The organism is Paenibacillus sp. 1011MAR3C5, assembly GCF_003591485.1.
GTDB lineage: Bacteria > Bacillota > Bacilli > Paenibacillales > Paenibacillaceae > Pristimantibacillus.
Window position 1 is genome coordinate 576523 of the sequence record NZ_QZCF01000003.1, and the last position, 335625, is coordinate 912147.

Genomic DNA, 335625 nt, shown 5'->3' on the forward strand with positions numbered 1-335625 from the left:
GTACCGACGGCTATGGTGAATGAGCTGTACGAGCAAGGCCCGGAGCAGAAGGAGCTGCTTATTATTCCGGGCGCAGGTCACGGGTTGGCCCGACATATCGATCCTGAAACCTATGACCGCGCGGTAATCGGCTTTATAAAGAAATACGTTCATTAAAGGAGGCCGCGCTGACCTTATGAAGGGATGGGATGGGATTCCGCGATGAAAGATCGGTTGGCGGCACGAACCGTATTTCTGCCGCTCCGCTTGGCCTCGTACAACGCTTCATCCGCTTCGCGAAGCATCGCTTCCAGGGCGTAAAGTCCGTGTTCTGCCGTCGTCACGCCGAAGCTGGCTGTAACTGTAAGCGGACCATGTGATGAGGCAAGCGGCGCAGCGGGCAATGCATCGCGCAACTGATTCGCCAGCTTCAACGCATCTTCACCTGTGTGATCCGGTAAGGCTAGTACAAATTCCTCCCCGCCGTACCGGCCGAATAATACGCCGCCGGGCAGCAGGCTGCGGCATGCTGTAACGGCATGGATCAGTACGGCATCGCCGGTATCATGTCCGTAGGTATCGTTGAATTGCTTGAAATAGTCGATATCGAACAAAATAAGCGAGGCTGGCTGTCTTTGAGAATGAGCTGCTTCCAGCATAGTTCTCGCTCTCCGAATGAACTGGGCACGATTATAGATGCCTGTCAGACCGTCATAATAAGCCTGTTGCTTGAGCTGCTCCTGCAGCCGGTATCGTTCCGTGGCGTCGATCAGCATCAGCAGGCTGCCGACGCTATCGCCCCGTTTCCCTTTGATCACGGATGAGCGAACCTCGTAATCTGAGCTGGCATGCTGGAGCTGCCATTTCAGATGTCCCTGAATTCCGCCGGCTTCCCGCGCAACCGGGAATTTGCTTCCGCACATTTTCTCCCATAGCTCATCTAGCGTATCCCCGATCATCGAGGCTTTCAATTGAGGCAGCATCCGCTGTGCCGCACTGTTGTAGTCGATTAGCTTTTCTGACAAATCAAGCACAAGGACACCTTCCGCCATGCTTTCGAACAAGCTTTCCTTCGCAATGGGGGAGATACGGAGCATATGGGTGGACATCATCGCCCAGATATACATGGCGGAGGTGATGCAGAGCACGAAAGGCACAGGGTCCATTCCGTCAGGCGTTACGCCCATCAAATACAAGAAAGAAGATACCATCGGCACGAATTGCCCGCTGATCAGCGTGAAGAGCTGCAAGCGGTACGCGCGGTTTGTTTTCCTCCACTGCCGGATCAGGAGAAGTCCGCCTGCAAGCAAGCAGCCGAAGGTGTAGGCGCCTTGAACAATATACCACTCGCCAATTACAACATCGGCCATCGGAGTTGGCGTATTTTCGCGAAGGTAGATGAGCTTGTAGAAGAGATGGTGACGGTCATTGGTTGAAATCATGAATAGCGTGACTGCCGGTATGACGAACAAGGAATAGGTCAGAAGACGGGGCAGCGCCGCGCCGATATAACGGAATACGAGCAGCAGCCCAAGAACGGGGGCGAAGCCGATGCCGATGTATTCGACTACGATCCATCGCTTGATTTCCTCAAGTGTGTCGCTGGCGAGCTCGAAGGCAAAGGCGAAAATATAAACCGCTTGCAAAGCAGTCAGCAGAATCAGATAGCGGGAGCCAGGAATGTCCTTTCTTTTATACACCGAATACAGGCATAGAAAGATGCTGAGCACCCCGGATATGGCGACGAGTGTAATATAAACGGTAATACGAGATTCTATCATAATCAGACTCCATGTCTTTGGTAGGATCGCCGCCTGATGGATTGTCGAACCGAGTTGCAAATTGTCGGCTCCTCTATCGTATCATATGAAACGTACAGGCTGTCAAAGCTTGCGGGAAGTAACAGGAATAACGTATGAGAAGTTGACATCTTTTTTCCGGTTATGGTATATAAAAAGGTAGAATTAGCACTCTGACATCAGGAGTGCTAACATTCAGATTGAAAGGAGCAAGTTATCCATGGCCAAAAAGCAATTCAAAGCGGAATCCAAGCGACTGCTGGAAATGATGATTAATTCAATCTATACGCAGAAGGAGATCTTCTTGCGGGAGCTCATCTCTAATGCCAGCGATGCGATCGACAAAATATACTACAAGGCGTTATCCGATGACAGTCTCGTATTCAACAAGGAAGATTACTACATAAAGGTGGCAGTCGATTCATCGAAGCGTACACTGACGCTAACCGATACGGGAATCGGAATGACACAGGCTGAGCTGGAAAACAATCTTGGCGTCATCGCGAAGAGCGGATCTTTGGCGTTCAAGCAGGAGAACGAAGCGAAGGAAGGCCATAACATTATTGGCCAGTTCGGTGTCGGGTTCTATTCCGCATTCATGGTGGCTGACGAAGTGATCGTGACGTCCAAGGCGCTTGGCAGCGAAGAAGCGTACCGCTGGACGTCGAAGGGAGCAGACGGCTATACGGTCGTGCCTGCGGAGAAGGACAGCGTCGGTACCGAGATCGTGCTGAAAATTAAGGAGAATACGGAAGACGAGCAATACGATGAGTACTTGGAGGCATACCGCCTGCGCGCCATCATCAAGAAATATTCTGACTTCATCCGCTATCCGATCAAGATGGATATGAAGAACCAGCGTCCGAAGGAAGGCAGCGAGGATGAGCTGGAGGAAGTCTTCGAAGAGCAGACGCTGAACAGCATGGTGCCGATCTGGCGCCGCAACAAAAACGAGCTGACAGAGGAAGACTACTCCGCTTTCTACAACGAGAAGCGTTACGGCTTCGACAAGCCGCTAAAGCATATCCATATTAGCGCGGACGGAGCCGTTGTCTACAACGCGATTCTCTACATTCCGGAGAATACGCCTTTTGATTATTACACGAAGGAATATGCGAAGGGTCTGGAGCTGTATTCCAATGGCGTGCTCATCATGGACAAGTGTGCGGATCTGCTGCCGGATTACTTCAGCTTTGTGAAAGGGATGGTCGATTCCGAGGATCTCTCCCTGAATATCTCCAGAGAGCTGCTGCAGCATGACCGCCAGCTCAAGCTGATTGCGAAGAACATCAAAAACAAAATCAAAAGCATGCTTCAATCCATGCTGAAGGACGAGCGCGACAACTATGAGAAGTTCTACCAGGCGTTCGGCCGCCAGTTGAAGTTCGGCGTGTACAATGATTACGGCATGAACAAAGGCGATCTGCAAGACTTGCTGCTCTTCACCTCCTCGAAGGAGAAGAAGCTGGTCAGCCTGGACGAGTACATCTCCCGTATGCCGGAAGATCAGAAGTATATTTATTATGCAGCAGGGGATTCCATCGACCGGATCGAGAAACTGCCGCAAATCGAGCTGGTATTGGACAAAGGGTACGAGATTCTGTACTTCACGGATGATATCGACGAATTTGCAATCAAGATCATTGCGAACTACAAGGAGAAGGAATTCAAGTCGGTCTCCAGCGGCGATCTCGGCATCGAATCCGAATCAGAGGACGACAAATCCGAAGCGGAGCAAAACGATAACAAAGAGCTGTTCGAAGGCATGCTGGCGCAGCTTGGCGGCAAGGTTGTATCCGTCAAGGCGTCGAAGCGTCTGAAGAGCCATCCCGTATGCTTGTCCTCCGAAGGCGAGCTGTCCATCGAGATGGAGAAAATCTTGAAGGCGATGCCGGACAGCGGCAACATGCAGGCCGACAAAGTGCTGGAGATCAACGTAAACCACGAAGTGTTCCAATCTTTGAAGAGAGCCTACGGCAACGATACAGAGAAATTTAATCTCTATACTCAGTTGCTGTACAATCAAGCGCTGCTGATCGAGGGCTTGACCATTCAAGATCCAGTTGAGTTCACGAACGATATTTGCAAGGTAATGGTGTAAGTCCTTGAACCAATAGATTGATTGCGGAAGAGGCATCAGTGATGAGACGGAGTTTCATGGCTGGTGTCTTTTTTGTGCCAACACAATGAGCGGCTACCTCCATGCCGCCGTAACGGCATGGGAGATAGCCACTGCATTCAGCTACAACTTAGCGGTGCCCGAACACGGACACGTCGATAACATCGAAGCCTCTTAGTCTGCGGTTCCGTTTGCAGAGGGCATGCGCTCTAATATGAAGCACTTCGCCAGGCACACGGAAAGTCTCTGAGAACGATTCGCCTGGAGCAAGCTTGATTCTAGCCAGACGGCCTACGGCACGGCCGCGCTCCGAGCTGGAGAAGATCGTAATGATGACGCAGGATACGGACTCAAAGCGGTTGTCTGCATTGACGCGAATTGTCTCGAAATTGCGGACATCGATACCTTCACGGCGACGGCGGCGGTCACGGTCACGATCACGATCACGGTCACGATCACGATCTCTATCACGATCTCTGTCACGATCACGGTCGCGATCTCTGTCACGGTCTCTGTCACGGTCACGGTCACGATCTCTATCACGATCTCTGTCGCGGTCTCTGTCACGATCTCTATCGCGGTCGCGGTCATGATGATGGTGATGATGGTGGTGATCATCATGGTCGTGATGATCATGGTCGTGGCCGCGACGACGGCGAGTCAATAATCTGGATTGGCCAGGACGCAGGAAAACTCCTCTTCGCGGGGTTGTGAACAATAATCTGTTGTTTGACATTTATACACCTTCTTCTTCTAAAGTACTACATGCTATGTGCGCGTTGCAGCACTTGCTTGTACTCTTGACTAAGGGTGAATGTCACAACCTTCGACGAAAAGGGTCGTCCGCTTAGCTTTTTGCGATTACTTTATCGATGATCCCGTAAGCCAGCGCTTCCTCCGCCGTCATGAAATAGTCGCGGTCCATATCTTTCTCCACCCGCTCCAGCGGCTGCCCGGTGCGCTCGGAGGTAATCCGGTTCAGCTTCTCCCGATTAGCCAATATCCGCTTGGCGCTGATTGCAATATCGGCAGCCTGGCCTTGTGCGCCGCCATGCGGCTGATGAATCATAATCTCGCTGTTCGGAAGCGCACACCGCTTGCCCTTCTCTCCGGCTAAGAGCAGTATCGCTCCGAAGGAAGCGGCGAAGCCTGTGCAGATCGTTTGAATTTGTGGCTGAATATACTGCATCGTGTCATAGATGGCGAGACCTGCCGTCACGGAGCCTCCCGGGCTGTTAATGTACATGTGAATGTCCTTCTCGGGATCATCAGCGGTCAGGAACAGGAGCTGGGCAATGATGCTGTTGGCAACGGCATCGTTAATTTCCGAGCCGATGAATACGATCCGGTCCTTGAGCAGGCGGGAATAGATGTCGTAGGAGCGCTCTCCGCGGTTGGTTTGCTCGACGACATATGGAATAGGGATGTTCATGATGGGTTCCTCCGTTCAAATGGTAAATGTGTTAAAGCGATTGGTAAACGATTCAGAGTGCTTGAAAGATACGCTGTACATTAAATAAAATAAAAGAAGAAAACGCGTATCTTTTGGGATGCTCCATTCGTTTATCTAATAAAGGGAGAGGCTTATCTTCGCGCGAGGAGGCTATGCAATGAGGAAGATGATGACGAAGGATAGGACAGAGCGGCAGAAGCCGGATTGGGAGAGCTTGCAGACATCCTTATACCGCTATTGTCTGGTGCTGACCGGCTCGGAGTGGGATGCGGCAGATTTGTCGCAGACGACCTGGAACAAGGCGATTAGGCGCCTGCGGGAGCAAGGACATGACAACCCGGAGGCCTTCCTGCTTCGCACGGCCAAGAACAGCTGGATTGACGATTGCCGCAGGAGAGCGGCGTACAAGGAGCTTTTGGACGGGATGGTTCATACGTACCGGCAGGATCCCCCCATGCCGAAGAAGCATGATTCCGAACAGGCGATGCTGGCTCTCTTCCGGCATCTCTCCCCGATCCAGCGGACGGTCTTCGTATTAAGAGAAGCGCTCGGTTACTCTATTGCAGAAACGGCCGAATGGCTGGAGACAACGGAAGGCGCTGTGAAGGCGGCTCTCTACCGCGCAAGGCAATCGCTAGAAGCCGTCAGAGAAGAGCTTGAAGCGGAGGAAGCAGCTGTGCGGCAGGATTCGGAAGAGAGTGAAGCGGCAAGCCGTTCGGTCGAGGCGCTGGAAGAAGGGCGAGTGGCTGATCTGGTCTACCTGCTTTATGGAGAGCCGTATTGGACGGTACATGCCGTGCAGGGCTACCACACCCCATTCCGTGCGAGCCACATATCCGGCCATTCGCATTCTACAACATCCATGCGGATGTGCGCGTAAGCCGATCGAACAAAAAAGACTAGATGCTTGGGCCAATGTGAATGGCAGCCCTGCATCTAGTCTATTTTTATTGGTATTTGCCCAGCATTTGCTGCAGCCTCTTCGTCATATGCTCCCTTAGCGCTGGAGGCTCCATGACCTCGGCATCTTCGCCAAAGCCGAGAACGAGATGAGTCAGCCATCCCGTCAGCGAGCGCTCATCCGATTGGAAACGAACGGTCAAGGAACCGTCCTCATGATACTCCTTCTCCGCCAGATGCAGACGGTCGAGCGCTCTTGCCAGAGATGTGGCGGAGAAATGGATCACGACCGTTACAACGCTGCTCTCCTGCGAATGGTAGCTATTCCACTCATTCCGATCGGCTTGTGGCTGATGCCGATCTGTGAAGTGCTGGCCGATCGACTTCAGCGCTTCCATGCGGGACAGCTTGAACTCGCGGTAATCCAGCCGGCTTCGGCAATAGCCGTACAGATACCAAGAATCGTTGCGGTAGAGCAGCTGCACCGGCTCGACCGTCCGCTCCAGCCGTTCGTTCTTCAAGCTGATGTATTGAAAGCGAACAACTCTCAGCTCGGCAATGCTGTCGCGAAGCAATTGCAGCGATTTGCGGTAGATGGTCCGTCCGCCGATATCCAGGGACAGAGTGGAGCTTTGCTGCCCGCTCTGGATCGTCTTCAGCCTGCGAATCGTCTCGGCGGCTCGCTCGTCCTGAAAGACGGTCGACATCGACTGCAGCACCGTCACAAGCGAGTCAACGTCATAGCTGCCGAGCAGGCTGCGGTCCATCTTGTATTCCTCCATAATGCCGTAGCCGCCGTTGACGCCTTGGTACGACACGACAGGAATGCCTGCTGCGCAGATCGTCTCGATATCGCGGTAGATCGTCCGCTGCGATACATTGTACTTGTCCGCCAACTCGGACGCGGACAGAATTTCATTATTCAGCAGCATGTAGACCATGGAGATCAGTCTCTCCAGCTTCACGGGAATCGCTCCAATCGTTTAGGGATGCTAGGTGAACCATGCAAACGGATGATATTATTCATGCGCCTTCTGGAAGGAAGCTATCGCGGCATAGGGTTCCTCCAGCAATCGCGGCAGCTGAGCGAATAGGGGAAGCAGCTTGCGGTACGCCTTTGCTGCCTCTGCATCAGGCTTATGCGTATGAATGCCGCCGACCATCCCTTTTACTTCGCTAAGCGATGCGATTTCACCTTGTCCGTACATGCCAAGCACAACAGCGCCAAGGCAGGAGCTTTCGAAGCTTTCCGGAACGGTGACCTCCTGGTCGAACACATCCGCCAGCATCTGCCGCCATAGCTCCGAGCGGGCGAAGCCGCCTGTTGCGAGCACATGAGCGGGCGGACCGATGAGCTCCTGCAGAGCCGATAATACCGTGTATAAATTCATGATGACGCCTTCCATAGCCGCACGAATCATATGCTCCTTCTTATGGTGCATGCCAAGTCCGAAGTAGGAGCCGCGCGCATTCGAATTCCAGATTGGCGCACGCTCACCTGCCAGATAGGGATGGAAGAGCAGCCCGCTCGAACCAGGCGGGACTTTAGCCGCAATGCCAGTCAGCAGCTCATACGCGTCGATGCCTAGCCGCTTCGCTGTCTCCACTTCGGCGCTTGCCAGCTCATCCCGGATCCAACGTAAGATCATGCCTCCATTGTTCACAGGGCCGCCGATAACCCAATGGTTCTCGGTAAGCGCATAACAGAAGACACGTCCCTCCGGATCGGTGACCGGCTTATCTGTGACGGTCCGGACCGCTCCGCTTGTGCCGATGGTAACAGCGACAACACCGGGATCGATAGCGGCTACTCCTAGGTTGGAGAGGACGCCGTCATTGGCGCCTATGATGAATGTCATGTCGGCGGGAAGCCCGGTTGCTTCCGCATATTCAGGCTTTAAGCCAGACAGGGCATGCGTGGTCGCCACTGGAATAGAAAGCTGCTTGCGGGTAACCCCCGCGAGGTGAAGCGCTTCTTCATCCCAGTCCAAAGCCTCCAGATTCAACAAGCCGGTCGCGGAGGCAATCGAATGGTCGATGACATATTGACCGAGGAGGCGATGGAAAACATATTCCTTTATGGAGATAAACTTATGGTTTGGCTTGAATAGCTCCGGCCGCTCGTTCCGCAGCCATACGAGCTTGACGAACGGCGACATGGGATGAATCGGCGTGCCTGTCCGCCTGTAGATCTCAAGTCCGTTATGCTTGGTCTTGATCATGTCGGCATAGGCCGCACTGCGATTATCCGCCCATGTAATGGATGGCGTCAGCGGATGGCCGCTTTCGTCCACGACAATCAAGCTATGCATCGCAGAGCTGAATGCGACGAACCCTACCTTATCGCCGGTTGCTCCTGCTTGCTCCAGGCATTCCCGTATCGAGTGGAGCACAGCTTGGAAGATGAGCTCAGGATCTTGCTCGGCGACTCCCGGAGCAGGAGTCTGAAGCGGGTACTCTGCGCCGTGGCGGCTTAACGCTTTCCCTTTTTTATCGAATAATACCGCTTTGGTGCTTGTTGTGCCTATATCGACGCCCATCCGATAGGGTTTCATCGTGATTATACCTCCTGCATAGTGGAGCAAAGAATGAGTAGCATCATTTTGTTGTCTTGGTGTCCAGTGTATTATTCTTACAGTGACAGAATCTCGCGGAGATCCTGTTCAGTTAAGGAAGAGATAGATTCATTCCCGGCTTCAAGGACATCGTCAATGAGCCCTTTCTTGCGCAACTGCAGCTCAACCATCTTGTCTTCCACTGTACCTTCCGCCACCAGGCGGATAATCTGGACGACGTTCTTCTGCCCGATCCGGTGAGCCCGGTCAGCGGCTTGCTGCTCGACGGCGGGATTCCACCATAGATCATATAGAATGACGGTATCCGCGCCTGTCAGATTGAGTCCGGTTCCGCCTGCTTTAAGCGACAGCAGGAATAGCTCGCGCTCGCCTTCGTTAAATCTGCTGCACAGGTCTACACGCTCCTTGGCAGGCGTGCTTCCGTCCAGATAGAAGAAGCTGACGCCTCGATAACCTAGCTCCCGCTTAATGATATCCAGCATCTCGGTGAATTGGGAGAAGATAAGCGCCCGCTTGCCGGAATTGCGGCATTCCTCTACCAGCTCCATTAACTGCTCGAACTTGGCCGAGCTGCCGTTGTACCCTTCTACGAACAGCGCAGGGTGGCAGCAGAGCTGGCGCAGTCTCGTAATGCCAGCCAATATACGGATGCGATTACGCCCGTAATCTCCACTGTCGAGATGCTTCAGCGAGTCCTGGCGCAGCTTCGCCAGATAAGCGGTGTACAGCTTCTTCTGCTCTGGCAGCAGTTCGGTGGAAATTCGCGTCTCGATCTTCTCCGGCAGCTCCTTCAGCACATCCGCCTTCAGCCTGCGCAGGAGGAAGGGCTTGCTGCGCTTCGCCACAACGTCTCTCGTCAGCTCGCCGAACGCCTTCTTGGAAGGGAACAGCTCCGGGAAGACGACGCGGAAGATGGACCACAGCTCGTCAAGTCTGTTCTCGATCGGCGTCCCTGTCAGTGCGAAGCGGTAGGTTGCCTTAATGGCTCTAACGGCGCTTGCAGTCTGGGTCGTATCGTTCTTGAAGGCCTGAGCTTCATCGAAGATGACCGTATGGAAGGGATGCTTGGCATATTGCTCGACATCCCTGCGCAGCAGCGGATAGGAGGTAATGATGATATCGGGTTTAGCGGCTGATTCATCGGTATGATCACCATGACTGGTCGCGCTCTTGGCCGTATAGATATCATCCAACGCGTCGCTGCGTTCTTCCTTGCTGCCGTCGGCAACAATGACATGAAGCTCCGGTGCGAATCGCTCCAGCTCATTGCGCCAATTATAGATAAGCGATGCTGGCGCGGCGATTAAAGCTGGCTGTCCGGATGCCCGAATGGCTGGCGCAACAGAAAGCAGATAGGCAATGCTCTGAACGGTCTTCCCTAGTCCCATCTCATCGGCTAATATGCCGCCGAACCGGTAATGCGCGAGCGTCTTCATCCATTGATAGCCGTATCGCTGGTAATCGCGCAGAAGCGGCTCCAGCTTCTCGGGGATCGGGAAGTCGAGCTGATCCGGATGGCGCATATCGTCCAGCAGCTCGCGCAGCGACCGTCCCAGCTTGATGGTGGCATGCTCGATCGGCGTATCCAGCAGCGCCATAGCACGGCCTATAGGAATGCCCGTACCTTCGCCGAACAGCGTCGGGTGATGCAAGCCTACTCCGTTCATGACCCGCAAGAGCGCATCGAATTGTCCGGTATTTAAGGGAAGGAGCGCTCCGCGTGCCAGCTTGTAATAGGGCTTCTTCTCTTCAACGGCCCGTACAATCGCCTTAATCTCCTGTTCGCTAATGCCGTCCATCTGGAAGCGGAAGTGGAGCCAGTCGGTGCGCTCCTCCCATGTAATGTGCAGCTTGGGCGGCGGTACATCGGTGGCGAGCCGCAGTCTTACAGCAGATGTGGCGTATACAGCCAGATGCTGCTCCAGCAGCGGCACTACTTCGTGAAGAAAGTGAAACTCCGCATCGTCGCCCTCGATCAAATATCCGCCTTCCGTCTTGCCGAAGCGGTCATCCTCCATGAAGGACAGAATATCCCGTTCCTTTTCTTGCTCCCGCATCAGAATGCGGTCAGCGCCTCTTGGCTTGTCGGGCTCCAGCGGATTCAGCACGATATCGCCGTATTGAAACTCCAATCCCGCCAGAAGCTTGCCGCGTAGCCGGTCCAGATACATGCGGGCCTGCAGAGGCTGATATAGAATCAGATTGGCAATCGAATCGGATACTTGGACGTAGCCCAGCTTTCTTAGACCGGGCAATACTCGCTGCATGAAAGGCTCGATTTGTCCATGTTCGATCGTAATTCGGTTCATCTTCTCCGATTCACGTGTATCGGAGTATATAATCGCGTTCAGCTTTGCGAGCTGAACCAACTGCTGATGGCGGACGCGATAGAAGATTCCTTCCGCGAACAGCATGCCGTAAGCGTCCAGCACAACCAGCTCGCCTAAGCCCTCAGCGGATAGCTCATAGCCTTCGGCTTCGGATGCAAGGTCGAGATGAAAGCGAAGCGGAGCTTTCTCCTGCTCTGGGGCTAGCGTTAAGCCCGGATAATCTTGATACCCGCCGCTGCGATCGGACGGCATGCTGATTCGGACATGAGCAGCCCGCATAAGCGCGGACAATAGCTCATTCCAGGCAAAAGGCGGGATATATAGCAGCCGCTCGCTATCAGTCGTTCGCCGCAGGGCTGTCCCTGCATGAGCTAGCGCGTTCTCATCTTGCTTCTCCTGCTCGATCATTCGGATCAGCTTATCCAGCACGGCATGGTCTTCGGACGAGAAGCGGTGGACCTGTGGATTATACGCGAACAGCTTGGTGAACGGGTAGGATTGACCGTCGCGGATCCGCTCGAGCAGCTCCTGAATGCGCTGGACGACATAGAGGCGTCCGGCGCCAATCTTCAGTTCGATGCCGATCCGGTGCTTTCCATTCCCGATGGGCATAAGGCGGCAGCCGAATTCGACCGTCAATTGATCACGGTCATCGCGAAGCTTGCCCGCCGCGACTGTCCGCGAGATGCGCTCCTCCTGGAATAGTCCCAGCAAATGCTCCACGACGTCATGGTCGGAATCGCTGCTCAGATACACTTTGCCTCTAGGTTCATTCAAGCGTCTTGCAGGCTGTCGGGACGCTGTCATTGATTCCGAGAGATGGATCAATGCTGCAGCCGTATGCTTGCAGTAGTAGTCATCGGTATAGAAGGCGAGGCATGAGCACTCCGCTTGAATGGAAGAATCGACATCCTGCCATATGCTTACTTCATAGTTTCGTTTGCTGCTGGTAACTACAGCAAGGAAACGTTCGTCGCTCTCCTGGCGCCTTAACGCTACTTGGCCGTCCCGTTCGATAACGGCACCGTCCGCATAATAATCGGGACCGCATAGCTGCAGGATAAGGGCTTGATTTATATGAAAACCCATTGTAATCTCCTTTATGGAAAATGTTTGAAAATGTAGCTTGGTCGGGATACAATACAATCAATCTTCATTATAAATCATTTTTGAAAAAAATTTCGAATGTGACGTGATAGATTTCGGCAACTCATGGCATCTATGTCGTATGGGGGGATGGAAGTGGATGTTCTGGCGCCTGTGAAGGCTTCATGGATGGAAGGGAAGGAGGAGCGGGCGGAGCTTGAGCGGGAATGGGTTACCCGCGCTCGGGAAGGGGATCAGGAAGCGTTCGGCGAGCTGGTTCGCATGCATCGGGCCAAGGCGCTCGGCATTGCCGGCGCAATGACGAAGGATGCCCATCTGGCGGAAGATATTGTACAGGAAGCGCTGATGAGGGCATTCATGCATCTGAGCTCGTTGTCGGACAATAACCGCTTTGCGGCTTGGTTGCAGCGCATTGTCCGCAATCAGGTTTATATGAAGCTGAGAAGAGGCGGTCCTTACGGCAATGAACGGCCTTTCGAGAGCCTCCTGGGACATGCGGAAGGACAGCGCAGTAGCGCAGCAGACGCTGCGGCCCATGTAGATTGGGGAGATATGGATAGCATTCTCTTCCATCTGGCGGGGCAGGCGCATGAGGCAGCGATGAACAGCGCCAATCCCGATGTCAGTCTCATGCGCAAGGAGACGCTGCAAGGCATTCATATGCTGATCCGCTGCCTGAGCAAGCGCGAAAGGGAAATATTCGAAGCCCGGTTCTTCAGTGAGCTGCCGCCTTCGGAGATTGCGGCCATGTTCGGCACGACAACGGCTGGCGTCTATAACTCTTTATCCCGCTCCCGCACGAAGCTGCAAAGGGAGCGCATTCGGATATCGATCGGGCTTTATGTGGAAAGAAGAGCCGCGCTTGGCTTGCCGCGCAAGAAGATCCTGGCTTCACCCCCATAATCGATATGACGGAGGAATGCGGTGTGGCACTTATTGTTGAGAGAGATTGGAACAAGACGATGACTTCGGCGGCCTGGGCGATCCACGGCGCTGTATCCTACACGGACAAGAAGCATTTGACCCTGACTGATGTGATGGGATTTACCGGACATGCCTTCCGCATGAACATCGATCCCGAAATAATTAACATTGCCGGACCAACCTCGTTTCCTGGAGGCTATATTTTAAGAAGAAATCTATGTAATTTGGGATATATCAGCAATCTGGCCGACCCTCTCATGCCTGTTCCACCGGAAAAGCTGGAGCGGGTGATGGCGCTCGTACAGGATTCCATTGACCGAGGCTACCCCGCAATCACGTTCGATTTATTTATTCCCGAATTTGGGCTTCTGTGGGCGAGGCAGCCAAGCATTATGAGACAGCGGCGGTCGCCCTTGGCCAATTAAGAGAGATGTTTCCCTTCCCGCATGGCGGAACGCCGAAAGAGCCGGAAGTCGCCGATCGTGCCATTAAACTGCTGCAGGAAGCGAAAGAGGCGGAGACGAAGGGCGTGGAACAGCTCGAAGCCCTGTTCCATTTTATGAAAGAATATTATTCTGAGATTTGGATTAATTAAGTAAGCATAAAGGGAGGCGTTGCTATGCCTTTTACATTCGCACATCCGCTCTATGCTGCGCCTCTTAAGCTGGCGAAGCCGGGATGGTTTAGCCTGACTGGGTTAATCCTCGGCAGCATGTCGCCTGACTTTGAATATTTTATCGCGCTGGAGCCTTATCAGACATTCGGACATAGCGGGCTTGGCCTGCTCATGCAAGGCATTCCGTTAAGCTTGTTATTTGCATTTTTGTTTCATTCTTTTATCAAGTTCCCGCTGGTTGATCATCTCCCTTGCTTCTTTGGGCTTTCAGGAAAGGCAAGAGAGCTGATTGAACGTTATCCGTGGCGAATGATGAGATGGAGCGACTGGCTTGTTTTCCTTGTATCGGTTGTTGTCGGCTTTGGGACTCATGTGTTTTTGGATGCTTTTACCCACTTGCATGGGTACTTCGTTGTGCGGTGGCCGTTTTTAAATGAGACGCTGTTCGGTTACCCCGTCTACAAGCTGCTGCAGCATGGCTTGTCATTAACAGGATTGACCGTGGTTGGCATCATGGCACTGATATGGCTGAGACGCCCGGCGCCCGAAGCTAAGGAGACCAGGCCCGGTGTATCTGCGCAGGCCAAATGGCTGTATTGGGCAATTGTTGTATTCATTATCGCGGCAACTACTGTGTGCAAGCTATTCTTCTCTACCTCTGGCAATTATATCGGGATGCTTGTGGTGTCGCCGGTCAGCGGTTTCTGGCTGGGACTTACCGTTGCTTCAATCGGAGTTCGCGTAGGGAGAAGATAGAAAGTGATGGATCAGATGAGATGATGAACCCGCGCCGTTCCATCGGCAAGATTGCCTCATAGGCAAGGTGGAGCTGGAGCGGGTTTGACTTTGCTAACTGTATGAAATAAAATCACAGTATAGCTTAAAAGGAGGCCGCGGTGCGATGCGAAGCGAATTTACGGTGGCGGTTCATTGTTTGGCGCTGCTTGCGTATTTGCCGGATCATCGGGCCAGCAGCGAGCTTCTTGCCCATAATGTATCCACAAATCCGACGCGTATTCGGAAAATTATGAGTACGCTCAAAAAGTCCGGCTTTGTGAAAACAAAGGAAGGGATCGGCGGGGGTTACGAGCTGGATTGTAATCCGGCCGAGGTCACGCTTGCAGAAGTATATCGGGCGATCTGCGGGGGCACCTTGAAACCGCATTGGTCGTCGGGCAACCCGGAGGAGAAGTGTCTGGTATCCGCCAATATGTCGCTTGTTATGGATGGTTTTTTCCGGGAAGCAGAGCTTCATTATGAGGCTTATCTAGAGTGCAATACGCTCCAGACCGTATTGGAACGATTAAGACAATGCCAACAGAAAACAGCAAGGGGTGAGTCCCATGACCATGAATAATGTTAACAAGGATGACGCAAAAGCAGGTCCATCCTTCGGTATACCACTGTCCGTTCTTGATGTATCGCCCATCGTCCAAGGAGGCACGGTCGCGGAATCGCTGCGCAATACACTGGATTTGGCGCAACATGCGGAGCGCTGGAGCTATAACCGCTATTGGCTTGCCGAGCATCATAATTCACCAAGCATTGCAAGCTCTGCGACATCAGTCGTGATTGGCCATGTTGCTGCAGGCACATCAACCATTCGGGTAGGTTCAGGGGGCATTATGCTGCCGAATCACGCACCGCTAGTTATCGCCGAGCAGTTCGGCACACTGGAAGCGTTGTTCCCGGGCCGGATTGATCTGGGGCTGGGCCGCGCGCCGGGTACGGATCAATTGACGGCAACGGCGCTGCGCGGCGTAAGAGGCAGCAACGGCGGCAATTTCCCCGAGCAGCTGGAGCAGCTACGGGCTTATCTTGATCCGAGCGGAGCGGAAGTGGCGATGCCGGTCAGAGCGATTCCAGGCGAAGGAGCAAACTTGCCAATCTGGCTGCTCGGCTCCAGTGACTTCAGCGCCATGCTGGCGGCGCAGCTTGGTCTGCCATTCGCCTTCGCGGGTCACTTCTCGCCAACGTATACCGTTCCTGCGATGAATTTGTACCGGAACAACTTCCAACCGGGCGTATTGGACAAGCCGTACGGCATGGTCGCGGTTAATGTGGTAGCTGCGGATACCGACGAAGAAGCAACGTATCTGGCAACTTCCATGCAGCAGTTGTTCCTTGGATTCATCCGCAATCGTCCGGGTCCGCTGCCGCCTCCAGTCCGGGATATCGAACAGCTATGGACAGCGCAAGAGAAGTACATGCTGCAGCAGCAGCTCGGCTCCTCCATTGCCGGCGGTCCGGAGACAGTGAAGGCGAAGCTCGAGCAATTCATCGAGGCGACTGGCGCTGATGAAATTATGATTGCCGCTCATATCTATGATCACGCAGCACGTCTGCGCTCGTATGAGATCATTGCGGGACTGTAATAAATAAATTAGAGGCTGTCTCATAGGTCAATCGCATTGACCTTCTGTGACAGCCTCTTTAGCATTGCTACACACTGCTATTTCGCTTCACTCGTCGATTTCACACAATTAGCGTTGCCATACGCCACTACTTCGCTCCATTCGCCGATTTCGCACAATTAGCGTTGCCACACGCCGCTAACTCGCTCCATTCGGCGATTTCACACAATTAGCGTTGCCGCTCACCGCTATTTCGTTACATCCGACCAAATTAGCCTTTTTGAGTAGCTACATACCACTAGCTTACGAATCACTTATCTCTCTTTGAAACACTGCGACAATCGTATTTGATCGTATTTGATCCCGGCAGGGTTCATCTTCACGTTATTCCGCTTCGATGGCAGGGTTATCCGGCGGGCGGAAGCCTCTTCTTAATTCCGATATCGTGAAACCAAAATCCATCTGCAGATGTGGATAGTCCTTGAAGCCTTCCCAGTCGCCTCCCCAGCTGAACCCGAGTCCTTTGGCAATGTCCACTACCTCCATCCAATCGGATTTTTCGTTGCGGTTCCCGTCATACTCCAGGTCCCATATCGCTTTTCCTTTTGGCGTTAGCAGTGCGAAGTCGATAGCTAGCCCGTAATTATGGTAAGAGCCGCCGCCCTTCACATGGGTAACAATCGGGCCTTTGGTTGTCCGGCCTTGCTCGTAGAGGGCGTCTTGCTCTTCATGACTGCGATGGTCGTCCGTAATGAGTATGTGAATGCCAAGCTTGGCCGCTTCAGCGATGAGCTCGTCTTTTTTCAGTGAGACATAAGGGTGAAGCGCTGTAATGGGCGGCGCTTCTTTGGTGATGAACGGGATAGAGCGCTCGACACGGTCATTCCAACTCTTGAATATGGAGGCGACAAGCATCAGAAGAAATAATAAAAGAATCCAGTTTCGAAGCCGCTTCCGGCGCGAAGGGATGCGCTGCTGCGGCCAATGGGGCGGCAGCGGCGGAGGCGGGCCTTGTTGCATATGAGCCATTCACGGTCTCCTTTTACAAGTATAGTTAGTTCTATCGTAATGGACGCCGGGCATGAACGCAACGTACGGAGGTCGGGGATTGACGATTTATCAGTTTAGATCTAAACTGATAATATAAAACACAATCGAGGTGAACCTATGGAGCATGAGCTTGAAGCCAAATCGGACAAACGGGATGAGCGGCTGGCACTCCTCATATGGTACCGCTTCTCGCGCATTTATAGTCAAAGCGTTCGCGATTCGGAGCTTCATTTGAAAGCATGGGATTTGACGGTGGCGCAATTCGATGTGATCGCACAAATCGGATTGAATAAGCGGTTGACGCAAGGACAGCTGGCCGAGAAGCTGCTCGTCACGAAAGGGAATATTACACAGCTGCTATCCAGACTTGAGCAAGCGGGATTCATCCAGCGGGAGCAGGAATGGAAGGTTAAGCATGTGTCGCTAACGGATAAAGGCAAGGCCTTATATGAACAAGTGGTTCCGGTGCAGGAGAGGTTTCAGGCTTCGCATTTTGAGGCGCTTGATCGGGAAGAAAAGGAACAGCTCCTACATTTGCTCAAAAAGCTAAGTGCTAGAACAACAGAATAAGGGAGGAATTAAGATGCAACAGCAAGGAAATGTGTTGAGAGGTATTCACCATGTGTCGGCGATTACGGCAAGCGGACCGGATAACTATAAATTTTACACCGAGGTGCTGGGACTTCGCTTGGTGAAAAAAACGGTGAACCAGGACGATACGTCGATGTATCACCTGTTCTATGGCGATGAGACGGGAAGCCCTGGAACGGAGTTGACCTTCTTCGAAATTCCAATGGCGGCGCCGAACCGCGAAGGCGTAAGCAGTATTTCGGCCACTTCGCTTCGCGTATCTTCGGATCATTCGCTCCAATACTGGAAGGAGAGACTGGCCTCCTTTGGCGTAGAGCACGACGATATTATGGTGAGAGCCGGACGCCATACGCTAGCTTTTCGAGATAAAGAAGGACAGCGGTTCATTCTCGTCTCGGATGAGCGGAATAGCGGGGTAGCAGGAGGAACGCCATGGGCGAAGAGCCCTGTGCCTGCGGAGCATGCGATTATCGGCCTTGGTCCCGTTCATCTAACGGTAGCGAATCCGGAACCGACCGATCTAATCCTGACGAGCGTACTGGGGTTCCGCAGAAGAGGCCGCTATCCGGCGCTTGTCGAAGGCCAGCCAGATATTCTCGTATACGAGACAGGAGAAGGAGGTACTGGCGCGGAGATTCATCTGGAGACGCGGACGGACCTGCCTCGCGAGCGTCAGGGCAGAGGCGGTGTCCATCATGTCGCATTCCGGGTTGCGGACGAGAAGGAGCTTCGCGAGTGGACGGAGCATCTAAACAAGGCTCGCATCGGCAATTCCGGCTTTGTGGAACGCTACTACTTCCAGTCGCTCTACTTCCGCGAGCCGAACGGCATCCTGTTCGAGCTTGCCACAGACGGTCCGGGCTTCGCCACCGATGAGGAACTGGAGCATCTGGGCGAATCGTTGTCGCTCCCGCCATTCCTGGAGCCCCATCGCGTGCGGATTGAGGCAGGATTGAAGCCGATTGATACTTCAAAAGAGTAATCAGAAAATAGATTAATCTCAAAAGGCGCTTTCATCTGCTCTCAAATGGAGTAGAAGAAAGCGCCTTTCAATATATTGGCAGCTCTTTAAGCAACGTAACAGGAAATTATCTATTTTTAAGCTTTTTAGAAATAAATAATGTGGCCGCAGTAATCGTAATTGAGAGATATAAGACCATCTCTATAGAATTAAAAAGTGCTTCAATTGAATAATAAATATCGAGCATTTCTAACCTTGTTATAGAATTTGCTTAAGGCTAATGGACGGGAACGAGACTCGCGAATGGAAAGAGCATTTATTGTCGAATCTTTAATCGCTCAAATTTTTTCAAAGCTTGCTTTGTTGAGCGGACGTTTAGCTTTTTTAGAATTTGGCTGATTTGATTTTTAACCGTGCTTTCTGCTTTGAATAGCATCTGTCCAATTGTTTTTTGCGAGTATCCTTGTTGCAGAAGTTCGAATATTTCTCTTTCGGCTGGAGTTAAATCCTTAAGTAAATCGTTTGCCATGAGACGTGCATAATCTTGGAGCAATACTTTAATCGGCATATGGTCATGCATGATGCTTCGAATGATGGCGGGCAATTGTTTATAGTTTGTTTTGGACATATAGTGAATGGCGCCTGCGCTGAATGCTTCCAATATAATTTCTTTCTCGGTAAGCACCGTCAACATGATGATTTTTACGGGTTTTATACGAATCATTTCTGCAGCAATTTGAATGCCATCCAGATTGTTTCCAGTTAAATTGATATCCATAAGTACGACATCCGCATGTTGAAATTGTAATAGGGCTTCATTTGCTGTATCAACAACACCAATTATTTTCATATCTGACTCTTTCGATATATAGTGACTGATGCCGCTCTGCCAAATAGGGTCGTCTTCAACGAGCAAAACATTAATCTCAGGCATATATATCCCTCGTCTCATGATGAATATGTATAATCGATTTGAATTTCGGCCAATTAATACGAACAGAGGTCCCATTTCCTTTTTCACTTGTAATCTGCAGTACCCCTCCATGAGCTTCAATTACTTTATAGCAGTACGTTAGACCCAATCCATAATTTGATTTCAATCCTTTGGTTGTAAAGAAGGGATCATAGACATACAGCATGTTTTCTTTGGTTATGCCAGTTCCATTGTCTTTGAACTCCATGCAGATCTCCTCGCCAATCATTTTAGCTTTTATATGGATACTAGTATTGGCATGCGAGGCTTCAATGGAATTCGATATGATATTTTGAAAAGTTTCTTGCATAAGTACTGGATCGCATATGATGATAAGGTCATCGGGAACGGATACATGTATTTGTATGGATTTGTTTTTGAGGTTTGACTGCATCGAAACAACACTGTTGGTAATAAGCTCTATTAAGGGGGTTTCCTTCTCGAATAGAACGATTCCTTGAGCATGATGGTGCAAGCGATCCATCATATGTAATACATGCTTTGAGGTAGATTGAATGTATTTAATATTTTGTTCAATCTCATGCAGATTTTGCTTGCTGCTGACTTGAGCGATTTGATCGGAAAGAATGTTAATTTTGCCGAGTTCATTTTTTAAGGTGTGCTGCAAGAGCACAATACCGGACGTTAAGGTGCGCAAATTGCTGTTCATTCGAACTTTCTCGATGTGGACCTTGAATCCAAACAGCCCCCACTTATAAATAAAAATTGAGAAAATCAGAAACAAAACGGAGATGGAGATGATATTAAATCTCCAGGCATCTTCATAATGAAACAGTCGAAGGATATAGTTCGATATTAATTGGAAAATGACAGGAGGCAAAGCCAATAACATGATTGCCAACTTGTTTCTTTTCAGAATGGGACTGCTCTCTTTTGAGTAAGCATGGATTAAAAGAACGGAACCGAGTATAACATAAGGCCCAACCCAGACAAGCAGCAAATGATAGTTATGATCAACAATGGGTTGAAATGGAGTAATCCAAAACATAATGATCATCGGCAGCGCTGCTGCTATAGACAATCGTCGCAAAGCTTTCTTTGAAGCATAGTTGGAGTAGTATAGGGCGAACATAAGAAAAGCGTATGGCAAACCATTCGTGTTGGTGAATGAGCCTATATTGTACAGAGGAATGGTCATACTCTCCAAAAAATCAGCACTCATCTGGTATTTGCGAAGAGAAGGCATGAATGTCTCGGTCCAGGCTCTCCCGAACCCTCCAAAGCCCCCGCAAAAGGTAATAAGCGCCGCCCATCTGGTAGAAACCGTCTTCCAATCAAAAACAATCATTAAAATGGTTAAGATCCATAAAATCATAAACGTTATGACCATCAAGCCACCTCGGCTTCTAAGTTTTAGGCTTTGATAATAATGCAATGCTTTTACCACTCAATGTAAAGCCAAGAAGAAGACTAGTACTATTTTCATAAATAATAGTATACAACTTTGGAATAATTTTCAATGGAAGTGGTCTAATTTTCTTAGTGAGGGGGTTGTTATTACATCATTTCTGATTCACGTGCTCGATATGGGAAAACGGGCTAACCTGTAGGTCTGATGAAGGTCTGTGAACTAGAGTACTATATTTTTTAGGACTACTCAGTTCTTGAATCAATATTCATAATAATAACAACGCAATTCAGATTTCGGAAAATACGATTTGTTTTTTCGTTTATCAGAAAAAATAGAACTATTATACTATTAATATCATTAGATAGTCCTATTTTATGTATTTAAGAAGCATTTGAGAGGGAGTTGAGATTTGCTGTGGCTTTAACGTTTGAATTTGAAACGGAGAAGGTTATACAGCCCTGGCGGACAATAACATCTTTAGATACCACGCTGTTAAAGAATTGGGCTAAGCAACGACTGGACGATGCACATCATTACAACATGCAATCTAACATGAAAGAAAGATTAAAAGAGGATGTACTAAAGCAATACGTTAAGAGTAGTGAAATATTAATAAGTGTGGCTAACAGGCATTGTGAAAGCACAGTGTCCGGTATGTTTAAATCAGTTTTATTCATTCTAACTTCTGCTGAAGGCATTGTTTTATCCGTTTCCGGCCCTCAGGAGCTTGTTAATACCCTGAATCGAAATCACAATTTAGGACCAGGCTCCGTTTTTACCATACAAAATGCAGGATTGAACGCAATAAGCATCTCCATAGAATTAATGGACTGGGTATATTTAACCGGGGCTGAACATGACTTTAAACTGTTCAAGGAATGGGATTGTTTTTGTAGTCCTGTTAGACAAAATGGCGAAATTATCGGTTATTTGGATATGTCATTTTCGGTTCAAGAAGATCATCTCTTATTGGCAGGGCTTTTCGCTTTTACGCTTAAAAGCATTGAAGAGGAATTAGGGAAACAAGATCAACAGAAATCGATCTACGAGCATTTTCAAACCTATCGACTTTCGCCAAGAGAAAAAGAAATTGGATATTTTTGGCTAAAAAATTATGGTGCATTACGGATTGCTAGTGAACTAGGTTTAACAGAGGGAACTGTTAGAAATGTGGTTAAAAAAATATATCGAAAAACAGAAGTATCTGACAAGGGTCAATTTATTAGGAAGTTTCTAAATGGACTTATTTAGTATTTTCATTGGGAATGATTCTTACCCAAGTGAGAGTTGGTCATATATCCTATTTGGGACATATACCTTAAAGTTGAGTTGTGTTAATTTTTATATAACTTCAAAATTAACACAAATTATCCGATCTCTAACAGATATCTTTTGCAGCCAAATCTGTCATGATCATTTGAGATATACCTGGTTGAGGATTCATTAACTCTGAAGTGGATGACTAACGATATCTCGAGTCTTGTGAGGGGAGAATTACATAACTTATGATAATAGTGGAAACGGGAAGAGAATTTAAAATTGAGAATGTGTTGTCGCTTAGAAAAAAAATGACACAACAAGAAATACAACAGGAAATGATGAATATTGGTAAACTCCTTGAGCAGAACGGTCTCAAAAAAAATGGTCCGATTGTAACGGCTACCTTTACAATTGAGCAGTCAAATGAACAACAACTATTAGATATGGAGATTTTGGTTCCTCTAGACAAGCCTGCGAAATTGCATGGTATATATAAATTTAAAGATGTCTTTCACCTCGTGAATGCAGTTTATGCTAGACATGAGGGCAATCCCAATACGTTACAGAATACATATAACGAGATAGATCAATATACTAGGGAAAATGCTTTGCAACTGATAACAGTAGCATACAATGTAAATATTGTTGAACTACATCCTGGGCAATCCATGGATGATATGATTGTAGATGTTTATATTGGAGTGAATCCATCAATTTTATAGTTAATGATTTTAGTTGTAAATCCTTGATACATAGTTCAAAGTGTTATGTCTCTATCTATCAGGATTACAATTGAAATAAAAAAATAAAGAAAATATTAAGGAGGATTTAAATGACAAATGCACTGGTAATGAAGAATAGTCATTTTGTTGAGTTGACAAGTGACGAAATGATGTTTGTGGATGGAGGGAATATTTGGAAGGGTCTTGCGGGAGCAGCAGGAGCAATCTTAATTGGAGCTGCTCCCTTGGGAGGAATACTTGCGGGAATTGGTGGAAGCGTTGTAGGTACACCTGTAGTAGGGGTAGCTGCAGGGATTGGTACAGCAGCTACTATGGTGAGTTACGGCGCAAACTTGTTAGATTATGCGACAAAAAAATAATTTCAATTAAGAAAGGATGAAGGATATGGAACTATCTATTTCTCATGGTTTTGTTGAATTAAATGAATTCACGCTTTTCGATGTAAATGCAGGTAGTGTTTGGGGCGTTATTGGTGGTATAGCGACGGTAGTTGCAGGCGTAGCGGGTGTTGTTGGTGGTGCAGCATTATTCGCTGCTCCTGAGCCTACAATGGCTACAAAATATGCAGGTGCTGCCTCAATAGGACTTGGGGTAGGGGCTATTGCTGCAGGTGTTTCACAGATTGCATCGAACTTAAAGTAATTAATCCTGAGTTGTTTTGATTGTGCAAGAAGGAATTCATTATGAATTCCTTCTTTCACAATTTTTAATTGAACATTAAGTATTTCGAGAATAATTGGATATCTGTTCTGAGGGAGGTAACAAGGGTAATGGAAAAAAAAATTAAAGCTTATAAATTCTCCATGTTAGCATCTGGTATATTGACAATTGTATTGTTAGTTAACTTCTTATCCTTTAAAAGAAACTTAGATGGAGTATTGTTTATTATAGGTGTTTTTACACTTATTTTCACTTTTGTTTGTTACAAAATAGATACGAAAAATCGAGAAAAATAACTGAAGCGTATTTGAAGCTGTTCCTGCCCGCATCATTGCAGAACCGTGAAGGCTTGCGTCACATCGCTGACGACATGCTGTGCCCATAACGGCATCGCAACTCAGTAGATAGCATAAGCAAGTCGATTCCGAACTATTGCGACAGGTATTCTAACGATTGGCCAAGCTTGTCATGTTTCGCCATGGTGCTGTGCCTCACCGTTACAAGCTTAAAATCATCGACTCGACTACCGTGACCTTGTGTTTGCAGAAGTTCAAGCGGGCCTAATTTCGAAAACAAAAGTCACGGAAGTTAAGAAAACGACCAAACCCAATTGTATGAACTCCTTTATGCCGAGGTCAACCAGATTTGGATTTCTCTGATTCATTTTGCTTGCTCATGCTGATGACAAATCTACATAAATCAACCAAATGGAAGGACTACCTATAAGGGCTGTCTGTCCTTTTTCATTTCACCTTAAAATATTTTCCGAAAATTCGTTCACTTCAAGTTATGAGGTTTTATGCAACGCTAATGATCCAGAATAGGATTCTGTAAACTTATATGATAGATTTTGATATTAAGGAGTACATCAAGTTGCAGATAATAAAAAAGTTTTATTGCATTAAACAACAAGACATAAAGGATTGCGGTGCAGCATGTCTTGGAACTATATCACGTCAATATGGACTTAAATATCCAATATCGAAAATTCGTGAAATTGCAGGAACAGACAAACAGGGCACTAACGCATATGGTCTGATCAAAGCAGCGGAGCAATTAGGTTTCACTGCGAAAGGGGTCAAAGGCAATCAGGAAGCCTTCTTCGAGGAGTTTCCGTTGCCTGCTATTGCCCATGTTGTTATTGATGGTATGCTGCTTCACTATGTCGTCATTCATAAAATATCAAAAAAAGAAGTCCTTATAGCCGATCCGGCGAATGGACTTGTTAAGTATTCACCCGAAGTTTTTTTTCAAGTTTGGACGGGTGTACTGATTCTCATGGTACCAACGCCTCAGTTTCGCAAAGGCAACGAAACTCAAGGTTTGTTTTCGCGGTTCTTCGGTCTACTTCTGCCTCAAAAGAGAATGATCTTAGGCATCTTTTTGGCATCATTACTTTTTACGATTCTAGGTATTCTTGGAGCCTTCTATTTTCAATTCCTTCTGGATGAGATATTGCCGTACAGTCTAGAAAAAACGCTGCATATACTTTCTATCGGGATAATAGTCTTATATTTATTTAAAGTTCTGCTAAACGCTTTTCGATCTCATTTAATGTTATTTCTAAGCCAGAAGCTGGACATTTCGCTCATTCTTGGTTATTACCACCATGTATTAAAGCTTCCGATGAGCTTTTTTGGTGCAAGGAAGACAGGCGAAATAATCTCAAGGCTAATGGATGCTTCGAAAGTTAGGGATGCAATTTCAAGTGCAACATTAACAATAATGATCGATGTACTTATGGTAATTGCAGGAGGATTTATTCTTTATTCTCAAAGCGCTCTATTGTTTGGCGTAACGCTTTTACTTATTCCTTTATATATTGCATTAGTTTGGGGCTTTCACAAACCCTTCGATCGTCTAAATAGAGAACAAATGGAGAAGAATGCTCAACTTACGTCCTATATAGTTGAATCAATAGATGGAATCGAGACAGTCAAGGCGTATCATGCAGAGTCGAAAGCTAATTTTGAAACAGAGAGGAAGTTTGTGAGCTTTCTGAAGTCTGTCTTCAAATTTGGCATATTTAATAACGTGCAGGGATCGCTGAAAGGTCTTGTACAGTCTATTGGCGGCGTTGTTATTTTGTGGGTAGGGGCCGTACAGGTTATAGAGGGCAACATGTCGATGGGACAGCTCATCACATACAATGCATTGCTAGCTTACTTCTTGGACCCTATTCAAAATTTAATTAATCTCCAGCCTACTTTGCAGACTGCTGTTGTTGCAGCAGATAGACTTGGTGAAATTCTGGACCTCGAGACGGAGAAGAGCGAGCAAGAAGATAAGAAGCTTCAGCCAACCAGCTTAAAAGGGGATATTCGTCTACAACATGTAGACTTCCGATATGGAACTCGTGCATTAACGCTTCAGTCGATCGACATGACAATTCAACAAGGCGAGAAGATCGCTTTTGTAGGTGAAAGCGGGTCCGGCAAAACTACGTTGATTAAGCTGCTTATGCAATTTTATCAACATGAGAAAGGCGATATCTTAATCAACGATCACAACATCCGAGATATTCATCTAGATTCCTTAAGGGAAAGGATTGCGTATATTCCGCAGGACACCTTCTTCTTCAGCGGAACGATTCGTGAGAATTTATGCCTTGGCGTAGATGAGTCGATTGATTTTGAACGAATTGTAGATGCCTGCAAGATGGCGCAAGCCCATGAGTTTATTAATAGCTTTCCGCTTCGCTATCAGACAATGCTGGAAGAGAATGCAACCAATATCTCCGGCGGGCAGAAGCAAAGACTTGCGATAGCGAGGGCGATTCTCAAAAAACCGGATATTCTGGTTATGGATGAAGCAACAAGCAATCTGGATTCCATTACAGAGAAAGCTGTCTCAGAAACGATTAATGGTTTTGAGAATCTGACGACGATTATTATCGCCCATCGACTAAGTACGATTATGCGTTGTGATCGAATATATGTGATGGATCAGGGGCGTATTCTTGAGCAAGGTACGCATGCGCAGCTCCTGGCTGTTAAAGGGAAATATTACGAGCTGTGGAAAGATCAACTGCCAGGCCTGGATCAATCCCCTGCCAATGAACTGAAATTTGTGGTTGGGGTAGGTGAAGGATAGCGTATGCGAGCAGTCATAAGAGAAATGTCCGAGATGACGGACAGCAGAGAGATTATGGAGGCCAGGACCAATCCAGCGATCACCATTTTTATAAGTGTCGTGTTGTTTTTGCTAGTTGCAGGTTTGACCTGGTCTTTTATTGGTGAAATTGACGAAGTAGCAAAGGCATCCGGTATAGTCCGTCCTAATGAAAAAGTAAGCAACATACAAACCACAGCTACTGGAACGATTGAAACCATTCACGTGAAGGAAGGCCAGATGATCGAACAAGGCGCTTTGATTATTAGTTTCGAACATGAAAGCCTGGAATTGGATCTGAAAAACAAGGGTTTAGAGTTGACAAAGCTGCAACAAGAAACACTTTTTCTACAACGTTATAAGGAAAGTGTAGTGGGTCATGTTAACTTATTTAATAAGTCCATTTCAGATGAAGATTTTTATTACCATTTGGTTGAACAATACCTTCTGGAGTATTCACAAAAGGAAATAGATTTTCAAAATAGCAAGCGTCAGATCGAGCAGGCCAAAGGCGAGTCATTGCTGGCCAATGAAAACGTAGCGCTTAATAGGAGATCAAGTAATCAAAAGAATGCTCAAAGTAAATCCGAATATAATCGGAATATTGAGCAGTTGGAAAAGGATCTTGAAGCTGAAAAACAGCTCAAACAATCTATCGAGAATAAGAAAAATGTTATTCCGGGTGCAGATTTGCTAAGAACCGAACGCTTTAATCAATTTATGCTTCGACTCGAACAGTTGAATACTACCGTTCGTGAGAATGAAACCAAGCTAGCACAATCCATTGAACTGGGAGAAAGATTTGTATCCAAATCACAGTTGGAGACAGAGAAAGCTCAGGTTGAGGCAGCCAAGCTGCAGCTATCGCAATTCGAGCAAGAGTCCCTATTAGGCGTTCAAAGCCGGATAGAAGAATATGAAACAAAGTTGAAGGAAGCCCGTCGCGCCTTGGCACAATTGAATGCTGAAGATTCGCCAACTGTGTTGGAGCAGGAAGCTCTTCAGCTTGAAGAAGAAAAGCTGCGCGATCAGTACCAAAGCCTGGAGACGCAAAGTGAAGGCATAGAGCAAAAAACGGCAATTGATCTTGAAAAGTTTAGACTGGATAGGATTGTACAAATTGGAGCAGCAATTGATGAGAAGGAGAAGTCTCTAAAAGCGCTTCAGGACCAGGTTGAGCAATTGAAGTTAGCCATTGATAAGCAAAGCATACATGCTCCAATATCGGGTATCGTCCATGTGTTGAAAGAGTTGAATACTGGCGACATTGTACAACCCGGAGAGCCGTTGCTGTCCATCATTCCTGTCAATGAATCCATGTATAAAATGAGCATCGCCGTTCCTAATCATGAGATTGGACAGATCGTCGTAGGCCAAAACGTCGATATGAACTTCCACGCTTTTCCTAAACAGAGCTTTGGTTCCTTGACAGGAACAGTAAACTCTATTAGTACAGATTCTATCGTTCAACAGGATGGCAGAAGCTACTATAGTGTGGAAGCTTCCATAGCGAATGAGCCTTTAGTTAATCGTAAAGGAGAGAGTGGAGAGATACGGGTTGGTATGACTGCCGAGGCTTATGTCATAACCGATTCAAAGAAGATCATTCACTTCTTGTTAGAAAAAATCAATTTAAAAGAATAGGAGGGGAATGCAATAGAAGCTTGGACTCATAAATATCAAAGGATAAAGCTCGGTTTCATCCTGGCGCTGATATTCATTTCTTGCTCAATCTTTCCTTCTCCTATTCTTGCAGTAGACAACGATAATAAATCTAGTGAAATTATTTTGACAAGGGAGAAGATATTCGAATTGGCCGCCAAAAATTACACTGCCGCGCAACAACAGCACCTGGAAATACAACTGGAAGCTGCGCAGTTAAGGCATGTAGAGGCACAACGCAAAGCGATTGGCAGCTATGAAAATCCTCTAGTCCAGAAGCTCCCTGCTACATTGGAAGAGCTCAGATTGCTGGTACCAGGTTACGAACAGCTTACGGAGCAGGAGAAGGCGGAGATCGATTCCTTGCTCGTCATACAAGGTATGATTAATGCATCTATGAATCAAATGATAGAAGCACAGGCTCAGTATCAATATACTGCTGGCGTTCAGCAATGGCGAATGCAGATCGACGCACTAGACAGTCAAATAAGTGACAGCTCCTACCGATTGACAATATCGAAGCTGGAGAAGGAGCGCATTACACTACTCGTACAATTTTATGCCATGCAAAGTTACTATCAGCTTGTGCAGATTCAATTAGAAAAAGATATGGCAATGCTAGATATCCAAGCCGTTAAGACAGAAGAAAGAGATACGATTAAGCTATATCAGGCAGGACGTTCAACGCAAATTGATGTAGATCTTGCGAAGAAGCTTGTAAAAGATTATGAGCAAAACGTAAAGAGGCTGACAGAACAGTACGAAAGCAGACTGCAATTGTTTCGAAAGGAGTTGGGGCTTGATCAAAGTGACAAGCTTGTTCTGCTTTCCTATGATCAGATGAAGCTTGATAAGCTTTCTGTTGAATCAAAGATTGAACTTAAAAAACAGTTTGATCATCAAAAAGCAGAAGAGGCTATTCGTCATGCCAAAGCACAGCATGAGGTGGCCAACATGGACAATCCTCTATTAGCGGACTATTTGAAGACGGTGATGGTAGTAGAGACAGAACGAAAAACAGCGATAGATCAATTGCTGGAACAAAAAATGGTTATTTTAGATTCGGAGAAGGATCAGATCGAATCTCAACTAGCTGAGATTGAATCTGAACTAAGTGAGCTTAAACGTCAGCAAAAGGATTATCAGAAGCTGCTCGCAAACGGTCAAGTTACAATTAAGCAAGTGGAAGAAGTAGCGTACAAGCTTAAGAGGCTTGAGATTAATCATAAGAAATTACAGATTGACGATTCGATCTGGAATGAAAAAAAACGTATAGCAGTTCTGGGTGTTTTGTTGTGAAATATTCAAATTTTATTATATAAGAGATGTAGGTATTTCATATAAAATGTGGTATATTTTCCTTTGTGTGCATCAGAATCTATGATAAATATATCGAAGGAGTGGTAGTTTTGAAGAAGAAATGGACCTCGCTATTGGCTGCCTTTGTCATGGTTTTTGTACTGGCGACAGGCGTGCAGGCACAAGGCAACACCGCAACCGCAAGCGAAGCAGTAAAAGTATGGATTAACGATGAGGAAGTTCAATTTGGCGCGAATGCTCCGGTTGAAGTAGACGGAACAACACTGGTTCCAGTAAGAGCTGTACTGGAGGCGCTTGGCTACACGCTGGTTTGGGATGAAGCCAAGCAAGTTGTGATTGCCGAAAAGTATGGCTTCTCGATTGCGCTTCAGATCGGCAATCCAGTCGGAGCCGTTAATGGTGCCTCTAAGGAACTGACGGCTGCTCCTCAAATTCTAAAAGGATCGACGTATGTTCCGGTTGCTTTCATCAGTGAGGCTATTGGTTACGAGCTGAAATGGGACGCTGCTAATCGTTCCGTACTATTAACCAAGGAAGCTAGCAAAGGTTATCTATGGAAGGTAGAGAAGGACGGCGTAGAAGTCCATCTTATGGGTTCGATCCATGTAGGCGATCCGAACTTGTATCCATTGCGTGATGAAGTTGAGCAAGCTTTCGACGATTCCGATCATTTGGTGGTTGAAGTAGATGTGACCAAGGCTGGAGAAGAGTCGGTTCAAAAAGAAATTGCAGCTATTCAGGTATACGCCGACGGCACAACATTAAAGGATCACATCTCGGCAGATACATATACTCGCGTTCAATCCTTTTTGAAAGATCTAGGATTAGAATTGAATGCTTATGATACCTTTAAACCTTGGTCTGTGAATCTGGATATGTCCAATTATGCATCGGCAACTGCTGGATACCAAGGCGGAATTGGCATTGATATGTATTATTTGAATAGAGCTCTAGCATCTAACAAGCCGGTATTGGAATTGGAGTCATTTACTTCGCAGTTGCAAGTATTCGATAGCTTTTCGAAGGAATTGCAAGAGTCGCAGTTGAACGAAACCTTAGACGGTATCTTCGGCGTGAAGGAAACGACAGAACCTACTTTGAACGCTCTGGCCGATCTGTGGATTCAAGGTGATGATGCTGGCTTGGAAGCGCTGGTTGCAGAGCTGCATAAAGAAGAGGAGTTTTACGAGAAGCTGGTGAAGAATCGCCATGCAGGCATGCTGGAGAAAATCGAAGGCTACCTGAATAACGAGAAAAAAGAGTCGTACTTCGTCGTAGCCGGATATCTTCATATGCTTGGCGAGGATGGCTTGATTACACTGCTTAAAGAAAAGGGATATACCGTTACACGCATCTAATGCAAGATAAAGCATTGAAGTACGTCTGAAAGAAACGTAGCATCAAATTCAGAGAGGCAGTCCTTAAATGGACTGTCTCTCTTTCTTGAAAAACAATGTAGCTATTCGCCCCTTGCGTCCCTCCACATCCTTCCTATATAATGGAACCTAATTCTAACGACTGCAGGAGGACCTCCACCGATGAATTAATGACACGTGATAACCTGAAGAACAACTTGTTGAAGATAACAAGCGGCTAGCTCGCACTTATGCGAGAGTCGGTCAGGGGATACGTGTGTCATTTTGGGGAGCTGCGAGTTAGATCGGTTGCATGGAATCATTCGTAAACATTTTTTCTGCCTGGATGCAGATTAGTGTGATGCGTTTGTTTTGTGCGAGCCTGATATCCCCCGCGTATTTCAGACCGTGTGCCGCGCGCCACGGTTTTTTTATTTTTTTCGCAGATGCGGAGGGATGTATATATGCTATTGGTTAAAGTACAGCAAGCAGCAAAGGATTGGGACGGCGAGATGTTGTTCAAGGACGTCAGCTTTGATATACGAGAGGGAGAGCGGCTTGCCTTATTCGGGAGAAACGGAGTCGGCAAGACAACTTTATTGCATGCCATCACAGGGCGAATCGCTCTTGATGAAGGACAGATTCAGCGCCTCCTATCACTAGAGCAATGGGGATGGCTGGATCAGCAGCCGGGGCAAGCTGCCCATCTATCTCTGATGGACACGGTACTCAACAGCTCCTGCCCGGAGCGCTACCAGCTTAAACAAGAGCTTGAAGCTTGTATGAATAAGATGGGTGCAGGCGTGACGGATGCGGAGGAGCTTGAGAGGTACAGTTCGCTTATGGAAAGATATACATTCGACGGATATGAGTGGGAGCGAAGAGCGGAGCTGGCGCTTCGCCAGCTTCAGCTCGGCCCGGAGCACTGGGCTCAGCCGTATGCCAGTCTGAGCGGCGGGCAGAAGACGAAAGCGCAGCTTGCCGCCTTGCTGCTGAAGGAACCGAAGCTGCTGCTGCTCGATGAGCCGACCAACCATCTGGACTCGGCATCGCTATTATGGCTGGAGGAGTGGGTCGTCTCGTATAAAGGGACGATTGTCTACGTATCGCATGATCGGATGTTCATTGACCGTACCGCTACTGCGGTAATTGAACTGACTAAAGAGAGCGCTAAGAGGTATGAAGGCGGTTATTCGGATTATAGGAGAGCGAAGGATGTAGAGCTGCGCACAATCGAGGCACAGCATAAGAAGCAGGAGCTGGAGCGGGAGAAGCTGCTGGAGAGCATTCGCATGTATGCTCAGTGGTTTCAACAGGCTCATAAAGCCGCAGGTCAGAATGACTTCCTAAGATCAAAATCGAAAAAGAACGTCTCCAGGCTTCATGCCAAGGAATCTGCACTGCAGCGGCTTGATGCGGAAGGCGTTCAGAAGCCGCGCGAGGCAGCACAGCTTTATATGCGGCTGGAATCAGAAGCATTCGAAGCGGCCCATGTGATCCGCATGGAAGGAATCAGCTTTGCTTATTCAGACAGCAGGCCCCTGCTGACGCAGTTCAACATGAATGTAAGCAGAGGCGAGCGCGTAGCGATCATTGGCCCGAACGGAGCAGGCAAGTCTACGTTAGCCAAGCTGGCGATCGGCAGCTTGAAAGCTTCCGAGGGCGCGGTGATTCGGCATCCGCATGCAAAGATTGGCTATTTCGAGCAAGAGCTGAGCCGCATGGATGCAGGTCAGACACTGCTGGATAGCCTGCTGGACCTGCCGGGTATGACTCAGTCACATGCACGAACGATACTGGCTTGCTTCTTGTTTCGCAAGGAAGAAGTGTTTAAGCGCATTGGCGATTTGAGCATGGGCGAGAAATGCCGCGTCGCATTCCTGCGATTGTTTTTCGGCAAATGCAATATGCTGGTGTTGGATGAGCCGACCAACTATTTGGACATCGATACAAGGGAGAGGGTCGAGGAAGCGCTGAGACAATATCCGGGTACGGTGCTGCTGATCACACATGACCGGTATTTGACGAAGAGGCTGGCAACGTCACTTGTCGTTATGGATGGCATGTCCGAGCCGCATGTATTCGCCGGAACCTTCGATGAATATGAATCCAGCCAACGGCTTAGAGCCATGTCCGCTGAGCAATTGCAAATCCAGTATGAGCGCGACAAGCTGAAGCTTCGGTTAACACAGCTTATGGGGATGGAGAAGCTGAAGTCTGAGGAAGATGATCGCAGCCTGATGCTGGAGATCAGGAGCGTCAAGCTTCAGTTGAAACAATTGGGTGATTCAACGGATTACGCAGATTGATAAAGGAATAGATAAGTCCAAGGGGCTCTCCCAACCATCTAATCTTTCAACAGCCGGTATAAATGGTCCACAGAGCGCATAGCATATTCCTGTCTGACCAGTTTGCCGTTGCGAAGCACGATCAGGCAAGGAACGCTGCCGATACGCCATTGCTCTCGTAATCGGGGAGTAAAGTTGATGTTAGTCTTATATAGCGGATAATCGATACCAGCCGCTTCGGCAATCTCCAGCATACGCTCCGCGACTTTGCAGGTGCCGCACATGGGTGTCGTGAACAGGATAGCTGCCCGGCTGATATCGGCGTGATTCAATTGGAGAAGTTCCTTCTCGGCAAGCTCTTGAAGTGGCAATTTGTGCTGCTCCTTTCCGGTAACGGTTCGTGTTTTCCCATCATAACAAATTTTTTGTTTTTTTTCGAAAAAAAGTGGAACCTAATGAAACGTTGTCCCGTATAGATTACATGTGCAACACAAATCCATGAACTTTATATACTCCAAAGGGGAGTAGCTCATACAGTAAAGTCGTCATGACGAGAATAACCTTCTCCGGCTTTATTGGCAGCGCAGGAAGCATGCGTTGTTTGCGAGACCTTTGTCTAGTGGTATTTACACTTAGGCAGAGGTCTTTTTGTGTTCATGGACTCGTGAGGTTAGGGAATAACTAATTGTAGGAGGAATGGTTATGGATTTTGGATTATTGCTGGAGTATGGGTGGGTACTGCTCGTACTCATTGCGCTGGAAGGTTTGCTTGCAGCGGATAATGCGCTAGTGCTCGCTATTATGGTGAAGCACTTGCCGGAGAAGGAGCGGAAGAAAGCACTGTTCTATGGACTTGCGGGCGCGTTTGTATTCCGATTCGCTTCTTTGTTCGCGATTTCATTCCTCGTTGACGTATGGCAAGTGCAAGCAATTGGCGCGTTGTACCTGTTATTTATTGCACTCAATCATATTTTCCGAAAGCTTATTGTCAAAAAAGGCGAGGATTCAGCGGATAAGAATGCGGGCAAGGAACCGAAGAAAAGCGGTTTTTGGATGACGGTATTCAAGGTCGAGGTTGCCGATATCGCATTTGCGATTGACTCGATTCTAGCAGCCGTTGCGCTCGCGGTTGCATTGCCGACAACGAATCTGCCGAAGATCGGCGGCATGGACGGCGGACATTTCATCGTCATCTTCCTTGGCGGATTTATCGGACTTCTTATTATGCGTTTTGCGGCAACCTTGTTTGTCAAGCTGCTGGAGAGCAGACCTGGACTTGAGATCGCAGCATTCTGTATCGTCGGCTGGGTGGGCGTCAAGCTGGCTGTCCATACGCTCGCGCATCCGTCCATCCATGTGATCTCGCATGACTTTGCAGAGTCGACGGGCTGGAAGCTGACGTTCTATGCGGTTCTGATTCTCATCGCGGTCGTGGGCTGGTTTTTATCCGGAAGTAAAGACAAGGAATCGGTCAAAGCGGTATAATGGAATCCACTTAAAGGGTAGTGGAGGAGATCTCGGTTGGCACAGTTATATTACAAATACGGGACGATGAACAGCGGCAAATCGTTCGAGATCATTAAAGTAGCGCATAACTATGAGGAACAGGGCAAGCCGGTGCTTATCTATTCGCCCGCTGTCGGCGCCAGAGAAAACGTCTACCGCGTCGGCTCGCGTGTCGGCTTCGAGCGTGAGGCGATTCCGGTAGAGGAGTCGACGAATCTGTTCGACAATGTGAAGGAGCAGGTGGCTGCTTCCGGCCGCATCTACTGCGTACTGATTGATGAAGCGCAATTCCTGATGCGGCATCATATTCTGGAGCTGACGCGCGTTGTAGACGAGCTGAATATCCCGGTGATGGCCTTTGGCCTCAAGAACGACTTTCGGAATCAGTTGTTTGAAGGCAGCTACAATCTGCTGGTGCATGCGGACAAAATCGAAGAGATCAAAACGATCTGCTGGTATTGCGACCGCAAGGCGACGATGGTCATCCGGTTCCGCGACGGGCAGCCAGTCAACTCCGGGGAGCAGATTCAGATCGGCGGCAACGAGGATTACAAGCCCGTATGCCGAAGATGCTATAATCAGGCGTTCCAAAATTCGAATCACTAGCATTTCGCAAAAATGGTACAGGTCATCATAAAAATGAAGCCTATTTAAGACCCTCCTTTCAATTTTATACTTGTAGAGAATCCCGAATTTTGTCCTTGCCCATCTACAGCTGGACAAGCACGGGAGAACCTACAAGGGTTGAGGAGGGTTTTTGCAATGGGAAGAAAGGTTAAGAGACTGCTGTCATCCTTTCTGGCACTTACGCTGGTGACGGGGCTGTTCGCCGCTGCTGGAGCACCATCTGCTCTAGCGGCTGCAGCTGGTCTGCCCGTCTATCTGAATCCGGCGAAGAGCGTGGATGAGAGGGCGGAGGATCTGCTCGGCAGGATGACGATCGAAGAACGGGCGGGACAAATGATCCAGCCGGAGAAATCGAATATTACTCCGCAAGAGGTTAAGCAATATTTGATCGGTTCGGTGCTAAGCGGCGGCGGATCGTTCCCGAACGGAATACAGGCGGACAGCACGGAGGACAAGTGGCGCGAGCTGACGGACAGCCTCCAAGACGGTGCGCTGTCGACGAGACTCGGCATTCCGCTGTTGTATGGCGTGGATGCGGTCCACGGGCATAACAATGTGCTGGGCGCAACGCTGTTTCCGCATAATATCGGCCTCGGTGCGGCCAACAATTCTGATTTAATGCTTCAAATCGGACAAGCGACGGCGAAGGAGATGCGTGCGACAGGCACGAATTGGGATTTTGCGCCTACGATTGCAGCGCCGCAAGATATTCGTTGGGGCAGAACGTACGAGGGCTTCAGCTCGGACCCGACTAGAACGGGCGCACTGGGCGCGGCGTTTATTGAAGGGCTCCAGGGCAAGTCAGATGCGGAGCGACGGAACCCTCTTAGAGCCGTGGGCACGGCGAAGCATTTTATCGGAGAGGGCTTTACGGACAACGGCAAGAACCAAGGCGATACAACGAAATATACCGAAGAGCAAATATTGGCTCATGATGTGCAGATGTACAAGGAAGCGATTGCGGCTGGCGTACAGACCGTTATGGCTTCCTACCACAGCATTGCAGGTCTCAAGATGCATGCCAACAAACGGCTTCTGACGGATGTGCTGAAAGGCGAGCTGGGCTTCAAGGGCTTCGTTATTTCGGACTACAATGCCATTCAGCAAATTGCGAGAGACCAAGATGGCAATGCTGTAAGCGGTCTCAAGGACCAGGTTCGCGTCTCCGTGAATGCGGGCGTGGACATGTTCATGCTGACAGGCGATTGGAAGAATGCGCTCAACCATCTGATTGCGCTAGTGAATGAAGGCGCTATCACTGAGGAAAGACTGGATGACGCGGTGCTTCGCATTCTGAAGGTTAAGATCGCCTCGGGACTATTCGAATACCCGAAGGCAGACAAGGATCTGGCGGGAAGCGTAGGAGCGGCGGCTCACCGCAGCATCGCTCGTCAAGCTGTTGCGGAATCGCTGGTACTGCTGAAGAACGATAAGGTGAACGGAACGCCGATTCTGTCGCAATTGCCGAACATGAGCAAGCTGTATGTTGCGGGCAAAAGCGCGGATGATATCGGCATTCAGTCCGGCGGCTGGTCGATTACATGGCAGGGTGCGTCGGGCAAGATTACAGAAGGCACGACCATTCTGAAAGGCATTCGCGATGCCGTATCGGGAACATCGAAGACGGTGACGTACAACAAGCACGGACGCGGTGCAACAGGTCATGACGTGGCGATCGTCGTCATCGGCGAGACGCCGTATGCGGAATCCGACGGCGACCGTACGGCGCTGGATCTGGATGAGGTCGATCGAGAGACGCTTCGCAATATCCGTGAATCGGATCCGAACATTCCGATCGTGGTTGTGCTCGTAAGCGGTCGTCCGATGACGATTAGCGAGCAGCTTGGCGATTGGCAGGGCCTCGTTGCGGCATGGCTTCCGGGTACGGAAGGCCGCGGCGTAGCTGACGTGCTGCTAGGCAGCAAGGACTTCAAAGGAACAAATCCGATTGAATGGCCATTCTACGTAAGCGCGAACTATCCGCTCACGGAAGGCAGCGACAACTTGCTGTTCGACGTCGGATATGGTCTGAAGCGCGGCCAAGAAACGCCGGAGCTGCCGGATGCGCCTGTATTGCCTCAGCCGCATGCGGAGAGCATTCCGGGCAAGATCGAAGCGGAAGCCTTCTCGGCTAAGAGCAACGGACTGAATACAGAGACGACGCAGGACGAAGGCGGCGGACTCAATGTCGGCTGGACATCCGCAGGAGCCTGGCTGGACTACCGGGTGAATATTGAGGAGCCGGGCACGTACAAGGCGGCATTCCGCTACGCGGGCAATGGCGGAGCGACAGGAATCCGCGTCAAGACAGAAGACGGAGCGACAGCAGGAACGCTGAATGTCGGATCGACAGGCGGCTGGCAGAACTGGGCAACAGCCGAGGTGCAAGATATCGTGCTGCCGAAGGGCGGCGTGCAGACGCTGCGTCTGGAGTTCGTCGCAGGCGATATCAACTACAACTGGGTAGAATTCACGCGCACTGGTGATGTGCCGGCAGGCGGCGGTAACGGCGGCGGAACCGATCCGGCAGGCAACGAAGGCACTGGCGACATTATCGTAGCGGGCGGAGTCGAAACATGGGTCTCCACGGAGCGCGACGCGGCGGACCGGAAATGGTATTACGGCGATCGCTACCAGCCGGGCGACAAGAAGCTGGAGCCGGGTGCGAATCTGGATCTTAGATTGCCGGATGGCGGCGATGTAACCGAGATTGCGCTTAATCCGGACAAAACCTACCAATCGATGCTGGGCATCGGTTCATCTATGGAAGAATCCACGATCTATAACTTGATGAAAATGTCCCCGGACAAGCAGGACGAGCTGCTGAGAAAGCTGGTGCATCCGGAAGAAGGCATCGGCATGAGCCTGATTCGCCTGACGATCGGCACATCCGACTTTACGGCGCAGAAGTTCTATTCGTACAACGATATGCCGCCGGGACAAACCGATGAGAATCTGGAGAACTTCTCGATTCAGAAAGATATTGATTTGGGCATAATCCCAATGGTCAAGAAGATTCAGCAGATTAATCCGGATATCCAATTCTTTGCATCTCCATGGAGCCCTCCAGGCTGGATGAAGACGACGGACAGCATGATCAGAGGACAAGTGAAGGAAGAGTACTTGCCGCTTGTAGCCAAATACTACGAGAAGTTTCTGGAGGCTTACGCGGAGCAAGGCATATACTTCGAAGGCATGACGCTTCAGAATGAACCCTTGCTGGAGATCGATTATCCAAGTACAGCGATGTCTTGGCAGCAGACATCCAGACTAGCCAAGCTGCTGAGAGAAAGACTCGATTCGAACAGCAATCCGCGCATTCAATCCGTGAAGCTCTGGATGTTCGATCACAACCCGGGCGATACCATGGCATTCCCTGCGCTTGTGCTGGGCGATGAACTGGAAGGCGCGTACGACGCAGTCGAAGGAACAGCGTTCCACGATTATGGCGGCGAGCTGTCCATGATGAGCGTTCTGCAAGAGATGTTCCCTGAGAAAAGCGTCTATCTGACGGAGAGAGCAGTATGGGGAACAACAGGCGCAGATCGAATTGCGCAATACTTCCGCAACTATGCAAAAAGCTACAACAGCTGGGTGACGATGCTGGATAGCGACATTGCCACTCATCAGTGGGTGGGCATTCCTGATCCGACACCGATTATTCAGGATTCCTCGAATCCGGATAACTACTGGATCTTGCCGGAGTATTACCTGATGGGCCATTTCACCAAATTTGTGAAGCCGGGTTACGTTCGTATCGACAGCAACTACGGCTCCGCATCGACGGTGACGAATGTGGCTTTCGCAAGTCCGGACGGCAAAGAGATTGTAACGGTTGTTATCAACCGCACAGCCGATCCGCAGCCGTTCAAGATTCTGGCGGACGGCTTGCAGATGAACGCGACGTTGCCAGCTAAGTCTGTGGCGACTTACCGATTCGACCGCGCTCAGGGGCTTCAGCCAATGACTGAAGTTGCTGCCAGCGCTTTCGCATCGGCGGAAGGGCAATATGTCGTTCAAGATGGTGCGATCGGCGGCTTCTCCGAGACGGATCAAGCAGCCTTCCATTATGTAACGGAAGTGAAGGAAGGCGGAACCTACTACGCGGATATTGAATATAGCGGCTCGCCGCAAGAAGCGGAGGTTCAGATCGGCACGGGTGAAGCGATAGCGCTTGTGCAGGACACAGGAGACAATTCCGCGAAAGTACGCAGTCTGATCGACCTTCAAGCGGGCAAGCAATTGCTGACGCTGAATGCCAGCGGCAGCGGCTACATCATCCGCAGCATCTCGCTGAGCGCGGTGGATTCAGGCCTGACTACGCTGCCGGGATTGATTGAAGGCAGCCGTTATAGCAGCGCTTATGGCGTAGTCACGCAAGGCTCTTCGTTGGCAGGCGCCGACCAGGACGACTGGGTGGAATACACCGTCTTGGCCACGGGTGGAGGCGACTATGGCGTAACCTATCAGTACGCAGCTCCAGAGAGCGGCGGCGAGCTTAAGGTTACCGTAAATGATGAAGAGCAATCCGTTGTGGCGCTGCCCGGCACAACCGGCGCTTCTGGCCGGGCTGAAGGCATGATTACGCTTGAGGATGGAATCAACAAGATTCGCTTGGATGTCTCGGGCGCAGTCAGCCGCCTTGACTTCGTGGCAATCGGAGCAGCTTTTGTACTGGAACAACAACCGATTGTTGAAGGCAGCGAAGCAGGAAGCAAGATTACAGTACATCTGCTGAACGGTGTCTTCACCGCTGATCTCCAGGCAAGCAATTGGTCCCTCATCGGACTGGACGGAGTATCCGTAGCGAGTGTAGAGAGAACGGATGATACGACAGCGGTTGTCACGCTCGCTGGTGCAGCGGTGGAAGACTATGATTCCGACCGTACAGCAGTACTTACCGCAGCCTCTGATGAAGTAGACGGGGCAGTGGCGGGTGCATCACTCACGGCTTCCATTCTGTTCACAGCCGTGAACGATCCGGAGTCCGTCACCTTGTCCCCTGCACAAGTGGGCTATAATGCGGACGGCAAAGAAATTCTTCTTACGATTAGCGGCGGCAAGCTGCTGGCCGATCATGTAGACGCTATCACCGTATCGGGACCTGCTGTTGATCGCGGCGGCGTATCCCTTGCTTCCGCCGAGTGGGTATCGGCAACGCAGGTGAAGCTGACGCTGGCATGGAATGGCACAACGTATTACGATGATCTCCAGCTGAATGTTCATGTGCCGGTACTAGCTTATGGCGATTCTGCAGGAGACAGCGAATTGACAGCCCATACGCGGCTATCGGGAACGGTCAACGTCACCGATCCGGTCGGGCTGCTTGAGCTGAACGCGCTCGATCAATTCCATCAAATGAAGGGAATCACAGTGTCGGGATCTGGCGCAGCCAGCCACTTCTCGGGTATTGAAGCGGGAGACTATGCAGAGTATCTGGTTGACGTGCCGGAGAGCGGCCGCTACATGGCGGAGCTGACAGTCACATCCAACTCACAATCCTATAATGGAATCGTATGGCAGACGAATGGCGGAGCGGACAAAACCGCTGTAACTGTGCCGAATTTGTATAACCAGGTTGTGCAAATGCGTACGGAGCTGCAGCTCTCCAAAGGCGAACAGCGCATCCGACTTGCTGCTGGAGCGGGCGGCTACGAGCTTAGAGGCATCAAGTTCGAGAAGCTTGAAGTTCCTGCAACAGATGCAGAGAACGGAACGCTGAAGGTAGAGGCAGAGACATATACAAGCGCAAGCAGCGCTGCTGTTCAGACGAATAATGCGGGGACGGCAACTGAGTTCCGCAATATTGGCTTTACGGTTGCCGGCGGGCATGTCGATTATGCCGTCGATATTACAGAAGGCGGCTACTACAAAGTCGTATACCGTTATGCTACTCCACAGTCGGGCGTTAGATTGACGATTGGCAATGCAGGAGGCGCATCGTACGGAGCCGTACCGTTTGGAGCTACAGGCGACTGGGGCAATTATCAGGAAGTGTCCCATGTTGTACAGCTGCCAGAGGGCGTGCAGACGCTCAGATTGAACTTTGGCGGAGAAGGCGCGAATCTGGACTGGTTCACCCTGGAGCCATCAGAGCCGGTGCAAGAAATCGGAGGAACCGTTGGGCTGCCGAGAGCATCGCTTAAGGTTGGTGCATACAACGGATCGCGCAGCGTCACGCTGAACTCAGCTACAGAGGGAGCCACTATCTACTACACGCTTGATGGAAGCGTGCCAAGCAAGGACAACGGTGAGAAATACAGCAGAGCGATCGCGATGAGCGGACTTGCCGTTATCCGCGCAATCGCTGTGAAGGATGGCATGCAAGACAGCTTTATTGCACCATTCACGTATCAAATATCGCCAAGCACAGGTGGAGGCGAAGTCATCGCGCCGCCGGTAACGGAAGAGCCGGAAGTAGTGGATGGCAAAGAAATTGCAGCTCCTGCGCCTGTTGTGAATGAGACTACCGGAATCGCGACTACCGCGATTACAGAGAAGTCGCTGGAAGATGCTTTGTCAGGCGGTACATCCGGTACGGTTCAGCGGATTACCATTCGCGTACCGCAAGCGGATGGAGCGAAAGGCTATGAGGTTGAACTTCCAACCGACAGCATCACGCACAGCAGCCTGGATTACTACCTTGTTATCGTGACACCTTCGGGAACGATTGAATTGCCTAGCCATATGGTGGGCAAAGCCGTTGTTGGCGAAGCCAAGAAGCTGTCCATCATCATTCGCGATGCTGACAGTTCGGGCCTCAGCGATGAGTTGAAAGCTCAAATCGGCACACGTCCAGTCGTAGAGCTGCATCTTGCAATCGATGGCGTTCCTGTACCTTGGAGCAACCCGAATGCTCCTGTTAACGTAACGGTTCCTTATGAGCCGACAGCGCAAGAGAGCGGCTACAACGAGCGGCTGACGGTCTGGTACATCGATAACCAAGATGCAGTACATGCAGTGCCAAGCGGCAAATACGCAGCTGCCTCGAAAGCTGTGACGTTCACAACATCGCACTTTAGTTCATTCGCGGTAGTCTACGTGGAGAAGAGCTTCGGCGATCTGCAACGTTATGCTTGGGCGAAGCATGAAATCGAAGTGATGGCGGCCAAGGGCGTTATTAACGGCATCTCGGAACAGGCATATGCTCCTGAACGCCAAGTGAAGAGAGCAGACTTCTTGCTGCTGCTGGCCAGAGCGCTTGGATGGGAAACCAAAGCAAACGTCGCAGGCATGATCGGCTTCTCCGATGTCTCCGAAAAAGATTATTACTATGATGCTGCGCTCGCCGCTCAAGCTCTTGGCATCGTAACCGGCCGCGCGGACGGTACATTCGATCCGGGCGCGTCCATTACGAGACAAGAGATGATGGCCATGACAGCAAGAGCGCTTGCGGTATCCGGCAAGTCGCTCAAAGCCGGAGATGCATCCCTGCTGAAGAGCTTCTCTGACCTGGATAAGCTGGCATCGTACGCAAAGGAAAGCGCGTCGATCCTGCTGGCGAATGACATTGTGAAGGGTAGCGACGGCAAGCTGAATCCGCTGGGCCATACGACCCGCGCCGAAGCGGCTGTTATCGTATACCGCATTTATAACCAATAAAGCTTATTCATCATGAATGACCGCCGCGTGAGGGTAACCTTCGCGGCGGATTTTTCGTTAGGTGCGGGTATCTGACAGGGATACTTTCATCTACCAACATCAATATGATGCAAAAAGGGAGGTTAATAAAGTCCAATGCGTTCTCCTCATTGATCGAGTATAGTATCTCAATCGAAAGCGCTGCCCTATCGTGCAATCCCGATCACGCGCGGCCTGTGCAGGAAAACGCTTTCTTTCAGTCGAAGAAAGAGGCAATCGATTATACCCGCGAGCCGGGGGCAGGAGGAGACTATGCCGCTCAAAGGAATCAGCATTCGCTTCCGTCTCATGCTGCTGATGATTTGCTTGACGACGCTGCCTGTCATTACGATTACATGGCAAGCGACTAACAATACGAGAGATTCGGTGGAGAAAGAGATGATCGACGCCAACGAATCCCGTATGATGTGGGCCAGCCAATATTTGACCGAGCTCATACAGCAGATGGATACGCTGTTCTATTCGGTTCATATTCAGACGGAATTAATCGAAGGCTTGTCCGTTGTAGATGAGCTGGAAGCAGGGGAGCGATATCAGCTGCAAAATCAGTTGTTTGGTACCCTGAATACGGCGTTTTATTCGTTCTCTCGCAAAATCGATCAGTTGACCTTGTACCTTCATGCTGCGGAGAGAGCGTATTCCGTCCATTATGCCAGCAGCGGAATGGTTCATTCGCTTGATATCGGGCAAGGGCCGTGGAGCAGAATGCTGTCAGAGCCAGTGGGCATTTATTTCAAGGCGTCAGGTGATACCCTTAGCGCCTATCATTCCATGAATGAATTCATTGGACAAGCGCTGGTCGGGGGGATATCCGTGCGGATTAATGACCGGGTATGGGAGCAGGCGGCTACGATTCTGCAATCCGAACCCGAAAGCGTCATCTTTCTGGTTAATGACGAAGGCGAGCTCCTTCCCGGCTCCTCATCGGCAGCTTTATCGGATGAGTTGAGAGACAGCCTGCCGGCGATAGATATCGAGCCGGCCTCAGTCTCATTCACAAGAACGCCGAATTATTATTTGTTCGCCAAGCGTGTCGGCAACGGCCAACTGGATGTTGTCAAAGCGATTCCCGTTGCGACAGTGAACCAAAGCGCTCAAAAAACGATGACGGCAGGGCTGTGGACGGGCGCTGTGTTCACAGCTGTATCGATTCTGCTGTCCATCATCGTATCGCTGCGGATCAGCAGGCCAATCGTGAGCCTCGCCAAGACGATGCGCAAGTCGCATATCCATGACTTTGAGATGAAGTCCGTGCAGAGCAGAGATGAAATCGGTCTGCTGGAGGCGGGCTACAACTTTATGATGGGCCGGATCAAAGCGCTGATCGAAAATGAATACCAGCATGAAATCGAAGTGAAAAATGCGCAATTGATTGCCCTGCAAGCCCAGATCAATCCTCATTTTCTGAACAATACACTCCATATGATCGGCGGGATGGCGCTTGCTAAGGGAGCGCCGGAAATTTATCGCATCACGCATGTCATCGGAGATCTGCTTCGTTATTCGATCCGTTCAGATGATGATCAGACGGTAAGCTTAAGCGAGGAGCTTGCTCATACCGCCAACTACTTGTTTATTCAGGAACAGCGCTTTATCGGCCGCTGCATTGTCGAGATGATCGCCCAAGAAGAAGCCGGAGACGTACGTATTCCAAAGTTCACGCTGCAGCCGATTGTTGAAAATGCATTTGAGCACGGGCTGCAGAGGAAGGAAGGGCAATGGCGATTGGATGTGCGAATTGGCATCATTGGACCGCGCCTGGTCTTGATGGTGAAGGATGAGGGTCTCGGCATGCATCCTACCAAGCTGGCAGGGCTAAGAGCAGAGCTGAACGGGGGAGAGCGGGAGCTCTATTCCTCAGCAGGAGACCGGACCGAAAGAAAGGGAATCGGCCTGCAAAATGTCCACGCCCGTCTGCAGCTTCGCTACGGGAAGCGCTATGGCGTGCGGTTATTCAGCAGAAGCGGTCAAGGGACGATGGTCGTCCTGACGATGCCTGTCACCAGAAGCAAGTCGGATGCGGATCAAGCAACAGAAAGGGGGAAGCGACATGCATAAGGTTCTCATCATTGATGACGAGCCATGGTCCAGAGAAGTGGTGAAGGCGCTCGGCCAGTGGTCCCGCCTGGAGCTGCGCATCATCGGCGAAGCGGAGGACGGCAACGAAGGGCTGCGCAAAATCGCAGAGCTTCAGCCCGACATTGTCATCACGGATATGCGTATGCCGGGTACGGATGGCGCAGAGCTGCTTCAGGCCATGCATGAGCGATATCCGAAGCTGAAGATTATCGTAATGAGCGGATATGACGATTTTGTCTACCTCAAGCAAGCGATTCGCTCCAAAGCGGTGGAATATTTGCTGAAGCCGATCAAGCCGGAGGAGCTTGATGCCGCCCTGGCGCAAAGCAAGGCAGAGCTGGAGCGCGGCAGTCAGCCTGCGTGGACGGAGCTTGCGCCCTTGTTCGCAAGCGGCGCTGATATGCAGCGGTACGGGGGCATGCGGGAGCGCATCTATACGTATTTGATGGAGTTGAATAAAGAATCTGCTGCAGCGGCCTGTCATAAGCTGCTCCATGAGATTGGCGGACGAGGCACAGAGCTGGAAGCGGGCAGCGCGCTCCGCATCGCCAACGATCTGCTGCTTATGCTGGAGCAATTTCTGTCGGAGCAGGAGCTGTCGCTTGCGGCGCTGCTGCCGGGAGAGGAGGCGCATATCGGACAGGATCCAAGCCCTGGAGGAGCGCTAAGGGAGGTTGGTATGTTGTATGGGAAAGCGATCGACGCGCTGCTCCAGCTCAGACAATCCCGGAATCGGCTGGACATGGCTGATGTGAGGCAGTATGTCGACGCTCATTACCAAAACCCGATATCGCTGGAATCGGTCGCCGGACAGTTCCTCGTCAGCAAGGAGCATCTCAGCCGGATGTTCAAGACATCTGTCGGCGAGAATCTGACAGACTATATTGTCCGGCGGCGAATGGAGAAGGCCAGGGCACTGATCGCCGACGAGGGCATGTCGATCAAGCATGCGGCACAGCTGGCCGGATACGAGGACATTGCGTATTTCTACCGGGTATTCAAGAAGCATTTTGGCATGACCCCTGGTCAGCTTCGACGCGACTAATGGTGGAGTGGTACTGCGGGAAGACGGATCAATATCGTACAAAAGCCAAGGTTAAATTTCTCGAAAGAAAGCGCTTTATTCCTTCGATATACTGAAGCTGCAACTTACCAATAGGGGGAATGAACAATGAAGAAGGCGCTTTATTTGCTGCTTGCGCTAACCATGGTTATCACACTGATCTCCGCCTGCAGCTCGGGGAATAAAGGACATAGAGAAAAGCCTGCACCTACCCAGACCGCCGGCAACGGTACGGTCGCCGAGGCGCCGAAGAAGGTGGAGCTAAAGGTATTTATGACCTTCCCGCGATTCAAGGATCAATTCGAGCAATACTTCGACCAGTTCAAGGAGAAGCAGCTGGCGGAGAAAAACATCGATGTCACGATTCAACTGGAGATGCCAAACGCCGATCAGGCGAAGCAAATCCTGCAATCCCGGTTATCCTCGGGTGATTCTCCCGATCTGTTCACGCTTCATGCCAACGAAATTCCTACGTACTATGATGCGGGCTATATTGCGGATTTGACGGGGCAGCCATTTGTGAGCAAGCTGTATGAAGCTGTTGCCGAGACGGTGAAGTACGACGGCAAGGTTGCGGCGCTTCCGATGGAGTCCCTCTCTTGGGGGTATTTGTACAATAAGACGATCTTTAGCGATAACGGGCTTACGCCTCCGCAGACGCTGGACGAGATGAAGGCTGCTGCCGAGAAGCTGCAAGCCGCAGGTGTCAAGCCGTTCTTGCTGGCGTTCCAGGAATCATGGATTCCGCAGCTCATGATGGCGCTCACTCTTGGAGGCACGGTTTCCGCGTCCCATCCCGACTGGATCGAGAAGATGAATGCTGGCGAAGCGTCATATGCCGATGTCCGTTCTGTATTCGATATGATCGATCTTATCATGGCGAACGGCACCGACAAGCCCTTCGAGACGGGCAATGAAGCGGGCTCGGCTGATTTTGCGAACGGCAAGGCAGCCATGTGGATTCAAGGACCATGGAATGCGGAGACGATTCTGAAGGTGAATCCGGAGATGGAATTTGGAGTGGCTCCTCTGCCGGTCAGCAACCAGGCTTCCGATACGATGATTAATTTGGCGACCTCGACTTCTCTTGCCCTGTCTCCAACCAGCGCTAACAAAGAAGTAGCGCTGGATCTTCTGAACTACATGCTGGACGACAAGGATTCCTCCGCATTGTTCGAGGAGCTCAAATTCAATCCGATAGCAACGGTGCATACGTACGAAGTGTTCCCGTGGGTGAATGAAGCAAGCGAATACGTCTCCCAAGGGAAAGCCTATCTCGATCTCAAGCTGCCAAACGGTGTGACGGACGAGACGGCGAAGCAGCTGCAAAGCTATTATGTGAAGGATGCTACGCAGGATGATGTCATAGCTGCGCTCGACAAAGTATGGCAGACGGCCGTGAAGACCAAGTGATGAACGAATCGCTATGCAGAGCGGCCAGATGGGAGTGAGCCATATGACATCAAGAACATGGAAGAGAAACGTGATGCTGCTCGTATTCGTGCTGCCGGCGCTTGCCTTCTACGCTGCATTTACCCTTGCCCCCGCTTTCGGGGGCATGTGGTACAGCTTAACGGATTGGAACGGTTTGAATCCGACTTATGGGTTCGTCGGCTTGTCCAACTATGTGGAGGCGATCGGGGACAGGTATTTTTTGAAATCGCTGTGGTTTACGGTGAAATTCGTCTTGTACATGCTGGTTCTTCAGAATCTCCTGGCGATACTGCTCGCTGTATGGGTGGAATCGCTGGGCAGAGGCAAGGTATGGTTCCGGACGATCTTTTTTATGCCGAACATGCTTAGCCTGATTATTGGCGGGTTTATGTGGATGTTTATCTTCACAAGAGTGTTTCCCTATTTGGCGGAAAAGACGGGTTGGATGCTGCTGGACCAGTCGTGGATTGGCGATCCGCGGTATTCCTTTTTTGCCATTCTGGCTTTGTCCCTGTGGGGCGGCGTCGGTTATTTGATGGTGATCTATATTGCGGCGCTTCAGGGCGTGCCGCAGCAACTGAAGGAAGCGGCTGCGATTGACGGAGCGAATGCATACCATATCTTGCGCCATGTCACGCTGCCGATGATCTATCCGGCGCTGACAATCGGCGTCTTCCTGACGCTGAACAGTTCGTTCAAAGTATTCGATTCGGTATATGCCTTGACAGGCGGAGGCCCGGGACGGTCCACACAGGTCATTGCGATCAATATCTATGAGGAGGCCTTCAGCTTCAGCAATCGTTACGGCTATGCCAGCGCCAAGGCGATGATTTTGTTCGGCATTGTGCTTGTCATCACCATTATTCAGCTTGCGGTTATGAAGCGGCGGGAGGTGAGGGCATGAGGACTGAACAATCTAATGCGTCGGTTATGAAAGGGAATCGGGAAGCGCAACATGGCGGCAAGCTGGCAACGTCTCCCGGCACGGAGGACAAGCGACAAATCGGCAGGCGACTCGGCAGGACAGCGGTATGGCTGTTTCTTTTGGTCGCCGCGGTGATGACGTTGTTCCCAATCTATATGGCCCTGCTGAATTCGGTGAAGACGCAAGGAGAGATGCTGACGAACATATTGGCTTGGCCTGTTATGCCGGAGTTTGGCAACTATGCGGATGCCTTTCAGAAAACCCGTTACTTGCGCAGTCTGGCCAATACGTTTGTAGTAGTGGCGGTAGGGCTCACGGGTATCGTATTGTTTTCATCCATGGCGGGCTACAAGCTGTCGAGGACGCCGGGGAGGCTGAGCGGCTTCCTGTTTGGACTGTTCGTCATGTCGACCTTAATTCCATTCCATTCGATTATGATTTCGCTTGTGACGATCAGCAAGGAGCTACGTCTTCAAGGCTCGACAGCCGGGCTTGGCCTCCTGTATATCGGCCTTGGTGTGGCGGTAGCGATATTCCTGTACCACGGCTTCGTCAAGTCGGTGCCCAAGGAGCTCGATGAAGCGGCTGTAATGGACGGGTGCGGGGAGTTTCGGCTGTTTTTTATGGTCATCCTGCCGCTGCTGATGCCGATAACGGCGACGATAGCGATACTCAACACATTATGGATGTGGAACGACTTTCTGCTTCCGCTGCTGGTGCTGACAGATTACAAGAGCTATACGCTGCTGCTGTCTACCAACATGCTGTTCGGTGAGTACAACAACGACTGGTCCGCCATATTGGCGTCGCTGGTGCTCGCCATGCTGCCGGTCATCGTCATGTATCTCGCGCTCCAAAAGTATATTTTGCACGGCATTGCCGAAGGGGCGATCAAAGCTTAGTTGGTCACAGAAATCGTAAGGATAGATACAGAAGCTTCATGTGAGCGCATGACGACAGGAGGGAAGTACATTGACATTTAATCGAACTCGGGAAGTGACGGGCTTTGTGCGGGCGGATGGACAGGTGCTGCGCAACGGAGCAGGCAAAGAAATTGTTCTTCGCGGCGTTGGATTCGGCAGCTGGCTGCTGCCGGAAGGCTATATGTGGAAGTTCCCCAAGGAGGGGGACCGCCCCCGCCGGATTGAAGGCATGATAGAGGGATTGGTAGGCAAGGAGAAAGCGGAGCAGTTCTGGTCCTCCTATTATTATCAATATATCGCCGAGGAGGATATTGCGAGAATTGCAGACGAGGGCTTTAACTCCGTTCGGCTTCCGGTCAATAGCCGCTTCCTGCTAGCTGACGCTTCGGCGGAGACCACGAATGGCCTGGCGTCTTACCGCGAGGATCGGCTGGTCCTGCTGGATCGTATGATCGACTGGTGCAGAATGTACGGGCTGTATGTCATCCTGGATCTGCATGGCGCTCCCGGCGGGCAGACAGGGGCTAATATCGACGATTCGGAATTTGACCGTCCCGACCTGTTCATAGAGGAGCGTCACTGGCGGCAAACGGTAGATATGTGGCGTATGCTGGCGAGCAGGTATCGGGACGACTGGATTATTGCCGGCTACGACCTGCTCAATGAGCCGCTTCCGGAATGGTTCTCTTCTTACAATGATAAAGTAATGCCGCTCTACCGTGATATCGTGCAAGCGATCCGCGAGGTGGACCAGCGGCATATGATCATATTGGAAGGCGTGCATTGGTCGACGGATTGGTCCATCTTCGAGGATGCGTTCGGGGATAACCCGATTGACGACAATGTGCTTCTGCAATTCCATAAGTATTGGAACAATCCCGACACAGAGAGCATTGCCCAGTACCTGGAGCTTCGCGATAAGTGGAATGTGCCGATCTTCATGGGCGAGGGCGGCGAGAACAATAAGGACTGGTACACCGGCGCGTTCCAGTTGTTCGAGGATCACCGGATATCTTGGAACTTCTGGACGTGGAAGAAGCTGGACACGACGAATTCGCCTTGCTCCATCCGTAGGCCGGAGGGCTGGGAGCGGCTGGTCGACTACTTGCAGGGCGGCGAGAAGCCTAATGCGGAGACCGCGGAGCGAATTCTTTGGGATTACCTGGATCGGATGAAGCTCGCCAATTGCGATTATCTCCCGGAGGTGGTCCGGGCGCTGCTGCGCCGCGCTCCGGTACGAATCCCGGCTGTCTTCTACGGCTACAAGGGCGAGGGCGTGAGCTATGAATTGGCTTCCGGTTCGGCGAGGGCGCTAGACGATGCATTCTCTACCGATTTCCGGGCTGGGGACCGCACGAAAATCCGGTTCGTCGACAGCGGGCGGACAGTCGCTACCTTCGCGCATGGAGGCGGCGAGGAATGGGAGCCGGATCACTGGTTATGCCTGGAGCTTGCAGAAGGCGATTGGTTCAGCTATGCCTTCATCGGCGATCGCAATGATCCGGGCGCTGAGCTGACTCTGCAGCTGAAGCTGCGCGCAGTGAGTGAATACGGGGAGCTGGCGCTGACATTAGACGGGCAGCCCGCAAGCCATTTGAGGGTAGCGGAGGATGACTGGCACGCTTCGGACAAAGTTGCTTTGGGCGCTATCAGCCCCGGCGTGCATCATCTTTCGCTGCGATGCTCCGGCGGGCCGATTCAGGTGAAGTGGCTGCTGCTGGAGAAGAAGGGCCAATAAGGGCAGGTAAGAAGTGTTGCAGCCAGGATGAAAAGTCTGGCTTGTGAAGAGCACCATACGGTATAAGAGGGCAGCCTATTGGCTGCCCTCTTGCATATTCCCCTTCTGATACTGACTTGGCGTCATGCCGGTCCACTTTTTGAAGGTGGAGCTGAAATGCCGCTCTTCCCCGTAGCCGACCAGCTTGGCGACTGCATAGATTTTGTAGTGCTCCCGCAGCAGCTCCTTGGCGCGTTCCACCCGGTATTGATGCAGGTAATCGAGGAAGTTGACGCCGAGCTCCTGCTTGAACAAGGAGCTTAAGTAAGAATTGCTGACGAACGTTTCTTTTGCAGCCAGCTCCAGGGTCAGGTTGGTATCGTATTTGGCCTTAATCAGCTCCAGAGTGGCCTGGACGGTGCGGTGAAGCTGTTTTTGGTTCGACGAGGCTTGCGCGATGCTCTGCACAATCTTCTGCAGAATGACGGAGCAATCGTCCAGCGTCTCCATATTCGGCACACTCTCCATCCAGTTGATGGGATGATTATGCCACTCGATCGTTCCGGCAATGCGTTCCTTTGCGATCCGCTGCAGCCCCATCACAATGCCGCTGACGCGCCATATGATTTCGGGACGGGAATAGGTTGTCCTCTCTTTCAGATAAGCGATTGCCGCCTCGATGGTGTCTACAGCGCCTCCGTACTGGCTGATCTGGAGATGGGAGAGCAGCTCTCTCTCGATTCGCTCAAGGAAAGGATCATCCATAATGGATATCTCGCCGGAGCGCTCGCTCTTCAGATCATTGAAGAGGAAGATGCCTCCCTTGCCTTGATAGAATCTCGCTTCCATCGCCTTGCTTGCTTCCTCGTAAGCCGCCATGGCATCGTTGACGGAGGGCTGAACGGAGCTGAGAGAAAGGCTGACCGTCAAGCTGAGATAGCTCTCCAGATTTTGCTTCAGCAGCCGCAGCCCCTCCATATGGGAGGCATCCGTATCATTGCCGGAGCCGTTGGCCATCCAGAGCAGCTCTTCGCCATGTCGGAATACTTCAAGCTTGCCGTCGAAGTGGGGACGAAGTGTCTCGTCTGTAATGTTCAGAATAGCATAGCGCATCAGCTCCAGGTCCCGGTTGCTCCGGATGCCGGTTCCTTTTTCGCCCGTGTCGATCTCAATGCGCCCGACAATAATAGGCTCGGGCTGAAGCGACAGATTGAGCTCTCGCATGGACACGTTGCGCTCCTCCAGCGGCATAAGTGGCTGCTGAATCCATTGGGACAAGATGCCATTCTTCAGCAGTTGGATGCTGCGGTTCCACGTGCGGCTCAGCTCTGAGAATTTGCGGCCTCTATGTTCGGCTGTTTCGATTTTTTTCTTCACGTCCAGAACGACGCGCAGAATGTCATGCGGCATGCAGGGCTTAAGCAAATAATCGGACACGCCAAGGGATATCGCTTCCTTTGCATAATCGAATTCATTGTAGCCGGTCAACAGAATGGAGTGGAAGGACATGCCCGCATCCTTGGCTGCGCGTATCAGATCGAGGCCGTTCATGAACGGCATGCGAATATCTGTCAGCAGCAGATCGGCGTCTGCCTCATGCATCAAGTCTAGCGCCTGCCGTCCATTCTCAGCTTCGCCGACAATTTCGATATCGTATAATCTCCAATCAATAGAGCCGACAATGCCCTCGCGGAAAAATTGCTCGTCTTCGGCAACGATCATTTTAAGTGTCATAGCCAGAATCCCCCTCTTTGATTCGAACTTGGATGCGGGTACCGATGCCTTCCCTGCTCTCGATTTCGAAGACGGCTTCCTTGTAGAACAAGGCCAGCCTCTCCCGGATATTGGCGATTGCCATGCCGGAACGTGATCCGTCGCTTGACAGCTTGGCGGTTAGAGGAGCGCCGGAAGCGTTCAGGCGCTGAACCAGCTCGCTTGGCATGCCTGGACCGTTGTCCGTCACTTCCAGCACGACCCATCCCTCTTCCCGGCTTGCTCGGATAAAGATATTGCCCGTGCCCTCCGCCTGTTCGATGGAATAGATAATCGCATTCTCCACCAGCGGCTGGAGCAGAAGCTTCGGCATGCGGAAGTGCCTAAGCGATTGTTCCATCTCAATTTCAAAATAAAGTCTTGTCGGGTAACGTTTTTTCTGGAGATACAGGTAATGGCGCACAAGTTCAACCTCCTGCTCCAGCTCGACAAACTCGTTGCCGCTGTTCAGGCTGAGACGGAATACCTGGGAGAGCGAGACGACCATCTCGGATATTTCCTTATCGCCCTTCTGCAGGGCGCTCCAATTGATCATATTCAAGGTGTTGTACAAGAAATGCGGGTTAATCTGGGATTGCAGCGCCTTCAGCTCCGCTTCCCGCTGCTTCAGGCTGGAGGCATAGACATCGTCAATGAGCGCCTTGATCCGCCCGACCATGGAATTGTACAAGTAACCGAGCCGTCCGAATTCGTCATTGCCTTCAATGTCCACGCGCTGCGAGAAGTCGCCGATTTGTAGCGCTTTCATGGAATGCATCAGCTTTTTCATCGGACTCGTAATGATGTTGGCGATAATCCACGACATTAAGATGGCGATGAGGGAGACGGCAATCGTGATGGAGATGGTGGCGGAGCCAATATTCTTCAGCTCTGCTACCAGCTTGCTTCGGTCTTGGATGACAACGGAATGCCATCCGGTAATGCTGGAGACGGCATCCGAGACGATCAGATCCTCCCGCCGCTTCAGCCTATCCAGCATCTCTGCAGGCGTGGCCGATTCGGCCGTAACTCCCAGCGCATAGATCGGAAGCTCGTTGACAGGCAAGCCAATCCACGCTACATTGGTGGCGGCGAGCACGGTGCCTTCGTCGTTCATGATGAATTGGGTCGCATCCTTCGCCTCATGGAACAGGCTGCGGCTGAGCTTGTCGGCGTCCATACCGACGACAAGCAGTCCGCTAGGTTGATAGCGGTAGTTTTTGTACTGCTTGATATAGACAAGCTTATGGTGATAATCGCCCGGCAGCACGTTATCCTCAGGGCGAAGCATATCCCAAAGCTGGTTGCCCGGAGAGGAACGAAGCCTCTCATAATACGGCGTTTCTTTGAAGCGGTCATAACTGATAGCGCTTGCAATTCCGGTCTGCGTAATCACGAACGGACTGCTGGCCGAGCTGTCGTTCTTCACCGCATACAGGATGAGCGACTGGATCGTCTCGCCTGTAACCATGAGCGGAAGCAGGCTCTTGAACACCAGATCGCGACGGTAAGGCGTGTCTCCGTTCAATACCATCTCCTGTACGGATGCGTTCAGGAAGAGATAATTCGTGAAGCTGACGGAACTTTGAGCGAAATGGTCCAGTTGGTCCTTGGTTTTCACAGCCATGTTCAGCTGGGCTTGACGAATTTTGTCTACGACTTCGCGGGATGCAATGGAATACGAATAAAACCCCGTTACGCCGACCGTTACGATCAGAAGCGGAACGACTAGCGCCAACAGCTTCCGTTGCAAGGGCATATGGCGAAAGAAAGGAGCGAGCTTGCTCAATCCGGATCACCTGCTGTCATCATATTTAGGAATAGAAAGCCATAGGCAGCGGCTTGGTGTAGTGAGCGCTATGGATTGGACAATTCATACAATCAGTATAGCAAGAATTGGATAACCAGAGGTATGTTTTCGCCTATCATCAAAAAAATGAAGCACTTCTTCTAAAATATGAAGCATATTTTTGTCGAATTCTTTCGGGCTATAATGAGTGCAGAACAGGACAACAGCTTGTTCAACAATAGAAAAGGTGGGGTATCCATGAAGAAGTGGCTTACAATTTGTGCGGCTATCATTCTCGTCTTCACGATGGCGGCATGCGGCAACAAAACGAATAACGGGAACAACCAGGCGAACTCGCCTTCGAATGCGCCTGAGACGACTCCGTCCGCAGATAACGGGACGCCGGAGCAAATAACATTGAAGTTCTTCTCGGCTCTGGCTGACCGATCCAACGGCATGGGCAAGATTGAGCAAGCCATCATTGATTCTTACATGGTTGAAAATCCGAATGTGAAGATCGAAGTAGAAGCGCTCCAGGACGAGCCTTACAAAGCAAAGGCGAAAGTATATGCATCCACAGAGTCGCTTCCCGACATCATTCAATCGTGGGGACAGCCTTCCTTCATCAAGCCGCTCATCGATAGCGGGATGCTGCTTGAGCTGAACCCTGCTGACTTCGAATCCAGCGGCTTCATCGCCGGCTCGACAGACGGCTTCTCACAAGATGGCAAGCTGTATGGCCTGCCGCGCAATACAGACTTCCTGGTTCTCTACTACAACAAAAAAATGTTCGACGACAACGGCATTGCCGTACCGACAACAGTAGCGGATCTCGTTGAAGCATCCAAGCAATTCCGCGCGAAAGGCATTAATCCGATCACGACAAACGCAATGGAAGGCTGGTCTCTCCCGATCTGGTTCGAATACGCTCAACAGCGCACTAGCGGCGACTTTAACAAAATCGACGCGGTTCTGAACGGCGAAGGCACGTTCTCCGGCGATGCGGACTTCCTGGCCGCGGCTCAATCCATTCTTGATCTGGCTGACGCAAAAGCATTCGCAGACGGCTTCCTGACAGCTGACTACGGAACTTCCCGCAACCTGTTCGGCCAAGGCCAAGCGGCTATGTTTGTCATGGGCAATTGGGAGGCAGGCCTTGCGACAGACGAGAATTTCCCAGCTGAATTCCGCGACAACGTAGGCGCAATCTCCTACCCGTCATCCGACAAAGGCAAAGCGAGCGATCTGGCAGCATGGTTCGGGGGCGGCTACTCCATCTCGCAGAGCACGAAGCATCCGGAGGAAGCAGTTAAGTTCATGCAATACTTCTTCAAGCCTGAGAACTGGGCGAAGCAGCTGTGGCAGACTGGCTCCGGCACGCCTGCACAGAAGTTCGATGAATTCCTGACTGGTGAAGAATCTGCACTTCAAAAAGGACTGGTAGACGTATTCGGCTCCACGACTTCCGCATCCAATACGCCATTCCACGATCTAGGTACGGATGAATACAAAACAAAGGTGATGGAAGCTCACCAGAAGCTGTTCGGCAAGTCGATTTCTCCTGAAGACTTCTTGAAAGAGCTTGATGCCGCGGTTGCCCTATTGCCATAACGTAAAGAGAAGCAACCGGGAGCAGTGAAATTCCTTTCGCTGCTCCCGTTTTTCAAAGGCAAGGTCAAGTAAAGAAAAGCGAAGCCGGGAGGCGGAGAGAACATGCATAAGCTGTTAAGTAATCGTAGGACAATCTTCGCGCTGGTCGCGCCGGGACTATTCCTGTTTGTATTCATGGTGTGCTTTCCTATTATAATGAGCGCCTATTACGGCATGACGGATTGGCGGGGGATTGGCTCTTACCAATTCGTAGGCCTTGATAATTATATGAAGATTCTGTTCGATGACCCCGTATTCTGGCGGTCGCTCATGAACGCGCTGCTGCTGCTGGCGGCGACGCTGCTGCTGCAACATCCCATTGCCCTGTTATTCTCGATATTCGTCACGAATGCAGGCAGATTCGAGAAGCTGTTCCGTACGATTTTCTTTATCCCTGCAGTTATTTCGATCGTCGTTACCTCGAAGATGTGGGTTAGCGTCTTCCATCCCAACTATGGCGTGCTGAACAAATTTCTGACGGCTATCGGGCTGGAGAATTTGAAGCAGGACTGGCTAGGCGATCCGAACATTGCGATCTGGTGCGTGATCTTCGTCATTATGTGGCAGGGCTTCGGCTATGCGCTTCTGCTCTATTATGCCGGACTTCAAGGCATTCCAAAGGATCTCTATGAAGCCGCGGAGCTCGACGGCGCAGGCCGATTCAAGCTGTATACAAAGGTGGTCATTCCGCTTCTGAGGCCAATGGTCCGCGTAGCAGTCGTTATTGCGGTGACAGCTTGCCTCAAGCAGATGGAGACGATCTTCCTCATGACGAACGGCGGACCGATCAATACGACGCAATTCGTCGGCAACTATCTCTATAAAACGGCATTTACGTCTTCCCTGTACGGCTATGGCAATGCGATTTCGGTCATCTTCGTCATCGTCTGTCTGATCATTACTGTCGTTATGAACCGCGCATTCAAAAAAGACGTAGGCGAATTTTAAGGGAGGAGACCGAAACCATGGTAAGAAAAATAACGCTGCACACGCTGCTATGGATTGTCGCGCTGCTCCAGCTCTTCCCGCTCATCTGGCTTATTAACTATTCGTTTCTGAAGAGCGGCGATTTCTTTGGCAGCAGTATTCTGAAGTGGCCGGAGCAGTTCGAATGGTCCAACTATATCCATGCGTTCACGTACGGAAGCGTACCGAAGTTCCTGTGGAACAGCGCGTTTATTACAACCGCGGCTATTCTTGCGGCTGCCGTCCTGTCTCTGATGCTCAGCTATGCATTCACGCGCATGGAGTGGAAGCTGCGGGGTGTCACGATGGCATTCATCATGCTGGGCATGATCGTGCCGATTCATGCGACGCTGCTGCCGAACTTTATCCTGTTTAACTGGATTGATCTGCTCGACAATCCTCTGTCGCTGATTTTGCCTTATATCGCGTTCTCCTTGCCGATCAGCATGCTGATTATTTCGGGATTCCTGGAGACAATTCCGAAGAGCATCGAGGAATCTGCGGTGATGGACGGCTGCTCCGTCTATGGCGTTATCTTCCGCATTATTATGCCGATGACGAAGCCTGCCTTAGCGACCGCTTGCATCATGAATTTCATCAGCTGGTGGAATGAGTTTATTATGGCGAACACGTTCCTGACCTCGGAGACATTCAAGACGCTGCCGTTCTCGATTATGAAGTTTGCAGGGCAATATTCGTCCAACTATGGCGCGCAGTTCGCCGTTATGACGATGATTGCTTTGCCTACCGTCATTATCTATCTGATGTTCACAGAGCAGATGTCGCGCGGCATAACGGCCGGTGCTGTCAAGGGCTGATGGCTACATTGCGAGCAAGAGAAGCGTGCCTGCAAAGATCCATGCCAGAATGGCAAACAGGATAGCGGCTAGAAATTTTTGTCCATCGTATTTGTCCTTGAACAGCATATCCAGAAACAGATAGGAGAAAAGGAATGCGATAAGCGGAGTTCCGAACAAAGCGGACACAAAAATAATGGCTTCCATGAAGAGTCCTTCTTTCTTTATAAAAAATGGTTATTACTTATCGTAATTGGAAATGAAATTGCTGTCCATGTCGACAGCATAATGATGTGGCATTAAATTGTTAGTTGACAATTTAATGCCATTTTTTTATCCGATTTTGTTGAGGCATAAGAGCGTTGAATTACGATACTTTTCGTTGAAACCGGGAGTAGTTTCGCCTCTGCCCTCCTTTTACAATGAATGTAACTTAGCTGGCGGGGGGACGTGCAAGATGCGAAGAGAAACGATAGCAACAGCTGCGGCAAGGGCTGCTGTCTCCCATAAGGAGAAGCCTTTGTGGAAGCGCTTCATCATGCAATGGCAAGTGCATGTGATGATATTCCCGGCGTTAATTTTCATTCTGATTTTCAACTATTTCCCGATGTACGGCGTGCTTATGGCGTTCCAGGATTACAATTTGTTCGGAGGATTTTTCGGCAGTAAGTGGGCGGGAATGAAGCACTTCGAAGCTTTCTTCAACTCGCCGGATTTCTTCAGGGTTATGCGCAATACGATCGTTATAAGCTTGCTCAAGCTATGCATTGGATTCCCTGCTCCTATTCTCCTCGCGCTTATGCTTAATGAGGTCAGGAACATGGTGTTTAAGCGGATTATCCAGACGATCAGCTATTTGCCCCACTTCCTGTCATGGGTCATTGTCTCCGGCTTCGTGATTTCGTTGCTGTCGGTCGACAACGGCAGTCTGAATATGCTGCTTGGCAAGCTTGGATTAATCGACAAGCCGCTCAACTTCCTCTCCTTGCCGGAATACTTCTGGGCCATTATTGTCACGACGAATGTGTGGAAGGAAGTCGGCTTTGCAACGATCGTCTATCTGGCGGCGATCGCCGGTGTTGACCAAAGCATGTACGAGGCGGCTTCGATTGACGGCGCAAGCAAGCTGAAGCAAATCTTTCTGATCACACTTCCATCTATTATGCCGGTTATTATCATCTTCTTGATACTGAATATCGGCAGCCTGCTGAATGCAGGATTCGATGATCTGCTCTTGCTGGGCAACAGTGCAATGCTCCGGGATGTCGCGGATGTCATCGACACCTACGCATACCGTGTCGGCATTATCAACAACCGCTTCTCTTATGCGGCAGCGGTCGGATTGTTCAAGGCCGTCATTAGCGTAGGGCTTCTGACCTTAGCCAACTTTCTGGCTAGAAGGGCGGGTACAAGCTTATGGTAAAGCAGGCGACACATATAGGGAAAGCGGTGAGACAGCATGAAGCTTAGCGCAGGAGACAAAACGCTGCATGTCGGGATCTATATCTTACTGGTCATTCTAGGTTTCCTGACGCTGTATCCATTCTGGAACTCGGCAGTTATCTCCTTCAATCTGGGGCTGGATACGGCCAAGGGCGGCATTACGTTCTGGCCGAGACAGTTTACACTGGACAACTACGCGATCGTCTTTCAGGACACGCGAATCGTGCAGGCATTCTACGTATCGGTCTTAAGGACGCTGGCAGGCACCCTCCTGTCTATCCTGTTCACTTCGCTGTTCGCTTACGGCATGTCGATCAAGGGCATCGTGTTCAAAAAATTCTACATGGTGTTCGCTGTCATCACGATGTACTTCAGCGGCGGACTCATTCCCTTCTATCTCGTCAACCGCGAGCTGGGGCTGATGAACACCTTCTGGGTCATGGTCATTCCGACGGTCATCAGCGTGTACAACATGATCATCTTCAGAACCTTCTTCATGGGCTTGCCGAACGGGCTGGAAGAATCGGCCCGCATAGACGGCTGCAGCACCTTCGGCGTCTACTTCCGAATCGTATTGCCGCTCTCTGGACCTGTTATCGCAACGCTGTCGCTGTTCACGGCGGTCTATCATTGGAACGATTGGTTTACGGCTACGATCTTTATCAACAAGACGGAGCTGTTCCCGATCCAGACGATGCTTCAGCAGATCTTGAACTCCAATATTATGACGGAGCAGCTGTCGATGGCAACCAAAGGCAATGCCGCAGCGGCGGATGCAATGAGCCGCATGCAGAGCGTCACGACCAAGTCGCTTACGATGGCGACGATGATGGTCGCGACGCTGCCGATCATCCTGGTGTATCCTTTCGTCCAGCGCTTCTTCGTCAAGGGTGTGCTGATCGGTTCGCTGAAAGAGTAGGCAGTAAAATGGTATTCTACTTTGCCGAACGGCGGAGATGAATATAGATTGAAAATCATTAGGGGAGGCTTATCTGGATGAAGAAGTCAAAGAAACTGCTGTCCGGCGTATTCACGCTGGCGCTGGCAGGTGCGTTAGCCCTATCCGGCTGCTCGGGCAACAAGGCGCCTGCTGCGACGCCGGGAGCGAACACGGGCGGGGATAAAGGGAATCAAACGGATCTGGCGAGCGACGGATTCCAATTCGGCGAGACACCGTTCAAGTTCACGTATTATGTCAATTACGACTGGTGGACAACTGAGCCATGGGGCGCCAGCCCGAACAGCAAGTGGGTACAGGACAATCTCCACATTACGGTCGAGCCGATCCAGTCCGGCGGCGCTGCGGCACAGAAGCTGAGCACGATGATCGCATCCAAGGAATTGCCTGACGCCATGATGATGGACCGCGGTCCCGATGTGGAGCGGCTTCGCCAGGCAGGCGCACTAGTGCCGCTTGACGACTTTATCGACAAGTACCCGAATTTGAAGAAATGGGCCGGCGAAGAGACGCTGAACATGCTGAGATCGCCGGACGGCAAAATCTATCAGTTTCCGAACTGGTTCACAGCTGCGCCGACAGGCAATGACGGCTGGTTCGTCAACAAGAAGATATACGAAGAGCTTGGCAGACCGAAGCTGGAGACATTCGACGACCTGCATGCTTATCTGAAAAAAGTACAGGAGACGCATCCTGACCTCATTCCGCTGGAGGTTGGCCGCGAAGGTCAGGGCGTTGAAGTGATGTTCGCAGGTTTTGCGAATGACCATCCTAGCCAATTTAGTTATATGAAGGCCTTCACACAAGGCGACAAGCTGGTGACGATCTACGATAACGACGCATACAAGGAAACAATGACGTTCGCAAGCCAGCTGTTTCGCGAGGGACTCATTACACAAGACGCACTTACGCAGAAGGAAGACCAGGTGAAGGAAAAGCTGGCAACAGGCAGAGTAGCCGTATTTGTCGGCGGCAACGCGACAAATCTGGGACGCGAAGGCCATAACGCACTGAGAAGCTCCGATCCGACAGCAGGCTACGAATTTATTTGGCCGCTGGCGAAGCCGGGCGTAGACAAAAACAAAATCTATCCGAACGGCTATAATGCGCTCGGCTGGAACGTCAACGTGATCACGACAAACGCCGAAAATCCGGAGGCGATCTTCGCTTATCTGGATTGGATGACGGGCGAAGAAGGACAGCGTATTATGTTCTTCGGCCCTCCGGGATCGTACTGGGATGAAGTGGACGGGGAAGGCGCACCGGTTCCGAACGATAAGTGGTTCTCCACGCCGCAGGAAGAGAAGGACAAGGAGAAGCTGGAAGCTTACGTATGGGCTGGCAATGCGACATACGTCGATACGACCAAGTCCAAGATCGAAGCGAACCTGCCGGAAGAGCAGCGCAACTGGGGCGCGGTTGCCCAGCTTAACGTCGCATGGAAAACATCGCATAACAATACGCAATTCAACAATATCGATCCGGCTCCTGACACAGACGAAGGCATTATCCTTCAGCAAGTGAATGATATTGCGAAGGAATACTTCGGCAAGATGCTGTTCGCCAAAAACGACAGCGAGGTGCTGAGCCTGATTGAGTCCGCGAAAAAGGAAACGAACAGCCTCGGCTACGATCAAGTGCTCGACTTCAGAACGAAAGTATGGCAAGAGAATCTTGCCAAGATGAGCGGCAAATAAGATGGATCGACCCATAGCAAGAGGATATACGGCGACGTATATCCTCTTCTTGGGCTTTTTTGTCCCATTCTGTTCGAAAGGCGGGAGAGTTAATGTACAGAGTCGTGCTAGTAGATGACGAGGAGCTGGAGCTGACCGGCATTCAGAAGCTTGTGCCATGGAAGGAGCTCCATATGGAGGTAAAAGCCGCTTGTCCGGACGGATTCTCAGCTCTGCATTACTTGGAGGAGAACGAGGCCGATATTCTGGTGTCGGATATTCGAATGCCGATCATGTCCGGTCTGGAGCTGGCGAGCAAAGCCCAACGGCTTCATCCCAATCTGAAAATCCTGTTCATCAGCGGATACGAGGACTTCCAATATGCGAAGCAAGCGTTATCGATGAAGGCGAGCGGGTATGTCCTGAAGCCGATTAATGACGACGAGCTGCTGGGGGCGCTGCAATCGGTCCGTTCCGCTCTCGACGGGGAGAATCGCCAGCAGCAGCGCGAGCAGTCCATTCAGCAGTCGATGGTGTATTTGAAGAACGAGCTGCTGGAGCGTTGCCTGGAAGGGACGCCTGACCGGGATGCGGTCATCGAACTGATGGCGCAGTTCCGCCTCGGCGTACAGGTTGGCCGTCTGAGAGCGGCAATCATCGAGATGGAGGACAAGGATTGGCGTACAGAAAATCAATATTCGGAAGCGGCTCAGGCGGAGCAGCTGGTTGCGCTCACGTCGCTATGCTCAAGGAACGGGATGGAGATGTACTGCCGCCTGTCCGCTCGGCGGCTTGCTGTCGTAATGGAAGAATCGCATGGGATGATAATCTTGGAGCGGATGATAGAGGAGCTGTCTGCAAGCCATCACGCAACTTTGACGATTGGGTTGGGGCAGCCGGTAGATGAGCTCGAGCAGCTTCATTTGTCTTATGAAGAAGCCGGCAAGGCGCTTGCCATGAAGATGTTCCAGGGGAAAGGGAAAATCATCGCCTATTCGGCAACTAAGGAAGAAGCGCAGGAGAGCGCGCTGAATATCCAGGCAACGGTAGATGCCTTGTTCGCGGCGATGACGCAATATGAGCTTGTTCGAATCGTTGATTGTATGGAGGAGCTGTTCCAGCAGGTCAAAAATATTAAAAACCCGTCGGCGGTGCGCAACTATTCCTTTTTTGTCATCAGCCGGCTTGACGCTTATTTGAATAGCTTGAATGAAAGCTTGTTAACTGACCAGAACGGATTTGCGCTCGACAAGCTGTTCGACTTCGAGACGATCGACGATATTCACTTCTGGCTAAGGCGCAAAATCTTCGAGCTGTCCGAGCAACTTCACAATAAGAGGCAGCGGAAAAACGTCAAGCTGATCGGCCAAATCCAAAGCTATATCGATCAGCGGCTGGGGGAGAGCATTTCGCTCAAGGAGGTCGCGCAGGCCTTTTCGTTTTCTCCTAATTATTTGGGCCATCTTTTTAAGGAGGAGACGGGCGAGCTGTTCAGCGATTATCTGATGCGGGGGCGCATGGAGCTGGCCAAACGGCTGCTGGCCGATACGGGCATGAAGGTGTATGAAGTGGCCGACCGGGTAGGCTCCGGCACGCTTGCCCACTTCGGCAAGCAGTTCAAGGACTATACCGGGATGACGCCGGGCGAATACCGCAAGCATCTCTAATATCTTTGCGCGAGGAGGCATATGCCGTGAAGAAGAAGCCGATGCTGCCGTTCGGATATAAACTAATGGTCTCCTACTTGATGATGGCTCTGATTCCGGTCATGATCATCGGGTATTACGCCTATACGACTTCGGTCAAGTCGATCAGAGAACAAGCGGCTTCCTCCATTGAGGGAACGCTGCAGCAGACGAAGGAAAATGTGATGTATCGCTTTCAACTGCTCAGCCGCACATCGGATCAAATCTATTGGGACTACGCGCTGCAAGAGGATTTGAGATTAAGGAACAATGGCTGGGCCATCTACAATACGACGATCAAATCCATCGAACCGAAGCTGCAAAATGCGGTCAATCTGACGCCGCATCAAGCGCTGCTGCGGTTCTATATCAGCAATGAGGAGTTCCCGGAAATGTACGCGCTGCATATGCCGGGCGCCGATCCGCTGCAACGGATGGAAACGTTCGAGCTGCTCCATTTGAGCCGAATTAAGGACAAATATTGGTACAGCACGCTGCCAAGCGTGGATGATGGGGAGATTGACCAGTCTCAATACTGGCTGCAGGTAGAAGAGGACCGTATCGTAGGCAACCTGTCGTTAATGAGACGCGTATACGATTATCAAAACCGCAATCAGATCGGCTTCATCCGGGTCGTGACCAAAATCAATCAGCTGCTGAGCGGCGTGCATTACGAAAAGCTTGGCGAGAATAGCGCCGTCATTGTGCTGGACGAGTGGAACGAGGTCATCTATGCCTCGGCGCCTAACAAGCAAGACTATCCGCTGCTGAAAAAGTGGAATCCGGATTGGGAGAAGGGCAACTTGTCCATCCGGCAGCAGCTCCCGGATATTGACTGGACGCTGGTCGCTCTCGTCCCGGATGAGCAATTGGAGAAGCAGATTGGCAAAGTGAAGCTGATGACGATTCTAATCTGCATCGGCAGCTTTATTATGCTGGCGGTTATCAGCTTGGTTGTATCGAAGTTTTTGACCGTGCGCATATCGAAAATCATTCAATCGCTTAATGCGTTCCGGGAAGGCCGATTCAACAAGCGGATTCAATATAGCGGCAACGATGAATTCTATTATATCGCCGAAGCATTCAACGAGATGGGCGGTTATATCAACACGCTGATCAAGGAAGTATATGTCGTGCAGATGGAGAAGAAAGGCGCAGAGCTGAAGGCGCTTCAGGCTCAGATCAACCCGCATTTCCTGTATAACACGTTATCCTCGATCAGCAGGCTAGGCAAGCTGGGCGAGATCGGCAAGCTGGACCAGATGGTGATGGGGCTGGCGAAGTTTTACCGGTTGACGCTGAACAACGGCAAATTTATTATCCCGGCGCAGTTGGAGATCGAGCAGGCGCAAGCCTATATTGCTATCCAGCAGATCAAATACGGCAGCCGCTTGAACGTCATGTTCGACATTAGCGCCGAAGTATACGGTTATCGGACGGTTAAGCTGATCCTGCAGCCCTTTATCGAAAATGTGCTGGAGCATGCTCTCTATCAGCCCCGTATCCATATCAAGGTATGTGCCAATGTAGAGCAGGGCCAGCTTGTCTTCCTTATCGTCGACGACGGCATCGGGATGAAGGCGGAGAAAGTAAGCAGCATTTGGTCCGATGACGACACCCGGATCGGATACGGGATTCGCAACGTCGACGACCGGATCAAGCTGCACTACGGACAGCAATATGGCGTTACGATCGGAAGCGTATACGGCGGCGGGACGTCGGTCCGCATCACTGTTCCGCTCAGTAGACAAGACGAGACGGCTTGAAAAGCGCACGCCCTTCCTTCATGATGAAAGAAAGATACAGGGAAATGGAGGAAGGCGCAATGGATGAAATTAGAGGATTGGGCACTCGAGCAGCGCATGCGCGGCTGATACTGGAGAGCTACCGCCGCATGACGGGGAAAGAGCTGCTCCAGCTTAAGCCGGGTGAAGATGAGGCGAAAGCCATCGAGGAATCGTCCATCGTTATTCTGTCGCATGATACGGAGAAGGACCCTGTGCTGAACTATGGCAATTGCATGGCCTTGCAGCTATGGGAGATGGATTGGGAGACGTTCACCAGCACGCCGTCGCGCTTGACCGCCGAGCCGCTGGAGCGGGAGGAGCGGGCGCGGTTCATGAGCCAGGTAACGGCTGATGGCTATGTAGATGAATATACCGGTGTCCGGATATCCAGCACGGGCAAACGATTCTATATTATGAATGCTACTGTATGGAATTTGGTTGATGGAGACGGTACATATAGAGGACAAGCAGCCGCATTCTCCGATTACCGGCGATTGTAGGAGGCGGCGATGAGCATACAGATTGGGCTTGCAGGCTGGGGTGACCATGACTCCCTGTACCCGGAGGGCACGAAGCCGGGCGAGAAGCTGAATGTATACGGCAGCCACTTTCCGGTGGTGGAGGTGGACAGCACCTTCTATGCGATACAGCCGCAGGAGCGATTCGCTGCATGGGTGAACGGGACGCCGGACACCTTGCAGTTCGTCGTCAAGGCGTATCAGGGCATGACGGGCCATCAGCGCGGCCCGGCGGCTGCAAAGGATGATCCCGACGAGATGGCTGAAGCCTTCCGCCGGATGCTTGTGCCGGTGCTGGCTAGCGGCAGGCTGACCGCGGCGCTGTTCCAATATCCGCCCTGGTTCGATTGCACCAGCGCCAAGGTTAGACAGCTGCGCGAGATGAAGCGCAGAATGGAGGGTATTCCATGCGCGCTGGAATTCCGGCATCAGAGCTGGTTCGAGCCGGGGATGAAGGAGCGGACGCTTGAATTCATGCGGGAGGAAGGCTGGATTCACAGCATCTGCGACGAGCCCCAGGCAGGCATTGGTAGCATCCCGACCATACTGGAGGCGACGGACAAAGACACGTCCATTGTCCGATTCCACGGACGCAACGCGGCGAACTGGAACAACGGCGGCGGCCCGAACTGGCGGGAGGTGCGCTATCTGTACCATTACTCCGACGCGGAGCTTTCGGAATGGAGGGACAAGCTGGAGAGCTTGCTTGAACAGAGCCGCGACATCGCGGTCATCTTCAACAACAACTCCGGCGGACATGCCGCAGGCAACGCCAAGACGATGATGACGATGCTGGGACAAAACAGACCGGATGGAAGGGAGCCTTTCTACTCCCCTCCGCCTGGTCCGGAGCAGTTGGAACTGTTTTGATGTGATGCTTGGCTCTGAAGATTTTGCAGCACGGGAGGGAGCGGAGTGCGGGAATGTTCTGGAGAAACGAAGTGTTCGCCTTTGTAGACGGATTCTTACCCAATGCGAGTTAGGGAAATCAGAAGAATCCGTCTACAACAGCGATCGGAAGAACAATCCCGCGCGCAGCGGTCATGGCGGCTAGCCATCTGCAGTCCACGCCAAGACGATGATGGCGATAGTGGATCAAAAAAGACCGGGCGGAAGGGAGCCAGATGACCCCCTCCGCCGGTCGCGAGCAGTTGGTACTGTTTGAAGCATTAGTTTATATGAATTGGTTTATGAAATCTTGCATCAGAGCTTGAACAAGCGTATCAGTTACTGAACTGTGCTGTCGCAGACAAGCGGAGCGCGGGAATGTTCTGGAGAAACGAAGTGTTCGCCTTTGTAGACGGATTCTTACCTAATGAGGGTTAGGATAATCAGAAGAATCCGTCTACAACAGCGATCGGAAGAACAATCCCGCGCGCAGCGCCCCCTTCGAAGCTATATCAATCGTTTATTTGCCCTCATGCTAATATTTCAACTTCAGCAAACCTCTCTCTTCTACAAAGGTAGAGGTATTGAACAACATCAGCGCATCGTCGATGCCGTTCTGCTCCATATAGTCGCCGATATTGCCGTTGTAGAACCGGATATCGATCATATGGATTTCCTTCACATGGTTCGTCAGAAACGGCAGCATGCTGTGCGCATATGAGTCTTTCACAATGAGCAGCTTATCCAGATCGACTTGCTCAGGTGCAAGGTCTGTAGTTACGGTTACGAGGGCATGCACGCCGCCCTGGAAGTAGCCGTATTTGTCTTTCTTCGCAAGGTAGCTCTCATCGTACAAGCTGTCCTTCGTCGTATCCGTATCGGCAATATACATCTCCGAATGCACCTTGTTTTTCGGTTCATACACCTCAATAGAGTCCGGCTTGGCCGATCCGAATTGCCCTCGCGTATGATAGCTGCCGAGGAACGAATCCGTTACCGTGCGAATATCGAACTCATCTTCCGTCATAGGCGTCCAGCTCATGTCCGAGGCATACGCTTTGTAAGCGAGATAGGCGCCGTATGAAGTCCAGTGATGATCCGTTTTATAAAAGAGCCCGCGGCTATCCTCTGAACGACTCTCTCCCTTAAAGAGGTCAAATCCATTCAGAAACGTCACTTCATTCCCGATCCGATCCGCAATAAAGTCATGCACAATGCCTTGCGGGTATGCGGCAGCCTGCCACGGCAAGCGCTCCGGGTAGACGCCTACCGAGTTCGGCGACAGCAAGAGCTTCACAGCGGCACCGGGATGATTGGCGGCGAACTGCTTAATCGCGTCTGCATAGTTGCCAAGCTCCTCGAAGTTCGGCTCCCCAAATTTTTCGAACAAATAACCGTCTTTCCCCAAATAGATACCGTTGTTTTCCTTCTGCAGCCTGAGCTGCTCCATCATCGATTTTGTCTTGACCCAGTCGGAGCGAAACGGGAAGTGGTCGGTGACGAACAGCTCGGCGTCATCCGAGAATTGCTTCGACCAGAGCCGCTCCCAAGTCAGCTTCGGCGCTTCCTGCAAATTCCGGTTCTCCGTCTCGGAGAACACCGACTTCGGCAGAAGGAAAAACAACGCGGACATGATGCCCAGCAGCGATACAAATCCCCAGGTATAGACCCGGTCAATAACTTTCTTCATAAGCAGCGAACTCCCTCTCGGCTAGAACCGGAAATACAGAAACGGGTTAAAGGTTGCGTCCACCAAATAAGCGACCGATACAAGGAACAACACACCATGCCAGACGAGTGCAACGGCGGGATGGAGCAGCGTGCCGCCTGCCCGGACGCCTCGCGGCCTCTGCATCGATGCGACGAAAAGCAACAGCAGCAGTATAGCGTTTGTGTAGAGCAAATAAATCGTCTGCTGGTCCCAGATCGGGCTGCCGCTAACTCCAAACATCGCGCCAAAGTAGGCGGTCATATCCGGCAGCTTATCGAAGGCGAAAAATACCCAGCCGATCAAAATCAATAACAACGCGTAGCTGTGTCGTATCCATCGCGGCAGCTTCGACAATAGCTCCAGCGCAAACCATTTCTCGATCATCAGCACGAGGCCGAAGTACAATCCCCAGAACAGGAAGTTCCAGCTGGCGCCATGCCAGATGCCGGTCAGCGCCCATACAATCAGGATGTTGCGAAGCTGGATGGTCAGCCCGCGCCTGTTGCCGCCCAGCGGAATATAGACATATTCCCGGAACCAGGTTCCAAGCGAGATATGCCATCTGCGCCAGAAATCCGTAATGCTTTGCGCCGTATACGGCTTGTTGAAGTTTTCGTTGAACCGAAAGCCGAACATCAGTCCTAGGCCGATCGCCATATCGGAATAGCCGCTGAAGTCGAAGTAAATCTGGAATGCAAAGGCGATAATGCCAAGCCAAGCGGTCAACACGGGCATCGTATTCAGATGTCCGGCCGAGATCTCATTCCACAGCATGCCGATATTGTTCGCCAGCAGCACTTTCTTGGCAAGGCCGATCGTGAACCGGCGCACACCCTCTGCGAACATCTCATTGTTCACGAATCTCTCTCGCAGTTGCTCCGCAATCGTGTTGTAGCGAACAATCGGTCCGGCTACCAGCTGCGGGAACAGGGCGACAAAGGCGGCGAAGTCCAGCCAATTGCGCTGTGCCTTCGAGGTGCGGCGGTAGACGTCAATGATGTAGGACATGGACTGAAACGTATAGAACGAGATGCCGATCGGAAGCGGTAGGTCTGTCGGCGGTATGCTTGTGCCGAGCAGCGCGTTCACATTCCCGATCAGGAAATCGGCATATTTGAAAAAACCGAGCACGCCCAGGTTCACAATAATGGATGCCGTCAGGATCCACTTTCTTGACGCTTCGCTCCTCTTCTCCCCGTCCAGTAACAGGCCGAAGACATAATCCGTACATGTCGAGAACAACATGAGCGCAATGTAAATCGGCTCACCCCAAGCATAGAAGATCAGGCTTGCGATGAGCAGAATGACATTCCGGATTCGTTTAGGGGAGAGATGATAGACGAGCAATACCGCTGGCAAAAAGATAAACAGGAATAACAGGCTGCTGAATACCATCGCCTAGTCCGGTATTACTTCACGAGCGTGTTGAATTCGGATACGATATCGTCAGCCGATTCCGAAATGACAAACAGCACGTAGTCGCCTTTTTTCACAACTTGAAAGTTTTTGGCGTTCTCGTATTGATCCTGCAGGTACGTTTCGAATTGCTTCTGAACGTCAGCAGCGCGCTTCTTGACCGCTTCTTCCACAGTCGCGACATCTTTGGCATCCTTCACCCTCAGCACAGCTACCTCATTCGTCTTCACGTTCATAAGCGGCGTCATAATGGAGTAGTCCGCCAAAATTGACGGGTCCAGGTGATACAGGTCCTTCACCATATCGCCTTCAATCGGCGCCTGAGCAGGCTGTTCCACTTTGTTCAGGATCGCATCCACAATGCCTTTTGCCGAATCGGCTGCTGCAGCGCCTTCTCCTGCACCGTCTCCTGCACCTTCATCTTCCTTATTCGCATCGTCACCCGGGTCGGTTTCTCCGCCCGAATTGGAGCCTGTGTTGCTGCCGTCTTGCGATGTATTTGATCCGTTGCCGGCATTGACGTTTTTATCGGTATTGTTTCCTCCGCATGCTGTCAGGGCAACGCCCATAGCTACGACCATCAATAATTGAAGTACTCTTTTTTTCATATTATCCATCTCCTTGGTGTGTATCTGGTTTGTTTGTGAACTCACATTGGTACAAACGACAGGCGTTGTGATAATGTTGCACTCATGCTTCGGCTGGGAATAACTGCTGAAACACTTTTCCGCAGTAATGGTGCACCCTCGAAGGCGCAGGCAAAAATAAATCGCCTAAATGAAAATACGTATTCGATTTTCAGAGCAAACGATGATAAAATGCATAAAAGAGCTATTCCACGCGTTAAAGCGGCGGCATGTAGGAGGAAGGACAAAATGGAGTACATCAGTACAAGAGGCAAGGTAGGCAAAATCGGATTCATTGATGCTTTTATGATGGGGCTTGCTGATGACGGAGGCTTGCTGGTGCCTAGCGAAATCCCGCAGATTTCGGCAGAGACGCTCAAGGCATGGCAGGAGTTAAGCTATCAGGAGCTTGTCCTGGAGATTTTCTCATATTACACGAATAACGAAATTCCGGAAGCGGACCTGAAGGCGATGGTGGAGGCCAGCTACTCTACGTTTCGCGATCCTGAAGTAACGCCGGTGCGCCGCCTTCATGACGGCTTGTACCTGCTGGAGCTGTTCCATGGTCCGACCTTCGCGTTCAAAGATATTGCTCTGCAATTCATGGGCCAATTCTATTCCTATGTGGCGGCGAAGCAAGGCAAGAAAATTCATATTCTGGGCGCAACCTCTGGCGATACCGGTGCTTCGGCGATCCAAGGGGTGCGCGGCAAGGACGGCATCAAGATCTGCATCCTGCATCCGGACGGCAAAGTTAGCAAGGTGCAGGAGCTTCAGATGACGACGGTTCAGGACGACAATGTGCTTAACCTGTCGGTTGAAGGCAACTTCGACGACTGCCAGCGCATGATCAAGGAGCTGTTCGCCGATCTGGATTATAAGTCGGCCAACCATCTGGCAGCGATCAATTCCATCAACTTTGTGCGCATTATGGCGCAGACGGTCTATTACTTCTATGCGTACTTCCAAGTGGCGAAGGCAAACGGCGGCGAGATCGGGAAAGTGAACTTCAGCGTGCCGACAGGCAACTTCGGCGATATCTTCGCCGGTTATCTCGCGAAGCGCATGGGTCTGCCGGTCGGCAAGCTGATTCTGGCGACGAACGAAAACAATATTTTGGAGCGTTTCATTCAAGAAGGCGTGTATATGCCTGGCGATTTCCGCGTCACATACAGCCCGTCCATGGATATTCAAGTAGCGAGTAACTTCGAGCGTTATTTGTATTATGTACTCGGCGAAGATCCGGAGCAGATCGACCGCCTTATGGCACAGTTCAAGGCAGAGGGAGAGATCTCCATCTCCGAGGAAGCGCTGCGTAAGGTACAGTCTGAATTTGCAGCGCATGGCGTAGTGGGCCAGGAGTGTCTGGACACGATTGCCGATTACAAGACTAAATACGATTATTTGCTTGATCCGCATTCCGCTTGCGGCGTTGCAGCTGTACGCGAATGCGCGGAGGAAGGCGAGATCAGCATCTCACTTGCAACGGCTCACCCTGCGAAGTTCGACGAAGCGATCCGCCTATGCGGAATCGAGCAGTCGTACCCGCAAGAGATTGCTTCACTGTTCGACAAGCCGCAGAAGCAAGTGCAGGTGGACGGCAAGCTGGAGCAAATCGTGGAGCAATTGGAGAAATTTTATAACGCGTAATATCCGTTAGGGTAACAAGAGCCGTCGGTATTGAAGTGACCCCCAAAAGTTAGACAATATTTATTTAGGCAGCCTGTAGGGCATGTGTTCGGTACTGTACCGGGCTCATGCCCTTTAGCTTGGACTTAATCCGTTTATGATTATAGTAGTGGATGTACTGTTCGAGCTCCGCTTTAAAATGCTCAGTGTCTTCAAATGTTTGCGTGTATAAAAACTCGGATTTTAAAATGCCAAAGAAATTCTCTATTATTGCATTGTCATAACAATTTCCTTTGCGTGACATGCTTTGAGTGATGCCTCGTTTCTGCATTTGATAATGCCATCCCTGATCGGAATGAATCAATAGGTTGTCCTCGTCTTTCTTACGCTCCAGAGCTTGATCCAGCATATCGGAGATAAGAGAATAAACGGGACGCGAATGTAAGGTGTACGTTATGATCTCTCCGTTAAATAAGTCAAGCATAGGCGATAAATATAGCTTTTCACCAAATAACTTGAACTCCGTAATATCCGTTACCCACTTCTCGTTTGGCCTTGCTGCCTTGAAGTTTCGATCCAGGATGTTCGGGGCAATCTTGCCGACTGAACCCTTTTACGAACGATATTTTTCATACGCACGTTGCACGTTAGGCCAAGCTCTTGCATAAGGCGTCTTACTTTTTTATGGTTGACTATGATCTCCTTATTTCGAAGCTCATCCCTAATCCTACGATATCCGTATTGACCTTTGTGTTCGTGAAATATCGCTTTGATTTGCGATTTGAGGTCCATATCTTTGTCAAGACGATCGAACGTACCCATTATGTAGTAATACTCTTGCCTGTTCACAGTAACGGACACAAATACCAAACTTCGACTTACTACTTATATCTCATGAACGAATGGGCGTTTAAGTTCAAATTGAAAGGGTTAGTACAGTAATGTATAAAAGGAGGAGTAATGTGTGCTTTATTTAGCTGGTGGTGGCGACGATAATGATTCAGTATGGATTGATAAAAAATTCGCACAACACTTCGGTGGCAAACGATTGGTTTATTTGCCGATTGCAATGGATGGAGTTTCGCCAACGTATGAGGAGTGTAGTGTTTGGATAAACAGCATATTTAACCCTCTTGGTATCAGAGAAATCGTTATGTGGGACGACTTAAATCCAAATTTCACCGCTGAATTACAGACGTTTGATGCGGTTTATATCGGTGGTGGGAACACATACAAATTACTGGACAAGTTACGAAAAACTGGTTTTGATAATGCCCTTAAGCAATTCGTTATCGACGGCGGTACGATTTATGGTGGGAGTGCGGGAGCGATAGTGCTTGGAAAAGATATTTCCACTTGCTCAGCTATGGACTCTAACGACGTGGGATTACATGATACAAGTGGGCTTGGACTTATCGGTGACTATGCAATCTGGTGCCATTATGTCGAAGAGCATGACAGGTTGATTGCGAGTTATGAATACCCTATTCTTGCAATCCCTGAACGGTCAGGTATAACATTCGATGGTACTGTCGTCTGTGTCGTAGGATTTGATGGGGTCACTGTATTTGATAGTGGTCATAAGAAGATATTGTTGCCAAACGAAACAATGAGAGTGTTACAAAAAAACTAATGAAAACGATAGTTTAATTGAAGTGACCCCCAAAAGTTAGACAATATTTATTTAGGCAGCCTGTAGGGCATGTGTTCGGTACTGTACCGGGCTCATGCCCTTTAGCTTGGACTTAATCCGTTTATGATTATAGTAGTGGATGTACTGTTCGAGCTCCGCTTTAAAATGCTCAGTGTCTTCAAATGTTTGCGTGTATAAAAATTCGGATTTTAAAATAGCAAAGAAATTCTCTATTACTGCATTGTCATAACAATTTCCTTTGCGTGACATGCTTTGAGTGATGCCTCGTTTCTTCAAAGCCTGTTGATATTGCGGCATTTGATAATGCCATCCCTGATCGGCATGAATCAATAGGTTGTCTTCATCTTTCTTACGCTCCAGAGCTTGATCCAGCATATCGGAGATAAGAGAATAAACGGGACGCGAATGTAAGGTGTATGTTATGATCTCTCCGTTAAATAAGTCAAGCATAGGCGATAAATATAGCTTTTCACCAAAAAACTTGAACTTCGTAATATCCGTTACCCACTTCTCGTTTGGCCTTGCTGCCTTGAAGTTTCGATCCAGGATGTTCGGGGCAATCTTGCCGACTGAACCCTTTTACGAACGATATTTTTCATACGCACGTTGCACGTTAGGCCAAGCTCTTGCATAAGGCGTCTTACTTTTTTATGGTTGACTATGATCTCCTTATTTCGAAGCTCATCCCTAATCCTACGATATCCGTATCGACCTTTGTGTTCGTGAAATATCGCTTTGATTTGCGATTTGAGGTCCATATCTTTGTCAAGACGATCGAACGTACCAATTATGTAGTAATACGTGCTACGAGGTAACTGAGCCAGCTGCAGCAAGGGTGTGATGGGGTAATCGTGCCTTAGTTCAAATACTACTTTCGCTTTGTCTTGTTTTGTACTTTTCCTTGCTTTGAACTAAGGCATTCAACTTTTTTAAGTAGGCGTTCTCCATTCGCAAACGCTCTACCTCGGCTTGTAATGCTTCCACAGAACCTTCTACTGGAGTTGACTTGTTTACCTTTTCTTTCATCGACTGACGCCCCTTTTTCTTTGGTTTAAGGGCGTCTACACCTTCTGTCTCAAACTCTTTCTTCCAACGGGATAACAAGCATGTGTTGGAATATTAAAGATCGCAGCTGCATCGCGAAGGGACGTCCCGTGTTCGGATATATAATTAAGCACTTTCAGTTTATAATCCGCAGAGTAGGCTGTATAGCCCTTTTTAAAAGAACTTTCTCCGTGATGCTGATACTGCCGTATCCATGTTTGAAGTATGGCTTTTGATCCCCCGATGCTTTCAGCTATGGCTTTCTGGCTTTCTTTTCCTTCAAGATACCTTTTTACAGCCTGAGCTTTTTCTTCCTGTGTAAATTTAGCCAAAAAAACTGCACCTCCAATCGTTAGATGATGTCTAACAATTGGGGTGCAGTTCACTCTTTATGTTACGTCTTGAGCGCCGGCTTAGGCGGGCGCATCACTTCACATGCTCCGATTCCGAAGGTAAACTCGCGAATAATCAGATCGCCGCTGTCACCCAGCAAATAATATTGATGTTTTGCTGCAAAGTTCTGGTTGTCATGGCGATTCCTCATCGGTGAATGATATATAGGGCTCTAAAGTGTTTCCAAGGTATGCCATAGACATGCATGTTGGAGGTGTCTGGATATAGGGGGTGATTATAGATGGAAGTCCGGCTGCTTGGAAAAATAAAAAAACCTCCCTTGCATTGTGTAAGAGAAGTAATGTTAAATGTCGCGTATTTTGGACGGAGACACTTTCTTATGTTTTTTGAACGTTCGGCTGAAATAGTAGATATCGTTAAAGCCGGAAGCCGCGGCAACCTCTGATACAGTAAGCGGCGTATTGCGCAGCAGATAATCCGCCTTGTCGAGCCGCGCAGATGTGACGTATTCCGTAACGGTGCGCCCGGTAAGCTCCTTGAACAGCCGGCTGAAGTGGTAGCGGCTCAATCCCGCGATGCCGGACAATTCCTCCACCGTTAGCTCTTCCCGGTAATGCTCGGCGATGAAGCGGAAGACCGGCTCGAAGCGCTCGACATTTTTCATGCGCTCGGCATATTCATCCTTCGTCAGCACGGTTGTGACATGTCCCCGCAGCAGCAGCGCCAAGAGGCGGTACAGCTCGGACTTGATAGCCAGCTCGTAGCCGAACTCACGGTTCTCCAGCTCGCGGATGAGATTATGCATACAGGCGATGGTGGCCTGATCTCCTCGAATATGATTGCGCAGCAGCAGCTGGTTCTGGGAGATAGGGGCGATGAATTTGGTTTCCGCCGCGTCGACGGAGCCGCTCTGGAGCAGCGATATATCAGCAATGAGAACGTAATAGACCAGGTTCGGCGCTAGATTGAAGCCGTAGTGAAGCTCGTTGCTGTTCACGACAATCAAGTCGCCAGGCTTCGCGTGAATCGTCGTCGAGCCGCATTCGATTAAGGCCTCGCCCGACTCGAAGTAAAGGAATTCCAGATGCTTGTGCCAATGATGGTCGAACAGCACCATTCCTCCCTGGCTGTAGCGGGAGCGATGCACTTTAATTGGAAAATGCGGATTGGGCATGCTCATCTGCTCTCGCAGCGATTCGTTTTTATTGAGCTTCATAGGTGATGATTCCCTCCAAATAGCACATTTGTACAAACAAACCGCACGCCTTTGCATGGCCTTCGGACCTGTATTCATTATAATACGAAAGTATATACCTTACAAAGGTTGCAGCATCGTGTTCGCTATTATTCTACTAAAGGAGAGATGGGTCATGTCTACTGTCCAAATCGGAGTTATCGGTACCGGTTCAATCTCGTCACTGCATCTTGATGCTTACCAAAACAACAAGGAAGCGAATATTTACGCCGTATGCGATCTGAATGAGGAACGCGCGCGGAAAGCGGCAGAGAAGTACGGCGCTGAGAAAGTATATACGGATTACAGAGAGCTGCTGGCTGATCCTGTCGTTCAGGCGGTAAGCATCTGCACCTGGAACAATACGCATGCGGAGATCAGCATTGCGGCTGTGGAAGCAGGCAAGCATGTGCTGGTGGAGAAGCCGCTTTGCCGGACAGTGGAGGAAGCGCTTAACGTACAGCGCGCAGTGGAGGCGTCGGGCAAGATTCTGCAAGTTGGCTTTGTTCGACGTTATGACACAAATGCACAACTCTTGAAATCGCTTGCGAACGAAGGCGAGTTCGGCGAGATCTATTATGCGAAGGCAACAGCGATTCGCCGGCTGGGCAACCCGGGCGGATGGTTCGCGGACATCGAGCGTTCCGGCGGCGGTCCGCTAATCGATATCGGCGTTCATGTGATCGACCTGTGCTGGTACATGATGGGCCGTCCGAAGCCGGTATCCGTGAGCGCCAATACGTACCGCAAGCTGGGCAACCGCTCCAACGTGGAGCATCTGTCCTTTTACCAAGCGGCGGATTACGACGCTACCAAAAATACGATTGAGGATATGGCGAATGCGATGATCCGCTTCGAGAACGGAGCATCCCTGATGGTCGATGCGAGCTTCACACTGCATGCCAAGAAGGATGAGATGTTCGTACGCCTGTACGGCGACAAGGGCGGCATGGAGATTGATCCAGAGACTGTGATCGTCACGGAGAAGAACAATACCATCGTCAACATTTTGCCGCAGACGGATCATGCGGGCTTCCACTTCCAAAGCGCGTTCCAAAACGAGATCAACCACTTCATCGAAAATGTGCAAAACGGCACGAAGCCGCTCAGTCCGGTAGAGGATGGCGTCGAGATCATGAAGATTCTGTGCGGCATCTACGAGTCCGCGGCTACTGGCCAAGAGGTGAAGCTATGAAACTCGGTATTAGCACATACAGCTTGTATAAAGCATTCGCAGCAGGAGAGCTGAGCCTGACTGGCATGATCGAGCATATTGCAAGCATCGGGGCGGAGCATGCGGAGATTGTGCCGCTGGGCTTCTCCTTGGTTGAGAATCCTGAGCTAATTGATGACATTAAGAACGCCGCGAAACAACATGGCATCGAGCTGTCCAATTATGCGATCGGGGCGAACTTCGCCGGCCTTGAAGGCGAGGCGTATGAGAATGAGATCGCTCGTGTGAAGCGCGAGGTAGACGTCTGCGCGGCGCTCGGCATTAAGCTGATGCGTCACGATGTGGCCTCCTCCCAGGATCTGTCTATCGGCAACTTCCTGTCTCAGCTGCCGCGCCTGGCGGATGCATGCCGTGAAATCGCGGATTATGCGAAGCCGCTTGGCATTACGACAAGCGTAGAGAATCATGGCTTCTTCATCCAGCACAGTGATCGAGTTCAAGCTCTCGTGCAAGCGGTGGGACGCGACAACTACCGGACAACACTGGACGTCGGCAATTTCCTGTGCGCGGATGAAGATTCGGCGACGGCGGTCGCCAATAATGTGAAGCTGGCTTCCATGGTTCATGTGAAGGACTTCTATGTCCGTCCTTCCTATCGCTATCCAGGTGAGGGCTGGTTCAAGTCCTCCTCGGGCAATTGGCTGCGCGGCGCGATTGTCGGCCAAGGGGATATCGATATGCCGCATGTGCTTCGCATCGTGAAGGAGAGCGGCTACGACGGCTACATCTCAATCGAATTCGAAGGCATGGAGGACTGCTTCGAAGGAACAAAGATGGGCTTCAACTATGTGAAGAAGCTCTGGGCGGAGATGTAAAGCCGCGGGGTTTGATCAGAAGCGCGAACAGAACGGGAATGGGCTTAAACAATATTCGTGAGGAGTTGATAGATGTGGCAGCGCCAATCATAACGAATAAAATCGGTGTTATCGTAGACAGCTTTCACGTTGGCGTGAAGGAAGGTCTGGTGAAGGCCAGCAAGGTCGGCGCGGACGGTGTGCAGATCTATGCGGTGAAAGGCGAGATGGACCCGGCGAATCTCTCCCCTGCAGCGAGGAAGGAATGGAAGTCATATATCGAATCGCTAGGCTTGGAGATATCGGCTCTTGTAGGCGATCTGGGCGGACATGGCTTCCAGGACCCCGCGCAAAATCGGGAGAAGATCGAGAAGTCCAAGCGTATTATGGAGCTGGGCCTGGAGCTCGGGACCAACATTGTGACGACGCATATCGGCATTGTGCCGGCTGACCGCAACAGCCGCGTGTACGAGACCATGCATGTGGCGTGCGAGGAACTGAGCCGCTTCGCCAGCGAGAACAACGCCTTCTTCGCGATTGAGACAGGGCCGGAAACATCCGCTCACCTGAAGTCGTTCCTGGACGGCCTTGGCACGAAGGGCGTATCCGTCAACCTCGACCCGGCGAACATGGTCATGGTGACGGGAGACGATCCCGTGCAAGGCGTCTATAATCTGAAGGATTATATCGTGCATACGCATGCGAAGGACGGCATCAAGCTCGGCCATATCGACCCGCGAGATGTCTATGGCGATTACGGCTACGAAGTGGAGCTCGATCATGAGAAGATCGCCGTAATGGCGGAGTCTGGATCGGCTTTCCGTGAAGTGCCGCTAGGTGAAGGCGGCGTGGATTGGAACGGTTACTTGAAGGCGCTGAATGATATCGGCTACAAAGGCTATCTCACGATCGAGCGTGAGGTAGGCACCAATCCGGAAGTTGATATTCAGCTGGCCGTTGATTTTTTGAAGAAGTTCAGAGGGTAATAGAGGAGGAGCGTCTTATAGGCGCTCCTTTATTATTTGCTATAGCGCGAAACGCCTCGAATCCTGTAAGATAGTGTCATGTGATTTTTTCCATTTTCGGGAAGGGGTATTTAAGATTGAATCGATTGTTGACCAGAATGGTGTTGTTTTTCTCGTGCTTGATTATCGCGGCGGTTGCGGTGCTTGGGATTACGATCTACCGCTCATCCATGAGTCTGGTGGAGAATTCGCTTGGCGCACAGGCACAGATCGTGGCGGAGAGTGCTGCCTCGTTAATTGATAAAGAGAAATATGCGGAAATATCGGTAGAGGCAGGAGAAACGGCATATTATCAGGAGCTTCGTGTACAACTGAATCAAATGAGGGAAACGAATGGATTGAAATATTTGTATACGCTTGCACGGGGTGAAGAGAACGGCGAGGCTTATTATTACTATATGGTAGACGGAGCTCCCGAGGATGTAGCTGAGGATGACTTCTCTCCCCTAGGCACGCGGGAGGAGAATGGCTATGCCGGAATGATCCAGGCTTTCTCTAAAGGTCGCCCGGTAGTGGGAGAACTAACTAACGATAACGAATATGGGGCGACGATAACGGCCTACGTCCCGCTGAAGAATAGCGCGGGCGAAATGACAGGCGTCATGGGAGCGGACTTCGACGCTACGAATGTCTATGCGCTTATGTCTGATAATACGAGAACGACGTTGTGGGTAGCATTCGGCATCGTGTTGGCGGGAATCGCGCTCGTTGTTGCTTTGGCCAGCTATCTGACCAGGCCGCTGAATCAATTGACGAATCAGGTGGCTAAGGTAAGGGAAGGCGATATGACGGTAGATATCTCGATTCATCGCAAGGATGAGATTGGGAATTTGGCGAATACGTTCCAGCAACTCGTATCCAACACGAGATCTGTGATCCGAAGCATGAGGGATAATTCGGAGCGCCTGCTCTCGGCATCAGAGGATGTATCGCAGCATGCCCGGTCCACGACGGAGGCGAGCCGGCATATTGCTGCGAGTATCCAAGAGGCAACCGGCGGCGCTCATATCCAGGTGAACCGGGCGGCTGATATGACGAAGGCGGTCGAGGGGATGACCCGCAGCATGCTTCGCATCACGGAGTCGGGCTCAATCGTGTCGGAAGTGGCGCAGGAGACAAAGGATCATTCTGATAGAGGAAATGCGCTGATTGGGCAAGCGATGTCGGAGATGGAGGCGATCGGCGAAGCGGCTGAAACGATGCTTGCCGCGACGAAAGAACTGGAGAGCAGATCGGATGAGATCGGCGAGATTACGACGATGATGTCCGATATCGCGGAGCAGACGAATCTGCTGGCGTTGAATGCGGCTATCGAGGCGGCGCATGCCGGAGAGAACGGTCGGGGCTTTGCGGTGGTAGCGGAGCAGGTGCGCAAGCTTGCGGCGCAGTCTCAAGCCTTTGCGGTTCAAATCGCAGAGCTGATCTCGAAGACACAGGAGCAGACGGCTCGCCTCTCCGCAGGGATGGAGGGCAATGCGGATAAGGTGCATGCGGGACTTGTCAGCGTACGGGAAGCGGGCAACACCTTCAGCTTCATCGTGCAAGGACTTGAGCAGGTTCATGCGCAGCTTCTGGAAGTATCGTCAGCTTCGCAGGAAGTGTCGGCGGAGTCGGAGGAGGTCGCAGCATCCGTTGAGGAGATGGAGCAGATCTCACGGCAAGCGGCGCAGCACTTTGAAGGCATTGCGAGCAATTCCACTACGCAGATTGTGTCGATGGACGAAGTGACCGCATCTGCGGAATCTCTTAAGCTCATGTCCAATCAGCTGACCTCGTTGAATAAACGATTTATTGTATAGCCTGAAAAGTAATGCCATGCGGCGGCCTCTCGAGGGCTGCTGCATTTTTTTTGCATTTAATTCGGTGTAAAGGTATAGGAATAAGGAGGACTTAAGGTTATAATCGGTAATAGTGTATAATCAATTCAAATGGGCTGACGCGAGCGAATGGTCGCGAGGGGCCAAATCTATTCGTTAAGGAGTATGATCATGGCAAAAACGCTTATTTTCGGGCACAAAAACCCGGACACGGACACAATTACTTCGGCTATCGCTTATGCGGAGCTGAAAAGCAAGCTTGGTGCGGACGTTGAAGCGGTTCGCCTCGGCGAAGTGAACGGCGAGACGCAATACGCGCTGAACTATTTCGGCATTGCGGCGCCGCGTCTGGTAGAGAACGTAGCGGACGAAGTGAAGGACGTTATTCTTGTCGATCATAACGAACGCCAGCAAAGCGCGAACGACATCGATAAAGTGCGTGTGGTTGAAGTCATTGATCATCACCGCATCGCTAACTTTGAGACGGCAGGCCCTCTGTACTTCCGTGCCGAGCCTGTTGGCTGCACAGCTACGATCCTGAACAAGCTGTACAAAGAAAACGGCGTTGCGATCCGCAAGGAAATCGCCGGCCTGATGCTATCCGCCATTATCTCGGATTCTCTTCTGTTCAAATCCCCGACTTGCACAGAGCAAGACGTGGCAGCAGCTCGCGAGCTGGCTGAGATCGCTGGCGTGGATGCGGATGCTTACGGATTGGACATGCTTAAGGCAGGTGCCGATCTGAGTGACAAGACGATTGCGCAATTAATCACTCTGGATGCGAAGGAATTCGCAATGGGCAGCTACAAAGTGGAAATCGCACAGGTGAACGCGGTTGATACAAACGATGTGCTGAACCGTCAAGCAGAGCTAGAGAGCGCGCTGAACGAGATTATCTCGGCGAAAGGCCTTGACCTGTTCGTGCTTGTCGTAACGGACATCCTGAACAATGACTCTATCGCGCTGGCGCTTGGAAGCAAAGCGGACGCGGTTGAGAAAGCCTATAACGTATCGCTCGAAAACAACAAAGCGCTGCTGAAAGGCGTTGTATCGCGCAAATCGCAGATCGTTCCGGTTCTGACGGAAACGCTGAGCGCGCTGTAAGAGAGGCGTACGCTACATTCGTATGAGGCAGTCCTTAGCTTCTTCATGAAGCTTTGGACTGTTTTTTGCGTTATACTTGTAGGTGCAGTTGATGCAGAAGCAAGTTCAGGAGGATAGGTTATGTTCGAAATTAGAGAATACACCATTGAACGGATGAAGGACCCGTTTGGCATCTTGTCCGGGGAGCGCTATGAGCTGCTGCTGGAGCTTGAGGTCGATGAAGAAGACGAGCTTTATTCGGAAGAGGGCATAAGGCTGCGTGTCGTTTATGTGAAGGAGCATGAAGCTTCGCGAATTGTAAAGTATGAATTCCTGAATGCGGCCAAAGGCTCGTACATCGATATGGAAATGACAGAGGAAGAAGAACAATTCGTCGATGCCTTTTGCAAGGAACAAGTTGCCCTGCCGATCGAGGACTAGGTTCGGGCCGGAGTTTGTTATGAGCCGCGTCTCTCCCGCATAAAGTTCAAGAAGAGCCCTTTACACGTGATGTGAAGTGTACCTTATGCCTAAGGGGGAGATGACTGTGCGGGAACCGTTTCGGAACGAGCCGTTTACCGATTTCACACAAAGCGATGCGATTGCCGAATTTCAGGCTGCGCTGCGGACTGTTGAATCTCAGCTTGGCCGCGAATATCTTCTGAAGATTGGCTCCGATTTCGTGGAAACGACGACAAAACGGAAGTCGATCAACCCTGCTGAGATTAAACAGACGATCGGGACGGTCTCGCAGGCCGACGCGGAGCATGTGCATCGGGCTATGCTGGCTGCCGCTGCCGCGTTCGAGCAGTGGAAGCGGGTAGACCCGCCGGCAAGGGCGCGCGTCCTGTATAAGGCCGCAGCCATACTAAGGCGCAGAAAACACGAGTTTTCCGCATGGCTCGTCTACGAAGCGGGCAAGTCGTGGGCGGAGGCGGACGGAGATACGGCAGAAGCGATTGATTTCATGGAATATTACGGAAGAGAGATGGAGCGATTGTCCGAGCGGCAACCGCTTATTCCGCTTTCTGGCGAAGATAATGAGCTCCTTTACATTCCGCTTGGTGTGGGCATCGTCATTCCGCCATGGAATTTTCCGTTGGCTATCATGGCGGGCATGACGATGGCAGCTGTAGTTGCTGGCAATACGGTGGTGCTGAAGCCAGCTAGCCCAACCGCGGTCATTGCGGCAAAATTCGTGGAACTGCTGGAGGAGGCAGGCTTGCCTGATGGCGTCGTGAACTATTTGCCCGGTGCGGGAGGAGAGATTGGCGACTATCTGGTGGAGCATTCGCTTACGAGGTTTATCTGCTTTACCGGCTCCAGGGAGGTCGGAGTCCGCATCAATGAGCGGGCAGCCGCCGCCAAAGGAGATCAGCGATGGATCAAGCGTGTGATTGCGGAGATGGGCGGCAAGGATACCATTATCGTCTCCGAAGATGCGGATCTGGATCTGGCGGCGGAAGCGATCACTGCGTCGGCATTTGGCTATTCCGGGCAGAAGTGCTCCGCATGCTCGCGAGCCGTTGTGGAGGAATCGGTTTATGAAGCTGTTTTGGAAAAAGTGGTGGAGCGCACGCAGGCGCTCGTTATGGGCAATCCCGCAGAGTTATCTACAATGATCGGGCCTGTCATCGACGAGAGGGCCTATATGAATATTTTGAAATATATCAGTATCGGAAAATCGGAAGGGACATTAGTGCTAGGAGGACAGAAGGGAAGCAGCTCCGGTTATTTTATTGAGCCGACGATAATAGGGGACGTAGCGCCCTATGCGCAGATTGCGCAGGAGGAGATATTTGGACCGGTGCTCGCCTTCATCAAGGCCGCTAATTTTGATGCGGCGCTTGATATTGCGAACAATACGGAATACGGCTTGACAGGAGCGGTCATCTCGCGGGACCGCGCCAAGCTGGAGCAGGCCCGGGATCAGTTCCATGTCGGCAACCTGTACTTCAACCGCAAATGTACGGGCGCTCTTGTCGGCGTCCATCCCTTCGGCGGCTTCAATATGTCAGGCACCGACTCCAAGGCGGGCGGCAGAGATTACTTGCTGCTGCTGACGCAAGCCAAAGTAATAGCGGAACGTTTCTAGAGCTTCAGCTTGAAGGACTTCTTCGTTAGCGGATACAGCCACTTCACGCCGCTTGGCGTGAGGGTGTCCGCTGCAAGATGAGACAAGTATCCCAGCATGGCGGTGACGGCAATACCATCCAAATTCAAGTATTGTTCGAGTCCGAGTCCCAGCCACCACCATATCGGCAGAAGCCAGATCGTATGCGTCATGCCGCGATGCTTCAGCCATGGCGCGATGATGACGAATACACCAAGCCCGATCAGCCATAGCTCCTCCATGGTCGTGCCAAGCGATACGAGATAGAGACCAACTGCGCTGACGAGCGCGTTGCGGATCGCGCCTTGCTTCATCGTCAGCCCGATTAATACGGCAGCGAGGCTTCCGCCAGCTGCCAAAGGCGAGATAGGTTTGCCGGTCAGCCATAAAAAAAGAATGATGCCAAGATACAGAATGCCGCCCCAAAGCGCGAGCTCTCTGATCTTCTTGCTAGCTTTCGTAATCTTGCTGCTCAGGATGCTCGGGCCGTCCAGGTCAGGGCATAACGCGGAGAATGCCGCGATGCCGATATACATATGACTCTCCGACAAGTCGGACGAATAGAAGGCCGCAGCTCCTGCGCCGACAACTGCTCCGATTGCCAGATGGGTTTTTCCTCTCATGAAACCTCCAGTAGTTCGTTCTTGATGATAGGCAATAATGATGCCTGAAGTGGATTGGATATGCGTTCGGTGAACAAGGGATGAACAACTTGATTCCAATCCGTATAGGATGTTGGACGATAGAATTCCGACCCTCTACAGGTTACTAGAGATGCTCCTTATTCACCTGTTCGTTGCGCACCATTTGCTCAAGCTTCTCAACGAGCTGTTCGTGAACAGGGTCTCTTTTGCGCAGGCCCCAAAAGGACTTTCTTTTTTCAGATTTAAGCAGCTTCAATAAATACAGTTTTTCCTTAAGCGTTAACATAATAAGGCCAGCCTCCTCTCGTCGTTTCCTTATGTTCGCTCGCAGGTTAACCTTGTTATATTATAGTTGATTCCGGCTTCCGATGAAATATTCGAGCGCTTCGAGCGGCGGTCTGCTTGCGCTTATAGTGGCAGTGTTGAAAACCTAATGCTATAATGGGGGCAATCATTTAGATCAGATGTGGTGGGATGCCGGATGGAAAATGGAATTGCGTCAGCAGCATGCGATGATACATGCGCTGGTACGGAAGCGGATATTGGTATCGTCAAGGAGAAGCTGGTTGACGATTCGACAGCGATAGAGCTGGCGGATTTATTCAAGGCGCTTGGCGATCCGACACGCATACGGATCATTCATGCGCTGCTCCAGTCTGAGCTGTGCGTGCATGATCTGACGGAGGTTCTGGGGATGGGGCAATCCGCCATATCCCATCAGCTGCGGCTGCTGCGCAATATGCGTATCGTGAAGCGCCGCAAGGTCGGCAAGACCGTCTTCTATTCACTCGATGACGATCATGTGGAGCAATTGATTGTTCTAACGCTTCAGCATTTGAAGCATGAGTAGCTAACGGAAGTGTAATGGAAACAGGCCCGGAATACCACGCGTATCACCAAACTCCTGAAAGGAGGCGGCGGCGCGTGGTTTTTTGTATGCCATATAGCAAGGCTGATGGTATGGTCTGGCTGTTAGGTGAGTTAGTGGAGGCAGACCATGTATACCGCCAGAGATTGGGTCCTCGAATGAGTGAGAACGATAATAAGGCCGGAGGATTTCGTGAACGGTATAACCACCGTCCGGACGTAGGCCGGATTTAGCATGGGTCCTCTAATAAATGCAAGGCGAATCGTTAGTATTGCCCCTGAAAAAGGAACTTTGAAACAACAGTTGCCAAGAGGAAAGGTATAACATATAATACATATGAGCATATATTCATATATTAATTTAATGAACGGTCACAAGGGAGGAAATCGGTATGAGCAAGACAAACATAAGAAGCGGTTCCGGCAAGGATAAAAGCAGTGCAGGCCATTCGAAGCCTCATCATCATGAAGATCATTCGCATAACCATGAGCATAATCATTCACACTCGCATAATCACTCGCATAATCACTCGCATAGCCATTCGCATGCGCACGGACACCATCATCATGGCCCGAACAATAAAGCAGGGCTGCTGATTGCGTTAATAATTACAGCTACCATCATGGTCCTGGAGTTTGTCGGAGGGCTCGTCACCAATTCTTTGGCGCTGCTGTCGGACTCGGGCCATATGCTAAGCGATGCAGGGGCGCTAGCGCTTAGTCTGGTCGCTATGTGGTTTGCGGCCAAGCCTGCTTCACCTAACAAAACATATGGTTTTTACCGGTTTGAGATACTCGCGGCTTTGTTGAATGGCGTAACCTTGTTCGTCATAGCCGGATTTATTGTAGCGGAAGCGATCGAGCGGTTCCAGGATCCGCCAACGGTCGCCAGCGGCTCCATGATGATCATTGCGAGCATCGGATTGCTTGCCAATCTGGCCAGCGCCTGGACCTTGATGCGCAAAGGCGACGTGCACGGCAATTTGAATGTACGCAGCGCATACCTGCATGTATTGGGTGACGCGCTTGGGTCTGCAGGCGCGATTATCGCTGGCTTGCTGATGATGCTGTTCAATTGGTATATCGCCGATCCAATCATTAGCGTTATTGTCGCTTTGCTCATATTGAAAAGCGCCTGGGGCATCATCAGATCCACCATTCATATTCTAATGGAAGGAACGCCGATTACGATTGATGCGGACAGAGTGAAGAAAGTGCTGCTTGGCATCAGCGGGGTTAAGGACGTTCATGATCTCCATATCTGGACGATTACGTCCGGATTGGACTCGCTCTCGTGCCATGTGCTGATTGAGGATAGCGCCAGCAGCCAATCGGTCTTGCAAGAGGCTGTTCGCCGAATCGAGCAAGAGTTCCAAATCCAGCATACGACCATCCAGGTAGAGAAATCCCATCTCCAGCATGCCGAGTTAAAAGTGTAGCCGCTTGGAGGCGGTTCTAGGAGAGAACAGACACAGTGTTGGAAATCGCATAATTGCAACCTAGGAGAATTAACGTTGCTACGCACCACTAATCGCGCCAAAAGGGTGAGGGCACATGCGGAGTGATGGACAAAAGGGCAGTTCCTGGTCGCCAGCGACTTGGAACTGCCCTTTGTTCGAGCCATAGCGTACGGCTGATTACCTCCGTACGGCATGCCAGCTATCGGCCATGATGTAATTACCTTGCAGCCGCAATTGATTTGGAGCGGTAGATTTGCGAGCCGAGGAGGAAGCAGACGACTCCCCAGATGGCCATGATACTCATGCCCAGCCAGAAGCTGCTGGAAAACACGCCGTTCGCATAGATGAGTCCGTCGCGCAAGCCGTCTACGAAGTAGGTGAGCGGCAGCATCTTTGGAACAGGCTGCAGCCATTCCGGCAACGACTCCAGCGGGAAGAAGACGCCGCTTAAGAACATCATCAGCATGCTGGATATATTGGCAACGCCCATGTAAGCCTCCATCGTTTTGCTGAAGGAGGAGAATAAGTAGCCCATCGCATTGAAGACGAGCGCACCGACAAAAAAGGCAATCGCAAGGCTGGCGATATTAATATGCAGATTCGCGCCAAAGGCAAACACCCCAACCAGACCGAGAATAACTACCTGTATGATCCCAAGCATCAAGCGGACAATCATGCCCGCAAGCCCGAACAGCCCCATCTTCGCTGGTGTCATTCGCAGCCGCTTCAGCAGCCCGCGCTTGCGCATATCGACCAGCTCGACCATTCCGAACAGACCGCCTTGAGCCAAGGACAGCCCAATCATGCCAGTCATCAGGAAGTCCTGATAGTTGGTGTCGTCAGATGCCGAAGTGATGGAGTCCATGCTGATGGTATATGTAGCTGTAGCGCCAACAGCCGCTAGATTCGCCTGCTGGATGAATCGGTCCAGTATGCCGGATATCGCCTGTGTCGTTGCGCTGCCCTCGCGCTCGCGATTGACGATTAACCCGACCTCGGATACCCCCTCTGTCTCCGGGAGGACGATCAAGGCGTCGATATCTTTGTTTTCGACCCATTCCCGGCCTTGCTCCAGTGTAATTGGCGCCTCTTCCTTCATCTCGAATACCGGGATCTGCTGTAATTGAGAGAGCAGCATGCTGGAAGATGCATTCGGCACGGGATCGGCGACGGCAATCGCAGCCTTGAAGCTGCTACTGGAGCCATTGCCTCCGAATATAATCATGAATAAGACCATTAGGATAATAGGGAAAAAGATATTCCAAAACCATACCTGCTTCTCCCTGAACATCATCTTCAGCTGTGCGGTGAACATACTGGCGAATTGCTTGGCGGCCATAGCCTTAATCCCTCCATTCCTTGCCTGTGAAGGCGATGAATACGTCCTCCAGGCTTAATTCACGAATTGAGATTTGCTCGACGCGGTAACCGCGGTCTTTTGTAAACCCGAACAGTTCATATAACGTTTCTTCCGGCTTGGTTGTCCATAGCTGCAGGGTGTCGTCCTCCAATTGGGTGCGAACGACCGCGTGATGCGCACGCGCTACATCTTCGGCTGCGGCAGCTGCCGCAGTGCCGTCCAGGAAGGACAGCCGCACTTCGCGTTCCTTGGTCAAGCTGTCTATTAAGGCGGCAGGCGTATCGAGCGCCACTATTTTTCCTTGGTCGACGATGCAGACTCGATCGCTGAGCTTCTCCGCTTCCTCCATATAATGAGTGGTAAGAATCGTCGTTTTGCCGATTTTCTTTAGTTTCAGGATGATATCCCAAATGTTGCGGCGCGCCTGAGGATCAAGTCCGGTTGTCGGCTCATCCAGGAAGATGATCTGCGGGTCGTTCACCATAGCCAGACCGATTGCCAGCCGCTGCTGCTGGCCGCCGGACAGCTTCCTGACATGCCGGTTCCGTTGCTCAGTTAGGTTGATCATCTCCATCACTTCAGCGGCAGATCGGGACTTCGGGTAGAAGGTGGCGAACAGCTCCAAGTTTTCCTCGACGGTAAGCAGGTCGAATATGGCGCTGGACTGCGGCTGCACACCAATATTGTATTTGATCTGCTCGGCATTCCTGTCCCAGCTTTTGTCTCCGAATTTGATAACGCCGGTATCCGGGGGCAGCAAGCCTTCAATCATTTCCAATGTCGTCGTTTTGCCGGCTCCATTCGGTCCGATAATCGTAAATACCTCGCCGGGCTCGACGGAGAAGCTGATGCTCTCTACGGCCCTGACGTCGCCGAATGTCTTGCGCAGGTTCTGGACTTCCAATACGGGCATGTGGTCAATCTCTCCTTTTTCAGCATAGTGTGTCTTCTCTTTATTGTAGCGCTGTCATAAAGCGGGCGCCCAGCGTCCAGAGCCTGCACTTCTCTCGGTCTCTAGACGGATATCGCAGGGGAGACAGTAGGAATCTCTCTCCTTTCAATGCTATGATTAGGAGTGTTCTGCCATTCGCAGTACGACATCAATTGTCATCTTAGTGGAAGGAGCAGCAATCATCATGTGGATCACATTTTCCATCTTTGCGGCAATCAGCTTTGGCATCCGGGGCATTCTCTATCACTGGACCAGCCAGAAGCCGCTTAATCGCAATGCACTGCTGTGCGGAACGTTCGCCATGGGAGCGCTGGTCAACTTGGTCATCTCGATCGCGACTTCATCCTCTTGGTCACTTGCTTGTCTGATCGGTATCCAGATGGGGCTGTTCTCCTTTGGCGGCAATGCCAGCATGTTCAAGGGCTTTGCGGTGGGGAAGGCATCATTGGTCGCGGTACTGACCTCACTGCCTTCTGTCGTCGTCGTGATCATGGCTTATTTCCTATGGAATGAAAAGCTTCATCTCATGCAGCTCATCGCCTTTGTTGTTATCGTGGGCGGCGTGCTTCTCGTCCGGTACTCCAACGACTTGTCGCTGAGAGACTTGAAGGGAGCGCAGTGGGGCATATTGGCAACACTTCTGTTCGCGGGCAACGACCTGTCCGGCAAATGGTCCACGATGATGGGAGCAGAGCTATATCCCAGCATGTTCATGCTGTTCACGACGGGGGCAATCTGCTTTGGCCTGTGGTGGCTGAAAGACCGGAGGGCAGAAGCGACGATGGCGGCGGCGCAGATTGCGGCAGCCTCCGAATCAGCGGCTCAAGCGAGCGGCGGTGTTATGAAGTCCGCAAGGGCTTCCCGCTGGAGCGATTCCCGAACGTTCCTGATCGGCATGGCGGTCGGCACAACGAATACGCTTGGCATGATGCTGATTATAACGGCGTTCGGCCTGGGAAAGGCGGGTTTGGTATCGGCTGTCGTCGCGCTGAATGTGCTGATCGTGCTTTTATATACCCGTTTTATCGTCAAAGATAAGTTTACGCGCACTGAAATCGCAGGCATTGTGTTGTCGTTCCTCGGAATTCTATTCATGCGGCTATTCGGCGCTTGAGCACTCCATACATAGAAAATTGAAACCGGCCTATTAATCTGTATAATTAAACTATTGAATAGTTTACGACTAAAGTTTTATAGGGAGATGAGCCGGAAGCATGTTGAAGCTGTTTCGTTTTCTTAAGCCCTATCGCATGGCCATTGCACTGGTCATGGCACTTATTCTGCTGCAGTCGCTCGCAGAGCTGTATTTGCCAACCTTGATGGCGGATATCGTCAATGATGGTGTCGTAAAGGGAGACACCTCCTTTATCTGGCGTATGGGCGGGTATATGATGGGTGTGACAATCATCGGCACGGTCGTCGCCGTGCTGGCAAGCCTCTATGCTTCGCGCATTGCATCGGGGTTTGGCCGTATTGTCAGAGGGAAGGTTTTTTCGCATGTCGAGAGCTTCTCCATGCACGAATTCGACAAGATTGGGACAGCCTCGCTTATTACGCGAACGACCAATGACATTAACCAGGTGCAGCAAGTATTGATGATGATGCTCCGCTTGATGGTGATGGCCCCGATGATGTGTATTGGCGGCATCATTATGGCATTGTACAAGGATGCTCAGCTCACGCTGGTGCTTCTTGTCGCCCTGCCGGTGCTGGCAGGCGCAATCTGGCTGATTACTTCCAAGGGACTGCCGTATTTCAAGGCCATTCAGAAGAAGCTCGACCGGCTTAATCTGGTGCTGCGCGAAGGCTTAACCGGCATTCGCGTTATCCGTTCCTTCAACCGGACGAAGCATGAGAAGGGCCGATTCGAGGAAGCGAACCGCGATCTGATGAATACCGCAGTCAAGGTCAATCAGATCATGGCGGTCATGATGCCTGTTATGATGCTCATAATGAATCTATCGACGATCGCCATCGTCTGGTTTGGCGGCTGGCGTATCGATAGCGGCGCGATGGGCGTTGGCGATCTGATGGCGTTCATTCAATACGCGATGCAAATCATGTTCTCTCTTCTGATGTTCTCCATGATCTTCGTCATGGTGCCGAGGGCTTCTGCATCCGCTGTCCGGATTGGCGAGGTGCTGGAGCTTCAGCCATCTGTGACCGATTCGCACGGAGCGGCGCCAGCTTCCCGTGATGTATCCACAGGAGTGGTGGAATTTGATAACGTCTCGTTCAGCTATCCGGGTGCGGAGCGTCCGGCGCTGTCGGATATCAGCTTCCGTGCATTGCCGGGCGAAGTAACGGCCATTATTGGCGGGACGGGCTCGGGAAAGAGCACGCTGATCCATCTCATTCCGAGATTTTTTGATGCGGCGGCAGGTTCGGTTCAAATCGGGGGGACGGACGTCAGAAGTTTGACGCAGGAACAATTAAGAAAACATATTGCATTGGTTCCACAGAAGGCGGTATTGTTCTCCGGCTCGGTGCAGGACAATATCCGTTATGGCAAAGAGGATGCAACGGACGAGGAAATCCGTCAAGCTGCCGGGACGGCGCAGGCACTTGACTTTGTCGAGTCTATGCCGGAGGGCTTCGAATCCGTTCTCGCGCAAGGCGGGACGAATCTGTCCGGTGGGCAAAAGCAGCGATTGTCCATCGCCCGTGCTTTGGTGCGCAAGCCGAATATTTATTTGTTCGATGACAGCTTCTCTGCGCTTGATTACAAGACCGATGCCAAGCTGCGGGCAGCGCTTAAGGAAGTGACTACGGATGCAGCTGTCCTGATCGTCGCCCAGCGGGTCAGCACCGTAATGGACGCTGACCGGATCATCGTCTTGGACGAGGGCCGGATTACAGGTATCGGAACTCACAGGGAGCTGATGGAGGGCAGCGAGGTATATCGTGAGATCGTGGCGTCGCAGCTGTCAGAGGAGGAGAGCGCATGAGCGAGCATACGCAGAGCAAAGGCCGCAGGCAGCAAGGTCCGGGCGGCGGCCCGAAACCGATGGGATTTGGTCCTGGCGGCCCCGGCATGATGCCAGGGCAAAAGCCCAAGCAGTTCAAAGCGTCTTTCAAGAGGCTGACGGGGTATTTGAAGCCGTTCCGAATGCAGCTGATTCTAGTATTGGCGGCGGCTATCCTCAGCACGGTCTTTTCTATATTCAGTCCGAAAATATTGGGACAAGCGACCGATGAGCTATTCAACGGACTAATGGACAAGGTAAAAGGAATTCCGGGCGCGGCTATTGATTTTGAGACCATCGCGTTCATTCTGGCTCTTCTGGCGGGGCTTTATGTCATCAGCTCGATATTCGCTTTTTTCCAGCAATACCTGATGGCAGGTGTAGCTCAGAAGGTAGTGTACCGTCTGCGGAATGAAGTGAACGAGAAGCTGGGGAAGCTTCCGCTCAAGTTTTTTGATGCCAGATCGAACGGAGATATATTAAGCCGCGTCGTCAATGATGTGGACAATATCAGCAACACCCTCCAGCAAAGCTTGACCCAGATCATTACTTCTGTCGTGACGCTTGTCGGTGTCATCATTATGATGCTTACGATCAGCCCGCTGCTGACGTTAATTCTGGTGCTGACCTTGCCGCTCAGCTTTATCGTCATTGCGATGGTAGCCAAGCGATCCCAACGGTACTTCAAAAGCCAGCAGGCAGAGCTTGGGGAGCTGAACGGCCACGTAGAAGAAATGTATACGGGGCATACCATCGTCAAGGCTTTTGGCCGTGAGCGCCAATCGATTGAGCAGTTCGAAAGTATTAACGAGCGCCTCTATCAATCAAGCTGGCGCGCACAGTTCATATCCGGCATTATTATGCCGCTTATGAATCTGATCGGCAATATCGGCTATGTGTTCATCTGCGTAGTCGGCGGTGTGCTGGTGACACGGCAGACGATTACGGTCGGCGATATTCAGGCATTCATCCAATATGCCCGCCAATTCACGATGCCAATTACGCAAACGGCGAATATCGCAAACATTATTCAATCGACGATTGCATCCGCCGAGCGCGTCTTCGAGCTGCTCGATGAAGAGGAGGAGTCTCCGGAGCCGGCTCAACCTGTGGTGTTGTCCTCGCCTAAAGGCGATGTGGCATTCCGCGGCGTCCAGTTCGGCTACAAGGAAGGCGCGCTGTTAATTGAAAATATGGATATAGCCGTCAGGAGCGGACAGACGGTTGCCATTGTTGGCCCGACCGGCGCTGGCAAGACGACCCTCGTCAACCTGCTGATGCGCTTCTATGAAGTGAACGACGGCATGATTACGATCGACGGACGCAATATTCGCGAGATGGAGCGGGGCAGCCTGCGAAGTCTGTTCGGCATGGTGCTCCAGGATACCTGGCTATTCAATGGCACGATCAAGGACAACATCGCGTACGGACGTGCGTCGGCTACAGAATCTGAGGTTGTCGATGCGGCAATGGCCGCCCATGCCGACCACTTCATACGTACGCTGCCGGACGGTTACGATACGGTGCTGAACGAGGAAGCCTCCAATATATCGCAAGGGCAAAAGCAGCTTCTGACGATTGCGCGGGCTATTCTGGCCGATCCTCCAATTCTCATTCTGGATGAAGCAACCAGCAGCGTCGATACGCGTACGGAACTGCAAATTCAGCAGGCGATGCAGCATCTGATGGCGGGACGGACCAGCTTCGTTATTGCCCACAGGCTGTCGACGATTCGTGACGCAGATCTCATCCTGGTCATGGACAAAGGCTCTGTCATCGAGCAGGGCACGCATGAATCGCTGCTATCGCAAGGCGGCTTCTATGCCGATCTGTACAATAGCCAGTTCACGGCAACGAACAAGTTAACCGCAGGTTAATCGGATTGATTTAGGGGGCCATCTTGAAATGGCGGCATCATGCCGCCTGCTCAAGATGGCCTCTTTGCTTTGAAGATCCGCCTATAGTCCTTCGGCAATGGCTGCTTGTCTGGAGCTGTTTTTTTGCGTGTAATGACCCTCATATGAATGATTAAGAGGAAGAAGCTAGTTTTTGCGGACCGCAAGCGGACTTTCGGAAAATAGCAATTGACCACAAAATCGAGGGATTGTTATGGTTATGTACAACCCGAACCTCTTGAGAATAGCAATCTAGCGGCGCAAAGCACGGATGGTCAACTCATATGTGAAGAAGCTGTAAAACAAAGCGAAGTGAATAAGGCGAAATTGGCAATTTTACTAACATTAATTTTTAAATTATTAAAAACAGGAACGTTGAATCCGATAAATATACAGATCATTCCTGTTTTATATCAATAATTTAACAATTAATCGAGGAAGGAGCATGTTAAGAGATTCATGTTCAAGGAAGTGGAGAATGAGCTGGAACTGGCTATGTTTAACGGCATATGGACAACCGTATGGAGAGAGAAAGGCTACGAGTTGGAGTTTGCGGATCATGCTCTGGACAAATATCTTATTCTGACAACGGAAGGATATGGAGGAGGTACGGCTGAGATTAAGCCATACGACATTGCTCTAAGTCCCATTAACGAAATCGCGCCTTTCCACGACCATCCAAAGGTGCAATCGGCAGCCGGAGCAGTAGCGGAGATTGATAAGATCGCATTGCTCAAGATGTACAGAAGCAAAGGCACGATGCTGTCAGACATTCTGTCAGCCGCCGTATACTGTGCGGAGAAGAGAGAGATGAAATATTTTGTTTCCTTGCTGGAGCCAGTCTTTCTGCGTGCGCTTAGAATTACATTTAAGGTGCCGCTAGAGAAAGTAGGAGAGAAAGTATTTTACAAAGGTGACTATGTCGTTCCTGTATTGTTTCATATGGAAGACATATACCGTCATAAGGAAAATTACGATTGGCTAAGTTATCCTACGCTATTAACTTTTGAGGAACGGGTGAATGTTAGATGATTGACAGGTTAACGGAGTTGGACAAGAGAAACAGGCTCCTGGTCAAAATCGTATGGGGATTGCTCGGGCTTGGCATATTGACCGACATCGTCATAGGTTTGAGCATGGAGCTTATCTTGCTGCTTGCCGGTGTTGGCGCGGTGCTCTGCGGCGCGGCAACACTTATGACTTATAAGAATATGGGCAGTCGATATGTCAAATATTTGGTGCCTTGCAACTTGACGATCATCGTGTCGTTGCTTATCCTATCCGACCCAAACCCGATCGTGAGCACATACTTCCTCGTTTACGTCAACTTGGCGATTATGACGCTTTATTCGGATTATAAACCGATTATTTTCACCGGAATTCTAGGGGCGGGGCTAAGTACATATTTGTTCATTGTTCCTGAATATCAGGAGCGTCTATTCCCTGGAGAGTCGTTGGCTTATCTCTATTTGTATCTGGCCTTCGCAACGATCGGCCTTGCTTTCTCCGCCCACTTCAGCCAGCGTCTGCAAAGGGAAGTGACAGAGCGCCAGCGTGAAGCGCTAACGTCAAAGGAGCTTGCTGAGGAACTGCTTGTCCAGCTGCGCAATTCTATTGGCGTGCTTACGGAATTCAGCCGCGAGCAGCAGGAGCATGCGCATTCCACCGGTGTGATCTCCCGCGAAGTAACGGGCACCTTTGGTGAAATGACGACGGCAATTGAGAAGCAGACCGGAAGCGTGCTTACTATTAATGATTCCGCGCAGCAGATCGAGCAGGGCATCCGGCGTCTGCTGGAAGGGGCGACTCTTCTTCGCAGCTATTCGAAGGAGAATGTTCATCTTGCCGAGGAGAATAAGGCGCAGATGGATGTTCTTGCTACGGAGATGGAAGAGCTTCGCAGCATGATTGCGGGAACCGTCGCCATGATGCAATCGCTCCAGCACCAGAATGAACAGGTGACTAGTATCGTAGACACGATCAGCGATATTGCGGAGCAGACCAATTTGCTGGCGTTGAACGCAGCGATTGAAGCGGCCAGAGCCGGCGAGCATGGCAGAGGTTTTGCAGTCGTATCCGGTGAAGTGCGCAAGCTTGCGGATCATTCGAGAAGGTCGACCGATGAGATTAGCAGCATTCTCTCCTCCATCCGCAAGCAGATCAACGATGTGTATATGCATGTGGAACAGGAACAGACGACGGTCATCAAGAGCAGTGAAGTGACGCGCCAGGCGCGGGAGCTGTTCGAAGGGATGAACGATAATGCGAAACGTACGGGTGAACAGGCGATGGATGTCGGCGAATTTGCCGAAAAACTGAATCAGCGGTACGGAACGATGGCAGAGGAAATCAACAGCATCGCGGCAACGACGCAGCAGAACATGGCTTCGGTCGAGGAAGTGATGGCAAGTATGGAGACACAGCATATGAAGATTGCCAAGATGGTGCAGGAATATATCCGGTTGGACGAGCTGGTGTCCGGCTTGAAGCATTTGTCTGAAGGCAATCCATCGCGTTAAGCGGAGGAACCGTTTCGTTTTTTTTTGCGAATCAGGTGTTTAAGATACCCGGAGATGGTTGCTCTTTTTTCAGGAGTGGCCATTATTGCTCATACCAAGCGTCTTGACCATTCATATGGAGATGTATGTGTTCCTTGTCATGATCTCGCGCAACCGGCATTGAGGCAAGGAGGATATGTCGGCATGTGAGGCAACTGCTTCTTTACGAGAGGGCTGCTCGGGTTTAGAATTATAACCAGCGTAATAAAGCGCAACTTCTATCGGAAAGTAGCAGGATGCAGCCATGAACATTTTTTTTCACATCTTAGTGACAAACGTGTTGCCAATGGGGATTATGGTCGCGCTAGGCATCGTATTGCAGCGGGCTTTTTCGCTGGATATTAAGACGCTTTCGAAGCTTAATTTCTATTTGTTTTCACCCGCCATTATGTTTGATCTCATCTATCGGACGGCTATTTCAGTTAGTGTAATTGGCCAGGTGATGCTGTTTTTCGTCATCTTTATGGCTGGGCAGTATCTATTGGTGGAAGCGGCCATTCGGGCGAGAGGATATGAGCCCAGCATGAAGAGTGCGATGCGCAACAGCGTATTGTTCTATAATAGCGCCAACTATGGCGTGCCGCTGAATCAATTGGCCTTCGCAGGCAGCAAGGAGACGCTGGCGATCCAGGTGATGATCATGATGACTCAGTCGCTGGTGCCTAATACATATGGCGTCTACAGCGTCAATGCTCATAAGACGGATATGCGGCAGGTGTGGAAGACCATCCTGTCGATGCCTGTTATTTATGTCATACCGCTCGCCTTTCTGCTGCGCGGCTTCGAAGTGCCTATTCCGCAGCCGATTGCGACTCCTGTCGGTTACTTGGCCGATGCGTTTATCGGGACGGCGCTCATTACGCTCGGCGTTCAGCTGGGCAGCATGCAGTGGCGGATAAGCCGCCCTCATATGGTCGATGTAAGCTTGTCCGGGTTTCTCAGGCTTATCGCAGGGCCGGCTCTAGCATGGCTGACCGTATGGCTCATGGGTCTGGACAAGCTGACGGCCGCCGCTTTAATCGTTTCCTCAGCGGTGCCGACTTCACTCAGCAGCGTGCTGCTCGCGGTGGAGTTCGACAATGAGAAGGAGTTTGCATCCCAAACGGTATTTGTCTCTACGCTCATCAGCATCTTCACGGTGACAGCGGTCATTTACTTTCTGCGGATCGAGGTGTAGCGACAGCAGCCACCCATTAACAAACCGAACAGCGCGTATCTTATTAGAGATATGCGCTGTTTTTGCGCCTTCATGAAGAGGAAGCTATTCCAACTAATATGCCGTTCAACTGCTATATTGCAAGTTAACGATATATCGTATAGAATAACGATAAAACAATACGATATATCGTAAAGGATGATGCAAGTGACGAATAAAGAATGGAACGAGCAGGAACAGCTTTTTTTGCACCGTGAAAACGGCAGAGAGTGGAGCTCATCCGGTAGAAGGTTTTTTTCGAGAGGCGGCGTGAAATACGCTTTGCTGGAACTCTTGATGATCGAGCCTATGCATGGTTATCAAATGATCAAACATTTGGAGGAGCAATCGGCGGGTACTTATAAGCCCTCCGCAGGCTCCATTTATCCGACACTCCAGCTATTAAGCGATCAGGGGTTTGTCTCCGCTAAGAAGGAATCAGGAAAAAAGATATTTGAAATAACGGAAGACGGAAGAGTGTTTCTGCTGCAGGAACGTGAAGAGAACAAGGACTCGTCAGCGGACAACACTCATCCCCCAGGCACAACCAGGTCAGCCCCCAATGAGGATGAATGGCCCATGCGTGGCCAGGATGGCGGCCGCTTCAGCCGTGGCGGGGATATTCTTCATTCGCGGGAGCGGCACCACGGTTATGCCGGGCATGGCAGGCGCGGGTCCGAAAGGGGAGACTGCGAATATGGAGCTTTGGGATCTCCGCGTGCTGAGCATGACGAGGAGCAAAGCAAAGGCCGTAATCGCAGGCTGACTCCCGCCGGGAAACAGCTCTTTCACCAGCTAAAGACAGCAGAGAGGGCGGCGATGGAGGTTCCAGCTAAAGCGGAGCGCCTTCGCGAGATTTTGAATGAGTTAAGAGAAGCATTGCACGGATTGACGGAGGGCAAGTGAGGATGATGGGAGAGAGAGGTTATCAAAGCCCTGCCAAAGGTAGGGTATCTCGCAAGTTCGGTACAGGGGAAAAAGTGAAGCCGGCAAGTATTTTTGCGATGTTTTTACGAATCTTTGAGCACGCCCGCACAGAATGGAAGGCGCTTGTTACCGCTCTGGCATGCATCATTCTAATCTCGCTGCTTGAATTTGTCGTGCCGCAGCTGACCAAATATACGATCGATACAGTCATTGATCAGAAGCTGTTCAGCCAGTTGTTTTATATCGGCGCAGGTATTATCGGAGCGGCAATCTCGCTCGGCTTACTGCGTTACTTGAGCACATCGGTTATGGCTGCGATCGGGCAAAAGGTGCTTTACCGGCTGCGCAACGATCTGTATCGGCATCTGCAGAGGCTGGATGTCGCCTACTATGACCGCAATCGGACCGGTGATCTCATGTCGAGGGTAACGAATGATGTGAGTGTGCTGCAGCAGCTGATTTCATCCAGCATGATGCAATTGTTTACCGACGTGTTTACCTTTACCGCCATTGCCGCCTATATGATGTTTATTGATTGGAAACTGACCTTGATGCTGCTAGCGACGTTTCCATTTATGATTTTGACTACCCGTGTATTCGGCAAACGCATCCGTACGTCGTTCCGCAAAGTTCAGGAATCACTCGCGGATGTCAGCGACCATTTGCAAAATACGCTGACGGGCATTCGAATGATCAAATCCTTTACAGCCGAAGAATATGAGTCGGAGCGCTTCTCCGAGCGGACGCAGCGCAATATGGATGCGAATGTGCAGGTGACCCGCTTGCGTGCGGCATATGAGCCTATCATTGATTTTATTAATTTTATAGGCTTGGCTATCGTGCTCGTATTCGGCGCGTGGCTCGCGATGAAAGGATCGATGACCGTCGGTACGGTCGTCGCTTTTATCGCATATCTGCGGCTTCTGCAAAATCCGATCCGCCATTTCAGCCGTATTCTCAATTCCATCCAGCAAGCGGCTGCCGCGTATGAACGCATCGTTGAAGTCATGAATACGGAGCCTGAGATTACAGATAAACCCGGCGCGGCCGAGCTGCCTTCTATGAATGGCCATATCCAATTTCACGATGTGACATTTTCGTATTCGGGCAATAGGGAGGACGAGGTGCTGAGCGGCTTTGATCTAGAGCTTAAACCGGGTGAAGTGACGGCGCTGGTCGGCTCATCCGGTTCGGGTAAAACGACGATCGCCCATCTCATTACAAGATTCTATGAGGTGAGTGAAGGAAGCATAACGATCGACGGATACGATGTGCGCGATGTGTTGCTGGATTCCCTGCGGGAGCAGATTGGCATCGTGACGCAGGATATTGTTCTGTTCAACGGATCGATCGCGGAGAATATCCGCTACGGCAATCAGAATGCGACGGATGAAGAAGTAAGGGCTGCAGCGAAGGCAGCCTATGCTGCGGAATTTATCGAGAGCTTTAAGGATGGCTATGATACGCAGATCGGCGAACGGGGCGTCAAGCTGTCCGGCGGCCAGAAGCAGCGGCTGTCTATTGCGAGGGCTCTGCTTAAAAATCCGAAAATGATAATTCTGGACGAAGCAACAGCTTCCCTGGATACGGAATCGGAGCAAATGATTCAGACTGCGCTGGCGGAGCTGCTTAAAGGACGAACATGCCTCGTTATTGCCCATCGCCTGTCCACGATTCAGCAAGCCGACGGAATCTACGTGCTGGAGAACGGGAGAGTCGAGGAGCATGGCACCCACGCCTCTCTCCTGAAGAGAGGCGGAAGATACAGCGAGCTGTACGAAATGCAATTTCCAGTCGTTCATACGAATTGAGAATAACCTTTTTGAAGGAAAAAGAGGCTTTCGGACCTGATAACGTTCAGGCTGGGAGCTTTTTTTTGTGAATGGGAGCAGAAATGGGACGTAAAACGTTAGTCTGTTAGCTTCATGACCATAACGAAAATACCGCCGTCTTGCTGAAAAAAAGAAAAAAACAATCAAAAATAACGATATGTCAGCCATATTGGATAGATGAAGTTCTTACATCGAATAAGAGGCAGTGAAAAATTGATAATTATGGACGATTATTTATACTTATGGATGATTTCCTGTTAGTGTATTTATGCTAATAAGTTGCTATAAAATCACTTGTACTCCCAAGTATGGAAAGGTAGAATGGGAAGAAAAGTATATTGTAAACGTTTTTAACGAGAGATGGAGGCGAAAGCGATGGAGCCAGCATCATCGGACATCATTGTAGCAAGCGGTATCAAACGGACTTTTGGGAGAGGCTCAGGAGCTGTTCACGTCTTGAAGGGTGTCAATCTTCATATTCCCTCAGGGGGGCTTATCGCTTTTAAAGGCAGATCGGGCTCTGGCAAAACAACGCTGATCAATCTGCTAAGCGCGCTGGACCGCCCAAGCGACGGCTCCATATTGTTCGAAGGAAAGGAGCTGTCTTCTCTATCAAATGGAGAACGCGATAATATCAGGCGTACGAGAATGGGGCTTATCTTTCAATCCTTTGCATTAATTCCCCTGATGTCGGCTTACGAGAATGTAGAATTTGTACTTCGGGTATCGGGTTACCCCGCGTCCGAGAGGAAGTCGGCCGCCATCGCGGCGCTGGATCACGTAGGGCTGACCCCGCGGATGCATCATCGCCCGTTCGAGATGTCGGGGGGCGAGCAGCAGCGGACAGCCATTGCGAGAGCTATCGCGCATAAGCCAAGCCTGCTTCTCGCAGACGAACCGACAGCCGAGCTGGACAGCAGAACAGGGCTGCAAATCATGAAAGTATTCCGTAACTTGGTGGAGACAGCGGGGATGACCATCATCATGACCACCCACGATCCGGCTATTATGGAGATTGTTGATCATGTGTATGAATTGGAGGATGGACAAATTGTGGTTCCGACTTAAATCCAAAGCATTCCTGGCACTTATATTCGTAATCGCGTTATCCGGCTGCTCGCTGCTTCCAGCGGAGGAGGAGCCGCTTAAGCCGCCGCTTGTTAAGCCGCCGCAAGAAAACTACCGCACGACACCTGTTGTGAAGGGGGCGATTGCCCAAGAAGTAAAGGGCAATGGCACGCTTGAATCTTATTTCTCTGATGCCGTTGAATTTACAGCCGAAGGCGGCCGCGTCAAGGAAGTATTCGTCCGAGCAGGAGACGATGTGAAGAAAGGCGACCCGCTTGTTCAGTTGGACGTAGGCGATATGGATGTTAATTTGCGTACGCTGGAGATGAATATGCTCGTATCCCGGAAGAAGCTTCGTGAAGCCAAGCTTGCAGAGGACGAGGAAGGAATGCGCATCGCGCAGCTGCAATATGAGATTGACCAGATCAAATATAACCGGCTGCAGGAGTCGTACAGCAACAAGCAGCTGCTTGCGACAATGGACGGCAGGGTTACATTTGTCGCGCCGATTGCAGAAGGCGATGAAGTCAAGCCGTACGAGACGATCGTCATGATATCAGATCCTTCCAAGCTCCGCGTATCATTCCAGATTGATACGTCTTCCGATGCGATGAAGGTCACCGTGGGCTTCAACGCTTCGTTGAAATTCGGTACGGAGCTTGTTGAGGGCAAAGTTACACAGACGCCAAGCAGCGCACCGCAGACGGATGACGAGATTCTGCGGTCCCGTTATGCTTCGCATGTGTACGTAGAGCCAGACGCGCTTCCGGAGTCGGCTACAATCGGCACGAAATCGGATGTTACGATTCGATTGCAAGAGAAGGAAGATGTTCTGCTTATCCCTCGCAGCGGCTTGCGCAATTACTTGGGCCGGACCTTCGTGCGCATTCTGGAGGATGGGGACAAAATACGCGAGGTCGATGTCGAGCAGGGAATCGTGGGTTCGACCGAAGTGGAAATTACGAAGGGTCTTGAGGAAGGCCAGTTGATCGTGCTCCAGTAATAGATAGGTATTTGCGCGGGACGACGGGTTCGTTCAGCTGTTTGTTGTAATGCCTTTGGACCTGGGAGGTTAGTTGCATGGCTTTGTTTGTTATGATTATCCGCAAGATGGTGCAGAACAAATGGCTTGTTTTCAGCTTGCTCATCGGCATACTTATGTCCGTGGCGCTTGTCAGCAGCATGCCGATTTATTCGGAAGGCATCCTGTCTCGCATGCTCAAGAAGGATTTGGAACGCTGGCAGGAAGTATCCAATCAATATCCTGGCGCCGTCTATTCAACAATGAGCTTTACAGACAAGCCGGAGCGCTTTAACGGAATGTTCGATCGCTACGATACGTTCATCAAGACGGAAGGAGCCCCGGGCTTCCAGCTTCCTGTTCAGGAATTGGTGAACGATGTGGCGTCTACCTCGCTCAGGATGAAGCAGGCGGATGATCCCGAAGAGATCACCGATCGTAATTCACAAGCGGTGACGGTCAAAGCGTTCAGCGATCTGGAGAAGCATATTAAGCTGAAAGACGGCAAGATGCCTGCGTCAAACCCGGTTGACGGCGTGTATGAGGTGCTTGTGACCGAGCGGGCTCTCGTGCAGTTCAAGACCGTGCTGAACACCGAGTTTCTGGTGCATAGCGACAAGATGCCGGCTCCGATCAAGTTCAAGCCCGTTGGCGTCTTCGAGAAGCTGGAGGACGATGATCCTTACTTCCGTTACGGCAACTTGAGCGATATGAGCACCAGCCTGATCTTGCCGTTCGAGACAGGCAAGCAGCTTATGCTGCGCGACCAGAGCATTCCGATTACGAGCGCTGGCTGGTATCTCGTAATGGATTACACGAAGATGGAGTTCAGGCATGTAAACGCCTATCTGGACACGCATGAACAGATGCGCCAAGCGCTTCTGCGGAATGTCTCGCTTTATCAGATGAAGGTGGATGCGATCGCGTACGATACGATCGATTATTACCTGTTCCGGGCTGCTAATTTGAATTTGCTCATGTGGGCGCTTAACGTTCCTGTACTTATTATGCTTGCATTTTATATGTTCATGGTATCGAATCTGATCGCGAGCAGGCAGAAGAGCGAAATCGCCGTCCTGCGGAGCCGAGGCGCCGCGAGATGGCAGGTCATCGCTGCCTACTTCGTGGAAGGGCTTCTGCTATGCGGCATTGCGATTCTGATCGGTCCGTTCCTGGGGGGCGGGCTCACCAGGATACTAGGCGCTTCCAACGGCTTTATGGAGTTTGTCCAGCGCGTCAATCTGCCCATCCGTATTACGGAACAATCCTATTTGTACGGTGCCATTGCAGCGGGGGCATGCCTGATCATTATCCTAATTCCTATTATTCATGCGACGCGGGTCTCCATCGTCGATCATAAGCAGCAGATGGCAAGGCTGGTGAAGACGCCGATCTGGCACAAGCTGTTTCTTGATGTTATCGCTTTGGGGCTTGCGATATATGGCTTGTACACCTTCAAGAGCCGATTGAAGGACTTGCAATCGCTGGGGCTTAGCACGACGGATCTCAATATCGATCCGCTGCAGTTCATCGTACCGGCCTTGTTTATTATGGGCGGCGGCTTGCTGCTCTTAAGACTGTACCCGTGGGTGCTTAGACTGGTCTATTGGGTCGGCAAGAAATGGTGGCCGCCGTCGATTTACGCCACGTTGATTCAGGTAGGCCGCTCCAGCAGCCAATATCAATTCCTTATGATCTTCTTGATTATGACGATTGCGACGGGCGTATTCAGCGCCTCGGCGGCAAGAACGATCAATCTGAATTCGGAGGACCGTATTCAATACGGCAACGGGGCAGATGTCGTGCTGAACGTGAACTGGATCAACGACGCCCCGCCTCCGCCGTCGATCGGCGGAGGTCCGGGAGGCGGCGGAGACTCCACGTCGTCGGTGCCCAAACGCATCAACTACATGGAGCCGCCATTTGAGCCGTTTCTGAATTTGCCTGGCGTCGAGCATGGCGCGAAAGTATTTACGAAAGAAAAGGCCTTTTATACGTTCAACAAGGATACGGCTGAAGTGACGCTGATGGGGATTGAGACGGATCAATTCGGCATGACGACCTGGTTCCGGGACTCGCTGATGGATTATCCGCTTAATGATTATTTGAATCTAATGGCTGCTGAATCCGACGCGGTTCTCATTTCAAGCACGCTTGCTGAGCAGAAAAAAGTCAAAGCGGGCGATACGATCTGGATAGGCTGGGAGGGCGTAACGCAGCAGCCGTTCCGCGTATTCGGCGTCATCGATTACTTCCCGACCTTCAATCCGATGCCGACATCAAATATTGTTTCTGTAGGTGCGAATAGGGCGCCGATGCTGATCGTCGGTCACCTGTCCCGCATCCAGCTTCAGCTGGCAATGGAGCCGTATCAAGTATGGCTCAAGCTGAAGCCTGACGCTACGACTGCGGACCTGTACAAGGGAATTGAAGAAAACAAGCTGGCGGTCAGCAAAATCACGAATACAAAAGAGGATTTGATTCTTGCCAAAAATGATCCGTTCCTGCTGGCGCTTAACGGGATTCTGACCCTTGGCTTCGTTATTTCCTTGCTGGTCAGCTTTATCGGCTTCCTGCTCTATTGGGTATTGTCGCTGCGCGGACGAACGCTGCAGAACGGCATACTGAGAGCGATCGGATTATCGGTAGGCAATCTGATCGCTATGCTGGCCATTGAGCAGTTGCTTACATCCGGCGTTGCCGTTATGCTCGGCATCATTGTCGGCAATCTGGCAAGCATGCTCTATGTGCCGAACTTCCAGATCGTATTTAATCCAAGCAGCCTCGTGCCGCCGTTCCTCGTGCAGATCGATCCGAGCGACATGGTGCGTATCTATTGGATGGTAGGCATTATGCTCACCATCGGCATCGGCATTCTGGCATATATGCTGTCCAGACTCCGTATCCACCAGGCTCTGAAACTCGGGGAGGATTAAGGTATGATCCATTGCGAAGGACTAGTGAAAATATATAAAACGGCGGACCTGGAAGTGTTTGCCCTGCAGGGCCTGGATCTTCAGATCGAATCCGGCGAGCTGATGGCGATTATCGGCAACAGCGGAAGCGGCAAATCGACGCTTCTGAATATGCTTGGGGGCTTGGACCGGCCGACAGCAGGCAAGCTCATTGTCGACGGCAAGGATATGCTGAAGTTCAAGGAGCGGGATCTGGTTCGCTACAAACGCAAGAGCGTAGGATTTGTCTGGCAGAATAATGCCCGCAACCTGATTCCTTACTTGACCGCTCAGGAGAACGTCGAGCTTCCCATTCTGCTGACCGGCAGCCGCAAGCGCTATCGGGCGAAGGAGCTGCTGGAGGCGGTAGGGCTAAGCCATCGGGCGAACAATAAGCTGTATCAGCTCTCAGGCGGCGAGCAGCAGCGCGTAGCAATTGCGATCGCGCTCGCCAACCATCCCAAGCTGTTGCTTGCGGATGAACCGACAGGCTCCGTCGATTCGAAGATGTCGAATCAAATTCTGGATTTGTTCCGTGAGCTGAACCGTTCCATCGGCATTACGATCGTAATCGTCACGCATGATCCGGAGCTAGCCAAAAAAGTAGATCGGGTAGCCGCGATTCGAGACGGGAAAATTTCCTCGGAAATGCTGCGCAAGCGCTCTTATGCGGAGGAGCTCGCAGAGCTGGAGATGGAAGGCAGCTCGCATGTCGAATACGCGATTCTGGACAAGGCGGGAAGGCTTCAGGTACCGGCAGCCTATCTGGAGACGATCGGACTGAAGAATAGCAATAAAGTAAGAGTGGAGATGAATGAAGGCAAGATCGTTATTCTTCCTCCTGAAGATAAGGAGTAGGATCAACCCGGGAGCTTATTCGGCAATGAAAGTCAGGCTGTCATGCAGAGCTGGCATTCTGCGGCGAATAAGCTTCTTTTTTTTACCGTGCCCATCTTCGATAACTTATTGACAATTTGTTAGTGTGATCGATAATAAGTTATATAACGAATCTAACAAATATGTTTAGGCGAGGAGAGAAACGGATATGAAGATTGAATTGACCGGAAAAAATGTGCTGATTACAGGTGCAACGGGAGATCTTGGACGCGTCATGGCCCGCACGCTGGCTGAATGCGGAGCGAATATCGCTATTCATTATCATTCTAATGAACAGAAGGCTGCGGAACTGAAAGTGGAAATCGAGGCAAAGGGAAGACACGCAGTTGCAGTGCAAGCAGACGTGACGCGTGAAGATGACGTGCTGCGAATGAAGGAAGAAATATCGGCAACCTTGGGATCCATCGATATTGTGGTGGCCAATGCAGTTGTTCAGTACCAATGGACGACCGTTCTGGAGCAGCCGGCTGCCGATTACATCAGCCAATTCGAATCCTGCGTGCTCCAAAGCGTCTTTCTGGCAAAGGCATTTCTCCCGGCGATGAAAGAAGCGGGATATGGCAGACTGATCGGCATTAATACCGAATGTGCGATGCAGAATTACGCGACACAGTCCGCATATACCGCCGGCAAGAGGGGGATGGACGGACTTTATCGTGTGCTTGCGAAGGAAGTAGGCGAATACCAAATTACAGTGAACCAAATAGCGCCTGGCTGGACGATTAGCGATCGGGACAGGGACAACAATAGTGAGATTAACGAGGCATACAGCAGCAACGTGCCGCTGAGGAGAAGAGGGACAGATCAGGAGATTGCGAATGCAGTAGCCTTCCTGGCATCGGACTTGTCCAGTTTTATTACAGGGGCATACCTTCCAGTGAATGGCGGCAATGTTATGCCTGCGATCTAATAGTCGACTCAAATTCGAATGCCAACTCTTCAGTAAAACGCATAACAATGCGGAAAGTGGGGGAATAAGCCGTGTCCAACAAAATAACGATGCAGCAGATTGCCGATTCGGTGGGCGTATCAAAATTCGTCGTATCGAAGACACTTTCCGGCAAGGGAGGGGTCAGCGAAGCTACGAGAGAGCGTGTCATCGCGGCGGCCACCCAGCTGGGATATTTCACACAGAAGCATGCGCATATGCATGCCGCGAAGACGGAGCCGATGGCTGACGCGTCCAAGAACCGCCAGTCGGTGCTGCTGCTTATGCCCAATATCCGGTTCCAGACGAAGGAATCACTCTATTGGGGACGAGTCATGGATGGTATATCGGCCAGACTGGAGCAGGACGGCTACGGAATGATTATCGTGTCGGAGCAGAGCGTGGAGCATTTCGTCGACATCCTTAATCCAAGCGGAATCTTGGGTTTAATCGGTGTCGGCGAGATATCGACCTCCTTGCTGCTGGAAGTGCATCGGATCGGCCTGCCGATGGTTCTGGTGGATCATGAGGATGCGTTAATCCCGACGGATACGATATTTGCCAACAACTATGAAAGTGTCTATCGGCTAACAAAGCATCTGATTGGCATGGGACATCGGCGAATGATGTTCATCGGGAATGTGTCGTATTCACGAAGCTTTTTGGATCGTTTTCTTGGCTTCCGCTCCGCTCTGGAGGAACGGCTGCCGGAGGCGAGGAAGCTGGCCAAGGATGATTTGTTGCTGTCTCCCGATGGGCTGGAACAGGCTGAGCATATGGCATCCGTCAAGCGATGGGCTATCGAATGCATGAACCGTCAAGCCTTGCCGACGGCGCTGGTATGCGCCAATGACTTAATTGCGATCGGGACGATTCGTGCGCTTGAGGAGCTCGGACTATCTGTTCCGGAGCAAATCTCGGTAACAGGCTACGATAATATTGAAGATGCCTATCGAATCGATCCGCCGTTGACGACTGCTCATGTACCCAAAGAAGCGTTAGGGAAAAAAGCGGTAGAGCGGCTACTCGGACGTATAGCGAACAAAAACGAACCGTTGGAGAAAATTATGCTGACCTGCGACTTGCTTTACCGAGGCACGACGTATCCCGTGCATGGGGACAGGACTGCCGAACGGCACAGCAAGCCGGATAGGGATTAGCAACACAGCACAATCGAATAAAAGCATCGCACAATCACACATTTACACCTTATCCTTTTGGGCGTATGATGGTTGCCGTAGCATACTGTTGAGAGAGATTAACGGAATAGGCAAGCTGCGGAAGGATGAGATGGATGGCTGAAAGCATAGCCGGAACAAGACCGGGTGCATCATTGGGAAGTACGCTGGAGCAGGCGGCGCTTGAGAGGGAAGCGACGCCTCTTACGTTTTTGCTGTCTATTTATAAAGGGAATTTTTTAAATTTGGCGATATCGCTCCTGTTTCTCGTGATCAAGAGCTCGCCGGTCTATGTGTTGCCTATCGTTACGGCGAATATTATTAATATCGCGACTGATCCTGTGAATCATCCCGTCAGCGGCCTATGGATCAACTTTGCTGTTGTAATGGTCGTTATTTTGCAAAATATACCGACTCATGCGGCGTATATTTCGTTCCTCAGCCGCGCGATTCGTTTCGTGGAAGCGGGTCTGCGAAGCGCGTTGGTGCGCAAGCTGCAGCAGCTCTCCATCAACTCGCACCGGGAGCTTCCGGCGGGCAAGCTTCAGTCGAAGGTGCTTCGCGACGTAGAAGCGGTGGAGATGATGTCGAAGCAAATTATGATTGCGCTGATGCCTGCGATACTGAACATCGTGATCGCCTTTGCGATTACGGCAACGTACAGCTGGCTTGTATCGGCATTTTTTATATTAACGATTCCGATGTCTGTATTTCTTGTTACGATATTCAGACGCAAGATTAAGCAGAAGAACAAGGAATTCCGGCAAGAGATCGAGCAGATGTCCTCACGCGTATCGGAGATGGTCGAGATGATCCCCGTTACGAAGGCGCATGGACTCGAAAAGGTCGAAATCCGCAAGATTGATTCCACGCTGCGCGTCATCCAAGGCAAAGGCTATCAGCTGGATATCGTAGAAGCATACTTCGGCGCGTCGAACTGGGTATCGTTTCAAATCTTCCAAGTGTTCTGCTTAATGTTCACTGCCTATTTGGCGTATACGGGCCAGATTCCAGTAGGCGATGTCGTGCTCTACCAAGGCTACTTCGGTATGATTCTTACATCTATTACAGGTCTTATTACGATCTACCCGCAGCTGGCGAAGGGGCTGGAATCGATCTCTTCGATACGCGAAATTCTGATGTCTCAGGACATTGAAGACAACAAGGGCAAGACAAAGCTGTCCGATGTGCGCGGCGAGTTTCGCTTTGAGGATGTGGAGCTGTCGTATCCCGGCAGCGAGCATCATGTCCTTGAGCAGGTTTCGCTTGATATCAAGCCAGGTGAATGTATCGCTTTCGTAGGTGCTTCGGGAGCGGGAAAATCGACGATCCTGAATCTTGTTATTGGATTTCTGCAGCCGACGGCGGGCAAGGTGCTCGTCGACGGCATCGATCTGTCCTCCATCGATTTGCGGAGCTACCGGAAGCATCTTGCCGTTGTTCCGCAGACGAATATTTTGTTCTCGGGCACAATCCGCGACAACATTACGTATGGCCTGAACGATATTACGGAAGAACAGATTCAGCGCGTAATCGAGATGGCAAATTTGAGGGACTTTATCGACCGTCTGCCGAATGGCATCGATACGCTTGTCGGCGAGCATGGCGGCAAGCTGTCCGGCGGCCAGCGGCAGCGCATTGCGATCGCGCGGGCGCTTATCCGCGATCCGCAAGTGATTATACTCGACGAAGCGACCTCCGCTCTCGACAATGAATCCGAATTCCATGTCCAGAAGGCGATGCAGCAATTGATTAAAGGCAGAACAACGTTTATCGTTGCCCACCGACTCTCTACGATTCGCGACGCCGATCGCATTGTTGTCATGAAGCAGGGACGGATTGCGGAAGTGGGTACATTCGAGGAGCTTATGGCAGCGGAAGGCGAGTTCTATCAACTGAAGAAGCTTCAGCTCTAGCAGCATCAATAAGGGATAGAATAGCAGGAGAGAAAAGGACGGAGCAGCGACTTCGTCCTTTTTTATGATTGGGGTTGGCAGAAGCTTCTTCCAACAGCAATCAATCGGCCATGAGTCCGAGATCGACGTCGTTCAGAAACCATTGCTTTGCATCCATTGCTACTCATCCTCCTTCATTGCACGTTCAAGCTGAACTTGACTCTTGACTCATCATAACGCATGATAGTGACAACTATTGTCATGGTTAATAGTAAGGAGGAGCGGGAATATGCCGAAATCCAAAAGACTGCTGGAATTAATGATGGCTGTCAATCGCATGCGGACATTTACCGTAAAGGAGTTGTCACAGCAATTCGGCGTGTCGACACGGACGATATTGCGCGATTTGCAAGAGCTAAGCGAGCTGGGCGTACCGCTATACTCGGAAGTCGGGCCGCATGGCGGCTACCGGATCCTGAAGGAGCGAATTCTTCCTCCTATTGCCTTTACGGAGGGAGAGGCGTTTGCGATTTTTTTCGCCATACATGGGCTTCGGCATTATCCGGATCTTCCGTTTGAAGCGGAGGCTTCTTCGGCGCTCGCCAAGTTCTATCAATTCATGCCGCAGGATATTCGAGACCGTATTGATCAAATGAGGGATCGCGTCGACTTTGTAACACCGGTCAGGCGAACAGGCTCGCCGCATCTGGCTGTCCTGTTGGATGCGTCGATGAATCAGAGTGTGCTCCGAATTGATTATGAGTCGCGTAATCGCATATCGAGCAGGGACATACAGCCGATCGGCATCTATACGCATAGCGGACTATGGTATTGTCCGGCGTATTGCTTTCAGACCGGGGGCAATCGGGTATTCCGCTGCGATCGGATGCATGGCGTTACTCAGTCAGATATGGCTCCGATTGACCGTCGTCATATTCATCTAGGCAATAGGGAGAAGGAGCATTCTGCAATAGGGGATACCGTTCAGATCAAAGCGGAACTTACGAGGCTGGGCGTCCAGATGTGCGAGGCCGAACCGTGGACGCTGTCTCTGCTTCATGTTCGCGAGAATGGGACGGGGTGGCTGGAAGGAGAATCAGCCAAAGCGGATTTGCCGTTTCTGGCTTCATTCATGATTCGGCTGGACGACGAAGCAGTGGTTGCAAGTCCGCCGGAGTTGCTGGATGCCATTAGACTGAAGCTGTCCGCGCTCATGCGAAAATACGAGGAGTAAGGGGAGAATGTCATGATGAAAGAAACCTGCGTACCGACAGGAGTCGCTATTAAAGCTACCGGCTTTGGGCATACGCTGTCTTTAATAGGCGGCAAATATAAAATGATTATTTTGTATTGGTTATCAGAAAATAAGGTCATGCGGCACAACGAACTCAAACGGAGCATAGGGACAATATCATTCAAGACGCTAAGCCTAATGCTGAAAGAACTTGAGGCGGATAGGCTGATTATTAGAAAGGAATATCCTCAAGTTCCTCCCAAGGTGGAGTACTCATTATCTGATCGCGGTCTCTCCCTCATTCCTTTGCTGCATATGATGTGTGAGTGGGGAGAGCAGAACAAATTGCAAGAAGTCACTGCAACTTCAATTGATCAATAAAGCTCATGTAATCACGCGCGCTTTTTTTCAGGTCCTCTGAGGAAGTTCCGTTTTCAGTACCATAGAAGGCATAGAATGAACGGTAGTCAGCATCGCAATACATCGCCGTTGTTTCGAAGGGGACCAAGATTTCCTCTAGTGTAAATTTATATTTTCCATTTTCGCTATAATCTTCTCGTTTAATTCCCGCAGATACACCCAAGGCTATTTTTCGGTTTTTTAGCTTATCGCCCTTCGAACCATAGGCCCACCCATACAGAAATACTTCATCCAGCCACTTTTTAAGAAGAGGCGGACAATTAAACCAGTAAATTGGAAATTGTAAAACGAGGTCGCCATGTTCTTCAATTAATGCCTGTTCCCGTGTTACATCTATATTTCCATCCGGGTATACGCTGTACAGTTCATGGACCGTGTATTTCTCCGGGTATTGTTTAAGCTCTTCTACCCATCTTTTATTGATAAGCGAGGTTTCAATATGGGGATGTGTGACGATAACAAGTGTTTTCATAGCGTTGTCCTCCTTAATTTTTATTGCATGATGAGTATATAGCCTCCACAATTATTTTGTAAGTACGTACATTTTTTTCACATACTTACATAAAGGTTAGCTATAGATTTGATTTTTGATTGAAGTGCCCCAAATCTTGCATATAAAAAAACGCCTCGGAAAGAGGCGTTTTGCTTAGTTGGAAGCATGCTTCCAGAAATGATTACTTAGCGGATCGGAAATAAAAACGGCTGGTCGCTTCCCATATGCAGCCCGGCTCAAGCGTCAGGAGCGCTGTCTGCTCTTGCGGAAGATCGACGTTAGGCGCGTTGACCAGATTGATCTGCGGCTCGGGACAGAAGAAGCCCGGGGTCGCTTTGTTGTTCCAGATCATCCAGTGCTTGTACGCAGCCCCAACGTCATAGACCAGTGTGACGCCTTCCCTCGTATCGGTCAGCTCCATTGCATGGCGGCCGCTTGCGTTCGCGGCGCTAGTATAATGATTGTCCATAGGCTCCCAAAACGGGGACAGACCGGTTGTCTTCATGAGCTCCTCTTCAGGAAGAAGCGGCTGATGCTTGCCTGTCGGCAGCATGCGTTCATCCAGCTCCCAGCGCTTGTCTATCGTCATGGTATAGTGATAATCCTCCGGTGCGCTCCCCTGTGCGAAAGGCGCATTGATCGTCGTATGGAAAGCGAGCATGCATGGCATAGCATCTTCGCCGTTATTTTTGACAATGACATGCTGCAATAAGCCGTTCATACTAAGCGAATAGCGAAGCTGAATGGTGAAGCGGTGAGGGAGGTAAGCATAGATCGGATGACCTTCTTCAATCGTGATGCTGAGGCTTACGAAGCTCTCTTGACTGTTGGAGCCGAAGCTGTCCACGCTCCAGACAGAATCGAGGAAGAAGCCATGAAGATGGTTACCTGTACGCTCCTCGTTGATGGGGAACGTATACGTGCGGCCGTTCCATGTGAACGTGCCATCCTTATAACGGTTCGGAGGAAACAGAACCGGTATACCGTAGACGACGGAATTGGACCGGAAGAGATCCATCTCATCGGCGGCTGGTTCTCTTAAAACGGAGTAGTGCATCTCCGTATCGCGGAAGGCGATCAGATTGGCGCCTGCCCGGGGCAATACTGCTGCCTGATAAGGGCCCCATTCCAGCCAAACGGCCGGCTCGTCGTAATAAGGTTGCTCGAAGGCTTTGTTATGTGCTGTCATTAAGTGTAGTCCTCCTCGATTAAATAACGGTTATTGCTAGAATAGCAGGGTCCGGGAAATTGAACAACCGTCCGATTAGATAGAATCGGACGGTTGCCTGTCGTACGAACTGAATGGGTGGTCAACTATTGACGCTTGGAGATGAGCTGTTGAATCTCTTGCTGCTTCCGGCGGTTGACCGGCAGTTGCTTGGCATCGGAATGCTGCGGGCCAAAGTAGACCGTTCCGCTACCCACCGATGAAATCTTCGCGGTGTTTATGTAGCAGGAAGAACTGATTTGAACAAAGTTTCGTTTGGAAATCAGATTCTTCAATTCTTCGGCAGTCATTCTTTTTTTTCTATTATAATTTCTGCCATGGAAGCTGACGAGTCCCTGCATCCCAAGCTTGAAATAGAGCACATCCGACTCTACGTCAAATTCCTCGTACACATTTCGTTCCTTTAGCGCAACATTCATGACAAAATCCCCCTTAAGAAAATTGATCACCTGAAATGTTAGCGCTTACATTGTATCATATTATCGCCTGTCTGTGAAGCTATATTCTGAAAAAAGACATTGTATGACTTCATGGCATGTGCTATGTTCACATTAGGGAATTAATAGGAGAAAGGTTGGGTTAGCATGAGTGCGGATGCAAACGGCTGGAACGAGGGGATTTTCTATGTAGGTTCGTATGGCGAGAAGAAGGATGCGACCATCCATGTATGCAAAATAGACAAGGAAACTGGTGCGCTTAGCGTCGTGCAGCGTGTGGAGGGAGTTGAGAACGCATCATTCCTCTCCTTGCATCCTGAAGGGAAGCGATTGTATGCCGCCAAGGAAATCGAGCAATCAAATGGCGTTGCCGGCGGTGAAGTTGTGGCCATCGCTATTCAGCCGGATTCGGGCCTGCTAGGCGAAGTTACAAGCCTGGCTTCCACATTAGGTGCCCATCCTTGTTATATCAGCGTCAACGAAGCGGGTACGGCGCTCTATGCCGCTAATTACACAGGAGGCAGCGTCTCGCTGCATCCGCTCACAGCTGACGGAGAGCTGGAGGCAGCTTCCGCCGTCATGCAGCATGAATGCGAGCCTGGTCCAATCGCCGACAGGCAAGAAAAGCCGCATGCGCATTGTGTATCACCGGTGCCCGGCACATCGTTGGTATGCGCGGTAGATCTCGGCATGGACGCGGTTGTAACGTATCGGCATGAAGGACAAGCGTTGGTAAAAACGGACGAAGCCAAGTTCTTCGGCGGAGCCGGACCGAGACATATTGCGTATCATCCGGTGCTAGACGCCGCTTATGTTGCGAATGAGCTGGCATCCAGCGTAACCTTGCTGAGAATCGATCGGGCGGCTGGCGTCCTCAGCGTTGAGCAAACCTATTCTACTTTGCCTGAAGGCTATGACGGCTACAATGACTCAGCGGATATTCACGTCTCTTCCGACGGACGCTATCTCTACAGCTCCAATCGCGGACATAACAGCATCGCCGTATTTGCCATTTCGTCCGAGACGGGTGAGCTTTCACCTGTACAGCATATTGGCTGCGGCGGCGAGCTGCCGCGCAACTTCGGTATGACACCGGACGGCAACTACGTGCTGGTAGCTAACGGAAAGACAAACAATATTGCCGTATTCCGCAGAGATCAAGAGCAAGGGACCCTGTCTCCAACGGAACATGAGCTGGAGCTCAACATTCCGGTCTGCATCCGGTTTGGCCTATAATTTCTAATAGAGTAACAAGCATCAAGTGAAATCATCATGAGAGGTATGAAAGGCAGGTCCTATTCTTTGTCTATGAACCAACCAGCGGCAAAAACGGCTGGAGATACGCTGCGTTCCGCAACTGTCTATACCATGTTGTTTGCCATCAGTTCTGTACATTTGCTTAATGATGCCATGCAGACGGTGGTTACCGCGCTATTCCCGATTTTTGAGCAGTCTCTGAAGCTTACGTACGGTCAGATCGGATGGATCGCCTTTACGCTCAATATGACCTCGTCTATAATGCAGCCTGTGGTGGGCGCACTGTCGGATCGATGGCCGCGCCCTTGGATGCTGCCGGTGGGCATGCTGTGCAGTATGGCCGGTATGGCGGGTCTTGCGTTAGCGCCTAACTACGCACTGCTGCTATTATCGGTTGTATTCGTCGGACTGGGATCCGCCGTCTTCCATCCGGAGGGCTCGCGTGTCGTCCATATGGCAGCAGGAAACAGGCGTGCATTCGCGCAGTCCATCTATCAGGTTGGTGGCAACTTCGGACAATCGCTTGGACCGATTATGACAGCTGTAATCTTTATTCCGCTAGGACAGCGCGGAGCGGCGTGGGGGATGCTGCTGGCGGGGCTCGCGATTGCGGTTTTGTTCAAAGTAGTGCCGTGGTACGCGGCAAAACTCGCGGAGCATGGCGGGAAGATGCCGAAGAAAAATGCGTCCCATTCGAAGGCTGGCAGCACTGCGAATAATCGGGTTGTCGCCATTGCGCTATCTATCTTATTGCTGGTCGTTTTCGCGAGGTCGTGGTATGGTGCGGCGATAGGTAGCTTCTATCAGTTCTACGCACGGGACGCCTACACGCTGACGATCCAGTCGGCGCAGGTACTGCTGTTCCTGTTCATGATCTTCGGCGTTCTAGGCACATTTATCGGCGGCATACTTGCCGATCGGATCGGACGCAAGAAGATGATGCTTATCTCTATTCTGGGAGCGGCGCCATTCGCCTTGATCTTGCCGCATCTGCCGCTTGGCTGGGTTTATCCGGTCATTGCTTTGCTTGGCTTTATCCTGCAATCGGGCTTCTCCGTTAGCGTGGTCTATGCGCAGGAGCTAATGCCCGGCAAGGTTGGAACGGCTTCGGGTCTAATTACGGGCCTGGCATTTGGCATGGGGGCGCTCGGCTCCGTCATTCTGGGCAACGTAGCGGATGTACGGGGTATGGAATTTGTAATGCTGCTTGCAAGCTTCCTGCCGCTCTTCGGATTGCTGGCCTTATGGCTGCCGAAGGATCGCAAGGAAATGCAGTAGGACGCAGGCAATAGGCTTTTGTTACAAGGCTAGGCTGGACCATGGGGTCCAGCCTTTTTTTGAACTTATATTGATTAAAAACAAACATTTTGATATTATATCTATAAATTAAGTAAACATAATTGTAAAATGTCTATATAAGGACGTGAAGTTATGGATATGGATGAGCGCTTCTGGAACGCTACGAGCGAGGAGATTAAGCAAGGGTATCTATATGATGGCCGCCTGCAGAGCTATTGTTGCCTGCTGTGCGGAGAACAGTTTGAAGATGGGGAAGTATTTAAGCTGCCGGGCTCGGACCGATTTTTTAACGCAGCCAAGTATGCGGGGTATCATGTTCAATCCGCACACGGCTCCATGCTGGAATATTTGCTCAGTCTGGACAAGAAAGCAACGGGGTTGACGGTTGTACAGAAGCAACTGGTCAGCGACTTTGCGCAAGGGCTGTCGGATCGCGAGATTGTACAGCGCACGGGCGGCAGTGCCTCAACGATTCGCAATCACCGGTTCGTGTTGAAAGAGAAGGCCAAGCAGGCGAAGCTGCTGCTGGCTGTGATGGAGCTGATGGAGAGCTGCGTCGATAATATCCCGAAATTCATGCCCGTTCACCGTACGGCTACGGTAATGGATGAGCGCTTTGCCATTACGGAAGAGGAATATAAAGGGGTCCTCCGACAGTATCTGCCGGACGGTCTTGACGGGCCGCTCGCGTCCATACCGAGCAAAGAAAAGCGCAAGGTGGCGTTGCTCCGTCATATGGCATCTTATTTCAAGCTGGGTGAACGGTATACGGAAGGGGAAGTGAATGAGCGGCTGATTAGATTCTCCGACGATCAATATGTGACGCTGCGCAGATATTTGGTGGAATACGGGTTTTTGGACCGCGAAGTTGACGGATCTGCTTACTGGATACCGATCATCGGAAAGGATGGGAGCAAGGTGAAAGAAAGAGAGAAGGTACAAGCGGAAACAACGGCTATTGGAAGCAATGGGAATGAGCAGAAGAGCAGGAACAAGCCGGACAAAGCGGCCCGCAAGGCGATGACGGCGGAATATCAGGAGCGCGTTCGTGCGATGGGCGTCTATGGAATTAAAAACAACATGAATGGGCGGATGTATATTGGAGCATCCACCAATATGGACGGACTATGGAGCAAGGAGCAATTTATCCTGGGCCTGGGCTCCCATATGAACAAAAAATTGCAGCAGGAATGGAAGCAATTCGGACGCGAGGCCTTTACGTATCTCATCCTTGAGACGGTTAAAACCGAGGAAGATATCCGCTATGATTACAGAGATGTATATGATACGGAAGGCAATGAGCTTGCGAGCGTAGCCAGAGACTACAAACGCAAGGTAGAACGCCTTAAGGAGGAATGGCTGGAGAAGCTGAAGCCATATGGAGAACAAGGTTATCATTAGATTTGACTGGAAAATTATCGGATAGGTAGCGGAGGGTGAACATGTCTGAACAGGCGTTGCCGGCTCAGCCGGCAGGGAAGTTATTGAGCAACACTTTTTTTCAAACGATTCTATTATCTAACGTGCTATTGCAGATCGGAATCTGGATTCGCAATTTCGCGATTCTGATGTATGTAACGGATAAAACAAACAACGATCCTTTTGCGGTGGGATTGATGACATTCGTGGAGCTTCTGCCCATTTTTGTCTTCTCCTTTATCGGGGGGACGTTCGCCGACCGATGGAAGCCCAGACTTACCATGATCTGGTGTGACCTGCTGTCTGCCGTGTCCGTCTTTGCTGTTCTGATTACAATTATGTACGGCTCCTGGCATATGGTCTATCTGGTTACCTTCGTATCCGCCATCTTGTCGCAATTCTCACAGCCGTCCGCGATGAAGCTGTTCAAGCAGCATATCGCGCCGGAACAGCTGCAGCAAGCGATGGCGATGTTCCAATCCCTGGTCGCGATCTTCATGGTTGTCGGTCCGTCGCTTGGTGTCATCAGCTATCAACGCTTTGGCATTGAAATTTCCGTAGGCATCATGGGTGTCGCCTTCCTGCTCTCTGCTGTCGTGTTGTTCCGCATTCCACGTGACAAGGAGATCGAGAAGAAGGATAGCGGCGAGAAGAGCCGCTTCTGGAGCGAGCTTGGCGACGGGCTGAAGTATGTGTGGCGCAGTCCGGTACTCCGATCATTGGGCGGTACGTTCGCGCTTGCAGGCATTGCAGTCGGTACGACGCAGACGCTGGGCTTGTTCGTCGTCATTGAGCGCCTCGGCCAACCGAAGGAGTTTCTGCAATATGTGCTGATGGTGAATGGCGTTGCGATGCTGCTAGGCGGAGCATTGGTTATGACGATGGCCAAGAAGATTTCACCCCAGAAGCTGCTTGCTATCGGGATATTGCTCAGCTCGTTCACAATGGCGGGGATTGGCTTGTCGACAAGCGTTCCGCTGTCGTTATCTCTGCAATTTATAGGCGGGCTCGGATTCCCTTGTATTCAAATTGGGATCAGTACGATGATTCTGCAATGGACGGAAGAGAAATTTATCGGCCGCGTGAATGGGGTTCTGTCGCCTATGTTTATGGGCATGATGGTCGTCATGACGTTGGTGGCTGCCAAGCTGAAGCAGCACTTTCCGCTTGTCGGCATTTATTGCACGGCTGCTGGGCTGATGTTCCTTGCTATGCTGCTGCTGGTGCCGTTGTTCAAATATCGTGCGGAAGTCCGGACGGTGGAGAGGGAGACGGCCGCATAACCGTCGGCGCATGACATGAATTTCCCCATAAGTTGGCATGCTATATGAAGCAAGAAGCATACCATTCCAACCGACGAAAGGGAGATGTGCTTGTCACAGCAGCATTCGGCAATTTTATTCGACTTTAGCGACAACCGAAGCGCGGAGCTGGCGCGGGATATGCTGCAGGAGCTGGGCTACGATCCAGTGATGCACAACGACCATCGTATGCATATCCATGTAGACGGGAGCGACTTGACGTCCGCGCTGGAGATTGCACAGTCGCATGGGGGCCAATTGGTGGAGCAGGCTGCAATCGAAGAGGAGGCTGTTACCAATACGGCCTATGCGCTGGACGGGATTACGATACCGGCCCATGTGGTGAACGAGGACTGGATCCATGAAGAGGAAACCGGGCTTCACAACCGGGATTCCGCCTCGATTAAGGCGGAGGAGTTCCTCCCTGATTCAGAAACCTATAATCACTTCTCAGGGGATATCCATACGTAGAACGCTGCTCCTGCATGAAAGGAAAGGCGCTGTCGAACCTAAGTTCGGCAGCGCCTTTTTGTCAGGAGTGCTTTGTTGTCTCAGCCGCATGCTTGCCGGCGTTATAGCCTGTCGTGAAAGCGGCCGTAATATTGTAGCCGCCTGTATAGCCGTGAATATCCAGCACTTCTCCACAGAAGTATAGTCCGTCCATCCGCTTCGATTGCATGGTCTTGGGATCGATTTCCTTCAGGTTGATGCCGCCGCCTGTGACGAATGCTTCTTCAATCGAGAGCGTGCCGTTAATGGAGACGGGGAACGACTTGGCGAGCTTGGCAAGCTCCATCCAGGCTTGCTTCGGGATATTGTCGTACGTGATCTCCTCTTTAAGTCCCACTAGTCCCAGCAGCAAAGGAACGAGCTTTTCCGGGAAAAATCCCTTCAGCGCATTTTTGATTGCTTTGCGAGACTCGTCCCTGCAGAGGGTCATCGTCTGAGCATATATCTCATCAGCGGACAGCTCTGGGAAGAGATCGATCGTCGTTTTGACGGCAGTGCCGCCGTTCTTCTTTTGTTCTTTGACGACAAATTGGCTGCATCTGAGAACGATCGGACCAGAGATGCCGAAGTGCGTAAAGATCATGTCGCCGGTATGCTCGATCAGCCTTTTTCCTTTCCCATTCCATACGGTTAAGGTCACACCGCGAAGGGATAGTCCTTGCAGTTCCTTGCTGCGGATGAAGGCTGCCTGCGATGTCAATGGCACTTCTGTCGGGAAGAGCTCGGTGACCGTGTGTCCTGCTTCCTCAGCCCAGGCATAGCCGTCCCCCGTAGAGCCGGTATGCGGCACAGACTTTCCTCCGACTGCAACAATGACTGCCCCGCTCCGAATCGTCTCCCCTGATTTCAACAAGACGCCGGACGCCCGGCCCCCCTCATAGATGACACGGCTTACAGGACTGTTCACCCTTACATCGACGCCAACGGAGCGGACTTTGCCGACCAGAGCATCTACAACCGTCTTCGCCTTGTCGCTTACAGGGAACATTCTTCCGTTGTCCTCTTCCTTAAGCCGAATGCCCAGCCCCTCAAAAAATGCAATAATATGCCTATTATTAAAGGTAGCAAAGGCCCCATACAAAAATTTCCCATTACCTGGGATATTTTTGATTAATTCATCCAGTTCCTTCGCATTCGTGACGTTGCAGCGGCCGCCGCCGGATATGCCGAGCTTGCGTCCAAGCTTGTCACCCTTGTCCAGCAGCAGAACTCTTGCTCCGCCTTCGCCCGCGGCTACGCTTGCCATCAGGCCGGATGATCCGGCCCCAATCACAATAACATCATAATCCATGACATTGCTCCTATATTAAAACATTCTCTATATTCAAATTCATGGTTTCCAGTATAATTTAATTATAATACTCGGGCAAGGAGGTTGATACATTTTGCTTCGTGAAGAATGGCAAGTGCTTGGAACAGAAGCGAAGAGACTGCATGTCAGAGAATGGCTGCCTGAGGCGGGGGAAACCCAGGCGCTTATTCTAATCGTCCATGGCCATGGTGAGCATGGGGAGCGTTACCATTATGCAGCCGAGCGAATGACAGCGGCCGGATATGCCGTAGTCGCCTATGATTTGCAGGGACACGGGCGTTCGGAAGGAAAGCGCGGGCATATGAGCGCTATGGACGCCGCCATTGATGACGCGCTTCGTGTTATGGAGGAAGCCAGGGAGAGACATCCTGATATCCCCGTTGTATTGTATGGGCACAGCATGGGAGGGAATATTGCGCTTAATTGTGCCATTCGCAGGAAGCCGGATATCGCCGCCCTCATACTGACAAGTCCTTGGCTTAAGCTGGCTTTCAAGCCTCCGGCTATTAAAGAATGGATTGGGAAAGGCGTTGCGAGAATATTCCCGACCTTGCCGATGTCGACAGGGCTGAAGCCGGAAGACCTGTTCCGTCCAAGCGAGCTGGGCATTCCCCCTATTACGGATGATCCTCTTAACCATACGACCATTACGCCTAGAGCTTATGTGGAGGTTCAATCAGCCGGCGAGTGGGCGCTCAGGAATGGAACAGATCTGCATGTGCCGCTGCTGCTGCTTCACGGCGACAGTGACCGGATTACCTCGTTCGAAGCGAGCAGGCGTCTGGCTAGCGATTTGGGAAATCGCTGTGAGTGGTGCCCCAAGGAAGGCGGGCTGCATGAACTGCACAACGATATTGACGGCAAAGAAACGTTGAATGTGATACTTGATTGGATTCGTCGAAGGCTTTCATATTACTGACTAACTGATTCATAAAGGAGGCCGGCTTTTCGTGCTGAAGGATTTGCTGCTCCAATTTTTTCTATCCGTACTTCCAGTGTTTGCATTCCTGCTTTGGCATGACAAAGAACGTGGCTGGAACGGATTCAGACTGTTCATTACCGTTACGAGCGGTATCTCGATGGTTCTGTGCTTGCTGACTACTTCATCTGTTCATGAATATGAGATTGATTTTCGTGTAGTTCCGTATTTGATCGGTTCGTTGTACGGCGGATATCGCGCGTTGGCAGCGCTTACGGTTCTTTATGCGGGACTGCGCATGACAACTATAAATAATATGGAAGAAATGTACGGTTTTCTGTTGTACCTGGTTGTGTTCCTCGTTATTCTGTTATTCCTGATCGGTCCATTCCAGAAGGCTGCTGCTACCAAGAAGGAAAAAATCGGTGTGTCCATCGTCAGTATATTGCTGGTGGTGCTAATCAGCATTATTTATGTACTGATGAGCCAAGCCGACGCTCCCTGGACGTCAACGGTTTCATTTAACGTGTTGATGGCTACAATCGGCCTCTTGCTGGCAGTCTGGCTATCCATTTACATAATCGAAGGCGTGAAGGAGAAGCAGCAGCTGCATGACCAAGTCATTCAGTTATCGGCAAGCTATTTGAATGAAGTAGAGAAGCTGCAGCAATTTATTGACAAGGCTCCTATAGCCGTTATGATAGTTGACCGGGACGGCAGAATTACGCATGTGAACGAAGAAAGCTTCAGATTGCTTGGCATGAAAGAAAGCTTCACCTCGGTCGAGGAATTAAAGAAGCAGCCGTTCGGGCGGGTGTTCCAGAGGGGAGAAGACCATGCCTGCATGCCGCTGTTGGAGCAAGCCTTGGACGGTATGCCGACGACGACGGTTCCCCAGATGGAGGAAGATGCCATGCTGCTGTATACGACGGTGACGCTGCGCGACACTAGCAGCCATGAGGTGGCTGGTGCCGCCTTGATTGCACAGGACGTGACCGAGCTGAGCCAGCTTAGAGATGAGCTTGGCAGAATGGAGAGGCTTAGCCTCGTCGGGCAAATGGCGGCTAGCATTACGCATGAGATCCGCAATCCGATGGCTGTCATCAGAGGGTTCGTGCAGCTGATTCAGGAGAGGAGCCCGCAGAGCCAGCATGAGTACTTCCGCATCATCATGGAGGAGTTGGATCGTGCCAATCTGATTATTAGCGACTTTCTTTCTCTTGCCCAAAACCGCGAGCTCAAGATGGAGCTGGCGTCCATCAATACGACCATTAATGATCTGGTGCCGCTGCTTCACGCAGACTCCAATCTAAGGGGACAGTCGCTGGAGGTAGCGCTTTGCAAAGATGTGCCGCTTATGAGGCTGAATGACCGTGAAATCAAGCAGATGCTGCTGAATATCGCTAGAAACGGCATGGAGGCAATGGAGGAAAAGGGGATTCTGCGCATCAAAACCGATTATCGGGACGGGGAAATCAGCGTGTATATTTCGGATGAAGGCGCGGGTATCCCGCAGGATAAGCTCAAGCATATGTTTGAGCCCTTCTTCACAACGAAGACACGCGGCACTGGCCTTGGCCTGCCGCTATGTCTGAGCATTGCCGAACGGCATGGCGGGCGAATCGATGTCCAGACAGCCGAAGGGCAAGGCACAACTTTTATCGTCACCTTCAACATAACGCAAGAGGACGCCGGGCATTCTAATCCATGAATGGATAATAGCGGACGCCTTCAGGCGCCGTAATCCGCGAAGGAGGCTGAAATAGGATGTCCGAGAGAACGAAGGAAGACGGAAGCTCCCTGGAGCAGAAAGCGCAAGCGGCTCGTAACGCGAACAAAGCGAATGGAGCGGGCGACAGTGCCGGCATCGATAAGAAGCTGAACGGGCCGAACCGTCCGTCGACCTGACCGACAGCGGGTGAACAGCATTGCGCGACAATGATTCCAACAAGCAAAAGCCGGGGGACAATCCCGCCCTTGATCCTTACGAAATCGAGTTCCTACCGCAATTCCGTGAAGGAAGAGGGCCGGAAGCTCCATTCGTCAATGAATATGGCGTTGTGATCGGCGATCATATGTACGAATCTCCGCACTCGCCATTGGAACAATGGAGCACCGATACCGATCCCGCTGTGATGGCTGGCGATCAATGGGTGCATCCTTTCAAGGACATTGGCTTTCTGACTGCGGAGAACCGGGAATGGTTCGAGCGCGGCATCAAGCCGGAGGAGGGAACCTTCTTCCACCCGGAGCACGATGCCGCCAGTAGAGCCGATCAATCGGCAACGGAGCCAGACCTTCCAGAAAGGGAGCAATCGGAGTAGCGACTCCGGTTGCTTTATTTTCGTAAGGGACGGTATAATAGCTTAAAATAGTCCTTGAAGGAGTGAGTTAGCATGTCGATGTCATTCGAAAGATATATGTTGGACATGGTTCAACCAATGCGTGACGATCTTACGAAGCTGGGAATTCAGGAGCTTCGCACAGCGGAAGAAGTAGAAGAGCATGTGCCGGGCGCGCAAGGAACGGCGCTGATCGTGATCAATTCCGTATGCGGATGCGCGGCAGGCCAATGCCGTCCGGGCGTAGCCCAAGCCTTGCAGAACGAGAAGCTGCCTAATCACCTGTTCACGGTGTTCGCAGGTCAAGATAAGGAAGCTACTGCGAAGGCACGCGAATACTTTGCGCCATATCCGCCTTCTTCGCCTTCCATCGCACTGATGAAGGACGGAGAGCTGGTTCACTTTATTGAACGTCATCAGATCGAGAATCGTTCCGCAGCCGATATTGCGGCAGACTTGACGGACGCATTCGACAAATATTGCGGTTAATAGGAGCTGCCAGATGACTTTACAAGAGGAAATTATTAAACGTCTCGGCGTCAAGCCCGAGATTGATCCGGATGCGGAAATTCGCAAGCGGGTCGATTTCTTGAAGAAATACGTACTGGACGCAAATGCAACCGGCCTGCTGATTGCGATAAGCGGCGGCATTGACAGCGCTGTTGCGGCAGGTCTGTGCAAGCGTGCGACGGATGAGCTCAGCGAAGAGACGGGCAAAGAATATATGACCCTTGGCGTCTTTCAGCCATATGACAAGCAAGTGGATATCGCCGACAGCTATGCGGTTGCCGAAGCATTCGATATGAAGCATAAGGTGGAGACAAATATCGGCGAAGCTGTCGACGAGATTGCTCTTGAGGTTGAGCATGGATTCAAGTCGCTTGGCATTCACCGCCATATAAGCCGCGGAGGCAAAGGCAACGTCAAAGCGAGAACCCGAATGGTGATGCAGTATGCGCTGGCCTTCGATCTGAACCTGCTTGTAGTCGGGACGGATCATGCTTCGGAAGCCGTGACAGGCTTCTATACGAAGTGGGGCGACGGAGCGGTTGATCTTACTCCGCTCAGCTCGCTTAACAAGCGCCAGGTAAGGCTTGTTGCTGCTCATCTGGGCGTACCGGACAGCGTGCTGCACAAAGCGCCGACAGCCGGCCTATGGGAAGGCCAGACGGATGAGGACGAGCTTGGCATCAAGTATGATGAGAACAGCGATTACCTGGAAGGCAAGGTCATTGCGCAGGAGACTCGCGAGAAGCTCGAAAAGCAATATCTGAAGACCGAGCATAAACGTTCGGCGATTCCGGGTATTTGAGGATGCAAGCCAGTTGATGCTGGCCATTGGGCTGTCCCATGGAACTGTACAGGTTCCGCTGGGGCAGCTTTTTTGCGTTCAAGCGCCCTGAAAATAAAGCATATTCTTAGGGAGAGGCACATTTTTTGATAAAATTTGAAAGCGGAGTCATTTTGTTCACAATTTGTTCACAATTAGATGGCTCGTTCGGGTCATGTCTTTCCCGGCCGATGTTGTTACAATATGTAAGTTAATATTAATTCGATAAGAGAGGTTGATGAAGGATGTCTATTCGCAAGAAAATGACAGGTGCACTGCTGGCAGCCATATTGACGGTTAGCGCGGCAATACCCGTATTTGCCCATGACGGCTGGTCGCAGACCAATGCGCCCATAGTGGCGCCGGGACAAGTATCTTATGTTGAACTTATGCTTGGCAATCATTCCAATGAGCACAAGAGCTATCGCATTGCAGGACAATGGAGCACGGATACGTCGAAAGTATTCGTTACCACGCCGGGCGGCGTGAAGTCCGATATTACAGGAACCAGATTCTATACGGGAGAAGAAGCAACAGAGACAGAACCTGCGGTCAACAATTATTTTGTCGCATCGTTCAAGTCGAATACGCCGGGCGCCTATATCGTTTCGGTTGAAGGCGACAGCGTATTCAATCATGGCGGCGTAGGCAGCCGCACGCTGCGCAGCGCGAAGTCTTTTGTCGCTGTGAGCGATATTCCGGTCATTGAGCGCGTGAAGGCTCTCCAAGGCTTCTCGAAGGAAGTAAGCCCAGACCGCGCAGAGCTTATTCCGCTTTTTAATCCGGCTGCGGTGACAGCTGGCGAAGAAGTATCCATCCAATTGCTGCTTAAGGGCGAGCCGCTGGCGGATACTCATGTGGACGTGATCCGCAGGAGCAATTCGGAGCCGACTGAGCTGGTAACGGATAAGAATGGTACGGTAACATTCAAGACTGGCGCAGCGGACTACTATCTGGTTCGTGCCAAGCCGGCAACGAAGGAAGCCAAGGAAGGCGAATATGATCAGACGAGTTATGAAGCGACGATGACATTCACCGTCCAGAATGAATCGCCGAAGCTGCCAGGCAAGCCATCCTCTAATGCTCCGCATGTCTATGTTGACGGTATTGCAGTCGCACAGGATGAAGCTGTAAAAGTAGAGAAGGGCGTAACAAAAGCATCGGCTGACTTTATTCGCGACAATATTGATCCAAACTATGCTTCCCAGGAAGCTGGCGCTCTACGCGCTATAGCAGAGGCGGCAGGCGCGACCGTGGAATACTTCCCGGCCGTAGGCGAATCCAGAGCCGCAGTTGCGATCTACACGAAGTAACGCATGATGAAAAAAAGGTATTCCTTACTGGCTATTCTGCTGGTGGTATGGGCATGTTTGCCGGGCTTCGTCTCGGCACATGCCTATATTTATCAGTCCTCTCCGCTGGCTAATGCGGTTCTGGATAGCTCGCCATCTCAGATCAAGCTTACTTTTACTGAAAAAATCGATACCAAAATGAGCTCTATTTCGCTTGAGAACAGTGCGGGCGGAGAAGTGAAGGGGACGCTCAGCAGCGATGGCGACCAGACGCTGATTCTAACGATACCAAAGCTGGAGCAAGGCGTGTATAAAGTCAAGTGGCAGGTGCTGTCCCTGGATACGCATGTGACGGACGGCTCCTTCCAATTTTCTATCGGCGTAGAGCTGGAGACGAAGCCGCCGGATGATACGGCATCGCTGGACGGCGGCAGTGTCAAGCCGCCTGCGACCGCCAAGCCGTCTCCATCCGCCGTGATAACTGCGCCACCGGCCAGCCCTGCAGTGACGCCGAAGCCTCCCGTAACACCGCCACCGGCTAGCCCTGCCAAGCAGGAGCCGTCTGCGGCAACGGGCTCAGCAAGTTCGGCGCCAACACCGACACTGGCACCGGCATCGACTCAAGATGCAAGCGAAAGCGCAGTTCCGACAGAACCTGTCGAGACGGACAGCTCCTTGCCAAATGAGCCAACAAGCGGTGAGACGCCAGAGATTGGCGAAGACGGCGGTCTTGCGTCAGAACCATCAGACGCTGAGCCAGCCGATACGAACGAAGCTGAAGAAGCAAGCGGCGTCATAGAAGGCGTGACAGAGCCGCCGGCTGCAAGTGGGGAGTCAGCTGCATCCGCTGCAAGCAGCAGCGGCGAGGAGCATAATCATGCCGGAGGCCACACTCTGATGATATTCCTGCGCATTGCAGAGGTGCTGGCTGCATTGGCCGCCGGCGGCATTTTGTTTTTCCGCTACGCGTTATGGAGATCCGAGAGCAGCGAGCCGCCTGCCGGCTTCTCGCTTCGAGCGGAGCAAGTTGTCATTGCCGCAGCCGCAATCATCTGGATCGCGTCCGGCTGGAGCCGGATCGACATGCTGGCTTCGCAGTTCAGCGGCATCGCATGGAACGACATTCTGTCGCAGACCATGGTTGGCAAGGTTGCCTTCATGAGGCCGGCTGCTGCCATCATTATTTTGCTGCTGGCGTTTGCGCCTAAGCGTGAGGCCGTATGGGCCAATCCGGTCAAATGGCTGCTTGCGGCAGGCATCATCGTCACCTTCCCGCTGACGGGCCATGCTTACGCGGCCGCCGAGGATGCAATGGTTGCCATCATTGCCCATTCGGTTCATATGGGAACGGCCGCCGTCTGGTTCGGCGGATTGACCGGCCTTTGGATGCTCACTTATCGTCCTGACGGAAGCGGGACCTTGCTTCGCGCAGGCGATAAGTTCGCCATGTACGCTTTGCCAAGCATCGTCCTCATTATCATCAGCGGAGTATGGCTGACGCTGGATCATCTCTCGTCGTGGAGCCAGCTGTGGGGCAGTGATTATGGAAGGCTGGCTCTTGTCAAAATCCTGCTGCTGCTGCTCGTTGTCGGCATAGCAGCCGTGCATCGGCTGCTGCGGGCCAAGGCTTCCGGCGAACGGGCTCTCATTTGGGGCGTACGCGCTGAGATTGTGGCTGCGGTTGCGCTTATTGTCTTCGCTGGCTGGCTGTCGACAACATCTCCGCCGCCTTATTCGCCGCCAAATGCGGCAAGAGAGCCTGTATACTGGCATGTCATGGGCGATAACGCTCATATGACGCTGAGGATCAATGAAAGCAAAGACGGTACACAAGTCGTGAAGCTGGATGTATGGCTGAGGGAAGACCAAGGTGAGCCGGATGAGCTTCTCATAGAATTTGTTCCAGAGACCGGTGATGCTGCGGGGACGGCTGTCTTCCCAGTCGAGATGCAAGAAGGCGGTAGCGATCCATTCGGATTCCCTGGATTCAACAAGTATAGCTATACTGCGGAAGGCGCCTATATCGGCGCAGCCGAGGATGGCCGACTGAAGGTAAGCTTCAAGGACAAGAGCGGCGAAACATTCTCTTACGAGAAGCCGCTGAACGATGCAAGTCTGACGCCTTGACAAACGATTGCCTCATCTGCTAATGTCTCCATCATGATAGAGGGGGCGCACGCATGATAATAGGAATCGGGCATGATCTGACAGATGTAGCGAGAGTCTCCGAGATGCTGGAGAGCAAGCTTCGCGACAGATTCATGCAGCGCATATTGACACCCGGCGAACGGAAGGCTTGCTCGGCATATGGCGGACCGCGTTTGCATCAGTATGTCGCAGGGCGGTTCGCCGCCAAGGAAGCGATTGCGAAGTCATTCGGCTGCGGCATTGGCGCCTTGCTTGGTTTTGGAGATATGGATATCGGGCGGGATGCAGCCGGCAAGCCGGTCTGCAAGTTGTCTGCGGAAGCATGGGATCGATTAGGGCTCAGCGAGGCGGACACTGTCATTCATATTACGATTACGCATGAACGCGCTCTTGCTTCGGCCTTTGCCGTCGTAGAACGGATAAAATTGTAACCTTTGGCCCATACTGCGAATGTAATAGCAGTAGATATGCGGCGAGAGGAGAATGGCGATGAACAGAGGGCGTCAGCAAAGCGCGAAACGACGGTTCAAGACGGGTCAATGGGTGCAGTACGACGGCATGTATTCCAATGACTGGGGCGATGATCTGCTGCTCGTTCAAGGCGACTTATTCCCGACTCATCCCCAAATGGGAGAAACCCATTGGTTCTATGCAGGTCCCGCAGTCCATTACGACCACAAGTCTCCGAAGTCCAATGGGCATTACATCGGTTATTGAGATCGTATCGATAAGGCTGTCACACAAGCAGCTACGTTCGCATGCGGTGACAGTTCGCTTGATGAAAAACGTGCACAAATAATGAAATGGCGATGTTCAGGATGATATTCCTGACACCGCCATTTTTTGTGTTCGACTTATGAACCCATCCCAAGCGAGTAATCTATATTCACATTTTGGCGAGATTAGTGGTGTGTGGCAACGTTATTTCCCTTTTTGGAGCGATTTTGTACATTTAACGTTGCATAGCACCACTATTTCTGAGTTTCCATCTTTTTGGCGAGATTAGTGGTGTGTGGCAACATTATTTCCCTTTTTGGAGCGATTTTGTGCATTTAACGTTGCACAGCACTACTATTTCTGTGAAACCGACTTATGGGTGAAACTAGTGTTGCGCAGGTATAATCTGCTTTTTGGGCAGAGTAATGGCCTCGCGTCCGGGGCATGACATGACCGCGAGGCAGACCCGTCAGGGCTCTATTGCTTAGAGGCCAGCCACTCGGCGAGACCATCGATTTCCTTCTGCGATAGGGTATCGGCGAAGCCCGGCATCAGCCCTTCGCCTTGTTCGATCTGAGCGGCAATTTCCTCGAAGCTCATGCGGGAGCCGACCTGCTGCAAGTTCGTATTGGCGCCGACGCGGCCTTGCAGATCATTGCCGTGGCAGTTCAGGCATCGGGATTTGTAGACGGCTGCAATATCGGACGGGGCGTCCTTCAAGTAGCCGCCCTTTGGCGCGCCGCCTGTCGGGCTGCCGCCGCATGCGGCAAGTGAAACAGCCAACGCCAGGACAGCAGAGCATTTCGCCAGCCGGATGGCTAGTTTGGCAGTCAGCAACGGAACTCCTCCTTTCTCTTCCATGTTATTCATAGGAATATATGCGTATAATTCGTATAATAGAGGAATGAGAGAGAACAAACAACCACTCCGAGGACGGGAAGGATTACGATAGTATGACAATGCAAGAAGTAGCAAAGCAATATTTCAGCCAGGAGCTGCTGGCCTGGTATCAAAGAGGCAATCGGGACCTTCCGTGGCGCCGGAATAAGGATCCCTACCGGATATGGGTATCCGAAATTATGCTGCAGCAAACGAGAGTTGATACGGTCATCCCTTACTTTGAACGATTCATGGCAAACTTTCCGAGCGTACAGGCGCTTGCCGAAGCGCCGGAAGACGAGGTGCTGAAGTGTTGGGAGGGTCTCGGTTATTATTCCCGGGCAAGAAACTTGCAGGCGGGTGCCAAGATGGTCATGGAGCGATATGACGGCATTATTCCTGACGATAAGGATTCGGTAGCGGGACTGAAGGGAGTCGGGCCGTATACGACAGGCGCGATTATGAGCATTGCCTTCAATCGCCCGGAGCCGGCGGTAGACGGCAACGTCATGAGAGTGCTCTCCCGCTACTTCTGCCTGGAGGACGATATTGCCAAGCCGTCTACAAGGTCAGGCATCGAGAAGCTTGCTGCAAGCCTGATTCCCGAGGGGGCGGCCGGGGATTTCAATCAGGCGCTTATGGAGCTCGGCGCGCTCGTCTGTACGCCCAAGTCGCCTAGCTGCTTGCCATGTCCGGTGATGGAGCATTGCGAAGCGCGAATTGCTGGACGAGAGGCGGAGCTTCCGATCAAGACGAAGGCCAAGCCGCCGCGGCAGGAATACCGCTTGGCGGTTATTGTCGAGGGTGCAGGCGAGCAAGCGGGGAAAGTGCTGGTCAGGCAGCGTCCCGATACGGGATTGCTGGCGCAGATGTGGGAGCTGCCGCATCTGCTGTTGGACGGTGATCGTCGCAGCATGTTCGTCGAATCCGCTCCAAAGGAGCAGGGCGAGCTGGCCGAAGCCGCTATCCGTATGCTGGAGACAGACGCAGGGCTGCTGATCCGTCCGACAGGATGGTTTGCGGACGCAGATCATATCTTCAGCCATATACATTGGCGGATGCGCGTGTATGCGGCCGATATGGGCGCTCTGGACAGCGTGCTGGCTGCGGAGAGTGCAGTACCTTATAGAACTGGCAGCATGGCAAGCGAGCCTGCTGCGGCGCATGAGGATATGCCCGTAGAGGTACAAAGCCGATACCGCTGGATCGCTCGGGACGAGATGGACAAGCTTCCGTTCCCGAATTTATTCTTGAAGCTGCTGAATGAGTATTGGAGCAGGAAATCTAAAGGGGAAAAAGGGGTAGAATGGGAATGAGCGGCATGCTGAATGAATTGCTGAAGCATAAAATAGTGGCGATCCTGCGGGGCATAGAAGATGACAAGGCCGACGATACGGCAAGGGCATTGCTGAAGGGCGGCATTCGGATGATGGAGATCACGATGAATACGGACGGTGCAGCGGCCATGATTAGCCGCTGGCGCGAGCGCTTCGACGAAGAAGCATATATCGGAGCGGGGACGGTTATTGACCTGGACACCGCCAAGCAGGCCGTTCAAGCCGGAGCGCAATTTCTGATCTCGCCGAATCTGGATGAGGAAGTGATTACTTACGGCCGGGAGCATGGCATCTCCGTATGGCCGGGGGTGATGACGCCTACCGAGATCGTGAAGGCGGTCAAGGCCGGAGCGGAAGCGGTCAAGCTGTTTCCGATGGCGTCGCTGGGGGTTAACTATTTGAAAGAAATTCGCGGCCCGCTTAAGGATGTGCCAATTCTGGCAACAGGCGGAGTCGACCAGCATAATATTGCGGAATACTTCAGCTCTGGAGCAAACGGTGTCGGACTCGGCAGCAAGCTGGTCAATATGGAATGGGTGAAGGAAGGCCAGTTCCATAAGATTACCGAGCGCGCTCATGCGTTCACTCACGCGGTCAGCCAGTTAAGCTAACTTGCCTGCCGAGAGCCAATTTGCCGCCGGACTGGCATCATTCCCGTGGACGAACATATGATGTTAGGAAAGCGAGCAAGCTCTCGCCATTCGAGAGGCAGCTATTGCCGCAGGAGAGATTTGAAGGAGGAGCCTATGCGTAAAGGAGCACTCAAGCTGTTGGCCATCGCGATTGTCGTTGCTGGCGCGTATAGCTTGAATTTGAAACTGAATTTGTTCCCGACTAATGCGGATTCGAACCAGGAGCCGTCTCCCGTTGCCAGAGCGGTCGAAGCGCCGAATAAGCTGGCTGCCGCCGAAGAGGAGGAGACGCCAGACCGATTCGAGAAGCTTGAGCTTGAGCTGGCCAAGGGATTCAAGGAGCGGGACGAGCGGTTCTCAGCCTCTTATACGGGCGACAAATCAGAGCTGTCCGAGCAGATGACCGAGATTATCAGAGCGGCGCTCACGCATGACGATTACTCCGCTTACATACTGGAGTCATACCTATATACGATTCGCAGCTGGGGCAACAAGTCAACCATAACGGTGGAAGCGAAGTACCGGGAAACGCCAGAGGAGACGGCTCAGGTGGAGCAGGCTGCAGATGCTGCGATTTCCGCCATCTTGAAACCCGACATGAACAATCACGAGAAAGTCAAGGCTATTCATGATTGGGTCGTAACGAATGTGGAATACGATCAATCGCTTAGCTACTATACGGCATATGATGCGATCTCGCTCGGCAAGGCGGTATGCCAGGGTTATTCGCTGCTCGGCTACTTGATGCTGGAGAAAGCGGGAATACCGGTGCTGATTGCAGAGGGCAAGGTGAATACCGGCGAGCATGCCTGGAATATGGTACAGCTCGACGGGCAATGGTACCATCTCGATCTGACGTGGGACGATCCGGTCGGTGCGGAAGACGATCGGATTCGTTATACGTATTATTTGAAAACGGACGAGGAGCTTAGGGCTGACCATGAATGGACGAGGACATACCCGGAAGCCTCCACCCGATATGCCGACGCCTTGAAGGAGCTGGCGGAAGCAAGCGGCGGGACTGACGCCGACATTTTCGAGAAACTTAAGGTGGCGATAGGGCTGCATTGGCTGGAGGAAGAGCATACGGTGGCGGATGCCGCCCAGCTCAGAGAACGCATCCAGTCGGCTATATCCTCCCGGACGGGCAAGCTGGAGTTCCGCTACGAGCAAGGCGCGGACTTCCCGGATGAGCTCAAGGCCGCATTCGAGGGTGTCGGGGTTGCCGTCGGTTATCGGGCCAGCTATGAGAAGTTCGGCAGCGGCAATTCGCTGCTTGTTCAGTTGCAATTGAACTATCCGTAGCGTTGCACCCGGCGCTACCTTAACAATAAGAGCCTGTGAGAGAAGTGTCTCCGACACAAATCCCGCAGGCTCTTTCTATGGATTATTGAGATTCTTGTTTCCGTGCGGCGGTCATCTGCTGCCATACGGAGCCGGCTGCTTCCTCGCCGCGCTGAATACGCTCCAGCGCAATCTGGGCTTGCAGCTTGATCTCGAACTCGCTGTCCTTCGCGGCTTCCTCGAGCGCTTCGATAGCTGATTCATCGCCAGCCTCATAGAGGAAGCGCGCCGCTCTCCAGCGGACCAGCTTGTTCTTGTCCTTCAGCGCTTCGATCATCGGGCCGATGGCTGCCGGATCTCCGATGTCGGACAATGTATCTCCCGCTGTACGTCTAACGGACGAGGAGGAGTCCTTCAGCGCTTCGAAGAGCAGCGGCATCGATTCAGGCGTCTTGAGATCGCCCAGATAGACAACGCCCAGACGCTTGATCGAGGCGTTCTCGTCGCGGATTGCCTTCTGGAGCAGCGGAATGCCGTCCGGCTCGCTGACATAGCGTTCCAGTGCAGCATAACGAATCTGCCAGTCATCCGACTTGAATTGCTCCAGCGCTTCCTCCAGCGACAGCGGAGCGGGTCTTGGCGCGACTGGCGAATCCTGCTCGCCAGGACCGGCTTGCAGTGAAGCCTCGATAAGCGTATTCAGCCGCTCTTCCGTATAGGTCGCTTCAAGCTCGCGAACAATCTCGGCCGCGATCTCCTCCGGCTCTCCGTAGCGAACGCCGAATTCCTCCAGCTTGCGCTCGCGGATCATGGTGGAGCCGGCGGCTGCGCTGACTGCGTCGGTGAATTTCGGCGGAAGGGCGGAGCGCACTTCTCGGTCATCCATCCGCACTCTGACCTGCATCGGGATGCCGCGGAACATCTGCACGAGCACCTGTGCCTCGCCGAATCCGGTGGCGATGCCTTCTCCGACTGAGGAGGATGCATCGCCGTCTCCTGCCTGCAGCAGTTGCCGTGCGTCTGCTAATATGCGAGCCCAATCCGCTCCCGGCTTGCGGTCCAGCGCGATGAAATCGGCGGTGCGGAACAAGCTTCTTACGCCTTCAATGGCGAGCAGCCCTTTGAGCGGCTCAGGCGCGGAATCGGCTTCGGCTGTCTTATACGTGAGCCTTCTCCCGCGAGGCAGCATCTCGTCCACATTCAGCTTCATGGAGTTGGGACTCGGCGTTGGTTCTATGGATAACAGTTTCATTTGAGCGAAACCTCCTTAAAGATAGTTATACGCATGTACGATGCCATCTACTCTACTATACCATGACAGCAGCGGATAATCCCAGCAAGTGATACCCTGTAGCAGCTAAGCTGAGTAGACTGGATACGACAAGGCGTTGTTCGTCGTAATTTGCAATGCATGCCTGTGACTTGTTATCTTAAGGGTATGCCACAAGCAAGCAGGGAGGGAAAGCGCAACTTGAGAAACAAGAGATTTGCCAATCAGGATCAGGTTGAACAGCATAATTCCTTAAAGCAATTTAAAAGATGGCGTCAAGAACGAATCCGAAAGCTCAAGCTGAAGGATTATTCGTATAGGGTACCCCAAGCGGAACCAGACTTGCCTTTCCTTACGGGCAATAAAGAGATTCCGTCCATCACCTGGATCGGACATTCCACCTTTCTGATTCAGCTGGGGGGATTGAATATCGTTACCGATCCCGTATGGTCGGGACAGATGGCTTTTCAGAAGCGGCTGGCGCCGCCAGGCATTCCGATTGAGGACGTGCCTCCCGTGGATGTGGTGCTTGTCTCCCATTCCCATTATGACCATTTGAGCATTGCCTCGTTAAGACGGCTGACAGGCGGCAAGCAACTGCTCGTACCAGCAGGCTTGGGCGCCAAGCTGAAGATGAAGGGATTCAGCAGCATCAAGGAACTGCATTGGTGGGAGTCTGTCACGATAAAAGGGGTCAAATTCACATTCGTGCCTTCCCAGCACTGGACGCGCCGCAATCCGTGGGATACGAACAGCTCCCATTGGGGGGGCTGGGTCATGGAGACGGCTGGAACCCATCGTCGTGTTAAGGGAGCTAGGGGCAAACAAAAGACGACGGATGCGATGGCTGCATCGTATCAAGAGACTGCGGCAGCCTCGGCCTGGAAGGAGGAGCAGCCGGGAAAAGCCAAGAACAGACCCGTTGAGCGGCCAGCAGTCCCTGCTTCACCAACCATTTATTTTGCAGGGGATAGCGGGTACTTTCGCGGATTCAAGGAGATCGGGAGCCGCTTCCAAATTGATGTGGCTCTTATGCCGATCGGCGCGTACGAGCCGGAATGGTTTATGAGCCCGCAGCATGTATCGCCAGAGGAGGCGCTCCAGGCATTCGAGGATACCGGAGCAAAATGGTTCGTTCCGATGCATTATGGAGCCTTCAAGCTGGCGGACGATACGCCGCGAGAGGCTCTTGACCGCCTGGAGGCGGAGCGCTGCCGGAGATGCCTGGAGGAAGAGCGTATCATCGTGCTTCCGCTCGGAGAGACCTGGAAGCTCGCGAAGAGCTAGTACAGTCACCCCTCATGCCCCGGCTGGGGCTCCTGGTTTACGCGCAAGGAGCTTGCAGGCGGCGGACCGCTTATCGACATCGGCGACCACATGCTTGATTTGTCGCGTATCTGGGCAATCCGCAGCCGCAATCGGTTTATGGCTCGACTTACGCCGAGTTTGGACCGAACCGCGAAGGGATTGGCAGCTGGGGCAACCCCGACTGGAACGGCTGCTATAACGTAGAGGATTTCGCATCGGCATGAAGGAACCTCTTGGCCGGCTGCCGCGTATGTATGCCGGGGAGAGGCTTCTTGCACAGAATGCCCTATTTGCGGTATAAATCTGTTATCTTTTCCATATAAGCCGCTTTCATCGTTCGTTTCTATAAGAGACTGTGCTATAATAGTTCGAGAAAATGCGATTTTGTAGTGAAGGACGGGATTAATAACCATGATTAGCACAAGTGGCATAACGCTTCGCTTTGGGAAGCGCGCGCTTTTTGAAGATGTCAATATCAAGTTTACGCCGGGCAACTGCTACGGCTTGATTGGAGCGAACGGGGCGGGCAAGTCTACGTTCCTCAAAATCCTTTCCGGCGAAGTGGAGCAATCCTCGGGCGAAGTTCATATTACACCGGGCGAACGCCTTGCCGTACTGAAGCAGAACCATTATGAATACGATAGCTTCAAAGTGCTGGAGACGGTCGTTATGGGCCATAAGAAGCTGTATGAAGTGATGAGGGAGAAGGATGCGCTCTACGCGAAGGCTGACTTTACAGATGAAGACGGCATGCGCGCGGGCGAGCTTGAGGCTGAATTCGCAGATATGAACGGCTGGGAAGCGGAATCCGAGGCGGCAGAGATGCTGAACGGGCTTGGTATCTCAACGGATCTGCATGACAAACTGATGTCTGAACTGGGTGGCAACGAGAAGGTGCGCGTCCTGTTGGCGCAAGCCTTGTTCGGTTCCCCGCATATTCTTCTGCTTGATGAGCCTACCAACCACTTGGATATTGAATCGATCCGCTGGCTAGAGGATTTCCTCGCGAAGTATGAAGGCACAGTAGTCGTAGTCAGCCATGACCGTCACTTCTTGAATACGGTATGTACGCATATTGCGGACATTGACTTTGGCAAAATCCAAATGTACGTAGGCAACTACGACTTCTGGTACGAGTCCAGCCAGCTTGCTCTCTCGCTCATGCGTTCGGAGAACAAGAAGAAGGAAGATAAAATTAAGGAGCTGCAAGCGTTTGTTCAACGTTTCAGCGCCAACAAATCGAAGTCGAAGCAAGCAACCTCGCGTAAGAAGCTGCTTGATAAGATTACACTGGACGATATTCGTCCGTCGAACCGCAAATACCCGTTTATCTTGTTCAAAGGTGAGCGTGAAGCGGGCAAGCAGCTGCTGCTGGTAGAAGGCCTGTCCAAGTCGATCGAAGGCGAGAAGCTCATCGACAACCTGACGATTACGATCAACAAAGGCGACAAGATCGCTTTTGTTGGACCGAACAGCTTGCCGAAGACGACGTTCTTCCAACTGATTGCCGGTGAGCTAGAGCCGGATGCGGGCACGTATTCGTGGGGCGTGACAACGACTCGCGCATACTTCCCTAAAGATAACTCCGCTTATTTTGAAGGTGTTGATCTTAATCTGGTGGAGTGGCTGCGCCAATATTCCAAAGATCCGGATGAGACATTCCTTCGTGGCTTCTTAGGCCGTATGCTGTTCTCCGGCGATGAAGCGATGAAGAAAGCTAGCGTTTTGTCCGGCGGCGAGAAGGTCCGCTGCATGCTGTCCAAGATGATGCTGGAAGGCGCGAACGTGTTTATTCTGGATGAACCGACGAATCACTTGGATCTGGAGTCCATTACAGCGCTCAACAACGGCTTGATCGATACGGATTGCACGATCTTGTTCACATCGCATGACCATCAGTTTGTTCAGACGATTGCCAACCGTATTATCGAATTTACGCCGAATGGCGTAATCGACCGTATGATGACGTACGACGAGTACCTGGAGAGCGCGGAAGTGAAAGCGATTCGCGAGCGTATGTACGCGGTATAAAGCTTGCTAGAACAAAAACCGTCCCGAAGATAGATTCGGGACGGTTTTTTTGCGCGGAGTGGGAATGATTCGCTTACAAAGCGACCATCATAACGTAGACCAAGTCGGGTGCGGCCGCGTACCCGATTCTGGCTCTTGTCTCACTCTTTTGCCCTGAGGCATAAAAGCTCGCATAAGGTCAACACTGTTTCTCTAGACCCACACGGCACTGCTCGGGTATGATATCGAGAGACGTTTTGAAGAGATTGGCAGGAGGCTTGGCATTTTGACACAGTATGAGGATATTAAGGAAGGCGAGAAGGGTGCCTGGGTTAGTATAGCTGCTTATATCGCCTTGTCCGCTCTGAAGCTTGTAGCAGGTTATTGGTTCGTATCAGGTGCGCTTGTAGCCGACGGCTACAATAACTTAACAGATATCGTAGCCTCCGTAGCGGTGCTGGTCGGTCTGCGCATTTCGCAGAAGCCGCCCGACAAGGACCACCCGTACGGCCATTTCCGGGCTGAGACGATCGCGGCACTTATAGCGTCATTTATTATGGCGACGGTGGGCATTCAGGTCCTAATTACCGCCGTAAGATCGATCATTGCAGCCGAGCACACGACACCTAATATGATTACGGCTTGGGTTGCGCTATTTTCGGCTGTATGCATGGGCGGGGTATACGTCTACAATAGCCGTCTGGCCCGCAAGATCAACAACCAAGCGCTGATGGCAGCGGCGAAGGATAACTTGTCGGACGCCCTGGTGAGCATCGGTGCTGCGATTGGCATTATCGGCTCCCAGTTCGGCATGCCGTGGCTGGACCCCGTTGCAGCGTTGCTCGTCGGCCTCATTATATGCAAGACTGCGTGGGGCATCTTCTACAGCTCGACCCATGCGCTGACCGACGGCTTCGATGAGAAGGAGCTTAGGACGCTGAGAGCAACGATCGCCAAAACCAAAGGAGTCATGGCGATTAAGGACATTAAGGCCAGAATTCACGGGAGCAATGTGCTGGTAGACGTCATTGTGCTGGTAGATCCCGAATTATCGTTGATCGAGAGCCACCGGATCTGTGATGAGATTGAACGAAGAATGGGCCGGAAGCACAATATTATGGGCGTTCATGTCCATGTCGAGCCGTTGGAGCAGGACCAAAAGACCGCAGGAGAAGGCTTAAATCCGCTGCCTGAGGGCCGTTAAGCCGCATGGTAAATGGGACCATATTTTAATAGCAAACATAAAAATGAGCATTTAGTCCTACATGATGTATGAGAGAGCCCTAATCTTTATGAGAATTCTCATATTCGGTCTTTAGCCCAATAAGCTCTAAGCATGCAGGGTTTGGAAAAAGTGAAAAAGGAAGGCGTCTCCAAGGATGGAGGCGCCTTTTATTAATTTTTTCTTAGCATTTTTGGGTAATTCCATACTCCCAATTCCGAAGTCCCCCATTTAGGAACATCGGTCGATGCTTGTTCGAACACGCCAAACTTACAATGGTTGTTGTACACGCCGAACACCGGCACAGCAATCATCATACAAGGAGGCGTATTGAATGAGATACACCATGAAACACAAAGTCGCTGTTGCGACGATATCGGCTGTTTTGTTGCTAGGCACTGCAGCGGTAATGCCAGCTCCGGCAGCTTATGCTGCTCAATCAGCCGAGGTGATCTGGGGAGTTAACATGCGTACGGCCCCATCGACTTCCAGCACGGTTATCCGCATGCTGAAGAAAGGCGAAGATGTAAGCATCATTGAGGAGGCGGGCAGCGGCTGGTATAAAGTAAGCGATACTAGAGGCAAAACAGGATATATCTCTTCCTCTTCCAAATATACGAAAACAAATTCCACTTCGGATTCATCCTCGTCGAACTCCGGTTCCTCGTCGGAAGCTGTACCGGCTATGAACGCTGTTGTGAAAAAATCGGTTTCGTTCCGCGAAGGCCCTACGACATCCGCCAAGCGCATTCGTTATCTGAAATCGAACGAGCAAGTTAAGGTGCTGGGCAAAGCAAGCAGCAACTGGTATGAGGTTCTCGATTCTAACGGCGTAAAAGGATATGTGTCGACTCAGTCGCAATACCTGTCTTTAGGAAACACAGCAGGCAGTGGTAGCGGATCTACGAATACAGGATCAAACGGCTCTGGCGGCAGCTCGGGCGGAGATACGGCGACTAAGCCATCTACTCCTTCCTCCAGCGCATCCGTTGAGAAGGTCATCTCGGCCGGCATGAAGTATCTGGGCACGCCATATGAGTTCGGCTCTAACCGCAGCTCGACCAAAACCTTCGACTGTTCTGACTTTGTAAGAAGAGCGTTCATCGATGGACTTGGCATTACGTTGCCTGCGGATTCCCGCCAGCAAGGCGATTACGTGAAGAAAAAAGGCAACACGACTACGAATATCAATAATCTGAAACGCGGCGATTTGATGTTCTTCATGTCCTATAAAGGGACAAGCGCATCCGCATACAGCGGTGTCAACAAGTCCTCTGCGCGCATTACGCATGTCGGCATTTACCTGGGAGACGGCAAGATCCTGCATACGTACTCCAAAGAAAGCGGCGGCGTAAAAACGAATTCGATTAAAGGCACGCATTGGGAGCATCGCTTCCTATTCGGAGGAAGCGCACTCTAAGAGCAGATACCATATGCGATTGTAAAAAAAAGCTATCCCTCATCTCTGCTTCGAGATGGAGGGATAGCTTTTAAGCTTTTATGAGGATATGTCGTTTTTCAACTCGGTTGCAGCTATCTGACGCTCGGGTGCTTGTTGACGCTCGTCAACTGTCTGTCGTTCGTCTGCCGACTGAACATCAGACTCTTGCTCCAACTGCTTCTTCTTGCGGATTCTGCTGCGAACGAATAGAAAAATTGCGATCAATGGAACGCAGATGATAAAGGTATAAAGCGATACGTCCTTTACCATAGATTCTGCCGCCCGGCCATAGAAGTAGAACAATGCGCCAACTGCGTAAAACTTGACGGCACGCCCTATCGCAGCGTAGCCGATCAGTCGCCATAACGGAAAGTTCAAGGCGCCGGATAAAATCGTAAATACTTTAAATGGAATTGGCGTAAACGAACCTATCAATATGGCAGCTTCACCGTTTTTTTGGAACCGGCTTGTCGCGGCATCGATCCATTCTGTCTTAATAAACCGGTAGAGAACGGATTTACCCATAATTTTACCCAAATAGTAACCGACCGGAGTCCCGATCAAACAGGCGATATATCCAACCGTTGCAAGCCATAAGGCCGTTGTCGGATTCATAATACTTAATGATACCTGCAAGAAAAAAGCGGGGACCGGAAAAATGACCGCGTCGAGAAAGGAATGAACGAACAATCCCAAGGGGCCATAGTCCTTCAGAAAATCAATAAAAGCTTGAAACATGAGGCAGGCTCCTTTTTGTTCAACATACGTGCTAAGTATAGCATACAGTTGAGTAGTCGTCGCCTTTTATATAGGACGCAGGTCACAGACGCTATGATGGCGTTTTCACAGGCTGCTCATGATGGCATAACAACGCCCATAAGTTAACTTACGTGGCGTGTGATCACTGGTTTCAATATTTTTTTGGGTTTAAGACGCATTCTTATGTGATAAGTGGAACTTCCCCTCCGTTTTCGCTGCTTTGCTCCCCTGTTCGCCTTTTGAACTCGTACGGGAGTAGGCGTATAGTGGTACATGACGCGCATACGTTCGGATGGATTTAGTGCGGTTTTTGGCATGAGGGGAGTGACATCACGTGCAATCCTGGAAAAGAACGATGTGGATTTTATGGTTCGGGGTCCTGTTCTGCAGCTCCAGCTATACGATGTCGGTGCCGTTCCTGCCGCTGTTTCTGTATGACCTTGGCGTGGATAAAAGCTCCGTTAATTTGTGGGCGGGGATTGTCCATTCCTCAGCTTTCCTGGTTGGTGCCGTCATGGCTCCGCTGTGGGGGATGCTGGCGGACAAGTTCGGCAAGCGCAAGATGGTGATTCGGGCAGGACTCAGTCTGGCGATCATTTATGCCTTGATCGCTTTTGTGCAGACACCTTGGCAGCTTGTCGGTGTTCGGATGCTGCATGGTTTCGTCGGAGGATTTGTTCCGGCTTCCATGTCTATCGTCGCAATGATCGCACCGAAGGAGAAGTTGGGATGGAGCCTCGGCATAATGCAAGCAGGAACGATGACGGGAGGAATTCTAGGCCCGTTGTTTGGCGGATTGCTCGCCGAAGCCTTCGGCATGCGAAGGTCATTCATCGTGGCAGCCGTTATCATCTTTGCGGCAGCGCTCGCCGTCATTTTTTGGGTGAAGGAAGACAGGAGCGGGGAGACGCAGGTGAAGGCAAAGGACAAGCAGCCCATTACGTACCGGATGGCATTCCGAAATCGGGCGCTCATTCAAATGCTGCTCATCCTCGTCGTGTTTCAATTATCTCTCAATATGATTCAGCCGCTGCTGTCTCTCCATATCGCGGATCTGCAAGGCGGCGAAAAGGGAGCGGTTCTATCGGCGGGGCTTGTCTTGTCGTTGATCGGGATCGCTGGAATTATCGCGTCGCCGATATGGGGTAGGCTAGGCGAGAGGAAGGGGCATTACCGGATCTTGATCCTGTGTCTCTTGACCGCAGGGACGGTTGTTTGCGTGCAATATTTTGTAGAAGCGCTGTGGCTGTTCGCGTTCGTGCAATTTGTGTTCGGCTTGTTCATGGCGGGTATCGTCCCGATCATCAATACGCTGATGGTGCAAAATACGGACGAGCAGTTCCGGGGCAGGTCCTTCGGCCTGACGGCTAGCGCCAACCAGTTCGGCTCCATGCTGGGCCCGCTGCTTGGCGGGCTGCTGGGTCTATTCCTCGGCATCCACTCGATCTTCGTGGCGACAGGGGTTATCATGGCCGGTACAGGCATGATCGTCTGGATGAGGCGGAGAAGAGAGCGGTCCGTGGCCCGCTCGTAACTGCTGGGGGCGCTCTAAGGCTTGCTAGATTGAAACAACGTATTGAAACGAGAAAGAACCATATTCTTCATGGAGGGAGTTACTCCCTAACATGATGATATGGTTCTTTTCATATTATGATGAAAGTTTGTTCCAACGGTTGGGATTGCGCAAATTGCGCACCATTAAGTCGATCATACCGACTTACACGCTCGCAACGAGCCGCTCCGTTTCATTAGGTCGGCCACACCGACTTAATATTCCCACTGAGCTAGATTGGTTCAATTAAGTCAGCCACACCGACTTAATGTTCCCTCTGAGCTAGATTGGTGCAATTAAGTCGGCCACACCGACTTAATATTCCCACTGAGCTAGATTGGTTCAATTAAGTGGCCACACCGACTTAATGTTCACACTGAGCTAGATTGGTTCAATTAAGTCGGCCACACCGACTTAATGTTCCCTCTGAGCTAGATTGGTGCAATTAAGTCGGCGACACCGACTTAATGTTCCCTCTGAGCTAGATATGCTCAATTAGGTCGGCCACACCGACTTAATGTTCACACTGAGCTAGATATGTTCAATTAAGTCGGCGACACCGACTTAAACGCTCGGAACGAGCTGGAGTCAGCGCCATCTCCGCCTAGTCTCGCAGCTGGCGGCGGGATACGCCGCTTTGCTGGGCGGCGGCTACGACTCTGCGCCGTACTTCCTCTACGATCTTCGTATTGAACACGCTAGGTATAATGTACATGCGGTTCAGCTCTTCGTCGCTGATGACGGAAGCAATCGCTTCGGCTGCTGCAAGCTTCATCGGCTCGTTGATTTCGGAAGCGCGGCTATCGAGCGCTCCACGGAAGATGCCCGGGAAGCAAAGCACATTGTTGATCTGGTTCGGATAGTCGGAGCGTCCTGTTGCAATGACGCCAACGATATCCTCGATCAACTCGGGACGAATCTCCGGCTCTGGGTTCGCCATGGCGAATACGATGGGATCAGGCGCCATGCTTGCAACATGCTCTCTTGTCAGCAGGCGGCCAGCCGATACGCCGATGAACACGTCCGCTCCCTCCAGCGCTTCCTTCAGTCCGCCCTTGCGGCGTTCCGGATTCGTATTCTGCGCATACCATTGCCACATCGGATGATCATACGTCTCATCGGCAGACAGAATGCCCGGGCGATCGATGCCGATCACGTTGCGTGCGCCGCCGGCGAGCAGCATCTTCGTGCAGGCTGTGCCTGCCGCGCCAATGCCGCATACGACGATGCGGGCTTCGCTTAACGTGCGGCCGGTCAGCTTCAGCGCATTCAGCAGGCCGGCATAGAGGACAACGGCCGTTCCATGCTGATCATCATGAAACACCGGGATATCGAGCTCTTCACGCAGCCGCTGCTCAATCTCGAAGCAGCGCGGAGCGGAGATGTCCTCCAGGTTGATGCCGCCGAAGCCGGGAGCGAGATGCTTGACGGCCGCGATCACTTCTTCGGTGTCTTGTGTATCGAGGCAGATCGGGAAGGCATCCACATCGGCGAATTGCTTGAACAGCATCGCCTTTCCCTCCATAACCGGCATCGCGGCATACGGCCCGATATTGCCAAGGCCCAGCACGGCGCTGCCATCAGAGACGACGGCTACTGTATTGCGCTTGATCGTAAGTGTATGGGCCTTGGACGGTTCTTCATGGATGGCTTGGCATACTCTGGCTACGTCAGGGGTGTAAACTCTGGACAGATCGTCGCGGTTTTGAATCGGTGTCTTCGGCTGAATCGTAATTTTACCGCCAAGATGAAGCAGGAACGTACGGTCAGAGATATGAAGCAACCGGATGCCCGGTACGGAGCGCAGCGCTTCTGTCAGCCGTTCGGAGGCGCCTTGCTCGGTAATTTTAACCGTTAAGTCCCGTACGCTTTTATTCTTGTCGGTATGTATGACGTCAATGGCGACAATATCGCCTTTTGCTTGCTCGATTGCGGTAGCGGCCTTGCCGAACTGGGCTTTTTCTGTGTCGATTTCAAGCCTGAGAATAATCGTTTTGCCATCTGTCATTTGTGATTGCATGCCTGTCACGATCTCCCTTCAAATGTGCAGTATCGGTATCAATCAAGCCATCTTCAATTATGCCCCAAAGCAGCGGTGAAAAACAAAGCCGTCACTGCATGAGCTGCAGTACGGCCTCGGGACATTTTTTGGGATCATATTGAAGCGCGCGCTTCTGGAGCAGGCCTTCGCGAAAGGCGGTTGCCGCCGCTTTGTCATGGATAAGCTGGAACCACCGGTTTACCGTATCATTCGAATTTAGCATCTCACCGAACCCGTTCTGGATGAAGTATTCGCAATTCTCTTCCTCCTGGCCCGGTATCGGCTCGTAAAACAGCATCGGCAGCGCCTTGCTCATGCCTTCAGTGCAAGTCATGCCACCGGGCTTGGTCACCAGCAGATCGGCTGCTTCCATCAGCTTGTGAACATCGCGCGTAAAACCTAAAATACGAATGTTCTGGTGCTGGAACATGGGATCGCCCAGCATTTTTTCCTTCATCTTCTCGTTGGAGCCTACACAAAAGATTAATTGCGTCGTCTCGCGCCACTTGGTCATGTACGATAAGGCATTGTCTTCATACAGGATACCCCAGCCACCGCCCATAATGAGTACCGTCGGCATATCCTTCAGATCGTATTCCTCGCGTATAACATCCTTGCTGTATGTAATCCAGAAATTGGGATGCACAGGTATGCCTGTTACTTCCACTCGTTCCGGCATTACGCCCTTCTCCACAAGACGGCGTTTCACGTCAGGGGACGAAACCAGATAATGATTCACTTCCTGGTTGACCCAGGAGCCATGTGCGTCGTAATCGGTTATAAGCGTATATAAAGGAATATCCAGTCCGAGCCGCTTCAACCTTGCAACGACAGTATTAGGGACGGGATGGGTGCATACGATAAGATCCGGCTTAAGCTGTGCGATAACCTGTGACGTCTGTGTATAAAACATCCGGTGAAGCGCAAGCTGTGCCAAGCGGTTCGTCGGTTTCTTATAATTGCTGCGGTACATCATGCCTACCATCTTGGGCTGCGAGCTTACCGTTCTCCGGTAGGCTGACACGATCAACGGTCCGATTACCGGGTTTAAAAATTTACCTAGCTCAATGACTCGAGCCGAGATGCTGGGGCATATCTGCTTTAATCCTACCGCCAGCGCGTTTGCTGCTTGCGTATGGCCGGAGCCGAACCCCTCTGAGAGCAGCAGCACTCTCTTCTTGCGCATATACTCACCTACTTTTCTATTTCCATATTACTTCTCAGGTTAGGTTTATACAAGCGTGGATGTTCTGCTTGTCAATAAATTAACGTTCCTTTACATTGTAATCACATGCTTGTTTATGAATTCATTGTAGATGAAGTAAAAAACGTTAGATTCAGGAGGGATACATGATGTCTAGTTATGAGGAACCATTCCGCTGCGAAGTTGGAAATATAGTTAAGGCCAAAGTCCGTTCGGGCGTATATGTAGGTGAGGTTGTCGAGCTTAACGCTCCGCGTGCGCTCGTCAAAGTGCTGGCAGTGCTCAAGCATCCGGAGCAGGGCGATCTTCATCAGCCCTACAACCCGGATGTTGCGATGTTCCATGAACGCCGCGCCTTAAGCTACACAGAAAAAACAACAGTCCTTATCAGAGACTTGCAAAGCTACGCGGGAGCGGTGCCGGATTACCGGGAGTCGCTACATGCGGCAGTTGCAGCCGAGATCGAGTCTCTCGACCGTCTGAACCGCTGGACAGCCAAGAGCCTGGAGACGATGATCGGATTGCAAAAGGACTACAAGTAACTAACGGTTAATAAAAGCGGTTTTCAACGTTTCACGGTATACAACCTGGAAGCCGAGTCCGTCGGAAAGCGCGGCCAGCGGCACGTAAGTCTTTTTCTCGCCGCTGAACTGCTGGAGATAGGCGGGCTCTGCGTTCAGCGGCTCGCTCTTGCCGTTGATGCTGATCGTTGTTGCACCAACTGTAATCGCTACTGTCCGATTCTCCAGCGTAATAGTCGCGGTGGAAGTCGCGGCGTTCCATTGCAGCTCCGCACCAAGGGCATCGGTTACATCGCGCAGCGACAAGAACGTACGCCCTTTCTTGATGACAGGCGCATAGTCGGTAATCACTTCCTTGCCGCCTACGACGATCGAGATCGGCACGCCTTGCTTGCGCGGTTTGACTGTTTGGTAGGTTCCCCATAGCGGTTCTGCGAATGCTTTGCCAAGCGCTGCATAACCGGAAGCGGTAGGGTGGATATCCGGCATCGGATTGCCTTTCTCATCTGTTGCGCGGATGCTGGTGAACTTAAGCGCGTCCTTTTCAATTGCGGACGACGCATCAGCGATTTTCACATTCAAGCCTTGCTTCGAATATTCAGCTACAACAGTTTGCAGTCGCTCAAGCAGGCGTGCTTGGCCGTCCGTTAGAAACTTGGCTGTAGAGTCAGGAACGAAGTATGTCTTCTGATCCCGAATTTGGATATATATAGGTAGATACTGGTTGGCGACCACAATCTCGGCATTCGGCTGAAGCTTCTGAATGGTCCCAAGCGATGCTTTCAGCTGCTTCTCGAAGCCTTCAAGAAGCGTATCGAGCTGAGCTTTCAATTGATCCTGCTTGTCTGCTGGAAGCTGATCGAACGCTGTCTCAAAGCCAAGGTCGTTCAGCATCCACAGGAAGTCGTTGCCGCCGATTGTAACGAGCACAAGCTCGGCATCTTTGAGATCCTGGGCGAGTTGGGTTGTCTTGCCGAACATCGCGGCAGCACGCGGATCGCTGAGGCCTGCTTGAATGTCGGCCTCCTTCACGGCTTGTCCCTTGGCCGCGGCATCCAGCCACTTGCTGAGCCCTTCCGAGCGCAGGCCGATAATGCCGTAGTTGGTATATTCGGCCCGAAGTCCTTGGAACAGAGCCTGCTCGTATGCATGCTCGGCAAACCCGTAAGGCACAGAGGATGCCGTAAAGCCCAGCTCATAGCCGGCTGCCAGCGAATCGCCCAGTACGACAATGTCGTATGTATCGCTTGATACTCCTTCTGCCCCCGCCTTCGGAGCAGCCGTGGCGGTTACACTGAAGGCCAGACATCCTGCGACGACTGCCGCGATCGTCGCGCGGCTCCACATATTCCTTAATTTGCTATACAATTGCCACACATCCTTTTGATAAAATAGATGAAAACAGAGATTACACACCACTAGTCCTAGAACCCGTCAGCCGCCGCCGCCAAACAATCCTTATCACAATTATAAAAATATTAAATTGATTCCGATTTGCCCTGATGTTAAAATCATATAATAATCGCTTAGCAACGGTAGATGGCAAGAGGAATGGCAAGGAGCAGGCGGGTGTGCCTCGCCCCCTACCATTCTATGATAGTTCAAGCCAAAAATGAAGCCAATTAAGTGATCAAGCCTGTTATTCTACATTGCTTGCCCAAAAATCTTCTGATAGAAAGGTTGCACACAATGAAAGAAAATATTTTGGGATTGCCGCCTAAGCAAGGACTTTATGACCCGCAGAACGAGAAAGATGCTTGCGGAATGGGCTTTGTAGCCAGCATTAAAGGAAAAAAATCGCATAAGGTTATCCGCCAGGCTCTGACTCTGCTAGAGAACATGGAGCATCGCGGCGGACAGGGCAGCGAGCCGAACACCGGTGACGGTGCAGGTATTCTGCTTCAAATCCCGCATGCGTTTTTCTCCGCCGAGCTGAGCAAGCAAAGCATTCAACTGCCCGCTGAAGGGGACTACGCGGTCGGCATGATTTTTATGCCGCAAGACGAAGCTGCCCGCACGGTGATCGAGCGCGAGCTTGAGAGCATTGTCGCGGAAGAGAAGCAGACTATGATCGGATGGCGCACTGTGCCTACGGACGATGGGAAGCTGGGCCAATCGGCGCTGGCGGTTAAACCTTATGTTCGTCAGGTGTTCATTGGCAAAAATGCAGAATTGAAAGACACCCTCGCTTTCGAGCGCAAGCTGTATGTCATCCGCAAGCGCGCGGAACTGGCCATTCGCTATGCCGGCAAAGAAGGCGGAAACATGTTTTACTTCTCCAGTCTGTCCTCCAAAAAAATCGTGTACAAAGGCATGCTTACCACAGAGCAAGTACGTTCCTTCTATACCGAGCTGAATGACGAATCGGTTGTCTCTGCTATTGCTTTAGTGCATTCCCGTTTTAGTACGAACACATTCCCTAGCTGGGAGAGAGCTCATCCATTCCATTATCTGATTCATAACGGTGAAATCAATACGCTTCGCGGCAACGTGAACTGGATGCATGCGCGCCAGACGCTGTTCGCCTCCGAGCTGTTCGGCGAGGATCTGGAGAAGATCAAGCCGATTATCAATCCGGACGGTTCCGACACGGCGATGTTCGACAACACGCTTGAATTCCTGCACCTGGCTGGCCGCTCCTTGCCGCATGTGGCGATGATGATGGTTCCCGAACCTTGGTCCAACCACGAGAGCATGAGCGACGAGCGCAAGGCATTCTACGAATACCACAGCACCTTGATGGAGCCGTGGGATGGACCGGCTGCAATGGGCTTTACAGACGGCACGCAAATCGGCGCTACGCTGGACCGCAACGGTCTTCGCCCTGCCCGTTACTACGTGACGAAGGATGACCATATTATTCTAGGTTCAGAAGCGGGAGCAGTACAGATTCCTGCGGAAGACATTTTATACAAAGACAGACTGCGTCCAGGCCGCATGCTGCTTGTCGATACAGCGCAAGGCCGTATTATCTCCGACGAGGAAGTAAAGGCGGCTATTGCTGCCGAGCATCCTTACCGCGAATGGCTTGACGAGCATCTGGTCAATCTGGACGATCTGCCAGAAGCGCCTGAGCTTCCGGATCCGAGCCATGACACGGTTCAGCGCCGCCAGCAAGCGTTCGGCTATACGTTCGAGGATATCCGCAAGGTGCTTGAACCGATGGCGGGAAGCGGCCAAGAGCCGATCGCGTCCATGGGCTATGACGCTCCGCTTGCCGTATTGTCCGAGCGTCCGCAGCGCCTGTACAACTACTTCAAGCAGCTGTTCGCGCAAGTAACGAACCCGCCGATCGATGCGATCCGCGAGGAGATTATTACGTCGACAGCGACAACGATCGGACCTGAGCGCAACCTGCTTAATCCGGAGCCGGAGAGCTGCCGCCACATTAAGCTGGATACGCCGATCCTGTCCAACGAGCAATTCGCCAAGCTGCGCCACATCCGCCGCGAAGGCTTCAAGTCCATCACACTGCCGATCTTCTTCACGGCAAGCGAAGGCGAAGAGGGACTTCGCTCCGCGCTGACATTATTGTGCGAGGCGGCTGACCGCGTTATTGCGAAAGGCCATAATATTATCATCTTGTCCGACCGCGGCGTTGACAAGGAGAATGCAGCGATTCCTGCTCTGCTGGCCGTATCGGCTCTGCATCACCATCTGATCCGCCAGGGCACGCGTACGAAGGTCGGCATCATGCTGGAGTCTGGCGAACCGCGCGAGGTTCATCATTATGCACTGCTGCTCGGTTACGGCGTCAATGCTGTCAATCCTTACCTGGCCTTCGAATCGCTGGATGACATGATTAAGCAAGGCATGCTAAGAGGCGTATCGCATGAGAAGGCGGTCAAAAACTATATTAAAGCTGCTACGAAAGGCGTCGTAAAAGTATTGTCCAAGATGGGCATCTCCACGATCCAATCGTACCGCGGCGCGCAAATCTTCGAAGCGCTGGGCCTTCGCGAGGATGTGATCAACGAGTACTTCACGTGGACGCAATCCCGCATCGGCGGCATCGGACTGGATGTCATCGCCGAAGAGACGCTGCATGCCCATAACCGTGCGTTCGCCGAGCAGGAAGGCGCTGAGAAGGAACTGGATTCCGGCGGCGACTACCAATGGCGCAAGGACGGCGAGGACCATCTGTTCACGCCGCAGACGATCCATACGCTTCAGATGGCATCGCGTGCCAATGACTATAAACTGTACAAGAAGTTCTCCGTGCTGGTGCAAGGCGAGAACAAGAAGCATCTGACGCTTCGCTCGCTCATCGACTTCAAGAAGGATGGCCATTCTGTGCCGCTTGAAGAAGTGGAATCGGTAGAGTCCATCGTCAAACGGTTCAAGACCGGCGCAATGTCCTTTGGCTCCATCAGCAAGGAAGCGCATGAAAGCCTGGCTATTGCGATGAACCGCCTCGGCGGCAAGTCCAACACGGGTGAAGGCGGCGAAGATCCGGCACGCTTTACGCCGGACAGCAACGGCGATTCCCGCCGCAGCGCGATCAAGCAGGTCGCATCGGGACGTTTCGGCGTAACGAGCAACTACTTGGTGAACGCCGACGAGATTCAAATTAAAATGGCCCAAGGCGCGAAGCCTGGCGAAGGCGGACAGCTGCCTGGCCTGAAAGTATACCCTTGGGTTGCGGAAGTACGGGGCTCGACTCCGGGCGTTGGCCTCATCTCGCCTCCTCCGCATCACGATATTTATTCCATCGAGGATCTGGCTGAGCTGATCCACGATCTGAAAAACGCGAATCCGCGCGCTCGCATCAACGTTAAGCTTGTATCCGAGGTTGGCGTTGGCACGATTGCTGCAGGTGTAGCGAAAGGCCGCGCAGATGTCATTATGGTCAGCGGCTATGACGGCGGTACAGGTGCATCTCCGATGGGCTCTATCCGCCACGCGGGTCTTCCTTGGGAGCTTGGTCTGGCCGAGACGCACCAGACGCTCATGCTGAACAATCTGCGTGACCGCGTGACGATTGAGACCGACGGCAAAATGATGAACGGACGCGACGTTGCGATCGCTGCATTGCTTGGAGCTGAAGAATACGGCTTCTCGACAGCTCCGCTTATCGTTCTCGGCTGCGTCATGATGCGTGTCTGCCAGCTGGATACTTGTCCAGTCGGTGTAGCTACGCAAAATCCGGAGCTTCGCAAGAAGTTCATGGGCGAACCGGCCCATGTCGTGAACTACCTGCGCTTCATCGCGGAGGAAATGCGCGAGATTATGGCAGAGCTTGGCTTCCGTACGATCGAAGAGATGGTAGGGCGCGTTGACCGTCTGGAGACGAAGCATCTGACTGAGCATTACAAAGCGAAAGGTCTTGACCTGTCGAGCATCTTGTATGAAGCGGATGTTGCCGAAGGCGCCAAACGCTACAAGGTGCAAGACCAGAACCACGGTCTGGAGCTGTCGATCGATATGCAGCAGCTTGTTCCTCTGGCGAAGCCGGCTTTGGAGAATGGAGAGAGCGTTCGCGGAACGTTCCCGATCTTGAATACGAACCGCGTTGTCGGAACGATTCTGGGTTCCGAAGTAACCAGCCGTTATGGAGCCAAAGGGCTGCCGGAAGATACGATCTGGTACCACTTTATCGGTACGGCGGGCCAAAGCTTCGGCGCATTCGTACCGAAGGGCATTACGCTATCGGTTGAAGGCGACTCCAATGACTACTTCGGCAAAGGATTGTCCGGCGGCAAAATTATAGTAGCACCGTCACCGAAAGCGACCTTTGCAGCAGAAGACAACATTATTATCGGCAACACAGCCCTGTACGGCGCAACGAGCGGCCAGGCTTACATTCGCGGAATTGCCGGCGAGCGCTTCGCAGTACGGAATAGCGGCGTCAATGTAGTTGTTGAGGGCGTCGGCGATCATGGCTGTGAGTATATGACTGGAGGACGTGTTGTCGTACTGGGCGCTACTGGCCGCAACTTCGGCGCAGGCATGTCCGGCGGCGTAGCTTATGTCTATGACGAGCAAGGCGACTTCTATAACCACACAAACCTGGAGATGATCCTTCTGGAGCGTCTGGAGGAAGAGGCCGATATCAGTGAGCTGCGCGGCATGATCGAGAGACATGTCCAGTATACGGAGAGTGCCGTAGGCACACGCATTCTGAACGATTGGGATGCAGAGCTAGCGAAATTCGTGAAGGTGATTCCGAAGGACTACAAGCGGATGCTGGAGCAAATTCGTAAAGCGGAGGATACAGGTCTGCAAGGCGGAGACGCATTGCTTGCCGCGTTCGAAGCGAACAAGCGTGAACTGGCTCGTGCAGGCGGCAAATAAGAGATCATTATACAATCTCGCAGTAGAGTGAAGAACTCTATTGCGAGATTTTTTATGTGAACGAAGTTACGGCGGAGTGTACAGTTACTTTGGATCAAAGGAGAGCTGCTCAGTACCTGCTCTTTGGTCCATTCGCGGATTCAAAAGCTGCAGCTTACAGTAATCGGACCATGCTGAAGCTGCTGCATCCGGCATCTCCTTATCGACAAAAGTAGACCCGGACCGGCTGCAAGCGACGCCAAGAAGCGACATGCTTCCTAGGATACCTCAAGTATAATAGTACGTAATTTGGCGCTGAGGAGGATGTCGCAATTGAAAATCGTCATGTTGTCGGGTGGACCCGGCAAAAGAGTATGGCCGCTATCCGATACCAGTATGCCCAAGCAATACCTTCCTGTCTTGGACGGACCGGGGGGAGAGCCGGAATCGATGGTTCAGCGATTGTGGAGGCAGCTGCTGGCTGCCGATTTGATGGAAAGCGCTAGCGTGGCGACAAGCACCAAACAAGCCGCGTGGATTAAGGAGCAGCTAGGTCGGCATGTACCGCTGCTTGAGGAGCCGGCTCAACGGGGAAGCTATTCTGCTGCCTTGCTGGCGGCGTCCTATTATTATTCTGTGGCGGGGGTATCCCCGCATGAGATAATCGTCATGCTGCCAGTTGATATGTATGTGTCCGGGGATTTTTTTCATTGCATTCGCAGTTTGCCCAAGCTTCTAAGGGAAAACGAAGCGCCTATGATGATGGTGGGGACGTCAGCGGAATATCCCGGTACGCGCTATGGCTATATACTGGCAGATCAGGCTGAGCTTGGCGAAGAATCAAGCAACTATGATTGGAGAGTGAGGAGCTGCTGCGAGAAACCGGGAGAGCTGGAGGCCGAAGAGCTGTTCCGCTCGGGTGCGCTTTGGAACAGCGGTGTGTATGCTTTCCAGCTCGACTTTTTGCTGGGAAGACTTACGGATGCCGCATTGCCGATTGATTATGAGGAGCTGTACAAGCAATATTTCATGCTGCCGAAGCTGAGTCTGGAGGATGGGCTTGCATGCGACGCTTCGGTCGACAAGTCCGTGATCCGATATGACGGGCTTTGGGTAAACCTGAATTCCTGGCGCACGTTGTCCGAACGAATCGCGATGCCATGAAGGATCAAAGATAAAGGAACAATGGTTACCAATGCATTCCTCAATCGTATATAATGAGGGAGTTGGCTCGTTTTTTCGGAAAGCCGGGCTATTGGAGGAGGGAATTACATAGATGGGGCAGCCTATTGTTCGTTTGCAAGACGTAACAAAAAGAATTGGAGGCCGAACGCTAATAGACAAGCTGACGCTTGATGTGCCGTCAGGCGAGGTGTTCGGATTTCTTGGTCCGAATGGAGCTGGCAAAACAACGACCATCCGCATGATGGTTGGTTTAATGTCGATTACTTCAGGAGATATACTTATTGACGGACATAGCATTAGCAATCAGTTTGAGAAAGCGATCCGGCATGTAGGCGCAATTGTCGAAAATCCGGAAATGTACAAGTATATGAGTGGCTATCAGAACTTGATCCATTTTGCTCGCATGATTCCGGGAATCACTTCGCACCGTGTGCGGGAGGTCGTAGCGCTTGTCGGACTGGAAGGGCGTATTCATGACAAAGTAAAGACGTATTCGCTTGGCATGAGGCAGCGCCTCGGGGTAGCTCAGGCAATTCTTCATAAGCCGAAGCTGCTTATTCTGGATGAGCCGACGAATGGACTCGATCCTGCGGGCATTCGCGAACTCCGTGATTACTTGCGCAATATGGCGCGGCAGGAAGGCGTCGCTGTCTTTGTATCGAGTCACTTGCTCTCCGAGATGGAGCTGATGTGCGACCGGGTTGCCATTATTCAGAACGGCAGGCTAATCGATGTTCGTTCGATTCAGGGCACAGATAAAAGTGCAGTAATTGCGCGAATCATATTTGAGGTGGACCGCCCGGAGAATGCCTTAGAGGTGCTGGCTGCATCAGGCTTGGCCGGGATCAGCGAGGGGGCAGGCATGGTTGCGGTTGAAGGAGACAAGGCGTTTGCAGCACAAGTGAATGAACTCTTCGTCAAGGGCGGCATTAAGGTATACGGCATTCGTGCGGATATCAAGTCGCTTGAAGATCAATTTTTGGAGATGACGGGAGGCGAGGGCATTGGTTGATTTCTTGAATCTCATCCGCAATGAGAACATGAAAATGTTCAGACGACCGCGCTTGCTCGTCATGCTTGGCATTATTATCGGCCTCGTCATTGCGATTTCCGCTGTTTGGTTCTCAGTGGACAAAGGTCAGACCGCCATGTGGGAAGTCGTCATTACAGAAACGATGTTCATCTACTGGATTATTACGATCTTTGCGGTTGTGGCTGCATCAAGTACGGTCGCTGAGGAGTTCTCTTCGGGTACGATCAAGCTGCTATTGATCCGGCCTTGGAACCGATCCAAAATTCTATTGTCCAAATACATATCCAGTCTGTTGTTCGCGTTGTTCTTCGCCGTTGTGTTTCTGGCAAGCCTGCTGCTGGTGAATTGGCTTTTCTTTGGACTGTTCGGCAGCGGGACGGTCGATCGGTTAAGCGAAGTTACCGGCGTATCCAATGTGGAATATATGTTCAAGTATTTCGGACTGCTGTTCCTGAATACGATTATGACCGTTACGATTTCCTTTATGCTCTCTACGGTGTTCCGCAGCAGCATTCTTGCAATCGCGACGGCTCTATTTATTGAAATCGTGGTCAATAACTTGATGCAGCTGCTGGCATTCGTTAAGTACAAGTGGATTGATTATATCTTGTTCGTCCACCTGGATCTGACCAAGTATGTAGGCGGCAACGTATCCAATAACGGCATGACGCTCGGATTTTCGTTAGCTGTGCTTGGCGTATATTACGTGCTGTTCATGGCGCTGACATGGTATATCTTCAACAAACGCGATGTTGCAGCTTAATCTTGAACGAATCGTATACTATATCTGCAGCACAAAGCAAGCCGCGCCGTTCTTCCTCTAGAGGATAGAGCGGCGCGGCTTTGCGCTGTTCAGGATAAGTAATTAACCGGCTTGTCGTGACTTCGACTTGTCGTTCTTGTCCTGCTTGGCGTTCGCTTGGGATTCGAGCTCTGAGAGCGGCTTTTGCTTGTTATCGACAGCCTGCTCCATATGGCAGCTCCCATTCAGCATGCCGCCATCCTGAATAATGAGAGAATGGGCTTTTACATTGCCGACAAGCTGACCGGATGCGGCAATAATGAGCCGCCCTGTGGTCTCAATATCGCCGAATAGCTTTCCTGCCAGCGTCACATCTTGCGCGAGTATATTGGAGCGGGCCACCCCGCATTCACCGATAATGACATCTCCTTTACACTCGATATCACCTCGGAATTCGCCTTCGATCCGCAGATTGGCTTCACTCACAATCTTGCCCTCGGCTATCGTGCCTTGCCCGATTAGCGTATCGGTCGCGATGACGCGCTTAGTCTCCTTGAACATGGTTGAAGTCCTCCTTCAGCATGGAATCTGGAACTAATGAGGCCGTCCTTCAGCTATGCTTCGCGAGAAATTTCAATGGGTTGACGGGCTCGTTTCGTTGCATAATTTGAAAATGGAGATGAGGGCCGGTGCTTCTTCCAGTGTTTCCGATCAATCCGATCTTTTCACCGCGGACCACATCATCCCCGACTTTGGCGTCAATACGCTTCAAGTGCATATAGGTAGTTTGCAGATCGCCCAGATGATCAATGACGACGTAATTGCCTAGTCTGGCATCATATCCCGTGTCACTTACCGTTCCGTCGGCAGCGCTGAACACGACATCGCCGATCTCGCCGTCAATGTCGATGCCCGCGTGGAAGGTGGCTCTACCTGTGAAAGGATCCATCCGATATCCGAATCCGGATGTCAGCTTCTTGGACCGGGCCGGCCAGAAAGAGGGGTATGCATCAACCGTCGCCCTCTTGTGCTGGGCTTTGATCAGCGTCTGCTCCATGGATGCTTCCATTGCATCGACCATTTCGCTTAAAGCCTGGAAGTCTAGCGATGTATGCTGTGCAAGCATGGCGATCTGCATGGTGCTGCCGGGTGAAGCGATGTACGAAGGCGTCTGTTGTTTCGTGGATCGATTAGCCAGCGTCTGTACGATTCCGCCGACAGGCTTCCCTGATCCTGCCGCCGGCTCAGCGCTGGTCGTGTCGATAACCGAACCTCCGTATTTCTCGATAAACAGCTTAAGCTTGTTCTCGAGCTCATCAAGCTCGCTCATTTTAGTCTTCATCTCTTGCGCTTGGCGCGACAATTCCAGTATCTCTTGCTGCAGGGAGACGATCGCTTCATCCTTCCCGGCGATGACCTGATCCATCCCGGTAATCGTTTGTGTGAATTGTGCAGACTGGGAGGAGAGCTGATCCTCCAGATGCCTCAGTTCGTAGGCGGCCTTCAATTGAAGACCGGCAATGGCGCCAGTTACCGCAATCGCTGCGGCTACGGGAGCGACCACGACTGATCGCTTCGATACGGAGAATTGCTTCACTGTCTTGTCGGCGCCGCGCATCACAACAAATGACCATGTTGGCCTCCGCGCTCGTTTCACTGGTTTACTCCTTCCGGCCGGCAGTATAGTCGTGCAGAACGTTCTATGACTATTTATTCTTGAAAGCTATAAAACATACCAGAAAACTTATTCCTACCTAGTGGCATAACTAGATATCCATAGACGATTACTGATAAAAATCGTTGCGGGAAAGTTGAGTCCAAATCGTCAAAATCGTTCCGAATTGGGCTTGTACTCCCTGATGCAGGACAAAATGCCCGCTGAATTGCATACATGGAAAGCAGGGGGCTTAAACTAAGCAACGGCAATTGAACGAGCGAGCGGAGAAGGGGTGACGGCGTGGCAGGATGGCTATGGGGACTTATCGTGGTGCTAGCGCTCTATGCGGCCCAGCTGGCAGCCGTGCTAACGATGGAGTATAGGCGTCAGGCGCATTTGACAGCCTGGATACTGATTTGTATGGCATGCCCGTTTGCCGGCTTCGCTGCCTATCTTCTAATTGGAAGAAGAAAGCCTGAACACGTCATTCGTTCAACAGAGATCCAGTCGGCGAGCAAGCGGATTGAGCCGACGCCTGCGGGTCCGACAACCGGTCATGAGGAGAGGCCCATCAGTCAAATGGAAAAGTCGCTGGGCGCGCTCGCCGACTACCCTGTGACAAGACATAATCGTACGAAAATATTGACGAACGGAGAAGCAACATTCGAGGCGATCTTGCATGCCATGGCGTCAGCAAGGGATCACATTCATTTGGATTACTATACCATTCGCAATGATGGGATTGGGAGAAGATTTCTTGATATTCTGACAGAAAAAGCCCGCAAGGGCATAGAGGTCCGGGTCGTCTATGATGGCATCGGCAGCTTGAAGCTGGATGAAGGTTATCTGCGGACGCTGGATGAAGCGGGAGTTGCGCATGCATGCTTCGCACCGCCAAGATGGGCCTTTCTCGAACGGAAAATGAACTATCGCAACCATCGCAAAATCGCCGTCATTGACGGAAGGATCGGCTTTATCGGCGGTATTAATATTGGTGATGAGTATATTGGGCTTGATCCTAAGCTTGGGTTCTGGCGGGATACACATATCCAGGTGCAGGGAGACGCGGTCCATTATTTGCAAGAGACGTTCATGAGGGATTGGCTGCTCGCCAAGGGGGAGCGGCTTGAGCGGCTTGACCGTTATATGCCGGTGACTTCGATTAAGGATGAGGAACGGGTGATAATTGTACCTGGAGAGCCGGGCTCGAATGAGCAAGAGATTGTCGGTGCCTTGTTCGCTGCGATGGCATCAGCCCAAAGTCGGATTTATGCGGCTACTCCTTATTTTATTCCCGATCCTGCCATCGCGATGAGCTTGCGTATCGCAGCCGGGAGAGGTCTGGATGTGAGGCTGATCATCCCCGGAATTGCGGATTCCAAGCTAGTGCTGCTGTCGTCGTTATCTTATGTGCATGATATGCTGGAAGCAGGAGTGCGCATCTTTCGATACCAGAAGGGCTTTATCCACTCCAAAGTTCTTATTGTAGATAACGAGCTGGCATCGGTCGGCACCGCTAATTTGGATATGCGGAGCTTATACAGCAATTATGAGCTGCTTGCCCTGCTTTTCGGCGAAAAGCCGATTCGAAGGCTGGAGCGCGACTTTCTGGATGATCTTGCGCATAGCAAAGAAATTGAACTGAGGTCATTCGTCCAGCGGCCTGCGAGGCAGAAAGCGGCGGAAGCCATCATGCATATCCTGTCCCCGCTGCTATGATGATGAATGAGCCAGGACATAATGGGGCATATTTTTTTCGTAGGAAGATCATGATTCCAGCATAACCAGGAGGCGAGCTCAATGAGCGATCAGCATGATACGGAAAAAAACGCTGAACCGTTTCTCGAAGGCAGAGACACGTATGACATGGATATAGACCGTATGGTGAATGAGGGGTTGGGCGGGGGCCAGGTTACGATTCATAACGGCTTGATCGCCGAATCAACCACTGATACCATGGTGGACAATCCGGAGGAACACTAATGGATACTGCAAGAGCCAAACAAATTTACGAATCCAAAGGCACGCATGCCGTTCATCTGGAGGGCAATTCCGTCTGGATCGAAAATGTGGATGAAGAAAATGGCACGGCGACCGTAACGGTAGGGAACAATCCTCTGCATACACAAACCGTATCGGTAGATCGGCTGCAAGAAGCAAAAGAATAGAAAAATAGGTGAAGCCCGAGTGATGCGGCCTGCGTGCCGCTGATCAGTTCGGGCTTTTCTGTGCTATCCGGGTTATCCGCCGTAAGCTTCGCGGAATGCTTCGCACAGTCTGATTCTATCCACATCCCATAACTCGGCGATTTCGGCGCTGACGTTATCCTCCCACCAATCGGCCTGCACCTTGCGGTTGCTCCGATTCTCAAAAATCCAGATCAGATTGGCGGCTACTTTTTTGACATAAATCGCTTCCGCCTGCTCCATCTTTTCCTTCGGAATCCATACCTTAAGCCGCTTGGCGGCGCGGTACAGCTCATTGCTGCAGGACCTACGGATTTTGCGAGCCGACGGATAGGCTGCGGCATGCTTTTGCGCATTAGGCTTCAAATGAACCGACTCCTCTCCACTCCCAATGTATGCGCCGCCGTCAAGGTTGGTCACGAGCCTATTGAGCGGTCATTTCGCCATGTTTTGCGCATAGGATAGGACATGTTCCATAGTGGAAGGCCGCAGCCTGCGTATGATAGAATAGGAAGGGCGATCCAGCATGCTGGGGCCGCAATTCAGAGATGGAGGTATCGCATGGATAGTTGGATTACCGATTTCATGGAACAGTTCGGCTACTGGGGCATCTTGCTGATGATTGCCTTGGAAAATCTGTTCCCGCCGATTCCTTCTGAGGTCATTCTTACCTTCGGCGGATTCATGACCACGTATACGAGCTTGACCGCGCTTGGAGTTATCGTGGTAGCTACACTGGGTTCCTTGATCGGAGCTATTATTTTGTTCTATATCGGCCGGTTGTTAGGTGTTGAACGCCTGGAGAAAATTGTGGACCGCTGGGGCCGCTTTCTGCGCGTGAAGAAGGAAGATATCCGCAAGGCAGACGCCTGGTTCGACAAATACGGCTACTGGGCTGTATTCATATGCCGAATGATTCCGCTTATCCGCAGTCTCATCTCATTGCCGGCCGGCATGTCGGGCATGAAGATTATGCCATTCCTGTTCTTCACCACAATCGGAACGCTGATTTGGAATACGATCCTTGTTACCGTGGGCGCGGCTGTTGGTGACAACTGGACCGAGATCGTTCATTTTATGGATGTATACTCTAATATTGCATATGCGTTAATTGCGCTGGTAGCCATTATTGTATTGATCTTGTATATTCGCAGAGCACGCAAGTTTTAAGTATAATAGTACAAATGACATACTTCATCTACACAAGATAAAGAAAGAGGGATACATATGAGTAAAAGCGTGGCAGACAAGCTGGGAACAGGCATTAGCCCACAGCAATTCGTGGACGGCATGACCAAAAACAAGGAAGCGTTTATTGGCTGGATGGAGCAATTCAGCTGGCCTTCTAATGAAGACCGTCAATTCTTCGAATCGCTGAATAATCGTGATGATCTGAGATGTCTGATTCTGATGGCAGACTGGTGCGGCGACGTCGTTCGCAACATTCCGGTTGTGTTCGGTGCGCTGGAGGTAAGCGGAATGCCAACGGAAGTGCTGATTATGGAAGAGAATCTGGATACAATGGATCAGTTTCTTACAATGGGAGGCCGTTCCGTGCCGATTGTGATCTTCGCGGATACTGAAGGCGCTGTACGGGGCCAATGGGGTCCACGTCCAGCCTATGTACAGGAGCCGATGGTTGCATTCAAACAAGCCAATACGGATCGTGAAGCACCGGATTACCAGGACAATCTGGCTGTAACGCGCCAGGAAATTATGCGTCGTTATGGCGAAGGCCCAGGCTATCAGGCCGACGTTGTAAGAGAGCTTCGCGAATTGCTGGAGTCGTTCTAAGCGATGAGCGGCGCACAATTCAAAGTAGAAACGTTCACGTTAGGTCCATTACAGACAAATGCTTATCTCCTGACTATCCAAGATGACGATGGCGAGCGCGGCTTTGTCATCGATCCCGGTATGAATCCCAGACGATTGTTGGAGCGCATTCAGGGAATGAAGATTGAAGCGATTGTGCTCACGCATGCGCATTTCGATCATATGGGCGGTGTCGACGAAGTAAGGAAGGCGGCAGGCTGCCCAGTCTATATACATGATTTGGAGGCGGATTGGTTGACTGATCCGCGCAAGAACGGATCAATGCGCTGGCAGGACGTAACGCCTCCGCTATCGACTGATGCCGCGGAGTATGCGTTGGATGAGGGACAGAAGCTGGAGCTAATAGGCCACACCTTCCGTGTCATGCACACACCGGGCCATTCGCCGGGAAGCGTAAGCTTGCTGTGTGGAGGCCATCTGTTCTCGGGAGACGTGCTCTTCAGGCAATCTGTCGGCAGAACGGATCTGCCAGGCGGCAAGGAGAGGGATCTATACGATTCCATCCGGAACAAGCTGTACGTGCTTGACCCTGAGACGATTGTCTATCCGGGCCATGGCGGCAGAACAACGATCGGATTTGAGAAAGCGAACAATCCCTATACGGCTTAACGACGGAAGCATTTCTGATGGCGGTTAGGGCCCCTCGGGAATGCTTCTTAAGGCTTGCCGAATCGATGCAAAGGATGGTGCTGAAGGATGGCAGACGCGACAAAGTGGCCGGCAGGCGATTCCATAGAGGAGCAGGGCGGCAAAACGAAGCTTACGGCAGAGGAGAAGGAAGCGGAGAGCGCTCGCATCATCGCGGGAATAGCGGCTCAATTGTCTATTCCATTGACGAAAGTGAAGTCAGCCGTATCGCTTCTGGATGAAGGCAATACAATTCCATTCATCGCTCGTTACCGCAAGGAGATGACCGGTGAGCTGGATGAAAACGATCTGAGATCGATCGAAGAAAAGCTGCAGTATATGCGTAATCTGGAAGAACGCAAGCGTGAGGTCATCCGTCTCATTGAAGAGCAGGGCAAGCTGACAGACTCGCTGAGCGCTTCAATTCAAGGCGCCGTTAAGCTGCAAGAGGTCGAAGACCTCTACAGGCCTTATCGCCAGAAACGGAAGACGAGAGCAAGCGTAGCGAAGGAGCGGGGGCTGGAGCCGCTTGCGCTGTGGCTATGGTCGCAGCCACGTCAAGGTGATCCGCTTGTTGAGGCTGCACGGTATATTAACGAGGAGAAGGGCGTACCTGCAGCACAAGACGCCCTTCAAGGAGCCAGCGACATCTTGGCGGAGAATATTGCCGACGATGCGGCTATTCGTTCATGGGTTCGGAAGTTCACGTTCGATCAGTCGCTGCTGCGCACAGAAGCGAAAAACGCAGACGCGGAATCCGTATACGAGATGTATTATCAGTACCAGGAGCCGGTTCGCAAGCTTCCTCCGCACCGGATCCTTGCCATTAATCGAGGCGAGAGGGAAGATGTGCTGCGTGTCGCTTTCGATACACCAGCCGACCGCGTGCATGAGCATATTAAGCGGAAGCTGCTTAGAAACGGGACTGCTCCTGCTGTGCGCGAAGTATTGGAGCATTTGATTGAGGATGCTTACAAGCGCCTGATTGCCCCATCGATCGAACGCGAGGTGCGCGGCGAATTGACAGAGAAGGCCGAAGAGCACGCCATTACGATCTTCTCGGAGAACCTGCGCAACCTGCTGCTGCAGCCGCCTGTACGCGGACATGTCGTGTTGGGTGTCGATCCCGCTTTCCGGACGGGCTGCAAGCTGGCGGTTGTCGACGACACCGGCAAGCTTCTGGATGTAGCGGTATGTTATCCGACGCCGCCGAATAATAAGGTGGCTGAAGCCGAGAAACTGGTGAGTAGCTTAATCGACAAGCATAAGGTGGAGCTGATCGTCATCGGCAACGGAACGGCTTCCCGCGAGACAGAGCAATTCATCGCAACCTTGATCGGCGCAAGGAAACAATCCGGCGGTCTCAAGTATATCATCGTCAATGAAGCGGGTGCATCCGTCTATTCCGCGTCCAAGCTGGCCCAGGAGGAATTCCCGAAGCTGGATGTGGCGGAGCGCAGCGCTGTGTCGATCGCCAGACGTCTGCAGGACCCGTTGGCAGAGCTCGTCAAGATCGAGCCGAAGGCGATTGGCGTTGGGCAATACCAGCATGACGTTAGCCAGAAGCGCCTTGACGAATCGCTCGGCGGCGTCGTGGAGTCTGCGGTTAACCATGTCGGCGTCGACGTGAATACGGCATCGGCTTCGCTGCTTTCCTATGTAGCAGGAGTCAACGCTACGCTTGCCAAAAATATCGTAAAGTATCGTGAGGAGAACGGACGTTTCACGAAGCGGGAGCAGCTTCAGAAGGTGCCGAGGCTAGGAGCCAAATCGTACGAGCAATGTATCGGCTTCCTGCGCATCCCGGATGGCGGGAACGCGCTCGATCGCACGCCGATTCACCCCGAATCCTACGAGGTGGTCGATCGACTGCTGCGCGAGCTGGACTTGAAGGCGGACAATCTCGGATCAGAAGCGGCGCGTGAGCGGCTGTCGGGTATCAATGCGACGGAGATAGCCGCTAGACTGCAGGTTGGCGTTCCAACACTGCGGGATATTATTGACAGCTTGCTGAAGCCAGGGCGGGATCCGCGTGAGGAGCTGCCGGCACCAATCTTCCATACGGACGTCCTGCAAATCGAGGATTTATCGCCCGGTATGGAGCTTCATGGAACGGTGCGCAATGTGATTGATTTCGGCGCATTTGTCGATATTGGCATTAAAAATGACGGTTTGGTCCACATCTCCCAATTGAGCGACAAGTTCGTCAAACATCCGATGGATGTTGTCTCAGTCGGCGATACGGTGACGGTGTGGGTACTGAGCGTCGACTTGAAAAAAGGACGTGTCAGCCTGACAATGAAGAAGCCGGACTGAGCGTGAATTTGGGAATGAATCAGCTTAAGGCATAGGTTAGATGCCATGGAAGCATAACAATAGGACAGCCTTTGAGGCTGTCCTATTGTTATGGGCATAGAGTCTGCTCTTACTCATTCGGCGTGCTGAGATTAGCATCGAATTCAGATCTCAATAGTCCGAAGACGAGTTCATCATGCCGGCTTCCGTTCGTGAAAATCATGCTTCTTAGTCGGCCCTCCAGGATAAAGCCGAGTCGCTCCTGCATCCGAATGGAGCTTTCGTTGAATCCGTATACGCTCGCTACGGCTTTCTCATAACGAAGCTCATGGAAGAAGTAGCGGAGCAGGAGCTGAACGGCTTCGAAGGCATAGCCCTTGCGCCAATGGTCACGGAAGATAGCGACACCGTATTTGAAGGTTCCGTTTCGGCTGTCGCAGCTATGGGCGCTGATACAGCCCACCAGCTCGCCATCCCGTTTTTCAATTGCAAGCATAGTGGAATCGCCTGTCGACACCTTGGCGGCTGTCTCTTCTGTCCAATGTCTAGTGCCCATCTCAGATCTGGGGAAATGGATCGCGTCCGAAGCCCGCGCGCTAACTGTATCTTGATCGTTGTTGTGGAATTGGTGCCAGTCCTCCGCCTCAATGGCGCGAAGCCTCACGATTGTTCCTGTCCAACCATTCATTGACTTATCCTCCTTTATGGAGTTTTATCCTCAACATACTACAGGAAGAGAAGCCATGTCTTGCTTATAATTGTTTATTACGATGGTCTATTAAAGGGCAGTATGGATTGAAAAAATCAATTAGTAATTTGAGGTAAGTTGATTGACAAACGAATGTAGAACGAATTACACTGTAATAGAAAAAGTTACAGTTTCATTTGACAAATAGAAAATAGGATTTGGGGAGGAAATAATATGTCTACAGAAGTGAAAGTGGAGAATGCGGTGGATGCTATGTTCTCCGAGGTGGTGCAGGGACGCCGTTCCGTGCGCAAATACGACAGCAGCGCTGTTATATCCGACAGTGAAATTATTGAGCTGCTGAAGGTGGCTACGCTGGCGCCGTCATCCTCCAATATGCAACCGTGGCGTTTTCTCGTTGTGACGGACCCGGAGCTTAAGCAGAAGCTTGTCCCGATCGCGAACAATCAGCAGCAAGTTGGTGAAGCCTCCGCTATTGTACTGATACTGGCTGACCTGGAGATGTATAAGCTCGCTGGTCCGATCTATGAGGCTGCATTCGAAGCGGGATACATGACCGAGGAAATTAAAAACCGCATGATCGAGAACTCCACCAAGCTGTATCCCTCCCTGCCTGCCGAGCGATTGAAGGAAATTGCTGTATTCGATACCGGTCTGGTTGCGATGCAGCTAATGCTGGCTGCTCGTGCGAAGGGCTATGATACGGTGCCGATGGGCGGATACAACCGCGAAGAGGCGGCAAAGCTGCTTGGCGTATCCAGCCGTTATCTGCCGACGCTCATGCTGCCAATAGGCAAAGCAGCGGCGCCTGGCCATCCGACTACACGGTTGCCGATCGAGCAAGTGGCGTTTTTCAACCGCATGTAATTTAGACTCAACTTATGGTTATAACGGACCAACCCGGCTGCTCCGATTGGAGGCCGGGTTTTGTGTGCCCGCAGCTGCGGGGGCTCATCTGCACGCGATACGATGCGAAGCCGATGTATGGATTGGGGTTGTCATTGCATGACCGAACCGCTGTCATGTTCCTTCGGAGCTTGCTTGGTGCGGTAGAAATACCAGCAATCGTTCAGCAGCTTGATCTGCCGGCGGTCCTTCTGCTGGAATGCGCGCATCAGTTGGTTGCACAGCCACTGCGGCATACGCATCGTCCTCCTTCCGGGCCTAACCTGTTGTTCTATTACCATATGGCGGAGGGCGAATGTCCGTGCAGGTCCAACCGAATTAGCCTAGCTGTTCCTCTTCATATTCTTCGTACCACTGCTCTAATTGAGCCTGAAGCGCACGAATTTCAGTCAGGAGCGAAATAAGCGGATAAGACTTTTCCTCGATTCCTGCAAAATCCTTTTCCAAGCCGTTAATATATTGAAGGCCTCCAATGATGGAGATGGAAGCATCATGCAGATCGACATTGTCGCATTCAGCAAGCGCATACGGCAGGCTCGGCACGCGGTCTGCCGTCAATTTATCGATTTCTTTATGAAGACGCAGATTCAGCGCACTAAGCTGGTACGCGTGAGAAGCCGGCATCTCGACGAAGGACAGGGTATTCTCTTCTTTCATTAATACATAACGCATAGTAGCCATGATGGTGTAGCTCTCCCCTCGGTTTTGCTGCTCGATTTCTTGCAACGTATCATCATTCCTACTTGACAGTGTAGCTTATAAACGCGTTAAAATTCAAGTAGTTGGGGGAGGCTAAGTATGGATAATCAAGCTTTGCAGCAATGGGTGGAGCGGGTATCGCTAGAGTCATTCGGCAGGCCGTTCCTGCATAAGGCTATATTTAACGGAAGGTTAAAGGCGACAGGGGGACGGTACTTTACCCGAACCCATCATATCGAGATCAGTCCGCATCAGCTTGCCGCATTTGGCGTGGAGGAGACGGAGAAGATTATTAAGCATGAGCTATGCCACTATCATCTTCATCTGATGAAGCGAGGCTATCGCCATCGCGATGCCGACTTTAAAACCCTGCTCGCGCATGTAGGCGGCTCCAGATATTGCAATTCGCTTCCGGAACGGTCAGAAAAAAAAGCCATTCCTTACAAGTATAAGCTCATTTGCGTTCACTGCGGAATGGAATATTTGCGGAAACGGAAGGTCGACCCCGCGCGGTATGCCTGTGGTAAATGCAGGGGGAAATTAAAGCTGTTCTTGCTTGACAAGCATGACGGGCCATGATAAATTATTAGAAGTCACTTTAATATTCCCTGATAGCTCAGTTGGTAGAGCACTCGACTGTTAATCGAGTTGTCACAGGTTCGAGTCCTGTTCGGGGAGCCAATTATGGAGAAGTACCCAAGTGGCTCAAGGGGACCCTCTGCTAAGGGGTTAGACTGCGTAAGTGGTGCGAGGGTTCGAATCCCTCCTTCTCCGCCACATTTTTTCACAGGACTCATGCATAAGGAGGCCGAACATCGGTCTTTTTTACCACAGTAGAATGTATAAGTTTTCCGAGAGTATCGGATTTACTAATTCTATTTGGCGATAAAACCTACCTCTAAACGTGGTCGCTCGTCCTGAAAGACCTCGATAGAGGTTTTCTCATTTGCCCCTAAATTAAGGGGGAAATGAACTTGAAAAAAAGTGCTTGCAATATGCAGGACAAGTTGATATAATCGTTCTTGTCGCAAAAACGCGAAGGCAATAAACTTGCAACATGTGGCCCGTTGGTCAAGGGGTTAAGACACCTCCCTTTCACGGAGGTAACAGGGGTTCGAATCCCCTACGGGTCACCAACCATCCTCTAAGAAGCAGCTCTTATGAGTTCGTTTCCGTCATGAGAGCCATTAGCTCAGTTGGTAGAGCACCTGACTTTTAATCAGGGTGTCGAAGGTTCGAGTCCTTCATGGCTCACCAGTTTTCTTCTTCCCTCGAAGACAGCTGGCGATGAAGGGATAGGTACAACTTCAAATGTGCGGTAGTGGTGGAATGGCAGACACGCTATCTTGAGGGGGTAGTGGGTGTATACCCGTGGAGGTTCGAGTCCTCTCTACCGCACCATAACTTAAATGATTGAAACCCTTGGATATCAAGGGTTTTTTTGTTGTTTAGATTGTCTTAATTGCAACATTTATTATAAGACCTATTATGGGACAGTTTCATTAGCTGGACGCGTATGTAGGTGAAATAGCGTATGGTACACAGGAATTAAGCAAACGCAATGGATTGATTCAAGACGAGTTCATAATAGGGTACTGCGATGACAAGGGAATCTGACGCATAACAATGTTCGGGTAGCTACATCTTTAGACCTAATTTGTCGATATAAGGTATTGTGATAAATATTATGAAGTTGGGAGATTGGTAAAATGAAAACGGCATTACAGATTACAGGGGTTATCTTTATTTTAGCGGGAGTTATATTTGGTATCACTCAAATCTCGGGTCTAAAGGAAATAAAAGAAGATGTAGACTATTGGGAAAGAGCAGCAGCTCGAAGCAGTGATAACTATTTAATTGAACAACGATATCTCACGGAAAAAGCAAGCTATGAATCAAAGCTTGTTCTTACGATCTCATCTGTAGTGCTTGGTATTATAACGGGACTGTTTTTTCTAGCGTTGGCAACCATTATTAACTTACTTCAAAAACTTGTCAACAAGCAAATAAGTACGCCAGGTGTTCATTTAAATCATACTGAAACGGTCTAACACGTCAGAGTCTCTTTGGCAAAAGGGGCTCTTTTGTTTTGTAAATGTAATCTTTTCTTATAACCATCCATACCCACCAACACCCACTGTCCATGTGCTAACATGAAATTGAGGTGGAGCAGATGGATATAAGCGGAGCTAAGACAAAGTTATCACGGATAGCAGTCGATGATCTGGACTTTATATGCGATATTGAATGCAATAGAGAGCTTTGGCAATATGAAGAAGCGGTGCAGACAGATCGTGAGGCTGTGCGTCAGGCTTATCTCAATAAGATCAATAGCAATACTGAGCATCATTATGATTTCATCGTCTATCTGGAGGCTGAAGGCATTCGAACGCCAATTGGCTTGGCTCAGATATGGAGCTACAACGAGTATAGGAAGAGCTGGGAAATTGGATTTGCGATTCTTCCCCCTCATAGCGGGCATGGCTATGGTACAGAGGCTGCTGAGTTTTTATTAAAATTTGCATTTGAAGTGCTGCAAGCTCATAAGGTCGTAGGCATGTGCAATGCAAAAAACTCGCGTTCTGCAGACCTGATGGAGCGTATTGGCATGACCAGAGAAGCTGTGTTCAAGGAAGAGTTGTATTGGTGCAAGCGATGGACGGATCAATATTTTTACTCCATCCTGGAGAGGGAATATTACGGGGCTTGATCGATGGAAGGCAAACTTGCAGTTAGCGAAATCGTACAGGAAGATAAAATTTATGATTCTAAAATGGTCATTTGGTGCTTAGAATAGAAATTAGAGAGCGACGGTCATCGCTCTCTGTTCAAGACATTATGAGGCGGCATGTCCTCCGAATGTTGTGGAAGAAAATGACTCGTCAGGCCGTCAACCAATGGCGAGTTATTTTCGTTTCAAGTAACCGAGCAATGCAAGAAGAAAAGTACCAAGCATGATGACTTCCACAGTTGTATACGTCATTCGGCATCACTCCTTTCCTGGGAGGGAATGCCACTTCAGGCGTCTATACTTCATGAATATGGATATTTTATGAAACTAGAACTACTTTTTCGTTGTTTTGTAACTATGCTGCACCTTTTCGAATGGTTATGAGTGCAATCTCATGGTCATTTTGAAGGGTGTATTTGCCGTATCTATTGAACGCTTCCCTTCTCGTCAACAACGCTTCCAATAGGTACATCCTCCTGCATTCGCTTCGGTGTATAATGGTATACATAAAATTGTCTACTTTATTTATTCCTTGAGCGTATAGGATGATGGCTTTTGATAGATGTGAGGAGAGTGGACGAATTGGTTCGTGCGAAAGTGATGCTTGTCGAGGACGATTTGGAATGGAGCAATGGCTTGCAGCTGTATTTCTCCAACGAATCCGATTTTGAGATCGTTTCTTGCGTAGCTACAAAAGAAGCCTGTATGTCAGCCTTAGAAGAAATGTCGGTTGATGTCATTCTTATGGACATTATATTAGGGGATGCTGAAGCGTCAGGTCTGGATGCCGCGCTGGATATCTCGCATCTCTATCCCAAAATTAAAATCATTATGGTGAGCTCTCTTGACAATGATGATGAAGTGTTTAATGAGGCTTTTCTAAACGGTGCGTATGACTTTGTCTATAAGAGTGAATTTGAACAGATTCCCGGGGTTATTGCAAATGCAATGAAGGATCAGGAGACCAAGTATGGCCCGAGGTTAAAGAAGCTCGTCTACGATAAGAAGAAGAAACTGTTAAATCCGTATGATGCCCTGCTTCTAAAGCTTATTCTGGAGGGGAAGACGCAGCAGGAAATTGCGGATATGAACAGCGTTAGCCTGTCAGCGGTGAAAAAGCATGTCAGCCGTGTTCTGGCGAAGTTTATGTGGAGTCGCTCTACTAGAGAGTTGGCTGAGAAATGCCAGAAGTGGGGACTGCTGGATTGAAAGGAGCGGCGCAATGATTATCGTTTTTTTCTTGATTGTATTTGTTGTCATGACGCCGATCAGTATTTATTTGCTGATTACTCAGAGAGAAAGTCGCTTGCTCGTATGGGGTGCGCTAATCATCTTTACAGGGGGCTTAAGCGGACTTCAAGTCCTCTTGGAAAAGCTTGTGCTCCCGTACATGCAATCCGCTGATGCAAGCGCTATTTGGCAAATTTCGTTGTATGTTGTGACGGCTTTCTTGAATATTATCATTCATACCTTTCCTTATTATTTGATTCTTGTTTTTTTTATGCACTATGCGGGTTATTCCGAGTCGATTGTGATTGGCCTATTACTTGTTCCAGCCTTGCTGTCGTTTTTATTCAGCGATATCTTTCCGACTCCACGAATGAATTACTCTTACATATTAAGCTGGGGAGTCCCCTATTTGTTAATCTCCATCATGCTATTTGCAAAAGGTTTTTTGAAGGTGGAAAAGGTGAGAAGGAAGCAACTGCAATATGTAGGCTTCGGCATAATTTTTTTGATCCCTGTATTCTTATTGTTGCTCCTGCAACTGGAAGGCATATACTTTCAATCTCCTGTAGAAATACTCATTTTTATTCCAATATTAGGTCTGATCAGTTTGTTGTTAGGTTTGATCTTCTATGTACATAAGGTATACACTCACTTCGAGTCCGTAACCGTGCTTAATAAAATGCAAGTGGGTACGAGCTTGATGCAGCACGCATTCAAAAATGCGATTACCAAAAATAAGCTGCACGCTCTTAACATTCAACGAAGCCTGGAGTCCAATCAATATGAGATTATCAACAATCAATTGACCAGTTTGCTCAAATCCAATGACCATCTCATGGGGATGGTATCCAAGCTATCTTATTTAACGCAGAGCCGTATTACCTTAGATCTTGAATCGAGCGACCTATCACTTGTGTTGGATGAAGCGATCGACCAGTTTCATCAAACGTCCATTACGTTTGAGAAGCGATATGGCTCTGCAATTGTACAGATTGATCGCACGCTTATGGCGGAATGTTTTTCGAACATTATTAGCAATGCGGTCGAGGCGATGGAGGGACGGGGGCAAATTACCGTTGCTGCAGAAAAGATCAATCGGCATGTGAGTATCCAATTCACAGATACAGGCAGAGGGATGAATAAGGAACAGCTTGACAAAATATTCGAACCGTTTTATTCCACGAAGCACAAATCAGGACAAAATTTTGGACTTGGCATGTTTCATGTCAAAAAAATAGTGAATGCGCATCGAGGTAAGGTAAAAGTGACGAGCCAGCTTGGGAAAGGGACGACTGTCACACTTATTTTATCCTAGTTCGTTTTAAGGAGTCTCCGATATAGAGGCTTCTTCTTTTTTGGGTCCATGGTTGCGTATAAGGATAAATGCAATGTACATATAGGCAGCAAGGTGGACATATATTTGTCTACTGGTTGCCCCAAATCTAGTCGTGATAGACTATTCCCGATAGATAGATGCGGCATAATTGCGCACAAAAAGCCTATCCAAGGAGACTAGAGAAATGGGTAAACAAAAGCGAGTAGGCAAAATAGTATGGCAGGTTGGGCTGGCGTTGCTGCTCATCTGGACAGGAATGCCTTTTTGGGGAGGAGAGATGGCCCAAGCTTCCATAAGCGGGCAGCCGGCAATCCAAAGTACCTCGACTCTATTTGCAGGCGGGGATGGTTCTGCCGAGAACCCCTATCAGATTGCAACGGCGGAGCAACTGAACGCCATCAGGAATGTGAATACCTTTGATGTACATTTTAAGTTGATAAATAATATTGATTTATCGGGCTTTGGCTCAGGTGAAGGCTGGGTGCCGATTGTCGGGAAGGAAAATATGTTCGGCGGGACCTTTGATGGGCAAGGGTATGTAATTAATGGTTTGACGATTAATCGCAATATGGTGAATCAAGGGCTATTTGCTGACAATTATGGAGTCGTTAAGAATGTAAAGCTTGAGGAAGTAGCCATCGGGCTGAACCGTTCAGATCTTTCATATCGTCAGATTGGCGGTATTGCTGGATTAAATAACGGATTAATTGTTGATTCACACGTTAAGGGAAAAGTGAAAGGTTACGGAGTTACCGGCGGCGTGGCAGGATTTAATAGAGGAGTCATTCGTCGATCTTCCTTTAATGGTGAAATTAATGCGAGTTTTACGGGCGGTGGTATAGCGGGACAAAGTCTTGGGGAGATTACCGAATCGTATGCCAAAGGTAAAGTAACCGTGTTGTCTAATGATGGAGGAGGTTTGATTGGGGATAGCTCAGGCAAGGTTAGTTATTCATACGCCGATGTGATTGTTAAGGGTGAAGAATATGTCGGCGGTCTAACAGGAAGTCAATATTTAGGGGAGATTAAAGATTCATACGCGGTTGGCACTGCATCGGGCAAACGTTATGTGGGTGGATTAATTGGGTATACGTGGAACGAGGAAGTTACTGTTGGCTCCTACTGGAATAAAAGTAAATACACCGCTTCCCCTCCGAACAATGGAATTGGCATTGCAGCTACTGACGGAGAAATGAAACAGCGCATTACATATTCAGATTGGGATTTTGCGAACGTCTGGTATCAGTATGATGGATATGATCCGTTTCTGCGATGGCAGGACCCCTATAAGAAAACGACTATTCGCATGGATTCCAATGAGCTTGTTGTTGGTGATGGAATCACACCTGTTCATGTTATCGCTGAACATCAGCATCAAGAATATGATGTAACTCGCGACGCCGAATTTGTCGTAATTGAAGGGGAACAAATTATCGATGTGAGCGAAGCAGGGGAAGTAACTCCTAAAGCGGCAGGAGAAGCGGTAATTTCCGTAAAGATTTATGACGAGACTTTCGATGTGGAGATAGAAGTTTTACCCCATTATACGATTAGTGGAGTTGCCGATCCCGCTTCTTATCCAGTAGATAATCGCGCATCGGAGGATGAGATTGGTCTTCCGGTGACGGTACGGGCTTCTTTGCAACCGCGAGACATGACAGTGGATATTCCAGTAGAATGGATCGATGCGGATGAAAACAATCCATTTCAGGCGGGGGTACCGGGTACGTATCGTTTTAACGGCAGCTTGGTGAACTTACCTGAGAATATGAAGAATACGAATGACATAACGACAACGGTTGATGTGACAGTAGGCAATCCTTATTTTATCGTGACATATGAGAGTAATGGCGGAAGCGATGTTGCGTTGGGCAAGGTGGAACATGGCGCCTCAGCGACAAGTCCTGTCCCTCCTGCAAAGAAGGGGTATACGTTTGAAGGGTGGTATGCCGACAAGGTACTGACTGAAAGCTATGATTTCAGCTCGGTTGTTACAGAAGAGGTAACTCTGTATGCGAAATGGAAGGCCAATAAGTATGAGATTACGTTTGTTAATACGGGAGGAGGAGCTTCTCCAATATCTCAAACGAAACAGTACGGCTCGCTGTATGGAAAAGGGGCTGATGGAGATACGGATGAACCATTGCCTGTACTAACGAATCCGCCAGGACGAACGTTTAAATGGTGGTTTGTAAGTGGCTCATTAGAAACTGTAATAACAGACGAGACTACTGTAAGCATAGACCAGAATCATATGTTATTACCTTATTTTGATTATAACGAGTACGTCGTTTCTTTTGATGCTTTAGGCGGTACGGTTAATCCGGCTGCTCAAACGAAACGATATCGATCCACGTATGGCAGAGCGGCCAATGGCTACTCAGAAGAGTTGATGCCAACGCCAACGAAACCTGGGCATACGTTTAACGGCTGGTATGCCAATGCCGATGCTACAGGTTCTGTTATCTACAATAATACTTACGTTGATGAAACCAGGGATCATACCTTGTATGCCAAGTGGACGATCAATAGCTATACAATAAGTTATGACAGTGATGGCGGCAGCATGGTTGCAAGCGAAAGCGTGGAATATGGCGGGCTTGCGGCAATGCCTGCCGTCCCTATCAAAGAAGGTTATACATTTGCCGGGTGGCATACCGACAAGGAACTAACTGAAAGCTATAGCTTTAACACGCCAGTGATCGGCAATATGACTTTGTACGCCAAATGGACAATAAAAAGCTATCCTGTGAGCTTTGACAGCACTGGAGGAAGTGTCATGGAGGGCGAGTACGCAGAACATGGCAAGATGGTAGCTGTGCCTGCTCCTCCGACCAAAACGGGCTTTACGTTTAGCGGTTGGTATACCGACATAGCATTGACTGATGAATATCACTTCAGCTTGCCAGTGACCGGTGACCTGACCTTGTACGCCAAATGGACAATGATTAGCTACACGGTGGTCTATGACAGCACTGGCGGCAGTGCAATTGCAAGCGAAACTGTGAAATATGGCGATTCAATAGCCATACCGGACCAGCCGACAAAAAAAGGCTATACATTTGAAGGCTGGTATACTGACAAGGAACTGACTGAAAGCTATGACTTCAACTTGCCAGTGACCGGTGATCTGTCCCTATTCGCCAGCTGGAGCATCAATTTGTACACGATTACGTTTGACGCCGGAACGGTGGAATTGGCGACTCAAATAAAACGATATGGCTCCGAATACGGCAAAGGTGCCGATGGCAGCATGGAAGAACGGTTGCCAATACCATCGAAACTCGGATACTCGTTTGGAGGCTGGTATGCTGATGCGGGGGCAACGGGGCCAGTCATTACAGACTTGACCATTGTTACTGAAGCACGAGATCATACTTTGCACGCGAAGTGGACAATCAACAGCTTAACAGTGAGTTATGACAGTAATGGCGGCAGCACGGTTGTCAGCGAAAGCGTGAAGTATGGCGACGTTGCGGCTGTACCTGATCAGCCGACCAAAGCGGGTTATACATTTGCCGGTTGGTTTACTGACAAGGAACTGACCGAAGGCTATGACTTCAGCTTGCCGGTGACGGGCGACATCACCTTGTACGCCGCATGGTTGGTCAATAGTTACACGGTAGCCTATGAGAGCAATGGCGGCAGTGCTGTTGCGAGCGAGCGTGTGGATGATGGCAAGTCAGCAGCGGAGCCTGCATCACCGACCAAAGCGGGTTATACATTTGCCGGTTGGTTTACTGACAAGGAACTGACTGAAAGCTATGACTTCAGCTTGCCGGTGACGGGTGACATCACCTTGTACGCCGCATGGTTGATCAATAATTACACGGTAGCCTATCAGAGCAATGGCGGCAGCACGGTTGTCAGTGAAAGCTTGAAGTATGGCGACGCTGCGGCTGTACCAGATGAGCCGACCAAAGCGGGTTATACATTTGCCGGTTGGTTTACTGACAAGGAACTGACTGAAAGCTATGACTTCAGCTTGCCGGTAACCGATGATCTGACCTTGCATGCCAAATGGACAGAACCAACACCGTCAACACCGATCAGCTACACGATTACCTATGAAAGCAATGGCGGCAGTGCTGTTGCGAGCGAGCGTGTGGAGGATGGCAAGATGGCAGCCGAGCCTGCACCACCGACCAAAGCGGGTTATACATTTGCAGGTTGGTTTACTGACAAGGAACTAACTGAAAGCTATAACTCCAGTTTGCCGGTGACGGGCGATATTACCTTGTATGCCAAATGGGCAGAACCAACACCGTCAACACCGGACAGCTACACGGTAACTTATGAAAGCAATGGTGGTAGTGCTGTTGCAAGCGAGCGTGTGGAGGATGGCAAGATGGCAGCCGAGCCTGCATCACCGACCAAAGCGGGTTATACATTTGACGGTTGGTTTACTGACAAGGAACTAACTGTAGGCTATGACTTCAGCTTGCTGGTGACGGGTGACATCACGTTGTATGCCAAATGGACAGAAACAACACCATCAATACCGAACAGCTACACGATTACCTATGAAAGCAATGGCGGCAGTGCTGTTGCGAGCGAGCGTGTGGAGGATGGCAAGATGGCAGCCGAGCCTGCATTACCGACTAAAGCGGGTTATACATTTGCCGGTTGGTTTACTGACAAGGAACTAACTGAAAGCTATAACTTCAGCTTGCCAGTGACGGGCGACATCACCTTGTATGCCAAATGGACAGAACCAACACCGTCAACACCAAACAGCTTCACGATTACCTATCAAAGCAATGACGGCAGTGCTGTTGCAAGCGAGCGTGTGGATGATGGCAAGATGGCAGCCGAGCCTGCATCACCGACCAAAGCGGGTTATACATTTGCCGGTTGGTATACTGATAAGGAACTAACTGAATTCTATGATTTCAGCTTACCAGTGACGTTCGACATCACCTTGTATGCCAAATGGACAGAAACAACACCATCAATACCGAACAGCTACACAATTACCTTTGAAAGCAATGGCGGCAGTGCTGTTGCAAGCGAGCGTGTGGAGGATGGCAAGATGGCAGCCGAGCCAGCACCACCGACCAAAGCAGGTTATACATTTGCAGGCTGGTACACAGACAAGGAACTGACCAAAAACTATGACTTCAGCTTGCCAGTGACGGTCGATATCACCTTGTATGCGAAATGGATCCCGAAGCAAACAGGCGGCAATAGCGGAGGTATCGGCACGCCTGCTGCGCCAGATTTGGAGCTCGAGGACTTAAAAATTGAGCTTCTTGTGAATGGCCTTGCGGAAAGCATCGGAATTGCAACGGCAACTACAATAAACAATCAAACCAAAATGTTAATTACAATTGACCGTGAGCAATTAGAAGCTGTACTTGCCGCAAAAGATATTGGCGCAACAATTACAATTCCGATGATGATGCCATCTGATATTGCCGCAGTTGAATTTAATGGAGAAATGGTCAGCTACATGGACCAACTGGGCACTGTGATCGTCATACAGACAGAAAAAGCTACCTACACTCTGCCTGTGCAGCAAATGAATAGTAATGTCATCACACAGTATTTTGGAGAAAATGTTGAGATTAAGGATATGAAGATTCATATCGAGCTTTCATCACCTGAGGATGATATTGTTCAAATCGTAAGTACTGCTGCCGAGCTGGAGCAATTCTCATTGGTTGTCAAGCCGCTCGAGTTTAAGGTAACAGTTACTTACCAAGATAAAAGTGTTGAGGTTTCTAAATTCAATGCTTATGTGGAAAGAACGATCGTTTTGCCTGATGACATAGACCCGAACCAAATAATAACAGGTGTCGTCATTGAACCTGACGGAACAGTGCGTCATGTGCCGACTAAGGTTGTGTTCCAGAATGGCAGCTATTATGCCGTTATTAACAGTATGACAAACAGCACTTATGCAGTTGTCAAAAAGACGGTTCAATTCCAAGACCTGTCACAACATTGGGCTCAGCAAACGGTGCATGATGTAGGATCTCGTATGATCATTAATGGAAATGGGAAGGGAATGTTTTTGCCGGATCAGGATATTACACGTGCGGAATTTGCTGCAATCCTTATGCGGGGTCTGGGTATCAGAATGGAAAGCGGAATGTCGCGCTTTACCGATGTAAGTGAAAACGATTGGTATAACTCGGCAGTTCAAGCAGCATATAATTATGGCATAATAGAAGGTTTTGCAGACGGTACCTTCCGTCCGACTGACAAGGTAACGAGGGAACAGGCCGTTGCAATGCTGGCAAGAGCGATGGAGCTAACCGGCTTGCAACAGGAGATGGGAACTGGGGATATTGAGAATGCATTACATTCTTTTATGGATGCCAACCTGATATCGGATTGGGCAAAATCTAGTTTTGCACTCACTATCGACGCCGGCCTCATTTCTGGGAAATCTGATTCCTTGCTGGATCCTCAGGCTTACACAACAAGAGCGGAAGCAGCTGTGCTTATTTATAAGCTTTTGCAAAAGTCGGATTTGATTTAAAAATTTTCACTTCTAAAATGATAAACCGCTGCTTAGAATAGAAATTAGAGAGCGAGGTCATCGCTCTCTGTTCAAGACATTATGAGGCGGCATGTCCTCCGAATGTTGTGGAAGAAAATGACTCGTCAGGCCGTCAACCAATGGCGAGTTATTTTCGTTTCAAGTAGCTGAGCAATGCAAGAAGAAAAGTACCAAGCATGATGACTTCCACAGTTGTATACGTCATTCGGCATCACTCCTTTCCTGGGAGGGAATGCCACTTCAGGCGTCTATATTTCATAAATATGGATATTTTATGAAACTAGAACATATTTTTTAAGCCGTGGGACAGTGCCCCACGGCTTTTTAACATCTTTTCTTTAATGAAAGGCTGAAAGGAATTGCCGGATAATGCCGAGTGTCATCATATCGGCCATCTCCAATGCTTGAGACTGCATCTGATCGTACCGTGCCATATTTTGCTCATAATCGCCAGCAAGACGGGTAGCTGCTTCTTCTGCCACCAGTCTCAGATGCTCTTGGAGCATCCTCTCCATTCTTGCTCGGACCAGAAAGGATTGATTTGGCTTGAAAAATAGAGCCAGTGTCCGCATTGGCGCACCAGCACTTACTCGCGGTGCATAGAGCTCATTGTCTTATGAATAGAATATGATCGCCAAAACTTCATTTATATGGTAGGATGATTTTGGAATTTGGCATCAAAATGATGAATTGGGCTGTTTAAAGCCCTTTTTTCTATGTTTTTCTTGACACTTCCGTTACGTAAGAGTGTACATTGGCTCGTGAAAGGGGTGGAAACGCCATGAAGATGAAAGAAGTATGCAAGCAAACGGGCCTTACGGAACGGACGATCCGCTATTATGTGGAAGAGGGGCTCGTGGCACCGGAAGTTTCGGTCCGCAACGGGCGGGAGTACCGCGAGTATTCGGCGAAGGATGTAGAGCAACTGCACACGATCGCCGGACTTCGGAAGTTGTTTTTTACCATCGATGAAATCAAGGATATGCAGCAGCGGCCGGAGCGTATTCAAGAGGTGCTAGCTGCTTATAAGTTAAAGCTGGCCAATGATGCAAAAGCCAAAGCGGCAATTGTGGATGCGCTGAACGGTATTGCTCCGGGCGAACTGCGGGATGTGGCCAGCATAGCAAGCAAGCTGAAGGATATGTCCGAGAAGCTGCCGCTGCCGCAGAGGGACATTAATCCGAACTTCGGGAAATTCGAGCAAGGAACGAAGACGGAACGAGAGCAGGAATACGGCCGGTTCGTCGAGCGACAGGCGAAGCAATTCAAGAGAGGCAAGATGATTGTCTACACGATCGCGATATTGAATATTGTGATGGCGGTTTTCTCATTTGTCTTGAATTCTAATATCCTATCGCTCATCATTCAGATTGTGCTAGCTATCTGCTTGATCGCCGGAGTAACATGGGTGCGTTATTTGTTCGCTGTCGGCGCGGCGCTGGCCGTATTCTTAAGCATACAGCTGCTAGTGTTGAGCGTGAGTGAGGGATTAATCGGTTTTATCATCTATTCATTATTTGTGATAGCCTATAGCGGCATAAGCAGCTTCCTCCTGTTCAAGAGCGAGGCGGTAACCGAGTTCCTATACGCACAGAAGAATGGCTGACACTCTCCTCTGGAGAGTTTTTTTATTTCTATTTTTTTCGACATTTCCCGGGCAATTCAGCAGGTCTTAGCCTCTATCATGCCGAATACACTTATTTGAAGGGGAGGGATAAGATGGACTTATGGTTAATTTGGCTCATCGTAGCGGGAGTGCTTATTGTAGTTGAAATGCTTACGCTGACCTTTTATCTCTTATGGCTGGGCATCGGAGCTTTGGCAGCTGCCATTGTCGATGTGATTTATCCGGATGCATGGCTGCTTGAAGTCGTCGTCGGATGCGTCGTCGCATTGCTGCTTACCATATTCACTAAGCCGCTCACCCGCCGATTCCAAGTCGGGAGGGGCTTTCGGGATGCCGTTGATGAATTGGTCGGGATGCAAGGGACCGTGCTGGAAGCTATCGATCCGGATACGCCGGGCATTGTGAAGATCGGCAGCGAGACATGGAGCGCCAAGTCTAGCGAATCTATTAAAAAAGGCGAGGCGATTATCGTAATCAGCCGTGGAAGCGCCTTTTTGCAAGTAAACAAATGGGGAGGCTAAAGCTATGGGATGGACGGTAACCATTGTTATTGTTGTGATCGCAGTCGTTTTCATCGCAATGTCGGTGAAGATTATTCCGCAGCAGAGAGTCGGAGTCGTTGAACGATTGGGCAAATTCAGCAAGCTGCTGACGCCGGGCATCAATATTCTGATTCCTATTATCGACCATGTTCGTACCTATCATGATTTGCGGATTCAGCAAGCGAACGTACCGCCGCAAACGGTTATTACGAAGGATAACGTCCAGGTCAAAATCGATACAATTATCTTCTATCAGGTGACGGGACCTGAACAAGCTACATATGGCATTTCTGATTATGTATACGGTGTGCGGAACATTAGTACCGCCACGATGAGACAGATCATCGGCAAGATGGAGCTGGACGAGACGCTGTCAGGCCGGGAGAAAATTTCTTCGGATATTCGGATCGCGCTCGACGAAGCAACCGAGAAGTGGGGCGTCCGGATTGAACGCGTTGAGGTTATTGATATTCAGCCGCCAAGTGATATCCAGGATGCAATGGATAAGCAGATGAAGGCGGAGCGCAGCAAGCGCGCCTTGGTTCTGGAAGCGGAAGCTGCGAAGCAGGATATGATTCTTCGTGCGGAAGGCGACAAGCAGAGTAAAATTCTAAAGGCGGAAGGCGAGAAGGAAGCCCGTATCCGTCAAGCCGAAGGGCAACGACAAGCCCAGGAGCTGGAGGCGCTCGGCGAAGCGAAGGCGATTCAATCTATCGCCGAGGCGGAGAAAAATCGGATCGAGCTGCTTCGCGCTGCTGGATTGGATGAGCAGGTGCTTACGTACCGCTCCCTGGAGGCGCTCTCTGATATTGCTAACGGGGCGGCCAACAAAGTGTTCATCCCGACGCGTGCCGTGGAGACGCTTGGCAGCATTGGAGCGATCGGCGAAATGCTGAAGGAAAGCAAGAAGTAAGAACGGCAGTATGAACAGCTTCTCTCCAAGACTGCTAGCCTTGGAGGGAAGCTGTTTTCGCTGACGGGCCATGTGACAAAAATCGGGATCATTCTGCATTATGCTGCCTCCATTCGATCATAGACCTTAAAACAACCTTAAAAAAGTGTGACCAAAGGCGGAAATAAACGTATACCTTTGTATGAGCAACACATATCGAAAGGAGAGAGTGTTTTGAACTTTATGAACCAGGACCCGAATGCCCAGCCGGCTCCGAATCCAAATCGTAAGCCGCCTGAGCTTAAGCCGGGAACCGTCAAGAAGATGGTGATCGGCATCGTAGCAGCCGTCGTGCTGTTCTATCTGGGCTCGACATCCTTCTACACGGTACAGGAGCAGGAGCGTGCGGCGATTCTGACATTCGGCAAGTACGATCGCGAGACGTCTTCCGGCCTGCATTTCAAATGGCCTTCGCCCATTCAAGAGGTTAGAATTGTTCCTGCCGAGCTGACTCAGCATATTACGATTGGCTACCGCGAAAACGGTAACTCCGTAACGCCGGTGGATGAAGAGTCCATGATGATTACGGGGGACGAAAACATCGTATCGGCTGATGCGGTCGTGACATGGAAAATTAGCAATATCCGCAATTATTTGCATAATATCAGTAACCCGGAGCAGTTCCTGCGGAACGCGACCAGCGCGTCGATCCGTTCTGTCATTGGATCGCAGAAGCTGGATTACGCGATTACGGACGGCAAGACAGCCATCCAGGACCAAGTCCGCGAGCGTTTGATCGAGCTGCAGAACAAATATGAGACAGGCATTCAAATTATCGACTTGAAATTCCAGGATATCGAACCGCCGGGCGGAGAAGTAGAGGACGCGTTCCGTGCCGTTACGAATGCCCGTGAAGAAAAAAATACGAAGATTAATAATGCAGCCAAGTATGAAAATGACCGCATCCCGAAAGCGCGCGGCGAAGCGCAAGCGCTGATCGAGAAGGCGGAAGCAGAGAAGAAATCCCGTGTCCTGAATGCGCAGGGCGATGTGGCGAAGTTCAATGCAATCTATGCTGAGTATGCGAAGAACCCTGGTGTAACCGAGAGCAGGCTTATTTTGGAGACATTGGAGAAAATCCTGCCGAATGCTCAAATCTTTATTACGAATTCCGGCAGCGACACTGTCAATTATTTGCCGCTTAACGAGCTTCTGAAAGGAAGCGGAGCTTCCTCCACAAACAGCAACAATAACAACACTGGCAGCAATCAGCAATCGCAAGGAGGTGACGGACAATGAAGCCAAAGTATTGGATAGGAATCATCGGTGCCGTCGTCGTGCTTATGCTCGTCGCAGGTTCTCTCTTTGTCGTGAAGGAAGGCGAGTACAAGGTGGTGCTTCGCTTCGGAGAGGCGAAGAGAACGGTTATGGAGCCTGGGCTTAATGTCAAAATTCCGTTTATCGAAAGCACGACGACATTGCCGAAGTATCAAATGACGCTGGAGAGCAATCCGGGTCAGATTATGACGAAAGACAAGAAGCCGATCTTAGTGGATAACTATACGATTTGGCGCATTTCCAATCCAGAGAAGTTCTACCGCAAGCTCTTTTCGGTAAGCGGGGGCTCGCAGCGGATCGACGAGGCGGTTTACAACTCCGTCAGAAGAAAGCTGTCTGAAGTCGATTATGATGTGATCATTAGTGAGAACTCGGCTAGGGGCAATATTAATGACGAGATTACGAACGATGTTTCGCATGCATTGGAGCGGGATGATTACGGTATCGAGATCGTGGACGTTCGTATCAAACGTACTGACCTGCCGGATAGCAATAAGCAGAGCGTGTACAACCGTATGATCTCCGACCGCCAGTCCATTGCAGCACGTTATCTGTCCGAGGGCGACGAGGAATCCCGGAAAATTACGTCCAAAGCAGATCGGACCGCTATGGAGCTGATGGCCCAAGCGGAAGCTGACGCGAAGAAGATCATTGCCGAAGGCGAGCAGGAAGCGGCTCAAATCTATAATAGTGCTTACGGCAAGGACGCTGAATTCTACAATCTGTACCGAACATTGGAAAGCTATGTCGTGACATTGAAGGATAATCCAGTCATTATGTTGCCGATCGATTCGCCTTATGCGAAAATTTTGTTAGGAAAATAATCGAATCATTTCTGCAGGCGCTAGCAATCTCTCGAAAATATGCGGTTGTCCCTGGTCATGCGTACACGAGTGTCATAGATTTCCTTCATAGATTGTATAGAGGTGAATCGATTGGCCAAAAACTACGCAAGCCGTAATATTAGAGGGAAGCTGCGCGTCTGCAATTACTTGCTGAAGGATGCTGAACTGCGCCAATACGTGCCTAGGACGGTGTCCTTCAGTCGTTCCAACTTGCAAATGATGACAGATGCCTATTCATCCATATATGTAAAGCCGGATATTGGATCATTAGGTATCGGCGTGTGCAAAGTGAAGCGAAAAGGAAAAGGATATGAATTGAAAGCGGTGGATGGCAAGCGGCAATGGAGCACACGTTATGACAGCTTCTCAGGATTGTACCAGAAGTTATCCGGTATGAAAGGGAAGCTTATTATTCAGCAAGGCATCAAGCTGGATCGCGTGAACGGTCGTCCCTATGATATAAGAGCCATGGTTCAGCGGAGACCGGGAGGCAATTGGGTCTGCACAGGGTATATGGTGAAGGTGGGGGCCGCCAAAAAAATCGTTACGAACTACTATCAAGGCGGCACGATTTATACGCTGGGCAAGCTGCACCGGAAGCAAGGCCTGTCGGGGGATGAGGCAAGCCGCAGAGAGCGGACGCTGTCGTCCGCATCTTTGCGGATTGCAAGATCGCTCAGCGGCAGGAGAACGGGAATGAACGAGATGGGCATTGATTTTGCCCGCGATTCGTCAGGCAGTCTATGGGTGCTTGAAGTGAATTCCAATCATCCTCAGTTCCATCCGCTGAAAAATATTGACCCTGTGGCCTATCAGAAAATGAAACGGTACGCGTCTTATTATGGTAGACGGACTGCCAAATAGGGAAGGATCAAAGATCGGGAGGGCATCCTGATCTTTTTTCTATTCATATGATTATTGGGCTTGAAAAACTAATGGAATTAGTTTATATTAAAACTAACGACATTAGTTTTAGGGAAAAGGACGTGAACCTAATGAGAAAAATTCGTCAACAAACGGTTGTTCAACTCACTTATTTGCCTAATTTGTTTCCGGTCAATTGTTATCTTGTGGAGGAGGAAGACAGCTTAACGCTAGTCGATGCCGCACTCCCTGCCAATGCGCCTGCTATTCGGAAGGCGGCTGAAGAAATGGGCAAGCCAATTACCCGGATTGTCTTGACCCATGCGCATGGCGATCATGTTGGCTCGCTGGATGCCTTGAAGAAACAGCTGCCTGATGTGAGAGTCTATATTTCGGACAGAGACGCGAGACTCCTTCGCGGCGACTCAACTCTATTAGACGGGGAAGAACAGCTGCCGATCCGGGGAGATGTTCCTAAGAAAATTGAGACATTGCCGGATGTACGGCTTCAGGACGGCGATCGCATCGGCTCGCTTCTTGCATTGTCGACTCCCGGTCATACGCCAGGCTCCATGTCCTTCTATGATGAGCGGACGGGGGTGCTGATCGCAGGCGATGCCTTCGCGGCACGGGGCGGACTGGCGGTAGCCGGACATATGAAGCTAAGCTTCCCGTTCCCGGCGCTTGCGACCTGGAGTCCGCTAGCCAGCCTTGAGAGCGCACGCAAGCTCGCCGATACGCACCCTGCCTGGTTGGCAGTGGGACATGGCAATATGATCGCTAAGCCTGAGCAAGCCATGAGGAAGGCGATTGCCGAATGCGAGCAACGCCTCTTTAAGAAAGGAGTAATAAAGCATGTCACCTAGAGCTGGATTGGATTTGACGCAAATCGTGCTGACGGCGGCGCAGCTGGCTGATACGGACGGTGTAGAAGCAGTAACGCTGGCCTCCGTTGCGCAGAAGCTTGGAGTCAGGTCTCCTTCGCTATACAATCATGTCAATGGTTTGCCAGCGCTTCGCTCCCATCTGGTTCTTCATGGTTTAGGGCAATTGAATGAAGCTCTTCGGGAAGCTTCGGGACAGCGGCAAGGAAAGGAGGCGGTGATGGATATTGCGAATGCTTACTTATCATTTGCCAGAAATCACCCCGGCCTCTATTCGTTAACGCTTCGTTCTCCTTCCCATGAGCATCAGGAGCATGTGAAGCTTGGCAGTGAGCTTGTGGAGCGGCTGTTGACGGCATTAAAGCCGTATGAGCTGTCGCAGCAGGAAGGCATTCATGCCGTGCGGGGATTACGAAGCCTGCTCCATGGCTTCGCCTCTATTGAAGCGGAGGGGGGATTTGGCATGCCTGTTGAAGTGAACGAGAGCTTCCGCTTCGCGCTGGGACGATTTTTGGCAGGACTGGAACAGTCGAGCCTGTAATTAACTTTCACTGTACATTTTCGAATTGCTGTAGTAATATCCAATCAAATGACGTGATGAGTGAGGATCCTTTGCCCTGTGCGAAGGGTCCTCCGTCCGTTCACAACATCGAAGATGAAGAAGGTATCGATTACATGAAGGGACGTATGTCCAAAGCAAGCTCTCACGTCGTAAAGCTCGGCATGCCGATGACAGCCCGGGTTTGGCGCAATGCCCGTGTTGACCTTGGGGCCTCCTGTCTGTTCGGTCTATTCAATGTTGTCATGAATCAATTCTATGTCGCATTCGCGATCCAACAAGGAGCTAGCAACCTTCAGGTTGGATTACTGACGGCAGCGCCTGCTGTCGGTCTAATCTTTTCACCTATTTGGGCGAATTGGATTGAAAAAGCCCGCAATCCAAAGCCGTTCGTCATTATTCCAAATGCAATCGGCAGGCTGCTCTTGCTGCTTCCCGCGTTTTTCGCTTATCCTTCGGTTTATGTCGTAACCGCACTGCTCTTCCAATTGATGATGGGCATTCAATCGCCGGCGTATGCCGCGCTAGTATCCCGAATGTATCCCACGGACATTCGCGGACGGCTGATGGGCTATGTCCGGGTTGCTATGGGCATTCTCATGATTCCGCTTGCCTATATGGTCGGCGGATGGTCGGATGCATTCGGTCCATCCGGACCGCTTATAGCAGCGTCCATTGCAGGGGTGTTGTCCATTGGGTTTTTCAACACGCTCAAGCTGTCCAAGAAGGTTGAGCGCAGCTCCCATCCGGCAATGAAGGCTGATGAAGAACCGGTTCGGAGGCGACAGAGGTTTTCGATGCGGGAGCAATGGGAGCTTGTCGTATCGAATCGAACGCTTGCTGTATTTCTGGCGGCTACGACATTCGCGGGCTTCGGCAATATGCTGGCCAGCCCGCTCTACCAGATTACTCAGGTCGACGTGCTTGAGTTGTCCAATGTGCAGATCGGATATGCGCGTGTCGCTTACTTTACGGCCTTGCTTCTCACGTTCTGGATTGCGGGGCTGATGATTGACCGATTCCCTATCCAATACACGCTTATGATCGGGATCGGAGCCTATGCCGTCGTACCGATGCTGTACGGCGTATGGGGAACCTATAGCGCTGTTATTGCAGGCAATGCGATTCAAGGTATTGGCGAAGCGATATGGGATATCGGCATTCTGGCTTTTGTATTCCGGCTGGTGCCGGGCCGCGAGGCTATGGTATTCGGCATTCATCTGATGCTGTTCGGTGTACGGGGAACGGCGGGGCCGCTGCTGAGCTCTTCGCTGACATCGAGCCTGTCGCTCAGTACGCTCCTTATCGCAGCTTCCATCTGCGGATGGATCGGCACGGCGCTGTTCGTGTTCGGCAACCGCAACCAAAAGGTCTTGCAGGTTCACTAATGACAAAAAAGAGGACATTCTCATTGCATATCGCAATAAGGATGTCCTCTCTTGTTTGGTCGTCCGCTTAATATAACGATATTGTCAGCGTGTCCCGTTCGTAGTACGAATGTAGCGTAGCTTCGCTGCCTACGATTTCGACGCTTATAAGAGAAGTGATACATTTCTTCAAGGCATTTTTCCCGGTTGTCAGCTTACGGTTCAATATGGTGGACAGCTTGTCCAGCGCTTGTTTGTTTGTATCTGTCAAGTATACAGGTATCGTTTTATTTTGGAACATCAGCATGGTTTTCATGGGTATGACCTCCACCCTACGAAGGATTTTTTTCTAGTCTAACGGATAAATATTAAATAAGTCTTAAAAAACAGTGAGCAAAAGGTTACAAAATCGTCACTTTTCCAGAGTCTGTGCGCGATTCCGGGGCCGATCCCTCGTTTTAAGCTGTAATTAGTATACTGCAAAGCGATTGGATTGCAAGCGGTTTTTCATGATTCCGCAAAAAGGAACAGCCGCAGCAGACTTAGTAAGCATCGAGGCATCAGGGCAAAATTGCATAAAAAGAAACTAATAAGACAACTGTTTTCCGGCAAGGAGGATCGATATAATGGACTCGTAAGGCAAAATACGACACAACATGAAGTAAGCAGAATATAACGAAAAAGGAGTGCGGCTTCTATGACACGGATGGGCATTGGCTTACAGATGTATACCCTGCGGGACGTTACGGCTGTTGATTTCGAAGGCACCCTGCGCAAGGTGGCGGCATTAGGCTATGAAGGTGTTGAATTCGCAGGCTACGGCGGTATTGAAGCGGAGCGTATGCGCGATCTGTTGCAAGAGCTTGGATTGAAAGCAATCGGAAGCCATATCGGTTTGCACCTGCTGGAAGGCAATCTGGAGAATGAAATCGCTTACCTGAAAACGATCGGGGCGAAATACGCGATCTGTCCATGGCTGCCTCATGAGGCACGCGATGCGGAAGCTTGGCGCGGCCATCTGGTGAAGTTCGAGCAATACGGCAAGCGCTTCCGCGAGGAGGGCATAGCGTTCGCATATCATAATCATGAGTTCGAATTCGAGGTTGAGCTGGATGGTCAGGTCGTATTCGACGCTTTGTATGAGCGAATCTCCCCGGATTATTTGCAAGTTGAGATGGACATTGGCTGGGTACAATATTCGGGTATTGATCCGGTCAGCTACGTGAAGAAGTACGCAGGCAGATTGCCGCTGCTTCACTTGAAGGATTTCCGCGGCGGGGAAAAAGGCCAGCAGATCGATACGGTTGAGCTTGGCAGAGGCGATTTGCCGCTGGACGCCGTTATTGCTGCTGCTTCTGAGTCCTCTGTGGAATGGATCATCGTCGAGCAAGACGTATGTGCGAATCCGCCGCTCGAATCGGTTGCTACGAGCATGGCGTGGTTGAAAGAAAACTATTTATCCAAATTTGAATAAAGGCAGGGGAATTCGAAATGTCTAAAGTAAGAATTGCTGTAATTGGTTGCGGATCGATCTCGAAACACCGTCATATTCCGGAGTATGCTGCGAATCCGAATGCAGAGCTGGTCGCTTTTGTCGATCCGGTTATTGAGCGCGCGCAGCAATTTGCAGATAAGTACGGCGCAAAGGCTTATTCCGATTATGAGACGATGCTGGCGGAAGTAAAACCTGACGCTGTGAGCGTCTGTACGCCGAATGCGCTTCATGCGCCTATGAGCATCGCTGCAGCCAAAGCTGGCGCGCATGTGCTGGTCGAGAAGCCGATGGCGGTTACGGATGCTGAAGCGGAAGCAATGATTCAAGCGGCTAAGGATAAGGGCGTACAATTGATGGTAGGCCACAACCAGCGCTTTATGCCTCCACATGTGAAAGCAAAGCAAATTCTTGAATCCGGCGTACTTGGCAAAGTATTGACGTTCCGTACTTCCTTCGGCCACCCGGGACCGGACGGCTGGAGTGTGGACGGCGCGAACAGCTGGTTCTTCCGCAAGGATGAAGCGCTAATGGGCGCAATGGGCGACCTCGGCGTTCATAAGTCCGACCTGATCCGCTGGATGCTGAATGATGAGGTGGCGGAAATCGGAGCGTTCGTAGGCACGCTTCATAAGGAAGGAACGCAAGTCGATGACAATGCTTCCTGTATTCTTCGTATGCAAGGCGGAGCAATCGGCACATTGGTTGCAAGCTGGACATACTATAGAGGCGAGGACAACAGCACGATTCTATGGTGCGAGAATGGCGTTATGAAGATCGGCACGCATCCGGATGATCAAGTTATTGTAGAATTGCGCAACGGTACGGTTGAAAAGCATAAAGTAGGCGCAATCTCAACGAATGATAAGCAGGAGTCCAGCGGCGTAGTCGATGCTTTCCTGGAGAGCATCGTGAACGGCACAACTCCGGCGGTATCCGGCGAAGAAGGCAGAGCGTCGCTTAAGGTTATTCTGTGCGCTTTCGAATCTCAAGAAACGGGCAAGTTCATTTCGGTAAACGGGTAATTTTCCAGGCCGGTTACAGGCTGCAAAAACAGCCTCCAATCCTATGCATGTCATAGGTTTGGAGGCTGTTTTTTGTGTATAGAAGCTAATGAGTAGATTCTAATAATGCAGTAATGACAGGAGGTTCCCCCTTATTTCTGCGGTATTGGTAATTTTTGCGCCATGAAAGGGCTATACCCCCATGCTAAGATAAGTGACATCGAGGGCCGATTCGATAAATTCTAGCAATTTGGGAGGAATGAGAGAATGAAAATGCAGCCAATACGCATAGGCGTAGCTAGCATTCTAGCGGCAACGATGATCGGAACAGGATGGGCAGCTCCGAAAGCAGATGCCGCTAATGCAACACCGATCGATTTGAATGTCCAAACGCACTACATCAACTATGAAACCTTAAATACAATTGCTCAAAAATACGGCATTAATTTGGACAAGCTAAACATCAAATTTAACGGCATCGTCATCAAGTGGCCATCCTTCGGCGGTAATGCGCCAGCACCGACACCGTCCGTGAAGCCAACGCCGACGCCGACGGTAAAGCCGACACCAACAACGACGACAAAGCCAACACCGACAACGAAGCCAACACCAACGGCGAAGCCGACACCGACAACGAAGCCAACGCCAACACCGACGGCGAAGCCGACACCAACTCCGGCACCAACACAAACACCGGCTCCTGAGACAGGAACTTTGCAATCGCAAGTTGTAGCACTCGTGAATCAAGAGCGTGCTAAGCTGGGCCTTCCGGCTCTTCAGACAGATGCTCTGCTTAATAAAGTAGCGACAGAGAAGGCACGGGATATGGATGTGAACAACTACTTTAGCCATACATCCCCAACTTACGGATCGCCATTCGATATGATGCGCTCCTACGGTGTGAAGTATATGTCCGCCGGTGAGAACATCGCTTCCGGACAACGCACCGCAGCACAGGTTATGAATGATTGGATGAACAGCCCTGGTCACCGCGCCAATATCGTAAACAAAAGCTTCACGAAAATCGGCGTAGGTTATGTCAACGGCAAGTGGGTTCAAATGTTTATCGGCTAATGAACAATAACGCGGGTTTCGGAGCGTTCGGACAATCGTTCGGCGCTCCGAATCCGAACTAAAATCATGTTGGAGGTACTACGTTTTGAAGAAAGCTTTTCTGGCAAGCGCCGCAATTGCATTATCGATTACATTATCCGCCGGTACAGCACACGCATCGGCAGGCACACATACGGTAACAAACAAGGATACATTCTGGACCCTGTCTCAACAGTATAAGGTCCCTCTTCAAACCCTGATGAACGCCAATGCGTCCGTCGACCCGATGAATTTGCAAATTGGCATGAAGCTCTCCATACCAGGACAAGGACAATCATCTGAAACCATGAAAGCGATGGCAGATTCAACAACGGCCATTCCGCTTGCGAGTGGCGGTCATGTACAAGGACCGGGCGGTTACGACTACACTTATACCGATCAGATGTCTCTTACTGCTACTGCTTATACGGCAGCGGCATCTGAAAACGGCAAGTGGGGCGGTGTCGATTACTTCGGCAACAAGCTGAAAGTCGGTACGATTGCGGTCGATCCAAAGATGATTCCATTGGGTACGAAATTATACATCACTGGCTACACCTATGATGGATTGCCAAGTGTAGGCATTATCGCAACTGCAACCGATATGGGCGGTTCGATCAAGGGCAACCGAATCGACATCTTCGTACCGGGTTCCACACAACAAGCCATGAAATTCGGCATTCAGAATATTGAAGCTTATATCCTGAAGTAACGCCTACCGATATGCTTTTCTTCCGAGCAGCTCCGGCAAGGTTACGATATCGTAGCCTTTGCCTTGCAGCATTTCGATCAATAAGGGAAGTGCATGAATCGTTCCCGATAGATCCTGCTTATCACCGCCTCCGGCATGCTGGAGGATGATCGAACCTGGCTGAAGCGTCTTCTTAATATTCGCGAGGACGCGTGCGCTGCTCGGATTATTCCTCCAATCCTCGGAATCGACATCCCAGTTCACAACCGTGAATCCGTTTTGTTTGCCCCATGCAATCTGGTGAGGCTTCATCTCTCCGTATGGCGGTCTTACCAGCCTTGGTGAAACCCCGACAATCCGCTTTATGATACCATCGGTTTTCCAAATTTGCTGTTGAAATTGAGCTGGCGCTAGCTTGGACAATACAGCGTGGTTATACGAATGATTGCCGATCACATGTCCTTCTCTCATGATTCGTTTCACAAGCTCCGGATGCTTGGCTGCCCGGTCCCCCACGATAAAGAAAGTAGCGCGAATATGATATCGGCTTAATGTATCCAGGATGTCAGGCGTCACACGCGGATCAGGTGCGTCATCAAATGTTAGAGATACACTGCGCATATCCCGGGATCCGCTCATGACGAAGGTGCCGGGGTATTTTTGTTGCATATGAACCCAGGACATGTCCTCCCTGCGTTTATTTCCCTGCTTAATATTTCGTTTCCCAGAGCGGGTTGTTTTTTTGGGTTTTTTTCGATTTTGTTTTGGATTGGTGTTCTTTTTATTTTGACGTACGGCAGACTGCTTTTGTTTCGTCTTATTATTGGTAAGTTGTTGCTTAGCCGGTTCTAATAGCCATGTTGCAGCTTCGCTTACGGATGAGGCAGAAGCGGACGGTCCAGCTCCCGCCAAGATGCCTGTGGCTAGGGTTACTGAGATTATGACTCGCAAAAGGATTTGTAGTGTTGGCATACCCGCTTCCCCGTTCTTCTGGCTTAGTTTGCTTCATGTGTTGCTGTACATATAACCTTTCCGGCAAGGATTAGGATCATGCACAGAATAATGGTTTCGGTTGTTAACAAAAAAAGACTCGAACCGTATCCGGTCCGAGTCGATGACGCCTTATTATTTCATCTTGAATACTTGAATGGTACGTTGCAGCTGTGTTGCCATCGTAAGCATTCGTTCTGTTTCCTGTACAACGGCTTGTACGGAAGAGATCTGCTCATTCATGGAAGCTGATACTTGCTCCGTGCCGGCGGCCGATTGCTGCGTGATAGCAGATATGTTTTGGATGGCTGCAGATATCTTCTGCGCGCTTTCCAGCATTGCATCGCTTTCTTGGGAGAACGCGTAGATTTGATTCGTAATGAACCCGATGCTTTCTTCGATTTCCTTGAATACATGCTCCGACTGGCGGATATGCTCGGTCTGAAGATGAACGACTTCTTCGTTGACCTTCATATTGTTAATGGCTTGCTGGATGCCTTCATCGATGCTCTTCACGAGATTGAACACTTGCTTCGTTGAAGTAGTCGATTCCTCAGCCAGCTTACGAACCTCCTGAGCGACAACGGCAAAACCTCTGCCATGCTCCCCTGCACGCGCCGCTTCGATGGACGCATTCAAGGATAACAGATTCGTCTGCTCCGCAATGTCGGAGATCGTCGTCGTGATTGCCGAGATGCCTTGCGCCTTACGGGCCAGATCCTCTATTGTCTCACCGACCTTCGCAGTAGCCTCTACGTTGCGCTGCATACCCTCCGCCTGAACTTCCAGGGCATTGCGGCCTTTCTCCACCAGCAGGATCGTCTGCTCGGAGCGATCGTTCATTTCTTTGGTAGATGTAGCGTATGCTGAAACTTTCTCTTCGATCTCGGTGATAGACGCGCTCATGTCGGTCACATCCTCGGAGATCTCGTTGGCGCCGGTTGCAAGCTCGTTCGCGGATGCGGCTACTTGCTCCATCGCGGTTTGAATTTGATTGTTCTTCTCGAAGATGCTGCGGCTTGTATCCGCGACATGCTTGATAATGCTGGATGTTTCTGTCAGGATGTCACGCAGCTTGTCCACCATGCTGTTGAAGGAATGGCCCAGCTCACCGGATCCGGAGCTTGCTGAGGTGTCGATCTTCTGGGTGAAGTCGCCCTTGGATATCCGATATGCCGCTCCGGATATTTCTTCGAATGATTGCGTAATGGATTTCTCAATAAAGGATACAATGGGAAGCGCGGCAATCGCCAGTACGGCAACCCCGATCAGGACCGGAAGAATCTTGCCTCCGAGGATCGCTGTCATCAGGATCGTGACAATGGCAAATAGTACTAGATTGAAATAAGTGGTGATCAACAGTTTACTGCGTACCGACCGAGAATAGTACCATTGAATCATTATGTAAGCGCTCCTTTATATAGAATACCCATATTATAACACCATGGACGAAAATGGTCTATAATTGTCGAACGCGTTTTCAGGGTCTTTAGTCTTAATTTAATAGGTCTGAAAGCGCAATCCTAAATTCGGAAATTACCAATAATTTTTTCGGTGAACATTCGTATGGGCGATGCTACCATTATAAGCAATTCGATGTTTAATTTAGAAGAATTTTGTCGGATTCACCATCGTTATGTCGAACTTAAAGAGGAGGATTAGGGAAATGGAAACAAGTTCAGTATCTTTGGCTCGTCAGGTAGACTTTGTATTTAGACAGCTTGAGGGAGAGCTAACGAACGCAGCGGCAGGTACGGTATTAATCCACATTCGCAATAACTCGGTAGGGAAGTTCGGCTTGCGGCATCACCCGATCGAGACGAGGAACGGCAAGATTGAGGATACGGAGAAGGGGCTGTCAAGCGCACAGGTACAAGCCTTCAGGAAAATGGCGATCGATGCGCTTAAGCTTAGACAGGATTGGACCCACGGAGAGATTTTGTATGACTTCACAGTTCGTCCAAGCACCAATTCTTGGTCGGCGAGCATTCTGTATGAATCGAATTACAATATGGCCACGTGGAGCAATCGTTATGTTCCGCAGAATCGGCCTCAGCATATGCTGCGCGAGTATTATTAGCGCAGACCAGAGGAGCAATGGCTGCGAAGTGGAGCCATTGTTTTTTTATGCCCCGATAAGGGGAGGAAATTGAGCATCAGCACCCGCAAGCCAGCACAGGCGTCCCAAAGCAATAGATCCATTGCATCGTATGCCAATCATCTCTTAGCAACCTTGCGATTGGGTCTAACTCCTTGTTATAGCTCATGCCGCTTCGAGCGGAGGCAGGACAGTATCAGCGCCGGTTATCGGTTGATCCGCCTTGTTCGGAACGTCTTCTCAGCCTGGCTTTTACGATAAATCCGGCTCCTACGCTGAATAGCGAGAGCAAGCTGAACAGCAGCACGAGCCAGCCGCTATGACTGATGGATATGGCGGTCGCGCTAAGGAACAGAATGGACAGAGTGGCGAAGAACAACGAAAGTGATTTTGACATATCGATTAACTCCTTATTGATAACCTTTTATTAAGGCTAAAATATTTTTTGTCTGATTAGGATAGTTTCCGAATTGATGCACATAATAACTTTGCAAGCTTGCAACACACACAACGTGCAGAGGACGAAAGGAGATATCCCTATGAGCAGCAGAAACAGAAGTAACCAACTCATTGTCCCACAAGCAAATCAAGCACTGCAGCAAATGAAACTTGAGGCAGCGCAAGAGCTGGGCGTACAAATTCCAGCTGACGGCTACTATGGCAACGTATCGACACGCGACGCTGGTTCGCTTGGTGGATACATCACGAAGAAGCTGGTTCAAATCGCTGAGCAACAACTGTCCGGCGGTATCCGCTAATCGCTTCTCATACACAACTGATGCATCAACCAGAAGTCCAAGGGAAACCTTGGGCTTCTTTAATTGGAAATCAAATAAAGAGGAGCCCCTTCCCATTGTGCAGGAAGGGGCTCCGCTCCGTCAATGTCAATACGTATCCATTCGCAGCCTTTTCATTAGCCGGTCATCGCTCAGCCAGCCGACGTAAGACCCAACGGTTTCATACTGCTTGTTCATCATGAGCACGCCAACGAAGGGATACTGCTTGCGGTGGCGATATCGTACATCGGCCCAGCGGACTTCATATCCCCAATTATGCTCCTTCACGTCCGCACAGGCGAAGTTGGTGAAGTATAGAAAGGAACGAATAGCAGGATCGTTTTTTGATTTTTCGACGGCAGGATGACTGGAGCACTTCGTTTTGTCCAGCCACTTAAGCTGCCCGTTACGCACGTTGCCGATGTGAAAAGTATCGTCCTCCGATTGCTTGACGATATTCCAGATGGAGAGTGAAATGGTCGGAATGGCGATATAGCTGTCGTTTTTGTGATAGCCGTGATCGAGCCGGGGCAGCTTCCGTACAAGTTGCAGCGCGTAGTAGGTGCGCCATACAAAATATACGACTAGAAGCAGGTACATGAGCGGGAACAGAACAGCGGGATTTACGAGACCTGCCGCCCACAGTAAAATGGCTATGAGATGTACGGTGAAGATAACGGGGTCGAAGATATGGATGATATTCCAGGATATCCATTTCTCATTGAACGGCCGCATGGCTTGCGTGCCATATGCATTGAACAAGTCGGTAAATACGTGAACGGCTACCGACAGCAGGACCCAGCTGCCTACATGAAGCCATGGCAGGCTTCCTCTGTAGATGAGCTGAAGCAAGCCAGTAATCGCGATCGTCCAGAGCAGCACGGCGGGAAGCGAATGCGACATTCCCCGATGATTGCGGATATAACAGGCATTGCCCTTCAGCCGCAGCAAATTGTCCAGATCCGGCGCTTGGGAGCCGGCTATCGTACCGACCAGCACTGCGGTATGCACGGCTGGGCTGCCCGCGACGACAGGATCGACCATCGCAAGACCGGCAAGTCCAATGCCCATGACAAGATGCGTTCCAGTATCCATTAGATGTGCCCCCCTGATTGAAGTGGATGTTAAGCGTAGTATCGGCGAAGCAGGGGAACTTTATCAATTGATTCGAGAGGAGACTCGCGCCAAATGTACATTTGTTTTGCAGAATATAAGATCAAGCAGGAAAACAGGGAATTCTATTTAATGGAAGTGGAGAAGCTGCGCATGCAAGAAGCAGAGCTTGTCCATGTATATGAAGGAACGGACCAGCCCTCTCTGTTCGTAGAGGTATGGGATTGCAAGGATGAGGCTCATGCCCTGCGCGTCAAGGAGGAACGTCTGAGCGAACGCTCTCCTTGGTTCGCGCTCTCAAGCTGGATAGAGGGGGGACCGGCCAAGCTGCATGTCTGGACGTTCAAGCCGGTTGCTTCCAGCATGAAATAGGGAGGATTAGCTTTATTCGTTGACTGGCGAGCTTTCTGTAATCGTGCCTCCATTAAACGGATATTCATATTTGATTGGCTCGTCAAAGGTTACATAATCCAGGTTAAGCATCAGCAGCAGGAAGCGCATGCCTGTATTTGGGTCGCTGATGATAATATGGTCGCGTCCGGCCGCTTCGATTCTGCCTTTGAATATTTTTGCATTCCATTCGCGGTTGTTCTCATACGTCATGTAGAAGGTGCCGATTTTGCCTCTGTTCAGTCGCAAAATGTTCTCGACGTATGATTCTTCATTACCGGATACCGATACAATGTTGCCGCCGCCCGGCGTGACGACAGAGCCGCTTGGGACCTGCGGCGGCATTGTGCTGGCAGCCGTATAATTGGAGACCGTAGCCTGCTGCGCATATGGCTGCGTATATGGCTGCGCATATGGTTGCGCATAACCGCCGCCGTATCCTGCACCGTATCCGTATGCGGCCCCATAACCCATATTTGGTCCTACATTGGCCATGCTGACTTGCTGCTTGTAACCATAATTCGACATACTGCTAATCCTCGCTTTCAATCGTTAAGAATGAAATAAATCTACAACACTAATAAACGGAAGGACAATCTGTTGACGTTGGTACATAGAAGCAATGAGCCTTGAAGCGGCCGCTATGCGATTGCTCCCACCATGTGCCCGGACAGGCGCCTGACGGACGAAAGAACCACAGCGCATTGGAAGCGGGATGCTGGCGCTCACCTCCGATTACCCGTTTGGCAAGGCGAACGTCGCTGTCCCTTGCCTTCTGGTAGAAGTAGCCCTTTGTACTGGCTTCAAAACCTCCTGGGCTTTGATAGACCATGTCGGGAATGGAACGTATGTTTTTGAAGTCAAGGCAATTGCCGCGGACGCGGTTGACACCGACGTTGCCAACCATCAGCATGCCGAGCTCACCTTCGCCCTCGGCTTCGGCCCGCATGAGTCTTGCGAGCATTTTCGTCTGTTCCGCGTTTGCTTTGATAACGGCCATAATGGAGCGGACTCACATCCCTTCAAAATCGTCGTAATCTGATAGGCGTTTGCCACATGGTTATTGTATGGATGGGCGGGTAGAATGGTTCCAGCTCAATTACAAATGATTTGTCACATTTTGAGTGTCGAATTCATGAACAAGAGGCATGAACGTTGTCACCGCTCTGTTTTTTCGGTATGATTAGATTCGATTCATCAATGAAAGATAGACGCGCCCGGCGCGTCTTGTCGCATAACTCGGGAGGCTAGCTTTGTGCTGAAGGACTTGATTGCTTTAACGAAACCGCGGCTCCTTCGATTGAATATGTTCGCTGCGCTTGGCGGTTTTTGGGTAGCTTCAAAGTGGGATATTGATATCGCGCTAATGATATGGATGCTGATTGGCTCCACCCTGACGATGGCTTCGGCTACCGTTGTGAACAATTATTGGGATCGTGAATTGGACCAGAAGATGGAACGCACAAAAAATCGTACGCTGCCAATGGGCAGAATGACGCCGTCTGCCGTCCTGGCTTACGGCCTTATTCTTGGGATCACGGGCATTGCGTTATTATTCTTGATGGTTAATCCGATTACGGGTTGGCTTGGACTGCTCGGATGGTTTGTTTATATTGTCATCTATACGATGTGGCTGAAGCGAACGTCGACATGGAGCACATCCATTGGCGGCATATCCGGCGCTATGCCTCCGGCTATCGGCTATTGTGCCGTTACCGGCGAGATCGATGCCGGCGCCTGGATTTTGTTCGCCCTGCTGTTCCTGTGGCAGCCGGCGCACTTCTGGTCGCTAGCAATCCGTCGCGTTGAAGAATACCGGGAAGCTGGTTTCCCGCTGTTGCCTGTCGTAAAAGGCGTCAAGCGGACTAAGCTGCAGATGATTCCTTATGTCCTGTTGCTTCTGCCGTCGGTTATTCTGCTGTACTGGTTTGGATACGCGGGCATTTATTTTCTTATTATTTCCGTCGTATTGAGCCTCGTATGGCTTGTTCATACGCTGCAAGGCATTAAGGCCAAAAATACGGACAAATGGGCAAAGGTTAACTTTTTAATATCGGTCAATTATTTGATGGTCGTCTTTATTGCCATGATCGCGAATACGACTTCGGTGTAATCTTAGCCAGATCGGGTGCATGAGGGCCAATGGGGAGAGGAATATCAGATGAGTTTTTTGCGCAAACACAGCTTTAAGATCGCCGTGCTGGCATTATGTGCGGCAATGGGCATTTATTTATTGTATATGTACGGTCCGAAGAAGGCGGAGCCGTTGCCATTGCTTCAGGCAGCACCTGCTTTCGAGATGAATGATATTGACGGCAAGCCGGTATCGCTGGAATCGACCAACGGCAAAGTTCGTATTGTGTACTTCTACTTCGCCAATTGCCCGGATGTGTGCCCGCCGACCACCTTTATGCTGGGCGAGGCGCAGGACATACTGAGGGAGCAAGGCACGCTGGGAGACAAGGTCGAGCTGATCTCGATTACGTTCGATCCGGAGCGGGATACGCCGGATGCGATCAGACAGTTCGCGGAACGCACGTCGGTTGATACCGATGGCTGGCACTTCCTCCGCGGTGAAGAGGAAGCTACGATTCAACTGGCCCGCGATTTTGAGGTTGGTGTCATCAAGGTAGAGAAAGAAAATACATTTGCTCACTTCAATGTCATTACGTTGGTCGATCAGAATGGCCAGATCCGGGAATGGATCAACGGCAATGATGAAGAGCTGACGCCGGAATATATTGTTCAGCAGATTAACAAGCTGCTCTAAAATTCATCTTTCATCCACCTGGAAGCGGGATCGGTCGCAGGATACACAATATGCGCATCGAGGCCCGCTTTTTCTAATTGCTGGATCAAGTATTCATCCGGCGTATGCTCGACGCCCGCATACCCCCGGCGTGTATAGATATGTTCTGCATCCGGGAACAAATCGCGGAGCATCCCGCGAATGCGCTTGCCCGACGAATCGTTATCGGTGAAGATGTAGACGGCAAGTTCGCCGATTTCTTTGCGAAGCTTCTCCAATTGATCAGTGCCCGGCGTACCGTACGTACAGTAAATGCCCACTTCTTCGTTCAAAATGCGTCTTAGCTTGCTCCTGTCGTTTTTTCCTTCCACTACGATGGCGTATTCCATGTTCAGGCCTCCTGTTCCACTATAGTGTACCATCGGGCGAGCCGGAATAAAAAGCAAACGGCCCGACATGCGGGCCGCTGCTTATATGCTATGGCTTACCAAAAACCAGCACACACAATGATGACGAGCAGGATAAACAATACGAGAATTGTGCCTACGTTCGTGTGGCCATGACCATAGCCGCAGCCTCTGTTATCTACGCCTCCCATGGAGTCACCCCTCTCCTTGATTCAACGTCAAGGACACCTGCTGTGCCGCTCTGCGATGCGGTAGTCGCTTGACACAATGTATCATATGAGCGGAGGAGACAAATGCCTTGTGCATTTACCCATACTCAGGAAAAATGGGTGTTTGGCGTCATCGTTCGAATTTTGTAGAAGGGCAGCAGAGTAAGACCGATCATCAGGCCGAGGAACGCGATGTAGTAAGGTGATACATGGTCGCGCAGCTGTCCAGCCAGCATCGGTCCGAGGAAAGCCCCTATCGAGAAGGCGATCGACAGGATAGAGAAGGTGCGGCCGTAGCGGGCTCCGCCGCTTAGCTCGATCAGGAGCGTAGACAATGCGGGCAATACGATACCCTTTGCCATCCCGATGCCGAGCAGCATGACCGGCAGCGGCAGCGGCATATCGGCGGCAATGCCAAAGTACATCAAGGCCAGGCATACCGAACCGAATAGTGTACGGTAGAAGGCTGGGAACCGGTTAAGGAACATCATGCTCAGAGTGATCAGGGCGCCTATGCTGATCACAGAGAATAGAAGGCCGGTCGTCATCATCGCTTCCTTGGTCTTTGCCATAAGAGGCAGCTCGAAGGAGAGAATGCCTTGTGCGCAGCTGATGCCGACTGGCAGCAGGAAGATAAGCCAGGGCAAGGATGGCGACGGCTCGGCTTGTTGCTTTTTCTGCAAAGCAGTAGGTGCCGGGGATTCCCCGTCCGCAGCGATTTTCGTATCGTCAAGCTTGCGGTTTATATCTTTGATGAAGAAGAGAGCGCATATGGCCGTTATGACAAGGACCCATCCCAGGACGGTAAAAGCAACGGCGAAGCCGATCTTGGCAACCAGATAAGCGCCGGCAGCAGGGGACACGACGGAAGCCAGCGTATGGACTAGCCCGTTGCCCGCCATGAGCTTGCCCTGTTCTGTCCGATCATCCGTAAGGCGCGCCAGCAGCGCGAGGCAGGCAGGCGACAGGAAAGCGAGCACGAAGCCGCTGATCGAACGAAGCAGCAGCAGCTGCCAAGGGTCCGTCACATTGGACTGGAAGAGAAGGATCACACCTGCGGCGAGCAGACTGAACACGATGAACAAGCGGCTGCCGTACCGGTCGACCCCGAATCCGGCAATCAGATTGCCCGGAAGATGGGTGATCGAATACATGCCCATCATCAATCCGATGAATGATGGCGCAGCCCCGATCGAGATCGCGAACGGCGTCAGAATTGGATATTGCGCGTGCAAATCAAAAAACGCAACGAACAAAAACAAGTAAAGCCAAACAGCGGTTTTCATTGGCATATATCTCCTTTGCTCGGTCCCTTCTATCTACTTGTACGTAGCGATGGGACAGGATATGTCTGCCTGTAATGGAAGAGAGCGTTTACGCTCCTTTGCCAGTAGGCTATAATATTTTGTAATCGGGTTTTGTACGAGATATAATGGAGGGGATCGTAATGAGTTTTTTGGATTTTACATCGTATGACACAGAGACTTGGACAACGTTTTTCAAAGACAACTGGCTGGTGCTCGTCATCGCGCTAGTTGTGTTGTTTTTGGTCATTCGAATTGTGAAAACAGTCGTTAAGTGGGCCATCGTTGCCGCACTTGTCATTGGACTTGTGCTGTACAGCGGATATACGCTGGACGATGTCAAGGATATCGGCTCTAAAGTGATGGACAATGTGAAGCAGGAAGCGCTCAATGTGATGGTCGGAGACGGGAAGGACGCGGATTACAGCCTGAACGATGACGGGACCTATACGGTCAAAACAAATAATGTAGAGTTGAAAGGCGAGGTCGGAGCGTCGGAAGTGAAGGTGTCCGTGCACGGTGCACCGTATATTACATTCCAGATCGAAGGTGTGATCCAGACGTTCATCGATCAAGCAAAGCAAAACGGTTAGCCTGCAGGTTTCTTACGCCTGCATGGATTGGGAGTGAATAACATGCAGGATGATCCGCAGAAGCGGGAAATTGACAACCGGCGGAATTTTACGTTCCGCTTGAACTTTTTTTTCTTTATTACATTTGCTTTATTCAGCTTGCTAATCGTCCGATTGGCGGTGCTGCAGTTCGTGGAGGGCCCTTCGCTTAGCGCAATCGGAGTGGATACGAGTACAAGGAAAAACCAGATTCCACCGATACGGGGCAATATCTATGATGCGAATGGTTATCCTATCGCCTTTTCGACATCAACGCAGTCATTGTACTATAGCATCCAGCCAAGCACGAGGTCGAAGAAATATGACGACGCTGCAAGAGAAACGGCAGAGAAGCTGGAGGAAGTCTTCCAGAAGTTCGGAGATCCGAAGCTGGAGATGTCGGTTGACGATATCATTCGTCAGATGGACCTGGACTTCCAGCGAAATTATTTGTATGTGCCTAGACGGATCAAGTCGGGATTGACGAAAGCGGAAGTCGCATACTTCATGGAGAATATGTCGGATTTCACAGGCATTGAGATTATGGAGGAGAGCGTCCGCAATTATGACCAAAGCTCCATTGCGGTGCAGCTCGTCGGGTATTTGAAGAAATATAAGGGTGTCCGCCTCGACAATGAGTTCTACAAGAACAAGATGAACGAGACCGACCCTACGTTGAAATATTTGGAGGAAGAAGAGGTAGGTCTGGACGGACTGGAGTTCATGTACCAGGATGTGCTTCGCGGGAAGAACGGCTTGAAAACTTATCCGATCAATAATCAGGAGCATATTATCGGGCCGATGCGCATTACAAACCCGGAGAAGGGCTCTGACCTTTATTTGACGATTAACAAGGACGTTCAGCTTCGAACCGAAGAAGCGATCATGACTCACCTGGAGAAGATCCGGACCTCAAGCAATAGGTACGAGCGCGCGGAATACGCTCAGACGGGCTTTGCGGTCGCCATGGAAGTGGATACAGGCAAAGTGGTTGCGATGGCCAGTATGCCGGATTATGATCCGAATATTTGGGCAGGCGGGCGTATTAGTCCAGAAGATTACGAAAACTTCGGCTACGTACTGTCGAACGGCACGATTCGTACCGTTTATGGTCCATACAAGACGACGGAAGAGCGGAATCGCCATCCATCCTCCATCGTGCCGCTTGGCTCAACCATGAAGCCGCTCACGGTGCTCCTGGGATTAAATGAAGGCCTGTTCACGACAGAGACCCGCTACAATGATACCGGCGCATTCTATTACGGCCGGGCGGGCACTCATCAAGTACGGATCGGAAACTCACAGGGCAAGGTGTACGGCTACATCGACGGGGCGAAAGCGATCGAAAAATCGTCCAACCCGTTTATGGCGGCGATGATCGGGAATGCGCTATATATGCGCGGACCCGTTAACGGCAAATCCAGTGTAGAGATTTGGGACGAATATATGAAGCAGTTTGGTCTCGGCGTCTCGACGGAGAGCGGTCTGCCTGGAGAGTCGGCCGGGGTTATCGAATACTTCGGCGAGGCTGAGCGCGCGAGTGAGCAATCGGCATTGGTTCAGGCATCCTTCGGCCAGCAGGGTCGTTATACAACGCTGCAGCTAGCCCAGTACGCCGCGACGCTGGCGAACCGTGGCGCAAGGGTGAAGCCTCAATTCGTGAACGAGATTCGCGATGCCGACGGAAATGTAATCCAAGGCTACACGCCTGAGATTCTGAACACGATCGACATTCCGGAGAAGTACTGGAAGGAAATCGAGACGGGAATGTCCAAGGTTGATGTGCAGGGCTTTGAAGGCTTCGAGCATAGTTTCAACCGGAAGACGGGTACATCCGAGCAAGAGGTATCGAAGCGCCGGGCGAATAACGCGGTGTTTATCGCTTATGCGCCAGCGGACAAGCCTAAGCTTGCCGTTGCGGTAGTAATTCCGGACGGTGGCTTCGGCGGCTACGGTGCTGCTCCGATCGCGAGACAGATCTTCGATGCATACGATGCGGAGATCGGCTTGACGGGCGTTCCGAACAAAGTGTTGAAAGCCAAGCTGTCGCTGCAAGACCAGAACGCAAATGGCGGCACAGCAGACGTTAATGCGCAGAACATGGAAGATAATGAGGTAACTCAGCAATAACTTTTGAACAAGCTGTCCGTGACGAATCCGTCACGGACAGCTTTTTTTTGTTGAGCGGGAATAGTCAGATCATCCAAAAAATAAATGTTGCATAAAAGAAACATTTTTGTGTATTATTAAAAAAGAGGCGTAAGGCTAAATGAAATGGACAGAGGCAAATCCAATTTTGTTCCTATCGTGATTGGCTCATGGGGAGGCATACTTATGAAAATGCGTAAATTCAGTAGTTCAGGTATAGAGCGTTTAATGATTACGCTGGCGTTTTTAGCCGTTTCGATTCTGGTACTGTCGGCATGCGGCAGCGAATCAGGCGGTCCGAATGACAGCGGCAAGCTGCGCATAACAGCTACGACCGGAATGATTGCGGATGCGGCCAAGCAGGTCGGCGGCGATTATGTGGAAGTAACGGGATTAATGGGGCCGGGCATCGACCCCCATCTATATAAGGCATCTCAAGGCGATGTCCGTAAGCTCGATCACGCGGATATTATTTTCTACAACGGACTCCATCTGGAAGGCAAGATGGGAGAGATTTTCGAGAAGCTGGAGAAGAGCAAGCCGGTTGTAGCGGTTGCCTCCAAGCTGATAGAATCCCAGTTGCTGAGTGATCCGGCTGCAACGGGAGAGGCCGTGCACGATCCGCATATCTGGTTCGATGTGAAGCTCTGGATGTCCGCCGTGGAAGTGATCAGAGACTCGCTTGTCGAGAAGGACCCGTCGCATGCCGAGCAATATGCGGCGAATGCCAGCGCTTATCTCGCGGAGATGGAGAAGCTCGACGCGTACGCTCGCGAGCAGATTGCCTCCATACCGGAGAAGAGCCGCATTCTGGTAACGGCGCATGATGCATTCGGATATTTCGGCAAGGCATACGGGCTGCAGGTCACAGGCCTGCAAGGCATGAATACGATGTCGGAATACGGCTCCAAGGACGTCAGCGAGCTGCGGGATTTCTTGGTGGATAACGGCATCAAAGCGGTGTTCATCGAATCGAGCGTATCCTCGAAGTCGATCGAATCCGTCATAGAAGGAGCCAAGAAACTGGGTCATGAGGTTCGGATCGGCGGGGAATTGTTCTCCGACGCGATGGGCGATGAGGGAACGCCAGAGGGCACCTATCTGGGCATGGTGAAACATAATGTCGAAACGATTGTTGAATCGTTGAAATAACGTTCGGTTGATAGAGAAAGGGAGTGGCCTTAATGAGTCAGACTGCGGAATCGGTATTCACGTCAAGCGAGGCTGCGGCGCCGTTGTCGGTAAGCGGGCTTAGCGTAGCGTACCAGAAAAAACCTGTGCTTCGGAACGTTTCCTTTCAAGTACAGGAAGGCGAGCTAATCGGCATCATCGGGCCGAATGGAGCAGGGAAATCAACCATGATAAAGGCGGCGCTGGGACTGATTCCGTCCATTAGCGGAGAAGTGCTTGTCTACGGCAAGCCATACAAGGAGCAGCGCAAGCTGATCGGATACGTGCCTCAACGGGAATCCGTCGATTGGGATTTTCCGACGAACGCACTCGACGTAGTGCTAATGGGAACGTACGGCAGGCTCGGCTGGTTCGGCCGGCCGAAAGCGAAGGACAAGGCGCTTGCGCTGGAGTGTCTGGAGAAGGTCGGCATGGCGGAATTCGCCGACCGGCAGATTAGCCAATTGTCCGGGGGACAGCAGCAGCGCGTATTTCTGGCAAGAGCGCTGGCGCAGAACGCCAAGCTGTATTTCATGGATGAGCCCTTCGCCGGCGTAGACGCTGCAACGGAGAAAGCGATCATCACGCTGCTGCAGGAGCTTAAGAAGCAAGGGAAGACGGTTATCGTCGTTCATCACGATCTGGCGACCGTCGAGCAATACTTCGACTCCGTGCTGCTGCTTAATGTAGAGCTGCAGGCGTTCGGACCGACATCCGAGACATTCACCCAGGAGAAGCTTCAGCTTACCTATGGGGGGAGATTGGCATTTCTCGATCAGAGCCGAGGTGATCGGACATGAAAAACATTATGTCGATGCTGGCCGATCCCAATATGCAGTGGATTTTCTTCGGCTGTATGCTGCTGGGGCTCAGCAGCGGGGTAATCGGAAGCTTCTCGTACCTTCGGAAGCAAAGCCTTGTTGGAGATACGCTGGCGCATGCGGCGCTGCCGGGCATATGCATCGCATTCATGCTGACTGGCGTCAAGTCCATCGGCGTGTTTCTGATTGGAGCCGGAATCGCTGGCGTCATCGCTACCTTCGGTATTGGCTACATTACTCGCCACTCCAGATTGAAGCAAGATGCGGCGCTTGGCATCGTGCTGTCGACTTTTTTCGGATTAGGCATCGTTCTTCTTACTTTTATTCAGCACGGCGCTTACGGCAATCAAGCAGGGCTTGATAAATTTCTATTCGGGCAAGCGGCTGCGATGGTAGGGTCCGACGTTGTGACGATGTCGATCATATCGGTAGCGCTTGTGTCGATCTGTACTTTATTGTTCAAGCAGTTCAAGCTCATTTCCTTTGATGCGGGTTTTGCCAAAGGAATCGGTTATCCGGTAGCATTCCTGGAGCAGCTGCTTATGCTGCTGATTGTTGTGGCCGTAGTTGTTGGGATACAGGCGGTCGGTGTCGTGTTGATTGCTGCTCTATTGATTACACCGGCAGTATCGGCTAGATATTGGACGAATCGGCTGGGCGTTATGGTTGCTTTATCGGGGATGTTCGGTGCGCTTAGCGGCGCGCTGGGCACATGGATCAGCTCCTCGGTATCCAATCTGCCGACAGGTCCCGTTACGGTGCTTGCTGCGACCGCATTTTTCTTGCTATCGATTTTGTTCGGACCTCAGCGCGGCTTGATCGCCAAGCGGGTGCTTCGCCTTCGCGTAAAGAAACGCTATAGCATGGAGGGAGAGCTGCGGGCTGAACGCATGAAAGGAGAGACGGCTGTATGAGTGACTTTTGGATATTGTTAACCGGATCGCTTGTTGCGGCATGCTGCGGCATTGTAGGGGTATTTCTCGTGCTTCGCAAGATGGCCATGATCGGAGACGCCATCAGTCATTCTGTCATGCCGGGCATAGTCATTGCCTTTCTCATAAGCGGTTCCCGGGATTCGCTGCTGATGATGTTCGCCGCACTCGTATTCGGCGTGCTGACCACCTTCTTGATCGGCATGTTCCAGCGAAGCGGCATTCAATCGGATGCTTCGATCGGCGTTGTATTTACAGCCTTGTTCGCCATCGGGGTTATCTTGGTCAGCTTGTTCGCGCGGCAGGTGCATCTGGATCAGGATGCGATTCTATACGGAGAAATTGCGTTCGTCCATTGGAATGTGTGGGAGATCGGCGGAGTCAGCATGGGACCGAAAGCGGTATGGCTGCTTGGCATTACGCTTGCTGTCATCATTGCGGTCATTGGCGCCTTCTATAAGCAGTTCAAGCTATGCTCCTTCGACCCGGCGCTGGCAGCGGCGATCGGCATTCCAGTTGCATTCTTCCACTATCTGCTTATGGGACTGGTGTCCATGGCGACGGTCAGCTCCTTCGAGAGCGTAGGCGCGATTCTCGTCGTAGGACTGCTTATTATTCCGGCATCGACCGCTTATCTGCTGACAGACCGGCTCAGCATCATGATTCTGATCAGTGTAGCCGTCGGCGTAGCCAGCACGTTCCTGGGGTACGGAGTATCGGTGCTGCTGGACGCTTCGATTGCGGGCTGCATGGTGTGTGCGGCAGGCTTGCTCTTCGTGCTCGCCTTCCTGTTCTCTCCGTCTCACGGATTAGTTGTTCGGAAGCTGAGACAGCGCTCGCTGGCTTCATCGGTGAACGCCTAACCATTGTATGGATGCGAAGAGACCGTCCTCCGGACTTGCCGGGCAGGACGGTCTCTTTTTCGTTTGGTTTCGGGACTTAATATGTTAAAATAGGCTGGTACGTCAGGAACGGATAAGGAGATGGGCAGCATGACGAAGTACAAATTGATTGCGCTGGATATGGACGGAACGCTATTGAACGAGCAAAGCGAAATTAGCGCGGAGAATGCCGAATGGGTGCAGCGTGCGCTTGACGCCGGCATCACGGTCAGTTTCTCGACAGGCAGAGGCTTCGCCAGCGCGCTGCCTTTTGCGGAGCAGCTTAAACTAACAACACCGATGATTACCGTCAATGGCGGCGAGATCTGGACGAAGCCCCATGTGCTGTACAAGCGGTCGGAGCTGAGCCCAGTCTACGTACAGCGTCTGCACGAGCTGGCGCAGCAATATCCCGAGGTGTGGTTCTGGGCCTATACGACAGGCGAGATCTACAATAAGGAGCGCTGGTTCGACGCCATACATAACTACGATTCCTTCCACTGGCTCAAGTTCGGCTATTATACCGAAGACGATCGGGCGCGCGAGCTTATTCTGGCCGAGGTGCAGAGCTGGGGAGGGCTGGAGATTACCAATTCCTCCTTGCAAAATATCGAGCTGAACCCGCTGGGCGTATCCAAGGCGAGTGCGCTTAAGGATCTATGCGAGTGGATGGGTATCGATATGTCCCAAGTCGTAGCGGCGGGAGACAGCCTGAACGATATCGCGGCAATCCGGGAAGCGGGCCTCGGGGTTGCGATGGGCAACGCGCAGGAAGCCGTAAAGGAAGCGGCTGACGTTGTGACGCTGACCAATCAGGAGCATGGAGTGGCGGATCTGATCAAACGCTACGTCTTGTAGCCACATTCGTATATGTATAGGGACACACGGATAACGCTGTGCCGATTCTTCAGCACCTTAAGGGGAGATGAAACATGTTTTTAGATATTTTAGGATGGACGCTTATCGTATTGCTGTTCATCATCGGCATGGCGGGGACGATTTATCCGATACTGCCGGGAGCTATCGCCATATATGCAGCTTACTTTGTGTACGGGTTGTTTTTTTCATTTGAGCCGTTTGGCGTATTTTTCTGGATCATTCAGTCGCTGATCTTTATCGTGCTGTTCATCGCGGACTATGCGGTGAGCGCGTGGGGGGTCAAGCGGTTTGGTGGTAGCAAGGCTTCGATCATCGGAAGTACGATCGGCTTGATTGCAGGACCTTTTGTCATTCCGGCTTTCGGCCTCATTATCGGCCCCTTTGCGGGTGCTGTTATAGGAGAGCTGATTGCAGGCGCGAACTTCGAGAAATCGCTTAAGGTAGGATGGGGCTCGCTGGTTGGATTATTTACAAGTGTCATCGTGAAAGTCATTCTGCAAAGCGCCATGATCATTCTGTTTGTATTGTGGCTGATCTTCAACTAAGTGGATGGCACGAGAAACTAGACTACATTAAAGGCGGTTATGGGATATGGTAAAAGTAACAGTATGGAATGAGTTCCTGCATGAGAAACAACATGAAGAAGTGAAGAAAGTATACCCGGACGGCATTCATCAGGTGCTGGCAAAAGGCATTGCTGCCGGTGATATCGAGGTCGCTACCGCAACGCTGGAGGAGCCGGAGCATGGCTTGTCCGAAGAACGTCTGAACGAGACAGACGTCCTCATCTGGTGGGGCCATATGGCGCATGACCAAGTGGATGACGCCATCGTGGAGCGGGTGCAGCAGCGCGTGCTGAACGGCATGGGGCTGATCGTGCTTCATTCCGGCCATTTCTCCAAAATATTCAAAAAGCTGATGGGAACGGGCTGCGACTTGAAGTGGAGAGAAGCAGGGGAGAAGGAGCGTCTATGGGTCGTGAATCCAGCGCATCCGATTGCAGCAGGCTTGCCTGAATATATTACGCTTGAGAACGAAGAGATGTATGGCGAGCACTTTGACATTCCGGCGCCGGACGAGCTAATCTTCGTCAGCTGGTTCGAAGGCGGAGAAGTATTCCGCAGCGGCTGTACGTTCAACAGAGGACAAGGCAAGATCTTCTACTTCCGTCCAGGCCATGAGACATATCCAACTTATTACAATCCGCAAATCCTGCAAGTCATCCAAAACGGCATTCGCTGGGCGGCTCCTTCTCGGACGGCTGCTCCCGTACGAGGAAATCATCAGCCGCTGGAACCGATCTCAAACCAATCGTAAGGGGACGAGCCGACCGTTATGCTGAAGAAAGAATCCCTATTAAAGGGCACGATCATATTGGCGGCGGCAGCGCTCGTCGCCCGGTTTCTCGGCTTGTTCCAGCGTATTCCGCTGGATTATATGCTCGGAAACGAAGGCAATATCGCCTTTACAAATGCGAATCAGGTCTACATGATTGTGCTTATGATCGCAACGGCAGGCTTCCCAAGCGCCATCAGCAAGATGGTGTCGGAGCGTTACGCGCTGGGACGGCCTGACGAGGCGCAGCGCATCTACCGTGCCGGACTCCTGTTCGGCTTGATTGCAGGTTTTGTACTGGCTATCGCATTGTATGTGCTGGCTCCGTTGTATGGGGCGATCTCTAAGGAGCCAGGCAGCGTCCTAGCCATACGCGCCATCGCGCCGGCACTTCTGTTCTTCCCTCTTGTCGCGATGATGAGAGGGTACTTCCAGGGACGGCAGATGATGTCTGTGGGAGGCACCTCCCAGATCGTGGAGCAATTCGCGCGCGTTATTTTGGGCTTACTGCTCGGCTGGCTTGTGCTGGAGCTGGGCTGGGGCGACCGCTGGGCGGCTGCGGCTATCACATTCGGCAGCGTGTTCGGGGGAATCGCAGCTTTCGCCGTTATGCTGAGATTTGCCCGCAAGCTGAAGAAGCAGGACGCTTCATCCAGGAAGCCTGCTCGCCGGATGAGTGCGGAGGCCTCAGCTGCTCTTAGGCCTTCATTTAGCTCTCCATCTGCCAAGACACAGTCCGGTACGCTGACCAATCGCGGAATCTACAAAGAGATTTTGAGCATGTCGATTCCATCTCTCGTTACTTCGATGTCGATTAATGTGCTGCTGTTGTTCGACGTGATGCTGTTCAACCGGCTGACTGGTAATTTCTATACGTTGGTTGAATCGAAGGCGGTTGCCGCCGACTATGGCATTAAAGCGATCTCCCTGGCAGGGATACCACCGATTCTGGCTATCGCGCTGGGGTCTTCCATTATCCCGATCATCTCATCCGCCTTTTCTCTGAAAAACATGGACGAGGTGCGCCGCCAGGCTTCCATGGTCATGCGGATCGTGTGCTTCACGGGCGTTCCGGTTGCCCTATTGCTCACAGTTGCTTCCTTCTCCGTCACAGGCTTGCTGTTCGCGGGACCAAGCGGCAGCGGGCCGGTAGCGGCATTGTCCGCAGCAGCCATTCTGCAAATTACGATGATGACCTCCAATTCGATTATTTATGGCATGGGCAAACCGAAGCTGTCCATGACCCATACGTTAATCGGACTGGGCCTTAAGGTTGCGGTCAGCATCGCGCTGGGGCCATTCCTCGGCATCTATGGACTTATTATCGGCTCGGCCGTATGTTTTATTGTAGTGACCATGCTCAACCTGAGAAGCATCAACGGCATCGTGAAGCTCCAAGTCCTCGGCGCCCGCTGGGTACCGTACATTGCGGCAGTGGCGTTATCGGCGCTGGCGGGATGGGGAGCTGAGCTCGGCGTCTTGAGCCTGACGAGCACTTGGGCAAACAAGCTGTCCTATCTTCTGGCTGCAATAGCCGCAGCTGCAGTGGTAGGCGGACTGTACGTAGTGCTGCTGCTAATGCTGCGGGTAATTAGACCGGAGGATGTCACGGCGCTGCCAAGGCCGCTCAGAGGTCCGTTCAACAAGCTTCTCCGCGTATTTCAACGTGCAGGAGCCTAATCCTTAATAATAAATGCGCCTGAACTGGAAAATAGTTTGTATTTATACATTCCAGACGTTTACAATCTTCAAGCCTCTCAAGTACAATAAATTCAGTTCATTTATATGTACATAAGAGGGAGAGATACGGATGAGGAAATGGCTGAAGGCCAAACGATTATCCATGCTGCTGCTCGCCATGACGATCTTGATCGCGGCGGGCTGTCAGTCTGTGGGCGGGCTGGACTTGAATCAGACGCTGAAGAACTCGCTGAAGACGACATCCAGCGAAAGCAAAAGCACGATTGAGTTCAAGTTGAATTTGGATGAGAAAGCAATTGAGGCTGCTATAGAAAATGAAGAAGCAACAGTCGAAGATGCAGAACTGATCCGTTTGTTTTCGAACGTTAAGCTGGAGCTTCACCAACTGCAGGCAGACCATACCCGCATGTCTGTAGACGGCAAGCTGACGCTTGGCGAAGCTGAGCCGGTATCGGTTGGCTTCTCAGCGAAAGCGGATGAGAAGACGCTCGTTATCGAATTGGAAGGCGCTAAGCAGCCGTTCATGTTTGATCTGACTGGCGAGACCTATCTTGAGATGAACGGAATCGAATCCGAAGAAGCGGCATTGCCGGAGGGCGCCGAGGAGTCTCTGACTAAGCTTGGCTTTGATATGATGGATCTTATTTCTCATTATGGCATCACCAATCTGCCAAACCCGAAGGACCTGAAGGTTGCCCCTGTATCTGAGCCGATCAACGGCGTTGAGACGGGGCTGATGCATGTTCAGTTCAGCTTGGACAGCAAAGGACTGTGGGATTGGGCCGGCTCGTATCTGGACGCGCTGATTGCCGACCGCCAAGGCTTGCAAGCCTTGGTCAAGGGCATATTAGAATTGTTCGAATCGAACAAGGCGCTGCTGGAGTCGATGGGCGAGTCTGAACTGTTTGGCACAAGCGCACTGGATGCTCCGACCCTGGAAGAACAGGCGGAAGAAGCGGCTTCGGAGATTGAAGACGCGCTTGTCTCCTTGCGGGATGAGATGAAGTACATGGAAACGGAAGACAAGGAGTCGCTTGACGCTCTATTTGGCGAAGCGCTTAAGCTGAATGTGGACGTATATGTGGACAGCAGCCTTCATATTCGCAAGACGCAATATGATCTTAGCTATACGCCTGCGGCTGCCGAGGAAGAAGAGATGGCTTTGCCGTTTACCGGACTGTCGCTGAAGCTTAGCACGGAGCAGTGGGATGTGAACGGCGACGTGAAGCCTGCAGCGCCTGCGGCAACAGAGGATGCCATTTCGCTTGAAGAAGCGGAATATATGCAAGGCTACGACGTTGTAAAGCTATTTGAAAATGACTCATTTATTTATGATCTGCTGAAAAACAAGCTTCATATCACACAACAAAGCTACTACGGCTTCCCTGAATCGTTCTATAACCCGCCGATCGTGATGCCGGGCTATATCACAATGGTGGCTGTCCGTGACGTTGCAGAAGATTTTGGCGCTGAGGTCAGCTATGATCCGAAGACGCGTATGATTACAGTTGCAGACCGCGGCACGGACACGAAGATCCAGTTCCAGTCCGGCAGCGATACGGTCGTCGTGAATGGTGTCAAGGAAGTATGGCCGCTTCCAGCTACAGTAATCGAAGGCACAACATATGTGCCTGCACGGAAGCTGGCTGAGGTATTGGGAGCAACGATTGAATGGCAAACGTTCTACGAGGATGAAGACAAGGTTCTCGTCATCGAGCGTGAGTTGTAAAACTGTGTTGGAGGTCATGCATCATGAACAAATTGAAGACGGAAGCCGAGTTCAGAGAAGCGGTCTCGGGCGAAGAGCTGACCATTGCTGTATTCAAAGCGGTATGGTGCAAAGACTGCCACTTTATCGATCCGTTTATGCCGGACGTGGAGAAGCAGTATGAAGGCCGCGTGCAATTCTACGAGATCGACCGCGACGATTTGCCGGATCTATGCTCGGAATTGTATATTCTTGGCATTCCCAGCTTTATTGCGTTCAAGGGCGGCAAGGAATTGATTCGCTTCGTCAGCAAGCTGCGCAAATCTCGGGAAGAAATTGAAGAGTTTGTGGACCGTGCCATTGCGGTAAGCGATAATCTGGCACAAGCCTAAGATTTAAGGAATGGCATACTAAATCCGTATGGGATCGGCGCGATAACAAGCCGGCTCATACGGATTTTCTTTTTGCTGGGCAGCCGATGTAATCGTCACATTTTCAACATGGCTTTTGCCCAAGCTTATCGCTATAATTGAAGGGTCATAACTTACGGAAAATAGGTGATTTCTTATGGTAACCGGCCGTTTTCGCGCGTTTGCTATCGCATCGTGCATCGGAATGCTGCTTGTACTTTTAGCCGGGGCTTTGGTCACGAATACGGATTCAGGCAGAGGCTGCGGCGATGACTGGCCACTCTGTCACGGCAAATTCATCCCTGCTTATACGTTCGAGTCCATGCTGGAATACTCCCACCGTGTCGTCAGTGCGCTGGAGGGCATCCTTGTTCTCGGCGTAACGATCGCTGCATACCGCATGTACAAACGGAACCCTGACGTGTACAAGGAGCCTTTGTACTACGCGGGATTTGCGCTTCTGTTTACCGTTGTACAAGCGTTTATGGGGGCTGCCGCCGTCTTATGGCCGCAATCTCCGCCGATCATGGCTATTCATTTTGGCATATCCATTATTGCATTTGCAGCTACGATGCTGCTCGTCATCTGGACGTACCGCGTTCGCAATGGCCCGCAAAAAACGTTTGTGGTGCCGCGATCCATATTGCCTCGTGCTTTAATTACGTCGGTGTACTGCTACTTTGTGATCTACCTTGGAGCTTTCATCCGCCATACGGAATCGGCGGGCGGCTGTGATGGCTGGCCGCTGTGCAACGGTCAGGTTATCCCTGAGATGACCGGCGCTACCGGCATCGTCTTTATTCACCGGGTTGCCGCACTAATCCTGGCGCTTATGATCGCCGGACTGTACTATCATGTTCGCAAGGTAAGTTCCGAAGGCGAAGGATTGACGAGCTCCGCAGGATGGGTGCTGCTGCTGATCGTGGCTCAAGTGATGAGCGGCGCTTGGCTGACATCCACGGTCGGGGACGAGAATTGGTTTATCTTTACAAGCTTGATTCATAACTTGATCATCGTAGGCCTATTCGGCATATTAATGGACATTGTCATTCGTTCATGGCGGCTTAGGGAGCGGGAAGGAAGTGGGAAGCAATGACGTTTGCGAATTTGCGCGAGTTTCTGGAAGTGCTGAAGAAGGACGGCGATCTGAAAATCATCGAAGCCCCGGTTGATCCCTACCTGGAGCTGGCTGAAATTCATCGCCGCGTCATCGAACAGGAAGGACCGGCGCTGCTCTTTACGAATGTAAAGGGCAGCCCTTTCCCTGTCGTGACGAATCTGTTCGGAACAAGCAGAAGGGTCGACCTTGCGTTTGGTCCAAGACCTGAGGAGCTTATGAAGCAGATCGTCGGCGCGACGGAGAGAATTATGCCGCCGACGCTTAAGGCGATCTGGGGCGAGAAGCAATTGATTCTGGATATGATGAAGGTAGGCATGAAGGATGTGCCGGCTTCATCCGCTCCGATTCTGGGCACGCTCAAGAAGGATCGTCCGCTTGCCGGCTTGCCGGCCATTACAAGCTGGCAGGAGGACGGCGGACCGTTCGTTACACTGCCGCTCGTCTATACGGAGAGCATGGCTTCCCGCAAGAAACATAATTTAGGCATGTACCGGATGCAGATCTTCGACGACTCCACGACGGGCATGCACTGGCAAATACATAAGGGTGGCGGCTTCCACTATTACGAGGCGGAGCAGCGCAATGAGGCGCTTCCTGTAACCGTATTCCTGGGCGGACCGCCAGCGTTGATCGCTTCGGCAATCGCTCCACTGCCGGAGCATTTGCCGGAGCTGCTGATGGCTTCGCTTATTCTGGGAGAGAAGCTTCCCGTCGTACAGAATCCGCAAGGCGGCCACCGCATTCCAGCGCAAGCGGAATTTGCGATCAGCGGCAAGGTGCCTCCGCATCTGCGCAGACCCGAAGGTCCATTCGGAGATCACTTCGGCTATTATTCCTTGATCCATGATTTCCCTGTATTTGAGGTCGACCATGTGTGGCATCGTAAGGATGCCATCTATCCGGCTACAATTGTCGGAAAACCTAGACAGGAAGACTATTATTTGGGTGAATACTTGCAGCGTCTGCTTGCTCCTGCATTCCCGATGGTTATGCCTGGTGTGAAGGAGCTATGGGCCTATGCGGAAGCAGGCGTGCATGCGCTTGCGGCGGCTGTCGTCAGGGAGTCGTATTCTCGCGAGGCGCTTTCTACAGCGTTCAGCATTCTGGGCCAAGGCCAGCTGACGCTGACCAAATTCCTCATGCTGACAGATCAGCCGATTGACTTGTCGAGATTCGATGTGCTGCTTGAGACGGTGCTGGAACGCTTCAATCCTGCGACCGACCTGTTCGTATTCGACGAAACGTCCCATGATACGCTGGATTACACAAGCGGGAAGCTTAATCATGGCAGCAAGGCGGTTATGCTTGGCGTTGGCGAGCCTGTGAGAGTGCTGCCTAGGGCTTATACGGAAGGCGCAATTGGCGAGATCGACAACGCACAGGTGTATTGTCCGGGTTGCCTAGTCGTGTCGGGCGCTTCCTACGAAGCAGAGCCGGCACTCGCTGAGCGGCTGCTGGAGCGATTGAGCGAGAAGGGGACGGAATGGCCGCTCGTCATATTGGCGGATGACGCCAATATTGCGAAAGGACAAACCGCTTTCCTGTGGACGGTGTTTACCCGCTTCAATCCGGCCGATGACATCTATGCGATGTCGGATGTACGTAGACATCACTTCGGCTACAAGCTGCCGATCGTAATCGATGCGCGCATGAAGCCGGGCTATCCGGATGAGCTGTTCCCGCGTGAGGACATCGTGAAGCTGGTTGACACACGCTGGAACGAATACAAACTATGATTGCTTGCGGCAGGAGGCGTTAGTCTATGCTACATTTCATGTTCGACGAACCGGAGAGAATAGCGGACGGCGCGTTGGCGGAGACATTCAGCCTGATGGATCAATTTGTAGATATGGTGGCAAGCCGTATCCGCAGCGGGCAGGATGCCGACCAGAAGCTGCGTAAATTTGAAATATGGACCAAAGGACTGCGCTCCTCGCTCATCGAGCTGGAGCAAAGTCATTATGTGACAGGCCGCTTTAAGGACAAGGTCGTATCGGGATCGGTGGATGACATGTCCAAAAGCGAGAAGCTGGATTACGACCGCTATGTGTATTTTGACAAAAACAGCTTTATTCGGGTCTTCTCCCTATTGGATAAGATGGGCACTCTGCTAAACGAATTGCTGGAGATGCGCACGGAGAAGATCAAGCCTCATTTTTCCTACTTTACGGTGCTGCGGAATATGCGGGAGCGGAAGGCGCATCCCGGCCTGACCTGGAAGCTGAACGATGTGAAGGAGCAATATAAGGATTCGATGAACCGGCTGCGCAAGCGCAGAAATACGGAGATCCATTATATGAACTCGGAGATGCATGACGATTTGATCCAAAGCCAGCGCATGTATGGCGAGGAAGCGCGGCTGGAAAATATCGCTCAGCAGTCGGAAGACTTGACGAGATGCCTGCATATGTCTATAGAATCACTAAGGCTTACGTTCCAATATGCTTGCGCATTAATGCGCAGCAAATCCGTATAATCCCGGGAGAGGGTGATATAGGTGGAGCTGAGGGGAAGAACTGCGCTTGTAACGGGCAGCGCCAAAGGGCTTGGGAAGCGGACGGCGCTGCAGCTGGCCGAGCAGGGCTGCAATCTGATTATCAATTATTTGGAGAGCGAGCAGGAAGCGCATGAGGTGAAGAGCCGCATCGAGCAGCTCGGCGTAAAGGCGATCACCGTGCAAGCAGATATCGCTTCGACGGAAGGCGCGCATAAGCTCGCTGACGAAGCGGAGCGCTGGGCTGGCGGTGTCGATATACTAGTGAACAATGCCGGGCCATTCGTGCGCAAGAGAAGGCTGTACAGCGAGTATGACGAGGAGACGATCATCAGGCTTATGAACGGCAATCTCCTGAGCGTAATGCTGCTAGATCACCGTTTGCTGCCGCGCATGCGCGAGAACAAGTGGGGACGCATTATCCACTTCGGCTTCGGTCATGCCAACGAAGCCCGCGCATGGCCGCATCGCGCCGTATACGCGGCGGCGAAGACGGGGCTCGTGTCCTTTACGAAGTCGCTTGCCGTTGAAGAAGCTCCGTTCGGCATTACGGTCAATCTGATTGGTCCTGGAGATATACGGGGCGCCAACAAGGAGAAGTCAATCGAGGAAGTGGAGAATGAGCATGATTCAGAATCTCCGCTGGGCCGTCCGGGAGTCGGAGAAGACGTGGCACGTGTCATCCTCTTCTTGTGCCAGAATAAGTCCAGCTTCTTAACAGGTAATGTGATCGACGTAACCGGCGGGTTTGATCCCATTAGAGCCAATATAAAAGGCATGTTTTGACACAAAAAAAGAGTCTTATCCTGCAGCTGATGCCGCAGTGATAAGACTCTTTGCATTAGAATACTTGTACGACTTCTACGACGCCGTCTACCTCTTCAAGCAGCGCGCGCTCGATACCGGCTTTGAGCGTAATCGTGGAGCTTGGGCAGCTGCCGCAAGCACCCATCAAGCGGAGCTTGACAATGCCGTCTTCCACATCGACCAATTCTACGTCGCCACCATCGCGTTGCAGGAATGGGCGAAGCTTATCAAGCACGTCCAGCACTTCGTCATACATTGTGTCTTGTACTTGTTCACTCATTGCAATCAACTCCTTTCTCCCCTATTATAGTACAAAGCGAAGCAATTGAAAATGGTTCGCAAACGCAATCATGAAAAGTAAGGTGATCTACAGTGATGAAACCGATGATCGAATTTTGCGCAAGCAATATGCACCATGGTACGGATGAGATCATGAATCGTCTGGAGCAGGATGATTCCTATGAAGTCATAGAATATGGCTGCCTGGGCAATTGCGGCGAGTGCTACTTGAAGCCCTATGCGCTTGTCGACGGCACGATTGTGGCTGTCGATGATGTAGATGAATTATACGACGCTATTATGAAGGCGATCGATCAGCAGCAAGCCGACCGCGATGCGTTGGACAAGCTGCTGGATGATCTATAATAGTACGCGGTTAGCCAAGGTGGCGCTTGGACTTCCATAACACGCCGCTCTTGACCAGACGCGGTACGCGGCCGAGGATCGGGGTTCCGCCCATGATGCCGAAGCCGCTTTTTTTGCCTAGCGAGCCCAGCACGCCCTTCAGCTTGATCTTGCCTAATCTTGGTGTCTTATCATGCCAGATGGCGTACAGAACTTCAGCGATTTGCTTGCCTTGTCCGCCAGCCGCTTGCGCGCTCGGAGAATAAGGCAAGGAAGCGCAGTCGCCTACAACAAACACATTGCTGTAATCCAGCAGCTGATGGAATTCGTTAATCATAAGCCGTCCTTGCGAGTCCTTAGGCAGCGCCAAGCGCTGGATGAGCTCGACAGGCTGGATGCCAGCCGTCCATACCGTTACATCCGTGTATATCTCTTCGTCGTTGTTCGAGTCATACAGCATGCCTTGTTCCAGACGGGTTAGCGAGACATGTCCTCTCATCTCGACGTTGTGCTCCATGAACCAGTCTGCAACGAAGTCCTGCAGCTTGCCCGGGAAAGCCGACAATACCTTCGGCCCGCGATCTAGAAGTCGAATATTCAGGTCAGGCCTGCTCTCACGAAGCTCGGAAGCGACTTCTACACCGCTTAGTCCGCCCCCTACGATTGACACCTGGCCGTACGGCTTTATGTCGTTCAGCAAGGCATAGGTTTTCCGTGTAGCGGAGAAGGATTGAATGCTTGTTGAATATTGCTCTGCGCCTTCAATGCCGTGATATTTGTCCGTACAGCCAAGCCCAAGGACCAGCCAATCGTAAGCAATCGGATCGTGACCTTCCACCATAACGAGCTGCTGCTCCAAGTCGATATCCGTAATGTTGCCAAATGCCAGCTGCAGCCTTGGATCAGACGGGAATTTAACCCGAATCTCCAGATCGGATGCCGTGCCGGCAGCGAGCGCGTAATATTCCGTCTTCAGCCCCTGGAAGGGCTGACGGTCTACCAGCACAATGGATACATCATACGGCAGTTGCTTCTCAAGCAGATCGTTCGCAATGGCAAGGCCGCCGTAACCCCCGCCTAAAATGACTAATTTTCTCATGAGTTCCCCAGCTCCACGATTCGTGATGATTGTAGGTTATGCCTACGACCTCTTGTTTAATCATTCATAAATTTTGATTTCGTTATAGAACGTATCCCGCTCAACAGGTATTCTTCCTGCGCCTTTGATCAGCCAGATCAGATCCTCGCGCGTAATGCCTTCCGGTGTAAGCGCGCCGGCTGCATGGCTGATTTTCTCCTTCACGATCGTACCGTGCGCATCCGAAGCGCCCATGGTTAATGCTACTTGTGTCAATTGAACGCCAATGTTGATGAAGTACGCCTTGATATGCTGGAAGTTGTCCAGCATTAAGCGGCTGATCGCAATCGTCTTCAAATCCTCAAATGCGGAATTCCGTCTGCGGATGCCCGCTTTTGGATTGATCGGCTGCATAGAGAGCGGAATGAATACCAGGAAGCCGTTCGTATCGTCCTGCAGCTCACGGATTTGCATCAAGTGCTTGATCCGGTCTTCCTTCGTTTCAATCGAGCCGTACAGCATCGTCGTATGCGTGCGAAGGCCGAGCTGATGCGCCGTGCGGTGTACGTCCAGATACTGCGAGACATCCGCTTTATCCACGCGCATTTTTTTGCGGTAGTGGTCGGACAGGATCTCAGCGCCGCCGCCTGTCAGCGATTGAAGGCCGGCTTTCATCAGTTCCTCCAGCACTTCCTTGTAGCTTAGACCGCTAATACGGGAGAAGAAATCAATCTCCGCCGCTGTGTAGGCTTTCAGTGTGACATCCGGATACTGTGCCTTTAATGCTTTAAGCGAATCCACGTAATATTGAAACGGCACATGCGGATTATGTCCGCCTACAATATGAAATTCGCGCACGCCTGGATGGATATGTTGCTCGACATATTCAATCATTTGCTCGCCGGAGAGCGTATAGGCGCCGGGAGCGCCCTCATCTCTGCGGAAGTTGCAGAATGCGCAATGCGCTTCGCATACATTGGTAAAATACAGGCTCATGTTCTCAATGAAATAGACTTTTTTTCCGTTTTTGCGCATCGCAACCTCATTGGCGAGCTGGCCAATCGTCAGCAAATCGTCGGACTGGTATAGGAAAACGCCGTCTTCAAGCGATAGACGCTGTCCGTGACGCACTTTTTCAATAATATGGCCCATCTGACTTTCTTGCGTGGGTATGATGACGTTCATGGAAGGCCTCCTTTTAGAGATAGTAAGCAGCTAAGTTTGTGAAAAAAATAACTTGGGAAAACGTTTAATAAGCTGTAACCATTATAAACCTCACACGTAGTAGGGGCAATAAGAAAGTCTTGTCTTGTCATCCAAATACGGCGGTGACGCGTCAAAGCGTCTGAGAACTCATCCGGGACCAATACCCTTGAGCATCGGAGCAATGTGGAGTATACTATGGATAAGTAAGTGCTAACTTATAGGAATGGCTCGTTATATGAATGGAGGGATGTAGGATGATCACGATCAGTGAGCTGGCATCTGAAAAAATAAAAGAAATGCTGGAACAAGAGGCTTCTCCGGACTTGTTCCTGCGCGTCGGGGTGAAGGAAGGCGGCTGCAGCGGCTTCTCCTATGGCATGGGCTTCGACGATGAATTGAATGAAGGCGACCAAGCGCTTGAAGCGCAAGGCCTCAAGGTTATCGTGGACAATGACAGCATCAAATATCTTCGCGGCCTTGTCATCGACTACAAGGAATCGGCGATGGGCGGCGGGTTCACGATCGAGAATCCGAACGCAAGCGCGACTTGCGGCTGCGGTTCGTCATTCCGTACGGCTACTGACGCAGGCAAGCCTGCTGAAGCTGGCGAGTGCTGATTGCTACAATTCGCAATTGGTAAGGAAGCTCTCTGCACAGATGGTGCAGGGAGCTTTTTTTATGCCGATTTCCTCACAGTATTCGGCAGCAGCCCATCCCTATCGGGGGAAACCCTGATTCAAATATGCGGTTATCCCCGACTTACAGCGAGCTGTCTTCCTTCTATAATAAATAGTAGATGAAATGGACTGATGATGGCCCGCAGGGAAGGGGAGAGGGAAGATGACAAGAGAAGAAAGGGATATAACCGCCGCCGGGCTGCTGAGGCTGCTGCTGTCCAGAACAGATAGCGACATAGCTGCGCTGGGAGAAGCCGATGGCGAGACCCGCAAGCTGAAGTGGCTGCTGGTAGAGGGCGGCGCAAGTGCACGGACGGAGCGCATCAGGCAGAAGCTGTCCGATGGACTGACAGGTTCGGCTCTACGATCGGGTAGAATGATCAAGCTCGACAGCGGATTGACCGATAGGGAGTTTTTTAAGCTGGGAGAAGCCATTGTGCTTACGGAAGGGCTCCGAGCTGCTGCTGCATTGCCGCTGCATCCGTCGAAGCATCATGCGCTTGTTGCGTTTATCGGCCGGAGAAGGGACGAGAGCTACTCCGCTGCTGCAATGACGCAAGCAGATGAGGTAGGCCGGCTGCTAACGGCTTGCTGGCGTTCAGATGTTCAATAATAGGCTGCCTAATAGTCGGCAAGAGGCTATAATGGTAGGAAGATAGGAATACGAACACTGGAGGGATTAAATGATTAAGCTGCTGATCGTGGACGATCATGCCATGGTCCGGTCCGGCTTGTCCATGTTGCTGCACGGCAATCATGGCATTGAAGTAGTAGGGGAAGCCTCCGAAGGAGACGAGGCGATCGCCAAGGCGGAGGAGCTGCGTCCCCATGTGGTGCTGATGGACCTCAGCATGCCGCATGGCAAAGACGGGATGACGGCAACGACGGAGCTGAAGCAGAAGCAGCCGGATACGGCAATCCTTATTCTGACGATGCACGACGATGATGAATATTTGTTCCGGGCGATCAGCATCGGGGCTTCAGGCTATATATTGAAAAATGCGCCGCATCATGAATTGGTGTCGGCTATTCAGTGCGTTTCCGCAGGCGATGCCTATCTGTATCCAACGGCGACCAAGAGGCTGATGGGCGAATATATGAGCCGCATGAAGGACGGCTCGGATTCGTCGGAACCGTACGGCTCTTTGTCGGAGCGGGAGAAGGAGATATTAGGCTGGCTAGCCAAGGGGTATACGAACAAAGAAATCGGGGAGAGTCTCTTCATTAGCGTCAAGACGGTGGAGACGCATCGCAGCCATCTGATGGAAAAGCTAGGCCTGAAAACAAGGCCGGAGCTGATTAAGTTCGCCGCCAAGAAAGGACTGTTGAACTTTGAATAATGATCCTAGAAGGCAAAGACAAACCACGATCGGCTCGGATGTAAGCAGTCTTCTGGCCTCCTTGTCGGAGCAGCTCGGCAGTGAGGAGCTGCTGGCAAGAGCCAGAATGTCGCTGACTCAGCTGGCGGATATCCAATTCGCCCTGGATGAATCGTCGATTGTAGCGATTACGGACGCGAAGGGTGTCATTCGCTATGTGAACGATAAATTTTGCGAAATATCCAAGTACGAGCGGGAAGAGCTGACCGGACAGGACCATCGGATTATTAACTCCGGCTACCATGACAAGGATTACTTCCGCAATCTATGGAAGACGATTTCATCCGGCAGCGTCTGGCGCGGAGAGATCAAAAACAAAGCAAAGGACGGCAGCTACTATTGGGTCAATACGACGATTGTGCCTTTCCTGGACGATGAAGGCAAGCCGTATCAATTTCTAGCTATTCGCTCGGAGGTTACGGCCCTAAAGGAAGCGCAGCGAGAGCTTAAGCATCTAATGGAGAAGATTCTGCTCATTCAGGAAGAGGAGCGCAAGCGGATATCGAGAGAGCTGCATGACGGAGTGGGCCAAAGTCTGTTCTCCTTGCTCATTTCCCTGGACCGAATCATAGGCGGACAAGGGGGACAGACTGATTTGGAGAAGCTCCGAGGGGACGTATCCGCGCTGATGGAAGACGTTCGCGGGCTGGCGTGGGAGCTGCGGCCTTCTGTGCTGGACGATCTGGGCGTGAAGCCGGCAATCCGTACCTTTACGGAAAATTATACCCAGCACTTCGGGATTAAGGTCCATCTCGATATCCGTTTGTCGAGCAGGCTGGGGACGCTTAAGGAGACCGTAATCTACCGCATCATTCAGGAAGCGCTCACGAATGTTGCCAAGTATGCCGGTGTAGAAAGCGCGGAAGTCCGGGTTGAAGAGCGCGAAGACGATGTTGAGGTATGCATTCGGGATGCAGGAGCGGGCTTCATTAGAAGCGCCGGCGAAAGCGGCGTTGGTCTGTTCAGCATGGAAGAGAGGGCTGGCAGCATAGGTGGCCGGTTGTCCATAGATTCGGAGCCCGGCAAAGGCACGAAGGTATGTCTGATCGTTCCAAAACCATAATTCGACAAAAAATATCACTGTTGTGATAAAAATCACATAATTCTCCTGATGGTCCTATTATACTGAAGACATCAAGAGAAGGAGTGATCAGAGATGATGGAATTATGGAGAAAGAATCGCTGGGCAGCAGGATTGGTTACCATTGTTAGAATCGTATTAGGGTATCAATGGCTGACGTCGGGCTGGCATAAAATAACCGGTGAAGTCGCATTTAATGCCAGCGGATATCTAGGCAACGCCGTTACAAATCCCGTAATGGACAAAGCAACGGGCGAGGCGCTTTACCCAACATACAATGCCTTTATTGAGCATTTTGCACTACCGAACGTCAAGCTGATTAACCTGATTATCCCATGGGGCGAGTTTCTTGTAGGCCTTGGACTTATTCTAGGTACATTGACTGTAACAGCCGCATTCTTCGGCTTATTGATGAACTTCATGTTCATGTTCGCGGGAACGATCAGCACCAACCCGTGGCTGGCCCTTCTGGGGATAGCTGTACTCGTAGCAGGAGCAAACGCAGGACGCTTCGGCGGAGACCGTTGGGTACTGCCTTGGCTGAAAGCGAATGTCGGCAATAAACTATTCGGAAAAGTCGGCAAGCCGGATCGCGGGGTTGACGGCAAGACGCCGAATGCGTAAAGGAGAAGCAAACGATGAGAGAATGTATCTTCCACTTCAAAGTCCTTCGGGGAGGCAGCAGCAAGCTTCTCCGGGCGCTGATCATGCTGGATGGGGAGCGTCAGCCGACGATTACGGACTTCACGAACGCTTTCCAGCAGCTAGGCTACCGCGTCAAGCTGGAGAATGAGCGCGAGCTGATCTTCGCACCGACGAACGGGGAGGATTACAAGCTGGACGTGACCCGCATCGAGATCAAAGGTGAGGATAACGAGCAAATGCAGCATGACGGAGAGCTGAAAGCGATCGTCGAGCATCTGGTTCGCACGACCTGGTAATCCCAAAAAGTTGATAACGATATGCACGAGAAACAGCCGGAAGGGTTCACCGGCTGTTTTTTTGTTTTAGGCATATGTCGACGCCGAAGTCATTTATAAGAATTTTATCAATTTTATATACAAACATGAAAAATTTGTCTATTCTATAGTCGTATTCAACTTTGTTTGTCTGAAAGGGGGGACATATGGCGGTTTGGCATTTATGAGGTTCCTTGAAGAGGAGGTTATATGACAATCAGCAGTTCGTATTTATGAAAGCGTTTCACAAATGTTCACTTAAGTTTCAACTATTAGGATTTATATTAGGTTTTATGGAAAGGGAGATGGCGAATGAAGTTTTGGAGCGAAAAAATGTGGTCGGCTTTTCTTGTCACCTTTATCCGGATTTTTCTGGGCTACAACTGGCTGATGTCAGGCTGGGGCAAGCTGTCGGGTGATCAACCGTTCGATGCTTCCGGATTTCTGAACAATGCGCTTGCCAATCCCGTTATTGACAGAGCCACGGGCGAAGCACTTTATCCGGCATACTTGACCTTCTTGGAGCATGTGGCCTTACCCCAAGTGAAATTGATTAACATTTTGGTGCCATGGGGCGAGTTTTTGGTTGGACTCGGGCTTATTGTAGGAGCGTTATCGCTTACGGCTGCTTTTTTCGGTCTGCTGCTTAATTTCATGTTCATGTTCTCCGGCTCGGTCAGCAACAATCCCTGGTTTCTCCTCCTCGGCATTCTTATTATTTTGGCGGGAAGCAATACGGGACGATTCGGCGTCGACCGTTATTTGCTGCCATGGCTTAAGGATGCGGCAGGCAGACTGGCAAGAGGCCAGCGCAAGACGGAGAGAGCGGGAACGGGAATGTGACCGGACATTCGACTATGACGCTATAGGCGGATTATAATAGGCGGAAAGGAAGTGCTGCAAATGATGAGAGATCAATAGGGGGAACAATGGGATGTATCGCGTGTTTATTATCGAGGATGACGGCAAAATCGCCGCAATTCTAAAAAATAAGATGGAGCAATACGGATATGCGGCCGAGACGGCAACCGACTTTCGGGATCTTCTGCCGGAGCTGGAGTCATTCGGCCCGCAGCTCGTATTGCTGGATATTAACCTGCCGTATTTTGACGGTTATTACTGGTGCAGACAAATCCGTTCGCGCTCGAACGTGCCGATTATATTCATCTCAGCCAGAGCGGGTGAGATGGATCAAGTGATGGCGATTGAGAACGGAGGGGACGATTACATTACGAAGCCAATCCAGCTGGAGCTGCTTATGGCGAAGGTTCGCGGTGTATTGCGAAGATCCTATGGGGAATACGCCAAATCGGAGGGCCGTGAAGCCGGTGACGCTCCAGAAGGCGCTTCAATGGAGCTGAATGCGGGCGGACTTCGTCTGTTGATGAGCCGCAACGAGCTGGATTGGGACGGCAAGCGGGTCGAATTGACCAAGAACGAAGGGTTGCTTGCGGAATGCCTGATGAGAAGGCCCGGGCATATCGTTGCCCGCGAGACGCTGCTTGAGGCGCTGTGGGACGATGTTCAGTTTGTTGACGACAATACACTGACCGTCAATGTGACAAGGCTGCGCAAGAAGCTGGAGGAGCTTGGCTTGCCGAAGGCGATTGAGACGATCAGGGGCCAGGGCTATAAGCTGTCATTGGAAGGGCCGCAAACGGGTGGCTCGCGATGAATCAGGAATTTGGACGATGGACATCGGTCTTTATGTTTTTGAAGGACCGCCTGCTTAATATGCTGTGCGCACTGACGATCATCGCTTTGGCTTGCTGCTTGTATCTGCTGGAGCAATACCGTTATCCCGGCTTCATGGAGCCGGAGACGGTCTATTACTTCATCCTCCTTGCTGTATTCGTATACGGGATATGGCTCGCCGTCGATTATTTGCGGATGCGTTACTACTATAAGCAATTGCGGGAAGCGATAGACCGGTCGGATGAGCTGGGCGCGGTTACGCTGATCCAATCCGCGGCTACCGGGGAGCAGCAGCTGGCGGCACGTTTGCTGCAGGATCAGCACCGCGCTTATTTGAACGAGCTGAATCAGCATAAGCGGCAGCAGGAAATCCATAATCACTTTGTGATGCAATGGGTTCATCATATGAAGACGCCGGTATCGGTGGTCGATCTGCAGGTGCAGGAAGCGCTCAGGCAGCCTCCGGACTCCGAGCAAGAGTGGACGGAGCTGATTGGCAGCGTCAGGGAAGAGACTGAGCGACTGACGCGCGGTCTGGAGATGATGCTTTATACTGCAAGGCTGGATAAATTCGAACTGGATGTACATATTCGAAAAACGTCCATGCATGACATAATCCGAAACGCGATCAACGCTCACAAGCGTCTTTGCATTCAGTATTCGATCTTCCCGAGAGTGGAAGGCGAGGCGTGGGCGGAGACGGATGACAAGTGGATGACGTTTGTCCTGAACCAACTCATCAGCAACGCAATCAAATACAGCAAGAGCAAGCCTGGCACAAAAACCTTGCAATTTCAATTGGAGGAGCATGCGGACGGCAGCGTTCGGCTCCAGGTGACGGATGCAGGCATCGGCATCGCTTCGCATGACATCCCCCGTATCTTCGATCCGTTCTTCACAGGGGAGAATGGCCGTACGACTGGAGAGTCGACGGGTATGGGTCTGTATCTCGCCAAGCAGGTATGCAATAGACTGGGGCATACGCTTCAGGTAGAATCCGAGCTTGGCGCCGGTACGACCTTCACGATTTTATTTCAGCCCCGAGGCATTCACATTATGGAATCCTAGCGTTTCGGTGACAATATTGTAAGGTTGCAACGAATGGATTGAAAGACAAATCGATGGGTGGCAAGGCTCCCTGGAAGTATACTGTAACCATAAGATAGACAACATTGATTTCCGGGGAGGAATTGTAGCAATGAGCGTACTGAGAGCGCAAGGGTTAGGCAAAATATATAGCACAAAAGGCAATGTCGTTTATAAAGCGCTGGAAAATATCGATTTGGGGGTCGAAGCGGGCGAGTTCGTCGGCGTCATGGGACCTTCGGGCAGCGGCAAGACGACGCTGCTTAATTTGCTTGCGACGATCGACCGGCCGACATCGGGAACAATCGAGATTAACGGAGTCAATCCGACGAAGCTTAGCGACAACAAGCTGGCTCTGTTCCGCAGACGGGAGCTGGGCTTTGTATTCCAGGACTTCAACTTGCTGGACACGCTGTCCATAAAGGAAAATATTATATTGCCGCTTGTCATGGAAGGGATGGCGCCCAAGTTGATCGAGCAGAGGCTTGGACCTATCGTGGAGATGCTGCAGATTGGCGGGATACTGGAGAAGCGGACGTATGAGGTATCGGGCGGACAGAAGCAGCGCGCGGCAATAGCGAGAGCGATCATTCATCAGCCTTCGCTTGTCCTTGCGGACGAGCTGACCGGCAACCTGGATTCCAAGGCAGCCAAGGATGTCATGGACGCGCTGAAGGAAATGAACGAAAAATTCAAGGCGACCGTTTTGATGGTGACGCATGACCCGTTCTCCGCCAGCTACTGTCAGCGAATTGTGTTTATTAAGGACGGCAAGTTTTTCTCGGAGATCCGCAGAGGCTCGAACCGCCAGGCGTTCTTCCAACAAATACTGGACGCGCTGAGCGTGCTGGGAGGGAATTTCGATGACGTTCCGTTCGCTCGCGCTTAGTAATGTACGGGGGAATTGGCGTTCATATAGTGCGTTTTTCCTTAGCAGCGTATTTTCAGTCCTAATTTTCTATTTGTATGCGTCCTTCCTGAACCACCCGGATGTGGTGAGTGGACATATTCTAAGCGCGGACAAGGTGCGCGACGGCATGCAATTTTGCTTATATATCATTATCGTCTTTTCGTTCCTGTTCATCCTGTATTCCAACTCCGCGTTTCTGAAGACGAGGAAGCAGGAATTTGGCTTGTTCTCCTTGTTCGGCATGACCAAGTCTCAGCTTCGCAAGCTGGTCATCTATGAGAACATTGTCATTGCGATAATGTCTATCGCCGTTGGCATTGGACTGGGCATTCTGTTCAGCAAGCTGTTCTTCATGGCGCTGGCCGCTTTGCTGGGCATGAACGATTCGATTATGTTCGCGGTGCCGCTGAAGGCGGTATGGCTGACTGCCGGCGGATTTTTTGCCCTGTTCCTGCTGATCTCCTTCTGGACGGTTCTTCGGATGGGTCGGACGGAAATTATCGATCTGCTGAAGGCGTCGAGACAACCGAAGGGCAAGCTGGTCTACTCTCGCTGGCTTGTTGTCATTGGGGCCCTAAGCCTTGCAGTGGGTTATGGCATGGCGCTTATGATGGATAGCTATAACTTTGTCTTATTGGCGCTGCCGATTCTGATCACGGTCGTTGTTGGAACCTATTTCTTGTTCACACAACTAAGCATCGTCATCCTGCAATTCATTCAGAAGCGGCATGGCTTGTATTACAAACGGACCAATATGCTGATTTTCGCTCAGTTGGGCTACAAAATTAGAGATAACGCCCGCATTCTGTTCGTCGTATCCATCCTGAGCGCAGTTATTATGACGGCGCTGGGCACGGTATATATTATGCATGTCCAAGGCAAGCAGGATCTCGTGAACAGCTCGCCGTTCTCGATTGCCTACGTAGAGAAAGGACTTCATACGCATAATGTCATCAATCCGGACGACCTGCAGCGTATTGTGAAGGAAGGCGGCTTCTCATTCGATCACGAGGCCAAAGTAGTCGGTATCGGATTGGAGAAATATTCGATTACGTTCGATAATGACACGTCTACCTACTTAGGGAATGGACATGATGAAACGAATGAATACCAGCGCAACGCCATGATTATATCGGCTTCCGATTACAACAAGCTGGCGAAGGAGCAAGGCAAGCCGCAGATTGCCGTCGAGAGCGGCAAGCTGACGCTGCTGTACCGCAACTTTGATAAGACGCTATTCGGCAGCGGGAAGGCGACAGGTTATATTAATGGTGAGAAGCTTGAGATTCCCGTGTCCGGGTCTATCGATACAAGCGTAACGAACAATTGGATTGATTCCAATTCGCTGACGCTGGTGATGGATGACTTGGCGTTCATTAACATGATCTCGGGTATCAGCGAGGACGAACAGCTTGTGTTCTACGGGTATGAGCTGAAGAATTGGGAAAAAGCCGCTCCGATCGTAGAGAACCTGGTTAAGCTGGTTCCGGAGGACATGAATTACGAAAAGGATTTCAACCGGCCGCAAAGGTATTCGGAGCTGAATGAGACAGTTTCCTTGACGCTATTCATCGGCATGTTCATCAGCTTGCTGTTCTTTATTGCCGCGGGCAGCATGATCTACTTTAAGCTGTTCACGGAAATTCAGGAGGACCAGGCACAATTCAAAGGCCTCACTCGCATCGGCATGACCCGGAAGGAAATTCGGAGAGTCGTTGTTTCGCAAATCGCGATTATCTTCTTTATTCCATGCGTTGTCGGCATCAGCCATGCACTGTTCGCGATGCGCTCGCTCGACAACATGATGAATACATCCAATTGGTTCTATTCATTTGTCGTCATCGGTATCTATGTAGGGATGCAGACGATATACTTCCTGCTTGCCAGCAACAGCTACATGAAGAGCATGCTTCGCGGATCGGCAGCAGCGTAAGATAATTCCGCAGAACATACCCATTGAGGAATAGAAGTGAAGATGAACAAGAGAGAACCTCCCGCATCGCCGACCTCGGCTGATACGGGGGGTTCCTTTTGTTCTCTGGCTTGCAAGACATCAGTTGATGGCTGGGCCTACAAGCGATTTGATAATGCTCTTCGTGCACTCGCCGCTGCGGTAGCCCGGCTCCGTCGGGCAGGAATAGCTGATTCCTTCATGAATGTCGAGCAGGGTAAGGCGCTGACTGTGCTTGGCGCCCGTATCGATTGCGATTCGCCTTCCGTCCGTCCAGATGTCGCCCGGTACTGCCCCCAGCTTGCTGGTCGGCGTATGGCCGAACATGATGCGTCGCCATAGCCGCTTATTCCGGTTGCTTTCGTCACCGTCGATAAGCGCAGCAAGCTGCTCCAGCGGGAAGGCGAAAAATTCTTCCCGAATCTCCGTCATATCGCGGACGGACTGCTCGCGAAGAGGGATGCCAGGTCGGAGTCCGGCATGCACGAACAGAATTTCTGCTTCGATGATGCATAGAGGCAGCGAGCTGATCCATTTCACGTATTGGCGCTGTTGGCCTGGAAGCCCTCTGCGTCCCCGATATCGCTTGGACAGAGCGGCCAGCTTCAGCTCCTGGTTGCCGGGAATGGCGCTGGCCCCTTGTGAGACCAGTTCCTTCACGACATCCAGCGTCCTCCATGAAGCAGGATTGTCGGCATCGATGTAATCGCCAAGCAGCAGCAGCTGATCTCGCGCAGGATCGTATGCAGCCTCATGCAAGAGACGCATGAGGCCATCTTGATGCCCATGTATATCCGATATGGCGAGCAGCCGCTTGGCGCTTGCCATCTTGTTGTCATTGTTCACGTCAATCGACTACCTTTCGTCCTCATCCCTATAGATATAAGCGGATTGAAGGGGCAGACAGACTGCCATCCGCTCTCCTGCGGCCAGAGGGGTCTCATGAACAATATATAGCTTCTGGCCGCATTCGGTCTCGGCTACTGCACGCCATTTGGTGCCTTCGAATGAACAATGTAGAATATGGACTATTAATTGATTGTTCACTGAGTCGTCATTCGAGTTCTCCTGCATGGGGACTGGCTTCAATTCTTCCGGCCTGAACATGAGCAGGCCATCCTTGCTGCCGTGGCCGCTGTTAGTACCGGATTTAGCTGTGGGCACGATCCCTTGGAGCGTTTGGTTTCCGATTTGAATCACTGAACGATTAATCGTATGGTCGATGATCTTGCCCTTTAACGTGTTGAACGCGCCCATCAGGGAGGCGGACCATCGGCTAGCGGGCCGCTTGAAGCATTGCTCCGGTGTGTCGAGCTGATCGATTCTGCCGGCTCTCATAATGAGCAGACGGTCCGCCATAGCGAACGCCTCGTCGGGATCATGGGTAACGTGGAAGACGCTAATACCCAATTTGCGGAACAAACACGCCATCTCCGTCCGCATCTCCACGCGCAGCCGCATATCCAGGTTGGACAGCGGCTCATCGAGCAGCATCAGCTTCGGCCTCGTCGCAAGGGCTCTGGCAATGGCGACACGCTGCTGCTGTCCTCCGGAGAGCTGAGGGGGAAGGCGTTTCTCCAGCCCCTCCAGATGCAGAAGGCTCAGTAGCTCGCCCACTCTGGCGTTCATCTCTTCTTTGCCCAGCTTCATGCGCTTCAATCCGTATTCGATATTGTCCATGACGGACATATGAGGCCACAGCGCGTAGTCCTGGAACACCATATTGACGCCCCGCTTCTCAGGGGGCACAAGCGACTTGGCCGTTGCGACGATGCCGCCGCCGAGCCAGATCGTGCCGTCATCGGGCTGGGACAAGCCGGCCACAAGCTGAAGGAGCGTAGACTTGCCGCAGCCGGACGGCCCGAGCACACTAATAATTTCACCTTGCCGCATCGTTAGCGATATGCCCTTCAGCGCCTGGAAGTTGCCGTAGCTTTTGGTCACATCGGAGATGTCGAGCAGGATGTTGTTGCTGGATGCTTGTGTCATGATGATGCCTCCTTGCGGCGAAGCAGCAGCTCTATCGCCAGTATGATAAGAATGACAATGAGGGAGCTTGTCACGGTTGCCGCGGAGGCATAGCCGAAGTTCAAGTCCTCGAACGCCTTGTTGATCGCAACAGGAAGCGTCACGAATTTCGGCGGGAATAAGATCGAGCTGACTGCCAGGTCGAATATGCTTGCGCCGAAGGCCGCGAGTCCCGCCGACAGCAGCGCTCCGCGAATAAGCGGAAGCAGAATATAGCGCATGCGGTTCAGAAAGCTGTCGCCCTGGAGCTGGGCAGCGGACAGCAGGTTGCCGGGCACCTTGGCCATGGCTCCTGTCATTAGCCGGGTAATGACCGGGATCGCACCCGCGATGGCTGCCAGCACGAGAATCCACGGGGTGCCGTACAGAAGCAGCCCCAGCGGCTCCAGCCACTTTTGATTCCAGACGAAGATATAGCCGATGCCGAGCACCACGCCGGGTACGGCAAGCGTGATGATCGAGAATACCTCAATCGACCTTTTGAACTGGAAGCGCGAATAAGTCAGCACGTACGCAACGCCGAGACCGATCAGAAGTCCCAGAATCGCGGCGGCTCCAGCAATCGCAAGCGAGTGCCATAGACCGGTCAGCAGATTGCTTGCCGAGCTGAATAAGCTGCGGTAATGCTCCAAGGTTAAATTATCCGTCGTTACACCGCCGCCTTGCGTCTTCAGCAGGGAGCTGACGATGTTGGAGCCGACAGGAACTCCAATAACTAGCAGCAGAAACAGGAGGTTCAGTGCCGTCAACAAGGGTGTGAAGCGTCCAGCCGATTGCGGAACCGAGCGCGAGGCTCTTGCCGTCAAGAAGTCGTAGCGGGACCGCTTAAGCGCATAAAATTGCAGCATCATTGCCAGCCCGATCAGCGCTACCAGATAGAACGACAGCACTCCGGCCATATCGAATCGGATCGGCGAGGTATAGATGGCCGAATAGATGGAATAAGGCAGCGTGGGAAAACGATAGACAGCCGCAATGGAAGCGGGCATGCCAAAATCCCCGATGGTATCCATAAACACAAGCGCTGCGCCAGCCAGAAGGGCAGGGAGCAGCAGTGGTGCATGGATGGTACGCCATGTCGTCCATGCCGATGCGCCGCATAATCGCGCCGCTTGCGACAGTTGGTCGACCTTCCACTCTAGTGCAGCGTGTACGCTCAAATAAGCGAACGGGAATTTGCTCAGCGTCATCATAAAGATCAGCCCTGCAGGAGTGAAGATGGCATTCTTCACCCAATCCCAGCCGAACAGCTGGACAGCAATGCCTCCTCCGGATGCGAAGAGCACCCAGCCTTGCGCCAATATGAAGGACGGCGTAATGAGCAGCAGCCAGACGGAGGCGTCCAGCAGCTTTGCGGTCGGAAAGGACCAGCTGGAGCGGATGGCGGCAAGCGCCGCGCCCAGCAGTGTGCCAAGCAGCGTCGTTCCGACGCCGAGCAATAGCGAGTTCTCAAGCGACTTTTGCCATAATGGCCGGTGAAAGATTTGGAGCAGCAGCTTCCAGTCGCCGAGTTGCCAATTGCCGAAGAAAACCCCCGGCAGCAGCACTTGAATCATGACTGCCGCCAAGGGGAGCATTACGAGGACGATCAGGATGACGCTTACGCTCCATCCCAGCTTGTCCCTGCCAATCGATCGCATCGGTTATTGTACGGATTGGTCGGCGAACCATTGCTTGATCGCCGCTTCATTCTGGGATGCCCAGGAAGCGTCGGCTGCTACGAGCTTCGCATGGGCTGCGCGGTCCACTCTAGGCGTAACGCCTGTCGCCGAAGGCTGGAAGTAGCTCTCATCCCCTTTATCGACCAGCGCTTGCTGTGTAGCGGGATCGAGCAGGAATTCAATGAACGCTTTGGCGGCATTCGGATTTTTGGTATCCTTTTGAATCGCGGCTACCCGTACGGATGCAGGCGCCCCTTCCTCTGGCCAAATAATTTCGATCGGCTCGCCTTTATTGATCATGGCATATGCATTGCTTTCTTGAAGTGCAGCAATGGAAATCTCGCCGCTTGTCAGGGCGCTGACGACGTTCGGGTTTTTCGGATACACTTTGAGACCGCTCTTCATCAGTCCGCTGAAGTATTGTTGGCCATTCTCCATGCCAAGGTTGTTGAAGAACCAGGACACGTACGGATAAGCGGGAGCAGCAATTGCTGGATCAGCCATGCCGATCATGCCCTTGTACTTCGCATCGTCGAATTGTTCCCAAGAAGCGGGAGCGTCCTCCGCCTTGACTTTGTCCTTGTTGTAGACGATGACGCCGGCAGCATGAGCGCCAGTCGGGAAGTACCAGTGCTTCTCCGGCACAAAGCCCTTGGCGAAGTCGTCCAGATTGCCCAGATTGTCCGGCGTCCATTCCATCAGCTGGCCGGCTTCGCCCAGTCCGTGTATGGAAGGCATCGCATCCATCCAGAGCACATCCCAGTGCGGATTCCCCTTCTCGGCTTCGACGCGCGACATGATTTCGGCTCCATTGCCTACAACCAGCTCGACCTTATAGCCGGTAGCCGCTTCGAAGAGCGGTGCGATCATATCGTCGAAGTCGTTCAGATAGACGGTTAATGTTCCTTCATCTTGCGCAGCTGGCGTCTCGGACGGCTGGCTGCTCAGCTCCGAGGTTGCCGAAGGCGGCGTCGTGCCCGCGCCTGTATTCGCGCCCTTATTTCCATTGCCGCTGCCGCATGCGCTTAAGACGAGCGCAAGCGCCAGAATGAGCAAGAGGCTAAGCTTGCTGTTGCGGTACGTATTCATTGATTGATTCCCTCCAGAAGGTTATTGGCTTGCATCTCTAACTCTACCAACGGTTTGTCAGTTGAGCGTTAACGCGATGTCGAGTTTTTGTTAAATAACGTCTATATGTATTGATAAATATATAGATATCATCTATATTTTAGGCAGCCAAAACGGAAGAGGGGATGCAGCTTGAATATTCAACAGCTGAAGGTGTTTATCGAGATGTGCGGAGGAAGGACGCTGGCGGAGTCGGCGGACAGGCTGGGACTGAAACAGCCTACCGTCAGCTTCCATCTGCGGAAGCTGGAGGAGGAGCTTGGGGTAGAACTCTTCCGCAAGCAATCGCGAAGCCTGCATCCGAATGAGGCTGCGGCGGAGCTGCTTCCCTATGCGCGGCGAATTGTACATCTGACTGAGACGGCTAGCGGCGCCATGGCAGCTTATAGCAGCCAGAAGGGCGGAAGGCTGCGGATCGGGGCGAGCTATACGCCAGCAACCTATGTGCTGCCTCCACACTTTGCGTCATATCGGAACTTGAATCCGGATGTCTCGCTGATGCTGACGGTCAAGCAAGCAGAATCGGTGTTGACGATGCTGAGGGATTATGAGATCGATGCGGGAATTGTTTCGCTTGGCGCGCTTGAGGAGAGGGGACTGGTTATTGTGCCGCTTGTTCAAGATGAGCTGAAGCTGCTCATGTCGCCGCTTAATCCGTTGTGCGCGGCTGATCCGATAACGGTCGGCCAGATGCGGGAGGAGACCTTTTTGCTGCATGAGATTGGCTCGACCTCGCGGACGCTGTCCGATGAATGGGCAAAGGCGAATGGCCTGCAGTGGGATCAAGTGATGGAGCTGGGGGCGATTGAGACGATCAAGGAAGCGATTAAGTGTAATATGGGGATCGGCATTTTGCCAGCCCGCAGCGTCAGACGGGAGGTGGAGGCGGGAGAGCTTATCATGCGCAGTCTCCCGCACTATGAGAATAAGCGGAATATTTGCCTTGCTTACCGGGATGAGGAGCAGCTTTCGGGCGCGGTGCGTTCCTTTATCGCGTTCATCAGACAATCTTTGAAACAGGAGCACGCAAACTGAAGCTGCGTCATGTCATCATTTCATTTTCGTCACCCAGAATCCCGCAATAACCATGACAAGTCCGACGTAGGTGTTCCATTTCGGCACTTCCTTCATGAAGAAGAAGCCCAGTACGACACATACGACGATCTCGACACCTTTGGACAAGGTGAGAGCAAAGGTCAAATTGCCGAATACGTGATGTGTGAATTTGACTCCGTAGCCGATCATCAGATTGGCGGCAAAAAATAGCGGGATTAGCTTGGTCTGGTACCAGACCGTCGTCCAGAAGGCTGGGTCGATGTGCTTGCTCTGGTAGGCGAATACGCCATTGACCGCAAATAATCCGACAAGTAGTAAAGCAAGAGCGTAAATGAGCAGCATGTCAGCCTCCGCTTCGTCATATTGTAGCTTGCTGGACTTATGTTTCCCTAGGGAAAGTTTTTTAACCGTCAACAACTGATAGACCGAAGGGAGCTTTTGTGCTGGAAGGAATTATTAACGGAACCATTCTACAACACTGATCATGCTGAGAAGGCCCAGCAAAAACGCAAAGGTCGCCGATCGCTCATAGCCATGCCCGTGCGTCTCGGGAATCAGCTCCTTGTATACGATAAAAAGCATGGCGCCAGCGGCAAAAGCAAGGCCATACGGCACAAGCGATGCTGCAATGCTGGCCAAATGATAGCCGAGAAAGGCGGCAGCCATCTCGATTAATCCCGTCAATGACGCGACAAGCACCGCGATGCGCCGACTCACGCGCTGATTGACGAGAAACAAGGCGACCAGGAAGCCTTCGGGCGCATTCTGCAGCCCGATTGACAGTGAGACGATGACGCCGAGATTGTCGCTATCGCTGGCGAAGCTTGCTCCCACCGACAACCCCTCCGGCACGTTATGGAGTGCCATCGCCATCACAAGCGTCAGCGATTCCCGCGGCAGCGCGACGCCTCCCCTCTCATGATGAAGGTCCACATGCGGTACGAATTGCTCCAGCAGGCTAAGCAGCAGCGCACCCATCAGCACGCTGAAGAACAGCACATATAGATTAGTCAGCTTCAGCGATGCGGGAATAAGCCCATACGTGGAGGCAGCGACCATAACTCCGGCTGTATAAGCCAGCAAGATATCCATTCGTCTATGGGAGATTCGGCGGAACAGCAAGACCGGGATAGCGCCGATGCCGGTAGTGAGGGCGCATAGCACCATTCCCATTACATGACTGCTCATGAACCCCATCCTCCTTTTTTGCCCCGATAAGATCCACTCGAATCCATTCCATCATTAAGCTATATGTACAAGCCCGCTTGAAAAGAAGTCCAAAAAAAGGTTGACAAATTGCCCTGTGTCTACTATTTTGTATGTAACCATTAGTTTTGCCTTAGGGAAAAACTTTTGTCGTTAAACACATTTTGTTGCCTTGGCAAACTAGCCGGGCGGAATCAGGAGGAGAGAGGAAAGTGAGAAACGGATTGCTCGGAAAAAAGAGAGGATGGACAGCCGTCCTGCTTGTATTGTCATTATCATTGTTGTTGGCCGCATGTAGTGAGAAAGGGGAGAAGTCTGACAAAAGCGAGAACGGCAAGATCAATATCGTCACGACCATTGCGCAGATCGCCGAGCCGCTGTCTGTTATCGGGGGCGACAAGGTAGAGGTACATAGCTTAATGGGACCGGGTGTCGATCCCCATCTGTATACGGCGACACAAGGTGATATCGCTACGCTGGAGAATGGCGACATGATTTTTTACAGCGGGCTGCATCTGGAGTCCAATATGCTGAAGGTATTCGAGGAGATCGGCAAAAACAGGCCCGTCCTTGCGATTGGCGAAGTGATCCCGGAGGAGAAGCTGCTGAAGGACGAAGGCGGAGCGATTGATCCGCATATCTGGTTCGATATCGACCTGTGGAAGCAAGCGCTGTCGGCTGCTGCAGATGAGCTGAAGCAGGCGTTTCCGGACGATGCGGATTACTTCGAGGGCAACCGGAAGAGCTACTTCGAGAAGCTGGACGCTTTGAAGGCGGAAGCCGTGCAGAAGGTTAGCCAAATCCCGCAGGACAAACGGATTCTAGTCACCGCCCATGATGCATTCGGTTACTTCGGCCGCTTGCTGGGGATTCAAGTTGTCGGCTTGCAGGGTCTTAGCACGGAGGATGAGATCGGGCTGTCGGATATCGATGATACAATCGCCACGCTGGTTGAGCATAATGTTCCCGCCGTTTTTATCGAGAGCAGCATCAATCCGGCCTCCATCAATGCCGTTATCGAAGGGGCGAAGAAGCAGGGGCTGAGTGTGTTGCTGGGCGGTGAGCTGTTCTCCGATGCGATGGGCGAAGCGGGAACCAAGGAAGGCACTTACCTCGGCATGTACGCTCATAACGTAGATACGATAAGCAGAGCGCTTAGCGGAGAGGAGCAATAATAGGATGAATGTCTTAAGCGTAAGCGGCCTATCCGCTTCCTACAGAAAAAACAAAGTGCTGAATGATGTTCGGTTCGATGTGCAGCCGGGAACGCTGACGAGCATTGTCGGGCCGAACGGAGCGGGCAAATCGACGCTGTTGAAGGTGATGCTGGATCTGCATCCGCGTCTGTCCGGCTCGGTTCAATTTTTCGGAACAGAATACAGTAAGGCTAAATCCAGAATCGGCTACGTTCCGCAACGGGGCTCCGTCGATTGGGATTTCCCGACGAATGCGCTGGATGTGGTCATGATGGGCCTTTACGGCAAGATCGGCTGGCTCAAGTGGCCGAAGCGCATGCATCGCGATCTGGCTATGGGCGCGCTGGACGAGATGGGCATGACCGCATTCGCAGACCGCCAGATCAGCCAATTGTCGGGCGGGCAGCAGCAGCGGGTATTCCTGGCGCGGGCGCTCGTGCAGGATGCGGATCTGTATTTCCTCGACGAGCCGCTTGCCGGGGTTGACGCCGCTACCGAGCGGGCTATTATGGATACGCTGAAGGTACTCAAGAACAAAGGAAGAACGGTTTTGGTCGTCCATCATGACTTGCAGACGGTAGAGGATTACTTCGACCAGGTGCTGATGCTGAATCGAAGCGTCGTGGCGCATGGACCGACGGCGGAGACCTTCACAAGGGAAAATATATTCCGCACTTATGGCGGAACGCTCAGATGGATGGGGGAGAAGCTGGGATGAGTTTGGCACTGTCGCATAATGCCCAGTGGGTGCTCTTCAGCACTCTGATACTAGGAATGGCAGCGGGCGTGATGGGATGCTTCGCCTATTGGAAGCGGCAAAGCCTCATGAGCGACGCCTTGTCCCATGCCGCGCTGCCGGGCGTCATTATCGGATTTATGATCGCAGGAAGCAAGAGCCTGCCCCTTATGATCGCAGGAGCGGCGGCAAGCGCTCTGCTGGGGGCGCTGCTAATCCAGTGGATTCGCTCGTCCAGCCGGGTGAAGGAGGATGCCGCGATGGGGATGATCCTGTCCGTCTTCTTCGGTCTTGGCATTATGCTGCTGACCTTCGTGAACCGTATGGGCGGCGGAAGTCAAAGCGGTCTCGACAGCTTCATCTTCGGCCAGGCTGCTTCGATGGTTCGCAAGGATGTTTTCACCATGTCAGGGGTCGCGCTGCTCGTTGTCTTTATCTCAATTATCGCATTTAAGGAATGGAAGCTCTATCTGTTCGATCCGCAGTTCGCCAAGGGGCTCGGACTCTCCAGCCGCTGGATGAGCAGCATCTACATGACGGTGCTTGTGCTTGTCATCGTGATCGGCATTCAGGCGGTAGGCGTTATTCTAATGGCGGCGCTGCTTATCATACCGGCGGTGAGCGCCAGATATTGGACCAACTCCTTCCTGTGGATGGTCGTGTTGTCGGGTATCTTTGGCGGAGCGTCCGGGATGGCGGGAACCTTGATCAGCACCTTCGGCAAAGGCTGGCCGACAGGTCCGTTTATAGTCATTGCAGCATCCACGTTCTTCATCGTCTCACTTGCTTTCGGCGCGCGCAAAGGGATGCTTGTCCTGTTCTTGCAGCAATATGCGCAGAAGAAATCGCTAGCGCGGGCAGTGTCTGCACAGCGGGTGCTGGAGAGGGGTGAAGCGAGATGAGCTATGCAGGCTGGATTTTGTTGACGGCATCGCTTGTGGGTCTATCATGCGGCATCATTGGCGTATTGCTTATCTTGCGAAGAATGGCCATGATGGCCGATGCGATCAGCCATACCGTGCTGCTTGGCATCGTCGTTGCGTATTTGGTGACAAGGGAGCTTAGCGGCGTGCATATGCTCATCGGGGCGATCGCCGCGGGATTGCTCACGTCGATGCTGGTGCAGTGGTTCCATGCCAGAGGCGTGCAGCAGGAGGCGTCCATCGGCGTTGTGTTCACTACGCTGTTCGCGATTGGCGTCGTGCTTATTGCGACCAAGGTCGGCAACGCTCATCTGGATGTGAAGCATACCTTGATGGGAGAGATTACGTTTATCCCTTGGGAGAGGATCGAGCTGCCTTGGATCGGTTCCATTCCGGAAGCCGTCTTTATTTTGTCCATTGTGCTGATTGTTGTACTAGTCGCTGTACTCGTTTTCTACAAAGAGTGGAAGATTACGTCCTTCGACCCGGCGCTCGCTGCCAGTCTGGGATTGCCGGTTGTGCTGATGCATTATGTTTTTATGTCGCTTGTATCCGTAACGACGGTTGCGGCCTTCGATGCGGTCGGCGCGATTATGGTCGTGGCGATGCTGATTACACCGGCTGCGGCAGCATACTTATGGACAGACCGGCTGCTGGTCATGTTCGCGCTTAGCGGCTCGTTCGGCGTATTGTCTGCCGCAGCCGGGTATTACGTAGCGGCATGGCTCGACACCTCGATATCGGGTTCGATGGCTTTTGCGACGGGCATCGTCTTTATGATCAGCTTTATTGGATCGCCTCGCCATGGCCTTGCGTCGCGCTGGTTCCGGCCTCGTGCTGCCGGCGGCGTAGTGGAGGGATGACCCTGACGCCGGTAATGGAGGAGGATCATCTGAAGCAAATCTACGTGCTGTCGAGATCGACAGGATGCGTAAGGGTGTCGGATGTGGCGGCAGCGCTGTCCGTCCATCTGTCCACCGTATCCAAGATGGCGCTGAAGCTGCGGGAATGCGGCTACGTAATCTATGAGAAATATGGACAGATTGCGTCTACCTATGCCGGATTAAGGATGGGCAAGCAGCTTCTCGGCAAACATCGAACGCTGGTCAGCTTGCTGCGGCATGCGGGTGTCCCGGAAGCGCAAGCATGCAAGGAAGCGGAGCGGCTGGAGCATTATATCAGTTGGGAGTCAGCCTCCAGGCTGGAGGCGCTGCTCGGGATGCTGGAGGAGAACGCAGCGCAGGACGCGCCCAGGAAGCAGGAGAACGGCTATGCCGGAAAGCTTGATCGCGCAAGATAATGCAAAGGAAGCCTCTATCCCTGCTTTAAGCAGCGGGTATGAGGCTTCTTTGCATGTCTAAGTTGTTAGGCATTTCATGACCGGCGGGCTTTGGTTTCAGATGAGGCGGTTGACAGAAGCGAGGATTACCGCAGCTGCTACAGCTTCACAAAAAATCGGACCATCGCTTTAATCATATGCTCCCGTCCAATTGGCCCCCAGGGGTCCCATTCTCTGCTGTCGGGATAATAAACTCTGTTCTCCCTGACCGCTCTCAGCTGCTGCCAGCGGGGATCGGCATTGAACTGATGGATGACCGGCTCTTCACTCCAGATGACAAGGAGCTGCTCCGGGTCCCACTCCACCAACTGGTCGAAAGCGTCATCCAAATACGTGCCGTGGCTGATCCGCTCTTCCGCCTGGAATTGAAGTCTTCCATAGAACAGATCCGTCAAAGCATGCTCTTTCACGCCATATATGCGACAGTTGTCCGGAAGCAGCCGAATGATTGTCCACTTGCCTTGCTTCGTGACCGGCTCCAGCTTGCGGCGCGCTTCCTGTTCCAGCACAGACATGGCGCGGATCGCGCGTTCCGCCTCCGCCATGCGGTCAACCCGGCTGGCGATTGCGCGGAAGTAATGCTCCCAGCTGGTGGAATGGTCGATCAGAATCGCGCTGCCTTCTTCGCCCCAATGCTTGTCGCTCAGATCATGCCTAAGCTTGGTCCTTAAGATGAGGTCCGGCCCGAGCGGCACGACATCGCTGGAACGGATCGGATTCTCAGCGTTAAGGGGAACTGTGCCTGTTAGCCGTTCATGCAGATAGCTTGGAAATCCTGATGGAGTCAAGTGATAGGTCGGAAAGCTCGGAGCAGCAATTGGCAGAATGCCAAGCGCCAGCAAATGGTCCTGCAGCGCGTGACTGCTCACCACCGCGATCTTGCGGTCACGGCGCTTCAGGTAGATGGACGGAGAGATGCCCTCCGTCTTCTTGAAGACACGGCTGAAGTAGAGCTCATCCTGATAGCCGACGCTGACAGCGATATCGCGCAGCGATGCCTGCTTGTCGGTCATCAGCTCCTTCGCCTTCAGCATGCGCAGCTTCGTCAGATAGCTGCCGGGAGACAGGCCGGTCAGCTTCTTGAACGCCCGGCAATAGGAGCTTGGCGTCATTCCCGCCAGTCTTGGCAGCTCGCTGATCTGGAGCGGCTTGGACAGTCGCCGTTCCATATAATCGATTGTCGTCTGGATCGAATCGGTGCCTGCGCGCGACGGAGCATGCTGATGGGCATGCAGATGCAGAAGCAGCTCATACAGAGCAAGCTGCTTGCGCATATCGCCGATGGCGCCGAATTCGTTCAGCGCCTGTCGAAGATTGGAGAGAAGCGACTCCGTCTGAGCCGAGGCGGCACGGTAGGAGCAATTATCCCCGTGGACGAGCTCATAGCCGCCTGGCGTCAGCCGATCCTCATCAAGCTGGGCGGCCGCATAATGGACAAGGCTGAGCTTTAGGCTGCCGCCAGGGTCGGCCATTAGCTCGAAGCTGATGTCGCCGGGCCGGGCGAAGAAGAAGGAGCCTTCGCGCAGCGGACAGGAGCGGCCGTTGCTCAGAAACAGCATGCCGGCACCGCTTTGCACAATGCCGATCAGGCCGTGTTCAGCATGCTGAGGCTCGGTGCGGAAACCTTCTTTATAATGAAAAGTAGCAATTTGAAGCGGATAGCAAGAGAAATAAGAACGGGGATTCATGGCACGGCAGTCCTTTGCTATTAGAAGTACGATAATAGGCGCAGAAGTATAATTTGATATTGATAATTATTATCACTCACAATTTTAGCAATATATTGGTTATGGGGCAATAGCTAATCTGACGAGCGGTATGTGGCGCGAATGGGTGTAGTGAAATTTTTGTCCATACGAATCGGGCAATATCGTGTATGGGAAACAAAAAACGGGCTAGGTACAATAGTTAATGAAAATGATTATCATTCACATGGGGTTTGGAGGTTGTGGAACGATTCGCTACATAATGCTCATGATGTTGGTTGTCTTCCTCTTGACTGGCTGCGGCGCCGGTGCTTCGGATACGAAGAAGGAGCCGGGCACGATCGCCGCCGATGACGGCGCGCAGACCGATAGCAAGCAGGATCGACTGGCCCTTATAGAGGCCGCCCAGATAGACGATGTGCCGTCTGCGGCGGAGGAATTGTCCAGCTTGATCAAGACGTTCAAATCGGCGGTAGAGTCCGATGACCGCGACGAAGCCGTTCGGCAGGCTGAACGCATGGCGGCGCTTTGGAAGTCGCTTGGCGAGAAAGCGGGCAGCGCGCAGCCGGAGAAGCTTCAGCAGATCGCGTCGGATCTGGGTGGCGTGCTGGAGGCAGTCCATGCTACCGAATGGGACAAGACGCGGCTTATTGATCTGGACTATTCTCTGTACCAAGGCTTTCGCGATGTGAAGCCCGCTTTGACAAATGAATTCATAGGTTAGGAGATTGTGAAGAAAATGATGAGAAAAAAAATGTTATCTCTGCTATTAGCGGTGGCGCTTGTTGTGGGTCTCGTACCGGCTACAGCCGCAGTTGCCGCAGGCAAAACCGTCAATGTAACAATCGACGGCAAGAAGCAATCCTATAGCGTAAATCCCCGTATTGAAAACGGCCGCACGCTTGTCCCTTACCGCGCAATCGCGGAAGCGCTGGGCGGAACGGTCAGCTATGACGCGAAGAGCAAAAAAGCAACGATCAAAAAAAGCGGCCAAACGATCGAGCTGACGCAAGGCAGCAAGTCGGCTCGCATTAACGGCTCTGCTGTAACGCTGGATACCGCTCCGCTGAACGTAAGCGGAACGCTGCTCGTGCCGCTTCGCTTCGTAGGCGAATCGCTGGGCGTATGGGTAACCTGGAACGGGCCTTCTTCCACAGCTGTACTGGAGACGAAGCGTACCTTCAAGCATGAGCTCGGCAGCACGACGCTGAACGGTGTTCCAAAACGTGTCGTTGTCCTATTCAACGGCGGTGTCGATATCTCTGTCCTGCTTAAAGTGAAGCCGGTAGGCGCAGTTGAATCCTACATCCAGCAACCCTTCTACGAATATATTCGTTCGGGCCTGATCGGCACAAAAACACTGGGCGACGAAACACAACCGAACGTCGAAGCTATCGTTGGTCTCAAACCGGATGTTATTATCGCAACAAAAGACCGTCACGAAGGCATCTACAAGCAGCTTAGCAAAATCGCTCCGACCATTGTGACGAAGGATCTGGCTGATTGGCAAGACAACCTGCAAGTGATGTCCAAAGTATTGAATAAAGAGGATATTGCCCATTCATTCCTGGAGGATTGGAAGGTGCAGGTTGCCGATTTCAAACGCAAGCTCCCTTCGAAAGAAAAAGGCGCGGCGATCTCCATTATCCGGGTGAACCCGAACGGTACGGCACGTGCCTATAATACGGGCTTTGCGTACAAGATCTTCAAGGAGCTGGGCTTCTCCACACCGAAGGCGCAGCTGGCGACAGGCGAAGAAATCATTCCTGTAGCATCTACGGAACAAATCAGCTTGCTCGACGGCGACTATATCTTCGACTTCACAACAGACTGGGATGGCGACGGTGCTATTCTCCAGCATCAGAAAACATGGACCAGCAGCGCGCTGTGGAAAAACCTGAATGCCGTTAAAAACGACAAGTACTACAAAGTCAACTCTGTAACGTGGAATCTGTCCGGCGGTGCACTAGCGGCTAAGCTGATGCTGGATGATCTCTACTTCTACTTCGGACTGGAATAATAGCTACTATGACATAAGCAAGGCCAATGAAAGAATGGGCTGTTCAGCCCATTCTTTTGTTGCGTGTTCGCATCAGGGGAGGAAGGAACAAGGTTATGGGAAGGACGCTCAGAAGCAATGTCTATCGCAGCGCAGGTCTGCTGGGGGGACTGGTGTTGCTGGCTATCAGCTTCATAGCAAGCATGAGGTACGGATTCGTTTCGATCAGTTGGAACGATATCGTCTCTTCCATTGCTAGTTATGATGAAGGGGAAATGAATCAAGTCGTTGCGCGAACGGCCAGGCTGCCCAGAGCGCTGATTGCTGCTTCGGTCGGCGGATCGCTCGCTTTGGCGGGAGCCATTCTGCAGAGCGTAACCCGCAATCCGCTTGCGTCGCCAAGCGTGCTGGGCATTAATGCCGGCGCTTCGGTAGCCGTAGTGGCTGCTATTACATTGTTCTCGATCCGGGAGACGGAGCCTCTGATGTGGATTTCGTTCCTTGGGGCGGCTGTAGCGGCGGCGGCTGTATATGTGCTGGGCTCCGTAGGGAGAGAAGGGCTCTCGCCGCTTCGAATCATTCTTGCGGGTTCCGCCATGACGGCATTATTCGCATCATTGACGCAAGGCATGCTCGTGCGCAATGAAAGCGGGCTGCAGGATGTCCTGTTCTGGATAGCGGGCTCCGTAGCCGGCAGAACGACAGAGATGCTGCTTCCTGTGCTTCCGTATATGGGAGCCGGCTGGCTCCTTGCGTTAGCCTTGTCCAGACAGTGGAACATTATGGCGATGGGCGAGGAGTCGGCGAAGGGGCTTGGTCAGAACATGACGCTGATGAAGGTGGCTGCCGGGCTGATTGTAATCTTGCTGGCAGGGAGTGCTGTTGCAGTAGCAGGACCCATCGGCTTGATTGGCATTATCGTTCCTCATCTTGCAAGAGGCATTGCAGGCCTGGACTATCGCTGGCTTCTTCCCTATAGCGCCGTGCTGGGCGCAAGCCTGCTCTTGCTGGCGGATTTGGCAGCGCGATTTATTATTTTCCCGCTTGAGGTGCCGGTAGGCATCATGACGGCTGTTCTCGGGGCGCCGTTCTTCATCTACCTCGCACGAAAGGGGCGTGCGAAGCTATGAATTCCCCTATTCATAAGATTGCAGCTGACAAGCGGGGCACCAAACGAAATGCTGCGGCGCGAGCCATGCTGTGGCTTTCGCTCCTTGCGATGGGATTATCCATCCTATACTTGATGCTTGGCGACAGCTTTATCGGTATTCACCGCGTATGGCAGGGGCTTTGGGGGCGTGGATTGGAGGAGGATGTCCTCATCGTGCAGTCGTTTAGAGCGCCGCGGCTTGCCATTGCCTTGCTCGTAGGCGCAGCCTTGGCGATATCGGGCGCTATTCTGCAGGCCGTCATCCGGAATCCGCTTGCCGCACCGGATGTGGTGGGCATTACGGGTGGCGCTTCGCTCGGCGCCGTATTGTTCCTGACCGTGTTGGCGGGTACATTCGGCCGTGAGCTGCTGCCACTAGCGGCTATCATTGGCGCCTTCTGCGCATCGGCTCTTATCTATATGCTAGCCTGGCGGAAAGGAGCGGATTCGCTGCGACTGGTGCTGGTCGGCATCGGCGTCGCTTCGCTTCTATCGGCAGGGACGTCGTTTCTGTTGACATTCAGCCCCGCCTACTCCGCTACATCAGCTTACATTTGGCTGACAGGCACGATCTACGGCTCTTCCTGGGAAGATGCCGCTATACTGGCTCCGTGGATGCTCGTGTTTTGCATAATCTTATATTTCAACACCGGTAACTTGCATGCCCAATTGCTAGGGGATGAGCTTGCGATCGGCATCGGCTCGCCCTTGCAACGCCACAGGCTGCTGTTGGTGTCGCTGAGCGTGGCGCTTGCCGGTGCCGCCGTCGCTATTGGCGGTTCTATCGGATTTGTCGGGCTTATTGCGCCCCATATGGCGAGACGTCTGGTCGGGCCCGTCATCCGCCGGGTACTTCCTGTGAGTGCCCTAATCGGCGCTATCGTGGTTGCGGCAGCGGATTTGATCGGCAGAACCGTCTTTCTGCCGTATGATATCCCGGTTGGCGTATTCACCTCAGCGGTAGGTGCACCGTTTTTTATTTATTTGCTGTATCGTTCCAGGAAAACAGGCTAGGAGCGGTCAGGGGACTTTTGCATTCTCATTAGCCAATCCGCCCGCCTGTATTCCGTAATCTATCATAATATAATCGCGAAAAAACCTCCGCTTCTGCCTTTCGGTAGAAGCGGAGGTTTTGGGTTGGTGCGGACCGCTGGTTCGTTGCCGGTTGACCGGCGATCAATTGTGCGGTGACCGAGTCTATTGTTGAGCGAGCTTGCCATGCTACTCCTTGGTTATGGAATCCCCAAATTCAACATCGATGCGCAGCACCTCGGAACGGCTTCCTATGCGCAGCGGCGGTCCCCAGAAGCCAAAGCCGGAGGATACGATCGCATGCAGGCCGCCTTTCCGCAAATAACCCCAGTCGAGCTCGAACATTCGTCTGGTGATGAGGTGGTTGGGTGCCAGCTGTCCTCTATGCGTATGGCCGGACAGGCTAAGGTCGACGCCATTATCCGCCGCGGCTGCCAGATCCGACGGCTGATGATCCAGCATAATGACAGGAAGCGACCGGTCAAGCGGCTCGACCAGCTCCTTGATGCTCTGCCGTCCGCCGTTCTGGCTGCCGACGGCTTTATCCTTACGGCCTACTACTGCAAATTCATTCCCGATCATAACGGTTTCGTCCATCAGGACCCGTATGCCGATGCTGTTCATTTCGGCAACGAATTCGGGAACCTTGCCGCCGTAATATTCATGATTGCCTGTTACGGCATAGACGCCAAGCGGCGCTTTCAGCTGTCCGATGACATGCTTCATCCCTTTTTTGAGGAATGGAGCCAGGTCGTCATCCAGAATATCGCCGGGCAGCAAGATGATATCCGGCTTAATCTCCTCCACCTTGCGAAGCAGCTTGTGCAAATGGCGATTGCCGATCACCGTGCCTAGATGCAGATCGGACGCCATCGCGATCGTCAGCTTCCGTCGATCACCTGCCGGCTTCGGAATGCGAACCTGATAGGTTCGAATGACGGGAGACCATGCATTGCGCGAGCCAAGCACGAGCAAAAAGATCAGCAGCAAGAGAACGACTCCGCCGACAGCTGTAATATAGATGTCTGCTTCTGCTCCACCCCACTTCAGCAATAGTCCCGCAATATCCGCAATCGGGAACAACAGTATGCAATATTGCAGCAGTCCGAGCCAATAGGAGCCGATGACCTTCAGCGGGGTCGTCAGCCAGTCTAGCGGAGCTGCTTGCGCCAGTCTGCCAGCGATATAACCAAAGGCCAGCAGGGCGATGATACAGGAATAGAGGACAGCGCTCTCCCAACCTGTCACTTGGGACAGGAAGACCCAGCCGTTCCAGCCAATATAGCCTGCCAGCGCGCCATAGATAGCGAGAAATCCGATAATCGAAAAAACAGCACGCAGATTCATGGGTGGACCAAGCTCCTTTTTATGAAAAAATAGATGATCTAGCAAGAAGGAATGCTCCTACTATAGCATAGGCAATGGGGCGGATGCTAATCTGATAGAATGGGCCGGATCCAGCGCTGTGAAAGGCTTCCTTCCTGAGTAAATGTACGATCGGGAAGCGGTAGATATGAGGTGTTTACGAACTTATCATACGGGTGCAAATTGCGACATTCCGCGGGCACGCGAACCTTACAAAAATGTCATGTTCTCTGTACGGAAAATCGATGGATTGCGGTGCAGGCTGGCTGTATACTGTGGCTAGCTCAACGGGACGGAGGAAGCTGGAATGATGTTATCTAAACGAATCGATGAATTGGACTATTTGCGGGGATTTGCGCTGCTTGGCATCCTGCTGATGAATGCGATTGCGCTGCTTCACTTGTCGCTGCCCGAGGCGGGGTCAAGCGACGAGCTGTATCAGCGGCTGCTTTATTTGCTTGCTGAAGCCCGATTCTTCAGCATGTTTTCGTTTTTGTTCGGAATCGGTTTTTATTTGTTTATCATGCGCGCCAATGATAAAGGACGCAACGGCTATCTGTTGTTCCTCATACGTATAGCGGTGCTACTCGGCTTCGGCTACCTGCATGCCATCTATCATCCGGGAGAGGCGCTGATGATCTATGCGATATGCGGCTTGCTGCTGCTTCCGTTTTATAAGGTGAACCGGTGGGTGAATCTTGCGCTCGGTGCGGTGCTGCTTGGGGTGTTCGCGGCGCTTGGAGCCAAAGTGCTGATGCCGTTTCCGTTCATGCTGTTAGGCGTGGCGGCGGGTCAGCTTCGGTTGTTCGAGCGGATTCAGGAGCGGCGGAGAATGTTTGAGATTGCTGCTGTTGTGCTGTTGGCTGTGGCGGCAGCTGCGCTTCAGTACCAATACGGGCTGGCTCCAAGCGAGCCGTTCGGAACATTCGTGATTGAGGGGACTGGCGATTCCCTGCAAGAGCAGGCGAATCAATATCTGAAGGCGGGACTGCTCATAGGACCGCTGGTCGCCTTCGCTTATATGGCGCTGCTGCTTCTCCTGCTTAAGATCAAGCCGATTCGCGAGCTGCTGGACCCGATGAGGGCGGTGGGGCGGATGGCGCTCACGAATTATATCGGGCAAACCGTGCTGGTGCTGGTCGCCGGTCAATGGCTGGGCCTTGAGGGGACATCGAACTGGCTGGACTGTCTGTGGCTGTGTCTTGGCATTTATCTGTTTCAATTAATCGCTAGCTCGATCTGGCTTCATTATTTTGCGATGGGCCCGCTGGAGTGGATATGGCGAGCGGCTACGTATCTGCGGTGGCCTCCGGTTTTCAACAAGCAGCGTACAGCCGTTAAGAGTCAGTGAGGGTATGGGCAACGTATTTGCGATAAAGAAACTCATACCCATGCAGCGAATAGCCTGCTGTTGCCCGGCAAAGAGGGGCCGTGGCGTTGCGCATGCGCTGCTCCCTATGGTATCGTGTCACCATATGACACGGGATTGGGGAGAAGGGCATGAAATCACTTGTTCTGGCGGAGAAGCCAAGCGTGGCGAAGGAAATCGCCAGAGTGCTTGGTTGCACAACCAAGCAGAAAAGTTATATCGAAGGACCCGCTTACGTTGTCACGTGGGCGCTCGGACATCTGGTGACACTGGCAGAGCCGGAGGATTATGACGGGAAATATAAGACTTGGAATTTGGAAGACTTGCCGCTGCTGCCGGCGAAAATGAACCTGAAGGTGCTGAAGGAAACGTCGCATCAGTTCCGGGCTGTCTCGCAGCTGTTCAAGCGGAACGATATCAGTGAATTGATTATCGCGACAGACGCGGGGCGTGAGGGAGAGCTTGTTGCCCGCTGGATTATGGAGCTTGTGCACTGGCGCAAGCCGGTCAAGCGGCTCTGGATTTCGTCGCAGACGGATGGTGCCATCAAGGAAGGCTTCAAGCGGCTGAAGCCGGGCAAAGATTATGAAGCTTTGTATGCATCGGCTGTCTGCCGGGCAGAGGCTGACTGGATTATCGGTCTCAATATGACCAGAGCGCTGACGAGCAAATACAATGCGCAGCTGGCGGCGGGACGCGTTCAGACGCCGACGCTTTCGATGCTGATGGAGCGTGAGCAGGAGATCGCCGATTTCCAGTCCCAGCCGTATTGGACGGTGCAAGCGGGATTCGGAAGCTTCGGAGCGCTATGGCGCGAGCAGGACGGCCACGACGGCAGAGCATGGAAGAAGGAGCGGGCGGAGGAAGTGGCGGCGAAGGCGATCGAAGCCGGATCGGCAAAGGTTCTGAAGCTTCGCACCGTCGAGCGTTCGGAGCCGCATCCGCAGGCGTACGACCTGACCGAGCTGCAGCGCGATGCGAACCGGAAGCTTGGCTTCTCTGCCAAGCAAACCTCCAATGTGCTGCAGAAGCTGTACGAGGCTCATAAGCTGGTGACGTACCCGCGGACGGATTCCCGCTATTTGTCCAGCGATATGGTTGCTACGCTCAAAGGTCGGGTGGAGAGCATTGCGGTAGGACCGTATGCGGCGCTTGCGCGCAAGCTGCTTCGAGCTCCGCTGCCTGTGACGAAGCGGATCGTGGATGATAGCAAGGTGACGGACCATCACGCGATCATTCCGACAGAGCAATATGTCAATCTGGGGGCGCTAACCAGCGATGAGAGACGTCTCTACGATCTGATCGTTCGCCGCTTCATTGCGTTGTTCTATGGACCGTACCGTTATGACGAGACAAGCGTGACGCTTGAAGCGGGCGGACAGCGCTTTTATGCCAAGGGGAAGACAGAGAAGGACAAGGGCTGGAGAGAGGTTTATCAGGATAGCCATGCTTCGCAAAATGATGATGAAGATGACGATACGGATAGCGGCGCAAGCCGGACGAACGAAGAGCGCCAGCAAGCGCAATTGCTGCCGCCGCTAGCGGAGGGGCAGACCTTGCCGGTCAAGAGCACGGGCGTGAAGGAGCAGCGCACGCTGCCTCCTGCCCGGTATACAGAGGCATCGCTGCTTACCCGAATGGAGAAGCATGGCCTCGGCACGCCGGCGACACGGGCAGATATTATCGAGAAGCTGCTGTCTACGGATACGATCGAGCGCACGAGAAATTCGCTTGTGCCGACGGGGAAGGGCAAGCAATTGATTGAGTTGGTCGTAGAGGAGCTGCGCAGTCCCGAGCTGACGGCGAAGTGGGAGCAAGAGCTGGAGCTGATTGCGAAAGGCAAAGGCGATCCCGCTGCTTTCATGAAAGGCATCCGCCAGCAGGCCCAGAAGTGGATCGGGGAAGTCAAGGCGGAGACGAAGGAATATAAGCCGCATAATCTGTCTCACTCCAGCTGTCCGGAATGCGGCAAGCGGATGCTGGAGGTTAATGGCAAGCGCGGGAAGTCGCTGCAATGCCCTGACCGCGAGTGCGGGTACCGCCGCTCCACTGAGCCGATCCTGCTGAACAAGCGTTGTCCGCAATGCCATAAGAAGATGGAGATGCATGACGGCAAGGCTGGCAAGTATGCGCAATGCCGCCGATGCAATGTTATCGAAATGCTTGGCGACAAAAACGGGGCACGCGTCAACAAGAGAGAACAGCAGAAGCTTATCCAGCAGTTTAGCGACAACGCTCCTCTGACCAATAGCCTCGCGGATAAGCTGAAGGCCGCGCTGGAGAAAAAGTCGGATTAATCGAGAGCTTGAGCAGATCGAACAGAATAGATAGAACATGGACAGTCCCATTGCCTGAAGGCAGTGGGACTGTCCGCTTTTCCCGCATCTACCTACGACATTCATCCAAGAGGGAAGGCTGCTATCGCCATATGATAGAGAGAAGGCGATAGGAAAGGAGATTGGTAGCATTGGCTAACCACTCGGGAAGGCAACTGGCCAGCAAGTGGGCCAAAACGGAAGCGCTTCTCTCTCATCCCGGGCTTGCGTCCCATGTCCCGCCGTCTAGCAAATATTCTCCACAGCAGCTTCAGCATATGCTGAATGCTCATGGAATGGTCGTGATCAAGCCGATCGTTGGCTCCGGCGGCAGCGGGGTCATCAAAGTGATGAGGACTGGCGACGGGGGCTACTCATTCACGCACAGGGACCGCACGTCCAGATACGGAAGCTTTGATGCGCTCACAGGCGCGCTTCGCTCCAGAACAAGCAAGCGGAACTATTTGATACAGAAGGGAATTTCTTTGGCAACGGTGAACGGAAGGCCTATTGATTATCGGGTTAAGTACGTCAAGACGTTCAATGGCTGGGAGTACAGGTCGCTCGTGGGACGGATAGCGAGACCAGGCTTGTTCGTCACGAACCTGAGTCAAGGCGGACGCATGGTGCTGGCCGGGGAAGGAATCAGATCCTCGCTGGGTAAGTCCCATGTGAAAGCGAAAAAAAGCAAAATGCGGGAAATCACTGTGCTGGCGACAAGAGTGCTGGAGCAACGGTATCCCGGCATCTCGCATTTGGGCTTCGATTACGGCATCGACCGGCAAGGCAAGATATGGATCTTCGAGGTCAATACGAGACCGCATTGATGCCGGAAAGACATGGGCTGTCCCCAGTCATGCCAACATGACAAGGGGACAGCCCTCTTTCGTTTGCGGATAGGTGTTATGCCGCTAGCTGCACGTTGCAGTTGATTTTGTCTATTCAAGTGGCAAGAAATTTTGGGTTATCTTGTCGCATGCTGTGTCCGGTACACGCATTGACTGGATCACGTTGTGCTGGCTGGCACAAATTGCTGGTTGGTTGCACGCAGCATTTAGTTGCACACATTAGCTAGCGGCACACTCTTATCTGAATGGAGCACCTATATCCATTGCCAATTACGTCTAACCTTGATAAATTTTATCTCCGCACTTAGCCGTGTCTACGGGGGATGCTTAAGACCGAGAAACTCGGCTAGGAGGAGCCAGTTGGACGCTTGGAGCAGCTGCAAGCCGAGAAACTCGGCTTAGAAGTGCGAAGTGGCGCTTGGAGCAGCTGCAAGCCGAGAAACTCGGCTTAGAAGTGCAAGCTGGGCACTTGGAGCAGCTGCAAGCCGAGAAACTCGGCTAGGAGGAGCCAGTTGGACGCTTGGAGCAACTGCAAGCCGAGAAGCTCGGCATAGAAGTGCGAAGTGGGCGCTTGGAGCAGCTGCAAGCCGAGAAATTCGGCATAGAAGTGCGAAGTGGACGCTTGGAGCAGCTGCAAGCCGAGAAACTCGGCTTAGAAGTGCAAGCTGGGCACTTGGAGCAGCTGCAAGCCGAGAAATTCGGCTAGGAGGAGCCAGTTGGACGCTTGGAGCAACTGCAAGCCGAGAAACTCGGCTTAGAAGTGCGAAGTGGGCACTTGGAGCAGTTGCAAGCCGAGAAACTCGGCTTAGAAGTGCGAAGTGGGCACTTGGAGCAGCTGCAAGCCGAGAAACTCGGCTTAGAAGTGCAAGCTGGGCACTTGGAGCAGCTGCAAGCCGAGAAACTCGACTTAGAAGTGCGAAGTGGGCACTTGGAGCAGCTGCAAGCCGAGAAACTCGGCTTAGAAGTGCGAAGTGGGCGCTTGGAGCAGCTGCAAGCCGAGAAACTCGGCTTAGAAGTGCAAGCTGGGCACTTGGAGCAGCTGCAAGCCGAGAAACTCGGCTTAGAAGCGCAAGCTGGGCACTTGGAGCGGCTGCAAGCCGAGAAATTCGGCTTAGAAGTGCGAAGTGGACGCCTGGAGTAGCTGCAAGCCGAGAAACTCGGCTTAGAAGTGCAAGCTGGGCACTTGGAGCAGCTGCAAGCCGAGAAACTCGGCTTAGAAGTGCAAGCTGGGCGCTTGGAGCAGCTGCAAGCCGAGAAATTCGGCTAAGAGGAGCCAGCTGGACGCGCGTAGATAGACGTTGCTTCGAGCAGTGAAAACGACTTTGTAGCACATTACCTGGCTCACGGAGACGAAACGAGTCGAAAAACCATTACGCTTTAGCGAAAAATCACTTTAACGTGCTAACGTTGTATAGTCAGCTGGGGAAATACGTCTAACTGGGCAATCAGATGTCGAATCGATACATAATAGGCGTGCGCATGAATGACCCATCGAATGCGAAAACCCTGCTATATCAAGCCACCAGCAGCTTTCTTTTCGAGCAGCTTGGAACTTTCCGTTATCGCATTCACACAGCAATCCAGACTAGATGGACTTGCCGTCTGCGGACCCTACCATTTAATGACATTAAAATATTAAGTTGATAGAGTACGGAAAGGCTATTAAAGTTTTTTATAGTTTTATAGGCTTCAACAGGCTGTGGATAACCCTATCCACATTATCCATACTGAAAACACTGGAAATTTAAGGTCTATTCACAGCCCATTCACAAGGTATCCACATGCCGTTGTGTATAAGAGGGTCTGTTGTTTCGGTTCTAGGACGATGCTACACTAAAAACTGTAAATCCCACGTGGCCGTTAAAGCGTTTTAATTATACGAGTTTGGTGTAAAAAAATAGTAGAAAGCGAAGGAGGAGATAGCATGGATACATTATCTGACGAGCTTCTAGTAGACACGTATTACGCCGCGATTGAATATAAGCTGGATCCGGAGTTCATTCGAATGCTGGCTGTCGAAATGAAGCGTCGTGGCGTAGATCTGTCCTCGCACAAACATACAGCATAACCCCAAAAAGCGCGCACCAATCCTATTCCCATTGTGTAACCATAGCCTCACTTGTCTGCTGACAGCTTGGGCAGTATACCGTATGACAGCAGCCAGCCTCAGTATGCAATAATGAAGCCGAGTTTACAGTTTGAGCATCTGCCGGTTCATATGGCGCATACGGCCCGGTCCAATCGGACAAGCGGCCGCAATCCGTTACCGTTCCACCACAAGATAAGCAAGGAACTTGCAAGTTGACGATTCCGTTGCATACAGGACATAACATAAGGGTATCCTCCTTGGCATCAGATTGGCGTACATTGCAATCCGCTTAACCAAGTATAGGATACCCTTTTGCTAACTTTACATGCGATTAGAGCTTCATGTTGCTGCTGTGTCCCGGCGAGAGCTTCGCGCTTGGATCGATATAGACCTTGGCATTGTTAATCGCCGTGGGCGCTTCCCCGAAGCCGACTGCAATGAGCTTAAGCTTGCCTGGATACGTCGTAATATCACCGGCGGCGAAGATGCCTGGAATGTTCGTCTCCATTCGCGTATCGACAACTATGGAACCGCCCTGAATATGGATTCCCCATTCGGCAATTGGGCCGAGCGAGGATACGAATCCGAAGTTGACAATGACATCATCCACTTCCAGCCTGCTCGTTTCCTTTGTCTTCACGTCGCTTAGCGTTACTTCAGTTATGGCATCTGTGCCATTGAGCTCTATTATTTCTGTCGGCGTGATGATGTTTACAGAAGACCTCATCAAGTTTTCTACACTGTGCTCATGAGCACGGAACTTGTCGCGGCGATGAATGAGCGTGACGCTCTTCGCGATTGGCTCCAGCATTAGCGACCAGTCAACGGCGGAATCGCCGCCCCCGCTTATAAGGACACGCTTGTCTTTGAACCGGCTAAGATCGCTTACGAAATAATGCAGGTTCTTTCCTTCAAAGCGTGAAGCTTCGGGAAGCTCCAGCCTGCGCGGCTCGAACGCGCCGACGCCTGCTGTAATGATGACCGCCTTGGCATAATGCTTCGCCTTGTCAGTCTTCACCTCGAATAACCGTTCATCCAGCTTGGCTACGCCTACAACTTTCTCCTCCAAGCACACTTCCGGCTTGAATAGATCAATTTGCTCTTTTAAGCGGTCGACTAGCTCCTGTGCCGTTACCTTCGGAAATCCTGCGACGTCATAGATATACTTCTCCGGATATAATGCAGCTAGCTGACCGCCGAGCTGGGGCATGCTCTCGATGATTTTGACGGATGCCTGGCGCATCCCTCCGTAGAATGCGGCGAACATTCCGGCCGGGCCGCCGCCGATGATTACGATATCGACTGTATGTTCAGATGATGGGACATTTGTCATGCGATAAGCACCTCCTGCGAAAAGTCCTGTACGTAACCCATTATAATGCTTCGCTTGCGGAGATGGTAATCTTTTAATTGTGCAGGACTCTAAAGTTTTTCGTGAAAATTACCCTTGAACTTTTTGTGAAAAGTCTGTAATATGTCTGATGTATATTAATGATATCTACCGTCGCGGAATTTTGGCATATGTTGTCGGAATTCGGCGAATTACGTTCGGATTGATGTGATAAAAGTTCTTTTTCAAGCACAAACTTCATATGATGCATTATTTTTGATCGAGTTTGTGTAATTTTTCACATTCTTTTGGATGAATGTGCGTGGCATTTTGCCTATAACATGGTTTGTTAAGCGAACCCGCTTTATGCAAGCGGGGGATTTTTATATCGCCAATCAAAAGAAAATGAGGAATGGATGGGATTCTACGATGAGCAACATACCGAAAATTGTTATCCTTGGCGCCGGTTACGGCGGCGTGCTGACGGCGCTCCGTCTGCAGAAAGAATTGAATTATAACGAAGCGGACGTAACGCTGGTGAACAAGCATGATTACCACTACATTACGACGCATCTTCATATGCCGGCTGCGGGTACGGACAACCCGGAGAACGCTCGCGTAAGCATCTCCAAGCTGATCGATGAATTTAAAATCGATTTCGTTAAATCGACTGTTGTTCAAATCCGTCCGCAAGACAAAAAAGTCATCCTCGAAGACGGAACATTGTCTTACGACTATCTGGTTATCGGCCTTGGCGGCGAGCCTGAGACATTCGGTATCCCGGGTCTGGCTGAGAATGCAATGAACATTCGCAGCATCAACTCCGTTCGCTTGATCCGCGAACATATCGAATACCAATTTGCTCGTTACAAACGCGAGCCGCATCGCACGGACTACCTGACGTTCATCGTTGGCGGCGCCGGCTTTACAGGCATCGAGTTCGTAGGCGAACTGTCCGACCGCATTCCTGAGCTTTGCAAGCAATTCGACGTAGATCCGTCCCTCGTGAAGATCTACAACATCGAAGCTGCTCCAACCGCACTGCCAGGCTTCGATCCGGAGCTGGTGCAATACGGCATGGATGTGCTGCAGAAGAAGGGTGTTACCTTCCGCATCGGCACAGCAATCAAAGAGTGCACGCCTGAAGGCGTCGTAGTCGGCGAAGGCGAAGAAATCAAATCCGCAACGGTTATCTGGACCGGCGGTATCCGCGGCAACCGCTTGATCGAGGAAGCTGGATTCGAGACCATGCGCGGTCGCGTGAAAATTGACGAGTTCCTGCGTTGCCCAGGCAGCGAGAACATTTACATCGTGGGCGACAACTCCCTGATGTTCAATCCAGAGGGACGTCCATACCCGCCAACTGCGCAAATCGCGATGCAGCAAGGCGTTGTATGTGCGCATAACCTGGTCGCTTCGATCCGCAACCAGCCGCTGAAGACATTTGTATTCTCCAACAAGGGTACAGTGGCGTCGCTTGGCAAAGGCGAAGCTATCGGTATCGCGTTCGGCAAGAAATACAAAGGCCGCGTAGCTGCATGGCTGAAAAAAATGATCGATATCCGTTACCTGTTCATTATCGGCGGCATTCCGCTCGTTCTGAAAAAAGGTAAGTTCCTGTAATGAGACACTGCAGCGTACAAGTTCGAGGTTTATTGACGAGAGATGAATTGGATCGTTATAACGCCTTGATCGAGGTCGGCTCCTATTTGGAATCGCAGACCCGTCATGACTTGGCCTATACGGTGCAGAAGGAAATCGACCTGTTGATACAACCCGCAATTGAACGGCTGAAGGACAAAGGCCGCGAGCGCGACAGAGCGACTCAGGAATATTTGGAGTCCAAACGCCTTGGGGCGGAATCGGACGAAGAGGAATAATAATAAAGGCTTTCGCCGTGCAATTGCTGCCGGTGAAAGCCTTTTTTGTGTTTTAAGCTTATGTCATGCAGCTTGTCCATGCTAGAATATTTAGTCAGAGCGGCATAAAAAATAACAGGCCCGTTGCGTTCAACGAACCTGTTCTTATTAGAGCCTATTACTTTGAAGATAGGACGCTTATACCGTAAGCAACTTGTCGAACTTCTCGACATCGAGGAAATTGCCGACATAGAAGTCGCCGAAGTCGCCGAACCGAGCGCTTACTTCGTCGAAGCGCATCTCATAGACGAGCTTCTTGAACTGAAGCGCATCGTCTGAGAACAGGGTTACGCCCCACTCCCAGTTGTCGAAGCCAACGGAGCCAGTAATGATCTGCTTGACCTTGCCTGCATACTGACGGCCGATCATGCCATGGCTGCGCATCATCGCCTTGCGTTCGTCCATGCTCAGCATGTACCAGTTATCGTGGCCAGAGCGGCGCTTGTTCATCGGATAGAAGCAGATATGCTTCCACTTCGGAAGAATCGGCTTTAGTCTCGCGACGATCTCCGGATTCTGCAGCGGGTCCGAACCAGGTTGTCCCATGTAGTTGCTGAGCTCTACGATGCTGACATAGGAATGAACCGGATACGTAAAGCTGGCGAACGTCGTTTTGTTGAACGCCGTTTCGATTTCGTTCAGATCCTCCAGCGTCTCGCGCAGATGCATGAAGACGAAGTCGGCTTTCTGTCCGACGATGGAATAGACAGCGGTGCTGCCCAGCTTCTGCTCTTCAATCGCAGACCACTCGCCTAGGAAAGTATGCAGCTCATCCAGCGCGCGCTTGCGCTCGCTCTCGTCGGCCAGGCGCCATGCGGTCCAGTCGATGCTGCGAAAATCATGAAGGGCGTACCAGCCCTCTAATGTTTGTGCGGCTTCACTCATCGGGAAAAACTCCTCTCAGCTCCTAATTTAAGCTTCTATATATTGTATCGTAACGCGCGCGGTATGAGCAAATGACGGACTTGTGACATTTGGCCTGCGTCGATTGACTTCGGATGCCGCTTTCATTAAACTAATAAAGTCAATGATTATGCGCAGATTGGCGCATAACGTAAGCGGAGAGCTTGAAAGGAGCTATTGGAATGCCAGACTTAGTCATAATGATCGTCCAAGCCGCAGTGGCGACGGTTCTGTTCTTTGTCATGATGTTCGGTATCGGCTTTATTCTGAACATGCTGCTGAAGACGACTTGGTTTCCGATGATCTTGTTTGCAATCGTCATGATCGGACTGGTCATATGGTCGCCATGGGACGAAGCGTCTAAACCGACACTGGATAATATAGGTACATATACGACGATCTACTATCTGCCTATTATCGGCGCCATGATTGGGGCGTACGTAAGCGGCTGGGCCATCAATGCGCTGCGCAAAGGCGGCTATAAAATGTTTTAATCTCAAAATCCCTCGTACGGGGGATTTTTCTATTTGTCCGATTCTCCAAACTTGTCCCTTTGTATGCTAGAATAGTAGAGATAAAGATAAGGATGGAGTCGGTGCGATGCGCATCAATCATATTATGCAATTTACGGAACATCACCGTTATTACATATTTCGGGATTTCTCGTTAAGCAGCCTTCATTATAAAATGTTGTCGTTAATCTATCAGCCGATGATCGGCGCGTTCGCTATCTCGATGTACCAGCAGCTGTACCATGGCATTGCCGATGACCGTTGCGGTTATTCGTCTCTGGAGCCTCATCGCAAGCTGTTCCTGGGCCTTGGCCTGGAGATGAATGAGAAGAGCCGCCGTTATGTTATCGATCAGGCATCGAAGCTGGAGGCGGTCGGCCTGCTCTCGACATCGAGGCTTGGCGTGCCTGAGCATGCCGATGTTATTTATGAATATGAACTTATTCAACCGTTGTCGCCTGCTGAGTTTTTCACTAATATGCACCTGTCCATGCTGCTGCGGGATAAGGTGGGGAAATACGCTGTAATCGCGCTCAGAGAATCGTTCGGGTCCAGCGAGCCGGATGAGCTGGCGCATGCGCAATTTACGAAGGAGAATATCTCGGTTCCGTTCTACGAGCTGTTCAAGCTGAATCCGCAATCCTTCGATACGGAGCTGGAGCAGGCGCTTTCCGAGGTTGCGCCTACGAGGCAATCGACGGTACGAACGGAGCATGCTTCGGCGGGCATTCCTTACGGAGAATTAATAATCCGTTTCCCGCGCAACTCTTCCAACCGGACCTACGTCGAGCGTCTCCGCCAGGATACGGAAGGTCTTGCGCAAATTAACTATGTGGCTTACAAATACAACTTGTCGATCGTCAATCTATGCCGTTTGCTGGATGAGGACGGAGCTTTCACCGAGACAGGCGAAGTGAATTTGGATGAGCTGCAGATGAGGGCGAATCAGCTCTACAGGCAAGACAAGAAGCGCGAAGGCGAGCGGCAGCGCACGCTGTCGCACACCGCCATTCATACCGATGCGGCAGAACCTGAGGATACGGATGAGCCGGATGAAGAGTTCGAAGTGCAGGAGCAGGATTATCTTCCAGTGCCGAATCAGTTGAAGGGTCGCTGCGATATTCAGCAGTACAACATGCTGATGCGCAATGAACCGCATACCCGCTTCCTGAAGCGCTTCTTCCCGGGAGCCGTGCCGGATTGGGTTGATCAAATCTTCGAGCGTATCGACCTCAATTACCGGTTGGCGCCGCCGGTCATTAATGTGCTCATCCATTACGTGCTGGGCGAAAGCGATTCCGCGCGTGTCACGAAGACGTTCATCGATGCGGTTGCCTCCAATATGCTGATGAAGGGGATTGATACCTTCGAGAAGGCAGTCAAGTATGTGAGAGAGCAGGCGCAGCTTGAACAGGAGAAGGAGCGTCGGAAGGAGCCGGGCGGCGGCTATGCCGGCGGCACAAGAGGTGGGGCGCGAGGGGGCAATTCCCGCGGCGCATCACGCAAGCCGTCCATACCGATCGTCTCTGAAGGAAATCCGGCAGCTTCCGTATCGGCCGATGAGCTGGAAGAGCTGCGCCGTCTGGCGCGGAAGCTGGACGGACAATCATAATGATCTTAACGAGGGGTGAGAGAGATGGAATCGCTAGGCGAATTGTTGAAGTCATTCCCGGGAGGAAGATCCCTGTCGGAGGAAGCGGAACGCAAATTAAAGGAACTGATGCGAGACCCCCTCGTCATCAAGCTGCGTGAGAAGTATCCCGAAGTGGACGAAGAAGCGATCCGGCTGAACCTGAATCGGGTCTATCAATATGTATCCGAATATAGTAATTGCTCTAATTGTCCGGGACTCGACCTGTGTCCCAATGACTATGAAGGGCATTATACGCTGCTAAAATCGGAGACGATGAATGGCCACACCCAGCTGTATGACCGTAAGGTATCCTGCAAGAAGTTCCTGGCGAGACAAAGCGAGGAGGCGATCCGCAGCCGGATCCGCAGCTTCTATGTGGACGATGCCGCGCTTCGTCGCGGTTATTCTTCCGACGAGATTCTGACCAATGATATGGAGCGGGCCAAGGCTGTAGGTCAAGTGCTTCGATATATCGATCGTACCAGGGAACAGGGCCTTGGCCATGAAGGCCTATATTTGGCCGGGCGGTTCGGCACGGGCAAGACCTTCCTGATGTGCTATCTGCTGCAGGAGCTCGCGAAAGCGGGACATTCCGGCGTCATCGTCTATATGCCGGACTTTGTTGAGGATCTTAAAGTTTTAATGCATGATCCGGCCAAGCTGAAGGAAACGGTCGAGATGATGAAGTCAACGGACTTGCTCATCTTCGACGATATTGGCGCAGAGAACCTCAATCCGTGGGTACGTGACCATGTGCTGGGTGCTATTCTCAACTATCGGATGGAGCGTAAGCCGACCTTCTATACGTCCAATTATGATCTGGATGCGCTGGAGCGCCACTTCAGCTTTACCAGCAAAGATGGCGACGAGCTGCACAAAGGACAGCGGATTATGGATCGTATCCGGCCGTACGTGGAATCGATCATGGTCACAGGCGAGAATAAGCGCGGACGGAAGTAGTGCAGATGCAGCGCCAGAATAGAATAAACAGCAATGAAATCGCAAGTTGCAAAGCCTTCGTCCGAATTCGGCGAAGGCTTTTTTTTCTGGAAGGAATAGTTATATAACGAAAACTTATCGATCTCTTCAATTATTCGAAATTTGTGTTGACAGAGGTGGGGATGGCTGGTAATATGCATTCATAACCAACTAATCAGGTAGGAATAATGTTTGATGACCGGACGAACCGGAGTTGACGAAGCCCTATCTCATCCAATGAAAAATGAGAGGTGCAACCATGATGAAGAAAACTTCGGTTCGTATTCAAGCTATTCTATTATTTGTCGTATTCGCGTTAACGCTTGCTGCTTGCGGCGGCGACAATGGAACAGTCAACAATGGGGGAAAGAAAGATAACGCATCATCGCCATCGCCTTCGGCTTCACAACCAACGGAAGACAATAAAGACCCGCTTCCACCTGTCAAATTGTTGAACGTATCTTATGACCCGACTCGCGAGCTGTATGTAGAATTTAACAAAGCTTTCGCAGCCCACTGGCAGGCGGAAAAAAACCAAAAGGTCGAGATTGATCAATCGCATGGCGGTTCCGGCAAGCAGGCTAGAGCGGTTATCGACGGTTTGAAAGCCGATGTGGTCACCCTGGCGTTAGGCTACGACATTGACGCTCTGATCGAGACAGGCTTGCTAGACAAAGATTGGCAGAAGCAATATGAGCTGAACAGCTCGCCGTACACTTCAACGATCGTATTCCTGGTGCGAAAGGGCAATCCGAAAGGCATTCAAGACTGGAACGACCTGCTCAAGGAAGGCGTGGAAGTCATTACACCGAATCCGAAGACATCCGGCGGAGCGCGCTGGAACTACCTGGCGGCATGGGGCTACGCGCTGAAGCATAATAACAACGACGAAGCGGCTGCCAAGCAATTCGTAACCGATCTGTTCAAGCATGTACCGGTACTCGATACTGGCGCACGCGGTTCTACCACGACTTTCGTAGAGCGCGGCATCGGCGACGTATTGCTCGCTTGGGAGAATGAGGCGTATCTGTCCATCAATGAACTGGGCCCGGACAAATTCGATATCGTATACCCATCCCTTAGCATCTTGGCAGAACCTCCTGTAGCGATTGTGGACAAAACGGTTGACGATCGCGGCACAAGAGAAGTGGCCGAGGCTTACCTGCAATACTTGTATTCTGAGGAAGGACAACGTATTGCGGGTGAAAACTACTATCGTCCTACGAACGAGACCGTAGCAGCAGAATTTAAGGATCAATTCCCATCTCTTGAGCTTCTGACCATTGATGGTGATTTCGGCGGCTGGACAGAAGCGCAGACGAAGCATTTCTCCGATGGCGGAGTATTCGATCAGATCTACACGCCAGGCTCGTAATGATCAATATGGGAGAGAGCGGAGCTGACTTCACATGAAAGGTTCCAGAAATCGCAGAGTACTGCCGGGGTTCGGACTGTCGCTAGGATTCACCTTGTTTTATATCAGCCTTATTGTGCTAATCCCGCTGGCAGGCATTTTCTTCAAAACGTTCGAGCTTACGTGGGCCGAATTCTGGAGCACGGTAACGAATCCAAGGGTTCTGGCATCGTACCGCATCAGCTTTAGCACGGCTCTCTGGGCGGGAATCATCAACGCCGTCTTCGGGTTGCTGGTCGCTTGGGTTCTTGTGAGATACCGTTTTCCGGGGAAAAAGATCATCGACAGTCTGGTCGATATCCCGTTCGCCCTTCCTACAGCGGTGGCGGGAATTGCACTGACGACGATCTATTCCAAGACAGGCTGGATTGGCTCCTTGCTTGATCCGCTTGGTATCAAGATTGCTTATACGCAAGCCGGCATTACGATCGCGCTTATTTTTATCGGGTTGCCGTTCGTCGTCCGAACAGTTCAGCCCGTACTCCAGGACCTGGATAAAGAAACAGAAGATGCGGCTGCAACGCTTGGATCGTACCGGTTCCGTACATTCCGAAAAATCATCCTGCCGGAATTAATGCCTGCCTTGCTGACCGGGTTCGCCCTGGCATTTGCCAGAGGCATTGGCGAATACGGCTCGGTCGTATTCATCTCCGGCAACATGCCTTTGAAAACCGAAATCGCCCCGCTGCTCATTATGACAAAGCTGGAGCAATACGATTACGCAGGTGCGACAGCGATCGCTGCCGTCATGCTGATCATATCGTTTATCCTGCTGCTGATCATCAATTTGCTGCAATGGCATATGCAGAGAAGGTCCGTTGCCAAATGACAAGCGTCATATACCTTCCACGGCGGTTGATTCTCATTCAAAGGAGGAGATGATCTATGGCTGGCGCCATTACGGTTTATACATCGAAGGAGGACGTCAAGCGTCCGAAGCATAATACCGAGCACCGAGCCGTACAATGGCTGCTGATCGGCGCAGCGCTCTTATTTATCGGGTTAGTCGTGGTGTTGCCTCTCGTATCCGTATTCGTCGAAGCGTTCCGCAAGGGCGCCGATATGTACTTGAAGGCTCTGATCGAGCCGGACGCCTTGTCCGCATTGAAGCTTACGCTGATCATTGCGCTGATCGCAGTACCCGTTAATACGATATTCGGCGTCGCAGCCGCCTGGGCGATCAGCAAGTTCAGCTTCAAGGGAAAAAACTTCCTGATTACGCTCATTGATCTGCCGTTTGCAGTATCGCCAGTAATCGCCGGTCTCGTCTACATTCTGTTATTCGGCGCTCAGGGGTATCTGGGGCCTTGGCTGGGCGAGCAGGGCATTCAGATCGTCTTCGCCATCCCGGGTATCGTACTCGCAACCGTATTCGTCACGGTGCCGTTTGTGGCAAGAGAATTGATTCCGCTCATGCAGGCGCAAGGCGTACAGGAAGAGGAAGCCGCAGCGAGCCTTGGAGCGAGAGGCTGGTCGATCTTCTGGAAGGTTACGCTTCCGAATATTAAGTGGGGCCTTCTGTATGGCATCATTTTAAGCAACGCCCGGGCTATGGGCGAATTCGGCGCCGTATCGGTCGTATCCGGCCATATTCGAGGCCAGACGAACACACTGCCGCTGCATGTTGAGATCCTGTACAATGAATATCAGTTTTCCGCTGCATTCGCGGTTGCTTCGCTGCTTGTAATGCTGGCTGTACTGACGCTGATCGTAAAAGCGATTGTGGAATGGAAGTCGTCATCAAGTCATTAAATGCGGCATCATTTAACGTTATAATTCCGACTTAATTTATCAAATTGGAGGGGATTCAAATGGCAAAACCGTTGGAAGTGGATGATGTGTGGCAAGAAAGAATCTTGGATCAAGTGAGCGGATTGCAGTACGGGCAAGTCATCATTACCGTCCACGATGGCCGGATCGTGCAGATCGACCGCACGGAGAGAACGCGTTACGATAATCCTGGTCAGAAGCAAGCGCCGGCTGAAGCCTCCAAGCCTTCGGCCAGCGCCCGTGCGAAGACTAGCGGCGCCGCAGACGGAGAATCGCTGAGAGCCGCTCAATAGATTGGATCGAATGAAAAAAGCTCCGCACAGCATGTGCGGAGCTTTTTTGGTCTCTCTCTTATGTACTAAGAGATGATGAATTTCACGATAACGGCTACCGCGAATACAACGGTCATGAAAGCAAGCATGCCTCCAAAGCCGAACACGACATCCATCAAATCGTGGCGAGGCTCTTCATTATAGTGCTCGCGAGGGTCTCTTACATTCTCCATTGTTGACGTCCTCCTTAAAAGTCTGCCGGGCAAACTTTGAGTCGTAAGTATGCGCCTAAGACCTAGCTTTCATTAGTATACCCAAAGTTTCGAACAAATGTAAAGAAGAAGCGGTGACAAATGTAAGGCAAAAGCGCAATGGATTATGCTAAAATTAGCTGTAGACCGTATTCGAGTCGGAGGAGAGCTAAGCATGACGAATCAAGGGGAATTTATAAGCATGGAAGCAGCCAAAGAAGCGATTCGGAACAAGCTGGCGCTATTGCCGGACAAACCCGGCTGCTACCTGATGAAGAATCGAGAGGGAGTCATTATATACGTAGGCAAGGCGAAGGTGCTGAAAAATCGCGTCCGCTCCTACTTTATCGGAAGCCATAATGCCAAGACACAGCGGCTAGTATCGGAAATTGTGGACTTCGAATTTATCGTCACCGGCAGCAACATGGAGGCGCTGATTCTGGAATGCAATCTGATCAAGCAGCATCATCCGCGCTATAACGTATTGCTGAAGGACGACAAGACCTTTCCCTATATCAAAATTACGAATGAAGCGCATCCGAAGCTGGAGGTTACGCGCCGAATTGTAAAGGATAAAGGCAAATACTTTGGCCCGTATCCGAATGCATTTGCCGCACAGCAGACGAAGAAGCTGCTTGACCGCCTGTATCCGCTGCGCAAGTGCAAGACGCTGCCGGACAAGGTGTGCCTTTACTATCACCTGGGACAATGCGTGGCGCCTTGCGAATACAAAGTGGAACAGTCCACCTACGATGAGATGATCAGCGAAATTACGAAGTTTCTTAATGGCGGGGAAGACGTGGTCAAGTCCGAGCTGGAGCGGAAGATGCACGCCGCAGCCGAAGCGCTGGAATTCGAGCGGGCGAAGGAATTCCGTGATCAGATGGTTGCTATCGACGCGGTTATGGAGAAGCAGAAGATCACGATGTCCGACGCCATGGACCGGGATATATTCGGTTATGCGGTCGAGAAGGGCTGGATGAGTGTTCAGATCCTCTATATGCGTAAAGGCAAAATGATTGAACGCCATGGGACGACCTTCCCGTATTATGGCGAGGAATATGATGACTTCATCACATTCGTAACGCAGTATTACAGCGACAACCCGGCTTTGCCGAAGCAGATTCTCCTGCCGCATCCGCCTGAGCAGGATGCGGAGCGGGAGGACGAGATTATCACCTCGCTGCATGACTGGCTGAAGGTGAAGGTATTGATGCCACAGCGCGGGAAGAAAAGCGAGGTCGTCAATATGGCGCTCGACAACGCTCGTGTCATTCTGGAGGAGAAGTTCCGGTTGATCGAGCGCGATGAGGAACGAAGTGTAAAGGCGTCGCAATCGCTGGCGGAATGGCTCGGCATGGAACAAGTGCGACGGATTGAAGCATTCGACAACTCCAATATACAAGGCACGAACCCGGTATCGGCCATGGTTGTCTTTACAGACGGGAAGCCGGATCGGAAGGAATACCGCAAGTATAAGGTGAAGACGGTTATCGGCGCAGATGATTACGAGACGATGCGTGAGGTTGTTCGAAGACGCTATGAGCGCGTATTGAAGGATGGACTGGTGCAGCCTGATCTGATCGTCGTCGACGGCGGGAAGGGGCAGATCGCGGCCGCTCTCGACGTGCTGGAGAACGAACTGGGGCTATATATCCCGGTATGTGGCCTGGTGAAGGATGCCAAGCATAAGACGGCGCAGCTTATGACAGGCGATCCTGCGGAGATTGTGCCGCTGCCGCGCGACAGCCAGGAATTCTACCTGTTGCAACGGATTCAGGACGAGGTGCACAGGTTCGCGATTACGTTCCACCGCGAGCAGCGCGCCAAGTCGATGGTGGAGTCGAGGCTGGACTCTATCCCAGGCATCGGAGAGAAACGGAGAAAGGCGCTGTTGAAGCACTTCGGCTCGCTCAAAAAAATAAGAGAGGCCTCCGTCGAAGACTTCAGGCCCCTCTCGATTGGCGATAAGCTCGCCGCAGATATTATTGCTGCCCTTAAGGATGAATCGTCGACCTAGTCGGCGGATTCGTCCTTTTTCTATTGCTCCATGCCCTCAAGATAAGAGCGATGAAGAACGGCAGCGCGATAAAGAACAGCGCGGATACAATGTTGACCGTTCCGCCAGCGAAGATCATGGAACTGCCGACCGCTACGGAGTTGAAGATGGCATGCGTGAACATGGCTGCAATGAATCCGTACCGAATGAAGATAAAGCTGAAAATCAGGCCAATGACGATCAGCTCGAACAACCTTGTCGTCGATGGGTAGAATGGATACATCACATGCCCGAGCGCCCAGACGATGGTTGGGATAATTGCCGCAGCAAACGTATTGCGGAACCATCTGCGGAACAGTCCAATGCCGAAGAAACGATAGACGGCCTCCTCGGAGATTGCCGCTGCCCAGGCCAGAACAGGCATTAGCCACAAGTATTTCATATTGTAAGGCGACATCGTCACGTCGCTTGCGCCCCAAGTACCGATAAGCTTCCCTAGCACAAAGAAGATGACTGGCTGCAGTCCGAGCATGATGAGCGCGAACAGATAGGACAAGCCCATGCTCCGCCAGACGTGATCGCCATAGCCCGGGTCCTTCATTCTCGGCCATAACGGTCGGCCTTGCGCTTTCCATAGGCCATCCCCTGCCACGAGGGAGAAGTAGATGGATGCGGCCATCACGACAGATAGAATAATCGTCGTAATGGTGACGCCGATAACGAGGAAGTTATCCAGACGAGTCTCGCCCTGCGATGCGATCACCCCGTCCATAACGCCGAGATTCATGATGACGTAGGCAATAAAAAATACCGCTGTCAATATGATTCCGTATGTAAAGGACGTATGCTTGCGGTACAGAATGGCGTAAATGATAGCGAGCACCCCAAGCACGAAGCTCATGAATCCGTAGCCGATGCCTGTTAGCCAACCTGCCAGCTTATCTTGTTTTTCTACATAATCCTTATAGCTTTTGTGTACATCGAAGGCCGGTTTGTATTGACTCAGCACGAGCTTGCCGTCAACCGATATGACCTTTGTCGCTATGGTCAGATTGGCTTCTTCCACATCATAGCCAGCTACACGCTGCTTCAGTTCGCCGTTCCGTCCCATCGCTGCGTTCCCTGCAGCTTGGCCTTGAATCCTTCCGCTCTCATATAAGAAGTCGTTCGTCAGCTTCCGCGTCTCCTGCTCGGACGCTGCCGTCCCGTCGACAATCAAGTTCCAGCCGACGATCTGCTTATTGTACATATGCACATAGACGAAGCCGTAGCCTTTGCCGTCTGCAAAATTGACGTTAACCTGAAAAGTGTCTACGGGAAACTGGCTGTCGTATTTGTTTTCGTATTTTTCGGTTTGCTTTTCTTTGGACAGATAACCAGCCAGCAGCTTATCCGATTGATGGACAGCATGCGTCTTGTTGACGGTCAGCCCCGTCTGCTCCGCCGCGAATGCGCCGGCAAGCTCCTCTGCGACGGTCTTCGGAATGGCTTTGCCGCCATATTCATGCTTATTGATCGCAATAATAGCCGGGACGATCTCCATAAAGATGAAGATAATCGTACAAATAATTGCGGCTATGCCCAAAATAGTCCAATCTTTCGATTTGATCGTTTGATTCATAATTCACCCCTGGGTTAAATAATGGTATGGTCTTACTCTACCTTATCACAACGCTGTCTAAATTATCCATTCGGCGACAGGTATATATATGTAGTAACGATTTGGGGGGCCTACGGTTTCAAGGGATTTCCAAGGCGCAAGATGGCAATAACTATATCAGTTGAACTTTGCCGTTATTTCGTTGATGCATTGTCGGACGGACGGGCTTAGCGCTGCAGGGTCCAGATGGATGAGAGACGTCGTCCGTTTGGCTTCCGCCAGCTCCTTGATCGGCACAACGATAAGATCATTGTCCTCCAGCAGCTGCTCGCGCATATAGGACTTAGGCAGCAGGGTGCCGGCTCTGCATGTATGCAGCAGGCGCAGGATCGCCTCGAAGGAATCGATCTCCATGCGGACATCCGGGGAGATCCGGTAGGTATCGAACAGCTCATCCGTCATGATGCGATACCAGGTGCCTTTGGAGAACAAGATCATCGGAAGTCCGTTTAATTCCTGAATATGGAGCATGCCTTTCTCCGTGACGACATGGCTGCGGGGCAGCACGAGCAGCAGATGGTCGTCGAACAGCGGGACACAGCGCAGCGCGGCATCGTCAATTCCGGAAGCGACAATACCGATATCTACTTTATGCTCCCTGACATAGGAAACGATCTCATGGGTCTTGCCTGTGACCGCCTTGATATCAAATTCGGGATGGGTGGACGTCAGCATCTGGATCAAATCCGGCAGCGTTGTCTGCAGCGTGGTGAGGCTTGCGCCTATCGTCAGCGAGGAGCGGCCGGTCGCCGTGAATTCGGAGACGGTCTGCAAGTAATGGCGATGCAGCTGGCGCAGCTCCAGCGCGTATTCATAGGTCAATTGGCCAATTCGCGTAAGCTCAAGCCGCTTGCCGACGCGCCTGAACAGCTCGACGCCGATCTCGCCCTCAAGCTTCGCAAGCTTGCGTGATAAGGCCGGCTGCGACAGGTTAAGCAGCGCGGATGCTTTGTTCATACTGGACTGCTCGACGATCACGGTGAAGACATGAAGCTCCTCGTACATGGGTGTCTAAGCTCCTTATATCATTTTGTTATAAGAAATTATAAAAAATACGCAATTCCATTATAAGCTGAAAAGGAGTAGGATGGAAGTGTGGCAGATATGTGTCGACATTTGTTGACGGGGGTACATGCTAGCGTTACAATGTAGAATGGTTTGTTTTACTACGAATGGGTAATTCACAGTCTTGAAAGGAGAAGGAAAAATGAAAGGAAATTCGTATTTCTCGCGCAAGCTGCACTCGCTTCTGGGGATCATTCCACTAGGCGGGTTCATTGTTGTGCACGGGCTCACGAACTACCAAGCGTTCGAACGGGGACCTGAGGGCTTCGACAAGGGCGTGCATCTCATCAACAGCTTGCCGCTGATACCACTGCTTGAAATCTTCGGCATTTACCTCCCGCTATTGTTTCACGGTATCTACGGCTTATACGTCGCATACCAGTCGAACTCCAATACGGGCCGTTTTCAATACGGACGCAACTGGGCGTTTACAGCACAAAGGGTAACAGGCGTTATCACATTTGTATTCGTTTTCTGGCATGTATACCAGACGCGTCTGCAAGTGTACATGGGCAACATCACGCATGAGGAGCTTGGTTCTACCATGCACCACATCGCGAGCAGTCCGCTTATGTTCACGCTTTATGTAATCGGCGTGCTTGCTGCGGTATTCCATTTCAGCAATGGCTTATGGGCATTCCTGATCAGCTGGGGCATCACGATCGGCCCGAAAGCTCAACGTATCTCTTCTTATATTTGCATGGGCGTATTCGTCATCGTATCGGCCCTGTTCATTCTTTCTCTGGTTGCATTCAGCGGCGACGAGTTCAAGGAAGCGGCTAGCGTTGCTTTGACTACGGTGAATATCGGATAGTTTTGAAGACAAGGAGCGAAGCGTAATGGCAAAAAATAAAATTATCGTCGTCGGCGGCGGTCTGGCCGGCCTTATGGCGACAATCAAAGCAGCGGAAGCCGGCGTGCACGTCGACCTGTTCTCCCTCGTGCCGGTCAAGCGTTCCCACTCCGTGTGTGCGCAAGGCGGCATCAACGGCGCTGTTAATACAAAAGGCGAAGGCGACTCCCCATGGGAGCACTTTGACGATACCGTCTATGGCGGCGACTTCCTGGCTAACCAGCCACCGGTTAAAGCGATGTGCGAAGCGGCGCCGGGCATCATCCATTTGATGGACCGTATGGGCGTTATGTTCAGCCGTACATCGGAAGGCCTTCTTGACTTCCGCCGGTTCGGCGGTACGAAGCATCACCGTACTGCATTTGCAGGCGCAACGACTGGCCAACAGCTGCTGTACGCATTGGACGAGCAAGTCCGCCGTTGGGAAGCGGCTGGCCTGGTCAACAAATTCGAGCATTGGGAGTTCCTTGGCGCAGTGATGGACGACGATGGCGTATGCCGCGGCGTATCGGCACAAGATCTCCGCTCGATGGAAGTTCATACCGTTCGCGCGGATGCGGTTATTTTGGCTTCCGGCGGTCCTGGCATTATTTTCGGCAAAACAACGAACTCCGTTATCAATACAGGTACTGCGGCAAGCGCTGTGTATCAGCAAGGCGTGAAATACGCGAATGGCGAGTTCATCCAAATTCACCCGACAGCGATTCCGGGCGACGACAAGCTTCGTCTTATGTCCGAATCGGCACGCGGCGAAGGCGGACGCATCTGGACCTACAAAGACGGCAAGCCTTGGTATTTCCTTGAGGATAAATATCCGGCGTACGGCAACCTCGTACCGCGCGATATCGCAACTCGCGAGATCTTCTCCGTCTGCGTAGACCAGAAGCTTGGCATCAACGGCGAGAACATGGTATACCTTGACCTGTCGCACAAAGATCCGAAGGAGCTTGATGTTAAGCTCGGCGGCATCATCGAGATCTACGAGAAGTTCATGGGCGACGATCCGCGGAAAATTCCGATGAAGATCTTCCCTGCGGTTCACTACTCGATGGGCGGCATGTGGGTTGACTACAACCAAATGACGAACATTCCTGGTCTCTTCGCCGCTGGCGAATGCGAGTACCAGTACCACGGTGCGAATCGTCTGGGCGCCAACTCCCTGCTGTCCGCGATCTATGGCGGCATGGTAGCGGGACCGAAAGCAGTCGAGTATATCAAAGGCCTTAAGAAATCGGCTGAAGATGTATCCTCTTCCGTATTCGATCGCGCAACGAAATCGCATACTGACAAGTACAACAGCATTCTGGCCATGAACGGCACAGAGAATGCTTATGTGATCCATAAGGAGCTTGGAGAGTGGATGACGAACAACATGACGGTTGTTCGCTTCAACGACAAGCTGGAAGCTACAATCGGCAAGATCAAGGAATTGAAGCAGCGTTACCGCAACATCAACATCAATGATACGGCGCAATGGAACAACGCAGGCGTTGCCTTCACTCGCCAATTGTGGAATATGCTTGAGCTGTCCGAGGCGATGACGCTGGGCGCGCTAATGCGCAACGAAAGCCGCGGCGCGCACTACAAGCCGGACTTCCCAGAGCGCGACGACGATCAATTCATGAAATCGACGATTGCGGACTGGACGCCGGACGGACCGAAAATCTCTTACGAGGACATCGACGTAAGCCTGATTGCTCCGCGTAAGCGCGATTACTCCACTGACAAGAAGAAAGGAGAATAATCATGGCTGAAACGACTGTCGCATCCAAAACCGTTAAGTTTATCATTTCCCGTCAGGATAAGCCGGATTCCAAGCCGTATACGGAAGAGTTCGAACTGCCTTACCGCCCGAACATGAACGTCATCAGCGGACTGATGGAAATTCAGCGTAATCCGGTTACAACGAGCGGTACCAAAACTTCACCGGTATGCTGGGAATCCAACTGTCTGGAAGAAGTATGCGGCGCATGCTCCATGGTCATTAACGGCAAGCCACGCCAGGCGTGCAGCGCCTTGGTCGATCAACTGGAACAGCCGATTCGTCTAGAACCGATGCGCACGTTCCCGGTTGTCCGCGACCTGGTCATTAACCGCGAGCGTATGTTCAATGCACTGAAGAAGGTTAAAGCATGGATTCCAATCGACGGTACGTACGATCTTGGCCCTGGTCCGCGCATGGCAGAATCCAAGCGCCAGTGGGCGTATGAGCTGTCGAAGTGCATGACTTGCGGCGTCTGCCTGGAGTCTTGCCCGAACGTGAACGATCGCAACAGCTTTATCGGCCCGGCTGCGATTTCCCAGGTCCGCTTGTTCAACGCTCACCCAACGGGCGAGATGAACAAGGAAGAGCGTCTGGATGAGCTGATGACCGATGGAGGCATCGAAGGCTGCGGCAACTCGCAGAACTGCGTTCGCTCCTGTCCGAAGGGCATTCCGCTTACGACTTCTATTGCGGCGATGAACAAGGACACCACCAAGCATCTGTTTAAGAAATGGCTAGGCATGTAGCATTTATATGCTCCGTGCGATTGTTATCGCATTCGGATAAGAAGCTCTCAAGCGTTATACGCTTGGGGGCTTTTTTCTATGGCATGAACGCTCAATCGTTGATATTGATAATTATTATCAATAATAATCAAAACAAGGGCTCTCTGTCAACTATCCTTTCGTCTGTCTTCAAGCTGTAAAATGTGAAATAAAATAATATTTCAGTTAGGACCCGCTATAGTGAAATGTTCATGGAAAAGAACTAGAAATGATTGTCAATGAATGGTACAGGTGATACAATACCATTAAAATTCAATGATAACGCTTCCATCTTGCTCCTTACGTCTCATCCTTCCTTACCGCTTCTATTTTTCATGAATACCTTCCTTATGACGATATCCAAATGTTTTATGTACTAGCCTGAGTAACCTGCTTAATTCTTATAGGGAGGTGGTTCATGCACGAGCATGAGATATGCATGATCGGATAGGAACAGCTTCTGTTAGGCATAAGTGAAACTTTGAGCGCAAAAAAACATTTTATTGGGAGGAATTATGATGAAGATTAGAAAAATGGGCCTGGGACTTATCGTTTTAGTTATGCTATTGACTTTCGCTACGAGTGTTTCTGCAAGCTCAACCCGTACAGATACCGGTACAACAACACATAGCGGGGGGAACCTTGCCCTTCAATATTATGCATATGATTCACATATTCATGGTTGGATGTATGCAACGGTTTATCGTGTCACCGCTTCAGGTGATGTGTATGTCGGTTCCGGCAGCATTGAGGGCGGTATGCCTCACGGCGATGGAATTCGTACGGGCAATTTATATTTGGGCAATCAGCCTGCCGGCACTTACAAATACGTTATTACCCTGCCAAGCGGTTGGATGGGGCCATCCACCGTATGGAGCACCTATTAATTCATATTGATTTTCTTATTGAACAGGGGATAGACACTAAGCTTGACTGGCAGTAACGCAACTTGTACGCTTATGTTTTTTGGGGACCCTCAATCTCTATTAAGGATCGTTCCGTTCACCGTTGGTGAGGAACGGTCTTTTTTATTGTTTGCCGCGGCGCCGATGCGTGGATAGGATAGTAGGGGCATGACATCCTACAAAGAATTGACGCGCCGGACAAGGTGCACAGCTATAATATCTCTTCGGGCTGCTTCCTGAAGCATGCATGAGAGGCTACTACATCGATATGGCAATGAATTAAAGATAATAACTTTTCAAAAAAAGTGCATTGATATTGATAATCTTTATCAATATAATGATATTCATATGAACTTTTTGAGAGGCATAGCAGGTATGGATGCATCCATGTATACATTCAAGTCGGCAAGCCGGCTTCACTTACAGCACCAGGCTTCGGCCCTGCAAGTAGAATTCCCGTCCGTATTTGAATCGACTCTGAATCGGGAAAGCGAAAGATTGGTTGCTTGCGGCGGATCAGACGCTGCATGAAATTGCGCCCAGTGTAGGGTACAAGAGCAGCTTGTACTTGAGCCGGAAGTTCAAAGCCGTAACGGGCATGACAGAAGGGTGTTATAGACGATGTTTGAACAGGAGCATATCGCATTATGGAATCTTGCTTCAATCAAAGTGTTGGATATCAGGCATATGATCTTGCGAAAAGGGGAGGAGTTGCGCGGGTACCAGCTGCCGGCGAGCATGTTCTTATTCGCCGCTAGAGGAGGTGCGGCCATTACGCTGGACGGAAAGGAATATCCCCTTCGTCCATTTCATGTGCTGCATGGCGGCAAAGGCGCTTTGATGGACATCCAGTTGAGAGAAGAGCAATGGGAGTACGACATCATCTATTACAAAGCCGTTCTGCCAAAGCCTTCCCGCGAGGATATGACGGAGCTGCTGGCACGCTCCAATCCCTTCGGATCGGCTTATCAGCTTATGCCGGATGATCCGCTCTCCTTATTCCGCATCGTTGAAGCAATGCGCCGGGAGTGGCTGATCGCAGGGCCATTCGAGAGATTCCAGGTCAAATCGATGTTCTACGAGCTGGTTGGCATGATATTGCAGCAGCTGCAACGGCAGGGCGAAGAATCAGCGGAGCCGGATCTAGCGACACGGGCGGTCCGCTATATGGAGAACCATTATGCAGAGCCAGTCTCGCTCGAGTCGCTTGCGGCAGCATTAAATTACAGCGCAGCGCATCTGTCGGATGTGTTCAAGAAGCATACGGGTTATAGCCCAATCGATTATTTGCTTCGTATCCGGATGGAGAAGGCAGCGCGACTGCTTGTCGATACAGAGGCAAGCATCCGTGAAATCGCGGCGTTTGTGGGGTATGCAGACCCGTATTATTTTGGGCGTATGTTCAAGAAGATGTTCGGGGCTTCCCCGCTTCACTACCGGAAGATACAATTTAACAACGACCAATCCGCAAAAAGTCCATCTGCAATCCTAAGATCCTCCATTGCCGGAGAGGGGAAACGGGATCATACTGATAATGATAATTGTTATCAATATCAGAGCAGAGGAGAAATTTCAATGTACAAATCGTTTTCAACCACAACTGCGGCAACGCTTTTGCTATGCCTCACTTTATTGCTGAGCGCATGCTCCGGCGGAACGGGCGCTTCCAATACGGCAAATGGTACAGGAGCGTCTCCGAATACAACGGAGAATGCTTCCAGCGGCAATTCACAACCGAATACTGCGGATCAGGAAACTCGAACGGTCGTGTCCGGCGGCAAGGAAATACAAATTCCGGCTAATCCGAAGCGCATCGTCGCCGATCAATATTTGGGCAGCTTTATTGTCCTTGGCGTTACGCCAATCGGGACGCCTGGTCTTCACTGGGACAATCCTTATTTGGCCGATCTGCTGGAAGGCGTCGAGGATATCGGGGATGTAAATGGCTCATTGGAGAAGGTGGTCGACCTGCAGCCAGATTTGATCATTACAGGCGCCACTATGGATGATGCCAGATACGAGCAGTTATCCAAAATCGCGCCAACCCTTGCTGTCCCCTATGGCGAGCTTAAAAACGCCCATGAGGAGCTGACGTATTTCGGAGAGCTGCTTGGCAAGGAAAAGGAAGCGGAGGCTTGGCTGGCGGAATATGACCGCCGGATTGCCGCTGCGAGAGAGAAAGCCCATCAAGCAGTGCCGGAGGGAGCAACCTTCTCGATTATTGAGTGGTCCGATAAAGAGATTTACACATACGGCGACAACTTCGGCAGAGGCGGACAGGCCGTCTATCAAGCGCTGGGCTTCAAGCCGCCAGCAGATATCGCTGCCGAAATTATGGAGAAGCAATGGGCCAGCCTGACGAATGAAGCATTGCCGAAATATGCTGGCGACTACATCATTCTGACCTCCAATGATCGTACCGTGCAGGATGTAAAGGCTGATCCGATCTGGGGTACGCTTGATGCGGTGAAGAATGACCGGGTTTATGTGTGGAAGGAAGCGCATTCCTGGTATTATGATCCGATTGCCGTATTGTCTCAGACCGAGGAACTGGCTGACTGGCTGGCAGGGTTGAAATAACGAGCGCTGAAGCTCTCGCTGAAGATGGGGCAACCCTTTGATTGATTAGGTGTAGCCGTGGAGGTAATTATGTTACGTCGGTTTTTTGAGTATTACCGCCCCTATAAGGGCTTGTTCATACTGGATTTTTCTTGTGCGATTATAGCTGCCTTGCTGGAGCTGGCATTCCCGCTTGCGGTTAACCGTATCGTTGACGATTTGCTGCCAAGCGGCAATTGGGTGTGGATCTTATATGCATGCCTCGGCTTGCTCGGCATCTACATCATCAGCTCCACCCTCCACTATGTCGTGACGTATTGGGGACATAAGTTGGGCATTAACATTGAGTCGGACATGCGCAAGAGGCTGTTCGACCGGGTTCAGAAGCTTTCATTCCGATTTTTCGACAACAACAAAACCGGGCATCTCGTCTCCCGCATGACCAACGATTTGATGGATATCGGCGAGATTGCCCATCATGGTCCAGAGGATCTGTTTATTGCCATTATGACGCTGGCGGGTGCGTTCGGCATTATGCTGAGCATCAATTGGCAATTGGCGGTGCTGACCTTTATTATCGTGCCGATCATGATTTATCTGTCCATGTATTTCAGCAAGAAAATGTCGGCGGCCTTCAAAAGGATGTTCTCGGACATCGCTGACTATAACGCAAGGGTAGAGAACAACGTCAGCGGCATTCGCGTCGTTCAGGCATTTGCCAATGAAAAGCATGAAATCAACCGTTTTGCTCAAAACAACGAACGGTTCCGAATCACGAAGCTGCTCACCTACCGGATTATGGCTTGGAACTCCTCGCTTAGCTTCATTCTGATGAAGCTGGTGTCGCTGTTTGTACTTGTATGCGGAACTTGGTTTGTCATTGAAGACAGGATGTCGTACGGCCAGTTTATTGCGTTTGTCATGTTGTCCAATGTTTTCTTGGGGCCGATCCAGCAGATTAATTCTGTCATCGAGACGTATCCGAAAGGGATTGCTGGCTTCAAGCGGTACCTGGAACTGCTGGAGACGGAGCCGGATGTAGACGATGCGCCGAATGCCCGCCATGTGGAGCATCTGCGCGGAGAGATCCGCTTCAACGATGTATCGTTTGGCTACGAAGGCAAAGTCAAGGTGCTTCAAGGCGTGAACCTGACCATTCGCGCCGGGGAGACAGCAGCGCTAGTTGGGCCATCAGGCGCCGGCAAGAGTACCTTATGCTCGCTGCTGCCGCGATTCTACGATGTAGAGAGCGGGTCCGTTACCATTGACGGCATGGATGTTCGAGGCATGACGCTGGAATCACTGCGCGCGCAGATCGGTATTGTCCAGCAGGACGTCTTCCTGTTCGACGGTACCATTCGCGAGAATATCGCTTACGGCAGGCTGGGCGCTAGCGATGAAGCGATCTGGGAAGCGGCGAGACGCGCTCAGCTGGAAGATCTGATTATGTCACTCCCTGATGGCCTCGATACCTTTATCGGCGAACGGGGTGTGAAGCTGTCGGGTGGACAAAAGCAGCGGCTGTCGATTTCTCGCATGTTCCTCAAAAATCCGCCTATCCTGATTCTCGACGAAGCGACCTCGGCGCTGGATACGGAGACGGAAGCCGCGATCCAGTTGGCCTTGTCGGAGCTGTCGCAAGGGCGCACGACGCTCGTGATTGCGCATCGTCTAGCTACGGTCAAAAACGCGGACCGCATTATCGTCGTGGCAGACCAGGGAATTGCCGAGCAAGGCAAGCATGAAGAATTGATTGCGCAGGAAGGCGTGTACAGCCGCCTGCACCGCGCCCAATTCGGAATGTAACATTGAGCTAATACGCAGATCGAAGATTAATAGATTACAGACATCGCGATTTAGATAATGAGGAGTATGGGTATGTCGGACTTGACTGAGAAAATAAATACAGATGATATCAGTGGAGGGAGGACGCGACTGCGGTCGCGTCCCTTGGCTGCAACGCTAATCTTATTCGGCGGTACGATTGCTCTATTGCTTAGCGTGGCGTTGTCTGTGTCGTTCGGAGCGGCTGATATTGCGTTTGCAACCGTATGGGAAGCTATCTTTTCCTTTGATCCTACGATTACGCAGCATCAGATCATTCAGGAGCTGCGTTTGCCGCGTGTGCTGGGCGGCGCTATGGTTGGCGCGAGCTTTGCGGTAGCGGGGGCGCTCATGCAAGGCATGACGCGCAATCCGATGGCGGATTCCGGCTTGCTGGGCTTGAACGCCGGAGCGGGCTTTGCGCTTGCTCTATGCTTTGCGTTTTTCCCAGGTATGCCATTTATGTATCTGATTATGTATTCTTTCATTGGAGCGGGTGTCGGCGCCGGTCTTGTATTCGGTGTTGGATCATTGGCCAAGGGCGGGCTGACACCCGTCCGTTTGGTGCTTGCAGGTGCGGCAGTCAGCGCGCTGCTGGCGGCGCTTAGCGAAGGCATCGCTCTTTATTTCCGCATCGGCCAGGATATGGCGTTCTGGTATGCGGGGGGGCGTAGCGGGTACAAAATGGAGCCAGCTTGAGATTATGGCACCATGGGTAGGCTTGGCGATTCTCGGCGCCCTGATACTGTCCCGGTCGATTACGCTGCTCACGCTGGGCGAAGAGATTGCCGCAGGACTCGGTCAGCGGACCCGGCTGGTCAAGCTGGCGGGTACGGTTATTGTCCTGATTCTTGCGGGCTCTGCTGTAGCCGTCGTCGGTGCAGTCGGCTTTGTCGGACTGATTATTCCGCATCTGACGCGGTACCTGGTCGGCGTGGACTATCGCTGGATTATTCCTTGCTCGGCCGTGCTGGGCAGTCTGCTTGTTATGCTTGCAGACTTGGCGGCGCGAATGATTAATCCTCCATATGAGACGCCTGTAGGAGCGCTCATTGCGCTTATAGGCGTTCCGTTCTTTCTGTATTTGGCGAGGAAAGAAAGGAGGGAGCTGTAATGCAAGAGGCAGACGTATTAACCGCCAGCGACAACCGGCTGCGCAGAGGTCTTATCGTCATGGCGATTTTGGCTGTACTCATAATTACTGCGTTCATCATCAGCATGAATACAGGTTTTATCCGGCTCTCGCCGCTTGATGTGCTGAAGACGTTATTCGGCATGGGAACAGAGAAGCAGTCGCTTATTCTCTACCAGTTCAGGCTTCCGCGTATCGTCATCTCCCTGCTGATCGGTGCAGGACTCGCTGTATCCGGGTGCATTATGCAAGGCATATCGCGCAATGCGCTGGCCGACCCCGGCATCCTCGGCATCAATGCGGGCGCAGGTCTGATGGTGATGCTGTTCATCTCCTTTTACCCGACGACGGCGGCAGCGCCTGTATTTCTGCTGCCTGTGCTGGCCTTGATCGGGGCGGGCGCAACTGCAGCATTAATCTATGCGCTGGCTTACAAGCGGCATGAGGGGATATCGCCGACTCGGCTGATTCTGACAGGGATTGCCGTAGCAGCGGGGATTAGCGCGGCTATGATCGTACTGACGCTGCGGCTGGACCCGAACAAATATCAGTTTCTGGCTACCTGGCTGGCGGGAAGCATCTGGGGCTCTAACTGGAAGTTCGTGCTCGCCTTGCTGCCTTGGGTTGTCGTACTGCTGCCTTATGTATTCTACAAGGCCCGTATTATGAACGTGCTGAGCCTTGGCGACCAGATTGCATCTGGACTAGGCACCTCGGTGAAAGGGGAGCGGCTGAAGCTGCTGATTGCGGCTGTAGGGCTTGCCGGCGCATCTGTCGCCGTCAGCGGCGGCATCGGGTTTGTCGGGCTGATCGGCCCGCATCTGGCACGGCGGCTGGTGGGACCGAAGCATCAGCTGCTGCTTCCGGCATCCGCTTTGACGGGGGCTTTGCTGGTCATTATTGCCGACACAATCGGTCGCTGGGTGCTCCAGCCGTCGGAGATCCCGACGGGCATTGTAGTTGCCGTCATTGGCGCCCCTTATTTCTTGTACTTGCTTGCACGCACGAAAAGCTGAAGATTTGAGCAGCATCTGAGAAAGACGCAAGGAGACGATTTTTTTAATAAAAAAAGCGGGAGATGAGAGAAATGGGTAACGAACAACTATTTGATGTTACGATTATCGGCGGAGGGCCTGCTGGCTTATATTCCGCTTTCTATAGCGGCTTGCGCGAAATGAAAACCAAACTGATCGAATTTCAGACGTTTTTGGGCGGCAAGGTGCATGTGTATCCGGAAAAAATGATTTGGGATGTAGGCGGACTAACGCCGGTTACGGGCGCACAATTAATCGAGCAGACCGTGGCGCAGGGGCTGACCTTCGAGCCAGTGGTCGTGCTGGGACAGAAGGTGACGTCGATCTCCAAGAATGAGGACGGATATTTTGTGCTGCACACTCATACGGGCGAAGCCCACTATTCCAAGACGGTTATTCTGGCTGTTGGCGGCGGCATCCTGAAGCCGACGAAGCTGGAGGTTGAAGGCGCCGAGAAGTACGAACTGTCCAACCTGCATTACACGGTCAAATCGCTGGCGCGCTTCAAAGGGAAAACGGTGCTGATCTCCGGCGGCGGCAACGCGGCGATCGACTGGGCCAATGAACTGGAGCAGATTGCGAAGAAGGTATATTTGACCTACCGCAAGGAGATGCTGAATGGCCATGAGGCGGAGGTAACACGATTAATGAACAGCTCGGTGGAATGCCTGCTTAATACGACAATCGAAAAGCTGATTTCTGAGCCTGGCCATGACAGGATTGGTCATGTAGTGCTGAAGCGCAGCTCGGACGGCGAAGGGATCGTGCTGACCGTAGATGAGGTTGTCATCAATCACGGATACGAGCGTGACAAGGAATTGCTGCAGAAGAGCGAGCTGAAGATCGAGATGGAAGACGAATATTGCGTGAAAGGAAAACCAACAAGCGAGACATCGGTAGAGGGCTTGTACGCCGTCGGGGATATTCTCCACCATGAGGGCAAGCTGCATCTGATTGCAGGCGCATTCCATGATGCGGGCAACGCGGTGAATAAAGCGAAGCAGTATATTGCCCCTGATGCCAGAGGGTGGGGCGTGGTGTCCTCGCATAATGAATTGTTCGAGAAGAAAAACCGCGAGCTGATGAAACATTTGTATACATCCTAATGCCTATTCCAACCAGGCTCCCGAGCAGCACACAACTGCTGCCCGGGAGCTTTTTTCATGGGATAGGATACAGCCGGACTGGTGGAAACGATTCCAATATTGTGCCAAATAAGTCACTCTATGAATCTTATCCTCCTGTATAATCGTATAGAATAGAGCGTAATTGCGTAATAGCATCTGGAGGGAGTCGATTTGCAGTTGGATATGATAGTGACCTTATCGGTATTGGCAGGGGCCGCAGTCCTGTTTGTAAGCGGCAAAGTGCGGTCGGACTTAGTCGCCATATGCGCCCTTGTCATACTGGTATTATTCGATATACTTACTCCGGCAGAGGCGTTGTCGGGCTTTGCCAATTCCGTTGTCATCATGATGATTGGATTGTTCATTGTTGGCGGAGGCATCTTCCAGACCGGACTGGCTAATATCGTGAGCGGCAAGCTGCTGAAGCTTGCCGGTACGAATGAGACCAAGCTGCTTGTGACCGTCATGCTGTCTACTTCGTTTATTGGAGCTTTTGTCAGCAATACAGGGACGGTTGCCGTTATGCTCCCGATTGTCATCAGTCTCGCTATGAGTGCTAATGTCAGTCCAGGCAAATTGCTGATGCCGCTCGCTTTCGCCAGCAGCCTTGGAGGAACGCTGACCTTGATCGGGACTCCGCCTAATATGGTCATTAGGGAGACACTGGCGAAAAACGGTATTGCGGAGCTGACCTTTTTCTCCTTTACGCCGATTGGCCTTGTTTGTTTACTGCTCGGTACCGTACTGATCATCGTATTCAGCAAATGGCTGCTGAAGTCGCGCAGCGGCGAAGACGATAGCCGTCCCGGCAGTCAAAGCGTGCATCATCTGGCACAGCGTTACAGCCTGACCGGACATCTGTACCGCGTTCAAGCAGACAGCACGTCCAGCGTTGTCTCGAAGCCGCTTAAGGAGCTGTCTGTTCTTCAACAATACGGCATACATATTAGTGAGGTTAGGCGGAAGACGTCGCATAAGAATCCGTTTTTCAAAACGATAAACGGGGAGATGGCAGGCCCTGAGACGGTCGTGATGGATCAGGATATCCTGTATGTAAAGGGCACATTCCAGCAAGCGGAGGCTTTCGCCAATGATTGCGGGCTAACGCTGCTGGATCACCAAGCGACAGAGCGGGTGGGCGGAGCGGAGACGGACGGATACGCTTCTGCCGAGATCGGCATTGCGGAGGTGCTTATTCCGCCAAACTCCAAGCATATTAATCAATTGATTAAGCATGCCGGCTTCCGTGAGCAATACAGTGTCAACGTTCTTGGCATACAGCGCAAGGGAGAGTATGTGCTGCATGGACTCAAGGACGAGAAAATCCGGCGCGGCGACGCGCTGCTCGTTCAGGGCACATGGAAGAATATTGCCACTCTGTCCAAGGAGCAGGCCGATGTGGTCGTTGTAGGGCAGCCGCTGGAGACGGCCGCTTCTATGCCGCTTAGCCATAAGGCGCCGCTGGCAGGCGGCATCATGGCTTTGATGGTTGCGCTCATGATTGCAGATTTGTTCCCGGCGGTTATATCCGTTATGATTGCCGCGGTGCTGATGGTTGCGACGGGCTGCCTGAGGAATATGGATGCTGCATATAAGACAGTTAATTGGGAGAGTGTCGTCCTTATCGGGGGCATGATTCCCATGTCGGTGGCCATCGAGAAGACCGGTGCGGCCGCACTAATCTCGCAAGGCCTTGTCGACAGCTTAGGAAGCGCCGGACCGCTTGCACTACTGGCAGGCATTTACTTTGCGACATCATCGCTGACGCTGTTCATTAGCAATACGGCATGTGCTGTCTTGTTCGCGCCGATTGCGCTTGCTGCGGCGGTACAGCTGGGTGTTAATCCGTTGCCATTCCTATTCGCAGTAGCGCTTGCTTCCAGTATCTGCTTCGCCGTGCCGTTCTCGACGCCGCCGAATGCCCTTGTCATGTCAGCAGGGCGTTATACGTTCATGGATTATGTCAAGGTTGGCTTGCCCGTACAGCTGCTCCTGGGAGTTGCAATGGTTGCGCTGCTGTCGCTGTTCTTTCCGTTCTAAGGTTGCGGGAGATCAGGGTGGATTCAAACAGACAAATAAAAAAACCGCCAGCAATGGCGGTTTTCTTATGTCCTACATCCACGTCTCGCCCCAAGCCTGTATGGATTCGATGACTGGCTGCAGGTCTCTGCCCTTAGGCGTAAGCTCGTACTCAATCCGAACGGGCATCTCTGGATACACCTGACGGTTGACGATGCCGAGCGTTTCGAGTTCCTTCATCCGGTCCGTCAGCATCTTGTCGCTCATTTCCGGAATTTGTTCCTTAATATCTTTAAACCGCTTCGGTCCGCCTAATAAAACTCGAATGATTCTACCTGTCCATTTTTTGCCTAATAGATCAGCCGCAGCTTCATACCTCGGGCACATTGTCGAATAATCCAACAGAATCACCCCTCTTTTCATAGTTCTATTGTAGCATATGAACGAACGAAAAGTAAGTGTGCCAGGCAACAAAGACTTTTGGCGAGCTTATGCGCAGGCAGAGACTAACTTTTACAAGGATGGTTTCTATGACTTTTCCGACATAAAACCAATGACGATATCCTTCATCATGCTGAATGAATGTCGCTTAATGCTTGAGGTTAGCAGGATAACTCTCCGCAAGCATAGCTGTTTAATCTAACGTAAGGACTGGCGAAAAAGTTGCAGGTTAATTGCAAAATATTTACATCTTAATCACGATGAGTCCGGCAAGCATAAACAGGAATGCGGCCCACTGCTGTAATGACAATTTTTCCTTATACAGCAGGATGGAGCCTATGGCTACAACAAGGCTGTTGGTAGCGAAGATCGGAGCGGCCAGATTCGCCTGACCGGTCGTGATGGCAACTGCGTAGAGCTGAAGGCCGCCATACGAGAAGAGGCCGGCAGCAAGCCCCAGCTTAAGACCAATTCGCCTGGATGCGGGCGTGATGATTTCGCTCGACGGGATCAGGAACCAGGCGATGGACAACGCATAAGCGACGAACAAGACCGGCGCGCTCGCCATTCCTAGCTCGTCCGTTACTTTAAGACCGCCGTTGCGCAAGGTGAACATAAGGATGGCCAGACCAACAAGCAGGAACCAGCGTTTCTCTTTGATCGTGAGCGGTTCCTTGCGCTTGTAGGCAATCAGCATGACGGACAGCATAAGCAGGGCGACACCCAGCCCCTGCGGCAAACTCAGCGGTTCATGGTACCATAGCGTTGCCAGCGCTACGACCAATACGATGTTCAGATTGGTTAACGGAGAGGTCAGGCTGGCTGGCCCATGCTCCAGCGCTTTCATGAATAAGGCATTGCCCCAGGCAGAGCCGGCGCCAATGACGAGTCCCGCTGCCCACACTCTTATATCCGTTAAACTTGCGATGCTGCCCTCAATAGCCGCATGAATGCCGAAGCCCGCTGTACCTGCGGTGTAGAGGGCAAGCAGCAGCATGCGGGTGGAACCCCCGCGCATTTGCGATACTTTCATCCACCAGCCCGCCAGTCCGAACAGGATGGCGCTGCCGATGGCTATTGCTAACCACATTGAAATTCACACTCCCGAATTTGTTACACAAATGAAATAGTCCTGTTACCGCCCTAACATATGGTTGGGCTATTATAATAAACAAGACCCCCTTTTATATAACCTTTAGGGCCTGCGGCGTGCAGGCCCGCTTTTTTTTGTCTCGATATGGTTGCCCTTCAGCTTTGCGCCTCCGATCAATACATTAGAAGGGGAGGGACGCGATATGCATCCCTCCCCAATATTGTTGCTACAGCGGTACAATGACTTGTTGTCGCTGCCGGTAGAATACCCAATGCTCAAAACCGATTTCCTTCAGCCGCTTGGCTACCAGCTCCCATTCATCCCCGACACGGCTAGGAATATGGGCATCGGAGCCGAATGTGACATTGACGCCGAAGTGAAGCGCCCGCTCCAGAATAGCGTCTGACGGATACCACCCGCCGACATCCTTCGTACTGCCCGACGTGTTAATCTCGATCGATACATCGCATTCTGCAATCGTTCTCAGCGTATCGTCAATATGCTCATGTGCGGGAATATCCGAGAATGCGGGATAATACCCCTTCATCGCATCGATATGTCCCAATATATCGAACATTCCGCTTCGTGCGGATTGTTTGATCAGCTCGTAATAGCTTTTCTTTTCATTGATATGTCCGGCCTCGTCCAGGTTCTTCCAGCGGTTTCGATTGAAGATGCTGACCCCGCTGACCTGATGCACGGAGCCAATCAGGTAATCGAATGGAACGCCCTTGTATGCTTCCCGGTAAGCTTCGGCGTGATCGGCGAAGTAATCCGATTCCATGCCGAGCAGCACCTCGATGCGACCTGCATACTTCTCCTTCAGCCGCAGCACTTCATTCACATAATTGGCAAAGTCGCTTCTGGCCATGGCGATGCCGGGCCAGGGCTGATCCTCCTGATGGTAGAAATAAGGAGAGTGATCCGATATGCCGATGACGCTTAGTCCGGCGTCGATACCGGCCAGAATGTAATCCTCGATGGTGCCGTTCGCATGTCCGCATCTGACGTGATGTGTATGTAGATCGAATTTCAACGTAAACCCTCCTACTCGCTGCTGATGAATGAATGCTCTGGCATGCCTCTCAGATCGCTCAAAAATTGCTGCATGGCCGTGTTCAAATATCGGCCTGACTTATAGACGACGCCGACGGGGTGGCTAGCTTCCAGTTCGTTGATTTTAATAATCTTAAGCGTGCCATGCTTAAGCTCCGTGGGAATGGACAGCTTGGAGACGATGGCGGCGCCGAGATCGATCTCGACCATCCGCTTCACTTCTTCGCTGCTGGACAGCTCCATAACGATATTCGGTTGAATATTGTATTTCCTGAACATGGCGTCTACGTATCGCCTGCCCAGCGTGTCTGGCGCAAGCATGATCATCGGGACGTCCTTCAGCTTATCGACTGTAGTATGCGTCAGGCTGCTGAGCGGATTCTCCGGGGAGACAACAAGTTCAAACGTATCGTAATAAAGCGTGGATGAGGCAATGTTCGGATTTTTCTCCGATAAATAGGTTATGCCAACGTCAACGGAACCATTCTCGACGCAGGTCATAACTTGGGATGATGGCATGGTATGTATCGTTGTCTTGATAAGCGGGTATTGATTCTGGAAGTAAGATAGAACCCGCGGCAATATTTGGATGGCGATGGATGAGGTCGTGCCAAGCAGAATATGTCCTTGAGGCGTATGATTCAGATCGTTGAGCTTCTGCTTAAGCTCCTCGACGATAGCAAGCATGCGCTCGGCATGTTCTAGAAAGACCTGTCCATGTTCTGTAAGGGTAACGGGCTGGTTCCGGTCGATCAGGACGGTCTTGAATTCATCCTCCAAGCTTTTGATCTGGGCCGATACGGCTGGCTGCGTCAAATTGAGAAGCTCGCCTGCCTTTCGGAAGCTCATCGTCTTGGAGATGGTGAGTAGTGTTTCCAACTGGCTAATGTTCAAGTCCAGTATTCCCCCTTCCGACGTTCACTGGGCATAATTCTATTATATCTTATCTAAAAGTTTGCAGCAAAAAAAAGGAATGGCCCTCAGAGCCACTCCTTCTTGCGAAAAATAATAAACATGCCAAACCCAAGTACAATCATAATGCCAAGTAAAATATAGGCTCCAAGCTTGAAATGGATACCGGGAATATCATCGAAGTTCATGCCGTAGATGCCCGTGATGAACGTAAGCGGCATGAATATTGTCGTAATGGCAGTGAACACGCGCATGATTTCGTTGGCGCGGCTCGTCAGACTGGACTGATAAGCCTCGCGAAGGTTGCCCATCAAATCGCGGTAGGTCTCGAAGGACTCCGATACTTTAATGGCATTCTCGTAGACGTCTCGGAAATACTTCTGCAGCTGATCGTCGATCAGCTTGAGCTCCTTCTTATTCAGCGTGAAGATGACTTCGCGCTGAGGACCAAGCACCTTCTTCACCCAAAGTATCTCGCCGCGCAGACCAATGATCTCATTGAGATGCGATTTCTTGGTGTGCATCAGGATATCTTCTTCAAGCGTCTCGATCCGGCTGTCGATCCGGTCGCCGACAAGAAAATAATTATCAACCACAAGGTCGACCAAATAGTACAGGAACTGGTCCGGACGGTTGACCTCCTGCTCCCATAGAATAGGCTTCAGGGAACGGAGCTCGTTAATTTTTTGTTTCGTTACGGTAATAATGTAGTGGCGTCCCAGAAATATATTGAGCGCCCGCAAAAAGATATCTTCATCATCAAAGCGAATGCTGTCAATCACGATAAAGTAGTGATTTTCGTAGATCTCGATTTTGGGACGCTGCTCCTCATCGTTGAGGCAATCCTCTACCGCAAGATCATGCATGCCGAATATCGGCTGCAGCACCTCAAGATCCTCTACATCTGCATCAATCCAGTAGAAGCCTTCTTCAGGCGCCAGTCGCGTCTGATCGATGTCTTCCACCATCGTAAATTTTCCATTGTTTACATGTCTGATCTTCATACGCAGTTCTCCTCTCTCGTCTTACAGGAGACTGCCGGCTGGAACCCAAAACAGAGCCGTCGGCCCGTTATCCGTTCCACATCAAAGTGCGTGCAGGAAGGATGGAGGGGCGGCTTTGTATCGGCAGAACCGACAGTAGCCTATTACAGTTGGCTTCGGGCTTAGGTCGATCACCTTCCATGTCCTCATACACTCCTTTAATGTCGAATGAATGTCCCAATCCTTGTCTAGTATACTCCCGCATTGACAGAACATTCAAGGGGAAAATGGCTTGATGGAGGCCGGTTTCACAGTATATGCGGCGGGGTTCTTGACGGGAAGGGCAGAATGGATTAAAGTAGTCTTAATTGGAAATGCAACAACTGAATAGACTACTTTCTTATCAAGAGCAGGCGGAGGGACTAGCCCGATGAAGCCCGGCAACCGGCATATATGCACGGTGCTAATTCTTGCGGAAACATTTTTGGTTTCTGAGAGATGAGAGAGGCGGACGGCTACTTGCCGAGCATACGACCTTTTCTCTCGCAGAAGGGGTCTTTTTTGTTTGTCGACTTCTAATGACTACATGATTTTAGGAGTGTGATCAGAGTGCCTATCAAAGTACCAGACAACTTGCCGGCGAAGGAAATCTTGAGCAATGAGAACATATTCGTCATGGATGAGAGCGTTGCCTACCAGCAGGACATTCGTCCGCTGCGTATTGCCATATTGAACCTGATGCCGACTAAGGAAACAACAGAGACACAATTGCTTCGCCTGATCGGCAATACGCCTCTGCAAGTGGAGGTTGTCCTGCTCCATCCGAGAACGCATCAGTCCAAGAACACGTCAGCCGAGCATCTGGAATCGTTCTACAAAACGTTCGACGAGATCTCTCATCAATATTTTGACGGGATGATTATTACGGGCGCTCCGGTAGAGCATCTGCCGTTCGAGGAAGTGAACTACTGGGAAGAGCTTCAGGAAATCATGGACTGGACAAAGCTTCATGTTACTTCGACCTTCCATATCTGTTGGGCTTCCCAAGCGGGTCTCTACCATCATTATGGCGTTCCGAAATACAATCTGGACTTCAAAGTGTTCGGCGTCTTCCCGCACACCATTGCGGAAGAAAAGCGGAATATACAGCTGCTCAGAGGCTTCGACGAGCTGTTCTTCGTGCCGCAATCCCGCCATACGGAAGTGCGCAAGGAGGATATCGAGCCGATCGAGGAACTGGAGATTCTGTCGGAATCCACGGATTCGGGCATCTATATTGTAGCTTCGCGTGACGGCAAGCAAATTTTTGTCACGGGCCATTCCGAATACGATCCAACTTCGCTCAAGTTCGAATACGATCGCGATGTAGCAAAGGGAATGGAAATCGATCTTCCCAAAAACTATTTCCCGGGCGATAATCCTTCTTGTATGCCTTTGTCCACATGGAGAGCGCATGCTAACCTGCTCTTCTCCAACTGGCTGAACTATTATGTGTACCAACAGACGCCGTATGATCTCGGTGCTGGCATTTAAAAGTGCGTGTTCAAAAAGTCGGGCTTTCAGCACCGAGGCTGGTCGTTCGTCTGACGGCGAACTGCTCGCCCGTGCATCCGGGAAGGTGAACGAAAGATTCGATGTCGAATACGCTTCTTGGTTTGCTTCGTGATCAAAAGACGACTTTTTTGAACAACACTTAATATATGTTAAGGGAGTTGCGACGTTAAGATGAAAATGGAAAGTCACTTGGCTCAAATCGGTTCCGTACAGGAGCCTGTTACGGGAGCGGTCAGCTTCCCAGTTTATCAAGCTACGGCATTCCGCCATCCCAAGCTTGGCCAAAGCACGGGCTTCGATTACGCCAGAACCAAAAGCCCGACCAGAGCCGTGCTGGAAGAAGCGGCAGCGAAGCTGGAGTCCGGTGATGCCGGATTTGCCTGTAGCTCCGGAATGGCGGCACTGCAGACGATCTTTGCTTACTTCAGTCAAGGCGATCATCTGATTGTTTCTCTGGATTTATACGGCGGCACCTACCGTCTGCTGGAGCGCATTATGTCGAGATTCGGCGTAACGGCATCCTATGTCGACACGAATGACATAGACGGCATGTCCAGCTTGCTGCAGCCAAATACGAAGGCGGTTCTGATTGAGACTCCGACGAACCCGCTTATGATGATCACCGATTTGGAGCGCGTTTGTGCTTGGGCCAAGTCGAAAGGTCTTCTGACGATTGTCGACAATACGCTGCTCACTCCTTATTTGCAGCGTCCGATCGAGCTTGGAGCAGATATTGTCATTCATAGCGCGACCAAATATTTGGGCGGACACAATGATGTGCTGGCGGGCTTGATCATTACAAAAGGCGAGGAATTGTCGCAGCAGATGGCGATCCTACATAACTCCATTGGCGCCGTATTGGGACCGCAGGATTCCTGGCTGCTGATGAGAGGCATGAAGACGCTAGCGCTTCGGATGGAGAGGCATCAATACAATGCGACGAAGATTGCGGAATATCTGCTGGAGCATGAGGCGATCGAGGATGTTTATTACCCTGCATTGCCTCATCATCCGGGCCATGATGTTCAAAACAAGCAGTCGTCCGGCAACACAGGCATCTTCTCGTTCAGAGTGAAGGATGCTCGTTACGTAGAGCCGATTCTGCGCCATATTAAGTTGATTGCATTCGCAGAGAGTCTTGGCGGCGTAGAATCGCTGATGACGTACCCTGCTGTGCAGACGCATGCGGACATTCCAGAAGAGATTCGCAAAGCAGTCGGCGTTGACGATCGTTTGCTCCGTTTCTCTGTCGGCATCGAGCATGTCGATGACCTGATTGAAGATCTTGAGCAAGCGCTTCGCGCAGCGAAGCAAGAGCTTGAAGAGCAATAGGAGCCAACAGACAGACACGGCAGCCCGATCCGATCGGCTTTGCCGTGTCTGTCTTCTATTTACCAAAGTAGAAATATAAGTTTTCTGAGGGTATCGGATTTAATAGCTCTAATTGGCGATAAAACCTACACTATGCTTATGAAGCGGGTTTGCTACGCAAACCTGCAGGTCGCTCATGTTGAATGGCTTCGATAAAGATTTTCTCAAATTTCGCTAATTTGCCATAATGGTTTTGTACCGAATGGATGACTAGTCTTCTTGATCTATGATAGGATTAAGTATTGCTACTTATTTGACTGAACAAGTTAAGGAGGTCTTGCGGATGAGCGCGATAGACCGGATATTGGACAAAGCCCTGAGCGGCAGCAGATTGAGTCTGGAAGACGGAATGGAATTGCTCGCTTCTGATCAGATCGAGAAGATGGGACACGTAGCTAACCAGTTGATGCTAAGAAGGCATCCTGAGCCGATAACGACATTTGTGGTAGGACGCAACGTCAATTATACGAACGTATGCGATGTATATTGCCGATTCTGTGCTTTCTACCGCGCACCGGGCTCGAAGGAAGGTTATGTGCTGGATGACGAGGTCATTTTAAATAAAATTCAGGAAACGGTCGATGTTGGCGGTACCGAAATCTTGATGCAAGGCGGCACGAATCCGAATTTGCCATTCTCGTATTACACGGATTTGCTTCGCAAAATCAAGAATCGCTTCCCTAATATTACGATGCACTCCTTCTCCCCGGCAGAAATTCAGAAGATGAAGGTTGTCTCTGACGGATTGTCTCTGGATGAAGTCATTGCCCAGCTTCATGAAGCAGGACTAGATTCCTTGCCTGGCGGCGGAGCGGAAATCTTGGATGACCGTACTCGTAGAAAGATCAGCCGGATGAAAGGCCCATGGACCGATTGGATGGATGTCATGAATTCCGCTCATCGTCATGGCATGAATACGACGGCTACGATGGTTTATGGCTTGGGCGAGACGATTGAGGAGCGGGCGCTTCATATGCTTCGGATCCGGGATGAGCAGGATAAGGTGCTGGCGAACGGCTATCCAACGCCGGGCTTCATGGCCTTCATCTCCTGGCCGTTCCAACCGGACAATACGAACCTGAAGCTGGAGAAGGCGAAGCCGGAGGAATACCTTCGTATCGTTGCGGTTAGCCGTATGATGCTGGACAATATTAACAACTTCCAGTCCTCTTGGGTGACGATGGGGCCGGAGATGGGCAAACTCAGCTTGTCCTATGGCTGCAATGACTTTGGCAGCACCATGATTGAAGAGAATGTCGTATCCGCTGCCGGCACGACGCATAAAGTGAATATCGATCTTATTCTTCAGCTTATTCGCGAAGCAGGCAAAATACCGGCTCAGCGCGATACCAAATATAACATTCTTCGCATGTATCATGAATCGGAGAAAGCGGAACGCGACTTCATTATGCAAAATTAATTCCAATTCCGCCGCCTTCATTAGGAAGCAAGACCGCACGATACGGCTTATAGGCCGTTCGGAGCGGTCTTTTTTTGATGCGATAACGATGCGACATGCCAAACTCTTCTTTGTATATACGCTGACTATGGGCCATATACTGTAACGGAAGGAAAGGGGTGAGCGCATGGATTTGTTCAGAATCGCATTGCCAGATGAGGAATCAGTCGAGAGCCTGCAGTCGCTGCTTAAGGAACAAGTAAATGCTGATTTACATAGGTCGGCCCGGAAGGAAGGTCTCCTGCTCGTTCAATTCGTGAATGAGAAGGGAGCCGTACGCTGCGTCGCCCAGCTTCCGCAATTTCAATTGAAGACCGAAGGCCCTTTATTATATAAATCGACCGCCAGCGCAGTTGCCGAATACGTGGTGAGTCATATGGAATCAGATCTGCTGTCGGCGATTATCCGAAAAAAATATCGGGGGCATCCTTCTATGGATACCGTTATCATCGAAAAATACTGCCAGGATCTCCTGCATGGCAAGGAGTGGGAGGGACTCGGCAGCCGCTTCCAGGAGGCGGACCGCTCCAGGCGCAAAGGCAAAATCGCGGACGAAATCGAGAAGTTTCTAGAAGTGGAGACGGAGCTGAACTTATACGGCCTGCTGACGTTCCGCTTGCATACCTACCGCAAGGAGCTTACGGAAATTGTCGAGTACGCGCTGGATGAGTATGTACTGGATAAGCAGTACCAGGAGTTCATATCGCTGCTGAAATATTTTGTGCAGCTTCAGGAATCCAAAGTGCCGCTCGTTCACTTGGTGCACAAAGGCGGCCATGACTTCATGCTTTATAATGACAACTTCCAAACGCTGGAGCCTAAGCCGCCGTCAGACCGGATCGTAGCGGAGATGCTGGAGACGGAGATGAATATTGAGGATATGGTCATCAGCTCGCTCATATCGGTATCTCCAAAGCAAATTATGATCCATACACGACATCCAGATATGCAGGTCATTCGGACCATTCAGACGATATTCGACAGCCGTGTGAAGGTATGCGTGAAATGTCCGTCCTGTTCCAGCACGTTGGATGAGCTTATTCATCCTTAGGGATGCTTGTGCACAAGTTGCGATTGCGCCTTGACCATTTTCTCTTATCGGTCTATAATGATGCTGATAAACATTGCAACAGCCATGACCAGAGTCATGTGTCTGCCAGATGCGCTTGGACCAGAGAGAGGAATTCCAGCTGAAAGTTCCTTCCTAGACGCGGGCAGATGTACCCCTCTTGTAGCTGTGTGGTTGAACCTGCAGAATGCTCTGCAGCTGTAAGCCATACCGGATATCTCCGTTACCAGATGATTACGAGGACTGCCGTCTTGATAACAGACAAGGCCCAGCAGTTGAAGTAGGGTGGAACCACGAGCTGACAAGCACTCGTCCCTTTTGCGGGATGCGTGCTTTTTTTGTTGCGTTCTCGTTGCTTCGCTTGCAATAGAAGAATGGGAGGATGAAGGATAGTGAGTATTAAAATTACGCTGCCGGACGGCGCTGTTAGAGAGTATGAAGCGGGCACAACGATTGAAGACGTAGCGGGTTCTATTAGTTCAGGACTGAAGAAAAACGCAATTGCCGGCAAAATTGACGGCAAAGTTGTTGATGTATATACGCCAATCGAACAGGACTCGGCGATCGAGATTGTAACCGTTGAATCTGCGGACGGCCTTGAAGTATACCGCCACAGCACGGCTCATTTGCTGGCACAGGCGATTAAGCGCATCTACGGCAATAAGGAAGTCAAGCTAGGGATCGGCCCTGTGATTGAGGATGGCTTCTATTACGATATCGATATGGAGCAATCCTTGACGCCAGACGATCTGGCAGCCATTGAGAAGGAAATGAACAAAATTATCGGCGAGAACCTGCCGATTCGCCGCAGAGTGGTAAGCCGTGATGAAGCGCTGGCTATCTTCACGGAACTGGACGATAACCTTAAACTCGAGCTGATCCGCGATTTGCCGGAGGATTCGGTCATTACGATGTATGATCAAGGCGAGTTCTTCGATCTTTGCCGCGGTCCGCATCTGCCATCGACTGGCCGGATCAAAGCGTTCAAGCTGCTGAGCGTTGCAGGAGCTTACTGGCGCGGCGACTCCAAGAACAAAATGCTTCAGCGTATCTACGGCACTGCTTTCCCTAAAAAAGCACAGCTGGACGAGCATTTGCACTTCCTGGAGGAAGCGAAGAAGCGCGACCACCGGAAGCTGGGCCGCGAGCTGAAGACGTTCACATTCTCGCGCGAGGTTGGCCAAGGCTTGCCGCTATGGCTGCCTAACGGAGCGAAAATCCGCAGAACGATGGAGCGTTATATCGTCGATCTGGAAGAGCGCCTTGGCTACGAGCATGTGTATACGCCTGTACTGGCTAACGTAGAACTGTACAAAATCTCCGGTCACTGGGATCACTATAATGAAGATATGTTCCCTACAATGGTCATGGACAATGAAGAACTGGTGCTTCGTCCGATGAACTGTCCGCATCATATGATGGTGTTCAAGAGCGACATGCGCAGCTACCGTGACCTGCCGGTTCGTATTGCCGAGCTAGGCACGATGCATCGCTACGAGATGTCCGGTGCACTTACTGGCTTGCACCGTGTTCGCGCAATGACGCTGAATGATGCCCATATCTTCTGCCGTCCGGATCAGATCAAGGAAGAGTTCGCGCGTGTCATTAACTTGATTCGCAAGGTTTATGAGGATTTCGGCATTAAGGAATACCGCTTCCGCTTGTCTTACCGCGACCCGCAGGATACCGAGAAGTACTTCCAGAACGACGAGATGTGGGAGATGTCCCAGCGTATGCTGCGTGAGGTTGTGGAGGAGCTGGAGCTTCCGTTCTTCGAGGCGGAGGGCGAGGCTGCATTCTACGGACCGAAGCTGGACGTACAGATCAAGACGGCGCTGGGCAAGGAAGAGACGCTGTCGACTGCGCAGCTTGACTTCCTGCTGCCAGAACGGTTCGAGCTGGAATACGTCGGGGAAGACGGCAAGAAGCATCGTCCGGTCGTTATCCACCGTGGCATCATCAGTACGATGGAGCGCATGACAGCCTTCCTGCTTGAGAACTTTGCAGGTGCGCTGCCGCTGTGGCTGTCGCCGGTACAAGCAAAAATCATTCCGGTTTCGACTGCATATGAGGCTTACGCCCGTGAAGTGGCAGAGAAGCTGCAAGAAGCAGGCATTCGCGTAGAGAGCGACCTGCGTAACGAGAAGCTGGGCTACAAAATCCGCGAGGCGCAGCTGGAGAAGGCGCCTTACATGCTGGTCGTCGGCGAGAATGAGATGCAATCTGGTTCCGTCTCTGTCCGCAAACGCGGCGAAGGCGATATCGGCGCCAAGTCCATTGCAGAAATCATCGCGTATTTGCAAGGCCAGATTACATCCAAAGCGTAGAAGGTAAATCGCCTCGCGCATAAAGCTTGAACCATCAGGGCAATATTCTTCTGAGGAGGAGTTTGCCCAGATGGTTACAAGCTTTTTTCTTTGCGCAAAAAGAGGGATGATCGTGCTGACAGCGGTAATCGCAGCACTTGGAGCGCCAATCGCATACAGCGCGCCTGCCGAATCTGCAGGCAATCATCATCCCCAGCAATCGAATACCACAAATACAGCTGCACTGGATGTTATAGAGGTGGTGGCAACAGGCTATACGGCAGGTGTTGAGTCGACAGGGAAACGTCCCGGCCATCCCGGATACGGCATTACGTATTCAGGGGTAAAGGTAAGACGCGACCAGGTATCGACGATTGCGGCCGATCCCAAGCTGTTCCCGATTGGAACGCTGCTGTATATTCCGGGATACGGTTACGGAGTCGTAGCCGACACCGGGTCGGCCATCAAAGGAAACCGCATCGATTTGTATTTTGAGACCATCAAGGAAGTATACGAGCAATGGGGCAAGCGCAAGGTCGAGGTTCAGGTGCTCAGGCGCGGCAGAGGCAAGCTGACCCAGTCTTGGCTGAATGAAATCAACCAAGCGATAGAGGTCGGAAAGCCGATTCCCCAGTCTTACCTGGAGTCGTAATTTCTGCATAAGAAGCCGAAGGCTTGCCATACTAAAGGTGAACGGGGAGGTGAAGACCATGACAAATAAAAACAAAAACAAAGTTGCACAAAATCAAAATCAGAATCAAAATCAAAACAATCAGTACAACGCTGAATTCGCTGAGGAGTTCAACCAAAATAATGCAGCTAACAATCAAGCTGCTAACCAAAACGCGAACCAAGCAGCTCAAAACAATCAAAACCAACAATAAGGTCAGATTATCTGACACGAGTCAACAAAAAGAGGGAGAAACCGGCAACGGTTTCTCTTTTCTTTTGTCTAATACTGGATTATAATGTAGGGAAAATTCACATAACCCACGGAGAGGGGCGGTCATACAGCTATGCGTGCTGCAGCCCGATGGTTTTCCCGAAATACGGATAGTGAACACATCAAGCACGAACAGCAGGAGAAAATGGTCACGCTGCTTCATGAATCAGTGGTCATCTCTGACCAATTGAATGCCGCAGTAGATGAAGTGGATGGGGCGATTCATCAGCTCACCGATATTGCAGACCGTTCGGCAGCCCAGGAGCTCATGCTTCGAAGATCCAGCACAGGCGCAATGAGCCGCATGGAGCAATCGTTCTCTGCGCTTCAGGAAGTCGCTTCGGCAGCAGAACAGATCAGCGGGGCTTCCTCCCTGTTGAAGTTCAAGAGCAACGAGACCAAAGAGCTGGTACTGGACGTAAGCCGCTCCTTGCAGACTGCGAATGAGGTGATGAATCAGCTGATTCATCAAAACGAAGAGATGGACGCGCATATCCGCGACCTGATCGAGCAGACATCTCACGTCACCGAGATGAACGCGCTTATTCAGGCGATCGTATCCCAGACTTCCTTGCTTGCGCTTAACGCATCCATCGAGGCAGCGCATGCCGGAGAATACGGCAGAGGATTCGCCGTCGTCGCCGATCAGATCAAGAAGCTGGCTGAACAGAGCGGAGAAGCAGTCAGAAGATCGTCTCAGGTTGTCGAACAGATTGAGCATGGCGTCAAGCAGGTCATCCGAGCTGTTGATGAAGAGAAGAGCTCTGTCGGCCGCGGCGCTGACGAGATGAGATCGACGCAAGGCCGAGTAGACGAGATTTTGAACAAAATATCCCAAGTAGATGAGCTGGCAGGCGATACGGATGTCGCAAGCGCAAGACAAACGGGTCATATGGCAGACATGACCCGAATGCTGAAGGAAGTCGTGGATTCCGTCAACGAGACAGTGGCAAGTGTCGATGAGACACTCAAGATGACGGAGCAGCAGCGGGAGCAGATCGCCAAGCTGGGCCGGATTAAGGGGAATCTGGGTCGCTCGTCGGGAGAGCTGGTAAAGGCCATCGATAATGTAGGCATTAAGCACACGATCAACAAGGCGATGGGCAATGTGGCGTCATTGCAGCAGTGGCTGAGGCAAGCCGCTGCCGACAGCAGACTTCGTTCGCTTAAGGAAGAGGAGCACAGGACCATATTGACGGAGCTTCTCCGTTCCAAACCGGAAATCGAGGCAATCTGGTCGAATCGCAAGGACGGCTCCTTTATCGTATCCTTGCCTGAGGCCGGCCTGCTGAATGCGAAGGGCAGGGAGTGGTGGAAGCAAGCAATTGCAGGACATGCCTTCCAGTCCGGCATATACGTATCGGCCATCACGAAGCAATTGTGTATGACCATTTCCGTTCCGATTCATGATGAAGCCGGACATCCAATCGGCGTTATCGGCGCGGATATGTCGATTCAGTAGCGAGTACGCCGTCATTGCCATAGCAGTGGCGGCTTTTTGTTGTACATTAATATGTAAATAAAATCCAAACATATCGGTCTAGAGACCGAGATGAAGTTCAATCGGCCGTCCCTTATACGACAGACGGGCAATCAGGTATACTAAGGATATAAATTGAAGGGCATGGGAGTTGGCGTCATGAATGGAAACTTCGCAAGCCGGTTGCTGACCGGACTTGTCATCATTTCGTTGGGTGTAGTGTTTTTGCTGAGACAGCTCGGTTATGTGGACTTCAGCATCGGGGACGTGTTCTCGACCTTTTGGCCGTGTATCCTCATCTATTTTGGATTGACACAGATGCTAAGCGGCCGCAGTCATGGCGGTTCCGGTTGGTGGGGAGGATTTATGGTGATTCTGGGTGCCATATTCCTTGGCAACAACCTGGATTTCATAACATGGTCAATTGGGGATATTATCCCGTTCCTGATTCCTGTCGTCATTATTTTTGTCGGGCTTCGCATGATCTGGAGTCCGCGGAGAAAGCGTCAGACTCCTCCGTCCGAGGATTGGCAATCTTACCGGCCGTATCAGGATGAGACTCCTGTTCCGCCTGCACCGCCGCTTCATCCGGATCCGACGGGCAGAGATGGCTCGGATGAGTTCGGCAGTCAGGACGATTACGCTGACGATCCTAAGAAATCGCAGCCGAAACAAGAGTTTGGTGAAGGCGGGTCAAGCAGTGCTTACGGCTCGGATGAAGGGTACAGCAAATACAAGAAAAAGGGTAAGCAAAGCGGTTGCTACGAAAGCGGACACAAAGAGCATGTAGAATGGTGGAACCATGATGCAAGCACAATCAATCGTTCAGGCTTTATCGGCGACATCCATATGGGTCATGATTATTGGGAGCTGAAGCCGATGAATATTTCCCACTTTATCGGTGATACCGTCCTTGATCTGACCAAGGCGCAAATTCCGTTCGGCGAGACCAAGGTTACAATCTCCTCCTTTATAGGGGATGTCAAGGTATACGTGCCGAATGATTACGAGGTTGGCGTGCAGGTTGTTTCCAGCGCGTTCATCGGCGATGTGAAGGTGCTTGGCCAGAAGGAAGGCGGCTTGTTCACGAACGTTAATACGAAGTCGCCTCGTTACGCGGATGCCGATAAACAAATCAAGATCGTCATCAGTACCTTTATTGGCGATACGCGTGTGACAAAGGTAGGGTGACGCTGGCATGATGGTTCGATTTTTGCGCAGCGGCAAGTGGGAGCTTATCGGCATGTTCGTTCTGTCGTCTACCGTCTCCGTGCTGCTAGCAACGTTATTATGGAATGCAATCGTGAATCAATTTACTTCAATGGAGCTTAAGTTATGGTCCGGCCTGCTTATTCTGCTAGTAAGCGGCGGGTTCGGCTATTGGGCAGCGCAGCGGTTCGGCCAGAGGCTGGATACGCTGCATTTGTCCTTGAAGCAAGCGGTGAACGGCAACTTCGAGGTTCGTATTACGGAGCAAGGACATAATTCCTTTGTGCCGATCTATCGGGAGTTTAACGAGCTAGCCGAGCAGATGGAAGAGAAGATGAAGCTGCTTCAGCAGATGGGCGAAGAGAAGGTGCTTACGGAAACGGCTTCCAATGAAGCAGCTGTATTGGAGGAACGCAAGCGTCTGGCCCGTGACTTGCACGATACGGTCAGCCAGCAATTATTCGCTATTCATATGTGTGCTTCGTCCTTGCCAAAGCTGCAGCAAGTCGATGAAGAGCGAGCCAAGTCTGTACTGGATCAGCTGATTCAGATGTCTAATCTGGCACAGAAGCAAATGCGTAATTTCATCGCGCAGCTGCGGCCGATGGAACTGGAGGGCAGAACGCTTCAGGAAGCGCTGGACAAGTGGTTCCCGGATTATTGCCGCCAGAACGGCCTGCAAGGCTCGATGGAATGGCGGCTGTCCGAGCAGCTTAGCGAAGCGAAGGAGCATCAGCTGTTCCTGATCGTGCAAGAGGCAATGGCGAATATCGTCAAGCATGCGGGAGCAAGCAGCTGTACGCTTACACTGGCGGATACGGAGCGGCAAGTCGTGATGATGCTGGTGGATGACGGCAAAGGCTTCAAGGCGGACCAAGTGAAGAGCGGGTCTTACGGCTTGTCGACCATGCAGGAGCGGGCGCAGAAGCTGGGCGGCAGCGCCGATATCGTCAGCAAGGTAGGCAGCGGTACGAGAGTGAAGGTAACAATTCCGAAAATATACCGGGGAGAGCAGAGCCGATGAATGGATCCGATACGATAAAGGTTATGATTGTCGATGACCATGATATGGTCAGAATTGGACTTCGCACCTATTTGATGCTGGAGCCAAAGCTCGATATTATTGCGGAAGCGGGCAACGGCCGGGACGCGCTGAGCTGGCTGGAGGCCAGATCAGAGGAGGAGCGTCCCGACATCATCCTGATGGACCTGATGATGCCGGAGATGGACGGCATCGAGACGACGCGAGCGGTCATCGCGAAGTATCCCAATATGAAAATCGTGATGCTCACCAGCTTCCTCGAAGATGATAAAGTGTACGGGGCGATTGAAGCGGGTGCGGTCAGCTATGTGCTCAAGACCGTCTCGGCGGAAGAGCTGATCTATGCGATCAACGGCGCATTCAAGGGCATGCCGGTGATGACGACTGACGTATCGCAGGCGTTGACGCGAGGGCTGCGGCAGCGGACGGCCCAGTCGGGCGACGAAGACTTGACGGAGCGTGAGAAGGAAGTGCTGCTGCTTATAGCGGACGGCCTGTCCAATAAGGAAATTGCCGATGAGCTGCATATCAGCATCAAGACGGTGAAGACGCATGTGAGCAATCTGCTCATGAAGTGCGAGCTGGAGGACCGGACGCAGCTGGCGGTGCTGGCCCACCGCAAGGGCTGGGCGAATCGCGCGTAGCATAAGGAGATGGGAAGGCGGGCATACTACCTTTTAGCAAATACGGAAAAAGGTTGGAGGTATGCCGCATGATTCCTATCGCTTCGGAAGTGGAAGGCATAGAGAAAAAATTTACGGAAATGCAAGTGCTGCTGGCGGAGCGCCAGTTCACGCTCGGCGGCAATTGGGATTATGACGGCGGTTCGTTCGACCGCGCGCTTGATGAAGAGAACAAGGTGTGGCTGCGTATCCCGTTCCAGGTGACAGACGGCAACATCGACAGCGAGCTGTCGGAGAACAATGCCATTATCCGCTTCGGCACACCCTACGTGCTTCGACATCTGTATCAAGAGGGCAATGATCCCGAAGCATCCGTTCGAGTGGCGGGCGCTCTGTTCGACCAGTTCCAGGCCCCATCCGATCCCGACGCGCCGGTAGATCACCGCTGGACGGAGCGGGCGAAGGAGATTATGGGCGATGTGGATAGTCTGGTGAAGCGCTAAGCAATCTCCATAAATAAGAAGTGAACTCTCTGGCCGATGGCTGGGGAGTTTTTTTGGTTATAGTGATATGATAAATGAGCATATTGTAATCAACTTCATAAAGCATTGAAACGTTTATAGCTTGTAATCATGAATTTGTCGGAGGTGCTTGCATGAGAGTTTTTATGGGACTAATGATGGCTGTGATCATAGTTAGTGGTTGTACGAGTCAGACGAATAGCAACCTGGAATCGTCCATCGCTGTTGCCGAAGCTTACAAAAAGACTGAACTCGAGGCCGATTACATCGATAACTCAGATGAAGTAATGATTGAACAAATTAGAAGTAAAGAAGAAAAGCTTCGTCCGCTGACAACAGAAGCGTTTTTTCGTAATAAATCGGCAGACCGTATTTTCGGCTATACCTTGAATGTTGCACATATTAAAAAGGTGGATCTTGAATTATCAGATCTGGCTTTTGAGGAAAGAGAAAACGATGATCCTTCCGTCATAAAGCTAAAATATGATGGGGTGCTTCATCTTGGCGATGAGCGTATGAGCATTTCCGGACGTATAGAGCTAATTGATGAAGGAGGGACTTGGAGGGTCAAATATGATTCATATAACTTGAAAGATTTGTTAAAGATTATGGATGAGGATATTCTTCAGCGGAATCGGTAGGGGACGCCCTGCCTTGCCGCCGAAAATATCAATATGATAAAATATAAAAGAGCCGTGTGTAATTATACCCTCGGCTCTTTCTATTTATTGAGCTGTCTCTGTTGGTTGCCCGTAACCTGGCCTAATTGGCACTTGTATCTCTAAAAGCTCAATCGTTTGCGACTTTGCGCAAAACCCAATAATGATAAGGAGTTAGCGAGCCAAAAGTTATCTAAATTTCATGGTTTTTTAAGTTTGTTTTAAGGTAGAATGTGCAAGATAGAACTAACAAATAAATTGTATTGAAATAGATTAATCATGCAGTCGAACGGAGGAGAACGCATATGGATGATCAAAACAAAAAAAATGGATATGACGACTTTTTCAATCCGGAGGAGTCGAAGCGTTCAGACGATACGAACGAATCTAAGGAAGGGGCGGCGGAGCCTGCTTCCGTCCAAGAGCCAAAGCCTTCTTACTATTATTCTTACGGACCGTCCGTCAATGATCCGTCACAGCCAGTGGCAAGCGGGAATGGCTATGAAAGAACAGATGGATATGATAGAGGGGCGCAGCAATCGCCGGTGTCCTATCCGCCTCAGCTCAGACCGGTTCCGCCAGCAGGCGGAAATGTGAAAAATGCTTTTCAAGTCAGGGAAAAGAAAAAGGGGCCGACGTTCAAGTCGATGTTCCTGTCCTTTATGGCAGGCGTGCTTGTTGTAGGCGGATTGATGTATGCGGCGGATACGCGCAACTGGTTCACGTCAGGCAACACGGTGGCCACTCAATCGGAAGGCAGCGGCTCAGGTACGGGAACAACGGCAAGCGGCAGCGGCGCGGGAAGCGGGGCGAACGTTGTGGCTAGACCGGACAACATCGCCCAGCTTTTCGAGCAGGCAAGCCCGGCTGTTGTAAAGATTGAAACTTATGCGAAGGTAAGGACAAACAATGGCGGCAACAGCTTGTTCAACGATCCGTTCTTCAGACAGTTCTTCGGAGATAACTACCCGGGCACACAGGCGCCGAGTGAAGAGCAGAACGGCGATATGCAGCAGTCCGGCATCGGTACAGGCTTCTTCTTCGAAGCGGATGGCCATATTCTGACGAACCAGCATGTGGTCGGTCAAGCGGACGAAATTCGGGTGACGGTACAAGGCTATGATAAGCCATTCACTGCGAAGCTGCTGGGCTCAAGCTATGATTTGGATTTGGCTGTTCTGAAGATCGAGGGAGAGAAGGAGTTCCCGACGCTGCCGCTGGGAAGCTCCGATGATATAAACATCGGCGATTGGGTAGTGGCAATCGGCAATCCGTACGGCTTTGATCATACGATTACAGCAGGGGTATTGAGTGCAAAAGAACGTCCAATCGATATCCCGGATCAGCAGGGTGAGCGCAATTACAAGCATTTGCTCCAGACGGACGCTTCCATTAACCCGGGCAACTCCGGCGGTCCGCTGCTTAATGTAAAAGGCGAGGTTATCGGCATCAATACGGCAGTCAGCTCGCAAGCGCAAGGCATTGGCTTCGCGATTCCGACAAGCACCATAACTGAAGTGCTCGAAAGCTTGAAGAACAACACAGAAGTGCCGAAAGAAGCGGTACCGTTCATCGGTGCGGAGCTTTATGATATGACTGATGAATTTGCGAAGCAGCTTGGACTGGATAAAGCAGAGGGTTCGCTCGTGAAGAGCGTATACTACAACTCGCCAGCTTATCTGGCAGGACTTACACAGTTCGATGTCATCGTTGGCGTGGAAGGCAAGAAGATGACTACATCGGCAGCATTGATCGCTGATATTCAATCGAGAAAAGTTGGCGAGCAGGTCGAATTCAATATTCTCCGCCAAGGCAAGGAAATGAACCTGACGGTCGAAATCGGCGATAAAAACGTCTTTGGCCTGCAATAATCAGCTGCTGCTCAAATTGACGAACAAGGCGCAGAGTGTCCACTCTCTGCGCTTTTTGTTCGGTAGAAAGGGAGATGCCCGTGAGACCTCATATCGTAGTTGTGGATGATGATGAAAGAATTATATCGATGCTGCGCCGAAGCCTGGCATTCGAAGGATACGAAGTCACGACGGCTTCCAATGGAGCGGAGGGGCTCAAGACACTTCTAACTGTAGATCCGGATTTGATTATATTGGATGTAATGATGCCTCAGATCGACGGATGGGAGGTATGCCGCCGCATCCGCGAAAGCGGGAGCGCCGTGCCAATCATGATGCTGACGGCAAAGGACGATGTGATCGACCGTGTGAAAGGGCTTGATCTCGGAGCGGATGACTATCTGGTGAAGCCCTTTGCGCTGGAAGAGCTTCTGGCCAGAGCCAGGGCGCTGCTGCGCCGCAAGTCGGATAAGCTGGATGAGACCAGCAGCCATCAGCTTGCGTTCGAGGATCTGATATTGGATATGGACGCGCGCGAGGCCATTCGTTCGGGCCGTCGCATCGAATTAACGAGCAAAGAGTACGATCTGTTGCTTCTCTTTATGCAAAATCCTAGAAGAGTGCTGACGCGTGACGCCATTATGGAGAAGATATGGGGATTTGACTTCAGCGGCGAATCCAACGTGCTGGAAGTCTATATCGCCATGCTGCGGCAGAAGGTAGAAGAGGGTGGCGGCAAACGGATCATTCAGACGGTTCGCGGCACGGGCTACGTGCTCAGGGGGGAGGCAGGATAGAGGCATGTCGATTCGGCTTCGTCTAACCTTGTGGTACACGGGATTACTTGCGATAACTCTGCTTATTTTTGGTGTCAGTGTCTTTATGTTTATTAACTGGAATACCTTTAACGATCTTAGAGTGAGTATAAAAAAGCAAAGCGATCAAATCAATGTGAACATGACGTATATCCTGAACCGGGGTACGCTGGATCTCAATTTGATCTCCAACTCTCCGTTTGTGGACAAAGAAGTTTTTGTTCAGCTTGTTAATTATCATGAGAAATTGATTATACAACCGACAAATCTTTTGCAATCAGGAGTGAAGATCAGCTACCCCGACGCAGCGAGCAATCCGGTGAAGGGATTTTATAAGCGCACAGTTGAAATAGGCAAAGTAAAATATGACTTGTTAACGTATCAAAGACCTGTCCTGTCTCCAATAACGGAGGGTCAGGTGGTTGGTTTGCTGCAGGTTGGCGTCCTAACCCATAACGAAGACAAGTACTTGTCCGGACTTCGCAACACGCTTATTTTCTATTCTATCCTTGTCGTTTTTATCGCCTTTACGATCGGGATGCTGATCGCCCGACAGGCTCTTCGTCCGATCGGTCGCGTCATCGACGCCACCCAGCAGATCGAGAAGGGCTCCGATCTAAGCATGCGTATCCCTTCGGACGGGCCGAAGGATGAAGTCGGCTTGCTGGTTGATACGCTGAACTCCATGCTCTTGCGTCTGCAGACGGCATATAACGAGCTTGATGAAGCCTACAAAGCGCAGCGGAGATTCGTCTCCGACGCTTCTCATGAGCTTCGCACGCCGCTTACGACGATTCGCGGCAACATTGATCTGTTGGAGAAGATGTGGTCTCGAGCCAAGGAAACTGGCGAATCAATGGGAGCGGACGGACTTAAGCTGACGACCGACCATTGGCAAATGTCCAGTGAAGCGATGTCAGATATCGCGGCTGAATCGCGAAGAATGAGCACGCTAGTTGGTGACTTGTTAGCACTTGCGCGTGCGGATGCGGGCTATGTGATGGAGAAGGAGCAGCTGCAATTGCTGCCGCTGACGGAAGAAGTCGTGCGAAGGGCACAGTTGCTGCCTCGCACTGCGGAATGGCAGATGGGCGATTTGTCCAAGCTCGTTGGTGTTCCGGTGTATGGCAATCATGACTACTTGCAGCAGTTGTTGTTTATCTTTATTGAAAATGCATTCAAATACACGTCATCCGGTCATGTGGAGCTGAGCTCTGTTCGTACGGACAGCTATGTCGGCTGGCGAATTCAAGATACCGGCATCGGCATGAATCCGGACGAAATTCCGCATATCTTCGACCGCTTCTATCGGGCTGACGAATCGCGTGGCGTGACCGTAGGAACGGGGCTTGGGTTGTCGATTGCCAAATGGATTCTCGATGAGCACGGAGGGTCGGTTGAGGTGGTTACACTGGAGAATGAAGGGTCTACTTTCACGATCTGGCTGCCAATAGACTTTTCCGAGAGGGAGGATTCGTCTATAATAGTAAGAACGGATCCGAACTTAAGCTAACGTTCGCATAATGAGGTCCGTCAGAAAGCAGGTGCAACGGGATGGAAATCGTGAAAATATCGCCGAGAGGCTATTGCTATGGCGTGGTTGACGCCATGGTGCTTGCCTTGCAAACGGCCAAAAATCTGGAATTGCCACGACCAATCTACATTCTTGGCATGATTGTTCACAACGCCCATGTGACGGAAGCGTTCGAGAAGGAAGGCGTCATCACGCTTGACGGTGCGAATCGTCTTGAAATATTGGATCAAATTAACGAAGGCACCGTTATTTTCACCGCTCACGGGGTATCGCCGGAGGTGCGCGAGCGTGCCCGGCAGAAGGGCTTGTCGGTCGTAGACGCGACATGTCCGGATGTAACAAGGACGCATGATCTCATTCGGGAGAAAACAGCGGCAGGCTATCATATTATTTATATCGGCAAAAAAGGCCATCCTGAGCCGGAAGGCGCGATTGGCGTTGCTCCAGACCAAGTCCATCTCATTGAGAAGGAACCGGAGATCGAAGAGCTTGACGTCACGCACGACAAGATTATTATTACGAACCAGACGACGATGTCGCAATGGGATATTCGCCATATTATACAGAGGCTTCAAGAGAAGTATCCTCATGCCGAGGTGCATAATGAGATCTGTCTGGCTACGCAGGTGCGCCAGGAGGCCGTTGCAGATCAGGCGGGAACGGCGCAGCTCTGTATTGTCGTTGGCGATCCGAGGAGCAACAACTCCAATCGCCTGGCGCAAGTATCCGAGGAGATTGCGGGCGTGAAGGCGTACCGCGTATCCGACGTCAGCGAGATCAAGCAGGAGTGGCTTCAAGGGATTGACCGCGTAGCCGTTACGTCCGGCGCATCGACGCCGACGCCGATTACGAAGGAAGTTATTACTTATTTGGAGCAGTATGACTACCGTGACCCGTCTACTTGGGACATCAAGCGGACCGTCAATATGAATAAGCTGCTGCCGAATGTGCGTGTGAAGTCGACAGGCAATGCGGAAGCGCCTGTATAGTGTTACGAATTTAGACGAAATTGAATCGCTCAAAGGTGTTGACGTTGAGCGATTATTTCGGTATATTTACTTTAGCGATTAAAAGCATAAAAGCTTAAAAGCCAAAAAGCTTAAAAGCGCGAAAGAAAATAATGGCAATGACCTAAGATTGCCACATTGAACAATTGAGGAGAGATGGACATGATCGTCATTACAAAACCTAACATCGCCGATGAGCGAATTAATGAAATTGTCGCATATATCGAGAATGCCGGTGTTCAAGCACATGTGTCGAAGGGAACAGACCGTACGGTTATTGGCATTATCGGAAAGGCAGACCCTACGCTTGCGGAGCAGCTTCGCCAGATGAAAGGCGTAGACAATGTGATTAAAATTTCGAAGTCCTACAAGCTTGCAAGCCGTGATTTCCACCCGGATGACACGATAATTGACATCAAAGGCGTCAAGATTGGCGGCAGCAACCTGGTCGTCATGGGCGGACCATGCGCCGTCGAGACGCCGGAGCAGATCGATGAGATCGCAAGGCTGGTGAAGGCAGCGGGCGGGCAGGTGCTTCGCGGCGGAGCTTTCAAGCCGAGAACGGGACCTTACAGCTTCCAGGGCGTTGGTGTAGAAGGTCTCGTCATGATGGCGGAAGCGGGCAAGAAGCATGGCCTCTTGACCATTACGGAAGTCATGACGCCGGAATACGTGGATGTATGCGCGGAATACGCAGACATCTTGCAGGTTGGCACGCGCAATATGCAAAACTTCGATCTGCTGCGCAAGCTGGGCACGATCAAGACGCCAGTCTTGCTGAAGCGCGGTTTCAGCTCCACCTATGATGAATTCCTGAATGCGGCGGAGTACATCCTGGCCGGCGGCAATCCGAATGTCATGTTATGTGAACGCGGAATCCGAACGTTCGAGACGTACACGAGAAACACGCTTGATCTCAGCGCGATTCCGGTGCTGCAATCACTCAGCCACTTACCTGTCATCTCTGACCCGAGCCACGGTACGGGCAGACGCGAACTGGTAGAGCCGATGACGAAGGCGTCGGTTGCAGCCGGAGCGAACGGATTGATTATCGAAATGCATACCGATCCTGATAATTCCATGACAGGAGATGGCGTCCAGTCGCTGTTCCCAGATCAATTTGCAGCCCTGCTCAAGGACCTCGCCCTTCTCGCTCCGATTGTCGGCAAAACGTTCGATACGGAGAAAGCGCCGGCAGAAGCCTTTAAGGAATGGAAAATCGTATAATCATCGTATAACCCGAAACTTCGCGTCCCGTCTGCTCTCCCGAGCAGGCGGGATTATTTTGTTTGGGCCGAAAACGCTATCATTGTGAACAGTTGTTCAAACTTGTAAGTATACCTGACATGTGAATAAAAAATACCTGACATAAGTATTGACGGAGTGGAAAGCTGAGTTTTATAATAACAACAAGATTCGGAGCAATTATTGAACAATAAATGCTTACACACTAGTTAATGTTCGGAAATGGAGGAAATTTAGATGTCAGTTCAAAAAGTTTTGGAGCAAATCAAAGAAAACAACATTCAATTCGTAGATTTCCGTTTTGTGGGTCTTTCCGGTGGCGCGCATCACATCACGTTGCCTTCTACAGAGGTGGACGCGGATACATTCGTGAACGGCGTTGCTTTCGACGGTTCCTCGATTCCTGGTTTCCGCGGCATCGAAGAGTCCGATATGGTTATGATGCCTGACACTGAGACAGCTTATGTTGATCCTTTCACAAGCCATCCTACATTGAACATTATGTGTAACATTCACACTCCAGACGGACAGCGCTATGATCGTGATCCGCGCAGCATCGCTCAAAGAGCGGAAGAGTACCTGCAATCGACAGGCATCGGCACGACAGCATTCTTCGCGCCAGAATCCGAATTCTTCATTTTCGACGATGTTCGCTATGAAAGCTCGATGCACACTTCCTTCTTCGCAGTTGATTCCGAAGAGGGCGCATGGAACTCGTCCCGCAAAGAAGAGGGCGGCAACCTGGGCTTCAAAGTTCCGGTAAAAGGCGGTTACGTTCCAGTAGCTCCAGTTGACTCCCAACAAGACATCCGCAGCGAAATGGTTCGCCTTATGCAAGAATCCGGCCTTCGCGTTGAGCGTCATCACCACGAAGTAGCAACAGCTGGCCAAGCGGAAATCAACTTCCGTTTTGACACTTTGACTAAAACAGCAGACAACCTGCTTAAATACAAATACATCGTGCACAACGTAGCACGTCAATGGGGCAAAGTGGCAACTTTCATGCCAAAACCATTGTTCGGCGACAACGGAAGCGGCATGCACGTTCACACTTCCATCTTTGACGGCGACTCCCCGTTGTTCTATGACAACAAAGAGTACGCTAACCTGAGCAAGATGGCTATGAGCTACATCGCAGGCGTCCTGTACCATGCTCCTGCCCTGATTGCAATTACAAACCCAAGCACGAACTCCTTCAAACGTCTGGTTCCAGGCTACGAAGCGCCGGTTAACCTGGTATTCTCCAAAGGCAATCGTTCCGCAGCAGTTCGTATTCCAATCGCAGCTGTAACGCCTAAAGGCTGCCGCATCGAGTTCCGTACACCGGACTCCACAGCTAACCCATATCTGGCATTCGCAGCTATGCTGCTTGCAGGTCTGGACGGCATCAAGAAAGGTCTTGACCCGATCGCACTGGGCTACGGACCATTCGACAAAAACATCTACGATCTGCCAGAAGAAGAGAAGAAAGAAATCCGCAGCGTACCAGGCACACTGGACGAAGCGCTTGACGCTCTGGAAGCAGATTCCGGCTTCCTGACAGAAAGCGGCGTATTCTCTCAAGACTTCATCGACAACTATGTGGCACTTAAACGCCAAGAAGCAAAAGCGGTGTCCATCCGTGTTCATCCGCATGAATACAGCCTCTATTTCGGTTGCTAATCCTAGCAGAAGAGAGAAAACGAGCCCAGAAGGGCTCGTTTTTTTATGCAATGACGCAGAGATGAATAAAATCCGAATATTTGATTAAGGTTTTTAATAATATGTTCGACTTTTACACAAAATTGTCCGGAATCTACTTGATGCAGGCCTGCAAACTTGCTATCATAACCATATCATATACAAAGATTGAAGAGGTGGGATGGGAGAATGGCTAGAGCTTATAACTTTAATGCAGGTCCGGCAGCGATTCCGCTGGAAGTTCTGCAGCAAGCGCAAGAGCAATTTGTCGATTACCACGGTGCCGGTATGTCCATCATGGAGATGTCTCACAGAAGTCCGCTCTATGAAGGCGTGAATAATGAAGCACAGACATTAATGCGTGAATTGTTCGGAATTCCGGATAATTACAAAGTATTGTATCTTCAAGGCGGAGCCAGCACGCAATTCGCGATGCTGCCGATGAATTTCCTTCGTCCAGGACATCCGGCTGCGTACGTTCAGACTGGCGCTTGGGCTGACAAAGCGATCAAAGAAGCCAAGCTGATCGGTGACACGGTCATCGCCGCTTCTACAGCATCCGACAGCTTTATGCGTGTGCCGACATTGTCGGAAATTGAAATTCCGGCTGGCGCGTCCTACTTGCACCTGACATCGAATGAAACAATCGGCGGCACGCAGTTCCATGAGTTCCCGTCGACTGGCGACGTGCCGCTAATCGCAGACATGTCCAGCGATATCTTGAGCCGTCCGATCGACATCAGCCAGTTCGGTGTCATCTATGCCGGCGCTCAGAAAAACCTGGGACCGTCGGGTGTGACAGTCGTCATTATCCGCGATGATCTGATCAAGGAAGGCTCGAAGTCGATTCCTGCGATGTTCCGGTATGAGACACATGCGAAGGCGGATTCGCTCTATAACACGCCACCTTCCTTCTCTGTATATATGGTAACGCTCGTATTGAAGTGGATTAAAGAAAGAGGCGGCGTCGCGCAGATCGAGCAATACAACCGCGACAAGACGAAGCTGATCTACGATGCGATTGATCAAAGCGGCGGGTTCTATCGTGGCTGTGCTCAGCCGCAAAGCCGTTCCCTGATGAACATCACGTTCCGTCTGGGAAGCGAGGACCTGGAGAAGCAGTTCATCAAGGAATCTGAGCAGAATGGCTTTGTTGGCTTGAAGGGCCATCGCGATGTTGGCGGCCTGCGTGCTTCTACGTACAATGCGGTTCCGATGGAGAGCTGTCAGGCGCTGGCACAGTTTATGGCTGATTTCCAAAAACGCAACGGATAGTTTATGATAAACAAACCGCCCTTCCCTCGCCGCAGGCGATAGGAAGGGCGGTCTTTTGTCATTGAAATGCACCAGTAATCGCTAGGCTAGCGAAGATTCGCTGGCCGTGCTGGGACCATGCATCTTGTATCCGACGTTGCGGACGGTCATAATGTATTCCGGTGAACGGGCGTTCTTCTCCAGCTTGTCGCGAAGATGGCTGATATGAACATCGACGATTCTTGTGTCCCCAAGGAAGTGGTAGTCCCAAACGCCATGCAGCAGCTGCTGACGGCTGAGCACCTTGCCCTTGTGTCTGGACAGGAACAGCAGAAGCTCGAATTCCTTTGGCGTCAGATCAATAAGCTTACCGTCCAAAAAGACTTCACGCTGATCGACGTGAACGGCCAGTCTGCCAATCGAGATCATAGTCTCGTCGGATGATCCGGGCAGCGTCTGCAGTCGGCGGAATATAGCGCCGATACGTGAGATCAGCTCCTGCGGACTGAACGGCTTGGTCATATAATCGTCGGCTCCGTTATCGAGTCCAGTAATTTTGTCGGTCACGTCCTGCAGTGCGGTCAGCATGATGATCGGCACGCCGTTGTTCTGCTTCCTTAATTCCCGGCACACCTGAATTCCATCCATCTTGGGCAGCATAAGGTCGAGAACGATCAGATCAGGGCGGAACGGCTTCAGCATATCGAATACGGCTTCGCCGTCGCTCACGCATCGTACTTCGTAACCCGCGAGCTTTAAATTGAATTCGATCAACATGGAGATGGAAGGTTCGTCATCCACAACCAGTATCTTTTTTCGCATCAATTTATCTCCTTTGCCTCCTAGTATAAGGTATAGTATGAGGGGAGACGTTTTGCACTAGATTAACCGTACGTAAAGTGAATGTAAAATTATAGCGTTCTTAAAGGTGGGAATAGACAGCAATGGCATTTCATATCGTGCTTGTCGAGCCGGAAATTCCGGCCAATACAGGCAATATTTCGAGAACATGCGCAGCTACAGGCACACATCTGCATCTGGTTCGCCCACTGGGCTTCGATACGGATGACAGGACGCTGAAGAGAGCGGGTCTGGACTATTGGCATTCCGTTAACATTCATTATCATGACAGCTTCCAGGAAGTGAGGGAGCTTTTCCCGGATGCCCGTTTCTTCTTCGCAAGCACCAGAGCCACCAAGGTTTATTCGGAATTCGACTATCGGGACGGCGATTTCTTCGTATTCGGCAAGGAGACTAAAGGACTACCTCAGGAGCTGATTGAGGCGAATCTGGACACGTGTATCCGCATGCCGATGACGGATAATGTCCGTTCGCTCAACCTTTCTAACTCTGCGGCAATTGTCGTTTACGAGGCTTTTAGGCAAACGGGATTTCAAGGACTTAGATAATTGCCTGAATTTTAGAAATTAATTTTTTCGGAAGGAAAACATCAGGGTATGTCGAACTAGTAATATTGCAAAGGTTTCTCAAGCTACTTACAAAATAGACACAAAAGAGGTGAATATGATGAAACCAGCAGGCGTTGTTAGAAAGGTAGACCAGCTTGGACGTATTGTTCTTCCGAAATCGTTGCGCAAACGCTATTTGATGAACGAGGGGGATCCCGTTGAAATATTCGTTCAAGGCGATCACATCATTCTGGAGCGTTACCGTCCGAAATGCGTATTCTGCGGTTCCATGAACGAAGTTCGCGAGTTCAAGGAGCGCTTTGTGTGCGGAGAATGTATGGGGGAAATGGGATATTTGAAGCGCTAGTCGTTGCAGCGGGCCGAACGCTGCAGGCGATTCTGCCGCTGAATGACGAAATGAAGCTTCCTGCCTTAAGCGATTGCTTAGGGTGGAAGCTTCATTTGTTTCTAAATGGCGCAAAGTATCGAGTGATACGGGTGCGTGCTGCTTACAGACCTTTGGTTTTATCGTCGTTGTAAGAGCTGGTCAGAATGGCGGTAATGAACAGGATAAACACGGTCATCACGATCAAAAAGTTCATGTTTTCGACACCTCCAATTAGCTAGCTTTATTATAACCAACATGTTTCAAAAAGAAAACTTTAAATGTTGTGAACACATTGTTAACATAGAGGATATGAGTAGTAGAAGATGGACTTCGGCGTGAAGCTCCGTAAGTAAGCTACAACCATAGAAAACGTATGGAGGGACGAGAGATATGGAATACCGTTTTTCATCCAGAGTGTCGCAGCTGAAGTCATCGGCTGTTCGTGACATTCTAAAGCTGACGCAAGGAAATGATATGATCTCGTTCGCAGGCGGCTTGCCAGCCGAGGAGCTATTCCCGGTACAGGCTGTGCGCGAAGCGGCCGGACGAGTGCTCGATCAAGGAACCGGTGCGCTGCAGTACGGGCTGACAGAGGGATATCTTCCTCTTAGAGAGCAATTATGCGAGAGAATGGCTGCTAAAGGCATGGTTGTGACCCCGGAGGAGATGATTCTCACTACTGGTTCACAGCAAGCGATCGACTTGCTCGTAGGCGTGTTGACCGAGCCGGGCGACACGATTCTGGTTGAACGGCCAACATATTTGGCCTGCTTGCAGGTATTCGCCCTTCATGGCCTTAATATTGTATCGGCAGAGAGCGACGAGTTCGGCATGGTGCCGGAATCGGCCGAAGAACTTATTCGCAAGCATAAGCCGAAGCTGTTGTATGCCGTTCCAACCTTCAGTAATCCGACAGGCCGCGTCTGGAGCGAGGAGCGCCGCAAGCGAGTGCTGGAGCTGACAAGACAATACGATATGCTGATTATTGAAGATGATCCATACGGGGATATTAAATTTAATGACGAGGAGCATTCGTCCTTGTTCGCGCTGGCCGGCAGCGCTCAAGACAATCCAGTATTGTATACAAGTACGTTCTCCAAGACGGTAGCGCCGGCACTGCGTACCGGGTGGGCGATCGGCGACAGCCGGGTCATCCGGATGGTCGAGAAGGCGAAACAAGCTGCGGATCTTCAGTCAAGCACGATGGATCAGCAAATCTTGAGTCAGCTCTTGAGCGGCTTCGATTTGGATGCTCATATTGCACGGATCTCCAAGGAATATGGCGCCAGGATGAACGAGATGGACGCTCTGCTAAGACGTGAAGCTTTGCCTGGCCTTAATTGGGTTACCCCTCAAGGCGGCATGTTCCTGTGGGTTGAACTGCCGGAGGGGCTCGATGCGGAAGCGCTGCTTCGATGCGCCGTGCAGAAAGGCGTTGCCTTCGTGCCGGGAAGCTCCTTCTATGCGGATCATCCGGACCGTAATACAGCCCGCCTGAACTATACGCATAACAAAGGCGAGCGCACGGTACAAGGCGTGGCTCGCCTGGTTGAAGCAATCGGGGAGTTTACAGTTCGCAGCTAGCAATCCAGTCCGCGATAACTTCCCTGTATAGATAAAGCGCCTCGACGCCCTGCGGAAGCAGGGCGTATTTGCCGCGTTCGACACGCTGGAACCAACCGTAATAATTGCTCCGCAGCATTTCACCGCTTTTGCCGATACCGGTTGCTGCAACTAGCTCGCGAGGAGCAGAGGGGCCCTTTTTATGCAGGACATAAGCGCATTTGAGCGCCTTCTCGCGATAGGCGGTCACGAGCTTCCTGCCGGTGCTCCCGCCGACATTGTAGTCGCCGCTGCGCTCTCTGAATTCTGTCAGCAGCCTGCTGCGCTTGCGATGGCGTGCTCCTCTTACGGGCGGCTCGCCAGGCTCGCATAATACGTCGATGACGGGCGCTTTTGTTTTGTAGAACGTAACGGTCATAAGCCCGAGACCCAGCATCCGGCACAGCTCCGTCAGATCGCCGAAGCGCTGATTGTGGGCGCCGCTCTTCTTGCGATTCCGTTCTACGGCAAGCACGACATCCCCATTAAGCCGAAGACGTTCGATCCCTTGCAGCAGCAAGGCGAGATTGAACGTTTTTTTCATCTCTACAATAATCGTCTCGTCCCGCTCAGGATGTACGGCAACAAGATCGCAGTGCATCACTTCTGCCTTCACGTTATAGCCCCTCTGCTCATAGAAGCGTTTGATCGGGCCATACATTTCTTCTTCCAATCGAACAGCCAACCCTCATTCTCCTCTCCATGGACGCGGCTTAGCTCTGGTTCACCTATTATACCAAAGGACATAGGGCGCTTGTCGATATTTGCGGGAAGGCAGGATAAAATAGTGGTCAATTTCCGCTTGGAATAAGCATAGGTATGTAATACTTCAAAAAAATGATGGCCTTAAGGTTAGCGCATGGTATGAATCCCGAGCGGAGAGGAAATAGCGTATTAGCGGAAGCGATGGGAGGAGGCACGGCATGGACATTTTCAAGCGAATATCGGAATATCAGGCAGAAGGCGAAAAATTGGCATGGACAGGAAACTTCAAGGAATATATCGAGCTGCTAAGGAAGGATCCCACTCCGGCCATGACCGCACATGCACGCGTGTATGAGATGATCGAATCCTACGGTGTCGAAGAAGCTGGCGGGCGGAAAACGTATAAGTTTTTCGAACAGGAAATATTCGGCCTGGACCGGGCTGTGGAGAAGCTGGTGGAGGAATACTTCCACTCAGCCGCACGGAGGCTGGATGTCCGTAAGCGGATTCTACTGCTAATGGGGCCGGTCAGCGGGGGCAAGTCGACGATTGTCACGATGCTGAAGAAAGGACTCGAGCGATTCTCCCGTACGCAGAAAGGCGCCGTTTATTCGATTAAAGGCTGTCCGATGCATGAGGACCCTCTCCATCTCATTCCCCATGAATTAAGGCCGGAGATTGAGAAAGAGTTGAACGTCAGAATTGAAGGCAATTTGTGCCCTTCCTGCCAGATGAGATTGAATACGGAATACGATGGACAGATTGAGAGCGTGCTGGTGGAGCGCGTCTTTATCTCCGAGGATAATCGGGTAGGCATCGGGACGTTCAGTCCTTCCGACCCGAAGTCGCAGGATATCGCCGACTTGACCGGAAGCATCGATTTCTCGACCATTACCGAATTTGGCTCGGAGTCGGATCCGCGCGCATATCGATTCGATGGAGAGCTGAACAAGGCGAATCGGGGCTTGATGGAATTCCAGGAGATGCTGAAATGCGATGAGAAGTTCCTGTGGAATCTGCTGTCGCTGACGCAAGAGGGCAACTTCAAGGCGGGCCGCTTCGCGCTAATTAGCGCCGACGAGCTGATTGTTGCCCATACGAACGAATCTGAATATAAATCGTTTATTGCCAACAAGAAAAACGAAGCGCTGCAATCCCGGATGATCGTCATGCCGATTCCGTATAATTTGAAGGTGTCGGAGGAAGAAAAAATTTATACAAAGCTAATCTCTCAGAGTGACATGCGCCATATCCATATTGCGCCTCATGCGCTCAGAGCGGCGGCGATCTTCTCCATTCTGACGCGACTCAAGGAAACGAAGAAGCAAGGAATGGATCTCGTCAAGAAGATGCGCATGTATGATGGGCAGGAAGTGGAAGGCTTCAAGGATGCCGATCTGAAGGAGATGCAGAACGAATATATGGAAGAAGGCATGTCCGGTATCGATCCTCGTTATGTCATTAACCGGATATCAAGTGCGCTGATCAAGCAGGATATGCAATGCATTAATGCGCTGGATGTGCTCCGCGCGCTCAAGGATGGACTCGATCAGCATCCGTCCATTACAAAGGAGGAGCGCGAGCGGTATTTGAATTTCATTTCCATTGCGCGCAAGGAATATGACGGGCTTGCGAAGAAAGAGATCCAAAAGGCGTTTGTCTATTCCTTCGAAGAGTCGGCGCGTACACTGTTCGAGAATTATCTGGATAATATTGAAGCCTACTGCAACTGGGCCAAAATCAAAGATCCGCTTACGGGAGAAGAGATGGACCCGGACGAAAGGCTGATGCGCTCTATCGAAGAGCAAATCGGTGTGTCGGAAAATGCGAAAAAGGCATTCCGTGAGGAAATTCTGATTCGGATTTCTTCCTACTCGCGTAAGGGCAAAAAGTTCGACTTCACAAGCCACGAGCGTCTGAGAGAAGCAGTGGAGAAAAAGCTCTTCACCGATCTCAAGGATATCGTGAAAATTACGACCTCAACGAAGACGCCGGATGAGAGCCAGCTCAAACGGATCAACGAAGTGACAAAACGGCTTATTGACGAGCATTTGTATTGCCCGGTATGTGCAAATGAATTGCTTAGATACGTCGGCAGCTTGCTCAATCGCTAATGATGGAAGAACCTTTGTCCGGCGACAAGGGTTCTTCTTATTTCCATTATATCCACTCCCTGTGCGTTGACGGACTTGTAGGGGAACGATTATAGTTTTCTTATCACTTACATACCTGCAGGGGTATAATGATTAAACTTGTCCATTTTGTAGTAATGTATCCAGGGAGTGTTCATCCTTAACGGAAAAGGGGCGCGTAGATGAAGGAAATGATGCCGTATGAAGTAGAGCAGCTGTTGAAGCATAAGCCGGTAATTGTAGATGTCCGGGAGCTGTCGGAGTGGATGACAAACGGACATATTCCGGGAGCGATTCATATTCCGCTTGGGCAGCTTGAGGAGAGAGCCGCGGAACTTGACCGAACGGTAGACGTCATCGTGGTGTGCAGAAGCGGCAGCAGAAGCGAAACGGCCTGCGAATGGCTTCGGGCTTCCGGTTATCGGGCCTATAATATGAAGGGCGGCATGTCTTCCTGGTACTGGGACAAGGCTTATGGGTAAACAAGCGTGATTCTATCGATAGATTTCGAAAAAAGATTATGGGAAATTGCGGAATAGTCGATATATAATAGATACTAGACATTCAACTATAACCGCTAAGGAGTCGTGCGCATTGATTAACGTAACTGCAGAACGTCGGAAGCAACTGGATTATACGGGAATTGGGGAGCAGGACTTGCAATTGCTTAACGATTGCAGGCCGATATTCCAGCAGGTCGTGGAAGAGGTTGTCACTCGCTTCTATGATAAGATCGGACAGCAGCCGGAATTACTGGCACTAATCTCGAAAGTGAGCACGGTAGAGAGACTGAAAGAAACGCAACGCGTATACTGGATGTCGCTCACCGATGGTGTCCTCGATTCCGACTTTATTGATAATCGCATCAGAATCGGAGCCGTCCATTCCAGAATCGGATTAACGACGGACTGGTATCTGGGATCGTATATGACTTATCTGGATATCGCGACGGATGTGCTGAAGCGTACTGTTCCAGAACGCTGGCAGCAGGTCGTGCATGCGCTCTCCAAGATGTTCAATCTGGATTCGCAGTTTGTTTTGGAAGCGTATAACATGCATGAGCAGCATCGGATTCAGGAGCTGGCGGATTCCCGTTCGCACATGCTGACGACTGTAACCAGCGCTGTACAGGAATTGGCCAGCTTAATGGTTGAGCTGGATGAAGGGGCGCAGATGATTGCGGCTACGGCCATCTCGACCTCGCAATCGCAGGATAAGACACATACGCTGCTGGGAGAATTGCGCTCCGAGCTGGACGGCATTCATGAGATGGGAAGCCTCATTCGCGGGTTATCCGATCAGACGCATCTGCTTGGCTTGAATGCTGCGATCGAAGCGGCCAGAGCAGGCGAGAACGGCAGAGGCTTCGAGGTTGTGGCGAATGAGGTCCGGAAGCTGGCTGCCTCATCGCGTGGTGCTATGGAGGGCATCACGTCCAAGCTGGAAGAAATCGAGAAAAAGCTGAGCGAAGTGCGCCAAGAATCGGAGCAGACTTCGGCGGAAGCGCGCAATCAGGCCGGACGTTCGCAGGAGCTCGCATCCTTCGTTCAGATGGTAGAGAAAGTAACCAAAGATTTGCAGCAGCTGAATCAATCGGATGACGAATAAGTGGGAGAAGAAGCGCTCTAAGGAGTGCTTCTTTTTTGTTCGATTGATGTACCTTCGCGCTTTCGCCTAGATAGAGGCGGCATTGGATGTATGCCCAGATGGAGGAATGAGTGTAGAGATATGTATATTTAAGTGACCTTCGTACATGTTAAGAGCATACACGGAGGTGCTTGAAGATGAGAATGCATATCAGAACTTCGCTATCGATTGTCATTTTAACAGGTGCGCTTGTTATGACCGGCGGCTGCGGGAACGAGCCTGATGATTATACGAACCGCGACCGGCAGATCAGGCAAAATGCCATTAAGCCGCTGAACCGGATTTCATCCGATGGCAATGCTAGGCCGGATGACCAAACAAGACGTCCGGTTGGTGAGGCGAATGCCAATCCAAACCGAATCAATCATGATCAGCTTGCCCATATAGCAGAGAGTGTGCCAGGGGTCAAAAGCGCAATCGCTGTGATGAATGAAACGGATGTGCTAGTTGGTCTTGAGACGGAGAATGTCGACAACAGAAAAATAATCGAGAAGCGAGTGATGTCCGCATTGACCTGGCAATACCCCGAGTACCGCTACCATATTACGGCCAGCGATGAACTGCGCGAGCGCATCAAATCGGTGAGCACGAGACAGAAAAAAGGTTACCGGGCTTATATGATGAATCAAGATATCGGCATATTGGCCGATGCCATCGATGTATCGTCCATTCGCCCCTAGTTAGCCGGTTAGGAGTAGAGAAGCCTTCAAGGCCTCGCGAGATCGCGATTTCTTGAAGGCTTCTGCTTGTGACAGAGGGATTAAGCGCGGTCGCGGTCGCGGCTTCTCATGCCCGCAAGTCCGAGCAGACCGAGCAGGCCGAGCCAACCCCAGCTAAAGCCACGGTTGGCAGTGGTTGTGTTCGCCGTCGCTCTGTAGTTATTGCGATTCATGTTCGCGTTATTGCGATTGTAAGTGTTGTTGGTGTTGTTAGTGTTGTAGGCATTGTTGTCACGAACGCCAAGTGCACGGTTTACACCATTCTCCACACCTGTGACGGTACGGTTTACGCCGTTTTCTACCCCAGTCATTGCACGGTTCATGCCATTTTCCATGCCATTCATGGCGCGGTTTACGTTATTCCCTACATTGGTAGTGGCACGGTTCAGGTTATTCGTCACGGTGTTGCCATTCGGGTAAGCTGTAGGTGTGGGGGCTACCGACATCGTACCGTTCTGTTCGACCATGCTGGCGCGGTTAGCGTCGGCGGGAGGAACGGTGAAGATCATGGTGAAGCATGCGAACATAATGGCGAATAATCCTGCTTTTTTCATTAGCTGTGAACATCCCTTTCTATGATGAATTAGCTTTCCGGCTTATGATCGTCCGTAATGGACTTTCATATGCAAGCCTTTGGCTAGATCAGGGATGGTAAGTAACGGGGATACGCCTTAGATGAACTTTCTGCTCGTCTTTTTCCCGTCACAGCTAAATACTAATTTCTTATCCTCGACGATTGTTTCTAGATGTACATTTTTTCCCCAGAGCTGAACGACGTAAGGCAGCGTCCGTTCTACATACTTTAAGTCAAGCTCTGTTCCTTCATAATGATGTGTCAGATATAATTCTCCTACGCGGTTGAAGTCGCCATCCTTTACAAACAAGCTGGGGAATCCTCCGTTCACCTTAGAGTATACGAGTTGATCCCGAATGTTCTCCCATGACTTATCGGTAATTTTCCACTCGGGCCCTTTCTTCTCGAAGATATACAGATCCAAATCGTCGACCAGCTCTTTGGTTAAATAATTGCGCAGGAAGGAAATATCGGAATCGAATTCCCTCACCTCGAATATTTTCTCGCGCCCTTTGCCTGGCACTCGCCCGAACCGCGCCTGTTCTTCCTTTGTCGGTTTGTCCCAGCGGCGTTCGATGTCCTCGAAGATTTTAAGTCCCAAGTAATAAGGATTCAAGCTATGCCGTGAAGGCACAACAACCGATGAATTCAGCTTGGCGAACTCAATTGTTTCTTCGCTGGTCAAATCCATTTCGCGGATAATTCGCTGATGCCAATAGGAAGCCCAGCCTTCATTCATTATTTTGGTCTCGATCTGCGGCCAGAAGTACAGCATCTCGTCGCGGAGCATCGTTAAGATATCCCGCTGCCAATCCTCCAGTATCGTCGAATATTCTTCAATAAACCATATCAGGTCCTTCTCCGGCTTAGGCGGGAAGCGCTTAGCTTCAGCTGCAATCTCCTCAGCTCTGGACTTGGCCGCCGCGACAGCTTCCGTATCCAGATTCCACAAATCCTCGTAAGCGCCTGGCTGGGATTGTCCGGCGTTCCGCGCTTGCTCTTTCTGACTCATTTCGATGTATCGTTTCTTGTCCAGCTGATAGGGTTTAATTAAGGTGGGGTCTACATGCTCTTGAATAGCGAGGATGGCGTCGATAAACTTCTCAACAGCCTCAGAGCCGTATTGCAGCTCATATTGGTGTATCCGGTCGGCTGTGGCCGACATGCTCTCCACCATGTTGCGGTTCGAAACGCCAAAACGGGCATTGTTCTTGAAGAAGTCGCAGTGAGCCAGGACGTGAGCGACAATCAGTTTGTTCTGAATGAGGGAATTGCCTTCCAGCAAAAAAGCATAGCAAGGGTTGGAGTTGATAACGAGCTCGTAAATTTTGCTAAGCCCAAAATCATATTGCATCTTCATCTTATTGAACGTTTTCCCAAAGCTCCAATGACTGAAGCGGGTAGGCATGCCGTACGCGCCGAACGTATAAATGATGTCCGCAGGGCAGATCTCGTATCGCATCTGGTAGAAATCCAGGCCGAAGCCTTGCGCGATTTCCGTTATCTCATCGATGGCTCGCTCCAGCTCGCGAATCTCATCCTGATTCATCTCTCATCCCTCCAGGTGGGTGTATAAAACACGGTTCATACCATATGTATGAACCGAGAGGGGCGGTTATGAGGACGATGGACAATAATTCGCTTGCACGAGCAAGCATGGGTTAGTCGTTTTTGTCGCTGTTTTTCATATCGTACATGGAATGATCGGCATCGGTGATGAGTTCGCGCAGCGTCGAGCCGCCGCCTTGCTTGGAGCTCATGCCGACACTGGCATAGATGTAGACGAGTTGGCCGCCTATTAAGTATGGCTGCTTGAGCGAGAGCTTGATTTTGTCTGCGATAATGGATAGATCGCCATCACATGCGAGATGCTGGAAGCAGATCAGAAACTCATCGCCGCCATAGCGAATCAGCACATCGGAACGGCGGACGCTTGCACGGAGTCTTGACGCAATTTCTTGCAGCAGGAAATCGCCTGTATCATGTCCGTAGCGGTCATTCACTTCCTTGAAATCGTCGATATCGATAAAGAGGACGGTATACAGTTTGTCCGATCCGTTGTTGCACAGATGAGTAAGGTACCTGCGGTTATACAATCCCGTCAAGCTGTCCGTTAAGCTGGCGCTCTCCAGTTCAATCATATAACCAAGAAGCGAGGACATGGATTGCAGCGATTCCCGCTCGGCTTCCGACAACTCGATCGGAGACTTGTCCAGCAAGCAGATGGAGCCGATCAATGAGGCGGATTCTGCTTTGTAGATCGAGACTGAGACCATGGAGCAGTCGCTAATAAAGGGTGTACATGAAGGTGCCGTCATTCGACTGTCGTCAATAACGCTCGGAATGTGATGGAATTCGATGGTTTGATGTGGCAGCGAGTTCGGCAGGATCGGCATGGCCGCTCCGTATGGCACAAGCTGTTCATTGCGGTTATATACGCCAATAATGCGATTGGACAAGGTTCCGTCATTCGCAGTCACGCAGATCGTGTTGACCTTGGAGATATGCTTCAACGTATGAATGATCCCTGCTGCTGCATCTTCGATTGAGCGGACGTGGCTGCTCATAATCTCAACTCCTGCCTTGTAGTGAGGGCGATAGTCCTTGATTTCAGTAGCTTATCTAGTACTATAGTAGTCTAAACGATGGACGTCCTCAACCATTTTAGGAGTAAAGTAGGAATTTATCCCTATAATATGGAATTAGTATCCCTCCACCCGACATACGGGATAGATTCATGCCATTTTTGGCCGGAAGGCTTTATAATACATGTATAAGGAAACTAAATGGGACATCATGGGATGGTGCCGGAGAGGAAGCTTGGCAATGAAAACGGTTTTTTCTTATTTGAAACGATACCGAGCGGCGGCGATTGTTGCGCTGACGCTTATGCTGACTGAACTGCTGGTTGAGCTGTTCCAGCCTTATATTATGGCGAAAATGATTGATGAAGGCATTCAGATGCGCGATACGGAAGTGATCTTCCTGTGGGGCGGCATTCTGCTGCTCTGTTCCATCGTGGCGTTTGGGGTCGGGATATTAAGCTCCTTCTATGCCGCTCATGTCAGCCAGAGCTTTGGTTATGACCTGAGGGAGAAGCTGTATGAGAAGATCCAGTCCTTTTCCTTTGCCAACTATAATAGCTTTCCCGAATCTTCCTTAATTACAAGGCTGACCAATGACATCATTCAATTGCAAAATACGGTATTTATGGGGCTTCGCATTATGCTGCGGGCTCCGCTCTTTATTGTAGGAAGCGTCATTATGGCGTTTGTCGTCAATTGGAAGCTGGCATTATGGTTTGCAGGAGCCATTCCATTCTTGACCGTCTTTCTTTATCTCGTTATGAAGAGGGGCGAGAAGCTGTTCCGATCCGTCCAGCAGAAGCTCGACCGGGTGAATGCGATCATGCAGCAAAACCTGATCGGCATGCGGCTGATTCGCGTCTTCGTGCGCATGAAGCATGAGCGGGGCAGATTCGACAAGTCCAGCGGAGAATTGATGGACCGGACTGTCGCAGCGCTTCGGCTGACGGAGATGACGATGCCGATCATCCTTCTAGTGATGAACGCAGGCATTATTGCGGTGCTCTGGTTCGGAAGGGTGCAGCTGGAAGCGGGCAGTGCGACCGTCGGCGAAATTGTGGCCATTGTCAATTATGCGACGCGTACGGTTGGCGTCTTTTCCTTAATCTCGATGATTGTTGTGAATTTCTCTAAGGCCAAAGCTTCTTCCGAACGGATTGAAGAGGTGCTGGTGACGAATGCCACACTGGCAGATGGAGACGCGGCCCCTTCCAGATCGGGGATAAAGGGAGGTATTTCGTTCCAGAATGTTACCTTCCGCTATCCAGACACGGAGGAGCCGATCCTGAGCGGTATTTCTTTCCGGGCGGCACCTGGCGAGACGCTGGCTATTATGGGAGCCACGGGCTCTGGCAAGACGACGCTGCTTCAGCTTATACCCCGATTCTATGATACGGCCGAAGGCGCCGTAAGCATTGACGGGCAAGACCATGTAGGGATGAAGATGGAGAACCTGCGCAGATCAATAGGCTATGTGCCGCAAGACATTGTATTGTTCTCGGGGACTGTAGCGGACAATATCCGCGTCGGCAAGGATGACGCATCGATGGATGAGATCATGGAAGCGGCCAAGCTGGCTCAAATTCATGAGACAATAATGCGATTTCCCAGACAGTACGACACGGTCATTGGCCAGATGGGCGTAAATTTGTCCGGCGGGCAGAAGCAAAGACTGACCATTGCCAGGGCTCTTGTGCGGAAGCCTGCTATTCTGTTGCTGGACGACTGTACCAGCGCGCTGGATGTCCGGACGGAGGCGGCTTTGCTGGAAGCGCTCAAGGCGATGAACTGTACGACGCTCCTTGTGACGCAGAAGGTAAGCTCGACTGCGAATGCGGACCGGATTCTGCTGCTTGACGACGGCAGGCTTCTAGCAAGCGGTACCCACGAGCAGATGAAGCGCGAATCCGCGCTCTATATGAAGATCTGCCAATCACAATCCGGAAAGGCGGGTGCAGCGCATGCTTGAACCGTTAAAAGAGCCGTTCCGTTATGCCCCTCCGAAAGCGCTGCGCGAAGAAACAGCCGCGGGCGTTACAGGTAAAAAGCCAGCTAAGGCAAAGGATGCTTCGGGAACGCTGCAGCGGCTATGGCGCTATCTGGCATTTCATCGCATGAGGCTGGCGGCTGTATTCGTGATGATCGTGTTCAGCACGATATTGTCATTGCTTGGACCTTATTTGGCAGGAACGGCAATTGATAGATTTATAGAGATGCAAAATACGGGCTTTATCCCTTTTCTAATCGGTATGGCAGTGGTCTATGGACTGCATGCATGGTCGATGTGGCTGCAAAATATATGGATGATCGGAATAGCGCAGGAGACAGTTCGCGGGATGCGCCGGGATTTGTTCGCTCATCTGCACAAGCTGCCTATTCCGTTCTTCGCGAGGCGCCAGCATGGGGAGCTCATGAGCCGTGTCACAAATGATATCGAAAATGTCAGCTCGTCGTTGAACAGCTCCTTTATCCAGCTCGTATCGAGTATCCTGCTGCTGGTCGGCATAGTAGGCGTTATGCTGTCGCTCAGCCCGCTGCTCACTCTGCTTACCTTCATGGTCATTCCGCTTATGGTATTCGGCATGAAATGGATTACGAGCCGTACGAGCCGCTTGTTCAAAGAACAGCAGCGCAATATAGGCGATCTTAACGGATTTGTAGAGGAGACATTGTCCGGTCAGCGGATTATTAAAGCCTTCTCCCGCGAAGCTGTTGTGATCGAGGATTTTAATGAGCGCAATAAACGAATACATTTGTCGGGTTTCTGGGCGCAGGCGATCTCTGGTTTCATTCCGAAGCTAATGAACGGATTAAATAACTTAAGCTTCGCGTCAATCGTCGGCGTAGGTGCGCTTCTCGTCATTGGGGGGCATGGTGTTACGGTAGGCACGATATTGATATTCGCAGAGTTTTCGCGTCAGTTCACAAGGCCACTGAACGATCTGGCGAATCAGTGGAATACGCTATTATCCGCTATGGCGGGGGCCGAACGCGTCTTTCAAATTATGGACGAATCCGTAGAAGCGGCGGATGAGCAAGAGGCGGCTGAACTGGATATGATGAAGGGACAGGTGGAATTTCGCAATGTTTCTTTTGCGTATCAGGAAGGACATCCGATATTGCGACAGGTCAGCTTCGATGCGGAGCCTGGAGAAACCGTCGCATTCGTAGGTCCGACTGGAGCGGGAAAATCAACGATTATCGGCCTGCTGTGCCGATTTTATGAGCCATCAGCCGGCTCGATTCGGATTGATGGGCATCCTGCAAGCGGCATTCGGCGCGACAGCTTGCGCTCTCACATGGCTTTTGTCCTGCAAGACCCGTTCTTGTTCGAGGGTACGATTCGGGACAATATTCGTTACGGCAAGCTTGAAGCCACAGATGAAGAAGTAGAAGAAGCCGCGAAGCTGGCCAATGCTCATTCCTTTATTATGCGGCTGAGAGGCGGATACGGGGCAAAGCTTAAGCCGGACGGCGGCGGAATCAGCCAAGGTCAGAAGCAGCTTATTGCTATAGCGCGAGCCATTCTGGCCGATCCGGCCATTCTGGTACTTGATGAAGCGACAAGCAGTATCGATACAGTCACAGAAATTAAAATCCAGGAGGCTCTCCACCGGCTAATGAAGGGGAGAACCAGCTTCGTCATTGCCCACAGGCTTAATACGATTCAGAGTGCGGACAGAATTATTGTTCTGCAGGACGGGGAGGTAACTGAGAGCGGCACGCATGACGACCTGCTGCTTCGGGATGGCTTCTACAGCAAACTGGTGAATGGACAGGTGGTGCTGACGTAAGTCCAGTTTTGAATTGCAAATGAAACGTTTTTTATATTGTGCAGTATATAGGGGTAACACAAGCTTCAAGGAGGCTATAATATGGAACGATCAGATAATGATGGACAGGCTCATGAGCAACGTGAAAGTCATGAGAATCTGGAGTCATCATCCGCCGGGCAAGCGGAGTCAGAGCAATTGCAAGAGACGGATATCCAGAAGTGGGCAGGTAAAATCGGAGACTATAACCAGCAAGAGAAGTATGTGCAGGAAGGCTTTTGGGGCAAAGTGAAGCGTTATGCATCCAAGGTTCCTTTCGCAAGGGAGGTCGTGACGCTCTATTATTGTGCGGCTGATCCTGCGACTCCGATGAAGGCGAAAGCAACGGCTATTGGCGCATTAGCTTATTGGATTCTGCCAATTGATCTGATCCCGGATTTTGTTCCAGTTGCGGGTTTCGCGGATGATGCGACAGCTGTCCTGCTTGCTTACAAAGCGCTTAGCAGCCAAATTACGGACGAGCATCGGGAGAAAGCAGAACAGTTTTTTGCGATTAACCGCGATTTCAAAGTTATCACCCGCCCATAGCCGGAGGTGGATCCCGGAAGTCGATATTCCTGCATTTGCCGCTAGTTTCGCTGGCTTGCCATCTGGCGATATTGGTTCTCCCGCTCGTTTATTTCCCAAAAAATGACGTTGCGAGCGCAGCCGAGTCGAGAGAGCTGGCGTCGTATTTTCCAGTCGATATGGAAGAGCATTGGGCCTATTATGAGTTGGATGACTTTGTGAATGCGGATTTGCTGAAGGGGTATAAGAGCGGACACGGCGAGTAAGTACTGAAGCCCGATCATCCTATTACACGCGCCGAGTTCGTCGCGCTGCTTGTTCGCGCACTTGGATTGACGAGCGATCAGAAAGGCTTGAAGTTTGATGATGTTGCCGGGAGCGTATGGTATTATGAGCCTGTTCGGATCGCAAGCTCTCTGGGAATTGTAACCGGCAAAAGCGAGAATCGATTTGACCCGAAGCAAATGATCTCCAGAGCCGATATTGCCGTCATGGTGGTACGGGCTTTCAAAGAGACGGTTGAAATGCCGGCCCGGATAGACGCTAGTAAAATGCCATTTGCCGATGTTTCCAATCATTATGCCCGACTGCCGATCGGACAAGCCAGTACGGTCGGTATCGTGAATGGGAAGAAGGTTCGGGAATTCAAGCCTAACGATAACGCGAAGAGAGCGGAAGCCGTCGTGATGCTTTCTCGCGCCTTAAGCTTGCAAATCCACTTTAATACCGTGCACGACGTGATGTTCTCCTTCATTCAAGATGCGGACAAAGCGGAATACAAGACGCTGGGCGACGGAGCGTACGATCAGCTTGAGAATGTTTTGGAGTCCTATGTTACAGGCTATTACTTGGCGGCGCTTCGCCAATATGCGGATGATGTGAATGCGCTGGCTGCTCAAGGCGTCAATATCGTCATGGAAGAAGCAAGTTCGAGAACGCTCACTATGCTTGCTTCATCGGACCGTTTTGTTGCGGTTCAGTCTATGGAGGGCAGCGGCAGACGATCGAAACGATATCGAATGACGGCATTTATTTGCTCAAAAAAATGCAGGACGGCAAATGGAAGATATACGCGTATTATCCGACCGAGGATATATAAGTCCTGCTTTATGAAGGGCCGTGAGCCAGCAGTGCGATCTGCTGGCTCACGGCCCTTGTTGTTTCTTTGGCACACTGTTAAAACAAGCTCCAGTCCATTTCCTTCGAAAGTGTCTCAAGCAGATGGACACCGGCGATGCTGTTGCCCTTTGGATTCAGGGACGGGCCAATGACGCCGATTCCATATCGGCCAGGCACCATCGTCAAAATTCCGCCGGCCACGCCGCTCTTTGCGGGGAGGCCGACTTCAATGGCGAATTCGCCTGAAGCGTTGTACATGCCGCATGTAACCATAAACGTTTTGGCGATTTGTACATATCGGCGGGGAACCAGATGAACACCCGATATGGGGTCGGTGCCGTTATAGGCAATCACCAGGGCCATTCGCGCCAAGTCCGCGCATGTGACCCCTATGGAGCAATGGCGGAAGTAGACATCCAGCACATCGTCCACTTTGCCCTTCAGAACACCATTGTCTTTCAAGAAATAGGCCATCGAACGATTCAAATCCGCCGACTCAGCTTCCGAGCGATAGACGGCCATATCATAGGTAAGCGAGTCGTTCCGTGCCAGCTTGCGAAAAAATTGAAGGGTTCGCTCGGACTTTTCTTCTGAGCTGCCTCCGGCAATCAAGGAAGAGATCGCAATTGCTCCCGCGTTGATCAAAGGGTTGAATGGGATTCCTGGCTGTACAAGCTCAAGCTTAAGCATGGAGTTGAAGTTGTCGCCCGTCGGTTCCATCCCAACTTTATCGAACACGACATCTTCGCCGTTGTCCATTAGCGCAAGAAGCAGGGTGAATACCTTCGATATGCTCTGCATGGTGAAGGATAAGCCGCAGTCGCCTGCAGTGACGGAATGGCCATCCTGATTGATGATATGAATGCCCAGCGCTTCCTGCGGTGCCTTGGACAATTCAGGTATGTAAGAAGCGACCTTTCCTTCCTGGCAACGCTCTTGACTGGACGACAGCCAAATAGGCAGCTGCCTCTCCAGCATTTCAAGCTCCGATTCATGGCTATGTGTCTGTGACACCGACTTCACTCCTTAGTACGCTTTTTCAGAAAATTATAATGGATATAAGATAACAGGTACAACATCGTTGTATGGAGCGGCACGGCATGTTTTACGAAACGGAGCAAATCTTGCTGCCGATAGAACAGAAAGAGTATATATGTTGTTCCGATGTGAATGACAGGAGGTGCATCGAGCTTTGTCTTATAGTAGGAACCCGCAATGATGATTCATATCATCATAAAAGTGAGAAGGGGGTAAAGTTTTTTTATAAAAGTGCTTGACCTATTGAATCGGGATATGGTATATTCTAATTCCGGCCGAGAAATACGGCGGGCGTCAACGAAAAGCGAATAACGATTTTGAAAAAAAAGCTTGCACGATGACGAGATATATGATAGGATAACAAACGTTGTCACTGAAATGAATTGATCTTTGAAAACTGAACAACGAGCGAAAATGCCCTGTTAATTCTAAGGAATTAATAGAAAAGCAACAAACGTTATTGAGCAAGTCAAACACTTTTATGGAGAGTTTGATCCTGGCTCAGGACGAACGCTGGCGGCGTGCCTAATACATGCAAGTCGAGCGGACCTCACGTTTCTTCGGAAACGTAAGGTTAGCGGCGGACGGGTGAGTAACACGTAGGTAACCTGCCTGTAAGACTGGGATAACATTCGGAAACGGATGCTAATACCGGATACGCGAATTGGTCGCATGGCCGATTCGGGAAAGACGGAGCAATCTGTCACTTACAGATGGACCTGCGGCGCATTAGCTAGTTGGTGAGGTAATGGCTCACCAAGGCGACGATGCGTAGCCGACCTGAGAGGGTGATCGGCCACACTGG

At 51.3% G+C, this 335625-nt stretch carries 298 protein-coding genes, 5 tRNA genes, 1 rRNA gene, 5 pseudogenes and 1 riboswitch (1 of these 310 only partly in view); of the genes and pseudogenes, 232 read left to right on the forward strand and 77 right to left on the reverse strand.

Going from position 1 to position 335625, the window contains the following annotated elements; all coding sequences use genetic code 11:
- Positions 1-156: the final stretch of an alpha/beta hydrolase gene (locus D3P07_RS12305; protein WP_119800511.1), read on the forward strand. 774 nt of this gene lie to the left of the window's left edge; 156 of the gene's 930 nt are visible here — the last part of the coding sequence; the start codon falls outside the window, past its left edge; the stop codon is at positions 154-156.
- Between the two features lie 17 nt (positions 157-173).
- Here the strand turns inward: D3P07_RS12305 and D3P07_RS12310 are convergent, their stop codons facing one another.
- Positions 174-1760: a histidine kinase N-terminal 7TM domain-containing diguanylate cyclase gene (locus D3P07_RS12310; RefSeq protein ID WP_259391466.1), complete on the reverse strand. Its 1587-nt coding sequence runs from the start codon at positions 1758-1760 to the stop codon at positions 174-176.
- Positions 1761-1998: 238 nt separating this feature from the next.
- Here D3P07_RS12310 and htpG point away from each other — a divergent pair, with 238 nt between their 5' ends.
- Positions 1999-3879 carry a molecular chaperone HtpG gene (gene htpG / locus D3P07_RS12315; protein WP_119800512.1) on the forward strand — a complete coding sequence of 627 codons (1881 nt, stop codon included), beginning with the start codon at positions 1999-2001 and terminating at the stop codon, positions 3877-3879.
- A 148-nt stretch (positions 3880-4027) separates the two neighbouring features.
- Here the strand turns inward: htpG and D3P07_RS27020 are convergent, their stop codons facing one another.
- Both D3P07_RS27020 and clpP read right to left on the reverse strand, forming a co-directional pair.
- Positions 4028-4633 (reverse strand): hypothetical protein, encoded by a 606-nt coding sequence (locus D3P07_RS27020; RefSeq protein WP_182914287.1) that lies wholly within the window; start codon positions 4631-4633, stop codon positions 4028-4030.
- 111 nt (positions 4634-4744) lie between these two features.
- Positions 4745-5329: an ATP-dependent Clp endopeptidase proteolytic subunit ClpP gene (clpP, locus tag D3P07_RS12325; RefSeq protein ID WP_119800513.1), complete on the reverse strand. Its 585-nt coding sequence runs from the start codon at positions 5327-5329 to the stop codon at positions 4745-4747.
- Between the two features lie 178 nt (positions 5330-5507).
- Here clpP and D3P07_RS12330 point away from each other — a divergent pair, with 178 nt between their 5' ends.
- Complete coding sequence (locus D3P07_RS12330) at positions 5508-6230, forward strand: RNA polymerase sigma factor (RefSeq protein ID WP_119800514.1); 723 nt, start codon at positions 5508-5510, stop codon at positions 6228-6230.
- Between the two features lie 67 nt (positions 6231-6297).
- Here the strand turns inward: D3P07_RS12330 and D3P07_RS12335 are convergent, their stop codons facing one another.
- The 3 genes from D3P07_RS12335 to D3P07_RS12345 all read right to left on the reverse strand — a co-directional run bounded on the left by D3P07_RS12335 (position 6298) and on the right by D3P07_RS12345 (position 12245).
- Positions 6298-7215 (reverse strand): helix-turn-helix transcriptional regulator, encoded by a 918-nt coding sequence (locus tag D3P07_RS12335; RefSeq protein ID WP_119800515.1) that lies wholly within the window; start codon positions 7213-7215, stop codon positions 6298-6300.
- A gap of 54 nt (positions 7216-7269) precedes the next feature.
- A complete protein-coding gene (gntK, locus tag D3P07_RS12340; RefSeq protein ID WP_119800516.1) occupies positions 7270-8805 on the reverse strand; it encodes a gluconokinase in 1536 nt (511 codons plus the stop codon).
- 77 nt (positions 8806-8882) lie between these two features.
- Positions 8883-12245: a DEAD/DEAH box helicase gene (locus D3P07_RS12345; protein ID WP_119800517.1), complete on the reverse strand. Its 3363-nt coding sequence runs from the start codon at positions 12243-12245 to the stop codon at positions 8883-8885.
- Positions 12246-12398: 153 nt separating this feature from the next.
- Here D3P07_RS12345 and D3P07_RS12350 point away from each other — a divergent pair, with 153 nt between their 5' ends.
- The 7 genes from D3P07_RS12350 to D3P07_RS27890 all read left to right on the forward strand — a co-directional run bounded on the left by D3P07_RS12350 (position 12399) and on the right by D3P07_RS27890 (position 16635).
- The gene (locus D3P07_RS12350; RefSeq protein WP_182914288.1) at positions 12399-13166 is read left to right on the forward strand and encodes an RNA polymerase sigma factor; all 768 of its coding nucleotides are present in this window, start codon (positions 12399-12401) and stop codon (positions 13164-13166) included.
- Positions 13167-13189: 23 nt separating this feature from the next.
- Positions 13190-13612 (forward strand): hypothetical protein, encoded by a 423-nt coding sequence (locus tag D3P07_RS12355; RefSeq protein WP_259391467.1) that lies wholly within the window; start codon positions 13190-13192, stop codon positions 13610-13612.
- Positions 13613-13617: 5 nt separating this feature from the next.
- A complete protein-coding gene (locus D3P07_RS27565; protein WP_259391468.1) occupies positions 13618-13782 on the forward strand; it encodes a hypothetical protein in 165 nt (54 codons plus the stop codon).
- A gap of 24 nt (positions 13783-13806) precedes the next feature.
- Positions 13807-14559, forward strand: coding sequence for a DUF4184 family protein (locus D3P07_RS12360; protein ID WP_119800519.1), 753 nt, complete (start codon positions 13807-13809; stop codon positions 14557-14559).
- Between the two features lie 145 nt (positions 14560-14704).
- Positions 14705-15160 (forward strand): RrF2 family transcriptional regulator, encoded by a 456-nt coding sequence (locus D3P07_RS12365; RefSeq protein ID WP_119800520.1) that lies wholly within the window; start codon positions 14705-14707, stop codon positions 15158-15160.
- Positions 15153-16178, forward strand: a complete 1026-nt coding sequence (locus tag D3P07_RS12370) for an LLM class flavin-dependent oxidoreductase (protein ID WP_119800811.1) — start codon at positions 15153-15155, stop codon at positions 16176-16178. The genes D3P07_RS12365 and D3P07_RS12370 overlap by 8 nt, the downstream gene beginning before the upstream one ends.
- A gap of 376 nt (positions 16179-16554) precedes the next feature.
- On the forward strand, positions 16555-16635 hold the full coding sequence (locus D3P07_RS27890; RefSeq protein ID WP_397334582.1) for a hypothetical protein: 81 nt from the start codon (positions 16555-16557) through the stop codon (positions 16633-16635).
- Here the strand turns inward: D3P07_RS27890 and D3P07_RS12375 are convergent.
- Positions 16629-17186: pseudogene (locus D3P07_RS12375) on the reverse strand (M15 family metallopeptidase); the annotation flags it as partial. The gene D3P07_RS27890 and the pseudogene D3P07_RS12375 sit on opposite strands and share 7 nt — an antisense overlap.
- A 138-nt stretch (positions 17187-17324) precedes the next feature.
- On the opposite strand from D3P07_RS12375, the gene D3P07_RS12380 reads away from it, so the two are divergent.
- Together D3P07_RS12380 and D3P07_RS12385 are read left to right on the forward strand one after the other, a co-directional pair.
- Positions 17325-17777, forward strand: coding sequence for a MarR family winged helix-turn-helix transcriptional regulator (locus D3P07_RS12380; RefSeq protein WP_119800521.1), 453 nt, complete (start codon positions 17325-17327; stop codon positions 17775-17777).
- Positions 17778-17790: 13 nt separating this feature from the next.
- Positions 17791-18780: a ring-cleaving dioxygenase gene (locus D3P07_RS12385; protein WP_119800522.1), complete on the forward strand. Its 990-nt coding sequence runs from the start codon at positions 17791-17793 to the stop codon at positions 18778-18780.
- A 295-nt stretch (positions 18781-19075) separates the two neighbouring features.
- On the opposite strand, the gene D3P07_RS12390 is transcribed toward D3P07_RS12385, so the two are convergent.
- Both D3P07_RS12390 and D3P07_RS12395 read right to left on the reverse strand, forming a co-directional pair.
- Positions 19076-19693 (reverse strand): response regulator transcription factor, encoded by a 618-nt coding sequence (locus tag D3P07_RS12390; RefSeq protein ID WP_182914289.1) that lies wholly within the window; start codon positions 19691-19693, stop codon positions 19076-19078.
- Positions 19686-21083 carry a sensor histidine kinase gene (locus D3P07_RS12395; protein ID WP_119800524.1) on the reverse strand — a complete coding sequence of 466 codons (1398 nt, stop codon included), beginning with the start codon at positions 21081-21083 and terminating at the stop codon, positions 19686-19688. Before D3P07_RS12395 ends, D3P07_RS12390 begins: the two co-directional genes overlap by 8 nt.
- 435 nt (positions 21084-21518) lie before the next feature.
- Between D3P07_RS12395 and D3P07_RS12400 the strand changes: the two genes are divergently transcribed.
- The 9 genes from D3P07_RS12400 to abc-f all read left to right on the forward strand — a co-directional run bounded on the left by D3P07_RS12400 (position 21519) and on the right by abc-f (position 33524).
- Positions 21519-22355 carry a helix-turn-helix transcriptional regulator gene (locus D3P07_RS12400; protein ID WP_119800525.1) on the forward strand — a complete coding sequence of 279 codons (837 nt, stop codon included), beginning with the start codon at positions 21519-21521 and terminating at the stop codon, positions 22353-22355.
- 254 nt (positions 22356-22609) lie between these two features.
- On the forward strand, positions 22610-23086 hold the full coding sequence (locus D3P07_RS12405) for a hypothetical protein (protein WP_220482020.1): 477 nt from the start codon (positions 22610-22612) through the stop codon (positions 23084-23086).
- A 110-nt stretch (positions 23087-23196) separates the two neighbouring features.
- Entirely contained in the window at positions 23197-23466 is a 270-nt protein-coding gene (locus D3P07_RS12410; protein ID WP_119800526.1) for a hypothetical protein, read from the forward strand.
- A gap of 25 nt (positions 23467-23491) precedes the next feature.
- Positions 23492-23749 (forward strand): hypothetical protein, encoded by a 258-nt coding sequence (locus D3P07_RS12415; RefSeq protein ID WP_119800527.1) that lies wholly within the window; start codon positions 23492-23494, stop codon positions 23747-23749.
- Positions 23750-24640: 891 nt separating this feature from the next.
- Positions 24641-26860 carry a peptidase domain-containing ABC transporter gene (locus tag D3P07_RS12425; RefSeq protein WP_259391469.1) on the forward strand — a complete coding sequence of 740 codons (2220 nt, stop codon included), beginning with the start codon at positions 24641-24643 and terminating at the stop codon, positions 26858-26860.
- A gap of 33 nt (positions 26861-26893) precedes the next feature.
- Positions 26894-28522 (forward strand): beta-barrel domain-containing protein, encoded by a 1629-nt coding sequence (locus D3P07_RS12430; RefSeq protein ID WP_182914290.1) that lies wholly within the window; start codon positions 26894-26896, stop codon positions 28520-28522.
- 168 nt (positions 28523-28690) lie between these two features.
- Entirely contained in the window at positions 28691-29839 is a 1149-nt protein-coding gene (locus tag D3P07_RS12435) for a hypothetical protein (RefSeq protein ID WP_119800531.1), read from the forward strand.
- Between the two features lie 110 nt (positions 29840-29949).
- Positions 29950-31218, forward strand: a complete 1269-nt coding sequence (locus tag D3P07_RS12440; protein ID WP_119800532.1) for a TraB/GumN family protein — start codon at positions 29950-29952, stop codon at positions 31216-31218.
- A 461-nt stretch (positions 31219-31679) separates the two neighbouring features.
- Entirely contained in the window at positions 31680-33524 is a 1845-nt protein-coding gene (gene abc-f, locus D3P07_RS12445) for a ribosomal protection-like ABC-F family protein (protein WP_119800533.1), read from the forward strand.
- A 38-nt stretch (positions 33525-33562) separates the two neighbouring features.
- Here the strand turns inward: abc-f and D3P07_RS12450 are convergent, their stop codons facing one another.
- Positions 33563-33874, reverse strand: coding sequence for a thioredoxin family protein (locus D3P07_RS12450; protein ID WP_119800534.1), 312 nt, complete (start codon positions 33872-33874; stop codon positions 33563-33565).
- Positions 33875-34205: 331 nt separating this feature from the next.
- Here D3P07_RS12450 and D3P07_RS12455 point away from each other — a divergent pair, with 331 nt between their 5' ends.
- The 9 genes from D3P07_RS12455 (at position 34206) to D3P07_RS12495 (ending at position 51439) form a co-directional block, all read left to right on the forward strand.
- Entirely contained in the window at positions 34206-34988 is a 783-nt protein-coding gene (locus tag D3P07_RS12455; RefSeq protein WP_119800535.1) for a TerC family protein, read from the forward strand.
- A gap of 36 nt (positions 34989-35024) precedes the next feature.
- On the forward strand, positions 35025-35615 hold the full coding sequence (locus D3P07_RS12460) for a thymidine kinase (RefSeq protein ID WP_119800536.1): 591 nt from the start codon (positions 35025-35027) through the stop codon (positions 35613-35615).
- 156 nt (positions 35616-35771) lie between these two features.
- A complete protein-coding gene (locus D3P07_RS12465) occupies positions 35772-43238 on the forward strand; it encodes a glycoside hydrolase family 3 N-terminal domain-containing protein (protein ID WP_119800537.1) in 7467 nt (2488 codons plus the stop codon).
- 291 nt (positions 43239-43529) lie between these two features.
- Positions 43530-45335, forward strand: a complete 1806-nt coding sequence (locus D3P07_RS12470; RefSeq protein WP_119800538.1) for a sensor histidine kinase — start codon at positions 43530-43532, stop codon at positions 45333-45335.
- On the forward strand, positions 45328-46401 hold the full coding sequence (locus D3P07_RS12475) for a response regulator (RefSeq protein WP_182914291.1): 1074 nt from the start codon (positions 45328-45330) through the stop codon (positions 46399-46401). The genes D3P07_RS12470 and D3P07_RS12475 overlap by 8 nt, the downstream gene beginning before the upstream one ends.
- Before the next feature lie 126 nt (positions 46402-46527).
- Positions 46528-47832 carry an ABC transporter substrate-binding protein gene (locus D3P07_RS12480; RefSeq protein WP_119800540.1) on the forward strand — a complete coding sequence of 435 codons (1305 nt, stop codon included), beginning with the start codon at positions 46528-46530 and terminating at the stop codon, positions 47830-47832.
- A gap of 43 nt (positions 47833-47875) precedes the next feature.
- Entirely contained in the window at positions 47876-48757 is an 882-nt protein-coding gene (locus D3P07_RS12485) for a carbohydrate ABC transporter permease (protein WP_119800541.1), read from the forward strand.
- A gap of 155 nt (positions 48758-48912) precedes the next feature.
- Positions 48913-49680, forward strand: a complete 768-nt coding sequence (locus D3P07_RS12490) for a carbohydrate ABC transporter permease (RefSeq protein ID WP_259391493.1) — start codon at positions 48913-48915, stop codon at positions 49678-49680.
- 70 nt (positions 49681-49750) lie between these two features.
- Positions 49751-51439, forward strand: coding sequence for a glycoside hydrolase family 5 protein (locus tag D3P07_RS12495; protein ID WP_119800542.1), 1689 nt, complete (start codon positions 49751-49753; stop codon positions 51437-51439).
- Positions 51440-51514: 75 nt separating this feature from the next.
- On the opposite strand, the gene D3P07_RS12500 is transcribed toward D3P07_RS12495, so the two are convergent.
- Together D3P07_RS12500 and D3P07_RS12505 are read right to left on the reverse strand one after the other, a co-directional pair.
- Positions 51515-53152, reverse strand: coding sequence for a helix-turn-helix domain-containing protein (locus D3P07_RS12500; protein ID WP_119800543.1), 1638 nt, complete (start codon positions 53150-53152; stop codon positions 51515-51517).
- Complete coding sequence (locus tag D3P07_RS12505; protein WP_119800544.1) at positions 53142-54959, reverse strand: sensor histidine kinase; 1818 nt, start codon at positions 54957-54959, stop codon at positions 53142-53144. Before D3P07_RS12505 ends, D3P07_RS12500 begins: the two co-directional genes overlap by 11 nt.
- A gap of 258 nt (positions 54960-55217) precedes the next feature.
- Between D3P07_RS12505 and D3P07_RS12510 the strand changes: the two genes are divergently transcribed.
- From D3P07_RS12510 to D3P07_RS12520, 3 genes are all read left to right on the forward strand, one after another.
- Positions 55218-56570: an extracellular solute-binding protein gene (locus D3P07_RS12510; RefSeq protein WP_182914292.1), complete on the forward strand. Its 1353-nt coding sequence runs from the start codon at positions 55218-55220 to the stop codon at positions 56568-56570.
- A 102-nt stretch (positions 56571-56672) separates the two neighbouring features.
- Complete coding sequence (locus D3P07_RS12515; protein WP_119800546.1) at positions 56673-57557, forward strand: carbohydrate ABC transporter permease; 885 nt, start codon at positions 56673-56675, stop codon at positions 57555-57557.
- A 17-nt stretch (positions 57558-57574) separates the two neighbouring features.
- Complete coding sequence (locus D3P07_RS12520) at positions 57575-58393, forward strand: carbohydrate ABC transporter permease (protein WP_119800547.1); 819 nt, start codon at positions 57575-57577, stop codon at positions 58391-58393.
- A gap of 3 nt (positions 58394-58396) precedes the next feature.
- Here D3P07_RS12520 and D3P07_RS12525 read toward each other — a convergent pair whose 3' ends face one another.
- A complete protein-coding gene (locus tag D3P07_RS12525) occupies positions 58397-58579 on the reverse strand; it encodes a hypothetical protein (protein WP_119800548.1) in 183 nt (60 codons plus the stop codon).
- Between the two features lie 250 nt (positions 58580-58829).
- Between D3P07_RS12525 and D3P07_RS12530 the strand changes: the two genes are divergently transcribed.
- From D3P07_RS12530 to D3P07_RS12560, 7 genes are all read left to right on the forward strand, one after another.
- Positions 58830-59795, forward strand: a complete 966-nt coding sequence (locus tag D3P07_RS12530; RefSeq protein WP_119800549.1) for an ABC transporter permease — start codon at positions 58830-58832, stop codon at positions 59793-59795.
- 36 nt (positions 59796-59831) lie between these two features.
- Complete coding sequence (locus D3P07_RS12535; RefSeq protein WP_119800550.1) at positions 59832-60734, forward strand: carbohydrate ABC transporter permease; 903 nt, start codon at positions 59832-59834, stop codon at positions 60732-60734.
- A 77-nt stretch (positions 60735-60811) separates the two neighbouring features.
- Positions 60812-62470: an extracellular solute-binding protein gene (locus D3P07_RS12540; RefSeq protein WP_119800551.1), complete on the forward strand. Its 1659-nt coding sequence runs from the start codon at positions 60812-60814 to the stop codon at positions 62468-62470.
- A gap of 92 nt (positions 62471-62562) precedes the next feature.
- Positions 62563-64116, forward strand: coding sequence for a response regulator (locus D3P07_RS12545; protein WP_119800552.1), 1554 nt, complete (start codon positions 62563-62565; stop codon positions 64114-64116).
- Between the two features lie 26 nt (positions 64117-64142).
- A complete protein-coding gene (locus D3P07_RS12550; protein WP_119800553.1) occupies positions 64143-65900 on the forward strand; it encodes a sensor histidine kinase in 1758 nt (585 codons plus the stop codon).
- 59 nt (positions 65901-65959) lie between these two features.
- Positions 65960-66421, forward strand: coding sequence for an MEKHLA domain-containing protein (locus D3P07_RS12555; RefSeq protein WP_119800554.1), 462 nt, complete (start codon positions 65960-65962; stop codon positions 66419-66421).
- A gap of 9 nt (positions 66422-66430) precedes the next feature.
- Positions 66431-67309, forward strand: a complete 879-nt coding sequence (locus D3P07_RS12560) for a DUF72 domain-containing protein (RefSeq protein ID WP_119800555.1) — start codon at positions 66431-66433, stop codon at positions 67307-67309.
- A 553-nt stretch (positions 67310-67862) separates the two neighbouring features.
- Here D3P07_RS12560 and D3P07_RS12565 read toward each other — a convergent pair.
- From D3P07_RS12565 to D3P07_RS12575, 3 genes are read right to left on the reverse strand one after another with little or no spacing between them, the layout of a single operon-like run.
- Entirely contained in the window at positions 67863-69017 is a 1155-nt protein-coding gene (locus D3P07_RS12565; protein ID WP_119800556.1) for a DHHW family protein, read from the reverse strand.
- Between the two features lie 21 nt (positions 69018-69038).
- Positions 69039-70433: an MBOAT family O-acyltransferase gene (locus tag D3P07_RS12570; RefSeq protein WP_119800557.1), complete on the reverse strand. Its 1395-nt coding sequence runs from the start codon at positions 70431-70433 to the stop codon at positions 69039-69041.
- Between the two features lie 14 nt (positions 70434-70447).
- On the reverse strand, positions 70448-71062 hold the full coding sequence (locus tag D3P07_RS12575; protein WP_259391470.1) for a DUF4358 domain-containing protein: 615 nt from the start codon (positions 71060-71062) through the stop codon (positions 70448-70450).
- 267 nt (positions 71063-71329) lie between these two features.
- On the opposite strand from D3P07_RS12575, the gene thrC reads away from it, so the two are divergent.
- Positions 71330-72730 (forward strand): threonine synthase, encoded by a 1401-nt coding sequence (gene thrC / locus D3P07_RS12580; protein WP_119800558.1) that lies wholly within the window; start codon positions 71330-71332, stop codon positions 72728-72730.
- Between the two features lie 64 nt (positions 72731-72794).
- Here thrC and D3P07_RS12585 read toward each other — a convergent pair.
- Positions 72795-73558: pseudogene (locus D3P07_RS12585) on the reverse strand (IS3 family transposase); the annotation flags it as partial.
- Positions 73559-73673: 115 nt separating this feature from the next.
- Between D3P07_RS12585 and D3P07_RS12590 the strand changes: the two are divergent.
- Entirely contained in the window at positions 73674-74342 is a 669-nt protein-coding gene (locus tag D3P07_RS12590; RefSeq protein ID WP_119800559.1) for a Type 1 glutamine amidotransferase-like domain-containing protein, read from the forward strand.
- A gap of 51 nt (positions 74343-74393) precedes the next feature.
- Here the strand turns inward: D3P07_RS12590 and D3P07_RS12595 are convergent.
- The 3 genes and pseudogenes from D3P07_RS12595 to D3P07_RS12600 all read right to left on the reverse strand — a co-directional run bounded on the left by D3P07_RS12595 (position 74394) and on the right by D3P07_RS12600 (position 76977).
- Positions 74394-75739: pseudogene (locus D3P07_RS12595) on the reverse strand (IS3 family transposase).
- Between the two features lie 62 nt (positions 75740-75801).
- Positions 75802-75951, reverse strand: a complete 150-nt coding sequence (locus D3P07_RS27025) for a hypothetical protein (RefSeq protein ID WP_182914293.1) — start codon at positions 75949-75951, stop codon at positions 75802-75804.
- A gap of 153 nt (positions 75952-76104) precedes the next feature.
- On the reverse strand, positions 76105-76977 hold the full coding sequence (locus tag D3P07_RS12600; protein WP_119800560.1) for an AraC family transcriptional regulator: 873 nt from the start codon (positions 76975-76977) through the stop codon (positions 76105-76107).
- A 154-nt stretch (positions 76978-77131) separates the two neighbouring features.
- Here D3P07_RS12600 and D3P07_RS12605 point away from each other — a divergent pair, with 154 nt between their 5' ends.
- The 7 genes from D3P07_RS12605 to pruA all read left to right on the forward strand — a co-directional run bounded on the left by D3P07_RS12605 (position 77132) and on the right by pruA (position 85043).
- The gene (locus D3P07_RS12605) at positions 77132-78190 is read left to right on the forward strand and encodes a Gfo/Idh/MocA family protein (protein WP_119800561.1); all 1059 of its coding nucleotides are present in this window, start codon (positions 77132-77134) and stop codon (positions 78188-78190) included.
- Complete coding sequence (locus D3P07_RS12610; protein ID WP_119800562.1) at positions 78187-79044, forward strand: sugar phosphate isomerase/epimerase family protein; 858 nt, start codon at positions 78187-78189, stop codon at positions 79042-79044. The genes D3P07_RS12605 and D3P07_RS12610 overlap by 4 nt, the downstream gene beginning before the upstream one ends.
- A 74-nt stretch (positions 79045-79118) precedes the next feature.
- Positions 79119-80009 carry a sugar phosphate isomerase/epimerase family protein gene (locus D3P07_RS12615; RefSeq protein WP_119800563.1) on the forward strand — a complete coding sequence of 297 codons (891 nt, stop codon included), beginning with the start codon at positions 79119-79121 and terminating at the stop codon, positions 80007-80009.
- A gap of 116 nt (positions 80010-80125) precedes the next feature.
- Complete coding sequence (locus tag D3P07_RS12620) at positions 80126-81847, forward strand: methyl-accepting chemotaxis protein (protein WP_119800564.1); 1722 nt, start codon at positions 80126-80128, stop codon at positions 81845-81847.
- Positions 81848-82036: 189 nt separating this feature from the next.
- The gene (locus D3P07_RS12625) at positions 82037-82969 is read left to right on the forward strand and encodes a manganese-dependent inorganic pyrophosphatase (RefSeq protein ID WP_119800565.1); all 933 of its coding nucleotides are present in this window, start codon (positions 82037-82039) and stop codon (positions 82967-82969) included.
- Between the two features lie 120 nt (positions 82970-83089).
- The gene (locus tag D3P07_RS12630) at positions 83090-83389 is read left to right on the forward strand and encodes a DUF6509 family protein (RefSeq protein ID WP_119800566.1); all 300 of its coding nucleotides are present in this window, start codon (positions 83090-83092) and stop codon (positions 83387-83389) included.
- Between the two features lie 106 nt (positions 83390-83495).
- Positions 83496-85043 carry an L-glutamate gamma-semialdehyde dehydrogenase gene (gene pruA / locus D3P07_RS12635; protein ID WP_119800567.1) on the forward strand — a complete coding sequence of 516 codons (1548 nt, stop codon included), beginning with the start codon at positions 83496-83498 and terminating at the stop codon, positions 85041-85043.
- Here pruA and D3P07_RS12640 read toward each other — a convergent pair.
- Together D3P07_RS12640 and D3P07_RS27030 are read right to left on the reverse strand one after the other, a co-directional pair.
- Positions 85040-85684: a metal-dependent hydrolase gene (locus D3P07_RS12640; RefSeq protein WP_119800568.1), complete on the reverse strand. Its 645-nt coding sequence runs from the start codon at positions 85682-85684 to the stop codon at positions 85040-85042. The genes pruA and D3P07_RS12640 overlap by 4 nt on opposite strands.
- Before the next feature lie 145 nt (positions 85685-85829).
- On the reverse strand, positions 85830-85991 hold the full coding sequence (locus D3P07_RS27030; RefSeq protein ID WP_182914294.1) for a hypothetical protein: 162 nt from the start codon (positions 85989-85991) through the stop codon (positions 85830-85832).
- 195 nt (positions 85992-86186) lie between these two features.
- Between D3P07_RS27030 and D3P07_RS12645 the strand changes: the two genes are divergently transcribed.
- Complete coding sequence (locus tag D3P07_RS12645; RefSeq protein WP_119800569.1) at positions 86187-86555, forward strand: ArsR/SmtB family transcription factor; 369 nt, start codon at positions 86187-86189, stop codon at positions 86553-86555.
- A gap of 409 nt (positions 86556-86964) precedes the next feature.
- Entirely contained in the window at positions 86965-88011 is a 1047-nt protein-coding gene (locus D3P07_RS12650; RefSeq protein ID WP_119800570.1) for a cation diffusion facilitator family transporter, read from the forward strand.
- A 238-nt stretch (positions 88012-88249) separates the two neighbouring features.
- Here D3P07_RS12650 and D3P07_RS12655 read toward each other — a convergent pair whose 3' ends face one another.
- The gene (locus D3P07_RS12655; protein ID WP_259391471.1) at positions 88250-89371 is read right to left on the reverse strand and encodes an ABC transporter permease; all 1122 of its coding nucleotides are present in this window, start codon (positions 89369-89371) and stop codon (positions 88250-88252) included.
- A 4-nt stretch (positions 89372-89375) separates the two neighbouring features.
- The gene (locus tag D3P07_RS12660; RefSeq protein ID WP_119800571.1) at positions 89376-90305 is read right to left on the reverse strand and encodes an ABC transporter ATP-binding protein; all 930 of its coding nucleotides are present in this window, start codon (positions 90303-90305) and stop codon (positions 89376-89378) included.
- 223 nt (positions 90306-90528) lie between these two features.
- Here D3P07_RS12660 and D3P07_RS12665 point away from each other — a divergent pair, with 223 nt between their 5' ends.
- The 17 genes from D3P07_RS12665 (at position 90529) to D3P07_RS12745 (ending at position 113273) form a co-directional block, all read left to right on the forward strand.
- Positions 90529-91458 carry an EamA family transporter gene (locus tag D3P07_RS12665; protein ID WP_119800572.1) on the forward strand — a complete coding sequence of 310 codons (930 nt, stop codon included), beginning with the start codon at positions 90529-90531 and terminating at the stop codon, positions 91456-91458.
- Between the two features lie 100 nt (positions 91459-91558).
- The gene (locus D3P07_RS12670) at positions 91559-93292 is read left to right on the forward strand and encodes an ABC transporter ATP-binding protein (RefSeq protein WP_119800573.1); all 1734 of its coding nucleotides are present in this window, start codon (positions 91559-91561) and stop codon (positions 93290-93292) included.
- Entirely contained in the window at positions 93289-95187 is a 1899-nt protein-coding gene (locus D3P07_RS12675) for an ABC transporter ATP-binding protein (protein WP_119800574.1), read from the forward strand. The genes D3P07_RS12670 and D3P07_RS12675 overlap by 4 nt, the downstream gene beginning before the upstream one ends.
- Before the next feature lie 477 nt (positions 95188-95664).
- Positions 95665-96237: a hypothetical protein gene (locus tag D3P07_RS12680; protein WP_119800575.1), complete on the forward strand. Its 573-nt coding sequence runs from the start codon at positions 95665-95667 to the stop codon at positions 96235-96237.
- A complete protein-coding gene (locus tag D3P07_RS12685; RefSeq protein ID WP_119800576.1) occupies positions 96234-97724 on the forward strand; it encodes a methyl-accepting chemotaxis protein in 1491 nt (496 codons plus the stop codon). Before D3P07_RS12680 ends, D3P07_RS12685 begins: the two co-directional genes overlap by 4 nt.
- A 283-nt stretch (positions 97725-98007) precedes the next feature.
- Positions 98008-98940, forward strand: a complete 933-nt coding sequence (locus tag D3P07_RS12690) for an AEC family transporter (RefSeq protein ID WP_119800577.1) — start codon at positions 98008-98010, stop codon at positions 98938-98940.
- A 186-nt stretch (positions 98941-99126) separates the two neighbouring features.
- The gene (locus D3P07_RS12695; RefSeq protein WP_220482021.1) at positions 99127-99864 is read left to right on the forward strand and encodes a PadR family transcriptional regulator; all 738 of its coding nucleotides are present in this window, start codon (positions 99127-99129) and stop codon (positions 99862-99864) included.
- Positions 99865-99866: 2 nt separating this feature from the next.
- Entirely contained in the window at positions 99867-101696 is a 1830-nt protein-coding gene (locus tag D3P07_RS12700; protein WP_259391472.1) for an ABC transporter ATP-binding protein, read from the forward strand.
- Between the two features lie 396 nt (positions 101697-102092).
- A complete protein-coding gene (locus D3P07_RS12705) occupies positions 102093-102785 on the forward strand; it encodes an ABC transporter ATP-binding protein (RefSeq protein ID WP_259391473.1) in 693 nt (230 codons plus the stop codon).
- On the forward strand, positions 102769-103788 hold the full coding sequence (locus D3P07_RS12710; protein ID WP_182914295.1) for an efflux RND transporter periplasmic adaptor subunit: 1020 nt from the start codon (positions 102769-102771) through the stop codon (positions 103786-103788). The genes D3P07_RS12705 and D3P07_RS12710 overlap by 17 nt, the downstream gene beginning before the upstream one ends.
- Before the next feature lie 77 nt (positions 103789-103865).
- Positions 103866-106742 carry an ABC transporter permease gene (locus D3P07_RS12715; RefSeq protein WP_119800581.1) on the forward strand — a complete coding sequence of 959 codons (2877 nt, stop codon included), beginning with the start codon at positions 103866-103868 and terminating at the stop codon, positions 106740-106742.
- 3 nt (positions 106743-106745) lie between these two features.
- Positions 106746-107618 carry an ABC transporter ATP-binding protein gene (locus D3P07_RS12720; protein WP_119800582.1) on the forward strand — a complete coding sequence of 291 codons (873 nt, stop codon included), beginning with the start codon at positions 106746-106748 and terminating at the stop codon, positions 107616-107618.
- A 187-nt stretch (positions 107619-107805) separates the two neighbouring features.
- Entirely contained in the window at positions 107806-108567 is a 762-nt protein-coding gene (locus D3P07_RS12725; protein WP_119800583.1) for an SDR family NAD(P)-dependent oxidoreductase, read from the forward strand.
- 71 nt (positions 108568-108638) lie between these two features.
- Positions 108639-109745, forward strand: a complete 1107-nt coding sequence (locus D3P07_RS12730) for a substrate-binding domain-containing protein (protein WP_119800584.1) — start codon at positions 108639-108641, stop codon at positions 109743-109745.
- A gap of 134 nt (positions 109746-109879) precedes the next feature.
- Positions 109880-111679 carry an ABC transporter ATP-binding protein gene (locus D3P07_RS12735; protein ID WP_119800585.1) on the forward strand — a complete coding sequence of 600 codons (1800 nt, stop codon included), beginning with the start codon at positions 109880-109882 and terminating at the stop codon, positions 111677-111679.
- Positions 111680-111947: 268 nt separating this feature from the next.
- Positions 111948-112892: a helix-turn-helix transcriptional regulator gene (locus D3P07_RS12740; RefSeq protein WP_119800586.1), complete on the forward strand. Its 945-nt coding sequence runs from the start codon at positions 111948-111950 to the stop codon at positions 112890-112892.
- A gap of 15 nt (positions 112893-112907) precedes the next feature.
- A complete protein-coding gene (locus D3P07_RS12745; RefSeq protein ID WP_119800587.1) occupies positions 112908-113273 on the forward strand; it encodes a winged helix-turn-helix transcriptional regulator in 366 nt (121 codons plus the stop codon).
- On the opposite strand, the gene D3P07_RS12750 is transcribed toward D3P07_RS12745, so the two are convergent.
- The 3 genes from D3P07_RS12750 to D3P07_RS12760 form a co-directional block, all read right to left on the reverse strand.
- On the reverse strand, positions 113248-113784 hold the full coding sequence (locus D3P07_RS12750; protein WP_119800588.1) for an NAD(P)H-dependent oxidoreductase: 537 nt from the start codon (positions 113782-113784) through the stop codon (positions 113248-113250). The two genes, D3P07_RS12745 and D3P07_RS12750, sit on opposite strands and share 26 nt — an antisense overlap.
- 202 nt (positions 113785-113986) lie before the next feature.
- Positions 113987-114994 (reverse strand): aldose 1-epimerase, encoded by a 1008-nt coding sequence (locus D3P07_RS12755; RefSeq protein WP_119800589.1) that lies wholly within the window; start codon positions 114992-114994, stop codon positions 113987-113989.
- 125 nt (positions 114995-115119) lie between these two features.
- On the reverse strand, positions 115120-115452 hold the full coding sequence (locus D3P07_RS12760) for a LytTR family transcriptional regulator DNA-binding domain-containing protein (RefSeq protein WP_119800590.1): 333 nt from the start codon (positions 115450-115452) through the stop codon (positions 115120-115122).
- A gap of 165 nt (positions 115453-115617) precedes the next feature.
- Between D3P07_RS12760 and D3P07_RS12765 the strand changes: the two genes are divergently transcribed.
- The 5 genes from D3P07_RS12765 (at position 115618) to D3P07_RS12785 (ending at position 121217) form a co-directional block, all read left to right on the forward strand.
- On the forward strand, positions 115618-116706 hold the full coding sequence (locus D3P07_RS12765; RefSeq protein WP_119800591.1) for a lactonase family protein: 1089 nt from the start codon (positions 115618-115620) through the stop codon (positions 116704-116706).
- A 72-nt stretch (positions 116707-116778) separates the two neighbouring features.
- Positions 116779-118005, forward strand: a complete 1227-nt coding sequence (locus tag D3P07_RS12770) for an MFS transporter (RefSeq protein ID WP_119800592.1) — start codon at positions 116779-116781, stop codon at positions 118003-118005.
- A gap of 153 nt (positions 118006-118158) precedes the next feature.
- Entirely contained in the window at positions 118159-119427 is a 1269-nt protein-coding gene (locus D3P07_RS12775; RefSeq protein WP_119800593.1) for a DUF2087 domain-containing protein, read from the forward strand.
- A gap of 41 nt (positions 119428-119468) precedes the next feature.
- A complete protein-coding gene (locus tag D3P07_RS12780; protein ID WP_119800594.1) occupies positions 119469-120728 on the forward strand; it encodes an MFS transporter in 1260 nt (419 codons plus the stop codon).
- Between the two features lie 90 nt (positions 120729-120818).
- Complete coding sequence (locus tag D3P07_RS12785) at positions 120819-121217, forward strand: hypothetical protein (protein ID WP_259391474.1); 399 nt, start codon at positions 120819-120821, stop codon at positions 121215-121217.
- Positions 121218-121278: 61 nt separating this feature from the next.
- On the opposite strand, the gene D3P07_RS12790 is transcribed toward D3P07_RS12785, so the two are convergent.
- Positions 121279-122547, reverse strand: a complete 1269-nt coding sequence (locus D3P07_RS12790) for a BaiN/RdsA family NAD(P)/FAD-dependent oxidoreductase (protein WP_119800596.1) — start codon at positions 122545-122547, stop codon at positions 121279-121281.
- Between the two features lie 94 nt (positions 122548-122641).
- On the opposite strand from D3P07_RS12790, the gene D3P07_RS12795 reads away from it, so the two are divergent.
- From D3P07_RS12795 to D3P07_RS12835, 10 genes are all read left to right on the forward strand, one after another.
- Positions 122642-123487, forward strand: a complete 846-nt coding sequence (locus D3P07_RS12795) for an alpha/beta hydrolase (protein WP_182914296.1) — start codon at positions 122642-122644, stop codon at positions 123485-123487.
- 31 nt (positions 123488-123518) lie between these two features.
- A complete protein-coding gene (locus D3P07_RS12800) occupies positions 123519-125198 on the forward strand; it encodes a two-component system sensor histidine kinase NtrB (RefSeq protein WP_119800598.1) in 1680 nt (559 codons plus the stop codon).
- Positions 125199-125254: 56 nt separating this feature from the next.
- Complete coding sequence (locus D3P07_RS27035; protein ID WP_182914319.1) at positions 125255-125395, forward strand: hypothetical protein; 141 nt, start codon at positions 125255-125257, stop codon at positions 125393-125395.
- Positions 125396-125415: 20 nt separating this feature from the next.
- Entirely contained in the window at positions 125416-125811 is a 396-nt protein-coding gene (locus tag D3P07_RS12805; RefSeq protein WP_119800599.1) for a DUF3905 domain-containing protein, read from the forward strand.
- Between the two features lie 72 nt (positions 125812-125883).
- Positions 125884-126318 carry a BrxA/BrxB family bacilliredoxin gene (locus D3P07_RS12810; RefSeq protein ID WP_119800600.1) on the forward strand — a complete coding sequence of 145 codons (435 nt, stop codon included), beginning with the start codon at positions 125884-125886 and terminating at the stop codon, positions 126316-126318.
- A 13-nt stretch (positions 126319-126331) separates the two neighbouring features.
- The gene (nadE, locus tag D3P07_RS12815) at positions 126332-127141 is read left to right on the forward strand and encodes an ammonia-dependent NAD(+) synthetase (RefSeq protein WP_119800601.1); all 810 of its coding nucleotides are present in this window, start codon (positions 126332-126334) and stop codon (positions 127139-127141) included.
- Between the two features lie 263 nt (positions 127142-127404).
- Complete coding sequence (locus tag D3P07_RS12820; protein ID WP_259391475.1) at positions 127405-128472, forward strand: DUF4198 domain-containing protein; 1068 nt, start codon at positions 127405-127407, stop codon at positions 128470-128472.
- A gap of 3 nt (positions 128473-128475) precedes the next feature.
- Positions 128476-130578, forward strand: coding sequence for a copper resistance CopC/CopD family protein (locus D3P07_RS12825; RefSeq protein ID WP_119800602.1), 2103 nt, complete (start codon positions 128476-128478; stop codon positions 130576-130578).
- Positions 130579-130631: 53 nt separating this feature from the next.
- Complete coding sequence (gene acpS / locus D3P07_RS12830) at positions 130632-131030, forward strand: holo-ACP synthase (RefSeq protein WP_119800603.1); 399 nt, start codon at positions 130632-130634, stop codon at positions 131028-131030.
- A 58-nt stretch (positions 131031-131088) separates the two neighbouring features.
- On the forward strand, positions 131089-131316 hold the full coding sequence (locus tag D3P07_RS12835) for a hypothetical protein (RefSeq protein ID WP_119800604.1): 228 nt from the start codon (positions 131089-131091) through the stop codon (positions 131314-131316).
- 477 nt (positions 131317-131793) lie between these two features.
- Here the strand turns inward: D3P07_RS12835 and D3P07_RS12840 are convergent, their stop codons facing one another.
- Entirely contained in the window at positions 131794-132153 is a 360-nt protein-coding gene (locus D3P07_RS12840) for a c-type cytochrome (protein ID WP_259391476.1), read from the reverse strand.
- A 122-nt stretch (positions 132154-132275) separates the two neighbouring features.
- On the opposite strand from D3P07_RS12840, the gene mutY reads away from it, so the two are divergent.
- The 3 genes from mutY to D3P07_RS12855 all read left to right on the forward strand — a co-directional run bounded on the left by mutY (position 132276) and on the right by D3P07_RS12855 (position 135469).
- On the forward strand, positions 132276-133511 hold the full coding sequence (gene mutY / locus D3P07_RS12845) for an A/G-specific adenine glycosylase (protein ID WP_119800820.1): 1236 nt from the start codon (positions 132276-132278) through the stop codon (positions 133509-133511).
- The gene (locus D3P07_RS12850) at positions 133508-134143 is read left to right on the forward strand and encodes a bifunctional 4-hydroxy-2-oxoglutarate aldolase/2-dehydro-3-deoxy-phosphogluconate aldolase (RefSeq protein ID WP_119800605.1); all 636 of its coding nucleotides are present in this window, start codon (positions 133508-133510) and stop codon (positions 134141-134143) included. Before mutY ends, D3P07_RS12850 begins: the two co-directional genes overlap by 4 nt.
- Before the next feature lie 135 nt (positions 134144-134278).
- Positions 134279-135469 carry a transglutaminase domain-containing protein gene (locus D3P07_RS12855; protein WP_182914297.1) on the forward strand — a complete coding sequence of 397 codons (1191 nt, stop codon included), beginning with the start codon at positions 134279-134281 and terminating at the stop codon, positions 135467-135469.
- Between the two features lie 82 nt (positions 135470-135551).
- Here the strand turns inward: D3P07_RS12855 and D3P07_RS12860 are convergent, their stop codons facing one another.
- A complete protein-coding gene (locus tag D3P07_RS12860; protein ID WP_119800607.1) occupies positions 135552-136700 on the reverse strand; it encodes a virulence factor in 1149 nt (382 codons plus the stop codon).
- A gap of 219 nt (positions 136701-136919) precedes the next feature.
- On the opposite strand from D3P07_RS12860, the gene D3P07_RS12865 reads away from it, so the two are divergent.
- From D3P07_RS12865 to D3P07_RS12885, 5 genes and pseudogenes are all read left to right on the forward strand, one after another.
- A complete protein-coding gene (locus D3P07_RS12865) occupies positions 136920-138005 on the forward strand; it encodes an MBL fold metallo-hydrolase (RefSeq protein WP_259391477.1) in 1086 nt (361 codons plus the stop codon).
- Between the two features lie 18 nt (positions 138006-138023).
- A pseudogene (locus D3P07_RS27570) lies at positions 138024-138247 on the forward strand (Gfo/Idh/MocA family protein); the annotation flags it as partial.
- Between the two features lie 190 nt (positions 138248-138437).
- Positions 138438-140057 carry an ABC-F family ATP-binding cassette domain-containing protein gene (locus D3P07_RS12875; protein WP_119800609.1) on the forward strand — a complete coding sequence of 540 codons (1620 nt, stop codon included), beginning with the start codon at positions 138438-138440 and terminating at the stop codon, positions 140055-140057.
- A gap of 265 nt (positions 140058-140322) precedes the next feature.
- The gene (locus tag D3P07_RS12880) at positions 140323-141240 is read left to right on the forward strand and encodes a cation diffusion facilitator family transporter (protein ID WP_119800610.1); all 918 of its coding nucleotides are present in this window, start codon (positions 140323-140325) and stop codon (positions 141238-141240) included.
- A 352-nt stretch (positions 141241-141592) separates the two neighbouring features.
- Complete coding sequence (locus D3P07_RS12885) at positions 141593-142678, forward strand: C40 family peptidase (protein ID WP_259391478.1); 1086 nt, start codon at positions 141593-141595, stop codon at positions 142676-142678.
- A gap of 78 nt (positions 142679-142756) precedes the next feature.
- Here D3P07_RS12885 and D3P07_RS12890 read toward each other — a convergent pair whose 3' ends face one another.
- On the reverse strand, positions 142757-143437 hold the full coding sequence (locus D3P07_RS12890) for a YqaA family protein (RefSeq protein ID WP_119800611.1): 681 nt from the start codon (positions 143435-143437) through the stop codon (positions 142757-142759).
- A 355-nt stretch (positions 143438-143792) separates the two neighbouring features.
- On the opposite strand from D3P07_RS12890, the gene D3P07_RS12895 reads away from it, so the two are divergent.
- Entirely contained in the window at positions 143793-144992 is a 1200-nt protein-coding gene (locus tag D3P07_RS12895) for an MFS transporter (RefSeq protein ID WP_182914298.1), read from the forward strand.
- Positions 144993-145614: 622 nt separating this feature from the next.
- On the opposite strand, the gene D3P07_RS12900 is transcribed toward D3P07_RS12895, so the two are convergent.
- Together D3P07_RS12900 and D3P07_RS12905 are read right to left on the reverse strand one after the other, a co-directional pair.
- The gene (locus tag D3P07_RS12900; protein WP_119800612.1) at positions 145615-147030 is read right to left on the reverse strand and encodes an NAD-dependent malic enzyme; all 1416 of its coding nucleotides are present in this window, start codon (positions 147028-147030) and stop codon (positions 145615-145617) included.
- Positions 147031-147121: 91 nt separating this feature from the next.
- Positions 147122-148237, reverse strand: a complete 1116-nt coding sequence (locus tag D3P07_RS12905) for an MGDG synthase family glycosyltransferase (protein WP_119800613.1) — start codon at positions 148235-148237, stop codon at positions 147122-147124.
- A 164-nt stretch (positions 148238-148401) separates the two neighbouring features.
- On the opposite strand from D3P07_RS12905, the gene kapB reads away from it, so the two are divergent.
- The gene (gene kapB, locus D3P07_RS12910; protein ID WP_119800614.1) at positions 148402-148797 is read left to right on the forward strand and encodes a kinase-associated lipoprotein KapB; all 396 of its coding nucleotides are present in this window, start codon (positions 148402-148404) and stop codon (positions 148795-148797) included.
- On the opposite strand, the gene D3P07_RS12915 is transcribed toward kapB, so the two are convergent.
- Positions 148798-150144 (reverse strand): SGNH/GDSL hydrolase family protein, encoded by a 1347-nt coding sequence (locus D3P07_RS12915; RefSeq protein WP_119800615.1) that lies wholly within the window; start codon positions 150142-150144, stop codon positions 148798-148800.
- Positions 150145-150465: 321 nt separating this feature from the next.
- Between D3P07_RS12915 and gltB the strand changes: the two genes are divergently transcribed.
- From gltB to D3P07_RS12935, 4 genes are all read left to right on the forward strand, one after another.
- On the forward strand, positions 150466-155070 hold the full coding sequence (gene gltB, locus D3P07_RS12920; protein ID WP_119800616.1) for a glutamate synthase large subunit: 4605 nt from the start codon (positions 150466-150468) through the stop codon (positions 155068-155070).
- Between the two features lie 312 nt (positions 155071-155382).
- A complete protein-coding gene (locus D3P07_RS12925; protein ID WP_182914299.1) occupies positions 155383-156213 on the forward strand; it encodes a sugar phosphate nucleotidyltransferase in 831 nt (276 codons plus the stop codon).
- A 112-nt stretch (positions 156214-156325) separates the two neighbouring features.
- On the forward strand, positions 156326-157246 hold the full coding sequence (locus D3P07_RS12930; RefSeq protein ID WP_119800618.1) for an ABC transporter ATP-binding protein: 921 nt from the start codon (positions 156326-156328) through the stop codon (positions 157244-157246).
- The gene (locus tag D3P07_RS12935) at positions 157239-158030 is read left to right on the forward strand and encodes an ABC transporter permease (protein WP_119800619.1); all 792 of its coding nucleotides are present in this window, start codon (positions 157239-157241) and stop codon (positions 158028-158030) included. Before D3P07_RS12930 ends, D3P07_RS12935 begins: the two co-directional genes overlap by 8 nt.
- Before the next feature lie 102 nt (positions 158031-158132).
- On the opposite strand, the gene D3P07_RS12940 is transcribed toward D3P07_RS12935, so the two are convergent.
- Together D3P07_RS12940 and D3P07_RS12945 are read right to left on the reverse strand one after the other, a co-directional pair.
- A complete protein-coding gene (locus tag D3P07_RS12940; protein ID WP_119800620.1) occupies positions 158133-158570 on the reverse strand; it encodes a bactofilin family protein in 438 nt (145 codons plus the stop codon).
- Positions 158571-158619: 49 nt separating this feature from the next.
- Positions 158620-159666: a M23 family metallopeptidase gene (locus tag D3P07_RS12945; RefSeq protein WP_147384511.1), complete on the reverse strand. Its 1047-nt coding sequence runs from the start codon at positions 159664-159666 to the stop codon at positions 158620-158622.
- Positions 159667-159966: 300 nt separating this feature from the next.
- On the opposite strand from D3P07_RS12945, the gene cls reads away from it, so the two are divergent.
- The 3 genes from cls to D3P07_RS12960 all read left to right on the forward strand — a co-directional run bounded on the left by cls (position 159967) and on the right by D3P07_RS12960 (position 161834).
- Positions 159967-161385, forward strand: coding sequence for a cardiolipin synthase (cls, locus tag D3P07_RS12950; RefSeq protein WP_119800622.1), 1419 nt, complete (start codon positions 159967-159969; stop codon positions 161383-161385).
- An 81-nt stretch (positions 161386-161466) separates the two neighbouring features.
- The gene (locus D3P07_RS12955) at positions 161467-161649 is read left to right on the forward strand and encodes a hypothetical protein (RefSeq protein ID WP_119800623.1); all 183 of its coding nucleotides are present in this window, start codon (positions 161467-161469) and stop codon (positions 161647-161649) included.
- Positions 161649-161834: an H-type small acid-soluble spore protein gene (locus D3P07_RS12960; RefSeq protein WP_119800624.1), complete on the forward strand. Its 186-nt coding sequence runs from the start codon at positions 161649-161651 to the stop codon at positions 161832-161834. The genes D3P07_RS12955 and D3P07_RS12960 overlap by 1 nt, the downstream gene beginning before the upstream one ends.
- A 72-nt stretch (positions 161835-161906) precedes the next feature.
- Here the strand turns inward: D3P07_RS12960 and D3P07_RS12965 are convergent, their stop codons facing one another.
- Positions 161907-162218, reverse strand: coding sequence for a dehydrogenase (locus D3P07_RS12965; protein ID WP_119800625.1), 312 nt, complete (start codon positions 162216-162218; stop codon positions 161907-161909).
- 195 nt (positions 162219-162413) lie between these two features.
- Here D3P07_RS12965 and D3P07_RS12970 point away from each other — a divergent pair, with 195 nt between their 5' ends.
- From D3P07_RS12970 to D3P07_RS12985, 4 genes are all read left to right on the forward strand, one after another.
- Positions 162414-163022 (forward strand): DedA family protein, encoded by a 609-nt coding sequence (locus tag D3P07_RS12970; protein ID WP_119800626.1) that lies wholly within the window; start codon positions 162414-162416, stop codon positions 163020-163022.
- 57 nt (positions 163023-163079) lie between these two features.
- Positions 163080-163646 (forward strand): thioredoxin family protein, encoded by a 567-nt coding sequence (locus tag D3P07_RS12975; protein ID WP_119800627.1) that lies wholly within the window; start codon positions 163080-163082, stop codon positions 163644-163646.
- A gap of 3 nt (positions 163647-163649) precedes the next feature.
- Positions 163650-164294, forward strand: a complete 645-nt coding sequence (locus tag D3P07_RS12980) for an MBL fold metallo-hydrolase (RefSeq protein ID WP_119800628.1) — start codon at positions 163650-163652, stop codon at positions 164292-164294.
- Between the two features lie 87 nt (positions 164295-164381).
- The gene (locus tag D3P07_RS12985; RefSeq protein ID WP_182914300.1) at positions 164382-166628 is read left to right on the forward strand and encodes a Tex family protein; all 2247 of its coding nucleotides are present in this window, start codon (positions 164382-164384) and stop codon (positions 166626-166628) included.
- Between the two features lie 109 nt (positions 166629-166737).
- Here the strand turns inward: D3P07_RS12985 and D3P07_RS12990 are convergent, their stop codons facing one another.
- Positions 166738-167295 carry a GNAT family N-acetyltransferase gene (locus tag D3P07_RS12990; RefSeq protein WP_119800629.1) on the reverse strand — a complete coding sequence of 186 codons (558 nt, stop codon included), beginning with the start codon at positions 167293-167295 and terminating at the stop codon, positions 166738-166740.
- Between the two features lie 234 nt (positions 167296-167529).
- On the opposite strand from D3P07_RS12990, the gene D3P07_RS12995 reads away from it, so the two are divergent.
- Positions 167530-168183 carry a nitroreductase family protein gene (locus D3P07_RS12995; protein ID WP_119800630.1) on the forward strand — a complete coding sequence of 218 codons (654 nt, stop codon included), beginning with the start codon at positions 167530-167532 and terminating at the stop codon, positions 168181-168183.
- 131 nt (positions 168184-168314) lie between these two features.
- On the opposite strand, the gene cmpA is transcribed toward D3P07_RS12995, so the two are convergent.
- Positions 168315-168458 (reverse strand): cortex morphogenetic protein CmpA, encoded by a 144-nt coding sequence (gene cmpA / locus D3P07_RS13000; protein WP_119800631.1) that lies wholly within the window; start codon positions 168456-168458, stop codon positions 168315-168317.
- Positions 168459-168540: 82 nt separating this feature from the next.
- Positions 168541-168903: a hydrolase/acyltransferase gene (locus tag D3P07_RS13005; protein WP_119800632.1), complete on the reverse strand. Its 363-nt coding sequence runs from the start codon at positions 168901-168903 to the stop codon at positions 168541-168543.
- A 117-nt stretch (positions 168904-169020) separates the two neighbouring features.
- Between D3P07_RS13005 and D3P07_RS13010 the strand changes: the two genes are divergently transcribed.
- The 11 genes from D3P07_RS13010 to D3P07_RS13060 all read left to right on the forward strand — a co-directional run bounded on the left by D3P07_RS13010 (position 169021) and on the right by D3P07_RS13060 (position 180705).
- Positions 169021-169500: a SprT family protein gene (locus D3P07_RS13010; protein ID WP_119800633.1), complete on the forward strand. Its 480-nt coding sequence runs from the start codon at positions 169021-169023 to the stop codon at positions 169498-169500.
- Positions 169501-169526: 26 nt separating this feature from the next.
- Positions 169527-169602, forward strand: a tRNA-Asn gene (locus D3P07_RS13015).
- A 5-nt stretch (positions 169603-169607) separates the two neighbouring features.
- Positions 169608-169698 (forward strand) — tRNA-Ser (locus D3P07_RS13020).
- Positions 169699-169982: 284 nt separating this feature from the next.
- Positions 169983-170057: transfer RNA gene (locus tag D3P07_RS13025), tRNA-Glu, on the forward strand.
- A gap of 45 nt (positions 170058-170102) precedes the next feature.
- Positions 170103-170178: transfer RNA gene (locus D3P07_RS13030), tRNA-Lys, on the forward strand.
- Between the two features lie 58 nt (positions 170179-170236).
- A tRNA-Leu gene (locus tag D3P07_RS13035) sits at positions 170237-170322 on the forward strand.
- 308 nt (positions 170323-170630) lie between these two features.
- Entirely contained in the window at positions 170631-170972 is a 342-nt protein-coding gene (locus tag D3P07_RS13040; RefSeq protein ID WP_119800634.1) for a hypothetical protein, read from the forward strand.
- A 122-nt stretch (positions 170973-171094) separates the two neighbouring features.
- Positions 171095-171631: a GNAT family N-acetyltransferase gene (locus D3P07_RS13045; protein WP_119800635.1), complete on the forward strand. Its 537-nt coding sequence runs from the start codon at positions 171095-171097 to the stop codon at positions 171629-171631.
- Positions 171632-172216: 585 nt separating this feature from the next.
- A complete protein-coding gene (locus D3P07_RS13050; protein ID WP_259391495.1) occupies positions 172217-172861 on the forward strand; it encodes a response regulator in 645 nt (214 codons plus the stop codon).
- 13 nt (positions 172862-172874) lie between these two features.
- Positions 172875-174197, forward strand: coding sequence for a sensor histidine kinase (locus D3P07_RS13055; protein WP_182914301.1), 1323 nt, complete (start codon positions 172875-172877; stop codon positions 174195-174197).
- A gap of 205 nt (positions 174198-174402) precedes the next feature.
- Entirely contained in the window at positions 174403-180705 is a 6303-nt protein-coding gene (locus tag D3P07_RS13060; RefSeq protein ID WP_119800638.1) for an InlB B-repeat-containing protein, read from the forward strand.
- Positions 180706-181064: 359 nt separating this feature from the next.
- Here the strand turns inward: D3P07_RS13060 and D3P07_RS27040 are convergent, their stop codons facing one another.
- The gene (locus D3P07_RS27040) at positions 181065-181232 is read right to left on the reverse strand and encodes a hypothetical protein (RefSeq protein ID WP_182914302.1); all 168 of its coding nucleotides are present in this window, start codon (positions 181230-181232) and stop codon (positions 181065-181067) included.
- Between the two features lie 275 nt (positions 181233-181507).
- On the opposite strand from D3P07_RS27040, the gene D3P07_RS13065 reads away from it, so the two are divergent.
- The 9 genes from D3P07_RS13065 (at position 181508) to D3P07_RS13105 (ending at position 189665) form a co-directional block, all read left to right on the forward strand.
- Positions 181508-182332, forward strand: a complete 825-nt coding sequence (locus tag D3P07_RS13065) for a MerR family transcriptional regulator (RefSeq protein ID WP_119800639.1) — start codon at positions 181508-181510, stop codon at positions 182330-182332.
- A gap of 113 nt (positions 182333-182445) precedes the next feature.
- Entirely contained in the window at positions 182446-182874 is a 429-nt protein-coding gene (locus tag D3P07_RS13070) for an NfeD family protein (protein WP_119800640.1), read from the forward strand.
- A 4-nt stretch (positions 182875-182878) separates the two neighbouring features.
- Positions 182879-183808, forward strand: coding sequence for an SPFH domain-containing protein (locus D3P07_RS13075; RefSeq protein ID WP_119800641.1), 930 nt, complete (start codon positions 182879-182881; stop codon positions 183806-183808).
- 222 nt (positions 183809-184030) lie between these two features.
- Positions 184031-185086 (forward strand): FtsH protease activity modulator HflK, encoded by a 1056-nt coding sequence (gene hflK / locus D3P07_RS13080; RefSeq protein ID WP_119800824.1) that lies wholly within the window; start codon positions 184031-184033, stop codon positions 185084-185086.
- Positions 185083-185949, forward strand: a complete 867-nt coding sequence (hflC, locus tag D3P07_RS13085) for a protease modulator HflC (protein ID WP_119800642.1) — start codon at positions 185083-185085, stop codon at positions 185947-185949. The genes hflK and hflC overlap by 4 nt, the downstream gene beginning before the upstream one ends.
- 111 nt (positions 185950-186060) lie before the next feature.
- On the forward strand, positions 186061-186834 hold the full coding sequence (locus D3P07_RS13090; protein ID WP_119800643.1) for a YheC/YheD family protein: 774 nt from the start codon (positions 186061-186063) through the stop codon (positions 186832-186834).
- A gap of 131 nt (positions 186835-186965) precedes the next feature.
- Positions 186966-187700 (forward strand): MBL fold metallo-hydrolase, encoded by a 735-nt coding sequence (locus D3P07_RS13095; RefSeq protein WP_119800644.1) that lies wholly within the window; start codon positions 186966-186968, stop codon positions 187698-187700.
- Positions 187690-188259 carry a TetR/AcrR family transcriptional regulator gene (locus tag D3P07_RS13100; RefSeq protein ID WP_119800645.1) on the forward strand — a complete coding sequence of 190 codons (570 nt, stop codon included), beginning with the start codon at positions 187690-187692 and terminating at the stop codon, positions 188257-188259. Before D3P07_RS13095 ends, D3P07_RS13100 begins: the two co-directional genes overlap by 11 nt.
- Positions 188260-188393: 134 nt before the next feature.
- The gene (locus D3P07_RS13105; protein ID WP_259391479.1) at positions 188394-189665 is read left to right on the forward strand and encodes an MFS transporter; all 1272 of its coding nucleotides are present in this window, start codon (positions 188394-188396) and stop codon (positions 189663-189665) included.
- A 67-nt stretch (positions 189666-189732) separates the two neighbouring features.
- On the opposite strand, the gene D3P07_RS13110 is transcribed toward D3P07_RS13105, so the two are convergent.
- Positions 189733-189960, reverse strand: a complete 228-nt coding sequence (locus D3P07_RS13110; RefSeq protein WP_119800646.1) for a 3-dehydroquinate dehydratase — start codon at positions 189958-189960, stop codon at positions 189733-189735.
- A gap of 381 nt (positions 189961-190341) precedes the next feature.
- Between D3P07_RS13110 and D3P07_RS13115 the strand changes: the two genes are divergently transcribed.
- The 4 genes from D3P07_RS13115 (at position 190342) to D3P07_RS13130 (ending at position 193944) form a co-directional block, all read left to right on the forward strand.
- Complete coding sequence (locus tag D3P07_RS13115) at positions 190342-191118, forward strand: sugar phosphate isomerase/epimerase family protein (RefSeq protein WP_119800647.1); 777 nt, start codon at positions 190342-190344, stop codon at positions 191116-191118.
- 17 nt (positions 191119-191135) lie between these two features.
- Positions 191136-192161 carry a Gfo/Idh/MocA family protein gene (locus tag D3P07_RS13120; protein ID WP_119800648.1) on the forward strand — a complete coding sequence of 342 codons (1026 nt, stop codon included), beginning with the start codon at positions 191136-191138 and terminating at the stop codon, positions 192159-192161.
- Positions 192162-192407: 246 nt separating this feature from the next.
- A complete protein-coding gene (locus tag D3P07_RS13125) occupies positions 192408-193214 on the forward strand; it encodes a CAP domain-containing protein (protein WP_119800649.1) in 807 nt (268 codons plus the stop codon).
- An 85-nt stretch (positions 193215-193299) separates the two neighbouring features.
- On the forward strand, positions 193300-193944 hold the full coding sequence (locus D3P07_RS13130; protein WP_119800650.1) for a 3D domain-containing protein: 645 nt from the start codon (positions 193300-193302) through the stop codon (positions 193942-193944).
- A gap of 3 nt (positions 193945-193947) precedes the next feature.
- On the opposite strand, the gene D3P07_RS13135 is transcribed toward D3P07_RS13130, so the two are convergent.
- Both D3P07_RS13135 and D3P07_RS13140 read right to left on the reverse strand, forming a co-directional pair.
- Positions 193948-194607 carry a polysaccharide deacetylase family protein gene (locus D3P07_RS13135; RefSeq protein ID WP_119800651.1) on the reverse strand — a complete coding sequence of 220 codons (660 nt, stop codon included), beginning with the start codon at positions 194605-194607 and terminating at the stop codon, positions 193948-193950.
- Positions 194608-195048: 441 nt separating this feature from the next.
- On the reverse strand, positions 195049-196311 hold the full coding sequence (locus D3P07_RS13140) for a methyl-accepting chemotaxis protein (protein WP_182914313.1): 1263 nt from the start codon (positions 196309-196311) through the stop codon (positions 195049-195051).
- Between the two features lie 268 nt (positions 196312-196579).
- Here D3P07_RS13140 and D3P07_RS13145 point away from each other — a divergent pair, with 268 nt between their 5' ends.
- Positions 196580-196993 (forward strand): O-methyltransferase, encoded by a 414-nt coding sequence (locus D3P07_RS13145; RefSeq protein ID WP_119800653.1) that lies wholly within the window; start codon positions 196580-196582, stop codon positions 196991-196993.
- Between the two features lie 214 nt (positions 196994-197207).
- On the opposite strand, the gene D3P07_RS13150 is transcribed toward D3P07_RS13145, so the two are convergent.
- On the reverse strand, positions 197208-197408 hold the full coding sequence (locus D3P07_RS13150; protein WP_119800654.1) for a DUF5325 family protein: 201 nt from the start codon (positions 197406-197408) through the stop codon (positions 197208-197210).
- Positions 197409-197550: 142 nt separating this feature from the next.
- Here D3P07_RS13150 and D3P07_RS13155 point away from each other — a divergent pair, with 142 nt between their 5' ends.
- Positions 197551-197769: an alpha/beta-type small acid-soluble spore protein gene (locus D3P07_RS13155; protein ID WP_119800655.1), complete on the forward strand. Its 219-nt coding sequence runs from the start codon at positions 197551-197553 to the stop codon at positions 197767-197769.
- A gap of 126 nt (positions 197770-197895) precedes the next feature.
- Here the strand turns inward: D3P07_RS13155 and D3P07_RS13160 are convergent, their stop codons facing one another.
- Positions 197896-198882 carry a metal-dependent hydrolase gene (locus tag D3P07_RS13160; protein ID WP_119800656.1) on the reverse strand — a complete coding sequence of 329 codons (987 nt, stop codon included), beginning with the start codon at positions 198880-198882 and terminating at the stop codon, positions 197896-197898.
- Positions 198883-198975: 93 nt separating this feature from the next.
- On the opposite strand from D3P07_RS13160, the gene D3P07_RS13165 reads away from it, so the two are divergent.
- Positions 198976-199272: a hypothetical protein gene (locus D3P07_RS13165; protein ID WP_119800657.1), complete on the forward strand. Its 297-nt coding sequence runs from the start codon at positions 198976-198978 to the stop codon at positions 199270-199272.
- A 12-nt stretch (positions 199273-199284) separates the two neighbouring features.
- Here D3P07_RS13165 and gerQ read toward each other — a convergent pair whose 3' ends face one another.
- Positions 199285-199818: a spore coat protein GerQ gene (gerQ, locus tag D3P07_RS13170; protein WP_119800658.1), complete on the reverse strand. Its 534-nt coding sequence runs from the start codon at positions 199816-199818 to the stop codon at positions 199285-199287.
- A gap of 49 nt (positions 199819-199867) precedes the next feature.
- Positions 199868-200290 carry a cell wall hydrolase gene (locus D3P07_RS13175; RefSeq protein ID WP_119800659.1) on the reverse strand — a complete coding sequence of 141 codons (423 nt, stop codon included), beginning with the start codon at positions 200288-200290 and terminating at the stop codon, positions 199868-199870.
- Between the two features lie 234 nt (positions 200291-200524).
- Between D3P07_RS13175 and cyoE the strand changes: the two genes are divergently transcribed.
- Together cyoE and D3P07_RS13185 are read left to right on the forward strand one after the other, a co-directional pair.
- The gene (gene cyoE / locus D3P07_RS13180; protein WP_259391496.1) at positions 200525-201403 is read left to right on the forward strand and encodes a heme o synthase; all 879 of its coding nucleotides are present in this window, start codon (positions 200525-200527) and stop codon (positions 201401-201403) included.
- Between the two features lie 48 nt (positions 201404-201451).
- Entirely contained in the window at positions 201452-202060 is a 609-nt protein-coding gene (locus D3P07_RS13185) for an SCO family protein (protein ID WP_119800661.1), read from the forward strand.
- On the opposite strand, the gene D3P07_RS13190 is transcribed toward D3P07_RS13185, so the two are convergent.
- Both D3P07_RS13190 and D3P07_RS13195 read right to left on the reverse strand, forming a co-directional pair.
- Entirely contained in the window at positions 202057-202428 is a 372-nt protein-coding gene (locus D3P07_RS13190) for a toprim domain-containing protein (RefSeq protein ID WP_119800662.1), read from the reverse strand. The genes D3P07_RS13185 and D3P07_RS13190 overlap by 4 nt on opposite strands.
- Before the next feature lie 334 nt (positions 202429-202762).
- Positions 202763-203941, reverse strand: coding sequence for an MFS transporter (locus D3P07_RS13195; RefSeq protein ID WP_119800663.1), 1179 nt, complete (start codon positions 203939-203941; stop codon positions 202763-202765).
- Positions 203942-204102: 161 nt separating this feature from the next.
- Between D3P07_RS13195 and D3P07_RS13200 the strand changes: the two genes are divergently transcribed.
- The 16 genes from D3P07_RS13200 to D3P07_RS13275 all read left to right on the forward strand — a co-directional run bounded on the left by D3P07_RS13200 (position 204103) and on the right by D3P07_RS13275 (position 220955).
- Positions 204103-204552, forward strand: coding sequence for a hypothetical protein (locus D3P07_RS13200; protein WP_259391480.1), 450 nt, complete (start codon positions 204103-204105; stop codon positions 204550-204552).
- A gap of 42 nt (positions 204553-204594) precedes the next feature.
- Positions 204595-206700, forward strand: a complete 2106-nt coding sequence (locus tag D3P07_RS13205; RefSeq protein WP_119800664.1) for a peptidoglycan D,D-transpeptidase FtsI family protein — start codon at positions 204595-204597, stop codon at positions 206698-206700.
- A 210-nt stretch (positions 206701-206910) separates the two neighbouring features.
- Positions 206911-207870, forward strand: a complete 960-nt coding sequence (locus D3P07_RS13210; protein WP_397334584.1) for a metal ABC transporter solute-binding protein, Zn/Mn family — start codon at positions 206911-206913, stop codon at positions 207868-207870.
- A 32-nt stretch (positions 207871-207902) separates the two neighbouring features.
- Positions 207903-208688, forward strand: coding sequence for a metal ABC transporter ATP-binding protein (locus D3P07_RS13215; protein ID WP_119800665.1), 786 nt, complete (start codon positions 207903-207905; stop codon positions 208686-208688).
- The gene (locus tag D3P07_RS13220; protein WP_119800666.1) at positions 208685-209623 is read left to right on the forward strand and encodes a metal ABC transporter permease; all 939 of its coding nucleotides are present in this window, start codon (positions 208685-208687) and stop codon (positions 209621-209623) included. The genes D3P07_RS13215 and D3P07_RS13220 overlap by 4 nt, the downstream gene beginning before the upstream one ends.
- Complete coding sequence (locus D3P07_RS13225; protein ID WP_119800667.1) at positions 209620-210504, forward strand: metal ABC transporter permease; 885 nt, start codon at positions 209620-209622, stop codon at positions 210502-210504. The genes D3P07_RS13220 and D3P07_RS13225 overlap by 4 nt, the downstream gene beginning before the upstream one ends.
- A 129-nt stretch (positions 210505-210633) precedes the next feature.
- A complete protein-coding gene (locus D3P07_RS13230; RefSeq protein WP_119800668.1) occupies positions 210634-211380 on the forward strand; it encodes a Cof-type HAD-IIB family hydrolase in 747 nt (248 codons plus the stop codon).
- Positions 211381-211454: 74 nt separating this feature from the next.
- Positions 211455-211946 (forward strand): DUF456 domain-containing protein, encoded by a 492-nt coding sequence (locus D3P07_RS13235; RefSeq protein WP_119800669.1) that lies wholly within the window; start codon positions 211455-211457, stop codon positions 211944-211946.
- A 46-nt stretch (positions 211947-211992) separates the two neighbouring features.
- Complete coding sequence (locus tag D3P07_RS13240; RefSeq protein ID WP_119800670.1) at positions 211993-212718, forward strand: ThuA domain-containing protein; 726 nt, start codon at positions 211993-211995, stop codon at positions 212716-212718.
- Between the two features lie 18 nt (positions 212719-212736).
- Positions 212737-214416: a putative polysaccharide biosynthesis protein gene (locus D3P07_RS13245; RefSeq protein WP_119800671.1), complete on the forward strand. Its 1680-nt coding sequence runs from the start codon at positions 212737-212739 to the stop codon at positions 214414-214416.
- 130 nt (positions 214417-214546) lie between these two features.
- The gene (locus D3P07_RS13250; protein WP_119800672.1) at positions 214547-216166 is read left to right on the forward strand and encodes a copper amine oxidase N-terminal domain-containing protein; all 1620 of its coding nucleotides are present in this window, start codon (positions 214547-214549) and stop codon (positions 216164-216166) included.
- 23 nt (positions 216167-216189) lie between these two features.
- Entirely contained in the window at positions 216190-216537 is a 348-nt protein-coding gene (locus tag D3P07_RS13255; RefSeq protein ID WP_119800673.1) for a thioredoxin family protein, read from the forward strand.
- Between the two features lie 175 nt (positions 216538-216712).
- Entirely contained in the window at positions 216713-217651 is a 939-nt protein-coding gene (locus D3P07_RS13260; RefSeq protein WP_119800674.1) for a COX15/CtaA family protein, read from the forward strand.
- On the forward strand, positions 217648-219411 hold the full coding sequence (locus D3P07_RS13265) for a UbiD family decarboxylase (RefSeq protein WP_119800675.1): 1764 nt from the start codon (positions 217648-217650) through the stop codon (positions 219409-219411). The genes D3P07_RS13260 and D3P07_RS13265 overlap by 4 nt, the downstream gene beginning before the upstream one ends.
- Before the next feature lie 26 nt (positions 219412-219437).
- Positions 219438-220151: a Cthe_2314 family HEPN domain-containing protein gene (locus D3P07_RS13270; RefSeq protein WP_119800676.1), complete on the forward strand. Its 714-nt coding sequence runs from the start codon at positions 219438-219440 to the stop codon at positions 220149-220151.
- Between the two features lie 21 nt (positions 220152-220172).
- The gene (locus tag D3P07_RS13275; RefSeq protein ID WP_397334577.1) at positions 220173-220955 is read left to right on the forward strand and encodes an SDR family oxidoreductase; all 783 of its coding nucleotides are present in this window, start codon (positions 220173-220175) and stop codon (positions 220953-220955) included.
- 55 nt (positions 220956-221010) lie between these two features.
- Here the strand turns inward: D3P07_RS13275 and D3P07_RS13280 are convergent, their stop codons facing one another.
- Entirely contained in the window at positions 221011-221256 is a 246-nt protein-coding gene (locus D3P07_RS13280; protein WP_068685047.1) for a NifU family protein, read from the reverse strand.
- 95 nt (positions 221257-221351) lie between these two features.
- Between D3P07_RS13280 and D3P07_RS13285 the strand changes: the two genes are divergently transcribed.
- A complete protein-coding gene (locus D3P07_RS13285) occupies positions 221352-221621 on the forward strand; it encodes a YuzB family protein (RefSeq protein ID WP_119800677.1) in 270 nt (89 codons plus the stop codon).
- Positions 221622-221631: 10 nt separating this feature from the next.
- Here the strand turns inward: D3P07_RS13285 and D3P07_RS13290 are convergent, their stop codons facing one another.
- A complete protein-coding gene (locus D3P07_RS13290) occupies positions 221632-222699 on the reverse strand; it encodes an NAD(P)/FAD-dependent oxidoreductase (RefSeq protein WP_119800678.1) in 1068 nt (355 codons plus the stop codon).
- A 60-nt stretch (positions 222700-222759) separates the two neighbouring features.
- Positions 222760-223863, reverse strand: a complete 1104-nt coding sequence (gene mqnE, locus D3P07_RS13295; protein WP_119800679.1) for an aminofutalosine synthase MqnE — start codon at positions 223861-223863, stop codon at positions 222760-222762.
- A 275-nt stretch (positions 223864-224138) separates the two neighbouring features.
- Between mqnE and erpA the strand changes: the two genes are divergently transcribed.
- The 11 genes from erpA (at position 224139) to D3P07_RS13350 (ending at position 233604) form a co-directional block, all read left to right on the forward strand.
- Entirely contained in the window at positions 224139-224501 is a 363-nt protein-coding gene (gene erpA / locus D3P07_RS13300; RefSeq protein ID WP_119800680.1) for an iron-sulfur cluster insertion protein ErpA, read from the forward strand.
- A gap of 223 nt (positions 224502-224724) precedes the next feature.
- The gene (locus D3P07_RS13305) at positions 224725-225174 is read left to right on the forward strand and encodes a GAF domain-containing protein (RefSeq protein ID WP_119800681.1); all 450 of its coding nucleotides are present in this window, start codon (positions 224725-224727) and stop codon (positions 225172-225174) included.
- Positions 225175-225244: 70 nt separating this feature from the next.
- A complete protein-coding gene (locus D3P07_RS13310) occupies positions 225245-225901 on the forward strand; it encodes a response regulator transcription factor (protein ID WP_119800682.1) in 657 nt (218 codons plus the stop codon).
- Entirely contained in the window at positions 225894-227003 is a 1110-nt protein-coding gene (locus tag D3P07_RS13315; protein WP_397334579.1) for a PAS domain-containing sensor histidine kinase, read from the forward strand. The genes D3P07_RS13310 and D3P07_RS13315 overlap by 8 nt, the downstream gene beginning before the upstream one ends.
- A gap of 93 nt (positions 227004-227096) precedes the next feature.
- On the forward strand, positions 227097-227645 hold the full coding sequence (locus D3P07_RS13320; protein ID WP_119800683.1) for a DoxX family protein: 549 nt from the start codon (positions 227097-227099) through the stop codon (positions 227643-227645).
- Positions 227646-227659: 14 nt separating this feature from the next.
- The gene (locus D3P07_RS13325) at positions 227660-227962 is read left to right on the forward strand and encodes a hypothetical protein (protein ID WP_119800684.1); all 303 of its coding nucleotides are present in this window, start codon (positions 227660-227662) and stop codon (positions 227960-227962) included.
- 330 nt (positions 227963-228292) lie between these two features.
- Positions 228293-228823, forward strand: coding sequence for a DoxX family membrane protein (locus D3P07_RS13330; RefSeq protein WP_119800685.1), 531 nt, complete (start codon positions 228293-228295; stop codon positions 228821-228823).
- Between the two features lie 91 nt (positions 228824-228914).
- A complete protein-coding gene (locus D3P07_RS13335) occupies positions 228915-229655 on the forward strand; it encodes a response regulator transcription factor (protein ID WP_119800686.1) in 741 nt (246 codons plus the stop codon).
- Complete coding sequence (locus tag D3P07_RS13340; protein ID WP_119800687.1) at positions 229652-230743, forward strand: sensor histidine kinase; 1092 nt, start codon at positions 229652-229654, stop codon at positions 230741-230743. Before D3P07_RS13335 ends, D3P07_RS13340 begins: the two co-directional genes overlap by 4 nt.
- A gap of 130 nt (positions 230744-230873) precedes the next feature.
- Positions 230874-231650, forward strand: coding sequence for an ABC transporter ATP-binding protein (locus D3P07_RS13345; protein ID WP_119800688.1), 777 nt, complete (start codon positions 230874-230876; stop codon positions 231648-231650).
- Positions 231625-233604: an ABC transporter permease gene (locus D3P07_RS13350; RefSeq protein ID WP_119800689.1), complete on the forward strand. Its 1980-nt coding sequence runs from the start codon at positions 231625-231627 to the stop codon at positions 233602-233604. The genes D3P07_RS13345 and D3P07_RS13350 overlap by 26 nt, the downstream gene beginning before the upstream one ends.
- A 120-nt stretch (positions 233605-233724) precedes the next feature.
- Here D3P07_RS13350 and D3P07_RS13355 read toward each other — a convergent pair whose 3' ends face one another.
- The 4 genes from D3P07_RS13355 to D3P07_RS13370 all read right to left on the reverse strand — a co-directional run bounded on the left by D3P07_RS13355 (position 233725) and on the right by D3P07_RS13370 (position 238400).
- Positions 233725-234468 (reverse strand): metallophosphoesterase, encoded by a 744-nt coding sequence (locus D3P07_RS13355; RefSeq protein WP_119800690.1) that lies wholly within the window; start codon positions 234466-234468, stop codon positions 233725-233727.
- A gap of 9 nt (positions 234469-234477) precedes the next feature.
- The gene (locus D3P07_RS13360; RefSeq protein WP_119800691.1) at positions 234478-235611 is read right to left on the reverse strand and encodes an ABC transporter ATP-binding protein; all 1134 of its coding nucleotides are present in this window, start codon (positions 235609-235611) and stop codon (positions 234478-234480) included.
- Entirely contained in the window at positions 235608-237206 is a 1599-nt protein-coding gene (locus D3P07_RS13365) for an ABC transporter permease (protein WP_259391481.1), read from the reverse strand. The genes D3P07_RS13360 and D3P07_RS13365 overlap by 4 nt, the downstream gene beginning before the upstream one ends.
- 87 nt (positions 237207-237293) lie before the next feature.
- Positions 237294-238400 (reverse strand): extracellular solute-binding protein, encoded by a 1107-nt coding sequence (locus tag D3P07_RS13370; RefSeq protein WP_119800693.1) that lies wholly within the window; start codon positions 238398-238400, stop codon positions 237294-237296.
- 171 nt (positions 238401-238571) lie between these two features.
- On the opposite strand from D3P07_RS13370, the gene D3P07_RS13375 reads away from it, so the two are divergent.
- Positions 238572-239474 (forward strand): LysR family transcriptional regulator, encoded by a 903-nt coding sequence (locus D3P07_RS13375; protein WP_119800694.1) that lies wholly within the window; start codon positions 238572-238574, stop codon positions 239472-239474.
- A gap of 15 nt (positions 239475-239489) precedes the next feature.
- Here the strand turns inward: D3P07_RS13375 and D3P07_RS13380 are convergent, their stop codons facing one another.
- Together D3P07_RS13380 and D3P07_RS13385 are read right to left on the reverse strand one after the other, a co-directional pair.
- Complete coding sequence (locus tag D3P07_RS13380) at positions 239490-239837, reverse strand: hypothetical protein (RefSeq protein WP_119800695.1); 348 nt, start codon at positions 239835-239837, stop codon at positions 239490-239492.
- 114 nt (positions 239838-239951) lie between these two features.
- The gene (locus D3P07_RS13385; RefSeq protein ID WP_119800696.1) at positions 239952-240683 is read right to left on the reverse strand and encodes a ZIP family metal transporter; all 732 of its coding nucleotides are present in this window, start codon (positions 240681-240683) and stop codon (positions 239952-239954) included.
- Positions 240684-240913: 230 nt separating this feature from the next.
- On the opposite strand from D3P07_RS13385, the gene D3P07_RS13390 reads away from it, so the two are divergent.
- The 5 genes from D3P07_RS13390 to D3P07_RS13410 are packed head-to-tail and all read left to right on the forward strand — an operon-like array spanning position 240914 to position 244856.
- The gene (locus tag D3P07_RS13390; protein ID WP_259391482.1) at positions 240914-241876 is read left to right on the forward strand and encodes a metal ABC transporter solute-binding protein, Zn/Mn family; all 963 of its coding nucleotides are present in this window, start codon (positions 240914-240916) and stop codon (positions 241874-241876) included.
- 4 nt (positions 241877-241880) lie between these two features.
- Positions 241881-242615 carry a metal ABC transporter ATP-binding protein gene (locus D3P07_RS13395; protein WP_119800697.1) on the forward strand — a complete coding sequence of 245 codons (735 nt, stop codon included), beginning with the start codon at positions 241881-241883 and terminating at the stop codon, positions 242613-242615.
- Positions 242612-243535: a metal ABC transporter permease gene (locus D3P07_RS13400; protein ID WP_119800698.1), complete on the forward strand. Its 924-nt coding sequence runs from the start codon at positions 242612-242614 to the stop codon at positions 243533-243535. The genes D3P07_RS13395 and D3P07_RS13400 overlap by 4 nt, the downstream gene beginning before the upstream one ends.
- Entirely contained in the window at positions 243532-244419 is an 888-nt protein-coding gene (locus D3P07_RS13405; protein WP_119800699.1) for a metal ABC transporter permease, read from the forward strand. Before D3P07_RS13400 ends, D3P07_RS13405 begins: the two co-directional genes overlap by 4 nt.
- Entirely contained in the window at positions 244416-244856 is a 441-nt protein-coding gene (locus D3P07_RS13410; protein ID WP_119800700.1) for a metal-dependent transcriptional regulator, read from the forward strand. Before D3P07_RS13405 ends, D3P07_RS13410 begins: the two co-directional genes overlap by 4 nt.
- A 137-nt stretch (positions 244857-244993) precedes the next feature.
- On the opposite strand, the gene D3P07_RS13415 is transcribed toward D3P07_RS13410, so the two are convergent.
- Positions 244994-246583, reverse strand: coding sequence for a helix-turn-helix domain-containing protein (locus tag D3P07_RS13415; RefSeq protein WP_119800701.1), 1590 nt, complete (start codon positions 246581-246583; stop codon positions 244994-244996).
- A 223-nt stretch (positions 246584-246806) separates the two neighbouring features.
- Between D3P07_RS13415 and D3P07_RS13420 the strand changes: the two genes are divergently transcribed.
- From D3P07_RS13420 to D3P07_RS13435, 4 genes are all read left to right on the forward strand, one after another.
- Positions 246807-247325, forward strand: coding sequence for a hypothetical protein (locus tag D3P07_RS13420; RefSeq protein ID WP_147384513.1), 519 nt, complete (start codon positions 246807-246809; stop codon positions 247323-247325).
- A 15-nt stretch (positions 247326-247340) separates the two neighbouring features.
- On the forward strand, positions 247341-248621 hold the full coding sequence (locus D3P07_RS13425) for a stalk domain-containing protein (protein ID WP_119800703.1): 1281 nt from the start codon (positions 247341-247343) through the stop codon (positions 248619-248621).
- A 95-nt stretch (positions 248622-248716) separates the two neighbouring features.
- The gene (locus D3P07_RS13430; RefSeq protein WP_119800704.1) at positions 248717-249730 is read left to right on the forward strand and encodes a FecCD family ABC transporter permease; all 1014 of its coding nucleotides are present in this window, start codon (positions 248717-248719) and stop codon (positions 249728-249730) included.
- Positions 249727-250764 (forward strand): FecCD family ABC transporter permease, encoded by a 1038-nt coding sequence (locus D3P07_RS13435; protein WP_119800705.1) that lies wholly within the window; start codon positions 249727-249729, stop codon positions 250762-250764. The genes D3P07_RS13430 and D3P07_RS13435 overlap by 4 nt, the downstream gene beginning before the upstream one ends.
- Before the next feature lie 207 nt (positions 250765-250971).
- Here the strand turns inward: D3P07_RS13435 and D3P07_RS13440 are convergent, their stop codons facing one another.
- On the reverse strand, positions 250972-252129 hold the full coding sequence (locus D3P07_RS13440) for a metallophosphoesterase (protein ID WP_119800706.1): 1158 nt from the start codon (positions 252127-252129) through the stop codon (positions 250972-250974).
- Between the two features lie 325 nt (positions 252130-252454).
- Here D3P07_RS13440 and D3P07_RS13445 point away from each other — a divergent pair, with 325 nt between their 5' ends.
- The 6 genes from D3P07_RS13445 to sda all read left to right on the forward strand — a co-directional run bounded on the left by D3P07_RS13445 (position 252455) and on the right by sda (position 258747).
- The gene (locus tag D3P07_RS13445; RefSeq protein WP_119800707.1) at positions 252455-253498 is read left to right on the forward strand and encodes a DUF418 domain-containing protein; all 1044 of its coding nucleotides are present in this window, start codon (positions 252455-252457) and stop codon (positions 253496-253498) included.
- A 149-nt stretch (positions 253499-253647) separates the two neighbouring features.
- Entirely contained in the window at positions 253648-255813 is a 2166-nt protein-coding gene (locus tag D3P07_RS13450; protein WP_119800708.1) for a DNA topoisomerase III, read from the forward strand.
- Between the two features lie 170 nt (positions 255814-255983).
- Complete coding sequence (locus D3P07_RS13455) at positions 255984-256658, forward strand: YheC/YheD family protein (RefSeq protein ID WP_119800709.1); 675 nt, start codon at positions 255984-255986, stop codon at positions 256656-256658.
- 541 nt (positions 256659-257199) lie between these two features.
- Positions 257200-257385 (forward strand): hypothetical protein, encoded by a 186-nt coding sequence (locus D3P07_RS13460; RefSeq protein ID WP_119800710.1) that lies wholly within the window; start codon positions 257200-257202, stop codon positions 257383-257385.
- 18 nt (positions 257386-257403) lie between these two features.
- Positions 257404-257820, forward strand: coding sequence for a hypothetical protein (locus tag D3P07_RS13465; RefSeq protein WP_119800711.1), 417 nt, complete (start codon positions 257404-257406; stop codon positions 257818-257820).
- 783 nt (positions 257821-258603) lie between these two features.
- Complete coding sequence (sda, locus tag D3P07_RS13470) at positions 258604-258747, forward strand: sporulation histidine kinase inhibitor Sda (RefSeq protein WP_119800712.1); 144 nt, start codon at positions 258604-258606, stop codon at positions 258745-258747.
- 352 nt (positions 258748-259099) lie between these two features.
- Here the strand turns inward: sda and D3P07_RS13475 are convergent, their stop codons facing one another.
- Positions 259100-260101, reverse strand: coding sequence for an NAD(P)/FAD-dependent oxidoreductase (locus D3P07_RS13475; RefSeq protein ID WP_119800713.1), 1002 nt, complete (start codon positions 260099-260101; stop codon positions 259100-259102).
- A gap of 426 nt (positions 260102-260527) precedes the next feature.
- Between D3P07_RS13475 and D3P07_RS13480 the strand changes: the two genes are divergently transcribed.
- Complete coding sequence (locus tag D3P07_RS13480; RefSeq protein ID WP_119800831.1) at positions 260528-261721, forward strand: NAD(P)/FAD-dependent oxidoreductase; 1194 nt, start codon at positions 260528-260530, stop codon at positions 261719-261721.
- Positions 261721-261978 carry a hypothetical protein gene (locus D3P07_RS13485; RefSeq protein WP_119800714.1) on the forward strand — a complete coding sequence of 86 codons (258 nt, stop codon included), beginning with the start codon at positions 261721-261723 and terminating at the stop codon, positions 261976-261978. Before D3P07_RS13480 ends, D3P07_RS13485 begins: the two co-directional genes overlap by 1 nt.
- A 177-nt stretch (positions 261979-262155) precedes the next feature.
- On the opposite strand, the gene hemQ is transcribed toward D3P07_RS13485, so the two are convergent.
- Entirely contained in the window at positions 262156-262902 is a 747-nt protein-coding gene (gene hemQ, locus D3P07_RS13490; protein ID WP_119800715.1) for a hydrogen peroxide-dependent heme synthase, read from the reverse strand.
- 200 nt (positions 262903-263102) lie between these two features.
- Between hemQ and D3P07_RS13495 the strand changes: the two genes are divergently transcribed.
- The 7 genes from D3P07_RS13495 (at position 263103) to D3P07_RS13525 (ending at position 269520) form a co-directional block, all read left to right on the forward strand.
- Complete coding sequence (locus D3P07_RS13495; RefSeq protein WP_119800716.1) at positions 263103-263414, forward strand: YuiB family protein; 312 nt, start codon at positions 263103-263105, stop codon at positions 263412-263414.
- A gap of 106 nt (positions 263415-263520) precedes the next feature.
- The gene (locus D3P07_RS13500) at positions 263521-265044 is read left to right on the forward strand and encodes a replication initiation and membrane attachment family protein (protein WP_119800717.1); all 1524 of its coding nucleotides are present in this window, start codon (positions 263521-263523) and stop codon (positions 265042-265044) included.
- A gap of 24 nt (positions 265045-265068) precedes the next feature.
- On the forward strand, positions 265069-266025 hold the full coding sequence (dnaI, locus tag D3P07_RS13505; RefSeq protein WP_119800718.1) for a primosomal protein DnaI: 957 nt from the start codon (positions 265069-265071) through the stop codon (positions 266023-266025).
- A gap of 280 nt (positions 266026-266305) precedes the next feature.
- Positions 266306-267418 (forward strand): sulfate ABC transporter substrate-binding protein, encoded by a 1113-nt coding sequence (locus D3P07_RS13510; protein WP_397334586.1) that lies wholly within the window; start codon positions 266306-266308, stop codon positions 267416-267418.
- A gap of 34 nt (positions 267419-267452) precedes the next feature.
- Positions 267453-268286 carry a sulfate ABC transporter permease subunit CysT gene (cysT, locus tag D3P07_RS13515; protein WP_119800720.1) on the forward strand — a complete coding sequence of 278 codons (834 nt, stop codon included), beginning with the start codon at positions 267453-267455 and terminating at the stop codon, positions 268284-268286.
- A gap of 56 nt (positions 268287-268342) precedes the next feature.
- Positions 268343-269209, forward strand: a complete 867-nt coding sequence (cysW, locus tag D3P07_RS13520) for a sulfate ABC transporter permease subunit CysW (RefSeq protein ID WP_119800721.1) — start codon at positions 268343-268345, stop codon at positions 269207-269209.
- Between the two features lie 59 nt (positions 269210-269268).
- Positions 269269-269520, forward strand: coding sequence for a YezD family protein (locus D3P07_RS13525; RefSeq protein WP_119800722.1), 252 nt, complete (start codon positions 269269-269271; stop codon positions 269518-269520).
- A 65-nt stretch (positions 269521-269585) separates the two neighbouring features.
- Here the strand turns inward: D3P07_RS13525 and D3P07_RS13530 are convergent, their stop codons facing one another.
- Positions 269586-269732 (reverse strand): YqzM family protein, encoded by a 147-nt coding sequence (locus D3P07_RS13530; RefSeq protein ID WP_119800723.1) that lies wholly within the window; start codon positions 269730-269732, stop codon positions 269586-269588.
- A 193-nt stretch (positions 269733-269925) separates the two neighbouring features.
- Between D3P07_RS13530 and uvrC the strand changes: the two genes are divergently transcribed.
- Positions 269926-271770 carry an excinuclease ABC subunit UvrC gene (gene uvrC, locus D3P07_RS13535; RefSeq protein ID WP_259391483.1) on the forward strand — a complete coding sequence of 615 codons (1845 nt, stop codon included), beginning with the start codon at positions 269926-269928 and terminating at the stop codon, positions 271768-271770.
- On the opposite strand, the gene D3P07_RS13540 is transcribed toward uvrC, so the two are convergent.
- Together D3P07_RS13540 and D3P07_RS13545 are read right to left on the reverse strand one after the other, a co-directional pair.
- The gene (locus D3P07_RS13540) at positions 271748-273370 is read right to left on the reverse strand and encodes a CPBP family intramembrane glutamic endopeptidase (protein ID WP_119800724.1); all 1623 of its coding nucleotides are present in this window, start codon (positions 273368-273370) and stop codon (positions 271748-271750) included. The genes uvrC and D3P07_RS13540 overlap by 23 nt on opposite strands.
- Positions 273371-273526: 156 nt before the next feature.
- Positions 273527-274414, reverse strand: a complete 888-nt coding sequence (locus D3P07_RS13545) for a LysR family transcriptional regulator (RefSeq protein ID WP_119800725.1) — start codon at positions 274412-274414, stop codon at positions 273527-273529.
- A 202-nt stretch (positions 274415-274616) separates the two neighbouring features.
- Between D3P07_RS13545 and D3P07_RS13550 the strand changes: the two genes are divergently transcribed.
- From D3P07_RS13550 to D3P07_RS13600, 11 genes and pseudogenes are all read left to right on the forward strand, one after another.
- Positions 274617-275288 carry a succinate dehydrogenase cytochrome b558 subunit gene (locus D3P07_RS13550; RefSeq protein ID WP_119800726.1) on the forward strand — a complete coding sequence of 224 codons (672 nt, stop codon included), beginning with the start codon at positions 274617-274619 and terminating at the stop codon, positions 275286-275288.
- A 25-nt stretch (positions 275289-275313) separates the two neighbouring features.
- Positions 275314-277071: a succinate dehydrogenase flavoprotein subunit gene (gene sdhA / locus D3P07_RS13555; RefSeq protein ID WP_119800727.1), complete on the forward strand. Its 1758-nt coding sequence runs from the start codon at positions 275314-275316 to the stop codon at positions 277069-277071.
- Positions 277072-277073: 2 nt separating this feature from the next.
- A complete protein-coding gene (gene sdhB / locus D3P07_RS13560) occupies positions 277074-277838 on the forward strand; it encodes a succinate dehydrogenase iron-sulfur subunit (RefSeq protein WP_119800728.1) in 765 nt (254 codons plus the stop codon).
- Positions 277839-278371: 533 nt separating this feature from the next.
- Positions 278372-278743, forward strand: coding sequence for a hypothetical protein (locus D3P07_RS13565; protein WP_147384514.1), 372 nt, complete (start codon positions 278372-278374; stop codon positions 278741-278743).
- 520 nt (positions 278744-279263) lie between these two features.
- On the forward strand, positions 279264-279452 hold the full coding sequence (locus D3P07_RS27895) for an AraC family transcriptional regulator (RefSeq protein WP_182914303.1): 189 nt from the start codon (positions 279264-279266) through the stop codon (positions 279450-279452).
- A complete protein-coding gene (locus D3P07_RS13575; protein ID WP_119800731.1) occupies positions 279383-281341 on the forward strand; it encodes an AraC family transcriptional regulator in 1959 nt (652 codons plus the stop codon). The genes D3P07_RS27895 and D3P07_RS13575 overlap by 70 nt, the downstream gene beginning before the upstream one ends.
- 69 nt (positions 281342-281410) lie before the next feature.
- Positions 281411-283126 carry an ABC transporter ATP-binding protein gene (locus D3P07_RS13580; RefSeq protein ID WP_119800732.1) on the forward strand — a complete coding sequence of 572 codons (1716 nt, stop codon included), beginning with the start codon at positions 281411-281413 and terminating at the stop codon, positions 283124-283126.
- Positions 283127-283198: 72 nt separating this feature from the next.
- Positions 283199-284258, forward strand: a pseudogene (locus D3P07_RS13585) (FecCD family ABC transporter permease).
- The gene (locus D3P07_RS13590; RefSeq protein WP_119800733.1) at positions 284258-285292 is read left to right on the forward strand and encodes a FecCD family ABC transporter permease; all 1035 of its coding nucleotides are present in this window, start codon (positions 284258-284260) and stop codon (positions 285290-285292) included. The pseudogene D3P07_RS13585 and the gene D3P07_RS13590 overlap by 1 nt, the downstream one beginning before the upstream one ends.
- Positions 285293-285363: 71 nt before the next feature.
- Positions 285364-286416 carry an NAD(P)/FAD-dependent oxidoreductase gene (locus D3P07_RS13595; protein WP_119800734.1) on the forward strand — a complete coding sequence of 351 codons (1053 nt, stop codon included), beginning with the start codon at positions 285364-285366 and terminating at the stop codon, positions 286414-286416.
- A gap of 204 nt (positions 286417-286620) precedes the next feature.
- The gene (locus D3P07_RS13600) at positions 286621-288477 is read left to right on the forward strand and encodes an SLC13 family permease (RefSeq protein ID WP_182914314.1); all 1857 of its coding nucleotides are present in this window, start codon (positions 286621-286623) and stop codon (positions 288475-288477) included.
- Between the two features lie 72 nt (positions 288478-288549).
- Here D3P07_RS13600 and D3P07_RS13605 read toward each other — a convergent pair whose 3' ends face one another.
- From D3P07_RS13605 to corA, 5 genes are all read right to left on the reverse strand, one after another.
- Positions 288550-288858, reverse strand: coding sequence for a winged helix-turn-helix transcriptional regulator (locus D3P07_RS13605; protein ID WP_119800736.1), 309 nt, complete (start codon positions 288856-288858; stop codon positions 288550-288552).
- A gap of 283 nt (positions 288859-289141) precedes the next feature.
- Positions 289142-289987 (reverse strand): DMT family transporter, encoded by an 846-nt coding sequence (locus tag D3P07_RS13610; protein ID WP_119800737.1) that lies wholly within the window; start codon positions 289985-289987, stop codon positions 289142-289144.
- A gap of 229 nt (positions 289988-290216) precedes the next feature.
- Positions 290217-291026 (reverse strand): histidinol-phosphatase, encoded by an 810-nt coding sequence (locus D3P07_RS13615; RefSeq protein WP_119800738.1) that lies wholly within the window; start codon positions 291024-291026, stop codon positions 290217-290219.
- Positions 291027-291037: 11 nt separating this feature from the next.
- Positions 291038-291940, reverse strand: coding sequence for a LysR family transcriptional regulator (locus D3P07_RS13620; protein ID WP_119800739.1), 903 nt, complete (start codon positions 291938-291940; stop codon positions 291038-291040).
- 86 nt (positions 291941-292026) lie between these two features.
- Complete coding sequence (gene corA, locus D3P07_RS13625) at positions 292027-292962, reverse strand: magnesium/cobalt transporter CorA (RefSeq protein ID WP_119800740.1); 936 nt, start codon at positions 292960-292962, stop codon at positions 292027-292029.
- 376 nt (positions 292963-293338) lie between these two features.
- Positions 293339-293446, forward strand: a riboswitch (SAM riboswitch).
- A 104-nt stretch (positions 293447-293550) separates the two neighbouring features.
- Between corA and metA the strand changes: the two genes are divergently transcribed.
- The 20 genes from metA to serC all read left to right on the forward strand — a co-directional run bounded on the left by metA (position 293551) and on the right by serC (position 316583).
- Positions 293551-294474, forward strand: coding sequence for a homoserine O-acetyltransferase MetA (gene metA, locus D3P07_RS13630; RefSeq protein WP_119800741.1), 924 nt, complete (start codon positions 293551-293553; stop codon positions 294472-294474).
- Between the two features lie 192 nt (positions 294475-294666).
- Positions 294667-295827, forward strand: a complete 1161-nt coding sequence (locus D3P07_RS13635) for an aminotransferase class I/II-fold pyridoxal phosphate-dependent enzyme (protein WP_119800742.1) — start codon at positions 294667-294669, stop codon at positions 295825-295827.
- A 322-nt stretch (positions 295828-296149) separates the two neighbouring features.
- Positions 296150-297286, forward strand: coding sequence for a cyclic dehypoxanthinyl futalosine synthase (gene mqnC, locus D3P07_RS13640; protein ID WP_119800743.1), 1137 nt, complete (start codon positions 296150-296152; stop codon positions 297284-297286).
- A 166-nt stretch (positions 297287-297452) separates the two neighbouring features.
- Complete coding sequence (locus tag D3P07_RS13645; protein WP_119800744.1) at positions 297453-298376, forward strand: putative sporulation protein YtxC; 924 nt, start codon at positions 297453-297455, stop codon at positions 298374-298376.
- 410 nt (positions 298377-298786) lie between these two features.
- Positions 298787-300721 (forward strand): threonine--tRNA ligase, encoded by a 1935-nt coding sequence (gene thrS / locus D3P07_RS13650; RefSeq protein WP_182914304.1) that lies wholly within the window; start codon positions 298787-298789, stop codon positions 300719-300721.
- 70 nt (positions 300722-300791) lie between these two features.
- Positions 300792-301352, forward strand: a complete 561-nt coding sequence (locus tag D3P07_RS13655) for a 3D domain-containing protein (protein WP_119800746.1) — start codon at positions 300792-300794, stop codon at positions 301350-301352.
- Between the two features lie 58 nt (positions 301353-301410).
- Complete coding sequence (locus D3P07_RS27045) at positions 301411-301584, forward strand: hypothetical protein (protein ID WP_182914305.1); 174 nt, start codon at positions 301411-301413, stop codon at positions 301582-301584.
- A gap of 132 nt (positions 301585-301716) precedes the next feature.
- Positions 301717-303105, forward strand: a complete 1389-nt coding sequence (locus D3P07_RS13660; RefSeq protein WP_119800747.1) for a methyl-accepting chemotaxis protein — start codon at positions 301717-301719, stop codon at positions 303103-303105.
- Positions 303106-303282: 177 nt separating this feature from the next.
- On the forward strand, positions 303283-304314 hold the full coding sequence (liaF, locus tag D3P07_RS13665; RefSeq protein WP_220482022.1) for a cell wall-active antibiotics response protein LiaF: 1032 nt from the start codon (positions 303283-303285) through the stop codon (positions 304312-304314).
- A gap of 7 nt (positions 304315-304321) precedes the next feature.
- Positions 304322-305356 (forward strand): sensor histidine kinase, encoded by a 1035-nt coding sequence (locus D3P07_RS13670; protein ID WP_119800749.1) that lies wholly within the window; start codon positions 304322-304324, stop codon positions 305354-305356.
- Positions 305353-306018 carry a response regulator gene (locus tag D3P07_RS13675; protein ID WP_119800750.1) on the forward strand — a complete coding sequence of 222 codons (666 nt, stop codon included), beginning with the start codon at positions 305353-305355 and terminating at the stop codon, positions 306016-306018. The genes D3P07_RS13670 and D3P07_RS13675 overlap by 4 nt, the downstream gene beginning before the upstream one ends.
- A 68-nt stretch (positions 306019-306086) precedes the next feature.
- Positions 306087-306500, forward strand: a complete 414-nt coding sequence (locus tag D3P07_RS13680) for a YugN family protein (protein ID WP_119800751.1) — start codon at positions 306087-306089, stop codon at positions 306498-306500.
- A gap of 152 nt (positions 306501-306652) precedes the next feature.
- Positions 306653-307159: a hypothetical protein gene (locus D3P07_RS13685; protein WP_119800752.1), complete on the forward strand. Its 507-nt coding sequence runs from the start codon at positions 306653-306655 to the stop codon at positions 307157-307159.
- Positions 307160-307482: 323 nt separating this feature from the next.
- Complete coding sequence (locus tag D3P07_RS13690; RefSeq protein ID WP_119800753.1) at positions 307483-309048, forward strand: trypsin-like peptidase domain-containing protein; 1566 nt, start codon at positions 307483-307485, stop codon at positions 309046-309048.
- A gap of 80 nt (positions 309049-309128) precedes the next feature.
- Positions 309129-309824: a response regulator transcription factor gene (locus tag D3P07_RS13695; protein ID WP_119800754.1), complete on the forward strand. Its 696-nt coding sequence runs from the start codon at positions 309129-309131 to the stop codon at positions 309822-309824.
- Positions 309825-309828: 4 nt separating this feature from the next.
- Positions 309829-311355 carry a sensor histidine kinase gene (locus tag D3P07_RS13700; protein ID WP_119800755.1) on the forward strand — a complete coding sequence of 509 codons (1527 nt, stop codon included), beginning with the start codon at positions 309829-309831 and terminating at the stop codon, positions 311353-311355.
- 41 nt (positions 311356-311396) lie between these two features.
- Positions 311397-312365 (forward strand): 4-hydroxy-3-methylbut-2-enyl diphosphate reductase, encoded by a 969-nt coding sequence (locus D3P07_RS13705; RefSeq protein WP_119800756.1) that lies wholly within the window; start codon positions 311397-311399, stop codon positions 312363-312365.
- Positions 312366-312545: 180 nt separating this feature from the next.
- The gene (gene aroF / locus D3P07_RS13710; RefSeq protein WP_119800757.1) at positions 312546-313610 is read left to right on the forward strand and encodes a 3-deoxy-7-phosphoheptulonate synthase; all 1065 of its coding nucleotides are present in this window, start codon (positions 312546-312548) and stop codon (positions 313608-313610) included.
- 255 nt (positions 313611-313865) lie between these two features.
- Positions 313866-315290: a type I glutamate--ammonia ligase gene (gene glnA, locus D3P07_RS13715; RefSeq protein ID WP_119800758.1), complete on the forward strand. Its 1425-nt coding sequence runs from the start codon at positions 313866-313868 to the stop codon at positions 315288-315290.
- A 207-nt stretch (positions 315291-315497) separates the two neighbouring features.
- Positions 315498-316583 carry a 3-phosphoserine/phosphohydroxythreonine transaminase gene (gene serC, locus D3P07_RS13720; protein ID WP_119800759.1) on the forward strand — a complete coding sequence of 362 codons (1086 nt, stop codon included), beginning with the start codon at positions 315498-315500 and terminating at the stop codon, positions 316581-316583.
- Between the two features lie 81 nt (positions 316584-316664).
- On the opposite strand, the gene D3P07_RS13725 is transcribed toward serC, so the two are convergent.
- Complete coding sequence (locus D3P07_RS13725; RefSeq protein WP_119800760.1) at positions 316665-317384, reverse strand: response regulator transcription factor; 720 nt, start codon at positions 317382-317384, stop codon at positions 316665-316667.
- A gap of 122 nt (positions 317385-317506) precedes the next feature.
- Here D3P07_RS13725 and trmL point away from each other — a divergent pair, with 122 nt between their 5' ends.
- From trmL to D3P07_RS13740, 3 genes are all read left to right on the forward strand, one after another.
- The gene (trmL, locus tag D3P07_RS13730; RefSeq protein ID WP_119800761.1) at positions 317507-317971 is read left to right on the forward strand and encodes a tRNA (uridine(34)/cytosine(34)/5-carboxymethylaminomethyluridine(34)-2'-O)-methyltransferase TrmL; all 465 of its coding nucleotides are present in this window, start codon (positions 317507-317509) and stop codon (positions 317969-317971) included.
- 118 nt (positions 317972-318089) lie between these two features.
- Positions 318090-318338 carry an AbrB/MazE/SpoVT family DNA-binding domain-containing protein gene (locus D3P07_RS13735; RefSeq protein ID WP_182914316.1) on the forward strand — a complete coding sequence of 83 codons (249 nt, stop codon included), beginning with the start codon at positions 318090-318092 and terminating at the stop codon, positions 318336-318338.
- A 411-nt stretch (positions 318339-318749) separates the two neighbouring features.
- Positions 318750-319943 carry an aminotransferase-like domain-containing protein gene (locus D3P07_RS13740; protein WP_119800763.1) on the forward strand — a complete coding sequence of 398 codons (1194 nt, stop codon included), beginning with the start codon at positions 318750-318752 and terminating at the stop codon, positions 319941-319943.
- On the opposite strand, the gene D3P07_RS13745 is transcribed toward D3P07_RS13740, so the two are convergent.
- Positions 319927-320646 carry a DUF2161 family putative PD-(D/E)XK-type phosphodiesterase gene (locus D3P07_RS13745; protein WP_119800764.1) on the reverse strand — a complete coding sequence of 240 codons (720 nt, stop codon included), beginning with the start codon at positions 320644-320646 and terminating at the stop codon, positions 319927-319929. The two genes, D3P07_RS13740 and D3P07_RS13745, sit on opposite strands and share 17 nt — an antisense overlap.
- Positions 320647-320884: 238 nt before the next feature.
- On the opposite strand from D3P07_RS13745, the gene D3P07_RS13750 reads away from it, so the two are divergent.
- From D3P07_RS13750 to D3P07_RS13765, 4 genes are all read left to right on the forward strand, one after another.
- A complete protein-coding gene (locus D3P07_RS13750) occupies positions 320885-322780 on the forward strand; it encodes a PrkA family serine protein kinase (RefSeq protein WP_119800765.1) in 1896 nt (631 codons plus the stop codon).
- Positions 322781-322980: 200 nt separating this feature from the next.
- Entirely contained in the window at positions 322981-323280 is a 300-nt protein-coding gene (locus tag D3P07_RS13755) for a rhodanese-like domain-containing protein (protein ID WP_119800766.1), read from the forward strand.
- A gap of 112 nt (positions 323281-323392) precedes the next feature.
- Positions 323393-324406: a globin-coupled sensor protein gene (locus tag D3P07_RS13760; RefSeq protein ID WP_119800767.1), complete on the forward strand. Its 1014-nt coding sequence runs from the start codon at positions 323393-323395 to the stop codon at positions 324404-324406.
- Between the two features lie 176 nt (positions 324407-324582).
- Positions 324583-325125 (forward strand): YhcN/YlaJ family sporulation lipoprotein, encoded by a 543-nt coding sequence (locus D3P07_RS13765; RefSeq protein ID WP_119800768.1) that lies wholly within the window; start codon positions 324583-324585, stop codon positions 325123-325125.
- 80 nt (positions 325126-325205) lie between these two features.
- Here D3P07_RS13765 and D3P07_RS13770 read toward each other — a convergent pair whose 3' ends face one another.
- The 3 genes from D3P07_RS13770 to D3P07_RS13780 all read right to left on the reverse strand — a co-directional run bounded on the left by D3P07_RS13770 (position 325206) and on the right by D3P07_RS13780 (position 328305).
- Positions 325206-325718, reverse strand: a complete 513-nt coding sequence (locus tag D3P07_RS13770) for a WGxxGxxG-CTERM domain-containing protein (protein WP_119800769.1) — start codon at positions 325716-325718, stop codon at positions 325206-325208.
- 117 nt (positions 325719-325835) lie between these two features.
- Positions 325836-327287 carry a SpoVR family protein gene (locus tag D3P07_RS13775; RefSeq protein WP_119800770.1) on the reverse strand — a complete coding sequence of 484 codons (1452 nt, stop codon included), beginning with the start codon at positions 327285-327287 and terminating at the stop codon, positions 325836-325838.
- Positions 327288-327399: 112 nt separating this feature from the next.
- Entirely contained in the window at positions 327400-328305 is a 906-nt protein-coding gene (locus tag D3P07_RS13780) for a GGDEF domain-containing protein (protein ID WP_119800771.1), read from the reverse strand.
- Positions 328306-328564: 259 nt separating this feature from the next.
- Between D3P07_RS13780 and D3P07_RS13785 the strand changes: the two genes are divergently transcribed.
- The 5 genes from D3P07_RS13785 (at position 328565) to D3P07_RS13805 (ending at position 333934) form a co-directional block, all read left to right on the forward strand.
- On the forward strand, positions 328565-330292 hold the full coding sequence (locus D3P07_RS13785; protein WP_119800772.1) for an ABC transporter ATP-binding protein: 1728 nt from the start codon (positions 328565-328567) through the stop codon (positions 330290-330292).
- Positions 330285-332117 (forward strand): ABC transporter ATP-binding protein, encoded by a 1833-nt coding sequence (locus D3P07_RS13790; RefSeq protein WP_119800773.1) that lies wholly within the window; start codon positions 330285-330287, stop codon positions 332115-332117. The genes D3P07_RS13785 and D3P07_RS13790 overlap by 8 nt, the downstream gene beginning before the upstream one ends.
- Before the next feature lie 81 nt (positions 332118-332198).
- Positions 332199-332684 carry a YkvA family protein gene (locus D3P07_RS13795; protein WP_119800774.1) on the forward strand — a complete coding sequence of 162 codons (486 nt, stop codon included), beginning with the start codon at positions 332199-332201 and terminating at the stop codon, positions 332682-332684.
- Between the two features lie 35 nt (positions 332685-332719).
- Positions 332720-332929 carry a hypothetical protein gene (locus D3P07_RS13800; protein ID WP_119800775.1) on the forward strand — a complete coding sequence of 70 codons (210 nt, stop codon included), beginning with the start codon at positions 332720-332722 and terminating at the stop codon, positions 332927-332929.
- Between the two features lie 87 nt (positions 332930-333016).
- Positions 333017-333934 (forward strand): S-layer homology domain-containing protein, encoded by a 918-nt coding sequence (locus D3P07_RS13805; protein ID WP_147384515.1) that lies wholly within the window; start codon positions 333017-333019, stop codon positions 333932-333934.
- Here the strand turns inward: D3P07_RS13805 and glsA are convergent.
- Positions 333840-334760 carry a glutaminase A gene (gene glsA / locus D3P07_RS13810; protein WP_119800833.1) on the reverse strand — a complete coding sequence of 307 codons (921 nt, stop codon included), beginning with the start codon at positions 334758-334760 and terminating at the stop codon, positions 333840-333842. The genes D3P07_RS13805 and glsA overlap by 95 nt on opposite strands.
- 538 nt (positions 334761-335298) lie before the next feature.
- On the opposite strand from glsA, the gene D3P07_RS13815 reads away from it, so the two are divergent.
- Positions 335299-335625 (forward strand): 16S ribosomal RNA (locus D3P07_RS13815); the annotation flags it as partial.

What these genes read in the sequence shown, in the direction of transcription:
- D3P07_RS27020 (WP_182914287.1), bottom strand. Translation starts at nt 4,633, where the DNA reads ATGTCAAACAACAGATTATTGTTCACAACCCCGCGAAGAGGAGTTTTC.
- liaF (WP_220482022.1), top strand. Translation starts at nt 303,283, where the DNA reads ATGAATGGAAACTTCGCAAGCCGGTTGCTGACCGGACTTGTCATCATT.
- D3P07_RS12715 (WP_119800581.1), top strand. Translation starts at nt 103,866, where the DNA reads ATGGCTTTGTTTGTTATGATTATCCGCAAGATGGTGCAGAACAAATGG.
- glsA (WP_119800833.1), bottom strand. Translation starts at nt 334,760, where the DNA reads ATGCTGGAGAGGCAGCTGCCTATTTGGCTGTCGTCCAGTCAAGAGCGT.
- dnaI (WP_119800718.1), top strand. Translation starts at nt 265,069, where the DNA reads ATGGAATCGCTAGGCGAATTGTTGAAGTCATTCCCGGGAGGAAGATCC.
- D3P07_RS12780 (WP_119800594.1), top strand. Translation starts at nt 119,469, where the DNA reads ATGTCTGAACAGGCGTTGCCGGCTCAGCCGGCAGGGAAGTTATTGAGC.
- D3P07_RS13340 (WP_119800687.1), top strand. Translation starts at nt 229,652, where the DNA reads ATGAATCAGGAATTTGGACGATGGACATCGGTCTTTATGTTTTTGAAG.
- D3P07_RS12605 (WP_119800561.1), top strand. Translation starts at nt 77,132, where the DNA reads ATGTCTACTGTCCAAATCGGAGTTATCGGTACCGGTTCAATCTCGTCA.
- D3P07_RS13260 (WP_119800674.1), top strand. Translation starts at nt 216,713, where the DNA reads ATGGTAACCGGCCGTTTTCGCGCGTTTGCTATCGCATCGTGCATCGGA.
- D3P07_RS13530 (WP_119800723.1), bottom strand. Translation starts at nt 269,732, where the DNA reads ATGGAGAATGTAAGAGACCCTCGCGAGCACTATAATGAAGAGCCTCGC.
- D3P07_RS12985 (WP_182914300.1), top strand. Translation starts at nt 164,382, where the DNA reads ATGGCAGACGCGACAAAGTGGCCGGCAGGCGATTCCATAGAGGAGCAG.
- D3P07_RS13725 (WP_119800760.1), bottom strand. Translation starts at nt 317,384, where the DNA reads ATGCGAAAAAAGATACTGGTTGTGGATGACGAACCTTCCATCTCCATG.
- D3P07_RS12490 (WP_259391493.1), top strand. Translation starts at nt 48,913, where the DNA reads ATGACGTTGTTCCCAATCTATATGGCCCTGCTGAATTCGGTGAAGACG.
- D3P07_RS13200 (WP_259391480.1), top strand. Translation starts at nt 204,103, where the DNA reads ATGAGTTTTTTGGATTTTACATCGTATGACACAGAGACTTGGACAACG.
- D3P07_RS12645 (WP_119800569.1), top strand. Translation starts at nt 86,187, where the DNA reads ATGGAAAATGGAATTGCGTCAGCAGCATGCGATGATACATGCGCTGGT.
- D3P07_RS12610 (WP_119800562.1), top strand. Translation starts at nt 78,187, where the DNA reads ATGAAACTCGGTATTAGCACATACAGCTTGTATAAAGCATTCGCAGCA.
- D3P07_RS12650 (WP_119800570.1), top strand. Translation starts at nt 86,965, where the DNA reads ATGAGCAAGACAAACATAAGAAGCGGTTCCGGCAAGGATAAAAGCAGT.
- D3P07_RS13070 (WP_119800640.1), top strand. Translation starts at nt 182,446, where the DNA reads ATGGACTTATGGTTAATTTGGCTCATCGTAGCGGGAGTGCTTATTGTA.
- D3P07_RS13040 (WP_119800634.1), top strand. Translation starts at nt 170,631, where the DNA reads ATGAAAACGGCATTACAGATTACAGGGGTTATCTTTATTTTAGCGGGA.
- D3P07_RS12660 (WP_119800571.1), bottom strand. Translation starts at nt 90,305, where the DNA reads ATGCCCGTATTGGAAGTCCAGAACCTGCGCAAGACATTCGGCGACGTC.
- D3P07_RS13310 (WP_119800682.1), top strand. Translation starts at nt 225,245, where the DNA reads ATGATTAAGCTGCTGATCGTGGACGATCATGCCATGGTCCGGTCCGGC.
- D3P07_RS12405 (WP_220482020.1), top strand. Translation starts at nt 22,610, where the DNA reads ATGATAATAGTGGAAACGGGAAGAGAATTTAAAATTGAGAATGTGTTG.
- D3P07_RS13575 (WP_119800731.1), top strand. Translation starts at nt 279,383, where the DNA reads ATGTTTGAACAGGAGCATATCGCATTATGGAATCTTGCTTCAATCAAA.
- D3P07_RS13005 (WP_119800632.1), bottom strand. Translation starts at nt 168,903, where the DNA reads ATGGCTACTATGCGTTATGTATTAATGAAAGAAGAGAATACCCTGTCC.
- D3P07_RS13785 (WP_119800772.1), top strand. Translation starts at nt 328,565, where the DNA reads ATGAAAACGGTTTTTTCTTATTTGAAACGATACCGAGCGGCGGCGATT.
- D3P07_RS12540 (WP_119800551.1), top strand. Translation starts at nt 60,812, where the DNA reads ATGAAGAAGTCAAAGAAACTGCTGTCCGGCGTATTCACGCTGGCGCTG.
- mutY (WP_119800820.1), top strand. Translation starts at nt 132,276, where the DNA reads ATGCAAGAAGTAGCAAAGCAATATTTCAGCCAGGAGCTGCTGGCCTGG.
- D3P07_RS13500 (WP_119800717.1), top strand. Translation starts at nt 263,521, where the DNA reads ATGCGCATCAATCATATTATGCAATTTACGGAACATCACCGTTATTAC.
- D3P07_RS13770 (WP_119800769.1), bottom strand. Translation starts at nt 325,718, where the DNA reads ATGAAAAAAGCAGGATTATTCGCCATTATGTTCGCATGCTTCACCATG.
- D3P07_RS13600 (WP_182914314.1), top strand. Translation starts at nt 286,621, where the DNA reads ATGATAGTGACCTTATCGGTATTGGCAGGGGCCGCAGTCCTGTTTGTA.
- trmL (WP_119800761.1), top strand. Translation starts at nt 317,507, where the DNA reads ATGGCATTTCATATCGTGCTTGTCGAGCCGGAAATTCCGGCCAATACA.
- D3P07_RS13235 (WP_119800669.1), top strand. Translation starts at nt 211,455, where the DNA reads ATGTTTTTAGATATTTTAGGATGGACGCTTATCGTATTGCTGTTCATC.
- aroF (WP_119800757.1), top strand. Translation starts at nt 312,546, where the DNA reads ATGATCGTCATTACAAAACCTAACATCGCCGATGAGCGAATTAATGAA.
- D3P07_RS12955 (WP_119800623.1), top strand. Translation starts at nt 161,467, where the DNA reads ATGAGCGATCAGCATGATACGGAAAAAAACGCTGAACCGTTTCTCGAA.
- D3P07_RS12875 (WP_119800609.1), top strand. Translation starts at nt 138,438, where the DNA reads ATGATTAGCACAAGTGGCATAACGCTTCGCTTTGGGAAGCGCGCGCTT.
- D3P07_RS12500 (WP_119800543.1), bottom strand. Translation starts at nt 53,152, where the DNA reads ATGACACTTAAAATGATCGTTGCCGAAGACGAGCAATTTTTCCGCGAG.
- D3P07_RS13165 (WP_119800657.1), top strand. Translation starts at nt 198,976, where the DNA reads ATGTACATTTGTTTTGCAGAATATAAGATCAAGCAGGAAAACAGGGAA.
- D3P07_RS13380 (WP_119800695.1), bottom strand. Translation starts at nt 239,837, where the DNA reads ATGCTGCTCATTTACGCTCTTGCTTTACTACTTGTCGGATTATTTGCG.
- hflC (WP_119800642.1), top strand. Translation starts at nt 185,083, where the DNA reads ATGAAGCCAAAGTATTGGATAGGAATCATCGGTGCCGTCGTCGTGCTT.
- D3P07_RS13155 (WP_119800655.1), top strand. Translation starts at nt 197,551, where the DNA reads ATGAGCAGCAGAAACAGAAGTAACCAACTCATTGTCCCACAAGCAAAT.
- D3P07_RS13265 (WP_119800675.1), top strand. Translation starts at nt 217,648, where the DNA reads ATGACGTTTGCGAATTTGCGCGAGTTTCTGGAAGTGCTGAAGAAGGAC.
- D3P07_RS27025 (WP_182914293.1), bottom strand. Translation starts at nt 75,951, where the DNA reads ATGAGGAATCGCCATGACAACCAGAACTTTGCAGCAAAACATCAATAT.
- D3P07_RS12960 (WP_119800624.1), top strand. Translation starts at nt 161,649, where the DNA reads ATGGATACTGCAAGAGCCAAACAAATTTACGAATCCAAAGGCACGCAT.
- D3P07_RS27030 (WP_182914294.1), bottom strand. Translation starts at nt 85,991, where the DNA reads ATGTTAACGCTTAAGGAAAAACTGTATTTATTGAAGCTGCTTAAATCT.
- D3P07_RS13795 (WP_119800774.1), top strand. Translation starts at nt 332,199, where the DNA reads ATGGAACGATCAGATAATGATGGACAGGCTCATGAGCAACGTGAAAGT.
- D3P07_RS13685 (WP_119800752.1), top strand. Translation starts at nt 306,653, where the DNA reads ATGAGAGTTTTTATGGGACTAATGATGGCTGTGATCATAGTTAGTGGT.
- D3P07_RS13075 (WP_119800641.1), top strand. Translation starts at nt 182,879, where the DNA reads ATGGGATGGACGGTAACCATTGTTATTGTTGTGATCGCAGTCGTTTTC.
- D3P07_RS13115 (WP_119800647.1), top strand. Translation starts at nt 190,342, where the DNA reads ATGACACGGATGGGCATTGGCTTACAGATGTATACCCTGCGGGACGTT.
- D3P07_RS12735 (WP_119800585.1), top strand. Translation starts at nt 109,880, where the DNA reads ATGGCTGAAAGCATAGCCGGAACAAGACCGGGTGCATCATTGGGAAGT.
- D3P07_RS13360 (WP_119800691.1), bottom strand. Translation starts at nt 235,611, where the DNA reads ATGACACAAGCATCCAGCAACAACATCCTGCTCGACATCTCCGATGTG.
- D3P07_RS13780 (WP_119800771.1), bottom strand. Translation starts at nt 328,305, where the DNA reads ATGAGCAGCCACGTCCGCTCAATCGAAGATGCAGCAGCAGGGATCATT.
- kapB (WP_119800614.1), top strand. Translation starts at nt 148,402, where the DNA reads ATGATGTCTAGTTATGAGGAACCATTCCGCTGCGAAGTTGGAAATATA.
- D3P07_RS13240 (WP_119800670.1), top strand. Translation starts at nt 211,993, where the DNA reads ATGGTAAAAGTAACAGTATGGAATGAGTTCCTGCATGAGAAACAACAT.
- D3P07_RS12690 (WP_119800577.1), top strand. Translation starts at nt 98,008, where the DNA reads ATGAACATTTTTTTTCACATCTTAGTGACAAACGTGTTGCCAATGGGG.
- cysT (WP_119800720.1), top strand. Translation starts at nt 267,453, where the DNA reads ATGAAAGGTTCCAGAAATCGCAGAGTACTGCCGGGGTTCGGACTGTCG.
- D3P07_RS13690 (WP_119800753.1), top strand. Translation starts at nt 307,483, where the DNA reads ATGGATGATCAAAACAAAAAAAATGGATATGACGACTTTTTCAATCCG.
- D3P07_RS13330 (WP_119800685.1), top strand. Translation starts at nt 228,293, where the DNA reads ATGAAGTTTTGGAGCGAAAAAATGTGGTCGGCTTTTCTTGTCACCTTT.
- D3P07_RS13450 (WP_119800708.1), top strand. Translation starts at nt 253,648, where the DNA reads ATGAAATCACTTGTTCTGGCGGAGAAGCCAAGCGTGGCGAAGGAAATC.
- D3P07_RS13440 (WP_119800706.1), bottom strand. Translation starts at nt 252,129, where the DNA reads ATGAATCTGCGTGCTGTTTTTTCGATTATCGGATTTCTCGCTATCTAT.
- D3P07_RS13010 (WP_119800633.1), top strand. Translation starts at nt 169,021, where the DNA reads ATGGATAATCAAGCTTTGCAGCAATGGGTGGAGCGGGTATCGCTAGAG.
- D3P07_RS12310 (WP_259391466.1), bottom strand. Translation starts at nt 1,760, where the DNA reads ATGATAGAATCTCGTATTACCGTTTATATTACACTCGTCGCCATATCC.
- D3P07_RS13100 (WP_119800645.1), top strand. Translation starts at nt 187,690, where the DNA reads ATGTCACCTAGAGCTGGATTGGATTTGACGCAAATCGTGCTGACGGCG.
- D3P07_RS13095 (WP_119800644.1), top strand. Translation starts at nt 186,966, where the DNA reads ATGAGAAAAATTCGTCAACAAACGGTTGTTCAACTCACTTATTTGCCT.
- D3P07_RS13670 (WP_119800749.1), top strand. Translation starts at nt 304,322, where the DNA reads ATGATGGTTCGATTTTTGCGCAGCGGCAAGTGGGAGCTTATCGGCATG.
- D3P07_RS12750 (WP_119800588.1), bottom strand. Translation starts at nt 113,784, where the DNA reads ATGAAAACACTTGTTATCGTCACACATCCCCATATTGAAACCTCGCTT.
- D3P07_RS13385 (WP_119800696.1), bottom strand. Translation starts at nt 240,683, where the DNA reads ATGAGCAGTCATGTAATGGGAATGGTGCTATGCGCCCTCACTACCGGC.
- D3P07_RS12390 (WP_182914289.1), bottom strand. Translation starts at nt 19,693, where the DNA reads ATGCCTGAGATTAATGTTTTGCTCGTTGAAGACGACCCTATTTGGCAG.
- hflK (WP_119800824.1), top strand. Translation starts at nt 184,031, where the DNA reads ATGAACCAGGACCCGAATGCCCAGCCGGCTCCGAATCCAAATCGTAAG.
- D3P07_RS13635 (WP_119800742.1), top strand. Translation starts at nt 294,667, where the DNA reads ATGAAAATGGAAAGTCACTTGGCTCAAATCGGTTCCGTACAGGAGCCT.
- D3P07_RS13700 (WP_119800755.1), top strand. Translation starts at nt 309,829, where the DNA reads ATGTCGATTCGGCTTCGTCTAACCTTGTGGTACACGGGATTACTTGCG.
- D3P07_RS13125 (WP_119800649.1), top strand. Translation starts at nt 192,408, where the DNA reads ATGAAAATGCAGCCAATACGCATAGGCGTAGCTAGCATTCTAGCGGCA.
- D3P07_RS12470 (WP_119800538.1), top strand. Translation starts at nt 43,530, where the DNA reads ATGCCGCTCAAAGGAATCAGCATTCGCTTCCGTCTCATGCTGCTGATG.
- D3P07_RS13405 (WP_119800699.1), top strand. Translation starts at nt 243,532, where the DNA reads ATGAGCTATGCAGGCTGGATTTTGTTGACGGCATCGCTTGTGGGTCTA.
- D3P07_RS12770 (WP_119800592.1), top strand. Translation starts at nt 116,779, where the DNA reads ATGAACCAACCAGCGGCAAAAACGGCTGGAGATACGCTGCGTTCCGCA.
- D3P07_RS13345 (WP_119800688.1), top strand. Translation starts at nt 230,874, where the DNA reads ATGAGCGTACTGAGAGCGCAAGGGTTAGGCAAAATATATAGCACAAAA.
- D3P07_RS12360 (WP_119800519.1), top strand. Translation starts at nt 13,807, where the DNA reads ATGCCTTTTACATTCGCACATCCGCTCTATGCTGCGCCTCTTAAGCTG.
- D3P07_RS12970 (WP_119800626.1), top strand. Translation starts at nt 162,414, where the DNA reads ATGGATAGTTGGATTACCGATTTCATGGAACAGTTCGGCTACTGGGGC.
- D3P07_RS13420 (WP_147384513.1), top strand. Translation starts at nt 246,807, where the DNA reads ATGAAAATGATTATCATTCACATGGGGTTTGGAGGTTGTGGAACGATT.
- D3P07_RS13545 (WP_119800725.1), bottom strand. Translation starts at nt 274,414, where the DNA reads ATGTACGAGGAGCTTCATGTCTTCACCGTGATCGTCGAGCAGTCCAGT.
- D3P07_RS27045 (WP_182914305.1), top strand. Translation starts at nt 301,411, where the DNA reads ATGACAAATAAAAACAAAAACAAAGTTGCACAAAATCAAAATCAGAAT.
- D3P07_RS12525 (WP_119800548.1), bottom strand. Translation starts at nt 58,579, where the DNA reads ATGGAAGCCATTATTTTTGTGTCCGCTTTGTTCGGAACTCCGCTTATC.
- D3P07_RS13210 (WP_397334584.1), top strand. Translation starts at nt 206,911, where the DNA reads ATGCGTAAATTCAGTAGTTCAGGTATAGAGCGTTTAATGATTACGCTG.
- D3P07_RS12940 (WP_119800620.1), bottom strand. Translation starts at nt 158,570, where the DNA reads ATGTTCAAGGAGACTAAGCGCGTCATCGCGACCGATACGCTAATCGGG.
- erpA (WP_119800680.1), top strand. Translation starts at nt 224,139, where the DNA reads ATGATCACGATCAGTGAGCTGGCATCTGAAAAAATAAAAGAAATGCTG.
- D3P07_RS12705 (WP_259391473.1), top strand. Translation starts at nt 102,093, where the DNA reads ATGGAGCCAGCATCATCGGACATCATTGTAGCAAGCGGTATCAAACGG.
- D3P07_RS13580 (WP_119800732.1), top strand. Translation starts at nt 281,411, where the DNA reads ATGTTACGTCGGTTTTTTGAGTATTACCGCCCCTATAAGGGCTTGTTC.
- gerQ (WP_119800658.1), bottom strand. Translation starts at nt 199,818, where the DNA reads ATGTCGAATTATGGTTACAAGCAGCAAGTCAGCATGGCCAATGTAGGA.
- D3P07_RS13525 (WP_119800722.1), top strand. Translation starts at nt 269,269, where the DNA reads ATGGCAAAACCGTTGGAAGTGGATGATGTGTGGCAAGAAAGAATCTTG.
- gltB (WP_119800616.1), top strand. Translation starts at nt 150,466, where the DNA reads ATGAAAGAAAATATTTTGGGATTGCCGCCTAAGCAAGGACTTTATGAC.
- mqnE (WP_119800679.1), bottom strand. Translation starts at nt 223,863, where the DNA reads ATGAACGTCATCATACCCACGCAAGAAAGTCAGATGGGCCATATTATT.
- D3P07_RS13065 (WP_119800639.1), top strand. Translation starts at nt 181,508, where the DNA reads ATGAAGATGAAAGAAGTATGCAAGCAAACGGGCCTTACGGAACGGACG.
- D3P07_RS27565 (WP_259391468.1), top strand. Translation starts at nt 13,618, where the DNA reads ATGTTTCCCTTCCCGCATGGCGGAACGCCGAAAGAGCCGGAAGTCGCC.
- D3P07_RS13430 (WP_119800704.1), top strand. Translation starts at nt 248,717, where the DNA reads ATGGGAAGGACGCTCAGAAGCAATGTCTATCGCAGCGCAGGTCTGCTG.
- D3P07_RS12430 (WP_182914290.1), top strand. Translation starts at nt 26,894, where the DNA reads ATGACGGACAGCAGAGAGATTATGGAGGCCAGGACCAATCCAGCGATC.
- cmpA (WP_119800631.1), bottom strand. Translation starts at nt 168,458, where the DNA reads ATGCCGCAGTGGCTGTGCAACCAACTGATGCGCGCATTCCAGCAGAAG.
- D3P07_RS13415 (WP_119800701.1), bottom strand. Translation starts at nt 246,583, where the DNA reads ATGAATCCCCGTTCTTATTTCTCTTGCTATCCGCTTCAAATTGCTACT.
- D3P07_RS12745 (WP_119800587.1), top strand. Translation starts at nt 112,908, where the DNA reads ATGAAAGAAACCTGCGTACCGACAGGAGTCGCTATTAAAGCTACCGGC.
- D3P07_RS12480 (WP_119800540.1), top strand. Translation starts at nt 46,528, where the DNA reads ATGAAGAAGGCGCTTTATTTGCTGCTTGCGCTAACCATGGTTATCACA.
- hemQ (WP_119800715.1), bottom strand. Translation starts at nt 262,902, where the DNA reads ATGAGTGAAGCCGCACAAACATTAGAGGGCTGGTACGCCCTTCATGAT.
- D3P07_RS13055 (WP_182914301.1), top strand. Translation starts at nt 172,875, where the DNA reads ATGATTATCGTTTTTTTCTTGATTGTATTTGTTGTCATGACGCCGATC.
- mqnC (WP_119800743.1), top strand. Translation starts at nt 296,150, where the DNA reads ATGAGCGCGATAGACCGGATATTGGACAAAGCCCTGAGCGGCAGCAGA.
- D3P07_RS12995 (WP_119800630.1), top strand. Translation starts at nt 167,530, where the DNA reads ATGTCTACAGAAGTGAAAGTGGAGAATGCGGTGGATGCTATGTTCTCC.
- D3P07_RS12855 (WP_182914297.1), top strand. Translation starts at nt 134,279, where the DNA reads ATGCGTAAAGGAGCACTCAAGCTGTTGGCCATCGCGATTGTCGTTGCT.
- D3P07_RS13245 (WP_119800671.1), top strand. Translation starts at nt 212,737, where the DNA reads ATGCTGAAGAAAGAATCCCTATTAAAGGGCACGATCATATTGGCGGCG.
- D3P07_RS13590 (WP_119800733.1), top strand. Translation starts at nt 284,258, where the DNA reads ATGCAAGAGGCAGACGTATTAACCGCCAGCGACAACCGGCTGCGCAGA.
- D3P07_RS12370 (WP_119800811.1), top strand. Translation starts at nt 15,153, where the DNA reads ATGAATAATGTTAACAAGGATGACGCAAAAGCAGGTCCATCCTTCGGT.
- D3P07_RS12475 (WP_182914291.1), top strand. Translation starts at nt 45,328, where the DNA reads ATGCATAAGGTTCTCATCATTGATGACGAGCCATGGTCCAGAGAAGTG.
- glnA (WP_119800758.1), top strand. Translation starts at nt 313,866, where the DNA reads ATGTCAGTTCAAAAAGTTTTGGAGCAAATCAAAGAAAACAACATTCAA.
- cysW (WP_119800721.1), top strand. Translation starts at nt 268,343, where the DNA reads ATGGCTGGCGCCATTACGGTTTATACATCGAAGGAGGACGTCAAGCGT.
- D3P07_RS12560 (WP_119800555.1), top strand. Translation starts at nt 66,431, where the DNA reads ATGAGCATACAGATTGGGCTTGCAGGCTGGGGTGACCATGACTCCCTG.
- D3P07_RS12380 (WP_119800521.1), top strand. Translation starts at nt 17,325, where the DNA reads ATGGAGCATGAGCTTGAAGCCAAATCGGACAAACGGGATGAGCGGCTG.
- D3P07_RS12755 (WP_119800589.1), bottom strand. Translation starts at nt 114,994, where the DNA reads ATGACAGCACATAACAAAGCCTTCGAGCAACCTTATTACGACGAGCCG.
- D3P07_RS12570 (WP_119800557.1), bottom strand. Translation starts at nt 70,433, where the DNA reads ATGGTATTCAGCAGCCTGTTATTCCTGTTTATCTTTTTGCCAGCGGTA.
- D3P07_RS12790 (WP_119800596.1), bottom strand. Translation starts at nt 122,547, where the DNA reads ATGGATTATGATGTTATTGTGATTGGGGCCGGATCATCCGGCCTGATG.
- D3P07_RS27040 (WP_182914302.1), bottom strand. Translation starts at nt 181,232, where the DNA reads ATGCTCCAAGAGCATCTGAGACTGGTGGCAGAAGAAGCAGCTACCCGT.
- D3P07_RS13305 (WP_119800681.1), top strand. Translation starts at nt 224,725, where the DNA reads ATGACAAGAGAAGAAAGGGATATAACCGCCGCCGGGCTGCTGAGGCTG.
- uvrC (WP_259391483.1), top strand. Translation starts at nt 269,926, where the DNA reads ATGACGAATCAAGGGGAATTTATAAGCATGGAAGCAGCCAAAGAAGCG.
- D3P07_RS12410 (WP_119800526.1), top strand. Translation starts at nt 23,197, where the DNA reads ATGACAAATGCACTGGTAATGAAGAATAGTCATTTTGTTGAGTTGACA.
- nadE (WP_119800601.1), top strand. Translation starts at nt 126,332, where the DNA reads ATGACTTTACAAGAGGAAATTATTAAACGTCTCGGCGTCAAGCCCGAG.
- D3P07_RS13190 (WP_119800662.1), bottom strand. Translation starts at nt 202,428, where the DNA reads ATGGAATACGCCATCGTAGTGGAAGGAAAAAACGACAGGAGCAAGCTA.
- D3P07_RS13290 (WP_119800678.1), bottom strand. Translation starts at nt 222,699, where the DNA reads ATGAGAAAATTAGTCATTTTAGGCGGGGGTTACGGCGGCCTTGCCATT.
- D3P07_RS12510 (WP_182914292.1), top strand. Translation starts at nt 55,218, where the DNA reads ATGAAGAAGTGGCTTACAATTTGTGCGGCTATCATTCTCGTCTTCACG.
- D3P07_RS12850 (WP_119800605.1), top strand. Translation starts at nt 133,508, where the DNA reads ATGAGCGGCATGCTGAATGAATTGCTGAAGCATAAAATAGTGGCGATC.
- D3P07_RS12820 (WP_259391475.1), top strand. Translation starts at nt 127,405, where the DNA reads ATGTCTATTCGCAAGAAAATGACAGGTGCACTGCTGGCAGCCATATTG.
- D3P07_RS13250 (WP_119800672.1), top strand. Translation starts at nt 214,547, where the DNA reads ATGAGGAAATGGCTGAAGGCCAAACGATTATCCATGCTGCTGCTCGCC.
- D3P07_RS27890 (WP_397334582.1), top strand. Translation starts at nt 16,555, where the DNA reads ATGGCAGGGTTATCCGGCGGGCGGAAGCCTCTTCTTAATTCCGATATC.
- D3P07_RS12625 (WP_119800565.1), top strand. Translation starts at nt 82,037, where the DNA reads ATGGCAAAAACGCTTATTTTCGGGCACAAAAACCCGGACACGGACACA.
- D3P07_RS12530 (WP_119800549.1), top strand. Translation starts at nt 58,830, where the DNA reads ATGCGAAGAGAAACGATAGCAACAGCTGCGGCAAGGGCTGCTGTCTCC.
- D3P07_RS13480 (WP_119800831.1), top strand. Translation starts at nt 260,528, where the DNA reads ATGAGCAACATACCGAAAATTGTTATCCTTGGCGCCGGTTACGGCGGC.
- D3P07_RS12905 (WP_119800613.1), bottom strand. Translation starts at nt 148,237, where the DNA reads ATGCGCAAGAAGAGAGTGCTGCTGCTCTCAGAGGGGTTCGGCTCCGGC.
- D3P07_RS12600 (WP_119800560.1), bottom strand. Translation starts at nt 76,977, where the DNA reads ATGAAGCTCAATAAAAACGAATCGCTGCGAGAGCAGATGAGCATGCCC.
- D3P07_RS12345 (WP_119800517.1), bottom strand. Translation starts at nt 12,245, where the DNA reads ATGGGTTTTCATATAAATCAAGCCCTTATCCTGCAGCTATGCGGTCCC.
- D3P07_RS13510 (WP_397334586.1), top strand. Translation starts at nt 266,306, where the DNA reads ATGAAGAAAACTTCGGTTCGTATTCAAGCTATTCTATTATTTGTCGTA.
- D3P07_RS12725 (WP_119800583.1), top strand. Translation starts at nt 107,806, where the DNA reads ATGAAGATTGAATTGACCGGAAAAAATGTGCTGATTACAGGTGCAACG.
- D3P07_RS12900 (WP_119800612.1), bottom strand. Translation starts at nt 147,030, where the DNA reads ATGCAATCACAAATGACAGATGGCAAAACGATTATTCTCAGGCTTGAA.
- D3P07_RS12555 (WP_119800554.1), top strand. Translation starts at nt 65,960, where the DNA reads ATGGATGAAATTAGAGGATTGGGCACTCGAGCAGCGCATGCGCGGCTG.
- D3P07_RS13175 (WP_119800659.1), bottom strand. Translation starts at nt 200,290, where the DNA reads ATGGCCGTTATCAAAGCAAACGCGGAACAGACGAAAATGCTCGCAAGA.
- D3P07_RS13565 (WP_147384514.1), top strand. Translation starts at nt 278,372, where the DNA reads ATGATGAAGATTAGAAAAATGGGCCTGGGACTTATCGTTTTAGTTATG.
- D3P07_RS12890 (WP_119800611.1), bottom strand. Translation starts at nt 143,437, where the DNA reads ATGTTTCAAGCTTTTATTGATTTTCTGAAGGACTATGGCCCCTTGGGA.
- D3P07_RS13485 (WP_119800714.1), top strand. Translation starts at nt 261,721, where the DNA reads ATGAGACACTGCAGCGTACAAGTTCGAGGTTTATTGACGAGAGATGAA.
- clpP (WP_119800513.1), bottom strand. Translation starts at nt 5,329, where the DNA reads ATGAACATCCCTATTCCATATGTCGTCGAGCAAACCAACCGCGGAGAG.
- D3P07_RS13395 (WP_119800697.1), top strand. Translation starts at nt 241,881, where the DNA reads ATGAATGTCTTAAGCGTAAGCGGCCTATCCGCTTCCTACAGAAAAAAC.
- D3P07_RS12395 (WP_119800524.1), bottom strand. Translation starts at nt 21,083, where the DNA reads ATGGTCATAACGTTTATGATTTTATGGATCTTAACCATTTTAATGATT.
- D3P07_RS13335 (WP_119800686.1), top strand. Translation starts at nt 228,915, where the DNA reads ATGTATCGCGTGTTTATTATCGAGGATGACGGCAAAATCGCCGCAATT.
- D3P07_RS12825 (WP_119800602.1), top strand. Translation starts at nt 128,476, where the DNA reads ATGATGAAAAAAAGGTATTCCTTACTGGCTATTCTGCTGGTGGTATGG.
- htpG (WP_119800512.1), top strand. Translation starts at nt 1,999, where the DNA reads ATGGCCAAAAAGCAATTCAAAGCGGAATCCAAGCGACTGCTGGAAATG.
- D3P07_RS13150 (WP_119800654.1), bottom strand. Translation starts at nt 197,408, where the DNA reads ATGTCAAAATCACTTTCGTTGTTCTTCGCCACTCTGTCCATTCTGTTC.
- D3P07_RS13410 (WP_119800700.1), top strand. Translation starts at nt 244,416, where the DNA reads ATGACCCTGACGCCGGTAATGGAGGAGGATCATCTGAAGCAAATCTAC.
- D3P07_RS12685 (WP_119800576.1), top strand. Translation starts at nt 96,234, where the DNA reads ATGATTGACAGGTTAACGGAGTTGGACAAGAGAAACAGGCTCCTGGTC.
- D3P07_RS13595 (WP_119800734.1), top strand. Translation starts at nt 285,364, where the DNA reads ATGGGTAACGAACAACTATTTGATGTTACGATTATCGGCGGAGGGCCT.
- D3P07_RS13285 (WP_119800677.1), top strand. Translation starts at nt 221,352, where the DNA reads ATGAAACCGATGATCGAATTTTGCGCAAGCAATATGCACCATGGTACG.
- D3P07_RS12860 (WP_119800607.1), bottom strand. Translation starts at nt 136,700, where the DNA reads ATGAAACTGTTATCCATAGAACCAACGCCGAGTCCCAACTCCATGAAG.
- gntK (WP_119800516.1), bottom strand. Translation starts at nt 8,805, where the DNA reads ATGAAACCCTATCGGATGGGCGTCGATATAGGCACAACAAGCACCAAA.
- corA (WP_119800740.1), bottom strand. Translation starts at nt 292,962, where the DNA reads ATGAAGATCAGACATGTAAACAATGGAAAATTTACGATGGTGGAAGAC.
- D3P07_RS13220 (WP_119800666.1), top strand. Translation starts at nt 208,685, where the DNA reads ATGAAAAACATTATGTCGATGCTGGCCGATCCCAATATGCAGTGGATT.
- D3P07_RS12630 (WP_119800566.1), top strand. Translation starts at nt 83,090, where the DNA reads ATGTTCGAAATTAGAGAATACACCATTGAACGGATGAAGGACCCGTTT.
- D3P07_RS12520 (WP_119800547.1), top strand. Translation starts at nt 57,575, where the DNA reads ATGGTAAGAAAAATAACGCTGCACACGCTGCTATGGATTGTCGCGCTG.
- D3P07_RS13110 (WP_119800646.1), bottom strand. Translation starts at nt 189,960, where the DNA reads ATGAAAACCATGCTGATGTTCCAAAATAAAACGATACCTGTATACTTG.
- D3P07_RS12975 (WP_119800627.1), top strand. Translation starts at nt 163,080, where the DNA reads ATGAGTAAAAGCGTGGCAGACAAGCTGGGAACAGGCATTAGCCCACAG.
- D3P07_RS13655 (WP_119800746.1), top strand. Translation starts at nt 300,792, where the DNA reads ATGGTTACAAGCTTTTTTCTTTGCGCAAAAAGAGGGATGATCGTGCTG.
- D3P07_RS12365 (WP_119800520.1), top strand. Translation starts at nt 14,705, where the DNA reads ATGCGAAGCGAATTTACGGTGGCGGTTCATTGTTTGGCGCTGCTTGCG.
- D3P07_RS13255 (WP_119800673.1), top strand. Translation starts at nt 216,190, where the DNA reads ATGAACAAATTGAAGACGGAAGCCGAGTTCAGAGAAGCGGTCTCGGGC.
- D3P07_RS12385 (WP_119800522.1), top strand. Translation starts at nt 17,791, where the DNA reads ATGCAACAGCAAGGAAATGTGTTGAGAGGTATTCACCATGTGTCGGCG.
- D3P07_RS13750 (WP_119800765.1), top strand. Translation starts at nt 320,885, where the DNA reads ATGGACATTTTCAAGCGAATATCGGAATATCAGGCAGAAGGCGAAAAA.
- D3P07_RS13735 (WP_182914316.1), top strand. Translation starts at nt 318,090, where the DNA reads ATGAAACCAGCAGGCGTTGTTAGAAAGGTAGACCAGCTTGGACGTATT.
- D3P07_RS13325 (WP_119800684.1), top strand. Translation starts at nt 227,660, where the DNA reads ATGAGAGAATGTATCTTCCACTTCAAAGTCCTTCGGGGAGGCAGCAGC.
- serC (WP_119800759.1), top strand. Translation starts at nt 315,498, where the DNA reads ATGGCTAGAGCTTATAACTTTAATGCAGGTCCGGCAGCGATTCCGCTG.
- D3P07_RS12980 (WP_119800628.1), top strand. Translation starts at nt 163,650, where the DNA reads ATGAGCGGCGCACAATTCAAAGTAGAAACGTTCACGTTAGGTCCATTA.
- D3P07_RS13740 (WP_119800763.1), top strand. Translation starts at nt 318,750, where the DNA reads ATGGAATACCGTTTTTCATCCAGAGTGTCGCAGCTGAAGTCATCGGCT.
- D3P07_RS13205 (WP_119800664.1), top strand. Translation starts at nt 204,595, where the DNA reads ATGCAGGATGATCCGCAGAAGCGGGAAATTGACAACCGGCGGAATTTT.
- D3P07_RS13775 (WP_119800770.1), bottom strand. Translation starts at nt 327,287, where the DNA reads ATGAATCAGGATGAGATTCGCGAGCTGGAGCGAGCCATCGATGAGATA.
- D3P07_RS12670 (WP_119800573.1), top strand. Translation starts at nt 91,559, where the DNA reads ATGTTGAAGCTGTTTCGTTTTCTTAAGCCCTATCGCATGGCCATTGCA.
- D3P07_RS12415 (WP_119800527.1), top strand. Translation starts at nt 23,492, where the DNA reads ATGGAACTATCTATTTCTCATGGTTTTGTTGAATTAAATGAATTCACG.
- D3P07_RS13495 (WP_119800716.1), top strand. Translation starts at nt 263,103, where the DNA reads ATGCCAGACTTAGTCATAATGATCGTCCAAGCCGCAGTGGCGACGGTT.
- D3P07_RS13135 (WP_119800651.1), bottom strand. Translation starts at nt 194,607, where the DNA reads ATGTCCTGGGTTCATATGCAACAAAAATACCCCGGCACCTTCGTCATG.
- D3P07_RS12535 (WP_119800550.1), top strand. Translation starts at nt 59,832, where the DNA reads ATGAAGCTTAGCGCAGGAGACAAAACGCTGCATGTCGGGATCTATATC.
- sda (WP_119800712.1), top strand. Translation starts at nt 258,604, where the DNA reads ATGGATACATTATCTGACGAGCTTCTAGTAGACACGTATTACGCCGCG.
- D3P07_RS13660 (WP_119800747.1), top strand. Translation starts at nt 301,717, where the DNA reads ATGCGTGCTGCAGCCCGATGGTTTTCCCGAAATACGGATAGTGAACAC.
- D3P07_RS12810 (WP_119800600.1), top strand. Translation starts at nt 125,884, where the DNA reads ATGTCGATGTCATTCGAAAGATATATGTTGGACATGGTTCAACCAATG.
- thrC (WP_119800558.1), top strand. Translation starts at nt 71,330, where the DNA reads ATGGAGTACATCAGTACAAGAGGCAAGGTAGGCAAAATCGGATTCATT.
- D3P07_RS13425 (WP_119800703.1), top strand. Translation starts at nt 247,341, where the DNA reads ATGATGAGAAAAAAAATGTTATCTCTGCTATTAGCGGTGGCGCTTGTT.
- D3P07_RS13755 (WP_119800766.1), top strand. Translation starts at nt 322,981, where the DNA reads ATGAAGGAAATGATGCCGTATGAAGTAGAGCAGCTGTTGAAGCATAAG.
- D3P07_RS13675 (WP_119800750.1), top strand. Translation starts at nt 305,353, where the DNA reads ATGAATGGATCCGATACGATAAAGGTTATGATTGTCGATGACCATGAT.
- D3P07_RS13105 (WP_259391479.1), top strand. Translation starts at nt 188,394, where the DNA reads ATGAAGGGACGTATGTCCAAAGCAAGCTCTCACGTCGTAAAGCTCGGC.
- D3P07_RS13540 (WP_119800724.1), bottom strand. Translation starts at nt 273,370, where the DNA reads ATGAATCAAACGATCAAATCGAAAGATTGGACTATTTTGGGCATAGCC.
- D3P07_RS13160 (WP_119800656.1), bottom strand. Translation starts at nt 198,882, where the DNA reads ATGGATACTGGAACGCATCTTGTCATGGGCATTGGACTTGCCGGTCTT.
- D3P07_RS13320 (WP_119800683.1), top strand. Translation starts at nt 227,097, where the DNA reads ATGATGGAATTATGGAGAAAGAATCGCTGGGCAGCAGGATTGGTTACC.
- D3P07_RS12330 (WP_119800514.1), top strand. Translation starts at nt 5,508, where the DNA reads ATGAGGAAGATGATGACGAAGGATAGGACAGAGCGGCAGAAGCCGGAT.
- D3P07_RS13610 (WP_119800737.1), bottom strand. Translation starts at nt 289,987, where the DNA reads ATGTGGTTAGCAATAGCCATCGGCAGCGCCATCCTGTTCGGACTGGCG.
- D3P07_RS13445 (WP_119800707.1), top strand. Translation starts at nt 252,455, where the DNA reads ATGATGTTATCTAAACGAATCGATGAATTGGACTATTTGCGGGGATTT.
- D3P07_RS13215 (WP_119800665.1), top strand. Translation starts at nt 207,903, where the DNA reads ATGAGTCAGACTGCGGAATCGGTATTCACGTCAAGCGAGGCTGCGGCG.
- D3P07_RS13435 (WP_119800705.1), top strand. Translation starts at nt 249,727, where the DNA reads ATGAATTCCCCTATTCATAAGATTGCAGCTGACAAGCGGGGCACCAAA.
- D3P07_RS12655 (WP_259391471.1), bottom strand. Translation starts at nt 89,371, where the DNA reads ATGGCCGCCAAGCAATTCGCCAGTATGTTCACCGCACAGCTGAAGATG.
- D3P07_RS13145 (WP_119800653.1), top strand. Translation starts at nt 196,580, where the DNA reads ATGGAAACAAGTTCAGTATCTTTGGCTCGTCAGGTAGACTTTGTATTT.
- D3P07_RS13645 (WP_119800744.1), top strand. Translation starts at nt 297,453, where the DNA reads ATGGATTTGTTCAGAATCGCATTGCCAGATGAGGAATCAGTCGAGAGC.
- D3P07_RS12930 (WP_119800618.1), top strand. Translation starts at nt 156,326, where the DNA reads ATGGGGCAGCCTATTGTTCGTTTGCAAGACGTAACAAAAAGAATTGGA.
- D3P07_RS12765 (WP_119800591.1), top strand. Translation starts at nt 115,618, where the DNA reads ATGAGTGCGGATGCAAACGGCTGGAACGAGGGGATTTTCTATGTAGGT.
- sdhA (WP_119800727.1), top strand. Translation starts at nt 275,314, where the DNA reads ATGGCAAAAAATAAAATTATCGTCGTCGGCGGCGGTCTGGCCGGCCTT.
- D3P07_RS13680 (WP_119800751.1), top strand. Translation starts at nt 306,087, where the DNA reads ATGATTCCTATCGCTTCGGAAGTGGAAGGCATAGAGAAAAAATTTACG.
- D3P07_RS13045 (WP_119800635.1), top strand. Translation starts at nt 171,095, where the DNA reads ATGGATATAAGCGGAGCTAAGACAAAGTTATCACGGATAGCAGTCGAT.
- D3P07_RS12775 (WP_119800593.1), top strand. Translation starts at nt 118,159, where the DNA reads ATGGATATGGATGAGCGCTTCTGGAACGCTACGAGCGAGGAGATTAAG.
- D3P07_RS12565 (WP_119800556.1), bottom strand. Translation starts at nt 69,017, where the DNA reads ATGAAGAAAGTTATTGACCGGGTCTATACCTGGGGATTTGTATCGCTG.
- D3P07_RS12545 (WP_119800552.1), top strand. Translation starts at nt 62,563, where the DNA reads ATGTACAGAGTCGTGCTAGTAGATGACGAGGAGCTGGAGCTGACCGGC.
- D3P07_RS13270 (WP_119800676.1), top strand. Translation starts at nt 219,438, where the DNA reads ATGCTACATTTCATGTTCGACGAACCGGAGAGAATAGCGGACGGCGCG.
- D3P07_RS12760 (WP_119800590.1), bottom strand. Translation starts at nt 115,452, where the DNA reads ATGAATGTTGCGCTAAAGGAACGAAATGTGTACGAGGAATTTGACGTA.
- D3P07_RS12990 (WP_119800629.1), bottom strand. Translation starts at nt 167,295, where the DNA reads ATGAATGGTTGGACAGGAACAATCGTGAGGCTTCGCGCCATTGAGGCG.
- D3P07_RS12835 (WP_119800604.1), top strand. Translation starts at nt 131,089, where the DNA reads ATGAACAGAGGGCGTCAGCAAAGCGCGAAACGACGGTTCAAGACGGGT.
- D3P07_RS12640 (WP_119800568.1), bottom strand. Translation starts at nt 85,684, where the DNA reads ATGAGAGGAAAAACCCATCTGGCAATCGGAGCAGTTGTCGGCGCAGGA.
- D3P07_RS12665 (WP_119800572.1), top strand. Translation starts at nt 90,529, where the DNA reads ATGTGGATCACATTTTCCATCTTTGCGGCAATCAGCTTTGGCATCCGG.
- D3P07_RS12465 (WP_119800537.1), top strand. Translation starts at nt 35,772, where the DNA reads ATGGGAAGAAAGGTTAAGAGACTGCTGTCATCCTTTCTGGCACTTACG.
- D3P07_RS13550 (WP_119800726.1), top strand. Translation starts at nt 274,617, where the DNA reads ATGAAAGGAAATTCGTATTTCTCGCGCAAGCTGCACTCGCTTCTGGGG.
- D3P07_RS13060 (WP_119800638.1), top strand. Translation starts at nt 174,403, where the DNA reads ATGGGTAAACAAAAGCGAGTAGGCAAAATAGTATGGCAGGTTGGGCTG.
- D3P07_RS12575 (WP_259391470.1), bottom strand. Translation starts at nt 71,062, where the DNA reads ATGAAAAAAAGAGTACTTCAATTATTGATGGTCGTAGCTATGGGCGTT.
- D3P07_RS13790 (WP_119800773.1), top strand. Translation starts at nt 330,285, where the DNA reads ATGCTTGAACCGTTAAAAGAGCCGTTCCGTTATGCCCCTCCGAAAGCG.
- abc-f (WP_119800533.1), top strand. Translation starts at nt 31,680, where the DNA reads ATGCTATTGGTTAAAGTACAGCAAGCAGCAAAGGATTGGGACGGCGAG.
- D3P07_RS13185 (WP_119800661.1), top strand. Translation starts at nt 201,452, where the DNA reads ATGAGTTTTTTGCGCAAACACAGCTTTAAGATCGCCGTGCTGGCATTA.
- D3P07_RS13365 (WP_259391481.1), bottom strand. Translation starts at nt 237,206, where the DNA reads ATGATTCAAGTGCTGCTGCCGGGGGTTTTCTTCGGCAATTGGCAACTC.
- D3P07_RS13370 (WP_119800693.1), bottom strand. Translation starts at nt 238,400, where the DNA reads ATGAATACGTACCGCAACAGCAAGCTTAGCCTCTTGCTCATTCTGGCG.
- D3P07_RS12740 (WP_119800586.1), top strand. Translation starts at nt 111,948, where the DNA reads ATGCCGAAATCCAAAAGACTGCTGGAATTAATGATGGCTGTCAATCGC.
- D3P07_RS13765 (WP_119800768.1), top strand. Translation starts at nt 324,583, where the DNA reads ATGAGAATGCATATCAGAACTTCGCTATCGATTGTCATTTTAACAGGT.
- D3P07_RS13230 (WP_119800668.1), top strand. Translation starts at nt 210,634, where the DNA reads ATGACGAAGTACAAATTGATTGCGCTGGATATGGACGGAACGCTATTG.
- D3P07_RS13120 (WP_119800648.1), top strand. Translation starts at nt 191,136, where the DNA reads ATGTCTAAAGTAAGAATTGCTGTAATTGGTTGCGGATCGATCTCGAAA.
- D3P07_RS13195 (WP_119800663.1), bottom strand. Translation starts at nt 203,941, where the DNA reads ATGAAAACCGCTGTTTGGCTTTACTTGTTTTTGTTCGTTGCGTTTTTT.
- D3P07_RS12515 (WP_119800546.1), top strand. Translation starts at nt 56,673, where the DNA reads ATGCATAAGCTGTTAAGTAATCGTAGGACAATCTTCGCGCTGGTCGCG.
- D3P07_RS13280 (WP_068685047.1), bottom strand. Translation starts at nt 221,256, where the DNA reads ATGAGTGAACAAGTACAAGACACAATGTATGACGAAGTGCTGGACGTG.
- D3P07_RS12455 (WP_119800535.1), top strand. Translation starts at nt 34,206, where the DNA reads ATGGATTTTGGATTATTGCTGGAGTATGGGTGGGTACTGCTCGTACTC.
- D3P07_RS12485 (WP_119800541.1), top strand. Translation starts at nt 47,876, where the DNA reads ATGACATCAAGAACATGGAAGAGAAACGTGATGCTGCTCGTATTCGTG.
- D3P07_RS27035 (WP_182914319.1), top strand. Translation starts at nt 125,255, where the DNA reads ATGTCCGAGAGAACGAAGGAAGACGGAAGCTCCCTGGAGCAGAAAGCG.
- D3P07_RS13350 (WP_119800689.1), top strand. Translation starts at nt 231,625, where the DNA reads ATGACGTTCCGTTCGCTCGCGCTTAGTAATGTACGGGGGAATTGGCGT.
- D3P07_RS12700 (WP_259391472.1), top strand. Translation starts at nt 99,867, where the DNA reads ATGATGGGAGAGAGAGGTTATCAAAGCCCTGCCAAAGGTAGGGTATCT.
- sdhB (WP_119800728.1), top strand. Translation starts at nt 277,074, where the DNA reads ATGGCTGAAACGACTGTCGCATCCAAAACCGTTAAGTTTATCATTTCC.
- D3P07_RS12720 (WP_119800582.1), top strand. Translation starts at nt 106,746, where the DNA reads ATGATCCATTGCGAAGGACTAGTGAAAATATATAAAACGGCGGACCTG.
- D3P07_RS12675 (WP_119800574.1), top strand. Translation starts at nt 93,289, where the DNA reads ATGAGCGAGCATACGCAGAGCAAAGGCCGCAGGCAGCAAGGTCCGGGC.
- D3P07_RS13705 (WP_119800756.1), top strand. Translation starts at nt 311,397, where the DNA reads ATGGAAATCGTGAAAATATCGCCGAGAGGCTATTGCTATGGCGTGGTT.
- D3P07_RS12885 (WP_259391478.1), top strand. Translation starts at nt 141,593, where the DNA reads ATGAGATACACCATGAAACACAAAGTCGCTGTTGCGACGATATCGGCT.
- D3P07_RS12680 (WP_119800575.1), top strand. Translation starts at nt 95,665, where the DNA reads ATGTTCAAGGAAGTGGAGAATGAGCTGGAACTGGCTATGTTTAACGGC.
- acpS (WP_119800603.1), top strand. Translation starts at nt 130,632, where the DNA reads ATGATAATAGGAATCGGGCATGATCTGACAGATGTAGCGAGAGTCTCC.
- D3P07_RS13475 (WP_119800713.1), bottom strand. Translation starts at nt 260,101, where the DNA reads ATGACAAATGTCCCATCATCTGAACATACAGTCGATATCGTAATCATC.
- D3P07_RS13225 (WP_119800667.1), top strand. Translation starts at nt 209,620, where the DNA reads ATGAGTGACTTTTGGATATTGTTAACCGGATCGCTTGTTGCGGCATGC.
- D3P07_RS13400 (WP_119800698.1), top strand. Translation starts at nt 242,612, where the DNA reads ATGAGTTTGGCACTGTCGCATAATGCCCAGTGGGTGCTCTTCAGCACT.